This is a genomic window from Massilia haematophila (genome assembly GCF_042647645.1).
Lineage (GTDB): Bacteria > Pseudomonadota > Gammaproteobacteria > Burkholderiales > Burkholderiaceae_D > Telluria > Telluria haematophila.
Genome location: NZ_JBHRVV010000001.1, coordinates 5,182,517 through 5,599,411 on the forward strand (window position 1 = coordinate 5,182,517; position 416,895 = coordinate 5,599,411).

350 protein-coding genes, 3 tRNA genes, 1 other RNA gene and 3 pseudogenes (1 of these 357 running past the window's edge) are annotated in these 416,895 nt (G+C 65.7%); 210 read left to right on the forward strand and 147 right to left on the reverse strand.

Translation table 11 applies throughout. From position 1 onward, the window contains the following. From ACFOPH_RS23060 to ACFOPH_RS23075, 4 genes are all read left to right on the forward strand, one after another. Positions 1 to 509, forward strand: the 3' portion of a protein-coding gene (locus ACFOPH_RS23060) for a DUF475 domain-containing protein (RefSeq protein WP_312548404.1). The gene continues 559 nt to the left of window position 1, outside the view; 509 of the gene's 1,068 nt are visible here — the last part of the coding sequence; the start codon falls outside the window, past its left edge; its stop codon occupies positions 507 to 509. Positions 510 to 783: 274 nt separating this feature from the next. Beyond that, complete coding sequence (locus ACFOPH_RS23065) at positions 784 to 1,359, forward strand: TerD family protein (protein ID WP_312548405.1); 576 nt, start codon at positions 784 to 786, stop codon at positions 1,357 to 1,359. Positions 1,360 to 1,417: 58 nt separating this feature from the next. After that, positions 1,418 to 2,113 carry a TIGR00266 family protein gene (locus ACFOPH_RS23070; RefSeq protein WP_312548406.1) on the forward strand — a complete coding sequence of 232 codons (696 nt, stop codon included), beginning with the start codon at positions 1,418 to 1,420 and terminating at the stop codon, positions 2,111 to 2,113. 15 nt (positions 2,114 to 2,128) lie between these two features. After that, positions 2,129 to 2,710, forward strand: a complete 582-nt coding sequence (locus ACFOPH_RS23075; protein ID WP_312548408.1) for a TerD family protein — start codon at positions 2,129 to 2,131, stop codon at positions 2,708 to 2,710. Positions 2,711 to 2,782: 72 nt separating this feature from the next. On the opposite strand, the gene ACFOPH_RS23080 is transcribed toward ACFOPH_RS23075, so the two are convergent. Further along, the gene (locus ACFOPH_RS23080) at positions 2,783 to 4,534 is read right to left on the reverse strand and encodes an MAG1210 family protein (protein ID WP_379737436.1); all 1,752 of its coding nucleotides are present in this window, start codon (positions 4,532 to 4,534) and stop codon (positions 2,783 to 2,785) included. Further along, positions 4,531 to 5,268, reverse strand: coding sequence for a LemA family protein (locus tag ACFOPH_RS23085; protein ID WP_379737438.1), 738 nt, complete (start codon positions 5,266 to 5,268; stop codon positions 4,531 to 4,533). Before ACFOPH_RS23085 ends, ACFOPH_RS23080 begins: the two co-directional genes overlap by 4 nt. A gap of 333 nt (positions 5,269 to 5,601) precedes the next feature. On the opposite strand from ACFOPH_RS23085, the gene ACFOPH_RS23090 reads away from it, so the two are divergent. From ACFOPH_RS23090 to ACFOPH_RS23110, 5 genes are all read left to right on the forward strand, one after another. Further along, complete coding sequence (locus tag ACFOPH_RS23090; RefSeq protein ID WP_312548412.1) at positions 5,602 to 6,255, forward strand: VTT domain-containing protein; 654 nt, start codon at positions 5,602 to 5,604, stop codon at positions 6,253 to 6,255. A gap of 114 nt (positions 6,256 to 6,369) precedes the next feature. Then, complete coding sequence (locus tag ACFOPH_RS23095; RefSeq protein WP_312548413.1) at positions 6,370 to 8,349, forward strand: peptidase U32 family protein; 1,980 nt, start codon at positions 6,370 to 6,372, stop codon at positions 8,347 to 8,349. Between the two features lie 381 nt (positions 8,350 to 8,730). Then, positions 8,731 to 9,129 carry a GntR family transcriptional regulator gene (locus ACFOPH_RS23100; RefSeq protein ID WP_379737441.1) on the forward strand — a complete coding sequence of 133 codons (399 nt, stop codon included), beginning with the start codon at positions 8,731 to 8,733 and terminating at the stop codon, positions 9,127 to 9,129. Next, a complete protein-coding gene (locus tag ACFOPH_RS23105; protein ID WP_312547840.1) occupies positions 9,126 to 9,995 on the forward strand; it encodes an ABC transporter ATP-binding protein in 870 nt (289 codons plus the stop codon). Before ACFOPH_RS23100 ends, ACFOPH_RS23105 begins: the two co-directional genes overlap by 4 nt. Continuing rightward, positions 9,992 to 11,419, forward strand: a complete 1,428-nt coding sequence (locus tag ACFOPH_RS23110; RefSeq protein WP_379737443.1) for a hypothetical protein — start codon at positions 9,992 to 9,994, stop codon at positions 11,417 to 11,419. Before ACFOPH_RS23105 ends, ACFOPH_RS23110 begins: the two co-directional genes overlap by 4 nt. 111 nt (positions 11,420 to 11,530) lie before the next feature. Here the strand turns inward: ACFOPH_RS23110 and ggt are convergent, their stop codons facing one another. Both ggt and ACFOPH_RS23120 read right to left on the reverse strand, forming a co-directional pair. Next, a complete protein-coding gene (gene ggt / locus ACFOPH_RS23115; RefSeq protein ID WP_312547837.1) occupies positions 11,531 to 13,300 on the reverse strand; it encodes a gamma-glutamyltransferase in 1,770 nt (589 codons plus the stop codon). A 28-nt stretch (positions 13,301 to 13,328) separates the two neighbouring features. After that, positions 13,329 to 13,715: a hypothetical protein gene (locus ACFOPH_RS23120; RefSeq protein WP_379737445.1), complete on the reverse strand. Its 387-nt coding sequence runs from the start codon at positions 13,713 to 13,715 to the stop codon at positions 13,329 to 13,331. 159 nt (positions 13,716 to 13,874) lie between these two features. Between ACFOPH_RS23120 and pstS the strand changes: the two genes are divergently transcribed. Next, positions 13,875 to 14,903, forward strand: a complete 1,029-nt coding sequence (gene pstS, locus ACFOPH_RS23125; protein WP_379737447.1) for a phosphate ABC transporter substrate-binding protein PstS — start codon at positions 13,875 to 13,877, stop codon at positions 14,901 to 14,903. A 579-nt stretch (positions 14,904 to 15,482) separates the two neighbouring features. Here pstS and rpoH read toward each other — a convergent pair. From rpoH to ACFOPH_RS23160, 7 genes are all read right to left on the reverse strand, one after another. Beyond that, entirely contained in the window at positions 15,483 to 16,373 is an 891-nt protein-coding gene (rpoH, locus tag ACFOPH_RS23130; protein ID WP_313703802.1) for an RNA polymerase sigma factor RpoH, read from the reverse strand. 479 nt (positions 16,374 to 16,852) lie between these two features. After that, entirely contained in the window at positions 16,853 to 17,773 is a 921-nt protein-coding gene (gene ftsX, locus ACFOPH_RS23135; RefSeq protein WP_312547831.1) for a permease-like cell division protein FtsX, read from the reverse strand. Next, positions 17,770 to 18,498: a cell division ATP-binding protein FtsE gene (locus tag ACFOPH_RS23140; RefSeq protein WP_312547830.1), complete on the reverse strand. Its 729-nt coding sequence runs from the start codon at positions 18,496 to 18,498 to the stop codon at positions 17,770 to 17,772. Before ACFOPH_RS23140 ends, ftsX begins: the two co-directional genes overlap by 4 nt. 2 nt (positions 18,499 to 18,500) lie before the next feature. Further along, positions 18,501 to 19,604, reverse strand: a complete 1,104-nt coding sequence (gene ftsY, locus ACFOPH_RS23145; protein ID WP_312547828.1) for a signal recognition particle-docking protein FtsY — start codon at positions 19,602 to 19,604, stop codon at positions 18,501 to 18,503. A gap of 193 nt (positions 19,605 to 19,797) precedes the next feature. Then, positions 19,798 to 20,559 carry a DUF4261 domain-containing protein gene (locus ACFOPH_RS23150; protein ID WP_379737450.1) on the reverse strand — a complete coding sequence of 254 codons (762 nt, stop codon included), beginning with the start codon at positions 20,557 to 20,559 and terminating at the stop codon, positions 19,798 to 19,800. Between the two features lie 181 nt (positions 20,560 to 20,740). Then, complete coding sequence (locus ACFOPH_RS23155; protein WP_379737452.1) at positions 20,741 to 21,487, reverse strand: NYN domain-containing protein; 747 nt, start codon at positions 21,485 to 21,487, stop codon at positions 20,741 to 20,743. A 150-nt stretch (positions 21,488 to 21,637) separates the two neighbouring features. After that, positions 21,638 to 23,338 carry a thiamine pyrophosphate-binding protein gene (locus ACFOPH_RS23160; RefSeq protein WP_379737454.1) on the reverse strand — a complete coding sequence of 567 codons (1,701 nt, stop codon included), beginning with the start codon at positions 23,336 to 23,338 and terminating at the stop codon, positions 21,638 to 21,640. Between the two features lie 200 nt (positions 23,339 to 23,538). On the opposite strand from ACFOPH_RS23160, the gene ACFOPH_RS23165 reads away from it, so the two are divergent. The 10 genes from ACFOPH_RS23165 to ACFOPH_RS23210 all read left to right on the forward strand — a co-directional run bounded on the left by ACFOPH_RS23165 (position 23,539) and on the right by ACFOPH_RS23210 (position 33,610). Further along, positions 23,539 to 24,231: a hypothetical protein gene (locus tag ACFOPH_RS23165; RefSeq protein WP_379737456.1), complete on the forward strand. Its 693-nt coding sequence runs from the start codon at positions 23,539 to 23,541 to the stop codon at positions 24,229 to 24,231. 71 nt (positions 24,232 to 24,302) lie between these two features. Continuing rightward, entirely contained in the window at positions 24,303 to 24,911 is a 609-nt protein-coding gene (locus tag ACFOPH_RS23170) for a PH domain-containing protein (RefSeq protein WP_312547820.1), read from the forward strand. 84 nt (positions 24,912 to 24,995) lie between these two features. Continuing rightward, positions 24,996 to 25,347, forward strand: an RNA gene (gene rnpB, locus ACFOPH_RS23175) — RNase P RNA component class A. Positions 25,348 to 25,734: 387 nt separating this feature from the next. Further along, the gene (locus ACFOPH_RS23180; RefSeq protein WP_312547846.1) at positions 25,735 to 27,102 is read left to right on the forward strand and encodes a UDP-glucose dehydrogenase family protein; all 1,368 of its coding nucleotides are present in this window, start codon (positions 25,735 to 25,737) and stop codon (positions 27,100 to 27,102) included. Further along, positions 27,099 to 28,151, forward strand: coding sequence for an NAD-dependent epimerase/dehydratase family protein (locus ACFOPH_RS23185; RefSeq protein WP_379737458.1), 1,053 nt, complete (start codon positions 27,099 to 27,101; stop codon positions 28,149 to 28,151). The genes ACFOPH_RS23180 and ACFOPH_RS23185 overlap by 4 nt, the downstream gene beginning before the upstream one ends. A 2-nt stretch (positions 28,152 to 28,153) precedes the next feature. Further along, on the forward strand, positions 28,154 to 29,626 hold the full coding sequence (locus ACFOPH_RS23190; protein WP_379737460.1) for an ArnT family glycosyltransferase: 1,473 nt from the start codon (positions 28,154 to 28,156) through the stop codon (positions 29,624 to 29,626). After that, on the forward strand, positions 29,627 to 30,556 hold the full coding sequence (locus ACFOPH_RS23195; protein ID WP_379737462.1) for a glycosyltransferase family 2 protein: 930 nt from the start codon (positions 29,627 to 29,629) through the stop codon (positions 30,554 to 30,556). 22 nt (positions 30,557 to 30,578) lie between these two features. Further along, positions 30,579 to 31,430 (forward strand): lysylphosphatidylglycerol synthase transmembrane domain-containing protein, encoded by an 852-nt coding sequence (locus ACFOPH_RS23200; protein WP_379737464.1) that lies wholly within the window; start codon positions 30,579 to 30,581, stop codon positions 31,428 to 31,430. A gap of 132 nt (positions 31,431 to 31,562) precedes the next feature. Beyond that, a complete protein-coding gene (gene glpK / locus ACFOPH_RS23205) occupies positions 31,563 to 33,050 on the forward strand; it encodes a glycerol kinase GlpK (RefSeq protein WP_379737466.1) in 1,488 nt (495 codons plus the stop codon). Positions 33,051 to 33,079: 29 nt separating this feature from the next. Continuing rightward, entirely contained in the window at positions 33,080 to 33,610 is a 531-nt protein-coding gene (locus tag ACFOPH_RS23210; protein ID WP_312547813.1) for a PH domain-containing protein, read from the forward strand. A 43-nt stretch (positions 33,611 to 33,653) separates the two neighbouring features. Here the strand turns inward: ACFOPH_RS23210 and ACFOPH_RS23215 are convergent, their stop codons facing one another. Both ACFOPH_RS23215 and ACFOPH_RS23220 read right to left on the reverse strand, forming a co-directional pair. Then, a complete protein-coding gene (locus tag ACFOPH_RS23215) occupies positions 33,654 to 34,352 on the reverse strand; it encodes a fumarylacetoacetate hydrolase family protein (RefSeq protein WP_379737468.1) in 699 nt (232 codons plus the stop codon). 86 nt (positions 34,353 to 34,438) lie between these two features. Continuing rightward, entirely contained in the window at positions 34,439 to 35,389 is a 951-nt protein-coding gene (locus ACFOPH_RS23220; RefSeq protein WP_312547810.1) for an AAA family ATPase, read from the reverse strand. Positions 35,390 to 35,843: 454 nt separating this feature from the next. Here ACFOPH_RS23220 and mraZ point away from each other — a divergent pair, with 454 nt between their 5' ends. From mraZ to lpxC, 20 genes are all read left to right on the forward strand, one after another. Next, positions 35,844 to 36,272, forward strand: a complete 429-nt coding sequence (gene mraZ, locus ACFOPH_RS23225; RefSeq protein ID WP_379737471.1) for a division/cell wall cluster transcriptional repressor MraZ — start codon at positions 35,844 to 35,846, stop codon at positions 36,270 to 36,272. A 7-nt stretch (positions 36,273 to 36,279) separates the two neighbouring features. Continuing rightward, positions 36,280 to 37,257, forward strand: a complete 978-nt coding sequence (rsmH, locus tag ACFOPH_RS23230) for a 16S rRNA (cytosine(1402)-N(4))-methyltransferase RsmH (protein WP_312547806.1) — start codon at positions 36,280 to 36,282, stop codon at positions 37,255 to 37,257. Next, a complete protein-coding gene (gene ftsL / locus ACFOPH_RS23235; protein WP_312547805.1) occupies positions 37,254 to 37,526 on the forward strand; it encodes a cell division protein FtsL in 273 nt (90 codons plus the stop codon). The genes rsmH and ftsL overlap by 4 nt, the downstream gene beginning before the upstream one ends. Further along, positions 37,523 to 39,298 (forward strand): peptidoglycan D,D-transpeptidase FtsI family protein, encoded by a 1,776-nt coding sequence (locus ACFOPH_RS23240; RefSeq protein ID WP_379737473.1) that lies wholly within the window; start codon positions 37,523 to 37,525, stop codon positions 39,296 to 39,298. Before ftsL ends, ACFOPH_RS23240 begins: the two co-directional genes overlap by 4 nt. Beyond that, positions 39,298 to 40,833 (forward strand): UDP-N-acetylmuramoyl-L-alanyl-D-glutamate--2,6-diaminopimelate ligase, encoded by a 1,536-nt coding sequence (locus tag ACFOPH_RS23245; protein WP_379737990.1) that lies wholly within the window; start codon positions 39,298 to 39,300, stop codon positions 40,831 to 40,833. Before ACFOPH_RS23240 ends, ACFOPH_RS23245 begins: the two co-directional genes overlap by 1 nt. A gap of 2 nt (positions 40,834 to 40,835) precedes the next feature. Next, positions 40,836 to 42,206 (forward strand): UDP-N-acetylmuramoyl-tripeptide--D-alanyl-D-alanine ligase, encoded by a 1,371-nt coding sequence (locus tag ACFOPH_RS23250; protein WP_379737475.1) that lies wholly within the window; start codon positions 40,836 to 40,838, stop codon positions 42,204 to 42,206. 4 nt (positions 42,207 to 42,210) lie between these two features. Beyond that, a complete protein-coding gene (mraY, locus tag ACFOPH_RS23255) occupies positions 42,211 to 43,380 on the forward strand; it encodes a phospho-N-acetylmuramoyl-pentapeptide-transferase (RefSeq protein WP_312547799.1) in 1,170 nt (389 codons plus the stop codon). 13 nt (positions 43,381 to 43,393) lie between these two features. Further along, the gene (murD, locus tag ACFOPH_RS23260; protein ID WP_379737477.1) at positions 43,394 to 44,899 is read left to right on the forward strand and encodes a UDP-N-acetylmuramoyl-L-alanine--D-glutamate ligase; all 1,506 of its coding nucleotides are present in this window, start codon (positions 43,394 to 43,396) and stop codon (positions 44,897 to 44,899) included. Continuing rightward, entirely contained in the window at positions 44,899 to 46,119 is a 1,221-nt protein-coding gene (ftsW, locus tag ACFOPH_RS23265) for a putative lipid II flippase FtsW (protein WP_312547797.1), read from the forward strand. Before murD ends, ftsW begins: the two co-directional genes overlap by 1 nt. A gap of 8 nt (positions 46,120 to 46,127) precedes the next feature. Then, complete coding sequence (gene murG / locus ACFOPH_RS23270; RefSeq protein ID WP_312547796.1) at positions 46,128 to 47,219, forward strand: undecaprenyldiphospho-muramoylpentapeptide beta-N-acetylglucosaminyltransferase; 1,092 nt, start codon at positions 46,128 to 46,130, stop codon at positions 47,217 to 47,219. 4 nt (positions 47,220 to 47,223) lie between these two features. Next, on the forward strand, positions 47,224 to 48,645 hold the full coding sequence (gene murC / locus ACFOPH_RS23275; RefSeq protein ID WP_379737480.1) for a UDP-N-acetylmuramate--L-alanine ligase: 1,422 nt from the start codon (positions 47,224 to 47,226) through the stop codon (positions 48,643 to 48,645). 5 nt (positions 48,646 to 48,650) lie between these two features. Beyond that, on the forward strand, positions 48,651 to 49,598 hold the full coding sequence (locus ACFOPH_RS23280; protein WP_379737992.1) for a D-alanine--D-alanine ligase: 948 nt from the start codon (positions 48,651 to 48,653) through the stop codon (positions 49,596 to 49,598). Positions 49,599 to 49,602: 4 nt separating this feature from the next. Next, positions 49,603 to 50,424 (forward strand): cell division protein FtsQ/DivIB, encoded by an 822-nt coding sequence (locus tag ACFOPH_RS23285; protein ID WP_379737482.1) that lies wholly within the window; start codon positions 49,603 to 49,605, stop codon positions 50,422 to 50,424. 12 nt (positions 50,425 to 50,436) lie between these two features. Beyond that, positions 50,437 to 51,669, forward strand: coding sequence for a cell division protein FtsA (gene ftsA / locus ACFOPH_RS23290; protein WP_312547791.1), 1,233 nt, complete (start codon positions 50,437 to 50,439; stop codon positions 51,667 to 51,669). Positions 51,670 to 51,816: 147 nt separating this feature from the next. Further along, a complete protein-coding gene (ftsZ, locus tag ACFOPH_RS23295) occupies positions 51,817 to 53,016 on the forward strand; it encodes a cell division protein FtsZ (protein ID WP_312547790.1) in 1,200 nt (399 codons plus the stop codon). 359 nt (positions 53,017 to 53,375) lie between these two features. Continuing rightward, the gene (locus ACFOPH_RS23300; protein WP_379737484.1) at positions 53,376 to 54,494 is read left to right on the forward strand and encodes a sensor histidine kinase; all 1,119 of its coding nucleotides are present in this window, start codon (positions 53,376 to 53,378) and stop codon (positions 54,492 to 54,494) included. After that, a complete protein-coding gene (locus tag ACFOPH_RS23305) occupies positions 54,491 to 55,258 on the forward strand; it encodes a LytR/AlgR family response regulator transcription factor (protein WP_379737486.1) in 768 nt (255 codons plus the stop codon). The genes ACFOPH_RS23300 and ACFOPH_RS23305 overlap by 4 nt, the downstream gene beginning before the upstream one ends. Positions 55,259 to 55,321: 63 nt before the next feature. Then, positions 55,322 to 55,822, forward strand: a complete 501-nt coding sequence (locus ACFOPH_RS23310) for a peroxiredoxin (RefSeq protein WP_312547786.1) — start codon at positions 55,322 to 55,324, stop codon at positions 55,820 to 55,822. Positions 55,823 to 55,880: 58 nt separating this feature from the next. Beyond that, entirely contained in the window at positions 55,881 to 56,762 is an 882-nt protein-coding gene (locus ACFOPH_RS23315; RefSeq protein WP_312547785.1) for a DMT family transporter, read from the forward strand. Between the two features lie 93 nt (positions 56,763 to 56,855). After that, positions 56,856 to 57,791: a UDP-3-O-acyl-N-acetylglucosamine deacetylase gene (gene lpxC / locus ACFOPH_RS23320; protein ID WP_312547784.1), complete on the forward strand. Its 936-nt coding sequence runs from the start codon at positions 56,856 to 56,858 to the stop codon at positions 57,789 to 57,791. Between the two features lie 201 nt (positions 57,792 to 57,992). Here the strand turns inward: lpxC and ACFOPH_RS23325 are convergent, their stop codons facing one another. Further along, positions 57,993 to 58,463 carry a DciA family protein gene (locus ACFOPH_RS23325; protein ID WP_312547783.1) on the reverse strand — a complete coding sequence of 157 codons (471 nt, stop codon included), beginning with the start codon at positions 58,461 to 58,463 and terminating at the stop codon, positions 57,993 to 57,995. Between the two features lie 289 nt (positions 58,464 to 58,752). On the opposite strand from ACFOPH_RS23325, the gene secA reads away from it, so the two are divergent. After that, positions 58,753 to 61,536, forward strand: coding sequence for a preprotein translocase subunit SecA (secA, locus tag ACFOPH_RS23330; protein WP_312547782.1), 2,784 nt, complete (start codon positions 58,753 to 58,755; stop codon positions 61,534 to 61,536). Positions 61,537 to 61,934: 398 nt separating this feature from the next. Here secA and ACFOPH_RS23335 read toward each other — a convergent pair whose 3' ends face one another. Both ACFOPH_RS23335 and ACFOPH_RS23340 read right to left on the reverse strand, forming a co-directional pair. After that, positions 61,935 to 62,981, reverse strand: coding sequence for a peptidoglycan recognition protein family protein (locus ACFOPH_RS23335; RefSeq protein WP_312547780.1), 1,047 nt, complete (start codon positions 62,979 to 62,981; stop codon positions 61,935 to 61,937). 34 nt (positions 62,982 to 63,015) lie between these two features. Beyond that, positions 63,016 to 63,750, reverse strand: coding sequence for a transglycosylase SLT domain-containing protein (locus ACFOPH_RS23340; RefSeq protein ID WP_312547778.1), 735 nt, complete (start codon positions 63,748 to 63,750; stop codon positions 63,016 to 63,018). Between the two features lie 266 nt (positions 63,751 to 64,016). Between ACFOPH_RS23340 and argJ the strand changes: the two genes are divergently transcribed. The 4 genes from argJ to ACFOPH_RS23360 all read left to right on the forward strand — a co-directional run bounded on the left by argJ (position 64,017) and on the right by ACFOPH_RS23360 (position 68,086). Further along, positions 64,017 to 65,255, forward strand: a complete 1,239-nt coding sequence (argJ, locus tag ACFOPH_RS23345; RefSeq protein WP_312547776.1) for a bifunctional glutamate N-acetyltransferase/amino-acid acetyltransferase ArgJ — start codon at positions 64,017 to 64,019, stop codon at positions 65,253 to 65,255. A 4-nt stretch (positions 65,256 to 65,259) separates the two neighbouring features. Then, positions 65,260 to 66,156 (forward strand): ATP-binding protein, encoded by an 897-nt coding sequence (locus ACFOPH_RS23350; protein ID WP_312547774.1) that lies wholly within the window; start codon positions 65,260 to 65,262, stop codon positions 66,154 to 66,156. A gap of 182 nt (positions 66,157 to 66,338) precedes the next feature. Continuing rightward, on the forward strand, positions 66,339 to 66,788 hold the full coding sequence (locus ACFOPH_RS23355) for an NUDIX domain-containing protein (protein WP_312547772.1): 450 nt from the start codon (positions 66,339 to 66,341) through the stop codon (positions 66,786 to 66,788). Beyond that, positions 66,785 to 68,086, forward strand: a complete 1,302-nt coding sequence (locus ACFOPH_RS23360; protein WP_379737490.1) for a D-amino acid dehydrogenase — start codon at positions 66,785 to 66,787, stop codon at positions 68,084 to 68,086. The genes ACFOPH_RS23355 and ACFOPH_RS23360 overlap by 4 nt, the downstream gene beginning before the upstream one ends. Positions 68,087 to 68,343: 257 nt before the next feature. Here ACFOPH_RS23360 and yacG read toward each other — a convergent pair whose 3' ends face one another. The 4 genes from yacG to ACFOPH_RS23380 form a co-directional block, all read right to left on the reverse strand. After that, the gene (gene yacG / locus ACFOPH_RS23365) at positions 68,344 to 68,529 is read right to left on the reverse strand and encodes a DNA gyrase inhibitor YacG (RefSeq protein ID WP_312547769.1); all 186 of its coding nucleotides are present in this window, start codon (positions 68,527 to 68,529) and stop codon (positions 68,344 to 68,346) included. Between the two features lie 11 nt (positions 68,530 to 68,540). After that, complete coding sequence (gene zapD / locus ACFOPH_RS23370) at positions 68,541 to 69,296, reverse strand: cell division protein ZapD (RefSeq protein WP_312547767.1); 756 nt, start codon at positions 69,294 to 69,296, stop codon at positions 68,541 to 68,543. A gap of 64 nt (positions 69,297 to 69,360) precedes the next feature. After that, positions 69,361 to 70,005 (reverse strand): dephospho-CoA kinase, encoded by a 645-nt coding sequence (gene coaE, locus ACFOPH_RS23375; protein WP_312547766.1) that lies wholly within the window; start codon positions 70,003 to 70,005, stop codon positions 69,361 to 69,363. Between the two features lie 14 nt (positions 70,006 to 70,019). Then, a complete protein-coding gene (locus tag ACFOPH_RS23380) occupies positions 70,020 to 70,886 on the reverse strand; it encodes a prepilin peptidase (RefSeq protein WP_312547764.1) in 867 nt (288 codons plus the stop codon). Between the two features lie 282 nt (positions 70,887 to 71,168). Between ACFOPH_RS23380 and ACFOPH_RS23385 the strand changes: the two genes are divergently transcribed. Next, positions 71,169 to 74,117: an SIR2 family protein gene (locus tag ACFOPH_RS23385; RefSeq protein WP_379737493.1), complete on the forward strand. Its 2,949-nt coding sequence runs from the start codon at positions 71,169 to 71,171 to the stop codon at positions 74,115 to 74,117. Here ACFOPH_RS23385 and ACFOPH_RS23390 read toward each other — a convergent pair. After that, positions 74,114 to 74,425: a hypothetical protein gene (locus ACFOPH_RS23390; protein WP_379737495.1), complete on the reverse strand. Its 312-nt coding sequence runs from the start codon at positions 74,423 to 74,425 to the stop codon at positions 74,114 to 74,116. The genes ACFOPH_RS23385 and ACFOPH_RS23390 overlap by 4 nt on opposite strands. Before the next feature lie 153 nt (positions 74,426 to 74,578). On the opposite strand from ACFOPH_RS23390, the gene ACFOPH_RS23395 reads away from it, so the two are divergent. The 3 genes from ACFOPH_RS23395 (at position 74,579) to ACFOPH_RS23405 (ending at position 77,409) form a co-directional block, all read left to right on the forward strand. Further along, entirely contained in the window at positions 74,579 to 75,319 is a 741-nt protein-coding gene (locus tag ACFOPH_RS23395; protein ID WP_379737497.1) for a hypothetical protein, read from the forward strand. 59 nt (positions 75,320 to 75,378) lie between these two features. Beyond that, on the forward strand, positions 75,379 to 76,083 hold the full coding sequence (locus ACFOPH_RS23400) for an NlpC/P60 family protein (RefSeq protein ID WP_312547760.1): 705 nt from the start codon (positions 75,379 to 75,381) through the stop codon (positions 76,081 to 76,083). 141 nt (positions 76,084 to 76,224) lie between these two features. Then, complete coding sequence (locus ACFOPH_RS23405) at positions 76,225 to 77,409, forward strand: pyridoxal phosphate-dependent aminotransferase (RefSeq protein ID WP_379737499.1); 1,185 nt, start codon at positions 76,225 to 76,227, stop codon at positions 77,407 to 77,409. 104 nt (positions 77,410 to 77,513) lie between these two features. Here ACFOPH_RS23405 and ACFOPH_RS23410 read toward each other — a convergent pair whose 3' ends face one another. Further along, complete coding sequence (locus ACFOPH_RS23410; protein WP_379737501.1) at positions 77,514 to 77,819, reverse strand: hypothetical protein; 306 nt, start codon at positions 77,817 to 77,819, stop codon at positions 77,514 to 77,516. Between the two features lie 353 nt (positions 77,820 to 78,172). On the opposite strand from ACFOPH_RS23410, the gene ACFOPH_RS23415 reads away from it, so the two are divergent. Genes ACFOPH_RS23415 through ACFOPH_RS23425 form a run of 3 tightly spaced genes read left to right on the forward strand, consistent with a single transcriptional unit; the run spans position 78,173 to position 79,571 of the window. Further along, a complete protein-coding gene (locus tag ACFOPH_RS23415) occupies positions 78,173 to 78,664 on the forward strand; it encodes an Hcp family type VI secretion system effector (protein ID WP_379737503.1) in 492 nt (163 codons plus the stop codon). Beyond that, the gene (locus ACFOPH_RS23420) at positions 78,664 to 79,083 is read left to right on the forward strand and encodes a Rap1a/Tai family immunity protein (protein ID WP_379737505.1); all 420 of its coding nucleotides are present in this window, start codon (positions 78,664 to 78,666) and stop codon (positions 79,081 to 79,083) included. Before ACFOPH_RS23415 ends, ACFOPH_RS23420 begins: the two co-directional genes overlap by 1 nt. Further along, positions 79,044 to 79,571 (forward strand): T6SS effector amidase Tae4 family protein, encoded by a 528-nt coding sequence (locus tag ACFOPH_RS23425; protein ID WP_379737507.1) that lies wholly within the window; start codon positions 79,044 to 79,046, stop codon positions 79,569 to 79,571. Before ACFOPH_RS23420 ends, ACFOPH_RS23425 begins: the two co-directional genes overlap by 40 nt. 159 nt (positions 79,572 to 79,730) lie before the next feature. Here the strand turns inward: ACFOPH_RS23425 and ACFOPH_RS23430 are convergent, their stop codons facing one another. From ACFOPH_RS23430 to ACFOPH_RS23460, 7 genes are all read right to left on the reverse strand, one after another. Continuing rightward, complete coding sequence (locus ACFOPH_RS23430; protein ID WP_379737509.1) at positions 79,731 to 80,966, reverse strand: type II secretion system F family protein; 1,236 nt, start codon at positions 80,964 to 80,966, stop codon at positions 79,731 to 79,733. Between the two features lie 11 nt (positions 80,967 to 80,977). Beyond that, positions 80,978 to 82,702, reverse strand: a complete 1,725-nt coding sequence (pilB, locus tag ACFOPH_RS23435; RefSeq protein WP_379737511.1) for a type IV-A pilus assembly ATPase PilB — start codon at positions 82,700 to 82,702, stop codon at positions 80,978 to 80,980. A gap of 539 nt (positions 82,703 to 83,241) precedes the next feature. After that, a complete protein-coding gene (locus tag ACFOPH_RS23440) occupies positions 83,242 to 84,285 on the reverse strand; it encodes an IS110 family transposase (RefSeq protein ID WP_379732773.1) in 1,044 nt (347 codons plus the stop codon). 349 nt (positions 84,286 to 84,634) lie between these two features. After that, positions 84,635 to 86,203: a methyl-accepting chemotaxis protein gene (locus tag ACFOPH_RS23445; RefSeq protein ID WP_379737513.1), complete on the reverse strand. Its 1,569-nt coding sequence runs from the start codon at positions 86,201 to 86,203 to the stop codon at positions 84,635 to 84,637. 81 nt (positions 86,204 to 86,284) lie between these two features. Further along, entirely contained in the window at positions 86,285 to 86,692 is a 408-nt protein-coding gene (locus ACFOPH_RS23450) for a hypothetical protein (RefSeq protein ID WP_379737515.1), read from the reverse strand. Between the two features lie 10 nt (positions 86,693 to 86,702). Beyond that, positions 86,703 to 87,929 carry a hypothetical protein gene (locus tag ACFOPH_RS23455; protein WP_312549067.1) on the reverse strand — a complete coding sequence of 409 codons (1,227 nt, stop codon included), beginning with the start codon at positions 87,927 to 87,929 and terminating at the stop codon, positions 86,703 to 86,705. A 222-nt stretch (positions 87,930 to 88,151) separates the two neighbouring features. After that, positions 88,152 to 88,751 (reverse strand): ATP-dependent Clp protease proteolytic subunit, encoded by a 600-nt coding sequence (locus ACFOPH_RS23460; protein WP_379737517.1) that lies wholly within the window; start codon positions 88,749 to 88,751, stop codon positions 88,152 to 88,154. A 367-nt stretch (positions 88,752 to 89,118) separates the two neighbouring features. Here ACFOPH_RS23460 and ACFOPH_RS23465 point away from each other — a divergent pair, with 367 nt between their 5' ends. From ACFOPH_RS23465 to ACFOPH_RS23520, 12 genes are all read left to right on the forward strand, one after another. Continuing rightward, positions 89,119 to 90,507, forward strand: coding sequence for an NCS2 family permease (locus ACFOPH_RS23465; RefSeq protein WP_379737519.1), 1,389 nt, complete (start codon positions 89,119 to 89,121; stop codon positions 90,505 to 90,507). A gap of 160 nt (positions 90,508 to 90,667) precedes the next feature. Then, on the forward strand, positions 90,668 to 92,134 hold the full coding sequence (xdhA, locus tag ACFOPH_RS23470) for a xanthine dehydrogenase small subunit (RefSeq protein ID WP_379737521.1): 1,467 nt from the start codon (positions 90,668 to 90,670) through the stop codon (positions 92,132 to 92,134). 10 nt (positions 92,135 to 92,144) lie between these two features. Further along, on the forward strand, positions 92,145 to 94,484 hold the full coding sequence (xdhB, locus tag ACFOPH_RS23475) for a xanthine dehydrogenase molybdopterin binding subunit (RefSeq protein ID WP_379737523.1): 2,340 nt from the start codon (positions 92,145 to 92,147) through the stop codon (positions 94,482 to 94,484). Next, positions 94,484 to 95,515 carry a xanthine dehydrogenase accessory protein XdhC gene (gene xdhC / locus ACFOPH_RS23480; protein ID WP_379737525.1) on the forward strand — a complete coding sequence of 344 codons (1,032 nt, stop codon included), beginning with the start codon at positions 94,484 to 94,486 and terminating at the stop codon, positions 95,513 to 95,515. The genes xdhB and xdhC overlap by 1 nt, the downstream gene beginning before the upstream one ends. Beyond that, entirely contained in the window at positions 95,515 to 96,822 is a 1,308-nt protein-coding gene (guaD, locus tag ACFOPH_RS23485; protein WP_379737527.1) for a guanine deaminase, read from the forward strand. Before xdhC ends, guaD begins: the two co-directional genes overlap by 1 nt. Before the next feature lie 312 nt (positions 96,823 to 97,134). After that, positions 97,135 to 98,646, forward strand: a complete 1,512-nt coding sequence (locus tag ACFOPH_RS23490) for an adenosine deaminase (RefSeq protein WP_379737529.1) — start codon at positions 97,135 to 97,137, stop codon at positions 98,644 to 98,646. Between the two features lie 527 nt (positions 98,647 to 99,173). After that, positions 99,174 to 102,572, forward strand: coding sequence for a TonB-dependent receptor (locus ACFOPH_RS23495; RefSeq protein ID WP_379737531.1), 3,399 nt, complete (start codon positions 99,174 to 99,176; stop codon positions 102,570 to 102,572). Positions 102,573 to 102,746: 174 nt separating this feature from the next. Then, entirely contained in the window at positions 102,747 to 104,441 is a 1,695-nt protein-coding gene (locus ACFOPH_RS23500; RefSeq protein ID WP_312549082.1) for a bifunctional metallophosphatase/5'-nucleotidase, read from the forward strand. A gap of 22 nt (positions 104,442 to 104,463) precedes the next feature. After that, positions 104,464 to 104,643 (forward strand): hypothetical protein, encoded by a 180-nt coding sequence (locus ACFOPH_RS23505; protein WP_312549084.1) that lies wholly within the window; start codon positions 104,464 to 104,466, stop codon positions 104,641 to 104,643. Between the two features lie 43 nt (positions 104,644 to 104,686). Next, positions 104,687 to 105,739, forward strand: coding sequence for a S1/P1 nuclease (locus ACFOPH_RS23510; RefSeq protein WP_312549085.1), 1,053 nt, complete (start codon positions 104,687 to 104,689; stop codon positions 105,737 to 105,739). 280 nt (positions 105,740 to 106,019) lie between these two features. Then, complete coding sequence (locus ACFOPH_RS23515) at positions 106,020 to 106,865, forward strand: MipA/OmpV family protein (protein WP_312549087.1); 846 nt, start codon at positions 106,020 to 106,022, stop codon at positions 106,863 to 106,865. Between the two features lie 218 nt (positions 106,866 to 107,083). Continuing rightward, the gene (locus ACFOPH_RS23520; protein ID WP_379737534.1) at positions 107,084 to 108,466 is read left to right on the forward strand and encodes a hypothetical protein; all 1,383 of its coding nucleotides are present in this window, start codon (positions 107,084 to 107,086) and stop codon (positions 108,464 to 108,466) included. 81 nt (positions 108,467 to 108,547) lie between these two features. Here ACFOPH_RS23520 and ACFOPH_RS23525 read toward each other — a convergent pair whose 3' ends face one another. The 7 genes from ACFOPH_RS23525 to ACFOPH_RS23555 form a co-directional block, all read right to left on the reverse strand. Next, positions 108,548 to 109,747, reverse strand: a complete 1,200-nt coding sequence (locus ACFOPH_RS23525; RefSeq protein ID WP_312549089.1) for a hypothetical protein — start codon at positions 109,745 to 109,747, stop codon at positions 108,548 to 108,550. Between the two features lie 382 nt (positions 109,748 to 110,129). Beyond that, positions 110,130 to 111,095, reverse strand: coding sequence for an ABC transporter permease (locus ACFOPH_RS23530; protein WP_312549090.1), 966 nt, complete (start codon positions 111,093 to 111,095; stop codon positions 110,130 to 110,132). Between the two features lie 2 nt (positions 111,096 to 111,097). After that, positions 111,098 to 112,186 carry an ABC transporter permease gene (locus ACFOPH_RS23535; protein ID WP_312549091.1) on the reverse strand — a complete coding sequence of 363 codons (1,089 nt, stop codon included), beginning with the start codon at positions 112,184 to 112,186 and terminating at the stop codon, positions 111,098 to 111,100. Further along, positions 112,183 to 113,712 carry an ABC transporter ATP-binding protein gene (locus ACFOPH_RS23540; protein WP_312549092.1) on the reverse strand — a complete coding sequence of 510 codons (1,530 nt, stop codon included), beginning with the start codon at positions 113,710 to 113,712 and terminating at the stop codon, positions 112,183 to 112,185. The genes ACFOPH_RS23535 and ACFOPH_RS23540 overlap by 4 nt, the downstream gene beginning before the upstream one ends. Before the next feature lie 119 nt (positions 113,713 to 113,831). After that, positions 113,832 to 114,827, reverse strand: a complete 996-nt coding sequence (locus ACFOPH_RS23545; RefSeq protein ID WP_312549093.1) for a BMP family lipoprotein — start codon at positions 114,825 to 114,827, stop codon at positions 113,832 to 113,834. A gap of 422 nt (positions 114,828 to 115,249) precedes the next feature. Then, the gene (locus ACFOPH_RS23550) at positions 115,250 to 116,119 is read right to left on the reverse strand and encodes an alpha/beta hydrolase (protein WP_312549094.1); all 870 of its coding nucleotides are present in this window, start codon (positions 116,117 to 116,119) and stop codon (positions 115,250 to 115,252) included. 154 nt (positions 116,120 to 116,273) lie between these two features. Beyond that, a complete protein-coding gene (locus tag ACFOPH_RS23555; protein WP_379737538.1) occupies positions 116,274 to 117,470 on the reverse strand; it encodes an NHL domain-containing protein in 1,197 nt (398 codons plus the stop codon). Between the two features lie 147 nt (positions 117,471 to 117,617). Here ACFOPH_RS23555 and ACFOPH_RS23560 point away from each other — a divergent pair, with 147 nt between their 5' ends. The 4 genes from ACFOPH_RS23560 to pcp all read left to right on the forward strand — a co-directional run bounded on the left by ACFOPH_RS23560 (position 117,618) and on the right by pcp (position 120,486). Next, positions 117,618 to 117,920, forward strand: coding sequence for a YciI-like protein (locus ACFOPH_RS23560; RefSeq protein WP_312553197.1), 303 nt, complete (start codon positions 117,618 to 117,620; stop codon positions 117,918 to 117,920). Between the two features lie 273 nt (positions 117,921 to 118,193). Further along, complete coding sequence (locus ACFOPH_RS23565; protein ID WP_312553200.1) at positions 118,194 to 118,886, forward strand: DUF969 domain-containing protein; 693 nt, start codon at positions 118,194 to 118,196, stop codon at positions 118,884 to 118,886. Continuing rightward, on the forward strand, positions 118,883 to 119,839 hold the full coding sequence (locus ACFOPH_RS23570; RefSeq protein WP_379737540.1) for a DUF979 domain-containing protein: 957 nt from the start codon (positions 118,883 to 118,885) through the stop codon (positions 119,837 to 119,839). The genes ACFOPH_RS23565 and ACFOPH_RS23570 overlap by 4 nt, the downstream gene beginning before the upstream one ends. 2 nt (positions 119,840 to 119,841) lie before the next feature. Then, entirely contained in the window at positions 119,842 to 120,486 is a 645-nt protein-coding gene (gene pcp, locus ACFOPH_RS23575) for a pyroglutamyl-peptidase I (protein ID WP_312553203.1), read from the forward strand. A gap of 96 nt (positions 120,487 to 120,582) precedes the next feature. On the opposite strand, the gene ACFOPH_RS23580 is transcribed toward pcp, so the two are convergent. Genes ACFOPH_RS23580 through ACFOPH_RS23590 form a run of 3 tightly spaced genes read right to left on the reverse strand, consistent with a single transcriptional unit; the run spans position 120,583 to position 123,532 of the window. Next, positions 120,583 to 121,482 carry a LysR family transcriptional regulator gene (locus ACFOPH_RS23580; protein ID WP_312553204.1) on the reverse strand — a complete coding sequence of 300 codons (900 nt, stop codon included), beginning with the start codon at positions 121,480 to 121,482 and terminating at the stop codon, positions 120,583 to 120,585. A gap of 13 nt (positions 121,483 to 121,495) precedes the next feature. Beyond that, positions 121,496 to 122,410, reverse strand: a complete 915-nt coding sequence (locus ACFOPH_RS23585) for a pseudouridine-5'-phosphate glycosidase (RefSeq protein WP_312553206.1) — start codon at positions 122,408 to 122,410, stop codon at positions 121,496 to 121,498. A 12-nt stretch (positions 122,411 to 122,422) separates the two neighbouring features. Continuing rightward, complete coding sequence (locus tag ACFOPH_RS23590) at positions 122,423 to 123,532, reverse strand: carbohydrate kinase (RefSeq protein WP_379737543.1); 1,110 nt, start codon at positions 123,530 to 123,532, stop codon at positions 122,423 to 122,425. Positions 123,533 to 123,840: 308 nt separating this feature from the next. Between ACFOPH_RS23590 and xapA the strand changes: the two genes are divergently transcribed. The 10 genes from xapA (at position 123,841) to ACFOPH_RS23640 (ending at position 138,879) form a co-directional block, all read left to right on the forward strand. After that, positions 123,841 to 124,686 (forward strand): xanthosine phosphorylase, encoded by an 846-nt coding sequence (xapA, locus tag ACFOPH_RS23595; RefSeq protein WP_379737545.1) that lies wholly within the window; start codon positions 123,841 to 123,843, stop codon positions 124,684 to 124,686. Between the two features lie 21 nt (positions 124,687 to 124,707). After that, positions 124,708 to 125,901 (forward strand): phosphopentomutase, encoded by a 1,194-nt coding sequence (locus ACFOPH_RS23600; protein ID WP_379737547.1) that lies wholly within the window; start codon positions 124,708 to 124,710, stop codon positions 125,899 to 125,901. Beyond that, positions 125,898 to 126,854 carry a deoxyribose-phosphate aldolase gene (gene deoC, locus ACFOPH_RS23605; protein ID WP_312549449.1) on the forward strand — a complete coding sequence of 319 codons (957 nt, stop codon included), beginning with the start codon at positions 125,898 to 125,900 and terminating at the stop codon, positions 126,852 to 126,854. The genes ACFOPH_RS23600 and deoC overlap by 4 nt, the downstream gene beginning before the upstream one ends. Positions 126,855 to 126,872: 18 nt before the next feature. Beyond that, positions 126,873 to 129,251: an aldehyde dehydrogenase family protein gene (locus ACFOPH_RS23610; RefSeq protein ID WP_379737549.1), complete on the forward strand. Its 2,379-nt coding sequence runs from the start codon at positions 126,873 to 126,875 to the stop codon at positions 129,249 to 129,251. 273 nt (positions 129,252 to 129,524) lie between these two features. After that, positions 129,525 to 130,850, forward strand: a complete 1,326-nt coding sequence (gene deoA / locus ACFOPH_RS23615; protein WP_379737551.1) for a thymidine phosphorylase — start codon at positions 129,525 to 129,527, stop codon at positions 130,848 to 130,850. 9 nt (positions 130,851 to 130,859) lie between these two features. Next, positions 130,860 to 131,264, forward strand: a complete 405-nt coding sequence (locus ACFOPH_RS23620; RefSeq protein ID WP_312549447.1) for a cytidine deaminase — start codon at positions 130,860 to 130,862, stop codon at positions 131,262 to 131,264. A 422-nt stretch (positions 131,265 to 131,686) separates the two neighbouring features. Continuing rightward, positions 131,687 to 134,488 (forward strand): type VI secretion system Vgr family protein, encoded by a 2,802-nt coding sequence (locus tag ACFOPH_RS23625; protein ID WP_379737553.1) that lies wholly within the window; start codon positions 131,687 to 131,689, stop codon positions 134,486 to 134,488. Between the two features lie 12 nt (positions 134,489 to 134,500). Next, positions 134,501 to 135,376 (forward strand): DUF4123 domain-containing protein, encoded by an 876-nt coding sequence (locus ACFOPH_RS23630; protein ID WP_379737555.1) that lies wholly within the window; start codon positions 134,501 to 134,503, stop codon positions 135,374 to 135,376. A 1-nt stretch (position 135,377) separates the two neighbouring features. Next, positions 135,378 to 137,855: a T6SS effector BTH_I2691 family protein gene (locus tag ACFOPH_RS23635; protein WP_379737557.1), complete on the forward strand. Its 2,478-nt coding sequence runs from the start codon at positions 135,378 to 135,380 to the stop codon at positions 137,853 to 137,855. Positions 137,856 to 138,054: 199 nt separating this feature from the next. Beyond that, complete coding sequence (locus tag ACFOPH_RS23640) at positions 138,055 to 138,879, forward strand: DUF6708 domain-containing protein (protein ID WP_379737559.1); 825 nt, start codon at positions 138,055 to 138,057, stop codon at positions 138,877 to 138,879. 31 nt (positions 138,880 to 138,910) lie between these two features. On the opposite strand, the gene ACFOPH_RS23645 is transcribed toward ACFOPH_RS23640, so the two are convergent. From ACFOPH_RS23645 to ACFOPH_RS23660, 4 genes are all read right to left on the reverse strand, one after another. After that, positions 138,911 to 139,690 (reverse strand): LytR/AlgR family response regulator transcription factor, encoded by a 780-nt coding sequence (locus ACFOPH_RS23645; RefSeq protein WP_312549439.1) that lies wholly within the window; start codon positions 139,688 to 139,690, stop codon positions 138,911 to 138,913. After that, positions 139,690 to 140,580 carry a sensor histidine kinase gene (locus ACFOPH_RS23650; RefSeq protein ID WP_379737561.1) on the reverse strand — a complete coding sequence of 297 codons (891 nt, stop codon included), beginning with the start codon at positions 140,578 to 140,580 and terminating at the stop codon, positions 139,690 to 139,692. The genes ACFOPH_RS23645 and ACFOPH_RS23650 overlap by 1 nt, the downstream gene beginning before the upstream one ends. Positions 140,581 to 140,582: 2 nt before the next feature. Next, entirely contained in the window at positions 140,583 to 140,834 is a 252-nt protein-coding gene (locus ACFOPH_RS23655) for a hypothetical protein (RefSeq protein WP_312549437.1), read from the reverse strand. Between the two features lie 96 nt (positions 140,835 to 140,930). Further along, entirely contained in the window at positions 140,931 to 141,533 is a 603-nt protein-coding gene (locus tag ACFOPH_RS23660; RefSeq protein ID WP_379737564.1) for a GNAT family N-acetyltransferase, read from the reverse strand. Positions 141,534 to 141,857: 324 nt separating this feature from the next. On the opposite strand from ACFOPH_RS23660, the gene ACFOPH_RS23665 reads away from it, so the two are divergent. The 11 genes from ACFOPH_RS23665 (at position 141,858) to ACFOPH_RS23715 (ending at position 154,941) form a co-directional block, all read left to right on the forward strand. After that, on the forward strand, positions 141,858 to 143,174 hold the full coding sequence (locus ACFOPH_RS23665; protein WP_379737566.1) for an aspartate aminotransferase family protein: 1,317 nt from the start codon (positions 141,858 to 141,860) through the stop codon (positions 143,172 to 143,174). Positions 143,175 to 143,191: 17 nt separating this feature from the next. After that, positions 143,192 to 144,694 (forward strand): CoA-acylating methylmalonate-semialdehyde dehydrogenase, encoded by a 1,503-nt coding sequence (locus ACFOPH_RS23670; RefSeq protein WP_379737568.1) that lies wholly within the window; start codon positions 143,192 to 143,194, stop codon positions 144,692 to 144,694. A gap of 306 nt (positions 144,695 to 145,000) precedes the next feature. After that, the gene (locus ACFOPH_RS23675) at positions 145,001 to 146,371 is read left to right on the forward strand and encodes an NAD(P)-dependent oxidoreductase (RefSeq protein WP_379737570.1); all 1,371 of its coding nucleotides are present in this window, start codon (positions 145,001 to 145,003) and stop codon (positions 146,369 to 146,371) included. Further along, the gene (gene preA, locus ACFOPH_RS23680) at positions 146,359 to 147,729 is read left to right on the forward strand and encodes an NAD-dependent dihydropyrimidine dehydrogenase subunit PreA (RefSeq protein WP_379737572.1); all 1,371 of its coding nucleotides are present in this window, start codon (positions 146,359 to 146,361) and stop codon (positions 147,727 to 147,729) included. The genes ACFOPH_RS23675 and preA overlap by 13 nt, the downstream gene beginning before the upstream one ends. A 91-nt stretch (positions 147,730 to 147,820) precedes the next feature. Further along, complete coding sequence (locus ACFOPH_RS23685) at positions 147,821 to 149,326, forward strand: NCS1 family nucleobase:cation symporter-1 (RefSeq protein ID WP_379737574.1); 1,506 nt, start codon at positions 147,821 to 147,823, stop codon at positions 149,324 to 149,326. 12 nt (positions 149,327 to 149,338) lie between these two features. Then, complete coding sequence (gene hydA, locus ACFOPH_RS23690) at positions 149,339 to 150,718, forward strand: dihydropyrimidinase (RefSeq protein ID WP_379737576.1); 1,380 nt, start codon at positions 149,339 to 149,341, stop codon at positions 150,716 to 150,718. A gap of 123 nt (positions 150,719 to 150,841) precedes the next feature. Next, entirely contained in the window at positions 150,842 to 152,083 is a 1,242-nt protein-coding gene (locus ACFOPH_RS23695) for a Zn-dependent hydrolase (RefSeq protein WP_379737578.1), read from the forward strand. Between the two features lie 57 nt (positions 152,084 to 152,140). After that, on the forward strand, positions 152,141 to 152,470 hold the full coding sequence (locus ACFOPH_RS23700; RefSeq protein ID WP_312549421.1) for a hypothetical protein: 330 nt from the start codon (positions 152,141 to 152,143) through the stop codon (positions 152,468 to 152,470). A 194-nt stretch (positions 152,471 to 152,664) separates the two neighbouring features. Next, positions 152,665 to 153,267 carry a DUF1326 domain-containing protein gene (locus ACFOPH_RS23705; protein ID WP_312549419.1) on the forward strand — a complete coding sequence of 201 codons (603 nt, stop codon included), beginning with the start codon at positions 152,665 to 152,667 and terminating at the stop codon, positions 153,265 to 153,267. Beyond that, positions 153,264 to 154,076, forward strand: coding sequence for a DUF2182 domain-containing protein (locus tag ACFOPH_RS23710; protein WP_379737580.1), 813 nt, complete (start codon positions 153,264 to 153,266; stop codon positions 154,074 to 154,076). Before ACFOPH_RS23705 ends, ACFOPH_RS23710 begins: the two co-directional genes overlap by 4 nt. Beyond that, positions 154,069 to 154,941 carry a DMT family transporter gene (locus ACFOPH_RS23715; protein ID WP_379737582.1) on the forward strand — a complete coding sequence of 291 codons (873 nt, stop codon included), beginning with the start codon at positions 154,069 to 154,071 and terminating at the stop codon, positions 154,939 to 154,941. Before ACFOPH_RS23710 ends, ACFOPH_RS23715 begins: the two co-directional genes overlap by 8 nt. 5 nt (positions 154,942 to 154,946) lie before the next feature. Here ACFOPH_RS23715 and ACFOPH_RS23720 read toward each other — a convergent pair whose 3' ends face one another. Both ACFOPH_RS23720 and ACFOPH_RS23725 read right to left on the reverse strand, forming a co-directional pair. Beyond that, complete coding sequence (locus ACFOPH_RS23720) at positions 154,947 to 155,432, reverse strand: GNAT family N-acetyltransferase (RefSeq protein WP_379737584.1); 486 nt, start codon at positions 155,430 to 155,432, stop codon at positions 154,947 to 154,949. 35 nt (positions 155,433 to 155,467) lie between these two features. Beyond that, entirely contained in the window at positions 155,468 to 156,406 is a 939-nt protein-coding gene (locus tag ACFOPH_RS23725; protein WP_312550413.1) for a LysR substrate-binding domain-containing protein, read from the reverse strand. Between the two features lie 129 nt (positions 156,407 to 156,535). On the opposite strand from ACFOPH_RS23725, the gene ACFOPH_RS23730 reads away from it, so the two are divergent. From ACFOPH_RS23730 to ACFOPH_RS23740, 3 genes are all read left to right on the forward strand, one after another. Beyond that, the gene (locus ACFOPH_RS23730; RefSeq protein ID WP_312550412.1) at positions 156,536 to 157,774 is read left to right on the forward strand and encodes a urate hydroxylase PuuD; all 1,239 of its coding nucleotides are present in this window, start codon (positions 156,536 to 156,538) and stop codon (positions 157,772 to 157,774) included. Between the two features lie 81 nt (positions 157,775 to 157,855). Then, entirely contained in the window at positions 157,856 to 158,053 is a 198-nt protein-coding gene (locus ACFOPH_RS23735; protein WP_312550411.1) for a hypothetical protein, read from the forward strand. Between the two features lie 124 nt (positions 158,054 to 158,177). Next, positions 158,178 to 158,912, forward strand: coding sequence for a DNA-binding protein (locus ACFOPH_RS23740; RefSeq protein ID WP_312550410.1), 735 nt, complete (start codon positions 158,178 to 158,180; stop codon positions 158,910 to 158,912). Between the two features lie 104 nt (positions 158,913 to 159,016). On the opposite strand, the gene ACFOPH_RS23745 is transcribed toward ACFOPH_RS23740, so the two are convergent. The 4 genes from ACFOPH_RS23745 to ACFOPH_RS23760 form a co-directional block, all read right to left on the reverse strand. Continuing rightward, positions 159,017 to 159,208 carry a YqaE/Pmp3 family membrane protein gene (locus tag ACFOPH_RS23745; RefSeq protein ID WP_312550409.1) on the reverse strand — a complete coding sequence of 64 codons (192 nt, stop codon included), beginning with the start codon at positions 159,206 to 159,208 and terminating at the stop codon, positions 159,017 to 159,019. Positions 159,209 to 159,308: 100 nt separating this feature from the next. Beyond that, positions 159,309 to 161,027, reverse strand: coding sequence for a vWA domain-containing protein (locus ACFOPH_RS23750; protein ID WP_379737587.1), 1,719 nt, complete (start codon positions 161,025 to 161,027; stop codon positions 159,309 to 159,311). Between the two features lie 108 nt (positions 161,028 to 161,135). Further along, complete coding sequence (locus tag ACFOPH_RS23755; RefSeq protein ID WP_379737589.1) at positions 161,136 to 163,487, reverse strand: hypothetical protein; 2,352 nt, start codon at positions 163,485 to 163,487, stop codon at positions 161,136 to 161,138. A gap of 51 nt (positions 163,488 to 163,538) precedes the next feature. Further along, positions 163,539 to 165,899 carry a S9 family peptidase gene (locus ACFOPH_RS23760; protein WP_379737591.1) on the reverse strand — a complete coding sequence of 787 codons (2,361 nt, stop codon included), beginning with the start codon at positions 165,897 to 165,899 and terminating at the stop codon, positions 163,539 to 163,541. A gap of 545 nt (positions 165,900 to 166,444) precedes the next feature. On the opposite strand from ACFOPH_RS23760, the gene ACFOPH_RS23765 reads away from it, so the two are divergent. The 7 genes from ACFOPH_RS23765 to ACFOPH_RS23795 all read left to right on the forward strand — a co-directional run bounded on the left by ACFOPH_RS23765 (position 166,445) and on the right by ACFOPH_RS23795 (position 176,848). Then, entirely contained in the window at positions 166,445 to 167,080 is a 636-nt protein-coding gene (locus ACFOPH_RS23765) for an ANTAR domain-containing response regulator (RefSeq protein ID WP_379737592.1), read from the forward strand. Between the two features lie 30 nt (positions 167,081 to 167,110). Then, on the forward strand, positions 167,111 to 168,265 hold the full coding sequence (locus ACFOPH_RS23770) for a CmpA/NrtA family ABC transporter substrate-binding protein (protein ID WP_312550404.1): 1,155 nt from the start codon (positions 167,111 to 167,113) through the stop codon (positions 168,263 to 168,265). 454 nt (positions 168,266 to 168,719) lie between these two features. Continuing rightward, entirely contained in the window at positions 168,720 to 170,021 is a 1,302-nt protein-coding gene (locus ACFOPH_RS23775) for an MFS transporter (RefSeq protein WP_312550403.1), read from the forward strand. A gap of 11 nt (positions 170,022 to 170,032) precedes the next feature. After that, entirely contained in the window at positions 170,033 to 172,558 is a 2,526-nt protein-coding gene (nirB, locus tag ACFOPH_RS23780; RefSeq protein ID WP_312550414.1) for a nitrite reductase large subunit NirB, read from the forward strand. An 11-nt stretch (positions 172,559 to 172,569) separates the two neighbouring features. Next, positions 172,570 to 172,911 (forward strand): nitrite reductase small subunit NirD, encoded by a 342-nt coding sequence (nirD, locus tag ACFOPH_RS23785; protein ID WP_312550402.1) that lies wholly within the window; start codon positions 172,570 to 172,572, stop codon positions 172,909 to 172,911. Continuing rightward, positions 172,908 to 174,152, forward strand: coding sequence for an NAD(P)/FAD-dependent oxidoreductase (locus ACFOPH_RS23790; protein WP_379737595.1), 1,245 nt, complete (start codon positions 172,908 to 172,910; stop codon positions 174,150 to 174,152). Before nirD ends, ACFOPH_RS23790 begins: the two co-directional genes overlap by 4 nt. Before the next feature lie 17 nt (positions 174,153 to 174,169). After that, positions 174,170 to 176,848: a molybdopterin-dependent oxidoreductase gene (locus ACFOPH_RS23795; protein ID WP_379737597.1), complete on the forward strand. Its 2,679-nt coding sequence runs from the start codon at positions 174,170 to 174,172 to the stop codon at positions 176,846 to 176,848. Positions 176,849 to 177,015: 167 nt separating this feature from the next. Here ACFOPH_RS23795 and ACFOPH_RS23800 read toward each other — a convergent pair whose 3' ends face one another. Together ACFOPH_RS23800 and ACFOPH_RS23805 are read right to left on the reverse strand one after the other, a co-directional pair. Then, positions 177,016 to 177,264: a hypothetical protein gene (locus ACFOPH_RS23800; protein WP_312554316.1), complete on the reverse strand. Its 249-nt coding sequence runs from the start codon at positions 177,262 to 177,264 to the stop codon at positions 177,016 to 177,018. Positions 177,265 to 177,443: 179 nt separating this feature from the next. Continuing rightward, positions 177,444 to 178,001 (reverse strand): GbsR/MarR family transcriptional regulator, encoded by a 558-nt coding sequence (locus ACFOPH_RS23805; RefSeq protein ID WP_312554314.1) that lies wholly within the window; start codon positions 177,999 to 178,001, stop codon positions 177,444 to 177,446. A gap of 242 nt (positions 178,002 to 178,243) precedes the next feature. On the opposite strand from ACFOPH_RS23805, the gene ACFOPH_RS23810 reads away from it, so the two are divergent. From ACFOPH_RS23810 to ACFOPH_RS23855, 10 genes are all read left to right on the forward strand, one after another. Then, the gene (locus tag ACFOPH_RS23810; protein ID WP_312554311.1) at positions 178,244 to 178,624 is read left to right on the forward strand and encodes a hypothetical protein; all 381 of its coding nucleotides are present in this window, start codon (positions 178,244 to 178,246) and stop codon (positions 178,622 to 178,624) included. Between the two features lie 66 nt (positions 178,625 to 178,690). Next, positions 178,691 to 180,394 carry a thiol reductant ABC exporter subunit CydD gene (cydD, locus tag ACFOPH_RS23815; protein WP_379737600.1) on the forward strand — a complete coding sequence of 568 codons (1,704 nt, stop codon included), beginning with the start codon at positions 178,691 to 178,693 and terminating at the stop codon, positions 180,392 to 180,394. Then, the gene (locus ACFOPH_RS23820; RefSeq protein WP_379737602.1) at positions 180,391 to 182,082 is read left to right on the forward strand and encodes an amino acid ABC transporter ATP-binding/permease protein; all 1,692 of its coding nucleotides are present in this window, start codon (positions 180,391 to 180,393) and stop codon (positions 182,080 to 182,082) included. Before cydD ends, ACFOPH_RS23820 begins: the two co-directional genes overlap by 4 nt. A gap of 40 nt (positions 182,083 to 182,122) precedes the next feature. Beyond that, positions 182,123 to 183,721 (forward strand): cytochrome ubiquinol oxidase subunit I, encoded by a 1,599-nt coding sequence (locus tag ACFOPH_RS23825; protein WP_312554113.1) that lies wholly within the window; start codon positions 182,123 to 182,125, stop codon positions 183,719 to 183,721. Positions 183,722 to 183,740: 19 nt separating this feature from the next. After that, complete coding sequence (gene cydB / locus ACFOPH_RS23830; protein WP_312554116.1) at positions 183,741 to 184,895, forward strand: cytochrome d ubiquinol oxidase subunit II; 1,155 nt, start codon at positions 183,741 to 183,743, stop codon at positions 184,893 to 184,895. A gap of 25 nt (positions 184,896 to 184,920) precedes the next feature. Further along, positions 184,921 to 185,025 carry a cytochrome bd-I oxidase subunit CydX gene (gene cydX / locus ACFOPH_RS23835; RefSeq protein WP_312554118.1) on the forward strand — a complete coding sequence of 35 codons (105 nt, stop codon included), beginning with the start codon at positions 184,921 to 184,923 and terminating at the stop codon, positions 185,023 to 185,025. A gap of 159 nt (positions 185,026 to 185,184) precedes the next feature. Further along, positions 185,185 to 186,411: a choice-of-anchor Q domain-containing protein gene (locus tag ACFOPH_RS23840; protein ID WP_379737605.1), complete on the forward strand. Its 1,227-nt coding sequence runs from the start codon at positions 185,185 to 185,187 to the stop codon at positions 186,409 to 186,411. A gap of 444 nt (positions 186,412 to 186,855) precedes the next feature. Further along, positions 186,856 to 187,179 carry a helix-turn-helix transcriptional regulator gene (locus ACFOPH_RS23845; RefSeq protein ID WP_312551025.1) on the forward strand — a complete coding sequence of 108 codons (324 nt, stop codon included), beginning with the start codon at positions 186,856 to 186,858 and terminating at the stop codon, positions 187,177 to 187,179. 40 nt (positions 187,180 to 187,219) lie between these two features. Next, on the forward strand, positions 187,220 to 188,077 hold the full coding sequence (locus tag ACFOPH_RS23850; RefSeq protein ID WP_312551026.1) for a helicase RepA family protein: 858 nt from the start codon (positions 187,220 to 187,222) through the stop codon (positions 188,075 to 188,077). A 95-nt stretch (positions 188,078 to 188,172) separates the two neighbouring features. Then, entirely contained in the window at positions 188,173 to 189,051 is an 879-nt protein-coding gene (locus ACFOPH_RS23855; protein ID WP_312551027.1) for a replication initiation protein, read from the forward strand. Between the two features lie 185 nt (positions 189,052 to 189,236). On the opposite strand, the gene ACFOPH_RS23860 is transcribed toward ACFOPH_RS23855, so the two are convergent. Beyond that, on the reverse strand, positions 189,237 to 190,037 hold the full coding sequence (locus ACFOPH_RS23860) for a hypothetical protein (RefSeq protein ID WP_312551029.1): 801 nt from the start codon (positions 190,035 to 190,037) through the stop codon (positions 189,237 to 189,239). A gap of 683 nt (positions 190,038 to 190,720) precedes the next feature. Here ACFOPH_RS23860 and ACFOPH_RS23865 point away from each other — a divergent pair. The 4 genes from ACFOPH_RS23865 to ACFOPH_RS23880 all read left to right on the forward strand — a co-directional run bounded on the left by ACFOPH_RS23865 (position 190,721) and on the right by ACFOPH_RS23880 (position 198,034). Beyond that, entirely contained in the window at positions 190,721 to 192,571 is a 1,851-nt protein-coding gene (locus ACFOPH_RS23865; RefSeq protein WP_312551031.1) for a type I restriction-modification system subunit M, read from the forward strand. A gap of 113 nt (positions 192,572 to 192,684) precedes the next feature. Beyond that, on the forward strand, positions 192,685 to 193,935 hold the full coding sequence (locus ACFOPH_RS23870; protein ID WP_312551052.1) for a restriction endonuclease subunit S: 1,251 nt from the start codon (positions 192,685 to 192,687) through the stop codon (positions 193,933 to 193,935). Continuing rightward, positions 193,932 to 194,870 (forward strand): DUF5655 domain-containing protein, encoded by a 939-nt coding sequence (locus ACFOPH_RS23875; protein ID WP_312551033.1) that lies wholly within the window; start codon positions 193,932 to 193,934, stop codon positions 194,868 to 194,870. Before ACFOPH_RS23870 ends, ACFOPH_RS23875 begins: the two co-directional genes overlap by 4 nt. A gap of 44 nt (positions 194,871 to 194,914) precedes the next feature. Further along, on the forward strand, positions 194,915 to 198,034 hold the full coding sequence (locus tag ACFOPH_RS23880; protein ID WP_312551035.1) for a type I restriction endonuclease subunit R: 3,120 nt from the start codon (positions 194,915 to 194,917) through the stop codon (positions 198,032 to 198,034). A gap of 51 nt (positions 198,035 to 198,085) precedes the next feature. Here the strand turns inward: ACFOPH_RS23880 and ACFOPH_RS23885 are convergent, their stop codons facing one another. The 4 genes from ACFOPH_RS23885 to ispB all read right to left on the reverse strand — a co-directional run bounded on the left by ACFOPH_RS23885 (position 198,086) and on the right by ispB (position 201,008). Continuing rightward, entirely contained in the window at positions 198,086 to 199,261 is a 1,176-nt protein-coding gene (locus ACFOPH_RS23885) for a site-specific integrase (RefSeq protein ID WP_312551037.1), read from the reverse strand. Next, on the reverse strand, positions 199,258 to 199,737 hold the full coding sequence (locus ACFOPH_RS23890; RefSeq protein ID WP_312551039.1) for a hypothetical protein: 480 nt from the start codon (positions 199,735 to 199,737) through the stop codon (positions 199,258 to 199,260). Before ACFOPH_RS23890 ends, ACFOPH_RS23885 begins: the two co-directional genes overlap by 4 nt. A 151-nt stretch (positions 199,738 to 199,888) precedes the next feature. Further along, positions 199,889 to 199,965: transfer RNA gene (locus ACFOPH_RS23895), tRNA-Pro, on the reverse strand. Between the two features lie 53 nt (positions 199,966 to 200,018). Beyond that, complete coding sequence (gene ispB / locus ACFOPH_RS23900; RefSeq protein ID WP_312551040.1) at positions 200,019 to 201,008, reverse strand: octaprenyl diphosphate synthase; 990 nt, start codon at positions 201,006 to 201,008, stop codon at positions 200,019 to 200,021. 265 nt (positions 201,009 to 201,273) lie between these two features. Between ispB and rplU the strand changes: the two genes are divergently transcribed. The 6 genes from rplU to ACFOPH_RS23930 all read left to right on the forward strand — a co-directional run bounded on the left by rplU (position 201,274) and on the right by ACFOPH_RS23930 (position 206,573). Beyond that, a complete protein-coding gene (rplU, locus tag ACFOPH_RS23905) occupies positions 201,274 to 201,585 on the forward strand; it encodes a 50S ribosomal protein L21 (protein WP_082493710.1) in 312 nt (103 codons plus the stop codon). Positions 201,586 to 201,625: 40 nt separating this feature from the next. Further along, a complete protein-coding gene (gene rpmA, locus ACFOPH_RS23910; protein WP_312551045.1) occupies positions 201,626 to 201,898 on the forward strand; it encodes a 50S ribosomal protein L27 in 273 nt (90 codons plus the stop codon). Between the two features lie 196 nt (positions 201,899 to 202,094). Further along, positions 202,095 to 203,210: a GTPase ObgE gene (gene obgE / locus ACFOPH_RS23915; protein ID WP_312551046.1), complete on the forward strand. Its 1,116-nt coding sequence runs from the start codon at positions 202,095 to 202,097 to the stop codon at positions 203,208 to 203,210. Then, the gene (locus ACFOPH_RS23920) at positions 203,200 to 203,634 is read left to right on the forward strand and encodes a hypothetical protein (RefSeq protein WP_312551047.1); all 435 of its coding nucleotides are present in this window, start codon (positions 203,200 to 203,202) and stop codon (positions 203,632 to 203,634) included. Before obgE ends, ACFOPH_RS23920 begins: the two co-directional genes overlap by 11 nt. Next, the gene (gene proB / locus ACFOPH_RS23925) at positions 203,631 to 204,761 is read left to right on the forward strand and encodes a glutamate 5-kinase (protein ID WP_379737611.1); all 1,131 of its coding nucleotides are present in this window, start codon (positions 203,631 to 203,633) and stop codon (positions 204,759 to 204,761) included. The genes ACFOPH_RS23920 and proB overlap by 4 nt, the downstream gene beginning before the upstream one ends. A 201-nt stretch (positions 204,762 to 204,962) precedes the next feature. Continuing rightward, positions 204,963 to 206,573, forward strand: coding sequence for a methyl-accepting chemotaxis protein (locus ACFOPH_RS23930; RefSeq protein ID WP_379737613.1), 1,611 nt, complete (start codon positions 204,963 to 204,965; stop codon positions 206,571 to 206,573). A gap of 21 nt (positions 206,574 to 206,594) precedes the next feature. Here ACFOPH_RS23930 and nth read toward each other — a convergent pair whose 3' ends face one another. Then, entirely contained in the window at positions 206,595 to 207,284 is a 690-nt protein-coding gene (gene nth, locus ACFOPH_RS23935; RefSeq protein ID WP_379737615.1) for an endonuclease III, read from the reverse strand. Then, on the reverse strand, positions 207,281 to 207,991 hold the full coding sequence (gene rsxB / locus ACFOPH_RS23940; protein WP_379737617.1) for an electron transport complex subunit RsxB: 711 nt from the start codon (positions 207,989 to 207,991) through the stop codon (positions 207,281 to 207,283). The genes nth and rsxB overlap by 4 nt, the downstream gene beginning before the upstream one ends. A gap of 145 nt (positions 207,992 to 208,136) precedes the next feature. Between rsxB and ACFOPH_RS23945 the strand changes: the two genes are divergently transcribed. Together ACFOPH_RS23945 and ACFOPH_RS23950 are read left to right on the forward strand one after the other, a co-directional pair. Beyond that, positions 208,137 to 208,571 (forward strand): RcnB family protein, encoded by a 435-nt coding sequence (locus ACFOPH_RS23945; RefSeq protein ID WP_379737619.1) that lies wholly within the window; start codon positions 208,137 to 208,139, stop codon positions 208,569 to 208,571. 15 nt (positions 208,572 to 208,586) lie between these two features. Further along, positions 208,587 to 208,793: a hypothetical protein gene (locus ACFOPH_RS23950; protein ID WP_312550106.1), complete on the forward strand. Its 207-nt coding sequence runs from the start codon at positions 208,587 to 208,589 to the stop codon at positions 208,791 to 208,793. Between the two features lie 74 nt (positions 208,794 to 208,867). On the opposite strand, the gene ACFOPH_RS23955 is transcribed toward ACFOPH_RS23950, so the two are convergent. The 5 genes from ACFOPH_RS23955 to ACFOPH_RS23975 form a co-directional block, all read right to left on the reverse strand. Beyond that, complete coding sequence (locus tag ACFOPH_RS23955) at positions 208,868 to 210,103, reverse strand: polyhydroxyalkanoate depolymerase (RefSeq protein WP_379737621.1); 1,236 nt, start codon at positions 210,101 to 210,103, stop codon at positions 208,868 to 208,870. Between the two features lie 233 nt (positions 210,104 to 210,336). Then, the gene (locus ACFOPH_RS23960) at positions 210,337 to 211,434 is read right to left on the reverse strand and encodes an NAD(P)/FAD-dependent oxidoreductase (RefSeq protein WP_379737623.1); all 1,098 of its coding nucleotides are present in this window, start codon (positions 211,432 to 211,434) and stop codon (positions 210,337 to 210,339) included. Positions 211,435 to 211,564: 130 nt separating this feature from the next. Next, a complete protein-coding gene (fdxA, locus tag ACFOPH_RS23965; protein WP_312550109.1) occupies positions 211,565 to 211,888 on the reverse strand; it encodes a ferredoxin FdxA in 324 nt (107 codons plus the stop codon). A gap of 392 nt (positions 211,889 to 212,280) precedes the next feature. Continuing rightward, positions 212,281 to 212,562 carry a protealysin inhibitor emfourin gene (locus tag ACFOPH_RS23970; RefSeq protein WP_312550110.1) on the reverse strand — a complete coding sequence of 94 codons (282 nt, stop codon included), beginning with the start codon at positions 212,560 to 212,562 and terminating at the stop codon, positions 212,281 to 212,283. Beyond that, positions 212,559 to 214,121 carry a hypothetical protein gene (locus ACFOPH_RS23975; RefSeq protein WP_312550111.1) on the reverse strand — a complete coding sequence of 521 codons (1,563 nt, stop codon included), beginning with the start codon at positions 214,119 to 214,121 and terminating at the stop codon, positions 212,559 to 212,561. The genes ACFOPH_RS23970 and ACFOPH_RS23975 overlap by 4 nt, the downstream gene beginning before the upstream one ends. Positions 214,122 to 214,274: 153 nt before the next feature. Here ACFOPH_RS23975 and ACFOPH_RS23980 point away from each other — a divergent pair, with 153 nt between their 5' ends. Further along, a complete protein-coding gene (locus tag ACFOPH_RS23980) occupies positions 214,275 to 214,556 on the forward strand; it encodes a polyhydroxyalkanoic acid system family protein (RefSeq protein WP_379737626.1) in 282 nt (93 codons plus the stop codon). Positions 214,557 to 214,599: 43 nt separating this feature from the next. Here the strand turns inward: ACFOPH_RS23980 and ACFOPH_RS23985 are convergent, their stop codons facing one another. Both ACFOPH_RS23985 and ACFOPH_RS23990 read right to left on the reverse strand, forming a co-directional pair. Continuing rightward, positions 214,600 to 214,854, reverse strand: coding sequence for an acyl-CoA-binding protein (locus ACFOPH_RS23985; protein WP_312550113.1), 255 nt, complete (start codon positions 214,852 to 214,854; stop codon positions 214,600 to 214,602). 369 nt (positions 214,855 to 215,223) lie between these two features. Further along, positions 215,224 to 215,580 carry an FKBP-type peptidyl-prolyl cis-trans isomerase gene (locus ACFOPH_RS23990; protein ID WP_312550114.1) on the reverse strand — a complete coding sequence of 119 codons (357 nt, stop codon included), beginning with the start codon at positions 215,578 to 215,580 and terminating at the stop codon, positions 215,224 to 215,226. A 194-nt stretch (positions 215,581 to 215,774) separates the two neighbouring features. Here ACFOPH_RS23990 and ACFOPH_RS23995 point away from each other — a divergent pair, with 194 nt between their 5' ends. Then, on the forward strand, positions 215,775 to 216,596 hold the full coding sequence (locus tag ACFOPH_RS23995) for an EI24 domain-containing protein (protein WP_312550115.1): 822 nt from the start codon (positions 215,775 to 215,777) through the stop codon (positions 216,594 to 216,596). Positions 216,597 to 216,612: 16 nt separating this feature from the next. Further along, positions 216,613 to 217,398 (forward strand): competence/damage-inducible protein A, encoded by a 786-nt coding sequence (locus ACFOPH_RS24000; RefSeq protein ID WP_379737628.1) that lies wholly within the window; start codon positions 216,613 to 216,615, stop codon positions 217,396 to 217,398. Positions 217,399 to 217,490: 92 nt separating this feature from the next. On the opposite strand, the gene ACFOPH_RS24005 is transcribed toward ACFOPH_RS24000, so the two are convergent. Then, complete coding sequence (locus ACFOPH_RS24005) at positions 217,491 to 217,808, reverse strand: hypothetical protein (protein ID WP_312550117.1); 318 nt, start codon at positions 217,806 to 217,808, stop codon at positions 217,491 to 217,493. Between the two features lie 127 nt (positions 217,809 to 217,935). Next, positions 217,936 to 220,185, reverse strand: a complete 2,250-nt coding sequence (locus tag ACFOPH_RS24010) for a TonB-dependent receptor plug domain-containing protein (protein WP_379737630.1) — start codon at positions 220,183 to 220,185, stop codon at positions 217,936 to 217,938. A 330-nt stretch (positions 220,186 to 220,515) separates the two neighbouring features. On the opposite strand from ACFOPH_RS24010, the gene ACFOPH_RS24015 reads away from it, so the two are divergent. The 4 genes from ACFOPH_RS24015 (at position 220,516) to ACFOPH_RS24030 (ending at position 227,632) form a co-directional block, all read left to right on the forward strand. After that, positions 220,516 to 220,839: a hypothetical protein gene (locus ACFOPH_RS24015; RefSeq protein ID WP_312550119.1), complete on the forward strand. Its 324-nt coding sequence runs from the start codon at positions 220,516 to 220,518 to the stop codon at positions 220,837 to 220,839. Positions 220,840 to 220,932: 93 nt separating this feature from the next. Then, positions 220,933 to 224,187 carry a transglycosylase domain-containing protein gene (locus tag ACFOPH_RS24020; protein WP_379737632.1) on the forward strand — a complete coding sequence of 1,085 codons (3,255 nt, stop codon included), beginning with the start codon at positions 220,933 to 220,935 and terminating at the stop codon, positions 224,185 to 224,187. Next, the gene (locus tag ACFOPH_RS24025; RefSeq protein WP_312550125.1) at positions 224,184 to 225,602 is read left to right on the forward strand and encodes a TAXI family TRAP transporter solute-binding subunit; all 1,419 of its coding nucleotides are present in this window, start codon (positions 224,184 to 224,186) and stop codon (positions 225,600 to 225,602) included. Before ACFOPH_RS24020 ends, ACFOPH_RS24025 begins: the two co-directional genes overlap by 4 nt. A 71-nt stretch (positions 225,603 to 225,673) precedes the next feature. Further along, a complete protein-coding gene (locus ACFOPH_RS24030) occupies positions 225,674 to 227,632 on the forward strand; it encodes a CocE/NonD family hydrolase (RefSeq protein ID WP_379737634.1) in 1,959 nt (652 codons plus the stop codon). A 211-nt stretch (positions 227,633 to 227,843) separates the two neighbouring features. On the opposite strand, the gene ACFOPH_RS24035 is transcribed toward ACFOPH_RS24030, so the two are convergent. Further along, entirely contained in the window at positions 227,844 to 228,302 is a 459-nt protein-coding gene (locus tag ACFOPH_RS24035) for a rhodanese-like domain-containing protein (RefSeq protein ID WP_312550122.1), read from the reverse strand. 325 nt (positions 228,303 to 228,627) lie between these two features. Here ACFOPH_RS24035 and glnA point away from each other — a divergent pair, with 325 nt between their 5' ends. From glnA to corA, 5 genes are all read left to right on the forward strand, one after another. Continuing rightward, positions 228,628 to 230,043, forward strand: a complete 1,416-nt coding sequence (glnA, locus tag ACFOPH_RS24040) for a type I glutamate--ammonia ligase (protein ID WP_312550123.1) — start codon at positions 228,628 to 228,630, stop codon at positions 230,041 to 230,043. A 170-nt stretch (positions 230,044 to 230,213) separates the two neighbouring features. Then, complete coding sequence (locus tag ACFOPH_RS24045; protein ID WP_379737636.1) at positions 230,214 to 230,729, forward strand: DUF4124 domain-containing protein; 516 nt, start codon at positions 230,214 to 230,216, stop codon at positions 230,727 to 230,729. Beyond that, positions 230,726 to 231,814 carry a nitrogen regulation protein NR(II) gene (gene glnL / locus ACFOPH_RS24050; RefSeq protein ID WP_379737638.1) on the forward strand — a complete coding sequence of 363 codons (1,089 nt, stop codon included), beginning with the start codon at positions 230,726 to 230,728 and terminating at the stop codon, positions 231,812 to 231,814. Before ACFOPH_RS24045 ends, glnL begins: the two co-directional genes overlap by 4 nt. A gap of 74 nt (positions 231,815 to 231,888) precedes the next feature. After that, positions 231,889 to 233,352, forward strand: coding sequence for a nitrogen regulation protein NR(I) (gene ntrC, locus ACFOPH_RS24055; RefSeq protein ID WP_379737640.1), 1,464 nt, complete (start codon positions 231,889 to 231,891; stop codon positions 233,350 to 233,352). Between the two features lie 263 nt (positions 233,353 to 233,615). Beyond that, positions 233,616 to 234,584, forward strand: a complete 969-nt coding sequence (gene corA, locus ACFOPH_RS24060; protein WP_379737642.1) for a magnesium/cobalt transporter CorA — start codon at positions 233,616 to 233,618, stop codon at positions 234,582 to 234,584. Between the two features lie 3 nt (positions 234,585 to 234,587). Here corA and ACFOPH_RS24065 read toward each other — a convergent pair whose 3' ends face one another. Both ACFOPH_RS24065 and ACFOPH_RS24070 read right to left on the reverse strand, forming a co-directional pair. Beyond that, a complete protein-coding gene (locus tag ACFOPH_RS24065) occupies positions 234,588 to 235,463 on the reverse strand; it encodes an EamA family transporter (RefSeq protein ID WP_312549154.1) in 876 nt (291 codons plus the stop codon). A 4-nt stretch (positions 235,464 to 235,467) separates the two neighbouring features. After that, positions 235,468 to 237,105, reverse strand: coding sequence for an NAD(P)/FAD-dependent oxidoreductase (locus tag ACFOPH_RS24070; protein ID WP_379737644.1), 1,638 nt, complete (start codon positions 237,103 to 237,105; stop codon positions 235,468 to 235,470). A gap of 184 nt (positions 237,106 to 237,289) precedes the next feature. Between ACFOPH_RS24070 and ACFOPH_RS24075 the strand changes: the two genes are divergently transcribed. Further along, the gene (locus tag ACFOPH_RS24075; protein WP_312549150.1) at positions 237,290 to 237,532 is read left to right on the forward strand and encodes a hypothetical protein; all 243 of its coding nucleotides are present in this window, start codon (positions 237,290 to 237,292) and stop codon (positions 237,530 to 237,532) included. Between the two features lie 258 nt (positions 237,533 to 237,790). Next, positions 237,791 to 240,649, forward strand: a complete 2,859-nt coding sequence (locus ACFOPH_RS24080) for a TonB-dependent receptor (protein ID WP_312549148.1) — start codon at positions 237,791 to 237,793, stop codon at positions 240,647 to 240,649. 95 nt (positions 240,650 to 240,744) lie between these two features. Here ACFOPH_RS24080 and ACFOPH_RS24085 read toward each other — a convergent pair whose 3' ends face one another. Continuing rightward, positions 240,745 to 241,488: a 16S rRNA (uracil(1498)-N(3))-methyltransferase gene (locus tag ACFOPH_RS24085; RefSeq protein ID WP_312549147.1), complete on the reverse strand. Its 744-nt coding sequence runs from the start codon at positions 241,486 to 241,488 to the stop codon at positions 240,745 to 240,747. A 132-nt stretch (positions 241,489 to 241,620) separates the two neighbouring features. On the opposite strand from ACFOPH_RS24085, the gene tkt reads away from it, so the two are divergent. Continuing rightward, entirely contained in the window at positions 241,621 to 243,618 is a 1,998-nt protein-coding gene (gene tkt / locus ACFOPH_RS24090) for a transketolase (RefSeq protein WP_379737647.1), read from the forward strand. Between the two features lie 90 nt (positions 243,619 to 243,708). After that, entirely contained in the window at positions 243,709 to 244,719 is a 1,011-nt protein-coding gene (gene gap / locus ACFOPH_RS24095; protein WP_379737649.1) for a type I glyceraldehyde-3-phosphate dehydrogenase, read from the forward strand. Positions 244,720 to 244,790: 71 nt separating this feature from the next. On the opposite strand, the gene ACFOPH_RS24100 is transcribed toward gap, so the two are convergent. From ACFOPH_RS24100 to glnE, 6 genes and pseudogenes are all read right to left on the reverse strand, one after another. Further along, positions 244,791 to 247,472 carry a TonB-dependent receptor gene (locus ACFOPH_RS24100; protein ID WP_379737651.1) on the reverse strand — a complete coding sequence of 894 codons (2,682 nt, stop codon included), beginning with the start codon at positions 247,470 to 247,472 and terminating at the stop codon, positions 244,791 to 244,793. Between the two features lie 307 nt (positions 247,473 to 247,779). Then, positions 247,780 to 248,541, reverse strand: coding sequence for a type I methionyl aminopeptidase (gene map, locus ACFOPH_RS24105; protein ID WP_312549143.1), 762 nt, complete (start codon positions 248,539 to 248,541; stop codon positions 247,780 to 247,782). A 150-nt stretch (positions 248,542 to 248,691) separates the two neighbouring features. Then, the gene (locus ACFOPH_RS24110; RefSeq protein ID WP_312549141.1) at positions 248,692 to 251,544 is read right to left on the reverse strand and encodes a TonB-dependent receptor domain-containing protein; all 2,853 of its coding nucleotides are present in this window, start codon (positions 251,542 to 251,544) and stop codon (positions 248,692 to 248,694) included. 665 nt (positions 251,545 to 252,209) lie between these two features. Continuing rightward, positions 252,210 to 252,806, reverse strand: a pseudogene (locus tag ACFOPH_RS24115) (IS1595 family transposase); the annotation flags it as partial. Between the two features lie 130 nt (positions 252,807 to 252,936). Beyond that, the gene (locus tag ACFOPH_RS24120; RefSeq protein ID WP_379737653.1) at positions 252,937 to 255,843 is read right to left on the reverse strand and encodes a TonB-dependent receptor domain-containing protein; all 2,907 of its coding nucleotides are present in this window, start codon (positions 255,841 to 255,843) and stop codon (positions 252,937 to 252,939) included. A gap of 342 nt (positions 255,844 to 256,185) precedes the next feature. Further along, positions 256,186 to 258,903, reverse strand: coding sequence for a bifunctional [glutamate--ammonia ligase]-adenylyl-L-tyrosine phosphorylase/[glutamate--ammonia-ligase] adenylyltransferase (glnE, locus tag ACFOPH_RS24125; protein WP_379737655.1), 2,718 nt, complete (start codon positions 258,901 to 258,903; stop codon positions 256,186 to 256,188). 165 nt (positions 258,904 to 259,068) lie between these two features. On the opposite strand from glnE, the gene ACFOPH_RS24130 reads away from it, so the two are divergent. The 4 genes from ACFOPH_RS24130 to ACFOPH_RS24145 all read left to right on the forward strand — a co-directional run bounded on the left by ACFOPH_RS24130 (position 259,069) and on the right by ACFOPH_RS24145 (position 267,021). After that, complete coding sequence (locus ACFOPH_RS24130) at positions 259,069 to 263,226, forward strand: YhdP family protein (RefSeq protein ID WP_379737657.1); 4,158 nt, start codon at positions 259,069 to 259,071, stop codon at positions 263,224 to 263,226. 1 nt (position 263,227) lies between these two features. After that, positions 263,228 to 264,025 carry a carbon-nitrogen hydrolase family protein gene (locus ACFOPH_RS24135; protein WP_312549135.1) on the forward strand — a complete coding sequence of 266 codons (798 nt, stop codon included), beginning with the start codon at positions 263,228 to 263,230 and terminating at the stop codon, positions 264,023 to 264,025. Between the two features lie 131 nt (positions 264,026 to 264,156). Next, complete coding sequence (gene tldD / locus ACFOPH_RS24140) at positions 264,157 to 265,617, forward strand: metalloprotease TldD (RefSeq protein WP_379737659.1); 1,461 nt, start codon at positions 264,157 to 264,159, stop codon at positions 265,615 to 265,617. Between the two features lie 360 nt (positions 265,618 to 265,977). Next, on the forward strand, positions 265,978 to 267,021 hold the full coding sequence (locus tag ACFOPH_RS24145) for an IS110 family transposase (RefSeq protein ID WP_379732773.1): 1,044 nt from the start codon (positions 265,978 to 265,980) through the stop codon (positions 267,019 to 267,021). Between the two features lie 289 nt (positions 267,022 to 267,310). On the opposite strand, the gene ACFOPH_RS24150 is transcribed toward ACFOPH_RS24145, so the two are convergent. Further along, positions 267,311 to 270,061 carry a TonB-dependent receptor gene (locus tag ACFOPH_RS24150; protein WP_379737661.1) on the reverse strand — a complete coding sequence of 917 codons (2,751 nt, stop codon included), beginning with the start codon at positions 270,059 to 270,061 and terminating at the stop codon, positions 267,311 to 267,313. Between the two features lie 311 nt (positions 270,062 to 270,372). Next, on the reverse strand, positions 270,373 to 273,240 hold the full coding sequence (locus ACFOPH_RS24155) for a TonB-dependent receptor (RefSeq protein ID WP_379737663.1): 2,868 nt from the start codon (positions 273,238 to 273,240) through the stop codon (positions 270,373 to 270,375). Positions 273,241 to 273,733: 493 nt separating this feature from the next. On the opposite strand from ACFOPH_RS24155, the gene aroG reads away from it, so the two are divergent. From aroG to ACFOPH_RS24230, 15 genes are all read left to right on the forward strand, one after another. Continuing rightward, a complete protein-coding gene (gene aroG, locus ACFOPH_RS24160) occupies positions 273,734 to 274,795 on the forward strand; it encodes a 3-deoxy-7-phosphoheptulonate synthase AroG (protein ID WP_379737665.1) in 1,062 nt (353 codons plus the stop codon). Positions 274,796 to 275,119: 324 nt separating this feature from the next. Then, positions 275,120 to 276,058 carry an ABC transporter permease gene (locus ACFOPH_RS24165; protein ID WP_312551712.1) on the forward strand — a complete coding sequence of 313 codons (939 nt, stop codon included), beginning with the start codon at positions 275,120 to 275,122 and terminating at the stop codon, positions 276,056 to 276,058. A gap of 24 nt (positions 276,059 to 276,082) precedes the next feature. After that, on the forward strand, positions 276,083 to 277,096 hold the full coding sequence (locus ACFOPH_RS24170) for an ABC transporter permease (RefSeq protein WP_312551710.1): 1,014 nt from the start codon (positions 276,083 to 276,085) through the stop codon (positions 277,094 to 277,096). A gap of 17 nt (positions 277,097 to 277,113) precedes the next feature. After that, positions 277,114 to 278,814 carry an ABC transporter ATP-binding protein gene (locus ACFOPH_RS24175; RefSeq protein WP_379737667.1) on the forward strand — a complete coding sequence of 567 codons (1,701 nt, stop codon included), beginning with the start codon at positions 277,114 to 277,116 and terminating at the stop codon, positions 278,812 to 278,814. Positions 278,815 to 278,862: 48 nt separating this feature from the next. After that, positions 278,863 to 279,801 (forward strand): rhodanese-like domain-containing protein, encoded by a 939-nt coding sequence (locus ACFOPH_RS24180; RefSeq protein ID WP_312551706.1) that lies wholly within the window; start codon positions 278,863 to 278,865, stop codon positions 279,799 to 279,801. A 343-nt stretch (positions 279,802 to 280,144) separates the two neighbouring features. Next, on the forward strand, positions 280,145 to 281,158 hold the full coding sequence (locus ACFOPH_RS24185; protein WP_379737669.1) for a glucokinase: 1,014 nt from the start codon (positions 280,145 to 280,147) through the stop codon (positions 281,156 to 281,158). A gap of 645 nt (positions 281,159 to 281,803) precedes the next feature. Further along, positions 281,804 to 282,538 (forward strand): SMC-Scp complex subunit ScpB, encoded by a 735-nt coding sequence (scpB, locus tag ACFOPH_RS24190; protein WP_312554362.1) that lies wholly within the window; start codon positions 281,804 to 281,806, stop codon positions 282,536 to 282,538. Next, positions 282,525 to 284,468 carry a 23S rRNA pseudouridine(2605) synthase RluB gene (rluB, locus tag ACFOPH_RS24195; RefSeq protein WP_379737995.1) on the forward strand — a complete coding sequence of 648 codons (1,944 nt, stop codon included), beginning with the start codon at positions 282,525 to 282,527 and terminating at the stop codon, positions 284,466 to 284,468. The genes scpB and rluB overlap by 14 nt, the downstream gene beginning before the upstream one ends. 425 nt (positions 284,469 to 284,893) lie before the next feature. Beyond that, the gene (gene rimP / locus ACFOPH_RS24200) at positions 284,894 to 285,382 is read left to right on the forward strand and encodes a ribosome maturation factor RimP (protein WP_312551905.1); all 489 of its coding nucleotides are present in this window, start codon (positions 284,894 to 284,896) and stop codon (positions 285,380 to 285,382) included. Continuing rightward, positions 285,379 to 286,944: a transcription termination factor NusA gene (gene nusA / locus ACFOPH_RS24205; protein ID WP_312551907.1), complete on the forward strand. Its 1,566-nt coding sequence runs from the start codon at positions 285,379 to 285,381 to the stop codon at positions 286,942 to 286,944. Before rimP ends, nusA begins: the two co-directional genes overlap by 4 nt. Positions 286,945 to 287,007: 63 nt before the next feature. Further along, positions 287,008 to 289,818, forward strand: a complete 2,811-nt coding sequence (gene infB / locus ACFOPH_RS24210) for a translation initiation factor IF-2 (RefSeq protein ID WP_312551909.1) — start codon at positions 287,008 to 287,010, stop codon at positions 289,816 to 289,818. Positions 289,819 to 289,952: 134 nt separating this feature from the next. Next, a complete protein-coding gene (rbfA, locus tag ACFOPH_RS24215; protein ID WP_312551910.1) occupies positions 289,953 to 290,369 on the forward strand; it encodes a 30S ribosome-binding factor RbfA in 417 nt (138 codons plus the stop codon). Then, entirely contained in the window at positions 290,366 to 291,283 is a 918-nt protein-coding gene (gene truB, locus ACFOPH_RS24220) for a tRNA pseudouridine(55) synthase TruB (RefSeq protein ID WP_379737672.1), read from the forward strand. Before rbfA ends, truB begins: the two co-directional genes overlap by 4 nt. Before the next feature lie 307 nt (positions 291,284 to 291,590). Continuing rightward, complete coding sequence (gene typA, locus ACFOPH_RS24225) at positions 291,591 to 293,429, forward strand: translational GTPase TypA (protein WP_312551914.1); 1,839 nt, start codon at positions 291,591 to 291,593, stop codon at positions 293,427 to 293,429. A 167-nt stretch (positions 293,430 to 293,596) separates the two neighbouring features. Next, positions 293,597 to 295,351, forward strand: coding sequence for an ABC transporter ATP-binding protein (locus ACFOPH_RS24230; protein WP_379737674.1), 1,755 nt, complete (start codon positions 293,597 to 293,599; stop codon positions 295,349 to 295,351). 43 nt (positions 295,352 to 295,394) lie between these two features. Here ACFOPH_RS24230 and ACFOPH_RS24235 read toward each other — a convergent pair whose 3' ends face one another. The 12 genes from ACFOPH_RS24235 to flgB form a co-directional block, all read right to left on the reverse strand. Further along, the gene (locus ACFOPH_RS24235; RefSeq protein WP_379737676.1) at positions 295,395 to 296,465 is read right to left on the reverse strand and encodes a hypothetical protein; all 1,071 of its coding nucleotides are present in this window, start codon (positions 296,463 to 296,465) and stop codon (positions 295,395 to 295,397) included. A gap of 3 nt (positions 296,466 to 296,468) precedes the next feature. Next, positions 296,469 to 297,380, reverse strand: coding sequence for a flagellar hook-associated protein FlgL (gene flgL, locus ACFOPH_RS24240; protein ID WP_379737678.1), 912 nt, complete (start codon positions 297,378 to 297,380; stop codon positions 296,469 to 296,471). Between the two features lie 10 nt (positions 297,381 to 297,390). Then, on the reverse strand, positions 297,391 to 298,761 hold the full coding sequence (gene flgK, locus ACFOPH_RS24245) for a flagellar hook-associated protein FlgK (protein WP_379737680.1): 1,371 nt from the start codon (positions 298,759 to 298,761) through the stop codon (positions 297,391 to 297,393). A 47-nt stretch (positions 298,762 to 298,808) separates the two neighbouring features. Then, positions 298,809 to 299,159: a rod-binding protein gene (locus ACFOPH_RS24250; protein WP_379737682.1), complete on the reverse strand. Its 351-nt coding sequence runs from the start codon at positions 299,157 to 299,159 to the stop codon at positions 298,809 to 298,811. Then, positions 299,159 to 300,265: a flagellar basal body P-ring protein FlgI gene (locus ACFOPH_RS24255; RefSeq protein WP_312553706.1), complete on the reverse strand. Its 1,107-nt coding sequence runs from the start codon at positions 300,263 to 300,265 to the stop codon at positions 299,159 to 299,161. The genes ACFOPH_RS24250 and ACFOPH_RS24255 overlap by 1 nt, the downstream gene beginning before the upstream one ends. Positions 300,266 to 300,396: 131 nt before the next feature. After that, the gene (flgH, locus tag ACFOPH_RS24260) at positions 300,397 to 301,053 is read right to left on the reverse strand and encodes a flagellar basal body L-ring protein FlgH (protein WP_379737684.1); all 657 of its coding nucleotides are present in this window, start codon (positions 301,051 to 301,053) and stop codon (positions 300,397 to 300,399) included. Then, on the reverse strand, positions 301,053 to 301,838 hold the full coding sequence (gene flgG / locus ACFOPH_RS24265) for a flagellar basal-body rod protein FlgG (RefSeq protein WP_312553052.1): 786 nt from the start codon (positions 301,836 to 301,838) through the stop codon (positions 301,053 to 301,055). The genes flgH and flgG overlap by 1 nt, the downstream gene beginning before the upstream one ends. Before the next feature lie 39 nt (positions 301,839 to 301,877). Continuing rightward, positions 301,878 to 302,603: a flagellar basal body rod protein FlgF gene (locus tag ACFOPH_RS24270; protein ID WP_312553055.1), complete on the reverse strand. Its 726-nt coding sequence runs from the start codon at positions 302,601 to 302,603 to the stop codon at positions 301,878 to 301,880. Positions 302,604 to 302,616: 13 nt separating this feature from the next. Continuing rightward, complete coding sequence (locus ACFOPH_RS24275; protein ID WP_379737686.1) at positions 302,617 to 303,816, reverse strand: flagellar hook protein FlgE; 1,200 nt, start codon at positions 303,814 to 303,816, stop codon at positions 302,617 to 302,619. Positions 303,817 to 303,831: 15 nt separating this feature from the next. Continuing rightward, a complete protein-coding gene (locus tag ACFOPH_RS24280; RefSeq protein WP_379737688.1) occupies positions 303,832 to 304,512 on the reverse strand; it encodes a flagellar hook capping FlgD N-terminal domain-containing protein in 681 nt (226 codons plus the stop codon). 2 nt (positions 304,513 to 304,514) lie between these two features. Further along, positions 304,515 to 304,919 (reverse strand): flagellar basal body rod protein FlgC, encoded by a 405-nt coding sequence (gene flgC, locus ACFOPH_RS24285; RefSeq protein WP_312553061.1) that lies wholly within the window; start codon positions 304,917 to 304,919, stop codon positions 304,515 to 304,517. Positions 304,920 to 304,921: 2 nt separating this feature from the next. Beyond that, on the reverse strand, positions 304,922 to 305,296 hold the full coding sequence (gene flgB / locus ACFOPH_RS24290; protein WP_313704136.1) for a flagellar basal body rod protein FlgB: 375 nt from the start codon (positions 305,294 to 305,296) through the stop codon (positions 304,922 to 304,924). Positions 305,297 to 305,371: 75 nt separating this feature from the next. Between flgB and flgA the strand changes: the two genes are divergently transcribed. After that, the gene (gene flgA / locus ACFOPH_RS24295) at positions 305,372 to 306,109 is read left to right on the forward strand and encodes a flagellar basal body P-ring formation chaperone FlgA (RefSeq protein WP_379737690.1); all 738 of its coding nucleotides are present in this window, start codon (positions 305,372 to 305,374) and stop codon (positions 306,107 to 306,109) included. Here flgA and flgJ read toward each other — a convergent pair. Genes flgJ through ACFOPH_RS24380 form a run of 17 tightly spaced genes read right to left on the reverse strand, consistent with a single transcriptional unit; the run spans position 306,099 to position 319,435 of the window. Beyond that, positions 306,099 to 306,815, reverse strand: a complete 717-nt coding sequence (gene flgJ, locus ACFOPH_RS24300; protein WP_312553066.1) for a flagellar assembly peptidoglycan hydrolase FlgJ — start codon at positions 306,813 to 306,815, stop codon at positions 306,099 to 306,101. The two genes, flgA and flgJ, sit on opposite strands and share 11 nt — an antisense overlap. Continuing rightward, positions 306,802 to 307,230 carry a flagellar export chaperone FlgN gene (gene flgN / locus ACFOPH_RS24305; protein ID WP_379737692.1) on the reverse strand — a complete coding sequence of 143 codons (429 nt, stop codon included), beginning with the start codon at positions 307,228 to 307,230 and terminating at the stop codon, positions 306,802 to 306,804. Before flgN ends, flgJ begins: the two co-directional genes overlap by 14 nt. Continuing rightward, positions 307,230 to 307,499 (reverse strand): flagellar biosynthesis anti-sigma factor FlgM, encoded by a 270-nt coding sequence (gene flgM, locus ACFOPH_RS24310; protein ID WP_379737694.1) that lies wholly within the window; start codon positions 307,497 to 307,499, stop codon positions 307,230 to 307,232. Before flgM ends, flgN begins: the two co-directional genes overlap by 1 nt. A gap of 35 nt (positions 307,500 to 307,534) precedes the next feature. Continuing rightward, positions 307,535 to 308,491, reverse strand: a complete 957-nt coding sequence (locus ACFOPH_RS24315; RefSeq protein WP_379737696.1) for a flagellar motor protein MotB — start codon at positions 308,489 to 308,491, stop codon at positions 307,535 to 307,537. Positions 308,492 to 308,494: 3 nt separating this feature from the next. Beyond that, entirely contained in the window at positions 308,495 to 309,406 is a 912-nt protein-coding gene (gene motA / locus ACFOPH_RS24320; RefSeq protein ID WP_312554009.1) for a flagellar motor stator protein MotA, read from the reverse strand. Between the two features lie 46 nt (positions 309,407 to 309,452). Beyond that, a complete protein-coding gene (locus ACFOPH_RS24325) occupies positions 309,453 to 310,193 on the reverse strand; it encodes a FliA/WhiG family RNA polymerase sigma factor (RefSeq protein WP_379737698.1) in 741 nt (246 codons plus the stop codon). A 15-nt stretch (positions 310,194 to 310,208) separates the two neighbouring features. Then, complete coding sequence (locus tag ACFOPH_RS24330; protein WP_379737700.1) at positions 310,209 to 310,670, reverse strand: flagellar basal body-associated FliL family protein; 462 nt, start codon at positions 310,668 to 310,670, stop codon at positions 310,209 to 310,211. A gap of 48 nt (positions 310,671 to 310,718) precedes the next feature. Next, entirely contained in the window at positions 310,719 to 311,828 is a 1,110-nt protein-coding gene (locus ACFOPH_RS24335) for a flagellar hook-length control protein FliK (protein WP_379737702.1), read from the reverse strand. 3 nt (positions 311,829 to 311,831) lie between these two features. Beyond that, positions 311,832 to 312,137 carry a hypothetical protein gene (locus ACFOPH_RS24340; RefSeq protein ID WP_379737704.1) on the reverse strand — a complete coding sequence of 102 codons (306 nt, stop codon included), beginning with the start codon at positions 312,135 to 312,137 and terminating at the stop codon, positions 311,832 to 311,834. Next, positions 312,130 to 312,519: a flagellar export chaperone FliS gene (gene fliS / locus ACFOPH_RS24345; RefSeq protein WP_379737706.1), complete on the reverse strand. Its 390-nt coding sequence runs from the start codon at positions 312,517 to 312,519 to the stop codon at positions 312,130 to 312,132. Before fliS ends, ACFOPH_RS24340 begins: the two co-directional genes overlap by 8 nt. Before the next feature lie 9 nt (positions 312,520 to 312,528). Beyond that, positions 312,529 to 313,893 carry a flagellar filament capping protein FliD gene (gene fliD, locus ACFOPH_RS24350; protein ID WP_379737708.1) on the reverse strand — a complete coding sequence of 455 codons (1,365 nt, stop codon included), beginning with the start codon at positions 313,891 to 313,893 and terminating at the stop codon, positions 312,529 to 312,531. A 20-nt stretch (positions 313,894 to 313,913) separates the two neighbouring features. Beyond that, a complete protein-coding gene (locus ACFOPH_RS24355; protein WP_379737711.1) occupies positions 313,914 to 314,348 on the reverse strand; it encodes a flagellar FliJ family protein in 435 nt (144 codons plus the stop codon). Next, a complete protein-coding gene (gene fliI, locus ACFOPH_RS24360; protein WP_379737713.1) occupies positions 314,345 to 315,661 on the reverse strand; it encodes a flagellar protein export ATPase FliI in 1,317 nt (438 codons plus the stop codon). The genes ACFOPH_RS24355 and fliI overlap by 4 nt, the downstream gene beginning before the upstream one ends. Next, positions 315,658 to 316,353, reverse strand: coding sequence for a flagellar assembly protein FliH (gene fliH / locus ACFOPH_RS24365; RefSeq protein ID WP_379737715.1), 696 nt, complete (start codon positions 316,351 to 316,353; stop codon positions 315,658 to 315,660). Before fliH ends, fliI begins: the two co-directional genes overlap by 4 nt. Continuing rightward, on the reverse strand, positions 316,350 to 317,369 hold the full coding sequence (locus ACFOPH_RS24370) for a flagellar motor switch protein FliG (RefSeq protein ID WP_312553954.1): 1,020 nt from the start codon (positions 317,367 to 317,369) through the stop codon (positions 316,350 to 316,352). Before ACFOPH_RS24370 ends, fliH begins: the two co-directional genes overlap by 4 nt. Next, positions 317,350 to 319,086, reverse strand: coding sequence for a flagellar basal-body MS-ring/collar protein FliF (gene fliF, locus ACFOPH_RS24375; protein WP_379737717.1), 1,737 nt, complete (start codon positions 319,084 to 319,086; stop codon positions 317,350 to 317,352). The genes ACFOPH_RS24370 and fliF overlap by 20 nt, the downstream gene beginning before the upstream one ends. Positions 319,087 to 319,102: 16 nt before the next feature. After that, positions 319,103 to 319,435, reverse strand: coding sequence for a flagellar hook-basal body complex protein FliE (locus ACFOPH_RS24380; protein ID WP_379737719.1), 333 nt, complete (start codon positions 319,433 to 319,435; stop codon positions 319,103 to 319,105). A gap of 346 nt (positions 319,436 to 319,781) precedes the next feature. Between ACFOPH_RS24380 and ACFOPH_RS24385 the strand changes: the two genes are divergently transcribed. The 7 genes from ACFOPH_RS24385 to flhA are packed head-to-tail and all read left to right on the forward strand — an operon-like array spanning position 319,782 to position 326,037. Further along, on the forward strand, positions 319,782 to 320,642 hold the full coding sequence (locus ACFOPH_RS24385; RefSeq protein WP_379737721.1) for a FliM/FliN family flagellar motor switch protein: 861 nt from the start codon (positions 319,782 to 319,784) through the stop codon (positions 320,640 to 320,642). Then, entirely contained in the window at positions 320,642 to 320,986 is a 345-nt protein-coding gene (locus tag ACFOPH_RS24390) for a FliM/FliN family flagellar motor switch protein (RefSeq protein ID WP_379737723.1), read from the forward strand. Before ACFOPH_RS24385 ends, ACFOPH_RS24390 begins: the two co-directional genes overlap by 1 nt. Beyond that, the gene (gene fliP / locus ACFOPH_RS24395; protein WP_379737725.1) at positions 320,983 to 321,747 is read left to right on the forward strand and encodes a flagellar type III secretion system pore protein FliP; all 765 of its coding nucleotides are present in this window, start codon (positions 320,983 to 320,985) and stop codon (positions 321,745 to 321,747) included. Before ACFOPH_RS24390 ends, fliP begins: the two co-directional genes overlap by 4 nt. 15 nt (positions 321,748 to 321,762) lie before the next feature. Continuing rightward, the gene (fliQ, locus tag ACFOPH_RS24400; RefSeq protein WP_379737727.1) at positions 321,763 to 322,032 is read left to right on the forward strand and encodes a flagellar biosynthesis protein FliQ; all 270 of its coding nucleotides are present in this window, start codon (positions 321,763 to 321,765) and stop codon (positions 322,030 to 322,032) included. A 3-nt stretch (positions 322,033 to 322,035) separates the two neighbouring features. Beyond that, positions 322,036 to 322,815 carry a flagellar biosynthetic protein FliR gene (fliR, locus tag ACFOPH_RS24405; RefSeq protein ID WP_379737729.1) on the forward strand — a complete coding sequence of 260 codons (780 nt, stop codon included), beginning with the start codon at positions 322,036 to 322,038 and terminating at the stop codon, positions 322,813 to 322,815. Then, positions 322,805 to 323,947, forward strand: a complete 1,143-nt coding sequence (gene flhB, locus ACFOPH_RS24410; protein WP_379737731.1) for a flagellar type III secretion system protein FlhB — start codon at positions 322,805 to 322,807, stop codon at positions 323,945 to 323,947. Before fliR ends, flhB begins: the two co-directional genes overlap by 11 nt. Beyond that, complete coding sequence (flhA, locus tag ACFOPH_RS24415) at positions 323,944 to 326,037, forward strand: flagellar biosynthesis protein FlhA (RefSeq protein WP_379737733.1); 2,094 nt, start codon at positions 323,944 to 323,946, stop codon at positions 326,035 to 326,037. Before flhB ends, flhA begins: the two co-directional genes overlap by 4 nt. A 433-nt stretch (positions 326,038 to 326,470) precedes the next feature. Here flhA and ACFOPH_RS24420 read toward each other — a convergent pair whose 3' ends face one another. From ACFOPH_RS24420 to ACFOPH_RS24430, 3 genes and pseudogenes are all read right to left on the reverse strand, one after another. Further along, positions 326,471 to 327,355, reverse strand: coding sequence for a hypothetical protein (locus tag ACFOPH_RS24420; RefSeq protein ID WP_379737735.1), 885 nt, complete (start codon positions 327,353 to 327,355; stop codon positions 326,471 to 326,473). A gap of 84 nt (positions 327,356 to 327,439) precedes the next feature. Beyond that, positions 327,440 to 328,120: a flagellin gene (locus tag ACFOPH_RS24425; RefSeq protein WP_379737998.1), complete on the reverse strand. Its 681-nt coding sequence runs from the start codon at positions 328,118 to 328,120 to the stop codon at positions 327,440 to 327,442. 78 nt (positions 328,121 to 328,198) lie between these two features. Beyond that, positions 328,199 to 328,609, reverse strand: a pseudogene (locus tag ACFOPH_RS24430) (flagellin N-terminal helical domain-containing protein); the annotation flags it as partial. A 482-nt stretch (positions 328,610 to 329,091) separates the two neighbouring features. On the opposite strand from ACFOPH_RS24430, the gene dusA reads away from it, so the two are divergent. The 6 genes from dusA to ACFOPH_RS24460 all read left to right on the forward strand — a co-directional run bounded on the left by dusA (position 329,092) and on the right by ACFOPH_RS24460 (position 336,297). After that, a complete protein-coding gene (dusA, locus tag ACFOPH_RS24435) occupies positions 329,092 to 330,078 on the forward strand; it encodes a tRNA dihydrouridine(20/20a) synthase DusA (protein WP_379737737.1) in 987 nt (328 codons plus the stop codon). Between the two features lie 390 nt (positions 330,079 to 330,468). Beyond that, a complete protein-coding gene (locus ACFOPH_RS24440; RefSeq protein ID WP_379737739.1) occupies positions 330,469 to 332,232 on the forward strand; it encodes a methyl-accepting chemotaxis protein in 1,764 nt (587 codons plus the stop codon). Between the two features lie 77 nt (positions 332,233 to 332,309). Further along, positions 332,310 to 332,654 (forward strand): energy transducer TonB, encoded by a 345-nt coding sequence (locus ACFOPH_RS24445; RefSeq protein ID WP_312548938.1) that lies wholly within the window; start codon positions 332,310 to 332,312, stop codon positions 332,652 to 332,654. Positions 332,655 to 332,879: 225 nt separating this feature from the next. Then, positions 332,880 to 333,296, forward strand: a complete 417-nt coding sequence (locus tag ACFOPH_RS24450; protein WP_312548939.1) for a hypothetical protein — start codon at positions 332,880 to 332,882, stop codon at positions 333,294 to 333,296. 277 nt (positions 333,297 to 333,573) lie between these two features. Then, a complete protein-coding gene (locus tag ACFOPH_RS24455) occupies positions 333,574 to 333,873 on the forward strand; it encodes a hypothetical protein (RefSeq protein WP_379737741.1) in 300 nt (99 codons plus the stop codon). A 3-nt stretch (positions 333,874 to 333,876) separates the two neighbouring features. Continuing rightward, complete coding sequence (locus ACFOPH_RS24460) at positions 333,877 to 336,297, forward strand: bifunctional diguanylate cyclase/phosphodiesterase (protein WP_379737743.1); 2,421 nt, start codon at positions 333,877 to 333,879, stop codon at positions 336,295 to 336,297. Between the two features lie 95 nt (positions 336,298 to 336,392). Here ACFOPH_RS24460 and ACFOPH_RS24465 read toward each other — a convergent pair. From ACFOPH_RS24465 to ACFOPH_RS24480, 4 genes are all read right to left on the reverse strand, one after another. Then, a tRNA-His gene (locus ACFOPH_RS24465) sits at positions 336,393 to 336,468 on the reverse strand. Between the two features lie 75 nt (positions 336,469 to 336,543). Beyond that, positions 336,544 to 337,410, reverse strand: coding sequence for a glutamate racemase (gene murI / locus ACFOPH_RS24470; RefSeq protein ID WP_379737745.1), 867 nt, complete (start codon positions 337,408 to 337,410; stop codon positions 336,544 to 336,546). An 81-nt stretch (positions 337,411 to 337,491) separates the two neighbouring features. Then, positions 337,492 to 339,027, reverse strand: coding sequence for a fumarate hydratase (locus tag ACFOPH_RS24475; RefSeq protein WP_379737747.1), 1,536 nt, complete (start codon positions 339,025 to 339,027; stop codon positions 337,492 to 337,494). Positions 339,028 to 339,061: 34 nt separating this feature from the next. Next, a complete protein-coding gene (locus tag ACFOPH_RS24480; RefSeq protein ID WP_312548945.1) occupies positions 339,062 to 339,667 on the reverse strand; it encodes a TIGR00645 family protein in 606 nt (201 codons plus the stop codon). A 202-nt stretch (positions 339,668 to 339,869) separates the two neighbouring features. On the opposite strand from ACFOPH_RS24480, the gene acs reads away from it, so the two are divergent. Then, positions 339,870 to 341,867 (forward strand): acetate--CoA ligase, encoded by a 1,998-nt coding sequence (gene acs / locus ACFOPH_RS24485; RefSeq protein ID WP_312548946.1) that lies wholly within the window; start codon positions 339,870 to 339,872, stop codon positions 341,865 to 341,867. A gap of 127 nt (positions 341,868 to 341,994) precedes the next feature. Here acs and ACFOPH_RS24490 read toward each other — a convergent pair whose 3' ends face one another. Further along, positions 341,995 to 342,285, reverse strand: a complete 291-nt coding sequence (locus tag ACFOPH_RS24490; RefSeq protein ID WP_379737749.1) for a KTSC domain-containing protein — start codon at positions 342,283 to 342,285, stop codon at positions 341,995 to 341,997. Between the two features lie 153 nt (positions 342,286 to 342,438). Between ACFOPH_RS24490 and ACFOPH_RS24495 the strand changes: the two genes are divergently transcribed. After that, positions 342,439 to 342,529 (forward strand) — tRNA-Ser (locus ACFOPH_RS24495). Between the two features lie 101 nt (positions 342,530 to 342,630). Here ACFOPH_RS24495 and ACFOPH_RS24500 read toward each other — a convergent pair. The 6 genes from ACFOPH_RS24500 to ACFOPH_RS24525 form a co-directional block, all read right to left on the reverse strand. Beyond that, positions 342,631 to 343,101 carry a T6SS effector amidase Tae4 family protein gene (locus tag ACFOPH_RS24500; protein WP_312548948.1) on the reverse strand — a complete coding sequence of 157 codons (471 nt, stop codon included), beginning with the start codon at positions 343,099 to 343,101 and terminating at the stop codon, positions 342,631 to 342,633. Then, positions 343,098 to 343,469, reverse strand: a complete 372-nt coding sequence (locus ACFOPH_RS24505) for a Rap1a/Tai family immunity protein (RefSeq protein WP_379737751.1) — start codon at positions 343,467 to 343,469, stop codon at positions 343,098 to 343,100. The genes ACFOPH_RS24500 and ACFOPH_RS24505 overlap by 4 nt, the downstream gene beginning before the upstream one ends. Next, positions 343,469 to 343,960, reverse strand: a complete 492-nt coding sequence (locus ACFOPH_RS24510) for an Hcp family type VI secretion system effector (protein WP_312548950.1) — start codon at positions 343,958 to 343,960, stop codon at positions 343,469 to 343,471. Before ACFOPH_RS24510 ends, ACFOPH_RS24505 begins: the two co-directional genes overlap by 1 nt. A gap of 131 nt (positions 343,961 to 344,091) precedes the next feature. Next, positions 344,092 to 345,609 (reverse strand): PepSY domain-containing protein, encoded by a 1,518-nt coding sequence (locus ACFOPH_RS24515; protein WP_379737753.1) that lies wholly within the window; start codon positions 345,607 to 345,609, stop codon positions 344,092 to 344,094. 12 nt (positions 345,610 to 345,621) lie between these two features. Then, positions 345,622 to 347,781 (reverse strand): TonB-dependent receptor, encoded by a 2,160-nt coding sequence (locus tag ACFOPH_RS24520; protein WP_379737755.1) that lies wholly within the window; start codon positions 347,779 to 347,781, stop codon positions 345,622 to 345,624. A gap of 204 nt (positions 347,782 to 347,985) precedes the next feature. After that, the gene (locus tag ACFOPH_RS24525) at positions 347,986 to 348,366 is read right to left on the reverse strand and encodes a DUF2946 domain-containing protein (protein WP_379737757.1); all 381 of its coding nucleotides are present in this window, start codon (positions 348,364 to 348,366) and stop codon (positions 347,986 to 347,988) included. Between the two features lie 290 nt (positions 348,367 to 348,656). Between ACFOPH_RS24525 and pepA the strand changes: the two genes are divergently transcribed. Then, on the forward strand, positions 348,657 to 349,523 hold the full coding sequence (gene pepA, locus ACFOPH_RS24530) for a flocculation-associated PEP-CTERM protein PepA (protein WP_379737759.1): 867 nt from the start codon (positions 348,657 to 348,659) through the stop codon (positions 349,521 to 349,523). 131 nt (positions 349,524 to 349,654) lie between these two features. Further along, positions 349,655 to 349,975 (forward strand): hypothetical protein, encoded by a 321-nt coding sequence (locus tag ACFOPH_RS24535; protein WP_379737761.1) that lies wholly within the window; start codon positions 349,655 to 349,657, stop codon positions 349,973 to 349,975. Positions 349,976 to 349,990: 15 nt separating this feature from the next. Here the strand turns inward: ACFOPH_RS24535 and ACFOPH_RS24540 are convergent, their stop codons facing one another. Then, positions 349,991 to 350,677 carry a hypothetical protein gene (locus ACFOPH_RS24540; RefSeq protein ID WP_312548957.1) on the reverse strand — a complete coding sequence of 229 codons (687 nt, stop codon included), beginning with the start codon at positions 350,675 to 350,677 and terminating at the stop codon, positions 349,991 to 349,993. A 129-nt stretch (positions 350,678 to 350,806) separates the two neighbouring features. Between ACFOPH_RS24540 and ACFOPH_RS24545 the strand changes: the two genes are divergently transcribed. From ACFOPH_RS24545 to ACFOPH_RS24580, 8 genes are all read left to right on the forward strand, one after another. Further along, complete coding sequence (locus tag ACFOPH_RS24545; protein ID WP_379737763.1) at positions 350,807 to 351,199, forward strand: YfeK family protein; 393 nt, start codon at positions 350,807 to 350,809, stop codon at positions 351,197 to 351,199. A 169-nt stretch (positions 351,200 to 351,368) separates the two neighbouring features. Further along, entirely contained in the window at positions 351,369 to 352,871 is a 1,503-nt protein-coding gene (locus ACFOPH_RS24550; RefSeq protein ID WP_312548959.1) for a PhoX family protein, read from the forward strand. Positions 352,872 to 352,896: 25 nt separating this feature from the next. Next, the gene (locus tag ACFOPH_RS24555) at positions 352,897 to 353,472 is read left to right on the forward strand and encodes a PEP-CTERM sorting domain-containing protein (RefSeq protein WP_379737765.1); all 576 of its coding nucleotides are present in this window, start codon (positions 352,897 to 352,899) and stop codon (positions 353,470 to 353,472) included. Positions 353,473 to 353,611: 139 nt separating this feature from the next. Continuing rightward, positions 353,612 to 355,669: a hybrid sensor histidine kinase/response regulator gene (locus ACFOPH_RS24560; RefSeq protein WP_379737767.1), complete on the forward strand. Its 2,058-nt coding sequence runs from the start codon at positions 353,612 to 353,614 to the stop codon at positions 355,667 to 355,669. Between the two features lie 205 nt (positions 355,670 to 355,874). Further along, positions 355,875 to 356,240, forward strand: a complete 366-nt coding sequence (locus ACFOPH_RS24565) for a KGG domain-containing protein (RefSeq protein WP_312548963.1) — start codon at positions 355,875 to 355,877, stop codon at positions 356,238 to 356,240. A 257-nt stretch (positions 356,241 to 356,497) separates the two neighbouring features. Next, the gene (locus tag ACFOPH_RS24570; protein WP_312548964.1) at positions 356,498 to 357,487 is read left to right on the forward strand and encodes a DMT family transporter; all 990 of its coding nucleotides are present in this window, start codon (positions 356,498 to 356,500) and stop codon (positions 357,485 to 357,487) included. A 130-nt stretch (positions 357,488 to 357,617) separates the two neighbouring features. After that, the gene (locus tag ACFOPH_RS24575) at positions 357,618 to 358,985 is read left to right on the forward strand and encodes an HD-GYP domain-containing protein (RefSeq protein ID WP_379737769.1); all 1,368 of its coding nucleotides are present in this window, start codon (positions 357,618 to 357,620) and stop codon (positions 358,983 to 358,985) included. A 166-nt stretch (positions 358,986 to 359,151) separates the two neighbouring features. Further along, complete coding sequence (locus tag ACFOPH_RS24580; RefSeq protein ID WP_312548967.1) at positions 359,152 to 360,777, forward strand: M28 family peptidase; 1,626 nt, start codon at positions 359,152 to 359,154, stop codon at positions 360,775 to 360,777. Here the strand turns inward: ACFOPH_RS24580 and ACFOPH_RS24585 are convergent. Then, the gene (locus tag ACFOPH_RS24585; RefSeq protein WP_379737771.1) at positions 360,767 to 362,650 is read right to left on the reverse strand and encodes a PAS domain S-box protein; all 1,884 of its coding nucleotides are present in this window, start codon (positions 362,648 to 362,650) and stop codon (positions 360,767 to 360,769) included. The genes ACFOPH_RS24580 and ACFOPH_RS24585 overlap by 11 nt on opposite strands. 312 nt (positions 362,651 to 362,962) lie before the next feature. Here ACFOPH_RS24585 and ACFOPH_RS24590 point away from each other — a divergent pair, with 312 nt between their 5' ends. From ACFOPH_RS24590 to ACFOPH_RS24605, 4 genes are all read left to right on the forward strand, one after another. Next, positions 362,963 to 363,442, forward strand: coding sequence for a chemotaxis protein CheW (locus ACFOPH_RS24590; protein ID WP_312548970.1), 480 nt, complete (start codon positions 362,963 to 362,965; stop codon positions 363,440 to 363,442). Positions 363,443 to 363,467: 25 nt separating this feature from the next. Then, the gene (locus ACFOPH_RS24595) at positions 363,468 to 365,183 is read left to right on the forward strand and encodes a methyl-accepting chemotaxis protein (RefSeq protein ID WP_379737773.1); all 1,716 of its coding nucleotides are present in this window, start codon (positions 363,468 to 363,470) and stop codon (positions 365,181 to 365,183) included. A 246-nt stretch (positions 365,184 to 365,429) separates the two neighbouring features. Further along, positions 365,430 to 366,479, forward strand: a complete 1,050-nt coding sequence (locus ACFOPH_RS24600) for an aldose epimerase family protein (RefSeq protein WP_379737775.1) — start codon at positions 365,430 to 365,432, stop codon at positions 366,477 to 366,479. A gap of 168 nt (positions 366,480 to 366,647) precedes the next feature. Beyond that, entirely contained in the window at positions 366,648 to 369,374 is a 2,727-nt protein-coding gene (locus ACFOPH_RS24605) for a GAF domain-containing protein (RefSeq protein ID WP_379737778.1), read from the forward strand. Between the two features lie 41 nt (positions 369,375 to 369,415). Here ACFOPH_RS24605 and ACFOPH_RS24610 read toward each other — a convergent pair whose 3' ends face one another. Then, complete coding sequence (locus tag ACFOPH_RS24610; protein WP_379737780.1) at positions 369,416 to 370,201, reverse strand: hypothetical protein; 786 nt, start codon at positions 370,199 to 370,201, stop codon at positions 369,416 to 369,418. 178 nt (positions 370,202 to 370,379) lie between these two features. Between ACFOPH_RS24610 and ACFOPH_RS24615 the strand changes: the two genes are divergently transcribed. After that, positions 370,380 to 371,240: a hypothetical protein gene (locus tag ACFOPH_RS24615; protein ID WP_379737782.1), complete on the forward strand. Its 861-nt coding sequence runs from the start codon at positions 370,380 to 370,382 to the stop codon at positions 371,238 to 371,240. Positions 371,241 to 371,473: 233 nt separating this feature from the next. Here ACFOPH_RS24615 and ACFOPH_RS24620 read toward each other — a convergent pair whose 3' ends face one another. Continuing rightward, entirely contained in the window at positions 371,474 to 372,478 is a 1,005-nt protein-coding gene (locus tag ACFOPH_RS24620; protein ID WP_312552247.1) for an asparaginase, read from the reverse strand. A gap of 130 nt (positions 372,479 to 372,608) precedes the next feature. Then, positions 372,609 to 373,472, reverse strand: a complete 864-nt coding sequence (locus ACFOPH_RS24625; RefSeq protein ID WP_379737785.1) for a pirin family protein — start codon at positions 373,470 to 373,472, stop codon at positions 372,609 to 372,611. Positions 373,473 to 373,585: 113 nt separating this feature from the next. Between ACFOPH_RS24625 and ACFOPH_RS24630 the strand changes: the two genes are divergently transcribed. Continuing rightward, positions 373,586 to 375,109 (forward strand): dipeptidase, encoded by a 1,524-nt coding sequence (locus ACFOPH_RS24630; protein WP_379737788.1) that lies wholly within the window; start codon positions 373,586 to 373,588, stop codon positions 375,107 to 375,109. Between the two features lie 289 nt (positions 375,110 to 375,398). On the opposite strand, the gene ACFOPH_RS24635 is transcribed toward ACFOPH_RS24630, so the two are convergent. Next, on the reverse strand, positions 375,399 to 376,442 hold the full coding sequence (locus tag ACFOPH_RS24635; protein WP_379732773.1) for an IS110 family transposase: 1,044 nt from the start codon (positions 376,440 to 376,442) through the stop codon (positions 375,399 to 375,401). Between the two features lie 623 nt (positions 376,443 to 377,065). On the opposite strand from ACFOPH_RS24635, the gene galT reads away from it, so the two are divergent. From galT to ACFOPH_RS24665, 6 genes are all read left to right on the forward strand, one after another. Continuing rightward, a complete protein-coding gene (gene galT, locus ACFOPH_RS24640) occupies positions 377,066 to 378,163 on the forward strand; it encodes a galactose-1-phosphate uridylyltransferase (RefSeq protein WP_379737791.1) in 1,098 nt (365 codons plus the stop codon). Then, the gene (locus ACFOPH_RS24645; protein WP_379737794.1) at positions 378,160 to 379,251 is read left to right on the forward strand and encodes a M24 family metallopeptidase; all 1,092 of its coding nucleotides are present in this window, start codon (positions 378,160 to 378,162) and stop codon (positions 379,249 to 379,251) included. Before galT ends, ACFOPH_RS24645 begins: the two co-directional genes overlap by 4 nt. Beyond that, positions 379,251 to 380,351 (forward strand): galactokinase, encoded by a 1,101-nt coding sequence (gene galK / locus ACFOPH_RS24650; RefSeq protein WP_379737797.1) that lies wholly within the window; start codon positions 379,251 to 379,253, stop codon positions 380,349 to 380,351. Before ACFOPH_RS24645 ends, galK begins: the two co-directional genes overlap by 1 nt. Beyond that, positions 380,338 to 382,143 (forward strand): glycoside hydrolase family 2 protein, encoded by a 1,806-nt coding sequence (locus tag ACFOPH_RS24655; protein ID WP_379737800.1) that lies wholly within the window; start codon positions 380,338 to 380,340, stop codon positions 382,141 to 382,143. The genes galK and ACFOPH_RS24655 overlap by 14 nt, the downstream gene beginning before the upstream one ends. Positions 382,144 to 382,232: 89 nt before the next feature. Then, positions 382,233 to 383,390, forward strand: a complete 1,158-nt coding sequence (locus tag ACFOPH_RS24660) for a glycosyltransferase (protein ID WP_379737802.1) — start codon at positions 382,233 to 382,235, stop codon at positions 383,388 to 383,390. A 34-nt stretch (positions 383,391 to 383,424) separates the two neighbouring features. Further along, positions 383,425 to 384,480, forward strand: coding sequence for a TraB/GumN family protein (locus tag ACFOPH_RS24665; RefSeq protein WP_379737804.1), 1,056 nt, complete (start codon positions 383,425 to 383,427; stop codon positions 384,478 to 384,480). Between the two features lie 204 nt (positions 384,481 to 384,684). Here the strand turns inward: ACFOPH_RS24665 and ACFOPH_RS24670 are convergent, their stop codons facing one another. From ACFOPH_RS24670 to ACFOPH_RS24700, 7 genes are all read right to left on the reverse strand, one after another. Next, entirely contained in the window at positions 384,685 to 385,482 is a 798-nt protein-coding gene (locus tag ACFOPH_RS24670; RefSeq protein ID WP_379737806.1) for a hypothetical protein, read from the reverse strand. A 162-nt stretch (positions 385,483 to 385,644) separates the two neighbouring features. Beyond that, the gene (locus ACFOPH_RS24675; RefSeq protein WP_312554218.1) at positions 385,645 to 386,043 is read right to left on the reverse strand and encodes a VanZ family protein; all 399 of its coding nucleotides are present in this window, start codon (positions 386,041 to 386,043) and stop codon (positions 385,645 to 385,647) included. A gap of 90 nt (positions 386,044 to 386,133) precedes the next feature. Beyond that, on the reverse strand, positions 386,134 to 386,445 hold the full coding sequence (locus ACFOPH_RS24680) for a hypothetical protein (RefSeq protein WP_312554220.1): 312 nt from the start codon (positions 386,443 to 386,445) through the stop codon (positions 386,134 to 386,136). 606 nt (positions 386,446 to 387,051) lie between these two features. Then, positions 387,052 to 387,816 (reverse strand): SDR family NAD(P)-dependent oxidoreductase, encoded by a 765-nt coding sequence (locus tag ACFOPH_RS24685; RefSeq protein ID WP_379737809.1) that lies wholly within the window; start codon positions 387,814 to 387,816, stop codon positions 387,052 to 387,054. A 49-nt stretch (positions 387,817 to 387,865) separates the two neighbouring features. Further along, a complete protein-coding gene (locus tag ACFOPH_RS24690; protein ID WP_379737811.1) occupies positions 387,866 to 388,393 on the reverse strand; it encodes a TPM domain-containing protein in 528 nt (175 codons plus the stop codon). Beyond that, on the reverse strand, positions 388,393 to 389,223 hold the full coding sequence (locus ACFOPH_RS24695) for a TPM domain-containing protein (protein WP_379737813.1): 831 nt from the start codon (positions 389,221 to 389,223) through the stop codon (positions 388,393 to 388,395). Before ACFOPH_RS24695 ends, ACFOPH_RS24690 begins: the two co-directional genes overlap by 1 nt. A 12-nt stretch (positions 389,224 to 389,235) precedes the next feature. Continuing rightward, positions 389,236 to 389,847 carry a LemA family protein gene (locus tag ACFOPH_RS24700; protein WP_379738000.1) on the reverse strand — a complete coding sequence of 204 codons (612 nt, stop codon included), beginning with the start codon at positions 389,845 to 389,847 and terminating at the stop codon, positions 389,236 to 389,238. A 148-nt stretch (positions 389,848 to 389,995) separates the two neighbouring features. Between ACFOPH_RS24700 and pyrF the strand changes: the two genes are divergently transcribed. Continuing rightward, on the forward strand, positions 389,996 to 390,817 hold the full coding sequence (gene pyrF / locus ACFOPH_RS24705; protein WP_379737816.1) for an orotidine-5'-phosphate decarboxylase: 822 nt from the start codon (positions 389,996 to 389,998) through the stop codon (positions 390,815 to 390,817). Positions 390,818 to 391,056: 239 nt separating this feature from the next. Here pyrF and sbcB read toward each other — a convergent pair whose 3' ends face one another. Together sbcB and ACFOPH_RS24715 are read right to left on the reverse strand one after the other, a co-directional pair. Continuing rightward, positions 391,057 to 392,511, reverse strand: a complete 1,455-nt coding sequence (gene sbcB / locus ACFOPH_RS24710; protein ID WP_379732716.1) for an exodeoxyribonuclease I — start codon at positions 392,509 to 392,511, stop codon at positions 391,057 to 391,059. A gap of 66 nt (positions 392,512 to 392,577) precedes the next feature. After that, on the reverse strand, positions 392,578 to 393,543 hold the full coding sequence (locus ACFOPH_RS24715) for a GGDEF domain-containing protein (RefSeq protein WP_312552232.1): 966 nt from the start codon (positions 393,541 to 393,543) through the stop codon (positions 392,578 to 392,580). A 106-nt stretch (positions 393,544 to 393,649) separates the two neighbouring features. Here ACFOPH_RS24715 and ACFOPH_RS24720 point away from each other — a divergent pair, with 106 nt between their 5' ends. Beyond that, positions 393,650 to 394,459 (forward strand): helical backbone metal receptor, encoded by an 810-nt coding sequence (locus ACFOPH_RS24720; protein WP_379732718.1) that lies wholly within the window; start codon positions 393,650 to 393,652, stop codon positions 394,457 to 394,459. Positions 394,460 to 394,510: 51 nt separating this feature from the next. On the opposite strand, the gene ACFOPH_RS24725 is transcribed toward ACFOPH_RS24720, so the two are convergent. From ACFOPH_RS24725 to ACFOPH_RS24735, 3 genes are all read right to left on the reverse strand, one after another. After that, positions 394,511 to 394,888 (reverse strand): HPF/RaiA family ribosome-associated protein, encoded by a 378-nt coding sequence (locus ACFOPH_RS24725; RefSeq protein ID WP_379732720.1) that lies wholly within the window; start codon positions 394,886 to 394,888, stop codon positions 394,511 to 394,513. Between the two features lie 107 nt (positions 394,889 to 394,995). Next, positions 394,996 to 396,246, reverse strand: coding sequence for an MFS transporter (locus ACFOPH_RS24730; protein ID WP_379732722.1), 1,251 nt, complete (start codon positions 396,244 to 396,246; stop codon positions 394,996 to 394,998). Positions 396,247 to 396,404: 158 nt separating this feature from the next. Further along, positions 396,405 to 397,433 carry a CDP-6-deoxy-delta-3,4-glucoseen reductase gene (locus ACFOPH_RS24735; RefSeq protein WP_312552239.1) on the reverse strand — a complete coding sequence of 343 codons (1,029 nt, stop codon included), beginning with the start codon at positions 397,431 to 397,433 and terminating at the stop codon, positions 396,405 to 396,407. A gap of 161 nt (positions 397,434 to 397,594) precedes the next feature. Here ACFOPH_RS24735 and ACFOPH_RS24740 point away from each other — a divergent pair, with 161 nt between their 5' ends. The 3 genes from ACFOPH_RS24740 (at position 397,595) to ACFOPH_RS24750 (ending at position 399,354) form a co-directional block, all read left to right on the forward strand. Next, positions 397,595 to 398,485, forward strand: a complete 891-nt coding sequence (locus tag ACFOPH_RS24740) for an NAD(P)H-binding protein (RefSeq protein WP_379732724.1) — start codon at positions 397,595 to 397,597, stop codon at positions 398,483 to 398,485. 19 nt (positions 398,486 to 398,504) lie between these two features. Next, complete coding sequence (locus ACFOPH_RS24745; RefSeq protein WP_312554391.1) at positions 398,505 to 398,708, forward strand: hypothetical protein; 204 nt, start codon at positions 398,505 to 398,507, stop codon at positions 398,706 to 398,708. A 382-nt stretch (positions 398,709 to 399,090) separates the two neighbouring features. Further along, positions 399,091 to 399,354 (forward strand): hypothetical protein, encoded by a 264-nt coding sequence (locus ACFOPH_RS24750; protein ID WP_312554394.1) that lies wholly within the window; start codon positions 399,091 to 399,093, stop codon positions 399,352 to 399,354. Positions 399,355 to 399,514: 160 nt separating this feature from the next. Here ACFOPH_RS24750 and ACFOPH_RS24755 read toward each other — a convergent pair whose 3' ends face one another. From ACFOPH_RS24755 to ACFOPH_RS24765, 3 genes are all read right to left on the reverse strand, one after another. Continuing rightward, on the reverse strand, positions 399,515 to 400,372 hold the full coding sequence (locus tag ACFOPH_RS24755) for a glycine-rich domain-containing protein-like (RefSeq protein ID WP_379732727.1): 858 nt from the start codon (positions 400,370 to 400,372) through the stop codon (positions 399,515 to 399,517). A 232-nt stretch (positions 400,373 to 400,604) separates the two neighbouring features. Next, positions 400,605 to 402,455, reverse strand: coding sequence for a CHASE domain-containing protein (locus ACFOPH_RS24760; protein ID WP_312550253.1), 1,851 nt, complete (start codon positions 402,453 to 402,455; stop codon positions 400,605 to 400,607). A gap of 172 nt (positions 402,456 to 402,627) precedes the next feature. Then, positions 402,628 to 404,385 carry a glutamine--tRNA ligase/YqeY domain fusion protein gene (locus tag ACFOPH_RS24765; RefSeq protein ID WP_312550252.1) on the reverse strand — a complete coding sequence of 586 codons (1,758 nt, stop codon included), beginning with the start codon at positions 404,383 to 404,385 and terminating at the stop codon, positions 402,628 to 402,630. A gap of 240 nt (positions 404,386 to 404,625) precedes the next feature. Between ACFOPH_RS24765 and ACFOPH_RS24770 the strand changes: the two genes are divergently transcribed. The 11 genes from ACFOPH_RS24770 (at position 404,626) to ACFOPH_RS24820 (ending at position 414,383) form a co-directional block, all read left to right on the forward strand. Continuing rightward, complete coding sequence (locus tag ACFOPH_RS24770) at positions 404,626 to 404,916, forward strand: DnaJ domain-containing protein (protein WP_312550251.1); 291 nt, start codon at positions 404,626 to 404,628, stop codon at positions 404,914 to 404,916. A gap of 65 nt (positions 404,917 to 404,981) precedes the next feature. Beyond that, positions 404,982 to 405,497, forward strand: coding sequence for a hypothetical protein (locus ACFOPH_RS24775; protein WP_312550250.1), 516 nt, complete (start codon positions 404,982 to 404,984; stop codon positions 405,495 to 405,497). After that, positions 405,494 to 406,270, forward strand: coding sequence for a hypothetical protein (locus ACFOPH_RS24780; protein WP_312550249.1), 777 nt, complete (start codon positions 405,494 to 405,496; stop codon positions 406,268 to 406,270). Before ACFOPH_RS24775 ends, ACFOPH_RS24780 begins: the two co-directional genes overlap by 4 nt. A 17-nt stretch (positions 406,271 to 406,287) precedes the next feature. Then, positions 406,288 to 407,166, forward strand: coding sequence for a hypothetical protein (locus tag ACFOPH_RS24785; protein ID WP_312550248.1), 879 nt, complete (start codon positions 406,288 to 406,290; stop codon positions 407,164 to 407,166). 169 nt (positions 407,167 to 407,335) lie between these two features. Then, positions 407,336 to 408,550, forward strand: a complete 1,215-nt coding sequence (locus tag ACFOPH_RS24790) for an MFS transporter (RefSeq protein WP_379732731.1) — start codon at positions 407,336 to 407,338, stop codon at positions 408,548 to 408,550. A 136-nt stretch (positions 408,551 to 408,686) separates the two neighbouring features. Then, entirely contained in the window at positions 408,687 to 411,332 is a 2,646-nt protein-coding gene (locus tag ACFOPH_RS24795) for a type VI secretion system Vgr family protein (protein WP_379732733.1), read from the forward strand. 133 nt (positions 411,333 to 411,465) lie between these two features. Then, positions 411,466 to 411,771: a hypothetical protein gene (locus ACFOPH_RS24800; RefSeq protein ID WP_379737818.1), complete on the forward strand. Its 306-nt coding sequence runs from the start codon at positions 411,466 to 411,468 to the stop codon at positions 411,769 to 411,771. Further along, positions 411,768 to 412,208 carry a hypothetical protein gene (locus tag ACFOPH_RS24805; RefSeq protein ID WP_379737820.1) on the forward strand — a complete coding sequence of 147 codons (441 nt, stop codon included), beginning with the start codon at positions 411,768 to 411,770 and terminating at the stop codon, positions 412,206 to 412,208. Before ACFOPH_RS24800 ends, ACFOPH_RS24805 begins: the two co-directional genes overlap by 4 nt. Before the next feature lie 303 nt (positions 412,209 to 412,511). Then, positions 412,512 to 412,946 (forward strand): hypothetical protein, encoded by a 435-nt coding sequence (locus ACFOPH_RS24810; RefSeq protein WP_379737822.1) that lies wholly within the window; start codon positions 412,512 to 412,514, stop codon positions 412,944 to 412,946. A 362-nt stretch (positions 412,947 to 413,308) separates the two neighbouring features. Then, positions 413,309 to 413,671, forward strand: a complete 363-nt coding sequence (locus ACFOPH_RS24815) for a hypothetical protein (RefSeq protein ID WP_379737824.1) — start codon at positions 413,309 to 413,311, stop codon at positions 413,669 to 413,671. 478 nt (positions 413,672 to 414,149) lie between these two features. Continuing rightward, a complete protein-coding gene (locus ACFOPH_RS24820) occupies positions 414,150 to 414,383 on the forward strand; it encodes a hypothetical protein (protein WP_379737826.1) in 234 nt (77 codons plus the stop codon). Between the two features lie 170 nt (positions 414,384 to 414,553). Here ACFOPH_RS24820 and ACFOPH_RS24825 read toward each other — a convergent pair whose 3' ends face one another. The 4 genes and pseudogenes from ACFOPH_RS24825 to ACFOPH_RS24840 form a co-directional block, all read right to left on the reverse strand. Continuing rightward, entirely contained in the window at positions 414,554 to 414,694 is a 141-nt protein-coding gene (locus ACFOPH_RS24825; protein WP_379737828.1) for a hypothetical protein, read from the reverse strand. Then, positions 414,691 to 415,593, reverse strand: a pseudogene (locus ACFOPH_RS24830) (CaiB/BaiF CoA transferase family protein); the annotation flags it as partial. The pseudogene ACFOPH_RS24830 and the gene ACFOPH_RS24825, both read right to left, overlap by 4 nt. Further along, complete coding sequence (locus ACFOPH_RS24835; protein ID WP_379737830.1) at positions 415,548 to 415,793, reverse strand: CoA transferase; 246 nt, start codon at positions 415,791 to 415,793, stop codon at positions 415,548 to 415,550. The gene ACFOPH_RS24835 and the pseudogene ACFOPH_RS24830, both read right to left, overlap by 46 nt. A 9-nt stretch (positions 415,794 to 415,802) precedes the next feature. Next, entirely contained in the window at positions 415,803 to 416,054 is a 252-nt protein-coding gene (locus ACFOPH_RS24840; protein WP_379737832.1) for a hypothetical protein, read from the reverse strand. Positions 416,055 to 416,895 lie beyond the last annotated feature (841 nt).

Here is a 416,895-nt window from a genome sequence, read left to right on the forward strand (position 1 = left end):
AGAGGATGATTGTCCTGGTCGCCGGTATCTGGGGCATCCTGGTCTACGTCGGCGTGGACATGATCAGCGGCCTGCTCGAGAAGAGCGAGTCGGACGAGAACAGCAACGTGGGCGACATGGTCAAGCGCGGCGGTATCGGCGGCTTCCTGTATCTCGAAGTGCTGGATGCCTCGTTCAGCTTCGACGGCGTGATCGGCGCCTTCGCGATCACCTCGGACGTCGTGATCATCATGCTGGGCCTGGCGATCGGTGCGATGTTCGTGCGTTCGATGACGGTGTACCTGGTCCGCAAGGGCACGCTGGACGAGTTCGTCTACCTGGAGCACGGCGCGCACTACGCGATCGGTATCCTGGCCGTGATCATGCTGGCAAGTATGCATGTCCACGTGCCTGAGCTGATCACCGGCCTGACGGGTGTGGCCTTCATCGCGGCTTCGCTGTGGTCGTCGATCCGGTACAAGAAGAAGCATGCCGCGCTGGAAGCGGCTGGAGAGAAGCAAGTGGCGTAATGGCAGTACGGGCGGTGGCGATGGTTGCCACCGCCCGGGTAGGGAAACGGCGTACGGCGTGGGTTCAAGAACCCACCCTACGAAAACCGGCACCTGTAGGGTGGGTTCTTGAACCCACGCTGTCGGACCCGTAGCACAGAGTTACAGAATCACGCGAGAGCGCCATGAAAGGCGCCCCGCACAACGAACCGCCCGGCGAGCGGCAGAACACCAGCTCGCTGCGCGTACAACCCCGGTGTTCACAAGAAGTCCTCAATCTTAGGAGAAACACATCATGGCAATCAGTCTGCAAAAAGGCGGCAACGTCAACCTGTCGAAAGAAGCCCCTGGCCTGACCAACCTGAAGGTCGGCCTCGGCTGGGATACCCGCGCCACCGACGGCGCAGCCTTCGACCTCGACGGCGCCGTCTTCATGCTGAACAGCAGCGGCAAGGTCCGTTCGGACGCCGACTTCATCTTCTACAACAACCTGAAGTCGGCCGACGGCTCGGTCGTCCACTCGGGCGACAACAAGACCGGCGAAGGCGCGGGCGACGACGAAACCGTCGCGATCGACCTGACGAAAGTCCCGGCCGACGTCGACAAGATCGTGCTGGCCGTGACCATCCACGACGCCGAGACCCGCCGCCAGAACTTCGGCATGGTCGGCAAGGCCTTCATCCGCTGCGTCAACGCCAACGGCGACGCGGAAATCGCCCGCTACGACCTGTCGGAAGACGGCTCGACCGAAGCGGCAATGATCTTCGGCGAGGTGTATCGTAATGGCGCCGACTGGAAATTCCGCGCCATTGGCCAGGGCTTCCAGGGCGGCCTGGGTCCGCTCGCCAAGAACTACGGCGTCAACGTCTAAACAATCAGGTTCGCGGTCCCCATGACCGGGGGCCGTTTTTAATAGGAAGCCAAAAGAAATGCCAACTTTTACCGTGACCGGAGATGTCGATCCCTTCCTGCACGTGTCGATGAGGAGAGGCGAGACCATCTATTGCGAATCCGACGCGATGGTGATGATGGAATCGACGCTCGACCTGAAAGGCAAGATGAAGGGCGGGCTCGGCAGCGCATTGATGCGCACCTTCGCCAACGGCGAATCGTTCTTCCAGCAGCACATCGAAGCGACGCGCGGCGACGGCGACTGCCTGCTGTCGCCGACCCTGCCGGGGGCGATGCAGATCGTCGACTGCGGCCCGAACCAGTACATCATCAGCGACGGCGCCTTCGTTGCCGCCAGCTCGGGCGTGGACCTGAAGGTGCGCACCCAGAGCCTGGGCAACGCGCTGTTCGCCAACAGCGGCGGCTTCTTCGTCACCGAGACGACGGGGCAGGGCCAGGTGGTGGTGTCGGGATTCGGTTCGATGTCGATGCTGGAAGTGGAGCCGGGCAAGGACGCGATCATCGACAACTCGCACGTGGTGTGCTGGGACAGCACGCTGCAGTACGAGATCTCGATCACGACCGGCACCAGCGGCGGCTTCCTCGGTAACCTGATCAACAGCCAAACCAGCGGCGAGGGCATGGTCCTGCGCTTTTCGGGCAAGGGCAAGGTCTACGTGTGTTCGCGTAACCGCGCCGCCTTCAAGGCCTGGATGCAAACGCCCGCGCGCTAAAACCAGGAGAGAACAATGTCAGTCAATCTGCAAAAAGGCCAGAAGATTTCGCTCAGCAAGGAAGGCGGCGGTGCACTCACCCGCGTCACCATGGGCCTGGGCTGGGACGCCATCAAGTCGAAGGGCTTCTTCGGCTTCGGCGGCAAGACCGAAAGCGTCGACCTCGACGCCTCGGTCGTGATGTTCGACGAATCGAACCGTCCGGTGGACGTGGTCTGGTTCCGCCAGCTGAAAAGCAAGGACGGCAGCATCGTCCACACCGGCGACAACCGCACCGGCGCCGGCGACGGCGACGACGAGCAGATCAACGTCGACCTGAGCAACGTGCCGGCCAACGTGAAGTCGCTGGTGTTCACGGTGAACAGCTTCACCGGCCAGAACTTCTCGCAGGTGCAGAACGCCTACTGCCGCCTGCTCGACGCTTCCGGCAACAAGGAAGTGGCGCGCTACGACCTGTCGGTGCAGGGCGCCCACACCGCCCAGGTGATGGCCAAGCTGTACCGTCACAACGGCGAGTGGAAGATGCACGCCATCGGCGAAAACGCCAGCGGCCGTACCTTCGACGACCTGATGCCGGCGATCACGCCGCACCTGTGATCGGTTTGCATAAGCGTCGATAAAAAAACCGGGGATGCGTCCCCGGTTTTTCTTTTTCCGCTTTCTCGCGCGTCAGCCAGGCAGAACCGCCGAGAAAATCGACCGGCGCAGGACCGCCTTGCCGGCGTCGATGCCATGCCGCGAAAACGCCGGCGGCAAGGCGACGCCATTGCCGTCCGCCGCGCCCTCGTGCGCAACGCTGCCTGGCGCAGCCGCTTCCCTGACCAGCATGTCGGCGCTGTTCGCGACATCGAAATACTCGTCCCAATGCACCGGCACCCGGTGCGAGCGGCCATCGCCGCCGCGCATCGACACGTAGTGGACGCGCTTGACGCTGCGAAAGCCGCTGGCCGTCACGCGCACTTTCTGCGCGCCGTCGGCCTCCTCGTGCATGGTGGTCTTCAGGATGCTGCGGGTGACGCAGTCGGGATGCTTGAACACCGCCTCGCCATGGTAATTGGCGATCGCTTCATGCTCCCAGAAACAGGGTTTGTGCGAATAGGTGTCCCTGTAGATGTCCGCATGCGGCCGATGCTGCTGGTACAGGGGGATGGCGAGCAGGGGCGCGATCCCGAAGTAGAACGACTTGAAGAAATCGTTGTGGTAGCCGTTGAAGAACGTGCGTGCGTGGGCCAGTTCGTAGGCATGGAATTTCCAGGGCGCGCCGCTGATATCGGTCTGGCGCATGTGGCCCGCTTCCACCACGTTGATCATCCGGGTTTTCTCGAACACGAAGGTGTCGCCGAAACCGATCGTACTGTCCTTCAGCAGCTTCAGCATTTCCTGCTGCGCCAGGGGCGTGAACAACAGCCGGAACTGCACTTCATGGTTGCGGTCCGTGGCAGCGAACAAGGCGTCGAATTCGCGGTTCGACATCACCGTAAACGTATTGCCCTCGCCAACATCCCGGGATTTCGCTTCCAGCTTCTTGATGGCGCGGTTCTTCCGCCATTTGTCGAACAGGCCGTCTTCCAGGCGCGAGAGTGTCGACGGGTTGCGGCTGAATACGAGGTCGGGCGCCGCCTCGTTGCCGTAGACAATGAAGGTCCGGTTTTCGTACTCGGGGAAGGGACGCTCGATCGATGCGTTCAAGGTCTCGTGGCGGGTCCTGGTTTCCCATTTGCCTTGCGCATTGAGGTGGCGTTCCGTCCAGCTGATCTGGAGCGAGCCATGGTAGGTCTTGCTGCCCATCCAGTGCGACAGGGTTCGGGTAAGAATGAACGGGTTGCCGTTCAATACGCCGCTGTGCGAGAACACGATGGAGTGGTCGTCGCCGAGCTGGCCGGACCAGCCGAAGCCCTTGCGCAGCTCGTCCATGCGGCCGTTGCTGAAATAGGCGTCGAAGGCGATGCGCGGCACCGTTTTCTGCACCAGCTTCGCCACGATGTCCCAGTCGTACAGGCGGTTCAGCGGCGCCATCTGGCCCCAGGCCACGGCGCGCTTCGCGTCGCAGGCTTCCTGCAGACGTTTCAGCTGGGCGTCGGAATCGTTGATGACGCGGTTCAGCCAGAGCATCGCAGGCACCAGCGCCAGCGCCGGCAGCGCGAGCCATGGCCAGGTGTAATAGGCGAGGATATACAGCGCCGCCAGCAGCGCGCAGGCGATGGCGAAGCCGCGCAGGATGCGCCAGCCCTTGTTCGAGCTGCCTTCGCCGGCGGCCCGCTGTTCGAGCTCGCGCAGTTCCCGCACCGTCTGGATATTGGCGTTCTCGTCGACGCCGGAGCGGCGCACGAGGTCCTCGAAAAAGTCCGAGGTATGCTCGACGTGGGCAGCCCTGAAATGGGACGCGTACTGCTCCAGCGGCTCGTGGACGTCGTCGATCAAAAGAAGACGCTCCGGGCGGCAGCCTTGGTCTCGGCGGAGGCGGTAAAGGGAATGCGCGTGGTGTAGCCCGCGCGCGCCGCAACGATCTGCCTGGTCGGCCAGGCAAAGATGTCCTGGTTCCACATGCCGACGGTATCGTTATACAGCGTGCGCGCCGCGGTCACTTCCTTTTGCAGATAACTGTTCTGGCGCATGGCGTCGGCGATGACGGCCTGCGCTTTCAGCTCCGGATAGGCTTCGCAGGCCAGGTTGATGCGCGAGAAAATACCGTCGATTTTCTGGGACGCCTGGTTGCGTTCGGCATCGGCGTGATGGCCGCTCCGATACGCCGCGACCGACTTCATCACATCCTTGTCGAGATCGATCGCTTTCGCGACCAGGCCCACCACGTTGTTCAGGACGACGACGCGCTGCTCCAGGTAATTGTCGATCTGCGAGGCATCGGCCTGGATTTTCTGCTGCAGCTTGCGCAGGTTCGCCAGGGCGAACACCTTCATGAACTGGAAGACCACGCCGGGCAGGGCGCCCAGCACCAGCAGTCCCAGGCTGTAGTTTCGCGGCAACGCATCGGTCAGCAGGGCCACGGCGCCGATAAGCGGAATGACCGTCCACAGGGCAATTTCGAAGAGCAGCGAACCGGTGCCGATCTGGACGGGAATCTGCTTGTTGATGACGTTGACATCGCGGCCGGCCTGGTCCACCGGGCCAGTGACTTCGTCCAATTCGTTTGCCATAGCTAAAAGATCCTTTGTTTTGAAAATATGCGTTGTTTTTGTGAGAGCGCCTGGAAAGCAAGCTCAAGATTATAAATTGCTTTTAATCACTTTTTGTTGTCATCGTATCTTGCACAACATGACGCGACCAAGTGCGGCAACCGGCCTGTTCGGGCCGTTTTTCTCTTTGCATCAACGGTTTGGGAATCGTGCGCTTGTTGTAAAAATGAAAGACCCGGTAGACTGTCGCGGAGCTGGACAATCCTTGCCGATGGGACGGCGAGGCAGCTCTTTTCCTGCCCGGTCCATGCACGTGCGATTGCATGGCCACAACACAATGCAACGACAAACACTATGCTCACTACCCTGCTCGAATGGTTCCTCCACCTCGACCGCCATCTTGCCGTCCTGGCGGCCGACTACCACATCCTGGTCTACGTGCTGCTGTTCGCCGTGATCTTCGTCGAAACGGGGGTGGTCGTCATGCCCTTCCTGCCTGGCGACTCGCTGCTGTTCGTCACCGGCGCCCTGGCGGCGAAAGGCCTGCTGTCGCTGCCGGTGCTGATCCCGCTGTTGATCGTCGCGGCGGTGCTCGGCGATATCGTCAACTTCGCGATCGGCACCATGTTCCGCGATCGCATCAAGAATGGCTACCGGCTGCGCTTCATCAAGGCCGAGCACATCGCCCATACCGAGCGCTTCTTCGAACGCCATGGCCCCAAGACCATCGTGCTGGCGCGCTACGTTCCCATCGTGCGCACCCTGGCGCCCTTCGTCGCCGCACTGGGCAGCATGCGCTATTCCACCTTCCTGTCCTATAACGTCATGGGCGGCACCTTGTGGGTGGTCTCCCTGACGGTGGCCGGCTTCGCCTTCGGCAACATCAAGTGGGTGAACGAGAACCTGACCGCGGTCATCCTCGGCATCATCGTGCTGTCGCTGGTGCCGGGCATCGTGGCCTGGCTCCAGGAGCGTGCGCGCAGCAGGCGCAGCAACCCGGGCGCCTGATCCGGGCGCGGCAGTGTCCGCGGGCGGGCCGGGGCCAGCCACATGGCCCCGGCAACCATGACACGCCGCACCCGCAAAGCTATAATCGGCGCCTTCGTCCCAGAGGAATGCGCCATGTCTCTACTCGATCACCAGCTCGAACTGCTGTCGCCTGCGAAAACCGCCGAGATCGGCCGCGAGGCCATCCTGCATGGCGCCGACGCCGTGTATATCGGCGGCCCCGCCTTCGGCGCCCGTCACAACGCCAGCAATTCGCTGGAAGAGATCGCCAGCCTGGTGCAGTTCGCCCACCGCTACCGCGCGCGCATCTTCGTGACGATGAACACGATCATGCACGACGCCGAGCTCGAGCTGGCGCGCAAGCAGGTCTGGCAGCTGTACGAGGCGGGCGTCGATGCGCTCATCATCCAGGACATGGGACTGCTGGAAATCGACCTGCCGCCGATCCAGCTGCACGCCAGCACCCAGTGCGACATCCGCACCGTGGAGAAGGCGAAGTTCCTGGGCGACGTCGGCTTCTCCCAGCTGGTGCTGGCGCGCGAGCTGACGGTCGAACAGATCCGCAAGATCCGCGCCGAGGTCGACACGCCGCTCGAATACTTCATCCATGGCGCGCTGTGCGTCGCGTTTTCCGGGCAGTGCTACATCTCGCACGCGGACACGGGCCGCAGCGCCAACCGCGGCGACTGTTCCCAGGCCTGCCGCCTGCCCTATACGCTGACCGACGCCAAGGGCGGGGTCGTCGCCTACGACAAGCACCTGCTGTCGATGAAGGACAACGACCAGAGCCGCAACCTGGAAGCGCTGATCGACGCCGGCATCCGCTCGTTCAAGATCGAAGGGCGCTACAAGGACATGGGCTACGTGAAGAACATCACGGCCCACTACCGCCTGCTGCTCGACGAGATCCTGGAGCGCCGCGCGGCGGGTCGTTCCGGATTCGTGCGCGCCGCCAGCGGCCACACGCAGATCTTCTTCACGCCGGACGTCGACAAGAATTTCAACCGCGGCCACACCGACTATTTCGCCCAGGGCCGTCAGGACGACATCGGCGCCTTCGATTCGCCCAAGTACCTGGGCGTAGAGGTCGGCGCCGTCACCAAGGTCGGCACTGACCACTTCGAGATGATGACCGACGTCGCCCTGGCCAACGGCGACGGCCTGAACTACATGAACAAGCGCACCAGCGTCGGCGTCCAGGTCAACACGGTGCAAAAGCTCGGCGAAAGCGAGGACGGCCAGCGCTGGCGCGTGTTCCCGAACGAGCCGGTCAGCGCCTTGCCCGGCCTGAAACCCGGCACGCAGGTGCACCGCAACCGCGACCACCAGTGGGAAGCGGCGCTCACGAAGCGCTCGGCCGAGCGCAAGGTGGCGCTGCACCTGACCCTGGGGGAGCTGGACGACGGCCTTTCCTTGACCCTGCGCGACGAGGACGGGATCGAGACCGTGACGCACGCGCAGCTGGCGCTGCAGCCGGCGCACAACCTTGATCAGGCCGATGCGGCGCTGCGCACCAGCCTGACCAAGCTGGGCAACACGATGTTCGAAGCCGACGGCATCGTGCTAGCGCTGTCGCAACCGTGGTTCGTGCCAGCCGCCGCCATCAATGCGCTGCGGCGCGACGCCGTGGCGGCGCACGAGGCGGCGAGACTGGCCGCGTGGGAGCGCCCCGAGCGCAAGGCGCCGGCGGAACCGCCCGCCGTGTATCCGGCGACCCAGCTGTCCTACCTCGCCAACGTCTACAACGAAAAGGCGCGCGCGTTCTACCACAAGCACGGCGTGGGCCTGATCGACGCGGCCTACGAGGCGCACGAGGAAGCGGGCGAGGTGTCGCTGATGATCACCAAGCACTGCCTGCGCTTCTCGTTCAACCTGTGCCCGAAACAGGCCAAGGGCGTGCAGGGCGTGCAGGGCCAGGTGAAGGCCGAGCCGATGACGCTCACGTCGGGCGAGGACACCTACACGCTGCGCTTCGATTGCAAGCCCTGCGAGATGCACGTCGTCGGTGCCATGAAGCCCGGCATCCTGCGCTCGCCGCCGCCGTCCGCCGTGCCGTATAGCACGGTGACCTTCCATCGCAAGCGGCCCGCGTAAGGACCGCTGCGCGGCGTGCCGCGTAGGGTGGGCGCCCCGTGCCCACGCGTTAGCAAGTATCCGACAGTCCTGTAGGGTGGGCACTCCGTGCCCACGCGTTACGTGCGCGTCCGTTCTGCGTTGGCTGCGATGTATCGCCCGCTAACGTTGACCTTGGCCGGGCTCTCGATTCATTGGACACTTTGCGGGCGATACCTCGCTGCCGCTGACTGTCGGTCACGTGCGTAATGCGTGGGCACAGCGTGCCCACCCTACGGCCATCCGCGCATTCCCTTGCATCGGAGCCTTGTGTCCCGATTTTTTCGCCTTCCAGTCAATATTTCCTGTTGACATGTTCGATATCGTCGTCTACTGTATTAATCAACTAATACAGCAGACACCATGACCACCCATTCCGCCCACCTGTTTTCGATTTCCACCGGGTCGCCCGAACCGATCTACCGCCAGCTCGTCGAGCAGGTCAAGCGCCTGGTCGCGGCCGGCCAGATGGCGCCTGGCGACGGCATGCCGTCCGTGCGCGAGCTGGCGCAAGCGCTGGCGCTGAACCCGATGACCGTCTCCAAGGCCTACAGCCTGCTCGAGATGGAAGGGGTGCTGGCGCGCCGCCGCGGGCTGGGCATGGAAGTGGCCGCACGCGCCGGCGGCGGAAAGAGCGCGCTTGAGCGCGCCGAACTGCTGCGCCCGACCCTGGAACGCGCTGCCGTCGAAGCGCGCCAGCTCGAACTCGATCCCGACACCGTTGTTTCCCTCTTCATCCACATCCTGAAGGAACAAGCATGACCACCCCGATCATCCAGAGCAGTTCGATCAGCAAGCATTTCGGCAGCGCCATGGTATTGGACCAGCTCGACTGGCAAGTGATGCCGGGGCAGGTGATCGGCCTGCTCGGCCGCAACGGCGCCGGCAAGTCGACCCTGCTCGAATGCCTGCTCGGCCTGCGCGAGACCGACAGTGGGTCGGTCCGTATCTACGGCGAGGACGTGGCGCGCCTGTCGGACGCCACCCGCGCCCGCATCGGCTACGTGCCGCAGAAATCCGACCTGTTCGAATGGATGACGCCGCGCCAGATGCTGGGCTACTTCCAGGCCCTGTACCCACGCTGGAACGCGGCCAAGGTCGACGCGCTGCTGGAGCGCTGGGGCTTCGACGCTCTGATGCAGGAGAAGCCGATCAGCAAGCTCTCCGGCGGCGAGCAGCAGCGCCTGTCGATCATCCGCGCGCTGGCCCACGATCCGGAACTGCTGGTGCTGGACGAGCCGGTCTCGAGCCTGGACCCGGTCGGCCGGCGCGACTTCCTGCGCGAGCTGATCGACGGCGTGATCGAGCGCGGCACCACGGTGGTGTTCTCGACCCACATCCTGTCGGACCTGGAGCGCGTCGCGCTCGATCTCGCCTTCCTGCGCGACGGCAAGATCGCGCTGCAGGGCCGGCTCGACGAGTTGCTCGAAGGCGCGCGCCGCGTCGTCGGCCCGGCGGCGCTGCTCGACGGTAAACCGCTGGCGGGCGAACTGCGGCGCCAGCGCGCGGCCGACGGTACGGTCAGCGTGGTCACCCACGGCGCCGCCGCCGATACCCTGCGCGCCCAGCCCGGCGTGCGCGTCGAGCCGCTCAGCCTGGAAGACCTGTTCATCGAGGTGACGCAATGAGCGCGGCGCTGAAGGACTATTGGCTGCTGTGGCGGATGGCGCTCAGCACGCGCCATCCGCGTGCCAGCATGATCGTGCTGGGACTGACCACCCTCGGCACCGTCCTGGTCGGGGCGCTGGCCCAGATGAAAGAAGGAGACCTGGTCCTCACGGCGGGCCTCGCGCTGCGGGTGGCGCTCGGCGGTGTGCTGGGTGGGTGGATGCTGTATTTCGTTCCCGGCGCGGTGAAACTGAACTCGCCCTTTGCCGCGCGCCTAGTGCCGCGCCTGCGGCGCCGCCTGATCGCGTTGACGATGCTGGTGTGGGCGACCGCGGTCGGCGCGGCCACGCTGATGTCGCTTGACACGCGCCTGTCGCCTGCGCTCGTGTTCCTGGGCACCGGCACCTGGCTCGCGGCATACGGTTTAGGGCAGAGCGGTCACCGTGCCGGGGCCTGGGTCCAGTTCGGGACCTGGATGCTCATTGTTTTCCATGACCGCCTGCCTCCCGGACTGGTCGAGCAGGTCAAGAGCGGCTCCGGCTTTGCCGTCGCCATCCTCCTGATGCTGGCATTCGGTGCGTTCGCCCTGCAGGCGATGTACATGGACGGCGGCGAGCGCCACTATGCGGCGCGCGAGGCGCAGAAGTTGCAGATCGAACGTCTTTCGACCGATGGACAGTTCAGGGAACGCAAGCAGCACAAGCTTGGCGCCTCGATCTACGCCAGGGCGCTGCGCCGCGATTGCGAGGCGCGCGACGTCGGCAAGCTGCTCGGGCACCTGCTCGGTTCGGCGAATCACTGGCTCAATCGGGCGATCTCGCTCGCTGTCGTCGTGGGGCTGGTGGCGATTGCGGTAGGTGGATTTCGCCTGTTCGGCAGTGCCGAGACGAACGACATGATCACGGCGATCGGCTGGTTGTTCGCCTTGCCTTTGTTGCTGATGCCGCTGTTCGGCAGCGAGCTCCGGGCTGTGCGCCTGAAAGACACCGCCGCCGAACAGGCCCTGTTCCGGCTGGTCCCGCCGATGCCGGCCGGCGCCCCGGACTTCAACCGCAAGCTGTCCGGCACGCTGATGCGTATCGCACTGGCCGAGTGGGGCATCCTGGCGGGAGCCGTGCTGGGCCTGGGCATGATCACCGGCGCCTCGGCAGCCAACCTGTTCATGCAGATATGCATCTGCTGCCTGAGCTTGCCGCTCGTGGCCGCCAATTTGCGCGACCACGCTCGCCGCAGCGGCCTACTGGGCTGGCGCCTGCTGTGCGGCTTCGCGCTGTCGCTTGGAATCAGCTTCGGCCTCGCCGCGGCGGCGCAGCGCGCCATCGGCCTGCCGGTGACGGCCGGGGCGGCGCTGGTCAGCATTGCCATTGCCATCGCCCTGGTTGTCCGGGGCTTCAGGCGCGCCGACACCGCGCCCTATGCCTTTCCGGCCGGGCGCCTGGCCTGAGCCGGTAGGGTGGGTTCTCGAACCCACCGCTCCTGGACGCCGCCATGTGGCGGCGTTCGCCTCTGCGCACCTGCCATGAAGGTGGGTTCGAGAACCCACCCTACCTGTTTATCAATGCCCGCGGCGCTGCACCAGCGCGGTGCCGACGCCGTGGCGCTTGCCTTCGCTGACCGCGGTCACCGTGCCGTCCGGATTGAACACGATGGCGTTCGCCGCGCCGATTTCCTCGGCCCGCTCCTCCCACTTGTGGCCGAAGGCTTCGAGCGCCCGGGCCTGGGCGCTGCCGGCAAAGCCCGGCTCGATCGAGGTCGCGGCGCCGTTGCGCTCGGACAGGCGCGGCGCGTCGATCGCCTCGTTCATCGGCATGCCGAAATCGATGTGGTTGACGATGGTCTGCAGCACGGTGGTGATGATGGTCGAACCGCCCGGGCTGCCGATGGTGAAGGCCGGCTTGCCGTCCTTGAGCACGATGGTCGGCGTCATGCTGCTGCGCGGGCGCTTGCCCGCTTCCGGCACGTTCGGGCGCGGGCCGGAAAAATCGAAGTCGGTCATCTCGTTGTTCAGCAGGAAGCCGTAGCCCGGCACCACGATCCCGCTGCCGCCCCAGGACTCGATGGTGAAGGTGTAGGAGACCACGTTGCCGTCCTTGTCCGAGACCGTCAGGTGGGTGGTGTGGGCGCCTTCCTTCTGCAGCGCGCGCTGCGGCGGCGCTTGCGGGCGCAGCGGAACGCTGGGGTCGTCCTGGAACAGGTAGGGATCACCCGCCGCGGCCTGGATGCCGGCGCGTCGCGGATCGATCAGCGCGCGGCGCCGGGCGGCGAATTCCTTCGACAGCAGGCCCGCCACCGGGGCGTCGACGTATTCCGGATCGGCGAGGTAGGCGTTGCGGTCGGCAAAGGCGAGCCGGCTCGCTTCCAGGTAGAGGTGCTCGGCGTTCGCGCGCGGCATGGACTTCAGGTCATAGCCTTCCAGGATGTTCAGCGCCTCGGCCACCGCCACGCCGCCGCTGCTCGGCAGGGGCATGCCGTAGATCTCGTAGCCGCGGTAGCTGCTGACGATCGGCTGGCGGATGCGCGCCTCGTAGTTGGCCAGGTCGGCCAGGGTCATACGGCCCGCCCGTACGCTGGCGCCCGCATTGGCCTCTTTTGCGACGGGCGGCTGGTTGACGGCGTCGACGATGGCGCGCGCCATCGGGCCTTCGTAGAAGGCCTTGTAGCCGCGTGCGGCGATCTCGCGGTAGGCCTTGGCCATGTCCGGATTGCGCAGCTGGGTGCCGGGCGTGACCGCCTTCCCGCCCCGAAGGTAGAGCGCGCTGGTGGTCGAGAACTGCTGAAATTTTCTTTCATTTTGCTGCGTTAAATGAAAGAAAGTTTCATTGACCGTGAAGCCCTTGCTGGCCACGTCGATCGCTGGCGCCAGCACCTGCTTGAAGTTCATCGTGCCGTAGCGTTCCAGCGCCTCGTGCCAGCCGCGCACCGTACCCGGCACGCCGACCGCGGCGCCGCTCGCGACCGCCTTCTCGAAGTCGATCTCCTTGCCGTTGTCGAGGAAGACCGTCGGCGTGAAGGCGGCGGGCGCCATTTCGCGGTGGTCGATCGTGATCACGCGCTTGTCCTTGGCCAGGTAGATCACCATGAAGCCGCCGCCGCCGATGCCGGCGCTGAAGGGATCGGTCACGCCCAGGGTCGCCGCGGCCGCCACGGCGGCGTCGACGGCGTTGCCGCCCTTGTTCAGGATGGCGAGCGCCGAGTGCGAGGCCTGTTCGCTGATGGTGGCGACGGCGCCGCCGCTGCCGGTGGCCACCGGCGTTTTCGCGCTCGCAAGCGGCGCGTGCAGGATGATGGAAAAGGTGAGTGTGAGGGCGAGGGCGGATCTGCTCATGAATAGCGTGTAGGCGAGTGAAAACGCATCACGGCAGCACCTGCACCGTGACGCGGTGGTTGGCAACCGCATCCGGCGCGGCCGGGGCGGGAAGGGAAGCTTCGTCGAGCGCGATGCGCTTGCCGCCAAGGAGGCTGGAGGCATGGGCGGCCTCGCCCGGCACGAGGATGAGGGATTCGGGCGCGGCGTTCGCGCGGGTGAGGCTGAAGCGGCAGCTCAGGCGGCCTGCCCAGACGCAGTGCACGCCCGGCGGACAGCGGCTGTCCTCGACTTCCTCGAAGCGCAGCAGGACGCCGGGGGCGGCCTCGACGCTCGTTCCCGGCTCGAGCGCAAAGCTGGGCACCTGCGGCCCTGGCGGGGCGGCGCAGGCGGCCAGCATGATGCAGGCGAAGGGCAGGGCGAGCAGGTGGCGCATCGGGCATCCGTTGGTTCGACCGCCCGACTATAGCAAAAACGCCAATGCCGTGACGTTTCGACTTGCCAAAAGCGCAGTCATACGGCGGTCACATTCGCTGGCTAGACTTCGCTCGTCACTTAACCAACCCCGAGTTACGACAATATGAAAATCAAGCACATGTTCAAAACGATGATCGCCGGCGCCGCTGCCGCGATGGTGATGACCTCGGCTTTCGCTGCCGACGTGACCGGCGCGGGCGCGACCTTCCCGTACCCGATCTACGCCAAGTGGGCTGAATCGTACAAGGCCGCCACCGGCGTCGGCATGAACTACCAGTCGGTCGGCTCGGGCGCGGGCATCAAGCAGATCAAGGCGAAAACCGTCGACTTCGGCGCCTCGGACATGCCTTTGAAGTCCGCCGACCTGGAAGAAGCCGGCCTGATGCAGTTCCCGGCCATCATGGGCGGCGTGGTCGCCGTGGTCAACGTCGAGGGCGTGACCCCGGGCCAGCTGAAGCTGACCGGTCCGGTCCTGGCCGACATCTACCTGGGCAAGATCACCAAGTGGAACGCCGCCGAGATCGCCGCCCTGAACCCGGGCGTGAACCTGCCGGCCGCCGACATCACCGTCGTGCACCGCGCCGACAGCTCGGGCACGTCCTTCCTGTTCACCGACTACCTGTCGAAAGTGAACCCGGACTTCCAGCAGAAGATCGGCGCCGGCACTTCGGTGAAGTGGGCCGTGGGCGTGGGCGGCAAGGGCAACGAAGGCGTCGCCGCCAACGTGCAGCGCATCAAGGGCTCGATTGGCTACGTCGAATGGGCCTACGCCAAGAAGAACAAGCTCTCGCACACCCAGCTGAAGAACAAGGACGGCCAGTACCTGCAGCCGGACGACGAAGCCTTCAAGGCCGCCGCCGCCAGCGCCGAATGGACCAAGACCCCGGGCTTCGCCGTGATCCTGACCGACACCGCCGGCAAGAACAGCTGGCCGATCACCGGCGTGTCCTACATCCTGATGCACAAGACCCAGGAAGACGCGACCAAGGGCAAGGAAGTCGTGAAGTTCTTCGACTACGCCTACAAGAACGGCGCCGCCGCTGCCGCCGAACTGGACTACGTGCCGATGCCGGCCTCGGTCGTCAAGCTGGTGCAGGGCGCATGGAAAGCCCAGCTGAAGGACGCTTCGGGCAACGCGATCTACTGATCCGGACGATCACAGGACGGGGTCTCGACACCCCGGATCGGACTGGCTGCTGGTGACTTGCGGCCAGGTTTTAACGGCGGTTCCAGGGATGGGGCCGCCGTTTTTTTGTGAATTGCGCCGATCCTTGCCTTTTGAATGACACTGGAACGGTCATGGTTTTGTAGGGTGGACACAGGTGCCTTTCGCGGCCCGGTCCACCCTACAAGGGTGGTAGGGTGGGTTCTTGAACCCACGCGGTCTGACCGGGTCGCCATGCGGCGCCACGTGAATGCGCCGCAAACGCTGATTCGTCGCTGTACCGCCTTTGTAGGGTGGGCTCTCGAGCCCACGCCGTCTCACCGGTTGATATGCGGTGCCATATGAACTAGCCGCAAACGTTGATCAAACTCCGTACAGCGTGGGTTCGAGAACCCACCCTACGAAAACCACGGCGAGTTCAAGAGGCGCTGGTAATCAACCGGTGAAACCGCGTGGACACAGGTGTCCACCCTACGAAAACGCACCTCTCGCCGTGGGCGTCATCATCAATAAAAAACGGCGGCCCTTGCGGAGCCGCCGTTTTGCGTGGCTTTAAGCAGCTTATACGTACGCCGCCAGCGCGCCCTTCATCTTCTTCAGCGCCGCCGATTCGATCTGGCGGATACGCTCGGCCGACACGCCGAATTCCTCGGCCAGGGTGTGCAGCGTGGCGCCCGAGCCGTCGTCGTTGGCCAGCCAGCGCGCTTCGACGATGCGGCGCGAACGCGGGTCGAGCTTGCCCAGGGCCGTTTCCAGGCCTTCGGACTGCAGGCGCGTGACCTGCTCGGCTTCCAGCACCTTGGTCGGCTCCTGCTGGTCCGAGGACAGGTAGGCGATCGGCGAGAACTTGTCGTCCTCGTCGTCGGTCGGCGCTTCCAGGGCGATGTCGCGGCCCGAGAGGCGGGTTTCCATTTCGATTACTTCCTCGCGCTTGACGCCGAGCAGCTTCGCCAGGTCGTCGACCTGGCCCGGCGACATCGCGTCCAGGCCCTGCTTGTTGCTGCGCAGGTTGAAGAACAGCTTGCGCTGGGCCTTGGTCGTCGCGACCTTCACCAGGCGCCAGTTCTTCAGGATGTACTCGTGCATCTCGGCCTTGATCCAGTGCATCGCGTACGACACCAGGCGCACGCCCTGGTTCGGGTCGAAACGCTTCACGGCCTTCATCAGGCCGATGTTGCCTTCCTGGATCAGGTCGGCGTGCGGCAGGCCGTAGCCCAGGTAGCCGCGCGCGATCGAGACCACCAGGCGCAGGTGCGAGAGCACCAGCTTCTGGGCGGCGTCGAGATCATTCTTTTCCCGCAGCCGCGTCGCCAGCGAGACTTCTTCCTCGTGGGACAGCATCGGCAGCCGGTTCACCGCGGAGATATACGCGTCGATGTTACCGAGATTGCCGGTGAAGCCAAGTCCCAGAGCACGGCTGCCGGTTGGTACCAATGCGGATTGTGCGGACATTATCTTTTCCTCGTAGAGTGTTTTGTGCTGCATCTCATGCAGGGGACGATTCCCGCTGCTGATTTTTTCGGCTTGAATCCGGATGCAAGCGAACCCATTTACATTCACTTGAGTTATATATTAGCACTCTCGAAGGGTGAGTGCTAGCGAACCCCCAGAATGCGGGGCCCGTTTAAGTCTGGCCAAAGTATTGCTTAGAAGCATTAATTGCGCCCGCTCTACTGTAGAGTGAAACGGGGCATTTCTATTGAGCTATCTCAAGTGTGTGCCTCTTGTGGATCGCGTTAGGCCACAGACTAAGGGCTGTCGAAACCCTGTTTCTGTTAGTTGGCGCACGAAGCACCGAGTTCCGCGCCTTACGAGGCAAATTCCTACTTCGGTAAGAGAAGTAGGCGCACAAGACGAGCGGCCTCTAGGGCTGGAAAATGACGCGGGCGGACCCATGGGTCCGCCCGGAAAGGCTGGATCAGGCCGCGAACTCAGTGCAGGCGCGCCAGGTGGCGCTGCACCGACAGCATGGCGCCGATCAGGCCGAGGCCGGCGCTGATCGCCAGCAGGGCCGCCAGTTCCAGCGGACCGAGGAAGGCCAGCTGGAATTCCGACGCATACAGGCGCGCGAACTCGGCGATCGCCCCGTTCAGCGGCCGCAGGGCCAGCGCCACGCCGGCCAGGGCCAGCGCGCCGGCGCACAGGCCGAACAGGGCGCCGGTGTAGTAGAAGGGACGGTGGATGAAGTTGTCGGTCGCGCCGAGCAGCTTCGACACCGCGATTTCCTCGCGCTGGGTCAGCACCTGCAGGCGGATCGTGTTGAACACCACCGCGATCACCACCACGCCCAGCGTCACCGCCAGCAGCAGGAGACTCAAGCGCAGGATGCCCATCAGGGCGGCCAGGCGTTTCACCCAGGCCGAATCGACCTGCACCGTGTCCACGTGCGGCAGCTGGTGCAGCTGCTCGACCACGGCGTCGATGCGCGCGGCGTCGGCCGTGTTCGAGGAGCCGGCCAGCTTCATCACGTAGCTGTCGGGCAGGGGATTGTCGCCCAGGGTGTCGAGCGCGTCGGCCAGGCCGCTGCGCGCCTTCAGCTCTTCCAGCGCCCGCTCGCGCGGAATGAAGGTGATCGTCGCCTTGCTGTCGGCCAGGATCTGGCGCAGCTGCGGCGCGATCGCCTGCGCCTGCTCGCGCGTCGCCTCGGGCTTGACGAACAGGCTGACCTCGGGATCAACCGAGAGCTGCTCCGACATCGGGCGCACGTTCTCGAGCAGGGTGATGCCGGCGAACGGCAGGGTCAGGGCGACCGCGATCACCAGCACGTTGAACAGGAAGCTGCCCGGCGCCTTGCGCACGGTGGACAGCGCGGCGCCGAGCGCGAAGCGGTGCTGGCGGAACCAGGGGCTCATGCGGCACCTCCTTCGGTGTCCGCAAGTCCAGTGTCGCCTGCCGCGCCTGCCGTGCCTGCCACGCCGGCAAGGGCATCGCCGACCAGTTGGCCGTTCTCGAGGCGGATCACGCGCGCGGCCCGGTCGAGAATCTGCTCGTCGTGGGTCGAGATCACGCAGGTCACGCCGACGGCATTGAAGGCGCGCAAGGCGTCGATCACCTTGTCGGCCGCCACCCGGTCGAGGTTCGCGGTCGGTTCGTCGGCCAGGATGATCTGCGGCCGGTTGACGATCGCGCGCGCGATCGCCACGCGCTGCTGCTCGCCGCCGGACAATTCCAGCGGATGGGCCTTGGCGCGTTCCAGCAGGCCCACCTTGTCGAGGGCGGCGCGGGCGCGCTGTTCGGCCTGCGCGCGCGGAGCGCCGGTGACGAGGAGGGGCAGCATGGTGTTGGCCAGGATGTTGCGGTCGTTCAGCAGGCGCTGGTGCTGGAAGATCAGCCCGAGGTTACGCCGCAGGAAGGGAATGCCGGCCTTCTTGATCTTGCCGATGTCCTGGCCGAAGACGACCACGCGCCCGCTGCTGGGACGCTCGACTGCCGCCACCATTTTCATGAGCGTCGACTTGCCGGCGCCGGAAGGACCGGCCAGGTAGACCAGCTCGCCTTTGTCGATGTTCAGGGTGACGTCGCGCAGGGCGGTCGCATCGACCGAGTATTTCTTGGAGACGTTGTGGAATTCGATCATCTTTAACCCAGCAGCGCTTCCACGAATTCTTCTGCATCGAAGGGCTGCAGGTCGTCCAGCTTTTCGCCGACGCCGATGAAGTACACCGGCACCGGACGCGTGCGCGCGATCGCGGCCAGCACGCCGCCCTTGGCGGTGCCGTCCAGCTTGGTGATGATCAGGCCGGTCAGCTGCAGGGCGTCGTCGAAGGCCTTGACCTGGGCCAGGGCGTTCTGCCCGGTGTTGCCGTCGATGACCAGCAGGGTCTCGTGCGGGGCGCCATCCATGCCCTTGCCGATCACGCGCTTGATCTTCTTGAGTTCTTCCATCAGGTGCAGCTGGGTCGGCAGGCGGCCGGCGGTGTCGACCATGACGACGTCGACGCCGCGCGCCTTGCCCGACTGGACCGCATCGAAAGCCACGGCGGCCGGGTCGCCCGAGGCCTGCGAGATCACGGTGACGTTGTTGCGCTGGCCCCAGACCATCAGCTGCTCGCGCGCGGCGGCGCGGAAGGTGTCGCCCGCGGCCAGCAGCACCGACTGGTCGAAGCGCTGCATGTGCTTGGCGAGCTTGCCGATGGTCGTGGTCTTGCCGGCGCCGTTCACGCCCGAGATCATCATCACCAGCGGTTCGTGGCGGCCCAGCTCCAGCGGCTTTTGCAGCGGCGCGAGCATCTCGACCATCAGCTCCTTGAGCGCACCCTTGACGGCGGCGGCATCGAGCAGCTTGTCTTCCTTGACCTTGCGGCGCAGGTTATTGAGCAGGTGTTCGGTGGCGTCCATGCCGGCGTCCGACATCAGGAGCGCGGACTCGAGTTCCTCGTACAGGTCCTCGTCGATACGCGCGCCGACGAACAGCAGCGACAGGTTGCTCGAGGTCTTGGCCAGGCCCGCCTTCAGGCGCGCCATCCAGGATTTTTTCTGCTCTGCGGCGCTGGTCGGGCGTTCGGCCGTTTCCTCGATGACGAGTTCGGGTTCGGCGCTCGCCAGGGCCGGAGGCTGGGCAAAGGCGGGAACTGCCGCGGGGGCAGGCGCGGGCGCGGGCTGGACCGGGGCCGCCTGCTCGACAGGCTCGACCGGCGCCGGCGTTTCGGGGGCGGCTTTTTTTCTCTTGAAGAAACTAAACATGGGTTGCGTGGTGGCGGCTGCTGCATGCACATGCCGGACTGCGATACCGGCACGACGAATAGGGTCGCGGGTATTTTACCAGAGCACAGTGCTGACGAATCGGCAACGAACGGACGGGGCGCGCCGGCTGTCGACAGGCACGCGAACGGCAGTCCGGCCGCGGCCTGGCGGATTTCCGGGGGGAGCTAGCGCATCATTGCCGGTTGCGCGTCCACCAGTTGCCCTTCTTCTCGGGCGCCGGCGGGTACAGGCGCCAGGCGCCGTAGGGATTATTGAACAGCGAAGCCTCGCCGTAATCGATCGCCGCGACGCGTTCGAGCCGGTACACCGGCTTGCCTTCGCTGACCGAAAACGTGTGGCCGTCGGCCAGGTCCGGCGCGTGCTCGAGCAGGTAGCGCGTGAAAAAGCGCAGCATGTCGGCCGCCTGGTTCTTGTCCCTGGCGCTGGTGATCGCCTCCGGCAGGCCGAAGTTGTGCATCCCGCAGGAATAGACGTCGGCGCCGGCCACATACACCACCAGCGCGCGGTGCGCGGTGAGCTGGTCGAGCTGTTCGCACATGTCGATCCAGTAGGCCGGCGCATGGGCGATGCCGGTACTGTCGACCTTCACGCCCAGCCCGCCGCTATCGATCAGGGCGGCGCCGGCGCGCATCATCGCATCGGCCGCCGCGCGCGAACCGCCCGGGCCCGCCAGGTAGGCGACCGAGGCATGGGTGTCGATGTCGGCCATCGCCTCGGTCCGTGCCCAATGGGGGCCGGCCTTCACGAAGTCCTCCACCAGGTCCGGGTCGGCCGGCTGCAGGGCGAGCTCGCAGGCAAAGCCGGTCTCGCTCTCGCTTAGCACGCCGCCCGCCAGGGAATAGCCGATGGCGCTGGCGGCGATCTCGTCGGCCAGCACACTGGTGTTTTCCCATGGGCCGGGAATGCACAGGACCAGTTCCGGAGTGGTGCTCACTGCTTCGTCTCCTCGTTATCGGGTGATGGCGCCGGATGCGTTCGCCGGGCGCCATGACGTGGCCTGCCGCTCCCGTTCCCGGATACGGCTGAGCTGTCTGGCGAAAAGCATAGCCGGTTCCGCGCAAACGTGTTTTCGCAATCGCGCGCGGGTAGCACGGGCGGCCGGGCCGGCTTCCCGGTCAGGCGGCGGCTGCGCGCTCGGGCGCCCCCTTCGGCGCATCGGCCTTCGGTTTCGGCTGCACCCAGTATCCGCCGTTGTCGGGCCGCGTCACGAGATCGGGATAATTCTGGACCATGTCCAGCAGGCCGGAATAGCCGCATTGCTGCGGCGAGAAGCCCGGATCGGTGCGCCGCATGTACTGGCCCAGGGCGCCCAGGCCGACCCGGCCTTCCGCCGACTCGGCCGCCAGCAGCGACACCGCGGCCAGCAGGGTGCGCGGCCGCCGCTTGACGACCTTGGGCGGCTCGCTCTTCGCCTGCTCGGGCTGCACCGGTACGTATTCGAAAAACTGGTCCGAGGCATTGCGCAGCGCGTCCGGCGTCTTGCCTTCGCCGATGATGCAGACCGCAGCGCCGCGCCCGCGCAGCTTGCGGCACAGGTAGGCGAAGTCCGAGTCGCTGGTGACGATGCAAAAGGTGTCGACCCGGCCGTCGAACATCAGCTCGAGGGCGTCGAGCGCCAGCGCGATGTCGGCCGTATTCTTGCCGGCCACGTAGTGGTATTGCAGGCAGGGTGTGAATGCCAACCGCACCAGCGCGTCCTGCCACTTGTTCGCCAGCGTCGTGTGGTTGCCGTAACCCTGGCGCACCACGACGCGCCCGAACTGGGCGCACATCCGCAAGGCGTAGTCGAGGATGTCGGGGCTGGTGTTGTCGCAGTCGACCAGGACCGCGACGCGGCCTGTCGTTTTCGGATGTTCGGGCATCGCTTGCCTTTGCTGGTGTCGACAGAGGAGGCCGCGGACGCGCCAGGCCGGCCCTGTCTTACGTTGTGCATAGGCAACATGCTAGCAGGCCCGCCCAGCCCAAAAATGCGCGCTTTGTCACGGCGCCGGATGCAGGGCCGCTGATACGACTCAGCCGGCCTTGGCCGCCTCGGCCGCCTTGCGCATGCTGTCGAGCGTCGCGTTCGGCGTGATCAGGTTGCCGTCGTAGCGCAGCTCGATCAGCGCCGGCAGCCCCTTGCCGTTGGCGTGCTCGAGGGCGCGCGCCAGGGCCGGGGCGAACTCAAGCGTGCGCTCGACGATCTCGCCGTGGCCGCCGTAGGCGCGCGCCAGCGCCGCGAAGTCGGGATTGTGCAGCGTGGTGCCGGAGACGCGGCCCGGATAGGTCTTCTCCTGGTGCATGCGGATGGTGCCGAACATGCTGTTGTTGAAAACGATGATGATGACCCCGGCGCCGTACTGCACCGCGGTGGCCAGCTCCTGGCCCGTCATCATGAATTCGCCGTCGCCGGCGAAGGTGACCACGGTGCGCCCCGGTTCGACGATCTTCGCCGCCACGCCCGAAGGCACGCCATAGCCCATCGCGCCATTCGTCGGCGCCAGCTGGGTGCGCATGGCCCCGTAGCGCCAGAAGCGGTGCGCCCAGGAGGCGTAGTTGCCGGCGCCGTTGGTGACGATGGTGTCGGCCGGGAGCGCCGCCTGCAGGTCCTGCACCACCTGCCACAGGTCGAGCGGGGCCTGGCCGTCCTTGAACACCGGCGGCTGCGCCTGCCACGCGGCCAGTTCGGCGCGCGCCTCTTCCACCGTGTGGCGCCAGGCGCCGGCGTCGACCGGTTCCATCGCGGCCAGCATGGCGCAGGCCTGCGGCGCGCCGCTGGCGATCATCAGCTCGGCCTGGTACACGCTGCCCAGCTCTTCCGGATCGGGATGGATGTGCACCAGGCGCTGCTTCGGCAGCGGCGAATCGAGCAGGGAATAGCCGGAAGTCGTCATCTCGCCCAGGCGCGGGCCGATCGCGATCACGAGATCGGCCTCCTTGACGCGCGCGGCCAGCTTCGGATTGATGCCGATGCCGACGTCGCCAATGTAGTTCGGGTGCGCGTTGTCGATCAGGTCCTGGAAGCGGAAGGTGCAGCCCACCGGCAACGCGTTCGCTACGGCGAACTTCGCCAGGTCGGCGCAGGCCTGCGCATTCCAGGTGCCGCCGCCCAGCAGCACCAGTGGACGCTGCGCTTCGGCCAGCATGGCGCGCAGCGCGGCGATCTGGCTCGCCGCCGGCGCCGCCTGCACCGGGGTGTGGCAACGGGTGTCGGCCACTTCCGCCTTCGACACCAGCATGTCTTCCGGCAGGGCCAGCACCACCGGGCCCGGTCGTCCACTCGTGGCAATCTGGAAGGCGCGTGCGATGTATTCGGGGATGCGGTCGGCGCGGTCGATCTGGGCCACCCATTTCGCCATCTGGCCGAACATGCGGCGGTAGTCGATTTCCTGGAAGGCTTCGCGGTCGACGAAGTCGTTGCCGACCTGGCCGATGAACAGGATCATCGGCGTCGAATCCTGGTAGGCCGTGTGCACGCCGATCGAGGCATTGGTCGCGCCCGGACCGCGGGTCACGAAACAGATGCCGGGCTTGCCGGTCAGCTTGCCGTAGGCTTCGGCCATGAATGCCGCGCCTCCTTCCTGGCGGTTGATCACGAAGCGGATCTGCGAGTCGTGCAGGGCGTCGAGCACGTCGAGGTAGCTTTCGCCGGGCACGCCGAAGGCGGTGTCGACGCCGTGGACGTGGAGCGCGTCGACCAGGATCTGGCCGCCGGTGCGGGAAGGGTGCGTCATGTCTCTGTCATCCTTGTTGGTTTGGCCGGCCGTGCCAGGCATCGAAATATTCTAAGCCAGCCGTTGCGCGCAGGCTTTTCAAATGGCGACACCAAATTTCAGAAATGCCGGGCCGATAATCTTATCAATATGCAAAATGCTTGGACGGCGCGACGGCCTGGGGCTAAACTTGTTAAAAATAAAATATCACTAGGGAAATCATGCAGAGACGTCACATGTTATTGACCGGCCTCGCGCTGCTGGGCAGCGGCGTCGCGTTCGCCGTCAAGCCGCGCGGCGACATCGTCCCCGTCTACGTCGTGCCGCTCGACGATTTCCCCGAGGATTACTCGGCAAACGTGGCCCGGGCGCTGGCGAGCCAGCTCGGCATCCGCGTGCGGGCAGGCTTGCGCCTGCCGCCGCTGCACATTCCGGTGCTGCCCGAGACCGACCAATACGCCAGCGAAGCGCTGCTCGAGCGCGCCGTGCGTGCCAGCGCGCGCCTGCCGGGCCTGGGGCCGGAGACCTATCGCCTGTTCCTCACCACGCGCGACATCAATTCGCAAACGGGCCAATTCCGCTTCCAGTTCTCGACGCACAGCCCGAACCTGAACTGCTCGGTGCTGTCGATGGCGCGCCTGGTCGAGCTCGAGGACGGCAAACCGCGCCTGACGGTGCGCACCGGCGAGCGCACGATCAAGCTGGCCAAGCGCGCGGTGGGCGAACTGCACCTGGGCTGGCGCCGTTCGGCCGATCCCGAGGACCTGATGTATGCGCCGCTGATGAGCGTCGAGGACCTGGACCGGATCGGCAACGAGCACCGGGAACAGGCCGAGCCGGCGGTGCCCGCGGCGCCTCTCCCGCCCGTGCCGCGCGACCGGCCGCGCGAGGGCGGGGCGACGATTTCGGTCTGATCAGGTCCAAGGGAAACGCCATTCCGGCTTTTTCTACTTTTTCAATGTAGCGGTTTTATACGAGGATCATCATGTTCAAGAGACTGGCGGCGGAAGCACTGGGCATCAGCGATATCGGCGTCATCGTCGGCCCGGCGGATTACAACAAGGTCGATGCCGACGATTACCTGTTCAGCGAAGACGGCGAACAGATCTTCTTTCTCATCAAGAGCAAGAAGGACGAGTACTGCTTCACCAACCTGGCGCTGATCCATGTGGACGGCGATTCGGCCGTGTCGTCGAAGCGCGCGATCAAGCGCTACGACTATGCCGCGCACCAGATTTCGAACGTCAGCATCGAGACCGCCGGCACGCTGGACATGGACATCGAATTGAAATTCAACCTGGACGACACGGTGTTCTCGATCGACGTCAAGAAGACCTTCATCGAGCAGCTCAAGGACATCTACAAGGCCCTGATCTCGATCGGCAAGCAGCAGCGCCGCGATGCCGCCTGCCGCGAGAATGCGCTGCGCGCGCTCGATGCCACCGCGTCCGTGCACAAGCTGAACATCGCGCCGGGCGAGGGCGGCCTGGTCAAGCAGTACGGCGAATTGCTGGCGGCCTTGAACAGCGCCATGTTCGATACGCACACCAAGCGCGATTTCAGCGACGTGTTTGTCAAGTACATCCATAACTGAGGGCCGGTCGCGTGCGGTGCGCGATGTACCGCATCCGCCACGCCGACTAGGAGGGCCATCCGCCATCAGGTACAATGATGCCGTGAAGCAGGCCAGACAGTCGCTGGCTGGCGCCGCAAGGCGCCGGCGGGAGGAAGGTCCGGACTCCACAGAGCGGGGTGACGGTTAACGGCCGTCCGCCGAAAGCCTTCCGGCGCAAGCCGGGGGTATAAGGCGAGGAATAGGGCCACAGAGACGAGCGTATTCAGTTACGGTGAAACGCGGTAACCTCCACCTGGAGCAATTCCAAATAGGCACGCGTTGATGTTGCTCGCGGAGCGTGCGGGTAGGAAGCTTGAGCGCCGGAGTAATTCGGCGCCTAGAGGAATGGCTGTCATAGGGGCGTCCCGCAAGGGAGACCACTACACAGAATCCGGCCTATCGGCCTGCTTTGCACTTTATTCTTTTCTCCTGCGCGCCAGCAAGCGCAGGACGACATCTCGCGGCATTCTCCTGCCGCATCAGGAACTTCCGCCTCCACCAACGATCTGAGCACTGAGCCGTAAAGACGGCAGAGGTTGCACTGCCGGGCGCGGGGTCGCCATGGCGGCCAGGTCGGCGCGGCCAGTTCGGCACGGGCAGCCATCGCGGGCTCGTCCAGCCGCCGGTGCTGCTTGACCTGGATCACGTGGCAGCTGTGGTCCCTGGTCCGCATTCGTCTCGCATCAACACCAGCCTTACATCATCGACAGTATCGCGGCAAGGGCACAACCGGCGTGGAGCAGGCCATCCTTCTCCCCGGTTGTTCATGTTTTGTTGTCCATTGGTCTGGTTCGCACACCATATGAAGATAACAGTGATTGGTACAGGTTATGTCGGGCTGGTCTCGGGCGCCTGCTTTGCGGACGTGGGCAACACCGTGCTCTGTCTCGACGTCGACGAACGAAAGATCGACATGCTCAATGCCGGCCGGCTGCCGATCTTCGAGCCTGGCCTCGATGCCCTGGTGGCGCGCAACAAGGCGGCCGGCAGGATGACGTTCACCGCCGACTACGACGAAGCGGTGGCCCACGCCGACGTCATCTTCCTGTGCGTGGGCACGCCGCCGGACGAAGAGGGCAGGGCCGATCTCACCCACGTGCTGTCCGCGGCGCGCAGCATCGGCCAGCGCATGCAGCGGCCGGCCATCCTGGTCAACAAATCGACCGCGCCCGTCGGTACCGCCGACCAGGTGAACAGGGTCGTCGCCGGCGAACTCGGCGCACGCGGCGTGTCCATCGATTTTTCGGTCGTCAGCAATCCCGAGTTCCTGAAGGAAGGCGCGGCGATCGAGGATTTCATGCGCCCGGACCGGATCGTCGTCGGCAGCGACAATCCGCGGGCAACCAGGATCATGCGCCATCTTTACGCGCCGTTCAGCCGCAACCATGAAAAGCTGGTCGAAATGGATGTGCGCAGCGCCGAGCTGACGAAATACGGCGCCAACGCCATGCTGGCCACGCGCATCAGCTTCATGAACGAACTGGCCAACCTGGCGGAAAGCCTGGGCGCCGATATCGAGCAGGTAAGGCGCGGCATCGGCTCCGATCCGCGCATCGGCCCGGACTTTCTCTATGCCGGCGTGGGCTACGGCGGCTCCTGCTTTCCCAAGGATGTCCGGGCACTGTTGAAAACCTCGGCCGACCATGGCCAGCAACTGCGCATCCTGGATGCCATCGAAGCGGTGAATGCATCGCAAAAGGATATCCTGTTCAAGAAGATCGCCGCGTTCTTCGACGGCATCGATCGGCTGGCAGGTAAAACCGTCGCGCTATGGGGCTTGGCGTTCAAACCGAACACCGACGACGTGCGCGGCGCGCCCAGTCTGGCGCTGATACGGAAACTGTTTGCGGCGAATTGCCGCGTCCAGGCCTACGATCCGGTCGCCGCCAGTGCGGCGCAAGGCGTGCTGCTCAGGGAGCATGGCGAAGCCCGTTGCCGGGAACTGCTCGGGATGGTGAATTCGGCGGCGGCGGCCGTCGAAGGCGCCGACGTGCTGGCCATTGCGACGGAGTGGAAGGAGTTTCGCTCGCCGGACTTCGGCTTCCTGGCCGCCACGCTGCGGCACCGGGCGATTTTTGACGGCAGAAATCTCTACGATCCGGAATTCGTCGACTCGTTCGGACTGGCCTACCACGGTATCGGCAGGCCTGTGCCGGTGGGGCAGCAATGATCCCGGCCAATGCCCCTGTCCTGGTCACCGGCGCAGCCGGTTTTATCGGGAGTTTCCTGGCAGCGCGCCTGGCGCGCATGGGCATGCGGGTGGCGGCATGCGACAACTTCAGCGCGTATTACCCGCTTGACTTGAAACATGGGCGCATTAAGGCCTTGCTGGCGCCGCACGACATACGCTGCGAAGCCGTGGAGCTGGCCGATGCGCGCCAGGTCGAGCGCCTGTTCGAACGCGTCCGGCCCGCGTATGTCGTGCACCTGGCCGCGCAGGCCGGCGTGCGCTATTCGATCGACAACCCTGCCGCCTACGTGCAATCGAACCTGGTGGCCTTTGCCAACATCCTGGAGGCCTGCCGCCAGTGCCGGCCACGCCACCTGGTCTATGCGAGCAGCAGCAGCGTCTACGGAGCGAGCTTGACGCCGCCCTTCCGCGAAAGCGACAGGACCGATGCGCCGCTGTCGTTCTATGCGGCGACCAAGAAGGCGAACGAGGCGATGGCGCATTCCTATAGCCACCTGTACGGACTGCCGGCGAGCGGCCTGCGCTTCTTCACTGTCTACGGACCCTGGGGCCGTCCGGACATGGCGTATTTCAGCTTCGCGCAGAAAATGCTCAAGGGCGAGACGATTCCGGTCTTCGCGCAAGGCGAACTGGAAAGAGACTTTACCTATATCGACGACATCGTCGAAGGGATCGTCCGCGTGCTGGCAAAACCGCCCGGGGAATTGGCCGCTCATCCGGGCGCTCACCCGGGCGCTCACCTGGTCGCTCACCCGGACACCGGCGCCGCGCCGCACACGGTATTCAACATCGGTAATCACCAGCCGGTCCGGGTGCTGGATTTCATTGCGGCCCTGGAGCAGGCGGTCGGGGTCAAGGCCAGGATCCGCTTCCTGCCGATGCAGCCGGGCGACGTGCCGATGACCTGTGCCGATACCGGCAAGCTGCGCGACTGGGTCGGCTTCGCCCCGGCGACCCCGCTCCAGGAGGGGCTGCGCCAGTTCCGCGCCTGGCTGGTCGCCTGGATGGCCCAGGGCCAGGCAGGCTAGCCATGCTACTGGCCATGCAAGACGCGCCTGTCGAGGCGGCGTGCGAACAGCGCGCAGGCAGGCGTTTTCTCCTGGTGCTTGCAGCTTATTTCCTGCTGCAGGTTCTGCTGCGCGTGACCTCGCCCGCCGTGCTCGACCTGGACGAATCGGAAGCGGTCCTGAGCTTCCAGCACCTGCAGCCGGGCTACGGCAACCAGCCGCCGCTGTACTTCTGGCTGCAATGGCTCACGTTTTCCGTCTTCGGCATCAATCTCCTTGCCCTCTCGTTCCAGAAGAACCTGCTGCTGTTCTGCACCTACCTGGCGATGTTCCACACGGCCAGGTCGCTCATCGGCATGAACGCGGCCATCATTGCCGCCGCCTCGCTCATCCTGTTCCCGCAACTGGGCTGGGAATCGCAGCGCGACCTGACGCATTCGGTGCTGGCGACCTGCATGGCGGCGCTCGCGCTCTGGTGCTATGCCGGCCTGCTCCGGCAGCGCAACAGATGGCGCCATGCGCTCCTCGGCCTGCTGATCGGGCTTGGCCTGCAGTCGAAGTACAACTTCGCGCTATTTGCGTTGGGGCTGCTTGCGGCCAGCCTGATGGTGCGTGAGCACCGGCGGGCGGTATGGACCCGCGACGCCTGGCTGACGCTGGCCGTGGCGGCGCTGTCCCTGGCGCCGCACGGTCTGTGGTTGTTTCACCACCTGGATGCCGCAACGGGCGCCACGCTGGAGAAAATGCAGGGCCGTGGCGGGGACTACGCCAGCAGCGTGGCGCGTGGTTTCGGCAACCTGGTCGGCGCGACGCTGCTGTTTGCCACGCCGCCCTGGATCGTGTACGGCTGGATCTGGTGGCGGCACCGTGGCCAGGCGAGGGCGCATCTCGATAGTCCTGCGGCCCGGTTCATTCTCTGGTTCTACCTCGCGGCGTTTGCCTGCATCGCCGCGCTGGTGCTCAGCGGCGAGCTGGCCAGGATCAAGAGCCGCTGGATGCAGCCGGTCCTGTTCCTGTTGCCGCTGGCCTTCCTCCTCATCTTCCCCGCGCTCGCGCGCCGCACCGTGCGTCGCACCATCCTGTGGGCGGCGGGCTTGTGCGCCATCCTCATCCTGGCGGGCATGCTGGGACGCGCCTATCTCGACAAGGACACGCGGGCACCGTTCGGCGCATTGTCGGCCCAACTGATGCTGCGCTTTCCCCAGGCGACCACCGTGGTCGCAAACGACCTGACGGTGGCCGGGAACCTGTACCTGCATCATCCGGCATGGACAGTGGTGCTGCTGCCCAAGGTGTTGCAAAGCCGGCCTGCGCTGCGTGGCGAGCTGCTGTTGATCGCCCCAGTCGGCCAGCCGGACAATGGCTTCGACCGCTTTCTCGACGCCTATCCCGCCGGCGTGATCCGTCAGCGCGGACGGCTCGAAATCGGCACACCGCAGGATCGACAGGGCGCCATCGCGGTGGAATATGCGCTTGTCTCGCTAAAGGATGCGTAAATGCTTTTGTCGGTCGTTATTCCGGTCATGAACGAGGCGGGCAATATCCAGCCCCTGATTGCGCGTATCGCGGAGGCGCTGGCCGGCGTCGAGCATGAGATCATCTTCGTGGACGACGGCTCGCTCGATGCCACCGTGGCGGAAATCGAACGCTTTGCCACGCCGCATACCCGCGTCCTGGTATTGAGCCGTAACTACGGCCAGACCACGGCCATGGCGGCCGGCATCGATGCCGCGAATGGCGAGCTGATCGTCATGCTCGATGGCGACCTGCAAAACGATCCCTACGACATCCCGCGCATGATGGAACGCATGCGCGAAGGCGACTGGGACGTCGTCGCCGGCATCCGCGCCAGGCGCAAGGACGGCTTCCTGCTGCGCAAGCTGCCGAGCAAGCTGGCCAATTGGCTGATCCGGCGCGCGACCGGCGTCCATATCAGCGATTACGGCTGCACCCTGAAGCTGTTCAAGCGCGACGTCGCCAAGAACCTGGGACTGTACGGCGAACTGCACCGCTATGTGCCGGTACTGGCCACGATGTATGGCGCCAGGATGACGGAGATGGAGGTGCGGCACCATGCGCGCCATGCCGGCGTGTCCAAGTACGGCATCAATCGCACCCTGAAAGTGGTCAGCGACCTGATGCTCATGATGTTCATCCGCAACTATGGCCAGCGTCCCATGCACCTGTTCGGCACCGCCGGGATCGTCGCGTTTTTCACGGGCTGTGTCCTGAATGCCTATGTGCTGTTCGAGAAGCTCATGGGGGAACAAAGCGCCGGACGGCCGCTGCTGTTCCTTGGCCTGTTGCTGACGGTGGCGGGCATCCAGCTGATCACCACCGGCTTCGTGGCGGACCTGATCATGCGGACGTATTACGAATCGCAGAACAAGAAGCCCTATCAGATCAAGAAAATCTCCGGTGTCTAGGCATGTCGGCAAGAAGCTGAAAATGGTGTTGCAGGTGCTGGTATCGGCCTGCCTGGTCGTTGTCGTCTTTCGCCATCTCGACTTCGGCCAGGTGAAAAACCTGGCCTATCATCCGCAACGGGCGCCGCTGCTGGTCGCCGCCTTCGTCGCCTTCAATCTGTCGAAAATCGTCAGCGCGCTGCGCCTGAATATCTACCAGCGCCATGCGGGCGTGCATCTGGGCGAGCGGGAAAACCTGCGTTTGTATTACGCAGGCATGTTCCTGAACCTGTTCCTGCCGGGCGGGATCGGTGGCGATGCCTACAAGATCCTGGTGCTGCACCGCAGCCATGCCTTGCCGCTGCGCGCCTTGATCGCGACCACCCTGGCGGACCGTGTCAGCGGCATCCTGGTCCTGTTGGCGATCCTGTGCCTGTTGACGCCCTTGCTGGCGCTGCCCTGGAAAACGCCGGCCGTCATCGCGTCGTCGCTGGCATCGCTGGCCGCGGTGATCGCGGTGTTCGTCGGCGGGCATCGGTGGCTGGTCAAGCTTGACCGGCGGGGGCTGGCCGCCGTGTTCGGGCTCGGCATCGGGGTGCAATGCCTGCAGTTGACCTGCATGGGGATGCTGCTTGCCTACCTGGGCGCGCCCGGGGCGCATTACCTGGCCTATGGTTTCCTGTTCCTGGTGTCGTCGATCGCGGCCGTACTGCCGCTCAGTGTCGGCGGCCTTGGCATACGGGAGGCGAGCTTTCTGTTCGGCGTCGGCCTGTTTCACCTGGAGCCTACCTACGGCGTCATGGCATCCAGTGGTTTCTTCCTGATAACGGCACTCTCATCCCTGATCGGTTCCCTGTTCCTGGGCCATTTTTCGCTGCGCTCGCCGGCGTGCTAGTGCGCGTGCTGCCGCAGGAACAGGGGTACGGGGCAGCCCCTGGGAGTGTCGCCAGGCGCCCTTTGGGAGGATATCGGGCGCTCTTGGGCTACAATCCGGAACGAAGCATGCTGGCTTCTTCCGGAGACATCGATGCCCCAATACATCCTCGCCCTCGACCAGGGAACGACCAGTTCGCGCGCGATCCTGTTTGACCGCCAGGGCCAGGTGGCGGCCTGCGCCCAGCAGGAGTTTCCCCAGCATTTCCCCCAGCCCGGCTGGGTCGAGCACGATGCCCTCGATATCTGGACCAGCCAGCTCGCCTGCGCGCGCCAGGTGGTGAAACAGGCCGGCATCAAGGCCGGGCAGGTCGCCGCCATCGGCATCGCCAACCAGCGCGAAAGCACCATCGTGTGGGACCGCGCGACCGGCGAACCGATCGCCCGCGCGATCGTCTGGCAGGACCGCCGCACCGCCGGCGCCTGCGACCGCCTGCGCGCCGAGGGCAAGGCGCACCTGGTCGGGCGCAGCACCGGGCTCGAACTCGACGCCTATTTTTCCGCGACCAAGCTGGCCTGGCTGCTCGAAAACGTGCCCGGCGCCCGCGCGCGCGCCGAGCGCGTCGAGCTGTGCTTCGGCACCGTCGACAGCTGGCTCGTCTATAAGCTCTGCGGGCGCCACGTCACCGACGTCAGCAACGCCTCGCGCACCATGCTCTACAACATCCACACGTTGCGCTGGGATCCGGCCCTGCTCGACCTGTTCGGCATTCCCGCGGCGATGCTGCCCGAGGTGGTGAAGAGTTCCGGCGAAGTAGGGCAGGCGCACGAAGAATGGTTCGGCCGCGCGATTCCGGTGACCGGCATCGCCGGCGACCAGCAGGCCGCGACTTTTGGACAGGCCTGCTACGACAAAGGCATGGTCAAGAATACCTATGGCACCGGCTGCTTCATGCTGATGCATGCCGGCTACGTGCCGCCGGTTTCGCGCAACCGCCTGCTGGCGACCATCGGCTGGAAGGTCGACGGCCGGGTCGACTACATGATCGAGGGCAGCGTCTTCATGGGCGGCGCCACCGTGCAGTGGCTGCGCGACGGACTCGGCATCATCAGGCAGTCGAAGGAGGTCGAGCCGCTGGCGATGTCGGTGACCGACAGCGGCGGCGTGATGCTGGTGCCGGCCTTTGTCGGCCTGGGTGCGCCGCACTGGGACCCGTATGCGCGCGGCACCATCGTTGGCATGACGCGCGGGACCACCGCCGCCCACATCGCGCGCGCGGCGCTGGAAGCGATCGCCTACCAGAGTGCGGAACTGCTCGAGGCCATGCAGAAGGACGCCGCCTGTCCGGTGACCGAGGTGCGCGCCGACGGCGGCGCGGCCCGCAACGACCTCCTGATGCAGTTCCAGGCCGACCTGCTCGGCGTGCCGGTGGTGCGGCCGAAGGTGACGGAAACGACGGCGCTGGGCGCCGCCTACCTGGCCGGCCTGGCGACCGGTTTCTGGACCTCGCGCGAGGAGATCGCCGCGCTCTGGCGCGCCGAGCGCCGATTCGAACCCGGCATGCCCCTCGAGCGCCGCGCCGCCCTGATGGCGCGCTGGACGCGCGCGGTCGCGCATGCGAAGGGATGGGCCGAACATTGAACCGGACAACTTAAGGATGGAGCGAGACGATGCAGTTTGAAATTGCGCCAGTAGGCAGCGGCGTGTTCTGGACCATGGCGGCGATTACCTTCCTGGCCTGCGCCGCGCCGCTGCTGGTGATCCGGCGCGACGGCCTGGCGGTGAGCATGAAGAACGTGCTGCTGGCGGCGGTCCTGATCGTGCCATTCACGGCCACGCTGGCCTATTCGGTGCACGACAACGCGCTGGAGCTTGCCGACGGCAAGATCCTGCTGCGCGCCGCCCACTTCTACGAACACGACCGGCCGCTGTCCGACTTCAACCTGGACGGCGCGCGCATCGGCAGCTACGGTTCCATCCACGAAGCGCGCCTGGGCGTGCGCAGGAACGGCATCCACATGCCCGGCTATGCCGCCGGGCGCTTCAACGCGCCGAACGAGAAACAGGTATTTGCCCTGCTGACCGACCGCAACCAGGTGGTCTACCTGCCGGCGCGGATCGGTCCCTCGCTGCTGGTAAGCGTGGCGCAGCCGGAGCAGTTCCTGGCGGCGTTGCGGGCACGCCGCCCGGCACCGGGCTGAGAGGTCATGCGAGGCTTACTTCTCGAGGCTTACTTCTCGACGCTTACTTCTCAACAATCTCGAGATCGAACTCGTCGACCCCTGCGACCTCGCCGTGCACGCGGTCGCCCGGTTTCAGGGCGCCCACGCCGGCCGGCGTCCCCGTGAAGATCAGGTCTCCCGGCGCCAGCGTCACCAGGCGCGACAAATGGCTGATGATGTCCGCGACCGGCCAGATCATCTCGTCCAGCGCGCCCTCCTGGCGCACCTCGCCGTTCACCGTCATGCGGATGCAGGCGTCTTCCGACGGGTGGCCGAAGCTGCTCACCGGGCGCAGCGGCGAGCACGGCGCCGAGGCGTCGAAGCCCTTGGCCATGTCCCATGGGCGGCCGTGTTCCTTGGCCGCCGCTTGCAGGTCGCGCCGCGTCAGGTCCAGGCCGACGCCGTAGCCCCAGACCTTCGCCAGCGCCTCGTCGGCCGGGATGTCGGCGCCGCCCGAACGCAGCGCCACCACCAGCTCGATCTCGTGGTGCAGGTCCTCGGTCGCGGGCGGGTAGGCTAGCGCGCCTTCGGCCGCGACCACGGCGTCGGCCGGCTTCATGAAGAAGAAGGGCGGCTCGCGGTTCGGGTCGCTCCCCATTTCGCGCGCATGCGCGGCGTAGTTGCGGCCGACGCAGAACACGCGGCGGATCGGGAAACGGGCGCTGCTGCCGAAGATGGCGAGCGAGGGAAGGGCGGGCGGCGTGATGGCGTAGTCGGTCATGGAGTTTCGCGTGGGACGTTGGAGCAATGATTCTACAGGCGCCCGGCGAATCCCTGCGCGCGGGGACTGGCTGCTCGCCGTCGTTGTTAAAACCCGATCCGCCCCTTGCCCGGCGTCGTCTTGATCCGCACGTCCTCGAGCGTGACGTGGCTGCGCCCGCCGGCCACCGCATAGCCCAGGCTGTCGAGCAGGGTCTTGCGCAGGTCGCGCGGCGAGACCGGCGCCAGCCTGTCGAGCACCGCGTCGGCCAGGCGCTCGTCGAAGCCGTTCAGGTTCAGTTCCCGCAGCAGCGTCGCATACATGCGCTGGGCGATGCCGGCCGCCTGCTCGGGCGTCGGCGCCGGCACCTCGTACACGGCCATCCGGTTCAGCAGCGGCGCGGGGATGCCCTTGGTGGAGTTGGCGGTCAGGACCCAGCAGATCTGGCTGGCGTCGATCTCGACGTCGATGAATTCGTCGCGGAAGGCGCGCGCGGTTTCCGGTTCCAGCAGTTGATACAGGGCGGCCAGCGGATCGGACTGCGAGGAGCCGGTCGCCTTTTCGACTTCGTCGAGCACCACCACCGGGTTGGCGAACTGGCCGCGCACCAGGCGTTCGGCGACCTTGCCGCACTTGGCGCCGCGCCAGCTGGCCGAGCTGCCGGTGATGACGAAGCCGGCCGACAGGGCGTTCATGCTGATCAGCTCGAACTCGGTGCCCATGGCCTTGGCCAGGCGCCGTGCGAAGTGGGTCTTGCCCACGCCCGGGCCGCCCAGCAGCAGGATCGGCATCACGTTGAAGCCGCGGTTGCCGGCGTGGGCCAGGCGCAGGTAGCGCGCCAGGTCGTCCAGGACTTCGTCGAAGTTGGGACAGTCCTCGCGCAGGGCATCGAGGGTGTCGATGGAAGAAGGGGTGGTGACGAAGCGCTCGGGCCCGGTCTCGAGCATGCGTTCGTAGAACGCGTCGAGTTCCGGCGAGCGCCCGCGGCTGCGCTCGAGGGCGTCCTGGACGTCGAGCAGGTCGTAGACGGCGCGGGTGCGGGCAAGGGTGATGCTCACGGCGGTTCTCCTTCATGCCGCCCGACGGCGCCAGCGTCGGCGCCCCTACTTGCCGGGCGATGAGCAATCCTAACCCGGGGCGCATGAATCCGCAATTTCCGGCTCGACTGTTGTGCGCGCCCGGCGGTGTTGCAGGGCGACGTCCAGTTCAGCCTATTTTTGCGTTGTGTCAAATCGTAAAGACAGCTTGTCTAGATGAGGTAGCACTTGCAATGTTTTAGCTAAGTGCTTCATTTTGCGGGAGATTTTGTCTTGACACTGCTTGAGGGAAGCGCGCTAAGTCCTTGGTTTCATTGGCAAAATCGGAAAGTTTCCTCACGGAATTCGCTTGACCAGCAACAACGCTTCCTCTAAAGTGGGAAACGGTGTGAAAAAGTGCAGTTTTGTGGGAGATGTCAGGGTCTCCCGGCGCGCAAAACAACTAGACTAATAACTCTCCAAACTAGGTACCTACGTGTTTCAAGGCGCGTCTGCGATCAATCTCGATGCGAAAGGCCGGATGTCTATCCCGGCAAAGCACCGTGACGCCCTTGCACTTCAGTGCGAAGGGCGCCTGACCTTGACCCGCCACCCGCACGGCTGCCTGCTGCTGTTCCCCCGTCCTGTCTGGGAAACCCACCGCGACCAGATCGCCGCCTGGCCGATGTCCGCTCGCGCATGGCAGCGCATTTTCCTCGGTAACGCCTGCGATGTCGAGGTCGACAGCGCCGGCCGCATCCTAATTTCCCCCGAACTGCGCTCCGCCGTCGGGCTGGAAAAGGAAGTGATGATGCTCGGCATGGGCACCCACTTCGAAATCTGGGACGCCGCCAAACTGGCCCAGGACGAGGCCGAGGCGGTTGCCGGCGGCATGCCGGATGTCCTTTCCAACTTCTCTTTCTGAGGCACCGATGACCACACCCGATACGGTGCCACATCTGCAGCATCGCACGGTGCTGCTTGACGAAGCGGTAGACGCGCTTAACCTCGACGAAGGCGAGCGCAAGAATGGCCTCTATATAGACGGCACCTTCGGCCGCGGCGGCCACAGCCGCCTGATCCTGTCGCGCCTGAACGCGGCAGGGCGCCTGGTCGCGTTCGACAAGGACCTCCAGGCGATCGCCACCGCAGAACAGATCTCCGACCCGCGCTTCTCGATCGTGCACGACAGCTTCGCCACCATGGGTTCCGCCATGGCCGCGCGCGGCGTCGCCCAGGTCGACGGCATCCTGCTCGACCTGGGCATCTCTTCGCCCCAGGTCGACGATGCCGCGCGCGGCTTCAGCTTCCGTCACGACGGCCCGCTCGACATGCGCATGGACACCACCCGTGGCATCTCGGCCGCCGAGTGGATCGCGACGGCCACCGAACAACATTTGGAAAAGGTAATACGCGATTATGGGGAAGAACGGTTTGCTTTTCAGATTGCAAAGGCGATTGTTGCTCGCCGGGCAATCGAACCAATTTCAGGCACACGCCAGCTTGCCGCAATCGTGGCAGACGCGGTCAAGACTCGGGAAAAGGGTAAAGACCCGGCAACCCGCAGCTTTCAGGCTATCCGGATTTACATCAATCAAGAGCTTGAGGACCTCGAGGCCGGATTGAACGCCGCCTATGCCTTGCTGGCGCCGGGGGCGCGCATGTCGATCATCAGCTTCCATTCGCTGGAAGACCGCATCGTCAAGCAGTTCCTGGCCAGCAAAGCCAAGGTCGCCCAGCCGGACCGCCGGCTGCCGATCCGCGCCGTCGACCTGCCGCAGCCGCAGATGAAGCTGATCGCCAAGATCAAGCCCAGCGGCGAGGAAGTCGAGGCCAATCCGCGCGCCCGCTCGGCGGTGCTGCGCGTGGCCGAGCGCCTGCCCGATGTCGCGAAGGGCAGCGCCCGATGAGCAACAAGCTCAATGTCGCGCTGGCCGCCGGCCTGATCGCCTGCGGCCTGACGCTGGTGAACGCGCGCTACCAGGCGCGCCACCTGTTCATCGAACTCGAACGCCTGCAGCAGCAGTCGCGCCAGCTCGACATCGACTGGGCCCAGCTGCAGCTGGACCAGTCCACCCTCGGCAAGAACGAACGCATCGAACAGATCGCGCGCACCGAATTGAACATGACCCCGCTGACGCCGGCCCGCACCCAGTACCTGACGGAGGGCGCGCAATGAAGCGCGACAAGTCCTTCACCACCGGCCGCGTGGCGGCCGCGAAAGGCATGGCTTTCTCGAAAAGCCCGGTGCTGGCCGTGCGCCTGCCCGACTGGCGCTCGCGCATGGTGCTGTTCATGCTGTTCGCCGGTTTCATGACCCTGGCCGGGGCCGCCGTCTACCGCCAGGTGATCGACGACGAGTTCCTGCAAAAGCAGGGCAAGAACCGCTACGAGCGCACGCTCGAAATGCCGGCCACGCGCGGCAAGATCATGGACCGCAACGGCCAGGTGCTGGCATCCTCGCTGCCGGTGAAGGCGGTGTGGGCCCTGCCCGAGGACGTGCTGGCCTCGCCGCCGGAAAAGATCGCCGAGCTGGCGCGCCTGCTGGAGATGCCGGAATCGGAGCTGCGCAAGAAGCTCGACTCCGACCGCACCTTCGTCTACCTGAAGCGCCAGGTCGAGATGGACGTCATCGCCAAGATCGAGAAGCTCAAGATCAACGGCATCGACACGCGCAAGGAATACAAGCGCTTCTACCCGCAGGGCGAAGTCATGACCCACCTGGTCGGCTTCACCAACGTCGAGGACGCGGGCCAGGAAGGCATGGAGCTGGCGCAGCAGAAGTCGCTGGTCGGCACGCCGGGCAGCCGCCGCGTGATCAAGGACCGCCTGGGCCGCGTGGTCGAGGACCTCGGCATCCTGCGCGAGCCGCACGACGGCAAGGACCTGGTCCTGTCGGTCGACAGCAAGCTGCAGTACATCGCCTTCAACAGCATCAAGAACGCGGTCGAGAAATTCAACGCCAGCGCCGGCGCCGCCGTGGTGCTGGACGTGCACACCGGCGAAGTGCTGGCGCTGGCCAACTACCCGACCTACAACCCGAACGATCGCCGCAAGCTGACCGGCGAGCAGCTGCGCAACCGCGTCATTACCGACACCTACGAGCCGGGCTCGATCATCAAGCCCTTCACCGTGGCGCTCGGCCTGGACAAGAAGCTGATCACGCCGAACACCGTGTTCGACACCGGGTCCGGCCGCATCACCATCGGCGGGCGCACCATGCGCGACTCGCACCCGAAGCCGATGCTGACCACCAGCGGCATCATCCAGAAGTCGTCGAACGTCGGCGTGGTCAAGATCTCGCAGATGATCCCGCCGCAGGACATGTGGGAGCTGTACACCAAGCTCGGCTACGGCCAGGCGCCGCGCTTCGGCTTCCCCGGCCCGGCCGCCGGCCGCGTGCGCCCATGGAAGTCATGGCGCCCGGTCGAGTACGCGAACATGGCCTTCGGCCACGGCCTGTCGGTCTCGCTGCTGCAGATGGCGCGCTCCTACATGGTCTTCGCCCGCAACGGCGACATCATCCCGCTGTCGTTCGTGAAGGTGAACGAGGAGCCGGCCGGCCAGCAGATCATCTCGCCGCAGACCGCGGCCCAGGTGCGCACCATGCTCGAATCCGTGGTCAGCCCGCAGGGCACGGCCTCGCGCGCCCAGGTTGCCGGCTACCGCGTCGGCGGCAAGACCGGCACCGCGCAGAAGGTGGTCGACGGCCGCTATTCGCAGAGCCGCTACGTCGGCTCGTTCGTCGGCATCGCGCCGATGTCGCGGCCGCGCTTCGTGATCGCGGTGATGGTCGACGACCCGCGCGGCGCCGTCCACACCGGCGGCGGCGTGGCGGCGCCGACCTTCGCCGACCTGGCCGCCAGCGCGCTACGCGCCGACAACGTGCCGCCCGACTCGTCGGTCACCGACATCATCATTCCCGCCGAACCACTCGAGGAGAGTTTGTGATGGCACCCCGTCACCACGATATCTGCCATTGGGTTGTTGCCGCCGCACCAGGCGGCAAACTCGTTTCCGACTCGCGCCAGGTCACGCCGGGCGACGTCTTCTTCGCCTACCCGGGCGACACCCTTGATGGCCGCCGCTTCATCCGGGCCGCCGTCGATGCCGGCGCCGCCGCCGTGGTCTACGATCCGCGCGACTTCGCCTGGGACGACAGCCTGGACGTGCCGCACCTGGCCGTGCCCGACCTGAAGCCCCAGGCCGGCACCATCGCCCACGCCTGCCTCGGCCAGCCCGACGCCGACATGTTCACCGTCGGCGTCACCGGCACCAACGGCAAGACCTCGATCTCGGTCTGGCTCGGCCAGGCGCTCGCGAAACTCGGCGAGACCAGCGCCGTGATCGGCACCCTGGGCGTCGGCATGTACAAGGGCGGCGCGGCGCCGGAGTTCATCGAGACCGGCTACACCACGCCCGACGCGGTGCTGCTCGCCTCGCGCCTGTCCGCCGTGCGCGCGGCCGGCGCGCGCGCGCTCGCGATCGAGGTGTCCTCGATCGGCCTGGAACTGGGCCGCACCGCCGGCATGCACTTCGACGTCGCCGTCTTCACCAACCTGACGCGCGACCACCTCGACTTCCACGGCGACATGGAAAGCTACGAGGCGGCCAAGCGCAAGCTGTTCGCCTGGCCCGAGCTGCGGCACGCGGTGGTGAACCTGGACGACGCCGCCGGCCAGCGCCTGGTCGCGCACCTGCGCGCGAGCCAGCCGCAACTGGCCGTGACCGGCTACACCCTGAGAAGCGAAGCCGAGCAGCCGGCCATCGGCGGCGTCACCATCCTGCGCGCCTCGCACAAGCGCAGCCGCCCGGTGGGCACCGAGTTCACCCTGCAGGCGCTTGACGCCAGCATGGTCGTGAAGACCCAGCTGGTCGGCCACTTCAATATCAGCAATGCGCTGGCCGTGCTGGGCACGCTGCTGGCGAAGGGCGTGCCGCTCAAGAGCGCAGTGGAGGCGGTGGAGGCCCTGGCGCCGGCGCCGGGCCGCATGCAGCAGATCGGCGGCCAGGACGCGCCGATGGTCGTGATCGACTACGCCCATACCCCGGACGCGCTGGAAAAGACCCTGGGCGCGCTGCGCCAGGTGGCGACCGAGCGCGGCGGCGCCGTGTGGTGCGTGTTCGGCTGCGGCGGCGACCGCGATCCGGGCAAGCGTCCGCAGATGGGCGCGATCGCGCAGATGGCCGACCAGGTCATCGTCACCAGCGACAATCCGCGCAGCGAGGAGCCGGGCGAGATCATCGCCCAGATCCTGGCCGGCATGGACCAGGACCACCCGAGCGCGAAGCACCAGGCGATCGAGGACCGCGCCGCCGCCATCCTGTGGGCGGTCAAGCACGCGGGCAAGCAGGACGTGATCCTGCTGGCCGGTAAAGGCCACGAACCCTACCAGGAGATCAAGGGCAAGAAGATGCCGTTCTCCGACGCAGACCACGCCGCGCTGGCCCTGACCGCGCGGCTCACCATGATGAGGACACACTAAGCATGCGCGGTTCGCTCGCACAACTGATCGCTTCGATGCCCGGTTCCCAGCTGACCGCTGATGCCGCCTTCGACAGCGTCTCGACCGACAGCCGTACGGCACAGGCCGGCGCGCTGTTCGTCGCATTGCGCGGCGACACCTTCGACGCCCACGACTTCCTCGACCAGGTCGCCGCGCGCGGCGTGGCCGCCGTCGTGGCCGAGCGCCTGCCGCAGGGTTGGACCCTGCCGGCCATCGTGGTGCCGAATTCCCTGGCGGCCCTGGGCCAGATCGCGAACAGCTGGCGCCGCCGGTACGGCATTCCCCTGATCGGCGTCACCGGCAGCAACGGCAAGACCACGGTCAAGGAAATGATCGCGGCCATCCTCGCCGCCGCCTTCGGCAACGACGGCCGCCTGGCGACCCAGGGCAACCTGAACAACGAGATCGGCGTGCCGCTCACGCTCATGCGCCTGGACGCCGCACACCGCGCCGCCGTGGTGGAGCTGGGCATGAACCATCCGGGCGAGATCGGCCGCCTGGCCGCCATCGCCCAGCCGACGGTCGGCCTGGTCAACAACGCCCAGCGCGAGCACCAGGAGTTCATGCACACCGTGGAAGCGGTGGCGCAGGAGAACGGCTCGGTCTTCGCGGCATTGCCGGCCGACGGCGTCGCCGTGTATCCGGGCGACGACGTCTACACGCCGCTGTGGCGCGGCCTGGCTGGGCATTGCCGCAGCCTGACGTTCGGCCTGAGCGACGCGTGCGACGTGCGCGCCAGCTACACCGGCACCGGCTTCGGTAACAATTTGAAAGTCTCCTCCCCAGCCGGCGCGTTCGAGGTGAAACTGGCCGCCGCCGGCGAGCACAACGTGCGCAACGCGCTCGCCGCGATCGCCTGCGCGCTCGCCGCCGGCCTCGAACCGGCGACCATCGTGCGCGGCCTGGAAGCCTTCACCCCGGTCGGCGGACGCCTGCAGGGCAAGCAGGCCGCCAATGGCGCGCTGGTGATCGACGACACCTACAACGCCAACCCGGATTCGATGCGTGCCGCGATCGACGTGCTGGCAAGCTACCCGTCGCCGCGCATCCTGGTGGTCGGCGACATGGGCGAGGTCGGGGCGCAAGGAAAAGAATTCCACGAAGAGATTGGCGCCTACGCGCAGGCACGCGGCATCGAGTCCGTGCTGGCGACGGGCGAGCTGTCGCGCCACCTGGTGGCGAGCGGCGCAAGGCATTTCGAGCAGTTTGACGAATTATTGGCAGCACTGGACGAGCAACTGGGCGGCAATTCTGACGCAACTGTGTTGGTGAAGGGCTCGCGCTTCATGAAGATGGAGCGCGCGGTCAATCACCTGATTGGTTCCACAAACACTGGCAAGGACGCCCACTAACACTATGCTTCTCTGGCTTGCACAATACCTGCAGGACTATATCGGTCCGATGCGCATCTTTAACTTCATCACCTTCCGTGCGGTGTCCGCCGCGATCACCGCGATCGCGCTCGGCCTGTTTACCGGCCCGGCCGTGATCCGCAAGCTCACCGAAATGAAGGTGGGCCAGGCGGTGCGCACCCAGGGTCCGCAGACCCACCTGAAAAAGCACGGCACCCCGACCATGGGCGGCATCCTGATCCTGATCTCGATCGCCATCTCGACCTTGCTGTGGTGCGACCTGTCGAACCGCCTGATCTGGCCGGTGCTGGTGGTCACGCTCGGCTTCGGCGCCGTCGGCTGGGTCGACGACTACCGCAAGGTGGTCTACCAGGACCCGGAAGGCATGCGCTCGGGCGAAAAATACTTCTGGATGTCGCTGATCGGCATCGCCGCCTCGCTGTACCTGGCGTTCTCGGTGTCGGCGCCGACCCCGTGGGAAGTGGCGCAGCTGTTCTGGGAATGGGTGCAGTCGGGCTTCTCGATGACCCTGCCGCCGAAGGCCGACCTGATCGTCCCCTTCTTCAAGACCATCAGCTACCCGCTGGGCGTGTGGGGCTTCATCGCGCTGACCTATTGCGTGATCGTCGGCACCTCGAACGCCGTCAACTTTACCGACGGCCTGGACGGCCTGGCGATCATGCCGACCGTGATGGTCGGCGGCGCCCTGGGCCTGATCGCCTACCTGACCGGCAACGTCACCTATGCGAAGTACCTGTTCATCCCGCACATCGAAGGCGCCGGCGAACTGCTGATCTTCTGCGGCGCGATGGCCGGCGCGGGCCTGGCCTTCCTCTGGTATAACGCGCATCCCGCGCAGATGTTCATGGGCGACGTCGGCGCGCTGGCGCTGGGCGGCGCGCTCGGCACGATCGCCGTCATCGTGCGCCAGGAAATCGTGCTGTTCATCATGGGCGGCGTGTTCGTGGCCGAGACCCTGTCGGTGATCATCCAGGTGAGCTGGTTCAAGTACACCAAGAAGCGCTACGGCGCCGGCCGCCGCGTCTTCCTGATGGCGCCGCTGCACCACCATTTCGAACAGAAGGGCTGGAAGGAGACCAAGGTCGTGGTCCGCTTCTGGATCGTGACGATGATCCTGGTCCTCGTCGGCCTGTCCACCCTCAAACTGCGCTAGGCGACAAGACGCGATGAACTACGAAGGCAAACTCGCACTGGTACTGGGGCTCGGCGAATCCGGGCTCGCGATGGCGCAATGGCTGGCCCGTTGCGGCGCGCGCGTGCGCGTGGCCGATACGCGCGCCGCGGACAAACTCGCGGCGCGCCTGCCCGCGCTGCGCGAGGCGGTCCCGAGCGCCGAGTTCGTCGCCGGTGATTTCGCGGCAAGCCTGCTCGGCGGCGTCGACTTCGTCGCCGTCAGCCCGGGCCTGGCGCCGAACCGCGAACTGGCCGCGATCGGTCCGGCCGCGCAGGCCGCGAACATTCCCGTGTGGGGCGAGATCGAGCTGTTCGCGCAGGCGCTGGCTGCGCTGAAGGCGGAGCAGGGCTATAGCCCGAAAGTCATCGCGATCACCGGCACCAACGGCAAGACCACCGTCACCAGCCTGACCGGCCTGCTGTGCCGCCGCGCCGGTTTCGATACCCGCGTCGCCGGCAACATCAGCCCGGCCGCGCTCGACGTGCTGCGCGAGGCCTTGGCCGAAGACAAGCTGCCCCAGGCCTGGGTGCTGGAACTGTCCAGCTTCCAGCTGCACACCACCTCCAGCCTGAACGCCGACGCGGCCACGGTATTGAATATCTCCCAGGACCACCTCGACTGGCACGGTGACATGGCGGCCTATGCGCTTGATAAGGCGCGCATCTTCGGCGCCGACACCGTCCGCGTGCTGAACCGCGACGACGCGACCGTGATGCGCATGGGCGCCGCGGGCGCGCAGCAAGTTACGTTCGGCACCGGCGAACCCGACGAGCCGAACGCGATGGGCCTGGTCAACGAGCGCGGCGTGCTGTGGCTGGCAACCGCCGTCGCGGGCGAAGCAAGCGAGAAGAAGCTCAAGAAAGGCGAAGTCCCTGAGCCGGTCGAGATCACGGTCAATCGCCTGATGCCGGCCGACGCGCTGAAGATCCGCGGCCTGCACAATGCGGCGAACGCGCTGGCCGCGCTGGCCCTGTGCCGCGCCGCCGGCCTGCCGCTGGCGCCGCTGCTGCACGGCCTGCGCGAGTACGCGGGCGAGCCGCACCGCGTGGAACTGGTCGCCAGCATAGACGGCGTCGATTTCTATGACGACAGCAAGGGCACCAATGTCGGCGCCACGGTCGCCGCATTGGCCGGCCTGGGCAAGGCCTTCGGCAACCCGGAACAGCAGATCCTCCTGATCGCCGGCGGCGACGGCAAGGGCCAGGACTTCGCACCCTTGGCCGAGCCGGTGTCGCGCTACGTGCGCGCCGTGCTGTTGATCGGCAAGGATGCGCCGGCCGTGCGGGCGGCGCTCGAACCCTCGGGCGTGCCGTGCTTCGACCTGGACGACCTGCCGCAGGCCGTGCGCCGCGCCGCCGGCCTGGCCCGTGCCGGCGACTGCGTGCTGCTGTCCCCGGCCTGCGCCAGCCTCGACATGTTTACCAATTACGCGCACCGCGCCCAGGTCTTCGTCGACGCCGTGCGCGACATTGCCCTGGACAAGGGAATGGAAATCTGATGGCCTTCCAGATCCCCTTCAAGTTCTCCGGCACGGCCAGTCCAAGCGAGGCGATCGCCGAGCGCACACGCCCGTCGAAGATGATGGACTACGACCAGCCGCTGGTCTGGGTCGTGCTGATCCTGATGCTGTTCGGGATGGTGATGGTGTATTCGGCGTCGATCGCGCTGCCGGACTCGCCCAAGTTCTCCTACCTGCAGGGCCGCCACGAGTACTTCCTGTACCGCCAGGCCGGCTTCATCGCGGTCTCGATCGCGGCGGCCTGGTTCGCCTTCCGCATCCCGGTCGCGGTGTGGCAGCGCTTCGCGCCGCTGATGTTCGTCGGCACCCTGTTCCTGCTGATGCTGGTGCTGGTGCCCGGCATCGGCGTGTCGGTCAACGGCGCGCGCCGCTGGCTGTCGCTGAAGGTGTTCAACCTGCAGCCTTCCGAGATGATGAAGATCGTGGTGGTCCTGTACGCGGCCGACTTCACCGTGCGCAAGCAGCAGTTCATGCACAAGCTGACCAAGGGCTTCATGCCGATGGCCTTCGCGGTCGGCGTGGTCGGCATGCTGCTGCTGCTCGAGCCCGACCTCGGCGCCTTTGGCGTGATCGTCTGCATCGCCATGGGCATCCTGTTCCTGGGCGGCTTCAACATGATCTGGTTCGGCGGCATCGGCGCCATCCTGGTGCTGGTGTTCTCCTCGATCATCGCGCTCTCGCCGTTCCGCCGCGCGCGCATGTTCGCCTACCTCGACCCATGGGAAGAGGGCAATGCGCTCGACAAGGCCTACCAGCTGACCCACTCGCTGATCGCCTTCGGCCGCGGCGAGCTGGCCGGCGTCGGCCTGGGCAACAGCGTCGAGAAGCTGCACTACCTGCCCGAGGCGCACACCGACTTCATCATGGCCGTGATCGGCGAAGAGCTGGGCCTGGCCGGGGTGCTGGTCACGCTGGGACTGTTCTACTGGCTGGTCAAGCGCGCCTTCGACATCGGCCGCCAGGCGATCGCCCTCGATCAGTTCTTCGCCGGCCTGGCCGCGAAGGGCATCGGCATCTGGCTCGGCGTGCAGACCTTCATCAACATGGGCGTGAACCTGGGCCTGCTGCCGACCAAGGGCCTGACCCTGCCGCTGATGAGCTATGGCGGTTCCGGCGTCCTGATCAACTGCGTGGGGCTGGCGATCCTGCTGCGCATCGACTACGAGAACCGCGTGCTGATGCGGGGAGGGCGCCTGTGAGTAAGCTTATGAAGCGGCCTGCGAAGAAATTGATGATCATGGCGGCCGGCACCGGCGGCCACATTTTCCCCGGCGTGGCCATTGCCCAGACCATGCGCGAGCGCGGCTGGGACGTGAGCTGGCTGGGCACCGCCCACGGCATGGAAGGCGAGATCGTGCCGAAGCACGGCATCCCGATGGACGCCATCGACTTCGCCGGCCTGCGCGGCAAGGGCCTCGGCCACACGGTCAAGGGCGCCTTCAAGATGGCGGCCAGCTTCGCCACCTGCCTGCGCGTGCTGGGACGGCGCAAGCCCGACGTGGTGCTGGGCATGGGCGGCTACGTCACGGTGCCGGGCGGGATGATGGCGCGCACGCGCGGCATTCCGCTGGCGCTGGTGAACGCCGACGCCGCGCTGCTGCTGTCGAACAAGACCCTGACGCCGCTGGCCAGCCGCGTGCTGTTCGGCTTCCCGGCCGACTTCGGCAAGGCCGCCGGCAAGGCCGTCGTCACCGGCAATCCGGTGCGCCAGGCGATCCTCGACCTGCCCGGCCCCGCCGAGCGCTTCGCCGGTCGCACCGGTCCCTTGCGCGTGCTGGTGGTCGGCGGCAGCCTCGGCGCCAAGGTGCTGAACGACAGCGTACCGGCCGCGCTGGCGCAGATCCCGCTGGAACAGCGCCCGATCGTGACCCACCAGTCGGGCAAGAAGAACATCGAGGCGCTGCGCGCCGCCTATGCCCAGGCGGGCGTGGCGGCGAACGTGGTCGACTTCATCGAGGACATGGCCGCCGCCTACGCCCAGGCCGACCTGGTGATCTGCCGCGCCGGTGCGATCACGGTGTCGGAACTGACCGCCGCCGGCGTGGCCAGCGTGCTGGTGCCGTTCGTCGCGTCGACCACCAGCCACCAGCGCGACAACGCGGTCTGGATGGCGCAGCAGAAGGCTGCGATCCACCTGCCGCAGGGCGAACTCTCGGCCGCGCGCGTGGCGCAGCTGCTGCAAACGACGACACGCGCCGATTGCCTGGCGATGGCGCAGGCGGCGCAGGCGGTCGGACAGCGCGAGGCCAACGAGGCCATCGCGGCCGTGCTCGAACAACTGGCGAACAACAAGAACTAGACAGATGAAACACAAGATCAAGCACATCCATTTCGTGGGCATCGGCGGCAGCGGCATGAGCGGCATCGCCGAGGTGCTGCTCAACCTCGGCTACAAGGTGTCGGGCTCGGACCTGTCGAGCAACGCGGCGGCCCAACGTTTGCAGGAACTGGGCGCGCGCGTCTATCTCGGCCATGCGGCCGACAACATCGTCGGCGCCGACGCCGTCGTCACCTCGACCGCGGTGATTGAGACCAATCCGGAAGTGATGGCGGCGCGCAGCGCCCAGATCCCGGTGGTGCCGCGCGCGATCATGCTCGGCGAACTGATGCGCCTGAAGCGCGGCATCGCGATTGCCGGCACCCACGGCAAGACCACCACCACGAGCCTGGTAGCGTCAGTCTTGGCCCAGGGCGGCCTGGACCCTACTTTCGTCATCGGCGGGCGCCTGAACAGCGCCGGCGCCAACGCCAAGCTCGGCACCGGCGACTATATCGTGGCCGAGGCCGACGAGTCGGACGCGTCCTTCCTCAACCTGTCGCCGATGATCGAGGTGATCACCAACATCGACGCCGACCACATGGAGACCTACGAGCACGACTTCGAGAAGCTGAAGGCCGCGTTCGTGAACTTCACCCACCGCCTGCCGTTCTACGGCCGCGTGATGCTGTGCATCGACGACCGCCACGTGCGCGCCATCCTGCCGCAGGTGACGAAACCGGTGACGACCTATGGCTTCTCGGAAGACGCGCAAGTGCGCGCCCTGGATGCCTACGCCGACGGCGTGCACATGCACTTCACGGTGCGCCAGGAGGGCTATCCGGACACGAAATTCGTGCTGAACCAGCCCGGCATGCACAACGTCCTCAACGCCTGCTCGGCGATCGCGATCGCGCGCGAGATCGGCATCGAGGACAGCGCCACCGCCCAGGGCCTGCTGGAATTTCGCGGCGTCGGCCGCCGCTTCACGCGCTACGGCGACGTGGCATTGGAAGGCGGCGGCAGCTTCACCCTGGTCGACGACTTCGGCCACCACCCGGTCGAGACCGAGGTGACCCTGGCCGCCGCGCGCGCCGCCTACCCGGGCCGGCGCCTGGTGCTGGCCTTCCAGCCGCACCGCTACAGCCGCACGCGCGATTTGTTCGAGGACTTCGTGAAAGTGCTGGCGGCGCCCGACGTGCTGCTGCTGGCCGAGGTCTACCCGGCCGGCGAGGCGCCGATCGTCGCGGCCGATGGGCGTTCCCTTGCCCGCTCGCTGCGCGCCGGCGGCAAGATCGAACCGATTTTCGTGGAAACGATCGCCGAGATGCCCGACGCGATCCGCCAGGTGGCGAAGGACGGCGACGTCGTGCTGACCATGGGCGCGGGCTCGATCAGCGGCATTCCGCAGCAGTTAGTTTCGCAACAGACGCAACAACCGACTTCACAATCAAAGGTCACATCGTGAGCGACATTATTACCAACTTCGGCAAGGTCGGCGTCCTGTACGGCGGCCGCTCGGCCGAGCGCGAGGTCTCCATCATGTCCGGCACCGGCGTGCTGCAGGCCCTGAAGAGCCGCGGCATCGATGCCCACGGCTTCGATCCGGCCGAACGCTCGCTGGCCGACCTGGCGGCCGAAAACTTCGACTGCGTCTTCATCGCGCTGCACGGCCGCTACGGCGAAGACGGCAGCCTGCAGGGCGCGCTCGAGCAGCTCGGCATTCCCTACACCGGCAGCGGCGTGATGGCGTCGTCGGTGGGCATGGACAAGATCACCACCAAGATCATCTGGCTGTCGAAAAACATCCCGACCCCGAAGTACGCGACCGTCGCGCCGGGCGACGACCTGGACAAGATCGTGGCCGAACTCGGCCTGCCGCTGATCGTCAAGCCGCCGCTGGAAGGCTCGACCATCGGCATCACCAAGGTCGAGCGGGCCGAGGAATTCGAGGCCGCCGTGGCGCTGGCCGCCGGCTTCGACGAGGTGATCCTGGCCGAGGAGTTCGTGACCGGCCGCGAGTTCACGGTCGCCGTGCTCGGCACCGGCAAGGACGCGCGTGCGCTGCCGATCGTCGAGATCGTGGCCCCGCAGGGCAACTACGATTACCAGAACAAGTACTTCACCGACGACGTCAAGTACCTGTGCCCGGCGCCGCTCGACGCCGCGCTGACCGAGGAAATCCAGAAGCACGCGGTGGACGCCTACCGCGCGCTCGGCTGCGAAGGCTGGGCCCGGATCGACGTGCTGGTGCGCGAGAGCGACATGCGTCCGTTCCTGCTCGAAGTGAACACCTCGCCGGGCATGACCGGCCACTCGCTGGTGCCGATGGCGGCGCGCGCGGTCGGCATCAGCTACGAGGACCTGTGCATCGAGATCCTGCGCTCGGCGCGCTGCAAGATGGTGAAGGCACAAGGCTGACGACATGTGGCATGACGTACGCGCCCTGAACGCCACCGCCAGCACGTTGCTGGCGGCGACGCTGCTCGCGTCCATCGCGAGCGGCGTGTGGTGGCTGAGCCAGCGGCCGATGTTCCTGTTGCGCGCGGTGACGGTCGAGAGCCTGTATGGCATGGACCTGCGCCACGTGAACGAGCTCACCGTGCGCAACAGCGTTTTGGGCAAGATCCGCGGGAACTTCTTCACCACGGACCTCGAGCAGGTGCGCGCGACCTTCGAAGCCGTGCCTTGGGTGCGGCGCGCCACCGTGCGCCGCGAATGGCCGAACCAGCTGATCGTCGAGGTCGAGGAACACGAGGCGCTCGGCACCTGGGGCGAAGGGCGCCTGCTGTCGGTGAAGGGCGATGTCTTCACCGCCAACCTGGCCGAGGCCGACGACGACCACGCCCTGCCGGCCTTCTCGGGCCCGGCCGGCAGCGAGAAGGAAGTGCTGGCGCGCTTTGCCGAACTGCGCGCCTGGTTCGCGCCGGTGAAGCTGGTGCCGCAGGAACTGTCGCTGTCCTCGCGCTACGCGTGGACCGTGAAGCTGGACAACGGCATGAGCGTGGAGCTCGGCCGCGAGAAGGACAAGAACACCGTCAAGGCGCGGGTGCAGCGCCTGGTCGGGGTCTACCCGCAGCTGGTGGCCAGGCTGCAGGAAGGCCGCATCGACACCATCGACATGCGCTACTCGAATGGTTTGGCACTGTCGTCGGCGGCACTGACCGTGCCGGCGGACACCACCAAGCCGGTGAAGCCGTCGAAAAAGAATAAAACGACTACTAACAAAACAACCAAGCAAATCTAAAGCAGGCGAGCAATGACAAAAGACGCGAAAAACCTGATCGTCGGCCTCGACATCGGCACCTCGAAGGTGGTGGCCGTCGTGGCCGAGGTGATGTCCGACGGACGCCACGAGGTCATCGGCCTCGGTCAGCACGAGTCGAAGGGATTGAAGAAGGGCGTCGTGGTCAACATCGAGGCCACCGTCGAATCGATCCAGCGCGCGCTCGAGGAAGCCGAGCTGATGGCCGACTGCAAGATCCGCAATGTCTACGCCGGCATCGCGGGCAGCCATATCCGTTCGTTCAATTCGAGCGGCATGGTGGCGATCAAGGACAAGGAAGTCACCGCCACCGACGTCGCGCGCGTGATCGAGACCGCCAAGGCGGTCAACATCCCGACCGACCAGCAGCTGCTGCACACGGTGCCGCAGGAGTTCATCGTCGACAACCAGGAAGACGTGCGCGAACCGATCGGCATGAGCGGCATCCGCCTGGAAGTGCGCGTGCACATCGTCACCGGCGCCGTGTCGGCAGTGCAGAACATCGTCAAGTGCGTGCGCCGCTGCGGCCTGGAAGTGTCGGACCTGATCCTGCAGCCGATGGCCTCGGCCGACGCGGTGCTGACCAACGACGAGAAGGAACTCGGCGTGGTCCTGATCGACATCGGCGGCGGCACCACCGACATCGCGGTCTTTTCCGACGGCGCGATCCGCCACACCGCCGTGATCCCGATCGCCGGCGACCAGATCACCAGCGACATCGCGATGGCGCTGCGCACGCCGACCGGCGAAGCCGAGGAAATCAAGCTGCGCTACGGCGTGGCCAAGCAGGTGCTGGCCGATCCGGGCGAAACGCTCGAGGTGCCGGGCCTGGGCGACCGCGGCCCGCGCGCCCTGAGCCGCCAGGCGCTGGCCGCCGTGATCGAGCCGCGCGTGGAAGAACTGTTCGCGATGGTGCACCAGGTGGTGCGCGAGTCCGGCTACGAAGGCGTGCTGTCGTCGGGCATCGTCCTGACCGGCGGCACCTCGCTGATGCCGGGCATGATCGAGATGGCCGAAGACATGTTCCTCAAGCCGACGCGCCTGGGCACGCCGGACTACCGCGGCCAGCTCGCGGACGTGGTGCGCAGCCCGCGCTACGCGACCGTGCTGGGACTCTTATTGGAAGCGAAAAAGCAGTACCTGCGCGGCCACATCGTGACTCGCCAGGATGGTTCGGTGAAGGCAGTCTGGCAGCGCATGAAGGAATGGTTCTTAGGGAATTTCTAAATGGATTTCCACGCAGCAAACAAGCGTCATTGATTCGGTACAAATACATAAATTTTTACAATACATAGCCGTCACCAAGGCTGAGTCCTGATACCCTAATGGGGTTTGGCGATTGGTCACGGCAATTTGAAAATTAGGAGTCACATCATGGAGTTCGATATGGTCGATAACGCGGCACTGGGCACGGTGATCAAGGTCGTCGGCGTGGGTGGTGCGGGCGGCAACGCGGTGCAGCACATGATCAACAAGGGCGTCTCGGGCGTCGAGTTCATCGCCGCCAACACCGATGCCCAGGCACTGGCGGCATCGAGCGCGAACAACATCATCCAGATCGGCGAATCGGGCCTGGGCGCCGGCATGCGTCCGGAGATCGGCCGCCAGCTGGCCGAGCAGACCCGCTCGCGCATCGAGGACTCGCTGCGCGGCGCGCACATGGTCTTCATCGCCGCCGGCATGGGTGGCGGCACCGGCACCGGCGCCGCGCCGATCGTGGCCGAAGTCGCCAAGACCATGGGCGCCCTGACCGTCGCCGTGGTCTCCAAGCCGTTCTCCTACGAAGGCCAGAAGTGCATGGACATCGCCGAAGCCGGCCTGGAAGAACTGTCCAAGCACGTCGACTCCCTGATCATCATCCTGAACGAGAAGCTGGAAGAGATCTACGAAGACGAATCCATGCTCGACTGGATGAAGCACGCCGACGACGTCCTGAACAACGCCGTCGCCGGTATCGCCGAGATCATCAACGTGCCGGGCCACATCAACGTCGACTTCAACGACGTGAAGACCATCATGAGCGAGCAGGGCAAGGCGATGATGGGCACCGCGACCGCTTCGGGCGTGGACCGTGCGCGCATCGCGGCCGAGCAGGCCGTCGCTTCGCCGCTGCTGGACGGCATCGACCTGTCGGGCGCCAAGGGCGTGCTGGTCAACGTCACCGCCTCGCGCGGCCTGAAGGGCAAGGAGATCAAGGAAGTCATGGCCGCCGTGCGCGCCTTTGCCGCTCCGGACGCATCGATCGCACAGGGCATCGCCTACGACGACGCGATGGGCGACGAGATCCGCGTGACCGTGGTCGCGACCGGCCTGGGCAAGAACAAGAACAAGATGCAGCTGGTCCAGCCGCAGCAGGTCCTCAAGACCGGCACCTACAACGCGCCGATGATGGGCACGGCCGGCCTGACCGGCGGCATGACCATGGGCACCGCCAGCGTCGGCGGTCCTGGCGACGGCATGAAGCAGCCGGCCGTGTGGCGCCGCGAGCAGGCCTCGGAGCAGGTCCAGGCCATGCAGCGCAACGGTGTCGAGACCTACGACATCCCGGCCTTCCTGCGCAAGCAAGCCGACTAAGCGTTTATACGGTTAAACGTAGAGACGTAAAGAGAAAACCGGGATCGGAGCTGACGCTCCGGTCCCGGTTTTTTTACGTCTCGCAGAAACGTGGGGTGGGCGCCCTGTGCCCACCGGATCGCCGGCGCTTCGATATCGTGCCGGATGATCTCGCTGCAAACCATCATCGGTGGGCACGGGGCGCCCACCCTACGATGCTCACACGCTGACGATCACAACCCCGGCGCCGGCACCTCGGGCATCCGGTTGCGCAAACTGACATCCAGCGTCTTTTAGCTTGCCGTGTGTCGGCCCATCTGTCGATCCGTCGCAGTCCCTGCGGCAGGGGCGGTTTGGTGTTGTAGACTAGAAAGATGATCATGCCATCCACGCTCGCGCAGTCCTGGCGCTCGTTCTGGACCTTGCGCAAGCGCCGGGGCGGCGAGCTCTGGACGCACCTTGTCATCGCCGCGGCGCTGGCGCTGCTGGCCTGGGCCGCCCTCTGCCTGCTGGGCCTGGCCGGGGTGATCACCGTCAAGGTGCCCGATGCCGCCTTCCTGCACCGGCTGCTGCTCGGCATGCTGCTGCTGTTCCTGGCAATCGCCTGGAGCATGCTGGCCGTGGTGCGCCTGGCCGAAGCGCTGCTGCCTGATACGATGCTGGCCAGGCTGTCGCCGGTGCGCGACTGGCGCGCGGCGGCGCTGGTCAGCCTGCTCCTGCTGGCCGGCCTCATGCTCGGGAACCTGGTCGGCAGCGGGCTGCTGGCGCTGGTCTACCCGGACAGCGAGTTCTTCGCCTCCTCGGCGCTGCGGCGCCAGCTGCGCGTGCTGCAATTCCTGCCTTTCCTGGGCATCGTCGCCGGACTCTTCTGGCGTGGACGCCTGCAGCGCCAGGCGATGCAGGCCCAGGCGGCCGAGGCGCAACTGCGCCTGCTGCAGGCGCAGATCGAGCCGCACTTCCTGTTCAACACGCTGGCCAACATCGAGAGCCTGCTGGATGCCGATCCGCCGCGCGCCCGCGCCATGCTGGAAGCCTTTTCGGACCACCTGCGCGCCGGCATGGGCCAGCTGCGGGTGGAAGAAACCACGCTCGGCGCCGAACTCGAGATGGCGGCCAACTACCTGCGCCTGCTGCAGATCCGCATGGGCGCGCGTCTGCGCTTCGCGGTCGACGCCGGGCTTGAAGCGCGCGCCGCGCTGCTGCCGCCCCTGCTGCTGCAGCCGCTGGTGGAGAATGCCATTCGCCACGGCCTGGAGCCGAAGGTCGCGGGCGGCGAGGTGCGCATCGAGGCGCTGGTCGAAGAGGGGCGCCTGCGCATCCGCGTCGTCGACGATGGCCTGGGACAGGACGCGCCGTCCGCCGGCCGTGGCGCCGGCATGGCGCTGGCGAACATCCGCGCGCGCCTGCGGCACCGCTACGGCGAGCGCGCCAGCCTGAACCTGCGGCACGCCGACGGCACCAGCGCCACCCTCGAACTTCCCTACCGGACCGCATCATGACCCGCGCCCTGATCGCCGACGACGAACCCCACCTCGCCCAGCACCTGCAGCAGCAACTGGCGCGCCTCTGGCCCGAACTCGAGATCGTGGCCGTGGCAAGCAACGGCATCGAGGCCGCCGCCCGCATCGCCGACCTCGAGCCCGAGCTCGCCTTTCTCGACATCCGCATGCCCGGCATGAGCGGGCTGGAAGTCGCGCAGGGCATCGAGGGCCGCACGCGCGCGGTCTTCGTCACCGCCTACGACGAGTACGCGGTGCAGGCCTTCGAGCACGCGGCCCTCGACTACCTGCTGAAACCCCTGCGCACCGAGCGCCTGCAGCGCACCATCGAACGCGTGCGCTCGGCACTGGAGAAGCCGCCGCAGGAAGACGCCGCGCTGGCCCAGGCCCTGCGCCGCCTGATGGGGCAGCCCGCCGGCGAGCGCCTGCCGCAGTTGCCCTGGCTGCGCTACCTGCGCGCGGGGAAGGGCGGCATGGTCCACAACATCGCCGTGAGCGAGGTGCTGTTCTTCCAGGCCGACGACAAGTACACGGTCGTGCGTACCGCGGGCGACGAATACATGATCCGCACCCCGATCGCCGAACTGGCGGCGCGCCTCGATCCCGACGAGTTCTGGCAGGTCCACCGCGGCACCATCGTCAACCTGGCGCACCTGGCCGGCACCCGGCGCGACGAGGCCAGCCGCCTGTTCCTGCGCATGCGCGGACACGCCGTCGAGCTGCCGGTGAGCCGTGCCTATGTGCCGCTGTTCGGGGCGATGTGATGCAGGCTCGGCCCGGATCGGGCATACTGGCGGGATTTCCAAAATAACACCTGAGGAGTACGCATGACCATCCAGATTGGCGAACAGCTGCCGGAAGGCACCCTGGCCGAATTCATCGACACCGAAACCGAAGGCTGCACGCTCGGTCCAAACACCTTCTCGGTGGCGGATCTGGTCCGGGGCAAGAAGATCGCGATCTTCGGCCTGCCGGGCGCTTTCACCCCGACCTGCTCGGCCAAGCACGTGCCGGGCTTCGTCGAGAATGCCGAGGCCTTCAAGGCCAAGGGCGTCGACGAAATCTGGTGCATCTCGGTGAACGACGCCTTCGTCATGGGCGCCTGGGGCCGCGAGCAGAAGGCCACCGGCATCGTGCGCATGATGGCCGACGGGAACGCCGCCTTCACCAAGGCGCTGGGCCTGGATGCCGATTTCTCGAAGCACGGCATGGGCACGCGCTCGCAGCGCTACTCGATGCTGGTCGAGGACGGCGTGGTCAGGCAGCTGAACGTGGAGCAGGGCGGCTTCGAAGTGTCGAAGGCCGAAGCGCTGCTGGCCCAGATCTGATTTACATTTCCGCATTACCCGACGGCGCCGCGGCGCCGTTTTTTGTTTCGATTATCGTATGAGTAAAGTCTCCGGCAACCTGCGCAGCATCTACGCGATGCTGATCGCCGTCTTCATGTTCTCGCTGATGGACACGGCGATGAAGCTGCTCGCCGCCCACTATCCGGCGATGCAGGTGGCGGCCTTGCGCTCGCTGTCCTCGCTGCCGCTGGTGTGCGCCTACGTCGCCTGGCGCGGCGGCTTCAAGACGATGCTGCGCGCGCGCTGGTCGCTGCACGTCCTGCGCGGCGCGCTCGGGATCGGCATGCTGGCGCTGTTCGCCTATGGCCTCAAGCGACTCAGCCTGGCCGAAGCCTATTCGGTCTTCTTCATCGCGCCGGCCCTGATCACGGCGATGTCGGTGTTCTTCCTGAAGGAGCGCGTCAACCTGGCGCGCTGGATCGCCATCGTGATCGGACTGGCCGGCGTGCTGGTGGTGCTGCGTCCGGAAGGCGGCGGCTTTCTGACCCTGGGCGGCCTGGCGGTGCTCGGCTCGGCCGTGTGCTACGCGATCTCGGCGATCGCCGCGCGCATCCTGGCGCGCACCGACAGCACCCAGCAGATGATGTTCTGGCTGATGCTGCTGATGGCGCTCGGCGCCACGGCGCTGGCGGCGCCCGATTGGGTCGGCGTCGATCCCGGCCACCTGCTGCTGCTGTGCGGCCTGGCCGTGAGCGGCTTCTTCGGCCAGCTGGCGATCACCGAGGCCTTCAGCCACGGCGAAGCCTCCGTCGTCGCGCCTTTCGAGTATTCGGCCCTGGCCTGGGGCGTGGCGATCGACTGGCTGATGTGGAGTACGCTGCCGGACAGTTACACCATGATCGGCGCGGCCATCATCATCGGCAGCGGGTTGTACCTGATTCGCCACGAGAAGAGCCATTCGGAGTCTGAACATCCCTAGGCTTGTCGCGCGCGCGCATCGCTTGTTGACAGGGTTTCTATGCTGCAAGAAGCGGCCCCGGCAAGGTTCGAAAAGCACAGATATAATCGGTCCATGCTCAAACAACGAACCATCAAACAACTGGTGCGCACGACCGGTGTCGGTCTGCATTCGGGCCGCAAGGTCGAACTGACGCTGCGCCCGGCGCCCGTGGACACCGGCATCGTGTTCCGCCGCGTGGACCTCGACCCCATGGTCGAATTCCCGTCGAGCGCGGAAGTCGTCGGCGACACCCGCATGGCCTCGGTGCTGGTCAAGGATTCGGCGCGCGTCTCGACCGTCGAACACCTGATGTCGGCCTGCGCCGGCCTCGGCATCGACAATCTCTACATCGAAGTCACCGCCGAGGAAATCCCGATCATGGACGGCTCGGCCTCGTCCTTCGTCTTCCTGCTGCAGCAGTCCGGCGTCGAGGACCAGCCGGCGCCGAAGAAATTCATCCGCGTGCTGAAGGAAGTCGAAGTGCGCCAGGGGACCGGCAACAGCGAGAAGTGGGCAAAACTCAAACCCCACGACGGCTTCAAGCTCGACTTCTTCATCGAATTCAACCACCCGGCGGTGGACGGCACGATGCAGAACGCCTCGGTCGACTTCGCCCAGGTCTCCTACGTGCACGACGTGGCGCGCGCGCGCACCTTCGGCTTCATGCAGGACGTGGAAAGCCTGCGCGGCATGGGCCTGGCGCGCGGCGGCTCGCTCGAGAACGCGATCGTGATGGACGAATACCGCATCCTGAACGCGGACGGCCTGCGCTACGACGACGAGTTCGTGCGCCACAAGATCCTCGACGCGATCGGCGACCTGTACCTGGTCGGACACCCGCTGCTGGCGGCGTACGAAGCGCACAAGTCGGGCCACGCGCTCAACAACGACCTGCTGCGCGCCCTGCTGGCGCGGCCGGACGCCTACGAGATCGTGACCTTCGACGCGGTCGACAGCGCACCGCCGTCGTACGTGCGGCAGATGCGCGAGGAGTGGGCACTTACCTGAGTAGTTTCGTAGGGTGGGCTCTCGAGCCCACGCGGTCGTACCGGTGCGTACCCGAAAGTGAATCGATTAGTGGGGCGATGGTAGAAGGTGTTGCGAAGTGCGCATGAGCGCGACGCGTGAATCCGCGTGGGCTCAAGAGCCCACCCTACGCCCTTCGATACATTGATCGGCAGTCGTGCGACAGCGATCCGGCCGTCTGTCTTACCCCCGCCGCCGCTTCTCCGCCAGCCGCTTGACCGCCGCCACCAGCGCCGCGTTCTGCGGCGTATCCGGCAGGCTATCTCCCAGCTCCTCGAAGGCGTGCACCGCCGTTTCCGGCAGTTCCAGCGTGCGCATTTCCACCTGTTCCGGCATGGCCCGCGTTACCTGCACCTTCAGGCGCAGCGAAACGACCTGCCAGCCGCGCCCCTGCAGGCTGGACTGCAGCTTCGGCAACTGCTGCTTCAGGCGCGCCGCGACGGCCGAGCTGGGCACGGCCAGCACCAGCACGCCTTCCTGGAACGACAGCACGTCGCAATTGCCGGCCATGGCCGGCAGCACCATGCCGACGTCGCGCTGCAGGTCGGCCATGCGCATGGCGGCCGGCAGCAGCCGCGCCATGCGCTCGTTCGAACGCAGGAAGTCGGTCGCTTCGAAAGAAGTCGGACGGTTGCGGGTGCCGTAGATATGCATGAGGACGCTAGGTGGATGGGGTGTCGATCAACGCGCAACATACCATAGACTGCCCACGGCGTGCGCATCGAGCGTACAGCGGGGCGCACGGCTGGCGGCGAATGGGTGCAAGTCGATGCAATTTGATAACATTCTTTCTGGAACCAACCTTGTTATCCGGCCCATAAGCCCCAAGTGTGGCCGCATCGCATGATAAAATCAGTCGCTTTTTGCCTTGGGCGGTCTTCGGTGCGTATCGTTTTGATATCATCCCTGGCTCTTTTTGCGGCGTCTTTATAAGAAACTTAGCATGTCATTCCTGACCCAGATTTTCGGCAGCCGAAACCAGCGGCTGCTCAAGCAATATCAAAAAACCGTGCGTCAGATCAACGCGCTCGAGCCGCAGATGGAAAAGCTGTCCGACGCCGAGCTCCAGGCAAAGACCCCGGAATTCAAGTCGCGCCTGGCCAACGGCGAAACCCTCGACGACATCCTGCCGGAAGCGTTTGCCGTCTGCCGCGAAGCCGCCAAGCGCGTGCTGAAGATGCGCCACTTCGACGTGCAGCTGATCGGTGGCATGGTCATCCACCAGGGCAAGATTGCCGAGATGGGCACCGGCGAGGGCAAGACCCTGATGGCAACCCTGCCGGTCTATCTGAACGGCCTGTCGGGCAAGGGCGTGCATGTCATTACCGTCAACGATTACCTGGCCCAGCGCGACGCCGACTCCATGGGCCGCCTGTATGGCTGGCTGGGCCTGACCACGGGTGTGAACCTGTCGCAGATGCCGCACGACACCAAGCAGCAAGCCTACGGCTCGGACATCACCTACGGCACCAACAACGAATTCGGTTTCGACTACCTGCGCGACAACATGGTCTACGATGCGCGCGAACGCGTGCAGCGCGGCCTGAACTTCGCCGTGGTCGACGAGGTCGACTCGATCCTGATCGACGAAGCCCGGACACCGTTAATTATTTCTGGCCAGGCCGAGAACCATACCGACCTGTACTACCGCATGAACGAGGTGCCGCCGCAGCTGACGCTGCAGATCGGCGAGGAAACCCCGGACGGCAAGGGCAAGATCGAAGTCCCGGGCGACTACACCAAGGACGAGAAAGCGCACACCGTGCTGCTGACCGAGGCCGGCCACGAGAAGGCCGAGGCCATCCTGACCAAGATGGGCCTGCTGCCGGAAGGCGCCTCGCTGTACGACGCCGCCAACATCACCCTGATCCACCACCTGTACGCGGCGCTGCGCGCCCACGTCCTGTACCACAAGGACCAGCACTACGTGGTGCAGAACGGCGAAGTCACCATCGTCGACGAATTCACCGGCCGCCTGATGACGGGCCGCCGCTGGTCCGACGGCCTGCACCAGGCCGTCGAAGCCAAGGAAGGCGTGCGCATCCAGAACGAGAACCAGACCCTGGCCTCGATCACCTTCCAGAACTACTTCCGCATGTACACCAAGCTGTCCGGCATGACCGGTACCGCCGACACGGAAGCCTACGAATTCCAGGAAATCTACGGCCTCGAGACCGTGGTGATCCCGCCGAACCGTCCGTCGCAGCGCAAGGACCGCCAGGACCAGGTCTACAAGTCGGCGCAGGAAAAGTACAACGCGATGGTGAACGACATCCGCGACTGCTACGAGCGCGGCCAGCCGGTGCTGGTGGGTACGACCTCGATCGAGAACTCGGAACTGCTGTCCAGCATCCTGAATCAGGCGAAGTTGCCGCACAACGTCCTGAACGCCAAGCAGCACGCCCGGGAAGCGGAAATCATCGCCCAGGCCGGCCGTCCGAAGATGATCACCATCGCCACCAACATGGCCGGCCGCGGTACCGACATCGTCCTCGGCGGCAACGTCGAGAAGCAGATCCAGATCATCGAAGCCGACGCCAGCCTGTCGGAAGCGGAAAAGGCCGACCAGTCGAACAAGCTGCGCGACGAGTGGCAGTCGCTGCACGACCACGTGGTAAACGCCGGCGGCCTGCACATCATCGGCACCGAGCGCCACGAGTCGCGCCGCGTCGACAACCAGCTGCGCGGCCGTTCGGGCCGCCAGGGCGACCCGGGCTCCTCGCGCTTCTACCTGTGCCTGGACGATCCGCTGCTGCGCATCTTCGCCGGCGACCGCGTGCGCGCCATCATGGAACGCCTCAAAATGCCGGAAGGCGAGCCGATCGAGGCGGGCATCGTGACCCGTTCCATCGAGACCGCCCAGCGCAAGGTCGAGGCCCGCAACTTCGACATCCGCAAGCAGCTGCTCGAATACGACGACGTCGCCAACGACCAGCGCAAGGTGATCTACAGCCAGCGTAACGAACTGCTGGAAGCGGCCGACATCTCGGAACTGATCGCTTCCCTGCGCACCGGCGTGTTCACGGATGTCGTGCGCGGCTACGTGCCGGCCGAGTCGGTCGAAGAACAGTGGGACATCAAGTCGCTGGAGTCGGTGCTGGGTGCCGAATGGTCCCTGAACGTGCCGCTGCAGCAGATGCTGGTGGACGAGCCGAACCTGAACGACGACGACATCCTGGAGAAGGTGCTGGGGGCGGCCGACGAGTCCTACAACGGCAAGGTCGCGATCGTGGGCAAGGAATCCTTCGGCGGCTTCGAGCGCAACGTCATGCTGCAAAGCGTCGACACCCACTGGCGCGAGCACCTGGCGGCGCTGGACCACCTGCGCCAGGGCATCCACCTGCGCGGCTACGCCCAGAAGAACCCGAAGCAGGAATACAAGCGCGAAGCCTTCGAGCTGTTCGGCAGCATGCTGGACCAGATCAAGAACGAAGTGATCCGCACCGTCATGACCGTGCGCATCCAGACCCGCGAGGAAGTCGAGGCGGCGGAAGCGGCCATGGCGGCCCAGGCGGCGCACCTGGAAAACATCAACTTCCAGCATGCCGACTTCAACCCGTCGGCCGCGCCGGAAGAACTGCTGGCGCCGAGCCCGACCGGCACCGCCGCGGCCCCGGTCGCCGCCGAGGACCACAGCACCTACATGGGCGTGAAGGTTGGCCGCAACGACCCTTGCCCTTGCGGCAGCGGCAAGAAGTTCAAGCAGTGCCACGGCAAGCTGGCGTAAAGCCTGCCGCGTAGAACAGGAAAGGCGTCCCGCGGGACGCCTTTTTTTATTTCGCGTGTCGGCTGGTCGTTTCATCGATCGGGATGCGCCGACCCGTTCAACCACCGTATGAGACGTAGACGTCGCGACCGATCTGCGTGCGCTTGAACGCGTGGGCGGCGTCGAGGCCGCGGACAGGCATGAGCTCGTAGGGTGGGCACCCTGTGCCCACCCGAAAGCATGCGCCGCGTTGATGCTCTTGACGCGGCAACGTCTCCTCAGCCTGCGGTGCGCGACGAAGCGTTACGTTAGCGCATCATTTTGCGTGGGCACGGGGTGCCCACCCTACATCCTTCGGGGAACTCCGGATGAGAAACAGCCCGCCGGGCAGGAGCCGGGCAGGCTTCTTCATCGCGTGCTCACCACGCCATCTTGTTCCAGGTATTGTCCCCGACGACGCCATCCACCCCCAGTCCCTTGGCGCTCTGGAAGCTGCGCACCGCGCTGGTGGTGCCCGCACCAAAGATGCCGTCCACCGTCAGCCCGTAGCCGCTCTCGTTGAGCTGGCTCTGCACCGCGCGCACCTTGGCGCCGCTGTCGCCCTGCTGGGTGACGATGGTCAGGGCCGGCCAGGTGGCGTTGCCGACGATGCCGTCCGCGCCCAGGCCATGCGAGGACTGGAAGTTCTTCACGGCGTTCTGGGTGGCGGTGTCGAAGCTGCCGTTCACGGTGAGCGAATAGCCCCATTGCTGCAGCAGGTACTGGATGGTACGCACGCGCTCGCCGCTGTTGCCGTACTGGACCACCGGCCAGGACAGGGCGCCGCCGCCGCTGTCGCCGCCGCCCGAGCCGCCCGCGACCAGGCTCTTGTAGCGCGGCCAGTCCCAGCCCGAGCCGGGGTCGGTGTGGGACTGGCTGGCGTAGTTGACGTGGCCCTTGACGTTGTAGAGCGCGTCGGACGGCACCGCGTTCCAGCCGCTGCTGCCGTCGTAGACCTTCTGCGCCAGGCCGCGCGAGGCGAGGATGTCGCGGGTGAGGGCGGCGGAGGCGTTGTACATCGCCGTCGTGTACCAGGTGGATGGGGCGTTGACGTAGCCTTCGTGCTCGATGCCGACCGTGTAGCCGTTCGAGTTGCCGACGTGCCAGGCCTTGTCGGCCTCGCGCACCATCTGCGTCACCTGGCCGTCCGAGGAACGGATCACGTAGTGGGCCGAGACACCGGCGCTGCAGTTCTGGAACCACGAGATCGAGCCGGCGTACGAGCCTTGCGTGGTGTGGACGGTGACGTGGGTGACCGAGGCCGTGCGCGAGGAATAATTGCAGCTGGCGGCCGGGTTCCAGATCGCCGGCGGATAGTCGGTCGAGGCGGCGGCGGGCAGGGCCTGCAGCCCCAGCGCTGCCAGGATCAAGGTCGGGAGCAGTGCGGCGCGCAGGCGCGGACGCGGGAACTTCGTGTTGTTCTTCATGAATGGGTCTCCGAATCGGATGGGCATGCGCCGCTTATTGTTGTTTCGCGGGAGGTTCGACGAAGTCCGGCGTCGAGATCTTCGGATCGGGCACCCCGGTCTCGACCATGATCCGGCGCGCCGAAAGCTTCTTCAGCTTCTCCTTGCCGTAGGCCTTTTCCATTTCGACGTGGCGCTGGCTGACCTTGAAGTCGGCGCTTTCGCGGCCCTGGCGGATCGCGGTCAGGATCTCGTAGCTATAGATCTGGGCGATCTCGCGCTGCGGGATGCCGCTGTAGCGGGCCACGGCTTCTTCCCAGTCCTCGATCGGGAAGTTGCGCGTCTTTTTCGCGCCGTACTGGGCGAGCAGGGCGGCGGCGGCGCGGATGTTGCTGCGCACGTCGGTGATCGCGACCTCGGGAGCGACGCGGATCAGGGCCGCGCCCTGCGTCAGCGAGGTGCCGAAATAGGTGTCGTTGCGCAGGCCCATGATGCCGTAGGTCGGCGGCATGCCGTGGTGCGGATCCGGCTCGATCTCGATTTCCGGCTCGCCGTTCTTCTTGAGCATGCCCTTCGGTACGTGCGAGCGCCAGCGCGTCTCGGCATAGGCGATCGATTCGAGCAGTTCGACCGGCACGTTGAACTCTTTCGAGGCTTCCTGGAAGTATTGCTTGTAGCGCTTGGCGGCGGCGTTCAGTTCGCGCGCCTGGCCATCGGCGAAAGCGGCGGGCGCGGCCGCGAGTCCGGCGCACAGCGCGGCCACGAGGCGGGCCTGGGTGGTGAATCGCATTTTCCTGTCTCCTGTTATGCGTTATGAATACCGTGGAGTCACGGTTCGAGCATCCGGTGACGGCCGACCTCATCCGTAGCGGACGAGTCGAGTATATGTATGTTTCTCTTGTGCACTTTTGGCTGATGCGCTTTTGGGACTGTCATGCTCGATAGTTGACAAACCAGCCGTGCGGGCGCAGGCAATACCGGTAAAGCGGTCATCGCGCCGGTGTGCGCGCGTGCGCAGTACAATATTGGATTCGTAATCTTTCCATAGAGACCAACATGGCCGTGAATTCCCCCCTGCCCGTCGCCGCCGACCTGAAGCCGGTTGCCGGTATCGAGATCGGTTTTGCCGAAGCCGGCATCAAGAAGCCCAACCGCAAGGACCTGCTGGTCATGAAGCTGGCCGAAGGCGCCACCGTTGCCGGCGTGTTCACCAAGAACCGCTTCTGCGCCGCCCCGGTGCAGGTGAGCAAGGCCAACCTGGCGGCCGTGACCGCAGGCGGCGCACCGATCCGCGCCCTGGTCGTCAACACCGGCAACGCCAACGCCGGCACCGGCGAGCCGGGCCTGGCCAATGCCCAGGCCACCTGCGCCGAAGTGGCGAAGCTGCTCGGCTGCGAAGCCCAGCAGGTGTTGCCGTTCTCGACCGGCGTGATCCTCGAGCCGCTGCCGATCCAGAAGATCGTCGCCGGCCTGCCGGCGGCCGTGGCGAACCTGACGGCGGACAACTGGTTCAACGCCGCCGAAGCGATCATGACCACCGACACCCAGCCAAAGGCCGCCTCGCGTACGGTCACCATCGGCGGCCACACGGTCACCATGACCGGCATCAGCAAGGGCGCCGGCATGATCAAGCCGAACATGGCGACCATGCTCGGCTACCTCGCTTTTGACGCGAAAGTGGCACAGCCGGTGCTCGACGAGCTGGTGAAGTACGCGGCCGACCGTTCCTTCAACTCGATCACCATCGACGGCGACACCTCGACCAACGACTCCTTCATCCTGGTCGCCACCGGCGCCGGCAGCCTGGTCGTCAACGACGCTTCGGGCGCCGAGTACGAAGCGCTGAAGGAAGCGGTCACCGACATCTCGCGTAACCTGGCGCAGCAGATCATCCGCGACGGCGAAGGCGCGACCAAGTTCATCACCATCACGGTGGAACAGGGCCGCGACCTGGAGGAGTGCCGCAAGATCGCCTACGCGATCGCCCACTCGCCGCTGGTGAAGACCGCCTTCTTCGCCTCGGACCCGAACCTGGGCCGCATCCTGGCGGCGGTCGGTTACGCCGGCGTGGACGACCTCGACGTCACCAAACTCGACCTCTACCTGGACGACGTCTGGGTCGCCAAGGCGGGCGGACGCAATCCGGACTACCAGGAAGCGGACGGCCAGCGCGTGATGAAGCAGGCCGAGATCACCGTGCGTGTCACGCTGGCGCGCGGCGACGCCACGGCCACCGTGTGGACCTGCGACCTGTCGCACGACTACGTCAGCATCAACGCCGACTACCGTTCCTGAGCCGATGACGCCGCTGGAACAGTTTCTGCAGCGGGCGGAAGCCCTGATGGCGCGGCTCGAGGCGGTGCTGCCGCCGGCGGTGCCGCGCGAGCCGGACTGGAAGCGCAGCTTTGCCTTCCGCTGGCGCAAGCGGGCCGGCGGGGGCGTGGGTGGAGGCAATGCGTGGCTGCAGCCGGTGGCGCACGCATCGACCATCCGCTTCGAGGACCTGCAGCACGTCGACGCCCAGAAGCGTCAACTGGAGCAGAACACGCGCCAGTTCGTGGAGCGCCGCCCGGCCAACAACGTGCTGCTCACCGGCGCGCGCGGCACCGGCAAGTCGTCCCTGATCAAGGCTTGCCTGAACGGCTTTGCCGACCAGGGCCTGCGCCTGATCGAGGTCGACAAGGCGGACCTGGCCGACCTGCCCGACATCGTCGACCTGGTGGCGGGCCGGCCCGAGCGCTTCGTGATCTTTTGCGACGATTTGTCGTTCGAGGAAGGCGAGGCGGGCTACAAGGCGCTGAAAGTGGCGCTCGACGGCAGCGTGGCCACGCAGTCGGACAACGTGCTGATCTACGCCACCTCGAACCGGCGCCACCTGATGCCTGAGAAGATGTCGGACAACGCCGGCTACAGCCACAGCGAGGATGGCGACCTGCATCCGGGCGAAACGGTGGAAGAGAAGATCTCGCTGTCCGAGCGTTTCGGGCTCTGGCTGTCGTTCTACCCCTTCCGCCAGGACGACTACCTCGGGATCGTCGCGCACTGGCTGGCCAGCTTCGGCTGCACGCCGGAGCAGATCGAGGCGGCGCGCCCGCAGGCGCTGCAATGGGCGTTGGGACGCGGCTCGCGTTCGGGGCGGGTGGCGTGGCAGTTCGCGAAGGATTACGCGGGCAAGCTGCCGGGCGAGCAGCCGTAACCCGTCGGGTGGGCGCCGCGTGCCCACCCGACGCCCCAAATAGACAGTTCAATAACTCCTTTGCCATCCCATGAGCAAAGCTTATCCCCGCGCACGTTTTTCTATCGGCTCTACGCAACAGCCATGACTCCCTACGCCCCAGCCTGGCGTACAATATCGGGTTTTCCGGACGGGACAATCGAATGCAGGAAGCCAAGGCCAAGCCGATCGACGTGGCGGTCGGGATCGTGATGCGCCCGAACGGCGACGTGCTGCTGGGCCAGCGTCCGGCAGGCAAGCCGTATGCCGGATATTGGGAATTTCCCGGCGGTAAAGTCGAGCCGGGCGAAGCCATCTTCGCCGCCCTGCAGCGCGAATTCGTCGAGGAGCTGGGCGTCGAGATCCTGGCGGCCGACCAGTGGTGCTGCGTCGAACACGTCTACGAGCACGCCCATGTGCGGCTCCATTTTTTCATCAGCCGCGACTGGCGCGGCGAACCGCAAAGCCTGGAAGGCCAGGCCTTTGCGTGGCAAGGGGCAGTCGGCGTTACCCCGCTGCTGCCCGCAACCATCCCCTTGCTGGCATGGCTCGATCAGCTGCGCTACGCAGGGGTAGAAAAAACAGTCAACCTATCTGTTGAAGGACTCCTGTGAAAATCATCGTCTTGGGTAGTGGTGTCATCGGCACCACCACGGCGTATTACCTGGCCCAGGCAGGGCACGACGTCACCGTCATCGACCGCCAGCCGGGCGCCGGCATGGAAACGAGTTACGGCAACGCGGGCGAAATCTCGCCCGGCTATGCCTCCCCGTGGGCCGGCCCCGGCGTGCCCGCGAAGGCTGTGAAATGGCTGATGATGCAGCACAGCCCGCTCGTGGTGCGTCCGCAGCTCGACATGGCGCAGTGGCGCTGGATGCTCTCGATGCTGGCCAACTGCAATCACAAGAGCTACCAGATCAACAAGGGCCGCATGGTGCGCTTGGCCGAGTACAGCCGCGACGTGCTGGTCCAGCTGCGCAAGGACACCGGCATCGCCTACGACGAGCGCAGCCAGGGTACCCTGCAGCTGTTCCGCACCCAGAAGCAACTCGATGGCGCCGCCACCGACATCGCCGTCCTCGAGCAGTACGGCGTGCCGTACAAGGTGCTGGATCCGGCCGGCTGCGAGATCTACGAACCGGCGCTGGCCAAGGTACGCGGCAAGTTCGTCGGCGGCCTGCTGCTGCCGAACGACGAGACCGGCGACTGCTTCAAGTTCACCCAGAAGCTGGCCGAGATGGCGAAAGCGCTGGGCGTGAAATTCCGCCACGGCGTCGAGATCAAGCGCCTCTCCACCGAAGGCGACCGTGTCACCGGCGTGGTCACCTCGCAGGGCGAGCTGAAGGCCGACAGCTTCGTGATGGCGCTGGGCAGCTACTCGCCCTTTATCCTGAAGCAGATCGGCATCAAGATCCCGGTCTATCCGGTCAAGGGCTATTCGATCACCGTGCCGATCACCGACGCCGCCGGCGCGCCGGAATCGACCGTGATGGACGAAACCTTCAAGGTGGCGATCACGCGCCTGGGCGAGCGCATCCGCGTCGGCGGCACCGCCGAGCTGGCCGGCTTCGACCTGCGCCTGCACCAGGCGCGCCGCGACACCCTGGAGCATTCGGTGACCGACCTGTTCCCGCAGGGCGGCGACGTCTCGAAGGCGGAATTCTGGTGCGGCCTGCGCCCGATGACCCCGGACGGCACCCCGGTGGTCGGCCCGACTCCGTTCCGCAACCTGTTCCTGAACACCGGCCACGGCACCCTGGGCTGGACCATGGCCTGCGGTTCGGGCCGCGTGCTGGCCGACATCGTTTCCGGCCGCCAGCCGGAAATCGGCCTGGAAGGCCTGTTCATGGACCGCTACGGCAGCGTCAACAAGCCGGTGCAGGTGCCGGGCGGGATCGTCGTCACGGCTTGATCGACAACGGGCCGCCGATACGGCCCGACCGTATGACGTAGGGTGGGCACTCCGTGCCCACGCGTTACGGGCGCATCCTTGCACCGTTGGCCACGACAATGCGCCCGCAGCACCAAGCGAAGCCGGGCAGCATGAATGTATGGGTTTTTGCGTAAGTTGCGAGCGACAGGCTTCCGCTGACGACTGCAGACACGTGCGTAACGCGTGGGCACGGCGTGCCCACCCTACGTGTTACCTGAACGGGCGGCTCAGCGGGCTCAGTGCTGGTCGTCGAGCGGGTTATCCTGCGCCTCGTTGGGAGCGGAACCCGGGATGGAATACTTCTCTTCGGCCCAGGCGCCCAGGTCGATCTGCTTGCAACGTTCCGAGCAGAACGGGCGATACTTGTTCGCTGGCGTCCATTCGACTTTCTTGCCGCAGGTGGGGCAGGCTACAACGGTCATGGTCTTACGATTCAAAAATTACAGAGCGTCAGCTCGAACGGCACGTCTTCTTCCAGCGATTTCGGCTTGAGGTCGCCGTCCTGGGTGGTGAAGCGTACCCACAGCATGTATTTGTTGGCCGAAATTTCCGGGATCGCGCCCAGCGATTCGTCCAGTCCCAGGCGCAGCATGTGGTAGATCTTACCTTGCAACATCTGCTGGTAGTTGCCGCCGACGGCGATCATCTTGGTCGGGCGGCCCGAGTCGCGCAGCAGGCGCAGCACCAGGGCGAGGGCGTCGAACAGGGGCGCGAGCGGACCGAACCAGGCCATGATGTCGGCATGGCGTTGTTCCGCCGGGCGTTTCTGCCAGGCGTAGTATGACGGCAAATCGAATTCGCAGGCGCCACCTGGAATGATCGTGCGCCCGCGGATGCTCATCAGCCATTCGTTGTCGCGCACGTTCTGGCCGGTCCTGCCTTGGGCGCTGCCCAGGGCGCTGCTGACCTGGTCGAGCTCGGCGAGAATGGCATCCAGGGCTTCCGGGGCGACGTTGGGGTTGCTGCGGTAGGTTAGCAGGCTCTGCTTCTGGCGCTCGAGTTCCTGCAGCAGGTCGGACTTCAGGTCGGCGCGGCCGGCCACTTCCAGCATGTCGAAGATCGTCGCGAGGGCGACGTGGTGCTGCATCGGGTGTTCCTGGTGCACAAAGAACTTGAACTTCTCGTACAGGTCTTCCAGCCGCAACAACGTGCGAATCCGCTCGTTGAAAGGATATTCGTAGACGATCAAAGTGACATTCCTCTGAATGTGGGCTGGCAGGCAACTCCGTGATTCTGAACCATGCGAAGCAAAATTACAAACCCGGAATTGTAGAAGCCGCCATGCGGCGCGCTTCGTCGAGATAAAAAGCGTGCAGGCGCTCGACCTGGGGCCGCAGGGCGTCCAGGCCGTCGTCGTTGACGACCACGTCGTCGGCCGCCGCCAGGCGCTGCGCGCGCGTGACCTGGGCCGCCATGATGGCGCGCACTTGCTCTTCGCTCAGGCCGTTCCGGGCCATGACCCGCGCCACCTGCATCTCTTCCGGACAGTCGATGGCCAGCACCCGCGCGACGCGGCGGGCCCAGGTACCGGACTCGATCAGCAGCGGCACCACGAAGATCACATACGGGCCGCTGGCGATCGCCGCGGCCGCCGCCGTCGCTTCGCGGATGCGCGGATGCAGGATGCTTTCCAGCCGGGCGCGCGCGCCGGGATCGGCGAAGACCAGCTGGCGCATCCTGGCGCGGTCGAGCGCGCCCTCGGGCGTGGCGAAGTCCGCGCCGAACTCGGCCAGCAGGGCGGGCATGGCAGCGCCCTGGGGCGCGGTGAGCGCGTGGGCGATCTGGTCGGTGTCGACGATCGTTGCGCCGAGCGCGCCGAACATGTCGGCCACGGTCGTCTTGCCGCAGCCGATGCCGCCGGTCAGGCCGACCGAGAAGGAGGGGGGCGCGGTGTCCATCGCAGTTTCCATGACTATCCGGCGATATACGACTGGAAGGCGGCCGTGATCCGTTCGCCCCAGAGCAGGGCGATCAGGCCGGCCGCCGCCAGGTAGGGACCGAAGGGAATCGGGTTGTCGCGCCCGCGCTTGGCGAACACGATCAGGCCGATACCCACTAAGGCGCCGACCACCGAGGACAGCAGGATGATGGTCGGCAGCATCGCCCAGCCGAGCCAGGCGCCCAGGGCGGCGAGCAGCTTGAAGTCGCCGTAGCCCATGCCTTCCTTGCCGGTGACGAGCTTGAACAGCCAGTACACGGCCCACAGTACCAGGTAGCCGACCGCCGCGCCGATCACGGCATCCTGCAGCGGCACGAAGGTGCCGTTGATGTTGATGAGCAGGCCGGCCCACAGCAGCGGGTAGGTCAGGTCGTCCGGCAGCAGCTTGGTGTCGTAGTCGATGCAGGTCATCGCGATCAACAGGTAGGCGAACAGCAGGGTGCCCAGGCCGGCCCAGCCGGAGCCGAAGGTCCAGACCAGCAGGCCGGAGATCAGACCGGTGACCAGCTCGACCGTCGGGTAGCGCGCGGAAATCGGCGCCTTGCAGCTGCGGCACTTGCCCCCCAAAGCCAGCCAGCTGACGACCGGAATGTTCTCGAGCGCCGTGATCTGGTGGCCGCAATGCGGACAGCTCGAGCGCGGCACCATCAGGTTGTAGCGGTCGGTGTGCGGCAACTCCTTGCCGCTCTCGTGCGCCACGTAGTTGTCCGACTCGCGCTGCATCATCTTCGGAATGCGGTGGATGACGACGTTCAGGAAGCTGCCGATCAACAGGCCGAACAGGGCGGCGACGAGGGTGGGGCCGAGCGAGGCGGGGGCAGCGAAGAGAAGAGTTTCCAAAAGCGGGCTTCCGATAGGTAAGAGAATGGTTCTCCAGAACAACCTATTCTAGGGGTTTTCCGGGTTTCTTGAAATGCGTCGTTCTGCCGTGAAGATCACAGGAAAATCTGCGCGAGATCAAACCTTGAATTGACGTGGCGATTTGACAACTGGATGAGTGTTGGTTGCAAAAATTTTTAATCAATGTGCATAGGGCGCGCGTAGTATTGACAGGCTCGCAGGTTGTCGTTTTGACGAAGTCCGTTCGATTGCGGTAGGTGTTTCAAGCTCCCGGGAGGCAGCATGGCGACTCAAGACGAAATCGACCCTGTCCTGGTGGAGCGTTTCGCGCACGGCAACGGCACCGTTTTCGTCGGCGCCGGCATCTCGCTCGGCGCCCGCTTGCCGTCCTGGAGCAAGCTGATGGCGCCTTTGCGGGCCGACCTCGGATCCGCCGTCAACCCCAACACCAGCTATCTCGATGTCGCCGAGCTCTACGAGGTCAAGCACAGCCGGTCGGTACTGGTGCAATACCTGAAGGAACGCCTTGGCGACGTCCGCTTCCAGTTGACCCGGACCCATGAACTCATCGTCGGCCTGCCGGTCCAGCGCATCTACACGACCAATTTCGACAACCTCCTCGAACAGGCCTCGCAGAAGCGGCAGATCAACCGCAACGTCATCTTCAACGCCTCCCAGGTCGGTTTTTCCGACACCTCGACACTCTCGATCGTGAAGCTGCACGGCGACCTCAGCGATCCTGAATCGATCGTCATCAGCGCGCGCGACTTCTACAGCTATTTCGGCAGGAACCCGGCGGTGGCCGACCTGTTGAAAGTGGAGCTGCAGACCCATACCGTCCTGTTCCTGGGCTACAGTTTCAGCGATCCGAACCTGGGAATGATTCTCGGCAACGCGGCGAACCAGTCCGGGTCGGTGCGTCCGCTGCTGTACAGCCTGCAGCTCAAACCCAGCGAACTGAGCGTGCGCGCCATGAATGCGCGCGGCGTGAAAGTGATCGCGCTCGATGTCGACTCGGGCACGTCGGATGCCGATTCCGCCGTCGAGGACTGGCTGCGGCGCTTCCGCCAGAGCCTGATCTCGTTCGAGCGCAGGAAGCACAGTTTCCCGGCTGGCGCGGCAAGCGAGCGCGAGCGTTCGCTGCCGGCCTATCGCAAGCATGCGGTGCGCCGCCATGCCATGCTCGAGCGGATCAAGACCGGGCTGTCGTCGGATTTCCGGGTCGTCATGGTGAAGGGCGCGGCGGGCATCGGCAAGACCCAGCTGGTGGCGGAGGCCGTGGCCGACTGCGTCCATCCGCCGGGCACCTACATGCTCGACGACGCATTCGAACAGATCATCTGGATCCGCAGCACGGCCGACGCGGGGCCGGTCGGACACAGCCTGGAGCGGATTTTCGACACCATCGCGGCGGGCGCGGACACGTCCCTCTACAACCTGCCCGACCGCGAACAGCGCAACAAGAAGAACCAGTCGCGCATCAATGCGCTGCTGCAGGAGCGCAGGCTCCTGATCGTGATCGAGGACTTCGAGGATCCGGCCGGCTTTCCCGGTTGTCCCTGCCAGGTCGCCGGCAAGGCCGCCGCAGCGGCCACGCAGCGCCGGCCGGCCGAGCATTTCAGGGAAATCCGGTCCTGGCTGGAAAACGCCGGCCCGTATGCGAATCCGAAGAGCCGCATTGTCGTCATCTCGCGCAGCGCCATCGTTGCCGGCTTCGTGGTCGAGGTATGCCGGCTGGACGAGGACGAGGCCCAGGAACTGCTGCGCGAACAGGCGCGCAGCCTGCTCCTGAAGCGTCATTGTCCGGAGTTTGGCGAACAGTCGGCCAGGGAGCTGCTCAGGATCGCCGGCGGCAATCCGCAGGCGGTGAAGTGGGCGCTCTGCCTGTGCAACCGCGAGGGCGGGCACAAGCAGCTCGACCGCCTCGCCAGCCTGGCGGGCGAGGAAAGCGACGTCGTCTTCGACGCCCTCGTGGGCGAGATCATGCGCGCGCTCGACGCGGCGGGCCGCGAGGTGGTCATCGCCATGATGGTGTTCCCGAGCGAGGAATGGATCGCGGCGGAGCTGCTCCAGGCGGCCCTGAGCCGGCAGGTGCAGGGAACCGGCGGGCGGAATGCGACGAGAAAGACCATGCTGGGATGCGTCAGGTTCGGCATGCTGGAGTACGACGCCTGCAAGGACGCCTACCTGATGCACCGGACCACCAGGGAAGTGCTGCAGCGCGGCGGCGTGACCGCCTTCGAACTGGACCAGGTGAAAACGCGCCTCGCGGCCTACCTGCTGCGCTTCCTGAAGAACGTGATCCGCAACCCCGACGTTCCCGAGGTTTACTGGAACGCGCTGGTCAGGGATGAAATGAGCAAGGTCGACCCCTGGTGGCCGACGATCGACGCCCTGGTGCGCTGGAGCGGCGAGTGCCGGCGTGCGGCGCGCTTCGCGCTGCTCCTCGTGCATTACATGGACAGCCGCTTCCTGAACAGCCAGCGCCTGGCCTGCATCGAGAGCGCGCTGCAGGCGAAAGCGCCGCTGAAAAGGCGCACGCGCGCGCTGCTGCACATCGACGCGCTGGCATGGACCTTCATCGAGGAAAACCGTCAGGCGGAAGCCAGGGCCCAGCTCGAGGCGGGCGAGAAGCTGCTCGAGGACGGCGGCGACGAGGACCTGCACGCGCTGGCGGAAGCCTGGCGCGCACGCCTCGACATCGTCGACAAGCGAATCGGCGAGGCGCACCGCCACATCGCCGAAGCCATGGAGTATGCAAGGAAGCCCTTCTGCGAGAAACGGCCCTGGATCCTGGCGCGCGTGGAGATGATGGCCGGGGATGTCGCACTCATGGGCGGCAATGCGGAATCGGCGCGCGACCACTACCTCGCATCGGCCGGGCATGCCGACTTGTACGGCGGCGAAGGCGACGGCTACCAGACCAATCCGCGCATCGGACTTGCCCTGATGGAGATCCTCGACAAGGAGAAGCAGCCCGACAGGGAATCCATGAAAAACGCCAGGCGCATCTTCGAGAAACTGGTCGAGAACAGCGATGTCGCCACCGGCCGCCTGTATGGCCAGTATGGCCTGGCCCTGATCGCGGCGCGCGAGAACGCCTCGCGCGAGGCCATCCGCCAGCTCGAGCAGATCATGCGCGAGATCCGCCGCCGCAGCAGCGGCAACGTGCTGCTCGGCCTGGCGGAGAAAAGCTACCAGCAGATTCTCGACGCCAGCCATGGTGGCTAAGTACTCACCCAAAAATAAATGTGTTTTTGGCGGCCATAACCGGCGCGTTGCTGCGTTGGCTCGCGCTTGCAGTGCTCGCACTGCGGCGCACTCGCCGCCTTGCACCGCATCCGGTTCTGTTTGCCAAAATTCACATTTATTTCCGGTCGAGTACTTAGCGCTCCTTGCACCAGCTCCTCGTAGCAGTCCACGCACACGGAGGCGATCATGTTCGATTCCGCAATCCTCGACACCGCCATCGGCGTCATCTTCGTGCTGATCCTGTTCAGCACCGTCTGCGCCGCCGTGCGCGAATCGATCGAAAGCATCCTCAAGACGCGCGCCTCCTACCTCGAGTACGGCATCCGCGAGCTCTGGCCGACAAGGGCGCCGGCGGCCTGGTCGAGAAGCTCTACACCCACCCGCTGGTTTCCGGACTGTTCGCCGGCGACTACCAGCCGCCCACATCGCGCACGCGTTCGGTGTCCGACTGGAAGCGCCGCAACCTGCCTTCGTATATCCCGGCCAGGAACTTCGCGACGGCACTGATCGACCTGGCCGCACGGGGGCAGGTCGGCACGCCCCCGCCGGCCGGGCCGCCCGGCAAGGTCGACCTGGACGCGATCAGGAAGACCGTATCGGCACTCCAGAACGACAGGGTGGAGCGCGTGTTGCTCAATGCGATCGACCTGGCCGAGGGCGACATCAACCAGGCCGTGGCGAACCTCGCCGCCTGGTTCGACAGCGGCATGGATCGCGTGTCCGTCTGGTACAAGCGGCTGAGCTCGCGGATCATCTTCGTCCTGGCCCTGGTGCTGGCACTGATCCTGAACATCGACCTGCTCAGGATCAGCCGCGAGCTGTACGGCAATGACGAGCAGCGCGCGATGCTGGTCGCGTACGCGCAGAGCAGCGTGGCCGACCCGGAATTCGTCAAGAAGCGCAGTGAGGCGTTCGCGCAGTTGCAGGACAAGGAATTTCCGGTCGGCTGGGACCAGGCCCAGCTCGACCGGCTGGCGCGGGTGACCGGACAGACCGGCGCCTACGCGCCAGGCACGTTCGTGGACATGCTGGTATGGCTCGTGGGCTTCCTGTTCACGGCCTTTGCCGCCACCCTGGGCGCCCCCTTCTGGTTCGACGTCCTGAACAAGGTGATGGTCATCCGCGCGACGGTCAAGCCGCACGAAAAGAGCAAGGAAGAGCGTTCCCAGGACAACCACTGACAGCACAGGGCCGGCCGGGGAATGAAGACGGGGGAATGGATCGATCGAGGGAGACGGAAATGGGACATCCTGATGTGGCGAAAATCCAGCAGGCGCTGGTCAATGCCGGGTTCTTCCCGGGTGTCGTGGACGGCGTCTGGGGCAGGCGCACCATCGACGCGGTGCGCGAGTTCCAGGAGAGCGAAGGGCTGCTGGTGGACGGCATCGTCGGCCCACGGACGATGTCCCGGCTGTTCCGCGGCGACCTGCCGCGCCTGAGCGCGCCGCTGTTGCCGTGGATGGCGCAGGCCCAGGGCCTGCTCGGCACGAAGGAGGGCAGGGGCGGGCTCAACAATCCCCTGATCCTGGACTGGGCCGATGACCTCGACCTGCACTACCCGGGCGATAACATCGCCTGGTGCGGCCTGTTCGTGGCGCACTGCATGGGCGCTGCCATGCCCGAGGAGATCCTGCCGAACAATCCGCTCGGCGCCCGCGAATGGATGAAGTTCGGCGATCCCACGTCGCCGCGCTACGGCGCCGTCATGGTGTTCTGGCGCGAGAAGCGGGAAGGCTGGAAGGGCCACGTGGGCTTCTACACCGGCGAGTCGAGCGATGCCTACCGTATCCTCGGCGGCAACCAGAGCGACAGCGTCTCCCAGGCCTGGATCGCCAAGGAGCGCCTGCTGAAAGCCCGCTGGCCGCGCACCGCGGTCTCGCTCGGCGGCGGGGCGGCGATCGTCGAGCTCGAACGGACCGGGGAGCTGTCGACCGCTGAGGCTTAAGCATTCCGCTGCAGGCCACCCTGTCGGCGGTGGAGCGTCCGGTGGAGGCGTCCGGCGGCGCGCGGCAAGCGCCGTCGCCGCACGCGCATGCGCGCCGCCCTATAGAATGTGCGGGGCACAGTACATCACCGGACACCCGACATGAAAATATCCCAACGCGCCCAGGCCATCGACCCCTTCTTCGCCATGGAGTTCGGCAAGCATGCCGCCGCCCTGGAAGCGCAGGGCCACCACGTGATCAAGCTCAGCCTGGGCGAGCCCGACTTCGGCCCGCCGCCCGCCGTGCTGGAAGCGGCGCGCACGGCGGTCGATGGGGCCTTGCCCTACACCGGCGCGCTCGGCACCGCGGCCCTGCGCGCGGCGATCGCTGGCTTCTACCAGCGCGAGCATGGGGTCGCGATCGCGCCGAACCGGATCGTCGTCACCGCCGGCGCATCGGCGGCGCTGCTGCTGGTCACCGCCGCCCTGGTCGATGCCGGCGACGAAGTGATCGTGGGCGACCCTTCCTACCCCTGCAACCGCCAGTTCCTCAGCAGCTTCGGCGCCCAGGTGAAACTGGTCGCGACCGATGCCGACTCCCGTTTCCAGCTCAGCAGCGACAGCGTGCGCGCCAACTGGACGGCCGCTACCCGCGGCCTGATGATCGCCACGCCCTCGAACCCGACCGGCACCTCGGTGCCGCCCGCCGAGCTGCGCGCGATCTGCGACTGGGCGCGCGAGCACGGCGCCTGGCGCATCGTCGACGAGATCTACCTGAACCTGGGCGACCGCGACCGCGATGGCCGGCCGCCGCAGACGGTGCTGGCGGTCGACGACGACGCCATCGTCATCAACAGCTTCTCGAAGTATTTCGGCATGACCGGCTGGCGCCTCGGCTGGGCCGTCGTGCCGGAAGCGCTGGTGCCGACCATGGAACGCCTGGCCCAGAACTACTACATCTGCGCCTCGACCCTGTCGCAGCAGGCGGCGCTGGCCTGCTTCACGCCGGAATCGCTGGCCGTGTGCGAAGAGCGGCGCGTCGAGTTCGCCCGGCGCGGGGCGCTGGTGCTCGATGGCCTCGCCGGCATCGGCCTGCCGGTCCCGGTGCCGCCGGACGGCGCCTTCTACGTCTACTTCGACGTCAGCGGCACCGGCCTGAGTTCCTGGCAGTTCTGCGAGCGCGTGCTGGAGGAGACCCATGTGGCGCTCACGCCCGGCAAGGACTTCGGTCATTGCGGCGCGGACCAGTACGTGCGCCTGTCGTATGCCGCCAGCGCCGAGAGCCTGCAGGAGGCGATCCGGCGCCTGGGCGGCTTCATGGCGCGCCTCAAGGGCGAGGCGCGCTAGGAAACGCTTCGCCCTCGACAGCCGGGAGCGCCAGGCGAACGACCTCTGGCGCGCAGGCGCCGAACCGCGATCAAGGCAGGCGGCGATGGGCCGGCAGATCGTCGTCAATGTATCGGGATGTCGTCATGGTCTTCTCGTCGTTCCGGAATCGCCGACGCCTGTTTCATTCGCATCCGCGCCTGATGATCGCGCTTGTCACCGGCCTTCCTTGCGGGGTCGCGTTGCCCGAGCAATGGGGAATCTCCGCGTAGGCCCTGACAGGCTGGAACACGGCAGTCTCGATCTATCTTGCCCTGATGGGCTGGCAAATACTGCGCGGGGACGTGCACAGGATCAGACGCGTTGCCGAACAGGAAGATGCGAATGCCATTCTTACGCTCGCCGTCGTTCATCTTCGATGCGTCGATCATTGGCATGTCGATCAATATTGCCGCTGGTGTCCTTGGCGGAAGCTGATGCTGACAGACCGTCTAAGGGCTAGCGTCAATCGAGGAGATCCTTGACGCCCGGCTCACGATGATCAGGGACTCCATCAGGGACGACGGGGCGCTGACGGCTTCGCCGGCTTTCTTCTGGAAGGAGCCGGCGACCTTGTCAAACGTCGAAGCGCGGGCTCCAAATCCTCGCCGATGGCGACCATCCGGGTCACCACAGATATCAATGCGTCCGTCCTCTTTTGACCTTGCGCCTTTCGTAAATTGATCGATGCCAACTCGACGGCACTGCAGCGCAGTCACACTCCTTGTCTTTATACGGAGGAAAGATGGCTGCCGACTATTATCTGCAACTAGACGGAATCAGGGGTGAGTCTGCTGATTCGAAACACATTGGTTGGATCGAGTGTGCTTCGGTTACCTGGTCGATTCACCAGCCGAAAAGTGCGACAGCGTCAACAGCCGGTGGCCACACTGCCGAGCGTGCCGAGCTGAGTGAAATCACCATCAGCAAGCTGGTCGACCTGGCATCGCCTCTTCTGGCGCAGACCTGCGCATGCGGCAAGACCATCCCAAAAGCCAAGCTCGAAATGATGCGGGCTGACGGCGCTGGAGAGCCGATCAAATACTTTGAAGTGGAACTCGATAATGTGCTGATCGAGCACATTGCGCCATCGTTTGCCGCCGGTGACCTGCCAGTCGAGAGTATTGGTCTCAAATTTTCGAAGGTCAGGTGGAAGTACACCCAGCAGAAGATCGCTGGAGGCGCCAACAGTAACACGGCAGGCGGCTGGGATCTCGCGACGAATCGGATCGCGTGATGCGTACCGTCCTGCTACTCGCTTTAGGGCTCGCCGCATCCGCGGTTGATGCCGGTGCCCTGGCTCCTCGCATGACCGGTGAACGCTTGCTCAAGCAGCTGGAGCCGGTTGAACCGGATGCAATCGCAGAGCCGACCGGTAAATTCAGCAAGGATGAACTCGCAAGCTTGCACACGATGCGGAACGTCGAGTTTGTGCAGGGCTATCTGGCCGCTGTATATGACCAAACGGAGGGGCTAGCGTGGTGTTACGACCCGAAGTCCAAGACGCCGAAGCCGGATACCTTGTGGGACGAGTCTCGCTGGGCGCTGCATCGACTGTCACCGGCACAGCTGAAGCGCAATGCCGCGGAGTTGCTTACTGAAATCTGGCGCGAAAAATGGCCCTGCTCCTCTGGCGGGGCAAGGGGGCGACAATGAAGGTTTCATTCGCCGTACTTCGAATGCACTTTCCCGATACCGATAGCGTCTCATTGGAGGAGCTCTGGCAGTGGCTCGGCTATCCCGAACACATCGGTAATATCAATTTCTCGAACACGTGCGCGGTCCGGATGAGTATGGCACTCCTCGGCGCCGGCTTTCCAAGCCCGGGGGCTTACCCCATCAAGGCCGGGAAATTCAAAGGAAAGATGATCGAGACCAGGCAAAGGAAGCTGAGCGCTTGGCTTGTTCGACACCTTGGTCAGCCAGAAAAATATAAAAGCGGTATCGAGGCACAGAAGGCGATTGGAACGAAGCGCGGGATCATCTCCTTTTTTCAGCTGCATGGTCCTACAGATAACCAGGGACACATCGCCATTGTCGGGGCGGATAAGTGGCAGACTTTTCGTTGCGGTCCAGAACGTGAAGATAGCCCAACTGGTTGTTTCTGGAACTCTGTCGAGGTGTGGTTCTGGCCACTCAAGTAAGTACGCGAGATACAGAACGATGTAGAAGCAAAGTGCTGGTTTTCCGCTAGCGATGATGCTGTGTACTGCGCAGTAGTTTCGCAAGGGTAAAACTGCTGCGCATGTAAGACGTCACTGGAAATTTCATTATGAAGTTTCTGACACCGGTGATTTCCGTGCTTACACCACTGACCCCAGCTTGAAGATCGGCAGATACATCGCCACCACCAAGCCCCCGATCAGCACGCCCAGGATCACCATGATCAGCGGCTCCATCAGCGACGACAGCGCATTGACGGCCTCGTCGACTTCCTCCTCGAAGAAGTCGGCGACCTTGCCCAGCATCGAATCGAGCGCGCCGGATTCCTCGCCGATGGCGACCATCTGGGTCACCAGGCTGGGGAAGACGTTCACGTTCTGCATCGCCACCGTCAGGCTGGTGCCGGTGCTGACTTCGAGCTGGATGCGGCGGGTGGCGTCCAGGTAGACGTTGTTGCCGGAGGCGCCGCCGACCGAGTCGAGGGCTTCGACCAGCGGCACGCCGGCCGCGAACATGGTCGACAGGGTGCGCGTCCAGCGGGCGATGGTGGCCTTGCGGATCACGTCGCCGAAGATCGGCAGGCGCAGCAGGATGCGGTCCATCGCCTGCTGCATTTTCAGCGAGCGGCGCCAGGCCTGGAAGAAGAAGTAGAGCGACGCGAAGATCGAGCCGAAGATCGCCCACCACCACTGCACGAAGAACTCCGAGATGCTCATCACGACCAGGGTCGGCGTCGGCAGGTCGGCGCCGAAGCTGGCGAACACCGACTTGAAGGCCGGGACCACCCAGATCATGATGATGGCGGTGACGATGAAGGCGATCGCCAGGATCGCGATCGGGTAGGTCAGGGCCGACTTGATCTTCGACTTCAGCGCCAGCGTCTTTTCCTTGTAGACGGCGAGGCGATGCAGCAGGTCTTCCAGGATGCCGGCCTGTTCGCCGGCGCCGACCAGGTTGCAGAACAGCGGGTCGAAGTAGCGCGGGTACTTGCGGAAGGCGTTGTTCAGGCTGGTGCCGGTCTCGATGTCCGAGCGCAGGTCCAGGATCAGCTTCGACATCGACGGATTCGCATGGCCCTTGCCGACGATGTCGAACGACTGCAGCAGCGGCACGCCGGCCTTCATCATGGTCGCCAGCTGGCGCGTGAACATGGTCAGGTCCTTGTCGGTGATCTTGCGCCCGGAGCGGTAGATCTTCTTCTTGACCTTGGTGACCATGATGCCCTGGCGGCGCAGCGTCACGTTGACGATCGCCTCGCCGCCGGCGCGCAGCTCGCCGCGCACCGTCTTGCCGGTCTTGTCCTTGCCTTCCCAGGCGTAGACCGATTCCTTGACCTGCGCGCCGCGGCCGCGGGTGGTGGGGAGGGAGGTAGCCATATGAATCCTGTTTATTCGTTGGTGCAGCCGAACACTTCTTCGAGGCTGGTCAGCCCCTGTTTCACTTTCAGCAGGCCCGAGCGGCGCAGCGAGTTCACGCCTTCCTTTTCGGCCTGGGCGGCGATCTGCATCGCGTTGCCGTGCGCGAGGATCAACGCCTCGATCGCCGGGGTGATCGGCATGATCTGGTAGATGCCCACGCGCCCCTTGTAGCCGGAGCCGAGGCAGCGTTCGCAGCCGACCGGGCCGTAGGGCTTCCAGTCGCCTTCCAGGTCGCTCTCGCGGTAGCCGGCGCCGAGCAGGGCTTCGCGGCCCATCTCGAGCGGTTGCTTGCAGCCGCACAGGCGGCGCGCCAGGCGCTGGGCCGTGATCAGGATCACCGAGGAAGCGATGTTGAAGGGCGCGACGCCCATGTTCATCAGGCGCGTGAGCGTGGAGGGCGCGTCGTTGGTGTGCAGGGTCGAGAACACCATGTGCCCGGTCTGCGCGGCCTTGATCGCGATGTCGGCGGTTTCCAGGTCGCGGATCTCGCCGACCATGATGATGTCCGGGTCCTGGCGCAGGAAGGATTTCAGGGCCACCGGGAAGGTCAGGCCGGCCTTCTCGTTGACGTTCACCTGGTTCACGCCGGGCAGGTTGATCTCGGCCGGGTCTTCCGCGGTCGAGATGTTGATGCCGGGTTTATTCAGGACGTTCAGGCAGCTGTACAGCGACACCGTCTTGCCCGAGCCGGTCGGCCCGGTCACCAGCACCATGCCGTAGGGGCGCGAGATGGCGTCCAGCAGCAGCGTGCGCTGGTCCGGGTCGTAGCCGAGCGAGTCGATGCCCATCTGCGCCTGGGTCGCGTCCAGGATACGCATGACGGTCTTTTCGCCGAACAGCGTGGGCAGGGTGCTGACGCGAAAGTCGATGGTGCGCGTGGGCGACAAAATCAGGCGCATCCGGCCGTCCTGGGGCACGCGCTTTTCCGAGATGTCGAGCTTGGCCAGGACCTTGATGCGCGAGACCAGCTTGTCGCGGATCGACAGCGGCGGCATCGCATGGTCGCGCAGCACGCCGTCCACGCGCATGCGGATGCGGTAGTGCTTCTCGTAGGGCTCGAAGTGGATGTCCGAGGCGCCCAGGTTCACCGCGTCGAGCAGGATCTTGTTCAGGAAGCGCACGATGGGCGCGTCCTCGACCTCGTTGGCCGCTTCCGGCGTGGGCGCCGGCGCTTTCTCTTCGGCGAATTCGATCTCGCCTTCTTCGCCGGCCAGCTCGGCCAAACTCTGCTCGGCGCCCTTGGCCAGGTTCGCCAGCAGGTTGAGCAAGGCGTCGTGGGCCACGATCACCGGCTCCACTGCCGCCTCGCTCTGGAACTTGATCTGGTCCAGGGCCTGGGAATTGGTCGGGTCGGAGATCGCCACCGACAAGCGGTTGCCGCGCTTGGCCAGGGCCACCACGCGCTGGGCCGCCATCAGCCTGGCGTCGATGGCGCCGGGCGGCAGCGCGTCCAGGCTGAAGCTGGACAGGTCGAGCAGGGGATAGCCGAAGGTCTCGGCGCAGAACACGGCCAGCGCGGCGGCGTCGATGGTGCCGCCGACCACCAGCGCGTCGATGAAATGGGTGCGCTCGGCCGCCGCCTTCTTCTGCAGCGCGTCGGCCTGGGCGCTGCTCAGGCGTCCGGCCTGGACCAGCGCGCGCGCCAGACCCGACATCGGTGTGCCTGGAGTCGCGTTCGGGAGGACTGCTGCCATATGCGCCGTGCTGTCGAAGGAAGGGGTAACAAGGCCGCGCGGGGGGCCTGGTCCACGCGGGAGAACTCTTCGGATCATGCCTACGGGCATCAAATTTGTAAAGCGTTTCCACAGAGCATCGATGCGCCCGCGCGACGTAGACGACGTGGCACGGGAGGTTTGTTAACCCGGTGCCAAGGATGTGGACAATTTGACCAGGCTTAGCCGTTGTTATATCCCGGATTGGCATTGACGCGGCGCATGGAACGGCCTGCGGCCTGGACCGTATCTATGGACTCCACCCGATTTGCAAGAAGAAGATTGAATTTTTGCCGTTAGGAAGAGTTTGCTTGTATCTATTCGGCCTGTATGTTGAGCGTTTCCAGTGCTCTGGCCCTGATGTGATACGCGCGTCAGGATCCTCATAGGGTGACGGCCTTGATGGCCACTACAGTTTACGGATTCACCCGACGCCGGTTCGACCTGTTGGCATCATTCGTTCTTCTCGTCGCAAACTTGGCGATTGCTCCTTGTTGTTGCTGAGTTACTCGACAGTCTTTTCAGGCCGGCCTGGGCGTGTCTTTCGACCAGGCCGGAACATAAGGACGTCCGTGCGCGATCAGCGCCCAGATCACCCTGGCCATCTTGTTGGCCAGCGCAGTCGCGGCAACGTTGAAACTGCGCCGTTCTGCCAGCCTTGTTGCCCATTGCAGCAGCTTGTCGGGCTTGCCGCTTGCTGTTCTCAGCGCACTGCGCGCTCCGTGTATGAGCAGGGTGCGCAGGTAGCTGTCGCCCCTGCAGGTAATGCCATACAAGCGCTGCTTGCCTCCACTGCTATGCTCGCGTGGCACGAGGCCTAAATTCGCTGCAAAGTCTCGCGCGCTCTTGTAGTGGTGCGGATCGGCGATCGTTGCCTGCACTGCCGTTGCCGTCAACGGCCCTACACCCGGCACTTCCATCAGTTTCTTCGCCAGTTCCGACCTGGCTGCCTGATTCAAACGTCGGTCGTACGCCTGAATCCTCTCGTCCTTGTCGTCCAGCTGGGCCTTGAGCTCCCGGAATGTCTCCAGGGCCATACCAGACAAACCATTGTCCGGATCGTTCAGCCATGCTTTCAGTCCGTCGCGCAATCTTTCCACGCGCTTGGGAAATACCCGGCCATATTCGCCGGCAAATGCCCGGATCCTGTTGATCATCGCCACCCGTTCTGTCATCAGGGCGCTGCGAGCGCGGTGCAGCATCTGTAAATCTTGCTGTGCAGCCGTATTGATCGGCACATACTTGGTCGAACCGCGCGAGCGTGCCTCGGCAATTGCAGCAGCGTCGTTCATGTCGTTTTTGTTACCAGTGACATATGCCCTGACGTGTTGGGCCGCAATCAGTTTGGCGTCGTGCCCCATTTCCACGAGCTTGCGTGCCCAGTAATGCGAACCTGCGCAGGCTTCGATACCAATCATCGCCGGGGCCATCTGCGCGAACTGCGCAAGCACCTGGTCTCGAGAAAGCTTACGCTTGAACACCCGCTTGCCGTGTCCATCGAGCCCGACCGCGAAGAACACGTCCTTCGCAATATCCAAACCAACCACTTTTGCGCTAGCATTCATGGTGACTCCCCCTCTTGTTTTAGCTTGCCAGTCCAATCTGGCACGCTTGGCACAATGATGCCGATATCAGGAGGGTGGAGTCCATCACATTAGGGTGGGCAGCTCCACCCGGGCGTATGAGTCCAGGCAGCCTGTGCGCTGCCCACGCGGTGATAGTTAGCAGCAAGATCACCCGGCGCGAACACGGAGCCGGTAACGATCACCGCGTGGGCAGCGCACACGGCGCGTCTGGGCACCTGTCCGGGTGGAGCTACCCACCCTACGTCAACGCTAGCGACTTCGGCGGCGTCACCAGGAAAACAGGCGCCTGCAGGCGCCTGTCATCACTCTCTCTATATAGTACGAGCGCTCAGCGCAGCGCCAGTGGTGCCGGACGTGCGGCCAGCGCCGGGCCGGCGCCGGCATCGGCCAGCTTGAACACCGACAGCGCGCCGGTCAGCTGGCCGGTCTGCTCGGTCAGCGATTCGGCCGCGGCCGAGGCTTCCTCGACCAGGGCCGAGTTCTGCTGGGTCATCTCGTCCATGCTGCCGATCGCGCGTCCGATGTCCTCGATGCCTTCGCTCTGGCGCTGGCCGGCCATGGCGATTTCGACCATGATGTCCTGCACCTTCCTGACCGAGTCCACGATCTGGCCCATGGTCACGCCGGCCTGGTCGACCAGCGCGCTGCCGGCGTTGACCTTCGAGACCGAGTCGCCGATCAGTTCCTTGATCTCCTTGGCCGCCGCCGCGCTGCGCTGGGCCAGGCTGCGCACTTCGCCGGCGACGACGGCGAAGCCGCGCCCCTGTTCGCCGGCGCGCGCCGCCTCGACCGCCGCGTTCAGCGCCAGGATGTTAGTCTGGAAGGCGATGCCGTCGATGACGGAGATGATCTCGACGATCTTGTTGGCCGAGGCATTGATGTCGCCCATGGTCGCGACCACGCCGCCGACCACCTGGCCGCCGCGGGTCGCGATGCCGGTCGCGTTCACCACCAGCGCGTTGGCTTCGTTGGCGTTGGCGGCGTTCTGGCGCACCGCGCCGGTCAGTTCATCCATGGCGCGCGCGGTGCGCTCCAGGCTGGCGGCCTGCGATTCGGTGCGGCCGGCGAGGTCCGCGTTGCCGCTGGCGATTTCGGCGCTGGCGACCGCGATGGTCTCGGCCGAGGCCTTGATCTCGGCCACCATCGTCGCCAGGCGCGCGCGCATTTCCTTCAGCGCGACCAGCAGGCTGGCCGTGTCCCTGGCATCGGTGCGGATGTCCATCGCCAGGTCGCCGGCCGCGACGGCGCGCGCGATCTCGCGCGCGTATTCCGGCTCGCCGCCGAGCTGCTGCCAGATGGCGCGCACCACGAACCAGGACACGATGGCCAAAGCGGCCACCACCGCCAGGGCGGTGACGATCATGGTCCACAGCACGCGGCGCACGTTGGCCTCGCTGCTGTTGACGCCGGCGGAGAACTGTTCCTTGGCCTGGGCCTGGGTTTTTTCCAGGTCGGCGTTCAGGGTCGCCAGGGTGCTCTGCATCTTGCCGACCACGGCCTGGGGGTCGCCTTCTTCCATCTCGAGCATGATGCGCGCGGCCGACAGCGCCGGCGCATAGTAATCGTCGAATTCCTTCAGCAGGCGCGCGCCGTTCTCGCGCTGGCCGTCGATGCTGCCCAGCTGCGCCAGGTGCGCGCGCACCTTGTTGGCCTGCTCGCCGACCTGGGCGATGCGGTCCTTGTCGCCTTCGCTGACGGCGTCGCGCAGGCCGGCGGTCACCTCGGCGATCTCGAGCGTCAGCGTCTTGGACGCGTCCAGCACCGGGTAATCCACGCTCTCGGTGGCGTTGATCGACTTCAGCGCATCGGTCGCGATCATCGCGCTCACGCCCACGCCCAGGCCGAAAATCAGGGTCGAAATGACCGGAAGTGCCCAAATCCTGCGCTTGATGCTCATGTTCTTGTCTCTCACTCTCGACAAAACGCCCCGCTGGCGGGAAGCCGGCGGGGCGGGTTCGGAAAACAGCGTTTCGGTTGTTTACTGCGCGGTGTAGATCACTTTGACGCTGCCGTCGACGGCGCTCTTTTCGATGTAGCCGATCGCCTTCGGGTTGGCCGCGACCGCCGCCTTGACGGCGGCGCTGTTGGCGACTTCCTTCGGCATCGAGGCCTTGCCGGTGAAGACCAGCTTGGACCACAGGGCCTTGGCCTGGGACGCGTCCTTGTCGGTCACCTTCTTGTAGAACTCGGCGCGCACCGGCGCGTCTTCCGGCTGGTCGATCGGGGTCATCGCGGTCGACTTGCCGAGGAAGAACTGGGCGACCTGCTCCTTCGTCATCGAGGCTTCGGCGGCCTTCGGATTGACCACCACGGCCACCTCGGCCAGGGATGGAACGGCGGCAACAACGAGGGCGGCGGCGATCGCGGCGTTGATCAGTTGTTTCATGGGACGCTCCTTAGAACACGAAGTCGACGGCCACGGCGCCGACGGTCACGTCGCGGTGGAAGCCCGGCTGCGGGTTGAGCAGCAGGCCGCTGCCGACTTTCGGCTGGACGCGGTCGATTTGCGCCTTCAGGGCGATCGAGCGGTACAGGTCCCAGCGCACGCCGACCGAGGTCGTGCTCTGCTCGCCCTGGCCGACGCCGGTGTAGGGCAGGCGGGCGGCGCCCGCGCGCAGCGGCGCCAGTGCGGCCACGTTCGCCGGCACGGTATTGGTCGGATGGCCGTCGATTGCCAGCTTGGCGTGCATCACGTACGGCAGCACCTTGCCGAAGCGGTAGCCGCCCATGGCGTACCACGAGGTGGTGTCGTTGACGTAGCTGTCGGTCTTGCGCTTCGCGTACTCGCCCTGCAGGACGATGTTGTTCCAGTCCATGCCCAGGCCGACCGAGGTGAACGAGGCGTCCTTGTCGCGCGCTTCGAGTTCGTTGGCGAAGGTGGCCAGTTGCGGCAGGTTGTAGGTGGCGCCGGTGCCGCGCAGGGTGGTCAGGAGGCCAGCCAGGCTGGTCCAGTCGGTCACGGTGACCTTGGCGTCGGTGCGGCCGAAGCGCAGGGTGAACGGACCGTGTTCGGCCACCACGTTCAGGCCCAGCAGTTGCTCGCCCTCGGCGCGCAGGCCGTAGGCCAGCTTGCCCTTGGCGCGGCCGTAGGTCACCTGGGTGGTGACGGTGGTGTCGCCGAAGCCGTGCTGCCAGGTCAGGTCGACGCCGTCGACGCTTTCGAACGGCACCTGCGAGTACATCTCGTTCGGGGCGCGCAGGAAGGTGCTGGCGTAGCCGACGTTGCGGTAGTCGGAAATCATGAACACCGGCAGGCCGGTGCGGCCGATGCGCAGGCTGACTTCATCGTTCAGGCGGGCCTTGGCGAAGGCCCAGGTCAGGTCGGCGCCGAAGTCGTCCTCGGCGTCCTTGCGCACCACGCCCTGGCCGGTCAGCGAGAGCCAGCCGTTGACGGCGACGTCGGCCTGCAGGCCGAGGTTCGAGTCGACGCCGGTGCGCGGGTCTTTCCTGGCGCCGGCGGCCTGGTTCGGACGGCCGAACTCGGCGCGGTCGGTGTTGGTCCAGGTCAGGGCGCCGGTGCCGAAGCCACGGACCTTGACGGTGGGGCCATCCGCTTCTTGCGCGAAGGCGGACGAGATCGCCAGCGGCATGGCCAGCACGGCGGCGAGAATCTGCTTATTCATAAGACAATCTGTAACAAGTACTGCGTTTATAAGATTTACTTCTAATTATTTCTTTTCCGCATGCACGTAGCATGAATAGAACGAAAGAATTTTATCCATGGAGCAAAAGTAAAGACAAGGAAAAGGAGTGCTGATAGGAAAAACTGAACGACAAGCGAACGCATTCGTTGTTTTGCCGAAACAGCAGGGGGAAAAATTGAATAAGCTAATTCGTTTTTCGAATTAGAGGACTGTAACTGTTGCTAACTTCGCACAAGTGTGCTCAGTTCCACCAATGCGTCGTGGCGCCCATGGCGGGCAGGCGGGCCTGGACGGCTTCGTCGATGAGGCCCGCGCGCACGGCCTGCTCGGCCGTATAGATGCGCGCGTTGCCGAAGAGGTGGGGGGGCGGATATCGACCGCTTCCGGCGCGCCGCGGGTGGCTTCGTCGAAGATGGCGGCATAGCGCTCGGCATCGAAGTCGAGGCAGTCGCGCCATTCGGAGACCCGGGCGTGGTCGGCCGCCACCAGGCTGCCGAAGCCCCAGTGCAGCGGGTGGACCAGGAAGCGCGCGCCGGGGCAGGCATAGCGTTTTTGGCCGGCGAGGAAGATCACGACGCCGACCGATTCCACGCTGCCGATGTTGAAGGTGGTGAGCGGTATCGGCAGGGACTTCAGGAAGAAGTAGAGCGCAAAACCGGCGGTCATGTTGCCGCCTTCGGTGGACATATGCAGTTCGATTTCGCTCGCGCCGCTTTGCAGCGCCTGCAGGCACAGGTTGCGCACCGCGCAGGCGGAGCTGTGGTTGATCGGCCCGATGAAGTGAACGATGTGCAGAGTCATTGGCGCTCCCGTCGTGAGTGCTCAGGATAGCAATTTTGCGTTACGCGTAGCGCCCGGCTCGGATACGCGGCGGTTCCCGTTTGCCCTCGGGATGTACCGATACGGGCGACCCTGAACAAGATGCTTCCAGCGTGAGCAGGACCGGGTCGATCCGCACCTTCTCTACCCGGGACGAGCAGGAGTATTGCGGCTTGCAAAAAAGGTTTTTCGATAAAAGCAATACGTTTTCATTAATAGTTCATATCCAGAAAGCACAAATACAAGCATTCGCTGCTGATACTAAGCTGACGTCGGACTTCATTACGACGAGACATCCCGACGAAGCCTGAATGGCGCAATCGTCGGTCAATAACATAGGAGAAGTGCCATGTCACAGCTTCAGTTCGAGCAAGCAGAGAGCGCCAGTACGCTGCTTCCCCCGGCGCAGGTAGACGGCAGAATCGATCGGTATTTTCAAATTGCGAAACACGGCAGCACGCCAGCACGTGAAGTGGTGGCAGGCGTCACGACCTTCATGGCCATGGTGTATTCGGTCTTCGTGGTGCCCGCCATGCTGGGAAAGGCGGGCTTCGACGTCAGGGCCGTGTTCATTGCCGTCTGCTTGACGGCAGCGTTCGGCTCTTTGCTGATGGGATTCTGGGCGCGTCTGCCGATTGCCGTCGGTTGCGCCATCTCGCTGACGGCTTTTGTGGCTTTCGATCTCGTGCTGGGAAAAGGCTTGTCGCCTGACGTCGCCCTGGGCGCGGTATTCCTGATGGGGGTGGTGTTCACGGCGATTTCCCTGACCGGGGTGCGCACCTGGATCCTGCAGAATCTGCCGGCCGGCGTGGCGCATGGTACCGGCGTCGGCATTGGCTTGTTCCTGCTCCTGATCGCTTCCAACGACGTCGGCCTGGTGGTCAAGAACGCCGGCGCCGGCTTGCCGGTGGCCTTGGGCCAGATCACCTCGTTTCCAGTCGTAATGAGCCTTCTGGGCCTGGCTGCCATCTTCGGCATCGAGCAGCGCAGGATTCCGGGTGGGATCCTGTTGGTGATCATCGCGATTTCTGCTGTTGGCCTGGCCTTCGATCCGAACGTGCATTTCAAGGGCGTGTTTTCCTGGCCTCAGTTGAGCGCACCAGGACAAAGTTCCCTGATCGGCGCCGTGAACATCATGGACGCACTTCACATGGCCGTATTGCCCAGCGTGCTGGCCTTGGTCATGACCGCCGTGTTCGACGCCACCGGCACCATTCGGGCAGTCGCCGGACAGGCTGGCCGGGTTGACGCCAAAGGCTGCATTCATAATGGCGGCAAGGCACTGACCGCCGATTCGGTGAGTTCGATTTTTTCGAGCCTGATGGGAGGCGCGCCCGCGGCGGCTTACATCGAATCCGGTGTCGGCACCGCTGCCGGCGGCAGGACCGGCTTGACCGCGGTTGTCGTCGGGCTGCTGTTCCTGGGGCTGATCTTCGTTTCGCCACTGGCCAGCCTGGTCCCATCGTATGCCACGGCCCCGGCCCTGATGTACGTCGGCTTGCTGATGCTGGGGAATGTGGCGCACATGAACATGGACGACAAGATCGATGCCTTGGCAGGCCTGGTGTGCGCCGTGTTCATACTGCTGTGCTGCAACATCGCAACCGGCATCATGCTTGGCTTCTGCACCCTGGTGATTGGCCGCCTGGTCTCGGGGGAATGGCGCAAGCTGAATGTGGGCACGGTCAGCATTGCCGTCGCGTTGGCGGTCTTCTATGCCGGCGGCTGGGCAATCTGATGCCACGACTGCGCGCCGATGCCGGTCACCGGCGCTCCGCCGGCGCGGCGGCGCGGCTGAGTAATATGCTGTATCCCAGATATTCAATATAAGCGCTGCGCTATATACTATGTTTGGCTGACTGCGCTAAGCTCCAGCCTAGGTTATAACAGAGGCAAACATGTCCGAACCGATCCGCTTTTATTTTCAGAACGCCCTTCGTGAAGTGAACGGGGTCGCGACCACGCAAACGATTCTCCAGCACCTGCGCGAGGACCTGCACTGCACCGGCACCAAGGAAGGCTGCGCCGAGGGCGACTGCGGCGCCTGCACCGTGGTCGTGGGTTCGCTCGAGAATGGCGAACTCGCACTGAAAGCGGTCAATTCCTGTATCCAGTTCACGCCCACGCTCGACGGCAAGGCCCTGTTCACGGTCGAGGACCTGCAACTGCCCGACGGCCGCCTGCACCCGGTGCAGCAGGCCCTGGTCGAGTGCCACGGCTCGCAGTGCGGCTTCTGCACGCCGGGCTTCGCGATGTCGTTGTGGGGCATGTACCTGAAGCAGGAGGGACAGACTCCTTCGCGTTGCCAGATCGACGATGCGCTCTCGGGCAACCTGTGTCGCTGCACCGGCTACCGTCCGATCATCGACGCCGCCGTGCGCATGACCGAACTGCCGCACGCCGAATTCGACCGCGCGGCCGTCGCCGACGCCTTGCGCGGCCTGCAGCGCGCGGCCGGCGCGACCTACGAACATGAAGGCCGCAGCTTCCACGCCCCGCGCACGCTCGACGAGCTGGTCGCCCTGCGCGCAAGCCATCCGCAAGCCCTGATCCTGGCCGGCTCGACCGACGTCGGCCTGTGGGTGACCAAGCAGATGCGCGAGCTGAACGACATCATCTACCTCGGCCACGTCGCCGAACTGAAGACGGTGGCGCAGGCAGGCGACATGCTCGAGATCGGCGCCGGCGTCACCCTGCAGGACGCCTATGCCGCGCTGTGCGCGCACTACCCGGACGAATTGAAGGAACTGTGGCAGCGCTTCGCCTCGCTGCCGATCCGTAACGCCGGCACCCTGGGCGGGAATGTCGCCAACGGCTCGCCGATCGGCGACTCGATGCCCTGGCTGATCGCGCTCGGCGCGCGCCTGGTGCTGCGCGGCGGCGGCGGCGAACGCGAACTGGCGCTCGAGGACTTCTATCTCGGCTACCAGCAGAAGGACTTGCGCGCCGACGAGGTCGTGCGCGCGCTGCGCGTGCCGCTGCCGCGCGCCGGGCTGCGCTTCCGTACCTATAAACTGGCCAAGCGCTTCGACCAGGATATCTCGGCGGTCTGCGCGGCATTTGTGCTCACGCTCGACGGCGGCGCGGTGAAAGAAGCGCGCATCGCCTTCGGCGGCATGGCCGCCACCCCGAAACGTGCCGCCGCGGCGGAAAGCGTGTTGACCGGCCGCGCCTGGGACGAAGCCGCGCTGGTCGAGGCAATGGCTGCGCTGGCGCAGGATTACCAGCCGCTGTCGGACATGCGCGCCTCCAGCGCCTACCGCCTCAAGACCGCGCAGAACCTGCTGCGCCGCTTCTGGCTCGAAACCCGTCTCGAGAACCCGTTGCCGCAGGATGCGGTCAATGCATTCGCAGCCCTGGCCTAAGGAGAACAGCATGAACGACGCAGGCGCACCAGCATTGAAGGCGGCGGCGTGGAGCGCGGTCGGGCGCTCGCGGCCGCACGAGTCGGCCACGCTGCACGTGCTCGGCCAGGCCACCTATACCGACGATATCCTCGAGGCGGCGGGCACCCTGCACGCGGCGCTCGGGCTGTCCAGCAAGCCTCACGCGAACATCGTCTCGATCGACCTGGCGCTCGTGCGCGCCGCGCGCGGCGTCATCGCCGTGCTGACGGCCGCCGACATCCCCGGCACCAACGATTGTGGCCCCATCATCCACGACGACCCCATCCTGGCCAAGGACAAGGTGGAATACGTCGGCCAGCCGATCTTCATCGTCGTAGCAAGCAGCCACGACAACGCACGCCGCGCCGCGCGCCTGGCGAAAGTCGAGTACGAGGAGCTGCCCGCCATCCTGACGCCGCAGGAAGCCCACGCCGCCCAGTCCTATGTGGTGCCGCCGATGCGCCTGGCGCGGGGCGACGCCGAAACGGCGTTCGCGAACGCGCCGCGCAAGGTGAAGGGCCAGCTGTACGTCGGCGGCCAGGAACAGTTCTACCTCGAGGGCCAGATCGCCTACGCGATTCCCGGCGAAGACCGCGGCATGCTGGTGCAATGCTCGACCCAGCACCCGAGCGAGATGCAGCACGTGGTCGCGCACGCCCTGGGCCTGCATTCGCACCACGTGACCGTCGAGTGCCGCCGCATGGGCGGCGGCTTCGGCGGCAAGGAGTCGCAATCGGCGCTGTGGGCCAGCGCCGCCGCCATCGCCGCCGCGAAACTGAAGCGCCCGGTGAAGCTGCGCGCCGACCGCGACGACGACATGATGGTCACCGGCAAGCGCCACTGCTTCTACTACGAATACGAAGTCGGCTACGACGACGACGGGCGCATCCTGGCGGCGAAAGTCGACATGGTCTCGCGCGCCGGCTACTCGGCCGATTTGTCGGGCCCCGTCGCCACGCGCGCCGTCTGCCACTACGACAACGCCTATTACCTGTCGGATGTCGACATCCGCGCCGCCTGCGGCAAGACCAATACCCAGTCGAATACCGCCTTCCGCGGCTTCGGCGGGCCGCAGGGCGCGATCGCGATGGAATACGCGATCGACGAGATCGCGCGCACCCTCGGCATCGACGCCCTCGACGTGCGCCGGCTGAACTTCTACGGCAAGGAAGAGCGCAACGTCACGCCTTACGGCCAGGCCGTGGTCGACAACGTCATCCACGAACTGGTGGCCGAACTCGAGACCTCGAGCGAATACCGGGTGCGGCGCGCGCAAGTCGCCGAATTCAACCGCACCAGCCCCGTGCTGAAGAAGGGCCTGGCGCTTACCCCAGTGAAATTCGGCATCGCCTTCAACGTCACCCACCTGAACCAGGCCGGCGCCCTGGTGCACGTCTACGTCGACGGTTCCATCATGGTCAACCATGGCGGCACCGAGATGGGGCAGGGCATCAACACCAAGGTGATGCAGGTCGTGGCGCACGAACTGGGCGTGGACGTGGAGCGCGTGCGCGCCACCGCCACCAATACCAGCAAGGTCGCGAATACCTCGGCCACCGCCGCCTCCACCGGCGCCGACCTGAACGGCAAGGCGGCGCAGGACGCCGCGCGCCAGATCAAGGAAAGGCTCGCTGCCTTTGCGGCCACGACCTATGGCGGCGCGGCTGATGAGGTGCGCTTCGCGGCCGACACCGTGTTCGTGAACGGCATGGAAGTGCCGTTCGAGCACCTGGTGCAGAAGGCCTACCTCGCGCGGGTGCAGCTCTGGTCCGACGGCTTCTACGCCACCCCCGGCCTGTCCTGGGACGCAAAGACCATGAGCGGCCGGCCCTTCTCCTACTTCGCCTATGGCGCGGCGGTGTCGGAAGTGGTGGTCGATACCCTTACCGGCGAATGGAAGCTGCTGCGCGCCGACGCCCTGTACGACGCCGGCAACTCGCTCAACCCGGCGATCGACATCGGCCAGGTCGAGGGCGCCTTCATCCAGGGCATGGGCTGGCTCACCACCGAGGAACTGTGGTGGAACGCCGGCGGCAAGCTGATGACGCACGCGCCTTCGACCTACAAGATCCCGGGCGTGTCGGACTGTCCGCGCGATTTCCGCGTGCGCCTGTTCCAGAACCGGAACGTCGAGGACAGCATCCACCGCTCGAAAGCGGTGGGCGAGCCGCCGCTGCTGCTGCCGTTCTCGGTGTTCTTCGCGATCCGCGACGCGGTCTCGAGCGTGGGCGGGCACAAGGTCAATCCACCGCTGAACGCGCCGGCGACGAGCGAGGCGATCCTGGATGCCATCGCCTGCGTCGAGTCGGCGGTCCAGGCGAACCGGTAATGGAAGACTGGCTCAGCGCCGCGCTGCGGGCACCAAGCGTGCTGGTCACGGTCGCCATCGTCGAAGGCTCGGTGCCGCGCGAACCGGGCGCGAAGATGCTCGTTACCCGCGAGGGCTTCGCCGGGACCATCGGCGGCGGGCATCTCGAGCACCGCGCCATCGAACTGGCGCGCACGATGCTGGAGGAGGGCGGGGGGCAGGAGAGAACCGCGCGGCTGGAACGCTTCGCGCTGGGGCCGAGCCTGGGGCAGTGCTGCGGCGGGATTGCGCACCTGGCGTTCGAGTGCGTCGATCGCGAGCAGGTGGCTTTGCTCGATGTGCGCCGCAACGAGGATACCTGGCGCGTCGTCGCCCTCGACGATCCATCGGCCGGCTGGGCCTTGCTTGACGGTGCCGGCCGCCTACTCGCCGGCGCCGCCGTCCCACCTTGCGACCGTACCCGCGGCACCCACGTCTTCACCGACGCATCCGGCCGCTGGCTGGTCGACGCCGTCCTCGCTCCGCGCGCCCACTTGATGCTGTTCGGCGCCGGCCACGTCGGCGCCGCCATCGTGCGCGCGCTGGCCGAGCTGCCCTGCCGCGTTACCTGGGTCGACGAGCGCGAGGACATGTTCCCGCCCGCCGCCGCATTGCCGGCGAACGTCACGGTCGAGGCCACCGACACGCCCGAGGCGCTGGTGGCGCAGGCCGCACCCGGCACCACGTTTCTCGTGCTGACGCACAGCCATGCACTTGACCTGCGCCTGGCATTCGCGATACTGTCCCGCCCCGGCCCGGGCGCGAACCGGAACGACTGGTTCGGCCTGATCGGGTCCGATACCAAGCGCCGCCAGTTCGAGCACCGCCTGCGCGAACGCGGCATCGATGCCGCCCGCATCGACGCCATGGTGTGCCCGATCGGCCTGCCCGGCATTGCCGGCAAGGCGCCGGCCGTGATCGCGATCGCCGTCGCGGCCCAATTGCTGACCGTCTGGGAATCCGCTTGCGCGGACCAGCCCGGCCTTCTTGACGCTTCTTCGGAATCCAACTGATGTCCACCGCACCAACGACCGTGCAAGCCTACCGTGCGAGCTTGCTGCATTTTCACGCCGACCCGGCCTTCACCGAACAGGCCTATGCCTGGCACCAGGACGGCCTGCTCGTCGTCAAGGGCGGCCGCATCGAGGCCGCCGGCGACTACGCCCAGCTGGCGGGCACGCTGCCGCCCGGCGTCGAGCCGGTCGACTACCGCGGCAAGATCATTACGCCCGGCTTCATCGACACCCACCTGCATTATCCGCAGACGGACATGATCGCCTCCCCAAGCCCGGGCCTGTTGCCCTGGCTGGAAACCTATACCTTCCCGACCGAGCGGCGCTTCGAGGACCCGCAGCACGCGCGCTCGGTGGCCGAGTTCTTCCTGGATGAGCTGACCCGCTGCGGCACCACCACGGCCGTGGTCTACTGCACCGTGCATCCACAGTCGGTCGACGCCTTCTTCGAAGCCAGCGAAGCGCGCAACTTGCGCATGGTGGCCGGCAAGGTGCTGATGGACCGCAACTGCCCGGACTTCCTGCGCGACGCCGAAGGCCAGGTCGGCGACAGCGAGGCCCTGATCAACAAGTGGCACAAGCGCGGCCGCGCGCTGTACGCGATCACCCCGCGTTTCGCGCCCACGTCCAGCGAAGCCCAGCTGCGCCTGACCGGCGAACTGGCCCGGGCTTATCCGGACACCTTCATCCAGACCCACGTCTCGGAAAACAAGGACGAGTGCGACTGGGTGCGCCAGCTCTACCCGGACTCGCGCAGTTACCTGGGCGTGTACGAGGACTTCGGCCTGATGCGCCGGCGCGCCCTGTTCGGCCACTGCATCTGGCTCGACGACGAGGACTTCGCGCGCATGGCGGCAACCGGCTCGGCGGCGGCGATCTGCCCGACCTCCAACCTGTTCCTCGGCAGCGGCCTGTTCGACTTCGAAAAGGCCGACGGCGCGAAGGCACTGCTCTCGCTCGGGACCGACGTCGGGGCGGGGACCTCGTTCTCGATGCTGCAGACCATGAACGAAGCCTATAAAGTGGCGCGCCTGAAGGGCAGCTACCTGCCGGCGCTGCGCATGTTTTATCTCGCCACGCTGGGCGCGGCGCGCGCGATGGACCTGGAGGGCACGATCGGCAGCTTCGCCGTCGGCGCCGAGGCCGACTTCGTGGTGCTCGACCCGCAGGCGACGCCGCTGCTGGCGCGCCGCAGTGCCCACTGCGATTCGCTCGAGGAGCAGTTGTTTGCGCTGGCGCTGCTGGGGGATGACCGGGCGATCCGGGCGACGTATGCGATGGGGGCGAAGGTGCACGAGCGCGGGTGATGCGTTTGTGGGGCTGTTGCCTGATGCGTTGGCGGCCCTTTGCATCCGCGTGGGCTCGGGAGCCCACCCTACGGGAGACGTTCCGGGCTCGGCGCTTCGCTCCTCGTAGGTAAAGAACTGTTTTATCGAGGCGCCCGGCGCCGAACCCCCTGCGCCGACCGTAGGGTGGGCTCTCGAGCCCACGCGGATTCAACACACCACTAGCGCCACAGGCAACAGCCCCACCGTCTGAAGCCCATCCATTGCCAAGCCAGATTGAAGCGGTTAGAGTTTCGCGGTCCGTTTTCAATCCACCCATACGAAAGAACATCGATGCAGAAGAAACTGAGCTGCCTGCTCGTGGCGCTGGCCTTTGCCGCGCCCGTCGCCGCCAAGGAGCCGGGCACGGCGACCCGCCACGCCAACGAGGCGGCCACCGCCCGTCATTACGCCGCGCTGGTCGCGGGCGCCGAGCCGAAGCTGGCCGAGCTGACCATGTTCTTCACCCAGATGCCCAAGGGCGGCGACCTGCACCACCATTATTCGGGGTCGATCTACGCCGAGCAGTACGTCGACTTCCTCGACAAGCAGGGCGTGTGCGTCAACAAGCAGACCTACCGCATCGAGACCAACAAGGAAGTCGTCGCCGCCGAGCGCGCCAAGCCGGCCAAGGAGCGCAACTGCCTGTCGAGCGCCGAGGTCTATGCCGACGACCACACCTGGCGCGAGCTGGTGCAGCGCTGGTCGAACAAGGACTTCGACAACCACGGCGCAATCCAGCCGCCGCCTGACCGCCTGTTCTTCCAGACCTTCGGCTACTTCGGCCCGGTCTCGAACGCCAACTTCGCCGAAGGCCTGCAGGAGCTCAAAAAACGCGCGATCGCCGAGAACGTCAGCTACATCGAGACCATGTTCAAGATGGCGCCGGCCGTCAGCAACCCCGAGTTCGACGCGCGCGCCTGGCAGCTGGTGAACGACGATGCGGGCCTGAAGGTCGCGCTGAACAACTGGATGGAAACGCTGGCGCGCGACCCGGCCTTCAACAAGACCCTGGGCGATTTCGTCGCCAAGATCGACGAAGCCGCCGCCGGCATCGACGACGAGCGCTTCACCATGCGCTACCAGACCTATGTCCTGCGCCTCTTGAACCCGTCGCAGGTGTTTTCCTCGATGGTGGGCGCGTTCAAGGCGGCGGCCGCCGGCGGCAAGATCGTCGGCGTGAACATCGTCGGCCAGGAAAGCACCGCCGTCTCGATGCGCGACTACACGCTGCACATGAAGATGTTCGGCTTCCTGAAATCGATCTACCCGGACGTCAAGGTGGCGATGCACGCGGGCGAACTGGCACTGGGCGACGTGCCGCCGGAAGGCCTGAAGTTCCACATCGACCAGGCGCTGGTGGTGGCGAATGCCGACCGCATCGGCCATGGCATCGACCTGGCCCACGAGACCAACGCCGTCGGCATCATGCGCAAGATGCGCCAGGACGACGTGCCGGTCGAGATCAACCTGACCTCGAACGCCTTCATCAACGGCCTGAAGGGCGAGCACCACCCGATCACGCTGTACCGCAAGTATGGCGTGCCCTACGTGATCTCGACCGACGACGCCGGCGTCACCCGCCATACGCTCAGCAACGAATACGTGCTGTTCGCCAGCCGCTATAAGCCGGACTACGCGGAGATGAAGAAGACCTCGTACAACAGCATCCGCTACGCCTTCCTGCCGCCGGCGGAGAAGACGCGCCTGACGCGCCAGCTCGACGAACGCTTCGCGAAGTTCGAGGCCGAGGTGGCCGGACTGGCGAAGGATGTCGCGAAGAAACAACGAGCGAAAACGAAATAAGCTCAGTCGATCACGGCAGCCGAAGGCTGCCGTTTTTATCAGTGCACCGCCCGGTGCACTGTTTCGGGGTAAACAAAAGTTAGTGCAAAGCTAATGTTTGTGGCCTGGTTGCCACAGATTCCCAACGCCGCCCCTGCGATTCCTGAAAAAGTTTATCTAAATATTTCAGTAAAGAATGCCTTCCGTATAATCGCGCCTTGTGATTTTGCTCGGGGAAACCCCCGCGCGGCACGCCGAATGCACGTTTTTTTGGCGATTTAGTGCTTCCGCCTATAAATGGCGAACAAAAAACGTATTTGTCTGTTGGAAGTCACTCATGCATATTTGCTTGCGTTGCTAAATATGCTTGAAGTTTTTTCAAGGGCGATTGGTAACAGGGATGAAACATTTCATCTCTACAATCGCCCGGTCCCACGGAAGGCCGGCTGTGCCGCTGCGGTTCGCAGCAACCAGGGTTGCAGTACTTGTAAAGAGGGACGTCTTCGGGCGTCCAAATAACTATTAAGTCTATTTTGGGGTTTTTAACAATGATCACTCACAAACAGATCCGGCTGACCAAGCTGGCGCTGGCTTTGTCGATTGCGTTGTCGGCTGCGCCGACCTTCGCACAGAACACCACCTCCGCCATTGGCGGCCGCGTCGCTGGCGCGGACGGCAAGCCGGTGGCTGGTGCACAAGTGTCGATCCTTCATACCGAGTCGAACTCTGTCAGCAACGTCGCGACCGACGCTGAAGGCCGATACATCGCGCGCGGTCTGCGTGTGGGTGGTCCGTACACCATTATCATCACCAAGGACGGCGTCTCGGAAAAACGCGACAACGTCTTCATCCAGCTGGCCGAAACCGCGTCGATCGACGCGACCCTGGGCACCGGCATGCAGACCGTGACCGTTTCCGGTACGGCCAACCGCTCGGAGCGCTTCAACCGCACCACCATGGGCGCGGTCACCAGCATCGGCGCCACCGAACTGGCAACCCAGGCATCGATCCAGCGCAACCTGCAGGATTATGCCCGTGCCGATCCGCGCGTCTCGCAGAACGACAAGGAACGCGGCGAAATGTCCGTCGCCGGCCAGAACTCGCGCTACAACTCGATCACCGTCGATGGCGTCGCCATCAACGACACCTTCGGCCTGGAGTCGAACGGCAGCCCCACCGCGCGCCAGGCAATCTCGATCGAAGCGATCCAGTCGGTGCAGGTCAACGTCGCCAACTACGACGTGACCCAGAAAGGCTACACCGGCGCCAACATCAACGCCGTCACCAAGTCGGGCACCAACACCTGGAAGGGCGGCGCCTACTACGTGTGGCGTAACGACCGTTTCGTCGGCGAACGCTACAACAACGTCACCGATACCTACAGCGACGCGCCGAAGTTCAAGGAAACCACCAAGGGCCTGTGGGCCAGTGGCGCCCTGATCGAAGACAAGCTCTTCATCTACGCCCTGACCGAGAAATCGGAAAGCAGCCGCGCCAGCCCGGACTTCGGCATCATCGGCAGCAGCGCCGGCACCACCGTGCCGATCACCGCGTCGGCCGTCGAGCAGGCGCAGCAGATCGCCAAGGACAAATGGGGCATGGACATCGGCGGCCTGAACGTGCCGGCCGGCTCGAAGATGACCTCGGAAGAGAAGCTGCTGAAAGTCGACTGGAACATCAGCGATAACCACCGCGCCAACTTCCGCTACGGCAAGACGACCCAGTCGGAACCGGTCTTCCCGTCGTACGCCCGGGACAGCGTGAGCCTGGACTCGATGTTCTACAGCAACGAGAAGAGCATCGAAACCGGCGTCGCCCAGGTCTTCTCGGACTGGACCCCGACCCTGTCGACCGAATTCCGCGTCTCGTCGCGCGACTACGATTCGGTGCCGAAGAACAGCACCCGCCTGCCGTCGATCCGCCTGCAGTTCAGCGGCGCGCTGCCTGCCGGCACCCCGGCCGGTACCCAGAACGGTTCGCGTGACCTGAACTTCGGTACCGAATACGCACGCCAGCTGAACGTCCTCGGCACCAAGACCATGGACTACTACGGCGCGGCCAACTGGGTCGTGGGCGACCACGAGATCAAGGGTGGCTTCGACTACAGCACCAACGAGATCTACAACGCCTACCTGCAGAACGTCTTCGGTAGCTACACCTTCGCCTGCGACGACACCCTGAACGCCGGCATCTGCAAGAACGGCAGCGCAGCGGCGATCGAAGCGGCGGTGCTGAACAACTTCCGTAACGGTAACCCGACTTCGTACTCCGTGCAGATTCCTGCACCGGGCAAGTCGCTGAGCGACGGCATCTCGTCGTTCACGATGAAGAACACCGGCCTGTTCCTGCAAGACACCTGGACCGCGACCAAGAACCTGACCCTGACCTACGGCGTTCGCGTGGACGAAACCGGCGTCGGCAGCAAGCCGCTGGCCAACACCGCCGTGGCAGCACCTGTCATCGCCGGTAACTACGCCACCGGCCGCGGCCAGACCGGCGGCTTCGGCTACGACAACACCGTCACCCCTGACGGCAAGAAGCTGTGGCAGCCGCGCGTGGGCTTCAACTACAAGTTCGACAGCGCACGTTCGATGCAGATCCGCGGTGGCGCCGGCCTGTTCCAGGGCGCCGCGGCATCGGTGTGGATGTCGAACCCGTTCTCGAACCCGGGCGTCGCCACCAACACGGTCACCTGCGCTTCGAATGCGACCCGTTGCCCAGCCACCGGCTTCTTCAACCCGGATCCGGACAACCAGCCGACCAACATTCCAGGCAGCACGCCGCTGGCCAACGTCGACATCCTCGACCCGGGCCTGCGCCAGCCGTCGATCTGGAAAGCCAACCTGGCGTTCGACACCGAACTGCCATGGTACGGCATGGTCTTTGGTGCTGAGCTCTTGTACACCAACAACAAGGACAGCATCTATTACGAGCACCTGAACCTGGGCGCCTCGACCGGCACCGCGGGTACCGACGGCCGCCAGCTGTACTGGAACCCGGCAGCCATGACGACCACCTGCTACGCTGCGAATGCGGCCGGTACGTCGCTGAACACCACCAGCGGCTGCACCCAAGCCAAATACCTGCGTAACCGTTCCTACGGTAACGTGTTGGTGGCGAAGAATACCGGCGAAGGCGACGGCAAGCTGATCACCATGTCGCTGTCGCGTCCGCTGACCAAGGGCTTCGGCTGGTCGGTGGCCTACACCCACACGAAAGCGACGGAAGTCTCGCCGCTGTCGTCGTCGGTCGCCAATTCGAACTTCAATGCACGTTCGGTGTTCAACCCGAACGAAGAAGTCGCATCGAACGCGAACACCATGGCAAAGCACCGCCTGAACGCCCTGGCCAACTTCCAGAAGAAGTTCTTCGGTTCGTACAACACCCGTCTCGGCGTGTTCTACGAAGCACGTTCGGGCAAGCCATACAGCTGGACCTACAAGAACGACCTGAACGGCGACGGTGTCTCGGGCAACGACCTGATGTACATCCCGAAAGCCTTCGGTTCGGGTGAAGTGGTCTTCCTGGGCGATACCGAAACCAACCACAGCAACGAGCAGCGTTTCTGGGACATCGTCAACGGCAACAAGGCCCTGCGTGACGCAGCCGGCGGTGTCGTAGGCCGTAACAAGAGCTTCTCGGACTGGACCAACGTGGTCGACATGCGCATCAGCCAGGAAATCCCGGGCATCTTCAAGCGCAACAAGGCCGTGTTCACCCTGGACTTCTTCAACGTCGGCAACCTGCTGAACAAGAAGTGGGGCCACACCCAGGAGCCATCGTTCGCGCCGGGCGGCGGCACCACCCGCGGCTTCGTGGACTATGCTGGTATGCAAGACGGCAAGTACGTCTACTTCGTCCGCAACAAGGCAGACGACCTGACCGTCAAGCAGTCGAAGAACGAATCGCAGTGGGCGATCCAGGCAACCGTCAAGTACGAATTCTAAGTTCCTGAATTTGTCCTGATGCTTGAAACGGCCGGTGGCAACACCGGCCGTTTTTTCGTTTACATGAATGGGTAAGCAGTAGGCAAGGGCGCTTGTAAGGATGGCCTCATGCTGGCCTACGTGCAATAATTCGGCTCGCCCGCGAGGGCCCGTCTTCATCAACAAAGGTATGCCATGATCGTTTCCCCGCGCGCCCGCGCCGTTCTTTCCACCCTGGCGCTGGCCCTGGCCGCGGCTGGCTGCGCTACCGCGCCGCCGGCGCCGGTCACGCTCAACCTGGTCGCGATCAACGACTTCCACGGCAACCTCGAGCCGAGCAAGTACACCTATACCGACGCCGCCACCGGCAAGAGCGAAACCCTGCGCGCCGGCGGCATCGAAGCCTTGAGCGGCGCGCTGGCCGCCTGGCGCCGGGAAGACAAGGACCTGCTGTTCATCGGCGCCGGCGACCTGATCGGCGCCAGCCCGGCGCTGTCCTCGATGTGGGCCGACGAGCCGAGCATCGAGGCGATGAACCTGATGGGCCTGCAGATGAGCTCGGTGGGCAACCACGAATTCGACCAGGGCCGCAAGGAACTGCTGCGCCAGCAGAACGGCGGCTGCGATTCGCCGCGTCCCAAGAAAGCCTGCAAGCTGGCGCCGGACTTCAAGGGCGCGCGCTTCACCTATCTCGCCGCCAACGTCCTCGACAAGGCCACCGGCAAACCCTTCATGCCGGCCTACCGCATCGAGACCGTGAAGGGCATCAAGGTCGGCGTGGTCGGCGTGGTGCTGCAGGATACCGCTTCGGTCGCGGTCAGCTCGGCCATCGCCGGGCTCGACTTCATCGGCGAGGCCGAGGCCATCAACCGCACCCTGCCGCAGATGCGCGCCGACGGCGCCCAGGTGATCGTCGCCCTGGTGCACGAGGGCGGCCGCACCGACGAGTCTCCCCAGCAGCCGGCCTGCAAAGGGCTGACCGGCGCCGTGGTCGACATCGTGAAGCAGCTCGATCCGGCGATCCGCCTGGTCATTACCGGCCACTCGCACCAGGGCTACCTGTGCCAGGTCGATGGCCGCGTCGTCACCCAGGCCGATGCCGCCGGCCACCTGCTGTCGCGCATCGCCCTGACGGTCGATCCGGCCAGCGGCGCACTGGCCAACATCGACGTGAAAAACGTCGTCATGGACCCGGCCAAGTTCCCGGCCGACCCGAAAGTGGCGGCTTACCTCGCCGGCGTCAAGGAGCGCAGCCGCGCGGCGCTGGCACGGCCGCTGGGCAAGCTCGGCGTCGCCACTGTCGCAAGGAAAAGCAGCGAGTCCGGCGAATCGCCGCTCGGCAACCTGATCGCCGATGCGATCGTGGCTGCGACCCGCGACCAGGGCGTGCAGATCGGCTTCATGAACACCGGCGGCATCCGCAAGGACCTGGACACGGGGGAGGGCATGGTGGCCACCTTCGGCCATGCCCAGGCCGTGCTCCCCTTCGGTAACACGCTGGTCGTGATGGACCTGACCGGCGCCCAGCTGCGCCGCCTGCTGGAACAGCAGTGGGACCGCCCGGCCGCATCCGGCTCGACCATCCTGCAAATCTCGCAAGCGCTGTCCTACCAGTGGGACGAAAAGCGCCCGGTCGGCAGCCGCCTGGTGCCAGGCAGCCTGAAGTTCAACGGCGTGCCGGTCGACGACGGCAAGACCTACCGCGTGGTCGCGAACAACTTCCTGGCCGAAGGCGGCGACAATATTCCGGAATTCGCCAAGGGCACCAACCGTGTCGATACCCAGCTGGTCGACCTGGACGCGCTGAGCGACTTCATTGCGAAGCATCCGGGCGCCGGCGCGCCGCAGGCCGGCATGGTCTCCTCGACCCGCATCGAGAAGGTGCGCTAAGCCGCCATTACAGGAGCCGCACATGGACAAGAATTCGATCGTCATCCTCGCCGCCTGCGCATTGGCCGTGATCGGCATCACCGTGGTCAAGCGCCTGATGCTGAAGTCGTCCCGGCCTGCCGGGCAGCGCTTCCTGCTGCTGGGAGCGCTGGCAGCCGGCATCATGGCCGTCATGTCGCTGCTGCTGTCGCAGCTCCAGTAAGGCAGCCGGCACCGAAACAAGAAGCAACAACCAAGGAACCATCATGAAAAAACTAGCTTGTGTACTCGCGCTGACGAGCGCCTTCGTTTCGGTCGACGCGGCCGCCTGGGGCGGCGACGGCCACCGCGCGGTGGGCGCCATCGCCGATCGCCTGCTGAAAGGCAGCAACGCCGAGAAGCAGATCGCCGCGCTGCTGCAACCGGGCGAATCGCTGCAGTCGATCGCCAGCTGGCCGGACTGCGTGAAGGGAACCTGGTGTGGCCCGCAGACGCCGGAAATGGTCGACTACACCACCGCCAACCCGAAGCACGACGAGTACCACTACACCAACGTGCCGTTCCAGCTCGAGCACTACCATGAGCACGGCGTCGGCACCAGCGAGCACGACATCGTGCAGACCCTGAAGCAGGCCATCGCCGTCCTGCAGGGCAACACCGACCCGGCCATGAACCCGCACAAGTTCACCAAGCGCCAGGCCCTGATCCTCCTGACCCACATGGTCGGCGACATCCACCAGCCGCTGCACGTCGGCGCGGCTTTCGTCAGCAAGGACGGCAAGTTCGTGGTGCCGAAGACCAAGGTCGAGGTCGACGAGACCGCGATCTTCGCTTCGCGCGGCGGCAACAACCTGCTGCTCGACGAGGAAAAGCTGGCCCAGCTGAGCGCCAACCTGATCCCGCCGGGCGATCCGAAGCCGATCAAGGAAGGCGTGCCGAAGGCGTTGACGAAACCCTTCCACTCCTACTGGGACAGCACCACGGTCGACTACGCCTTCCGCCGCATCCGCACCAAGACCCCGGACCAGTTCGCCGAGACCGTGATCGCCTCGAACCCGAACATCAAGCCGAACACCGGCGAACCGGTAACCTGGCCCTACCAGTGGGCCGACGACAGCCTGGTCGGCGCCAAGGTCGCGCACGAGGGCGTCACGCCGGGCAAGCTGGTGCCGCAGGTGAGCAAGAAGGGCGAGACCTACTACACCTTCACGCTGGAAGTGCCGCAGAACTACCCGGTGCCGAGCTCGCAGCTGGCCAAGGAACAGCTGATCAAGGGCGGCTACAAGCTGGCCGAGGTGCTGAAGGCGATCTACGGCTAAGCGCAGGCCGATGAACGGGAAGAGGCCGCAGCCGTGCTGCGGCCTTTTTTCATGAAACGTAGGGTGGACGGCTACACCCGGCAGGCGGCAGCCACGCGGCCGATGCGCCGCCCACGCGTTCAACGCACGGATGCGCCACCGCGGCATTGCACGGCGCCGGTTGAACGCGTGGGCGGCGCCTTTTCCTCGGCCCTCCACACGCTTGGGTGCAGCCGCCCACCCTACGGGTGCCGCTGCTAAAATTGCAAGATCGCGCGCCGCGCTTTCTCCCACTTTTCCCATGAAAAAAATCTTGCCCGTCATTGCCGGCCTCGCCTGCCTGCTGAGCGCTCCGGCGCGCGCCGAGTCGCCGGTCGAGCCGGTCGAACCGCGCGGCCGTCCCTTGTGGGAACTGGGCATCGGCGCCGGCCTCGTCAGCACGCCGGCCTATCCCGGCGCCGAGGACCGCGAGACGCGGCTGCTCGCGATTCCCACGATTTTCTACCGCGGCAAGATCCTGCGCGCCGACCAGTCCGGCATCGGCGCGCGCCTGTTCCGCAGCGATGCGGCCGAATTCGACGTCGGCCTGGCCGCCTCGCTGCCGGCCCGTTCCGACGACGTGGCAGCGCGCGCCGGCATGCCCGACCTCGGCGCCCTGGGCGAGTTCGGCCCGCGCCTGAAGCTGCGCCTGGCCCGGCTCGACGCCTGGCGCGTGTTGCGCGCCGAGTTGCCGCTGCGCGCCGTGTTCGAGGTGCGCAGCGGCGTGCGCCACCAGGGCTATACCTTCGAGCCGCGCCTGGTCTACGAACAGCGCACGCCGGACGGCAAATGGCTGTTCGACGCCCAGCTGGCGGCGGTCGTCGGCGACGGCAAGATCAACCGCTATTTCTACGAGGTGGCGCCGCGATACGCGACCAGCGAGCGCCCGGCCTATGCCGCCCGTTCCGGGCTGATCCTGGTGCGCGCCGGCCTGTTCGCGGCGCGCCAGGTGAATCCCGACCTGCGCGTCTTCGGCTTCGTGCGCGCCGAAAACTATGGCGTCGGCGCGAACGACGACAGCCCGCTGCTGCGGCGTAACAACGGCGTGTCCGCCGGCGTCGGGGTGTCGTGGATGCTGTGGCGCTCGAAGACCCTGGCGCGCGACTGAGAGCGCCTGCCAAACCCTCCAGGGCTGCGTTGCATCGTCTCGCCGTACGCTCGTACTGTCTTCGCCGATGCGCCTTGCCCTGAAGGCTTTGTCAGGCGCTCTGGCAGCGCCGCGCCCCAGCGGCATGAGCACTTAAACAGAAACAATTGTCCCGTCACAAGTCGTAGCCGCGCGTGCGCGGAAGAATGAGCTGTTCGCACTCCCACAAAGGAAACGAGATGCTCATTCGACATGCATGCCTGTGCCTTGCCGGCACCTTGCTCACGCTGTCCGCGCTGGCCGGCGCGGTCAATCCTTATGCCGACCACAACGGCAAGCTGCCGGCTCCGGGCGAATACAACGGTCCGCTGTTCCGGCTCAGCTACAACTACCCGTCCGGACTGTCGGCGCCCCATATGGGCTGGCGCACGGCGATCGGCAGCGGGCCGATCACGACCGCGAATGCCGCCGCCTACGTCCAGGCGCTGAAGGACGTCGTCGCGCGCGACATGCACACGCTGCTGGTCGACTACGAGGAATGGAACGCGGCGCGCCGCGGCTGGTACAACGACCCCTGGCTGGGCGCACAGCGCGAGGCGATCCACGGCATGCTGGTCGGGATCGAGAAGGTCGACAACAGCCTGTTCCCGAAAAGCGGCCTGACGAAACCGTTTACGACCTACGTCATCACCTATTACAACCGCACGGCGGCCCAGACCATCGGCAGGATCTGGGGCCGCGACCCGAAGGCGCCGGTGCTGGCGGGCGGCGCTACCCAGTACGCCGAGGGCGCGATCACCGTCAAGCTGGCCTTCACCACGGCCGATGGCGCGACCTGGCCCGCGATGGAGGGCGCGCTGGCCTGGCCGATGATGATGACGGCGAACGCCACCACCGGCCACTTCGACCGCCCGACACTGGAGAAGGGCTACCTGATGCAGGTCGATATCGTGGTCAAGGACAGCCAGTCGGCGCCGCAGACCGGCTGGGTATTCGCGACCCTGGTCTACGACCGCGACACGCGCCGCGGCAGCCAGGGCATCTGGGACCAGATGGTGCCGCTCGGCGCGCAATGGGGTAACGATCCGCAGGTGAACAGCGCGGCCACGCCCGGCGCGCCCTTGCAGGAGACCTGGGTCAATCCGAACGCGCCCCTGTACGCGCTTGAAACCCTGGGATGGGGTGGGCGCCTGTCGGGGCCGAACGACCACGCCCTGAACGACATCTCGGTGGCGGGCGAGGGCGGGCGGGTTTTGACGCGCAATGCCGCCAATTCGTCCTGCCTGAGCTGCCACGGCGCCTCGCAGTGGAACGCGGCTAACCCGAAGCAGGGGATGGCCTCGTTCATGATGCCGCTGGTGCCGCCCGCGCCGGGGGCGGCACCGAATGCCGGCGCGCCCTACATGAATTCGCCGGCGCCGGGGTCGAGCGAATGGCTGCGCTGGTTCCAGAACCGCCCTGGCGACGTGCCGATGGATGCCGGCAGCATCGCCGGCGACTACGACCTGGCGCTCACTTTCCGCGTGCTGCCGGCCTGGCACGAGGCGATGACGGGCAAGGCGCATGCGCTGCGCAAGCTCGATGCGGCGGGGAATGCGGCGAAGGGAACGGCCGGGCCTTAGGCAGGCACGAAAAAAGCCCCGGGCGATGCCGGGGCGCTTGTTTCGTGGCCTGCCGAAGGCGCACTGTATTTCTACACTTGATTACTGCACTTCGTATGCGCCGATGTCGATCGCGCCGCCCAGGGTCGAACGCGATGCGTAGGACGCGGTGTGCTTGTAGCTTGCGGTGGCTTTCAGCGACAGGCCGCCGTCCGAGCTGCCCGGGTTCGAGCCGGCATTGACGATCTGGGTGCCGGAGGCCGGACGCAGGTCGTAGGCTGCCTTGTTGACGAAGTCGCCCGAGACCGAACGGTAGTTGGTCTGCTGCACCGCCGAAGCCTGGCCGGTGACCGTGCCGCCGCCGCTGAAGATGTTGTTGATCAGCTTGGCCGGGGTCGCCGCATTGCGGATCGTGACGAAGGTGCCGCGCGAGCTTTCGTCGTTCACGAAGGTATTGTTGATCACGTACAGGTCGGTCTTGCGGTCGCCCACGCCTTCTTCGCCGTAGGACACCATGGCCGGGTTGTTGTTCGAGGCCGGCTGCATGATCACGTTGCCGATGATGTAGGTGGTGCCGCCGTTCGGCACGTTGATCTCGTAGCTCGGCTTGCCGGCCGCGGTGCTGCCGGTCTCGCCCGAGCGCAGGCTCGAGAAGCGGTTGTAGGCGATCATGTTGTACAGGGCGCGCGACTTCAGGTTGTGGCCGACGTTGGCGTCGTGCGAGAAGTTGTAGCGGAAGTAGAGCTTGGCGACCTTGCCGATGTAGAGGTTGTGGCTGTAGCCGTCGCCGTAGCCGTTGCGGCCGAACTCGGTGTATTCGATGGTCACGGTGCTGGCGGTATTGGCGCCACTGAGGATGCCGTTCTCGTTATCGTGCAGGAAGCTATTGCGCAGCGTGAAGTCGGTGCCTTCGAGGCGCAGGGCGGCGCCGTTCTTGTCGGCCACCTTGGCGCCGAACATCTCGACGTTGTCGATGGTGATGTCGTTACCGCGCACGACCCAGATTCCCTTGCCGCCGTAGCTTTTGCCGGCAGCGTTGATCTGCGGGCGGCCGTTGACGCCGCGGATGGTCAGCTTGCTGGCGCTGATGGCGCAGACGTCGCCGCTATAGGTGGCGGCCTGGATTTCGATGAGGTCGCCGGTCTTGGCAGCGGCGAACGCCTTGCACGGCGTTGCATAGGTCTTGCCTGCACCGACGCTGAGGGTGGCGGCCGCGGCGGGGGCTACAAAGGCAGCGCCCAGGACCATTGCGGAAGCGGCGAAAGCGATACGGCGGGTGGCGCTGAAACGGGTCGGTTGCATGGTATTCCTCGTGAAGGGCGCTGCGAGCAGGGCGTCGGTGAGATTCAGAAAACGCAGAATACGGCGAGGAATTAATTCCGTGTGGATACATTTTGTGTCGAGAAGACCATACTGCAGAGCTCCAGAAGACACATTCTCATAGGAAAAATCGTGCTTTGAAGCATGAAAATTCGCGACGAAAAAATTTTCAGCAACGTCGCGCCAACGCCACATCCTGCGTTGACTTTTTGCGACAGTAAGTCATATATGATGTAGGGTCGGCAAGACTTTTTTTCCACACAGAAAATTTTGGAAAATAAAAAAAGCCGGAAAACCGCCTTGGCAGCGGCTTTCCGGCCTGTTTGGCAACGCCGCAGCGTTTACCGGCGGGGTGTAGCCCCGCTTAGCGCGACTTCACGAACGGCTTGCCGATCGCCTTCGGCGCCACCGACTTGGCCATCAGGCCGGCCAGCACGACCACGGTGACGACGTACGGGATCATCTGGATCAGCGAACCCGGGATGCGGCCCACCACCGGCAGGTCGACGCCTTCGATCTGGATCTGCACCGCCGAGAAGAAGCCGAACATCAGGCAACCGAGCACGGTCTGCAGCGGACGCCAGTTGCCGAACACCAGCGCGGTCAGCGCCAGGTAGCCGGCGCCGGCCGACATGTCGCGCAGGAAGAAGCCGCTCTGGACGATCGACAGGTAGGCGCCCGAGAACGAGCACAGCACGCCGGCAACCAGCATCGCCAGGTAGCGGGTGCGCTCGACCGAGACGCCGGCGGCGTCGGCCGCGTGCGGGTTCTCGCCGCAGGCGCGCAGGCGCAAACCGAAGCGGCTGTGGTAGACCACCCAGTGCACCACCGGCAGCAGCAGGAAGGCGAGGTAGACCAGCGGCGAGTGGCCGCCGATCAGGCTGTTCCAGATCCAGCCCAGCACCGGGATGCCGGCCACCGCTTCGGCGCCCGGCAGGGTCACGCTGGACAGGCGCGCCGCGCCGAGGTCCGGCGTGCGGCCGCCCTGCTGGAAGATGTACTGGGCGACCACGAAGGTCAGGCCGCTCATGGCGATGTTGATCGCGATGCCGGCCACCAGCTGGTTGCCCTTCTGGGTGATCGACACGAACGCCTGCACCATCGCCAGCGCCACCGAGACGGCGATGCCGGCGGCGATGCCCAGCCACGGGTTCTGGGTCGTGTAGCCGACCGCGGCGGACACGAAGGCCGAGGCGAGGATCTTGCCCTCGAGGCCGATGTCGACGACGCCGCTGCGTTCGGCGAACAGGCCGGCCAGCGCGGCGAACATCAGCACCGGCGCGTTGCGGATCGTCGAGACGACGATATTGGCGATATCAAAGCCTTCCATGATTAACCCTTGTTGCGTGTTGCGTTGATCAGTTTCAGGAGCGCCGGACCGTACAGGTTTTCCATCGCGCCGCAGAACAGGATGATCAGGCCCTGGATGAAGACGAAGGTCTCGACCGGGATGTTCGGTTTTTCCAGCGACAGGTCGAAACCGCCCTGGATCAGCGCGCCGAACAGCACCGAGGACAGGAAGATGCCGACCGGGTGCTGGCGCCCCATCAGGGCGATGGCGATGCCGACGAAACCGGCGCCGGCCGGGAAGTTCAGGCTCAGGTAATGGGTCGAGCCCATGATCGAATTGACCGAGGCCAGGCCCGCCAGGGCGCCCGAGATCAGCATCGCGACGATGATCATGCGGCTGATGCGCACGCCGGCATAATGGGCCGCGTGCTGGTTCAGGCCGGTGGCGCGCAGCTGGTAGCCCCAGGTCGAGCGCGAGACCATGACGCCGTAGATCACCAGGGCGACGATCGCGATCGGGAAGCCGATGTTCAGCGGGGTATCGCCGAAGAAGGGGAACCAGGTGTTCAGGGTCGGCAGCATGGCCGAGTCGGCGAACACGCGGCTGGCGGGATTCTGCTCGCCCTCGGGAATCATGTACTTCACGATGATGAAGTTCATCAGGCTGGCGGCGATGAAGTTGAACATGATGGTCGTGACCACCACGTGGCTGCCGCGCTTGGCCTGCAGGTAGCCGGGCAGGAAGGCCCACAGCGCGCCGAACACGGCGGCCCCGATCATCGCGAGCGGGATCAGGAGCCAGGGCGAGAGGGTGGCGTCGAACGCCAGCACGGCCAGGGTCAGGCCCAGGCCGCCGAGGTACATCTGGCCTTCGGCGCCGATGTTGAACAGGCCGGCCTTCATCGCGATCGATACCGCCAGGCCGGTGAAAATGAAGGTGCTGGCGTAGAACAGCGTGTAGGCCAGGCCTTCCGGATTGACGATGGCCGAGTCGATCAGGATCTTCATCGATTCGACCGGGCTTTCGCCCAGCAGGTGGATCACCAGCGCCGCGACCAGCAGGGCCGACAGCAGGTTCAGGACCGGCAGGACGACGCCCGTGGCCCAACGTGGAAGTTCGCTTGTTTTCATGATTTGTGCATCCCGCCCATCAGCAGGCCGATGCGGGTGGTATCGAATTCGTCAATGTTCAGTTCGCCGGTGATGCGTCCGCCCGAGACCACCACGATGCGGTCGGCCAGGGCGCGCACTTCCTCGAGTTCGGTCGAGACCAGCAGGATCGCCACGCCTTCGTCGCGCAGGCGCAGCAGCTGGGTGTGGATCGATTCGATGGTGCCGATGTCGACGCCGCGGGTCGGCTGGCCGACCAGCATCAGTTTCGGTTGCGCCGAGACTTCGCGCGCGATCACGACCTTCTGCTGGTTGCCGCCCGAGAGCAGGCCGATGCGCAGGTCCGGATTGTTCGGGCGCACGTCGAAGGCTTGCAGCAGGTGGGCGCAGCGCTTGGCGATGGCGTCGAAGTCGAACAGGCCCCAGCGGTTCCGGACCCGGTCTTCATAGCCGAAGACGGTGTTCTGCACCACCGAGAAATCCTTGATCACGCCGTCGCGCAGGCGGTCTTCCGGCACATGGCCGATGCCGAGCTTGCGGAAGGTGGCGGGCAGGCCGTCGGCGTTGGCGCGGCCACCGTAGGGCAGGGCCTTGCCGTCGAGTTCGACCGTGCCGGAGGTCGGCAGGCGCATGCCGGCCAGGATTTCCATCAGTTCGCTCTGGCCATTGCCCGACACGCCGGCGATGGCGACGATCTCGCCCGCACGGACCGTGAGGTCGATGTCGGCCAGCAGTTGCACCTTGTTGGCGTCCTGCAGCTGCAGGTTCGATACCTTCAGCACCGGCGCGCCCGGATTGAAGGGCTTGCGCGGCAAATTGCCCTCGATCGGACGGCCGACCATCATGTTGGCCAGCTGCTCCTTCGAGGTGTCGCGGGTGGCCACGGCGCCCGACACGCGGCCGGCGCGCATCACCGTCACCTGGTCGGTGATGTCCATGATCTCCTGCAGCTTGTGGGTGATCAGGATGATGGTCTTGCCCTGTTCCTTGAACAGCCGCAGGATGTCGAACAGGGAAGCGATTTCCTGGGCGGTCAGCACTGCGGTGGGTTCATCCAGGATCAGGATGTTGGCGCTGCGGTAGATCTGTTTCAGGATCTCGACGCGCTGCTGGGCGCCGACCGAGAGGTCGTGGATGGTCGCCAGCGGATCGACCTCGAGGCGGTAGGTGGCGCAGATCTCGCGCAGCCTGGCCTCGACCTGGGCACGGTTCTTGTTCAGCTTGAAGCCGCCTTCGTTACCCAGCATCACGTTGTCGAGCACGGTCATGTTCTCGACCAGCATGAAGTGCTGGTGGACCATGCCGATCCCGAGGTCGATGGCTTCCTGGCTGGTGCGGATGTTGCGCTCCTGGCCGTCGATCAGGAGCTGGCCACTGTCGGCGTGGTAGTAGCCGTACAGGATGCTCATCAAGGTGGATTTGCCGGCGCCGTTCTCCCCGATGACGCCATGGATCGAGCCCTTGGCGATCGTGAAGCTGACGTCAGCGTTCGCTTGCACCGGCCCGAAGGCCTTGCTTATGTTGCGAAATTCTACGGCTGGCTGCATAGCGATCAGTAGTAAAAATGTGAATGCTTGAGAAGGGCAATGTATCGATTACATGAATACATTTAAAAGCGCGCCGGGCCGGAAAACCGGCGCGGCGCGCTCTTGAAGAAAATAAAAAATCAGACCGGGCAGCTGCTGCCGGCGCGGTAGTCGATGACCTTGATCTTGCCGTTGATGATGTCGGCCTTCACGCCATTGACGCGCTTTTCGATTTCCGGGGTGACGACCTTGCGGTTGTCCTTGTCCAGCACCCAGTCGACGCCGCCTTCCTTCAGGCCCTTGTAGGTGACGCCGCCCTTCCAGGTGCCGTTCTTGACCTGCATGAACGAGTCGTAGATCGCGACGTCGACGCGCTTGACCATCGAGGTCAGCATGTTGCCCGGGTGGAGGTAGTTCTGGTTCGAGTCGACGCCGATGGCCAGCTTGCCTTTTTCCTTGGCCATCTGCAGCGCGCCCATGCCCGAGCCGCCGGCGACGGCGAACACGACGTCGGCGCCGCGGTCGAATTGCTGGCGCGCCAGCTCGCCGCCCTTGGCCGGGTCGTTCCAGGCCGCGGCGGTGGTGCCCACCATGTTCGACATGATCTCGATCTTCGGCTGCTGGGCCTTGGCGCCCTGGTTGTAGCCGCAGGAGAAGGCGCGGATCAGCGGGATGTCCATGCCGCCGACGAAGCCGATCTTCTTCGACTTCGAGGCCATGGCGGCGGCGACGCCGACCAGGTAGGAGCCTTCCTGCTCCTTGAACATGATCGAGTTGACGTTCGCACCCGGCGCGATCGAGTCGATCAGGACGAATTTGACTTTCGGGAATTCCTTGGCGACCTTGGCCACGGCCTGGGTCTGGGAGAAGCCGACCGCGGCGATCATGTCGAGCTTCTTGCGCGCGAGGCCGCGCATCACCTGCTCGGCCTGGGTATCGCTGTTGGCCTGGACTTCGATGTAGGGAATATTCGTCTCTTTCTTGAAGCGCTCGGCGCCTTCGAAAGCGGATTGGTTGAACGACTTGTCGAACTTGCCGCCGGCATCGTAGACGATGCCCAGTTTCGGATTGGCTGCGCTTGCCGTGCCGGCGATGCACAGTGCTGCAATCGTCACGCTGAGTTGCTTGAATTTCATGAAAATGGCTCCTGGAATATCGATATTGTACCCGGCGCAACGGCTGCGTTGGGAGGGGCGGCCCACAGGCTCGGCATCGGTGTTATCAATAAACACGCGCATTGCCTGTGCAGGGCACAGTGCAATGTGCGTTTCGCACCCGCTTCGATGCCGTGCGGATTGTGTCAGCCCGCGAGCTTTCATGGGGTGTCGATTTGTAACGCGACCTTTCCTGCCGTCTTTTGCATGCGCGGATGTCGCGGTATCGCAACAGTCAGGGAGGGACAGGCCGGCCATGCGCTGCGTGGCGCCGGGTAGCGGAGACCGTCGCAGCTCAACCTGTCAAATATGCATCAGCCCATGGATGCATGACAAATACGATTTTACTTGGCAATTTATTCGAGGGAAATATAAATGCCGACAACATTCGGCATTTTTTTCCATCAAGCCACAGTTTCGATGATCTGCGGGGCCGCCAAGGGCTGGCTGAAGCGCTCGCCCAGGAAACCGGCGATGCGCGCCTGGGTCGCTTCGAGGTAGGGGATGTTCAGGTGGTCGGAGCCCGGCACGACGTCGTCGGCGATCAGGTTGGCCAGCTTCTCGCACAGCTGGTCGGTATGCGAGTGGGGCACGATGTCGTCGCTCTCGGCGCGCAGGACATAGGTCGGCACCTTCAGCGACGGCGCATGCTTGATCGACTCGAAGCGGTGGCGCAGCATGTACTCGATCGGCATCGCGCGGAACTTGCGCTTGGCAATCGCCAGGATCGAATCGTAGGGCGTGATCAGGACCACCGAGTGCGCGGCGCGTTCCTTGGCCACCTGCACCGCGACGCCCGAGCCCAGGCTGCGGCCGACCACGGCGATGCGCCGTGCATCGACCTGACCCAGCGCGGCGAGCCAGTCGAACAGGGTGCAGCCGTCGTCGATCATGTGGATTTCGGCCGGGTCGCCGTGCGAATTGCCGTAGCCGCGGTAGTTCATCGCCAGCACGGTCATGTTCGGGAACAGGTTGCCGGCGTCGCGCACGACCCAGGACACTTCTTCGGAACGGCCGCCGAAGTACAGCACGGCCGGACGGGGACCGGGCACGCGCGGCGTCATCAGCCAGCCGCACAGGCGGGTACCGTCGCGCGCGCGCAGGACGATCGGGCGGGTGCGGTGGCCGGCGCTACGCGGGCTGGTCACTTCGGGAACGATGGTCGGGTTGAACACCAGCCGGCGCTGGTTCGCCGCCACCGCGGCGGTCAGCCCCAGCCACAACACGCTGGCGAAACCCGCCATCCCTGCCGCCATTTTTTTCGAAGTGTTCATGGAGGCAGTTTATCTCGGCCGTGCGCAGACTTCTGTGCGCCATGTCGCAATGCATTGCAGCATATGGCCGAGTTGGCGGCGCAGTATGTTCTGCGCAACAGCGGTGGCCGGATGAGGAGGGAGGTACTCGCCCTGCCCGCGCAGCACCAGGTGGCTAACGCGGCACCAGGCGCAGGACCATGTTTTGCGAAGTCGCCGCCAGGCTGCCTGCGGCCAGCACCGTGATACCGCGTGGCATGTTCAGGCTGCCAGGCAAGGGCCCCAGCACGACGTTCTGCGTGCCGGCCACGCCGACGACGGTGTGGACTTCGCCCGAGCTGCCGACGCGGCGGATGGTGCCGTTGCCGGTATCGGCCACGAACAGGTTGCCGGCGCCGTCGATCGCCAGCGCCGCCTGGCGGCAGAAGCGGGCGTTCGTGCCGCGGCCGTCGGCGCTGCCGCATTGCCCGGCCGCGCCGGCGATGGTGCGCACGTCGCCGGCGGGCGAGATGGCGCGGATGGTCGAGTTGGCGGTGTCGGCCACGTACAGGGTGCCGTCGTGGTCGACCCGGATGTCCTGCGGTTCGCAGAAGCGCGCCTGGGCGCCGCGGCCGTCCGCGCTGCCGCAGGCGCCGGCCACGCCGGCGATGGTGGTGACGTTGTTGGCGCGGTCGATGCGGCGGATCGTGTGGTTCATGGTGTCGGCGACATACAGGTTGCCGTTGCGGTCGAGCGTGATGCCCTGCGGCTTGCAGAAGCGCGCGTTGCCGGCGTTGCCGTCGACGCTGCCGCATTCGCCGGCGCGGCCGGCGAGGGTGGTGACGGCGCCGCCGGCGCTCACTTCCCGGATCGTCGAGTTGCCGGTGTCGGTCACGTACAGGTTGTTGTCGATGTCGACTTCGAGCCGGGTCGGCTCGTTGAAGCGGGCGGCGCTCCCGGCGCCATCTGCGCTGCCGGGCGTTCCGGCGCTGCCGGCCAGGGTCACGGCCACGCCCTGCTGCGACACCTTGCGGATGGTGGCGCCGCCCCGTTCCGCCACGTACAAATTACCGTCGGGCCCGAGCACGATGCCTTCGGGCGCGTCGAAACGGGCGGCGGAGCCGGCGCCGTCGAGCGAGCCGGCGCAGGTCGGACACAGGCCGCCGGCGATCAGGAAGATGCCGGGATCGGCAGGCGGCGCGCCATTGCCCGGGGGATGCGGCTTGTCGGGGTGGTCGTGGTAGTAGTCGTCGTCGTAGTCGACGTAGCCGAAGCCGAATGCGACGCCGCCGCTGCAGCCGGCCAGCGCGACGGACAGCACGACGGACACCACGAGCGCGCCGAGGCGCAGCGCCGGATGGCGCAGCAGGCGCGAAAGAAAAGTAAGGGCCATGGCAGCTCCCGAGTCGTTCTTGACCGGATCGAGGTTAATTGCTGGGATCACGACGGGCATGAGCACGATCAAGCGTGCGCGGTGACACGCGTTCGCCCCGCTCCTGGGGTACTATCCCATATCCCTCGCCGTCCCACAGGAGTCCACGTGCATTACCTGCTCATCTACGATCTCGCTCCCGACTACCTCGAACGCCGCGCCGAGTTCCGTAACGAACACCTGCGCCTGGCCTGGGAAGCGCAGGAGCGCGGCGAGATGGTGCTGGCCGGCGCCCTCGACACACCCACCGACCGCGCGATGCTGCTGTTCCAGTGCGACAGCGCGCAGGTGCCGCAGCTGTTCGCGGCAAGAGACCCCTACGTCACCCACGGCCTGGTGCGCGCCTTCCACGTGCGCCGCTGGCATACCGTCATCGGTGAGCTGGCGGCCGATCCGATGCGGCCTGAGTAAGCAGGGCGCCCGGCGGTGTCGCTAAGGAAGCACTGATTTATTCATGGCGGCGGTCTCGACCACGAGAAAATGCGTCCTGCTGCGTTGTAAATCCTCGCGATACCCCGGTATCGCTCCGGTTTACGCCTTGCCGGCCACATTTTTCGTGTCCGATTCCTGCGCGCCAGAATAAATCAGTGCTTCCCTAACGCAAACTGCCTTCGGTTACACTTTCCGGCTAATAAATAACAAGGGCGCCCAGGTGTTGCCGGGCGCGCCGAGCCGGAGACCGTATTGCAAACCGCTGTCAACCTGTGGCCGCTGCTGGGCGTGGCCGTCATCGCCGCCGGCTTCCTGCTGCGCGCCAATCCCGTCCTGGTCGTGGTCGCCGCCTGCGGCGTCACCGGCCTGGCCGCCGCCATGCCCTTCATGCATGTGCTCGAGTCGCTCGGCACCGCCTTCGTCAAGACCCGCAACCTGCCCCTCGTCCTGCTGCTGCCGCTGGCCGCGGTCGGCCTGCTCGAACGCTTCGGCCTGAAGGAGCATGCGATGGCCAGCATCGCGAAGATCCGGTCGGCCACCGCCGGGCGGCTCCTGATCGTCTACCTGTTCCTGCGCGAGACCTCGGCCGCCGCCGGTCTCACCAGCCTGGGTGGCCAGCCCTCGATGGTGCGCCCGCTAATCGCGCCCCTGGCCGAAGGCGCGGCCGAAGCGCGCAACGGCACGCTCTCCGACAAGCTGCGCTACCGCATCCGCGCGATGGCGGCGGCCACCGACAACGTCGGCCTGTTCTTCGGCGAGGACATCTTCGTCGCCTTCGGCGCCATCGTGCTGATGCAGACCATCCTGCGCGCCGAGGGCATCGAGGTCGATCCGTTGCGCATGGCGCTGTGGGGCATCCCGACCGCGGTCTGCGCCTTCGTCATCCATAGCTGGAACCTGCGCCGCCTGGACGCCGCGATCTTGCGCGAAGGGGAGGGCAAGTGATCTTCTCGCTCGACTTCCTGTACGTGCTGGTCGGCTTGCTGCTGGGCGTGGTCGCGCTGCTGACCCTGCTTGACCGCGATCATCCGCGCCGCTTTACCAGTGCGCTGTTCTGGGGCCTGTACGCCTTCGTGTACCTGGCCGGCGACCACATTCCCGCCGCCCTGGCCGGCGCGGTCATGCTGGCGATGGCGCTGCTGGCCGGCTGCGGCCTGGTGCGCCAGGGACGCCACGGCACGCTGCCCGAGTCCGAGCGCCGCGCCAGCGCCGCGCGCCTGGGCAACAAACTGTTCCTGCCGGCGCTGGTGATCCCGGTCGTCACGGTGCTCGGCGCCACGCTGCTGAAGGACGCGCGCATCGGCGATTATCTTCTGTTCGACCAGGCCCACCTGACCCTGGCCAGCCTCGGCTGCGGCGCGCTGCTGGCCGTGGGCGCGGCCTGCTGGCTGACGCGCGCCAGCCCGGTGCAGGGCGTGCGCGAGGCGCGCCGCCTGGTCGACGCCATGAGCTGGGCGGTGACGCTGCCGCACATGCTGGCCGTGCTGGGCCTGCTGTTTGCGGAAGCGGGCGTCGGCAAGGCCGTGGCGCATGTGAGCACCAGCTGGTTCGACGTCGACTCGCGCCTGGCCGCCGTCGCCCTGTACTGCATCGCCATGGCGCTGTTCACCGTCATCATGGGCAACGGCTTCGCGGCCTTCCCGGTGATCGCCGGCGGCATCGGCGTGCCGGTGCTGGTGAAAGTCTATGGGGCGGATCCGGCGATCATGGCTGCCATCGGCATGTTCAGCGCGTATTGCGGCACATTAATGACGCCGATGGCTGCCAACTTTAATATCGTGCCGGCGGCCCTGCTCGAGCTGCCCGACAAGAACGCGGTGATCAAGGCGCAGATTCCGACCGCGCTGCCGCTGCTGGCGGCGAACATCGTCCTCCTCTACTTCCTGATGAATCGATAGCGATGAAAAAGACTGTCCTGCTGACCGGCTTCGAGCCATTCAACGGTGCGAGCGTCAACCCGGCCTGGGAGGCGGTGCGCGCCCTCAAGGGCTGGCGCGGCGACGACTTCCTGGTCGAGGTGCTGCAACTGCCCTGCGTGTTCGGCTTCGCCAACCGGGTGCTGGCCGGCGCCATCGACGAGATCAAGCCGGACGTGGTGATCGCGGTGGGCCAGGCCGGCGGCCGCGCCGACCTCACCGTCGAGCGCGTGGCGATCAACCTCGACGACGCGCCGATCCTCGACAACGACCGCCAGCAACCGGTCGACGCGACCATCGTCCCGGACGGCCCGGCGGCCTACTTCGCGACCCTGCCGATCAAGGCCATCGTCGGCGCGATGCGCGAACGCGGGCTGCGCGCCTCGGTGTCGCAGACTGCCGGCACGTTTGTCTGCAACCACGTGTTCTACGGCCTGATGCACCGCATCGACGGCAGTGCCGTGCGCGGCGGCTTCATCCACGTGCCCTACCTGCCGGAGCAGGCCGCGGCCTTTGACGATGCGCCGTCGATGGCGCTCGAGGAGATCATCGAGGGACTGCGGGTGGCGGTCGAGGTGGCGGTGAAGGGAGGGGGCGACGCGCACCTGGCCGGCGGGGCGACACATTGAGCGCCGGGAGCGCGTGAGCACGCAGGTTTCGGATAGGCGCGCGCACCAAAGAACGCCTGGGCACACCTGCCTACGCCGGCCGCGCCCACCCTGCGATCATCCGTCGGGATTCAGGATCTTGAGGAAGGCGCGCACCACCGGCGCGTCGTCCTGGCTGGTGGTGGCGATGTACAGGTTGGCCGAGGGCGGGTTGGTGCGGATCGGGAGGAAGGCGACGCCCGGCCAACCGATGCGGCTGGTGGTCTGCGGCATCAAGGCCACGCCGAGCCGGGCGCCGACCATCGCCAGCAGGGTCTGGGGCTCGGCCGCTTCCTGGAAGATCGCCGGCTGGAAGCCCGCGTTCACGCAGCACTGGATCAGGTAGCGCGGTTCGGCCGACTGGTTCAGGTGCAGGGTCAGCATCGGCTCGTTGGCAATGTCGGTCAGTTCGATCGCGTCCTGGCGCGCCAGCGGGTGGTCCTTGTGCACGGCCACGCAGAAGTTCTCGCGGAAGCACAGGTCCTGGCGCAGGTTCGATTGCTTCAGTTCCTCCTCGTCCATGCGCGGCTCGCGCCAGAAGCCGACGTCGATCTGCTTCGAACGCAGGGCTTCCAGCTGCTGGTCCGGTCCCAGCTCGTGCAGGGTCCAGGTCACGCGCGGGAACTCGGTCTGGAAGCGCTCCAGCAGGCTCGGGATCGGCCCCCACATCGCCGAGCCGACGATGCCCACGCGCAGGCGGCCGACTTCGCCGCGGTCGATCTGGCGGATGGTGTCGATCGTCATGCGCATCCGGCCCAGCAGTTCGGTCGCTTCCTGCATCAGCGCCTTGCCGGCCATGGTCAGCTCGAAGCTGCGCGTGGTGCGCGCGAACAGGCGCACCCCGAGCTCGGATTCCAGCTTCATGATCTGCTGGGACAGCGGCGGCTGCGAGATATGCAGGCGCTCGGCGGCGCGGCTGAAGCTTTTTTCCTCGGCCACGGCGAGGAAGTACTTCAGTTGTTTCAGGTCGATCGACATGGGGCTTGGCGGATCAGGCGTTGCCGTTCAGGGCGACGGCCAGGCGCGCGCCGACCAGGGCGTTGTGCTTGACCAGCGCGATGTTGGTGACCAGGCTGCGCCCTTCGGTCAGCTCCTTGATGCGCGCCAGGAGGAAAGGCGTGACCGCCTTGCCTGTGACGCCCTGGGCAGCGGCTTCCTTCAATGCCTGTTCGGTGATGCGGTCGATTTCTTCCTTCGGCATCGCCGATTCCGCCGGGACCGGGTTGCTGACCACCACGCCGCCGTCCAGGCCGAGCTGCCACTTGGTGCGGATGAAGGCCGCCTGGTCTTCCGGCGCGTCGAGCTGGAAGTCGGCCTTGAAGCCCGATTCGCGCGTGAAAAAGGCCGGGAAGCCCGGCTGGCCGACGCTCACCACCGGCACGCCCTGGGTTTCCAGGTATTCCAGGGTCAGGCCGATGTCGAGGATGGACTTGACGCCGGCGCAGACCACGGCGACGTTGGTGCCAGCCAGCTCCTGCAGGTCGGCCGAGATGTCGAAGCTGGTCTCGGCGCCGCGGTGCACGCCGCCGATGCCGCCGGTGACGAAGACTTCGATGCCGGCCAGTTCGGCGCAGATCATGGTCGCGGCGACGGTGGTCGCGCCCAGCAGGTTCTGCGACAGCACGTAGGCCAGGTCGCGGCGGCTGACCTTGATCGCGTCCTGGGCGGTGCCGAGGCGTTCCAGCTGTTCGTCGTTCAGGCCGACGCAGATCTTGCCGTCGATGATGGCGATGGTGGCCGGCACCGCGCCGGCGTCGCGGATGATCTGCTCGACTTCGCGCGCTGTCTGCACGTTCTGCGGGTAGGGCATGCCGTGCGAGATGATGGTCGACTCGAGGGCGACGACAGGCAGGCCGGCGTTGCGCGCGGCCATGACTTCGGGAGAGAACAGCAGGAAGGATTGCATGGTTTTACTACCTTATTGGTGAATGAGGGCGCCGAAGGTGTCCGGCGCCAGCTGCGGGCAGACCGTCTGGCGGCACTCGATCGTCATGGCCGACAGGTGCAGGCCGCGGCGGCAGGCCAGTGCCAGGTCGGCGCCGCCGCTGTGCAGCGACAGCACGACCGCGGCGGCAAAGGCGTCGCCGGCGCCGGTGACGTCGACCACCTCGGCCGGCGGCGCGTCGAGGCGCTCGGCGCCGCCGCCCGGCACGGTGAACAGCACGCCGCGCGCGCCCAGCGTGACGACCACGTCCTCGGCGCCTTGCGCCTGCAGTTCGCGGCAGGCGGCCGCCAGTTCGGCGTCGCCGCTCACGCTGCGGCCGAGCCGCGCCGCCAGTTCGCCTTCGTTCAGGATCAGCAGGCGGATGCCGGCCAGCGAGTCGGGCAGGCGGTTCATCTTCGGTTCCGACACCGCCACCACGATCAGCGCCACGCTGTCGCGGGCGGCGTCGCGCTGCAGGGCGGCGATGGATTCCAGGGGCAGGTTCAGGTCGGCCACGATCAGCGAGGCATTGGCGCGCTGCTGCTGGCGGGTGTCCAGGAAGGCGGGGGTAATGCGGTCGTATAAAGCCATGTCGGCCAGGGCGACCACCATCTGGCCTTCGGCGTCGAGCACCGCGGTATAGGTGCCGCTGCCGGCGTCGTCGAGCCGCAGGCAGCCGCGCACGTCGATGCCGAGGCTCTCGGCATGGGCGAGCAGGGCGCGTCCGGACGAATCGCTGCCGACCGCCGTGACCAGGGACACCGCCGCGCCCATGCGCGCCAGGTTCTCGGCGATGTTGCGCGCCACGCCGCCGAACGACTCGGCGCCGCTGGCCGGGTTCGAGGTGCCCATCGCCAGCGCGCCCTCGGCGCGCAGCTTGCGGTCGAGGTTGGCCGCGCCCACGCACAGGATCGGCCGGTTGTCCGGCAGCACGTAGGCGCGCCCGAGCAGGCGGCGTTCGCGCACCAGGGTGGCGATGTAGCCGGCCACGGCCGAGCGCGACAGGCCGAGTTCGGCGGCAAGATCCTGCTGCGCAATGAAGGGATTGGCGCGGATCAGTTCGTACAACTGTTCTTTCTTCGAGAGTTCAGTCACGGTCGGCATTTCTAAACAAATGTTGGAGAATACTAGACAAATGTTTGGGTGCAGTCAATGCCGCATCAAACCATTTGTCGTGTTGCGCAAATTGTATCTCCAAGCCAACACTCATCAGCGACCCCTGTCGGGATTTATTTTCGGCTCATATAAATGCTGAAGAAAAATGGTATTTGCCATACATATCCGGGATAATGCATAGTTAGAACAGTTTTGGCTTGATCGCGCCCTCGCCGCAGCGGCGCCGGGCCGCTTCCCCGCATCCCAGGTCCGTACGACAGCCTCTCCCCGCTACCAGTTTCATACGAAGGAATACCATGTCCAGCAATACCCCATTCGAAGCCGCCGACGTCATCCGCGCCCGCAAGCCGGGCTTCGAACCGCGCGTCGCGATGATCCTCGGCTCCGGCCTCGGCGTGCTGGCCGAGCAGATGTTTGATGCCGTCTCGATCAGCTATGCCGACCTGCCGGGCTTCCCGATCAGCACCGTGCATGGCCACGCGGGCGAACTGGTGCTGGGTACCCTGGCCGGCGTGCCGGTGGTGTGCATGAAGGGCCGCGGCCACTTCTACGAAGGCTATGGCGCGCAGGTGATGACCTCGGCCGTGCGCACCTTCAAGCTGCTCGGCTGCGAGATGCTGCTGGTGACGAATGCCGCGGGTTCCCTGCGCGCCGAAGTGGACGCCGGCAGCGTCGTGGTCCTGACCGACCACATCAACCTGCTGCCGGGCAGCCCGATGGCCGGCCCGAACGACGACCGCTTCGGCCCGCGCTTCTTCAGCATGGCCAATGCCTACGACGCCGACCTGCGCGCGCTGGTGAAGGAAACCGCCGCCGCCAAGTCCATCACGCTGCATGAGGGCGTCTACCTGGCAGCGCCTGGCCCGAACTTCGAGACCGCCGCCGAAATCCGCGCCTTCAAGACCCTGGGCGCCGACGTGGTCGGCATGTCGGTGGTGCCGGAAGTGATCTCGGCCCGCCACTGCGGCCTGAAGGTGGTCGGCGTCTCGGCCATCACCAACCTGGCCGAAGGCCTGACCCCGTTCCCGCTGTCGCACGAGCAGACCCTGAAGTACGCGGCCGTCGCCGCCAAGGACCTGGTCACCCTGATCCACTCCTTCGTCGAGCGCCTGGCCTCGGTGCCGCGTTCGGCCGCCAACTAATTCACGAACACGAGCGATCCTATGTCACGCGCATTCATCCTCCTGCTTGACTCCTTCGGCCTGGGCGCGCTGCCCGACGCCGACAAATACGGCGACACGGGCGCCAACACCTTCGGCCACATCGCCGCCTGGGCCGCGCAAGAGGGCACGCCGATGGCGCTGCCGAACCTCGAGCGCCTGGGCCTGGCCGCTGCCGCGCACAAGGCCAGCGGCGAGTGGGCCGCCGGCTTCGGCCAGCGCGACGGCTTCACCGGCGCCTGGGGCGCCGCGCGCGAGCAGTCGACCGGCAAGGACACGCAGAGCGGCCACTGGGAGATCGCCGGCGTGCCGGTGCTGTTCGACTGGGGCTACTTCCCGAAGACCGTGCCGTCCTTCCCGCAAGAACTCACGGATAAACTGCAAGAGCTGACCGGCGTGCCGGGCTGGCTCGGCAACTGCCACGCTTCCGGCACCACCATCATCAACGAGCTGGGCGACGAGCACGTCGCCAGCGGCAAGCCGATCCTCTACACCTCGGCTGACTCTGTACTGCAAATCGCCGCGCACGAAGAGCACTTCGGCCTGGAGCGCCTGTACGCGGTCTGCGAAGCGGCCTACGAGCTGGTCAAGCCCTACAACATCGGCCGCGTGATCGCGCGTCCGTTCACCGGTTCGAACGGCGACTACAAGCGCACCGCGAACCGCCACGACTACGCCGTGCCGCCCACTGCGCCGACCCTGCTCGACCACGTGAAGGACGCGGGAGGCGACGTCATCGCCCTGGGTAAGATCAGCGACATCTTCGCCGGCCAGGGCGTGACCCGCCTGGTCAAGGGCCCGGACAACATGGCGCTGTTCGACCGCCTGCTCGAAGTGGCCGACGACGCACCGGAAAAGTCGCTCACCTTCGTGAACTTCGTCGACTTCGACATGCACTTCGGCCACCGCCGCGACGTCGCCGGTTATTCGAACGCGCTGCACGAGCTGGATGCGCGCCTGCCCGAGTTCATGGCGAAGCTGAAGGATGGCGACCTGGTCGTGATCACCGCCGACCACGGCTGCGACCCGACCGCGCCGGGCTCGGACCACACCCGCGAACACATCCCGATGATCTTCTTCGGCCCGAATGTCGCGCCGCAGGAACTCCCGACGGCATCGACCTTCTCCGATATCGGCGCCACCCTGGCGAAACACCTCGGCGTCAAACCCCTCTCGAACGGAACCGCACTGCTATGACCCAGAACCTGGACTTCAAACGTAACACCGCCGTCGGCCTCGACCTCGGCTGGGTCAACAGCCTGAAGGTGAACCGCAACGCGGCCGACCGCCGCGCCGCCAGCCTGGCGAACCGCCGCACGGTGAAGAAGGAATACCAGGCCGCCTGGCTGGTCCGCGCCATCGAGTGCATGGACCTGACCACGCTGTCCGGCGACGACACCCCGGGCCGCGTCGAGCGCCTGTGCCGCAAGGCGATGCGCCCGTTGCGCGCCGACCTGATGCAGGCACTGGGCCTGGAAACGCTGCAGACCGGCGCGGTCTGCGTGTACCACGAGATGATCCAGCCGGCCGCGAAGATCATCCAGGGCCGCCTGCCGATCGCCGCCGTGTCGACCGCCTTCCCGGCCGGCCTGTCGAGCATGGAAACCAAGCTGCGCGAGATCGAACTGTCGGTCGCCGCCGGCGCCACCGAGATCGACATCGTCATCACCCGCCAGCACGTCCTGACCGGCAACTGGCAAGCCCTGTACGACGAAATGCTGGCCTACCGCCAGGCCTGCGGCGAGGCGCATGTGAAGGCGATTCTCGCCACCGGCGACCTGGTCACCCTGGACAACGTGGCGAAGGCCTCGTGGGTCTGCATGATGGCCGGCGCCGACTTCATCAAGACCTCGACCGGCAAGGAAGGCGTGAACGCCACCATTCCCGTGTCGCTGGTGATGGTGCGCGCGATCCGCGAATACTACGAGCAGACCGGCTTCATGGTCGGCTACAAGCCGGCCGGCGGTGTCTCCACCGCGAAGTCGGCCCTGCAATACCTGACCGTGATGAAGGAAGAGCTGGGCAACGAGTGGCTGCAGCCGCACCTGTTCCGCATCGGCGCGTCGAGCCTGCTGACCGACATCGAGCGCCAGCTCGAACACTACGTCACCGGCGCCTACTCGGCAGCCCACCGCCACGCGCAACCTTAAACACCGAACGGATTCGTCATGCCAACAATTAAAGAGATTCTGCAAACTATGGATTACGGCCCCGCTCCTGAAACCACCAAAGAAGCGCACGCGTGGCTGGACGGGCATGGACGCCGTTTCGGCCTCTTCATCGACAACGACTGGACCGAGGCTGCCGACACTTTTGCATCGAACAACCCGGCCGACGGCTCGGAACTGGCGCAGGTCACGCAAGCCACCGCTGACGACGTCGAGCGCGCCGTCGCGGCCGCACGCCGCGCCCAGCCGGGCTGGGTCGCCCTCGGCGGCCATGGCCGCGCGAAGGTGATGTACGCGCTGGCGCGCCTGCTGCAAAAGCACGCCCGCCTGTTCGCGGTGCTGGAAACCCTGGACAACGGCAAGACCATCCGCGAAACCCGCGATGCCGATTTGCCGCTGGCCGCCCGCCACTTCTACCACCACGCCGGCTGGGCCGCGCTGCAGGCCGAGGAATTCGCCGACTACCGCGCCGTCGGCGTGGTCGGCCAGATCGTGCCGTGGAACTTCCCGCTCTTGATGCTGGCGTGGAAAATCGCTCCGGCCCTGGCCGCCGGTAACACCGTCGTCTTCAAGCCGGCCGAGTACACCTCGCTCACCGCGCTGCTGTTCGCCGAGATCTGCCAGCAGGCCGGCATGCCGGCCGGCGTGGTCAACATCGTCACCGGCGACGGCCGCGTCGGCGAAGCCATCGTCAACCACCCGGGCATCGACAAGCTGGCCTTCACCGGCTCGACCGAAGTCGGCCGCATCATCCGCAAGGCTACCGCGGGCAGCGGCAAGAAGCTGTCGCTGGAACTGGGCGGCAAGTCGCCCTTCATCGTGTTCGACGACGCCGACCTCGACGCCGCCGTCGAAGGCCTGGTCGACTCGATCTGGTTCAACCAGGGGCAGGTGTGCTGCGCGGGCTCGCGCCTGCTGGTGCAGGAGTCGGTCTACGACCGCTTCATCGCGAAAGTGAAAGCGCGCATGCAGAACCTGCGCGTCGGCTCGCCGCTGGATAAATCGAACGACATCGGCGCCCTGGTCGACCCGGTGCAGCAGCAGCGCATCCACGGCCTGGTCGAAGCCGCCCGTGCCGAGGGTTGCGAGATCTGGCAGCCGGCCTGCGAAGCGCCACAAGCCGGCTCCTGGTACCTGCCGACCCTGATCACCGGCGCCTCGACCTCGGCCTCGGTCGCCCAGACCGAGATCTTCGGACCGGTGCTGGTGGCGATGAGCTTCCGCACCCCGGGCGAGGCGGTCCAGCTGGCGAATAACACCGTGTATGGCCTGGCCGCCTGCGTGTGGTCGGAATCGATCTCGCTGGCGCTGGACGTGGCGCCGCAGATCAAGGCCGGCGTGGTCTGGATCAACACCGCCAACCAGTTCGACGCGGCCTGCGGCTTCGGCGGCTACCGCGAATCGGGCTTCGGCCGCGAGGGCGGCAAGGAGGGCATGTACGAATACCTGACCCACCTGTCGGAAGACGCACGCCCGGCGGCGCCGGTCATCGCCGAAAAAGGCAAAGTGAAAGCCGCAGAGGGCGACAGCCCGTTCGCCGTCGACCGCACCGCCAAGCTCTACATCGGCGGCAAGCAGGCCCGCCCGGACGGCGCCTACAGCCGCGCCATCGCCGGCGCCAACGGCGCCTTCCTGGCCGACGTCGGCGAGGGCAGCCGCAAGGACATCCGCAACGCCGTCGAAGCGGCGCACAAGGCGTCCGGCTGGACCAAGGCCACCGCGCACAACCGCGCCCAGGTGCTGTACTACATCGCCGAGAACCTGGCGATCCGCGCCGACGAATTCGCCCAGCGCATCGCCGCGCAGACCGGTGCGAAGGACGCAGCCCGCGAAGTGCAGGCCTCGATCGAGCGCCTGTTCTACTGGGCGGCCTGGGCCGACAAGTACGACGGCCTGGCGCACCAGCCGCCGATGCACGGCATTACCGTCGCGCTGAACGAGCCGGTCGGCGTGATCGGCGTGATCTGCCCGAACGAGAACCCGCTGCTGGGCTTCATCTCGCTGGTCGCTCCGGCGCTGGCGCTGGGCAACCGCGTGGTCGCCGTGCCGTCGGAAGCCTACCCGCTGTCGGCCACCGACCTGTACCAGGTGCTGGATACCTCGGACCTGCCGGGCGGCGCGCTGAACATCGTCACCGGTTCGGCCGACGAGCTGGCGCGCACCCTGGCGACCCACGGCGACGTGGACGCGGTGTGGCGCCACGACGGTTCGGCGGAAGGCTGCGCCGAGGTCGAGCGTCTGTCCGCGGAAACGCTGAAGCGCACCTGGGTCGGCGGCGGCAAGGGCCGCGACTGGTTCGATGCCAAGCAGGCCTGCGGCCGCGCCGTGCTGCAGCACGCCAGCCAGGTAAAAAACGTCTGGATTCCGTACGGCGTTTAACCAAATAGTAAGAGTACCGTCACGTTGACGCGTGACGGGTAGGGTGGGCGCCCCGTGCCCACGCGGTGATAGTTGACATCTGCGATGTCGTGGTCGGGCCGGCATGGATAATGGCTTCGATTGCGCGATCGACTGGCATAGGCTACGTATCACCGCGTGGGCACATTTTGCATTTAAGGCCCCGCCTCAAATGCCCCACCCTACGTCGTTTCCGGCGTTATCGATACGATTGCGCTCGTTTGTTTATTTGAATTTATGAGAGGCGAACATCCCATGTTCCTCCCCCAAGAAATCGTCCGCAAGAAGCGCGACGGCGGCATCCTGACCGCGGAAGAAATCCAGTTTTTTGTCCGCGGCATCCCTGACGGCAGCGTCACCGAAGGCCAGATCGCGGCGCTCGCGATGGCCGTCTACTTCAACGACATGACCATGGACGAACGCGTCGCCTTTACCCTGGCGATGCGCGATTCCGGCCAGGTCCTGGAATGGAAATCGCTGGACCTGCCGGGCCCGGTGGTCGACAAGCACTCGACCGGCGGCGTCGGCGACGTGGTCTCGCTCATGCTCGGCCCGATGGTCGCGGCCTGCGGCGGCTTCGTGCCGATGATCTCGGGCCGCGGCCTGGGCCACACCGGCGGCACGCTCGACAAGTTCGACTCGATCCCCGGCTACAGCACCGTGCCGGAACCCGAGCTGTTCCGCAAGGTCGTCAAGGACGTGGGCGTGGCCATCATCGGCCAGACCGCCCAGCTGGCGCCGGCCGACAAGCGCTTCTACAGCATCCGCGACACCACGGCGACCGTCGAATCGGTGGCGATGATCACCGGCTCGATCCTGTCGAAGAAGCTGTCGGCGGGCCTGGACGCCCTCGTCATGGACGTGAAAGTGGGCAGCGGCGCCTTCATGCCGACCCCGGAAAAATCGCTGGAACTGGCCGAGAGCATCGTCAGCGTCGGCAACGGCGCCGGCACCCGCACCTCGGCCATCCTGACCGGCATGAACGAGTCGCTGTGCCACGCCGCCGGTAACGCGGTCGAAGTGCGCGTCGCGATCGACTACCTGACCGGCAAGTCGCGCCCGGCGCGCCTGCACGAAGTGACGATGGCGCTGTGCGCCGAGATGCTGGTGATTTCAAGCCTGGCCCAGAGCACCGACGAAGCGCGCGCCAAGCTGCAGGCCGCGCTCGACTCGGGCGAAGCCGCCGAGCGCTTCGCGCGCATGGTCACCGCCCTGGGCGGCCCGGCCGACCTGATGGACAAGCCCGACGCCCACCTGGAAACCGCGCCGGTCATCGTGCCGGTGCCGGCCCTGGAAGCCGGCTACGCCAGCTCGGTCGACACCCGCGGCCTGGGCCTGGCCGTGGTCGCACTGGGCGGCGGCCGCGTGCGTCCGCAGGACACGATCGACTTCGCCGTCGGCCTCACCAACCTGGTGGAACTGGGCGACAAGATCGAGGTCGGCCAGCCGCTGGCCACCGTCCACGCGCGTACCCAGGCAGCGGCCGAGCAAGCCGTGCGCCAGGTGCAGGCGGCCTACCGCATCGGTCTTGAGCAGCCGGCGGCCGAGCCGATGATCCACCGCGTCATCCGTCCGAACTAAGGACCACCCATGAAGTACGCGAAACTGATCGACGAAGCCCGCGCCGCACGCGAACTGGCTTATACGCCGTACTCGAAGTTCCAGGTCGGCGCCGCCCTGGAGTGCAAGGATGGCCGCATCTTCCGCGGCTGTAACATCGAGAATGCGTCCTACGGCCTGTGCAACTGCGCCGAACGCACCGCCTTCTTCTCGGCGATCGCCCACGGCTACAAGCCGGGCGACTTCGCCGCGCTGGCGGTGATCGGCCAGACCGACGGCCCGATCGCCCCTTGCGGCGCCTGCCGCCAGGTCATCCTCGAACTGGGCGGCAACGCGTTGCCGGTCGTGCTGACCAACCTGAAGGGCGACATCCACGAGACCACGGCGGCCGACCAGCTGCCGAACGCCTTTGGCGGTTGGGACCTGAATAAGTAAACGTCCGACCGGCCCGCTGCACAGGCCATCGATGCGAGAGCGCTGCCCGCGAAAGCGGAGCAGCGCTTTTTTTGCGGCCGCGCGAGTTGCCAACGGCCGGGCATGGGGTCTCGTAGGGTGGGTTCTTGAACCCACGCGGTTCGGCGGTTGAGTAATCGCGGCGGCTGGAGACAGGCTGCATGCGCCGACGATCTCCGGATGACCTGGCGGTGTGCATGGGTACGACCGCGTGGGTTCGAGAACCCACCCTACAAAACCTACTTCGTGCATTCGGATTTCTCTGAAGCAGTATGTTGCAGCAGCAATTGACCTGATCCTCCGCAAAAACGGGGTGCCGATCTCGCAGTGTAATCGCTGGGTTCGCCTTGCCCTTGCGCACGGCGACGCCGCTTCATGCGTCCCGCATTCACTGGAGATCGACAATGCCGCAGCACGTCCTCGCTGGTCTTCCCGCGTCGCTCAGCCGCTACACCCAGGACACGCGCCTGTTGAGGCTGACGACGCCGCTGGGCGAACACCTGCTGGCCGAATGCGTGCGCGGCGAGGAAGCGGTCAGCCAGGGCTACGTCTTCCGGATCGACGCCTTGTGCGAGGACGCGCACCTCGCGCTGAAAACCCTGGTCGGCCAGCCGGCCCTGCTGCAACTGCTGACCGCCACCCGCCGCGACGCGCCGCGTCCCTTCCATGGCCACGTCACCGCCGCCCGGATGAGCGGCGCCAACGGCGGCTTCGCCCGCTATCACCTGACCCTCCAGCCCTGGAGCGCCTTCCTCGGATACGGCCGGGACAGCCGGATATTCCAGAACATGACGGTCTTCGACATCCTCGACGCCGTGTTCGCCGGCTACCAGGGCCGGGGCAGGCTGGCGCCCGCGTGGCGCTACGAGATCGCCGACCGCGGCAGGTATCCGAAACGCAGCCTGTGCACCCAGTACCAGGAAAGCGACCTGGCCTTCGCCGAGCGCCTGATGCACGAGGAAGGCCTGTTCTACTTCTTCGAGCATGCCGGCGATCCGGACAGTCCCGCGCTCGGCAGCCACACCATGGTGATCGCCGACCACAACGCCGCCTTCAAGCCGAACGCCCAGCCGGCGGTGCAGTTCACCCGGCCGGGCGCCGTCATGCGCGCCGACAGCATCGACCGCTGGCGCACCGAATCGCGCCTGCGCACCAATGCGGTCGAGATGGGTAGCTGGGATTACCGCACGCTGCGCCAGCGCCAGGTGGCGGCCGCCGGCGTCGGCGAGCAAGCGGCCAGCCTGGTCAGCCGCGATGCGCCCGGCGTGTATGCCTGGCCGGACCGCGAGCAGGGCGAGCGCATCGCTACCCGCCAGATCGAGGCGCTGGAAGCGCTGCGCCAGGTGCACGTCGCTGCCGGCACCGTTCGCAGCTTCGCACCCGGCACGACGTTCTCGCTGCAGGGCCACGCCCGCTTCGACGGGGCGCGCACCGATGCCGAGCGCAGCTTCACGATCGTGCGCGTGGTTCACCTCATGCACAACAACCTGACGGCCGAGGTGCTGGGCAGCGTGCATCGCGCCTTGGGAAAGGGCGCGGTCGCGGCCGCCATCGACGCCGAGCCCGGCCTGCATGCCTCCGGCGACGGCGCCGGCGAACGCCCGCTCTACCGCAACCGGATCGACGCCTTGCCGGCCAGCCTTCCTTACCGCAGCAGCGGACTGGATGCGCACGGCCAGCTGCTGTATCCGCGCCCGACCGTGCACGGACAGCAAACGGCGATCGTGGTTGGGCCGGCTGGCGCAGTCGTCCACACCGACCGCGATCACCGCATCAAGGTCCAGTTCCACTGGCAGCGCGGTTCAAACAGCCATAGCCGCATGGATCATCCGCATCCAACAGGGCACACCGGCGCGCCCGGCAACGACCTGGCCGGCACCTGGGTGCGCGTGGCGACGCCGGTGGCCGGCGCGAACTGGGGCAGCAACATGGTGCCGCGCGTCGGCCAGGAAGTGCTGGTCGATTTCCTCGATGGCGACATCGACCGGCCGGTGGTGGTCGCTTGCCTGTACAACGGCCGCGGACAGCCGGACGCGCAACACAACCAGGCCGCGTACGGCGCCGGTGCCGCCACGGGCAACGCGCCGTCGTGGTTCCCGGGCGAAGGAGCTGGGCACGTGCATCCGGCGGTGCTGTCGGGTTTCAAGAGCCAGGCCATGCGCGACAGCCGGGGCGGCGCCGGCGCCTACAGCCAGCTGGTGTTCGACGACAGCGCCGGCCAGCCGCGCGTGGTCCTGCAGCGCCACGGCAAGGCGCACGACGGCTCGGCGGAACTGAACCTGGGACATCTGCGCCACCAGAGCGACAACGCGCGCCTGGCTCCCGCCGGCTTCGGCGCCGAGTTGAAGACGGCGCACAGCGCGGCCGTGCGGGCGGGGCGGGGCATGCTGCTGTCGTCCGACGCCCGCCGCGGCGCCAGCGGCAGCCAGCTCGACTCGCGCGAGGCGCAGGGGCGGATCGAGGAGAGCAATCAGCTGCAGGTCGGGCTGGCGGCGCAGGCGCAGAAGCACAACGCGAAGCTCAAGGACGAGCCGGAGCCGGCCGAGCTCGCGGCCCTAAAGGAGATGGGGCACAGCCTGGAAGTCGTTTCCTCAATGGCCGCCGGCGCGGACGGGCAAGGGAAGGTGGACGCCTACCTCGAGCCGCATTTGCAGTTGTCGAGCCCGGCCGGGATCGTTGCCGGGACGCCGGGCAGTGCAGTGCTGGCGGCCGGGACGACCGGCAGCGTGAGCGCCGGCCAGGCTATCGGTGTGGTGGCACAGGGGAATGCGCTCACGACGGTTGCGCGAGGTATCAGCCTGTTCAGCTATGGGAAGGCCGGAAACAAGGCCAAGCCGAACCAGGAGGTAGGGCTCAGGTTGCACGCGGCGAGCGGCAAGTGGAGCAGCCAGAGCCAGTCCGGCTTGACCTCATTTGTCGCCGACAAGACCGTGACGGTGGCGAGCGTCGCCAAGACGGTGTCGATCAGCGCGCCGAAGAAGCACGTGCTGCTGACGGCGCAGGGGGCGTATATCAAGCTCGAAGGGGGAAATATCGAGGTTCATGCGCCGGGCAAGGTGGATTTCAAGGCGACCAGGAAGGAGTTGGCCGGGCCGCAGAGCGCGAACGGTGAGGCGAGCCTGCCGAAGGCAGGTGAGCTCAAATTGTGCGAACTACGAGCGGCTGGTGCTGCCGCGGCAGGAGACAGCACCGTGCCTTTGTCCTGATCAAGGATCGCCATGACCGAAGTTCTCGATTACCAGACGTTTCAGGAGCATGCATTTGCCGTTGTCGATGCAAGAATGGTCGAGCAGCTACCTTCCGGGTTGGTGACCGAGGCGCTCGTACCCCAACGGCTGGCTGGGAGTGCCCATCTGATGCCCACGCTGATCGACCTGCAGCGTACATCGCGCGCGCGTTCAGACGCGCTGTTCAAGTGCATGTCTGAATTCCCAACGGATGCAGGGCCACTACCGCCTGTGGCCTTGCTGCTCAGAACAAGCGCCAGCGCAGCGGCCATCGCACGCCATTGGAATTCGATGCAACTGGTCGAGCCTCGACCGGGAGCAAGGCTGTGGCTGCGCCTGCATGATCCACGGGTCCTGCACCAAATGTTACGTGTGCTCAGCCCAGCGCAGCGCAGGAGGCTTTTCGGGCCGTCGCAGGCATTTACCTATTGGGTCGGTGGGACGTGGGTGTCGGCCATGCGGGAGATGGATGACTCGCCCACTCAGATTGCAGGGAACGATCCATCGCCGCCTACTGCAGCGTGGGCTATGGCGTGGAATTGGAAGCGCATCGAGCGTATCGGCCTGGTCAATAGGGCGCTGCATGGTGCCGGGGTGGTCGGGGCATCGGCCTTGACGAGCCAGGGAGCGTTAGCCGAGCAACTCATGGAACGCGCCCTCAAGCATGGGCTCATCGACCAGGCAGATCTGGTCGAGTTTGCGACGCGCGGTCTGCTCACCAATTTCGGGTTTGACGATCACCCGGTTGTCAGCCGTGCCATACCGTCGTCAGATGGAGATTCCCGTCTGTCCGACCGCTTCGCATTAATCCCGGAACACGTATGGACCGAACTTCGCCCAACCAAGCCGATGCAGGGAGAACTCTGAGATGACGACGTCGACCAGATGCGATTTCTGCGACAAGCGTGGCTTGCCGCTGTTACTCGTGCGTGATGCGGTCGCACCCGCAGGAGCAGGTGCGCCGCTGGCGCCAAGCTTGCCGATAGAACTTGCGCCAACGGCGGCGCACTATACCAAGCGTCTGCTGCGCAGCGGCTATGTCAACGTCTATGACGAAGCTCGACGGCGGTGGGAAGCGTATTTCGTTACGGCGGATGGTTACTTCTTCAAGCTGCTGCAGACGTCCGGTGTTGCCCCCGTCGTTCCCGCGAAACCCTTCAATTGTGCTGATGAAGGCCATCGGGCAGTTGCAAGCTGTATCACCATTTCAGATCCAAAAAACGCGTCCAAAGTATGGATAGGGTTTAGCGATGTGCTGTGGACTGATGCGGTACGCAAAGCGAATGATGACCCGACATATCGCAAGCGACACATGGTAGAGATTGACGTACAGAGCGCGATCAAAGGGAAGCAAGCGCCACACAGGCCGATGGCGCAAGTGACAGCCGTAGTTGCCGAGTATGCAATGGCGCCAAAAGATGCAAAATTCGCGTTTTCGGCAAGCCCTTTCAATTTTGACACACGCTACGGACGAGCCGAGAGTCTCGTCCGAGAGTGTAATGCGCTTGCCCGTGAAAAAGGGCTAATTGTAACGCTGCCAGATCCGGCAGGTATTACACAGGAACTTGCACTACTGATGGAATGCAAAATCAAGTCATTCATATCCAAAAATCCTGTAGACCAACGCAATCTGGCCGCCAGCGCGGCGATCGATCGTATTGAAGAAGCGTATCGAAAAAGTTTTGAAGATACTGAAATTGCTACAACGGAGCAGTTGGCAGACGAGCAAATAACCGAAAACCCGTTCGGGCACTTGTTTTCGGCATCGACTCGCGAAAAAACGGAGCGCCTACGAGAAGTCACATCTAACCAATTGGATCGCGCTTCGAATGACGGGTGGAAGAAATATGCTAGCAAATTTGATAACAAAAGCCGTCAGGCTTGGCTAAAGCCATTTAGTCAAAGGTTTGAGACTTTTAACAAGGATTACATTGCCCCTTTGGCATTGAGTCATGCGACCTGGATGAAAGCTCAAGCGCTTGCTGCCTATTTCGAGTGCAATTACGACGTCCATAGTGTGGACTCTGGTACCGTATATACTATGGTCGTAACTCAATGTGTCACGGCCACACAAGATAAGCAAGCTTGCTCGAGGTTATATGAAGAATGGCTAGGGGGTGATGTCGCGGATAAGGAAAACATCTTATTGCGGGCGATGATTGGAAATCAAAAAATTAATGAAGAGGCCGTGAAGGCTGCAATAACGGTGAGTGCCGATCTTCGTCAGATACCATGGGATAATATCTTCGCTGCATATAACACTGCCGGTGCAAGGCTTGCGGCAGGTGCCCAAGATGCTGCTGCACGGCTTATTGTTCAGATTGGCGGCCCATTGGCCAGGATTTTTAACAAGGTGCTGGACGGTAGTGCGGGCTTTCGAGCTGCAATCATGGCTACTGGATTAGTGTCGGGCCATCCCGTGATCTTTATTGAGGTGACTGGTAGCCGAAAGGAATTCCGCAAACTTGCAATCCGAGAATTGCTGCGCGCCAGTGGGCAAACAGTCAGTAATAAAGTATTAGGGAAAGCTGTGGCAGCTGAGCTTAAACGACAGCAGATTCGTGGTGTTCGTCTTGGAGGAAATACCCGCATGCGTTTTGCTTTGAATTTGGATCAATTGACACTTCGGAGCATCCCGAGCGGGCTTAGTCAGCAGCAAATTGCGAATCATTTAGTTTCCTCTTTTAGAACTGTCGAGGCGCTTGAAAACATAAACCTCAATCGGTGGCGATCCGTTATAAATCAAGAGATGGGCTCGGGAATTGTTGCCGCCATCTTGCAAGCAATTACTTTAACGAAACTGTTAGTGGATAAGGAAAAGAGTCTTGCGAACGAAAAAGGAGATGCATCCGGTCGGGTCGAGGCTGGTATGTGTGCAATCGCTGGATCTACATCTGAAGTGCTTGGGAATTTTCTAAAGAACAGAGCTCTGCTCGGAATGCGGTTCGGGCAGGGATTAGTCGCGAGCATGGGAAGATATACGGCAATCATAGGACGGGTGACGGGACTGGGAGGGAGTCTGTACATGGCCTTTCTTGATGCGGAAAAGTATACTGAGGCACGAAATGAAAATCAGCCAGGCTTGGCGTGGCTATACGGTGCCTCAGCGATTTCTGGACTGGCCCTTGCATCTGTATTGTTTTATCCTGCCATTTTGGGCGCGGCGGCAATTCCAGTAATAGGTCTTTTGATCTTATTGTGTGTCGGTATTGGGCTTCTTATCGAAAATCTTAAAGATAACCCAATACAGGATTGGTTGGAGCGTTGTCCTTGGGGGATGCTCAGTTCTCAACGTTATCCAGATATGGCAACTGAGCAGGCCCAATTGTTGCTGGCTCTGAAATAAGGCGCAAAAGATGGAATTCTCTGGATTGATTACGCGCTATCCGGTCGGGTACGCGCTTCCGCAAACCGCTTTCGGGTTTCAGCTCCGACAAAAGCAGAGATTGTCTTTGGAACCACGTTATCAACTGAGTGTCATTAGGATGAATTCGACGTATTTGGAGTCGGTGGATAAGTGGTTCGCTTGGAAAGGAATGGTCACGATGTTCGCCCTCGTCGTCTTAGTCATGGTTAATGCAACGTTGGGATGGGGGGCTTTTAAATGGATTCTCGAGGCCGCTGGTGTTCTGCCATCACCATTTAGTTCTGAGTTCCTTTACGCAAATGGGATTGGTATGGCTGGGGTTGTCGGTTGCCTGAGCTGGGGAGCTATCTGGCTCCTGCGTAAAGAATCGTTTGCTTATACTCATTATCCGATCCGGTTCAACCGAAAAACGCGTACTATTCACGTGTTTCGCATCGATGGAACGGTACTCTCTACTTCTTGGGATAAGGTGTTTTTTACGTTAGTAAAAATGCCGCCTTGGGACGAATGGGAGGTGCGCGGGCATGTCCTTGAGGCGGACGGTGTTGCCGTTAAAGAAACTTTTGCCTTGAGTTGCGTTGATTCACTTGATGCAAGAGATGCCATACCTGGAGCTACCGAGTCTTCTTCCAGAGATTTCGTCCGGGCGCATTGGGAATTCATTCGGCGCTATATGGAGGAGGGGCCGGATGTGGTATCTGAGCAGGTAAAATTCTGTATGCCTGTCAATGATCGACACGAGAAAATTCGTGTAAGTATCGAGCGGGTCTTTGCTAACATTGCGGGAGCTCCATTGGTTTTTTATTGGATGCTTTTCCCATTCTGCATAGCGATAAGTTTTTTCAGGCTGATTGCAATGCGTACCAGCAAAATTCCGCAGTGGCCCGATGATGTTGAGATGGACTGCCAGATCGAAATTGGCGATCCTTACGCGTTCGAAGGTAACTCAGCAGGCGAACGAGTAAATCTGTTTCCAGACGCTGCCAAACACACCAGCGCTTGAAATCAGTCTGATAAGACGCCCCACTGTTGAATCACATCTGCTGAAACAAATGCGAGTGATTCCTGCTCACCTCCAGCTCATGCGGATAATTCCGCACCCTGAGCATCTGCCGCCCGCGCATATCGCGCGACACCTCGGCAATCGCATCCACCCTTACCAGAGTCGAGCGGTGAATCCGCCAGAACTCGTCCGGATCCAGCTCGTCGGCCAGCTCCTTGAGGGTCTTGCGGATCAGCAGCTCGGCGGTGGCGGTCTGCACCCGCGTGTATTTTTCGTCGGACTGGAAGAACAGGATCTCGCGCGTGCTGATCATGCGCAGGCTGCCGCCGACCTGGGCCTGGATCCAGCGCAGGTAGCTGCGCTTCGGCGCGGCGCCTTGCTGCTGGAGCAGGCTGCTTAGCTGCGCCAAGTGCGAACCGATGTCTTGCGGCGCCTGCGGCAGGCGCTTGCGCAGGCGTTCGCAGGTGGTCGCCAGGCGCTCGGCGGTGACGGGTTTCAGCAGGTAGTCGATGGCGCCGTGTTCGAAGGCGTCCACCGCGTACTGGTCGTAGGCAGTGACGAAGACGATGTGGCAGCGGTTGTAGAGCTGGCGCGCCGCTTCGATGCCGCCCATGCCGGGCATGCGGATGTCGAGGAAGGCGATCTGGGGCCTGAAGCACGTGGCCAGCTCCACGGCTTCGACGCCGTTGGCGGCTTCGGCGACGATCTGCAGTCCCGGCCAGGCCTCCTGCAACCGCGCGCGCAACTGTTCGCGCATCGGCGCTTCGTCGTCGGCGATGAGCGCTGTCGGGGCGGTAGGTGCAGGGGCCATCAGGCATCCTCCATCATCTTGTACGGTATGCGCACCGAGGCGCAGGCGCCGCCGCCGGGCGGTGCTTCGATCACCAGCTCGGCCTGGGCGCCGTACAGCAGTTGCAGGCGCTCGCGGATATTCGCGAGCCCCACACCTTCATCGGCGTGCAGGTCGATGCCGACGCCGTCGTCGCAGACGTCGACGATCAGCGTCGCGCCGTCGACCCGGGCGCGGACCAGGATGGTGCCGCCTTCGATCTTCGGTTCCAGGCCGTGCTTGATGGCGTTCTCGATCAGGGTCTGCAGCATCATCGGCGGGAAGGGCGCGCTGCCGAGGAAGTCGGGCACCTCGAAGCGCACGGTCAGGCGTTCCTTCATGCGCGCCTGCATGATGGCGAGGTAGGCTTTCGACAGGTCGAGCTGCTTGCCGAGGGTGGCGCCGCCCGAGGAGCGCATCTGCGGCAGCGCCGAGCGCAGGTAGGCGATCAGGTGGGCGTGCACCTTGGCCGCCTCGGGCGGATCCGTTTCGATCAGGCGGCCGATCAGGGCCAGGGTATTGAACAGGAAGTGCGGCTCGACCTGCGCCTGCAGCGCGGCCATCTGCGCTTCGGTCAGGCGCCGCTCGAGGGTGGCGACGTCGGCCTTCAGGGTGGCGTCGCGCGCCACCAGTTCCGCGCGGCGCTTGCCGCCGGCCAGGACCTTGACGCCGAAGGAGATGAAGACGTACCAGAACGCGGGCTCGGGCGTGTTCACGATGACGAAGAACACGATCGCCAGGAACCAGGTGAGATACAGCTGGCGCCACTCGACGACGGCAAGCCAGTCGAAGAACGCCCACCAGAGCTTGCTCGCTTCGGCGAAAGCTTCGCGCATGAGGTCGACGACCCGGTTGATCTGGCTTGCCTGCACTGTTACTCCTCGATCGGCGTCTTCTTGTCGCTGTTGATGGCCAGTACCGCGTATTTCACGGCCAGGAAAATCGCGAACAGGGTCAAGGCCAGCGGAATGACGGTGATCGCGCAGGCCACCAGCACGGCGGCCAGCAGCAGGGCCGGCCAGGGCAGGGCCGAGAAGGTGCGCAGGCCGCCGCGGACGGTGCGCAGGCAAGCCTCGGCGGCGTCTTCGAGTTCGGCGGCAAAGCTGCGGAAGGTGGTGGTTTTCATGCGACTGCTCCTGTCAAAAGAAGTTCGGATAGGCGCACTGTATGCCCACGGCCGCGCTCGCGCGAGTCCGTCGCGACGAAGCGTGGAATTCATGGCTCAAGCGGTAGCGTGGGCGGACGAACGGGATCCCGCGCGCTCGTCCCAGTAGCGTCGAAGCAGGCCATAGAAGGCGGTATCGGCCTTCTCGCCGTGCACGATCCAGCGCTCGGGCATGTAGCCTTCGCGGCGAAAGCCGAGCTTTTCGAGCAGGCGCGCCGAAGCCTCGTTGCGCGGGTCGATGTCGGCTTCGATCCGGTTCATGTCGAGTTCGTGAAAAGCGTGGCCGAGCAGCGCTTCGAGCGCCTCGGCCGCGTAGCTGCGCCCCCAGTGGTCGCGTGCCAGGGCGTAACCGAGCTCGCAGCGCCGGTTCTGCTTGAAGAAGCCGCGCAGGTTGCAGACGCCGATCAGCCGGTCCGTATCGCGCAGGGCGATGGCGTAGCGATACAGGCCGCCGTCCCGGTAAGCCTGCCGGGCTTCCGCGATCATCGTCTCGGCCTGGGCGATGTCGGTCCACGCGCCCGTCGACCAGTAGCGCACGACCTCGGGGTCGCCAAAGATGCCCAGCAGGTCCGCGGCATCGGCGTCGGAGAAGGGCCGCAGGGCCAGGCGGGCGGTGCGCAGCATAGGGGGCAGTAAGTCAGGAGGCAACGAGTCACTCATCACGTTCTCATCTTCTTGTTGGGTTTGCGTTGGATCAAACGTCTTGGCATTTTGGCACTAGCGAGCAGTCAGGTGCTTTAGCATGTACAGTTTCTGCTGCTGACTTCGGCTATATGCAATTCGATATGACGAAGCTGCCGCGTGCGTCTATATTAATGGATCGTCCGCTTGTTTTTGCAAATTTGCAACGCACCATCCTGTGCAAGCTGACGGGTCTGGCGCCACGCGGCTTTACTTTCGGAGCGCGGACGCGCACATTGCTATGATTGCCTCGTCGTTTTGCCATCCGGCCCTTTATGGGCTGCAAACAAAGGGAGAGCCTGCATGAACGAGTCCAGACCCAAGTCGATGTCCGCATTCTGGATGCCCTTCACGAACAACCGCGACTTCAAGGTCGATCCGCGCCTGCTGGTCTCGGCCGAAGGCATGTACTACAAGGATGTCGACGGCAACCAGATCCTCGACGGCACCGCCGGCCTGTGGTGCGTCCCCTGCGGCCATGCCCAGCCGCGCATCGTGGGCGCGGTGCGCGAGATGATCGGCCAGCTCGACTTTGCGCCCACCTTCCAGATGGGGCACCCGGCCGCTTTTGATCTGGCCGAGCAGCTGATGGACTACACCGGCCACAAGTTCGGCCACGTCTTCTACACCAACTCCGGTTCCGAGGCGGTCGACACCGCCCTGAAGATCGCGCTGGCCTACCACAAGGCGCGCGGCGAGGGCGGGCGCACCCGGCTGATCGGGCGCGAGCGCGGCTACCACGGCGTCGGTTTCGGCGGCCTGTCGGTGGGCGGCATCGGCCCGAACCGCAAGAGCTTCGGCCCGCTGCTGCCCGGCGTGGACCACCTGCCGCACACGCACAACCTGCTGAAGAACGCCTTCTCGCGCGGCGAGCCGGACTTCGGCGCCGAGCTGGCGGACGAACTCGAACGCCTGGTCACGCTGCACGACGCCTCGACCATCGCCGCCGTCATCATCGAGCCGGTCTCCGGCTCCACCGGCGTGCTGGTGCCGCCGAAAGGCTACCTGAAAAAGCTGCGCCAGATCTGCGACAAGCACGGCATCCTGCTGATCTTCGACGAAGTCATCACCGGCTTCGGCCGCCTGACCACGCCTTTCGCGGCCGATTACTTCGACGTCGAACCGGACATGATCACGGCCGCCAAGGGCCTGACCAACGGCGTGATCCCGATGGGCGCGGTCTTCACCAGGCGCCACATCCACGACGCCTTCATGGAGGCGCCGGCCGGCATCGAGCTGTTCCACGGCTACACCTATTCCGGCCACCCGGTGGCCTGCGCCGCCGCACTGGCGACGCTCGAGGTGTTCAAGGAGCAGCGCATCCTCGATCGCGCCAAGGAGATCCAGCCCTACTGGGAAGACGCGGTCCACGCCCTGAGGGGACTGCCGCACGTGATCGACCTGCGCACCATCGGCCTCGTCGCCGGCATCGAGCTCGAACCGATTCCCGGCAAGCCCGGCGCGCGCGCCTACCAGGCCTTGAAGCGCGCCTTTGCCGACGGCATCCTGATCCGCACCACCGGCGACATCATCGCGCTGTCGCCGCCCCTGATTCTCGAGAAGCAGCATATCGACGAATTGTTCGGCAAGCTGGCCAACGTACTGAAAAACCTGGACTAGAAAAGAAGAGTAGACACATGAATCAACACGAGATCATCGGCCACTTCATCGGCGGCCATGTGGTCGACACGGCGGGCGACCGCTACGCCGACGTCTTCAACCCGGCACTGGGCGAACCCTGCGCCCGCGTCACGCTGGCCAGCGTCGACGAAGTCAATGCCGCCGTGTTCGCGGCCAATGCCGCGTTCCCGGCCTGGGCGGCGACGCCGCCGCTGGCCCGGGCCCGCATCCTGTTCAAGTACCTGCAGCTGTGCCAGCAGCACACCGACGACTTCGCGCGCCTCATCACGCGCGAGCACGGCAAGACCTTCAGCGACGCGCAGGGGGAAGTCGCGCGCGGCATCGAGGTGGTCGAGTTCGCGTGCGGCATCCCGCAGATGCTCAAGGGCGAATTCACCGACCAGATCGCACGCGGCATCGACGCCTGGTCGATGCGCCAGCCGCTGGGCGTGGTGGCCGGCATCACGCCGTTCAACTTCCCGGTGATGGTGCCGATGTGGATGTTCCCGGTGGCGCTCGCCTGCGGCAACACCTTCGTGCTGAAACCGTCCGAGCGCGATCCGTCGCCTTCGCTGCTGCACGCACGCCTGCTGAAGGAAGCCGGGCTGCCGGACGGCGTGTTCAACGTGGTACAAGGCGACAAAGTCGCGGTAGACGCGCTGCTCGACCATCGCGACGTGCAGGCGATTTCTTTCGTTGGCTCGACCCCGATCGCCGAGTACATCTACGCCCGCGGCAGCGCTGCCGGAAAGCGCGTGCAGGCGCTGGGCGGCGCCAAGAACCACATGGTCGTCATGCCCGACGCCGACATAGACATGGCGGTCGACGCCCTGATCGGCGCCGCCTACGGTTCGGCGGGCGAGCGCTGCATGGCGATCTCGGTGGCGGTGGCCATCGGCGATGCCGGCGACACGCTGGTGGCCGCGCTGGCCGAGCGTACCGCGAAACTGAAGATCGGCGACGGCATGAGCGCGGGCATGGAAATGGGCCCGGTCGTCACCCAGGCGGCGCGCCAGCGCATCGAGCGCCTGATCGGCGAAGGCGTGGAGCAGGGCGCGACGCTGGTGGTCGATGGCCGCGGCTACCAGGTCGACGGCCGCGAGAACGGCTTCTTTGTCGGCGGCACCCTGTTCGACCACGTCAAGCCCGAGATGAGCATCTACCAGGAAGAGATCTTCGGCCCGGTGCTGTGCGTGGTGCGCCTGCCGGATGTGGGCAGCGCGGTCGAGCTGATCAACGCCAACGAGTACGGCAACGGCGTGGCCGTGTTCACGCGCGACGGCGGCGTGGCGCGCGAATTCGTGCGCCAGATCCAGGTCGGCATGGTCGGCGTGAACGTGCCGCTGCCGGTGCCGATGGCCTTCAACAGTTTCGGCGGCTGGAAGCGCAGCATGTTCGGCGACCACCATGCCTACGGGCCGGAGGGCGTGCGTTTCTACACGCGGCACAAGGCGGTGATGCAGCGCTGGCCGAATACGGCGAGCGCCGGGGTGGAGTTCGCGTTCCCGCAGATGAAGTAAGCCAGGTTTCGTAGGGTGGGTACTTGTACCCACGCGGTACGGCGCGTGATCGGTCGATCAATGTGGTCTTGCCTGTGCTCGATGTGCTGGTTATCGGGCCGGAAATCACGATGCGGTATTCGTGAGCACGACCGCGTGGGTTCGAGAACCCACCCTACGCCCTGATCCTCGGGGGAAACCGCGTTGCGGTATGCATGAGCACGACCGCGTGGACACAGGTGTCCACCCTACGATGAGCAACACAGCCGCCACCCGCAGCAGAAGTTCGAGCACCAGCATTTCAATCTACAACAAGAAGGGATGCACATGATCGAGACTCTCCAGCACCTGCCGCCGGCAGCCGATTCCCACGGCGCGCTCGCGGCCCAGTTCACCGACCTGGCGCCCGCGCTCACCGCGCGCCAGGCCGCCATCGAGGCGGCCCGCTGCCTGTACTGCTACGACGCGCCCTGCACGCGCGCCTGCCCGACCGGCATCGACGTGGCCAGCTTCATCCGCAACATCCATGACCAGAACGTCACCGGCGCCGCGGTTGGCATCCTGAAGCAGAACATCTTCGGCGGCAGCTGCGCGCGCGTCTGCCCGACCGAGATCCTGTGCGAGGACGCCTGCGTGCGCAACAACGCCGCCGAGCGCGAGCCGGTCAAGATCGGCCTGCTGCAGCGCCACGCCATCGACAACGCCGGCTTCACAAGTCACCCCTTCATGCGCGCGCCGTCCACCGGCAAGACCGTCGCCGTGGTCGGCGCCGGGCCGGCCGGCCTGTCCTGCGCCCACCGCCTCGCCATGCTGGGCCACGACGTGGTCGTGTTCGAGGCACGTCCGAAAGCGGGCGGCCTGAACGAATACGGCATCGCCAGGTACAAGCTGCCCGGCGACTTCGCCCAGCAGGAAGTGGACTTCCTGCTCTCGGTCGGCGGCATCGACATCCAGTACGGGCAGGCGCTCGGCGACGAGCTGCAATTGCGCGACCTGCACACCCGCTTCGACGCCGTCTTCCTCGGCCTGGGACTGGGCGCCAGCCGCCGCCTGGGCCTGGTCGGCGAGGACGCGCCCGGCCTGATGGCGGCCACCGACTACATCGCCGCGCTGCGCCAGGCGGGCGACCTGTCGCGCTTGCCGGTGCCGCGGCGGGCGATCGTCGTCGGCGCCGGCAATACGGCGATCGACATGGCGGTACAGCTCAAGCGCCTCGGCGCGGACGAGGTGACCCTGGTCTACCGCCGCGGCTACGAGGCCATGAGCGCGACCGGCCACGAGATCGAGATCGCAAAACTCAACGGCGTGCGCATCCGCACCTGGGCTTCGCCGCTGGAAGTGCTGCTGGACGACTCCGGGCGCGTGGCCGGCATGCGCTTCGAGGAGACGCGCATGGACGACGGCCGCCTGGCGCGCACCGGCGCCTTCATCGACATCGCCGCCGACGCCGTGTTCAAGGCCATCGGCCAGGCCATCGCGCCGCCGCCCCAGCTCGACGAGCTCGCGCAGGGCCTGTGGCAAGACGGCGAACGCATCCGCGTCGACGCCGGCCTGCGCACCGCGGTGCCCGGCATCTACGCCGGCGGCGACTGCGTGGCCCTGGGCCAGGACCTGACGGTGCAGGCGGTCCAGCACGGCAAGCTGGCCGCGCTGGCGATCCACAACGACATCCAAGCGGGGACAGCATGGCCGACCTGAGCATCGAATTCTGCGGGATCAAGGCACCGAATCCCTTCTGGCTGGCCTCGGCGCCGCCGACCGACAAGGCCTACAACGTGGTGCGCGCCTTCGAGGCGGGTTGGGGCGGAGTGGTCTGGAAGACGCTGGGCGAAGATCCGCCGGCGGTGAACGTCTCCTCGCGCTACTCGGCCCACTACGGCAAGAACCGCGAGGTCATCGGCTTCAACAACATCGAGCTGATCACCGACCGCAGCCTGGAGACAAATTTGCGCGAGATCGCCGCCGTCAAAAAGGCCTGGCCGGACCGCGCGATGATCGTCTCGCTGATGCTGCCCTGCGAAGAGGCGCCCTGGGCCGCGATCCTGCCGCTGGTGGAGGCCACCGGCGCCGACGGCATCGAGCTGAACTTCGGTTGCCCGCACGGCATGCCCGAGCGCGGCATGGGGGCGGCGGTGGGGCAGGTGCCCGAGTACGTCGAGATGGTCACGCGCTGGTGCAAGCAGCACACGCGCCTGCCGGTCATCGTCAAGCTGACGCCGAACATCACCGACGTGCGCGCGCCGGCCCGCGCCGCGCTGGCCGGCGGGGCGGACGCGGTCTCGCTGATCAACACGGTCAACTCGATCACCCACCTGGACCTGGACCGCATGGTGGCGTATCCGATCGTCGGCGGCGCCAGCACCCACGGCGGCTACTGCGGCTCGGCGGTCAAGCCGATCGCGCTGAACATGGTGGCCGAGATCGCGCGCGATCCCGTCACCGCGGGGCTGCCGATCTCGGGCATCGGCGGCATCGGCAACTGGCGTGACGCGGCCGAGTTCATCGCGCTCGGCGCCGGCTGCGTGCAGGTGTGCACGGCCGCGATGCTGCACGGCTTTCGCATCGTCGACGAGATGAAGGACGGCCTGTCGCGCTGGATGGACAGCAAGGGCTACGCCAACGTCGATGCGTTTTCGCGCAAGGCGGTGCCGAACACCACGGACTGGAAGTACCTGGACATGAACTACCAGATGATCGCGCACATCGACCAGGACAAGTGCATCGGCTGCGGCAAGTGCTTCGTCGCCTGCGAGGACACCTCGCACCAGGCCATCGCGCGCCAGGTTCTCGAGAATGGCGGTCGCCGCTACGAAGTGATCGAGGCGGAATGCGTCGGCTGCAACCTGTGCGAGATCACCTGTCCGGTCGAGGGCTGCATCGCGATGGTGCCGCAGCAGACCGGCAAGCCGACCATGAACTGGACGCAGGACCCGCGCAACCCGCGCGCCGAGACGCGGCCGCTGCCGGAAACCGCGGCGGCCGCGGTGGGCACGGAGGCAGGGGCACCGGCCGAAGCGCCGATCCTGGCGCCGCTGGCGGCCGCGCTGCCGGCGTGAACGCCTTGCGGGCGCGGGTGTTGCCCCTCGCGCCCGTACGTACGTTTGCGCTACACTGGGTTGCAACAGCAACCTATTGGAGAAACCCACTGTGACCGCACCACAAGACGCCAGCCAAGACCTCTGGAACCACGACCTCGCCCCGACAGGCGTCGCACAGCGCACCTGGCGCTGGTATCACTTCGCCGCGCTCTGGGTCGGGATGGTGATCAGCATTCCCGCCTACATGCTCGCATCGAGCCTGATCGAAAGCGGCATGTCGGCCTGGCAGGCGGTGGTGACGGTGTTCCTGGCGAACGTGATCGTGCTGGTGCCGATGCTGCTGATCGGCCACGCCGGCACCAAGTACGGCATTCCCTACGCGGTGCTGGCGCGCTCCTCCTTCGGCACGCGCGGCGCCCGGCTTCCGGCCTTCCTGCGCGCGGTCGTCGCCTGCGGCTGGTACGGCATCCAGACCTGGTTCGGCGGCAGCATGATCTACACGCTGCTCGGCGTGCTGCTGGGCGCCCCGATCGGCGGCGACGCGCTGCCGGGCCTGGGCATCAACGGCGGCCAGCTGGCCTGCTTCCTGGGCTTCTGGGCGATCCAGATGTACTTCATCGTGCACGGCATGGAGTCGATCAGGAAGCTCGAGACCTATACCGCGCCCTTGAAGATCGCGATCTGCTTCCTGCTGCTGTGGTGGGTGTACGACAAGGTCGGCGGCTTCGGCCCGCTGCTGGCCCAGCCTTCCGCCTTCGTCGAAGGTGGTCCGAAGGCCGGCCTGTTCTGGTCCGTATTCTGGCCGTCGCTGACCGCCATGATCGGCTACTGGGCCACGCTGGCGCTGAACATCCCCGACTTCACCCGCTTCGCCAAGACCCAGCGCGACCAGGTGGTCGGCCAGACCCTCGGCCTGCCGCTGCCCATGGGCCTGCTCGCGGCGCTGGCCGTGACCGTCACCTCGGCCACCATCGTCCTCTACGGCAAAGCCCTGTGGGACCCGGTCGACGTGGCCAGCCGCATGACCGGCGTGGCCGTGCTGGTGGCCCTGCTGATCCTCCTGATCGACACCGCCAGCGTCAACCTGGCCGCCAACCTGGTCGGCCCGGCCTATGACTTCTCGGCGCTGTCGCCGAAGCGCATCTCCTACCGCGCCGGCGGCTACATTACCGCCGGCATCGCGCTGGCCATGATGCCCTGGAAAATTCTCGAATCGACCCAGAACTACATCTTCATCTGGCTGACCGGCTACTCGGCGCTGCTCGGGCCGATCGCCGGCATCATGATCGTCGACTACTACTTCATCCGCAAGACCACGCTCGACGTCGACCAGCTCTACCGCGAAGGCGGCGCCTACTCGTACAAGGGCGGCTGGAACGTCGCCGCCGTCGTGGCCTTCGCGGCCGGCGTGCTGCCGAACATCCCGGGCTTCCTGAACGCGGCGCTGCCCGCTTCCTTCCCGGAGGTGAGCGAGACCTTCAAGACCATCTATACCTATGCCTGGTTCGTCGGCGTGGTGATCGCGGCGATCGTGTACGGCCTGATGATGAAGGGCCGCACCGCGCCGGTGACCGTGAACGGCAGGGCCAACAGGGCGAACAACTATCCAACCTGACAAGGAGTGTCCATGACGACGATTATCCGTGGCGGCACCATCGTGAACGCCGATCGCGCCTTCCGCGGCGACGTGCTCTGTTACGGCGACAAGATCGTGGCCGTCGGCGAGAGCATCGACGCCCCGGCCAATGCCACGGTGATCGACGCAGGCGGCCAGTACGTGATGCCGGGCGGGATCGACACCCACACCCACATGCAGCTGCCCTTCATGGGCACGGTGACGGCCGACGACTTCTTCACCGGCACCGCGGCGGGGCTGGCGGGCGGCACCACGACCATCATGGACTTCGTCATTCCCGACCCGAAGCAGTCGCTGCTGGAGGCCTACCGCACCTGGCGCGGCTGGGCGCGCAAGGCCGCCGCCGACTACACCTTCCACGTGGCCGTGACCTGGTGGGACGACTCGGTGCACGCCGAGATGGGCGCCCTGGTGCGCGAGCACGGCGTGAACAGCTTCAAGCACTTCATGGCGTATAAAAACGCGATCATGGCCGACGACGAGACGCTGGTGAAGAGCTTCCGCCGCGCGCTGGAGCTGGGCGCGATCCCGACCGTGCATGCCGAGAACGGCGAACTGGTGTTCCAGCTGCAGCAGGAATTGCTGGCCAAGGGTATCCGCGGCGCGAAAGCCCATCCGCTCTCGCGTCCGCCCGAGGTAGAGGCGGAAGCGGCGAACCGCGCGATCGCCATCGCGAACGTGCTCGGCACGCCGATCTACATCGTGCACGTGTCCTGCGCCGAGTCGCTGGAGGCCATCGTGCGCGCCCGCGCCAAGGGCCAGCGCGTCTACGGCGAGGCGCTGGCCGGCCACCTGGTGATCGACGACAGCGTCTACCAGAGCGAGGACGAGGACTTCGCACGCGGCCACGTCATGAGCCCGCCGTTTCGCGGCCGCCACCACCAGGACGCGCTCTGGCAGGGCCTGCGGGGCGGGAACCTGCACACCACCGCGACCGACCACTGCACCTTCTGTGCCGAGCAGAAGGCGGCCGGCAAGGACGACTTCACGCGCATCCCGAACGGCTGCGGCGGCGTCGAGGAACGCATGGCGGTCGTCTGGGGCGCCGGCGTCAACAGCGGCCGCCTGACGCCCTCGGAATTCGTGCGCGTGACCTCCACCAATGCCGCCCAGATCTTCAACATGTACCCGCGCAAGGGCGTGATCGCCGTGGGGGCCGACGCCGACATCGTGGTCTGGGACCCGAACGGCACCCGCACGATCTCCAGCAAGACCCAGTTCGCCAAGGGCGGCTTCAACGTGTTCGAGGGCCGCACCGTGCGCGGCATCCCGACCCACACGGTCGCCGCCGGCAAGCTGGTCTTCGAGCGCGGCGACCTGCGCGCCGAGGAGGGCGCCGGCCGCCACGTCGACCGCCCCGCGTTCGCCTGACCGGCCGCACCGCATTCGCTTGACCCGTAGGGTGGACGGCTATGCCGTCCACGCGTTCAACAATCGCATGCAAACCGTACTGCGATCTGTTCCTTGATCGCTGCGACACCAATGGAGAACACCATGCCCGACACCCTGCGCATCAACGGCCAACGCCTGTGGCACTCCCTGATGGAGCTGGCGAAAATCGGCGCCACCGACAAGGGCGGCGTCAAGCGCCTCGCCCTGACCGACCTCGACCGCCAGGGCCGCGACCTCGTGGTCCAGTGGGGACGCGAGGCCGGCATGACGGTCACGGTCGACCGGATCGGCAACGTCTTCATGCGCCGCGAAGGCCGCAACGCCAGTCTCGCCCCGATCGTCACCGGCAGCCACGTCGACACCCAGCCCACCGGCGGCAAGTTCGACGGCAACTACGGCGTGCTGGCCGGCCTGGAAGTGGTGCGCACCCTGAACGACAACGGCATCGTGACCGAAGCGCCGATCGAGGTCGCCTTCTGGACCAACGAGGAAGGCTCGCGCTTCGTGCCGGTCATGATGGGTTCCGGCGTGTTCTGCGGCGCCTTCAGCCTGGAGACCGCTTACGCGGCGAAGGACGTCGACGGCAAGACCGTGCGCGAGGAACTGGAACGGATCGGCTACCTGGGCGAGGAAGAGCCGGGCCGGCACCCGATCGGCGCCTACTTCGAGACCCACATCGAGCAGGGGCCGGTGCTGGAGGATGCCGACAAGGTGATCGGCGTGGTGCCGGCCGTGATGGGCCTGTCGTGGTACGACTGCCTTGTTACCGGCATGGAAGCGCATGCCGGCCCGACCCCGATGGGCCTGCGCCGCGACGCGCTGCAAGTGGCGACCACCATCATGCAGGAAACCGTGGCGATCGCGAACCGCTACCCGCCCTACGGCCGCGGAACGGTCGGCATGGTGCAGGTGTTCCCGAACAGCCGCAACGTGATTCCCGGCCAGGTCAAGTTCAGCATCGACCTGCGCAACGTGAACGATGAACTGCTGAACACCATGCACGAGGAGATGCTCGCCTTTGTTGCGAAGACCCGTGACGAGACCGGCCTGACCGTCGAGATCGAGCGCGTCTCCTACTATCCGCCTTGCCCCTTCCATCCGGACTGCGTGAACGCCGTGCGCGCCGCCACCGCCAAGCTGGGCTACTCGACCATGGACGTAGTCTCGGGCGCCGGACACGACGCCATCTACGCGGCGCGTGTCGCCCCGTCCGGCATGATCTTCGTGCCCTGCAAGGACGGCATCAGCCACAACGAGATCGAGGACGCCAGGCCCGACCACCTGGAGGCGGGCTGCAACGTGCTGCTGCATGCGATGCTGGAGCGGGCCGGGGTGGTGGAGTAACAGGGGAGGGAACAGCAGTCCGGGCTGCCTGCCGGCGAACCCGGCTAGAATGCCGGGATGCCGAGCAAACTTCCCACTTTCCCCGGTCCCCTGACCGCGCGCGGCGCCGTGCTGGCGGTGCTGCTGTCGAACGAAGACCAGACCGGAGCCGAACCGCTGCAGGGCCGCGTGACCCTGGCCGCCATCGTGCGTACCCTGAAGCGCAAATATCATTGGCCGATCGAGACCCACAGTTTTCCGGCCAACGCCGCCGACGGCCGCGCCACCTGGGCCACGGTCTACAGCCTGCCTCAGGGGGTGATCGATGCGGCGCTGGAGCGCGGCGGGCGCGACTGGCTGCGTTCGCGGAAAGTGGCGCGGCGCGGCCTGGCGCGGCTCGACGAATGAACGGGGCAGGGACCGGCTTCCATGTCCCGCCGCTCTTTGATCTAGCTCATACCTGTCGCGGCTTGCCGCGCTTGTCTGGGCCCGGCATGGCGTCCTAATTTGTAAGGATGCAGGTCAATGAAGGCCGGATAGCGCGCAGCCGCCGGGCTGGTCCGCGCATGATGCGCCGGCCGCCACAACGAGGGGAGGTCGTCATGAGCTATCGTCTGGAAGGTCGTCTGCTGGAGGTCTGCAACTGCAAGGTCCTGTGCCCGTGCTGGATCGGCGAGGACCCCGACCACGGCACCTGCCAGGCGATCGTCGCCTGGCACATCGACAAGGGCGCCATCGACGGCGTCGACGTCAGCGGCCATACCCTGGCCTCGGTATCCTACCTGCCTGGTAACGTCTTGCAGGGCAATTGGCGCGTGGCATTCTTCATCGACGACGATGCCAGCGACCTGCAGATGGATGCCTTGCTGAAGGTGTACAGCGGCAAGGCGGGCGGCGCGATCGCCGACCTGGCCAGGCTGATCGGCGAAGTGGTGTCCATCGAGCGCGCGCCGATCCGCTTCACCGTCAACGAGGGCAAGGGCGAGCTCGCCATCGGCGAAGACTATTACGCCGAACTCGAACCCTACCGCGGACCGAGCGGCGCCACCACCACCCTGACCGAAACCATTTTCACGACCGTGCCGGGCGCGCCTGCCTTCGTGGGAAAAGCGCCGGTCTACCGCTCGCGCAACGAAAAGCTGGGCATCGACCTGAACCTGCGCGACCATAACGCGCTGCAGAGCACCTTCGTGTTCGAGGCATGAGCGCGCCGGCCGCGCGCGCTTCCCGCCTGGCGCGCCACTACCGCGTGTTCGTGCCGCTGCTGCTCGGCACCAGCGCGCTCGCCTGGGTGCTTCTGTGGGCCTGGGCGCGTACGCCTTACGGCCGCTATCTCGAGCACGGCGACTGGACCGCCTCCGGCCCGGCCGCCGCCCTGTGCCGCGCGGTGCCCGGCGGCGAAGTCGTGGTGCCGCTGCTGCTGTCTGCCGCCGCCTGGATCCTGATGACGGCGGCCATGATGCTGCCCACCACGCTGCCGCTGTTCGACGCCTTCAACCACCTGAGCGAGGGCGGGCCCGACCACAATCGGCTGATGACCCTGCTCGGCCTGGGCTACATGGTCGCGTGGGGCGGCTTCGGCGTGCTGGCGCACGGCCTGCACGAGGGCCTGCTGGCGTTGGTCGCGGGTGTGCCTCGACTGGCCTGGAACGGCTGGATCATCGGCGCGGCCGTGATCGCGGCCGCCGGGCTGTTCCAGTTCAGCCGCCTGAAGTATGCCTGCCTGGACCGTTGCCGCTCGCCGCTCGGCTTCGTGATCGCGCACTGGCGCGGCCGCGCGCACCGGCGCCAGGCCTTCCTGCTCGGCCTGCACCACGGGGCTTATTGCGTCGGCTGCTGCTGGGCGCTGATGCTGTTGATGTTCGCCGTCGGCGCGGGCAGCCTGGGCTGGATGCTGGTGCTGGCTTGCGTGATGGCGCTCGAGAAGAACACGCCCTGGGGCCGGCACCTCGCGAAACCAATTGGCGTGGTCCTGCTGGCCTGGACTGCGCTGCTGGTGACCAGCCATGCGTGACCTCGACACAAGCAGGCCGCGCCTGGCGACGCTGGCGCTGACCGCGGCGGCGATGCTCGCCTTTGCCGCCAATTCGCTGCTGTGCCGGCTGGCGCTGCAGACGGGCGGCATCGATCCCGCCAGCTTCGGCGCGGTCCGCATCGCTTCCGGCGCGCTCGCGCTGCTGCTGATCGTGCGCTGGCGCGCGGGCAGCGCACGGGCGGCGGTGGCGCGCGGCGACTGGATCTCGGCGGCGATGCTGTTCGCCTATGTCGCCTTCTTCTCCTTCGCGTATGTGGGCCTGGCGGCCGGCACTGGCGCGCTGATCCTGTTCGGCGCGGTGCAGTTGACCATGTTCGGATCGGCACTGCGCGCGGGCGAACGCTTCGTGCCGCAGGCCTGGGGCGGCCTGGGCATGGCGGCGGCGGGACTGGTCTACCTGGTGCTGCCGGGCGTGAGCGCGCCGCCCGTCCTCGGCGCCGCGCTGATGGCGCTGGCCGGCGTGGCCTGGGGCGTGTATTCGCTGCGCGGCCGCGGTGCGCCCGATCCGCTCGGCGCGACCGCCGGCAACTTCCTGCGCGCGGCGCCCATTGCGCTGCTGCTCTGGCTGCCCTTCACCGGGGTGGCCCACGCCAGCCCGGCCGGCGTTGCTTTGGCGGTCGTGTCGGGCGCGGTCACGTCCGGCGTCGGCTACGCGCTGTGGTACGCGGCGTTGCGTGCGCTGAGCGCGATGCGGGCGGCGACGGTGCAGTTGTCGGTGCCCCTGATCACGGCCATCGGCGCCGTGCTGTTCCTGGCCGAGCCGGTGACGCTGCGGCTGTTCCTGGCCTCGGTGGCGATCCTGGGTGGTATCGCGCTCGTGCTGGCGGTGCGCAGAAAAAAATAGTAGCGTTAGCCGAGCTGCTTCTCCATGTAGACCGACGCGATGGCAACGCCCGAGCGATGCGGATACGACTCTTCGCGTATCGCCTGGAAGCCGGCATGCCGGTAGAAGGGAACGGCGTTGAGCGAGGCCGACAGGAACAGGCGCTCGTGGCCGGCGGCCAGCGCCATCCGCTCCAGCGCCGCGAGCAGCAGCGCGCCGATCCCGCGTCCGTGCTCGGCCGGTTCGACGAAGACCGCGTCGACTTCACCGCTGGCGGCATCCAGCACCGCGTAGCCGAGTAGCCGTCCGGCTTCCATCGCCACGACGCCGCCGCCCGCGGCGAGCAGGCGCGGCAGGGGCTCGGGCGCCGGCGCGGCCAGCCAGGAGGCCAGCACCGACGCGGGGTAGTGCGCCGCGCAGCCCTGCGCGACCGCGCGCGTGCGCAGCTCCCAGAGGGAGGGAAGTTCCTCGGGGCGCGCTGCCCGCAGGGCGACTGTGTGCGTTCCTGTCATCGTCGACTCTCCATGGTCGCGTACCGATGGCGAGGTTAGCCCTGCACCAGCGCGCGCGCCGCCTGGCTCACCTGGTCGCGCAGCCACTTGTGTTCCGGCGACTGGTGCACGCGCTGGTGCCACAGCTGGTAGAAGCGCATCGGCGGAAACTTGATCGGCATGGTGAAGGTCTTCAGCGGCAGCGTCTTTTCATAAAAGCGCATGAACTGGCGGCCGGTGGTGAGCACCAGGTCGGTCTGGGTCAGCATGTAGGGAATCAGGCCGAAGTAGGGCGACTCGATCGCGATTCTCCGGTGCAGGCCCTGGCGCGCCAGGAAGGAGTCGATCACGCCGTGGTAGCCGGGCAGCGTCTGCGTCGGCGCCACGTGGGGCAGGGACAGGTAGTCCTCGATCGTCATCGCATCGTTTGCCGTGCGTTTTGCGTAGGGGCTGTCGGCGCGCATGGTGCAGACAATCGGGTCCTCGAACAGCTTGGAGATGTGCAGGTGGGCCGGCGGCTCGTCCCAGTTGGCGATCACCAGGTCCATCTCCCCGTCGGACAGCATGCGCAGGTAGTCGGTGCCCGGTCCCAGGCTGTGGATCGCCACCCGGCTGTTGGGCGCGTCGCGCCGGATCGCGGCCACCACGTTGGGCAGGAATTGGGTGTCGAGGTAGTCGGGCGCGGCGATGTGGAAGGTGCGCGCCGCCGCTTCCGGCACGAAGGGCGACTTCTTGACGAACAGGCTCTCGGTCTCGTCGAGGATGCGCTTGGCGGGCTTCAGCAGGCTTTCGCCGTGCTGGGTCGGCACCATGCCGCGCGCGCCGCGCACCAGCAGCGGGTCGCCGGTCAGCTCGCGGAGTTTGCGCAGCGAAGCCGAGATCGAGGGCTGCGGCTGGTTCAGTTTCAGCGCCACGCGCGACACGTTCTTCTCCACCAGCAGCAGGTAGAGGATGCGGATCAGGTGCAGGTCGAGATGCTGGGGCAGGCTGGCCATGGCGAAGTGCGGCTGCGGTTTGTCTATATTGGTTCGGTTATTTCGAATATACGCTATATTTCATGTTGCAGAAATGAAATCGGCTGAAATTCGATTCACTATCGCCACCAGGAAGATGAGGGACTGTGCATGGACGTGTTCGGATACCTGGCTCCTTACGGCCTCGAATGGCTGAATTTGCTCGTGCGCTGGCTGCACGTCATCACCGGCATCGCCTGGATCGGCGCCTCCTTCTATTTCGTCTGGCTCGACAACACCATCAAGCCGCCGCCACCGGGCTCGGAGCTGGCGAAGAAGGGCGTCGCCGGCGAACTCTGGGCCGTGCACGGCGGCGGCTTCTACAACCCGCAAAAATACCTGGTCGCTCCCGCCGAGCTGCCGAAGGAACTGCACTGGTTCATGTGGGAAGCCTATTCGACCTGGCTGTCCGGCTTCGCGCTGCTGTTCATCGTGTATTACCTGAACGCGCAGGCGATGATGGTCGACCGCAGCGTGGCCGATTTGTCGAGCTGGCAGGCGGTCGGCATCGGCCTCGGCAGCCTGGTGGTCGGCTGGCTGGTGTACGACCTGCTGTGCAAGTCCCCGCTGGGCAAGCGCGACCTCGTCTTCGGCCTCCTCATCTTCGCCTTCCTGGTCGGCAGCGCCTGGGTGCTGACCCACCTGCTCAGCGGCCGCGCGGCCTACCTGCACATCGGCGCGATGATCGGCACCATCATGGTTGCGAACGTCGCTCACGTGATCATTCCCGGCCAGCGCAGGATGGTGAACGCCATGATGGCGGGCCAGCAGCCCGACCCGAGCGACGGCATCAAGGCCAAGCAGCGCTCGGTGCACAACAATTACTTCACGCTGCCGGTGCTGTTCCTCATGATCAGCAACCATTACGCGATGACTTACCGCCACCCGCATGCCTGGGCGGTGCTGGGCGTGATCATGGCGGCCGGCGTATTGATCCGCCACTTCTTCAACCTGCGCCACAAGGGCCGCATCGAATGGAAGTACCCGGCGGCGGGCGTGGCGCTGCTGGCCGTGCTGGCGGTGCTGATCGCGCCGCAGGCGCCGCAGGCACCGGCAGGGCCACAGCCCGGCGTCGACGCCATGGCCCAGTTCGCGCAGGTGCGGCAGATCGTCGACCGGCGCTGCGTCAGCTGCCACGCGGCCAGGCCGACCCAGCCCGGCTTCGCCACCGCGCCGGCCGGCGTCAGTCTCGATTCGCCCGAGCTGATCCGGCAGAACGCCGCCCGCATCTACCAGCAAACCGTGCAGCTGAAGGCGATGCCGCTGGCGAACCTCACCAACATGACCGACGCCGAGCGGGCGCAGGTCAAGGCATGGTTCGAGGCGGGCGCACCGTCAGGAAAAGACTGAGGATGACTTCCGGATAACGGAAGCGTCCCGGCCGGCCGATGCATGCTAGGCTTGCAGGCACGAACCAAGGCGGAGAACAAGATGGCATTCGACTTATCGACCTACAACCTGGCTGAATTGAAGGGACTCCAGTTCGACGTCGCGCAGGAGCTCAAACAGCGCGAGCGGCAGGAGCTCGGGCAGGCGCGCGAGCGGATCCTGGCGATCGCCCGCGAAACCGGCGTCGCGGTCGACGAATTGATCGAGGAAGAAGGGAAGGGCAAGAAGCGCAAGGGATGATCCAGGGGCGCTCCAGGCTTCGCAGGCATGTGATCGGCGCGCCCTTTGCCCGCCATATCGTATGATAGGGTTCATCAACAATGCATACCCTGTTTCTATGAATGCGGATACGACACGCCGGAGCGTGACATTCGACGAGGTTGCGGCCGCCGCCGACAGCCTGGCCAACGACGGCAAGCCCGTCACCCTGGAGGCCGTGCGCGACGCGCTCGGCGATGCTTCCCCTAACCTGATCGGGCGCCACCTGGGCGCCTGGCGCGCCGCGCGCGCCGATGCGGCCGCTGTGGCCAACCCGCCAACAGCGGCGATGCCGGAGTCGCTGGTCGCCGATCTGGCCCGCTGGGCCCAGCAGTTCGCGGAAGAAGCCGGCGCCGGCACCCGCGACGCGCTGGCGCAGGCGCGGCGCGACATGGAAGACGTGCTGGCCGCGGGCGAACAGCTCGAAGCCGAACGCGACACCCTGGTCGACGAAGTCGCCAGCGCGACCGCCGCGCGCGACCAGGCGACGGCCGCCGCCGCCGAGCGCAGCGAGGAAATCGAACGCCTGAACGCCGAGCTGCGCAACGCACGCCAGGTCGCGATGGACGCCCTGGTCGGGAAAGCCAAGGACCAGCTGGCGATCGAAGGCAAGGACGCCCAGCTGGCCGACCTGCGCGCCCAGATCGAGCGCAATGTCGCCGCCTCGGCGGCCGAGTCCGATGCCCGCCTGCGCGCCGAGATGGAGCTGGTTGGGGCGACCACCGTGCGCGACAGCCTCGCGGCCGAAGTGAAGGACCTGCAGGCGCAACTGGCCGCGGTCCAGGCCGAACGCAGCGCCCTGCGCGCCGAAGTCGAGACGCTGCGCGCGCGCGCCAAGTAAGCCTGGCGTTGCGGAGCCGGGCAGCCGGCTCCGCGCGCGTTGTACTGATTGACCTACTGCTTGGCCTACTGCTTGGCCGCGGCGCCGTCCGGCGTAAAAACGCGTCAGCGTTCCCTGTAGGCGCGCTCGATCTTCTTGTCCGTGTTGTACTGGCTGAGCGCATAGACCGCCCAGATGGCGGCGGGCAGCCAGCCGATCAGCGTCACCTGCAGGATCAGGCAGATGATGCCGGCAATGGGACGGCCGATGGTGAAGAAAGTGAGCCAGGGGAGGATGAGGGCAATGAGCAGGCGCATACGGTATCCAGGATAGTTGGTGCATGGGCCGGGGCGGCCCGACGTGTCCCTTCATCATATAACAGGCACTGTCGGGCTCATCGCACCGTTGCCGGCCCGGCTACGGCTGCCCGACCGGATTCGTCCTGCCCAGCGCTTCGGCCATCCGCACCAGGCGCACGAACTCGGCGCGGTAAGCTTCCGCATCCTGGCCGCGCGCCTCGTTCGCCAGCGCCGCGATGTCGGCATAGCCGTAGTCCGCCAGCGCCGTCTCCCCGCGCAGGCGCTGGCCGAAGGCCGCCACCGCCACCGCAAAACGCGCATCTACCGACGCCGCGGCGAACGCCTTGCGGACACTGGCCGCACGCACCGCATGCGTGCTCTCGCGGCTGACGCCCTGGCCCGGCAGCTTGTAGCGCACCTTCACGAAACAGAGTTCGTCGCCGCCGGCGGCAGGCGCGGCCTGCTTGTTCTCGCCATAGCGCAGCGGATCGACCAGTTTGCCCGCCTCGGAAGCCGGCGTGATCTCGTAGATGGCGGTGACGGTGTGGCCGGCGCCCATGTCGCCCGCATCCACCTTGTCGTCCTTGAACTCCTGGCGCGCCAGCATGCGGGTTTCGTAGCCGATCAAGCGGTAGGCGGCCACTTGGCGCGGGTTGAATTCGACCTGCATCTTGACGTCGTTCGCGATCGGGAACATGGTCGACCCCAGTTCTTCCTGCATGGCCTTGCGCGCTTCCAGCAGCGAGTCGATGTAGGCGGCGTTGCCGTTGCCGGACTGGGTCAGGCGCTGGATCAGGGCATCGTTCAGGTTGCCCGCGCCGACGCCGAACACCGACAAGTACACGCCGCTCTTGCGCTTGTCGGCGATGAAGCGCTCCAGCTGTTTCGGGTCGGTGATGCCGATGTTGAAGTCGCCGTCGGTGGCCAGGATCACGCGGTTGACCGCGTTCGGGTCGCGGTGGCGCTCGGCCAGCGCATAGGCGCGCTGCAGGCCGTCGCCGCCGGCGGTGCCGCCCGCCGCCCGCAGGCCGTCGACCGCATCGACGATTTTCCGCTTGTCGCGGCCCAGCGTCGGCTCGAGCGCGACCGCGGTGCCGTTCGCATAGGTGACGATGGCCACGCGGTCGGTGTCGCGCAGGTTCTCGGCGAACAGGCGCAGGCCCTGCTGCAGCAGCGGCAGGCGGTCCGGCCCGCCCATCGAGCCGGACACGTCGATCAGCAGCACCAGGTTCAGCGGCGGGCGCTCGGTCTGGGCCAGGTCGAAGCCGCGCACGGCGACGTGCAGCAGCTGGTTGCCGGCCTTCCAGGGGCTGGGCATGACTTCGGTCGCGATGGCGAAGGGCTCGGTGCGCGTCCCGGGTGCGGCGTAGCGGTAGGGGAAGTAGTTCACCATCTCCTCGACGCGCACGGCGCCCGGCGGCGGCAGGCGCCCGCCCGTCAGCAGGCGCCGGACGAAGGCGTAGGAAGCGGTGTCGACGTCGGCACTGAAGGTGGACACCGGATACTCGGCCACCAGTTGGGTGGCATTCGCTTCCTTGTCCGGGAATTTGTCGGCCTGCGGCGGGGTGAGCACGATGAAGCCCGGCCCGGGCGCACGCTTTTGCATGGCCGGCGCCGCGATGGTGGACCCGGTGACGGTCACGCGCTGCGGTGCGTAAGCAGAAAACGGAGCGGGCGGCGGTGGCGGCGCGGGTGCGAGTGCGGGTGCAGGTGCGGGTGCAGGTAGGGCTGCGGAAGCGCTGCCTGCCGCTTGCTGGCCCGGCGCCTGCACGCCGCAGCCGGCCACGAGTGCCGCGCCCAGCGCCAGGAGCGCGGACCCACCCAGGGAACATCTCATGTTGGACCTCCTTCGGATTATTGTTCCGATAAGGTGCAACAGCGATGACCGACTTGCAATGGTACTTACAAGCTGTAATCCTTTATGCGGACGGCATCGACCTGGCTCTTAGCGCGCATCAACACCATCGAGCGAGCGCGGCACGATCGCGAACTGCGGCGCCGGGCCGTAGTCCGGCTTGACGCTGCGCGACATGAAGCGCTCCCACGCCTTCTTGCCGGCCGCGCCGCCGACGTCGGCCGCGTAGGCCAGTGCCGGCTGCAGGTTCGAGGGGAAGCCTATGGCGGTGTTCGCGTAGCCGCCCATGTCGCCCGGCTTGCGCTTGGTGGCGGCGGCTTGCTCGGCCCCGCCGCAGGGCAGGGTCGCCAGCTCCGGCCCGACGGTGCGCTTCCAGGCCTGCGCCATGCTGTCGTAGATGGGCGCGGCGGGCGAGTCGCGCACCGTGATCGTGTAGTTGGCGGCGTCGACCCAGCAGGCGCCTTCGCTGGTCATGCGCACGATCGGAAACTTCGCCTTCCATTTCAGCAGCGGCTGCGCATCCTTGAAGCCGAGTTCGGCGAGGTGGCCGACGGCTTGGGTGAAGAAGTCGTCCTGCCAGGGCGCGACCGCGGTCTTGCCCTTGTAGACCACAGCGGGACTGTTGTCGATCACGCCCAGTCCGTTGGCGGACGGGTTGTTGCTGTAGGTCGCGTTGTACCAGGCCAGGTTGCTCTTCAGGATGGCGTTGAAGTCGTTCTTCAGCGGGTGCCTGTCGGGCGTGATGTAGGCCGCTTCGCCCAGGGTACGCAGGCTCCAGGCCTGGCCGCGCACCTGGTGCGTCGCCAGCAGGCCCTCGATGTTCTTGCGGTAGCCCGGGTTGGTGGAGAACACGTTCCACATCGCCCAGAACTGCAGCTCTTCGAGATAGTAGTAATCTCCGGTGACGAGGTAGGGCAGGTAGGCGAAGCCCGGCTGGTGCGCGCTGTCGGCCTTGTACGGCGTCTTGCAGACGTCGCGCGGGCAGCGCGGGAAGGCTTCCTGCTTGCCGGTCTTCGGGTTGCGCGTGTCGCCCGGGCTGCCGAGCAGGGTCATGTAGGGATAGTCGACCAGGCTGATTGGCAGGCCGGTGCGCTTGTCGCGGTAGTGCGCGGACCAGCTGCCGGCGCGGTCGGCGGTGCCGAGCGTGACCTCCTTGGCGCGCGCGTCCATGCTCAGCAAATACATCGCGGCCCATCCCGGCAGCAAGCCGATGTCGTTGCGCCCGCCGGTATTCGGCATGGCCGGCGAGGCCACGCCGACGCCCATCGGCTCGCTGCGCGGTCCTTCCCATTTCGCGGCCAGCCTGGCCAGGGCGCCGTCCGGCACCAGCAGCGTGCGGTCGTAGTTCGGCAGCGCGCGCGAGTCGATCAGGTAGTCGCTGTCGTGGCGCAGGTGGACGGCGGGCGCCGCGCCGGTCCAGGCCAGGGTGCGCCAGCGCGCGTGGTGCAGGTGGGTCAGTTCCTTCTTGCGGTAGACGCTCTCGCCGCCGACCTCGATCTCGACGTCGTAGGTGAAGTTGCGCGGCGACGGTTCGTAGGCCCAGTTGTTCTCGACCACGATGTCGACCCGCGCACGCTTCGCGCCGGGGTAGGCGCGGATGGCGAAGCGCGCCGCCAGGTGCGGGTGCTCCTCCCCCCTGGCGTTGCGCAGCGGCGCGGCGACCTGCACTTCGGTGGCCACCGGGCCTTCCAGCCAAAACTGGGGTTTCTGTTCCTTCAGCAGGCGGTCGCTGGAGGCGATATAGCGTTCGCCGTCGAGCGTGACCGTGACTGTCGCGCCAGTGTCGAAGTCCGGCTTGCCCGTATCCTCGGCGCCTTTGGCGCTGGCCTTGACCAGGGCGATGCCGGCCTGTTTGCCCTTCGCCAGTTTCGGCAGCAGGGCCGAGATCACGGCGTGGCGCACCGAGCCGTCGGCGTGGGTCGCCTTCACGTCCACCTGCAGCGGCAGGACGCTGCCGTCGGCCAGCTTGCCGGATAGGGGCGCGCCGCGCGGCAGGTCGCCCGGCGCGAACACCTGGCCGAAGGTCAGGGGCACCCGAGTTTGTTCGCCGCCCGTGTTCTCGACCACCACGCCGGTGATGCCGCCGGCAGGGATGTCGGCCTTGCGCGGTACGCCCGGCGCCCGGGCCGGCGCGGCGTTCGGCTTCGCGCCTGCGGCATTGGCTCCTGCATTGGCCGGTGCCCTGGCCGGTGCCCTGGCCGGTGCATGGTCCGGTGCATTGCCTGGTGCAGCATCCGCCGCCGCGCCATGGCGCGCCTTTACGACCTGGCTGTCGTCCACCTTGCCGGTGCTCGGCAGGCCGACGAAGTCGGAGGGATGGTTCTTGTCCTGTGCATGCAGGGCACCGGAGACGAGAGCGAGGCAGATGGCAAGACGGAGAGGCGAAGAGGACAGGACAGGCATGATGGTCTGGATGTGAAATTCCTGGAGCGACGGCTGCATGACCGAACAGTAAAACAAAAAGCGCCCCGAAGGGCGCTCGCTTACCGATGCTTACTGTTTCAGGGTGCGTTCGAACAGCTTGTAGATGCGGCGGTACTGGTCGAACCAGCTTTCCGGCTGGGTGTAGGCGTGGCGCTCCAGCGGGTAGCTCGCCAGTTCCCAGTTATCCTTGCGCAGTTCGATCAGGCGCTGGGCCATGCGCACCGAGTCCTGGTAGAACACGTTGTCGTCGACCATGCCGTGCCCGATCAGCAGGTTGCCGCGCAGGTTCTCGGCGTACTCGATCGGCGAGGAGATCTTGTAGGCTTGCGGGTCGAGGTCCGGCGTATTCAGGATGTTGGCGGTGTACTCGTGGTTGTAGCTGGTCCAATCGGTCACCGGGCGCAGCGCGGCGCCGGACTTGAACATCTCGGGCGCGCGCATCAGGGCCATGAAGGTCATGAAGCCGCCGTAGCTGCCGCCATAGATGCCGACGTTCTGCGGGTCGCCCTGCAGGTTCTGCACCAGCCAGTTCACGCCGTCCTTGTAGTCGGTCAGTTCCGGATGGCCCATCTGACGGTAGATCGCGGTGCGCCAGTTGCGGCCATAGCCCTTCGAGGCGCGGTAGTCCATGTCGAGCACGATGTAGCCGCGTTCGACCAGCAGGTTGTGGAACATCTGCTCGCGGAAGTAGGTCGGGAAGCGCTTGGTGGTGTTCTGCAGGTAGCCGGCGCCGTGCACGAACATCACGATCGGGTATTTCTTACCGGCTTCCATCTTCGCGGGGCGGTAGAGCTTGGACCAGACCGGATCGCCGCCGTCGCTCGACGGCACGGCCACGTACTCGGGCTGGATCCACTCGCGCTGCTTGTAGTCGGCGGTGCGGGTGTCGGTCAGCTTGGCGGCGGCGCCGCCGTTCACCGATACGGTGGCCAGCTGGGTCGGCACGTAGCTCGAGGAATAGTGCACCAGCAGCTTGCGGTTGTCCGGCGACAGGACGAAGCGCTCCACGCCTTCCAGGCCGGTGACTTCGCTGGTGGCGCCATCCTTCGCGTTCACCGCGCAGACCTCGTAGGTGCCGGGGTTCTTGCGGTTGCAGAGCATGTAGGCGGTGGTGCCTTCGTAGTTCCATTGCACGTCGCCGGCTTCCCACTTGCCTTTGGTGAGGGCGCGTGCCTGGCCGTTCGCGTCCATCGTGTACAGGTGCGAATAGCCGCTTTCCTCGGACAGGTACCACAGCGTGCGGTTGTCCGGCAGCCAGCCGAAATCGGTGTTGTCGTAGTTGACCCAGGCCTCGTCCGTCAGGCGGTGCATGGGCTTCAGCTTCGCGGCGCCCAAGTCGATGGTGGCGATCCAGCGGTCCTTGTTGTCGACCGCGCGCAGCATCACGGCGGCCTGCTTGCCGTCGGCGGTCCAGCGCACGGCGTCGGCGCGGTCGGCGATGCGCAGCGGACGGTTGCCCTTCAGCGGATCGAGCTTGGCGGCGGCGCGCAGCTGGGCCAGCGGGTCGGTGCCGACGCCGGGCAGGTTGTCGAAGGGGATGTCCTGGATCTTGCCGCTGGCCAGGTCGATCAGCTTGAGCGCATGCGGCGCCGGGTTGTTCCGACCGACGCGGGTGCGCTGGTCGTCGGCTTCCTCGTAGCCGGATTCGGTCACGTAGCGCGGCATCTTGCCGACGCGGCCTTTGTCGCCGCCTTTCGCCGCCGTGACGACCACCAGCCAGCGGCCATCCGGGGACAGGGCGCTGCCTTCGATGGTCACCTTGTCGCCCAGGTAGACCGGGCCTGGTGCGCGGGTCGGATCGGCGCGGCGCTCTTCCTCGGCGCGGGCGCGGCCGGCGTCGCGGTCGTCCTTGGCGCGCTTCAGGGTGGCGATCAGGCGCAGCTGCATTTCGCGCAGCGCGTCCGGGTCCGTCGCTGCCGGGTCCTTCGCGGCGCGCGGCAGCGCCACCGGGCCCTGCACGCGGCTGGCGCGGTCCCAGCTGAACCAGTCGTGGCCGACGCGGAACTGCACCGCGCGCTCGTCGCTCGAGAATTGCGGGTCCTCGGCCTTGACGCCCTTGATGATCTGGACCAGCGCGCCGTTCTTCAGGTCGCGCTCGAACAGGTCGCCGTTGCGCACCAGGATGGCGCGGGTGTGGGTGCGGCTGTAGACCACGTTCGGGCTGTCGAGCTTTGCCAGTTCGGTGTCGAGCACGCGGCGCGGCTGGCCGCCCTGGACCGCCTCGAAGGTGTCGCGCAGCTGCGAGCCGGTGCGCTTCTGCTTGAAGAAGACCTGCTTGCCGTCCCAGCTCCACCATGCCTGTTCGGCGGGGTTGCCGATCCAGTCGGGGTGGGCCATGGCCTGGTCGAGGGTGACGGGCGTCGGCGCGGCAGCGGCGGCAGCCGGCAGGGCGGCGAACGCGGCAAAGATCGTAAGTGCAGGAAGTCGCATCGTGAATGAGTGGTGGGTGGACGAAATAGCTTTCTGGCTAGAAAAATGCGCATGCATTCTAGCTCAGCCACCATGCGACGGGGAGGTTTGCGGAAGATTAATCCGCAAGAAAAAACGTAATTGGCGTAAGTACTTACGCCATGTTCGCACTGAAGCGGGAAGGGGATGCGGCTGTTGCGCCGCAATGTTCAGCCGGCGCGGCGTGCGGTTTTCGGCTGGCGCGGCAGGAACAGGGTGATGCGGGCGACGACGGCGACGAGGGCGATGCCGACTGGCAGGTATTCGAAAGCTTCCATACTCATTTCCTCTTCAATGTTGGTGATGTTGCGTTGCAGTATAGGATGGAAGCGTCCATAAATAAACTTTCTGTTTGTGATGCCGGCGATAGATTTCGTGAATGGTTTTGTTGCTGTGGCCACAACAGATATGTAACTCAGGAATATCCCGACTGCGGCTTCGTCGTATGTACGGGGCGTGGGCTGACCGTGGTCCCTTTACGATGCCTAGCGCATCTCCCATGGCCCGCTTCTTGCATCGCAACAGGAATGACATCTACCGACAAGCCACACCGGCTGCGCATCGTCGTGGTCACGGGCGACCCGGCTGCCGGCAACGACGGGACCTGCGCGGTGAGGGACCAGCGCAACACCGCCCTGCGCATCGGCCTGCTCGAATCGGGCTACGACATCGTCGCCTCGCTACCGCCGGACATCTTCCTGCCCGAGCGCATCGCCCAGCTGCAGCCCGACCTGATCATCGTCGACAGCGAATCGGACGCGCGCGACGTGCTCGAGCACATCGTGATCGCGACCCGCGAGGCGAGGCGCCCCATCGTCCTGTTCACCGAGGACGACAGCGCCCCGGCCATGGAGGCGGCGGTGGCGGCCGGCGTCTCGGCCTATATCGTGGCGGGGCTGCAGGCCGAGCGCGTGCGCCCCGTGCTCGACGTGGCGCTGGCGCGCTTCCGGCGCGAGCAGAAGCTGCTCGGCGAGCTGGCCGACACGCGCCAGAAGCTGGCCGAGCGCAAGGTGGTCGAGCGCGCGAAAGGCGTGCTGATGGCGCGCCACCGGCTCGGCGAAGACGAAGCCTACGGACGCCTGCGCAGCATGGCGATGAACAAGAACATGAGACTGGCCGAGATCGCGCAGCGCATCCTGGACGTCGAGGACTTGCTGGGCTGAGCCGGCAAGGAACGGAAAAAGAGGACACATATGACAGGCTTGGCTGGACAGGGCGCATACGCGGGCGGATCGGACCGTCCCGAAAAGAGCACGCTGCGGATCGGTTTCATGCCGCTGGCCGACTGCGCGCCGCTGGTGATGGCGTCGATACTGGGTTTCGACGAGAAGTACGGGGTCAAGCTGGTGCTCGAGCGCCAGCACTCGTGGTCGGCGCTGCGCGACCGCCTGCGCAGCGGGGAACTCGATGCCGCCCAGGCCCTGTACGGGCTGCTGTACGGCATGCAGATGGGGGTGGGCTCCGCGCCCTGCGACATGACGGTCCTGATGAACCTGAACCAGAACGGCCAGTCCATCGTGCTGTCGCGCGCGCTGGCCGGGCGCGGAGCGAAGGATGGCGCGGGCCTGGCCGCGCTGATGCGGCGCGAGCCGCGGACCTACCTCTTCGCCCACACCTTCCCGACCGGGAACCACGCGATGTGGCTGTGCTACTGGCTGGCCGCGGCCGGCATCGATCCGCTGCGCGGTGCGCGCCTGGTGACGGTGCCGCCGGCCCAGATGGCGCCCAACCTGGAAGCCGGCCACATGGACGGCTTCTGCGCCGGCGAGCCGTGGAGCCTGCACGCCCGGCAGGACGGCGCCGGCCTGCTTGCCGCTCCCAGCAGCCAGGTCTGGCCCGACCATCCCGGCAAGGCGCTGGGCGCGCGCGCCGACTTCGTGGCAAGCCATCCGCACGCCTGTCGCGCGCTGGTGGCGGCCTTGCTCGACGCCGCGCGCTGGCTCGACGCCTCGCCCGTCAACCGCGAAGCGGCGGCCGAGGTGCTGGCCGGCGCGGCCTACGTGAACGCGGACGTGAAAACCTTGCGTGCCTGCCTGCTGCCGCGCCGCGGCGACTGGCCCGCGCTGCGCTTCTTCGGCGGCGGCGAAGCGAGTTTCCCCTGGCTGTCAGACGGCATGTGGTTCCTGACCCAGCAGCGGCGTTGGGGGCTGCTGCGCGAGGATCCCGACTACCTGGCCGTGGCCGGCGCCGTCAACCAGGTCGGCCTGTACCGCGAGGCGGCGCTGCTGGCCGGCGTCGACGTTCCCGACGGCGTCCTGCGTAGTGCCGCGCTGATCGATGGGCGGGTTTGGGATGGCAGCGATCCAATTGGCTATGCACGTTCTTTCCCGATTCACGACTTCCGTTAGCGCGCATGATCGTAGGGTGGGCACCCCGTGCCCACGCGCTGCGTGCGCATCCTTTCTGCACTGGCTGGTACTGATCGCCCGCTAACGCCAATCCCGGCCGGTTTGCGTCCATCGCATGCTTTGCGGGCGATATATCGCGGCCATTGACTAGCGGCCACGTGCGTAACGCGTGGGCACGGGGTGCTCACCCTACTGGGGACGCTCGCGGTGCGTCCCGGCGCATCATTTTCGCGCATGGTGCACTGCAACAGGGCGCCGCGACCAAGCGCGGTTGGATGCCCGCCCCGTGCCGCCGCTGGCACGCGTCTTGCAATTACCCGAAACAGGATCAACGGCGATCCCTTCCATTCAACGCCAGCCCAACGATGGGCCGGCACCCGGACAACGGCGTCCGCCTCCCGCGCTTCGTGCGCCGGGACGCGGACGCCTTTTTGTTTTCAAAACGAGGGACGACATGGCCAGCAAAGCAAGCAGCATCCAACTCTTTTCCTTCAACACGCCGCAGATGCGGGCCTTCCACCTGACCTGGGTGGCCTTCTTCGTCTGCTTCTTCGCCTGGTTCGCCTGCGCGCCGCTGATGCCGGTCATCAAAGGCGAATTCGGGCTCTCGGTGGAGCAGGTCGCCAACATCAACATCGCGGCGGTCGCCATCACGATCCTGGTGCGCCTGGTGGTCGGCCCCCTGTGCGACCGCTACGGTCCGCGCAAGACCTATACCGGGCTGCTGGCGCTCGGCGCGATTCCGGTGCTGGGCGTGGCCCTGGCCCAGAGCTACGAAAGCTTCCTGTTGTTCCGGCTCGGCATCGGCGCGGTCGGCGCCAGCTTCGTCATCACCCAGTACCACACCTCGGTGATGTTCGCGCCCAAGGTGGTCGGCACCGCCAACGCCACGGCCGCCGGCTGGGGCAATGCGGGCGGCGGCGCGGCGCAGGCGCTGATGCCCCTGCTGCTGGGCGCCCTGGTCATGGCCGGCGTCAGCGAAACCCTGGGCTGGCGCGTGGCGCTGGTGGTGCCGGGCCTGGCGATGCTGGTGATGGCCTGGGTCTACTGGCGCTATACCCAGGACTGCCCGGCCGGCAACTACAGCGACCTGCGCGCGGCCGGCGTCGCGGTCGAGGGAGGCGGCAAAGGCGGCTGGGCGAGCTTTCGCGCTGCCTGCCGCAACCACCGCGCCTGGCTGCTGTTCGTCACCTACGGCGCCTGCTTCGGCATCGAGATCTTCATCCACAACATCGCCGCCATCTATTACGTCGAGCATTTCGGCCTGTCGCTGGGCGCGGCCGGACTGGCGGCCGGCAGCTTCGGCCTGCTGGCGCTGTTCGCCCGCGCCCTGGGCGGCTGGTTGTCGGACCGCTGCGCCGCGCGCGGCAGCCTGAACAGCCGCGTCACGGTGCTGTTCGTGCTGATGATCGGCGAGGGCCTGGGTTTGCTGTGGTTCGCCAATGCCGACGGCGTCGCGTACGCACTGGTCGCCATGCTGTGCTTTGGCCTGTTCACCCACATGGCCTGCGGCGCCACCTACGCCCTGGTGCCGTTCGTTGCGCCGCAGGCGCTGGGCGGCGTGGCCGGCATCGTCGGCGCCGGCGGCAACGTCGGCGCGGTGCTGGCGGGCTTCCTGATGAAGGGCACCGGCGACCTGCGCCAGACCCTGATGATCCTCGGCGCGCTGGTGGTGGCCTCAAGCCTGTGCGCGATCGGCGCACGCTTTGGAAATGCGGGCAGTACGGCGGCAGCGGCTGCCCTGAACCGCGCATGAAGGAGAACATGATGAAGATGATCGTCATCGGCCACGGCATGGTGGGCCACAAATTCGTCGAGACCCTGGCCGCGGCAGCGCCGCAGCTGCACATCACCATCCTCGGGGAGGAGCCGCGCCCGGCCTACGACCGCGTGCACCTGTCCGAATTCTTTGCCGGTAAAACCGCCGACGACCTGTCGCTGGTTGCACCCGGTTTCTTCGACCGGCCGAACCTCGAACTGAAGCTGAACGCGCAAGTGACCGGCATCGACCGGGCAGCGCGTACGGTGGCGCTTGCGGGCGGCGAGGTGCTCGGCTACGACAAGCTGGTGCTGGCGACCGGGTCCAGCCCCTTCGTGCCGCCGGTGCCGGGCCGCGAGCGCCGCGACTGCTTCGTCTACCGCACCATCGAGGACCTGGAAGCGCTGCAGGCCTGCGGTGCCCGCGCCCGCAGCGGCGTGGTGGTCGGCGGCGGCCTGCTGGGGCTGGAGTGCGCCAAGGCGCTGCGCGACCTCGGGCTCGACACCCACGTGGTCGAGTTCGCGCCGCGCCTGATGGCGGCCCAGGTCGACGAGCCGGGCGCGCGCGTGCTGCGCGGCCGGATCGAGGAACTCGGCGTGCAGGTCCATACCGGGAAAAGCACGCTCGCCATCGTCGATGGGGTTGATGCCACCCACCGCATGGAGTTCGCCGACGGCAGCGCGCTGGAGACCGACCTGATCGTGTTCTCGGCCGGCATCCGCCCGCGCGACAAGCTGGCGCGCGATGCCGGCCTGGCGCTGGGACCGCGCGGCGGCATCGCCATCGACGACAACTGCATGAGCTCCGATCCCGACATCTATGCCATCGGCGAATGCGCGGCCTGGAACGGGCAGCTGTTCGGCCTGGTTGCGCCGGGCTACGACATGGCGCGCACTTGCGCGCGCCACCTGCTGGGCGCACCAGGCGGCTTTGGCGGCGCCGACATGAGCACCAAGCTGAAACTGATGGGCGTGGACGTGGCCAGCATCGGCGACGCCCACGGCGCCACCGCGGGCAGCCGCAGCTACCAGTTCCTGGACGAGCGCAAGCAGGCGTACAAGAAGATCGTCGTTTCAAGCTGCGGCAAGCGCCTGCTGGGCGCGGTGCTGGTCGGCGACGCCGCCCAGTACGGCACGCTGCTGCAGATGGCGGTCAACGGCATCGAGCTGCCCGCCGCGCCCGAATTCCTGATCCTGCCGCAGGCGGAAGGAATGCCGCAGCGCGGCCTCGGCGTCGATGCGCTGCCGGCCGGCGCGCAGGTCTGCTCCTGCAACGACGTCTCGAAGGGCGCCCTGTGCGAGGCCGTGGCGAACGGCGCTGCCAGCATCGGCGCGCTGAAGAAGTGCACCGGCGCCGGCACCGCCTGCGGCGGCTGCGTGCCGCTGGTAACCCAGGTGCTCAACGCCGAGCTGGCGAAGCAGGGCGTGGCGGTGAACCGCTCCCTCTGCGAGCACTTCGCCTACACGCGCCAGGAACTGCACCACCTGGTGCGCGTCGAACGCATCCGCAGCTTCGGAGCGTTATTGGAACGCCACGGCTGCGGCCTGGGCTGCGACGTCTGCAAGCCGGTGGTTGCCAACATCCTGGCCTCGACCTGGAACGACTTCGTGCTGAAACCCGAGCACGCCAGCCTGCAGGACTCGAACGACTACTTCCTCGGGAATATCCAGAAGGACGGCACCTATTCGGTGGTGCCGCGCATGCCGGGCGGCGAGGTGACCGCCGACGGCCTGATCGCGGTCGGCCAGGTGGCGAAGAAGTACGGGCTGTACACCAAGATCACGGGCGGCCAGCGGGTCGACCTGTTCGGCGCGCGCGTCGAACAGTTGCCGCTGATCTGGGAAGAGCTGATCGCGGCCGGCTTCGAGTCCGGCCATGCCTACGGCAAGTCGCTGCGCACCGTGAAGTCCTGCGTCGGCTCGACCTGGTGCCGTTATGGCGTGGGCGACAGCGCCGGTTTCGCCATCGCGCTGGAACACCGCTACAAGGGCCTGCGCACGCCGCACAAGGTGAAGTTCGGCGTGTCCGGCTGCACCCGCGAATGCGCCGAGGCGCAAGGCAAGGACGTCGGCCTGATCGCCACCGAGAAGGGCTGGAACCTCTACGTCTGCGGCAACGGCGGCATGAAGCCGCGCCACGCCGAGCTGCTGGCGGGCGGCCTGGACGAGGCGGCGGTGGTCAAGCTGGTCGACCGCTTCCTGATGTTCTACGTGCGCACCGCCGACCGCCTGCAGCGCACCAGCACCTGGCGCGAGAACCTGGAGGGCGGCCTGGACTACCTGAAGCAGGTGGTGGTCGAGGACAGCCTGGGGATCGGCGCCGAGCTGGAGGCGGACATGCAGCGCGTGGTCGACAGCTATGCCTGCGAGTGGAAGAGCGCGGTCGAGGACCCGGCGGTGCGCAGGCGCTTCCGCCATTTCGTCAACAGCGACGCCGTCGACGCGAACGTCGTGTTCATGCCCGAGCGCGGCCAGATCCGCCCGGCCACCATCGAAGAACGCCGCCGCACGATTCCGATCGTGCAGTCGGCCTGAAGGAGAGGACCATGCATCGCGATATCGCACTGCAGAACTGGAGCGCGGTCTGCGCGCTGGACGACATCCTGCCCGATACCGGCGTGTGCGCCTTGCTGGGCGGGCGCCAGGTGGCCGTGTTCCGCGTCGGCGCCGAGCGCCTGTTTGCGATCGATAATGTCGATCCGAACGCCGGCGCGGCCGTGCTGGCGCGCGGCCTGGTCGGCAGCCTGGGCGAGCGCGTGGTCGTCGCCTCGCCCATCTACAAGCACCACTTCGACCTGCACACCGGCGAATGCCTGGAAGCGCCGGCGCATTCGGTGGCGAGCTATCCGGTGCGCCTGCAGGATGGCAGGGTCTGGGTGGCACGATGACGGACGTCTCGACGAAACCGCGCCTGGTCGTGGTCGGCAACGGCATGGCCGGCATGCGCACGGTCGAGGAACTCCTGAAACTGGCGCCGGACCTGTACCGGATCACCGTGTTCGGCGCCGAGCCGTACGGGAACTACAACCGGGTGCTGCTCTCGCCGCTGCTGGCCGGCGACAAGGGCGTGGACGAGATCATGATCCACACCCGCGCCTGGTACGAGCAGCACGGCATCGAGCTGCACGCGGGCGACCCGGTGGTGGCGATCGACCGCGGCAGGCGCATCGTGACGGCGCGCTCCGGCCGCCAGGCGGCCTACGACCGCCTGCTGCTGGCCACCGGCTCGACGCCCTTCATCCTGCCGGTGCCGGGCAGCGACCTGGACGGCGTGGTCGGCTTTCGCGACCTGCACGACGTCGACACCATGCTGGCGGCGGCGCACCGCGGCGGCGGCGCGGTGGTGATCGGCGGCGGCCTGCTGGGGCTGGAGGCGGCGCATGCGCTCAGGCGGCGCGGAATGGATGTCACCGTCGTGCACCTGGCCGCCAGCCTGATGAACCAGCAGCTCGATCCCGAAGCCGGGCGCCTGCTGAAGGAATCCTTCGAGCGCGCCGGCCTGCGCATCCTGCTCGGCGCGGCCACGCGTGAGATCGTGGATGAGGGCAGCGCGGGCGAGGGCAGGGTGGGCGCGGTGCGCCTCGAGGACGGCCGCGAACTGCCGGCCGACCTGGTCGTGATAGCGGCCGGCGTGCGCCCGAACGTGGCGCTGGCGCGCGCAGCGGGGCTGCATGTCGAGCGCGCCATCGTGGTCGACGACACCCTGCAGACCTACGACCCGCGCATCTACGCCGTCGGCGAATGCGTGCAGCACCGGCGCGCCACCTTCGGACTGGTCGCGCCGGTGTGGGAACAGGCGCGCGTGTGTGCGGCCCACCTGGCGGGCAGCGGACACCGGCGTTATGTGCAGGCCGCCACCGCCACCCGACTCAAGGTATCCGGAACCGACCTGTACTCGGCCGGCGACATCGCCGGCGGAACGGACAGCGAGGAACTGGTGCTGCGCGACGCCAGCCGCGGCGTGTACAAGCGGCTGGTGCTCGACGGCCAGCGCGTGACCGGGGCGGTACTCTACGGCGACATTGGCGACGGCCCCTGGTACTTCGACCTGATCCAGCGCGGCGCCGACATCTCGGCGATCCGCGACCACCTGCTGTTCGGCCGCGCGCTCTGCGAACAGGCCGCCTGAAAGGAATCACCATGGACATGGCACTGCCCACAGCCACCGTGCGCACCACCTGCCCCTACTGCGGCGTCGGCTGCGGCGTCAGCGCGACCATCCGCCCCGGCTCGATTCCCATCATCGCCGGCGACAAGCAGCACGCCGCCAACCACGGCCGCCTGTGCGTCAAGGGCGCGGCACTCGGCGAGACCTTGGGACTGGACGGCCGCCTGCTGCATCCGCAGGTACGCGAGAACGGACAGCTGCGCCGGGCCAGCTGGGACGAGGCGCTCGACCGCGTCGCCGGTGGCCTGGCGGCCATTGTCGCCGAGCACGGACCGGAGGCGGTGGCGCTCTACGTCTCGGGCCAGTTGCTGACCGAGGACTACTACGTCGCCAACAAGCTGATGAAGGGCTATATCGGCAGCGCCAACATCGACACCAATTCGCGCCTGTGCATGGCGTCGAGCGTGGCGGGGCACAAGAGGGCGTTCGGCGAGGACATCGTGCCCGGCTGCTACGAGGACTTCGAGCTGGCCGACATGGTGGTGCTGGTCGGCTCGAACGCCGCCTGGTGCCACCCGACGCTGTTCCAGCGCATCCTGCGCGCCAAGGAGGCGCGCCCGGCGCTGCAGGTCGTCGTGATCGATCCGCGCCGCACGGCCACCTGCGAGCTGGCCGACCTGCACCTGCCGGTGAAGTCCGGCACCGACGTCTGGCTGTTCAACGGGCTGCTGTGCTACCTGGCGCGCCACGGCGCCGCGGATGCGGATTTCGTCGCCGCCCATACCGCGGGCCTGGAGGCGGCGCTGGCTGCCGCCGACGTCGACTGCGCCGATCCGGCCAGCGTGGCGCGCGCCTGCCGCGTCGACGTTCAGGCGCTGCTGGCCTTCTACGAAGGCTTCGCCGCCACGCGCAAGGTCGTCACCGCCTATTCCCAGGGCGTGAACCAGTCCTCGAGCGGCACCGACAAGGTCAACAGCATCATTAACTGCCACCTGCTCACCGGCCGCATCGGCCGGGCCGGCATGGGACCGTTCTCGCTGACCGGCCAGCCGAACGCCATGGGCGGCCGCGAAGTCGGCGCGCTGGCCAACATGCTGGCCGCCCACCTGGAGCTGGGCAATGCCGAACACCGGGCCGCGCTGCGCGACTTCTGGGACGCGCCGCGCATGGCCGCCAAGCCCGGGCTGAAGGCGGTCGACCTGTTCCGCGCGGTGGAGGAGGGCAAGGTCAAGGCGGTCTGGATCATGGCGACCAACCCCCTGGTCAGCCTGCCCGACGCCGAGCAGGTGCGGCGCGCGCTGGACAGGTGCGAGCTGGTGATCGCCAGCGATATCGTCGGCGCGACCGACACCAACCTGCACGCCGACGTGCTGCTGCCGGCCCTGGGCTGGGGCGAGAAGGACGGCACGGTCACGAACTCGGAGCGCTGCATCTCGCGCCAGCGCGCCTTCCTGCCCGCGCCGGGCGAAGCGCGCGCGGACTGGCGCATCGTCTGCGAGGTGGCGCGGCGCATGGGTTTCACGGGCTTCGACTATGCATCGGCGCACGAGATTTTCGAGGAGCACGCGCGCCTCTCTAGCTGGCGCAACGAAGGCGGGACGGCACGGCTGTTCGACGTATCGAGCCTGGCCAGTCTCGGCGCGCAGGGTTATGACGATCTCGAGCCGCTGCAGTGGCCGGTGACGGACGCGGCGCCGGCCGGCACGCGGCGCCTGTTCGGCGACGGCCGCTTTGCCTGGCCGGACGGGCGCGCGCGTTTCGTCGCAACCCCGCCGCGCGCACCCATGCATGCGCCCGATGGCGCGTATCCGCTGGCGCTGAACACGGGGCGCGTGCGCGACCAGTGGCATACCATGACGCGCACCGGCAAGTCGCCGCGCCTGGCCGGCCACGTGCCCGAACCCTTCGTCGACCTGCATCCGCACGATGCGCTGCTGTGCGGGGTGCGCGAAGGCGAGCTGGCGCGGGTGACCAGCGCCTGGGGCGAGATGGTCGGACGCGTCGTGCACAGCGGCGGCATCGCGCGCGGCGACGCCTTCGTGCCGATCCACTGGAGCGGGCAGACCGCTTCCGACGCGCGCGTCGGCGCGCTGGTCAATCCGGTGGTCGATCCGGTCTCGGGCGAGCCGGAGTTCAAGCATACGCCGGTGCGGGTGTCGCCCTTCGTCGTCGAATGGCATGCCTTCGTCCTGAGCCGCACGGACTTGACGCTGGATGCGGCCGCCTACTGGACGCGGGTGCAGGGCGAGGGTTTCGTTCGGTACGAGCTGGGCGGAAGGGGCAGGGTGGACGGACAGTGGGCGCGGGCGCTGCTGGGTGCGCGGGAAGAGGACGACTGGACCGAATACCAGGACCGGGGCGCCGGCGCCTACCGCGCGGCGTGGCTGGCCGATGGCCGCCTGCAGGCCTGCGTGCTGGTGGGACGGCGCGGCGCGCTGCCGCCGCGCGACTGGCTGGGCGGCCTGTTCGCTGCGGAGGCCGTGACGCCGGCGCAGCGTGCGATCCTGCTGGCGGGGCGTGCGCCGAGGCAGGGTGTCGATCCCGGGCCGACCGTGTGCGCCTGCTTTGGCGTGGGGCGCAATACGATTTGTGCGGCGATCCGGGAGCGGGGGCTGCAGACGGCTGCCGAGGTGAGCGGCTGTCTGAAGGCGGGGAGCAATTGCGGGTCGTGCTTGCCGGAGATCGGCAGCTTGCTGGCGGCGGTGGCGGGGGAATAGCGATGTGCAGAGGGTGTTTCTGCAGTGAGCTTTGGTGGTCCGTAAAGGACGACAGCGTGGGGACAAGTCCCCACCCTACAAGAGCGGGTTTCCGTAGGGTGGGGACTTGTCCCCACGCGGTCTGGTACCGATGCAAGGCTGCGACCGGGCCGCAAGCCGTAAACTGCTTAGCCGCGGTTGGCCAGGTGACGCAGTTCGGCCGCCAGGTTCGGCGAGAACGATTCCGATTGCGCTGCCAGCGACAGCAGTTCGTTACGGGCAACCCTGGCTTGCTGGGCGGCGTCCTTGCGTGCGCCGAAGAGCCAGCCGCCGTGGGCGACGTAGAGCTGTTCGCAGAACTGGCGGATGGTGGCGAACAGGCCGGATTGGTGGCGCAGTCCCTTGTCCTGCGCCTGGGTGATCGTTGCTGCACTCATGTTAGCTCCGTAAATACTGTGTGATGTTGCAGTGCAGTATAAATACCTTGGAGCTATAAATAAACTTTCGGTTTGTGATACCGGCGATTCATTCTGCGAATGATTCAGGGCTGTCATCACGCTTCACCGATGCGTGTTATCACGGCCAAAAAGATCCCGTTCGGCCGTGTAGAACGAACCTACTCCTCTTCCTTCGGATTGGCCCCGCCGAACAAACGATCCTTCGCCGCCAGCAAACGCTGGACCTTGGTACCCATCTTCATTAGTTGCGCCAGCGACTCCGGCGACAGGCGCTGCAGGTCGTCGAACCAGTTGTTGGCCAGGTCGACCAGCTCGTGCATGTCGCGCATGCGTTGTTGCGCGAACACATCTTCCGGTGTCTTCGCATTCGCCATCAGGGATTCGCGCAGCACCGACAGGGTCGGGGCCACTTCGCGCCGGCGCCGCTCGGCCGCCACCACGCGGAAGATTTCCCACACGTCGCCCAGCGAAGTGAAGTATTCGCGGCGGTCGCCGGGCACACGGTGCAGGCGCACCAGGCCCCAGGACTGCAGTTCCTTCAGCCCGATGCTGACGTTCGACCGCGAGATGCCCAGCTTCTCGCCGATGTCGTCGGCGTTCAGCTGCTGCTCGGTGACGAAGAGCAGGGCATAGATCTGACCCACCGTGCGGTTGATGCCCCAGCGGCTGCCCATTTCGCCGAAATGGCTGACAAAGGTGTGAACGAGCGGAGTCACGGTAGAGAACTTTTCGAAAGTTTGGAAAATTCGATTATCTCACGGTGCACACGTGGCCAATCGAAGCCCTTACTGTCTGTCCGGGTAATACCTGAGCAGCTTACTGGCCTTCTCGTGACAGTCCAGCACTTGTACTGCATAATTTCACTGTTTTCTGAAAATTCAGAATTTTTTGCAGGCTGTGAAAGCATCCTGCGCGGGCAGAGGCGACTCCGTCCGGTTTCACTGCAGAGCTGAGAAGAATGGATTCGCACCGCGCCCGTCATGCTGTTTTCTGGATCGCCACCTTCGCGATCCTGTGGGGCCTGCTGCTGCCATCGCTGGCCCCGGCCGCGCACTCCGCGCCCGGCCGCACCTGGATCGATGCCTGTCCATCGGCCGGCGTCACCCAGCTCAGGCTCGACATGCCGCGGGCCGGCGAGGCGCGCAAGCGCGAAGCCGCCGGCGGCCGCCCGGACTGCGTCCCGCAGGCCGATATCCTCGCCATCGCGGCCGCAGCCGTGCACCGAATGTGGATCGACGCCGATCCGCGCCCGGGCCCGCTTCCACCCATCCTGATCCCGCCCCCGGCCAAGGCTGTCTGGCCGTCCCACGCCAGCCGCGCACCGCCCCGCCCGGCGTAAGTCGCGCAGCAATGCGGGCCGATGTCTTACCCGGCCCGCCACCCCCGAACTGATTGGAGAAGGACCATGCTCTCGAGTAGACGCCATGGCGCGGACGCGCACGTCCGTACGCCGCAGCACGCCGGTACCCGCATCGGCACCCAAAGCGGCGCGCTGGTGCAAAGCGCCGCCGCCCTGTTGTGGATCGGCCAGGCCGCGCTGCTGGCGCTGGCGGTGCAGCGCCTCGCCGACGGCGCCGGCCTGGATGCCGTCACCGTTCCCGCCCTCGGCTTCCTGCTGCTGGGCCTGGTGCGCGCCGGCGCCGAGGCCTGGGGCGCGCGCCGGGTGTTCGCCGCGGCGCGCGCCTGGTTGAGCGGCCTGCGCGCGGATGCCGCCCAGGCGCTGGCGCGCCGTTCGCCGCTGGACCGCACGCGCCCGGCATCGGGCCAGGCCGCCAGCATCCTGGCCGAGCAGGCCGAAGCCGTGCTGCCCTGGCTGGTGCGTTACCAGGGCGCGCGCTGGCGCGTGATGCTGGTGCCGCCGGCAATCGCCCTTGTCGTCGGTACTTTCTCCTGGGCCGCCGCGCTGATCCTGGTGCTGGCCGCGCCCCTGATCCCCTTGTTCATGGCCGTCATCGGCTGGCGCGCCAAGGCGGCCAGCGAGGCCCAGCTGCAGCTGGTCGGCGGCATGAACGGCTTCCTGCTCGACCGCCTGCGCGGCCTGTCGACCCTGCGCGCGCTGGGGGCGGTCGACGCCACCGCGCGCCGCCTGCACGACACCGCCCAGGCCCTGCGCGCCGGCACCATGCGCGTGCTGCGCATCGCCTTCCTTTCCTCGACCGCGCTGGAGCTGTTCTCGGCGCTGGCGGTCGCGCTGGTCGCGGTCTATGTCGGCTTCCACCTGCTCGGCCAGATCGACGGCGGCAGCTGGGGTGTTCGCCTCAGTCTCGGCGAAGGCATGTTCATCCTGCTGCTGGCGCCGGCCTTCTTCGAGCCGCTGCGCGACCTGGCCGCGGCCTGGCACGACAAGGCCGCCGGCGAGGCCGCGCTGGAAGCGCTCGAACGCCTGCAGGGTGCAGCGCCGGCCCTGCCGGGTGCGCTCGATGCGAGCGTGGCGCCGCTGGACGCCGGCACGCCCGGCGTCGAGATCGCGGGCCTGTCGTTCGCCCATCCCGGCGCGGCGCCGCTGTTCGAGGATTTCGCGCTGCGCGTGGCGCCGGGCGAGCACCTGGCCCTGGTGGGGGCCAGCGGCAGCGGCAAGACGACCTTGCTGGCGCTGGTCGCCGGCCTGGCGCAGGCCCAGGCCGGCAGCATCCGCGTCGGCGGCATCGACCTGGACGACGCCGGCGCCGCGGCGCTGCGCAGCCGCATGGCCTGGATCGGCCAGAAGCCGCACGTGTTCGCGGGTACCGTGCGCCGCAACGTCGCCCTGGCGCGCCCGGGCGTGACCCCGCTCGCCGTCACCGCCGCGATCCGGCGCGCCGGGCTGGCCGGCGTCGAGCATGCCGCACCCGGCGAAAGCCTGGGCGAGGGCGGCCTCGGCTTGTCTGGCGGCGAACTGGTGCGCCTGGCGCTGGCGCGCGCCGCGGTCGCCCCGCACGCCAACCTGCTGCTGGCCGACGAGCCGACGGCCCACCTGGACCGCGAGACCGCGGCCGGCGTCATCGACGCCCTGCTCGAACTGGCGCGCGGCCGCACGCTGATCGTCGCCACCCACGACCCGCTGCTCGCGGCGCGCATCGGCCGCGTCGTGCATGTCAACCAGGGCGCGCTGCACAAGGAGGCCGCATGAAACACCGTAACGACATCGCCACCGTGCTGCGCCTGTTCCTGCGCAGCGACGGACGCCGCCTGCTGCTGGGCGCGGCGCTGGCCACGCTCACCGTCCTGGCCGGCATCGGGCTGCTCGGCACCTCGGGCTGGTTCATTACCGCCACCGGTCTGGCCGGCCTGTCGGCGACGGCGGCGCTGGCCTTCAACGTCTTCGTGCCGAGCGCCGGCATCCGCCTGCTGGCCCTGGGCCGCACCTTCGGCCGCTACGCCGAGCGCCTGGTCACCCACGACGCCACGCTGGGCGTGCTGGCCAGCCTGCGCACCCGGCTGTTTCGCGGCTGGGCCGAACCGCAGGCCGCGCGTGCGCTGCTGCGCCGCCCGAGCCGCCTGCTGTTCCGCCTGACGAGCGACATCGACGCACTGGAGTCGGTCTACCTGCGCCTGCTGGTGCCGCTGGCGGCGACCTGCGGCGCGGCGCTGCTGGCCGGCCTGCTGCTGGGCGCCCTCGACTGGCGCCTGGGCCTTGGCGTGTTCGCCTGGCTGCTGGCCTGCGGCTGGGGCGTCGCGGCCTGGACCGCGCGCCGTGCCCGTCCGCTCGCGCTGCGCCGGGTGCAGACCCTGGAGCGCCTGCGCGCCCAGGCGATCGACCTGGTCGGCGGCCAGACCGACCTGGCCCTGGCCGGCCGCCTGCCGGCCCAGTGCGCCACCCTCGAGCAACTGGATGCCCGCCTGGCGCGCGGCGACGACGCCCTGCACCGCCTGGAAACGGGGGCGGCCGCGACCCACGCCATGGCCGGTCACCTGACGGTGGCGCTGGTGCTGCTGGCCGCGGGTCTGCTGGCCCAGCAGGGCAGGCTGGATGCGCCGGCCGCGGCGCTGGCCCTCTTGACCGCGCTGGCGGCGCTGGAGCCGTTCGCGGCGCTGCGCCGCGGCGCCATCGAGTCGGCCCGCAGCTGGCTGGCGGCGCGCCGGCTGGCGCCGCGCCTGCGCGAGGACGCCGCGGCCGTGCCTGCGCCGCAGCCTGTCCTGGACGGCGAAGCGCTGCGCATCGGCGGCGCCAATGTCGTCCACGCCGGCCGCCACCAAGCCGCGCTGCGCGACATCGACCTGCGCATCGCGGCCGGCGAGCGGGTCGCCGTGATCGGCGCCAGCGGCGCCGGCAAGTCGACCCTGCTGGCGCTGGCCGCCGGCGAACTGGCGCCGGCGACGGGCCAAGTCAGCGCGCTTCCCTGCACCTGGCTGACCCAGCGCACCGAACTGTTCCAGGACAGCCTGCGCGACAACCTGCGCCTGGCGAATCCGCTGGCGAACGACGAGCGCCTGTGGGACGTCCTGCGGGCCGCCGGCCTGGCCGACGACGTGCGCGCGCTGGCGCAAGGCCTGGACGCCGCGCTGGGCGAGGGCGGCCTGGGCCTGTCGGGCGGGCAGTCGCGGCGCCTGGCGCTGGCCCGGCTGCTGCTGCGCGATACCGATGTCTGGCTGCTCGACGAGCCCACCGAAGGCCTGGACGGCGCCACCGCCGCCGACGTGCTGGCGCGCCTGGCGCGCCATGCCCAGGGACGCACGGTCCTGGTCGCCACCCACCTGCGCCGCGAAGCCGAGCTGGCCGAGCGCCTGCTGGTGATGGCGCAGGGGCGCATCGTGGCCGACCTGCGGCGCGGCACCCCCGATTACTACAAGGCGCTGTCGACACTGCGCCAACACTGAACCCCACCGTAATCTCAACAAAAAAAGAAAGGATCTCACCATGGATCTCGATGTCGTCGGGCTCTCCCGGCTACAGTTCGCCCTCACGGCGCTGTACCACTTTTTATTCGTTCCCCTGACCCTGGGGCTGTCGATGCTGGTCGCCATCATGGAGACGGTCTACGTGATGACCGACCGTCCGATCTGGCGCCAGATGACCAAGTTCTGGGGCGTCCTGTTCGGCATTAACTTCGCGATCGGCGTCTCGACCGGCCTGGTGATGGAATTCCAGTTCGGGATGAACTGGAGCTACTACAGCCACTACGTCGGCGACGTCTTCGGCGCTCCGCTGGCCCTCGAGGGCCTGATGGCCTTCTTCCTGGAAGCTACTTTTGTGGGCCTGTTCTTCTTCGGCTGGGACAAGCTGTCCAAGCGCGCCCACCTGGTCGTGACCTGGCTGACCGCCATCGGCACCAACTTCTCGGCGCTGTGGATCCTGATCGCCAACGGCTGGATGCAGAACCCGGTCGGCGCCGCCCTCAATCCGCAGACCATGCGCATGGAAGTGACCGACTTCTTCGCCGTGCTGACCAATCCGGTGGCCCAGGCCAAGTTCGTGCACACGGTGTCGGCCGGCTATGTGATCGCCGCCTTCTTCGTGCTCGGCATCTCGGCCTGGTTCCTGCTCAAAGGGCGCCACGCCGACCTGGCCAAGCGTTCGATGACGGTGGCGGCTTCCTTCGGCCTGGCCGCCTCGCTGTCGGTGGTGGTGCTGGGCGACGAGAGCGGCTACCTGTCGACCGAACACCAGAAGATGAAGCTGGCCGCGATCGAAGCCATGTGGCATACCGAGCCGGCGCCGGCCGCCTTTACCGCCTTCGGCTTCCCCGACCAGGCCGCGCGCGAGACCCACTACGCGATCCACATCCCCTGGGTCATGGGCCTGATCGGCACCCGCTCGCTGGATACCGAGATCCCCGGCATCCACGAGCTGGTGAACCTGGCCGAGCTGCGTGTGCGCCAGGGCATCGTGGCCTATGACGCCCTCGAACAGATCCGTGCCCTGGGCGGCAAGGGCGCGGTCCCGGCCGAACTGCAGGCGACGTTCGAGGCGAACGGCCAGCAGTTGGGTTACGCGCTGCTGCTGAAGCGCTACGTCGACGATCCGCGCCAGGCGACCGACGCGCAGATCGCGCAGGCCGCCGGCGACACCGTGCCGCAGGTCGCGCCGCTGTTCTGGTCCTTCCGCGTGATGGTCGGCCTGGGCATCTACTTCATCGCCTTTACCGCCGTGTTCTTCGTGCTGTCGGCGCGCCGCCAGCTGGACGCCTACCCGTGGCTGTTGAAGCTCGCCGTGTGGTCGCTGCCGCTGCCCTGGATCGCCGCCGAAGCCGGCTGGATCGTGGCCGAACTGGGCCGCCAGCCCTGGGCCATCGAAGGCGTGCTGCCCACCGCCGTGGCAGTGTCGAACCTCGGCATCTCGACCGTGCTCGGCACGCTGCTCGGCTTCGTCGTGCTGTACACCATCCTGATCGTGGTCGAGATGAAGCTGATGCTCAAAGCCATCCGCAAGGGCCCCGAACCCGACGACCATGCCGGCCACGGCGCAGCCAAGCCGCTCGCCGCCCCGCACAACGCCAACCTCACGCCTTCATATTGATACTGCGGAGTAAACAACCATGATTCTTCATACGCTGCTCGACTACGACGTATTGCGCGTCATCTGGTGGGTGCTGCTGGGCGTGCTGCTGGTCGCCTTTGCCGTTACCGACGGCTTCGACCTCGGCACCGGCACCTTGCTGCCCTTCGTCGCCAAGACCGACCTCGAACGCCGGGTCGTCATCAATTCCGTCGGCCCGGTCTGGGAAGGCAACCAGGTCTGGCTGGTGCTGGGCGGCGGCGCCATCTTCGCCGCCTGGCCGCAGCTGTACGCGGTCTCGTTCTCGGGCTTCTACCTGGCGATGTTCGCCGTGCTGCTGGCGCTGATCCTGCGCCCGGTCGGCTTCAAGTACCGCAGCAAGCGCGACGACCCGCGCTGGCGCGCGACCTGGGACTGGGCCCTGTTCGTGGGCGGCTTCGTGCCCGCGCTGATCTTCGGCGTCGCCATGGGCAACGTGCTGCAGGGCGTGCCGTTCCGCCTCGAGCCGGACATGCAGATCTTCTACGACGGCGGCTTCTTTGGCCTGCTCAACCCGTTCGCGCTGCTGTGCGGCCTGGTGTCGGTGGCGATGCTGGTGATGCATGGCGCCAGCTGGCTGGCGCTGAAGACCGAAGGCGCGGTGGCCCGGCGCGCCCGCAACTGGGGCATGCGTGCGGCGGTGGCCGTGGTGCTGCTGTACGCGCTGGCCGGCTGGGCCCTGTGGGCTTTCGTGGACGGCTACCGCATCACCAGCGAGATCGTCACCACGGGCGCCTCGAATCCGCTGTTCAAGACCGTGGCTGGGGAGGGCGGCGCCTGGTTCGCCAACTATGCGGCCCATCCGTGGACCCTGGCCGCCCCGGTCCTGGGCTTTCTTGGTGCCTTGCTGGCCCTACTGGGCCTGGCGCGCCGCTGGGAAGGCTTGACCATGCTGTTCAGCAGCCTGTCGATCGCCGGCATCATCCTCAGCGTGGGCGCCTCGATGTTCCCCTTCATCCTGCCGTCCTCGATCCAGGCCGCGGCCAGCCTGACGGTATGGGATTCGTCCTCGAGCCACCTGACGCTGTTCATCATGCTGGTCGGCACCTGCATCTTCCTGCCGCTCATCATCGGCTACACCAGCTGGGTCTACAAGGTCCTGTGGGGCAAGGTGGACGCGGCCGGCATCCGCGACGGCAAGGGCCACGCTTACTAATTACTGAAATTTAAGGAGTCTGATCATGTGGTATTTCGCCTGGATCCTCGGCCTGCCGCTGGCGGCCGCCTTCGCGGTGCTGAACGCGATGTGGTTCGAGCTGAGGGATGACGACAAGCGCGAGGCTTGATCGTCTGGGGCACCGCCGCATCGTAAGCGGCGGTGCTCTATAGAAATTGTATGTACGCATTGATAATGCGCGGAAATTTTTCCTCAAAACTGTTGAACTAAGGAAGTTTCCACCCCTCAAAGCTTACTCTTTCACGCTATTTAGCAAGGGTAAGTTTTGATGACATTCGCTTCTGTTGCAACCGCTCGTATCCACCACGTCCTGGCCGCCAGCATCATGCTCGCCTTTGCCGGCGCTGCCTCGGCCCAGACCGCCAAGACGCTCGTCGAGCCAGCCTTCGATTCCCCGGCCGCCAGCAGCGCGCCGACCGTCGCCGCCGCCGCCGTGCTGCCTACCGCCACCACCGTCACCGGCCACCTGTACGTGTCCCCGACCGGCTCCGACTCGAACCCGGGCACGCAAGCCAAGCCCGTGAAAACCATCGCCCGCGCCGACGCGCTGGCGAAAGCCGGCTACGTGATCCACGTGGCGCCGGGCACCTATAACGTCGCCGCGCCGTCGACCGGCAGCGCCGGCATCCGTACCGTCAAGAGCGGCACCGCCACCGCCCGCATCAAGTTCGTGTCCGACGTGAAGTGGGGTGCGAAGATCGTCTTCTCGGGCACCGGCATGGGCTGGAACTCGAAAGGCGCCTATGTCGACATCGAAGGTTTCGACATCACCGGCAGCGGCCGCATCGGCATCCTGGCCGAGGGCGGCAAGGAACGCATCGTCAACAATTTCGTCCACGACCTGAAGGTCAGCGGCGGCTGCAACGGCGGCGGCGGCGCGGCCATCGACGCCTGGGGTCCGGGCGGCGGCGCGGTGATCGATTCGAACGTCGTGCGCAACATCGGCGCGCAATGGGTCGCGGCGCAAAGCTGCAACACCGTGCAGGGCATCTACCTGACCAACCAGAACAACATCGTCTCGAACAACATCATCTCGGGCGTGGCTTCGGTGGGCATCAACAGCTGGCACGGCGCGACGTCGAACATCTACGTCAACAACACCATCTTCGGCAACAAGATGGGTATCGTGATCGGCCACGGCGACAGCGGCGCGACCTCGGCCGGCACCAGCAACAACTATGTGGCCAACAACATCGTCTACCGCAACGCCTACGGCATCACGGAGATGGGCACGGTCGGCAAGAACAACCGCTACGCCAACAACCTGGTGTTCAATACCGGCCGCGCCTGGCTGGTGAAGGGCACCGTCAGCGCCACCGTCGCGGCTGAACCGCAGTTCGTGAACTACCAGGCCAACGGCACCGGCGACTATCGCCTGAAGAGCACCTCGCCGGCCGTCAACAAGGGCAGCGCGACCTCGGCCCCGGCGCTCGACTTCGCCGGTGTCGCCCGTCCGCGCGGCGGCGCCCACGACATCGGCGCTTATGAGTTCTAAGCCGTTAGGGTTAAAGAAAAAAGCCCCGCAGGCTTTACGGCTTGCGGGGCTTTTTTATATTCGAGGAAGTGCAGGGGAGACGTGCAGGAAGCACAAACAAAAACAGCAGCCATCGGCTGCTGTCTTCGTTGAATTCTGTGGTCGGGGTGAGAGGATTCGAACCTCCGGCCTCTACGTCCCGAACGGGCTTTTCGTGCTTGAAACGATGTTCGCGGGTTAGTTCAGTTCATTATAAAACAATGACTTGCGCTTGTCTTCGCTCTGTTGCGCGAAGCTGCGTGCAGTGGCAATCCAGCCCTGTTTGCCACTGATTTGCCACTGGCTTTCCGCGTCAAACTAGCCTGCAACATTGCGTTACAAAAATATTTCGGTTACCTGCGCGAAAAGCGCCTGATTTCCGCTTCTGTTTGCCTATACGAAGGACCTGAACTACGGAGGTCCTTCATGACACTTCACCACATACCCTTTACGCCACTGTCGAAACAGGCCGTCGCTGACCTGCTGGACATTTCCATCCGTTCGGTCGAGAACTGGATTAACGAAGGAATTCTGCCTGCGCCCGCCAAGCTTGGGAACCGCGTCTTCTGGCATCCGGACGCCTTCTACGGCTGGCTGTCCAAGCGACTGCTCGAACCTGCTGCCGAGGCGCAAAGCCCAGATGCGCCCGCTGTTGCAGTCAAGACGTGTAGTAAGCAGTCGTATTCCGTTGCGGGTAGCCTGCGCGCTAGTACCGAACGCAAGCTGGCACGGCTGGAGGGCGGCGAATGAGCACTATGCTTCAAGCCAAGTATAGGGCAGGGGAAGCGCCATGCTGCTGAAGCCCCTGGACCTGGCGTGGGCACTGACCGCCCCCTTGCCACCACTCGACTTCGTGTTGCCTGGCCTGCTGCCTGGAACGTTCGGCTTGCTCGTGGCGCCGGGGGCAACTGGCAAATCGCAGCTCGCCCTCGACATCGCCACTTCCCTGGCTCTTGGCCGTCCAGTCGCTGGTGGACTGTTCCCATCCTCCTTGCCGGGCAAGGTGGTCTTCCTGGCGGGCGAGGAATCCGACCGCCTGCTTGCCGAGCGTATTCGCTGCCTGCTCTCGCTGGACGAGCAGGGCTTTGCAGCCCTCTATGACAACCTCGTGTTGCTGCCGATGGCTGGCGAGTCCTGCACATTGGTTGCTGATGACCGCCCGACTCTTCTCTATGAAGAACTGCGCGCGCTGGGCGACGGGGCGCGGCTCATCATCGTCGACCCGCTCCGTCGTATGCATGGCGGTGACGAGAACAACAGCTCCGAGATGACGGCCTTCGTCGTCGCCATGGAAAGCCTCGCGAAGGCCACGGGCGCAGCGGTGATGGGCATTCACCATGCCAACCGGGCATCCGCTGCTGATGCCGGTTCGCAGCATGCCGCGCGCGGCTCAAGCGCCCTGGTCGATGGCGCCCGCTGGCAGCTGAACCTGTCACGCATGGACGAGAAGATGGCCAACCATCACGCGATTTCTGACGTCGAACGTGCGCACTACATCGCGCTTGATTTTGCCAAGACCAACTACCTGCCTCCCCGACCCCGCTGCTGGCTCAAGCGCGGACCGGGCGGTCGATTCCAACTCGCGCAACTGCCGTCCCCGCGTTCAAACACGCGGACAGTCGGCGGCGCGCGCCTATTAACCACCTGATAGAAAAGCCCCGGCATGCGCATGAGGACAACCATTGGGGATTTCGCAGTACAAGGACATTTTTGAAGTAACGCACCGCCGGGGCGCAAGCCCCGATGGATACCTCCACTATTTTTCAAGCCCGGCTTCCACGCCGGCCATACTGTGCCAATGACCTCACTTGCGGACTTGTCGTTCGCCCAATCGCCACTGCGTTGCAGTTCAGACATCTCCAGCCCAACGCACCGCTCGAAGTGGCGTGGCTGATTTTTGACCTCGACTATCGAGGTGCCGCATACGCGTGGGAAAAGGCCAATCTGCCACCGCCAACGCTGACCGTCATCAATCCGGCGAATGCCCATGCCCATCTGTTTTACGGCCTTGTGACGCCTGTTGCCATGAGCGATGCAGCGCGCGACGCTCCGATTCGCTATGCCGCAGCAGTGCAGCAAGCGTTCCTTGCGAAGCTGGGTGCAGACCCTGGCTACGCAGGTCTCATCGCGAAAAATCCGTTCCACGAGGCCTGGCGCACGCTGTGGGTCCAACGGCTTTATGAGCTGGGGGAACTGGCCGAATACGTGGAGTTGCTCAAGCGCCGCGCGCCGCGTGAAATGCTCGGGCTGGGCCGCAATTGCATGTTGTTCGATGAGCTGCGCGCCTGGTCGTACCAGTGGGTAAGGGAATACAAGCGCAATGCCGCCAGGCCCGAGCATTGGCAGCGCGCCGTTCTTGGGCAGGCGGAAAAGCTCAACGTCTTCACGCCGCCACTGCTATTTTCGGAAGTAAAGGCCGTGTCGAGAAGTGTGGCGAGGTGGACCTGGCGGCAGTTCAGTGATGAAAAATTCTCTGCCATCCAGTCCGTGCGCGGCAAGCGTGGCGGCCGGCCGGCGACTCGCACCGCCGAGGGTGAACCTTGGGCCGCACAAGGCATCAGTCGGGCGACATACTATCGGCGCATGAAGAGCGGCCTGCTAGTCCCCGACACCATCGCGTGAGACAAAAGCCATATCAGATAACAGCGCCTGGCCTCTAGCCAGGGGTGTGGCGCGCGTCGAATATAGTCCTTAAACGAAAAACCCCGCCGGGGTCGGTGACGCGTCCGGCGGGGCGCCCGGCGAGATTTGTGCCGGGACGAGAATCAAGCTGTCGGAGCGGTACCGACCCAAGCCGCTCCCATACCTCAAGATGAAAATACTATGTCCTCAAAAGAGTATAGCGACGGCTTGAACATGATGACGCTGTCAATTACATTTTTTTTCCAACCCGCAGCTGCAAGGTCGCGGCAGAGCCTTGCATGGAATGCTGGCGTGCAGACGAATACGACCTTTGCCCAGTGTAGGCCCTTGTCTAGTAGCGTAGGACCTGAGGGGCGCAGTGCGTCGATGCCCACCTGCGCCAGCCACCGCAGCAGTTGCGCATAGTCCTTCGCATTTTTCCGGCTCTTCTCCACCTCCACGAGCCAGACTTGTCCGCCATCGTGCAGCAATACGTCTGGCTTCTTGCCGGCGATACCGGCGGCACCACCAAGCCAGCGGTTTTGCGCAATCTCGCGCTCTGTAGAAACCCGCAGACCAGCGATGATGGCGCCGATGGCGATTTCGTTCGCAATGCACCGGTGCCGGAACTGCGCGCTGCTGAAGCTACGCACCAGGTCCTTGCCGGACTTTGCCGGCACGCCCAGGCGCTGCAAGCGTCGGGCTCCGGCCTCGGCAAGCGCATAAATCACGCTGCCATTCGGCGCCTGACCGCGAAGCACCTGGCGCGCCTTGAATAGCCGGCACATAGTCCGCTGCGCCATCCTCAGCCCGGAAGCCGACGCTGCCGGTGGCCGGAAATCCGGTTCGCTGAGAGGGCGCGCTTGCCACCGTTTCCACACCAGTGCGGCCAGGTCGCGCGTGCGCAGCCAGCCGAAGCGGTGCAGGGCGCGCAACACGCGCACTTCGTTGTCGTGGGCGATTGCCCGTCCGTCCTTCACTTTCATAGGGTTATCTCTCCGTGATGTCGATAACCCGTATAGCGCCCGAACGCTGTTCGATTGCCTGTTCGCCGGGGAGCGAACAGGGGAGGCGAAGCCGCTCGCGCGGCAGGAGCACCACCGCCTTTACGCCAGACTGGACGTCTGGCCGGCGGTTCGGGCTTCTGAACGAAGCCCGTGCTCCCAACGGCGGGCGCCCCACGCTGCGCGCGGGCATCGTACTCACTCTGCCCCGCTGGACGCGTTGCCGACTCCGGCTGGCGCCTGCGGTCTGCGCTTTGCTTGACTCGACTACGATGCCCGCGCGCTGCCCGGGGCGCCGGGGCCATGCCCCCCACAAATCTGCCAGCCCGTTGGCGGGCTTCTGAACGCTGGGGCGTTCAGCGATTCGCGGCCCCCCCAAGCAGCCTATCGACCCGGCTGGGGCCGGGTACGATATGCTGGGCAGCGGGCTGGACGCCCTTGCCCCCCACCACGCGGGGCGTGGTGGGGCACCCCTGCGTCACCGGCTTGAGGCCGGTGACTGCGCGACTTCGTCTTGCCCGCGATGTACGGCTGAGGGTGTTGCTTGAGCGTGTGGATGTGTGGCGCGGACAGGTCTCCGGACTTCCTCGACTTGGGTGCTGCTGTGCGGGAATGGTAAAGTGATTGCTTGCTGAAATACAGAAATTTACGGGTTTTACTTACCAATGAATCATCAAGCTTTGTCGTCTTTTATCTGGTCGGTTGCTGACCTTTTGCGCGGCGACTATAAACAGTCAGAGTACGGCCGCGTCATTCTCCCATTCACCGTGCTGCGCCGGTTGGACTGCGTGCTTGAAGCCACTAAGCCAGCCGTGCTGGCCGAGTTCGAAGCCAAAACCAAAGCAGGGCTGAATCCTGACCCATTCCTGCGGCGCGCATCGGGCAATCAAAGCTTCTACAACACTTCGCCACTGGACTTGGTTAAGCTGCTGGGCGACCAAGACCATATCCGCCAGAACCTATATGCCTACGTCCAGGCCTTCTCCCCAGCAGCGCGTGACATTTTCGAACGCTTCGACTTCTACACGCAAGTCGAGCGCCTGGCCAAGGCCAACCTGCTGTACCTCGTCACCGAGAAGTTCGCCAACATCGACCTTCACCCTGAAGTAGTGGACAACGCGAAGATGGGGCTCGTGTTCGAGGAACTGATTCGAAAATTCGCCGAAATCTCGAACGAAACCGCCGGTGAGCACTTCACCCCGCGCGAAGTCATTCGCTTAATGGTGAATCTGCTGTTCATCGAGGATGACGATGTGCTGACGCCGGGCAGCGCCGTGGTACGCACCATCTACGACCCCACTGCAGGCACCGGCGGCATGCTATCGATTGCCGGTGAATATCTGCTGGAGCACAACCCGCAAGCGCGCCTGACCATGTTTGGCCAGGAGCTCAACGACGAGTCTTACGCCATTTGCAAAGGCGACATGCTCATCAAGGGCCAGCCGGTGGAGAACATTGTCGCCGGCAATACGTTGTCCGACGATGGCCACGGCGGGCGTAAGTTCGACTACATGCTGTCCAATCCGCCTTTCGGCGTGGAATGGAAGAAGGTCGAAAAGGCAGTGCGGCAGGAGCATGAGCAGAAGGGGTTCGATGGCCGCTTTGGCCCCGGCCTGCCGCGCGTCTCCGACGGTTCTATGCTGTTCCTAATGCACCTACTCTCGAAGATGGCGCCAGTCGTCAACGGTGAGGGCGGCAGCCGCTTCGGAATCGTTCTTAACGGTTCGCCCTTGTTTACGGGCGGTGCCGGCAGCGGCGAGAGCGAAATCCGCCGCTATGTGCTGGAGAATGACTTGGTGGAGGCCATCGTCGGCCTGCCGACCGATATGTTCTACAACACTGGCATCGCTACCTATGTCTGGATTCTGTCGAATAAGAAGCCGGCTGACCGCAAAGGCTTTGTGCAGCTCATCGACGCCAGCGGCTTCTGGCAAAAGATGCGCAAGAGTCTGGGCAGCAAGCGCAAGGAGATGAGCGATGAACATATCGCCACGGTCACGCGCTTGTTCGGCGACTTTATCGAGGCCGAGCTCGTTACCGTGTTCGATGCCGCCGGTGCCGCGTTGGGTCGGCCGCAGCTCGTCACCGGCACCGACAACCTTCCTGCGGCTCCCGATGGAGGCAAGCTCAAGCGCGTGCCCATCTCGCGCATCTTCAGGAACGAGGAGTTCGGCTATACCACTATCACCGTCGAACGGCCATTGCGCGACGATGCTGGCAACCCGGTGCTAGGTGTGAAGGGCAAGCAGAAGGGCAAGCTTCAGCCGGACAGCGCGTTGCGCGATACGGAGAACGTGCCGCTGACCGAGGACATCCAGGCTCACTTCGAGCGCGAGGTGCTGCCTCATGCGCCTGATGCCTGGATTGATGCAGAGAAGAGCAAGGTGGGATACGAAATTCCGTTTAATCGGCACTTCTATGTGTTCGAGCCACCGCGTAGCTTGCATGCCATCGACGAAGAACTGAAGGCGGTGTCGGCCAACATCATGAAAATGCTTGAGGAGTTGGCGGAGTGAGTCGGTCGAAATATCCAGAGTACAAAAGCAGCGGTGTGGATTGGCTTGGCCCCGTTCCATCTCATTGGAAGATTGGCCCACTTAAGCGTCGCTATGAAGTCTGCTTGGGCAAGATGTTACAGAACGATTCGTCTGGAGCTGAGGACTCATTGAAGCCGTATCTGCGCGCTGCGAATATTCGATGGGACGGCGTAGACATCTCTGACGTCAAATTCATGTGGTTTTCTCCACGGGATGTTGAAAACTTGCGCCTGCAGGCGGGTGATTTGCTTGTTAGCGAGGGTGGCGATGTTGGGCGTTCTGCTGTGTGGAGCAACGAGATGCACGAGTGCTATATACAGAATTCAGTGAACCGAATTCGCGCAAAGGCACTCGACTCAACAAAATATTTGTTTTACTGGATGGCGACTATCAAATCCAAAGGATACATAGATGTTTTATGTAACAAGTCAACGATTGCTCACTTCACTGCTGAGAAGGTTGCGGAGGTTCCAACTCCTTTTCCTCCCGTAGTTGAACAAATTGCCATCGCTAACTTCCTTGACCGAGAAACCGCCAAAATCGACGCGCTGATTGCCGAGCAGGAAAAGCTCATCGCGCTGCTGGCCGAGAAGCGCCAAGCCGCCATCTCTCACGCCGTCACCCGCGGCCTTAACCCGAACTCATCAATGAAGGAATCCGGTGTGGCCTGGCTAGGGGAGGTGCCAGCGCATTGGAGTATTACACGTCTGAAGTATGCTACTGATGCCATCGTTGATTGCCCACATGAAACTCCGGTGTACGATGAGGCCGGTTCCTACCGCGTGATTCGCACTGCCGACGTCAGTGAGGGGAGACTGCATTTGGACCAGATGTACTCTATCGCTCAGCCGGAATTCTTGCTGCGTATACGACGCATGTCGTTAGAGCAAAACGACATCGTGTACGGTCGCGAGGGTGAAAGATGGGGGTTCGCCGCTCAAGTTCCGGCAAGCGAAAGGTTCTGTTTAGGTCAAAGAATGATGCAGTTTCGTGCAGCTGCCGGGATAAACCCTCGCTTCCTAATGTGGCAGCTGAACGCCGAAAGCACATATCGGCAGGGACAGGTGGACACAGTCGGCGCAACTTCGCCGCACGTCAATGTAAGCACTATCAGGAACTATGCGCTGACTCATCCTCCTGTCGGAGAACAAGAAGAAATTAGCAAGTTTCTTGATGCGGAAACGTCAAGGCTAGACAAACTCGATGCCGAGTCGGCACGAACAATCACACTTCTAAAAGAACGTCGCTCGGCTCTCATCGCTGCTGCCGTTACCGGTCAAATCGACCTGCGCAGCGCCACGTCACCGCCCACAGTCAAAACCCCGGAGGCCATCGCCGCATGAGCGACATCCAACTCTTCCGTCTGCATGGAACCAGTGCCGTCACTGAACTCGCCAGCCAAGCTGCGCCGCTTGAAAAGACCCTGCAAGCCCTTATCGAGGGCCAGATGGAAGCTTTCCTCGGCGTACGCTTCCTCGCCAGCGAATACGCTACCGGCAAGACGCACCGGGGCCGCATCGACTCGCTGGGCCTGGACGAAAACGGCTGTCCGGTCATCGTCGAGTACAAACGCCACAGCACCGAAAACGTCATCAACCAGGGCTTGTTCTACCTGGACTGGCTGCTGGACCACCAGGCTGAGTTCCGGTGGCTCGTAATGGAAAAGTTCGGTAAGGAGACCGCACAGCAAATTGAATGGGCGGGTACGCGACTACTGTGTATCGCATCGGACTTCACTCGTTATGACCAGTACGCGGTACAGCAGATTCCACGTAACATCGAACTCATCCGTTACAAACTGTTCGGGGACGACCTCCTGCTGTTGGAACTGGTCAACGCGCAGAGCGTGCCAGATGCTACTGCCGTGAAACCGGCGCCGACTTCTTCATCTTCCACCGAGCACGAAACGTCTAAGCCAGCCGGAAAAGACAGGTCGCTGACTGAAAATTTGGCGCTGGCCACACCGGAGATTCGCGCGCTCTACGAGCAGACCACCTCGCTGCTGCTGTCGCTGGGTGATGATGTGCAGCAGAAGGGCCTCAAGCTGTATACAGCCTTTCGTCGGCTGAAGAACTTCGCTTGCGTCATCGCCTACCCAAACCGTTTGCTTATCACACTCAAGCTCGACCCGGGTACAGTCGCATTCGAAGAAGGCTTCAGCCGCGATGTCAGCCAGGTGGGCCATTGGGGGACGGGCGACGTTGAACTGTGCCTTCTCGGTCCTCTCGACCTGCAACGGGCCCAACAACTGCTGGAGCGCAGCTACGCCGAAAACTGAGCGCGGCGCTAACTTGCGCACGAAAGAATAAATCAGGGAACAACATGAGCCAGAACCTGCATCAGGAACATCACTTCGAAACCGAAATCTGCAGCCACTTGGCCGCAAACGGTTGGCTGTATGCGGAAGGAGATGCCGCCCGGTTCGACCGCGCCAGCGGCTTGTTCCTGCCTGACCTGCAGACCTGGATTGAATCGACACAGCCCGAGAGCTGGCAGCGCCTCTCCAAGACTCACGGCGCCGCACTGGCCCAGGTGCTGGCAGACCGCATCCGCAAGAACATGAACGAGCGAGGAACCCTGGATGTACTGCGTCGGGGCGTGGAAATGCTGGGACTGCCTGCTCCGCTGGAGCTAGCGCAGTTCAAGCCGGCGCTGGCCATCAACCCGGCCATCCAGGCAAAGTACGCTACCAACCGCTTGCGCGTGGTGCGGCAGGTCTGTCACTCTCCCAACAATCCTAAGGCCGAACTAGACTTGGTATTGTTCTTGAACGGTATCGCGGTCGCCACGGCTGAGCTGAAGAGCAATTTCACCCAGAGTGTGCATGACGCGGTTGACCAATACCGCGAAAATCGCCATCCGCAGCCCAAGGGCGGTGTGCTGGAGCCACTGCTGGGCTTCCCGGGCGGCGCGCTGGTGCACTTCGCGGTGAGCCAGTCCGAGGTCATGATGGCGACCCGCCTGGCGGGTACGGCGACCACGTTCCTGCCTTTCAACCGGGGCAATGCCGGTGGCGCCGGTAACGCGCCGAATCCAGACGGCTACGCCGCTGCCTACCTGTGGGAAGAAGTCTGGGCAGTCGATAGTTGGCTGGACATCCTGCACCGCTATCTCATCTGCAAGCGCAACGACAAGAAGCAACCACAGGCCGTCATCTTCCCGCGCTACCACCAGCTCGACGCCACGCGTAAGCTGGTAGCCGACGTGCTCGACAACGGCCCCGGCGAGCGTTACCTGATTCAGCATTCGGCCGGCTCGGGCAAGACCAATTCGATTGCCTGGACGGCGCACTTCCTGGCCGACCTGCACGACGCGCAGCACAACAAGCTGTTCGACAGCGTGCTAGTGGTCAGTGACCGCACGGTTCTTGACGCCCAGCTTCAGGAGGCCATCTTCGATTTCGAGCGCACTACTGGCGTGGTGGCCACCATCACCAACGAGCACGGCAGCAAGAGCGCCCAGCTGGGGCAGGCGCTTAAGGGGGGCAAGAAAATCATCGTCTGCACCATCCAGACTTTCCCGTTCGCCTTGCAGGCCGTGCAGGAACTGGCCGCCACTGAGGGCAAGCGCTTCGCGGTCATCGCCGACGAAGCCCACAGCTCGCAGACCGGCGAAGCGGCAGCAAAGCTCAAGCAACTGCTGTCGGCGCAGGAGTGGGCCGACTTGCAGGATGGTGGCGAAGTGGACGCGGAAGCGTTGCTCGCGGCGCAGATGGAGGCGCGCGTCGGGGTGAAGGGGCTGACCTATGTGGCCTTTACCGCGACGCCAAAGGCCAAGACGCTAGAGCTGTTCGGCCGGATGGGAGCGGACGGCTTGCCGCAACCCTTCCACGTCTATTCGATGCGCCAGGCCATTGAGGAAGGCTTCATCCTCGACGTGCTGAAGAACTACACCAGCTACAAGCTCGCCTTCAAGCTAGCGCATGATGGACAAGAATGGGATGACAAGGCCGTTGAACGTAGCACGGCGATGAAAGGCTTAATGCAGTGGGTGCGGCTGCACCCCTACAACATCGCCAGCAAGGTGCAAATCGTGGTGGAGCACTACCGCGAAAACGTGCAGCCGCTATTGGAAGGGAAGGCCAAGGCGATGGTGGTGGTCGGCAGCCGCAAGGAAGCCGTGCGCTGGCAGAAGGCTATCCGCGCCTATGCCGCCAAGCAGAACTATCCGCTGGGCGTGCTGGTTGCCTTTTCCGGTGAGGTAGAGGATGCCGAAAGCTTCCCCGAAGCGGTGACTGAGACCAGCGATGCCTTGAATCCGGGCCTGCGAGGCCGGGACATCCGCGAGGTGTTCAAGGGGCCGGATTTCCATATTCTGCTAGTAGCAAACAAGTTCCAGACCGGCTTCGACCAGCCACTCCTATGCGGCATGTACGTGGACAAGATGCTCGGCGGTATCCAGGCAGTGCAGACGCTATCGCGCCTGAACCGCTCCTGTTCCGGTAAGGACGCCACCTACGTGCTTGACTTCGTGAACGAGCCGGCGGAAATCCTCAAGGCCTTCAAGACTTATTACGAGACCGCCGAAATGGAAGCGGTCACCGACCCGCACCTGGTCTATGACCTGCGTGCCAAGCTGGATTCGACCGGATTCTACGATGACTACGAGGTGGACCGCGTCGCCAAGGTGGACCTGGACCCGAACGGCACGCAGAAGCAGCTCGACGCCGCTATCGCGCCCGTTGCCGACCGCTTGCTCAAGCGTTACAAGGCTGCCCAGCATGACATGACGCTGGCGGAAGAGAAGCATGACGAGAAGGGCGTGCGTGCTGCCAAGGACCAAATGGAAGCACTGCTGCTGTTCAAGAACGATATGGGGGCCTACACGCGCCTGTATGCCTTCCTGAGCCAGATTTTCGACTATGGCAATACCGACATTGAGAAGCGCTTCTTGTTCTACAAGCGCCTGGTCCCGTTGCTCGACTTCGGTCGCGAACGGGATACAGTGGACCTCAGTAAGGTCGTGCTGACCCACCATACCTTGAAGAGCCATGGCAAGCAGGCTATGGGGCTGAATGCCGACGGCAGCTACAAGCTGCCGCCTATGGACGCGGTCGGCAGCGGAAGCGTGCAGGAAAAACAGCAGGCCTATCTGAACGAAATTATCGAGAAGGTGAACGGCTTGTTCGAGGGAGGCCTCAGCGACGGCGACCAGCTCATATATGTGAACGGCGTTCTTAAAGGGAAACTGCTGGAAAATGAGACGTTGGTCCGCCAAGCCGCTAGCAATAGCAAGAATCAGTTCGACAATTCTCCGGACTTGAGGACGGCGCTAGTGGATGCAATCATCGATGCAGGCGATGCTCACCAACTGATGACCGCGCAGGCATTGAGCTCAGAACGCGTCCTGAATGGCCTTTTGGACATTATCCTGGGCCCGGGCCAGCTTTACGAAGCGCTGCGTGCCAAATCGGGCCTCGGCGGCCCAGCGGCGCGCCCATGAGAGTGGCGCTTGCTGGAGATGCCCGCAGCCTCGGGCATCTGAGCCATGGACCTACGCTGTTCGCCGCTTGAAGTCGATGTGAACGACGTTATCGCACGAGTTCAACCGGGAAGTGCTGGCCAGTGCGACTGGATTTTTGCCGGCTCCATGTGAGGCGTCATGTTCCTTTCGGTCCGCATCGTCCGGCCCAGCCGCGTCCGTGCTAACGAGCTCCGCTAGTGTTACGGTGGCACCTTTTTTGAGCCGGCGCATTCCGTGGTGAATGGCCGTCTGCCCATCGTCCGCAAACGCCGCATCAAGACGCTTTGCAAGGCTCTGCGTACACAGGTGTGCGTAACGCAGCAGCATGCGCACATCGCGATGGCCACTGAAATGCTGGAGGTCTACCAGGGAGAAGCCGCCAGGCGTGTTGCTCCCTGCCTCGGCGACGCGAGAAATGGCTTCGTGGCGCAGGTCGTGCACCCGTAGTTCGGCGTCCCCAGTCAAGCCCGCGTTAGAGCAAATCCGCGTCCATGCCTTGCGCAGGCCGTCCACGCTGAGCGGGAAAACGACGTCGCTGTCGCGCGGCAACCGGCGCAGCATCTCGACCACGTCGCGGCGCAGGGGCAGCTTCCTGGCGCGGCCATTCTTCGTCTCCGGCAGGTAGGCGGTCTGCGCGTCTAGGTTGACGTTCGACCAGGTCAGGGTCAGCGTTTCGCTCCGGCGCGCACCGGTCATCAACTGAAAGTGGATGAAGGTCTCGAACAGGGGCAGATGGCGGCAGGTAGCTTCAGCTTCAGGCAGGTAACGCTGGCGAGCATCCTTCACAATCTGCTTGCGGCGGTAAGTGGTCGCGGCGCTATCCGCTTCCTGTCGTTCGTGCTGCATCAGCTCTTCGAGGCGGCGGTCGATGGACTGTTCGCGGTCCTCGTCGCGCGCGGCGCCCAGCAACCGCGTTTCTTCATCAAGCGACAGCCGGCGGTCGCGTTCATTGTAATAGCGCGGGCGGCGCACGCCATCCATCGGGTTTTTGAGGACGTGAATGCGCCAGGTGTCGATGGCAAGGTGGCATACCGCCGAAAACAGGTCGACTTCCCGGTCCACGGTGGCCGGTTCGACGACCTGGCAGCGCTCGTCGATGTAGTCTGTGAAATCGTCGGGAACGACTGCGGCGAACGGCTTGCGGATGAATTTACCCATTTCAGATGGCTGGCCGACGCGCGTTCCGGTAGGTTTACGCATCTTCATGCTGGCGACTTTCGGATGCGGGTTGGGATGCGCCGCCACGATGGCGGCCAGGTCCTCCCTGGGCAGGCCGGCATCTTCCAGCAGTGCGTTGATTTTGTAGCCTTCGACTTCAAAGCTCTTGTGGCGCGGTGCTTCCTCGCGTAGGTAGCGAACCAGCAGGTCGGCCAGGCTCGCCTTCTGTCCACTACCGTAGTCGATGAACAGCCGCGCCGCAGCTCACTCTCGAGGCGGTGCTTGATGTCGATGGCTTCCGCCTCGCTGTGAGCGACAATGCACTGGTTCTTGGCGCCGACGCTGCGCGTGCGGACAACGTAGTGGTCGTTCAGGCTGGTCAGACGGGGTTTCAGTCCTTCGTCGCGCAGCTTCTGGACATATACTTGAATGGCCTTGTCAGCGCTGTAGGCGAATTGCTTGGTGAGGTCGTCACGGTTCTTGACGGTGACTTGGATGCGGGAACGGTTTTCGATGGATGCCATGATGGCGATGCTCCGTAGTTGTGGAACACCGTATAGCTCGAAAAGTTATCCATACCAGCGCAAAAAGAGTGAATTGCCACTGATTTGCCACTGGACCATCCAGAATGCAAAACAGCGAGTTCATAACTCGCTGTTTTTTCTGAGGAATTCGTGGTCGGGGTGAGAGGATTCGAACCTCCGGCCTCTACGTCCCGAACGTAGCGCTCTACCGGGCTAAGCTACACCCCGACGGGTTTGAGATCTCGGTGCCGAAATCTCGGGAAGGCATTACTATAGTTGTCTTAATGGTTCCTGTCAACAGCAAAGCTGCACAATTGCAGCAGGCTTTGCTTGTAGACGCTCTCCGGCAGGTCGGCGATGGCGTCGGCGGCGCGGCGCGCGGCGCTTTCGGCTTCGCGGCGGGTATAGTCCAGCGCGCCGCTCGAAGTCACGGCCGACAGCACCGCGTCGAAATGCTGCTCGTCGCCCTGTTCGATGCAGGTGCGCACCAGTTCGCGCTGCGCCGGCGTGCCATGTTCCATCAGGTAGATCAGCGGCAGGGTGGGCTTGCCTTCGCGCAGGTCGTCGCCGACGTTCTTGCCGATCTCGGTGGCGTCGCCGGCGTAGTCCAGCACGTCGTCGATCAGCTGGAACGCCGTGCCCAGCGAGCGGCCGTATTCGCCGGCGGCTTCGATCTGGGTCTCGCTGGCGCCGGCGATCAGGGCGCCCAGTTCGGCGGCGGCCTCGAACAGCTTGGCGGTCTTGGAACGGATCACGGTGAGGTAGCTCTCGTGGGTCACGTCCGGGTCGTGCATGTTCAGCAGTTGCAGCACTTCGCCTTCGGCGATGACGGTGGTGGCGCGCGACAGGATCTGCATCACGCGCATGTTGTCCAGGCTGGTCATCATCTCGAACGAGCGCGAGTACAGGTAGTCGCCGACCAGCACCGAGGCGGCATTGCCGAACAGGGCGTTGGCGGTCTGGCGGCCGCGGCGCATCGAGGATTCGTCGACCACGTCGTCGTGCAGCAGGGTCGCGGTGTGGATGAATTCGACCACCGCCGCCAGTTCGTGGTGCGCGGTACCCCGGTAGCCGTACGCATTCGCCAGCAGCAGCACCAGCACCGGGCGGATACGCTTGCCGCCGGCGCCGATGATGTATTCGGAGATCTGGTTGACCAGGCTGACGTCGGATTGCAGGCGCTGGCGGATCACCGTGTTCACCGCCGCCATGTCGTCGGCGATCGTCTGGGTAAGTTTGTTCTGTTGGGCGTGTTGGGTAGCGGCGGACAAGGCGAACCTGCGATAAGTGTGCGTTGAGTGCGGCGATTATACGACAAGCATGCATAAGCCGTGCCATTTGCCCAACTGTACTGGAATGCCATGGTTTTCCGGGCAGGAAAGGGGCCCGTTGCCGGGGTGCCACACTCATCAGGCATGCATCCCGGCTTTTGACGCGTTGCGGCGAATTATGTATAATCCTCTGTTCCCCGGCATCAGACCAGCCCAGCGCCAGTCGCCGGCGGGAATTCTTTAAACATTTGATGAGGTTTCAATCATGTACGCGGTCATAAAAACCGGTGGCAAGCAATACAAAGTTGTCGCTGGCGAAAAACTCAAAGTAGAACAGATACCGGCAGACATTGGTTCCGAACTCACGATCGATCAGGTCCTCGCCGTTGGCGCGGGCGAAAGCATCAAGTTTGGTGCTCCGCTGGTCGAAGGTGCTACGGTTCTGGTGAAGGTCGTTTCCCACGGTCGCCACGACAAGGTTCGCATTTTCAAGATGCGCCGTCGTAAGCACTACCAGAAGCGTCAAGGCCACCGCCAGAACTTCACCGAAATCCAAGTGGTTTCGATCAACGGCTAATTGCCCGGTCTAATTTTCAAAGTCATCAAGGAGTACATCCATGGCACACAAAAAAGGCGGCGGCACTACCCGTAACGGCCGTGATTCAGAAAGCAAGCGCCTCGGCGTGAAAGTGTACGGCGGCCAGGCGATCAACGCCGGCGGCATCATCGTGCGTCAGCGCGGCACCCAGGTTCGTCCGGGCGTCAACGTCGGCCTCGGCAAGGACCACACCCTGTTCGCCCTGGTGAACGGCACGGTCAAGTTCGTCAAGCAAGGCGTCGGTTCGAAGCAGTACGTCACCGTCGTCGCGAACGAAGCAGTCGCAGCTTAATCAAGCATGCAAGCGCCGCCCCGAGCGGCGCGTCTTGTAAGGCGCAAGCCTTCCATCAAGAGGCTCTGCCTGCGGTAGGGCCTTTTTAGCGCCTAACAAAGCACTCATGGCGGCGTCTCGCCGCAGCGTACTGTCTTCGACAATGCGCCTTGTCCTGAGCGTTTTGTTAGGCGCTATCGTTTTTTTGGCGGTCATCATGAAGTTTATCGACGAAGCAAGAATTGAAGTCATCGCCGGCGACGGCGGCAACGGGTGCGCCTCGTTCCGCCGCGAAAAGTTCCGTCCCTTCGGCGGTCCGGACGGCGGCGACGGCGGCAAGGGCGGCTCGATCTGGGCGGTTGCCGATCGCAACATCAACACCCTGGTCGACTTTCGTTATTCGAAAGTGCACACCGCGCGCAACGGCGAAGCCGGCCGCGGCTCGGACTGCTACGGCAAGGGCGCGGAGGACGTGGTCCTGCGCATGCCGGTCGGTACGCTGATCGTCGATAACGTCAACGGCGAGATCATCGCCGACCTGACCGAACACGGCCAGACCGAACTGCTCGCCAAGGGCGGCGAGGGCGGCTGGGGCAACATCCACTTCAAGACCTCGACCAACCGCGCGCCGCGCCAGAAGACCGACGGCAAGGCGGGCGAACGCCGCGAGCTGCGCCTGGAGCTGAAGGTGCTGGCCGACGTGGGCCTGCTGGGCATGCCGAACGCCGGCAAGTCGACGTTCATCACGGCCGTCTCGAACGCCAAGCCGAAGATCGCCGACTACCCGTTCACGACCCTGCATCCGAACCTCGGCGTGGTGCGCGTCTCGCACGCGAAGAGCTTCGTCATCGCCGACATCCCGGGCCTGATCGAGGGCGCGGCCGAAGGCGCGGGCCTCGGTCACCAGTTCCTGCGCCACCTGTCGCGCACCGGCCTGCTGCTGCACATCGTCGACCTGGCGCCGTTCGAGGCGACGGTCGATCCGGTGAAGGAAGCCAAGGCCCTGATCAAGGAACTCGAGAAGTACGACGAGGAACTGCTGAACAAGCCGCGCTGGCTCGTGCTGAACAAGCTCGACATGCTGCCGGAAGAAGAGCGCAAGAAGAAGGTCAAGGACTTCCTCAAGAAGCTGGCCTGGAAAGGTCCGGTCTTCGAGATCTCGGCCTTGAACCGCGAAGGCTGCCAGGAACTGATCAACGCAATCTACCTGCACCTGGAAGAGAAGCGCGCGCTCGACGTGCGCGTGGACGAGACGACCCAGATGACCGAGGAAGCGCGCGGCATCAACTCGATCGATCCGGACGATCCCCGCTTCAAGATTCTTGAAGACTGAGGCGCCGATCATCAAGAAAGGGTTTCGCTTCACGCGCGCCTGGGCGCGCACCCAGCTGCTGCAGCTGGTAGCCACCGCCAGTTCGCTGGCGGCGCTCGTGGCGCTCCTCGACCCCGACCGGGTCGCGGCCGCCATGGGCCTGTTTCTCGTTGGCGTGAACGGCTACAGCCAGTTCTACGCCATCTACGTCGGAGTGCGCCTCGCCACCGCGGGGCTGGCTCTGCTGGCGGCAAGGCGGGGCGACCAGCCCATCCTCGGCGACCTCGTTGCATTGTTCCTGCTGGCCCAGCCGGCCGGGCGCCTGGTCGCGGCATTCGCGATCGGCCTGCCGCATGGGTCCTTGTTCATCGTGAGTGGGATCGAATTGCTGGCGGGCCTGGCCCTGCTGGCCTTGCGTCCCCGGGAAAAGAGGCTTTCGCCATGAGCGCAGCACATCAATCCGTCATCCGGCAAGCCGGCCGCATCATCGTCAAGGTCGGCTCCTCCCTCGTCACCAACGAAGGCCGCGGCCTCGACCACGGCGCGATCGCGCGCTGGGCCGGGCAGATCGCCGCCCTGCGCGGGCTCGGCAAGGACGTGGTCCTGGTCAGCTCCGGCGCGATCGCCGAAGGCATGCTGCGCCTGGGCATGGCCGCCCGGCCGCACGACATCCACGAACTGCAGGCCTGCGCCGCCGTCGGCCAGATGGGCCTGGCCCAGATCTATGAAACCAGCTTCGCCGCCCACGGCGTGAAAACCGCCCAGGTGCTGCTGACCCACGCCGACCTGGCCGACCGCGAACGTTACCTGAACGCGCGCGCCACCCTCACGACCCTGCTGCGCCTGGGCGTGGTCCCGATCATCAACGAGAACGACACCGTCGTCACCGACGAGATCAAGTTCGGCGACAACGACACCCTCGGCGCCCTGGTCGCCAACCTGATCGAAGCGGATGCCCTGGTGATCCTGACCGACCAGCGCGGCCTGTACTCCGCCGACCCGCGCAAGGACCCGGCCGCGACCCTGATCGCGCGCGCTCCGGCCGGCGACGCGGCGCTGGAAGCGATGGCCGGCGGCGCCGGCAGCAGCATCGGCCGCGGCGGCATGCTGACCAAGGTGCTGGCCGCACGGCGCGCCGCGCGTTCGGGCGCCCACACCGTGATCGCCTGGGGCCGCGAGCCGGACGTGCTGACGCGCCTGGCAGCAGGCGAAGCGATCGGTACCCAGCTCGAAGCGGCAACCACGCGCCTCACCGCGCGCCGCCAGTGGATGGTCGACCACCTGCACACCTCGGGCGAGGTGGTGCTCGACGCCGGCGCCGTGCAGAAGCTCACGCAGGAGGGCAAGTCGCTGCTGCCGATCGGCGTCGTCGCGGTGCGCGGCGAATTCGGGCGCGGCCAGGTGATCACCTGCGTGGGCGAGGACGGCGTGCCGGTGGCGCGCGGCCTGACCAGCTACACCGCCAGCGAAGTGCGCCGCATCATGCGCCACTCCTCCAGCGAGATCGAGGCCATCCTCGGCTACATCGAGGGGCCGGAGCTGGTCCACCGCGACAACCTCGTCCTTCTCTGACGAAAGCGCGAGTCCGCGCGGCCGCAGCTCGTGCAAGCCCCGAAAAATTCCCATAGTTGTTCAATAACTGTGTTGCGGCGGGCGTACAGCGCGCCGTGACACAGTGATAAACGCCTCATTTTCATTGCCGTACGGCTACACCGTCACTTAGACTCGTCAGCGTCCGTCATATTGACGCACGCCCCGAATCGAAAGACATTCATGAAACTGAGCCGCAAACTCCCCCTCTGCTTTGCCGCCGTCGCGCTGGTGGTCGCCTGCGCCGGCTTCTTCGGCTTGTCCGAGCTGAACCGTTCGCTCGGTACCTATGGCGGCGCCGTCACCAGTTATGGCCACGCCGAGGACGTCGAGACCCTGCTGTCGACCTTCAAGACCCAGATCCAGGAATGGAAAAACGTCCTCCTGCGCGGCAAGGACGAGAGCGAGCGCGCCAAGTACTGGCAGGCTTTCCAGGACAGCGAGCGCGCAGTCGCGGAACAGCTCGGCAAGCTGAGCGCCGCGCTGGCGCCGGGCAAGGACCGCGCGCTGCTCGAGCAGTTCGGCCGCGCCCACGCGCAGATGGGGCAGGATTTCCGCAAGGGCTACGCGCAGTTCGTCGCTGCCGGATCCGACCCGGCCGCGGGCGATGCCGCGGTCAAGGGCAAGGACCGCGCGCCGTCCGAACTGCTGGTGCAGGCGCGCGAGCAGATCGTCGCCGCCACCGAACGGCGGGTCGAAGAGGCCGAGGCCGGCAGCCGCCGCGCCACTGTCCTGAGCCTGTTGGCGATGGTGCTGGGCGCGGGCGCGGCGATCGTCGCCGGGGTGCTGGTGTCGCGCTCGATCGTGCGCCCCCTGAGCCGCGCCGTCGACGTGGCCCGGACCGTGGCCGCCGGCGACCTGCGCGCGCGCATCGAGGTCACCTCGAACGACGAGACCGGCCAGCTGCTGCAGTCGCTGAAGGAGATGAACACCAACCTGAAGCAGATCGTCGGCAAGGTGCGCAGCGGCGCCGAGACGATCGCCGTGGCCTCGAGCGAAATCGCGACCGGTAACATGGACCTGTCCTCGCGCACCGAGCAGCAGGCCGGCGCGCTCGAGGAAACCGCGTCCTCGATGGAGGAGCTGACTTCGACCGTGAGACAGAATGCCGACAACGCGCGCCAGGCCAGCCAGCTCGCCATCAGCGCCTGCGACGTCGCGGCGAAGGGCGGCGAGGTGGTCGAGCGCGCGGTGTCGACCATGGCCTCGATCAGCGAATCCTCGAAGCGGATCGTCGACATCATCGGCGTCATCGACGGCATCGCCTTCCAGACCAATATCCTGGCCCTGAACGCGGCCGTCGAGGCGGCGCGCGCGGGCGAGCAGGGACGCGGCTTCGCCGTCGTGGCATCGGAAGTGCGCACCCTGGCGCAGCGTTCGGCCACCGCCGCCAAGGAGATCAAGCTGCTCATCGGCGACTCGGTCGACCGCGTCGATGCCGGCAGCGCCCTGGTCAACGAAGCGGGCAGCAGCATGGCCGAGATTGTCGCCAGCGTGAAACGTGTGATGGACATCATGGCCGAGATCAGCGCGGCCAGTTCGGAGCAGGGCGCGGGCATCGAGCAGATCAATATTGCTGTCGCCGAGATGGACACCACCACCCAGCAGAATGCGGCGCTGGTCGAGGAAGCGGCGGCCGCCGCACAGGCGTTGCGCGAGCAGACCGTGGCGCTGAACGAGGTCGTCGGCGTGTTCAAGCTCGATGGCGACGGGGCCGCCGCGAACGATCCGCGCGCCGCGGCGATGCTGGACGGGACTGCCCGCCGCGCGCTGCCTGGCGCCGCGCGCGCTTGAGGCGAGCGCCCCGTCCTCGGCTCAGGCGGTCGGCTGCGAGCCCGTCACTGCCGCTTCCGGCGCGATCACCCCGTCCGGCGTCGGCGTCTTGTCGCGGTACTCGCACAGGTCGTTGATGATGCAGTTCCAGCACTTCGGGCGCCTTGCCACGCAGGTGTAGCGCCCGTGCAGGATCAGCCAGTGGTGGGCGTCCTGCAGGAAGTCCTTCGGGACGAACTTCAACAGCTTCCTTTCCACTTCGTCGACGTTCTTGCCCGGCGCGATCTTGGTCCGGTTCGAGACGCGGAAGATGTGGGTGTCGACCGCCATGGTCGGCTCGCCGAAGGCCGTGTTCAGCACCACGTTGGCGGTCTTGCGGCCCACGCCCGGCAGGGCTTCCAGGGCTTCGCGCGCGCGCGGCACTTCGCCGCCGTACTGCTCGACCAGGATCTGGCAGGTCGCCATCACGTTCTTCGCCTTGGTGTTGTACAGGCCGATGGTCGAGATATAGGTCTTCAGTTCGTCCAGGCCGAGGTCGAGGATGGCCTGCGGCGTGTTCGCCACCGGGTACAGGCGGCGCGTGGCCTTGTTCACGCCGACGTCGGTCGACTGGGCCGACAGCAGCACCGCGATCAGCAGTTCGAAGGGCGTCGTGTATTCCAGTTCGGTGGTCGGCTTCGGGTTGGCGTCGCGGAAGCGGGTGAAGATCTCGAGGCGTTTGGCTGGATTCATTTGTTCTCGTCGGGCGGGGTGCCGGCCGCGCGTTGGCGTGCCCTTTCCATCGCGGCGGCGATGATGGCGCGCTTGCGCTCCTTTTCGGCCAGCTCTTCCGGCGTATTCGTGGCTTCGGCCGTGACCGCGCGCATCTTCTCGAGCGCCTTGGCGGCCAGGCGCGCATCGTTCTCCTCGCGTTCGCGGATCAAGCGCTCGCTGCGGAAGTCGTGGCGCGCGCGCGCGGCATCGGCCGCTTCCTGCGACCAGGCGTCCCAGCCGGTGGCGTCCCCGGTCACCGGGATCATGCTGATGCAGTCGACCGGGCAGGGCGCCACGCACAGGTCGCAGCCGGTGCACAGGCTCGGCAGGATAGTGTGCATCTGCTTGGCCGCGCCCATGATGGCGTCGACCGGGCAGGTCTGGATGCACAGGGTGCAGCCGATGCACAGGTTCTCGTCGATAAAGGCGACCGGACGCGGGCGTTCGACGCCATTGGCCGGGTTGATCGGGATGACGGGGCGGCCGGTGACCGAGGCCAGCCGGCGCACACCTTCCATGCCGCCGGGTGGGCAGCGGTTGATGTCGGCCTCACCGCTGGCGATCGCCTCCGCGTAGGGACGACAGGCCGGATAGCCGCACTTGGTGCACTGGGTCTGCGGCAGCAGGTCTTCGATCTGGTCGGCAAGAGTCTTGGTCACGGCGGAGCGGCGGGCTAAAGCCGTCATTATCTATTAAATGCGCGGGCGGCGCGATGGTGCTTGTTGTTTCGGCCAGTAAGTGGCGCAGCGAACAGATTTTTAACGATGCGACTGGTCTACTGGCGGCATCGGCGCCGCGTTCGCGCGCGGCCATCTTTCAGGGAGGAACAACATGAACAAACGCCTCATCGCCAAAGGTATGATCGCGGTCTTGCTGGCCGCCAACGCCCCGGCCTTCGCCCAGCACGGCCACGACCGCGCGCAGGAACGCCGCGACGACCGCCGCGAGTACCGGGACGAGCGTCGCGAGGATCGCCGCGAATACCGCGACGAGCGCCGGGAGGAGCGCCGCGACATGCGCGACGACCGCCGGGACGACCGCCGCGACTACCGCGACGCCCGCCGCGGCGCCGGCCCGCGCCACGACCTCTATCGCGGCCAGCGCCTGCCCGCGACCTACCACCACAAGCAGTACGTGGTCGACAATTGGCGCGCCCATCGCCTGAGCGCGCCGCCGCGCGGCTATCACTGGGTGCAGGTGGGTAACGACTACGTGCTGGCGGCGATTGCCACGGGCATCATTGCCAGCGTCCTGCTCGGAAATTAAAGGAAGGGGAACACCATGAACGAATGGATCATCGCGCCGCTGCTGGCGGTCGACCCGACGGGCGCGCCGCTGCGCCAGCCGGAACGGGACGGCACCACGCCGGATACCGCCAGGCCCGAGGACGCCGCCGAGCGCCGCGGCGGCGAGCGCCGCGATACGCACAAGGATGACAGCGACGCCGACTTCGGCCGTGGCGAGGACCGGCGCGGCGACGTGGCTTGAAGCGCCTGCCGCATCTCCAATGAAAAATGCCGCAGTTTCCTGCGGCATTTTTATTAAAAAATCAGCGAATCGGATCAGCGGAATTCGCGGATGAATTCGCCGATCTTCGGACAGATGGTTTCGCGCCAGCGGCGGCCCGAGAAGATGCCGTAGTGGCCGGCCTTCTCGGCGACGTAGTCGCGGTGCATGTTCTCGGGGATGCCGCTGCACAGCTCGTGGGCGGCCTGGGTCTGGCCGGCGCCGGAAATATCGTCGAGCTCGCCTTCAATGGTGAACAGGGCCACCGTCTTGATGTCCTGCGGACGCACCAGCTTGCCGCCGACTTCCCAGGTGCCTTTCGGCAGGCGGTGTTCCTGGAACACGGTCTTGATCGTCTCGAGGTAGTACTCGGCCGGCATGTCGAGCACGGCATTGTATTCGTCGTAGAACTTGCGGTGGCTCTCGGCCGATTCCTCGTCGCCGCGCACCAGGTGCTGGTAGAACTCGCGATGGCTCTGGGCATGGCGGCCCGGGTTCATGGCGATGAAGCCGGCGTGCTGCAGGAAGCCCGGATAGACCTTGCGCCCGAAGCCCGGATAGTTGCCCGGCACCGAGTAGATCACGGTGTTCTCGAACCACGAGAACGGCTTCTCGGTGGCCAGGTCGTTGACCGCGGTGGGCGACTTGCGCGGGTCGATCGGGCCGCCCATCATCGTCATCGTCTTCGGCAGCTTCGGATCGTTATCGGACGCCATCAGCGCGATTGCGGCCAGCACCGGCACGGTCGGCTGGCACACGGAAATGACGTGCACGTCGGGGCCGAGGGTGCGGATGAAGTCCTGCACGTAATAGATGTAGTCGTCGAGGTGGAACGGGCCTTCGGACAGCGGCACCATGCGCGCGTCGACCCAGTCGGTGATGAAGACGTCGTGGTCCGGCAGCAGGGCGCGCACGGTGTCGCGCAGCAGCGTGGCGTGGTGGCCCGAAAGCGGGGCGACCAGCAGCACGGTCGGCTGGTCGAGCGCCGCGAATGCCGCGTCGGGCAGGTCCTTCTTGAAGTGGAGCAGCTGGCAGAACGGCTTGTCGACGGCGACGCGTTCGACGATGTTGACGGTCTCGCCCTTAATGGCGGTGGTGGGGATGTCGAACGCCGGCTTTTCGTAATCCTTGCCCAATCGGTACATCAGCTCGTACCCGGCGGCGATACGCTGGGAAAACGGCGTGTGGGCGAATGGGGAAACGGGGTTCGAGAACAGCTTCGATGACGCATCCGCCCATTGCATGAGCGGGGTCAGGAAGGAGCGTTGCATCTCGTGCAGTTGGTAGAGCATATAAATCCTTCGGTGGTGAAGCGCGTCGCGCTCGTGCGCGATTTTTAATCAAATCATTATAGGCCTAAATGATTTACGGTTGGAAATTTCCGTTCCGTCGGGCCAGTATTTGCATCGCGCTTGGAAGGGTTATAGCACCGTTTTTGATAGGGCGTCCGTGATGCGCCACACATAAAAACAAATGCCCCGGCTAGCCGGGGCACTGTCGTTTTTTTCTAACTGAACGGTCGTTCTTAATCGAAGACCGGGGTCTCGACGCCGAGGATCTTGTGCAGTTTCGGCGAGGTCGTCGTGTACTGCATGTGGATCTTCTTGTCCGGGAAGATGTATGGCGCGGCGCCGAAGGCGGCCAGCGCGGCTTCGTGGAAGCCCGACAGGATCAGCTTCTTCTTGCCCGGGTAGGTGTTGATGTCGCCCACGGCGAAGATGCCCGGCACGTTGGTCTCGAATTTCTCGGTGTCCATCACCTTGAGCTGCTTGCGCTCGATGTCCAGGCCCCACTCGGCGATCGGGCCCAGCTTTGGCGACAGGCCGAAGAAGACCATCAGCATGTCCAGCGGCACGCGGCGGGTGACGCCGTCGGCGCCGGTGACCTTCACTTCCGACAGCTTGCCTTCCTTCTCGTCGAAGCCGGTGACCTGGCCGGTGATCAGCTGCATCTCGTACTCTTCGCACAGCTGCTTCATCTTGGCGACCGAGGCCGGGGCGGCGCGGAAGTCCTCGCGGCGGTGCACCAGCACGACCGACTCGGCCTTGCCGACGAAGTTCAGGGCCCAGTCCAGGGCGGAGTCGCCGCCGCCGCAGATGACCAGGTTCTTGCCCTCGAACAGCGCCGGATCCTTGACGCGGTAGAACAGCTGGCTGTTCTCGAACTTCTCGATGCCGTCGACCTTGATCGTGCGCGCCTGGAACGAACCGACGCCGGCAGCGATGAAGATGGTCTTGGTGATGAACTGGGTGCCGGTCGAGGTCTCGACGTTGAAGCGGCCGTCTTCGCGGCGCTGCACGGTGGTCACTTCCTGGCCCAGGTGGAAGGTCGGCTCGAACGGCTCGATCTGCTTGAGCAGGTTGTCGGTCAGTTCCTGGCCGGTGCAGACGGGCACGGCAGGGATGTCGTAGATCGGCTTGTCCGGATACAGCTCCACGCACTGGCCGCCGACGGCCGGCAGCGAGTCGATGACGTGGGCCTTGATCTCGAGCAGGCCGAGTTCGAAGACCTGGAACAGGCCGACCGGGCCCGCGCCGATGATGACCGCGTCGGCGTCGATGGCGCCGGCGAACGAACTGTTAGGGGCGATGCTGCCCGCATCGTGGGTGGCACTGATACTCATGCACTCAATCCTGTTGATTTTTTAAAAGAGGGGGGCGATGACGCGATGGCCGCTAGTGTGCCATGGATGCCGTGCGCCTGCTGGCGGCGGTCGAAAACCGCGCGCAGCAGGCCACGTGACGTATGCGAGCTTAGCGGGCCAGCTGGTCCAGCTTGCTCTTGACGTCTTTCCACTCTTCGGCGTCGGGAAGGGCCGGCTTGGTCTTGGTGATCGACGGCCAGAAGCGCGCCAGGTCGGCGTTGAGCTTGATGAATTGCTGCTGGTCGCCCGGCACGTCTTCTTCCGCATAGATCGCATTGACCGGGCATTCGGCCACGCACACGGCGCAATCGATGCACTCGTCGGGGTCAATCGCGAGGAAATTCGGGCCTTCCCGGAAACAATCGACCGGGCATACATCGACGCAGTCGGTATACCGGCAGCGGATGCACGATTCGGTGACAACGTGGGTCATAACAGTCCTATCTATGGTGGGGTGCCGCGGCGTCAGCGCAAGGGAGGGCCGCCAACATGGCAAAGCACCGTATTTTAGGGGATTTCCAGTTTTCCTACAAATCAGGCTTAGACACAATATACATAAGCAAATGTGTTGGGCGAGGTACGATTTGGCGTGGGAACGATGGATGCTGGCCTCGCGTAGGGTGGGCACTCCGTGCCCACGCGGAACGCGGCGTGGCGTTGGCGCTTCGAGCATGGCCGTGCCGGCTTGTCGAGACGTCTCGATTGAATAGTTGGAAGCGTCAACATGTTCACGCTTTGCAGTGCTTGATGGCCACGATGCTACTCATGCGTACGCGTGGGCACGGGGTGCCCACCCGACGGCCGGCGGCAACGGTGGCTCCAGGTTCAACTGGTGCTTCGCAAATGCTCCAGCAGCGCCGGCCAGGCCGTCGCCCCCAGGCTGCCGTCGTCCAGCAGCGTCACCGTCTTGCGCTGGGCGCCGTCTTCCACCGTGATTTCCCAGCGCGGAATGTCCGCGCCGACGCCGCAGGGCGGCGCGGCGCCGAAGAAATCGAGCTGGCGCACCAGCGCCTCGAGCGCGCCGCCGTCGGCGCGGCAGGCGGTGTCGAGCTCGACGCAGCGCTCGCCGCCGGCGAAGCCGCCGCCCTGTTTCGCCGTGATCTTCATGCCGGGGTCGGCATGCCGCCGCCGGAATCGATAACCGGTTCCTCGCCGGCCGGGCCGTTGCGCCCGCGCTCGGCGCACCAGCGCGCCAGCGCCTGGGCTTCGGCGTCGAGCACGCGCTCGATGTCGTAGTACTCGGCCAGGTTCATGGTGCCGCAGCAGGCGCGCCGGTCCTGCTGGGCGCCGGGCGCGTCGCAGACCCCCGCCGCCAGGCGCACGTGGACCTTGCATTGCGGCGCCAGGGTTTTCCCCGGCAACTCCGAATCAACAGGAGGCACGTCGTTCGGCCCTCCCGGAGCGGGAGCGCCTGCCTCCGGGACCGGCGCATCGTTGGCCACCTCCGGCCCGCCGACCACTTCGCGCAGCGTGAACTGGTGGCGGATCGATTGCGTGTAGCTGTCCGGTTTGCCGTCCTCGAGCACCAGCCGCAGCATTTCGTTGACCACGTCGGCATAGGTGGCGGCGATGTCGGGCGCGGCGATCAGGGCGCGCAGCACCAGGCCGCGCAGGTATGCGGCGACCCGGTGCAGGACGGCGGCATCGTCCTCCAGCGCCGGGTTGCGTTCGAACGCGAACAGGTCGGCCAGGATGTCGTAGACGGCGCCGGTAAACACCTGGGAAATGGCATGCACCTGGGTGCCGGCCTGGGACAGGGTCAGGTCGTTGTCGGCGTTGCGCAGGCCGGTGGTGCTGCCGAGCGCCAGGCCGAACTGCTCGGCGATGTCGGCGAGGAAGGTCTTGTCGTGCAGGCGCGCCTTGGTCTGGGCCACCACGGCTTCGCACTGGTCGAGCTGGGACAGCGCCAGGAAGATCGCGGTCAGGTCGCCGAAGGATTCGTGCAGGCCGCCGGTCTGGGGTGGATTATCAGCCTCGAGCCACCTCGGCTTGAGGCCATCCAGCACGGCGTGCCCGGTCTCGTGGGCGACGATATCGAAGGAGCGGCAGGTGAACACGCGCTCGCTCTGGCCGCTCGGGACGAAATCGCCGAACTTCAGGCAGTTCTGGCTGCGGCTGTAGAAGGCGTTCATGACGTTCGGCAGGCCGTAGGGGAAGATCTGCAGCGGCGCGGTGTCGATGCTGCTGTTCCACTGCCAGGGCAGCGGCATCTCGGCCCCGCTCGAGGACAGCGCGCGCTGGTACATGGTGAGCGTCTGGCGCACCACGGCGAAGGTGTGGACGGCGTCGAACTGCGGCGTGTCGGGCATGGTGACGAAGTCGCCGAAGGCATTCGGCTCGACCGGGCTGATGGCCGGATCGCTCGATGCGATGCGGGCGTCGCGCGGGCCGGCCAGGACGATGCCGGGCAGGAAGGCCTTGCGCGTGCCCATGTCGCTCACCGAGGGATCCTGTTTCCACATCAGCACCCGCGCGCCGAAGGCGTAGGGCAGGGGCACCTCGGGGGCTTGCGGTTCGTCGGCGCCGCGCGGCGCGCCCGGCTGGTCGAGCAGCTGGGACGCCTTGCGGTGCTGGCGATAGGCGGCGCTCGGCGTGGGAACAAAGGCGACCGGCGGCTGGTCGCGTTCGGTACTGACTGGGTCATCCGGCAACAGTGCTCGTTCCATGGTGCATCCTCGTGTGATTGCGGTAGCTCAGCAGATACTCGTCCCCTGCGCGGAAACGGTTTTGACGAGAATCAATTGCAAAGCGCACTGGCACGCCGGCGGCGCAACTGGCATCATGGCGGGCTCTTGCGTTTTGAAGAAGGAAAGAAACAGATGGCCGACATTCACATCGTCCAGGAACACAGCCTCAGCCCGGAGCGGGCGCGCGCGGCGGCGCAGCAGGTGGCGGACAAGGTTGCCGCCGAATTCGGCATGCAGTGCCGCTGGGACGGCGACGTGTTGCGCTTCGAGCGCAGCGGAGTGGAAGGAGTCCTGACCCTGGAAGAGCAGCGCGCGGCGCTGCGGATCAAGCTGGGTTTCATGATGAGCGCCTTCGGCCCGGCCATCGAGGCCAAGGTGAGCGACAAGATGCGCCGGGTGTTCGCGGCCGCGTGATCGAACGCAGCCTCGATGCCGGCCGCGTGGCCGGCAGGGGCGCTTAACCCTTCAGTTCCTCGATCAGGTCGATGTACTGCTGCATCGCGTCTTCCTGCGAGGTGCCTTTCAGCTGGTCCCACGCGTCGTACTTGGCGCGGCCGACCATGTCGGTGAAGCCCGGACGCTCGCCGGTCACGTCGCCGCTCGAGCCCTGCTTGAACAGCGCGTAGATCTTCAGCAGGGTCATGTTGTCCGGACGCTCCGGCAGGTTCTTCGAATCGGCCTGGGCCTGGGTGAACTGGTCTTGCAAGCTCATAAAAACTCCTGTTGGCTGGATTGCTGGATGGTGCATTGACTGAACGGCAATGCGCGCGGTCATCTTAGCCTAAGGGGTAGCGAAATACGTGCTTCTGGCGGGAATTTTAGAGGGGATGCTCGGGGACAGTTTTTGTAGGGTGGACACCTGTGTCCACGCTGTGCGGCGGTCGAATTGTCGAGCAAGAATGCGTAGGGTGGGTTCTTGAACCCACGCGGTCGACGATGTGAAATGCCGCTCAATCAGCCGGCGGGAAGGTGGGTTCAAGAACCCACCCTACGGCTGTCCCTACGGTATGCGAAGGTACGACAGCGTGGACACAGGTGTCCACCCTACAACCCCACCCGCAAGCGGAGGGGGCAGGGATATTTACACAGCCAGCAGCTCGACGTCGAAGATCAGCGTCGCGTTCGGCGGAATCACGCCGCCGGCGCCGCGGGCGCCGTAGCCCAGGCTGGCCGGGATGATCAGGCGGCGCGCGCCGCCGACCTTCATGCCCTGCACGCCTTCGTCCCAGCCGCGGATCACGTGGCCGGCGCCCAGCGGGAACTGGAACGGGTCGTTGCGGTCCTTGCTCGAATCGAACTTGGCGCCGGTGCTGCCGTCGTCGTTGCGCAGCCAGCCGGTGTAGTGGACGGTGACGTAGGTGCCGGCTTTCGCCTCGGCGCCTTCGCCGACGACGGTGTCTTCGTACTGCAGGCCGGAAGCGGTGGTGGTAATGGACATGATTTTCCTTCAAGGTTCAGGTTGAGGGGCGATTGTAGTGCATGGACTCCCGGAGCGCCATCGAGGGTCCGCTTGCCCGTCGCGGCCCTTGCCCGCGATCTTGTCTACAATAAGCCTTCCATATCGGGGAGCCGCATGACCACGCCTTCATACCTTTTCCTGCTCATCCAACGAGGCTGCCGCCGGGGTTGCCGATGAGCGGCGTCGCCACCGCCTGGGGCCGCGCCCTGCGCGCGCAGTTCTCCAGCCGCATGCTGCTGCTGTCGCTGGTGCCGCTGCTGCTGTCGCTGCTGACCTGGGGCGCGCTGCTGTGGTTCGGGCTGCAGCCCTTCCTCGACTGGCTGCATGCCGTCTTCGCCGACTACGGCTGGTTCCAGGCCAGCGGCAGCATGCTGTCGACGCTGGGCCTGGGCGTGCTGCAGGTAATGGTGGTGCCGCTGATGGCCATCATCCTGCTGCTGCCGCTGATGATCGCAAGCTCCCTGCTGTTCATGGGTATCTTCGCGATGCCGGCAATCGAGGCCTACGTCGGCCGGCGCCAGTTCCCCCAGCTCGAACGCAAGGAGGGCGGCAGCTTCGCCGGCAGCGTCTGGATGAACCTGACGAGCGTGATCGTGTTCGCCGGCCTGTGGCTGATGACGGTGCCGCTGTACGCGGTGCCGCCGGTGGCGGTGCTGGTGCAGGCAGCGTTGTGGGGCTGGGTGACGTCGCGCGTGATGAGCTACGACGCGCTCGCGGCCCATGCCACCGCCGCCGAGCGCCAGGCCTTGATGAAGGCGCGGCGCTGGCAATTGCTAACGATCGGCATGATCTCGGGCCTGCTGGGCGCCATGCCCGGCATCGCCTGGATGGGCGGCGCCGTGCTGTCGGTGGTGCTGTTCCCGTTTCTCGCCATCCTGTCGGCCTGGCTGTACGTGATGATCTTCCTGTTCACCGGCCTGTGGTTCCAGTACTACTGCCTGCAGGCGCTGCAGGACCTGCGCGCCGCCAACGCAAGCGCCCCGGTGGCATCTTGAAAGCGAGGAGAGTTCCATGGCATTCGGCCTGATCGTCGTCGGCGACGAAATCCTGTCCGGCAAGCGCCAGGACAAGCATTTTTCGAAAGTGGTCGCGCTGCTGGCCGAGCGCGGCCTGCAATTGACCTGGGCCGAATTCGTCGGCGACGAGCGCGAACGCATCGCGGCGACCCTGCGCCGCACCTTCGCCGGCGACGACATCGTGTTCTCCTGCGGCGGCATCGGCGCCACGCCCGACGACCATACACGCCAGGCCGCAGGCGCTGCGCTGGACCTGCCGCTCGAAGTGCATCCGGAAGGGCGGCCGCTGCTCGAAGCGCGCATCCTGCAGGCCGGACGCGAGGCGGGCCAGGAAGTGGACTTGTCGGCACCGGAGAACCTGCAGCGCCTGAAGATGGTCGAATTCCCGGCCGGCGCCACGCTCATCCCGAACCCCTACAACGGCATCCCCGGCTTCACCATCGCCCGTCACCACTTCGTGCCGGGCTTCCCGGTCATGGCCTGGCCGATGATCGCCTGGGTCCTCGACACCTATTACGCCGACCTGTTTCACCAGCAGGCGCACGCGGAACAGTCCATGCTGGTGTATGGCCAGGCCGAGGCCGTGCTCGTTCCGCTGATGGAGGCGATCGAGGCGCGCTACACCGGTGTGCGCGTGTTCAGCCTGCCGAGCGTGGGCGAGGACGGCAGCCGCCGCCACATCGAGCTCGGCGTCAAGGGCGTGCCTAACGAGGTGGCGCCGGCCTTTGCTGCCATGCGGGCGGAACTCGACCGTGCAGAGGCCGAATACCGATGCTTGTAGGCTCCAGGCTCTTGATGTATCGGACCAAACTATGACGTTAAGTCATCGCACGATTTTTACCGTCAAGCGCGAATTGGCAAGGCCGGCATCCGTCAACGGTCCATCTGGCACATTTTCGAGCAGTTCTTTTCAAGCGCATCTTTCAAGCTTTCCGTTTCCGCCGCTTCTGCATCGCGCAGCGTTTTGAGCTTCGCGCTGTCCTGCTCGACTCGTTGCTGTTTTTGAAGATCCTGGATTTTCTTCATCTTCTCGGCATAGCGGCCACGCAAAGCGTCGGGCTCTTCAAACGCAAGCGTCGTACATTTTTTGTAACAAGCTGCTGGCGAGAACAGTGGCTCACCAAGCGCGCTGGCACTACTCCCCAGGGCACCAGCACAAATCAACACACCGACGATGATCTTTACAAGCATTTTTTCATCCATTTCAAGTAATTACTGCCGCTAAGCCAGACGAGTCAGTCGAGCATGGAACTCTTCATTGAAGCCCGTCATCGTTTTCTTTTCAGTTACCAGCACCGATACGATTTTTCCTTCATTTTCAGAAGCTACACTCTGCACGTACGCCAATTTTTCTGTAGGCAGCGGCACTTGTACGCTTTGTGAAGCGGCCGTCGGCGAGGGAAAATTGATCAATACGGTTTCGTTTCTCCGCAGCCAGATTATCCAGGCTTGCCACCAGCCGATAAGCAGCCGTCGGCTTCCAATGCAGACTGGTATTGAGCGATACTTGCCGTCCTTCGTAAATCCGGTGGGAGACGCTGTCGCGAACCCAATCTCCCGGTAGCACGCTCAGGTCGACATCGGCCTTGAGCGGTTTTTCGTCAGCGTAGTAAGTGATCCCGAGTTTCGCCCGCCATGGCGACTGGCCTGCGAGGTGATTATCTGGACCGGCCAGCCCCGACAGACGGGATTGGGCCATGCCGACAGTCCCTGTCAAATCGAGTCTTGGCGCGCTTTTCCAAAAATCGCGCGTCGCCAGCCGCACAGAGAGGTCGATACCGGCAACATCGGCCTTGCCCAGATTGACGGGCCGTCTGACATATCGTGGATCAGCTGCCCAGGCCACGCTGCCGACACCGATCTCCTGCCCGATTTTTCCTGTAATCGCGCGATAGTAGATTTCCGCGGAAAGTTCGCTGTTCGCTCCGAGTGCATGTGAGTAGGATGCATTGACGCCCAGGGCGCTTTCCGGTGTCAGTTCATAATTACCCGTGGTGTCCGGCGTATCGGGACCGTTGGGAACACAGGCTCCCCCGGCCAGGCAAGGCGCAAGCGAGCTGATTCCCGGACGCGATAAAAATTGCGACATGGATGGCATTTGGAAGGTGCGCGCTATCGACAGCCTGAGCCGGCGACGTGTCTCGCCTGGAAGCTTGCGCACGACATGCAGGGACGGTGCCCAGAGATGAAATGTTTTCCGTCCTTGCAGTGGTCCCTCGCGAAATGCAAGCTGCTGCGTTTCCATCGACAGGCCGAGATTCAATGCAATTCGCCTGTTGAGCTGCCACTCGTCCTCCACGAATAAACGCAATGTCTGCCGGGAAAACGAGTTGGAGCGCCCGAACAGAGCAACGATCTGGTCAGCTTGCCCGTCGATCAGCCCCTCGTAAGAAAGGATGCCGCGCGATCTCGCATAGCGAAGCCCCGATTCCAGCTGATGTTCGTCCGACGGAGCGGGCTTGTACGTCACATCGGTAATGTGGTTCGTCTCGCTGCGCTCCTGGTTCTCTGTCGACCTGTAGGTATCGGATTGCCCGCCCTGGTCGACTTGCGCGCTTTGCCTGGACGCGATCGTATTCCGGTTCAGCGTATGCTTGACTTCGATTTGGCTCTCGTCCGGCATGCGCCAGTTTAATTGCACAGGAATCGCTTGATTGGACATTCGGTTTCGGCTCACGTCGTGTACCGTCCGCTCGCTGTCGAATCCTGGACCAAGCCGATGGTCTCTGGATTCGCTCCTGACGATGACCTGGCCGATCTCCGGCATGGTTTTCAATTCCACTGCGTGACCGATTCGATAGACCACTTCGCTGGAACCGATCAGGTAATCAGTGGATGTGTCACCGTCATACTCGCCGTACCTGGTCGTCTGCCATGCGTCTTTCTCCGATACCTCTGCATAGCGGCCGACGTTCGGGGTCACGCCATTGCGGGCGACCACGGATAAATTGAAGCTGAGTGGCGCCTCCGCTGCCGTCCCATTGTTGAGCCATGTGAGGTTGCCGTTACCGTGGCCCGCCGCATGGGAGGCCGAAGCGGTGATTTGGCTGAAACGTTGAGGTGCCGCCGTGCGACGAATGATGTTAATTGTCCCGCCAATTCCGAAGGGGCCAGTCGACGCCGTCGCGGACGTCATGACTTCTATTCGCTCAACCTGGCTTGGGTCCATGTCGAAGGGGTCATTCACACCCGGTGGGAGACCATCGACCAGCACCTGCGTGTACCCCTGCATTCCCATCAAGCTGACGCGGCCGTCCTTACTTAGCGTTATGGCTGGCTCACGCCGCAAGATGTCGGCGACGTTCTGCTTGCCGCTCTCGGCAATTATTTTTCGCCCAATAATGAGCTTGCCAGCAACAAAATCATTCTCGCTTTGCTTCACCTGGCTCCCTGCAACGATGACTTGGGGTATGGGTTTGTCACTGGTCGCCTGGTCCTGCGCATGGCACGGTGTCATTATTGCGGCTGCGCCGCCAAAGCATAATGCCAGGGGCATGCAAACTATCTTCATTAAATTCTTGAAAACATCACCGTAGATAGTTATCTGCGGTTGAATTGGAGTACGCAAATCCCGGTGTGCAGCTCGAGGTATAAGCTCACCTGCATGGTAATTATTCAGCTACTGCATTAATTCAGCTACTGCATTATCTTTTTCGTCGTCACAAAATAGCATCAGGACAATATTCGATAAAAGCAAAATGGTCAATTTCAATCAATATGCTTATTGAATAAATGGCCTGCCTTATCGTGGCGAGAGATTCGATGTGATATGGCGCGAGCCGGACATCGATCGGACGTGGCATTCGTTGCCACACAGGCGCGTTTTTGTCGCGTCAACCAGGCGCGTCCAACATGCAAACGCTGAAGTCACCCAGTTCGCCGCGCCCGAGCGACCGGCTTGCTTGCGCTGACGATGGCGCCAAGCCTGAGCAGGCCTGCCTTGGAGACAACGTCCTGCTGCGTTGCACATCCTCGCCATGTCGCATGGCAGGGCCGTGGTTTGCGCCTTGTCGGACGCTTTTCCGTCACCGATCTCATCGGCTCCCACAGCCCATGGCTTCCTTCATGCCGTCTTGTTAACTCTGCCGTTGTTTTTTTGCGAAAAAGATCAGGGCAGGTCAAATTTGTTGAACAGGGCTACGTGGAAGACCTGTTGATGTGGTGGAATGATGGCTGCGGCGTGCTGGAATTTCGGGTGAGATTCGCGCGCCGGATGAACTAACGACGACCACGATCACTCGAACAAATCGGCATCAAGATGGCGAGCAGGTTGGCAGTGATTGCGGGCACAATGATTCAAACCGGTTGAGCCATCATGGAAAGTACCCGCCGTTTCAGACGGCCACGTAACGTATTTCGCGCCGTGCGCATCCTGCGCGGGCGCAGCGATGGCGGCAACGCCGCGCCGGTCCTCACTGCGGCGGGGGCCGAGCCGGATGTGCCGCTGTACGAAAGCTATCCGCACCTGTCGCTCGTTACCGACACCGGCAAGGAAGAGCTTCCCGACGATACCAACGAACCCGAGAGCGAAGGCGAGCCGCCGAAAGGCAGTGGCCGCGCCAGGCGCATCCTGTTCGGCCTGGCGCTGGTGATGGTCGCCGCCGGTTCCGCCTATGCCGTCTACGAGACGCGCACGTCCACGCTGCAGGCGAAGATCTTCGCCGGCATGATGAAGGACGTCAGCTACCGCATGGAGCAGGGACCGAGCGACGCGATCCGCTTCCCGGCCGACAGCCCCTACGACGCCCGCCTGGGCTATTCGCACCTGCCTGCCTTCCTCGGCAAGCTGCACACGCGCGACTACGTGGTCGACGCGCAGGCGCGCATGTCGCCGAAGATGCTGGAACTGGCCGACTACGGCCTGTTCGCGAGCTACCGCGAGAAGAACCGCGCCGGCCTCGAGATCCTCGATTGCCGCAGCCAGCCGCTGTTCGGTTCGCGCTTCCCCGAGCGCCAGTACGAGCGCTTCGACGAGGCGCCGCAATTGCTGGTGCAAAGCCTGCTGTTCATCGAGAACCGCGAGCTGCTCGATCCGGCCTACCCGAAGCGCAATCCCGCCATCGAATGGGACCGCTTCTCGAAGGCGGTGTTCGACAAGACCCTGCATTCGGTCGGCATCGGCGGCGGCTCGCGCGTGGCCGGCGGCTCGACGCTCGCCACCCAGATCGAAAAATACCGCCATTCGCCGGAAGGGCGCACCGCCTCGCTGCAGGACAAGATGATCCAGATGGCCTCGGCCACGCTGCGCGCCTACCACGACGGCGAAGACACCACCGGCGCGCGGCGCCAGATCGTGCTCGACTACCTGAACACGGTGCCGCTGTCGGCGAAGGTCGGCTACGGCGAAGTCAACGGCATCGGCGATGGCATGTGGGTCTGGTACGGCCGCGACTTCGCCAAGGTCAGCGCCGCCCTGAAGGGCGACATGGCCGATCCGGACGCGGTGCTGGCCTACAAGGAAGCGCTGTCGCTGATGATCGCCCAGCGCCGTCCGGCCTACTACCTCGGCGCCGGCAAGGAAGACCTGGAAACGCTCACCAACAGCCACCTGCGCGTGCTGGCGCAGGCCGGCGTGATCACGCCCCAGCTGCGCGACGCCGCGCTGGCGCTGAAGCTCAAGCCCGCGCTGGGTTCTGGCGTCGCGCCGCCGGAACCGAACGCTTTCGTCTCGCGCAAGGCCTCGAACGCGGTGCGCAACCACCTCGGCTACCTGCTGGGCGAGCCGCGCCTGTACAACCTCGACCGCCTCGATTTGTCGGTGGTCTCGACCCTGGACGCGCAAGCGCAGCAGGCCGTCACCGCGGCGCTGCGCCAGCTCACCAGCGCCGAGTCGGCGCAGGCGGCCGGCCTGACCGGCAAGGGCCTGCTCGGCAACGGCGACCCGGCCCAGGTGGTCTACAGCTTCACGCTGATGGAGCGCGGCGAGAACGTCAACTACCTGCGCGTGCAGACCGATAACTACGACCAGCCGCTCGACATCAACGAGCACGCCAAGCTCGACCTCGGCTCCACGGCCAAGCTGCGCACGCTGGTGACCTACCTCGACATCGTCGACCAGCTGTACCGCCGCTACGAAGGGATGGACCCGAAGGCGCTGCGCGAGACGCGCATCGACCCGAAGGATCGTATGAGCCAGTGGGCGGTCGACTACTTCCTGGCGCTGCCGGCGAACGGCGACCGGGGCCTGGCGCCGATGCTGGCCGCGGCGATGGACCGCAAGTACTCGGCGAATCCGGGCGAAGGCTTCTTCACCGGCGGCGGGCTGCATTACTTCGGCAACTTCAGCAAGCTCGACAACAGCAAGATCATGAGCGTGCAGGAAGCGCTGCAGCAGTCGACCAACCTGGTGTTCGTGCGCATGATGCGCGACATCGTGCGCTACTACATGTTCCAGCTGCCGGGCTCCTCGGCGCAGCTGCTGGCCGACGCCAGCGATCCGCGCCGTGCCCAGTACCTGGCGCGCTTCGCCGACAACGAAGGCAAGGTCTTCCTCGCCAAGTTCTGGAACAAGTACAAGGGCAAGACCCCGGACGAGGCCGAAGCCCTGCTGTTCACCGGCGTGCGTCCGCTCGCGTCGAAACTGGCCGCCGCGCACCGCACCATCGCCCCGAACGCGACGCTGCAGCAGTTCGGCGCCTTCATCAACGATACGCTGCCGAGCAACGAGGTCGACCAGGAACGCATCGAGAAGATGTACGAGCAGTACGCGCCGCAGAACATGTCGCTGGCCGACCGCGGCTACGTGGCCTCGGTGCACCCGCTCGAGCTGTGGCTGGTCGGCTACCTGCGCAACCATCCGAAGGCCGGCTGGAGCGAGGTGGTGGGCGCCAGCACCAAGGAGCGCCAGGAAGTGTATGCCTGGCTGTTCAAGACCAGCCGCAAGAACGCCCAGGACAAGCGTATCGCCGGCCTGATCGAAGTCGAGGCCTTCCTCAAGATCCACGCCCAGTGGAAGAAGATGGGCTACCCCTTCGATTCGCTGGTGCCGTCCTACGCGACCACGCTCGGCGCCTCGGCCGACCGTCCGGCCGCGCTGGCCGAACTGATGGGCATCATCATCAACGGCGGCGTGAGGAAACCCGTGGAGCGCATCGATTCGCTGCACTTCGCCAAGGACACGCCCTACGAGACGCGGGTGGTGCGCGCGCCGAAGGTCGAGCACGAAGTGGTGCTGGCGCCGGAAGTGGCGCGCGCGGTCGCCGACGCGATCCGCGGCGTGGTCTCGAACGGCACCGCCAAGCGCGTCAAGACCGCCTTCGCCACCCATGACGGCAGCGTGATCGCCCTGGGCGGCAAGACCGGCACCGGCGACCAGCGCTTCGACGTGTATGCGCGCGGCGGCCGCCTGATCGAATCGCGCTACGTGAACCGCTCGGCGACGTTCGTCTTCAACATCGGCGAACGCTTCTTCGGTTCCATGACTGCCTACGTGCACGGCCCGCAGTCCGAGCACTACGACTTCACCAGCGCGCTGCCGGTGCAGTTGCTCGTGACGCTGGCGCCGAGCCTGATGCCGATGATCGATCCGCAGCCGGGCAGCGTCGCCGCGCAGCGGCAGTGCGTGCGTTGAAGGGTGGCGTAAAAGCCGGTGAACGCGCGCGCCGGGCCAGCCGGCGCGCGGTTTCCACCATCCGCGGCTTTTCCCTGATCTCCCTGCGCGACCTGCTGGTCGCATCCGGCCCGACCATCGTGCTGGTGGCGCTGGCCTGCTTCATCGCGTATCTGGTGGTCGACCCGGCGCCGCCGCGCCAGGTGCGCCTGGCCACCGGCCAGGAAAACAGCGCCTACGAAACCTTCGGTCAGCAGTATGCCAAGGAGCTGAAACGCGACGACATCGCGGTCAGCGTCCAGCGCTCGCTCGGCTCGAAAGAAAACCTGGAGCGCCTGCAGCGCGGCGAAGCCGACATCGCTTTCGTGCAGAGCGGCTCGACCAGCGAGGAGGGGGCGGAGCAGGGCGAACTGGTATCGCTCGGCAGCCTGTTCACCGAGCCGGTCTGGCTGTTCCTGCGCGCGGACGTCAAGGCGAAGAGCCTGACAGGGCTGCGCGGCCTGCGCATCAACCTCGGCCCGGAAGGCACGGGCGTGCCGAACCTGTTCCGCCAGGTGCTGGCCGTGAACGGCATCGAGCCGGCGGAGCTGACGCTCGGCGCGCTCGAGAATACCCCGGCGACCGTGGAACTGCTGGCCGGGCGCATCGACGGCCTGGTGTTCAGTTCGGCGCCGGAAGCGCCGCTGATCCAGATGCTGCTGCAGACGCCCGGCATCCGCCTGTTCAACTTCGACCAGGCCGAGGCCTATACGCGGCGCCTGCCTTTCCTGACCCACGTGGTGCTGCCGCGCGGGATCGTCGACCTCGGGCGCGACATTCCGGCCCAGGACTACCACCTGATTGCACCCACGGCCACCCTGGTGGCGCGGGAAGACCTGCATCCGGCCCTGGTCGACCTGTTCGTCAAGGCGGCCGGCAAGATCCACGGCGGGGCAGGGTGGTTCCAGCAGCAGGGGCAATTCCCGTCGCCGAAGTACACCGAGATCCCCGTGGCGCCCGAGGCGGCGAAGTACTACCGCGACGGCCCGCCGCTGCTGCAGCGCTACATGAGCTTCTGGCTGGCCAACCTGTTCGACCGCCTGTGGGTCGTGGTGGTGGCGCTGGCCGCGCTGGTGATTCCGCTGTCGAAGATCGTGCCGCCGCTGTACGTGTGGCGGGTGCGCTCGCGCGTCTACCGCTGGTACGGCGAATTGCGCGCGGTCGAGCAGGCGGTCGAGAACGTGCCCGAAGACCAAAGGCGTTTCGTGCGCGAGGACCTGGTGCGCCGCCTGGACGACATCGAGACGCGCGTGAACCACATCTCGATCCCGCTGGCCTATGCGGACGAACTGTACCGGCTGCGCAGCCACATCGCGTTCGTGCGCGAGCGGGTACGCATCACGCTCGACGGCGATGACGACGGCAAGGTCGCCGCAGCGCAGCACTTGGCGGAGTAACTTGCCAGAGTAACAGCGCGGCGGCGAAACGGATTACACTGGCGGGCTTCGACTTGTCCGCAAAGGCCGCCATGACCCGCAGTCCGCTTTCCGTCCTTTCCCTCAGCCTGATGCTGGCCTTCGGGCTGGCCGCACCTTTATCCCACGCAGCCGGCGATGCGGACGCGCCTGCCGCCAAGCGCAGCCTGCAGGGCAGCTACACGAAGTACGAGTACCTCATCCCGATGCGCGACGGGATCAAGCTGTTCACCGTGGTCTACGTGCCGAAGGACAGCTCGCGCAGCTATCCCTTCCTGATGCAGCGCACGCCCTACAGCGCCGGCGTCTACGCCCAGGACGCGATGCGCTACGGCGTCGACTGGTATCCGGAAGCGATCGGCCCTTCGCGCGAATTCATGGACAGCGGCTATATCTTCGTGAAGCAGGATGTGCGCGGGCGCTACATGTCGGAAGGGAAGTGGCAGGAGATGACGCCGCATCGCGGTGCAAACGACACTTCGAAGCGTGCGGCGGGCGAAGGCGTCGAGAGCGAGGACATGCACGATACCGTCGCCTGGCTGCTGAAGAACGTCCCGAACAACAACGGCAAAGTCGGTATCTACGGCATCAGCTACCCCGGCTTCTACACGGCGGCCAGCATCATCGATTCGCACCCGGCGATCAAGGCCGCGTCGCCGCAGGCGCCGGTCACCGACCTGTACATGGGCGACGATTCGTACCACGGCGGCGCCTTCATGCTGGCCGCGAACTTCGACTTCTACGCCTCCTTTACCGAAGCGGCCAACCCGGCGCCGCCCTCGAAGAGCGACGCCGAATTCGACTACGGCACGACCGACGGTTACGATTTCTTCCTGAAGCACCTGACGCTGTCGCACATCGCCGCCACCATGAGCCCGGCGCAGCGCGGTTATTTCATGCCGAACATCGAGCACGACACCTATGACCAGTTCTGGCAGTCGCGCGCGATCGCGCCGCACCTGAAGAACGTCAAGGCGGCGGTGCTGACGGTGGGCGGCTGGTTCGATGCCGAAGACCTGGAAGGCCCTTTCATCACCTACCGCGCCATCGAAAAGCAGAATCCCGGCATCGAGAACCGCCTGGTGATCGGGCCCTGGGTGCATGGCGGCTGGGCTCGCGGCGACGGTGCGCGCCTGGGCCACGTGAACTTCGACAGCAAGACGGCCGACTACTACCGCAGGCAGATCGAATTCCCCTTTTTCGAACAGCACCTGAAGGGGGTGAAGCCGGCGCGCACGCTGCCGGAAGTAACGGCCTTCGAGACCGGCTCCAACGTCTGGCGCCAGTACACCGCCTGGCCGCCGGTGCAGGCCAAGGCACGCACGCTCTATTTCGGCGCGAACGGCAAGCTGGACTGGAAAGCGCCCGTGGCCGCGGGGACGGGCTATGATGAATACGTCGCCGACCCGCGCAAGCCCGTGCCCTTCATCGGCTACCCGGCCACCGGCGTGCCGCGCGAGTACATGGTCTCGGACCAGCGTTTCGCCGCGAAACGGCCCGACGTACTGGTCTACCAGAGCGAGGTGCTGGAAGAAGACGTGACGATCGCCGGTCCGGTGTTGCCGAAGCTGTTCGTCTCGACCACCGGCACCGACGCCGACTGGGTGGTGAAGCTGATCGACGTGTATCCGAACGCCTACCCGCAGCCGGAGGTGCAGGTGAAAGGCAGCGACGTGGTCGCGCCGCCGCTGGCGCTGGGCGGCTACCAGCAGCTGGTGCGCGGCAACCCGCTGCGCGCGAAATTCCGCCACTCCTTCGAGAAGCCCGAGCCGCTCGTGCCGAACAAGGTGGAGGCGATCAGTTATGAACTGGGCCAGGTGAACCACACCTTCCGCCGCGGCCACCGCATCATGGTGCAGGTGCAGAGCTCCTGGTTCCCGCTGGTCGACCTGAATCCGCAGACTTTCGTGCGCATCCCGACCGCGAAGCCGGAAGACTTCGTGAAGGCGACCCAGCGCGTCTACCGCGCGCCGGACGCGGCCTCGGGTGTGCAGGTGATGGTGATGCCGTAAGGAGCACGGTGACGCGGTGACCGGTAGGGTGGGGTCATCGAGGCCCCGGCCTCGATGACGAACGTGCCCACGCGTGAAGCCGGCGTCGTGTTGGCGTCTACAACGCGCTGCGTCTGTTCATGCGTCACGCGTGGGCACAGGGGCGCCCACCCTACGATATAAACGGCGCGGACTCCTTCGTCAGCGTCCTATCGAGCGTGTGCGATTCGCATCACGCCCCGATCCAAGGCAGCCCCGCCTTGCACCAGCCGCCGACCGTCTTGCGGTGCCCCTCCTGGTCGCGGTCGCCCTCGAAGCCTTCGAGGATGTCGAAGGCATTCGCGTAGCCCAGCTCGGTCGCGACGCGGGCGCCGTGGCGCGAGCGCACGCCCGAGCGGCACAGGAACAGCAGCACCTCGTCCTTGTTCGCGACCTGTTCCAGTTGCGGGCCGAACTGGGGATTCGGCTGGCCGCCGGGGTAGGTGACCCATTGCACCGCGACGTGCTGGCTTTCCGGCACGGCGACGCGGCCGACCCAGTCGCGCTCGGCATTGGTGCGCACGTCGACGATCTTCACGTTCGGATTGCTTTGAACCAGTGCAAAAGCCTCCTGCGGGGTAACGGCGCCGGCATAGGGCTGGCCTGCCGCGCGGCTGCGGGCGGCGTCGAGAATGGTGTCGGTCGTGCTCATATGAGTTCCTTGTCGAAATAGCTTCGCACCAGTATCACGCAAACTTGCCGAATCGGTGCGAAGCGCATCAAAATGGTGCGCATCGTGGTGCGTGCACCATGTTGGTGCATTGCTTGCGTTGGGCTGCACCATTGTGCAAAGCCGTATCGCCAAGGATTTTATGGTTAAACTCACGGGTTTCCAAAGAACGATTGCGCATTTGTTCATGACGGACTGCTGGCATGGTTCCTGCATATGTTTCGCTTGAGTATGTCGCACGTTGGCTGGACCGGTCGCCGAGACCCCGCCGCCTGACGGCACCACCCTTTTCATTTAGGAGAAACGCATGGCAAAGACCGCCGCAGATGTGATGCAGATGGTGAAGGACAACGAAGTCAAATTCGTTGATTTCCGCTTCGCGGATACGCGTGGCAAGGAGCAGCACGTCACCGTCCCTGTGTCGCACTTCGACCTGGACAAGTTCGAGTCGGGCCACGCTTTCGACGGCTCGTCGATCGCCGGCTGGAAGGGCATCGAGGCATCGGACATGCTCCTGATGCCGGACCCGGCCACGGCCAACATCGACCCGTTCATGGAAGAGACCACCCTGTTCATGCAGTGCGACGTGATCGAACCGTCGGACGGCAAGGGCTATGACCGCGACCCGCGCTCGATCGCCAAGCGCGCCGAAGCCTACCTGAAGTCCTCGGGCGTGGGCGATACCGCCTTCTTCGGTCCGGAACCGGAATTCTTCATCTTCGACTCGATCCGCTGGAAGAGCGACATGTCGGGCTGCTTCGTGAAGATCGAATCGGAAGAAGCCGCCTGGTCGACCGACAAGGAAATCGAAGGCGGCAACAGCGGCCACCGTCCGACCGTCAAGGGCGGCTACTTCCCGGTCCCGCCGGTCGACAGCTTCCAGGACATGCGCTCGGAAATGTGCCTCATCCTCGAATCGCTGGGCATCCCGGTCGAAGTGCACCACCATGAAGTGGCCGGCGCCGGCCAGAACGAAATCGGCACCCGCTTCTCGACCCTGGTCGAGCGCGCCGACTGGACCCAGAACATGAAATACGTGATCTGGAACGTCGCCCACAGCTACGGCAAGACCGCGACCTTCATGCCGAAGCCGATGAACGGCGACAACGGCTCGGGCATGCACGTGCACCAGTCGATCTGGAAGGACGGCAAGAACCTGTTCGCCGGCGACGGCTATGCCGGCCTGTCGGAAACGGCCCTGTACTACATCGGCGGCATCATCAAGCACGCCAAGGCCCTGAACGCGATCACCAACCCGGGCACCAACTCGTACAAGCGCCTGGTGCCTGGCTACGAAGCCCCGGTCAAGCTGGCCTACTCGGCCCGCAACCGTTCGGCCTCGATCCGCATCCCGCACGTGGCGAACCCGAAAGGCCGCCGCATCGAGGTGCGCTTCCCGGACCCGCTGGCCAACGTCTACCTGTGCTTCGCCGCGCTGCTGATGGCCGGCCTGGACGGCATCCAGAACAAGATCCACCCGGGCGAAGCCGCGACCAAGGACCTGTACCACCTGCCGCCGGAAGAAGACAAGCTGATCCCGACGGTCTGCGCTTCGCTGGAAGAAGCCCTGGACGCCCTGGACAAGGACCGCGAGTTCCTGACCCGTGGCGGCGTGTTCAGCGACGCCATGATCGACGCCTACCTCGACCTCAAGATGCAGGAAGTGCAGCGCATGCGCATGACGCCGCACCCGATCGAATTCGACATGTACTACTCGTCGTAATCGAGACGGCAAGAGCGTTGCGCTACAGCATCAAAAGCTGTAAGGCAATGTAACTTGCAGGCAAAAACGCGGGGCAAGCCGAAGGCTTTCCCCGCGTTTCTCTTTTTAATACGGTATAGTCGGCTCGACTTCCACTCGCACGCATGCGCGTGCAGCTTCCAACGATGCGAATGACAAGCAGTGTGACCCGGCGCGGTGTCCAGCTGGCGCTGGCGGCCGGATTGATGTTCAGCGGCGCCGCCGGCGCGCAGACGGCCGTCTACAAATGCGTCGACGCCCAGGGCCGCGTCGAATTCACCGACACGAACAAACGCGGCTGCAAGGCGCTCGACCTGCCGGGGTATATCCCCGCGCCGCCGCAACGCAGCGCGCCGGCCCCCGCCATGCGCCAGGGCAGCCCGGCGCCGGCCGCGGCCCCGAGCCCGGCCAATTTCCCGCGCGTCGACACCAGCCAGCAGCGCGTGCGCGACGACGACCGCCGCGAGATCCTCAACGAGGAGCTGCGCGCCGAGGAGCAGAAGCTGGCCGAGCAGAAGCGCGAATTCAACAACGGCGAGCCGCCGCGCAACGGCAACGAGCGCAATTACGCCAAGTACCAGGAGCGCGTCGGCCAGATGCGCGAGGACATCAACCGCACCGAGCGCAACGTCGAAGCGCTGCGGCGCGAGATCGCCAACATCCGATGAACGACCCGGACAGCGCTTTCCAGCCGCAGCCGGCCCGTTTCGCGGGCCTGGAACTGCTTGCCTCCAGCGTGCTGCTGGTCGATGCCGCCGACCGCGTACGCTACGCCAACCCGGCGGCCGAGAACATGCTCGACGCCTCGTTCAAGTGGCTCTCGCGCCAGGGGCTGACCGCGCTGTTCACCAACGGCGACGAGCTGGCCGCGCTGTGCGACCAGACCCGCACCCACCAGTACAGCGATTTGCGCCAGGACCTGGCGCTGGTGCGCCCGGGACGCGAGATCCTGCACGTGCACTCGATCGCCAGCAGCCTGGGCGAGGGCGAGGTGCTGATCGAGCTGCGCGAGAACGTGCAGCAACTCAAGCTCGACCGCGAGGAACGCTTCCTCGACCAGAGCCAGGCCAACAAGGAACTGATCCGCAACCTGGCGCACGAGATCAAGAATCCGCTGGGCGGCATCCGTGGCGCGGCCCAACTGCTGGAGCTGGAGCTGCCGCCAAGGCATCTGAGCGAACTGAAGGAGTACACGCAGGTCGTCATCAAGGAGGCCGACCGCCTGCAGACCCTGGTCGACCGCCTGCTGGCCCCGCACAGGAAGCCCCACATCGTCGGCGACGTCAACATCCACGAAGTCTGCGAGCGCGTGCGTTCGCTGGTGCTGGCCGAGTTCCCGAACGGCTTGACCATCCGGCGCGACTACGACGCCTCGATTCCCGAGTTCCGCGGCGACAAGGAGCAGCTGATCCAGGCCGTGCTGAACATCGTCCACAACGCCGCGCAGGCCCTCGCCGGACGGATCGCCGACGGCGACGCCGAGATCGTTTTGCGCACCCGGGTGGCGCGCCAGGTGACCCTGGCCAAGGTCCGCTACGGGCTGGCATTAGATTTGCATATCATCGACAATGGACCGGGCATCGCGCCCGATATCCGCGACCGTATCTTCTACCCGCTGGTGTCGGGAAGGGAGGGCGGCAGCGGCCTGGGATTGACGCTGGCGCAGACGTTCGTGCAGCAGCACCAGGGCATGATCGAGTGCGAAAGCCGGCCAGGACTGACGGATTTCAGGATCCTGCTGCCGCTGCCTTAGTTCCGTGAATGAGGTGGCTGGGGCAGGGCGCCGCGGTCGCTTATGAATCCACATTGCGGAAAGCCACGAACTACATGAAACCAATCTGGATTGTCGACGACGACGCATCGATCCGCTGGGTGCTGGAAAAAGCCCTGGCGCGCGAGAACCTCGAGACGCGCAGCTTCGCCAACGCGCGCGACGCCATGGCCGCCTTCGAGAACGAGACGCCGCAGGTGCTGGTGTCGGACATCCGCATGCCGGGCGAATCCGGCATCGACCTGCTGCAGGCGGTCAAGGCCAAGCATCCCGGCCTGCCGGTCATCATCATCACCGCCTTTTCCGACCTCGACTCGGCGGTCGCCTCGTTCCAGGGCGGCGCCTTCGACTACCTGGCCAAGCCCTTCGACATCGACAAGGCCGTCGCCCTGATCCGGCGCGCGCTCGAGGAAAGCCTGCGCGAAGCAAGCGTCGAAGCGGCGCCCGCCGAAACGCCCGAGATCCTCGGCCTGGCGCCGGCGATGCAGGAAGTGTTCCGGGCGATCGGCCGCCTGTCGCAGTCGAACGTGACGGTCCTGATCACCGGCGAGTCCGGCACCGGCAAGGAGCTGGTGGCGCGCGCCCTGCACAAGCACAGCCCCCGTTCGAACGAGCCCTTCATCGCCCTGAACACGGCGGCGATCCCGAAGGACCTGCTCGAATCCGAACTGTTCGGCCACGAGCGCGGCGCCTTTACCGGCGCCCAGGCAATGCGGCGCGGCCGCTTCGAGCAGGCCGAGAACGGTACCCTGTTTTTAGATGAGATCGGCGACATGCCTTTCGATCTGCAAACCCGTCTTCTGCGCGTGCTGTCGGACGGCCACTTCTACCGCGTCGGCGGCCACCAGCCGGTGAAGGCGAACGTGCGCGTGATCGCTGCCACCCACCAGAACCTGGAACAGCGCGTGCGCGACGGCCTGTTCCGCGAAGACCTGTTCCACCGCCTGAACGTGATCCGCCTGCGCCTGCCCAGCCTGCGCGAGCGGCGCGAGGACATTCCGCTGCTGGCGCGCCACTTCCTGGTGCAGAGCGCACACCAATTGGGCGTCGAACCGAAACGCATGAGCGAGAGCGCGATGCGTTTCCTCAGCGGCCTGGAGTTGCCGGGCAACGTGCGCCAGCTGGAAAACCTGTGCAACTGGATCACCGTGATGGCGCCCGGCCAGACGGTCGAGATCAAGGACCTGCCGCGCGACCTGACCCAGGGACAGCCGGCCGCGACTTCGCTCGCTCCGGTCGCCCCTGCGGAACCGGGCGCCTTGCCTGCCGCGCTGTCGGCGCCGCCGTCGCCCGACGGCTGGATCGGCCTGCTGGAACTGCAGGCCGCCAGCATGCTCAGCGCCGGCCAGTTCGAAGTGATGGACACGCTCGGCAAGCAGTTCGAATCGGCCCTGATCAAGACCGCGCTGAAGCACACGCACGGGCGCAAGAACGACGCCGCGATGCGGCTGGGGATCGGACGCAACACGATCACGCGCAAGATCGTCGAACTCGGCATCGACGGCACGCGCGAAGAGTAGGCACGCCGGTGCTTGCGGCCCGGACTCGTTGCTTCGGCCCGCTGCGCGGACCGTAGGGTGGGCACCCCGTGCCCACGCGGAAGGATGCGCCGTGCTGGCTTCGTTCTACGGTTGAGGCACGCTATGCCAGGCTGTGTTTGAATGCATGCCCTGCGGCTTTAATCGTGCCAACATGACGCATCGTTCCGCGTGGGCACTCGTGCCCACCCTACGGAACAACGATGGTGTAAGCTCACGCATCGCTGTCCCAACCATTCCGTTCCATGCTGATCAACTGCGTCGCCTACCAGGAAGGCAAGAAACTGTCCGATATCCCGGTCGAGGATATCAGCGAGTACCTGAAACAACCCAACTGCTTCGTCTGGGTCGCCCTGCGCGATCCTAGCCCCGAGGAACTCGCCGTCATGCAGGAGGAGTTCGGCCTGCACGAGCTGGCCGTGGAAGACGCCTCGCGCGGCCACCAGCGTCCCAAGCTCGAGGAATACGGCGACTCGCTGTTCGCCGTCGTGCGCACCGTCTACCTCGACAAGGAGGAGCTGTGTTCGGGCGAGGTGGCGATCTTCGTCGGTCCCAACTACGTGTTGTCGGTGCGGCGCGACTCGGCCCAGGGTTTCCTCGGCGTGCGCGCCCGCGCCGAGCGCGAGCCGCACCTGCTGAGAAAAGGCTCGGGCTTCGTGCTGTACGCGCTGATCGATGCCGTCGTCGACCGCTATTTTCCCATCATCGACAAGCTGGAATCGGACCTGGAATCGATCGAGGACCGCATCTTCGGCGGCCACGGCGCCCAGCGCGATAACATCGAGCGCCTGTATGACCTGAAACGCAACACCCTGGTGCTGCGCCACGCCGTGATTCCCCTGATGGATGCAATGGGGCGCCTGCACGGCGGCCGGGTGCCGGCGCTGGCCTTCGAAACCCAGGATTATTTCCGCGACATCCACGACCACCTGCTGCGCATCGCCGGGCGCCTGGACACCATCCGCGACACCATCGCCACCGCGATCCAGGTCACGCTGTCGATGGTCGCGATCGACGAGAACGAGATCAACAAGCAGCTCGCCGCCTACGCCGCCATCTTCGCGGTGTTCACTGCCTTTGCCGGGATCTGGGGCATGAACTTCGAGTTCATGCCCGAGCTGAAGTGGAAGTACGGCTATCCGATGGCGATCACGGCCATGGTTGCGGTCAGCTATTACATGTATCGCCGGTTTAAAAAGGCGGGGTGGTTGTAGAACCTATCTGCGCCCCGCAGTAGCCGCGCTGCCGCCGGTGGCCAGCACGATCAGCCCGATCGCCAGCCATTGCACGGTGGTCAGCACCTCGCCCAGCACGAAGAAGCCGGCCAGGGCGCCCACTGCCGGGCCGGCGCTGACCAGGATGCCGAACACCCGGCGCGGCAGGCGCGACAGGGCCATCATCTCGAGCGAATAGGGCAGGATGCTCGACAGCACCGCCACCACCAGGCCGCCGAGCAGGACCGGTGCCGAGAACAGCGCGGGCCCGGCCTGTGCCAGCCCGACCGGCACCGTGCACAGCGCCGCCACCAGCATGCCCCAGGACACGACGTGGCCGCCCTTGAGGGTGGAGACGCGCTTGCCGAACACGATGTACATGGCCCAGCAGAAGGCCGCCGCCAGCGCCGCGGCGACGCCGACCGGATCGAGCGCGACCGCGTTCTTCGTCGTGGGCGCCAGCAGCCACAGGCCGCCGGCCGCGCAGGCGACCCAGGCGAAGTCGCGCAGGTGGCGCGAGGACAGCACCACCACCGCTAATGGACCGATGACTTCGATCGCGATCGCCACGCCAATCGGAATGCGGGCAAACGCCGCATAGATCAGCAGGTTCATCATCCCGAGCATGAAGCCGTAGATCGCGACGTTGATGGCATCGCGCCGCGCCAGCGGCGCGCGCCACGGGCGCCAGAAGGCCAGCAGCAGGATCGCGGCCAGGCCGACGCGCACGGCGGTGATGCCGGCGCTGCCGACCAGCGGGAACAGGCCCTTGGCATAGGCCGCGCCGACGTTCACCGAGACCAGCGAGCCGACCACGCCCAGCAAGGGCGCGAGTGTGCCCGTGGGCGTTTCGGAAGCTGCGGAGGCGGCGCCCTTCAAGGGATCAATCCTGCAGCGCGGGCACCGGGACGCCCATCGCCAGCGCGACCGCTTCGGCGACGCGGATGCCGTCCACGGCCGCCGACATGATGCCGCCGGCGTAGCCCGCGCCTTCGCCGGCCGGGAACAGGCCACGCGTATTCAGGCTTTGCAGGTCGTCGTCGCGGCGCTTGATGCGGATCGGCGAGGAGGTGCGGGTCTCGACGCCGGTCAGCACCGCGTCGTGCTTGTAGTAGCCCTTGATCTGTTTATCAAACGCGACAAACGCTTCGCGCAGCGCCGTGATCGCGTATTCCGGCAGCGAGGGCGCCAGGTCGGTCAGGTGCACCGCCGGCTTGAAGGACGGGATCACCGAACCGAATTCCTTCGACGGAATGCCCTTCACGAAGTCGCCCATCAGCTGGCCCGGCGCATCGTAGGTGCCGCCGCCGAGGACAAAGGCGCGCGACTCGAGTTCGCGCTGGAAGGCGATGCCGGCCAGCGGGTGGCCCGGATAGTCTTCCGGCGTGATGCCGACCACGATGGCGCTGTTGGCGTTGCGCTCGGCGCGCGAGTACTGGCTCATGCCGTTGGTGACCACGCGGCCTTCTTCCGAGGAGGCGGCAACCACGGTGCCGCCCGGGCACATGCAGAAACTGTAGACCGAGCGCCCGTTCGAGGCGTGGTGCACGATTTTATAATCGGCCGCGCCGAGGATCTTGTTGCCCGCGTTCGGGCCGAAGCGGCAGACGTCGATCAGCGACTGCGGGTGCTCGACGCGAAAGCCGATCGAGAACGGTTTCGCTTCGATGTAGACGCCGCGGTCGTAGAGCATCTGGAAGGTGTCGCGCGCGCTGTGGCCGATCGCCATCACCAGGTGATTGGTCGCGATTTCCTCGCCCGAGGCGAGAACCACGCCACGGACCTGGCGCACGCCGCCCGTCTCGCTGATCAAGACGTCCTCGAGCCTGGTCTGGAAGCGGATTTCGCCGCCCAGCGACAGGATCTCGGCGCGCATCTGCTCGACCATCTTGACCAGGCGGAAGGTGCCGATGTGCGGCTTGCTGACGTACATGATCTCTTCCGGCGCGCCCGATTTGACGAACTCGGTCAGGACCTTGCGGCCGTAGTGCTTCGGGTCCTTGATCTGGCTGTACAGCTTGCCGTCCGAGAAGGTGCCGGCGCCGCCTTCGCCGAACTGCACGTTCGACTCGGTGTTGAGCTTGCGCTTGCGCCAGAAGCCGAAGGTGTCGACGGTCCGTTCGCGCACGATCTTGCCGCGCTCGAGCACCAGCGGGTTCAGGCCCATCTGGGCCAGGATCAGGGCCACGAACAGGCCGCAGGGGCCGGTGCCGACCACGATCGGACGCGGCGTGCCGGCCGGCGGACGCGGCGCGTCCACGAATTTGTAGCCGGTGTCGGGCGAGGGAACGATGTACTGGTCGTTCTTCAGGCGCGCCAGCACCGCCGCCTCGTTCTGCACTTCGACGTCGATTGCGTAGATGAGCACGATCGCCGCCTTCTTGCGCGCGTCGTAGCTGCGCTTGAAGACGGTGAAGTCGACCAGGTCGGCAACGTCGATGCCCAGGCGGGCGACGATGGCGTCGCGCAGGGCGTGGTCGGGGTGATCGAGGGGGAGCTTGAGTTCGTTAATTCGGAGCATAGGTTTCGCGTAGGGCGCCAGCGGGGGCGGTCAAATCAATCGGCTATTTTACTTCAGGCCGGCCCCGCCGATCAGGCGGAGGCAGGGCGCCACGACGCGCAGGCAACAGGGGGGCGGCGCCAGTGTGGTTTTCCGTGAAATTTTTTTTTGTTCTTTTCTACCGCTTGCGTCGCCGTGCACCGGCATGGACCTGGTCGAATGGCGGCGCGGGATGGCAGGAAGCACGGCGTTCACGCTTGATACATACGTAAAGCATGCATATTCGCAGCGGAAAGGAGAGGCGCGGCAAAAGCCGCTCTTTTATGGTGCATTGCACTATCTAACAGACTATTTCCAAGGTGTTGTTTCTACACAATTTGCCCTGTCGCGTTATGTTGACACCCGGACTTTTCGTATGGTTTTATGTATTTATTCAGATAACGCTTGATTCCTATCAATCGTGAATGAAGAGCGTACGTCCTAACCCGGCGCGCATATAAAAACAGTAGCCTCGAAAAGCAGTCGATCGCAGTCGCATTAATCTTTAAACGTAATACAAGGCATCCTGAATGACGTCCACACCCGGTTTCGTGCGGGACTGGGACGCGTTTCAAAAAGCGCTGTTCGGGAGAGACAAACACATGACGCACCTCCGTGCCCATGTCCATAAAAAACATCTGAGAAAAGCTTAGAAGGAGAAGTATTCATGACGTTTAAGTTGAAGTCGTTGCCGTATGCAATTTCGTTCCTGGTCGCTTCCGGCGCCATGGGCTCCGCCATGGCGCAACAGGCGCCGGCCGAAGGCCAGGCGGTGCAGCGCGTGGTCGTGACCGGTTCGCTGATCAGCCGTGCCGACACCGAAACGCCGACCCCGGTCCAGGTGCTGACCGCCGCGGACATCCAGAAAAGCGGCAAGACCTCGGTCGCTGAACTGCTGACCGACCTGGCAGCCAATGGCGCCGGTACCCTGGGCACCGGTTTTTCCGGCGCTTTCGCCAACGGCGCAACCGGTATCTCGCTGCGCGGCCTGACCGTCGGCGCGACCCTGGTCCTGATCGACGGCCATCGCATGTCCCCGTACCCGCTGTCGGACGACGCGCAGCGCTCCTTCGTCGACGTCTCCTCGATTCCTTTCGATGCCATCGAAACGATCGAAGTCCTGAAGAGCGGCGCATCGTCGCTCTACGGCTCGGACGCGATCGCCGGCGTGATCAACATTAAACTGAAGAAGAACTTCAAAGGCACCCGCCTGAGCGCCGAGATCGGCGATACCCAGCACGGCGGCGGCAAGACCAAGCGCGGCTCGATCAGCACCGGCATCGGCGACCTCGACCAGGACGGCTACAACGCCTTCATCACCGCCGAATGGCGCGACCAGGACGCGATCAAGGTTTACCAGCGTGAACAGTTCGGCTGGGCCAATCGCGACTGGCGTTCGAAAGGCGGCAACGACCTGACCCTGGGCGTGCCGACCAGCCTGAACGGCGGCCTGACCGCTGCCAGCAGCCCCTTCCTGTACAACCCGTCGGGCGCGGGCGGCGCCACCAATCCGGCCAACTTCCGGTTCCTGGATTCGAAGTGCAACTTCGAGCTCTACCGCGCCGGCGGCTGCGCGGTACGCGATACCGACTCGAACATCCAGCCTGCCACCCAGAACATCAACGTCCTGGTGGGCATGACCAAGAAGCTGAGCGAAGAATGGGAAATCGCATTCAAGGGCTCGCTGTTCAAGCGCGACAGCATCAACAACCGTGGCGTGCCGCCGGTCTATTCGCCGACCAGCTTCGCCGGCAGCACCACGCTCGTCGATGGCGTGCTGACCGGCGGTGTGAACCGCATCGCAAGCACGCGCTTTGCGCCGGGCGCGGCAGTGGGCGCCGGCCTGACCAACACCTTTGCCAACCCGGCTTCCCTGTACGGTTATATTCCTGGTGTCGGCGCGACCAACACCACGGATAACACCTCGACCAGCACCCGCTTCGCGGTCGACCTGAAGGGCAGCGCCTACGGCTGGGACATGAACGCCGCCGCCGGCGCCACCCGCGTCAAGGTCGATGCCGACTACAGCGGCTACATGAACCGCGCGGCGCTCTACAACGCCATCAACAGCGGACGCTGGAATGTCCTCGGCGGTAACGATCCGGCGCTGGTCCAGGAAGTCTCGCCGCGCTTCAGCAATACCCTGGAAACCAAGCTGAACTACTTCGACCTGTTCGGTTCGCGCGAGCTGATGCAGCTGGGCGCAGGCCCACTGGCCGTGGCCGCCGGCGTCCACTGGCACAAGATGGAGCAGAACTCGCCGCCGTCGAGCCTGACCCTGAACGGCGCCGTGGCCAGCACCTCGGCCTTCGCGATCGGCGAAGAAACCAACAGCGCGGCCTTCGCCGAGCTGCGCGCGACCCCGGTCAAGAACGTCGAGGTCAGCGTCTCGGGCCGTTACGACCATTACGATACCTACGGTAACTCGTTCACGCCTGCGGCCAACTTCAAGTGGACCCCGACCCAGCAGATCGGCGTGCGCGGCACCTTCGCACGCGGCTTCCGCGCACCGAACCCGTCCGAGGTGGGCAATGCCGGTTCCTTCTTCACCTTTAACCTGATCAACGACCCGATCCTGTGCCCGGACGGACAGACCAGCACCGCCGGCAACGTGATCGCCGCCTGCGGCCAGCAGCCGCCGTACGTCCAGACCACGGAAAACCAGGACCTGTCGCCGGAAAAATCGAAGTCGTACACCCTGGGCCTGATTCTGGAGCCGATGCGCGGCCTGAACATGACCCTGGACTACTACAACATCAAGATCAGCAACCTGATCGTGACCCGTGCCGGCAACGATCCGAGCTACGTGCCTGACTGGGTGCGCGGTGCGGCGGTGCCGACCACGGTCTCGACCGGCGGCACCGGCACCACGCTGGCCACCCCGATCGTCGGCCCGATCCTGTACGGCGCATCGCCGTACATCAACGCGGGTAGCACCAAGACCCACGGTATCGAAGCGGACGTGCGTTACCGCTGGCGCCTGGCGAACGACATGGGCACCATCTCGGCCAACGTGAGCGCAGCCCACACCTTCGGCTATGAAACCGAAGTGGCGGGCACCAGCTACCAGCTGGCCGGCACCCAGGGCCCATCGTCGGTCGGCGGCGCCACCGGCAACCCGAAAGACCGTGCCCAGTTCACCCTCGGCTACAGCCGCGGCCCGCTGGACGTGACGGCGACGGTGAACTACACCGGCGGCTTCTCGACCATCGACCCGTCGCACGACGCCGTGAACTGCGCCCGCACCGGCTTCGACGTGGGCGGCCGCGCTTACTACCAGGGCAAGACCCAGCCTGACTGGCTGTGCGAGGTGCCGTCGTTCACCACGACCAACCTGAACCTCCAGTACAAGCTGAGCGAGAACCTGACCCTGCGCGCCGCGATCCTGAACCTGTTCGACAAGCAGCCGCCGTATGACGTGGCCACCTACGGCAACGCCGGTGCCCAGACCTCGTACAACGCGTCGCTGCACCAGGCAGGCGCCATCGGCCGCTTCTACAGCCTGGGCATGGCCTACACGTTCTAAGCGCAGCAGCATGGACAGCGGCAGCGATGCCGCTGCCTGAAACACTAAAGCCCCGCTGCAGAATTCCTGCAACGGGGCTTTTTTACATAGACGGCTTACATCCCGCCCCAGATCCCGGCCAGCATCGCCATCGCCGCCAGCGCGGCGGTCTCGGTGCGCAGCACCCGCGGGCCGATCGACAGGGACAGGGCGCCCGCGGCCAGCGCCGCGTCCTCTTCCTCGCGCGTGAAACCGCCTTCCGGGCCGACCAGCAGGGTCAGCGCCTGCGCCGGCTGGGCCTGCGCCCAGCCGGCCAGCGACTGCGTGGCGCGCGGGCTGAGAAGAACCAGGGGCTGCGCCGCCCGGACCGCCGTTCCCGGCTCCGCCGCCAGCCAGCGGTGGAAGTCGGCCACCGGCGCCAGCTGCGCCAGGCGGTTGCGTCCGCACTGCTCGGACGCCGCGACGATCACGCCCTGCCAGTGGGCGTGGCGTTTCTCGGCGCGCTCGCCCGACAGGCGCACCACGCTGCGCTGAGCCGCCAGCGGTTGTACCGCCGCAACGCCCAGCTCGACCGCCTTCTCGACGATCCAGTCCATCTTCGACCCTTCCGGCAGGCCCTGGGCCAGCGTCACCGCATAGGGCAGCTCGGCCTCGACCGCTTCGTGCGCGCCGACCAGTGCGCTCGCCCGTTTCTTCCCGATGTCGGCCAGGGTCGCGGCGTACTGGCCGCCGCTGCCGTCGAACAGCGTCAGCGCGGCGCCCGGCTGCAGCCGTACCACGTGCAGGTGATGGGCGACGGACTCGGGCAGGTCGACGGTGGCGCCGGGGCGTAGCGGCTGCGGACAGTAGAAGCGGGGCATGCGTTTCCTATATAGAGACAGTAGAGACAGGCAAAAACCTGCATTTTAATTCGGCAGGGTGGGGCTCTGGTAAAATAACGGGCTACGGCCCGCTGCAGGCCTCCGCTTTCCAATCCAGACCCCCTGCATCCGATGAAATCTACGCAAACCACCACCTTGATGGCCAACGCGATCCGCGCGCTGGCGATGGACGCTGTTCAAAAAGCCAACTCCGGCCACCCGGGCATGCCAATGGGCATGGCCGAGATCGGCGTTGCGCTGTGGGACAAGCACTACCGCCACAACCCGGCCAATCCGGGCTGGTTCAACCGCGACCGCTTCCTGCTGTCGAACGGCCACGGCTCGATGCTGCACTATGCGATGCTGCACCTGGCCGGATACGACCTGACGATGGACGACCTGCGCGACTTCCGCCAGCTCCATTCGAAGACCGCGGGCCACCCGGAAGTCGGCATCACGCCGGGCGTGGAAACCACCACCGGTCCGCTGGGCCAGGGCATCGCCAACTCGGTCGGCATGGCGCTGGCCGAATGGCTGCTGGGCTATGAATTCAATCGTCCAGGCTACGACGTGGTCGACCACTACACCTACGCCTTCCTGGGCGACGGCTGCCTGATGGAAGGCATCTCGCACGAGGTGGCGTCGCTGGCCGGCACCCTGCGCCTGAACAAGCTGATCTGGCTGTACGACGACAACGGCATCTCGATCGACGGCCGCGTCGAAGGCTGGTTCACCGACGACACCCGCAAGCGCTTCGAAGCCTACGGCTGGAACGTGATCGGCCAGATCGACGGCCACAGCGTGGGCGCCGTGTCCGACGCCATCGAGCAGGCGAAGCAGTCGGACCGTCCGACCCTGATCATGTGCAAGACCATCATCGGCAAGGGCGCCCCGAACCTGGAAGGCGGCGACAAGGTCCACGGCGCCCCGCTGGGCGACAAGGAAATCGCGGCCGTGCGCCAGCACCTGCTGTGGGACCCGATCCCGTTCGACATCCCGGCCGACATCTACACGGCCTGGGACGCGAAGGAGCGCGGCGCGCAGTTCGAGGCCGAATGGAACGCCAAGTTCGCCGAATACCGCGCCGCCCATCCGGAGCTGGCCGCCGAATTCGAGCGCCGCATGAAGGGCGAGCTGCCGGGCAACTTCAACGAGGTGCTGGACGCGGCGATCGCCACCTGCATCGACAAGAAGGAAACCATCGCCACCCGCAAGGCCTCGCAGAACGCGATCCAGGCGCTGGCCCCGATCCTGCCGGAATTCCTGGGCGGCTCGGCCGACCTGACCGGCTCGAACCTGACCAACTGGAAGGAATCGGTCGCGGTGCGCTCGGGCATCCCGGGCAACCACATCAACTACGGCGTGCGCGAATTCGGCATGGCCGCGATCCAGAACGGCGTCGCCCTGCACGGCGGCTTCATCCCGTTCGGCGCGACCTTCCTCACCTTCTCGGACTACAGCCGCAACGCGCTGCGCATGGCCGCGCTGATGAAGATCCGCTCGCTGTTCGTGTTCACCCACGACTCGATCGGCCTGGGCGAAGATGGCCCGACCCACCAGTCGATCGAGCACGTCTCCTCGCTGCGCCTGATCCCGAACCTGGACAACTGGCGTCCGTGCGACACCGTCGAATCGCAAGTGGCCTGGGGCGCGGCAGTGCAGCGCAAGGACGGCCCGTCGACCCTGATCTTCTCGCGCCAGAACCTGCCGTTCATGGAGCGTGACGCAGCCGCCGTCGCAAACGTCGCCAAGGGCGGCTACGTGCTGCGCGACGCCGCCGATGCGAAAGTGATCCTGATCGCGACCGGTTCGGAAGTCGAGCTGGCAGTGAAAGCTGCCGATGCGCTGGCGGCCGAGGGCGTCGCCGCGCGCGTGGTCTCGATGCCGTCGACCGACGTGTTCGAGCGCCAGGACGCTGCTTACAAGGCAAGTGTGCTCACCCGTGGCGTTCCGCGTGTCGCCATCGAAGCCGGCGTGACCGACTTCTGGTACAAGTACGTGGGCCTGGAAGGCGCGGTGGTCGGTATCGACACCTTCGGCGAATCGGCGCCGGCGCCGGTGCTGTTCAAGCACTTCGGCTTCACCGTCGAGAACGTCGTGGCGAAGGCCAAAGCGGTCATCGCGGCGTAATGGTTTCAGCAGGGGCTGCCGTCGAGGCGGCCCTTTTCATGTTCAGCATGTGCGTTGTGAAAAAAGTTTTTTTCTAATCAGGAGCAAAGCATGACGATCAAAGTTGCAATCAACGGTTATGGCCGCATCGGCCGCAACATCCTGCGCGCGTTCTACGAAGGCGGCAAGAAACAAGACATCCAGATCGTGGCGATCAACGACCTCGGCAACGCCGAGTCGAACGCCCACCTGACCCGTTACGACACCGCCCACGGCAAGTTCCCGGGCACCGTCACGGTCGAGGGCGACAACATGGTCGTCAACGGCGACAAGATCCGCGTGTTCGCGCAGCGTAACCCGGCCGAGATCCCATGGGGCGAGCTGGGCGTGGACGTCGTCCTCGAGTGCACCGGCTTCTTCACCGCCAAGGAAAAGGCTTCGGCCCACCTGAAGGGCGGCGCCAAGAAAGTCATCATCTCGGCCCCGGGCGGCAAGGACGTCGACGCGACCATCGTCTACGGCGTCAACCAGGACGTGCTGAAGTCGACCGACACCGTGATTTCGAACGCATCGTGCACCACCAACTGCCTGGCCCCGCTGGTCAAGCCGCTGCACGACGCCATCGGCCTGGAAACCGGCCTGATGACCACCGTCCACGCCTACACCAACGACCAGGTGCTGACCGACGTGATGCACGAAGATCTGCGCCGCGCCCGTTCGGCCACCCAGTCGATGATCCCGACCAAGACCGGCGCCGCCGCCGCGGTCGGCCTGGTGCTGCCTGAGCTGAACGGCAAGCTGGACGGCTTCGCGATCCGCGTGCCGACCATCAACGTCTCGATCGTCGACCTGTCCTTCATCGCCAAGCGCGACACCACCGTCGACGAAGTCAACCAGATCATGAAGTCGGCTTCGGAAGGCGCCCTGAAAGGCATCCTGACCTACAACACCGATCCGCTGGTCTCGGTCGACTTCAACCACAACCCGGCATCGTCGAACTTCGACGCCACCCTGACCAAGGTCTCGGGCCGCCTGGTGAAGGTCTCGTCCTGGTACGACAACGAGTGGGGCTTCTCGAACCGCATGCTCGACACCACCGTCGCGCTGATGAACGCGAAGTAATCGTTCTTTCGGAAGAATAAAAAAACCCGTGCGGCGCGAGCCGCACGGGTTTTTTGTTGCCTGTACCTTGATTAGAACGTGTAGGTGCCACGCACGTAGAAGGTACGGCCGATCGCATCGGTGTAGCGCGGATCGTAGCCAGCCTGGAAGGTCTGGTCCTGGTAGCTCAGCGGCGGTTCGCGGTCGAACAGGTTACGCACGCCGAAGGTCACCCCGAAGCCTTTCGGCTGGGTCCAGGACAGGTAGCTGTCGACGGTGGTGTAGGACGCCACGCGGAATTCCGGATCCTGGTCGACATAGCCGGTCTTGTGGCGGGCCGTCAGGCCGGCGCCGAACTCGCCGCGGCTCCAGTTCACGCTTGCCGAGTGCTGCCAACGGAACACCGGACCCACGCCCGAGAAGATGCCGACGTTCTGGTTCCACTCGCCGCCTTCTTCGTTCTGGTACTCGTACCTGTGCACCCAGGTGCTGTTCAGGCCGAGGTTGAAGTTGCCCCAGTCGCCAGCGCGCAGGCGGTAGGCGGCGGTCAGGTCGACGCCGTCGGTCTTCAGGCCGCCCAGGTTCTGGGTGCGCAGGTCGACGTAGCCGCAGGTGGCCGGGTTCGGGCACTGCGAGCCGTCGGTCGACAGGTTGCCGGCGCCGTTGCGGTGGTACAGGCTGGCATACTTCGCCGGATCGGCGAACACGTCGTTCTCGCTGAGCGAACCGATCTGCTTCTCGAGCTCGATGCGGTACAGGTCGGCGCCCAGGGTCAGGTTGTTGATCGGCTCGAACACCACGCCGAAGGTGAGGTTTTTCGATTCTTCCGGATCGAGACTCTGGTTGCCGCCGAACAGCGCCTGGAACTGCTGGGCGCAATTGGTGGCCGGGCTCTTGCCCGGAATCGCAGTGCCGCCCGGGCAGTTGATCGGATCATCCTGCTGCGAAGTGTTGGTGTAGGTCTGGGCGGCGTTGATCTCGTACAGCGAAGGGGCGCGGAAACCGGTCGAATAGGAGCCGCGCACCAGCAGCGTGCTCGATGGCTGGTAGCGGAAGCCGAACTTCGGATTCGTGGTGCTGCCGAAATCGCTGTACTTGTCGTAGCGGACCGCTGCGGTCACGTCCAGGTTGGCGAGCACCGGCACGTTCAGCTCGGCGAACGCGGCGTACACGGTGCGCGAGCCGGCGTTGAACAGGTTGGGGTCGATGCCGGTGCTGGCCACGACTTTTTCCGCGTACTCGCTGTTGGCGCGGTTGCTGAAGTTTTCGCGGCTGGCCTGGCCGCCGAACGCCAGTGCGACGTTCTTGCCGGCGCCGACCCAGTCGCCCAGTTCGCGGCTGGCGCTGAAGTCGAAGGTCTTGGTCGTGCCCTTGGCGGTCTGGATCGTGCCGTCGAGGGCGGCGCTTTCGATCAGTGCCATGCCCTCGGCACTCTGCTCGCCGAAGGGGTTGATGATGCCGTTCAGGACACCGGCCGAGATGATGCCGCCGTCGCTGTAGCCCTTCAGCTTCGAGGTCACCTTGTTCTCGTTGTAGCTCAGGGCGGCCGTGTAGTCCCAGCCCGCCATCGCGCCCGACAGCGATGCGACGAAGCGCTGCTGGCGGTTGATGTCGTCGCCCGCGCGCACGCCGTTCGGCAGGTCACGCCACTTGACGTTCAGGTAGCCCGGCTGGACGCCCGGCGGCAAGCCGGTTTCGGCGACGAAGGTCGGGTCGATCGGGATGGTCGGCGCAATGGCGCCCGGGTTACCCGGGAAGTAGGGGTTCAGCGTGCCGTTCGGGCGCACGCGGTTCATGTACAGGCCGCCGTAGGGTACCGGCGCGATCTGGCTTTCGACGCGGCTGCGGCTGACCAGGTATTCCAGGCCCAGTTCATGGTTCTGCGGCAGCTTCAGCGTGCCCTTGAACAGGCCGGTGGCGCGTTCGCTCTTCGGGATGTAATCGACGAAGCTCGAGGTCGTCATGTAGCACGACAGGCCGTCGCCGGCCGGAATCAGGTTCGGCGCGCTGGTGCAGTCCGGGCCGGCCGGGTTGCCGACGTCGCCTTCCTGGAAATAGTTGGCCGGAGCAGTGGTCGGCGACAGGCCGCCCGGATAGCGCGTGTTGAACGGGCGCTGCAGGCCGCCGACGCTGTCCTGCTTCTGGAAGCCGCCGACGGCGAAGAAGTTGAAGCCGTCCGATGCGAGGTCACCGTAGCCGAAGCCGAGGTTGGCGTTCTTTGAGACGCCGCCCGGGTGTTCCGGCTTGTCGTAGCCGATGGTGGCGGTGCCGCCGGTGAAGTCCTTGCGGGTGATGAAGTTGATGACGCCGCCGACCGCGTCCGAGCCGTACAGCGACGAGGCACCGTCGCGCAGCACTTCGACGCGCTCGAGCGCGGCGAACGGGATCATGTTCAGGTCCGGCGCGGAACTGTCGAAAGCATTGTTGGCCAGGCGCCGGCCGTTGAGCAGCACCAGGGTCTTGTTGGCGCCGATGCCGCGCATGTCGGCGAAGGAAGCGCCGCCGGTGCTCAGGCCGACCACCTGGCTGGTTCCCTGCGAGGCCTGGACCGGGGCCAGGTTGGAGAGCACCTGTTCGACGGTGGTGAGACCCTGTTTCTTCAGTTCTTCCACCCGCACCACCGTGACCGGCACCGCGGTCTCGGCATCGATGCGCTTGATGGCCGAACCGGTCACGACGACGCGCTGCATCGCTTGTCCGGTGGTGTCCTGGGCCGCGGCTGGATTGACCAGCAGGGTGGCGCCAAGGGCGCCGGCGGCACAGATCAGACGCACAGACTGCGATAACACTCTTTCTTTGATCATCAACAAACTCCCCGTATCAGAAATGAGATACCCGCACCTTGGGCGCGAGGCTGTCAGTAATGAAACACGGGAAATGTAAATACGTCAATTTGCTTTGGATACATACGCAATATTGCGCTCGAAAATATCCAAAAAACAACATTGCCTTGCTGAGGGCTGGCATACAATGAAATGCTGCCCATCTTGCGGACGCGTGGCGCCGCGGTGCCGGCATACGATGCCGGGCGTGGAGGGCGCGGGCGGCGCATGCACCGCCGCGCAGGCGCAGGACGGGGCCTTATTTCGGCCAGGGCGTCAGGATCTCGAAACCGTTGGCGGTCACGGCGATCATGTGTTCCCACTGGGCCGACAGCGAGCCGTCGGCCGTGACCACGGTCCAGCCGTCGTCGAGCTGGTTGGTTTCCTCGGCGCCGATGTTGATCATCGGCTCGACCGTGAAGGTCATGCCTTCCTTCAGCAGCAGGCCGGTGTTCGGACGGCCGTAGTGCAGCACCTGCGGGTCCTCGTGGTAGACGCGGCCGATGCCGTGGCCGCAGTAGTCGCGCACCACCGAGTAGCCGGCGCTTTCGGCCAGCTTCTGGATCGCGTGGCCGACGTCGCCCAGGCGCGAACCCGGACGGACGGTGCGGATGCCCGCCATCATGCACTCGAAAGTGGTGTCGACCAGGCGTTTCGCCTCGGGGCTCGGGGTGCCGGCGTAGTACATGCGGCTGGTGTCGCCGTGCCAGCCGTCCTTGATCACGGTGACGTCGATGTTGATGATGTCGCCGTCCTTCAGGATCTCGTTTTCGCTCGGGATGCCGTGGCAGACCACGCCGTTGACCGAGGTGCACAGGGTTTTCGGGAAGCCGTGGTAGCCGACGTTGGCCGGCGTGGCCTTCTGCACCTTGCGGATGTATTCGTTGCAGCGCCGGTCGAGTTCCTCGGTGGAGACGCCGGGAACGACGTACTCGCCGATCATTTCCAGCACTTCGGCCGCGAGGCGGCCGGCGACGCGCATCTTCGCGATGTCCTTGTCGTTCTTGAGTTTGATTGCCATGTTTTGCTTGTTGGATAGCCGCGGCCGCGCCGCGCAATCCGTCATGATACCGCAGTGCATAAAAAATGCCCGCCAGGCGAACCTGGCGGGCATTTGCCCGACGCTTTAACGCGTCAGCTCTTCAGGCAAGGTCCTTGCGGACCCGCGCCATTAGAACGACTGGTTGTAGCGGACGTAGAAGAAGCGGTCGATCGGGAAGTCGGCATCGACGTACGACGACGAAGCAGCGCCCGACACGGTCATGCGTGGCTTCTTGTCGAACACGTTGTTGATACCAACCAGGACCTGGCCATTCCAGGCGGTCTTGTAGCCGACGCTTACGTCGTTATACGTGACGCTGCCCAGTTTGTTGTAGTTCTTGCCCCAGCTTGCTTCGCCGCCGATGTTCGAGCACTCGACTGCATTGGTCTTGAAGCAACGATCCTTCACGCCGCTGTAGTAGCGGGCGGTCCAGGTCGCGTTCCAGTTGCCCAGGTTCCAGTCCAGCGACAGGTTCGACTTCACACGGTTGTAGAAGTACTGGCCGGCGTAGTCGGTCCACTCTTCGCCAGCAGCTTCCTGGTCGCGCAGCTTGTCGACGTAGCTGGTTTCCGAACGCACGCCGAACTGGCCGTAGGCGGTACGCTTCAGGCGGTAGGACAGCGACAGGTCGAGACCTTCGGTTTCCAGGATACCCTTGTTGGCGTTGCCGCGGTTCAGGGCGATGATCTGGCCGGTGGCCGGGTCACGCTTGAGCGCATCGCAGTAGCCCTGGATGCCCTGCACGTAGCAGTACTCGGCAACATCGGTCGCGCCAATGGCGGTGATGATGTTGCTGACCTTGATGTTGAACCAGTCGAGCGATGCCGAGAAGCCTGGCAGGAACGACGGGTTGTACACGAAGCCGATGGTCTTGGTCTTGGCCGTTTCCGGGGTCAGCTCGGCATTGCCGGCGCTGGCCATGAACGGATACGGGCTCTGGCCGCCACCGCCGCTGGTGATCGGCACGCCGGTCTGGTCGAGCTGGCGGAAGTTGGCGCCTGCGCCGGCTGCCGCGCAGCGTGCCGCGACGGCTGGGTCGCTACGCTGGCCGTACAGGGCATCGCAAGGATCCAGGTAGTCGTCGAAGGACTGCTGGCCGCCACCGAAGGTGTCGCCCAGTGCCGGAGCACGGAAGCCTTCAGCCCAGGTACCGCGGACCAGCAGGTCTTTGGTCGGTTTCCACATGAAGCTGGCTTTGCTGTTGGTGGTATCGCCGACGTTGCTGTAGTCCGAGTAGCGGGTTGCCAGGTTGATGCTCAGCAGTTCCGCAAACGGCAGGTCCTTCAGGATCGGTACGTTCGCTTCGAGGTAAGCTTCCTTGACGGTGTAGCGGCCGAAGGTCGGGTTGCCGGCCAGGTCGCTCGAGTAGCCCGATTGCTCGAACTGACCCGGGCGGTCGTAGCCGCGCACTTCGCGGTGCTCCAGGCCGCCGGCGATGCCGACGTTGCCTGCTGGCAGAGCGAAGACTTCACCGCCGATGTCGGCGGTTGCGCTGTTGACCGTGCTGCCATAGGTTGCCTGGCCGGTCGACATGACGTAGCGCAGTGCTTCCGGGGTCGAAGCCGACGGACCGCCTGCGATGTTGAACGGCACGCACTCGGCCAGGGCGATCGGGTTTGCAGCCGTGCCGCACTGGACGACGCCCGACGCGTTCATGAACGATGGGCCCAGGGCCTTCTTCAGGTTCAGCAGGTTGACGTTGCCGGTGCCCAGGGTCGAGCCCTTGACCGAGCTGTGGTTGTAGCCAACGCTCCAGTTCCACGGCATCGCGCGCATTTCGAAGTCGCCCGACAGGCTGGCGTCGACGTGGAAGGTATCGTTGCGGTTCTCGGTCACGCGCGGCACTTCGACGGTGCGGCGCTGGAACGACATGTCCTGTGCGGCGGCGGAGCCGACGACCGAGCTGCCGAGCGGGTTGTAGTAGCTGTCCTTGTCGATGTAGACCGGGTACGACGACTGGGTGCCGGTTTGCAGCGGATAGCCGGCGACCTGGGCGCTCGACTTACGCTGCGAGAACATCGCGGTGGTCTGGAACTGCATGCCGTACGGCAGTTCGACGGTGCCCTTGGTGAACAGGGTGTCGAGCTTGGTCGGCATCTGGAACATCATCTGCGAGGCGCTGTTGAACTTGTCGTTCACCAGGGAGCCGTCCCAGTCGTGGTAGTTGGCCAGGTCGCGCGAATCGGCGCCAACGCCGTCGCCCAGCGGGCCGCCGGTGTGGTTCAGCACCTTGTCGATGCTGCCGTCGGCGTTCCAGATATTGGCCCATGGGCCGCCGCCCAGGCCTTCGGTCGGGTACTTGTCGGTGCGCGGGTAAGCGGTGATCGGGCGGTCCTTGGCCCAGACCACGCCTTGCTCGGTGTGCGACAGGCCGAACATCAGCGAGACCTTGTCGCTGTTGGCGCCGGCGGTGATGGAGAAGTCCTTGCTCTTGCCGTCACCTTCCTGGTTGCGGCCGATGTAGACGCTGGCCTGGCCGCCTTCGAGGCGTTTTTTCAGAATGATGTTGACAACGCCGGCGATCGCGTCGGAGCCGTAGATCGACGAAGCGCCGTCTTTCAGCACTTCGATGCGGTCGATCATGGCCGACGGAACGGTCGACATGTCGGTGAAGCCGTCGACGGTCTGGGACCAGCGCTTGCCATCGACCAGCACCAGCAGGCGTTGCGAGCCCAGGTTGCGCAGGTTGATGTACTGACCACCGTTTTCACGGTTCGAGGTCAGCGAGCCGCCCTTGCTGAAGTCCGGCGAACCGGCCGACGACAGTTGATTCAGGATGTCGCCGACGGTAACCAGGCCGGTCTTCTGAATCTGTTCCTGGGTCATCACCTGGACCGGCTGGGCCGTTTCCAGGTCGACTTGGCGAATACGCGAACCGGTGACTTCGACGCGCTGCAGCGGCTGGGACGCTTCTTGGGCGTACGCAGCGTGCATGCCGAGGGTCATGCCGCCCAGGCAGATCGCGTGGATCGACCGGGACAAGATTTTTTCCATCATTTTGCAAAACTCCTTGGGGGTAAACACGCGGTGTCGCTCATAGGCAGCACCGCGACGGATGTGTCGCTCCAGCGACCAACTGAAAGATCAGACGACAAAACTTGCCTTTGAAAATCTTCCAACCTGTCAATGGAATCATCCGAAAGATATTCTTGTCAACAACTAGAAATTTAAATTTGATAATGTTGTAAAGAAGCGTATTTACGTTGGCAATTTTTCGAAATATATGCTTGACGTACGATGATTTTGCGATTTTGCCTAAGCAATGAAGGCTGAGTTATGCCGAATTTTACCGAACAAAATTTTTTGTGCAGTGCAAAAAACTCCTCCGAAAATGCGCTGATGGACTAAAGTTGTCGTTACAGTAATCAGGCTTGCTTCGGCTTGGATCGTGGCAATAAATGCACCAAAATGAAGCGCGGCAAGCTCCCCGGAAAACCCGAAGTTACAGAGCGAGGGCAGACCTTGGCGTGTGCCGAAATGGGGCAGCCGGATGTCGAAGCGCGTCGCGGCCAGTTCGTTTTCAGGGTACGAGGGTGGCACTGATCGGCATCGTGCCGATGTGCGGTGCGGTGCAAAAAAAGGCGCTGTCACCGTTCGCTGTGGATGAGCCCGATCGCAAGGCGAAACAACTGATCGGCAGAAGTAATCTATCCGCCATCGAGCATCCGGCGCCATCCCAGGTAGTTCGGCAGGTAGCGCGATGCGACCCCATGGAAAGGCGCCAGCCATGCCCGCAAGCGCTGGTGATAGGCGTTCACGTTCTGTACGTGGATGGCGCCCTTCGGGCCTGGCCAGATCCGTTCGCTGGCGCTGGCATTGACAGCCTGGTGCGCAATGCCATTGGCGCGGGCGAAAACACGATAGGCCGCGTTCGCGTCCGTCACAAGCAGAACGTCCCTGTCCAGGAAAGGCAGCAGGTGATGCTCGAGCTGAACCTTGCTGACGGGGCCGCGGCCGGTGACGGCATCGACGGTCTGCTTGATGCGGTCACGCGCCACGAGGATGCAGTCGAGTTCGCGTGAGATGCCGCGCCTGCTGGCCGCGCCACCCCGCTTGCGCGCCGGCCGATCGAGCTTGCGCGAACCTTTTTGGGATTCCAGGATGAACATTTCGTCGGCCTCGGCGATACCGTTCAGGGATTCCGGCCGGTCCGCCTTCACCCGCTCCAGAAAACAATGACGCCAGCGAAAAGCGGTGTTCCGGTGCACCTCGACGCCATCGGCCGCCGTCCGCACCGGGCGCGATGCCCGTATCGATGGCGATGCGGATTGGACCGTGAATGAACTCGACAGTTCACTGCTCATCCATAGCGAACGGTGACAGCGCCAAAAAAAAATGCCCGCCGAAGCGGGCATTCGTGTCAGGCAAATTGGATCAGAATGCCTGGTTGTAACGCACGTAGAAGAAGCGGTCGATCGGCAGATCGGCGTCCACCGTCGTGGCCGACGAAGCGCCGTCCAGCGTGAAGCGTGGTGCCTTGTTGAACGCGTTGTTCACGCCGACGCGGAACTGACCCTTCCACGCGGTGTTGTAGCCGACGCTGAAGTCGTGGTAGGTGAGCGAGCCGAGGCGGTTGGCGCCCGGTGCGCTGAAGCCAGGACGAACGACGTCAGGCAGGTTGCACTCCCAGCCGCGCGGACGGCTCAGGCAGGCGTCCTGGACCGCGCTCATGTAACGCATGCCCCAGGTTGCGCTCCAGTTGCCCAGCGACCAGTCGGTGGTCAGGTTCGACTTCCAGCGGTGCAGGTCGTACTCGCCCGAGTAGTCGATCCAGTTCGCAGTGGCCGACGACTTGGTCGAGTACTCGTCCAGGTAGGTCGTTTCGCTGCGGATGTTGAACTGGCCGAAAGACATACGCGGCAGGCGGTAGCGCAGGTCGACGTCGACGCCTTCGGTCTTGATCTGGCCGAGGTTGGCGTTGCCGCGCGACAGGGCGATGACCTGGCCGGTCACGCGGTCACGCACGATGCTCGAGCAGAACTCTTCGAGGCCTTGCTCGTAGCACTGGCGTGCGACGTAGCTCGACGTGACGGCCGTGATGCGGTTGTCGATCTTGATGCTGTACCAGTCGACGGCTGCCGAGAAGCCAGGCAGGAAGCCCGGGTTGTACACCAGGCCCAGGGTGCGGGTGACCGCGGTTTCCGGCTGCAGGAAGGCGTTGCCGGCGCTGGCGTTGAACGGATACGCGGTCTGGGCGCCGGCGCTCGAGGTGATCACGGCGCCGCTCTGGATGCGCTGGCGGTAGCCGGCCGGGGTGCCGACCACGCCGCCGAAGCCGTTGGCGCAACGGGCCAGGGTGGCAGGGCTGCCGGCGGCAGCGCCGTAGACGGTGTCGCACGGGTCCAGCCAGCCGGTGTCGAAGCTCTGCTGGCCGCCGCCGAAGGTATCGCCAACGGTCGGTGCGCGGAAGCCTTCAGCCCAGGTGCCGCGGGCCAGGATGTCCTTGGTCGGGCGATAGGTGAAGCTGAACTTGCTGTTGTTGGTCGAACCGAAGTTGCTGTAGTCCGAATAACGGGTCGCCACGTTGAAATTCAGCGATTCGACGAACGGCAGGTTCTTCAGGACCGGGATGTTCAGCTCGGCGTACGCTTCCTTGACCGTGTAGCGGCCATAGGTGGCGTTGCCGGCCAGGTCGGTCGAGTAGCCCGACTGCTCGAACTGGCCCGGCTGGTCGACGCCCTTTACGGTACGGTGTTCCACGCCAGCCGCGAAGCCGAGCGCGCCGGCCGGCAGGGCGAACAGTTCGCCGCCGACGTCGACGGTGCCGCTGTCGATCTTGCTGCTATAGGTAGCCTGGCCGGTCGAGAGGATGTATTTCAGCGCTTCCGGGGTCGAGGCCGATGGGCCGCCCAGGATGTTGAACGGCACGCACTCGGCCAGCGCGATCGGGTTGGCGGCAGTGCCGCACTGGACCACGCCCGAAGCGTTCATGAACGATGGGCCGAGGGCCTTTTTCAGGTTCAGCAGGTTGGTGTTGCCCGTGCCCAGGGTCGAACCGTCGACCTTGCTGTGGTTCCAGCCCACGCTCCAGTTCCACGGCAGCTCGCGCAGCTTGAAGTCGCCTTCGAGGGTGGCGTCGATGTGCAGGGTGCGGTTGGTGTTGGTGGTGGTGCGCGGCACTTCGATGGTGCGGCGGTAGAAGAACAGGTCCTGGCCCGAGCCTGGAGCGGCGCCGACGCCCTGGTTGCCGTACGGGTTGTAGTAGCTGTCCTTGTCGATATAGACCGGGTACTTGCTCTGGGCGCCAGACTGCAGCGGATAGCCGGCGGTGGTCGACACGCCCTTGCGCTGCGAGTACATGGCGGTGGTGACCAGGCGGGTATCGAACGGGGTGGCCACTTCGCCCTTGGTGAACAGGGTGTCGAGCTTGCTCGGCATCGAGAACACCATCTGGCGGGTCGTGTTGAACAGGTCGGCCGCTACCGGGGTCAGGTTGCTGACGGTGTGGTAGTTGTTACGGTCGCGCGCATCGGCGCCGGTGCCGGTGCCGAGCTGGTCGCCGGTGTGGTTCAGGATCATGTCGAAGCCGGTGGCGCCGCCGCTGGCGCCCACCTGGCGAATCCGGCCCCACGGACCGCCGCCGAGATTCTCGAGCGGATAGTTCGGGCCGCGCGAATACGAGGTGATCTCGCGGTCCTTTGCCCAGACCGCGCCTGCCTCGGTGTGCGACAGGCCGAACATCAGCGAAGCCTTCTCGTTGCCGGCGCCGTAGCTCAGCGAGAAGTCCTTGTTCTTGCCGTCGCCTTCCTGGTTCTGGCCGGTGTACAGGCTCAGCTGGCCGCCTTCCAGCGATTTTTTCAGGATGAAGTTGATAACGCCCGCGATCGCGTCCGAACCATAGATCGCCGACGCGCCGTCCTTCAGTACCTCGATGCGCTCGATCATCGACGACGGGATGGTCGACATGTCGGTGAAGCCGGCCACGGACTGGGTCCAGCGCTTGCCGTTCACCAGCACCAGCAGGCGCTGGCCGCCCAGGTTGCGCAGGTTGGCATACTGGCCGCCGTTCTCGCGGTTCGAGGTCAGGGCGCCGCCCTTGCTGAAGGCAGGCGAACCGGCCGACGACATATTGTTGATGATGTCGCCGACGGTCACGAGACCGGTCCTCTGGATCTGCTCCTGGGTCATCACCTGGACAGGCTGGGCCGTGGCCAGGTCAACCGTGCGAATGCGCGAGCCAGTCACTTCGACTCGTTGCAGGGTTTCCTGGGTTTGCGCCACGGATCCCATCGAATATGTCGCAAAGGCGACTGCCAGCGCGATCTTGGTACGTTGTTGCATGTGCTCTCCGGAATTATTGGCCACCTGTTGGATGGCCTTTGTGTTAATAGTGCAACGTTGCGTTGAATAAACGCGTATGTATGAAAGCATTGAACATTGATTAATGTCAATACTCTTGCCGCATACCTTGTGCCCCAAAAACAACAACGGAAAAGCGCGGGGAGGAAGTGACTTTTGGGTCAAATAAATACGCACCAACTCGGCTGCATTTTGTGCCCATTTCGGTTTAATTTGCATCAAAACGGGATCAAGCTGCACCGAAATAGGCCAAAATAAAAAAACGGCGCCGAGCGCCGTTTAAGCTGAATTTAAGTCGCGCGGCACGGCGCCGACCGCGCGCCGTCAGCCGTCCAGGCAGCTTTGCCAGAGACGGATCACAGGGTCCAGGTGGTCCCTGACGAGCGTGGTGTCGACCTGGGCCGGTCGCCCTTGCAGGCGCAGCTGGTGTTGCAGCCGGCGCATCAGGCGGTAGGTGGCGCCGGCTTCGGATGCCAGCGCCGCATCGATTAGTCCCAGTTCCCCGGCGATGCGCAGCAGCGCGATGTTGCCGAGATTCGCCGTGAGCTGCGGATACGTCGCCGCATGGCGCAGCACCAGGTACTGGACGATGAATTCGATGTCGATCATGCCGCCCGCATCCTGCTTCAGGTCGAACAGCATCGTGCGGTTCGGGTAGGCCTCGTGCATGCGCCGGCGCATCTTGCGCACTTCTTCCTTCAGTTCCGCTTCGCGACCGCTGCGGTCCTGGCGCAGCACGGTGTCGCGGATCGCCTCGAAGCGTGCGCCGATGGCGGCGTCGCCGGCGCAGAAGCGCGCGCGCGTCAGGGCCTGGTGCTCCCAGACCCAGGCCGACTGCCGCTGGTAGCGCTCGAAAGCGGCGAGCGAGCTGACCAGCATGCCGCTGGCGCCGTCCGGGCGCAGCGCGGTGTCGATGTCGAACAGGATGCCGGCCGGCGTGTGCGCCGTCATCCAGGTGATGAAGCGCTGGGCCAGCTTGGCGTAGTTCGAGGGCGCGATGTCGTCCTCGTCGTCGAACAGGAAAATGACGTCGAGGTCGGACACGTAGCCCAGCTCCTTGCCGCCCAGCTTGCCGTAGGCGATCACGGCGAAGCGCGGTTCCTCGACGTGGCGCGTGGCCACCGTCTTCCAGGCCCAGCGCACCGTCGCCGCCACCATCACGTCGGCCAGCGCCGACAGGTGGTCGGCCAGGCGCTCGACCGACAGTTCGCCGGCCAGGTCCAGTGCCAGCAGGCGGAACTGCTGGGCGTGGTGGGTCTCGCGCAGGATGTCGAGCTGGCGCTCGGTATCGCCCTCGGCTTCGCCCAGCTTCGCGTCCAGGCTGCTTGCCAGTTGCGCGGGCTCGTCGATGCCGCCGCGGTCGTCGAGCAGCTCGTCGAGCAGGATCGGGTGCTGGGTCAGGAAGGTGGCGGCCCAGCCGCTGGCATGCATCATGCGGATCACGCGCTCGAGCGTGTGCGGGTACTCGGTCAGCAGCGACAGGTAGGCCGAGCGGCGCGCCACCGCTTCCAGGAAGTCGAGCAGGCGGCCCAGCGTGGCGCCGTGGCTGCCGACCCCGGCTTCCTTCACGGTCGCGGCCACTTGCGGCAGGGCCAGGTTGACCAGGGCCAGCAGGCGCGCCCGGCTCGCATCGGGCAGGCTCTGCAGGCGTGGCGCCTGCCAGGTCGCCACCAGGCGGCGCGCACCGTCCAGCGGGGCGTCGTAGCCGAGCGAGGCCAGGTGGGCTTCGATGGTGGCCAGGTTCTCGGGGTCGGCCGCGATCGCTTCCAGTCCGGCGCGCTCGTCGTCGGGCGGGGCGCTCCTGTCGGCGAACATGTCGTCGAATTCGGCGGCGACAAAGGCGCGCTGCTCCTCCAGCCGGGCGAGCAGGGTGGCTACGTCCGGCAGGCCCATCATGTGCGCGACGAGCAGGCGTTCGGCCTCGTTCGCGGGCACGGTATGAGTCTGGGCGTCGTCCAGGTATTGCAGGCGGTGCTCCAGGTTGCGCAGGAAGGTATAGGCGTCCAGCAGGCGCTCCACGGTTGCCGGGGCCATCAGTTCGCGCTCGGCGAGCAGGCGCAGGGTCTGGCGCGTGGAGCGTTCGCGCAGGGCCGGGTCGCGCCCGCCGCGGATCAGCTGGAACACCTGGGCCAGGAACTCGATCTCGCGGATCCCGCCGCGCCCCAGCTTGACGTTGTTGCTGCGGTCCGGATGCAGGCGTTCCTGGCGGTTGACCTCGGCGCGGATCTGGGCGTGCATGTTGCGGATCGCATCGATCACGCCGAAGTCGAGGTAGCGCCGGAACACGAAGGGACGCACGATGGCGTCCAGGGCGGCGATGTCTTCATCAAAGCCGGTGACGGCGCGCGCCTTGACCCAGGCATAGCGTTCCCATTCGCGGCCCTGGACGATCAGGTATTCCTCGACCATGTTGAGACTGGCCGCCAGCGGTCCGGACTTGCCGTTCGGGCGCAGCGCCATGTCGACCCGGAAGGTAAAGCCGTCCTCGATGACTTCGGACAGCGCGCCGATCAGGCGCCGCCCGAGGCGCACGAAGAACTCGTGGTTCGACAGGCCGCGCTGCTGCGGTCCTGCCGCGGTTTCGCCGTCTTCGGGATAGACAAAGATCAGGTCGATGTCGGACGAGACGTTCAGCTCGCCGCCACCCTGCTTGCCCATAGCCAGCACCATCATTTCCTGGGGGCGGCCGGACTCGGCGCCGACCGGCATGCCGTGGGCGGCGACCAGCTCGGCCATCAGGTCCGCCAGGTGGGTGCGGATCGCGAAATCGGCCAGGCCGGTCATGGCGGTGACGACTTCGTCGAGATCGGCCAGGCCCTCCAGGTCGCGCCGGATCAGGCCGGCCAGCAGCAGGTTGCGCAGGCGCCGCATGGCGCGCGGCAAGGGGATGCCGGCGGCCAGCTCGGTCTCCAATAACGCGCCGAAATCCGGCCGGGCCAGCGATAATCGGGTCAACCCGGCGACGCGCTCGAGGCGTCCCGGGACAGCGTCGACCCAGCGTTGATACCAGCGCGAAGCGTTGGCGGCGGAAACAGGTGTCATCGGGTCGTCCTGCACAAGAGTAAAAGCGTTCCGGGAGGCGTGCTTGCGGTAGAATTGCCCGCCGTGCTGCCTGGGTCAGCATGATGGTAAGGTAGACGCCGCGATCGTAGCAAGCGCTCTCTTATTAAAGAAACAATTTACGGCGAGCCTTTTATTAGCACTTTGATGCACAACCCGGAGCCTTCCGCGCCCGAGGCGCACGTTCCGCTGGCCGAACGCTGGCGGCGCTTGCGTGCAGCCTATCGCTATGTGAACCTGGCTTCCCATCATGTGCTCGGGTTCACGATCAAGCTGGTCCTGCTGGTCTATTTTGCGCTGGGGCTGCTGTTCCTGGCGCTGCGCTACGCGATCCTTCCTAATATAGATATGTACAAGGGCGACATCGAGCGCCTGGCCAGCCGCGCGCTCGGCAACGAGGTCGCCATCGCCCGTATCTACGCTTCCTGGAGCGGCCTGCATCCTTCGCTGTTCCTGGGCGACGTCACCCTGAAGGACGCGCAGGGACGCCAGGTGCTGGCGCTGCCCTCGGTGTCGGCGACCTTTTCCTGGTGGAGCGTGTTCGCGGCCGAGCCGCGTTTCGAGACCCTGGAGCTGATCCGCCCGCAGCTGGACGTGCGGCGCGGGCCGGACGGCGTGTTCCAGGTGGCCGGCGTGCGCATCGACCCGAAGCAGGAGGAGGGCGGCCCCGGCGGCGACTGGGTATTCCGCCAGCGCCAGATCGTGATTCGCGAAGGACGCATCGACTGGACCGACGCCCTGCGCGGCGCGGCGCCGCTGGCGCTGCAGGACGTCTCGCTGGTGCTGCAGAACCGCTGGACCACGCACCGCCTCGCGCTCAAGGCGACCCCGCCGGCCAGCCTGGCCCTGCCGCTGGACGTGCGCGCACGCTTCACCCATCCGCGCTTCGGCGGGCGCGCTTCCGACATCTCGCTGTGGCGCGGCGAGCTCTACGCCGACCTGCGCGAAGCCGACCTGGCGGCGTGGAAGCAATACCTCGACTATCCCTTCGAACTGAACCAGGGCAAGGGCTCGCTGCGCGCCTGGATCACGCTCGACCACGCGCGCCTGGCCGGCTTCACCGCCGACCTGGCGCTGGCCGGGGTCCACGCGCGCATGCAGCCCGGCCTGCCGCCGCTGGCGCTGGCGCGGGTCTCGGGACGCTTTTCGGCGCGCGAGGAACTCGCTCCCGGCGTCGAGGACGGCAAGCCGACCTTCGGCGCCAACGGCCATACGGTGGGTGTCAGCGACTTCAAGGTGGTCACCAGCGACGGCCGCGCGCTGCCGCCGGCCACCGTCAGCGAGACCTTCACCCCGGCGCGCGGCGGCAAGCCGCAGCGGGTCGCGGTCGAGGCGCGCCAGGTCGACCTGGCGGCGCTGGCCGAGCTGGCCGCGCAACTGCCGCTCTCGCCGCTGCAGCGCCAGCTGCTGGCCGACTTCGCGCCGCGCGGGCAACTGCTCGATTTTTCCGCTTCCTGGGACGGCAAGGTGCCGCAACTGGCCGGCTACCGCATCAAGGGCCGGGTCGCCGGCCTGAGCCTGCAGCCGCAGGCTGCACGTCCCGCCATCGCCGCCGCCCCGGGCGTGGCCGCGCAAGCAGCGCGGCCGGCCCTGCCGGGCGTGGACAACCTGTCGGGCAGCATCGACGCCAGCCAGGACGGCGGCAGCGTCAGCGTCGACTCGGAAAAGCTGGCGCTGCGCATGCCGGCCTGGTTCGCCGAGGACGCGATGCCGCTCGACCGCCTGGCGCTGCAGGCGCGCTGGCGTTACCAGCCGCGGGAACAATTGCTGGTCGAGGTAGACCGGCTCGGGTTCGCGCAGGGCAGCCTGCAGGGCGAGCTCTCCGGCAGCCACCTGCTGCCCCTGGGGCAGGGCCACGGGCCGGGCGTGGCCGATATCCGCGGCACCCTGGACGGCTTCCGGATCGCCGAGGTCGGGCGCTTCCTGCCGAACGTGACCCCGGAACACCTGCGCGACTGGCTGGCTGCGGCGCTGCAGGGCGGCACCCTGGACGACGTGCAGCTGCGCCTGCGCGGCGACCTGGCCGCGTTCCCGTTCCGGGCCGACAACGCGGCCCAGCGCGCGCGCGGCGAGTTCCGCGTCGCCGGCCGCCTGAACAACGCCGTGCTCGAATACGCGCCCGGCCACCGCACGCCTGAGAACAAGCCGCAGTGGCCGCTGGCCGAGGCCATCAACGGCAGCATCGTGTTCGACCGCGCGCGCATGGAGATCCACGGCGAGACCCTGCGCAGCATGGGCCTGGCCCTGTCGAACGTGCGCGCCGTCATCCCGAACCTCGGCTCGCACGATGCCCAGCTCGACATCGACGGCAGCGCCGCCGGGCCGCTGCAGGAATTCCTGCGGTATGTGTCCGCGAGCCCCGTGCCCGGCTGGATCGGCCACTTCACCGACGAGACGCGCGGCAGCGGCAACGCGCGGCTCGGCCTGAAACTGCGCATGCCGCTGGCGGACCTGACCCAGACCAAGGTCCAGGGCGCGCTGCAATTGCAGAACAACGACGTGTCGCTGTTCCCCGACCTGCCGCCGCTGCAGGCGGCGCTCGGCAAGGTCGAGTTCACCGAGCACGGCGTCAACCTGAACGGCGTCGGCGCCAGCTTCCTCGGCGGGCCGCTGGCGCTGTCGGGCGGCACCCAGCGTGACGGCTCGATCGCGATCCGCCTGGCCGGCACGCTCTCGGCCGAGGGCATGCGCCGCAGCGCGCCGGCGCCGGCGATGGCGCGCCTGGCCACGCGCATGTCCGGCAGCACCCGCTACGGCGGCGTCGTGGCGGTGCGCGACCATGCGCTGACCGTCACGCTCGACTCGAGCCTGGCCGGCCTCGGCCTGGAATTGCCGGCGCCGCTGAACAAGGCCCAGGACGCTGCGCTGCCGCTGCGCTTCGTGCTGACCGGCGCGCCGACGGTGGATGGCGTCGGCCGCGACGAACTGCGCCTCAGCCTGGGCAATGCGGTCGCCGCGCGCTACGTGCGCAGCCGCCAGCCGCAGGGACACTGGGTGGTCGAGCGCGGCGGCATCGGCGTGAACCTGCCGGCGCCCGAGCCGGACGACGGCATGATGATCAACGTCGACATGAAGTCGCTGAACGTCGACGCCTGGCTGGCGGTGGCGCGCACCATCGCCGGCGATGACGATCGTGATGAAAAAGGCGCTGCGGGCGCTGCCGGACCGGATTTTTCGCAGTACGTGGTGCCCACCACGATCGCCGCGCGCGCCGCCGAACTGTTCGTCGCCGACCGGCGCATGGTCGACGTCGTGGTCGGCGCCACCCACCGCGGCAGCAGCTGGCAGGCCAACCTGCAGTCGCGCCAGGCATCCGGCCACGTCGGCTGGAGCGAGCAGCCGGGGCAGGGCGTGGGCAAGGTCACGGCGCGCCTGGCCTCGCTCGTCATCCCGGAATCGTCGGCGGCCGAGGTCAAGGACCTGCTGGAATCGAACCGCGGCGCGGCCAGCATTCCGGCGCTCGACATCGTGGCCGAGCGTTTCGAATTGTTCAACAAACAGTTCGGCCGCCTCGACCTGCAGGCGAGCAATGTGCAGGCCCTGGCCGGCAAGGAATGGCGCATCGACCGCCTGAGCCTGTCCAATCCCGACGGCCAGCTGCGCGCCACCGGGCGCTGGCTGACCAAGGACGGCAAGAGCAACACCAGCATGAACTTCAACCTCGACATCCTCGATGCCGGCCGCCTGCTCGACCGCCTGGGCTTCCCCGAGACCCTGCGCCGCGGCAAGGGCAAGCTGTCGGGCGACCTGTCCTGGAGCGGCCTGCCGTACGCGCTCGACATTCCTTCGCTGTCGGGCCAGATCGAACTGAACGTCGGCGGCGGCCAGTTCCTGAAGCAGGACCCGGGCGCGGCCAAGCTGCTCGGCGTGCTGAGCCTGCAGGCCCTGCCGCGCCTCCTGAAGCTCGACTTCCACGATGTGTTCTCCGAGGGCCTGGCCTTCGATGGCATCACGGCCAATGCGATGATCGCGCGCGGCGTGGTCAAGACCGACAACCTCAAGATGCACGGGGTGGCGGCCACGGTGCTGATGGACGGCACGGCCGACATCGCCAACGAATCGACCAACCTGCACGTGGTGGTGATCCCGGAATTCAATCTCGGCACCGGGCCGCTGGTGTACGGCCTGGCGGTCAATCCGGTGATCGGCATCGGCTCCTATCTCGCGCAGCTGTTCCTGCGCGCGCCGGTGATGAAGGCGCTGACCTACCAGATGCAGATCACGGGACCCTGGAAGTCCCCGACCATCACCAAGCTCGACAATCCGCCGGACACGCCGCCGGCAGCCAAAGCGAAAAAGGAGTGACATGACCAGCGTCGCCGCAGTCCAGATGGTGTCCACGCCCGACGTGGCGCACAACATTGCCACCGCCCGCCGCCTGGTGGGCGAAGCCGCCGCCGCCGGCGCCACCCTCGTGACCCTGCCCGAGTACTGGCCGATCATGGGCATGAGCGACGTCGACAAGGTCGCGCACGCCGAGCAGCCCGGCAGCGGCATTATCCAGGACGCCATGGCCGCGCTGGCGCGCGAACACGGCATCTGGCTGATCGGCGGCACCCTGCCGCTGGTGTCCGCGGACGCCGGCAAGGTCCTGAACACCACGCTGGTGTACGACCCGCAAGGCAGGAACGTCAGCCGCTACGACAAGATCCACCTGTTCGGTTTCACCAAGGGCAGCGAGTCCTACGACGAGGCGCGCACCATCGTGCCGGGCCAGGCGGTGGGCAGCTTCGAAGCGCCGTTCGGGCGCGTCGGCCTGTCGGTCTGCTACGACCTGCGTTTCCCCGAGCTGTACCGGGCGATGGGCGAGTGCGCGCTGATCGTGGTGCCGGCCGCCTTTACCCACACCACCGGCAGCGCGCACTGGGAAGTGCTGCTGCGCGCCCGCGCCATCGAGAACCAGTGCTACGTGCTGGCCTCGGCCCAGGGCGGCACCCACCAGAACGGACGCCGCACCTTCGGCCACAGCATGCTGGTCGACCCCTGGGGCGAGGTGAAAGCGGTGCTGCGCGAAGGCGAGGGCGTGGTCACGGGCGAACTCGACCCGGCTTTCCTGGCCGGGGTGCGCGAGAGCTTGCCGGCATTGCGCCACCGCAAGCTCTAAAAGGCTTTCCCGGCAGCACGACCGCTGCCGGTGTCGCTTTCCGCCGTGGGGTTTGCACCGTGGCTGACGCGCCGATGCGATCCGGGCGGATATGGCACAATGCCCCAATCCATACGAGAAACAGACGCAAAATGACTCCATTCGAACCGAACCTTTCCTCCCTGGCCGTCGCGCGCGACGTGCTGCTGACGCCTTTCGGCCTGGACGAAGGCAAGCTGCTGCGCACGCTGGGAACGATGTTCACGCACAAGGTCGACTACGCCGACCTGTATTTCCAGTTCACCAAGAGCGAAGGCTGGAGCCTGGAAGAGGGCATCGTCAAGACCGGCAGCTTCTCGATCGACCAGGGCGTGGGCGTACGCGCCATTTCCGGCGAGAAGACGGCCTTCGCTTATTCCGACGAGATTTCCGAGAGCGCGCTGCTGGATGCGGCGGCCGCCACGCGCACCATCGCCCGCGCCGGCGCCGGCCGCGTGAAGGTGGCGACCAGCGCCCAGCCGACCGGCGGCCGCTCGCTCTACCTGCCGAACGACCCGCTGGCCTCGCTCGACGCCACCGCCAAGGTGCGCCTGCTCGAGCGCGTCGAGAAGATGGCGCGCGCGAAGGACCCGCGCGTGGTGCAGGTGATGGCGGGCCTGGCCGGCGAATACGACGTGGTGCTGGTGGTCCGCAGCGACGGCGTGCTGGCGGCCGACATCCGTCCGCTGGTGCGCGTGTCGGTGACCGTCATCGCCGAGCAGAACGGCCGGCGCGAGATCGGTTCCTCGGGCGGCGGCGGCCGCTTCGACTACGGCTACTTCGACGACGCCATCCTCGAGCGCTACGCCGACGACGCGGTCAAGGCGGCGCTGGTCAACCTGGAGGCGCGTCCGGCGCCGGCGGGCCCGATGACCATCGTGCTCGGCCCGGGCTGGCCCGGCGTCCTGCTGCACGAGGCGGTCGGCCATGGCCTGGAGGGCGACTTCAACCGCAAGGGCTCGTCGGCCTATGCCGGCCGGATCGGCGAACGCGTCGCCGCCAAGGGCGTGACCGTGGTCGACGACGGCACCCTGAAGGACCGCCGCGGCTCGCTCAACATGGACGACGAGGGCAACCCGACCCAGTGCACCACGCTGATCGAGGACGGCATCCTGAAAGGCTACATCCAGGACACCATGAACGCGCGCCTGATGAAGATGCCCGTCACCGGCAACGCGCGCCGCGAGTCCTTCGCCCACCTGCCGATGCCGCGCATGACCAATACCTACATGCTGGCCGGCGACAAGGACCCGGCCGAGATCCTGGCTTCGGTCAAGAACGGCCTGTACGCGGCCAACTTCGGCGGCGGCCAGGTCGACATCACCAACGGCAAGTTCGTGTTCTCGGCCAGCGAAGCCTACATGATCGAGGACGGCAAGATCACCTACCCGGTGAAGGGCGCGACCTTGATCGGCAACGGGCCGGACGTGATGAACCGCATCTCGATGATCGGCAACGACATGAGCCTGGACTCGGGCGTGGGCGTATGCGGCAAGGAAGGCCAGAGCGTGCCGGTGGGCGTCGGCCAGCCGACGCTGCGCATCGACGGCGTGACGGTGGGCGGAACGGCCTGATCGTCCGCTTCGCTTCGTTCGTGAAAATGCCCGGTTCGCGCCGGGCATTTTTTATTGTTGAACGCACGGTAGAACAGTAGGGTGGGCACGCCGTGCCCACGCGAACGTTCGAATGCCGACGGTGCTCGTCCTGACGCGCAAGACGCAGTCGCGCGGCGGATCCGACAGCGTGTTGTTGGCGTCGCAGCCATGGTGAAGTCTCGGAGCGACGACGCCAGGCTGCAGACTGCGGACGAGCACGTAACGCGTGGGCACGGAGTGCCCACCCTAATGTGATGGACTCCACCCTCCTGATATCGGCATCATTGTGCCAAGCGTGCCAGATTGGACTGGCAAGCTAAAACAAGAGGGGGAGTCACCATGAATGCTAGCGCAAAAGTGGTTGGTTTGGATATTGCGAAGGACGTGTTCTTCGCGGTCGGGCTCGATGGACACGGCAAGCGGGTGTTCAAGCGTAAGCTTTCTCGAGACCAGGTGCTTGCGCAGTTCGCGCAGATGGCCCCGGCGATGATTGGTATCGAAGCCTGCGCAGGTTCGCATTACTGGGCACGCAAGCTCGTGGAAATGGGGCACGACGCCAAACTGATTGCGGCCCAACACGTCAGGGCATATGTCACTGGTAACAAAAACGACATGAACGACGCTGCTGCAATTGCCGAGGCACGCTCGCGCGGTTCGACCAAGTATGTGCCGATCAATACGGCTGCACAGCAAGATTTACAGATGCTGCACCGCGCTCGCAGCGCCCTGATGACAGAACGGGTGGCGATGATCAACAGGATCCGGGCATTTGCCGGCGAATATGGCCGGGTATTTCCCAAGCGCGTGGAAAGATTGCGCGACGGACTGAAAGCATGGCTGAACGATCCGGACAATGGTTTGTCTGGTATGGCCCTGGAGACATTCCGGGAGCTCAAGGCCCAGCTGGACGACAAGGACGAGAGGATTCAGGCGTACGACCGACGTTTGAATCAGGCAGCCAGGTCGGAACTGGCGAAGAAACTGATGGAAGTGCCGGGTGTAGGGCCGTTGACGGCAACGGCAGTGCAGGCAACGATCGCCGATCCGCACCACTACAAGAGCGCGCGAGACTTTGCAGCGAATTTAGGCCTCGTGCCACGCGAGCATAGCAGTGGAGGCAAGCAGCGCTTGTATGGCATTACCTGCAGGGGCGACAGCTACCTGCGCACCCTGCTCATACACGGAGCGCGCAGTGCGCTGAGAACAGCAAGCGGCAAGCCCGACAAGCTGCTGCAATGGGCAACAAGGCTGGCAGAACGGCGCAGTTTCAACGTTGCCGCGACTGCGCTGGCCAACAAGATGGCCAGGGTGATCTGGGCGCTGATCGCGCACGGACGTCCTTATGTTCCGGCCTGGTCGAAAGACACGCCCAGGCCGGCCTGAAAAGACTGTCGAGTAACTCAGCAACAACAAGGAGCAATCGCCAAGTTTGCGACGAGAAGAACGAATGATGCCAACAGGTCGAACCGGCGTCGGGTGAATCCGTAAACTGTAGTGGCCATCAAGGCCGTCACCCTATGAGGATCCTGACGCGCGTATCACATCAGGGCCAGAGCACTGGAAACGCTCAACATACAGGCCGAATAGATACAAGCAAACTCTTCCTAACGGCAAAAATTCAATCTTCTTCTTGCAAATCGGGTGGAGTCCATAGATACGGTTTTACGCACCGTCAGAACCTGTACGTCAGCCGCATGTACGGCGTGATCCCCAGCGGATCGGTATAGCGCGGATCGTAGCCCAGCTGGAAGTTGGTGACCTGGTTGGTGAACGGCGGCTCCTCGTCGAACAGGTTCTTGATCCCGGCCGTCAGCTCGAAGTGCTTGTCCCCGGTATAGGTGGCCGAGATCGACCAGGTCGAGTAATGGCTGACGTTGTTGAAGAATTCCGGCGCCACCGACGTGTTCTGGTCCTCGTAGTGCGAGGAGTAGCGGTTCGACAGGTTGAAGGTGTAGTCGCCGCGTACCAGGGTCATCAGGAGGTTGTGGCGCCAGCGGAATACCGGCGTGGCGTCGGCGTAACGTCCGGCATTCTCGGTGTAGGGGCCGCCGCGCTCGTTCTGGTAATCGTATTTGTTGACGTAGGTGCCGTCAAGGCTGATGCTGAAGTTGCCGATCGGGCTGCGCGGCAGCCGGTAGAGCAGCGCCAGGTCGACGCCGCGCGTCTTCACCTGGCCCAGGTTGCTGGTGATGTCGAGCACGTAGTTCAGGCGCGTGCCGCTCGGGTCGTAGACGAACAGGTTCTGGTATTTCGGGAAGTTGCCGAAGATGGTCTGCTCGGCCAGCGCGTTGATCTGGTCCTTCAGGCGGATGTCCCAGTAGTCGGCCGACACCGTCAGCCGGGGGAGGGGCTCGAACACGACGCCGACGCTCCAGGTGCGCGAGCGTTCCGGGCTGAGGTCCGGATTGCCGCCCTGGCGGATGTTCTGCTGCTGGCCGCAGACGACGTTCGGATTCGCGCCCGGCACCGGCGTCCCGCCCGGGCACAGCAGCGGATCGTCGTGGGTGTCGGAGGTGTTGGTGGTCGACTGCGGTCCGTACAGGTCGTACAGGGTCGGCGCGCGGAAGCCCCGGTTGTAGGAGGCGCGCAGCAGCAGCTCGCGCGTCGGCTCGTAGCGCAGCGAGACCTTCGGGGTGAAGCTGTCGCCGACGTCGGTGTAATGGTCGTAGCGGCTGGCGATGTTCAATTCGAGGTTCTTGATCACCGGGACGTTCAGCTCGGCGAACAGGGCGGAAATGCTGCGCTGGCCCTTGGCATCCTGGGCGTCGGCATAGCCCGAGCTGGAGGCCTGGCCGGCCAGGGCACGGTCGACGAAGTACTTGGCGCGGTCGCGCCGGAATTCGGCGCCGATCGCGAAGCCGAGCGGGCCGCCGGGCAGGGTCGTCAGCTCGCGGCTGGCGCGTGCGTCGACGGCGGTGCTGTTGATGCGGGCGTGGACGTATTCGCCCAGCAGCAGCGAGTTGTTCAGGAAATCGGCGCCGGCCGGGCTCTGCGGCCCGAAGGGATTCAGGATGCCGGCACCTATGCCGTCGATGATGCGCTGGTCGATCAGGTAGCCGCCGCGGAAGACGCTGCGCGCGCGGCCCTGGGCATGCGAGATCGCCGCGTTGTAGTCCCAGCCGGCGATGGTGCCCTCGAGGCTGGCCAGCAGGCGCACGGTGGAGCTGCTGTCGTAGTTTTCGCGCGGGCCGCTTTCGGCCGGCCGCCAGCTGATGTCGAGGTTTTCGCCGCTGAGGCCGGGGAAGGCGGGCACGGTGCCGTTGCCGGGGTAATACGGGCTGGCGGCGGTCATGATGATGCCGATGTTCGACATCGGCGGCGGCGCCACGCGCGATTCGTTGGTGCTGCGGCCCCAGACGACTTCCAGGCTGCCCAGGTGGTCGGGCGTGAACTGGCGGTTGATCTTGCCCATCGCGCTGTACTGGCGCGTCTTCGGGATGTTGTCGACATACTGGGTGTAGTCGAATTCGCAGACCGGGTCGTCGACCGCGGGCGCCGTGTCGGGCGGGCGGCAGCCGGTCGCGTAATAGGGGTTGCCGGCGATTCCCAGGTCGGAGAAAAAGTTGGCAGGGAAGGTGGTGCGGCTCACTTCGTTCATGCCGCGCTCGGGCCGCACGCCGGTGCGCGAGAACTCGCGGTCGATGGCGCGCAGGGCGCTTTGCTGGTGGTAGTCGAGCACGCCGAACATGCTGATCCCGTCGCGCGCAAGGTCGCCCCAGCCGCCCAGGAGGTTGATGCGCTGCTCGCTGCCGCTTCCCTTGCGCCAGGGCTCGTAGTCTTCGACGGTCAGTTCGGTGCCCTGGACCGAGCGCTTGGTGATGAAGTTGATCACGCCGCCGATGGCGTCGCTGCCGTAGACGGCGGAGGCGCCGTCGCGCAGCACCTCGACCCGTTCGAGCGCGGCCACCGGAATGATGTTCAGGTCGACCGTGTCGGCAAAATAGGGGTGGTTCGCCAGGCGCCGGCCATTGAGCAGCACCAGGGTCTTGTCGCCGCCCAGGCCACGCAGGTCGGCCACCGCGCGCCCGCCGGTGCCCGAGCCGACCGCCGAGGAACCGACCGTCGAGGTCTGGTTCATCGGGATGGTGTTGAGCACTTCCTGTACCGTGGTCAGGCCCTGCTTGGCGAAGTCGGCGGCGCGGATCGTGGTGATCGGCAGCGCGCTTTCGGTGGCGATGCGCCGGATCGAGGAACCGGTCACTTCGACGCGCTGGATCGGCGGCGCGGGCGATTGTCCGGCGGGCTGCGTTTCCTGTGCGGAGGATTCGAGGGGACGCTGGGCCTCCTGCGCATTGGCGGGCAAGCTGGCCAGCAGGCTGAAAACAGCGCTAGAAGCAGCGCTAAAAACCGCGCTAAAAACCGCGCTCAGGCCGGCGGCGCCGAACAGTTGGCGCAGCGAGCGGGACAAGATGGTTTCGTGCATGGTTCGGCTCTCGGATGGGTTATTTGTTCCCCGCTACGCCGCTTGCTTCTATCCGATAAACATTTGTTTATTAGAATTAACAAATGTGCGGCGAGGTGCTGGGATCGAGTCTTGCATCGGGCTGCCGCATGCGAGTGATTTCAATCAAACGAGCTGTGGCACGTGGTCCGCACGCCACAGCTCGGTGTCGCGCGCGGTTTTGCGGCGACGACGAACCCGGCAGCCCGCGCGGACGCGGCTGCCGGGTCGGGCAGGCAGGGAGGACGCGGCCAGCCGTATTCGCCTGCGTTCCGGCCGCGTCACCTTCACGCTCAGAACGTGTAGCGCGCACCCAGCGACAGGGTGCGTCCCACCGCGCCGGCGTAGTCGAGCGGGTTGTAGGCCTGGGCGCCATAGGTCAGCGGGTCGAGCGGCGCGATCTTGTCGAACAGGTTCTCGACGGTGCCGAACACTTCCCAGGCCGGCTGCGGCTTCCAGCGCACCACCAGGTCGAAGGTGGTGAACGAGGCCAGCTCGCAGTTGCGCGGCGCCGGGCGGCCGTCGGCGTACACGCTGGCACAGCCGTCCGGATCGCCCTTGAACAGGACGTTGTCGATCGGCCCGCGGTAGTTGGCGTTGAGCGACACGCGCCAGTCGCCGCGGTCCCAGGCCGCGCGCAGGTTGGCGCGGTAGTCCGGGGTGCCGACGCAGTTGGTGACGTCGCAGTTGCCGTGGGTGCCGGCGAAGTCGCGCTCGCTGCCGTCCTGCTCCCGGCGGACCCATTCGTCGATGTAGGTCAGCTTGCCGTCGAACAGCAAATTGCCCCAGCCGCCGGGCAGGCGCAGGGTATAGCGGGCGTCGAGGTCGATGCCGCGCACGTCGGTCTGGGCCGAGTTGACGTAGCTGGCCAGCACCGCGGTGATCGCGCCCGGGTCGCCGGCAACGCCCGGCTCGGCGGTCGACGGGTCGCGTGCGACGCTTCCGTTGGCGATCGCGACGTCGGTCAACTCCTGGTTGATCTCGTTCTTGCGCTTGATCTTCCAGAAGTCGATCGAGACGCTGGCGCGCGGCAGCGGATCCCAGATCAGGCCGATGTTGTAGCTTTTCGAACGCTCGGGTTGGAGATCGGGATTGGGCGAGGTGATCACGGCGATGTTCCCCGCGCTGCAGGCGGCCTGCACGCCCAGGCCACAGCGCAGCGGGTCCGCGGCGGTCGAGAAGGCGGCCAGCCCGCCGACGCCGTTCTCGGCCGCGCTCGGGGCCCGGAAGCCGCGCGCGAAGGTGCCGCGCAGGGCGAACTGCTTCGACGGCGTCCACTTCAGCCCGGCTTTTGGCGCCCAGTTGTCGCCGACGTCGGTGTAGTCGTCGTAGCGCAAGGCGGCGGTCAGCTCGAGCTCGGGCAGCACCGGGGCCAGCGCCTCGGCATAGATCCCGAACACGTTGCGCGCGCCGCTGTAGGCCGAGTAGCCCAGGCCGATGACGTTGCCGCGCTCGGTGCCGGTGGTCGGCTCCAGCTCGGTTTCCTCGCGCCGCCATTCGAGCCCGGTCGCGAACCCGATCGGACCGCCGGCCAGTGCGCCGAATTCGCGCGTGGCCTTGAAGTCGCCCTGGATGATCTTGGTCCTGGCGTGGCTGTTGATCTTGGGCGAGAGCGCCGCGTAGACGGCCGGGTCGTTCAGGCCGGCGCTCTCGGCGATGCGCCAGAACGACCCTGGAGGCAGGGCCGCGTAGGCCGGGCTGGTGGCCAGCGCCGAAGCGACGTTGACGGCATCGTCGGGGTCGAGCAGGGCAAAGGCGACGTCGCGCTGCAGGAAGCCGCTGCGGTCGTTCTTCACGGTGCTGCGCGAGAACAGCAGCGAGGTGTCGTAGTCCCAGTCGAAGACCGTGCCCTTGGCGCCGGCCAGCAGGCGCGTGAAGAAGCCGTCGATGTCCGATTCGCGCGGGCCGACGTCGCCGGCCAGGTAGCGCAGGCGCGCCGCGGTGCCGAAATACGGGTTGTCCGGGTGGCCGGCGCCGAGCTGCACGGCGGCATTGCTGACCGGCCCGCCCGGATAGCCGACGTTGGCGTTCACGGTCGAGGGCGTGCTCGAGGACTTGGTCTTGCTGCTGTACAGGTTGAGTTCGCCGTAGGCTTCGATCTCCGGGGTGAAGCGGTAGGTGCCGCGCCCGAAGATGCTGTAGTTCTCCTGTTGCGGCTGGATCTGGTTGTACGCCAGGGGCGCGTCGATCAGGCAGCCGCCGCCCGGGTCGCCCTGCGGGTGGTTGGTGAAGTTCGAGCACGCCGCACCGGGGAACAACCGGGTGAAGCCGGTGGTGGCGGCGTCGAGGTTGCCGCGGTTGTGGTAGTTGTTGGTGAGCGGATTGCGCACGTTGCCGTTGATTGCGCTGCCCGATGCGTTGGCGCCGGGGATGGCGCCGGTACCGCCCAGGTTTTCCTGGGCCGAATAGCCCCAGGGGCGCAGGTCGATGCGGCCGATGTGCTCGCGGCTGGCGCGCTCGCGCAGCGGCAGGTCGTTCAGGCGCTTGAACTCGAAGTTCAGCAGCATGTTGTAGCCGTCCTTCTCGGGGTCGCCGACGCCGTGGGTGACGGCGAAGTTCTGTTCCTCGCCGTCCCATTTCTCGGTGATGCCGAGCAGGCCGCGCACGGTGGTGCCGGTGAAGCTGCGGCGCAGGATGATGTTGACCACGCCGGCGATCGCGTCCGAACCGTAGATGGCCGAGGCGCCGTCCTTCAGGATCTCGATGCGGTCGACGGCGTCGGTGGGAATCACGTTCAGGTCGGTGAACACCTTCTGGCCGTCGTCGGCCAGCCCGTAGGGCGCCATGCGCCGGCCGTTGAGCAGCACCAGGGTCGAGGCTGTGCCCAGGCCGCGCAGCGAGATGCCGGCGGCGCCGGCGGCGAAGCCGTTGCCGAAGTTGGTCGGCACCGAGCCCTGGTTGTCCACCGCCAGGGTCTGCAGCAGCTCGGAAACGGTGCTCTTGCCGGAGCGCTCGATGTCGGCCCGGTTCACGGTGATCACCGACGAGGCCGTTTCGGCTTCGGCGCGGCGGATGTTACTGCCGGTGACTTCGACGCGGGCGATCGGCCGCTGCGCCGCTTCCTGCGCCTGGGCGGCGGGCAGCGCGAGCAGGACCAGGCCGACCGCGCCGCCGCCGGCGAACAGGCGGCGCACCGATCGGGATATCAGGGTTTCTGTCATGACGGGACTCCAATGGTCGTGTGGGAATCCCGGTCCGTCGAGTCCGCTTGTCTCGCTTCAGGAAATCGATGAACGGCGTTCGATCCGCCATAAAGACAAACCCAAAGACAACCCAGAGACAAACCCAGCCGGACCAGGGCTTGTCTTAACTTTTGCATCGTTGACAATGACCTGTCTGATATCTCTCAAACGTCATCCTTACGCTGGCGCCGCTGTCAGCTTGTCGCAACCGCTTGCCAAGCAACCCGTGTTTACGCTGCGGACAAAAGGCTTGCCAATGTTCACGAGTTGGCGTTATAGTCGTTTGGACCATTTTTCGGATCCCGTCCATGCGCAACGTCGCTTTCTTTACCCGCTGGTTTTATTTTGGCCATTCCAGCCTACAGGCGGTGGAGTAGCGGCGGGTCACGCACAGCAGACCGGACCGAACGAACCAGAAACCGCCAGCGATGGCGGTTTTTTTTTATTTCCAGACCAGACAACGGAGTACAGCATGCCTCGCACCGACGACCTACGCATCCGCGAAATGAAGGAACTCACGCCGCCCTCGCACCTGATCCGCGAGTTTCCGGTGACGCCGGCGGCGGAACAGACCGCAGCCGGGGCACGCGTGGCGCTGCACCGCATCCTGCACGGCCAGGACGACCGCCTGCTGGTGGTGATCGGGCCGTGCTCGATCCACGACCCGAAGGCCGCGCTCGAGTACGCGCGCCGCCTGGTCGAACAGCGCCGGCGTTTCATCGGCGACCTCGAGATCGTGATGCGCGTCTATTTCGAGAAGCCGCGCACCACCGTGGGCTGGAAGGGCATGATCAACGACCCTTACATGGACAACAGCTTCCGCATCAACGACGGCCTGCGCATGGCGCGCGAGCTGCTGCGCGACGTCAACGAGATGGGCCTGCCCGCCGGCACCGAGTTCCTCGACGTGATCAGTCCGCAGTACATCGCCGACCTGATCAGCTGGGGCGCGATCGGCGCGCGGACCACCGAATCGCAGGTGCACCGCGAGCTCGCTTCCGGCCTGTCCTGCCCGGTCGGCTTCAAGAACGGCACCGACGGCAACATCAAGATCGCGGTGGAGGCGATCCGCGCGGCATCGACGCCGCACCACTTCCTGTCGGTGACCAAGGGCGGGCACTCGGCGATCGTCTCGACCTCGGGCAACGAGGATTGCCACATCATCCTGCGCGGCGGCAAGACGCCGAACTACGACGTCGCCAGCGTCGAGGAAGCCTGCCGCCAGATCGGCGCGCTGGGCCTGGCCGCGCGCCTGATGATCGACGCCTCGCACGCGAACAGCTCGAAGAAGCCGGAGAACCAGGTGCCGGTGTGCGCCGACATCGCGGCGCAGATCGCGGGCGGCGACGAGCGCATCGTCGGCGTGATGATCGAATCGCACCTGGTGGGCGGGCGCCAGGACCTGGTGCCGGGCAAGGAGCTGACCTACGGGCAGTCGGTGACCGACGGCTGCATCGACTGGGACACCAGCGTGCAGGTGCTCGAGGGGCTGGCCGCGGCGGTGCGCCAGCGCCGGCTGCGCGAGGATTCGTAATCGCTGATCGAGGCGGTGGCGGGCTATTGTAGGGTGGGCACTTGTGCCCACGCGGTCTCATCGCCTGATCGCATGCGGCTTCAATGATAACGGGACCAGGCCTACCGGGAGGCTGTTCGATACATTACCGCCCAACCGCGTGGGCTCGAGAGCCCACCCTACGAAAAGCTGTTCGACACGCTAACGTTTAACCGCGTGGACACAGGTGTCCACCCTACGAAACCCATCCCGCGGTTATCGCCGGCCCAAATAAGTTCATGGCCGGCCCACGCCGATTTGCGCTATCGTTAGCGTTTTTCATACGGCTGGGCACAGGAAGTCTCGATGGCAGCTTACATACTCCGGCGGCTGTGGCAGATGCTGCCGACGATGGCGGGCGTGATCGTGCTCGTGTTCGTGCTGTTCAACTGGGTCGGCGGCGATCCGGCCTACCTCCTCGCGGGCAAGATGGCCGACGAGGCGGCGATCGCCAACATCCGCGCCCAGCTCGGGATCGACCAGCCGGTCTGGGTCCAGCTCGGCATCTTCCTGAAGCAGATCCTTACCTTCGACTTCGGCAACGCCTGGAGCACGGGCGAGCCGGTCAGCCACATCATCGCCAGCCGCCTCGGGCCTTCGCTCACCGTACTGGTGCCATTGACCGTGCTCGAAACCTTCTTCGGCATCGCGCTGGCGCTGGCCATCGCGTTCGTGCGCGGCTCGCTGACGGACCGCGCCGTGATGGTGGCCTGCACGGTCGGCATGTCGATCTCGATCCTGGTCTACATCTCGGTGTTCCAGTACTTCTTCGCCTACAAGCTGGGCCTGTTCCCGGTGCAGGGCTGGGGCGCAAGCCTGGGCGAGAACCTGCTGCATTACGCGCTGCTGCCGATCATCATCGGGCTGGCGGTGTCGATCGCGCCGACCCTGCGCCTGTACCGCAGTTTCGTGCTCGACGAGGCGAACCAGGACTACGTGCGCACCGCGCGCGCGAAAGGATTGACGGAACGCCGCATCGTCTGGGTCCACGTGCTGAGGAATGCCGCGATCCCGATCATCACCCACGTGATGGCGAACCTGCCGGCCCTCCTGATCGGCGCCTTCCTGCTCGAGCGCTTCTTCGGCATCCCCGGCATCGGGCGCGAAGTGATCCTGGCCGTGGAGCGCAGCGATTTCCCGGTCATCAAGGCCATCACCGTGTACGTCGCCGCCGCGACCATGGTGTTCAACCTGCTGGCCGACCTGCTGTACCAGGCGGTCGATCCGCGCGTGCAATTAAAGTAAATAGCGTGAAGTGAAGAGCGTGAAATGACGACGATGCCGAACGATGCGGTCTCTCCCGGCCTGTGGGCGCTCGCCTGGCGCCGCCTGCGCGCCGACCGGGTCGCGATGGCGGCCCTGGCCGTGGTCGGCCTGTTCCTGCTGATGCTGGTGCTGTCTTCCACCGGCCTGCTGGCCGCCGACTGGGAAGAGGAGGTGGCCGTCAACTACGCGCCGCCGACCTTCGTCGGCGCGGACCCCGCCAGCGCGGCGCTGGCGAAGCCGCAGCGCCCGGCGCCGCCGAACGCCTTCGATCCGCTGGCCGAGGAACTCGAAGCGCTCAAGCGCGACGTGGCGCGCAGCCATCCGCCGGTCGAGAAGGCGCTGACGCTCCCCTTCGGGGCCGACAAGTGGGGCCACGATATCCTGAAGAAGACCATCAAGGGCGGCGAGACCTCGATCGTGGTCGGCCTGGTCGCGGCCTTCGTCGCGGTGGCGCTCGGCACCCTGTTCGGCGCGCTGTCCGGCTTCTACGGCGGTTTCATCGACGACCTGTTCAACTGGTTCTACAGCGTGTTCACCTCGATTCCCTCGATCCTGATGATCCTGGCCGTGGCTGCCGTGCTGCAGCAGAAGGGCGTGACGACCATCGTGCTGATCCTGGGCCTGACCGGCTGGACCGGGCCGTATCGCCTGATCCGCGCCGAGTACATCAAGCACAAGGCGCGCGAATACGTGATGGCGGCCGACGCCATCGGCGCCTCGAACTGGCGCAAGATGTTCTCGCACATCTTCCCCAACGTCTCGCACGTGGCGCTGGTGCAGGTCTCGATCCTGGTGGTTGGCTTCATCAAGGCCGAGGTCATTCTCTCCTTCCTCGGCTTCGGGGTGCCGGTCGGCACCGTGTCCTGGGGCAGCATGCTGAACGAGGCGCAGAACGAACTCATCCTCGGCAAATGGTGGCAGCTGGCTGCCGCGGCCGGGGCGATGGCGCTGCTGGTGACGGCATTCTCGCTGTTCACCGACGCGCTGCGCGATGCGCTCGACCCGAAGTTGAAATGAGTTGAAATGAGGCGGCCATGACGAACGACGACAACCTGCTGCTGCAGGTGCGCGACCTGCGCATTTCCTTCCGGGTCGACAAGAAGAACACGGTCGAGGCGATCAAGGGGATTTCCTTCGACGTGCCGCGCGACGCCACCGTGGCCCTGGTGGGCGAATCGGGCAGCGGCAAGTCGGTCAGCTCGCTCGCCGTGATGGGGCTGCTGCCGCCGGACACCACCATCGTGCACGAGGGCGCCAGCGTGCGCTTCGACGGCCGCGAGTTGTTTGCGCTGCCGCTGGCCGAGCGCCGCCGCCTGTGCGGCAAGGACATCGCGATGATCTTCCAGGAGCCGATGTCCTCGCTTAACCCGGTGTTCACGGTCGGCTTCCAGATCGGCGAAGTCCTGCGCCTGCACATGGGCATGAACAAAAAGCAGGCGCGCGCCCGCACGCTCGAACTGCTGGCCGAAGTCGGCATTCCCGATCCGGCGGCGAAGATCGATGCCTACCCGAGCCAGATGTCGGGCGGCCAGCAGCAGCGCGTGATGATCGCGATGGCGATCGCCTGCGAACCGAAGCTCCTGATCGCCGACGAACCGACCACGGCGCTCGACGTGACGATCCAAAAAGCAATCATCGAACTGATCGCGCGGCTGCAGAAAAAGCACCGGATGGCGGTGCTGTTCATCACCCACGACCTGGGCCTGGTCGGGGAGATCGCAGACCGCGTGATCGTGATGCGCCACGGCGTGGTGCGCGAGGAGGGCACGGCGGCCCAGGTGTTCGGCGCGCCGCGCGACCTGTACACGCGCGCGCTGCTGCACTGCCGCCCGAAGCTCGACGAGCGCCCGGTGCGCCTGCCGGTGATCGACGACTTCATGCGCGGGGAGGGCGCGCCTGCGATCGCGCTGCCGCAGCGCACGCGGGGTTATGCGCCGGATGACGAAAACGTGCTGGTCGTGAAGAACCTGCGCAAGAGCTTCTGGCTGCGCGAGGGATTGTTCGGCAAGCGCGAGTTCCGCGCAGTGAAGGATGTCTCGTTCACTCTCCCGCGCGGCAAGACCCTGGGCGTGGTCGGGGAATCGGGCTCGGGCAAGACCACGGTCGGCCTGACCCTGCTGCGGCTGCACCGCGCCAGCGGCGGCAGCGCCCTGTTCGAGGGCCGGGACCTGGTCGCGATGTCGGACCGCGAGTACCAGGCCTACAAGCGCCGCATCCAGATCATTTTCCAGAACCCCTACGCTTCCCTGAACCCGCGTTTCACGGTCGGCCAGATCCTGCTGGAACCGATGCGCATCCACGGCATCGGCGCCACCGACCACGAGCGCACCAGGATGGTGCAGGCGTTGCTGGGACGCGTCGGGCTGCCGGAGGCTGCCTATCACCGCTATCCGCACGAATTTTCCGGCGGCCAGCGCCAGCGCATCGCGATCGCGCGCTGCCTGACGATGAAGCCGGAAATTTTGGTGTGCGACGAATCGGTCTCGGCGCTCGACGTCTCGGTCCAGGCCCAGGTCCTGAACCTGCTGCAGGACCTGCAGGACGAGTACCGGATGAGCTACATCTTCATCTCGCACGACCTGGCGGTGGTGCGCTACATCGCCGACCAGGTGATGGTGATGCACCAAGGCAGCGTGGTCGAGATGGGCGACTCGGATGCACTCTACCGGAATCCCCAGCACGACTATACGAAGACGCTGTTAGCGGCGATCCCGCGGGGCTTGACTGTTGCGTAAACCCGGCACCTGCCAGCCGGGAAGGGCGATTTCCGCTACCATGTCGGGATGTCCCAGCTCTCGCTCCTGATCCAGAATTACGGCGTCCTGCTCGTCTTCGGCACGGTGCTGCTGGAGCAGTTCGGGCTGCCGATTCCCGCCTTCCCGGTGCTGGTGGTGGCGGGTGCGATGGCGATGGACGGCGGCGCCAGCTGGCAACTCTGCCTGCTGGCCGTGCTGCTGGCCTGCCTGGTCTGCGATTATTTCTGGTTCCGCGCCGGCCGCTACTACGGCAAGCGCGTGCTGCGCCTCCTGTGCCGCATCTCGCTGTCGCCGGACTCCTGCGTCAACCAGACCGAGGACCGCTTCCGCCGCTATGGGCCGAAGTCGCTGCTGGTGTCGAAGTTCATCCCCGGTTTCAACGCCATCGCCGCGCCGATGTCCGGCGCGCTCGGCACCAACACCTCCCAGTTCCTCGGCTTTGCCTCCACCGGCGCGCTGCTCTGGGGCGGCACCGGCATCGCCGTCGGCATGATCTTCCACGACAGCGTCGACCGCGTGCTGGCGACGCTGGAGACCATGGGCAGCACCGCCTTGAGCGTGCTGGGCGCGCTGCTGGCGCTGTTCGTCGCCTATAAATACATCGAGAGGCGCCGCCACCGCGCCAGCCTGGCGCTGCCGCGCATCGGCGTGCCTGAACTGAAGGCGCTGATCGAGGGCGGCCACGATCCCCTGATCGTCGATGCGAGGAGCGTTACCGCGCACGCGCTGGAGAGGGCGATACCCGGCGCCCTGCTGTACAAGGACTGCGAGCCGGGCCAGCTGATGGCCGGTCTCGACCGCGACCGCCACATCGTCGTCTACTGCAGCTGCCCGGACGACGTCACGGCCACCCAGGTGGCCAGGGAATTCCTCGCCAACGGCTTCCACCGCGCCCGGCCCCTGAAGGGCGGGCTCGACGCGTGGCATGCCCATCACCTGCCGCCGGGCGAACCGCAAACCGCGTAGGGTGGGCGGCTTTACCTGGCGGTCCAGTGCACACGCTGCGCTTGGCGCCGCCCACGCGTTTAAACAGTGCCGGCGTTGAGGCGGCATTTTTTTCTGTTTCTCCTGCTTTCTAAATAAGCCGCGCGGCTGTTCGACCGTCCGTCGAACGCGCGGGCGGCGTTCAGGTCGCGGAATCCCCGGCAGCCCAGTACGGCCGCACCACCCGACGCGTAGTTGTACTACTGCATCCGGAATGGGTAGTCTCATGCGTACTTAGCTAGCTTTGTACCTAAACTACAAAATTTACTTGTAATGGCGCAAAGAAATCCAGTAAGCTTGGACATCACCTGTACTCTGCCTCGCAATGACTGCTTCCCTGCCTGATACCGCCGGTTCCATCGCTGGCCGCTTCGATACCGTCCGCCTGCTGGCCGACGTCGGCGGCACCAATGCCCGCTTTGCGCTCGAGACCGCACCGGGCCGCTTCGAGGCGGTGCAGGTGCTGGGCTGCGCCGACCACGCCACGCTGGGCGACGCCATCCGCACCTATCTGGCGCTGCCGTCGGTGGCGGCATTCGGCCAGGTTAGGCACGCCGCGATCGCGATCGCCAATCCGGTCGACGGCGACCAGGTGCGCATGACCAACCACCACTGGCAGTTCTCGATCGAGGCGCTGCGCCAGGAGGCGGGCTTCGACATCCTGCTGGTGGTGAACGATTTCTATGCACTGGCGCGCTCGCTGCCGCACCTGGGGGGCGGCGACAAGGTGCAGGTCGGTGGCGGCGCGCCACGCGCGGGGGCGCCGCTGGGCCTGCTGGGCGCGGGCACCGGCCTGGGCGTGTCGGGCCTGATCCCGTGCGGCGACAGCTGGGATGCACTGCGCAGCGAAGGCGGCCACGTCAGTTTCGCCCCGGTCAACGAGCTGGAGCTCGCGATCCTGCAATACGCCTGGCGCGAATTCGAGCACGTCTCGTTCGAGCGCTTCCTGTCCGGCGCCGGCGTCGAACTCATCTACCGCGCGCTGGCCCACCACCACGGCCAGCCGGTCGAAGCGCTGGGGGCGCCCGAGATCTCGCGCCGCGCCCTGGCCGGCGAATGCGCGCTCTCGAGCCAGGTGCTGGACGTGTTCTGCGGCATGCTCGGCACGGTCGCCGGCAACCTGGCCGTCACCCTGGGCGCCCAGGGCGGCGTCTACATCGGCGGCGGCATCGTGCCGCGCCTGGGCGAACGCTTCGCCGCATCGAGCTTCCGCAGCCGCTTCGAACGCAAGGGCAGGTTCTCCGCCTACCTGGCCCAGGTGCCCACCTATGTGATCACCGCGGAATATCCGGCGTTTCTTGGCGTGTCGGCGATTCTGGCGGAAAAACTGTCGGCCTGACGCTACGCGCTACGCGCATCCTTGCGCAAGTGACCGTTCCTGTGTTTTATCGGTTACAATGACCCGCAGTTGGAAGAAACGATGATGACAGCACGCCCCGAGCGTGCGTCCGCGGCGCCCCGGTCCTGAGCTGCGCACGACGCGCCCACGTTTCGCTAAACACCAACCGGCCGGGTCCGGGTCCATGTCCATACCCCGTCACCGTATTGCGCCCGCCGCGTCCAAGCGCGGGCCACGAATTCCAGTTTCGACGAGTAGTAAGCTGCGAACCGCCCTGCGTTCGCGCCGCCGCCGGTATTGATACGCCGTGGCATGCGCGCCGCGGTGTGCGAACCGCGGTATGTGCGGACCGATTGTCGCGGCCGCATCCGCCCAGGCGCACTGCGCCGGGCATCGATCGCAAACCTGTCCGCCGGACGGCTTGCTGGCATCCGCTGAGCGGATTTGTTTGATAGTTTCTTAAGTGCTTGGCCAGAAATAAATGTGAATTTTGGCAAACAGAACCGGATGCGGTGCAAGGCGGCAAGTGCGCCGCAGTGCGAGCACTGCAAGCGCGAGCCAACGCGGCAGCGCGCCGGTTATGGCAGCCAAAAACACATTTATTTATGGGTAAGTACTTGGTATTCGAGCCTGACGACATCGAGAATGAAGACTGATGAGGCCAAGAAGGTCCTCGAGACCGCCTTGCTGTGTGCGCGCGAGCCGATGTCGCTTCATGGCATGAAAAAGCTGTTTGCCGACGTCGACGCGAACGGCAGGCAAGTCGGCATCGGCGTCGGTTCCGACACGATCAAGCTGCTGCTCGAGGAGCTGCGCCACGACTGGCGCGACCGCGGCATCGAGATCGTCAGCCTGGCCTCGGGCTGGCGCTTCCAGAGCCGGCCCGAGATGAAGCCGTACCTCGACCGCATCTCGCCGGAAAAGCCGCCGAAATATTCGCGCGCGACGCTGGAAACGCTGGCCATCATTGCCTACCGCCAGCCGGTCACGCGCGGCGACATCGAGGAAATCCGCGGCGTCGCGGTGAACTCGCAGACCATCAAGATGCTCGAAGACCGGGGCTGGATCGATGTGGTGGGCCACCGCGAGGTGGTCGGCCGCCCGGCCCTGCTGGGCACGACGAAACAATTCCTGGACGACCTGGGCCTGGCGTCGCTGGGCCAGCTGCCGCCGCTGGAGAGCATCGCCGATGCTTCCGACGGCCGCAGTCTCGAAGCGCTGGAAGCGGCGCTGAACGCGAATTTCGACAAGGCGGAGCCCGATGCGGCCGCCGACGAACAAGTTACTTCACCCGTTGAAGTCCCGATTCATGACCTTCAACCGGCCGTCGGCGCGGTACCAGGTCAGCACAACAACGAAACGAATGATGAATCCAACTGACACCACCGAGACCAATGCCGCGCAAGGCGGCATGGACGACGCGGCCAAACCGAAGCGCCGCACCAAAGCAGCCGCCCCTGCCGTTCCTGCCACGGGCGACGCCCAGCCGGCCGAGAAGCCGAAGCGCCGCAGCAAGGCTGCCGCTGTTGCCGCCGCTCCTGCCGAAGGCGAGGCGGCCGTAGCCGCCGAGGCCGCACCGAAGGCGCCTGCCGCCCGCAAGCCGCGCGCCACCAAGGCCAAGCCGGCCGCCACCGAAGCGGCCGCCGAGGCTGCACCGGCAGCCGCTCCCGTCGCGGCTCCCGCAGCGCCTGCTGTCGAAGCCGCGCCTGCGCAGGATGAGGCGCCGCGCCAGGAGCAGGGCCAGCGTAAACCGCGCGGTCCGCGCCAGATGCGCGAGCAGCGCGGCCAGCGCGAAGCGCGCCAGGCCGCCGTCGCCGTCGCCGCGCCCGAGTCAGCGGCAGCGGCAGTGGACGGAGCCGGCGAGCAGCCCGCGCCTGAAGCCCGCCGCGAACAGCGCCAGGGCAAGGGTCGCCAGAAGAACCAGAAAGGGCAGAAGAACGCCCAGCCGAATGCGCAGGCAGGCGGCCAGCAGGGCAAGGGTGCCCAGCAGGTTAAAAACGAGCAGCGCGGCAAAGGCGGCAAGCAGAAGCCCGGCCGCGGCAACGACGCCGACGCCGTGTTCTCCTTCGTGACCTCCGATGCCTTCGACGCCAACGACGGCGGCCAGGGCCAGCAGAAAGCGAAACCGGTGCGCCGCGACCTGACGGCCGACGACGACGCGCCGAAGCTGCACAAGGTGCTGGCCGAAGCCGGCCTCGGCTCGCGCCGCGACATGGAAGAGCTGATCATCGCCGGCCGCGTGTCGGTGAACGGCGAGCCGGCCCACATCGGCCAGCGCATCCTGCCGACCGATGCCGTGCGCATCAACGGCAAGCTGATCCAGCGTAAGGTGCACAACAACAAGCCGCCGCGCGTGCTGGTGTACCACAAGCCGGCCGGCGAGATCGTCAGCCACGACGATCCGGAAGGCCGTCCGTCGGTGTTCGACCGCCTGCCGACCATGAAGACCGGCAAGTGGCTGGCCGTGGGCCGCCTCGACTTCAACACCGAAGGCCTGCTGCTGTTCACCACGTCCGGCGACCTGGCGAACCGCCTGATGCACCCGCGTTACAACATCGACCGCGAATACGCCGTGCGGACGCTGGGCGAGCTGGAAGAGGGCATGCGCCAGAAGCTGCTGGCCGGCGTCGAGCTCGACGACGGCAAGGCCGCCTTTACCAAGATCATCGACGGCGGCGGCGAAGGCATCAACAAGTGGTACCGCGTGGTGATCGGCGAAGGCCGCAACCGCGAGGTGCGCCGCATGTTCGAGGCTGTCGGCCTGACCGTCTCGCGCCTGATCCGTACCCGCTACGGCGCGATGACCCTGCCTTCCGGCCTGAAGCGCGGCCGCTGGGAAGAGCTGGAAGAAAACGACGTACGCAACTTCATGGCCGCCTTCGGCATCGAGAAGAAGGGCGGCGCAGCCGCGGCCGGCAGCGGCAAGGGGCAAGGCAAGAACCAGGGCCAGCCCGACCCGCGCCGCGCCGACGGCAACCGCATCGACCGTGCCGACGCCAACCGCAATGTCGACCCGTTCGGCCCGCCGGTGGTGCGTGCCGGCGTGCCGCGCGCCGGCGGCGCCGCGGCCGGCGGCCTGCCGGGCCCGGTGCGCGGCAAGGGTGGCCGCAATGGCAATGCGGGCAATGCGGGCAACGCCGGCGGTTTCGGCGGCTCGGGACGTCCGGGCAGCGGCGGCAGCAGCCGTCCGCGCCAGCCTGACCCGCTGCAGACCACCTTCGGCTTTGCCGGTACCGGCGGAGGTCGCCGTGGCGGCCAGGGTCCGCGCGGTTCCGAGCACGGCCTGCCGCGCCGCGGGCGCCGCGGGTAAGCGCTAACGTCCGGGGTTGTTTTTTCGTAGGGTGGGCCGGGCCGCGCAGGCTCTCGAGCCCACGCGGTACGGCGGTTGCGGCGCGATTGCTTTTGCGGCGCATGCCCCAATATGCATGCTCATCGGCGCGTGGCGGTAACGTCGCATCCGATTAACCGGTCAGACCGCGTGGGCACAAGTGCCTACCCTGCAACGTCATACCCGCGCACGTTTGCCGTGCGCATCCGTTGTTTCGCTCTCAATATAATGGTATGGCGATTGCAGCGTGCCCCGGAACACGTTATAATTTGCAGCCTAATCAAAGTTCTTCCCGAGTGTGTTTATTTGGTGCAAGTGCTTTCATCTGGTTGGGTTGTGAATACAAAAAGATGGGCAGATGCCCATTTTTTTTTTGGTAAAACGTTTTAAAGCCCTGGAGAAGTGTCGTGCAGCAGTTTGATTTGATCGCCAAGACAGTCAGTGGCCTGGGCTACGAGCTCGTTGATGTCGAACGAGGCGAGCGCGGGGTCCTGCGCGTGTTTATCGATTTCCCGGCTGCCGTCGCTGACGAGAAGGGGCCGATCACGGTCGAGGATTGCGCAACGGTGAGCCACCAGTTGTCGCACGTGTTGACCGTGGAAAACGTCGATTACGAGCGTTTGGAAATTTCGTCGCCCGGGCTGGACCGCCCGGTGCGCACCCTGGCCGATTTTGCGCGCTTCGCCGGCCACGAATGCACGGTAAAGCTGCGCGTCGCCATGCCTGGCAGCGCGAACCGGAAGACCTATACGGGCATCCTGGTCGCGCCGGAAGGCGACAAGATCGGTCTGGAATTTGAAAATAAAGATGGGCCGGCGTTGTTGGAATTTACGCTGGCCGAATTGGACAAGGCACGCCTGGTGCCGCAGGTGGATTTTAGGAGTCGCAAAGCATGAGTCGCGAAATTTTGTTACTGGTTGATGCGCTCGCGCGCGAAAAAAACGTCGATAAGGAAGTGGTCTTCGGGGCGCTCGAGTTCGCCCTGGCCCAGGCCACCAAAAAACGCTATGAAGGCGAGGTCGACATTCGCGTGAGCATCGATCGCGACAACGGCGAGTTCGAAACCTTCCGCCGCTGGCACGTCGTGCCGGACGAGGCGGGCCTGCAGCTGCCGGACCAGGAAATCCTGCACTTCGAAGCCAAGGAACAGATCCCGGACATCGAAGTCGACGAATACATCGAAGAACCGGTGGAGTCGGTCGACTTCGGCCGCCGCTTCGCCCAGGACACCAAGCAGGTCGTGCTGCAGCGCGTGCGCGATGCCGAGCGCGAGCAGATCCTGCAGGACTTCCTCGAGCGCGGCGATTCGCTGGTGACCGGCACCATCAAGCGCATGGAACGCGGCGACGCCATCGTCGAGTCGGGCAAGATCGAAGCGCGCCTGCCGCGCGACCAGATGATCCCGAAGGAAAACCTGCGTATCGGCGACCGCGTCCGCGCCTACATCCTGCGCGTCGACCGCAACATGCGCGGCCCGCAGGTGATCCTGTCGCGCACCGCACCGGAATTCATCATGAAGCTGTTCGAACTGGAAGTTCCGGAAATCGAACAGGGCCTGCTGGAAATCAAATCGGCTGCCCGTGATGCCGGCGTGCGCGCCAAGATTGCCGTCTACACGGCCGACAAGCGCATCGACCCGATCGGTACCTGCGTCGGCATGCGCGGTTCGCGCGTGCAGGCCGTGACCGGCGAGCTCGGCGGCGAGCGCGTGGACATCGTGCTGTGGTCGGACGATCCGGCCCAGTTCGTGATCGGCGCCCTGGCGCCGGCGAACGTGTCGTCGATCATGGTCGACGAAGAGAAGCACGCGATGGACGTCGTGGTCGACGAAGAAAACCTGGCGATCGCGATCGGCCGTTCGGGCCAGAACGTGCGCCTGGCGTCGGAACTGACTGGCTGGAAGATCAACATCATGACGGCCGAGGAATCGGCCAACAAGGTGGCCCAGGAAACGGCGGCGATCCGCTCGCTGTTCATGGAAAAGCTCGATGTTGACCAGGAAGTGGCCGACATCCTCGTGGAAGAAGGCTTCTCGAGCCTTGAAGAAATCGCGTATGTACCAATTTCGGAGATGCTCGAGATCGAATCCTTCGACGAGGAAACCGTCAACGAACTGCGTACCCGCGCCCGTGACGCGCTGGTGACCGAAGCCATTGCCTCCGAAGAAGGTCTGGAAGGCATGGAAGAGGCGCTGGTGAACCTCGAGGGCATGGACCGCACGACCGCGGGCAAGCTTGGCCTGGCAGGCATCAAGACGGTGGAAGCATTCGCGGGTCTCGCTTACGACGAATTCGGCGCCATCCTGGCGCTGCCGTCGGACCGTGCCCGTGAACTGATCAAGAATGAATTTAATGATGTGACCGACGATGAGATGAAGCTGGTCGACGCGAAATACGACGACCGCGCGAAGGCATTGCAGGCGAAAGCCTGGAGCCAGGTCGAAACGGCCAAGGCATAATTGCTGCTGCCGGAACGACAAAAAATCTTTATCATCTCCGCGACACATAGAAAAGAGGACTGAATGGCGAGTAACAACGTAGCCCAATTTGCCACCGAACTGAAGATGCCTGCAGATTTGCTGCTGACGCAGCTGCGTTCTGCCGGCGTCGAGAAAAGTTCGACGTCAGATCCCTTGTCAAAGGATGATAAGGACAAGCTGCTGAACCACCTGCGCCGTACCCACGGCGCGGGCGAATCGACCGAGAAGAAAAAGATCACGGTCACCCGCAAGGAAACCAGCGAGATCAAGCAGGCCGACGCGTCGGGCAAGTCGCGCACGATCCAGGTCGAAGTGCGCAAGAAGCGCACCTTCGTCCAGCGCGACGACCCGGCGCCAGCCGCTGCGGCCGCGCCGGCCGCTCCGGTGATCGACGAAGCCGAGATCGCACGCCGCGAAGAAGAAGCGCGCCGTCATGCCGAGCTCGTTGCTCGTCAGGAAGCGGACCTGCGTGAAAAGCAGGAACGCCTGGCCAAGCTGGAGTCCGAACGTGCCGAACAGGCCCGTGCCGAGGAAGAGCAGGCCAAGCGCGACGCCGCCGAGCAAGCCAAGCGCGAAGCCGCTGCCGCTGCCGCCGCCAGTTCGGCTGCCAGCGAGCAAGCCAAGCAGGCCGCCGCCGAGGAAGCCAAGCGCAAGGCGGACGAAGCCGCCAAGGCCGCCGCCGAACGCGCTGCCGCCACCGAGCGTGCACGCAAGGCCGTGGCCGACGAAGTGGCCCAGATCAAGCTGATGATGGCCCAGCCGCGCCGCGTCATCAAGGCGCCCGAGCCGGCACCGGCGCCGGTCGCCGCGAAACCGGCCGCGCCGGCAGGCACGCTGCACAAGCCGGCCGACAAGAAGCCGGCCGAAGCCAAGCCGGGCGACAAGAAGCCGGGCGACAAGAAGTCGATCAAGTCGGCGAATGTCTCTTCGACCTGGTCGGACGACAAGAAACGCGGCGCCCCTGGCGGCGCCAAGACCCGCGGCGGCGCAGGCGCGCCGAGCGGCCGCGACGGCTGGCGTAGTGGTGGCCGTGGTGGCCGCCGCAATTCGCACGGCGACGACCGCGAATCGAACTTCCAGGCGCCGACCGAGGCGATCGTGCGCGAAGTGCACGTGCCTGAAACCATCACCGTGGCCGAACTGGCGCACAAGATGTCGGTGAAGGCGTCGGAAGTCATCAAGCAGCTGATGAAGCTGGGCCAGATGTGCACCATCAACCAGGTGCTGGACCAGGAAACCGCGATGATCGTGGTGGAAGAGATGGGCCATAAAGCCTTCGCTGCCGCCGTCGACGATCCGGAAGCGCTGCTGGCCGACCAGGGCGAACACACCGAGTTCGAAGCGAAGCCGCGTGCGCCGGTCGTGACCGTCATGGGCCACGTCGACCACGGCAAGACCTCGCTGCTGGACTACATCCGTCGTGCGAAGGTCGCTGCTGGCGAAGCCGGCGGCATTACCCAGCACATCGGCGCTTACCACGTGGACACCCCGCGCGGCATGGTGACCTTCCTGGATACCCCGGGCCACGAGGCGTTCACCGCCATGCGTGCCCGCGGCGCCAAGGCAACCGACATCGTCATCCTGGTGGTGGCGGCCGACGACGGCGTGATGCCGCAGACCAAGGAAGCGATCGCCCACGCGAAAGCCGCCGGCGTGCCGCTGGTGGTGGCGATCAACAAGATCGACAAGCAGGGTGCCAACGCCGACCGCGTGACCCAGGAACTGGTCGCCGAAGGCGTCGTGCCGGAAGAATACGGCGGCGATTCGCCGTTCGTCCCGGTGTCGGCCAAGCTCGGTACCGGTATCGACGACCTGCTGGAGCAAGTGCTGCTGCAGGCCGAAGTGCTGGAATTGAAGGCGCCGGTCGAGTCGCCTGCCCGTGGCCTGGTGGTCGAAGCCCGCCTGGACAAGGGCCGTGGCCCGGTCGCCACCATCCTGGTGCAGTCGGGTACGCTGCGCCGCGGCGACGTCGTGCTGGCAGGTTCCTCGTTCGGCCGCGTCCGTGCGATGCTCGACGAGAACGGCAAGCCGGTCACCGAAGCCGGTCCGTCGATCCCGGTCGAGATCCAGGGCCTGACCGAAGTGCCGAGCGCCGGTGAAGAAGCGATGGTGATGGCCGACGAGCGCAAGGCGCGCGAAATCGCCCTGTTCCGTCAAGGGAAGTTCCGCGACGTCAAACTGGCGAAGCAGCAGGCCGCCAAGCTGGAGAACATGTTCGACCAGATGGCCGAAGGCGAAGTCAAGAACCTGCCGCTCATCGTCAAGACCGATGTCCAGGGTTCCCAGGAAGCGCTGGTGGGCTCGCTGCAGAAGCTGTCGACCTCGGAAGTGCGCGTCCAGATCGTCCACGCGGCGGTCGGCGGCATCAGCGAGTCGGACGTCAACCTGGCGGTGGCCTCGAAAGCGGTCATCATCGGCTTCAACGCCCGTGCCGATGCGTCGGCGCGCAAGGTGGCCGAAGCGAACGGCGTCGACATCCGTTACTACAGCATCATTTACGATGCGATCGACGAGATCAAGACGGCACTGTCGGGCATGCTGGCGCCGGAGAAGCGCGAGACCGTCACCGGCCAGGTCGAGATCCGCCAGGTCATCCTGGTGTCGAAGGTCGGCGCGATCGCGGGCTGCCTGGTCACCGATGGCGTGGTCAAGCGTACCTCCTCGGTCCGCCTGCTGCGCAACAACATCGTGGTCTGGACCGGCGAGATCGACTCGCTCAAGCGCTTCAAGGACGACGCGAAGGAAGTCCGCGCCGGTCTCGAGTGCGGCCTGTCGCTGAAGAACTACAACGACATCCAGGTCGGCGACGTTCTGGAAGTGTTCGAAGTGACCGAAGTGGCGCGTACGCTGTAATCCAGACGCGCGACCGAACAGCGCCATCCGCCGGGCTCACGCCCAGCCGATGGCGTTTTTTTTATCGCGCGCACCGCGTACGCCCGATGCGGCGCAATCGATGTACCATCGTCAAAAAATATAAAGCAATCATCATGGCAAAACACAGCAAAACCATCCCCCAGCGCGGCTTGCGCGTTGCCGACCAGATCCAGAAAGACTTGTCGGAACTGATCGCCTTTGAACTGAAAGACCCGCGCGTGGGCATGATCACGCTCACCGAAGTGCAGCTCACGCCGGACTACGCGCACGCGAAGATTTACTTCACCTTGCTGAAAGACAGCAAGGAAGAAGTCAAGCAGACGCTCGAAGGCCTGAACAAGGCGTCGGGCTACCTGCGCAACATGCTCGGCAAGCGCCTGCACATCCACACGCTGCCGGCGCTGCACTTCCTGCACGACACCTCGACCTCGCGCGGCCTGCAGATGTCGGCCCTGATCGACCAGGCCAACGCCGTGCGCGCCGCCGACTTCGGCGAAGACGAGGCGGATTCCGCGTCGGGTAAAGAGTGAACGCTCGCCCGCAAAAACAGCCGCGCGACCCCGTCGACGGCGTGCTCCTGCTCGACAAGCCGGTCGGCCTGTCGTCGAACGACGCGCTGATCCAGGCGAAGCGCGTGATGAACGCGAAAAAGGCCGGCCATACCGGCACCCTCGACCCCTTCGCCACCGGCCTCTTGCCGCTGTGCTTCGGCGAGGCGACCAAGTTTTCCCAGGACCTGCTGGAAGCCGACAAGACCTACGAGGCGACCGTCCACCTCGGCATCATGACGACCACCGGCGACACCGAGGGCGAGACCCTCGAGACGCGCGACGTGGACGTGACGCTGGAGCAGATCGAGGCGGCGCTGGCGCGCTTCCGTGGTCCGATTTTGCAAGTGCCGCCGATGTATTCGGCCCTGAAGCGCGACGGCAAGGCGTTATATGAATACGCGCGCGAAGGCATCACGCTCGAGCGCGAAGCGCGCCCGGTGACCATCCACGGCCTGGAGCTGGTCGAGTACGCCGCGCCGATGCTGAAGATCCGCGTCACCTGCAGCAAGGGCACCTATGTGCGCGTGCTGGGCGAGGACATCGGCGCGGCGCTCGGCTGCGGCGCCCACCTGAACGCGCTGCGCCGCATCCAGGTCGGTGCGCTCACCACCGAGCGCATGATCACGCTCGAGGAACTGCAGGCGCACACCGATCCGCGTTCGCTGCTGGCCCCGGTCGATGCGCTGCTGTCGAGCTTTCCATCGGTCGAATTGACGGACGAGCTGGCGAAGCGCTTCCTGAACGGGCAACGCCTGGCGCTGGGCAAGGAGTCGGTCATGGTGCCGCAGGAGCTGGGCAGGGTGCGGGTCTACCACCAGGGCAAGCTGCTCGGCACGGCGAACCTGCAGGAGTATTCCATCCTGGCACCGGAACGGTTGATCGCGGTGCCTTGATAACGTCGTGATTGCCGAGACGTAGGGTGGGCGCCCCGTGCCCACGCGTAAACGATGAGCAGACGCAGCGCTTTATAAACGCCAACACGACGCAGACTTCACGCGTGGGCACGGGGTGCCCACCCTACGTGCCGTATGCAGCACCTTATATCGAGAAATGCCGAAAAACCGTTGAAAAGCCGGCAAGCCGTTGAAAATGCGGGCCTTTTCCGCAGAAACGTACTATTCGCGTGCTATACTAGTCGGTTTCCGAAATTGGCAGCATCGTACACATCCGTACACCACGCAACTCCACCCCTGATCTCACATGTCAAATACCAAACGCGCAATTCGTAATATTGCAATTATCGCCCACGTTGACCACGGCAAAACGACCCTGGTCGACCAGCTGCTGCGCCAGTCGGGCACCTTCCGTGACAACCAGGCGGTGGACACCCGCGTGATGGACTCCGGCGATATCGAAAAGGAACGTGGCATCACGATCCTGTCGAAGAACTGCGCCGTCGAGTACGAAGGCACCCACATCAACATCGTCGACACCCCGGGCCACGCCGACTTCGGCGGCGAGGTCGAGCGCGTGCTGTCGATGGTCGACTCGGTGCTGCTGCTGGTCGATGCGCAGGAAGGCCCGATGCCGCAGACCCGCTTCGTGACCCGCAAGGCGCTGGCCCTGGGCCTGAAGCCGATCGTCGTCGTCAACAAGGTCGACCGTCCGGGCGCACGTCCGGACTGGGCGATCAACCAGACCTTCGAACTGTTCGACAAGCTGGGCGCCAACGACGAGCAGCTCGACTTCCCGATCGTCTACGCTTCGGGCCTGAACGGCTACGCCGGCCTGACCGAAGACGTGCGCGGCGGCGACATGAAGCCGCTGTTCGACGCCATCCTGCAATACGTGCCGGTGCGTGACGACAATCCGGACGGCCCGCTGCAGATGCAGATCACCTCGCTGGACTACTCGTCCTACGTCGGCAAGATCGGCATCGGCCGCATCAACCGTGGCCGCATCAAGCCGGGCATGGACGTGCTGGTCGTGAACGGCCAGGACGACAAGAGCCCGATCAAGGGCCGCATCAACCAGGTGCTGAACTTCAAGGGCCTGGAGCGCGTGCAGGTCGACGAAGCCGTCGCCGGCGACATCGTCCTGATCAACGGTATCGAAGAAGTCGGCATCGGCGTGACCGTGACCGCCGTGGATACCCCGGAAGCGCTGCCGATGCTGACCGTCGACGAGCCGACCCTGACCATGAACTTCATGGTCAACAACTCGCCGCTGGCCGGCCGCGAAGGCAAGTTCGTCACCAGCCGCCAGCTGCGCGACCGCCTCGAGCGCGAACTGAAGTCGAACGTCGCGCTGCGCGTGCTGCCGACCGACGACGACACCGTGTTCGAAGTCTCGGGCCGCGGCGAACTGCACCTGACCATCCTGCTGGAAAACATGCGCCGCGAAGGCTTCGAGCTGGCGGTATCGCGTCCGCGCGTGGTGTTCAAGGAAATCGACGGCGTCAAGTGCGAGCCGTACGAGAGCCTGACCGTCGACGTGGAAGAAGCGAACCAGGGCGGCGTGATGGAAGAACTGGGCCGCCGCCGTGGCGACCTGCAGAACATGGAATCGGACGGCAAGGGCCGCGTGCGCCTCGAGTACCTGATCCCGGCCCGTGGCCTGATCGGTTTCCAGAGCGAGTTCATGACCCTGACCCGCGGCACCGGCCTGATGAGCCACGTGTTCCACGAGTACGCACCGGTCGACACCGGCAAGGGCGAACTGGCCGGCCGCCGCAACGGCGTGCTGATCTCGCAGGATGACGGCGCCGCCGTTGCCTACGCACTGTGGAAGCTGCAGGACCGCGGCCGCATGTTCGTCGAGCACAACACCCCGGTGTACGAAGGCATGATCATCGGTATCCACTCGCGCGACAACGACCTGGTCGTCAACCCGATCAAGGGCAAGCAGCTGACCAACGTCCGTGCCTCGGGTACCGACGAAGCCGTGCGCCTGGTCCCGCCGATCCAGATGTCGCTCGAGTACGCCGTCGAGTTCATCGAGGACGACGAACTGGTCGAGATCACGCCGAAATCGATCCGCCTGCGCAAGCGCTACCTGAAGGAGCACGAGCGCAAGAAGGCCAGCCGTGAAGGCGCGTAATCGCGTCCTGGACTGCAGCCCTGTACTGACTAAAAAACCCGCCGCTTGAGCGGGTTTTTTTTGCCGGCGGCGCGTGTGCCGCCAACATGACGCAGACTTTACGCGTGGGCACGGAGTGCCCACCCTACGGGACGCGCCGCTGCGCCTGAGCTTGCTAACATGCCCTCATGCGCATTCTCTGGACTTACCTGAAACCGCACTGGCGCCTGGGCCTGCTGGCCCTGCTGCTGGCGGGTACCGCCCAGGTGCTGGCCCTGGTCGATCCGATCATCTTCGGCCGCATCATCGACCACGTCACGCAGCGCCATCCGGGCGACCCCGACCCGATGCCGCAGGTGATGCGCCTGCTCGGCCTGGCCGTGCTGGTCGCGGTGCTGTCGCGTCTGGCGAAGGCCCTGCAGGACTACGTGACCCGGCTGGTGGTGCAAAAGCTCGGGGTGGCGATCTTCAACGATGGACTGCGGCACCTGTTGCGATTGAAATTCCAGGAGTTCGAGGACCTGCGCAGCGGCGAGATGCTGGCCCTGCTGCAGAAGGTGCGCGCCGACAGCGAGCGCTTCATCAATACCTCGATCAATACCGTCTTCGCCTCCCTGGTCGGGGTCAGCTTCCTGGCCTGGTATGCGGTGACCAAGCACTGGCTGCTGGTGCCGGTGTTCCTGGTCGGGGTGCTGGTGCTGGGCGGGCTGACGGGCTTGCTGAGCCGCGAGATCAAGACCCAGCAGCGCTCGATCGTGCGCGAGACCAACCGCAATTCGGGCTTCATCACCGAGTCGCTGCGCAACATTGAACTGATCAAGAGCCTGGGCCTGACCTTCCCGGAGATCAGGCGCCTGCGCAGCCAGACCGACGCGATCTTCGCGCTCGAGATGGAGAAGGTGAAGCGGATCCGCCTGCTGTCCTTTTTGCAGGGCTCCACATTGAGCCTGCTGAAGCTGGCGATCCTGTTCGCGCTGTTGTGGCTGATCTTCCGCGACGCGCTGTCGACCGGCGAACTGATCGCGATGCAGTTCATCTCGGTGGCGATCTTCGCGCCGCTGCAGGAGCTGGGCAACATCATCCTGGCGCACCGCGAAGCCGAGGCCTCGCTGCTCAACTTCCGGAACCTGATCGACAAGCCGGTCGAGCGCCGTCCGCCCGACCCGGTCGAGATCGGCCCACTGCGGGACCTGCGCTTCGCCGAGGTGCGCTTTCGCCACAAGGGCGCACCGCACGACGCCCTGGGCGGCGTCTCGTTCGAGGCGAAGCTGGGGCAGACGATCGCCTTTGTCGGGCCCTCGGGCTCGGGCAAGTCGACCCTGGTCAAGCTGCTGGTCGGCCTCTACACGCCGGCCAGCGGGGAAGTGTTCTACAACGGCGTGGCGACGACCGACCTGCGCTACAACCGGGTGCGGCGTCAGATCGGTTTCGTGACCCAGGAAACCTACCTGTTCGCCGGCACCATCCGCGACAACATCCGCTTCGTGAAGCCGGACGCCAGCGACGAGGAGATCGTGGCGGCCATGCGCCAGGCATCCTGCGCCTACCTGCTGGAGCGCTCGAAGGAGGGGCTGGACACCGTGATCGGCGAGCGCGGCATGAAGCTGTCGGGCGGCGAGAAGCAGCGCCTGTCGATCGCGCGCGCCCTGGTGCGCCAGCCGGCGCTGCTGATCTTCGACGAAGCGACGTCGGCCCTCGACTCGCTGACCGAGGAGCAGATCACGAACACGGTGCGCGAGATCTCGGCGCGCGCCACGCAGATCACGATCCTGATCGCGCACCGGCTGTCGACCGTGATGCACGCCGATACCATCTACGTGCTGGAGAAGGGGAAGGTGGTCGAGAGCGGCGCGCACGCGGCGCTGCTGGAAGCGCGCGGCCTGTATTACGCGATGTGGCGTCAGCAGATCGGCGAGCGGCCGGTGCCGCCCGCCGCCGACTGACCGGGGGCAGGCGACGGCGGCTTGGGTCTTTTTTGAAGAAAGGTCAGCGCAGGCCGAGCAGCGCCAGCACGCGTTCGCGGCTTACGCCGACCAGCGCCGAGGTGATCGCCAGCAGCGACTCGTAGTCGTGGTTGGCGGCGGTGGCGGCGAAATCCTGGGCGGTGATCGCGAGGTCCTCGCGCGACATCTCCGGTTGCACCGCGCGCTGGGTGGCGGCGCTCAGCGCGGCGCTGGCGGCGGCCTGCGAGCGGCGCACGCGCTCGAGCGCCTGCACCACTTCGCGCAGGCTCTGGCGCAGGGCGTCGGCGTTGCCGCCGTCGTTGCCGCCGACGCGATCGATACCCTCGAGCTTCGACTGCGGCGCCACGGCTTCGGTGCTGGCGCGGCCGCGGCCCGAGATCGCGATGCTGTCGCGCACCGCCGGCCAGTTCGCTTCCTCGGTCGAGAATTCCAGGCGGCCGTGCTCGTCGAGCCTGGCGCGCACCTGCACCGGCGCCAGGGTGCGGTCGAGGCGGGCGGCGATCTGCTCCGACGTCATGCCCGGTTCGATGGCCGCCGCCAGCTGCGGGCCGCCGGCGCCGCCGACCGAGAACGCCAGGTTGACGGGAGCGGAGGCCTGCAGGGTCTCGACATCCAGGCCAGCGATGCGAAAGCGCTGGCGCGCCGGTGCGCCATCGGAGAAGCGCAGCTCGGCGTCGACCGCGCCGCCGGCCTGGCTGCTGCGCGCGGCAATGGTCGCGCTCAGCTGGCGCGCCTTGGCTTCGAGGTCGCGCGCGCCGCTCTTCAGGTTGGCCAGCTTCGCCGACAGGGCCGCCTTCACCGATTCGAGCTGGCCTGCAACCCGGTCCAGGTAGTCGAGCGCCTGCTGGGCGCTGGCGACGTCGCCCTGCAGGCGGGTGTCCCAGTTGGCCAGGCCGCGGCGCGACGGCGCCGGGGCGGGACGCGCCTGCGCGGACAGTTGGGCGGCGAGCGCCTGCTCGCGTGCGGATGCGACGCGTCCGGGCGCGCCGGCGCCGTCCGCGGCGCCGGTCGACGGCGCCGTGACGGCGTTGGTGGAAATCGAGACGCCGGCCACGGCCGGCTTGGCAAGCTTGGGACGAAGGGTGGTTTCCATCGATTACAGCGCGGAGAACAGGGACAGCGTTCCGATGCGGCTATAGGCCTTGTAGGTGGCCTGCAGGGCCGTCGAGTAACCGTTCAGCTCGGTGGCGGCGACGCCCATGTCGAGCTGGCCGATGTCGGTGATCGCCATCTGGTTCGACAGGCTGACGTTGCCGTGGTTGGCGTCCAGGGTGTCGAGGATGTTCTGCTTGCCGCCGAGGACGGCGATCTTGCCGGACACCAGGTCGAGCGCCTGGTCGAAGCCGTCCAGGTTCGCCGTCAGCACGGCGCGGGTAGCCGGGTCGTTGACGTCGAGGTTGGCGCCGTTCAGGGTGGCGATGGTGGCGTCGATGCGGTTCAGCAGGTCTTCCATGCCCTTCAGGTTGTCGTTGGCGACCTGGGTCAGGCCATTGCCGACCACCACGCGCTGCTCGTTGGTGTTGCCGGCGAAGCTGTAGCGCGCGCCCGGCGCGGCGTTGGCGTCGAACGCCATGGCCGGGGTCGAGGTCATGGTGCCGGAGAACACGTAGCGGCCTTCCTGGTCGACCGTGTTCGCGCTGAAGAACAGGCTGTCGCGCAGCGCTTCGAGCGGGTTGATCATCGCTTTCAGGTCTTCCGGCGTGTTGCTGCCGTCCAGGGCCCAGACGATCTGGTCGCGGCCGGCCGTGATGTCGTTGACCATGTTGCCGAGATAGCCTTCGTTCTTCGACAGGCGGATCTTGATCGAGGCGATGTTGTCGCGGTACTGGGTGATGGACGCTTCCTCGCGCTTCAGGCGCGACAGGCGCACGCTGTCGACCGGGTCGTCCGAAGGGACCAGGATGCGCTTGCCGGTGGCCATCTGCTGGGTGAGGGTGCTGATGCGCTCCTGGTTCAGCTGGAGCGAGCTGTTCATGTTCGACTGGTACTGGGCGGTGGCGATACGCATTGCTGACTCCTTAGCCCATCATCGCCAGCGTGGCGTCGAACAGGGCATTCGCGACCGTCATGACTCTCATGTTGGCCTGGTACATGTTCTGGTATTCGACGAGGTTGATCGCTTCCTCGTCCTGGTTGACGCCGCTGGTCGACTGCCAGTCTTCCTGGGCGTGCTTGCGCATCGTCTCGGCCGTCTTCAGGTCGGCCTGGTTGCCCTGGCTGATCACGCCGAGCTTGCCGACCAGCTGGGTGTCGGCGTCGCTGAGCAGCACGGTGCCGAGGCCGGTGACGGTGATCGGCTGGCTGTTGATGACGACCAGCTTTTGCAGGTTGCCGGTATCGCCCTGGGTGCCGTCGCTCGAGAAGGCGAGGTCGGTCGGCTCGAAGCCGTCGGCCACCTGCAGCATGCTGGTGGCGCCGGGGGTGAACACGAACAGCGGGCGGCCCTGGCTGCCGTCCATCGCGTAGCCGCTGGTGAGCTGGGCATTGACCTTCTCGGCGAGCTGGCGCGCGATGTCGGCCGTACCCTGCTGCATCGGACGCAAGGTGTTCTGTTCGAAGGTCGTCAGGCCGCCGAGCTGGCCGCCGAGCCTGGCCGCGTCCAGCGCGAAGGTGGTGTTGGCGAAATCGAGCGTGAAGCGCTGGTCGCCGGCGCCGCCGACGGCTTTCAGCTTGCCGGCGACGCCGCCGATCACCAGCGCCTGGCCGGTGCGCAGGGAGATGTCGCGCACGCCGCCCGGCTGGTCCGACACTTCCAGCGCCATCTGGCTGGACAGGGCGTCGATCGCCAGGTCGCGTTCGTCGATCAGGCTCGAGGCCGGGGCGCCGACCGCGTTGGCTTCGGAGATGCGGGTGTTCAGTGTGGCGATCTTGCTGATGTTGGCATTGGCCGAGTCGACGATCGCGCTGCGCTGCTGGCTGACCGACTGCAGCTGGGCGTTGTAGACGTTGTTCAGGCTGTTGAAGCGCTGGGCCAGCAGGTTCGAGGCGGTCAGCACTTGCTGGCGCAGCGGGGTCGAGGTGGCGTTGTCGCCGGCGACCGCGTTGAGCGAAGCGAAGAAGCCGTCGACCGCGGTCGACAGGCTGGCGGTGTCGTCGCCCATCACGCGCTCGAGCTGGGTCAGGTAGGGCTGGGTCTGCGAAAACGCGCCGGTTTCCGAGGCCGCGCGCCACATCTGCTGGCTCTTGTAGCCATCCGAGAAGCGCAGCAGGGCGCCGACCTGGACCCCGTTGCCGACCGAGCGGCCGCTGGCGTCCGGACCGACGGCCGACAGCAGCGCCGCCTGGCGGGTGTAGCCCTTGGTCTGGAGGTTGGCGATGTTCTGGCTGGTCGCCGACAGCGCCAGTTGCGATGCGAGCGCGCCCGACAGCGCGTTGGTCATGATGGTCATGGCGGTCTTCTTCTTGGAAACGGTTCTAACAGTAGAAAGGCGACCAGTTACTTGGGAACATTAAATGTTGCCGGTAATAATTGTCGAAGAATGGCGTCGGCGACGCCGAAGGCGCGCTGGCCGGCCATCTGTTTCGCCAGGATGCCGTCGGCCATGTCCTGCATGTCCTGGTTGACGCGGTCCTTGAAGACGCTGTCCTCGTCCGCCATCTCGCGCGTGGTGGCGCGCATTTCCTTAAGCATGTGCGAGATGAAGAAGCTCTCGAACTCGACCGCGGCCTTGGTTGCCTTGGCAACGTAGGCCGGATCCGGGGCCGCGCCATCGGCCGCGGGCGCCACCGTGTCGCCGTTCAGCGTGGCCTGCGCGTGCAGGGGATTCAGATTGTTATTTGTTTGCATCAGATCACCACCAGTTCGCCTTCGATTGCGCCGGCCTGGTCCAGCGCCTGCAGGATCGCCATGATGTCGTCGGGGGACGCGCCCAGGCTGTTGACGACGTCGATAATGGTTTGCAGCTTCGCGCCGGCCGGCCACTTGAACATCTGGCCCGAGCCCTGGTCGACCGACAGCTGCGACTGCGGCGTCACCGCGGTCTGGCCGCGCGACAGGGGACCCGGCTGGCTGACGCGCGAGCTTTCCGAAATCACCACCTTGAGCGAACCGTGGGTGACGGCGGCCGCTTTCACGCGCAGGCCGTCGGCGATCACCACGGTGCCGGTGCGCGAGTTGAACACCACCTTCGGCACCTCGACGCCGGCTTCGACCTGCAGGGCATTGAGCTTGGCGACGAAGGCGACGCGCTCGGTCGGATCGGCCGGCGCCAGCACCTCGACGCTGGTGCCGTCGGCGGTGGTGGCGACCTGGCCGAAGCGGCGGTTGATCGCTTCCACGACGTTGGTCGCGGTCTCGAAATGCGGCTGGCGCAGGCGCAGCAGCACTTGCGGGCGGGTCGAGAAGTCGGTCGCGATCTCGCGCTCGATCATGGCGCCGTTCGGGATGCGGCCGGTGGTCGGGGTATTCACCGTCACCGAGGAGCCGCTCTTGCCCGAGGCGTTCAGGCCGCCGACCACCAGGTTGCCCTGGGCCAGCGCATAGATTTCGTTGTCGGCCGCGCGCAGTTGCGTCAGCAGCAGGGTGCCGCCGCGCAGGCTCTTGGCGTCGCCGAGGGACGAGACGGTGACGTCGATCGCCTGGCCGCGGCGGTAGCCCGGCGGGAAGACGGCCGAGACCATCACGGCGGCGACGTTCTTGTTCTTCGCGTCCTGGCCTTCCGGCAGCTTGACGCCGAACTGCTTGAGCATGTTGAGCACCGACTGGCTGGCGAACTTCACCTGGGTCGAGTCGCCCGAGCCGTTCAGGCCGACGACGAGGCCGTAGCCGACCAGCGGGTTTTCGCGCACGCCCTCGACGCTGACCAGGTTGCGCAGCGCCTGGGCGGCGCCCGCCGGCGCGACCGCGCCAAGGACGAGCGCGGCGGCGAAAATGATACGGAAAACGGTGGTCATGCTGCGAAACTGAATCATGTTGTATTCCCTGGAGCGCCTGACGCCAGGTCAGGGCAAAAGGCGCATCGTCGAAGACAGGACACCCTCGGGCGGCGCGACGATGCGGCGCCGCCCCGGGTTGGTTTGACTGCTTAGAACGGCATCAGCGGGCCGGTGAAGAAGCGGGTCAGCCAGCCGGCCGAATTCGCGTCCGCCAGCACGCCCCTGGCCGAGTAGGCGATGCGGGCGTTGGCCACGCGCAGCGACGACACCTGGTTGTCGCTGTCGATGTCGGCGGCGCGCAGGTAACCCTTCAGGCGCAGGAATTCCTCGCCCTGGTTCAGGGTCATGTTCTTTTCGCCGGCCACGCGCAAGAGGCCGTTCGGCAGCACTTCCTGCACGATCACGGTCAGCGCGCCGGACAGGGCGTTCTGCTGGGTGCTGGTCGAGTCGCCGGCGAAGCTGCGGTCGGCGCTGATGTCGACGCCGGTCTTGCCGAAGGACTTGCCCAACAGGCCGAGCGGGGCGACGCCCACCGACGAGCCCTTGTTGAAGCTGGTGCCGGCGCGCTTGCTGGCCTGGGTGGTCTCCTGCAGGATCACGGTGACGACGTCGCCGACGCGATACGCGCGGGCGTCCGAGGTCAGCGAGATCGACTCGGCGCTGAACACGCCGCCCGAGACGCCACGCTGGGCGGTCGGCGCGACCGGCAGCGGCTCGTCGTCCGCCGCCGGGACGAGCGGCGCGCGCGAGGCGCAGCCGGCCAGGAGCAGGGCCGCGGCGAGCGCGGCGATGCTGGAGCGTTTCATTATCGCGCTGCCTGTGCCAGGTATTGCAGCATGTTGTCGGCGGCGGACAGCACCTTGGTGTTCATCTCGTAGGTGCGCTGGGCGGCGATCATGTCGACCATCTCTTCGACCACCTGCACGTTCGAACCTTCGAGCGCGCCCTGTTTCAGCTTGCCGAGGGCGCCTTCGCCCGGCTGGCCTTCGTTCGGCGCGCCGCTGGCGGCGGTTTCCTGGAACAGGTTTTCGCCCAGGGCCAGCAGGCCCGCCGGGTTCACGAACGAGGTCAGGGTCAGGGCGCCGATCTCGGTCGGCGCGGCCTGGCCGGGGATGGTGGCCGAGACGGTGCCGTTTTCGGCGATGGTGATCGCGGTGGCGTTGTTCGGCACGGTGATCTGGGGCACCAGCGGCAGGCCCTGGGCATTGACCAGGGTGCCGTTGGCGTCGATCTGCAGCTGGCCGGCGCGGGTGAAGGCCGGTTCGCCGTTCGGGCGGCGCACCTGCAGGAAGCCGGCGCCGGAAATGGCGACGTCGAGCTGCTGGCTGGTGGTCTGCAGCGAGCCGTTGGTGAATACCTTCTGCGTGCCGACCAGGCGCGTGCCGTTGCCAAGCTGGACGCCGTTCGAGACGGTGTTGTCGGCGCTCTGCGCACCCGGCTGGGCGTCGACCTGGTAGAACAGGTCCTCGAACACGACGCGGTCGCGCTTGAAGCCGACAGTGTTCACGTTCGCCAGGTTGTTGGCGATGGCCTGCAGTTTTGCGTCTTGCGCCTGCACGCCGGTCTTGCTGATCCACATTGCTGGATTCATGAAATTCTCCTTGAGTGTCGGCTACCGTTGGAGCGCCGCTCAGGCGCCCAGTAAGCGGTTCCCCGCCTCGTTCATCTTGTCGCCGGCCTGGAACAGCTTCATCTGCAGCTCGAAGCTGCGGTTCAGGGCCATGGTCGCGACCATCTCTTCGATGGCCGACACGTTGCTGCCTTCCAGGGCGCGCGAACGGACCGTGATGTTCGGGTCGGCGGCCAGCTGGTCGCCGTTGCGCGAGACGATCAGGCCGGCCTCGTTCTTGGTCAGTTCCGGGCCTTCGGCCGTCACCAGGCGCAGCTTGTCGATCACCTGCATGGTGGTCGCGCCTTCGGCCATCACGGAAATCGTACCGTCGGTGCCGATCTCCACCGCCGAGTGCGGCGGCAGCACGATGGCGCCGCCTTCGCCCAGCAGCGGTCGGCCGTTCACCGACAGCGCGCCGTTGGCGTCGATGTCGATCGCGCCGGCGCGGGTGTAGGCCTCGTTGCCGCCGAATTCGACCGCGAAGTAGCCGTTGCCGTTGATCGCCACGTCGAGCGCACGGCCGGTCTCGCGCACCGTGCCCGGCTTGGTCGAGATCGCGTCGGCCTGGGTGCGCGCCATGTGCACGTCGTCGTAGCCATAGCCGCCGAGCTGCTGGCTGGTCACCAGTTCCAGGTTGGCGCGAAAGCCCGGCGTGTCCATGTTGGCCAGGTTGTTCGCATGCACCTGCTGGGCGCGCAGCGTGTGCTCGGCGCCGGAGACGGCGGTGTAGATCAGTTTGTCCATGCCGGTTCAGCCCTTAGTTCAGGGCCTGCATCAGGCTCTGCATCATCTGGTTCTCGGTCGTCAGGACTTTCGAGTTCGCCTGGTAGTTGCGCTGCGAGGTCATCAGGCCCACCAGTTCCGAGGTGATGTCGACGTTCGAGCCTTCCAGCGAGCCGGTGTTCAGCTTGCCCGCCAGGCCGCTGCCCGGGGTGCCGTACAGCGCCAGGCCGGAGGTGGCGTTGGCTTCCCAGCTGGTGTCGCTGATCTGGGTCAGGGCGCCTTCGTTGGCGAAGGTGGCCAGGGCGATGGTGCCGACGACCTGCTTCTGGTCGTTGCTGTAGCGCGCCACCACCGAGCCGTCGGCGGCCAGCTCGACGCCGACGTAGGTGCCCGAGGCGTAGCCGTTGGTGCTGTTGGTGGTGGTGGTCGCTTCGCCGGCGAACTGGGTGGTGCCGCTGTAGTCGATCGTGAACTCGATCGGGGCCGCGCCGTTGGTCGGCGTCAGGGTCAGCGCGCCGCTCTTGATCACCGGCGGCAGCTGGCCGGTTTCCGAGAAGGACAGGGTGGTCGCGGTCGCGGTGTCCGGGGCGGCGCCGTCGAAGCCGTAGTACACGCTCACGGTGTTGGCCGGGGTCGCGTTCTTCACGAAGTACTGCGACACGGTGTGCTGGGTGCCGAGCGAATCGAACAGGACCGACTGCTTGACCATGTTGTAGCTGTTGGCGTCGGCGCTGTTGAAGGTGGAGGTGACCGGCACGGTCCAGTCGGCCGACAGGTTGCCCACGAAGTTGACGCCGGTCGAGGCCGAGGCGGCGATCTGGCCGGTCGGGATCTTGACGTCGCCCATCACGCCCAGGTTGCCGCCGACGGTCGGGCCGTAGCCCTGGACCTTGCGGCCGGCGGCATCGACAAGGAAACCGGTGTTATCGGCGGAGAAGATGCCGACGCGGCTGTAAGCAACGCCGCCCTGCGCGTCGCGGCTGACGAAAAAGCCGCGGCCCGAGATGGCGGCGTCGAGCGAGCGGCCGGTCGATTCGACCGAGCCGTTCTGGCCGATGTTCTGGGTCAGCGAGCCGACGGTGACGCCGTTGGCCTGTTCGCCCGCGTACAGCGAGGCGAAGTTGGCGCGGCTGCTCTTGAAGCCGTAGGTGCTGGAGTTGGCGATGTTGTTCGACACGGCTTCCAGCTGCTCATTGATGGCCTGGATACCGGAAAGGGCGATGTTGAAGCTCATGGCTGAATCCTTGAATTAGTTGGAGGCGACCTGGGTGGCGGTCTTGCCGTTGAAACTGGTGATGGCGGACGGGTCGACTTCGCCGACGCCGGCCACCTGCAATACGACCGCACCGGTGCCCGACAGGCGCACGCTGTCGACGCGGCCGGTGACTTCGACCGGCACGCGGCTGCCGTCGGCAGCCTGGGCCGAGATCGCATAATTACCCGGCGCCAGGCCGAGCGCCGCCGGGTCGATGGTAAAGGCTTGCGAACCGGCCGCATGGAAGGGCAGGGAGATCGTGTGCGCCTGGCCGTCGGCGCCGGTCAGCACGACATTGGTCGCGCTGCTGGCGGCCGGCAGGGCGACGCTGCCTTCGATGGTGCTGCCGTCCACGCGCACGCGCTCGGTCGCGACCGACACCGACGAGCCGACCTGGCCGCCCATCGCCAGCACCTGCAGGCTTTGCAGCACGCTGGCGCTGGCGCTGGTGGTCTTCGACAGGCTCTGCAGGGCCTCGGTCTGCGACAGCTGCGAGAGCTGGTTCACGAACTGGCTGGGGTCCGACGGCGACAGCGGATCCTGGTTGCGGATCTGCGCCACCAGCAGCTTGGTGAACATGTCCTTGTTGGCGCTGACGTCGGCGCTGGCCAAGACCGCATCAACGCCGGCGCCGGTCGCCGCGTTGTTCGGGGAAGCGAGGGAATTGGTCAGCATGATCAGCCCTCGCCCAGTTTCAGGAGCGAGGCCTGCATCGACTTGATGCGGCCCAGCACCTCGACATTGGTCTCGAAGGCGCGCGAGGCCGACATCATGTCGGCCATCTCGGCGACCGAATTGACGTTGCTGTAGACGACCATGCCGTCGGCGTCGGCCAGCGGATTGCCCGGCTCATAGACTTTGCGCACCGGGTCGGCGCTTTCGACCACGTCGAGCACCTGCACGCGGGCGCCGTTGTCGTTCTCCATGATGGCGGCGAACACGGGCTTCCTCGCGCGGTAGGCGTCGGCTTCGGACGCGGCCGCGGTGTCGGCGTTGGCCAGGTTGGAGGCGATCGTGTTCAGGCGTACCGACTGGGCCGCCATCGCCGACCCGGCGATATTCGAGATGTCCTTGAAACTCATGCTTATTGTCCGTTGATGGCTTTGGCCAGGCCGCGCAGCTTCATGTTGATGAAGGTGAGGCTGGTCTGGAAGTCGGAGGCGTTCTGCGAGAACGCGGCCTGCTCGACGCCGATTTCGACGGTGTTGCCGTCGGCGCTGGGGTGGAAGGGCACGCGGTAGAGCGCGTCGCCGTCCGAGAACGACGGCAGGCCCATGCCCGCTTCGCCCGCTTCCGCCTCGATCCGCTCCTGCAGCACTGCGCCGAAGTCGAGGTCGCGTGCGGTGAAGCCCGGCGTGCTTTCGTTGGCGATGTTCGCGGCCAGCACCTTGGTGCGCTCGGCGCGCACGTGCAGCGCATCGGCATGCACGCCCAGTGCTTCCTTAAAGTTGATCGTCATTCGCTTGTCCTCCTTCGTGAACTGCAGTGTGTTTCGTTAGAATGCTTGAATCTTTGATTGCCAAGGTCTGTCGCAATGATTCTTCGTACCGCCCGCCGCGCGGTTCTGCCGCGCCTCCTGCTGCCGCTCTTGCTGTCGCCCTTGCTGGCCCCTGTGCCGGGCTTTGCCGCTCCCACCATCGCCGGCCAGGTCGAGGAGACCGCCCGCGCCGAGCTGGAGAAGCAGGCCGAGGCCATCGGTCTCGTCGACGCCCGTTTCGCGCTCACCGTGGTGCCGCCGCGCGCGGCGCCGCCCTGTTCGGGCCCGGTCGAGGTCGACGTGCTCGACACCCGCCAGCCCACCCGCATGCGCTTCGCGGTGCGCTGTCCGGGCGCCGGCGCCAGCCGTCAGGAATACATCGTGCGGGCCCGCATTTCCGCCTCGGTCGTCGTGACCGCCACCCCGGTCGCTGCCAATGAAGTGCTCACAGACTCCAATGTTACCGTAGGACAACGGGACATTACCAGCATTACGGACCCTGTAGTCAGCCCAATTGATGCGGTAGGCCAAACGAGTCGCAGATCGTTGCGCGCGGGCGACGTTTTACGTAACAGTTCGCTAAGCGCTCCCATCCTGATCAAACGCGGCGACGCCGTCGTCATGATCGCGCGCCAGGACGGTATCGAGGTCAGCACGGCCGGCGAAGCGCTCGACACCGGCGCCAAGGGCGCGCTGGTGCGGGTGCGCAACGCCTCCAGCGGCCAGGTCGTGCGCATGCGCGTGAGCGCGCCCGGCATGGTCGAACCCGCCGACAGGCCGCCCATCAGCCGTTGATGCCCTGCAGCTTGCCGGCCAGGCGCGCCAGCTTGGCGGCGTAGGCCGGGTCGGTCGCGTAGCCGCCGCGGGCCAGGCCCTGGGCGAAGGCGTGGGCGTCGCTGCCGGCGCCGATCGCGCCTTTGTAGCGCGGGTTATCGAGCAGCATCTGCGCGTAGTCGCGGAAGGCGCTGGCCGCGTCCGGATAGGCACGGAAGCGCGCGTTGGTCTTGACCGCCGCGCCGCCGACGTATTCGGTGGTGGCCGTCTCGGCCACGGCGCCGTTCCAGCTGCCGCTGGCCTTGATGCCGAACAGGTTGTGGCTGCTGGCGCCGTTCGCGTTCGGGATCGGGCGCTGGCCCCAGCCCGATTCGAGCGCCGCGTGGGCCGCCACCAGTTCCGGCGCCACGCCGAGCCTGGCGCCCGCTTCGCGCGCCCAGGGCGCGATGCTGTCCAGGAAGGCCTGCTGATGCTCACTGGCCGATCCGTTTTCCACCTCTTCCGGCGCCAGCACTTCGGCCGCGCTGCGCTGGTGCCACATCGCGCCTTCCGGCGTCAGGTCGGCGGCAGGCGTGCCACCGTTCTGGATAAAGGCCGCCACTTCGCCCTGCACCTCGGCGAAGGCGCGCCCGAAGCCGCTGCCGCCGCCAATGGCGGCGGTCGGGCGGGTCGAGGCGGTCGGCAGCGTGGCCGACAGCGGCGTGGTCGAGAACTCAGCGTGGCGCATAGGTCTGCTCCTCGCCGTGCAGCACGCGCTGCATGGTGGTGAACTGGTCGGCCAGCAGGTTGCCGTTGCGCGTGGTCGCGGCCTTGCAGACGACCACCAGGCGCTCCAGCTCGGACCAGGAGGCCGCCAGGCGCGCGCGGCCCGGCTCGGGCTGGGCCGCGATGAACCCGGCCATCGTGCCGTCGAGGCCGTGCAGGGCGCGCACCAGCGCCACGCGCTGGCGGCGGCGCGCATCCATCGCGTCCAGTGCCGGCGTCAGCTCTTCGGCCAGCGCGGCCAGTTCGGAACCCTGGTGCCGCAGCGCGGCCTGGAACTGGCGCTCGAGCAGGGCCAGGATGGCTTTCGCCGCTTCCAGGTCGAGCTGCACGCCGTCCGCCAGCGCGGCGACGGCCTGCTGGCGCGTCATGCGGGTCATCAGCGGCCTCCGTGGAAGCGCTGGATCATGCCGGCCAGGCGCGCCGGATCGAACGGCAGTTCGCCCTTGGCCAGCGCGTCGCGCAGTTCGGCCACGCGGGCGGCGTCGAAGTCCGGCATGGCGCGCATGGCCTGGGTGGCCGGCTGCAGCACTTCCGATTCCAGGGCGGCCGGGGCGGCGGCGCCGGCCGGGGCGGGAGCGGCGGCAGGGGCGGACGCGCCGCCGACTGACGGCGTCACGACCGCTGCGCCGGTTCCAGTGATTTTCATGCGGGTACCTCGGGTTTTCGATTGAATCGTCATGGTTACTTCGCCAGTTGGCCGCTCACTGCCTGCACGTCCCTGGCCGCAGCGGCGTTCCCGTTCGCGCCGGCGGCGCTGACGGAGACGCCGTCGACCAGTTCGCGGGTGGCGCCCGGGGCGCCGAACATGGCCGCGACCGTGCGCGATTGCGCGCGCGTCAGGATCATGAGTTCGATACGCCGGTTGACGTCGGCGTCGGTGTTCTTTGCGTCGAGCGGCGCGCGGTCGGCCATGCCGACCACCTGCAGCACGCTGTCGGGGCGCATGCCGCCGCTAAGCAGCTGGGAGCGCGCGGCCATTGCGCGGTTCGACGACAGCGCCCAGTTCGACATGCCGGTCTTCTCGGCGAAGGTGTACTGCACCGAGTCGGTGTGGCCGACGATCAGCATCTGGTTTTCCATCTGCGCGAACAGCGGGCCCATTTTCTGCAGCAGGCGCGCGAAGCGGCCGGTCGGCAGTGCGCTGCCGCGCATGAACATGCCCTGCTTGTCGGTATCGTGCAGCATCACGCGCAGGCCGAAGGGCGTCACCGTCGCTTCCAGGTTCGACGCCAGGCCCGCTTCCTCGCTCATCTTTTCCAGCTTCTTCGACAGTGCGGCCAGGTCGGCCGGGGAGTCGTAGGACACGCGCGTGGCGCTGTCGGCGCCGGCGGCATTCGCCGGACCGATGCCGTCGTGCATGGTCGGGAAGCGCTCGATCAGGCTGCCGCTGGGACCATTCGAGATTTCGGGACGGCGTCCCGGGCCTTCCAGCTGGCCGGCGGCGGCGTCCTTCATCATGTTCTGCACGGCTTCCTTCTCGCGCGCGGCCATCAGCCACAGCACCAGGAACAGCGACAGCAGCGCCAGGCAGAAGTCGGCGAAGGCGACTTTCCAGGCGCCGCCGTGCTCGTCGTGGTCGTGCTTGCCGCCGCCACGCTTGACGATGGTCTCGCCGTGCTTGTCGTTCAGCTTCGACACCGCTTACCCCGTCATCCGGTCGCCCGAGCGGCGGCGCTTGTTCTGCGACTCGTCCTCGCCGCCCATGGCGTTGATCCACTGCTCGAGCTGGGCGAAGCTGGGCTTGGCGTTCAGCTGGATCAGGCGGCGGCCGGCGTCGATCGCCAGCAGCGCCGGCTTGCCGGCCACGTGGGTGCACAGCACCACCTTCACGGTTTCCATGGTCGACGCTTCCGAATTGACCAGCTGCTTCATCATGTTCGACAGCGGATCGAGCAGGCCGTAGCAGAAGAAGATGCCGATGAAGGTGCCGACCATCGCCGCGCCGACCTTCTCGGCGATCAGGCCCGAGTCGGCACCGCCGGAGACCGAATACATCGCCATCACGATGCCCAGGACGGCCGCCAGGATGCCGAAGCCCGGCATGCCTTCGGCGATCTTGTGCAGCGACTTCGAGGGCTGGGTCAGCTCCTCGTGGATGGCGTCCAGTTCCTGTTCCAGCACGCCTTCGAGCTCGTGGGCGTTGATTTTCCCCATCGCCATCAGTCGGAAGTTGTCGACGATGAACGCCAGCAGCTTCGGCTCTTCCAGGATGCGCGGGTAGCGCTGGAAGATCGCGCTTTCGCGCGGCGCCTCGACGTGGGCGTCGAGCGCCTTCAGGCCGCCGGCGGCCAGTTGCAGCAGTTCGTACATCAGCAGCAGCAGCTGGCGCTGGAATTCCGAATCGTGCTTCTTGCGCGAGGCGATCTTCTTGAGCTGGTGCGCCATTTCGCCGAGCACGTGCTTTTCGTTGCCGATCACGAGCGCACCGAAAGCGGCGCCGACGATGATCAGGATCTCGACCGGGTGCCAGATGGCGGTGACCGTCCCGCCCATCAGTGCGAAGCCGCCGAAGACGCAGCCGAGCACAATGAGGATACCGATTAGTTGCTGCATGACGGGCCTTTCAGGATGATTTGCATGGTGTTCTCTTGTTGTTGTATCAGCGCGCCCCGAGGGCGGCCTTCATCTTGGCCAGCGCGCTCTTGTTGAGCTGGCAGACGCGGGCGTCGGACAGGTCGAGCACGGCGGCGATTTCCTTGTAGCTGAGCTCGAACTCGTAGATCATCTGGATCACGCGCTGTTCGCGCTCGCTCAAGGCGGCCAGGGCCTGCTCCAGGCTGCGGCGCACCAGCAGCGATTCTTCCGGGCCAGGCGCGCTGTGCGCCTGCTCGGTCGCTTCCTGCAGCACTTCGTCGAACGACAGCATTTCTTCGGCGCCGTCGTCCAGCAGATGCTGGAAATAGGCTTCCTGGGTGATGCCCAGCGCCTCGGCCGCTTCTTGCGGCGTCGGCTCGCGCCCGAGCTGGCGGGTGAGGGCGCGCAGGCCGTCGCGCAGGCGGTGCGCGTCCTGGCGCACGGCGCGCGGGCGCCAGTCCTGGCGGCGCAGCTCGTCGAGGATGGCGCCGCGGATGCGCAGCGAGGCGAAGCTGCCGAAACCATTGTCGGGCGTACCGTAACGGCGCAGCGCTTCGAGCAGGCCCATCAGGCCGATCTGCTCCATGTCCTCGCGCGACATCGAGCCCGAGACCTGCGAATTGAGCTGGCGCACGATGCGCTTGACCAGCGGCGCGTACGCCACCAGGTGGCGCTGTTCCTCGCGCGCGCTCATGCCCGAGGCAACGGCGGCTTCGTGGTATTCGCTGGCGCAGGAAGTGTCGGCGTAGTCGGCTAGGTAGGCCACGTTATCCCCGAAGGTTCATTCGACGATCAGCTTGCCGATCATGACTTCGTCGAACGGCTTCTCCCGTTCTTCGCTCGCATAATTGGCATCGAAGGTTTTGTTGAGCTGCTCGGCGTACTGCTCGACCGTCATGCCCGAGGCCTCGGCCAGCGTGTGCGCCGACAGGGCGCGCACCGCGACCGCGCGCAGCAGCGGCAGGTGGTCCTTGGTCAGCTTCTCGCGTTTCTCGTCGGTGGCCAGCACCAGGTCGGTCGACAGGTAATGCGCCTGGGCCTCGTTCGGCGCGCGGCGCAGCATCACGATCACCTTGTCGAGGGTGACGTACTTGACCGGCTTGTCCGACTTTTCCTTTTTCTTCGGCGTTTCGGCGGCATGCGCTGCTTCGCCGGCCTGCGCGGCCTGCGGCTTCATCCACCACATGGCGCCGCCGGCCGCGGCGGCGCTGAGCACCGCGACGGCGACAACGCCAATGATCATTTTCAGCTTGCTGTTCATCGTTCCTGGATTGATTCTTCAGTGGGTAGGTCAGGCGCGGGCGTTCAGCGAGAACGCGGAAGCGCCGTCGTTGGCCTCGGCAAGGGCATTGCCGGGCGCCTGTTCCTGTTGCTGGCCGTCCTGCTGGCGGCCGCGGTTGCCGCCGTCGCCGGCGAACTGCGGCGCCGCATTCGCGCTGCGCGCCGCCTGGGTGATGTTGACCGCGACATCGGTGAACTGGCGCTGGGCCAGGTCGTTGCGCAGGTTCTCGCTGACGCTCTGCAGCTGGCGCAGCACTTCGCCATGGGTCGCCGAGATGTGCACCTCGAGCGAACCGGCGCTGTGGCGGATCGCGATCTCGACGCGGCCCAGCATCGGCGGCTCGAGGCGGATCACCGCCTGCTCGGCGTTCTTGCCGAGCTGGAGCTGCAGGCGCTCGCCGAGCGCCTCGTGCAGGGTCTGGCGCCAGGCGGTCGGCGGGCCCGAGAGCGTCACCGTGTCGGCGCCGCGCTGCGCCGCGCCGTTTGCCGGCGCGGCCACGCCGAAGGCCTGGGCCAGGCCGCGATCGCCGGTGGGCGCCTGGTCCTGGCCGGCCTCGACGCCGCCGAAGGCGTCGGCTGCCAGGGCAGGGGCCGTGTTCTTCTGCTGGCCGGTCGCAGGCGTCGTCGTTGCCGGCATGGCCGCGTCGGACAGCGCCGGGAGCGCGGCGCCGGCATTGGCAGTGCGCAGGTCGACGCGTGCGGCGGCGTCCGGCGCCGGCGAAATACCGGTATCGGCGGCGGGCGCCGGATCTTTAGGGGCGCGCACGCCCGGCAGCGCGGCAACGACCGCGGCCAGGGTGGCTTGCGCCGCCGGCATCAGCGGCATCGCCATGGCGCCCAGCAGGGCATTGTCGGCCGGTTGCTGCTCGTCCGCGGACTCGTCGGCCGCTGGCGCCTCGAGGCCGTCGGCCGCGGGTGGCGGAAGCGGCTGGTCCAGGCCCAGCCACTCGGCAAAAGCGAGGGCCGGCTGCGCCGGCGCCTGTGCGGCCTCGCCCGGCTGCGCGGCGGCGGCCGCGTCCTTCACGGTGGCGGCATTGCCCGCGGCTGCGCCCGGCTCGGCCGGCTTCGCGCCCTTGCCGGCGGCCGGCAGGTTCAGGTTGGTCAAATTCAGGTTCATCATGTATCAGGCCGATTCGGTCTCGCTGGTCAGCGCGTACGCGATCCAGCCATCTTTGTTGTCGCGCATCTCGGCAAGCCGCTGGCCCAGTTGCTCCAGGGCCTGCGCGCAGGCCGCGGCGGCGTGGTCGTGGGCGGTGCGCAGGCGCGCCAGCGCCGCCAGTTCGGCGGCGCTCCAGGGGCCGCGCGCGGCCAGCGCCGACAGCTGCGGCGCCAGCGTTTTCGCCAGCGCGCCGAGCCGCTCCCAGTCGCGGGTTGCACGGGCGTCGTCGAAGGCCGCGGCGAGCATGCCGATTGCCGCCATCCTAGCCATTGCGTGCCTGCACGCCTTGCCAGCCCTGGCGGATCGTGGTCAGGATCTCCACCACTTCGTCGACCATCGCCGGATCCATCTTGATGCCGGCGTTCTGCAGGCGCGCGGCGCAGAAGTCGTACAGGCGCGCCAGGTTGGCCACCACTTCGCCGCCCTGTTCGAAGTCGAGCGAGCTCGACAGGCCGTTGATGATCTCGCAGCATTTGTCGATGCTGTTGGCTTTCAGTTCGTAGCGCTTGCCGACGATGTGGCCGCGTGCGCGCGCCAGTTCGTCCAGCAGGCCGTCGGTGAGCAAGAGGACCAGCTCCACCGGGGAAGCGCGCGAAGTCTGCGCGTCCAGGTTGGCAGCGTGATAGCTGCCGTAGGCTTCTTGATAGGACATGGGTGTACTTTAATCTTTGCTGCTGCTGAACAAAGCGTCGAACAGCGAGGTGTTATAGGACATATTGCTCTGAACGGTTTGCAGCTGCGTGAACTGCGCGAGGTAGCGCGCGTAGGCGCTGTCGTACTGTTTGTCGAGCGCGGTCTGGCGCCCGGCCAGGTCGCCCTGCAGCTTGCTGAGTTGATCCTTGCGGGCCTGGATCTGGCCGTTGGCGCTGTTGTTCCACAGCTTCAGGTAGGAGTCGAGCTGGGCGGCGATGCCGCTGGCGCTGCCGGTCGCCGTGCTGCCGATCAGGGTGTCGAGCCCGGTCGGGTTGGCCGCCAGCGCCTTGGTCAGGCGGGCATTGTCCAGGCCCAGGGTGCCGTCGCGGTTACCGATCAGGCCGAAGCTCGCCAGCGAGCTGCCGCCGGCGCCGCGCAGCGCGCTCACCAGGCGGTCGCGCAGTGCGCGCACGCCGCTGTCGCCGGCAAAGGCGCCGGCCGCCGAGCCGTTCGACGGGTCGGCTGGGCTGACCAGGGCGTCGATCGTCGATTTCAGCTTGTTGTAGGCATCCACGAAAGCCTGGGCGTTGGCAGTGGTCTTCGAGGCGTCGGAGGCGACCGTCAGCGTGAGCGGCGCGCTGCCGGCGGCTTGCGCCTTGGTCAGCGTCATGGTCACGCCGTCGATCACGTTGAAGGTGTTGCTGGCCTGGGTGATGGCGGTGCCGGTTTCCGAACCGACGCGCAGCACGGCGTCGAGCGCCTTGCTCAGCGGGTTCGGCGCGGCGCCCAGTTTCGCGGCCAGGCCGGCATCGATGCCGCTGGTCGCGCCGCTCGGGGCGACCGTGATCGCGTTGGCGGCGCCGGTGGCCTTCGCGCTCAGCACCAGTTCCGACACGCCGGTGCCGGTGGTGACGACCGAGGCCGAGATGCTGGTGTTGTTGGTGTCGCCATTGATCGCGGCGGCCAGGTCGCGCACCGTCCAGGTGGTCTTGCCGCTCAGGTCCAGCGTGAACGAATTGCTGCCGCTGCCCAGCGTGAGCGAGCCGCCGCCGGCGAAGTCGGTCAGGCCGCTGTAGGAAATCTTGTGGGCGCTGGCGATCCGTTCGACGAAGAAGGTATAGCCACCGGCCGCCGCGGTCGAATTCGCCGTGGCGCTGGCAAAGGCGGTGTCGCTGAACACGGCGCTATTGGCCGCGATGGTCTTGTTGACGCCGGTCAGGCTCGCCAGGCTGGCCTGGAATGCGCTCAGCGCCGAGCCGAGCGTGTTCAGGCCCTTCTCGGTGGCCGTGGCGGCATTGGTCTGGTTCGTCAGCATCGTCTGACGGCCGTACGTGAACTGTTCCGCCAGCGCCTGGGCCGTGGTGACTGGATCGTAATTGGTGTTGATCGCCATGGGTTCTCCTTATTCGGGCTTCACGCCCGTCCTGCCAGCCACGATTGGGTGGCGATGTCGTCTTCGCGCTTTCGTGCGGCGCGTTCCTGTTCGCGTGCGTGCGCGTCCTGTTGCTGCTCGAGCACCTTGCCGAGCAGTTCGCGGCGCGTCCACGCCGCGGTCAGGTTGCGCTGTGCGACCGCCATGTTGGCTTCGTGCAGCTGCAGGTCGGTGCGGTGGCTGTCGGCCAGCGCGAACACGGCCTGCTTGTACTGGCCGCAGTTCAGGGCCAGCGCCGGCGCCAGCCGGCCCGAGGCACCGCTGCCTTCGGCCAGCGCATGCAGCCGCTCCAGGTTGGCCTGGTAGCGCGCGCGCGTGGCTTCCTGGCGCGCCAGTTCCGTCTGCAGGCGGTCGACATCGAGGCTGCGCAGCTGCACCAGCGTATCGAGGCTGCGGATCGCATCGTTCTTTTTCATGCCATCATCCCCTGCAGTTGCGTGACGCAGGTGTCGAGCGGCGCGCCTTCGCGCGTGCCCTGGCACAGGAAGGCTTCGATGTGCGGCTGCAGCCGGACCGCGCGGTCGGTCTCCGGATCGGCGCCGGGCGTGTAGGCGCCCAGCGGAATCAGGTCGCGCACGCGCGCATGGCGCGCCAGCGCCGCCTTCAGCTTGCGCGCCGCGTTCGCGTGGTCCGGGCTCACGACCTGGGCCATGCAGCGGCTGATCGATTGCGCCACGTCGATGGCCGGGTAGTGGCCGCGTTCGGCCAGTTCGCGCGTGAGCACGATGTGGCCGTCCAGGATCGCGCGCGCGGTGTCGACCACCGGATCCTGCTGGTCGTCGCCTTCGGCCAGCACGGTGTAGATCGCGCTCATGCTGCCTTGCGGGTTCTCGCCGTTGCCGGCCGATTCGACCAGCTGCGGCAGGTTCGAGAACACCGACGGCGGATAGCCGCGCGTGGCCGGCGGCTCGCCCAGCGACAGCGCCACTTCGCGTAGCGCCATCGCGTAGCGGGTCAGCGAATCGCACAGCAGCAGCACGTTCTGGCCGCGGTCGCGGAAGTGCGCGGCGATCGAGTGGCACAGTTCGGTGGCCATCACGCGCATCATCGGCGACTCGTCGGCCGGCGCGACCACCAATACGGCGCGCTTCAGGCCCTCGGGGCCGAGCGACTTCTCGACGAATTCGCGCACCTCGCGGTTACGTTCGCCGATCAGGCCGACCACGACGACGTCGGCCACGGTCTGGCGCGTGATCAGGCCCAGCAGCACCGACTTGCCGACGCCGGAGCCGGCCATCAGGCCGACGCGCTGGCCCTTGCCGAGCGTGAGCATGGAATTGATGGCGCGTACGCCGACGTCGAGCGGCTCGTCGACCGGCGTCTTGCGCAGCGGGTTCACCTTCGGCGGCGTGGTCTCGAGCGGCTGGTCGCCACCGAGGCGGCCGAGGCCGTCGATTTCCTCGCCCAGGCCGTTGACCATGCGTCCCAGCCAGGACGGGCCGATCATCAGCTTGCTGGTGTTCTTCTCGGGCAACACGCGCGCGCCGGTGGCCAGGCCCTGCGGCTTCTTGAACGGCATCAGGTAGGAGACCTTGTCGCGGAAACCCACGACCTGGGCGTCGAGCCAGCCGCCGTCGACCAGTTCGATACGGGCGCGCTGGCCGGTGTGCAGCTTGCAGCCGACGCTTTCCAGCAGCAGGCCTTGCGCGCCGACCAGGCGGCCGGTGGGCGTGGCCACCGGCACCGCGCCGATGTCGAGCGAGCGCAGGGTGTCGACGAGCGCCGTCATGCCTCTTCTCCTTCGACTTCGAGCGCTTCGCGCACCTGGTCCATGCAGGCGGCCAGGCGGCCCTGGCAGCCGGCGTCGACTTCGTGGTCGCCCGACTTGACGCGGCATTCGCCCGGTTCGAGCGACGGATCGGCCAGCAGGTTCCACTTCTTGGCGCGCTTCGGATCGAGTTCGCTCACGCGGCGCAGTTCCTCCGGATTCATCAGCACTTCGACCGTGTCGCGCGAAGGCGGCATCGCGGCCAGGGCCTCATCGACCAGGGCCAGCAGCTGGGTCGGCTGCAGCGCCAGTTCGGCGCGGATCACCTGGCGCGCGATCTTGCCGACCAGGTCCACGACTTCCTTGCGCTGGGCGGCGCGGTAGTCGGACTTCAGTTTTTTCAGGGACTTGAGGGCGGCGTCGATCGGCTTGGCGAGTTGCTCGAAGCCGGCCAGCGCCTGCTCCAGGCCCTCGGCGCGGCCTTCCTCGAAGCCGCGCTTGCGGCCTTCGGCCTGGCCGGCCTCGAAGCCTTCGAGGCGCGCCTGCTCGAAGCCGGCGTCGTAGCCGTCCTGCTGGCCCTGGCGATAACCCGCCGCCAGCGCGCCGTCCCAGTCCTCCTGGTTCGGCGCATCGTGGCCGGCTTCGGCCGCGGCGCGCGCGGCCGCGCGCACCTGGGCCAGCGGCGGGAAATGGAATGGCCGGAACTGCTTCATTCGGCAGTGGCCTCGGCGAACAGCTGCACGTCGATCTCGCCGGCGTCGGCGAGGGCCTTGACGGCGGCCATGATGTCCTTGCGGGTCTGCTCGATGCGCGACATCGGCACCGGGCCCGAACGGCGCATCAGGTCCTCGAAGGACTGCGCCTGGCGCTTCGGCATGGCCGACAGGATGGCGTCGCGCAGGGCCGGTTCGGCGCCCTTGAGCGCGATCGCCCACTGCTCGAGCGGCACTTCGTCGAGCAGGCGGGTGATGACCTGTTCGGTCTGGCGCGACAGGATGAAGAAGTCGTACATCGACATCTCGATCTGCGACACCACTTCCGGGTCGTGCGCGCGCAGCAGTTCGACCATGCCGGCGCGGTTGTTCGGCAGGCGGTTCAGGATTTCGGCGACCTGGCGCACCCCTTCGACGCTGGCGCTCTGGGTGTCGAGCGCGGACAGGCAGCGCGTCACCAGCTCTTCCAGTTCGCGCAGCAGGTCGCGGTCGATCTCGTCCAGGCGCGCCAGGTTCAGCAGCACCAGGTCGCGGCCTTCTTCCGGCAGCGACTCGATGATCTGGCCGGCCAGGGCAGGGGGCAGGAAGGCCAGGAACACAGCCTGCATCTGCACGTGCTCGTGCGCGACGAATTCGGCCAGCCACTTCGGCGAGGCGTACTGCAGGCGCGCCATCATCGGACGGATGGCGTCGCCGTAGATCGTGTTCAGGACGCTGTTGGCGATGTCGCTGCCGAGCGCCAGGTCGAGCGAGCGCTTCAGGTAGCTGCGCGAGGCGCCGTGCAGGCCGCTTTGCTGGCGGTAGTCGTCGAAGAAATTCTGGACAGCGTATTTCACCGAGTCGACCTTGATACCGCTCATGCGCGACATGACCTGGGTCAGCTCGATCAGTTCTTCGCGCTCGAGGCAGCGCAGCACCGCGGCGGCGGGTTCCTCGCCGATCGACAGCAGCACGATGGCGGCCTGCTCGACCGGGCTCAGGACGGCTTCGCCGTCGTTATTGTTCAGTTCGGCCATGTTTCTTCTGCACCCATTGTTTGACCACTTCGGCGACGCGCTCCGGCTCCTTGCCGGCCAGTACCTTCAGGTGATCGACCATCACGTCCACGGCCGAGCCGGCCGGGGGCAAATCGTAGTTTTCCAGCAGCGGCACCATCGGCATCGTGCCGACGCCGGCGCCTGCCGCGATCGGTTCGGCCATGCTGGCGCCGGCCAGGGCCGGCACCGCATTCGGTGCGGCCACGGCGGCGGCACCTGCGGCGTTGGTCGCCAGGGCCGGGGCGGCGCCCGGTGCCGGCAGTTGCGGCGCCAGGCGCTGGTTGATCGTGCGCAGCAGCGGACGGGCCAGCAGCAGGTAGCCGAGCAGGGCGCCGACGATCCAGATGCCGTAGCCGGTGGCGTCGACGACGGTGTCGCGCTCCTGCCACCACGGCTCGACCGGGGCCGGCGCCGGGAAGTTTAGGCTCGACACGGCCAGCACGTCGCCGCGCGCGGTGTCGATGCCCAGGCCGCCGCGCAGGATCTTCTCGATGTTGGCCAGTTCCGGCTGGTTGAAGCCGGTCTTGGCGTTGGCCGCACTGGCGTTGTTCAGCACCACCGCCACCGACAGCTTGCGCAGGCGCCCGCGCGAGCGCTTGATCTGGGTGATCGCGCGGTCGTAGGCGTACTGGCGGGTGGTCGCGTTCTTGCGCGAGTTGTTGTTGTCGCCTTTGTCGGCCTCGGCCTGGGCGTTCGCGTTGGCGTCAGCTGGCGCGTTCGGGTCGGCCGGCACCGGCGGACGGTTCGACAGGGTGCCCGGCACGCCGAGCGCGAGGCGGTTCTTCTCCATCTCTTCGCGCATCGCTTCGCTGGTGACCTTCGGCGCTTCGCCGTACTTCTCCTGGGTTTCCTCGATCTTGTCGTTGTCGATGTCGGCGGTGACGCTGACCTTGAAGTTGTTCGCACCCAGCACCGGGCCGAGCAGCTCGGCGACGTTGGCGCGCACTTCCTGCGCCACGCGCTGGGCCGCGGCATCGCCCTGGGTGCCGCCGTCGAAGCCTTCGCTCAGGTCGACGCGCGAGGACAGGTAGTTGCCGGCCTGGTCGACCAGCGACACGCGCGCCGGGGACAGGCTGGCGACGCTGCCCGAGACCATGTTGACGATCGCGGCGATCTGCTCGTTGCCCAGGGTGCGGCCCGGCTTGACCGCGACCACGACCGAGGCCGAGGACTGGTCGGCCGCGCCGGCGACGAACGAGCTGTTCTTCGCGATCGCCAGGTGCACGCGCGCCGAGGCGATGGCGTCGAGCGTCAGGATGCTCTGCGCCAGTTCGCCTTCCAGGCCGCGGCGGAAGCGCACGTCCTGCACGAACTGCGACACGCCCAGCGGATCGTTCTTGTCCATCAGTTCCAGGCCGGCCGGCAGCTGGGCGGTCACGCCCTTGGCCGCGAGCAGCATGCGCGCCTTGCCCAGCTGGCTGGAAGGCACCATGACCTGGCCGCTGTCCGGGTGGATGCGGTAGGGGATCGCCTCGGCGTCGAGCACGCTCATCATGTCGCTGACGGCGACTTTTTCGCGCGCGCCGAACACGGGCTTGTAGCTGGCCTGGTCTTGCCACATGAACATCATCACGGCCGCCGTGATGACGATGGCGAGGACCAGCAGCGGGGTCAGGTTGTTGCGCAGCAGGGCGGGGAAGGCGGGCAAGCCTTTCAGGCCGCCTTCGCCGAAGGCATTCTTGAGCTTCGAGATCATCGTGGTGGGCTGTTAATCAGACAGGCAGCTTGATCAGTTCGTCGACCGCGCCCATCACTTTGTTACGGACCTGCATCAACATCGAGAAGGACAGGCTGGCTTGCTGGCTGGCTAGCATGGCGCCGACCAGGTCGTCGCTTTTACCGCTATCGACGTCGGCCATCCTGGCGGCGGCCGCCTGGTCCTGGTCGTCGACGCTGCGAAATGCGTCTTTCATGGTCTGGGCAAAGGAAAAGCCGGAAGCATGGCTTTCCGCTGTGTGTACCGATGGCGCAATGGCAAGGCGTTGTGCTTCGTTTGTCAGTGCGGCAAGGTCAGCTTTGATCAGACCGGCAAGTTCAGTTCCCATTTGTTAAATCCTATGAGTTCGATGTTGCGTGTCGGTGACACAGCTAGTGGTGTTTATGCGACAGAAGGGCGGGGATTAACTGTCGTTTTAACGCCAATTGTTAAATATTGCGCATTCCAAACTTGCACAAAAATGTGTGCCAAAGGCGTTGCTGATTTCACCTTTTCCCTCGTAAACCGGGTGGTTTTGCTGGGAAACGGCGTAAATCAAGATACGATCTTACCGTAGGGCAACGGGGAATTCAAAGAGGAATATCAAATGATCTGAAACAATTTCGGGGGTATAATTGTTGCCCTAGGGAATGAAATAAAAACACGTCCCGATAGCCATAATCAATTCGACATTCATGCCGATTAACAATTCTCCCGAACAGACGCGTCCGCACCAGGTGCTCGATCCCTGCCTGCTCGGGCGCCCCGTGCATTTGCTGCCGACCTTTGCCGCCGCATTTGCCGACGACCTGGCGCTTCTGCTGGCCGCGCCCGCCTCGCGCCGTTACTGGGGCGGCTTCGCGGTCGCCCAGGTGGAATTCGCACGCGCACCGGAAGGCGCCGCGCTGCGCTGGCTGGGCGTGGCCGGTCCCTGCGGCCAGGCCGCGGTCGCCTTCGAGCGCACCTTGCTGGTGGGGCTGCTCGAAGCCCGCTACGGCGGCAAGGGCGCCGCGGCGCCGCTGCGCGACCCGTCCGGCGAGCGCGTCAGCGCGACCGAGGAGCGCCTGGGCCAGACCTTGAGCGCGCAACTGGCCGAGCTGCTCGCGCGCTGCGTGCGCGGCGCCGCTACCCGCGCGGGGATCGAATTGCCGGCGCCGGCGGGCAAGGCTGCCGCCGCCGGCGCACCGGGCCGCAACGCCTGGGCGATCGCGGTCACGCTGCGCGAACCGCATGCCGGCGGCAGCGCGCGCTGCTGGATCGCGCCGGACCAGCAGATGATAGGCCTGATCCTGCAGGCGCTGCAGCCGGAGCGTCCGGTCCTGCGCGCCGCGCGCCCGGCCGAACCGCTGGCGGCCAACCTCAAAGTGAAACTCGAAGGCCGCCTGGTCAGCCACGAGATCACGCTCGAAAAGCTGTTCGCCCTGCAGGTGGGCGACGTGATTCCGGTGACCGTCGGCCGCGCCGACGTCCTGCTCGACGAAGCGCGCCTGTTCACGGCCGCCGTCGCCGAGCACAAGAGCAAGCTCTGTTTAACCTCTTTTGAAGACGCCGAATAATGAACATGAACCTCAATGAGCAGCTGGCTGTCGACGTTCTCCTCGACGAGGAAGCGCAAGTGACCGCCGGCCCCGCGCCGCGCAACCCGCGCCTGCCGCAGATGATGCGCCGCATCCCGGTCACCCTGACCCTGGAAGTGGGCTCGGCCCGCGTGTCGCTGCAGGACCTGATGGACCTGGGCCCGGCCAGCGTGCTGCCGCTCGATACGATCGCCGGCGAACCGCTGGTCATCAAGGTCAACGGCGCCCCGATCGGCCGCGCCGAAGTGGTGGTGGCCGGCGAGCAGTACGGGCTGAAAGTGATCGACCTCGACGGTCTGAACCTGGACCTGATCGCACAATGATGTTCACGACGAGCGGCGCCGCATTGCGCCGTACCGCGCTTGTAGTTGCAGGCGCTACGCTGATGATGAGTGCCGCTCCCGCGGGAGCCGCCGACGTGCTGGCCGGGGTCATCCCCGGCGCGAATTCCGGATTGAGCGTGAAATCGCAAATCCTGGTCCTCATGACCCTGCTCGGGCTGCTGCCCGTGCTGGTCATGATGATGACGAGCTTCACGCGCTTCGTGATCGTGCTGTCGCTGCTGCGCCAGGCCCTCGGCCTGCAACAGGGCCTGCCGAGCCGCGTCATCACCGGCATCGCCCTGATCCTCACGCTGCTGGTAATGCGCCCGATCGGGGTGCAGGTCTGGAACGAAGCCTTCGTCCCCTACGACAAGGACCAGATCGGCCTGGAACAGGCCCTGAAGACCGCCGAGAAACCGCTGTCGCGCTTCATGCTGGCCCAGACCAGCAAGAACGCGCTGGCCCAGGTCGCGCACCTGGCCGGCGAGCCGGCCAACATGAAGCCCGAAGACCGCGCCTTCACCGTGAAGCTGGCCGCCTTCGTGCTGTCCGAACTGAAGACCGCGTTCCAGATCGGCGCCATGCTGTTCATCCCCTTCCTCATCATCGACCTGGTGGTCTCGTCGGTGCTGATGGCGATGGGCATGATGATGCTGTCGCCGCTGGTGATCTCGCTGCCGTTCAAGCTGCTGCTGTTCGTGCTGGTCGACGGCTGGACCCTGACCGTCAACACCCTCGTGGGCAGTATCCACGGCTACTAGCAACCGGAGTAATCGATGAATCCTGATGTCGCCGTCGACCTGGTGGCCGAAGCGCTGCGCGTGGTCATGCTGCTTGTGATGGTGCTGGTCGTGCCGGGCCTGGTCATGGGCCTGGTGGTCGCGCTGTTCCAGGCCGCGACCCAGATCAACGAACAGACCTTGAGCTTCCTGCCGCGCCTCTTGGTGACGCTGGCGGCGCTGATCCTGGCCGGTCACTGGATGACCGGCTACCTGATGGACTATTGCGTGTCGGTGTTCCAGCGCGCGGCCACGCTCGGCGCCTAGCGAATGGAGCTGGTCAGCTTCCTGCTGCCCCTGATCGGCGCGCTGTGGTGGCCGTTCTGCCGCATCATGGCGATGTTCTCGACCGCGCCGGTGATCGGCGAGGGCCTGGTGCCGATCCCGGTGCGCGCGCTGCTGGCGCTGGTGCTGTCGTTCCTGATGCTGCCGATAACAAAAGACATGCCGATGCCCGACCCGTTCTCGCTGCACGGCGTGGTGGCGATGCTGGAGCAGGCCATTGTCGGCGGCGTGCTCGGCTTCGCGCTGCAGTTCGCCACCTCGGCCATCGCCATGCTCGGCTACCTGGTCTCGAGCCAGATCGGCTTCGCCATGGCGCAGATGAACGACCCGGTCAACGGCCAGCAGTCCGACGTGATCTCGAGCCTGCTGGCGCTGGTGGCGATTTTCGTGTTCTTCGCCATCGACGGCCACCTGGTGCTGACCAGCGTGCTGGGGCAGAGCTTCCGCGCATGGCCGGTGGGGCAGGGGCTGGGTCCGCTCATGCTGCAGACGGTCGCGCTGAACCTGGGCTGGGTGTTCGCCGCGGCGGTGCTGCTGGCGCTGCCGATCGTGTTCTCCACCATGGTGGTGCAGATCGGCTTCGGCTTCCTGAACCGCGTGGCGCCCTCGCTGAACCTGTTCTCGCTGGGCTTCTCGCTGGTGACGATTTTCGGGCTGATGATGCTGGTGCAGCTGGTGCGCTTCATCCCCGAGCACTACATCCAGCTCACCAACCAGGTGCTCGAGATGATCGGGCAGCAGATGAGGGCGGCCCATGGCGGATAACGGCACCGGCGGCGACAAGACCGAAAAGCCCTCAGCGCAAAAGCTGAAGAAGGCGCGCGAGCAGGGCCAGGTCGTCCGCTCGCGCGACCTGGCGACCGCGATCGGCATCCTGGTCAGCCTGAAAGTGTTCTCGCTGATGCTGCCCGCGTACCTGGAATCGTTCCGCGCCCTGTTCCGGCTGGTCTACGTGCCGCTGGGGGAGGCGGGAGCGATCGAGAACGCGATGTCGGTGGTGTTCATGGCGGCGCTGATGTTGCTGATCAAGATGGTGCTGCCGCTGGCGGCGGTGCCGGCGGCGATCGTGATCGGCGGTCTGGTGCCCGGCGGCTGGATCCTGTCGGGCAAGAACATGACGCCGCAGTTCGGGCGCCTGAGCCCCATGAAGAACCTGGGGAATTTGTTCACCCAGAAGCACGCGGTCGGGTTCGCGACTTCGCTGGCCAAGGCGGTCGTGCTGGGCTTCGTGCTGGTGCACGTCACGCGCTCCGGCATCAGCGCCTACGTCGACCTGCAACACCTGCCGCTGGGCGACGCCATGGTGCGCGGCGTCTCGATGATGTTCGATGCGCTGATGGCGATGGTGGCCGTGTTCATCGTCTTCGCGCTGATCGACGTGCCGGTGCAGTCCTTCCTGTTCACACGCAACCAGCGCATGAGCAAGCAGGAGGTCAAGGAAGAACACAAGACCAGCGAGGGCAAGCCCGAGGTGAAGCAGCGCATCCGCCAGTTGCAGCACCAGCTGGCGCGGCGCAGCGTGAACAAGACCGTGCCGACGGCGGACGTGGTGATCGTCAACCCCGAGCACTATGCGGTGGCGCTGAAGTACGACACCAACCGCGCCGAGGCGCCCTTCGTGGTGGCCAAGGGCGTGGACGAGATGGCGCTCTACATCAAGCGCGTGGCGCGCGAGCACAAGGTCGAAACGCTCGAGCTGCCGCCGCTGGCGCGCGCCATCTACAACACCAGCCAGGTGCAGCAGCAGATTCCCGCCCAGCTCTACCAGGCGGTGTCGCAGGTGCTGAACTATGTGCTGCAACTGAATGCTTTCCGTGCAGGCCGGCGCCAGGCGCCCCCACGGTTTCCGACTGATGTGGCGGTGCCACACCATTTGAGCGAGGTAACTCCTTCATGAATTCGCTGAACGCCTTCGTCGCCGAGCTGCGGCGCCAGAAATACGCCGCCCCGGCCTTCCTCCTGATGCTGCTCGGGATGATCATGCTGCCGCTGCCGCCGGTGCTGCTGGACGTCCTGTTCACGTTCAACATCGTGCTGGCGCTGATCGTGATCCTGGTCTCGGTGTCGGCCAAGCGGCCGCTCGACTTCTCGGTGTTCCCGACGGTGATCCTCGGCACCACCCTGATGCGCCTGGCGCTGAACGTGGCCTCGACCCGCGTCGTGCTGCTGCACGGCCACGAGGGCACGCACGCCGCCGGCTCGGTGATCGAATCCTTCGGCAACGTCGTCATCGGCGGTAACTTCGTGGTCGGCCTGGTGGTGTTCGTGATCCTCATGATCATCAACTTCGTGGTCGTGACCAAGGGCTCCGAGCGTATCTCGGAAGTGTCGGCGCGTTTCACCCTGGACGCGCTGCCGGGCAAGCAGATGGCGATCGACGCCGACCTGAACGCCGGCCTGATCAACCAGGAAAAGGCGACCCAGCGCCGCAAGGACGTGGCCGCTGAAGCCGACTTCTACGGCGCCATGGACGGCGCCTCGAAATTCGTGCGCGGCGACGCCATCGCCTCGATCTTGATCCTGATCATCAACCTGATCGGCGGCGTGGCGATCGGCGCCCTGATGTACGACCTGCCGATCGGCGAGTCCTTCCGCGTCTACGCGCTGCTGACCATCGGCGACGGCCTGGTCGCGCAGATCCCGGCGCTGCTGCTGTCGGCCGCCGCGGCGATCCTGGTGACCCGCATCGGAGAATCGGGCGACCTGGACAAGCAGGTCAGCGGCCAGCTGCTGGCCCAGCCGACGACCCTGTTCGCCGCTGCCGGCGTGATGGTCATACTGGCCCTGATTCCGGGCATGCCCTTCCTGGTCTTCGCCGTCTTCGCAGTGGCGCTCGGGTATGCGGGCTGGCGCCTGCATACCCGCGTGCAGCCGGCCGATACCGCCGGCGTCGCCGCCATCGAAGCAGCGCTGCGCGACGAGCGCGCGCCCGACCTGGACTGGCAGCAGCTGCCCGTGGTGCAGCCGATCTCGGTGGCGGTCGGCTACAAGCTGGTCGGCCTGGTCGACAAGGCCCAGGGCGAGCAGCTCACCAAGCGCGTCAAGGGCATCCGCCAGAGCCTGTCCGAGTCGATGGGCGTGGTGCTGCCCGCCATCGGCGTGCGCGACGACCTGGCCCTGCGTCCGTCCCAGTATGCGGTCAGCCTGTCGGGCGTGGTGGTGGCCGAGGGCGAGGTCCATCCGGACCACCTGATGGCGATCCCGTCGCCCAACGTCTACGGCGAGATCGACGGCATTCCGGGCCTGGAACCGGCCTTCGGCATGGCCGTGACCTGGATCGAGCCGCAGCAGAAAGGCGAGGCGCTGGGCCTGGGTTACCAGGTGGTCGAAGTGCCGAGCGTGATCGCGACCCACGTGTCGAAGGTGATCCGCGACCACCTGCACGAGCTGTTCCGCCACGAGGACGTGCCGGCGCTGATGGAACGCCTGACGGCGCTGTCGCCGAAGCTGGCCGACGCGCTGGCCAAGGCGCTGAACCACACCCAGCTGCTGCGCGTGTTCCGCGTGCTGCTGGCCGAGGGCGTCTCGCTGAAGGACATCGTCGTGATCGGCACCACGCTGCTGGATGCCTCCGAAACCACCAAGGACCCGATCCTGCTGGCGGCCGAGGTGCGCTGCGCGCTGCGGCGCCAGATCGTGTCGGGCCTGTTCGGCAAGAAGAAGGACATGCCGGCCTTTAACCTGTCGGCCGAGCTGGAAAACATGCTGCTCGGTTCCCTGAACCAGGCGCGCCAGAACGGCGGCGGCAAGGTCGCGCTGGACAACTACCCGATCGACCCGCAACTGCTGTCGCAGCTGCAGATCAACATGCCGGTCGCGCGCGAGCAGATGAAGCAGCAGCACACGCCGCCGCTCCTGCTGGTGCTGCCGCAGGTGCGCCCGCTGCTGGCGCGCTACGCCAAGCTGTTCGCGCCGGGCCTGAACGTGCTGTCGTATAACGAGATTCCCGAGAACCGGGAAGTGTCGATCGTGGGGACGGTGGGGTAAAGGTGTGCCGAAGTAGGCCCGCGGCACTCGTGATCGACTATTCGGAAGTGGTACCGCGTGGGCTCGAGAGCCAGTCTTTTAAAGGTGCGGTCTGGCTCTGCGGCTTAGAGCTCCTCTATGGCAACGAAATTGCGTCGTTTCGGAAGATTTTTGCCAGAAGTGAGCGAAGCACCATTTCTCCTAGAAATTCCATGCCTTGCTGGAACGTTTCTCCAAAATTTTGGCTGAATTCTGTTTTGCAGAAGAGCGTCGTCGAGCCCCCAGAAATTGTGCTGTAGAGCGCACCTTTAGAGGGCTGGCTCGAGAGCCCGCCCTACAAAGGCGGGTTTCGTAGGGTGGGCTCTCGAGCCCACGCGGTACGGCGCGTAAACTGTCGCTGCTTCACGACTATCAGGCGGTAGTCACCACACGAGAACAGCGCTGAAATATTCTTTCACCTAACGTCAAAAAGTGAAATTTTATTTTGTTCGCGTCCCGGCAGCACCAGCGCCAGCTCCGCCACCGCCCTGAACACCGGCAAGGTCAGCACCTCGCCGACATCCTCCGCCGCCAGCGCCGCATGCGCTGTGCCCGCCGGCGCCAGGTGCTCCTGGAAACGCCAGCGCAGCACGCGCAGCCCGGCGCGCCGCACCGCTTCCTCCAGCATCGGCTGCAAGGCCTGCAGGCGCTCCAGCGCGTCGGCGTTGGCCGCGGCCAGCTCGAGCGCCACGCCGCCCGGCACCGGCTCGACCTGCACGGCGATCACGCTGCCGTCAAGCAGCGCCAGTTCCAGCCGCAGCGCGGCGCGCGGCCGGCGGCGCCGGCCCGGCGGCTGGTCGGCGCCCTTGCGCACCACCTCCAGGTGCTGGGCTTGGGCGCTGCCCGCATGCACGGTAAAGCGCCAGGCGTCGGCCGGCTGCACCGGCGCGTCGGCGCCGCGCCCGGCCGCACGGCCGTCCTGGCCACCCAACAGCAGCGCCGGCGCCAGGGCGCCGCCCTGAACGCGCAGCTGGCGCTCGATCAGGGCCGCGGCGTAGCCGCCGACCATCGTGCGCCAGCTCGCGGCCAGTGTGCGGGCGTCGGCCTGCTGGAACACCAGCTGGCGCGACATGAACACCTGGTCCGGGCGCATCGCCGCGCCGTCGGCCTGGGCCTCGGCGAGGCCCGGTGGGGGCCGGGAAGCGGTCAGGGACTGTGATGCGGGCAGTGGCAGCGGCGTTCCGGCATTGGCGGCGGCGTAAGCGGCGGCGGCGGCGGCCTCGACTGGTAACACGGCGCCAACGTGCAGCGCCGTCGTCGGCGGCGGGACGAAAGGGGCAAAGAGTGAAACAGGACTCATGACACGTTCCATAATAAAAAGGCCAGCCGAGGTTGGCTGGCCTTGAGGAGGCGTCTGGCTTGAATCAGCCGACGGTCGCCCTGATTACTGCAGGAGCGACATAACCATCGACGACATTTGGTTGGTTTGCTTCAGCATCGCGGTACCGGCTTGCATCAACATCTGTTTGGTGGTCATGTTCGACGATTCGGTCGCGAAATCCACGTCCATGATGCGGCCAGCGGCGGCTTGAGTGTTGGTGCTGACGTTCGACAGGTTGGTCGCAACATGGTCCAGTCGGTTGGTGGCGGCACCGAGCGAGGAACGCACTGCGCCCAGCGAATCGATCGCGGCTTGCAGCTTGTCGACGGTCGTGTTGGCGCTGCCGGCGGCAGTCAGCTCCGAGGTGAGAGCGGTGCTGGCTGCACCGAACGAGTTGTAGCGGGTGCTGACGGCGCCGAGTGCGAGGTGCATCGCATCCAAGTCGGTAGTCAGGTTCAGCTTCATGGTTTCGCTGCTCGATGCGCCGATCTGGAAGCTCAGTTCCGAACCGAACTTGCCGGTGGCACCGGTCGTTTTCGACGCGTTAGTGGCGGTGAAGAAGGCGTCGGCGGCGGTCGACGCTGCCTGGGCCGCCTTCAACTCTTCGTCAGCGATCTTGTGAGCTTTCTGGGCAGCGATCAGGGTCGCGGCCGTCGGTGCGTCTTGTGTGATTGCATAAGCTGCCTCGGCTTCGCTCAGGTCGAACTGCGTACCGAAAGTGGTGCCGTCGCCCACGACGGCCATCTTGGCAGCCAGCGTCGCTGCAGCAACGCCTTGTGCACTCTGGGCGTTGGTCACGTCGGCATCGCTAGCCTTGCTGTTGAGCAGCTTTGCGCCCCCGAACGAGGTGTTGCCGATGATGTTGGTCAGTTCGCTTGCCAATGCATCATATTCCGACTGCATAGCGGTCTTGTCGCTGTCGTTCGACGACGCATCGGCTGCCTGCGTTGCCAGGTCTTTCATGCGTACCAGGATGTTCGAGGCTTCAGCCAGCGCGCCTTCGGCGGTCTGCATCATCGAGGTAGCGTTCTGGGTGTTGCGCATGGCGACGGCCATACCGCTGGTCTGCGCCTTCAAACGGGTGGCGATCTGCAGGCCGGCTGCGTCGTCCGACGCTGAATTGATGCGATAGCCGGTCGACAGGCGGGTCATCGACGTGGAGAGGCTGGTTTGGGTACGGCCGATAGAACTCTGGGCGGAGAGAGTGGCGTTGTTGGTATGAAGGCTAAGCATGTCTTACTCCGAAAGTTGGGTTAAAGGAGCAGTTCATCTGCTCTCATGAGTACAAGACGACTGTCCTTCGGGTCTCATTAAGTGCCACATGGAAATATTTTTTGAATTTTTTTGATAGTAGTCTTGAGCTCCCGTTCTGGGAGTGCTTGGTTGGATTAAAGTGCAGCTCTCGTCTTGACGGCTGCTGAGCCCGCGTGAGCCCGCAGACAGTTAGAGGACGCTACAAGCGTTGGGCTACAAATGCATTAGAGCGCGCGTCCAGAGCATGCGATGTTTTCCTATCTCTGACCGGTTCGATGTTCATCGTGGTTGGCACTGCAGGCGATTGCGCTTGGGACTTCGCCTAAGTATATAGCCAGACCGGAGCATTGCGACCAGTCTTACCTTGAGATAGAGCGCCAGCTTCGATAGAATGCGACCTTTTCCCATCTTTTTCAGGCGCCTATGCCGCTCTGCCGCGCATTCTGGCGCGCTTTCGCCGTATGATCTACCTTCCCCGAACCCTCAGCGTCGCCCCCATGATGGACTGGACCGACCGCCACTGCCGCGTGTTCCACCGCCAGATCACCCGTCACACCTGGCTGTACACCGAGATGGTCACCACCGGCGCGCTGGTCTACGGCGACGTCGAGCGCCACCTGCGCTACGACGAGGTCGAGCATCCGATCGCCCTGCAGCTGGGCGGCAGCGAGCCGGCCGACCTGGCGAAAAGCGCGAAGCTGGGGCAGGACTGGGGCTACGACGAGATCAACCTGAACTGCGGCTGCCCGTCCGAGCGCGTGCAGAAGGGCGCGTTCGGCGCCTGCCTGATGAACGAGCCGCAGCTGGTCGCCGACTGCGTGAAGGCGATGCGCGACGCGGTGACGATCGACGTGACGGTCAAGCACCGCATCGGCATCGACCACAACGAAAGCTATGACTTCGTGCGCGATTTCGTCGGAACGATCGCCGAGGCCGGCTGCAGCACTTTCATCGTCCACGCCCGCAACGCCATCCTGAAGGGCCTGTCGCCGAAGGAAAACCGCGAGATTCCGCCGCTGCGCTACGACGTCGCCTACCAGCTCAAGCGCGATTTTCCGGAACTGGAAATCATCATCAACGGCGGCGTGAAGACCGACGACGAGATCGCGGCCCACCTGGCGCACGTCGACGGCGTCATGCTCGGGCGCGAGGCCTATCACAATCCCTACCTGATGGCGAACTGGGACGCGCGCTTCTACGGCAGTGATGCGGCCCCGAAGACCCGCGCCGAGGTGCTGGCCGCGATGGTGCCCTACATCGCCGACCAGCTGGCGCGCTACGGCGGCCATGGCCTGAAGCTGAACAGCATCACGCGCCACATGCTGGGCCTGACCGCCGGCCTGCCGGGGGCGCGCGCCTTCCGCCAGATGCTGTCCGATCCGAAAAAGCTCGCCGGCGGCGATCCGCGCCTGCTGCTCGAAGCGGCCGCGCATATTCGCGACCTCTGATCCTTTCCTTCCCGATCCGCGGTGGTGCGCCATGCACCACCGCCGTGCATCTACGCCCTAAAGAGGGATGCGCCAGGCCTTGTGACTATTATTCCTGTAGGAAATTTACTACACGGTCATCGGAATTTGTGTAGACAGGTCCGACCGGGCTTGCCCTCAAGCAAGACCCCATCCATAATTTCGTTTGCAACACTGAAGATTTGCTGAAGAAACGTTCCCGTCCCGTGAGGCGTTTCCTTCCAGATGCAGATTTTTTCTGACTCGACAGTCGGCTTTGCTTTATCCTTTCGGAAAACACAATTTCCGCAAGGTAAACTGTTGTCGAACAGGACTTCACGCGGGCATAACAATTCCAAAGCAAATCTGATCAACAGGAGAGGGAAGGGCGAGATGAATTTATCGAACATGAAGGTCGGGATGCGCCTGGGGCTGGGTTTTGCCCTGGTGCTGGTGTTGCTGGTGGCTGTCACCGTGGTCGGCGTGGTGCGGATGTCCCAGATCCAGGACCGCCTCGACCACGTGGTGAGCGTGAACAACGTGTCGAGCCGCATGGTCATCGAGATGCGCAACAACGTGCAGGACCGCCTCGCCTCGCTGCGCGTGCTGACTCTGATGGCCGACCCGGCCGACATGGAGCCCGAGCTCAAGAAGTTCAAGGACCAGAGCGCCAGGTACACCGAAGCGCAGAACAAGCTGAGCCAGATCTTCGCGGCCGACGGCAGCGACGCCGAAAAGGCCCTGCTGGCCGAGGTCAAGCAGCACGAAGCCGCCGCCCTGCCGGCCATCGCCAAGGCCTCGGAACTCTACCTGGCCAACAATGCCATGGATGCCACCCGCGTGATGGTGCGCGAAGTGCGTCCGGTCCAGAAGAAGTGGACCGAAGCCCTGGACAAGCTGGTCGCCCTGGAAGACAAGCAGAGCGCCCAGAGCCAGCAGGACGCCGCCGACGCCTTCGTCAACGCCCGTAACTTCATGGTCATCATGCTGGTCGTCGCCGTCGTCATGGGCGTGGTCGCCGCCTGGATCATCACCCGCGGCCTGCTCAAGCAACTGGGCGGCGAGCCCGACTACACCACGAAGATCGCCGGCAGCATCGCCCACGGCGACCTGGCGATCGCGATCGACACCAGCACCGCCGAACGCGGCAGCCTGCTGGCCGAAATGAACGAAATGCGCAACAGCCTGGTCAAGATCGTCGGCCAGGTGCGCCGCGGCACCGAGACCATCGGCACCGCCTCGCGCGAAATCGCCGCCGGCAACATCGACCTGTCCTCGCGCACCGAACTGCAGGCCAGCTCGCTCGAGAAGACCGCCTCGGCCATGGAAACCCTGACCACCACCGTCAAGCAGAACGCGGACCATGCCCGCGAAGCGAACCAGCTGGCCGCGACCGCCTCGGACGTGGCGCGCAAGGGCGGCGACGTGGTGTCGCAGGTCGTGGGCACGATGGGCGAGATCAACAGCTCGGCCAGCAAGATCGCCGACATCATCGGCGTCATCGACGGCATTGCCTTCCAGACCAACATCCTGGCGCTGAACGCCGCGGTGGAAGCGGCCCGTGCCGGCGAACAGGGCCGCGGCTTCGCGGTCGTGGCATCCGAAGTGCGCAACCTGGCCCAGCGCTCGGCCGCCGCCGCCAAGGAAATCAAGACGCTGATCGGCGACTCGGTCGAGAAGGTCGAGCGCGGCAGCAAGCTGGTCGGCCAGGCCGGCGTCACGATGGACGAGGTGGTGGCGAGCGTCAAGCGCGTGACCGACATCATGGGCGAGATCGCCAACGCCAGCGCCGAGCAGAGCGCCGGCATCGAGCAGGTCAACATGTCGATCATCGAGATGGACAGCATGACCCAGCAGAACGCCGCACTGGTCGAGGAAGCCGCCGCCGCCGCCCAAAGCCTGCAGGACCAGGCCGGCGAACTGGCGCGCGTGGTCAGCATCTTCAAGCTGGTCGACGGCGAGGAAAGCGTTGCCGCACCGGCGCCGGCCGCGGTTCCGGCCGCGCCGGCCGCCAGCGTGCCGGCGGTGCCAATGGTGCGTAAGCCTGCCGCCCGCCAGGCGCGTCCGGTGCTGAAGAAGCCGGCTGCGGAGGCCGCGCCGGCCAAGCCGAAGAAAGCGCCAGTTGCCGCCGGCAGCGACGAATGGGAAGAATTTTAATTCACGGCGAATTAGCCGGTCACTCTGAAAGACCGCAGCAGTCAGCGGCACATAAACGTTACTCTGGGATGAGAACCATGAAAAAGCCTTACCTGAGCACCATCGTCACCCTCGTGTTTGCCACTTTCGCCGGCTCGGCATTCGCCGCTGAAGTCCCGGCTTCGTTCGACCCGTCGAAGTGCAAGGTCGAATACCCGAAAGCGTCGCTGATGAACGAAGAGCAGGGCATCACCTCGATGTCCTTCGTCGTCGGCGCCGACGGCAGCGTCGTCGATTCGAAACTGGAAAAATCGAGCGGCTTCAAAGGTCTCGACAAGGCAGCCCTGAAAGGCCTGTCGGCATGCAAGTTCAAGCCGGGCACCAAGGACGGCTCGCCGGCCCAGACCACGACCCGTGTCGACTACGCCTGGAAGCTGGACTAATCTGTCCGGTTTCACCGACGATTGCGAACAGCCGGCCTTGCGCCGGCTGTTTCGTTTCTGTCGCCCGGTAAACGCCAGGCTTTGTTACAAAAGCCCGTCCGGCGCTTACGAATCGCTTACTTTTGCCTAGAAAAATGTTTCGAGTGTAAGAACTTGCATCAACACTACTGTGCCAAAGATCGTTTGGCTATAGTGGTCTCACACCGAACCAAAAGGAGCACTACCATGAAACGAATCCTCTTCACCGCAGCAGCAGTCCTGATCAGCACCGCCGGCTTCAGCCCGGTCCAGGCACAGCCCCGCACCGAAGTCATCATCGTGAAGAAGGCGCCGCCCGCGCCGCGCCACGAGGTGGTCCCGGCAGCGCGCCGCGGCTTCGAATGGGTGCCGGGTTATTGGAACTGGACGGGTCATCGCTACACCTGGGTCAAGGGTCACTACGAAAAAGTGCGTCCGGGCTATGTCTACCAGCGTGCCGAATGGCGCCGCGACCGTAACGGCTGGTACCTGGAGCAGGGCGGCTGGCGCCACGGCGACCGCACCGACCGCACCGATCGTTTCAATGGCCCGCGCCGCGACCGCGATGGCGACGGGGTGCCGAACCGTGTCGATGCCCGCCCGAACAATCCGCATCGCTCCTGATGATGCACCATCCCGCACCCTGGAGCGGGCGGACGATCCACGAAAGACCCGGCCCCGCCGGGTCTTTTGCTTTCTGGCGGAGGCGCCGCCTGTAGAAAAAACCGACCAGGTATTACAGGGTGATGTTGATGGCTGGGCGGGAAGGAGCGCGCAGCGTGGCGCCAAACGAACACTTGGATAAGTACAACTATGATTTCCGCATAGTAAGTCGTTATGATCGGGGAGCCTCATCAGTTCCCGATCATTCTTCATGCCCAGAAAGCTTGCCTCATCATTCGTGCGGCGACCCCGCCCGGTCGCCCAGCTGCTCAGCGCCCTGGTGCTGGTCTGCCTGCTTCCGGGCCTGGTCGGGGTAGGGATCTTCCTGTTTGCCGAATACCGCGAGGAAAAGCAGCGCTACACCGAAGACACGGTCCAGATCGCGCGTTCGATTGGCCAGTCGGCCGACAAGCAGCTCCTGCATGCCCAGTCCGTGGCGCAATACCTGGCGGACGCCGGCGACCTGGCGTCCAGCGACATGGACGCCTTTGTGCAGCACGCGGCACGCGCGATGGCGGTGGCGTCGCCCACGGGCTAGATCGTGGTCTATCGCCGCGACGGGAGCCGCCTCATCAGCTATCCCGGCGCGGCCTCGGCCAGGGTGGCGCCGCGCGACGACGCGCGGGCGGTGCAACGGGTGTTCGCGCGCGAGGCGGCATGGATCTCGAACGTTGCCGTCGACCAGCGCGGTACGCCGGTCATCGGCGTCCACGTGCCGGTCAGGCGCGATGGCAAGGTCATCCATGCGCTGGCGATGTTCGTTCCGGCGTCCCAGCTGACGGCGCTGCTGCAGGAGCGCGGACTGCCCGACGGTTGGCTCGCGACCGTGCTCGACGGCGAAGGCGTCGTCGCCGCGCGCAACCGTGGCGCCGGGAAGTTCGTCGGGCACCTCGCGCTCGAGCGCTTGCGCGCCGTCGTCGCGCGCCAGCCCGAGGGTAGCCTCGAAACCACCAGCCTGGACGGTGTGCCGAACTTTACCGTGTTCGCACGTTCGCCGCTGACGGGCTATACGGCCATTGTCGGCGTACCGCGTTCGCAGCTGACCGGTCCGCTGTGGATCCGGATGGCTTACCTGAGCGCGACGATGGCGGTGCTGTTCGGCCTGGGACTGCTGCTGGCGCGTTACGTCAGCCGGCGCATTTCCCGTTCCATCCACGCGCTGATCGAGCCCGCCGCGGCGCTGGGCCGGGGCGCGCCGCCTTCGATTACGGCCGTGCATGTTTCCGAGGCGGTCGAGGTCGCCACGGCGATCGAGCGTGCCGCGGCCCTGTTGCAGGAGCGGGACGCGGCGCTGCGCGCGCAACGCGACGAGCTGCAGCAGTTCAAGTTCTTCACGGAGCACGCCAACGAAATGCTGCTGCTCCTCGACGAAGACGGCAACATCCGCTATGCGAACCGCATGGCCTCCGAACGCCTCGGCTACAGCAACGCCGAACTGCTGTCGATGACCCTGTTCCAGATCGACCTGCCGACCACGACGGAGCGATTGCAGGCGGTGTTCGCCGAGTGCCGCGACGCGCAGAAGCCGCCTTTCGAACGCGTCTACCGCTGCCGGGACGGCGCCGATATCCCGGTCGAGATCACCGCCACCGTGCTCGAACACAAGGGCGAATGGCTGATGCACGTGGTGCCGCGCGACATCCGCGAGCGGCGCCAGGCCGAACAGGCAGTCCGCTGGGCGGCCTCGCACGACGGCCTGACCGAGCTGGCGAACCGGGCCCAGGCGACCAGGTTCCTCGAGACGGGGCTGGCACGGGCGCGCAGCGTGGGCGGGAGCGGCGCCCTGCTGTTCATCGACCTCGACCGCTTCAAGCCGGTCAACGACATCTATGGCCACGACGCGGGCGACCGCGTCCTGCAGGAAGTCGCGCGCCGGCTGCGCGGCTGCGTGCGCCACGACGACCTGCTGGCGCGCGTCGGCGGCGACGAGTTCCTGATGGTCCTGCCATGCCCGGACGATGCCGCCGCCCAGGCCGCGCGCCGGGCCGAGGACATCATCCGTGCGGTGTCGCAGCCGATCCGGCTCGGGAATATCGAGGTGGTGCTGTCGGCCTCGGTCGGCATCAGCCGTTTCCCGCAGGACGGCGAGACCGCGAGCGCCCTGATCCATGCCGCCGACATGGCCATGCTCGAGGTGAAGCAGGGCGGCCGCGCCGGCTACGCCTGGTATTCGGCCGAGATGGGCGCCCAGGCCCAGTTCACGCTGAACGTGGAGCGCCGCCTGCAGGCCGCGCTCGAGCACGGCGGCCTGCTGCTGCACTACCAGCCCATCGTCCGCCTGGCATCGGGCAGGGTCGACGGCGTCGAGGCGCTGGTGCGCCTGGACGATGGCGCCAGCCCGGCGGTGGGTCCCGCCACCTTCGTCCCGATCGCCGAAAGCTGCGGCCTGATCGCCCCGATGGGCGAGTGGGTGGCGGCGCAGGCTTGCCGCCAGCAGGGGCAATGGCAGGCGGCCGGCCTGCCGCTGAGCGTCTCGGTCAACGTCTCGGCCCTGCAGTTCCGGCGCTCGGACTTCGTCGGGCGCGTCCGCGACGTGATCGAGGCCACCGGCATCGATCCGCACTGCCTGGTCATCGAGCTGACCGAAACGGCCGTCATGGAAAACCTGGCCGAAGCAATCGGCATCCTCCGCGCAGTGCGGGCGCTGGGCGTGTGCGTCGCCCTCGACGACTTCGGCACCGGCTACTCGAGCCTGAGCATGGTCTCGACCCTGCCGCTCGATAAACTGAAGATCGACCAATCCTTCGTGCGCCGCATCGACACCGACCACGCCAGCCGCGCGGTCATCGACGCCGTCATCGCCCTGGCCAACAGCCTGGGCCTGGAATTGGTGGCCGAAGGCATCGAGACCGAGGCGGCCCTGCATTACCTGCGCGAACGCGGCTGCCAGCTGGGGCAGGGGTATTATTTCAGCCGGCCGTTGCCGGTGGCGCAGCTGGAAACGTGGCAGGCGGGGCGCTGAAGATCGGGAGCGGGGCGGGGACGCCCCAAGGGGGTAAACAAAAAAAGGGTTACAAGCGCGAAGCGTGTAACCCTTTTTTCTTACTACTGAATTCTTGGGGTGGCTGATGGGACTCGAACCCACGACAACAGGAATCACAATCCTGGACTCTACCAACTGAGCTACAGCCACCACTGTCTTACGTTTTGTCTTCAGTGCTGCGAAGACAGAACAAGATTATACAAACTTCGAAGCAAACTGGCAAATCTAATTGTTCGGTCCGATCAACATCGTCCCAAGCGGCTCGGACACGACCTCGTGGACCGGCGGATCGAGGCCGAGCAGGCTGGCAAACGCCGCCGACAGGGCGGTGGCGCTGGCGCTGGTGTAGCCGTCGAGACGGGCGATGCCGCCGTCCGCGCTTCGTGCCAGACTGGCGTTGGCCAGCAGGCGCGCGAGCTGGCGCGCCACGGCCTCGCCGGTATCGACCAGCGTGATGCTGCGATCCGTAGCGCGGGCGATGATCTTCTCGATCGAGGCTTGCACCAGCGGGTAATGGGTGCAGCCCAGCACCAGGGTGTCGGCGCCGCCGTCGAGCAGCGGCAGGACGTAGCGCGACAGCAGGGCATCGGTCGCATCGGAATCCAGCTCGCCGAATTCGATCTGGTCCGCCAGGCCGTGGCAGGGTTGCAGCAGGAAGCGCGCCCCGGTGGCGGCGCTGATCTGGTCGCGCAGTTGCAGGAACTTGGCGCCGCACAGGGTGCGCTCGGTGGCGAGCACGCCGACGATGCCGCTGCGCGTGGCTGCCGCCGCCGGCTTCAGGCCGGGCTCGACGCCGACGATGGGCATGCCGGGGAAGCGTTCGCGCAGGCGCGCAATCGCCGCCACGGTGGCGGTATTGCAGGCGATGACGATGGCTTTCGCGTTCTGTTCGACCAGGAAGCTGCCGATGGCGAGTACGCGCTCGACCACGACGGATTCCGGCTTGTCGCCGTAGGGGGCGAAGCCGGAGTCGGCGAAATACATCAGGTGTTCGTGCGGCAGCTGCGCGCGGATGTGGCGCAGGACCGAGAGACCGCCTACCCCGGAATCGAAGATGCCAATCGGGGCGTCGCGAAGCGGGGGAGGGGGCATGGGTGTGAGGTGACGCGAACGTGCGTTGAACGTGTGGGGTGATTCAGGCCGGGGGCCTGAATCACGACCCGCCCACCCTACTTAAGCGACGGTGACCGGAATGTTCTTCAGCGATTCGATCTTCGCCGCCCATTCCTTCGGACCGGTCTGGTGCACCGAGGTGCCGGTCGAATCGACGGCCACGGTGACCGGCATGTCCTGCACTTCGAACTCGTAGATCGCTTCCATGCCCAGGTCTTCGAAGCCCAGCACCTTGGCCGACTTGATCGCTTTCGACACCAGGTAGGCCGAGCCGCCGACCGCCATCAGGTAGGCCGACTTGTGCTTCTGGATCGATTCGATCGCGACCGGGCCGCGCTCGGCCTTGCCGATCATCGCGATCAGGCCGGTCTGCTCGAGCATCATGTCGGTGAACTTGTCCATGCGGGTCGCGGTGGTCGGGCCGGCCGGGCCGACGACTTCCTCGCGCACCGGATCGACCGGGCCGACGTAATAAATCACGCGATTCGTGAAGTCCACCGGCAGCTTCTCGCCTTTTGCCAGCATGTCCTGGATGCGCTTGTGGGCGGCATCGCGGCCGGTCAGCATCTTGCCGTTCAGCAGCAGGGTCTGGCCCGGCTGCCAGGAGGCGACTTCTTCCTTGGTCAGCGTGTTCAGGTCGACGCGCTTCGACTTCTCGGTGTCCGGGGTCCAGTGCACGTCAGGCCAGGTCGACAGCGCCGGCGGTTCGATGTAGGCCGGGCCCGAGCCGTCCAGCACGAAGTGGGCGTGGCGGGTGGCGGCGCAGTTCGGGATCATCGCCACCGGCTTCGATGCCGCGTGGGTCGGGTACATGTTGATCTTCACGTCCAGCACGGTGGTCAGGCCGCCCAGGCCCTGGGCGCCGATGCCCAGCGCGTTGATCTTGTCGCACAGTTCGATACGCAGTTCTTCCAGCTTGTTCTGCGGGCCGCGCTGCTTCAGCTCGTACATGTCGATGTCTTCCATCAGCGACTCTTTTGCCATCAGCATTGCCTTCTCGGCCGAGCCGCCGATGCCGATGCCCAGCATGCCCGGCGGGCACCAGCCGGCGCCCATCAGCGGCACGGTCTTCAGCACCCAGTCGACCAGCGAGTCCGACGGGTTCAGCATCACGAACTTGGTCTTGTTTTCCGAGCCGCCGCCTTTGGCAGCCACTTTCACGTCGACGGTGTCGCCCGGCACCAGTTCCATGTGCACGACGGCCGGGGTGTTGTCCTTGGTGTTCTTGCGCTCGAAGTGCGGGTCGGCCACGATCGAGGCGCGCAGCTTGTTGTCCGGGAAGTTGTACGCGCGGCGCACGCCTTCGTTGACGGCGTCGGTGATCGAGCCGCTGCCGAAGCCTTCGAAGCGCACGTTCATGCCGACTTTCAGGAACACGTTGACGATGCCGGTATCCTGGCAGATCGGACGCTTGCCTTCGGCGCACATGCGCGAGTTGGTCAGGATCTGCGCGATCGCATCTTTCGCTGCCGGGCTCTGCTCGGCCTCGTAGGCGCGCGCCAGGTGCTGGATGTAGTCAGCCGGGTGGTAATAGCTGATGTACTGGAGCGCAGCGGCGACCGATTCGATCAGGTCTTCCTGTTTGATGACTGTCATGACTATTCTCGTGTGATGTTAGTGACTGGTGACGTTAGTGCTGTTTGGGCTGGTGATGCGTTGCGGTGGTGATGCGATCGGTCCAGGAAATGGCAAGGGCCGAGAGCAGGAAAGCAATGTGGATGACCGTCTGGGCAATCAGGACTTTTTCGCTGTAGCTGCCCGCATTGATGAAGGTTTTCAGCAGGTGGATCGACGAAATGCCGATGATGGCCATCGCCAGCTTGGTCTTCAGCACCGAGGCGTTCACGTGCGACAACCATTCCGGTTGGTCCGGATGGCCTTCCAGGTGCATGCGCGAGACGAAGGTCTCGTAGCCGCCGACGATCACCATGATCAGCAGGTTCGAGATCATGACCACGTCGATCAGGCCGAGTACGACCAGCATGATGGTGGTTTCCGTCAGCTTCTTCGGACCGTTGGTCATGCCGACGGCCTCGAGGATGTGCTGCAGCGAATCGGCATTGCCGAAGGCGGCGCCGATCAGGTCTTTCAGTTCGACCCAGAAGTGGAACACATAGACGCACTGTGCCAGGATCAGGCCCAGGTACAGCGGCAGCTGCAGCCAGCGGCTGGCAAAGATCAGGCTGTTGAGAGGGGTTAGCTTGCGGTGTTCGAGTGTGGGCGGGTTTTGCGACATCGGGTGCGGCTCCAGGGTTCCGGCAAAATACAGCCCATCATTTTACACCTCTCCCGCCGCGTTGCAGCATGCCGCCTCGCTTTGCGCCAGGGTTGGTAAAATCGCACTCGTATACGGAGGCGCGCGCACTGAGCACATGTAAGGGCCGGGTAAGGCTGCGCGCCTAAGGTATCCGGCAAAACTACTACGAATGGAGACTAGCATGGCCGAGAACGAGACCAATCAGGAAAACCATGGCTTGCAGGAACACCGCGTGTTTCCGCCGCCGGCCGGGTTCGCAGCCAATGCCGCCATTTCCGGCATGGATGCCTATAACAAGCTGTGCGCCGAGGCCGAAGCCGACTACGAAGGCTTCTGGGCGCGCCTGGCGCGCGAGAACCTCGACTGGCACAAGCCATTCACCAGCACCCTGGACGAATCGAACGCGCCCTTCTATAAATGGTTCGGCGACGGCCAGTTGAACGCCTCGTACAACTGCCTCGACCGTAACCTGCAGAACGGCAACGCCGACAAGACCGCGATCATCTTCGAGGCCGACGACGGCACGGTTACCCGCGCTACCTACCGCCAGCTGCACGAGCGCGTCTGCAAATTCGCCAACGGCCTGAAATCCCGCGGCATCAAGAAGGGCGACCGCGTCATCATCTACATGTCGATGTCGATCGAAGGCGTGACCGCGATGCAGGCCTGCGCCCGCATCGGCGCCACCCACTCGGTGGTGTTCGGCGGCTTCTCGGCGAAGTCGCTGCAGGAACGCATCATCGACGCCGGCGCCGTCGCCATCATCACGGCCGACGAGCAACAGCGCGGCGGCAAGGCGCTGCCCCTGAAAGCCATCGTCGACGAGGCGCTGGGCCTGGGCGGCTGCGACTCCGTGAAGGATGTCATCGTCTACAAGCGCACCGGCGGCAACATCGCCTGGACCGAAGGTCGGGACATGTGGCTGTCCGAGCTGGTCGACGGCCAGGGGGCCGAGTGCGAGCCGGAATGGGTCGATGCCGAGCACCCGCTGTTCATCCTCTACACCTCGGGTTCGACCGGCACGCCGAAAGGCGTCCAGCATTCGACCGGCGGCTACCTGCTGTGGGCCGCGCTGACGATGAAGTGGACCTTCGACATCAAGCCCGACGACGTGTTCTGGTGCACCGCCGACATCGGCTGGGTCACCGGCCACACCTACATCGCCTATGGCCCGCTGGCCGTGGGCGGCACCCAGATCGTGTTCGAAGGCGTGCCTACCTACCCGAACGCCGGCCGCTTCTGGGAAACCATCGCCAAGCACAAGGTCACGATCTTCTATACCGCCCCGACCGCGATCCGTTCGCTGATCAAGGCCTCCGACGTGGACGAGAAGGTGCACCCGAAGAACTACGATTTGTCCTCGCTGCGCCTGCTGGGCTCGGTGGGCGAGCCGATCAATCCGGAAGCCTGGATGTGGTACTACAAGAACGTCGGCCAGGAACGCTGCCCGATCGTCGACACCTTCTGGCAGACCGAGACCGGCGGCCACATGATCACCCCGCTGCCGGGCGCGACCCCGATGGTGCCGGGCTCGTGCACGCTGCCGCTGCCGGGCATCATGGCCGCGATCGTCGACGAAGCCGGCGCCGACGTGGCGAACGGGCAGGGCGGCATCCTGGTGGTGAAGCGTCCATGGCCGTCGATGATCCGCACCATCTGGAACAACCCGGAGCGCTTCAAGACCAGCTACTTCCCTGAAGAACTGGGCGGCAAGTACTACCTGGCCGGCGACGGCGCCATCCGCAACAAGGATACCGCCTACTTCACCATCACCGGCCGCATCGACGACGTGCTGAACGTCTCGGGCCACCGCATGGGCACGATGGAGATCGAGTCGGCCCTGGTCGCCAACCCGCACGTGGCCGAGGCAGCCGTCGTCGGCAAGCCAGACGACACCACCGGCGAAGCGATCTGCGCCTTCGTGGTGCTCAAGGGCATGCGCCCCACCGGCGAGGAAGCCAAGAAACTGGCCACGGAGCTGCGCAACTGGGTCGGCAAGGAAATCGGCCCGATCGCCAAGCCGAAGGAAATCCGCTTCGGCGACAACCTGCCGAAGACCCGCTCCGGCAAGATCATGCGTCGCCTGCTGCGCGTGCTGGCCAAGGGCGAGACCATTACCCAGGACGTGTCGACGCTGGAAAATCCGGCGATCCTGGAGCAGTTGAAGGAAAAGGCCTGATGGCCGGGCGCCCGGCTGGTTCGGCGGGCGCCTGAATGGATAATGTGTCGGCGCCGCCCCGTTTCGATGGGGCGACGTTGTTTTGTGTGCGGCTTGTTCGTTGCTTGTTTGCCGCCTGTTTGTTGCGCTACGCGCCGTCCGGCTCGCCGCTGAAGGCTTTCATCAGGGCTTCACGGTCGATGGTCTTCTTTCCTGCATCGACGCCGGCGCGGCCGCGGCGGCCGGCAAACTCATCTTCGATGTTGTCGCGGTAATAGCTCCACGGCGAACCTGAAGTCGACAGCTTGCGCCAGACTTCGGCGCCCACGTTGCTGTAGTCGATCGCCGTGCCGTCGTCGAACTCGACGCGCAGCATGCGCTCGGGCGCGTCGTAGCCGATGGCGCGCAGCTTGCCGGCGTTGATTCTCTTCATGTCCATCGTGGGCTCCTGTGGGTGGTCCGTGTCGCCACAGATGATCGCATGATATGGAAAACGAGGGTCGTGGGGCACTGATTGTCAGGATGCTCTTGTACAGCCGAGAAACCTTGTTATAATGGGCGGCTTCGCGACATAGCGCGCGGAAACCCATCAGGAGAGATGGATGAGTGGTTTAAGTCGCACGCCTGGAAAGCGTGTATAGGTTCATAGCCTATCGGGGGTTCGAATCCCCCTCTCTCCGCCAGGAATTCCTGAATTGGCCTTGTTCAGTTTCGGTTAAAGAGAAAGAGCTGCTTCACATTGGTGAAGCAGCTCTTTTCTTTTGCGGCCTGGCCAGCAAGCTCGCTACCTCAACGGCCAGAACCATATTTCCGCCGCACTGAAGTAACAGCTACGCGCACACTGGTAAAACCCTCCGGCAGCTGGCCAGAGCAGGTCGATATGTCCACCGCCTCCCAGTTCGGCGCCATGGATCCGGAAAAACGAAACCACCCCGCTCCGAGGGCCGATGTTTGCCTGCGCACTGCGCGCATCCATGAATACTTCAGGGTTGCCCCAGATCCGTTTCAGGATGCCCGATAGTCGGGCTTGGCCCGGCTCGATCCGTTTACCCTTCAGTGTTCCGTCATTCGCCACCATGCGAGCGCCTGGTAGCGTCACGCCGGCGCCCAGGAGGGCCATGCTCATGCGAATCGCGCAGGTATCGAGGAAAGCCGGGTTGTCGGCCAGGTCCGTCCAGCCGATCAGCGGGTACAGCTCCTCGCGCTTTCCGACCTTCGGATAGTGCTGGTGAACCACCTGAAACGATGGCTTCATGGTTTGGCTCCGGTGACTGGCGGGCAAGGGTAGGCGCGGCCCAGCAGGGTCAGGAGGAGCGCCGAGGCATTCTTCTTCCGTTCGGCTGCCGGGAGTTTGGCTATCTGGCCGGCCAGCTCGTAGGCCAGGTCGGGCGTCTTGAGCTGGTTCACATCGCACCAGATGCGCCCCTCCGCCGTATCCCTGGCGCCGTCGAGATAGCTGTATGCTTTCTCTCGCTGCAAGTATTCGTAGTTATCCGTCGGTACGGGCTTGCTTAGCATCTGAACGAAGCCATCACCAGTAAGCGTGGGGGCTGATGGGGCAGCCTCGGCAAGAGTCAGCGCCGCCAGCCCGAGAGGCAAGCCCAGTAGGTTTCGCGCGCGCATTACGCCACCCTGTTAGTCGACAGGTCCCATCCCCCTGCCGTATTGCCGGCAGTACCGCCACTTACTCTTTGCCGGGTGTAACGCCACTTCACCTTGGAAAACTTGAGCGAAACCGCCTCGCTCATCGTGCTCCCCGGTGTGACGGAGGGCGCGATGTAGCTGATCAGGACGTTCTCGAGCTCGATTTCGTAATACTTGACCCGGGCGCCATCGCCATCCGCCCGCATGAACTCGAACTTCGCTTTCGGAATCGTCTTGCCCATTGCGCAGTGTTGCGACAGGATGGGCGAGGCCAGGTCGGCCAGCTTGTGAAAGCTGATGTCTGACAATTCGACGCGTTCGGCGGTGTGTCCGCCGGCGGTCGATGCAGTGGCCGACTTCGGTTGGCGTAGATTCCAGTCGACTGACAGGCATTCGATCCAATCCTTGTGGGTGTCGTCGGCCGATTCGCCCTTGATTCCGTCTATTTGCAGGTACACGTCGATTGCCATATTGCCTCCTCTATGTGAAGGGGCAATTGTGCGAGTGCTGGATTGACGTCAGCTTGTCAATCGTCAACAGACGGCCTGCCGTCGATCAGGCGCGCGCGGCGCTTCGATGAAAGAGGCACACGATCACTCTGCTATATTCGTTTCGGCATTTTTCCTGTCGACTTGCGCACCCTGCGGGTCCCGAGTACGACCGCTGTTGAACTCAGCAATACCCCGCCGAGGCCGAGCACCAGCAGCGCTGCTTCGCGTACCCAGCGTGCACCTAGCATCCCCGGCAAATCCCAGCTGTGCAGGAAATTGAACAGCCACCTGCCGACTCGCTGGGAATTGTCCAGGCTCGACATCACCTGTCCCGTGTACCCATCCAAATGCACCCAGGTGGCGCCGGGATCGCTGAACGCGACCCTGAGCACCGGCAGCCGGCGCTCGTCCGCGCCATACATCGACTGCACCTGGCGCTGGAAATAATAGGCATCGTAGTCGCGCAACAACGCATATCCAGACATCGGCGCCGGCACCAAACGCCGCGCCGCTTCGACCAGTACCTGTTCGGGCCATTGCTCGCGCACGGCATAAGCATCGCCATCGGCCACGACCAGCCGCGTCTGACCGCGGCCGTCGCGCGCCAGGATATAAGCCTGTCCCGCCAGCACCCGCCATTCCAGCTCGCTCGCCCGGAATCCCTGCGCCGACAGCATCGCCAGCACCTGCGGCACCCCGACCGGCAAACGTACAGCCGAAGGACTGCCACCCTCGAACGCCGCCACATCCGGCCGCGCGCCCTTGGCATCGAACACCCCCAGCGGATTCATCGACATCAAGCCGCTGAAGATCCAGGTCAGCAGCACCGTGCCGAACACCAGCCCGAGGATGTGATGCCAGCGCAGGTAAGCTTCCCGGAACGGCGACTTCGACCCGCTCTTGTACGCACCCGAGAAGCGCCAGCGCCAGAGGCCGTTCAGCGCTCCCGTGAAAGCCGCGACCACGCCAACGCCGGATAACACGATCACCGTCCAGCTCCACACGGGATCGGTCGGCCGATTGCGGAACATGTAGAGCCAATGCAGCCAGGCGCCGGCGAAGTTCCACAGGCGCTCGGCACGCGGCGCGTCGAGCACGACCTGGCCGGTCGCCGAGGAGACGTACAGCCGCGTCGACGCCGCGTCCCGCATGTCGACCACGTGCAGCGGCCGGTGCGGATTGAGCGAGCGCGAATGCGTCCAGCGGTCTTCATCGACGACGCCGGCATACTCGCCGCCGGCGCCATGCATGAAGGAACGCGCCGCCGCCAGCGCCTGCGCCGGGCCGATGGCAAGGCGGGCGCCGGTCGCGGCGTCGACTGCAAAGCGACCGCCATGGCCTTCAGTGAGCACATAGTGCGGCCGCCCGCCGATCGAGGTCAGCGCTATGCCCTTGACCTCGCCCGGCGCCTGGCTCTGCGCCAGCGCCGCCTCCATGGAGATGCAGCAGATGGAAGAGGGCAAGGAAGGCAAACCGCCCAGCCTCTCCCACGGCGTCAGCTTCGGATAGCCGACAAACAGCATCACCATGCCGCTGACGAACCACAGCGCCATCAGCACGCACATCGAGACGCCCGTCCAGCGGTGGACGAGGAAGACCATGCGCTTGGTACGCGATGTGATCGACATGCTCATCCCCCATCAGAAGCGGTGATCCAGCACCAGCTCGACGCGGCGGTCCGGGCCGAGCAGCCACTGCGTCGGCGTGTAGTAGGCCGTGGCGAAGTAGCGCTTGTCGAAGACGTTGAAGCCGCGCAGCGTGAGGCTCGTCTGTGGCGACGCCTTCCAGCGCAGCGAGGCATCGACCGTGGTGTACGAGGGCATGCGCAAGGTGTTGGCGTTGTCGGCAAAGCGCGCGCCGACGTGGCGCAGGCCGGCGCCGACGCTCCAGTCGGGCTGGAAGTTCCAGCGCAGCCAGAGATTGGCGGTGCGCTGGGGCACGTCCGGCGGGCGATTGCCGGCGCGCGAAACGGGCGTGCCGGCGACCAGCTCGGCAAAATCGTCGAAGCGCGCACGCAGGATCGACGCGTTGGCGTCCAGCGTCCAGTCGCGCGCCAAGGTCATGCTGAGCGTGCCCTCGATGCCGGTGGATGAACGCTTGCCGACCTGGATGCTCTGCGCCGGATTGGCCGGGTCGCGCGTCAGCAGCTTGTCCTTGGTGATGTCGTACGCGGCCAGCGTCCATTCGCCCTGGCGGTTCCAGAACGCGCGCTTCAGGCCGACTTCGAGCTGGCGCCCGCTGGCGTTCTCGGAACGGCTGTTTGCCGGCGACAGGAAGAGCAGCGAACCGACCGGGTCGGCCGCCTTTGCAAACTGGCCGTAGACGGTGAAGTCCGGCGCCAGCGCGTAGACGGTCCCGAGGCGCCAGCCGACGTCGGCAAAGGTCTTGTCGAAAGCGAGGATGCCCGCGACGAGATTCTGGCGCTCGAGGTCCGCGTGGTCGTAGCGCAGCCCGCCCAGCAGCGACCATGTGCCGGTGAGCGCCAGCCGGTCCTCGAGGAACAGCGAATACTGCCGCGCCTCGGTGCGGTAGCGGGGAATGGTCGGCACCGGACTGGTGAAGAAACCCGGTTCCGGATCGAAGGGATCGACCGCGCCCGAGGAGCCGACATAGGTGTTGTTCGTGTGCGTGAACGAGGCCTTGTTGATGTCGAAGCCGGCGGAGATCCGGTTGTCCATGCCGAACAGCCTGCCCTCGAAGGTCGCGCTGGTCGTGTTCCCGGTCTGGGTCTGGTCGTGCAAAATTTCGGTGTTGTCCGAGCGGTCGACCAGGCCGTTTGCTGGGTTGTAGACGTAGGCCTCGGCGTTGCGCCAGTGGCGCCGGCTGTCGATGTGGTACAGGCGGCTGCGCACCGTCGTGTGCTGGTTCGGGCGCCAGTTCGCCATCAGGTCGAGCCAGGTGTCCTGGTAGTCGATGCGGCTGTCGGCGACGTTGTAGTTCTTGCCGCCGAGGGCTTCCAGCTGGCGCCCCTCGACCAGCGGCGTACCGAAATAGCGCATCGGCTTTTGCCGGCCGTGGGCCAGGTTCAGGCGCAGGTCCAGCTCGGGCGAGACGTCGAAGCGCAGCGCGCCGGAGACCGCGCGGTTGCTGCTGTCGCCCATCTCGACCCAGCCGTCGGAACGCTCGTCGCTGGCGTCGAAGCGGTAGGACCAGCGTTCGTCCAGGGCGCCGCCGCTGCCGAAGGCCAGCCGGCGCGTGCCTTCGCTGCCGAGCGCCGCCTGCACCTCGTTGTGCACGGCGCCGCGGGTCGGCTGCTTCGGGATCACGTTGACCACGCCGCCGATCGCGCCTTCGCCGTAGATCACCGCGGCCGGCCCGCGCAGCACTTCGATGCGCTCGACCGCCCAGGTGCTGAAGGGGAAGGTGATGCCGGCGCCGCCATACTGGCGCATGCCATCGTACAGGCGCATCACGGACACCGTGTCGGTGAAGCCGCGCGCGGCGAGCGAGGAGCCGCCGTTGCCGGGGTGGGACATGCTGCTGATGCCGGGTGCGCGCGTGATCGCCTCGACCAGGCCGGTGTCGCCCCTTTCCTCGAGCTGCTTGCGGGTGATGACGTCGACACTGGCCGGCGTTTCCAGGCGCGACAGGCCCAGGTTGGATCCGGTGGCGGTGTCGTCGCGCAGCTTGCCGCGCAGTGTGTCGTTTATCGGCGCCCCGCTGACAAGGACGGTCGGGATCGGCGCCTCGTCGGCGAAGACCGGCGTCGCGATGAGGCCGGCCGCCAGCAGGCAGGCCAATTGAATGGATGTGCGGGCAGGGCGCGACGGCGCCGCTGCAACAGGAGCATGCGATTTCATGATGGTTTTCTGGTCGTGTGACAGCCCGGGGGCTGTGCAATGCGGCTCGCTATATGTGGCGAAATGCGCAGCGAGTCCGGCGACACAGCAGCTTCAACGCATACGATGAACCTTGACGGGCTGTGCCGTCGCAGGGGGCGGATGCGTCACGCCTACGCTGTCATGCAAACAACAACGCGGCAGCTACTGCAAGATGACAAAGCGTCAGCCCGATGCAGGCGGGCCGCGCGGCTGCGCGAAGGACCACGCGAACAGCGGGCGCGGCGCACGATGGAAAAGAGGAGGGTAGAGGTCATGTCCGCCAAGCGCGGCGAGGGCAAACGCCGCCGGCGGCAACAGGGCAAAGGAGCCGGCATGCGGCGCGCAGTAGGCGCAGTGCATGAGCCCCTTGAGGAAGCGGTCGGAAGCGGGGGCGTCCGGCGCTGCCCCCATCGGCACCATTTCGATGCCCATCGCGGTACAGATTTCGACCTGGCGAGCGGCGGGCGGCGCCAGGCTCAGCGACTGCGAGACGACCGGGGCGAGCGCGTTGAACAGGATGGCCAGGCCGGCGATCCAGGCATACGCGACCCACTTTTTCGTCATCCTGCCCATATCGGCATTATAGGTCCGGCTTCGGCTGCGTCCGCTTTGCGCGACTGGACATTTTGTCCATGTCCGGTGCAGAGGATGCGCCTGCTCCGGCTGACCCGCCAGACATTACTGTTGAGTTTCGGAATGCTGCAATGCGTCGGAAAATCTTACATGTATTTACGCGAACGCATTCAGTTTAGCGCAAGTGTTTGATTCTATTGATGCTCGGGGTTCTGGCATATCCCTTGCTCTCCTGGAGGACAGGTTGTTGGTCAACAACCATACTCAACGGAAAACCGATAATGAAACTCTTCAAGAAACTCATCTGCGCTACGGCTGTCGCACTGTCCACGGCTGGCGCTGCGCATGCGGGTCCGGTCCTGAATAACTGGGTGTTCAACCCCACCGGCGGCGGCTTCGCCGGCGGCCAGGTCATCAACGAATACCTGGACGTCAACGGCAACGCCTTCATCCAGCTGACGTCGACCGGCAACGGTAACTTCTCCTTCAAGGAAACGGCTGTCTTCAACATCACCCAGGCCGACAGCAACGGCAAGCTGTTCCCGCAGACCTATGCCGGCGGGAACATCACCGCGACCTTCGAGGCGGTCGGCACCGGCACCTTCGGCGGCGCCTTCAGCTTTACCGGCGGCACCATCAAGATGTACCAGAACCCGACCAATGGCCAGTACGGCAGCACCGCCGGCCACTTCGGCGCCGACCTCGGCAACCAGATCGCCACCTTCAACGTGCTGGTGGGCGGCGGCGGCCTCGTCGACGCCAACGGCAGCCCGGTGAACAACGGCCAGGTCAGTGTGTTCGCCAGCGCCGAGCCGGGCATGCTCGACAGCGGATATTTCTTCCGCAGCAATGGCGTCGACCTGTCGAAAGAATCGGTCCTCTCGTTTGCCTTCACGAACGCGAACACGGTCGGCCGCCCCTCCAGCCGCCTGGTGAGCGAAGTGGCCTGCCAGTTCGCCGGCTTCAACGGCGCCGGCTGCAACGGCACCAGCTACCGCAACCGTCCAGGCCAGTACTTCTTCATCGGCGGCAACGGCCAGTTCAAGTTGGCCGAAAACGGTGAAGTGCCGGAACCGGGTTCGCTGGCGCTGTTCGGCATCGCCATGCTGGGCGCCGGCATCGCCGTGCGCCGCCGTACCAAAGCCTGATCGGTCCCCCGACCATGAAGAAAGCGGGCACTGCCCGCTTTTTTTACGTCCCTGTCACGGCATATTGAACGCGGCCCGTAATGCTGGCAAACTGGTCATCCCGACCACCATCACCTATCCGGAGGACGACGATGAGCGCATTGACTAGCGGCAGTGGCGGTAGCGCACCTGGCCTCGGCAAGAAAAGCGTGCTGCGCGTCCTGCTCGGAACCGGCGCGATCCTGCTCGTGCCCTTGCTGGCCATGCAGTTCACCAGGGAAGTCGACTGGACCGCGCTCGATTTCGTCGTGGCCTCGGTTCTGCTGCTCGGCGCCGGCTTCGCCATGGAACTGGCAATTGGCAAGCTCCCCAACATGCGGCAGCGCCTGCCCTGGCTGGCGGCGATCATGCTGGCCTTCGTCTACCTTTGGGCCGAGCTGGCTGTCGGCATCTTTTTCAATCTCGGCAGCTGACGCGGCGGCCGCCGCTTATTTCGTCCAGTGCACCGGCAGCTGCAGTACCTCATTGTCGTTCCAGGCCTGGACGGTGGCCGACACGCTCGTACCGTTACTGCTGGCCTGTATCCATACGGCATTGATGTAGTACTGGTAGCGGTCTCCGAATTTATCGGCGGCCATTTGCCTTGCCTGCTGCGCCTCTTCGCCGTTGAGTATCCGATACTGGAACCAGGTTGCGCCGAGCGCCACCACCAGCCCAAGCGTCAGCGGCACGCGCATGTCGCGCATCCCGCGTCCCGCCGCCCGGTGTTCGTCCAGCAGTTCCGGCCGGCTGAGTTGATGCGCCACGAAGATCGTCAAGGCGGCGATCCCCAGCAGCGCGGCGTAGTGGGCCGTAACGGCGCCGGGCATCAGTCGCCACTGCGCGAGCTGGAGTCCGCACGGCACGAGGGCGAACTGCGAGACAAATACGAGTACGCAGGGAAGGATGCCGAGGAAGGCCAGCCAGCGTAGCGCCGAGACCACTCGAAATCCGCCGTAGAAGAGCAGGGCGCCCATGATCAGGCCGGACACCTGCAGCCTGAACTGCCCCTGCGGCGCGGTGCTTATGCCGTAGATGAGTTCGGCAATGCCGACGAGGCCGACGATGATGGCGGTGCGGCGCTGGATCATCAGCGCCGGGGATAGTTCAAACGTATCGGGCTTTGCTGTGTTCATGCGTATCCTTGGAACGTTGATGATAATGCCGGAAGATTAACAGTTCTTGCATGTCGGAAAAAACATGGATTCTCGCGTTTGCAGCGTGAGAAGGCAAGGACCTGTTCACGCCATCGAAAGGAAGTCAACATGTGGATCGTCCGACTCCTTGCGGCCGCGATGTGCACCGTGGGCCTGGTCGACGCCATGCCGGCCCTGGCGCAGGACGCCGCGCGCACCCAGGCCGAAGTGCGACAACTGCTCGACTTCGTCGGCGCGTCCAGCTGCCAGTTCGAGCGCAACGGCAAGTGGCATGACGCCGGGCCGGCGCGCAGCCACCTGGAACGCAAGTACGACTACCTGCGGGAGCGCAAGCTGGTGCCGAACGCCGAAGCCTTCATCGCGCGCGCCGCCACCGAAAGCAGCCTCAGCGGCAAGCCCTACCGGGCGCGTTGCGGCGATGCCCAGCCGATTCCGAGCGCGCAGTGGTTGAGTACTGAGCTCAAGCGCGTGCGCGTCGCACAAAAGCAGTCGACTTCCTGAGATTGTCGTTTTGCTGTCATCGGCACGACATTTTTGTTTGTTTTAATGCATCGGTCTGCGCGACACAAGCGCAGGCCGGGCCCGCGTGACGCCGCCATCCAGGCCGTCGCCAGCCCTCCAGTCCGTCGCCGGACCAGTCCGGCCGATCCCACTTTGGAGAATGCTCAGCATGACAAACAAGGACCTCTCGCCGTCGCGGCGCAACCTGCTCAAAGGCATGGCCAGTGCGTCGGCACTGCCCTTCGTCGGCGCCTTTGCCGCAATGCAGACGCAACAGGCGCTGGCCGCCAACGGCGCCACGACCCTCATCCCCAGTCCGTACGGCCCGATTGCCCCGGCCAGGGACATGACGACCGGCCTTCCGCTGCTGCAACTGCCGCCGGGCTTTACCTATAAAAGCTTCGGCTGGCGCGGCGACCTGATGACCGACGGCAAAGCCTGTCCGGGCGGCCATGACGGCATGGGCGTGGTCGTCGCGCGCAAGGTCGGCCGCAGCAGCGAGCTGGTGCTGGTGCGTAACCACGAGATCGGCTCTACGGCCCCGGCCAACTTCCTGAACGCGCCCGGCGTCTACGACAGCGGCAGCAGCAGCGCCGGGTCCAACAACCGCTTCGGCGGCGGCACCACCAACCTGGTCTTCCGCGACGGACACTGGGTCAGCATGACCCCGAGCCTGGGCGGGACCCAGACCAACTGTGCAGGAGGCATCACGCCCTGGGGCACCTGGCTCAGCTGCGAAGAAGTCGGTTCGGACGCCATCAGCCCGGCCGGCAAGAAGCACGGCTATGTGTTCGAGGTGCATGCCGATCCGAAGCTGACCACCGGCCTGCCGATCGTCGGCATGGGCCGCTTCGCGCACGAGGCCGCGGCCGTCGATCCAGTGACCGGCATGGTCTACCAGACCGAGGACTCCTCGGGCAAGTCCGGCTTCTACCGTTATGTGCCGGACGTGCGCAGCGGTGCGCCGGGCTCGCTGGCCATGGGCGGCGTGCTGCAGATGGCGAAAGTGAAGGGCAGCCCGAACGTGAACCTGGCCACCGCGACGGTCGACGCGACCTACGAACTGGAATGGGTGACGATCGCCGACCCGGACCGCAACCGCGGCGACGCCGAGGGTCCGACCGGCATCCGGATCACGAATGCCGCCGGCCCCTTCGTGCAGGGCTGGGTGCAGGGCGCGCTGCGCATGAACCGCGGCGAAGGCATCTGGTATGCGCAAGGCAAGATGTACGTGATGGACACCTCGGGCGGTGCCGTCTCGCGCGGCGCGATCTGGGAGCTCGACCTCGCTAGCCAAGTCCTGAAGTGCATCTACTCGAGCCCGAGCCCGCTGGTCGGCAACATGGGCGACAACCTGACGGTCAGCCCGCGCAACGCGCTGCTGGTCTGCGAGGACGCCTCGACCGCCGCCACCGATTCCTTCGGCTTCGGCCAGCGCCTGATGGGCATCACCGACGCCGGCGACGCCTACATCTTCGCCAAGAACAACGTGATGCTCAGCGCTGCCCAGCTGCAGGGCGCGAACAAGCTGGTCGCGCTCGCGGGTGACCACCGCGGCAACGAGTTCGCCGGCGCCTGCTTCGACCCGACCGGCCGCTACCTGTTCGTCAACATCCAGACGCCGGGCATCACCTTCGCGATCACCGGTCCCTGGGCCAGGGGCCCGCTGTAAATCCAACATAGACAAGGGGAGCACCATGACCATCACCAAATCCATCCTCGCCTTTGCCGCCGCGATGACGCTGGTCGCATCGAGCCACGCCGCCGTCCTGCTCACGTCGGAACTATCGGCCGGCAACACGGTTACCGACTACAGCAGCGCCGGCAGCGTCTCCTTCGACCTCGACCTGGAAAAGCTGGGCACCAGCCGTTTCAGCTTCGCGATCGAGGAACAAGACCTGCTCGGCCCGCTGAGCCTGAACGCCATCGTGCGCAACCTGAGCGGCACGGCGCTGAACCAGTTCGTCTTCAAGTTGAGCGGCATCGGCTTCGCCTCGTATGGCAGCGTGATGCCGACCTTCGGCACGCTCGGCCAGGTCACGCAAGCGCCGGACTACGCGCACATCGGCTTCGCCAAGCCTGAATGGGCGGAATTCCACTTCGGCAACCCCTTGCTCGTCGACGGGGCCGGCGACTGGTTCCTCGACACGCGCGGCCTGAACGTGGGCGACCGCTTCGCTATCGTGGCCACGGTGCCGGAACCGTCCTCGCTGGCGCTGGTGTTGCCGCTGCTGGGCATGGCGGGACTGATGGCACGTCGTCGTCGGGGATAGCGCAGGTGAAACAATCATGCCGCCCTACCCGGCGTGATTGTTTCCAGTAAGCATCTATGGACTACCGTTAATTACCGCACTGGCGCTTTCGAATTGCTGGGCTAGCCTAAACCGCTAGCCTGACATTCGAAAGTGCCCCATGCTCGACACCCCTCTCTACCAGTCGATCTTCGCCAGTTTCCCGATTGGCGCCTATATCCTGTCCCCGAGCGAGGATCCGGTCATCCTTGACGTCAACGAGGCCTTTCTGTGCAATGTCGCCCACACCCGGGAGCAACTGGTCGGGCAGCGCCTGTTCGTCGCCTTGCCCGCGCCGCCGGACGATCCGGACGACCCCGCCAGCAATGGCGTGATGGCGCTGCGCAATTCGCTGGCGCGGGTGATCGCGACCGGCCAGCCGCAATCGATGCCGACCCAGCGTTACCCGATCCGCTCGCGTGGCCGGGACGGGAACGAGGTCTTCGTCGAGCGCTTCTGGAATGCCACGAATACGCCCATTTTTGATGCCGCCGGCAAGCTGCTGTGCATCTACCACGTGACGATCGAGGTCACGGCGCAGAAGAAGGCGGAAGAGGCCCTGCGCCTGAGCCGGCGCGAAGCGCTCGAGGCGGCGCGCCAGGCCGAGGCGGGACGGGCGCGGCTGGACGCGGTGCTGCAGGCGGCGCCGGTGGGCATCGTGCTGGCCGATGCGAGCGGCCGGGTGCTGGAGTCGAACGCTGCCCATGACGCGCTGTGGTGCCGACACGGCCTGCCGGCCGACAAGCCGCTCGATTTTGCCGAATGGAAGGGTTGGTGGGCCGACGGTTCTGCACGCCATGGCCAGCCGGTCCTTGATGACGAGTGGCCCCTGGCCCTGGCGCTGCATGGCCAGACCAGCGCACCCCACCTGATCGAGATCGAGACTTTCGACACTGCCCACCAGCGCCGCATCGTGGTTTGTTCGGCCGCGCCGGTGCGCGCGCCCGGCGGCGCCATCGACGCCGCGGTCGTGGTCGTGCTCGACATGACCGAGCGCCTGCGCGCCGAGGCCGCGCTGCGCGAGGCCGACCGGCGCAAGGACGAGTTCCTGGCGATGCTCGCGCACGAGCTGCGCAACCCGCTGGCGCCGATCATGGCGGCGGCCGAGCTGCTGGCCCAGGGCGGCGCCGCGCCCGAGACCGTGCGCCAGGCCAGCGGGATCATCGCGCGCCAGGCGCGCCACCTGACCGGGCTGGTGGACGACCTGCTCGATGTCTCGCGCGTGACGCGCGGCCTGGTGGTGGTCGACAAGGGCCGCATCGAACTGGGCGCGGTGCTGGCCGAGGCGGTCGAGCAGGTGCAGCCGCTGGTCGCCTCGCGCCGCCACCGGCTCGAGGTCGATCTCGCCGCGGAGCCGCTGGTCGTCTCGGGCGACGCCAAGCGCCTGGTGCAGGTGGTGGCGAACCTGCTCAATAACGCTGCCAAGTACACGCCGCCGGGCGGCCATATCCGCCTGCAGGCCGGCGCGGAGAAGGGCGAAGCCTGCATCCAGGTGAGCGACGACGGTATCGGCATGAGCCGCGAACTGATCGGGCGCGCCTTCGAGCTGTTCGCCCAGGCCGAGCGCGATGCCGACCGCGCCCAGGGCGGGCTCGGCATCGGCCTGGCGGTGGTGCAGCGCCTGGTCGACCTGCACGGCGGCCGGGTCGAGGCGTACAGCGCGGGCCCGGGGCAGGGCAGCCGTTTCGTGCTGCGGCTGCCGCTGGTGCAGGACGGCGCCAGCGCCGTGCAGCCGGTGGCTGGTCCCATCGCAGCGCCGGCGCGGCCGCTGTGCGTCACGGTCGTCGACGACAACCTCGATGCGGCGCAAATGCTGTCGATGATGGTGGGGCACTTCGGCCACGCCGTGCACGTCGCCCACACCGCGGCGGCGGCGCTGGAGATTGCGCGCTGCACGCCCAGCGACGCCTACCTGCTCGACATCGGCTTGCCCGGCATGGATGGCTACGCCCTGGTGCGCATGCTGCGCGGCGAAGCACGCACGGCCGGGGCGGTGCTGGTCGCGGTGACCGGTTACAGCGGCGAGGAAGCACGCCGCAGGGCCCTCGAAGCGGGCTTCGACCATCACTTCGTGAAGCCGGTGAAAGGGGGCGAACTGCGCCTGCTGCTGCGCGACCTGGCACGGGCGCGCGGCTGCCTGTTGCAGGAAAGAAGTGCCTTGGCGCCAGCTCGACAATAAACGAAGAAGCTGCAAGATGTTAGAAGTTTAAGCTTTAATGTGGGAAATCTTGCCGTCCAAGTTGCCAGTTTTAGCCGACAGGTCTATCGGAGTGGTCTTACAGGGGTACGAGCCTGAAGCGGTGTCATCGGGACGTTTTGCTGACTACCATGTCCCTGTCTCAGCCAATTTCGAGCTGGGGTTTTAACTCACCAAGGAGGCAATCATGGCATCGAACAACCAAGGTGGTAATAACGGTAACCAGGGCAACAAGCAGAGCGGCGATACCAGCAACCGCGGCTTCGCATCGATGGATCCGCAGCGTCAGCGCGAGATCGCCAGCGAAGGCGGCCGTGCAGCGCACGCATCGGGCAACGCCCACGAGTTCACCTCGGAAGAAGCGCGCCGTGCAGGCTCGATGAGCCACAAGAACGACGGCAACAACCAGAGCGGCGGGGGTGGCAGCCAGCAGAGCGGCGGTGGCCAGGGTGGCAACCAGGCCGGCAACCAGGGTGGCAATACCCGCGGCGGCTCGCCGGAGCAGCACGCCAAGGCCGGCTCGCAGAGCCACAAGAACGACGACAAGCGCTAAGCTTGTAGTCCAGCTCCCACTTGCCGTCGCCGCGATGCGGGGCGGCAAGCCAAGGTTCCGTGAGTGGTACGGAGCGCCGGATGCTTTGCGTCCGGCGCTTCGTGTCATCCCGGCCATTGTTCATTCGAACCAACGCCATCCCGTCCCCCAACGCACGCCGCCTTCACCCACCCGCACGTTCAACGGCGCCGTCTGGCACAATCCCCCTTTTGCCTGTCTGCATGAAAGCGGCGGGCACGACCGATGGGAGTGGCGAGTTGTTGACTGGCGTATTGTGCGGCGTGCTGGCGGGCGCCCTGTGGGGAATGGTGTTCATCGTGCCCGAGCTGCTGCCGGGCTTTTCGCCGGTCGAGCTGGCGGTGGGGCGCTACGTCGCCTATGGCGCAATCTCGCTCGGGCTGATGCTGCCCGGCCTGGCCGCGCTGCTGCGCCGGCTGACGCCGCAGGATGGGTGGGCACTGCTGCGCCAGTCGCTGTCCGGCAACCTGGTCTATTACATCTTCGTCGCGCTCGGCGTGCAGCTGGCCGGCGTCGGGCCAACCTCGCTGATCGTCGGCCTGGTGCCGGTCTCGGTCACGCTGTTCGGCCGCCGCGACCGCGGCGCCGTGCCGCTCGCACGCCTGCTGGCGCCGCTGGCAGTGGTGGCGGCGGCGATCGTCTGCATCAACGTCGATGTGCTGGGCCATGTCCAGGCCGGCGGCGGTGCGCTCTCGACGACACTGCTGGGCGTGGCCTGCGCCGCCGGCGCGCTGGCGTGCTGGACCTGGTACGCCATCGACAACGCGCGCTACCTGAAGCGCAACCCGCAGTTCAGCAGCGCCCAATGGTCGTCGCTGTACGGCCTGGCCAGTGGCCTGGTAGCGCTGCCGATCGGCCTGGTCGCCGTGATCATGCACCATTCTGGTGCGTCCGACGGCCCCGCGCGCGACTGGACCATGTTCTGGATCTGCAACCTGCTGCTGGCGCTGGGCGCCTCGGTGATCGGCAACCAGCTGTGGAACGTCGCCAGCCGGCGCCTGCCCGTGACCCTGACCGGCCAGCTGATCCTGTTCGAGACCGTTGCGGCCATGCTCTACGGTTTCGCCTGGCGCGGCCAGGCGCCGCGCCTGCTGGAAATCGTCGCCATCGTGCTGCTGGTCGCCGGCGTGACCTGGTCGGTGCGCCTGCACACCGAGCGGCCGCGCGGCAAGCTGCCTGCGCACGAAGAAGAAACGGCCGCGCTGGCGCCGCAGAAGCCGGCTTTGTGACGCGAAAGCGCACGAAAGCGAACGTATCGTCCGGATAAGCTTGCCGATTCGCAGTCCTGGCGGACGCAGGGGACATGTCCAGTACAATGATTTATTTCCTTATGGCAACTAGCTTGCTACAAATAATTCAATGGACAGATTTCCCGACGCGGTCCTTGTGCCCGTCAGCACGCTCAAGCTGTCCGAACTGATTGGCTCGCTCAGTTACGCGCTCGACCTCACCGAAGGCCAGCCCGAAGGGCATTGCGTGCGTTCCTGCTGGATCGGCATGCAGGTTGGCCGCGAAGCCGGGCTCGCGCCGCAGCAGCTGTGGGAGCTGTATTACACCTTGCTGCTGAAGGACATCGGCTGCAGCAGCAATGCCGCCCGCATCTGCGAACTCTACCTGACCGACGACCTGCGCTTCAAGCACGACTTCAAGCTGGTGCGCCACAGCACGCCGCAGCTGATCGCCTTCGTTCTCAAGCACACCGGCCTGAAGGTCGGCCTGGCCGAGCGCTTTCGCGCCGTGCTGGCGATGCTGCGCGGCGGGGAGGACACGGCCCAGGAACTGATCGTCACGCGCTGCTCGCGCGGCGCCGCGATCGCGCGCCTGTTGCGTTTTCCGGAAAGCGTCGCGGCCGGCATCTACAGCCTGGACGAGCACTACAACGGCAAGGGACGCCCGAGCCGCCTGGAAGGGGAGGCGATCCCGGTGTATGCGCGCATCGCCATGCTGGCCCAGCTGGTCGACGTCTTCCACAGCGCCGGCGGCGCCGAGGCGGCGCTGGCCGAGCTGCGCCACCGCACCGGCTCCTGGCTCGATCCGCGGCTGGTGCGCGCCTTCGAGCGCGTGGCCGCCGGCGACGGCTTCTGGACCCGGCTGGCCGCGCCCGACCTGGACGCCACCGTATTCGCGATGGAGCCGGCGGGGCACACCATGCCGATCGACGACGACTACCTGGACGACATCGCCACCGCCTTCGGCCAGGTGGTCGATTCGAAAAGTCCCTATACGAGCGGCCACAGCGCACGCGTGGCCCGGTACACCGACGCGGTCGCCGAGTCGCTCGGCCTGCCGTCCGAACGGCGCCGCTGGCTCAAGCGGGCGGCGCTGCTGCACGATGTCGGCAAGCTCGGGGTCAGCAACAGCATCCTCGACAAGCCCGGCACGCTCGACCGCGAGGAATGGGCGCAGGTACGCCGCCACGCCGAATTCACCGAGACCATCCTGACCCGGATCGACGCCTTCGCCGAACTGGGACGCATCGCCGGCGCCCACCACGAGCGGCTCGACGGCAGCGGCTATCCGCGCGGCCTGGCTGCGCACGAGATCGCGCTGGAGACGCGCATCATCACCACCGCCGACATCTTCGATGCCATTACCGCCGAGCGTCCCTACCGCGCGGCGATCCCGCCGGGGCAGGCGCTGGCGATGATGGAAAAGACCGTCGGCACCGCGCTCGATCCACGCTGCTTCGCGGCCCTGCGCGACGCGGTCGTGCGCGTGGATGGGTGATCGCCCGGCGCTGATCGGCCGGTGAGCCGGCGTGGGTTCGAGAACCCACCCTACAAGCAGCGCATCGGTAGGGTGGGTTCTTGAACCCACGCGGTGCGGGCTGGACCGCGGCAGGCCTGCACCTGCTGTACCATGTTGCGATTCACGTCACTTCATGGACCACCCGATGCGTCTTCGCACTCCAGCCCTCGCCGCGGCCTGCGCCGCCTTCAGCCTGTCCTTGTCCGCCTTCGCCCAGGAAGCGCCGACCTTGAAAGAGCCGGCGCTGCGCGCCCACCTGTCCTTCCTGGCCGACGACCTGCTGGAAGGCCGCGGCACCGGCCAGCGCGGCGGCGAACTGACGGTGCGCTACCTGGAAACCCAGGCCGCCGCGATCGGCCTGCAGCCGCTGCCGAACGGCGGCTACCGCCAGCCGGTGCCGATCCAGGGCACGCGGCTGGTGAGCGGCAGCGTCGTGTTCGACGCCGGCGGCAAGCGCATCGCCCCCAAGCCGGGCGAAGGCATCGTGTTCGGCACCGCCAGCGGCAAGAACGAGGTTGCCTTCGACGCGCCGCTGGTCTTCGTCGGCTACGGCGTCTCGGCGCCCGAGGAACAGTGGGACGACTACAAGGGCCAGGACGTGAAAGGCAAGATCCTGGTCATGATGGTCGACGATCCGCAGCCGACGGCCGAGGAGCCGAACCGCTTCGCCGGCAAGGCCTACACCTGGTACGGCCGCTGGGTCTATAAATTCGAGGAAGCGGCGCGCCGCGGCGCGGCCGGGGCGCTCCTGATCCATACCACGCCGTCGGCGTCGTATGCCTGGAGCGTGCCGGCCAACAGCTTCTCGCACGAGCGCTTCCGACTGGCCGGTCCAGGCAACCCGATCGAAGGCTGGCTGCAGGAAGACACGGCGCGCGCGCTGTTCGCCGCCGCCGGCGTCGACCTCGATACCCTGCGCGCCCAGGCCGAGCGGCGCGATTTCAAGCCGGTCGAGCTGAAGACCGCGGCGCGCGTGCAGATGACATCGACCGTGCGCCAGGTCGAGCAGTTCAACGTGGTCGGGATCGTTCCCGGCCTTGATCCGAAACTGAAGGAGCAGGCAGTGGTGTATTCGGCCCACTGGGACCACTTCGGCATCGACGAAAAGCTCGGCAGCGGCCGCGACCACGTCTTCAACGGCGCGATCGACAACGCCACCGGCACCGCCGCGCTGCTGGCGATGGCCGCCGAAGCGGTGCGCAAGCCGGCGCGCCGCACCCAGGTGTTCCTGTGGCCGGCGGCCGAGGAGCAGGGCCTGCTGGGCAGCGCCGCCTATGTCGCCAATCCGGTCGTGCCGCTGGCGAAGACGGCCGCCGACCTGAATCTCGACAGCCTGAATTTCGTCGGCCGCACCAGGGACATCGGCGTGCCCGGCGCCGAGCGCAGCAGCCTGTACGACACCGCCGCCGGCGTGGCGAAGAAGATGGGCCTGAAGCTGGCCCCGAGCATTCCCGACATGTCCGGCGCCTACTTCCGCGCCGACCACTTCAGTTTCGCCAAGGCGGGCGTGCCGGCCTTTAACGTCGGTTCGGCCGTGTTCTCGGGCGACGGCCACTTCGAGTTCGAGCACGGCCAGGCCCAGGCCAGCGCGAAGATGGTCGGCTACAAGAAGGACTACCACCAGGTAACGGACGAGTACCGGCCGGAGTGGGATTTGTCGGGCATGCTGCAGCAGGCCCAGTTCACCCTGAACCTGGGCTATGCGGTGGCAAATGCGCCGGCCATGCCGACCTGGAAGAAGGGCGATCCCTTCGGCAGCGTCAAGCGCTAAGGCCAGTCGGGAAGGCGGGCTGCGGGAAGATCCGGCCCTTGCCGGCGCGCTTGGCCTGGTACATGCGCTCGTCGGCCTCGCGGATCAGCTTTTCCGGGCTGGCCTGGCCGCCCGGTACGAACAGGGCCAGGCCGATGCTGGCGCCGACCTGGGCCGCGGCAGCGCCGATCGGCACCGGCCGGCCGATGGCCTCGATGATCTTGGCCGCCGCCACGTGGGCGCAGCCGCCGTCGGCCAGGCCCTCGAGCAGCACGGTGAACTCGTCGCCGGCCAGGCGGAACACGCTGTCGGTCTTGCGCACCACGCCGCGCAGGCGCGCCGCGATCTCGGCCAGCAGGCGGTCGCCGGCCTCGTGCCCGAGCCTGTCGTTGACGGCCTTGAAGCCGTCCAGGCCGATGAACAGCAGGCCCAGGCTCCGGCCGCTGCGGGTGGCGCGGGCTTGCGCGATCGGCAGGACCTCGAACAGGGCGCGCCGGTTCGATAGTCCGGTCAGCGCGTCGTGCCGCGATTCGTATTCGCGTTGCGCTTCAGCCTGCTTGCGTTCCGAAATATCGTGCAGGAAGGCGCTGAACATCCGCTGCCCGCGAATTTCCAGCGCGTTCATGCGCACCTCGACCGTCAGGCGCGAACCGTCGCGCCGCACGGCCGGCAGTTCGAGCCGCTTGCCCAGCACGGTCGACTCCCCGTGCGTGAGGTAGCGCAGCATGCCCTCGCGGTGGGCGCGCGCCAGCTCGGGCGGGATGATCAGCCCTTCGAGCGGCCGGCCGACCGCTTCCAGGGCGGCGTAGCCGAAGGTCTGTTCGGCGGCGCGGTTCCAGACGGTGACGATGCCGGTCTCGTCCAGGCCGATGTAGGCATCGTTGGCGCTCTCGAGCACACTGCGCAGTTCCAGCTCGCGTTCGCGCAGTTCGCGCGTGCGGCTGGCCACGCGCGCCTCGAGCTCGGCGTGCAGGGCGCCCAGCGCCGCCTGCGCCTCCTTCTGGGCCTGGATGTCCTTCACCATCACCACGAAATATGCGACCTCGCCGGCCGCATCGCGCTTGCAGCTCACGTTCAGGTTGGCCCAGACCACGCTGCCGTCCTTGCGCACGTAGCGCTTGTCGAGCTGGTATCGTTCGCGGGCGCCGGTGCGCAGGCACGCGGCCAGTTCCAGGTCGGAGTCGAGGTCGTCGGGATGGGTGATGTCCTGGAAGGTCAGTTGCCGCAGTTCGTCCTCGGTGTAGCCGACGATCTCGCACATGGCGCGGTTGACGTTGATCCAGCCGCCGTCCGGCGCGACCAGCGCCATGCCGATGCTGGCAAGGTCGAAGATCGAGCGAAAGGCCGCCTCGCTGGCGCCGCGCACCGCTTCCGCATGGCGCAGGTGGCGCCCGGCCAGCGCCAGGTGCTCGCGGTACTGCACTTCCTTCTGCACCATTTCGGCCAGGTCGATCATGACGCACAATTCGTCGGCCGTCAGCACGCGTGCATGGTCGTCGAGCGCGCACAGGGTACCGATCGGGAGCCCGGCGCTCGAGCGGATCGGCACGCCGGCGTAGAAGCGGATGTGGGGCGCCCCCGTCACCAGCGGATTGTCGGCGAAGCGCGCGTCGCTGCGCGCGTCGGACACGACCAGCGGCTGGTCCTGCAGGATGGCATGGGCGCAGAAGGCCTGCGTGCGCGGCATCGCGCGCTCTTGCATGCCGACGCACGACTTGAAGCATTGGCGCTCGGCGTCGACCAGGGAGAACAGGGCGATCGGCACCTTCAGCAGGCGCGCCACCAGGCGGGTGATGCGGTCGAGGACCTCCTCGGCATCGGTGTCGAGCAGGCCGAGCGCGTCCAGCAATTTCTGGCGTTCGGCTTCGGCGGGGTGGGGACTGGCTGCGGGCATGGATTCGGTGCGGGGCCGGCCGCGGCCGGACGCCGTGTGGCTTGTGGTTGCCCTGCACTGTAGCAGATCGTATGCACGCCCCTGCGCGCACCTTGTTGCATGCAAATATCACAAGAACTTGGCCCGATGACATGGCGAACTGAGCCAGGGCTGTCGTATTTATGCAATGCACCCCGTTCAGTTCACACTTTTTTTCGCTCCCTTAACAATTCTTCATCGAGTTCCCGTCGAGCTCGCCGTAATCTCCTTTCCGTGTGGCAATTTACTGCCGCTGAGGCGCCGCGCGCCCGCAACACATCATTTGGAGAAAACGTGACTGAATCAAGCAAGCTCGACGAGCTGGAAGTGCTGTCCTTCCGGCTCGGGCAGGAAGAATACGGGATCAGCATCCTGAAGGTGCAGGAGATCCGCGGCTACGACGCGGTGACGCGCATCGCCAGTGCGCCGGCCTTCCTGAAGGGCGTGATCAACCTGCGCGGCCAGATCGTGCCGATCGTCGACATGCGCATCAAGTTCAACCTGGGCAAGGCGGAGTACGACAGTTTCACCGTCGTCATCATCCTGAACATCGGCAGCCACGTGATCGGCATGGTGGTCGACAGCGTGTCGGACGTGATCACGCTCGCGCCCGAACAGGTGCGTCCGGCCCCGGCGCTGGGCGGCGGCATCGATGCCGAGCACCTGCTGGGCCTGGGGACGGTCGGCGAACGCATGCTGATCCTGCTCGATATCGAGCGCCTGCTGGCTTCGCCCGAGATGGGCCTGATCAATTCCATGGCCGAAGCGGCCTGACGTCTCTATTTAATCTTTAATTTTCATGAATCTTTCGAACCTGAACATCGCAAAGCGCCTGGCCATCGGCTTCGGCATCGTCGGCGTCCTGCTGCTGGGCAGCCAGATATTCGCCATCAACATGGTGTCGCGGGTCAGCGCCGGCACGGCCGAGTTGGCCGAACGCAGTATTCCGAACACGAACGCCACCAGTGCGGTGCTGGCGGAAATCAACGATGTCGCTGTCGCACTACGCAACATGATGCTGGATGCCGACCCGGCAGATCGCCAGAAGCAGCTCGATGAGATCGAAAGCTCGCGCCGCACCAGCCAGGAAAAACTGGCGGAGCTGAACAAGCGGCTGACGAAGCCGGATACGCGGGCGATCCTCGAGCGCATGCTGGCGGCAAACGAGAAATATGTGCAGGGCCAGCAGGAGCTGATCAAGCGCATCGAGGCCGGCGACGAGCAGGGTGCGCGCGACTTCCTGAAGACGGTCCTGCGTCCGGCGCTCGCCGAGCTGAAGGGGGCCGTCAACGACCAGATCGCGCTGCAGCAGAAGATGGCCACCACGCGCGCCGAAGAGGCCCACGCCACCGAGCAGTCGACGCGCCTGATGATGATCGTGCTGTCCCTGGTCTCGCTGGCGATCGCCGCCCTGGTCGCCTGGTGGAATACCCGCTCGATCACCCGTCCGTTGGCGCGCGCGCTGGATGTGGCGAACACCGTCGCCGCCGGCGACCTGACCAGCCGCATCGAGGTCACCGGCCGCGACGAGACCGGCATGCTGCTGCAGGCCCTGAAGTCCATGAACGAAAACCTGGTGCGCACCGTCACCACGGTCCGCAGCGGCACCGACACCATCGGCACCGCGGCCGCCGAAGTCGCGGCCGGCAGCCTGGACCTGTCCTCGCGCACCGAGCAGCAGGCCTCCTCGCTGGAAGAGACCGCGTCCTCGATGGAGGAACTGACCTCGACCGTCAAGCAGAATGCCGACAATGCGCGCCAGGCGAATACCCTGGCCGAGGCGGCGTCGAACGTGGCCGAGCGCGGCGGGCGCGTGATCGGCGACGTGGTCGGCACGATGGACCAGATCAATACCTCGGCCGGCAAGATCGCCGACATCATCGGCGTCATCGACGGCATCGCCTTCCAGACCAATATCCTGGCGCTGAACGCGGCCGTGGAAGCGGCGCGCGCCGGCGAGCAGGGCCGCGGCTTTGCCGTGGTCGCGACCGAAGTGCGCAACCTGGCCCAGCGCTCGGCCGCGGCCGCCAAGGAAATCAAGGGCCTGATCGGCGACTCGACCCAGGCCGTGGCAGCGGGCAGCAAGCTGGTGAGCGAGGCCGGCGCGACCATGACCGAGATCGTCGAGAGCGTGCGCCGCGTGACCGACATCATGAGCGAGATCACCGCCGCCAGCGGCGAGCAGACCGCCGGCATCGAGCAGATCAACGAAGCCGTGGCCCAGATGGACCAGGTGACCCAGCAGAACGCTGCCCTGGTCGAGCAGGCCGCCGCCGCGTCGGCCGCGATGCAGGAGCAGGCCGGCAAGCTGGCCGAGGCGGTGAGCGTATTCCGCGTCGACGCGCACGCCGTGGCGCAGCCTGCCGCCGCCCAGCCGGTCGCTCCCGTGGTGCGCACCGCGCCGGCCCGCCCGGCCCTGGCCAAGCCCGCCGCCCGCCCGGCACCGGCGCGCAAGCCGGCATCGAAGCCGGCCGCCGCCAAGGCCAGCGCCGACGCGGAATGGGAAGAGTTCTGATCCCGTTTAGCCTGATCGACTGAAGAAGGGCCTGCGTCATGCAGGCCCTTTTTTTGTTGGCTCTGGAGTAGGGCGTAGGGTGGGTTCTCGAACCCACGCGCTACCCGGCCGGCATCACCGCGGCCTGGCATTCACCGCCTTGAACCGCCGCCCACGGCCCCGCTGCATTCTCTCAGGCAAAGCTGCGCAAACCCCACCCACCTCCGTGCTAGCATCGAACCACCTTGACCAGGAGGACCGACACCCGTGCAAGCCCCCATCCAGCAAGCCCCCTTCGGCACACTCCCCAACGGCGAGCAGGTCAGCATCTTCACGCTCGCAAACGCCAACCGCATGACCGTCAGGATCCTGGACTTCGGCGGCATCATCACCGAGATCCACGTCCCCGACCGCGCCGGCGCGATGCAGGACGTGGCGCTCGGCTTCGACACCCTTGATCCCTACCGCGCCGACAGCCCCTATTTCGGCGCCCTGATCGGCCGCTACGGCAACCGCATCGCGGGCGGACGCTTCACGCTCGACGGCCAGCAGTACTGGCTTCCGGTCAACAACGGCAAGAACCACCTGCACGGTGGTATCCAGGGCTTCGACCGCGTGCTGTGGCAGGCCCGGATCGAGGGCGAGGAGCTGGTGCTGGCCTACCGCAGCGTCGACGGCGAACAGGGCTACCCCGGCACGCTCGATGCCACGGTGCGCTATCGGCTGACCGACGACAACGAGATCGTCGTGCGCTTCCACGCCGTGACCGACCGCGCCACCCCGGTCAACCTGACCCAGCACAGTTATTTCAACCTGGCCGGCGGCGGTTCCATCCTCGATCACCAATTGACGATCGACGCCGACGCCTTTGTCGCGATCGACGCCGACCTGATTCCCTACGGACAGCTGGCGCCGGTGGCCGGCACGCCTTTCGACTTCCGCAGCCCGCGCGCGATCGGCGAGCGCATCGGGGAGGACGACGAACAGTTGCGCCACGGCGGCGGCTACGACCATTGCTACGCCCTGAACAAGCCGGACGCGAAGGCGCTGACGCGCGCCGCCCGCGTGGTCGAACCGGTGTCGGGCCGCGTGCTGGAACTGTTCACCCAGGAGCCCGGCGTGCAGTTCTACAGCGGGAACTTCCTCGACGGTTCCCTCCAGGGTAAAGGGCAGGTCTACGGCTACCGCGGCGGTTTCTGCCTCGAACCCCAGCACTTTCCTGATTCGCCGAACCAGCCGGCCTTCCCGAACACCATCCTGCGCCCGGGCGAGGTCTACGAGACCGAGTCGCGCTTCCGGTTCTCGGTGGAGAACTAAGGAAGCTAAGCGCCCCAGCGTCCATCGAGGCTGTCCGCCTGTTCCTTCTACCCGTCGTGCATGCCGTGATCACGGCTGACCGTCAAATGTTAAAACTCCGCTGCGGCGGATATAATCATTTGACTAGAAGATAAGCCGCGCGTCAGCGCGGTGACGACGGGGACCTGAATGAATTCTGCGATCGATTCCGCATTTGCCAGTGCCGCCAGTGCCGGGCCGGACGGCACTCTTCCGTGCTCGGACGCGCCGCTCGGCCCGCGCGAGACCTGGCCCGCGCCGCTGCGCGCGATCATGGACCTGATGCTGGGATCGCGCTTTCCGATGTTCGTGGCCTGGGGGCCGGCGCTGCGCGTGGTGTACAACGACGCCTGCGCCGCGCTGCTCGGCGAACGCCATCCGCACGCCTATGGCCGGCCGCTGGCCGAGGTCTGTACCGACGAATGGGCTGCCGTCCTGCCGGTGGCGTCCGGCGCGCTCGCCGGCAAGAGCTTCCTGCTCGAGAACGTGCAGTTCAGCGATGGGAAACAAGGCGGGAAGGGCGGCGGCCGGCCCCTGTACGTGACGCTGTCGTTCTCGCCGGTGCACGACGGCGAGCGCAGCGCCGGCGTGTATTGCGTGCTGACCGATACCACCGCCAGCGTGGTGGCCGCGCAGCAGCACGGCTTCCACCTGAAACTGAGCGCCGTGCTGCGCGAACTGGCCGATCCGGTCGAGATCATGGAGGCGGCCAGCAGCCTGATGGGCAGGCATTTCGCCGTCGGGCGGGTCGGCTACGGCGAGATCGATGCCGCCGGCGAGGTCGTCAGCGTCGAGCGCGACTGGACCGACGGCAGCATCGCCAGCCTGGCCGGCGAGACCCGCCCGCTCGACAGCTTCGGTCCGGCCATCGTCGAACAGCTGCGCGAGGGGAAGGTGCTGCGCCTGGACGACATCGCGGCCGATCCGCGCGCGGCGCCCTATGCCGCCGGTTATGCCAGCATCGGCGCGCGTGCGATGATCGTCGTCCCGATCATCGAGGGCGGCCGGCTGGCGGCGATCTTCTACCTGCACGAGCCGCATCCGCGTCACTGGAGCGAGCGCGAAACCGTGCTGGCCGAGGACGTGGCGCGCCATACGCGCGAGGCGCTGCGCCGCGCGCGCGTGGAGGAGACGCTGCGCGACGAGACGCGCATCCTCGAGGTGCTGAACCGCACCGGCCAGGCGCTGGCCTCGACGCTCGACCTGAACACCCTGCTGCAGGCGATCACCGACGCCGGCACCCAGCTGAGCGGCGCGCGCTTCGGCGCCTTCTTCTACAACGGCGTCGGCGAGCACGGCGAAGTCATGCAGCTCTACACGCTGTCGGGCGCCGCGCGCGAGGACTTCGCGCAGCTGGGCGCGCCGCGTCCGACCGGGCTGTTCAACCCGACCTTCCACGGCCAGGCGGCGCTGCGCAGCGCCGACATCACCCAGGACCCGCGCTATGGCCCGGCCGGCCCGCACCACGGCATGCCGGCCGGGCACCTGACGGTGCGCAGCTACCTGGCGGTGCCGGTGGTCTCGCGTTCCGGCTTGGTGCTGGGCGGCCTGATCTTCGGCCATCCCGAAGCCGACGTATTCACCGAGCGCACCGAGCGCATCGTCGCCGGCGTCGCCGCCCAGGCGGCGGTGGCGATGGACAATGCGCGCCTGTACGAGGTGGCGCAGAAATCGGCGCTGGAGCGCGACGCGCTGCTGCAGAGCGAACGCATGGCGCGCGTCGAGGCCGAGCGCATGAGCCGCATGAAGGACGAGTTCCTGGCGATGCTGGCGCACGAGCTGCGCAACCCGCTGGCGCCGATCAGCAGTTCGGCCAGCCTGCTGAGCATCCAGTTCGCCGAGGAGCCGCGCATCCGCCAGACCAGCGCCATCATCTCGCGCCAGGTGCGCCACATGAGCCGCCTGATCGACGACCTGCTGGACGTCTCGCGCGTGACGCGCGGGCTGGTCACGCTGCAGCTGGGCGAGGTCGATTTCCGCGACGTCGTGCGCAGCGCGCTCGACCAGACCCGCCCGCTGATCGAGGAGAAGCGCCACCGCATCGAGGTCGCGCTGCCGCCGGATCCGGTGCGCGTGTGCGGCGACCAGACGCGCCTGATCCAGTCGGTGGCCAACATCCTGAACAACGCGGCCAAGTACACGCCCCAGGGCGGGGCGATTGCCGCCGAGCTGGAGAGCGACGGCCAGCGCCTGCGCCTGCGCGTGCGCGACAACGGCTCGGGCATGCCGCTGGAGCTGCTGCCGAGCGTGTTCGAACTGTTCACCCAGGGCGCGCGCACGCTGGCGCGCTCGCAGGGCGGGCTGGGTCTCGGCCTGGCGCTGGTCAAGAAGCTGATCGAGCTGCACGGCGGCAGCGTGGCGGCGCATAGTCCCGGCGTCGGCAAGGGCAGCGTGTTCATGATCGAGCTGCCTTGCCTGGCGGCGGGCGAAGCCTCGGCGCCGGCCGCAGCGGGCGGCGCCGGTGTGCATGATCCCCGCGTGGACGCCCCGGACCGGAAGCGCCGGCTGCGCCTGATCGTGGTCGACGACAACGAGGACGCGGCCGACAGCCTGGCGACCCTACTCAAGGCCCAGGGCCATGCCGTGATGGTGGAATACACCGCGATGGCGGCGCTGCGCCGCGCGACCGGCGAGCGGCCGGACGCGATGCTGGTCGATATCGGCCTGCCGGACATGGACGGCTACCAGCTCGCCGGCCTGCTGCGCGGGCAGCGCGAAACGCGCCACACGGTCCTGGTCGCGGCCACCGGCTACGGCCAGGCGCGCGACCGCGCACGGGCGCTGGAAGCCGGATTCGCCCACCACCTGGTCAAGCCGATCGACATGGCGGCGCTGCTCAAGATCCTGCAGACGGTGGTGCCGGCGCAGGAACCTTAGGCGCAGTTCGCGCGTTCACACCACGTTCGACACCACGTGCCTCAGGTCGGCATCAGCGCAGCCATCTGCGCCAGCAGCCTGTCGCGCGCCAGGTCGAGCTGGCCGGCATTGGTCTTGGCCGACAGCGTCTCCCGTGCTTTGCGCCCGAGGAAATAGGCGACCCGCTCGGCGTTCGCGCCGGATGGATGCGGCAGGCCGTGCAGGATGCGTTCGCGCCGGATGATGCCTTCATCGGCCAGCCAGTCCAGCCCCTCGGCCACGCTGGCGCCCATCGGGATGTAAAGGGCGTCCGGCAACCGGGCCGCTTCCTGCGCAAACCACTGCAGCACCTGCGCGCGCAGGAAGGGGACCTTCGCCATGCCGGGCGAGCCGCTGTAGTTCCTGGCGTCGACGAACACCGGGTGGCGCAGGATGGCGCCGATGTGGACCAGGTCGGCATCCGCGCCGAACAGGCTGGCGCAGCTGGCGATGCCGAGCCAGCGCTGCATGCCGATCGCGTCCAGCAGGGCCACGAAGTTGGGCCGGATCGCGCCGCTGAAGGCGCCGGCCAGGCGCGCGGCGCGCAGCAGCGCTTCCGTCGAGGCACCGGCGGCCAGCTGGCGCTGGGCCTCGGCCATCGCATTCTTCCATTGCACAAAGCCCGGCGCGATGCCGACCACGACCAGCCGCGCATGCGGATTCACGTGCTCGAAGGGGATGTAGTGGACGCTGTAGCGGCCTTCGCGCGCCAGCAGGAATGCAGCGGGAATCTGTGCGGGCGTCGCGATGCGCGCGAGATCGAGGGCGCGGATGGCGTCGACGTAGCGCGGGAACAGCAGGTCGGTCATGGAGGTCCTGGTCGGCAGGCGATGCTGCCGATTGTACTGTCCGCTGCCCGCTCGGCGAAGCGCGCGTGCGCCGTCCCGCTGGCCTTCCGTGGTGGTAAGCTGGCGTCAGGAATTCACCTCACAGGTGAGGGAAATTCCGACATCCGACCTTGCGGATATTTTTCACGGGGAGGCCGCCATGCCTACTGTTGCACTCGTCACCGTCCACGGAATGGGCGAAACGCCCCGCGACTACGCAGCGGGCGTGTTCGGGCAGATGCGCGCGCGCCTCGGTCCCGCACTGCGCGAGCGGCTGGCCTGTTATTCGGTGTACTACCAGGACATCCTGCAGAAGAACGAGCAGACCATCTGGAACCGCGTCGACCGCCAGAGCAAGGTCCATTACGACGACCTGCGCAAGTTCATGCTGTTCGGCTTCGCCGACGCCGCCGGGCTGGAGAACCGCAAGGAGATCCCGGGCTCGGTCTACGAGCTGGCCCAGGGCGAGATCGCACGCAACCTGCTCGGCGCCTGCACCGCCAACCCGGCCATGCCGGTGGTGTTCCTGGCGCACTCGCTGGGCTGCCAGGTCTTGTCGAGCTACCTGTACGACGCCCAGAAGGCGCTGGCCGGCGGCCTGGTCCAGGCCGGGGTCTGGCGCGACATCGACGGCTGGGCGCGCGCGGCCGTCGGGCGCGTGCTGAGCGAGCGCGAGAAGCAATATCTCGCGGGCGGCATCTGCACCGGCCTGCTCACGACCGGCTGCAACATCCCGATCTTCGTCGCCGCGCACAAGGAAATGCACATCAAGCCGATCGCGCCGCCGACGCCGATGTTCCAGTGGTTGAACCTGTACGATCCGGACGACGTGCTTGGCTGGCCGCTGCAGCCGCTGTCCGAAGGCTACCGCCTGCTGGTGCAGGACCGCGCGATCAATGCCGGGCAGGGCGCGGTGGCCTGGGTGCTCAAGAGCTGGAATCCGCTGTCGCACAACGCCTACTGGCAGGACGACGCGGTGCTGGCGCCGCTGGCGGGAATGATCAGGCGGATGGTCGAATGAACGCGGCGTCTCCCGTAGGGTGGGCACGCCGTGCCCACGCGGAACGGTGCGCGGTAACAGCCAAGTGCGCAGACCTACAGCGTGAATGTCGAAACGCCTCCGAATGATCATCTGAGGCGTCAACATGGATTGACTGATGCGGTGCGACTGGCGCCAACATTGACGCGCGTTCCGCGTGGGCACGTCATTGATGCCCCCGGCATCAATGACCCCACCCTACGAAAGCGGGCCGCTTAGGCCCGCTGCAGCGTGAACAGCGGCCGCATGTCGCCCGCCAGCGTGCCGCGGGCGTTGCGGATTTCCGGCCGGCGGAAGCGTTCGAGTACCGTGCGCTTGGCGTCGTCGAGCAGGCCGAGCTGGTCGAGCACGTTGTAGGTCACCGTGTGCATGCCGCGGCTGTTGCCGTCGGCGATCTTGATCGCGATGCCGATCCCGGCCGAGCGGATGCCGAAGGCTTGCACCGCGTCGGCGCCCACCTTCGCCACCCAGTCGCCGCCGCCGGCCGTCATCCAGACCAGGTCGGTGCGCTCGGTGCCGGACACCATGTCGGGGCGGTGGGTCATGGCGTCGAACAGGGGACCCAGGGCCTGGCCCAGGCGCGCGTCGCTTGGCCCCTGCGCCAGGCGCGCATAAAGATGCGCCAGCTTCGCCAGCGGCAGCGCGTAGTTGGGCGCCGAGCAGCCGTCGATCCCCATCGGCATGCGCGACTCCGGCAGGTCGACGGCGTCGGCGAGGGCGGCGCGGATCGCGCGCTGCAGCGGGTGGTCCGGGTCGACATAGTTGGCGGTCGGGGCGCCGTGCAGGCGGCACCAGCCGAGAAAGCCGCTGTGCTTGCCGGAACAGTTGTGGTGGGCGGCGGTCCACTGGCGGTCGATCGGCGCCGGCAGGTTCACGAAATCGTAGTACAGCGGCACGGCGCAGCCGCATTCGAGGTGCTCGACGCGCATGCCGATCTTGTCCAGGATGGAATGGACGCCGGCCAGGTGCTTCTCCTCGCCCGAATGGCTGGCGCACAGCAGCGCCAACTCTTCCTCGGCCAGGCCGAACTTCTCCGGCCCGCTTGATAGCAGGAAGGGCAGGGCCTGGAAGGGCTTCAGGGCGGAACGGGTAAAGGTCTGGTACTGCGGGTCGCCGGCCCAGGCCAGCAGGCGGCCGTCCTTGTCGACGACGGCGACCGAGCCGGCGTGCACGTTTTCCACGGTGTAGCCGGTGGCGGGATAGCCACGCGTGGTGGCCACTAGTGGAGCAACTGCGGGAGTCACTGAGGGAACAGCTTGCATGCTCGGGTCTCGCGAAAGTGGTTGACCCGCCTACTCTAATCCAGCCGGCGCCAACGCAGCGCCACGGCTGCGTCGCCACGCCTTGCACTTACATTGGTGGCCCAAAGCGGCCGGCCTGGTAGTCGCGGATCGCCTGTTCGATCTCGGCGCGGGTATTCATCACGAACGGGCCGTGCGACACCACCGGCGCGCCGATCGGCTCGGCATGGCCGAACAAGACGAAGGCGTCTTCCGGCGCGAACAGCTCGACTTCGTCGCCTTCGCTGCTGAGTTCGACCAGGTGGCAGGCGCCGACCCGGTCCTCGGCCACGCCGGCCTGCAGGGCGCCGCGCACGATGTAGAGGAAGACGTTGCGGTTCGCCAGGTTGCGCACGCGCAGGCGCCCGCCGGCCTGGAAGGCGACGGTGCTCATGAAGACGCCGGTCAGGGACTGGATTGGACCGGCCTGGCCCTCCCATTCGCCAGCGACCAGGTGCATGGTCACCCGGCCGCCGTCCAGCGCGAGGGCGGGAATGTCGTCCTTCTGCAGGCCGGTATAGGCCGGCTGGGTCATCTTCAGGTGCGGCGGCAGGTTGACCCACAACTGCAGGATTTCCAGCGGGCCGCCATGTTCCAGGAATTCGCGCGGCGAGATCTCCGCGTGGACCAGGCCGCTGCCGGCCGTCATCCATTGCACGCCGCCGGCATGGATCACGCTTTTGTAGCCGGCGCTGTCCTTGTGCATCAGCATGCCCTCGAGGATGAAGGTGACGGTCTCGAAGCCGCGGTGCGGATGCGGCCCGAAGGGCAGGCCGCGGTTGTGCGGCGGGTAGGTCTGCGGGCCGTGGTGGTTCAGGAACAGGAAGGGATCGACCTGGTCGAGATGGGGGCTGGGTACCGGACGCTGGGTGACCAGGTCGCCGATATCGTCGCGCAGGGCCGGGTGGACCCGGCGTACGTTCTTGTCGCTCATGGCTGCTCTCGGGTTGTTCTTCGATGCCTGTCACGATACCGGATTGGCGGCCGGCCTGCCGCGAGGTGCTGTGCTAGACTCCTTGCGCCTTTGCAATGGAGACACGGCAAAATATGAAAAGAACGATGATCGCCAGCCTGCTGCTGGCCTGCATGGCGCACGCCTTCGCCGACGCGCCGAACCCTGCCCAGACGGTTCCAGGCGACGCCGCCGTCAAGGCCGCCAAGTACGCGGTGACGACCTACCGCACCGCAGTGGTCGATACCCTCGCCAAGCTGGTCAGCTACAACACCGTGGCCGACCCCAACCTTCCCTCGGACCGCGACCCCCAGCACATCGCCTTCAAGAACGCCCTGAAGACCGAGGCGGAGCGTCTCGGTTTCGATGTCGCCGACCATGGCTGGGTGGTCGTGATCGGCATGGGGAAAAGCGAGGAGCGCGTCGGCATCGTGACCCACGGCGACGTGCAGCCGGTCGACCCGACGAAATGGAAGAAGTCGCCCTTCGAGCTGGACCAGACCAGCGAGCCCGGTAAACTGCTGGCGCGCGGCGCCGAGGACGACAAGGGCCCGATCGCGACGGCGCTGTACGCGATGAAGGCGCTGAAGGACCAGCAGCTGCCGCTGTCCAAGCGGATCGAGCTCTACGTGTACATGGGCGAAGAGTCGAACTGGGAGCCGCTGGTCGAGTTCCTGAAGACCCACGAACCGCCGCAGATGAACATCACCCTCGACGCCGAGTATCCGGCGGTGGTGGCCGAGAAGGCGTCCGGCACGATCGCGGTGACCCTGCCGAAGGCCGGCGCGGCCGTGCCAAGCGCGGGCGAGCCGCACATCGCCGCCTTTGCCGGCGGTTTCTTCAACAGCCAGATTCCCGAGGACGCCAGCGCCGTCGTCGCCAACGCCACGCCCGCGCTCGAAGCCCAGGTCAAGGCGCGCGGCGCGAAGCAGGACGGGATGCGCTACGAATTCGAATGGAAGGGCAGCGACCTGCACGTGCGCGCGCGCGGCGTGTCGGCGCACTCGTCCAAGCCGGAAGACGGCGTCAATGCGGTCGCCATGCTGGCCGACGCGCTGGCAGTGCGGCCCTGGCCGAACACCACGGCCGGCGCCGTGGTCAACTACCTGAACGAGATGGTGGGGACCGGCCTGTACGGCGAGAAGTTCGGCGCGATCGCCTACCGCGACAGCTTCATGGGCCCGATGACGGTGGCGCCGACCGTGATCCGCCAGCGCGCGGACGGCATCGAGGTCTCGCTCAACCTGCGCAGGCCGCAAGGCAAGAGCATCGAGCAGCTGACCAACGAGGTGAACGCCGCGCTGGCCCAGTGGCAGGGCCGCAACCTGCCGCTGTCGAACATCGTCGTGCGCACCGGCGAACCCTGGGTACGCAAGGACGCTCCCCAGCTGCCGGTCCTGATGAACGTGTTTTCGTATTTCACCGGCATCAAGGACCCGAAGCCGATCGCGATCGGCGGCGGCACCAACTCGCGCCTGTTCCCGAACGCGGTCAGCTTCGGGCCGGCCATGCCGGGCAAGGTGTACACGGGCCACTCGGAGCATGAGTTCATCACGCTCAAGCAGCTGCATTTGAATTTGCAGATGTACACGGCGGTGCTGGCGGAGCTGGCGAAGTAAGCGGTTTCGCATCTGTATCTATGGACTCCACCCGATTTGCAAGAAGAAGATTGAATTTTTGCCGTTAGGAAGAGTTTGCTTGTATCTATTCGGCCTGTATGTTGAGCGTTTCCAGTGCTCTGGCCCTGATGTGATACGCGCGTCAGGATCCTCATAGGGTGACGGCCTTGATGGCCACTACAGTTTACGGATTCACCCGACGCCGGTTCGACCTGTTGGCATCATTCGTTCTTCTCGTCGCAAACTTGGCGATTGCTCCTTGTTGTTGCTGAGTTACTCGACAGTCTTTTCAGGCCGGCCTGGGCGTGTCTTTCGACCAGGCCGGAACATAAGGACGTCCGTGCGCGATCAGCGCCCAGATCACCCTGGCCATCTTGTTGGCCAGCGCAGTCGCGGCAACGTTGAAACTGCGCCGTTCTGCCAGCCTTGTTGCCCATTGCAGCAGCTTGTCGGGCTTGCCGCTTGCTGTTCTCAGCGCACTGCGCGCTCCGTGTATGAGCAGGGTGCGCAGGTAGCTGTCGCCCCTGCAGGTAATGCCATACAAGCGCTGCTTGCCTCCACTGCTATGCTCGCGTGGCACGAGGCCTAAATTCGCTGCAAAGTCTCGCGCGCTCTTGTAGTGGTGCGGATCGGCGATCGTTGCCTGCACTGCCGTTGCCGTCAACGGCCCTACACCCGGCACTTCCATCAGTTTCTTCGCCAGTTCCGACCTGGCTGCCTGATTCAAACGTCGGTCGTACGCCTGAATCCTCTCGTCCTTGTCGTCCAGCTGGGCCTTGAGCTCCCGGAATGTCTCCAGGGCCATACCAGACAAACCATTGTCCGGATCGTTCAGCCATGCTTTCAGTCCGTCGCGCAATCTTTCCACGCGCTTGGGAAATACCCGGCCATATTCGCCGGCAAATGCCCGGATCCTGTTGATCATCGCCACCCGTTCTGTCATCAGGGCGCTGCGAGCGCGGTGCAGCATCTGTAAATCTTGCTGTGCAGCCGTATTGATCGGCACATACTTGGTCGAACCGCGCGAGCGTGCCTCGGCAATTGCAGCAGCGTCGTTCATGTCGTTTTTGTTACCAGTGACATATGCCCTGACGTGTTGGGCCGCAATCAGTTTGGCGTCGTGCCCCATTTCCACGAGCTTGCGTGCCCAGTAATGCGAACCTGCGCAGGCTTCGATACCAATCATCGCCGGGGCCATCTGCGCGAACTGCGCAAGCACCTGGTCTCGAGAAAGCTTACGCTTGAACACCCGCTTGCCGTGTCCATCGAGCCCGACCGCGAAGAACACGTCCTTCGCAATATCCAAACCAACCACTTTTGCGCTAGCATTCATGGTGACTCCCCCTCTTGTTTTAGCTTGCCAGTCCAATCTGGCACGCTTGGCACAATGATGCCGATATCAGGAGGGTGGAGTCCATCACATTAGGGTGGGTACTTGTACCCACGCGGTCTCATCGCGTGAATGTACGCGACGCTTCACTGATCAACGTAATACGTTCATGCGCTGCGCACTTTGGTTTGTGTCGCATCTGATCGCATCGTGATACCGCGTGGGTACAAGTACCCACCCTACGAATCTGGATGAACGCCGCATGCTCTCCGTCGATGACCCCGCGTGGACACAGGTGTCCACCCTACGAAAACCACTGCTGAGCTTGTAAGAGTTCGCCCTAGCGAACACCGTAAATACATCCATTCATTCTGTAGGCTTATGCCTACATCTTCTCGGCAATTTCCTCGCCATCCCATCGGTTCCCCCCGCTCTCCATAGGAGACGCCGCCACATGCAGCTTGTTGCCTACAGACCGCTTCCGATGAGTCATTAACCATCGGAAAATAGGCCTGTTCTTCGCGGAAAATGTGGTGAAAACGCCATGTTAGGATCCTCTCCTAGCCGCGTTCGCGAAGCGTGTTTTGCCCGCGATCGTTTCTGTACTGCCCGACATTCAAGATGCCATGCATAGCAAAGAACTGATCAAGCCGGACGGACGACATCTCACCCTCTACAGCAACCAGCCGATACCGGACGGGCTCATCGCGCCCAGTCCCTTCCCCGACCCGATGAACGCGAACCCGCACCTGCGCTGGCATCCGCTGCGCGGCGAGTGGGTCACCTATGCCGGGTTCCGCCAGAACCGCACCTTCCAGCCGCCACCGCAGTACAACCCGCTGGCGGTCACGACCGACCCGGCGAATCCGACCGAGCTGCCGCAGGGCGACTACGAGGTCGCGGTGTTCGACAACCGCTTCCCCTCGCTGGCGCTGGAGTCGCACGACCCGCCGGCCCTGGGCACGGTGCCGACCGCGCCGGCCAACGGCCACTGCGAAGTGGTGGTGTTCACCCAGGACCCGAATGTGGCCCTGGTGCACCTGCCGCTGTCGCGCATCGAGCTGCTGTTCAAGGTCTGGGCCGACCGCACCACGCGCATCGGCGGCACCCATCACATCCAGTACGTGCTGCCTTTCGAGAACCGCGGCAGCGAGGTCGGCGTGACGCTGCACCATCCGCACGGCCAGATCTACGCCTATCCCTTCGTGCCCCAGGTGCCCGAGCGCATGCTGGCCCAGGAGCGCGAGTATTACCTGCAGCACGGGACCAGCCTGCTGTGCGACATGGCGCGCGGCGAATCGGCTGACGGCCGCCGCGTGCTGTACGAGGACGAGCATGCGATCGCCTTCGTGCCGGCCTGCGCCCGCTATCCCTACGAGGTCTGGGTCATGCCGACCGCGCCGTGCAAGGATTTTGCCGCGCTCAGCGACGAGCAGCGCCCGGCGCTGGCGCGCGCCCTGAAGACCGTGCTGCTCAAGTACGAGAAGATGTGGGACCGGCCTTTCCCTTACCTGATGGCCTGGTACCAGGCGCCGACCGACGGCGCCGGGCATCCCGAAACCCAGCTGCATGCCCAGTTCTATCCGCCTTACCGCTCGCGCGAACGCCTCAAGTACCTGGCCGGCACCGAGCTGGGCGCGGGCATGTTCGCCATGGACGTGCTGCCCGAGAACACGGCGGCCGAGCTGCAGGCGGTGCAGGTGTCGCTGGAGGAGGACGCATGAGCGCACCGGAACTGCGCGCCGTCGAAGTGAAGGCCAAGCTGGCGCTGCTGCGCGACTGCCTGGCGAAATCCGGCGCGGCCGCGATCCGGCTGCGCGGGATCGACTGGTTCGCCTGGGTCACCGGCGGCGGCTCGAGCGCCGTGCTGCAGACGGCCGAGGTCGGCGTGGCCGAGGTACTGGTGACCCAGGAGGAAGCCTGCATCCTGACCGACGAGATCGAGGCCGAGCGCCTGCGCGAAGAGGAAGTGCCGGCCGGGTTCAGCTTCCACGCCTCGCCCTGGGCGCAAACCGAGCTGCGCGAGCGCTACGTGCTCGGGCTGGCCGGCGAGCGGGTGGTGCTGTCGGACCGTCCGCACAATGGCGAGCAGCCGCTGCCGAACGCGCTGCGCCTGCGCCGCCTGGTGCTGGGCGACGCCGAGCAGGCGCGCTACCGCGAACTGGGGCGCGAGGCGGCCGAGGCGATGAGCGAGGTGCTGCGTGCGGCCCGCCCCGAGTGGACCGAATACCAGCTGGCCGGCGCCGGCGCCCAGGCCCTGTGGCGGCGCGGTATCCAGCCGGCCCTGGTGCTGGCCGCGGGCGAGCGCCGCCTGCCGCTGTACCGCCATCCGACGCCTTCGTTCGATCCGATCGGTTCGCGCGCGATGCTGGTGTTCTGCGCGCGCCGCCACGGCCTGTACGCGAATCTCACCCGTTTCGTCAGCTTCGGCCCGGCGCCGCAGGAGCAAGGCGCGTTGATGGAGGTCGAGGCGACCGGCCTCGCCGCCGTCGCACCCGGCAAGTCGCTCTCGGCCGTGTACCACGCCTTCGATGCCGCCTACAAGCACGCCGACCGCGCCGAGGCCCTGAACCAGCACCACCAGGGCGGCATCACCGGCTACCTGGCGCGCGAGATGGTGGCCACGGCCAGCACGGCGACCGGGCTGGAGACCGGCATGGCCTTCGCATTCAACCCCAGTTTCGCCGGCCTGAAGATCGAAGATACCTTCCTCCTCGGCCCGCAGGGACTGGAGAACCTGACCTGTGACCCGCAATGGCCTGCCGTGAACGTGCACGGCCGCCAGCGGCCACTCTGGCTGGAGATGACCTGATGCTGACGACCGACTCCTTCTTCGGCGGGGCGCCCGAGGCGAACGCCTCGGCGCCCGGACGCGTGAACCTGCTGGGCGAGCACACCGACTACAACGACGGCTTCATGCTGCCGGTGGCCACGCCGCAGCGCACCACGGTGGCGCTGGCGCGCAGCGGCGACGGCCATTTCCATTTCTACTCCAGCACCCTCGACGCGCACGTCACCTTCGCGCCCGACAGCAGTGCCCCGCAGGGCTTCGGCAGCTACATCGAAGGCTGTATCCGCCTGGTCGAGGCCGAGGGCGTGCAGGTGCCGCCGCTGCGCGTCTGGGTGTCCACCGACGTGCCGGTCGGCTCGGGCCTGTCCTCGAGCGCCGCGCTCGAGGTGGCGACGCTGCGCGCGCTGCGCCAGCTGCTCGCCTTCGAGCTCGACGACGTCAAGCTGGCGCGCATCGCCCAGCGCGCCGAGATCGAATACGCGCGCGTCAACTGCGGCATCATGGACCAGATGGCGTCGAGCCTGGCCGACGAGGGGCACATGCTGTTCATCGACGCGCGCTCGCTCGAACACCGGCTCGCGCCGCTGCCGGCGGACGCCGAGATCATCGTGGTCGACTCGGGCGTCGCGCGCAAGCTCGCCGGCAGCAAGTACAACGAGCGCCGCGCCGAATGCGAGGAAGCCTCGCGCAAGCTCGGCGTGCAGGCGCTGCGCGACGTCACCGACCCACAACGCGTCGAGGGCCTGCCCGAACCGCTGCGCCGCCGCGCGCGCCACGTGGTCACCGAAGACCTGCGCGTGCTCGAGGCGCTCGAGGGCGTATCGGCCGAGCGCTTCGGCCAGTTGATGAACGCTTCCCACACCAGCCTGCGCGACGACTACGAAGTCTCGATTCCGGAACTCGACGAACTGTGCGAGCTGCTGCGTGCCCAGGACGGCGTGTACGGCGCGCGCCTGACCGGCGCCGGCTTCGGCGGTGCCTGCGTGGCGCTGTGCCGCGCCGGTTCCGCCGCACGGGCGGCCGAGGCCGCGCTGGCGCAATACAACAAGAAGGACGGCCGCCAGGGCCGCATCCTGATCCCGGTTCCGGCTGAAAGAAAGGAAAACAATGAGTCAGTTTGAATATCCACGTCCCCAACTGGTGCGCGACAACTGGATGAGCCTGAACGGCAAGTGGCGCTTCTGTTTCGACGACGAGATGCGTTTCAAGCTGCCGGGCGACGTCACCGCATGGACCCATGAGATCGAGGTCCCGTTCGCACCCGAGACCGCGATGTCCGGCATCGGCGACACGGGCTTTCACCGCGTCTGCTGGTACGAGCGCGAATTCACCGTGACCCCGACCGAGGGCCGCACCATCCTGCACTTCGGCGCGGTCGACTATAGCGCGCGCGTCTGGGTCAACGGCCAGCGCGTGGCCGAGCACGAGGGCGGGCACACCCCGTTTTCCTGCGACATCACCGCGGCACTGAATGCCGACGGCAAGCAGGTGGTCACGGTCTACGTCGAGGACGATCCGGCCGACCTGGCCAAGCCGCGCGGCAAGCAGGACTGGCTGCTCGAGCCGCACTCGATCTGGTATCCGCGCACCACCGGCATCTGGCAGACGGTCTGGGTCGAGCAGCTCGACAAGACCTTCATCAGCAAGCTGAAGTGGACCCCGATCTTCGAGACCTTCGAGATCGGCTGCGAGGTCTTCGCCGGCGGCGAGATCCGCGACGACATGTTCGTCGAGGTCAGGATCTGGCACGGCGAACACCTGCTGGCCGACGACCACTACAAGCTGCTCGGCGGCGAGGCGAACCGCAAGATCGCGCTGTCCGACCCCGGCATCGACGATTCGCGCAACGAGCTGCTGTGGAGCCCGGAGCGTCCGACCCTGCTCGACGCCGAGGTGACGCTGCGCTGCGGCGACCGCGTGGTCGACCGCATCCGTTCCTATACGGCGCTGCGCGCCTTCGCGATCAACCGCGACCGCCTGATGTTGAATGGCAGGCCCTACCAGCTGCGCCTGGTGCTCGACCAGGGCTACTGGCCCGAGTCCTTCCTGACCGCGCCTTCCGACGAGCACCTCAAGCGCGACGTCGAGCTGGCCAAGCTGATGGGCTTCAACGGCGTGCGCAAGCACCAGAAGATCGAGGATCCGCGCTACCTGTACTGGGCCGACAAGCTGGGCCTGCTGGTGTGGGAAGAGATGCCGTCGGCCTACCGCTTCAGCCCGCGCGCGATCACGCGCATGGTGCGCGAATGGACCGAGGCCATCGAGCGCGACTACAGCCACCCCTGCATCATCGTCTGGGTCGCCTTCAACGAGTCTTGGGGCGTGCCGAACCTGACGCTGACGCAGGCGCATCGCAACGCGGTCGAGGCGCTCTACCACCTGACGCGCACGCTGGATGCGACGCGGCCGGTGATCGGCAACGACGGCTGGGAGGCGTCCGCCACCGACATCCTCGGCATCCACGACTACGACTGCGATCCGGAAAAGGTGAGGGCGCGCTACGAAGTCACGGACCCGGTGCGCACCCTGTTCGACCAGCGCCGTCCCGGCGGACGCATCCTGACCCTCGACGGCTTCCCGCACCGCGGCCAGCCGATCGTGCTGACCGAGTTCGGCGGCATCGCCTTCGACACCCGCGGCGAGCCGGAAGAGGGCACCTGGGGCTATTCGCGCTCGACCACGGCCGAGGGCTTCCACACGCTGTATCGCTCGCTGCTGAAGGTGGTCAACGAGACCTTCATGTTTGCCGGCTTCTGCTACACCCAGTTCGCCGATACCTTCCAGGAAGCGAACGGCCTGCTCAACGCCGACCGCACGCCGAAGCTGCCATTCGAGGTGATCTCGGCAGCCACGCGCAACGCGGCGCTGCAGATGAACAATGAAGAGGAGAAAAAGGGACCTGATCCAGCCTGAGGCGCGCCTTCGTGCGCGCGGGCGGTCGGGCGCAATACAGGAGGATCCCATCAACCGACCGCCCGCCCGAGAGGGCGAAAGGAGAGATCATGCATACGATCGTCGTCTTCAGCCACCTGCGCTGGGATTTCGTGTTTCAGCGCCCGCAGCACCTGCTCACGCGGCTTGCGCGCCATTACCGCATCGTGATCGTCGAGGAACCGATGCACGACCCGCAAGGGCCGGCCCGGCTCGAACGCGGCAGTCCGCTGCCGAACATCACCGTGTGCCGCCCGCGCACCCCGCTCGACGTGCCTGGCTTCCATGACGATCAGATCGCCCTGGTCGCGCCGCTGCTGGCCGACCTGCTGCCGGCTTCCGTACGCCCGATCGTCTGGTTCTATACGCCGATGGCGCTGCCGCTGCTCAAGGAGCTCGATCCGCGCCTGGTGGTCTACGACTGCATGGACGAGCTGGCTTCGTTCAAGAAGGCGCCGCGCCAGCTGCTGCAGCGCGAGTCGGCGCTGCTCAACCTGGCCGACCTGGTGTTCGCCGGCGGCCCCAGCCTGTACGAGGCCAAGCGCCACCGCCATCCGAGCGTGCACTGCTTCCCGAGCAGCGTCGATGTCGAGCACTTCCGCCAGGCGCAAGGCGCCATGGCCAGTCATCCGGCGCAGGAGGCCATCCCCCATCCGCGGCTCGGCTTCTACGGGGTCATCGACGAGCGCGTCGACCTCGAGCTGGTGGGCGCGCTGGCCGACGCCCATCCCGACTGGCAGCTGGTGCTGGTCGGACCGGTGGTGAAGATCAACGAGGACGACCTGCCGCGCCGGCCGAACATCCATTACCTCGGCCAGCGCGACTACGCCGACCTGCCGGCCTTCCTCGCAGGCTGGGACGTGTGCCTGATGCCGTTCGCGATCAACGAGGCGACCCGCTTCATCAGCCCGACCAAGGTGCTCGAGTACATGGCGGCCGAGCTGCCCATCGTCAGCACCCCGATCGCGGACGTGGTGGGACCCTACGGCGGGATGGTGGCGATCGCCGACGGCGCCGATGCATTCGGGGCGGCCTGCGCCGCCGCGCTCGCGCTCGCACCGTCCGACCGCGAGGCCAAGGCGGCGGCAATGCGCGAGCAGGTGGCGCGCACCTCGTGGGAGCGCACGGCCCAGGCGATGGCGGCCCTGCTCGACGCCGCCTATGCCCAGGCCGCGCAGGCCGACGAGGAAGCCGCCAGCGCGCAGGTGCGCCAGGCCGGCGCCGCCTGAGGACCTTGCGGACGGGCTTGCCGGGGGATGCATCATGGAGGCGTGGCGAGCATGGTGGCGGCGCCCGGCGGCCCTGCCGGCGCGCTTGCTCGCTGCGCTGCTGGCCATGGCGCCGCTCCAGGCGCCACAGGCCGGCACGCTTGCAGCGATGCCCGAGTCGCCGCTTGAGTCGCCGCTCGAATCACCTCTCGCGTCGAGCGAGCATGCCGCCCCCGCGCATGCCGACACTGCGCAGCATGCCGACGGGCCGGCGCCGGTGCGGGCCCGCCACCAGGGCGGCTTCTATCGGATCAGCGGCCATGGCCGGGTGGCCTATCTGTTCGGCACCGTCCACGTCGGTCAATCGTCGTTCTATCCGCTGGCGCCGGAAGCGCAGCGCGTGCTGGCCGGCGCCGATCACCTGGTGGTCGAGCTCGACACGGGCGCGAACGAGTCCTTTACGCAGGCGGTCGCCAGGCATGGCCGCTATCCCGACGGCGGCAACATCCGCAAGCGCCTGGCGCCGGACACCCTGGCGCGCTTGAGCGACGCCCTGCACGCGGAAGGCGTCAGCGTGGCCAGCATGGCCCACCTGAAACCCTGGCTGATCGCCAACCTGCTGCTGAGCATGCGGCTCGAGCGCGAAGGCTTTCGCCGCAGCGAAGGCGTCGAGGAAAAGCTGCTGACGCAGGCGCGCCGGCGCGGCATCAAGGTCGTCCAGCTCGAGAGCGCCGATACCCAGCTGGCATTGTTCGACAGCATGAACGACATCGAATCCGAGCGTTACCTGCGCGAGACGCTCGACGGACTGGCCGATGGCAGCGTGCTGCGCAAGGCGGGGCGGATCATCGAAGCCTGGCGCACGGGCGAGCCCGCCGCGCTCGACGCGCTGCTCGCGGAGGCAACGGCAGGCGGCACGACGATTGCCGACTTCACACGGCGCAAGCTCCTGGGCCGGCGCAACGCGGACATGGCCACCCACATCGACGACTTGATGACCCACAGCGGTGGCGTGATCTTCGTGGGCGTCGGCTTGTTGCACCTGCTGGGCGACAACGGGCTGCCGGCCTTGCTCGCGCAACGCGGTTACCTGGTCGAAAGGGTGTATTGAGCGGACCGCGGAGGGCTGCGTGCCGCCGCGTTGAGTGTGCGGACCCTTGCCCACCTGCGGGTCGGCTCCCCCCGTGCTTTCCACGTGCCCGCATCGCCGTCCGCGAGGCCCTTCCTGCGTCACACGGAAACGCTTACCCGACGCGCATGGCTTGGACCTGGCCCGAACCTTGGCCCGGGCTGTGGCCTGCGCCATGCCCCCTCACTACTGGATGGCGCCGCCGCTGATGGTCACGCGGTCGCCGCTGCGAAAGGCGGGAGTGGTCTCCTGGGTGACGATCTCGGTGCTGCCGTCGTCCATGCGCAGGGTAACGCGGTAGACGCGGTCCGAGCTCATCGAGCCGCTGGCGCTGCCGCCGACCGCCGCGGCGCCCACGGCGCCGGCGCCGCTGATGCCGCTGGCCGGCCGCGGCACGGTTTCGATCGAGACCACGGTGGCGTTCGGGCTCGCGCTCGCCGCGGTGGCGCTGCCGGCGCTGGTGCTGCCCTGGGCGCTGCCGGTGGCGGAATCGCTGGTGGCGCCAGCTGCGCCGGCTTCGCCCATGCTGCCCGTGGCGCCGGTGCCCGAGCTGCCGGAGGTGCTGGACTGGTCGTAGCCGCTGCTCGAGGTGCCGGAACTGCCTGAGGTGCCGCTGGTGCCGCTGGTGCCGGAGCTGCCCGAGGAGCCGGACTGGTCGTAGCCGCTGCCCGAGGTGCCAGAGGTTCCGGACGTACCCGAGGAACCCGACGTGCCTGAAGAGCCCGAGGAACCCGAGGAACCCGAGGACCCCGAGGACCCCGAGGACCCCGAGGAGCCGCCGCCCCGGCCTCCCGAGCCGCTCGTGCCGGTGCCTTCGCCGGTGCCCGACATGCCGCCGGTGCCGCTGCTGCCCGTCGCTCCGCTGGTCGAGCTGCCGCTGGCGCCTTCGCCACCGCCGCCCATGCCCATGCTGGAACAGCCGGCCAGGCCAAGCGCTATGGCCAGGAAGCCCGCCAGGACCACGCTCTGTTGTTTTTGCTTCATGATCGACTCCTTCGTTGGATTTTGTCAGTGGGTATGCGTGACGATGTCGTCTGCCACTCGGGTAAGAGGCGCAAACGGGCACGACGTTCCAGCTGACCCGAGTTGGCACTGAGCCAAATCAAGCCATACGAGAAGGGGCGAAACTCAAGTGTTTCCGGCGGCTCAGCCGCGTTCCAGCTCGGCCCTGGGCAGGACCATCCACAGGATCGCGCAGGCGACGACGGCGGCGCTGCAGTCGACCAGCCAGTCGTGCACGTCGGCACCGCGGTAGGGGAAGAAGCTCTGGACCAGCTCGTCGATGGCGCCCATTACGGCGATCGCGGCCACGCTCGAGCGGCTGCGTGCGGCGGCGCTGCCGCGTCCGGCCGTGAACCACAGCAGGGCCAGGGTCGCATAGGCGGCCGAGTGCAGGACCAGTCCCGACGCATACTGGCCGACATCGGCGCGGGCGCCGGGAATCGAGCCGGCGACCACGATGGCGGCGAACATCGCGATCGCACAGCCATAGCGCAACTTGCGCAGGCGCGGGTCGAGAAGGAGGAAGTACAGGACGGGAGGCATGGTCGACAAGCTGGCAAAATGTCAACCATACCATGCCCGCGACCGCGCATCCGCACGATCGCCGCTGGACGGTAACGAGGGGAGCGAAGCTCAGATGCTCAGCGCGGGCTCGCCGTTGGCGTACTGGGCGTCGAAGCAGCTTTCGCACTCGGCGCAGAACAGGTGGGCCAAGCGTACCGAGGTCTGGCGCAACACGAGTTTCAGGTTGCAGCGTTGGCACTTGGGACAGATTTCGCGCACGCTGCCGAAGGTCAGGAGGGTCAGGGGAACCTGCTCGCCGTCCAGGTGGTCGATCACGACCAACGGGTTCAGCTCGCGGAGAATCAGGTTGTCGGCGCCGTCATGGCAACGGCGGCTGGAGGAAGGCTGAGGGGTATGCTTGTCAGGATGTTGAAAACTCATCGGTCCGGCTCCCTTCTGTCTGGTTGGCATGGCAGCGTGCGTTGCCGATACGCGCGAAGCGCACCGACGACACGTGCGAACTTCATCATAGTCAAATGCCCACGGTGTGCAAGGTCTCGGTCGGGACTTCGCCTCGGAAGCCCACAAAAAAATGCCCGCCAGGAGAGAAGTGGCGGGCAAACCCAAGATCGGGCCAAGAGACGATGTTCGGTGGGTGTGCGACGCGCGGGGCGCCCCACACCGGTCTGCAATCACGCATATCGGTTGCGTGTACTGCAGATGAATTCAGTATAGGCAGGGTTTGTGACGCAGGCATGACACAGCGCAAGCAACGACGCGATGAACTGAACGGTCCGCTAGAGGAATGGTCGAGCACGTATGCTGGGTTGTCCGTGCTACGGGAACCAGTTGTTTGAGGAAGACGAACGATATGGGCAAAAAAAAAGCCCGCTGTTTGCGCGGGCTTAAAACTATTTTCTTGGAGGAGAATAGTGGAGACAGGTGCATTATGCTGCGTTGCGATATATATGTCTAATTGCAAATACAGATACCTGACATGCGCAGTGTGAATATTGTTGGGTTGCACTGCTTGTTTCCATAAAAGGATCAGTCGCGTACCGGCACCGTATAGTTCAGCGGCATGCGTCCGCCGTCGGCGCACAGGGTCTGGCCGGTGATGTAGGACGCATCGTCGCTGGCCAGGAAAGCGGCGATCGCGGCCACTTCCTCGGGCTCGCCGCAACGGCCCAGCGGGGTGCGCGAGAGGATGGTGTGACGCGCTTCCGGACTGCCCAGCACGGCCTGCTTGGCCAGCTCGGTGAGGATGGTGCCGGGGCCGATCGCGTTCACGCGGATGCCGTGCTGCGCCAAACTGATCGCGGCCACGCGGGTGAGCTGGTTGACGCCGCCCTTCGATACCACGTAGGGCACCTGGTTCGGGATCACCAGTTCCGCGTTCACGCTCGACATGTTGATAATGCAGCCGCTGTTGCGCTTGACCATGTCGCGCGCCGCCGCCTGGCTGCACAGGAACATCGATTTCAGGTTAATGCGCAGCACGCGGTCGAAGTCTTCTTCAAGCAGGTCGAGGAAGTCGGCGGCATGGGTCACGCCGGCATTGTTGACCAGGATGTCGATGTGGCCGAAGGCCTCGATGGTGGCGGCGAACAGGGCGTCGACATCGGACTTCTGGCTGACGTCGGCACAAAAGAAGCGGGCGGCGTCGCCCAGGGCCGCGGCCGCAGCCGCGCCTTCCGGACGCACGTCGGCCAGCATCACGCGCGCGCCTTCGCGCACCAGGCGCTGGGCACAGGCCAGGCCGATGCCCTGGCTGGCGCCGGTCACGAGGGCGGTCTTGTTGGCAAGTTTCATGGCTGGTCTTTCACGGATTCAGAAAGCCATGATTGTACTGCCCGTCCCCTCAGATCATGATCGGATTGTCGGGCAGTTCGTTGGAGCGCTCGCCGTTGGCCGGGAAGTGTTCGCGCAGCAGCGAATTGACCTGCTCGATCGCGGTCAGCGAGGCCTGGTGGAAATCGCCGCGCCGGAAGCCCTCGGTCATGGTGCGGCACACGCCTTGCCAGGTGGCGGCGTCGATCCTGCGGTCGATGCCGCGGTCGGCCACGATGTCGACCTTGTGGTCGGCCAGGTTCACGTAGATCAGCACGCCGCAATTGTCCTCGGTGTCCCAGACGCCATAGTCGGCGAACAGGGCGAGGGCGCGCTGGCGGTTGGTCACGCCGTCCCAGATCTCGTCGGTGGGCAGGGCTTTCTCGACGATGAAGCGCACTTCGCCGCGGTGGGTGCGTTCGCCGGCGGTGATGGCCTCGGCCACGGCGGTGAGGGTTTCATCCGGGAAGGCGCGCTGCGCGGCGGCCTTGGTGCTTCGCCAGTGGCGCAGCACGCGTCCCAGGCGTTCGCCGAACGATCCTTGCGTTGCTTTCGTCATTACCAGTCTCCCGAGGCGCCGCCGCCGTCGAAGGTGCCGCCGCCGCCGGAGAAGCCGCCCCCGCCGAATCCGCCGCCGCCCGAAAAGCCGCCGAAGCCGCCACCGCCGCCCCGGCCCATGTTGCCGATGATATTGCCGAGGATGAAACCGGTGGCGCCGCTGCCCCAGCCGCCGCGCGACAGGCGCGTGCGGCGCGGGCGGAACATCGAGCGCACCAGCATGAAGCCGAATACCAACATCAGGATACCGAACATACCGACCCCGCCTCCATCGTCGTTGTTCCCCGCCGGCGCTACCTGCTGGGCCGGCGCGGGAAATCGCTCCCGGTTCAGCAGCGTGGCAATGGCGCCCACGCCTGCGACCAGGCCCTCGTAGTAATGGTTTTGCCGAAAATGCGGCGCGATCGTGTCCTGCAGGATGCGCTTGCTCTGGGCGTCGGTCAGCACGCCCTGCACGCCGCGTCCGGCCTCGATGCGCAGGCGCCGCAGCGAGCTCGGATTGTCGCGCGCGACCAGCAGCAGCACGCCGTCGTCCACGCCCTTGCGGCCCAGCTTCCAGGCGTCCGCCACGCGAATGCCGAACTGCTCGATCGCTTCCGGCTCGGTCGACTTCACCAGCAATACGGCGATCTGGCTGCCGGTTTTCGCCTCGTAATCGGCAAGTACCGCCTCCAGGCGCTGGTGCTGGCTGGCGTCGAGCATGCCGGCTTCGTCGGTCACATGGCCGGCCAGGGGCGGCACTTCCTTCAGCTGCGCCTGGGCCGGTCCGGCCAGCATGCAGGCCAGCGTAGTGGCCAGCACATACAACCACAGCGTGCGCAGGATCGTCATCGCGTGCCGGCCTTATTTGCCGAAGTCGACCGTCGGCGCGGTCGAGATCGCTTTTTCGTTCTCGACCGTGAACGAAGGCTTGGCTTCGTAGCCGAACATCATGGCCGTCAGGTTGGTCGGGAACTTGCGCACGGTGACGTTGTAGTCCTGGACCGAGGCGATGTAGCGCTGACGCGCCACCGTGATGCGGTTCTCGGTGCCTTCCAGCTGCGACTGCAGGTCGCGGAAGCTGGTATCGGCCTTCAGGTCGGGGTATTTCTCGGACACGGCCATCAGGCGCGACAGCGCGCCCGACAGTTCGCCCTGCACCTGCTGGAATTTCTGGAAGGCTTCCGGATTGTTCAGCACTTCCGGCGTGATCTGGAAGCTGGTCGCGGCGGCGCGCGCGCGCGTGACCGCTTCCAGGGTCTCGCGTTCGTGCGAGGCATAGCCCTTGACCGTGTTCACCAGGTTCGGGATCAGGTCGGCGCGGCGCTGGTACTGGTTGACGACTTCGCCCCAGGCCGCCTTGGTGGCCTCGTCCTTGGTCTGGAATTCGTTGTAGCCGCAGCCCGAGAGCAGCGAACCGGCCAGCAGGGCGCCGGCCAGGATGCGGGCCCAGCGCGAGAAGAGGGAAGACGTCATCATGTTCTTGTCCATACGAGTTGTCGAATGAATAAAATATACCCCAAGACCATATTTGCCAGTCGCACGGCCGTGCCCGGCGGAGGCTGCGGTGCGGCCGACGGGTACAATATTGGGTTTGCAATGACACTGTTACAAGGGGCCCGACGTGAATTTCATCAATAAGCTAACCGCAGCCTGGACCCGCAACGATTCGCTGCTGTGCGTGGGGCTGGACCCCGACCTGGCGCGCTTTCCCGCGCACCTGAAGGATACGCCGGACGGCATTGTCCGCTTCTGCAAGGCGATCATCGACGCTACCGCCGATTTGGCATGCGCCTTCAAGCCCCAGATCGCCTACTTCGCCGCGCTCGGCGCGGAAGACCAGCTCGAAGAGATCTGCCGCTACCTGCGCGAGACCTATCCGCACATCCCGCTGATCCTCGACGCCAAGCGCGGCGACATCGGCGCCACCGCCCGCCAGTACGCGCGCGAGGCGTTCGACCGCTACGGCGCGGACGCGGTGACGGTCAATCCCTACATGGGCTTCGATTCGGTCGAGCCCTACATGGAGTGGGCCGACCGCGGCGTGATCGTGCTGTGCCGCACCTCGAACGCGGGCGGCTCGGACCTGCAGTTCCTCGACGTCGGCGGCCAGCCGCTGTACCAGCACGTGGCGCGCCTGGTGGCGGAGAAGTGGAACCGCAACGGCCAATGCGCGCTGGTGGTGGGCGCGACCTTCCCGGAAGAGCTGGCCCAGGTGCGCGCGCTGGTCGGCGACATGCCATTGCTGGTGCCGGGCATCGGCGCCCAGGGCGGGGACGTGGCCGCGACCGTGCGTTCGGGCCGGACCGCGAACGGGGCCGGGATGATGATCAATTCGTCGCGCGCGATCCTGTACGCGGCGCCGCAGGAGGGCGAGGATTTCGCGGCGGCGGCGCGGCGCGTGGCGCAGGAAACGCGGGACGAGATCAATCGGTATCGGGGGTGATTGGTTTCCCGTCTCGAAGCATGTGGCGCTGTTGCGTGGGCCGTTAGCGGTCTTTTGAATCCGCGTGGGCTCGAGAGCCCACCCTACGGGAGACGCTATTGGCGAGCTCTACCAGGGTTTCGTATGAACTCGCCTGGAACGCCTCCCGTAGGGTGGGCACCTGTGCCCACGCGGATCATGCGAACCACTAGCCGAACAGGCAACAGCCTCACGCCGCCCGCACACCGCACGCACTGAGCTCAATACCGCTCCGGCGCAATCATCTCCACGTAGTCATACAGCGCCCCCAGGATTTCCTGCGCGCGCTCGTCCGCCGTCTCCGACAGCGCATCGATCTCGCCGAACAGCTGGTCCACCGTGCGCGCGTTGCCGGCGCCATCGTAGAGCCGCGCCGCGCGGTGTTCTTCCCAGCGCTGCATGTCCGCCTCGCTCAGGGTGTGCGGGAAGTTGCGGGCGCGGTAGCGGAACAGGAGGTCGGCCAGGCGCTCGTCCTCGAAGGAGGGGCGCATGCCCGCCAGGCGCTCGGGCGATTCGCCGCGCAGCGACTCCAGCTTGCGCCGGTCGCCATTGCTGACGAAGCCGCCGTACAGGTCCTCGTCGACGTCGACCTCGGTGTCGCTGCTCGCCGCCGGCTTCTGGAACACCTGGGCCCAGGTCGCGGCCATGCTCGGACCGCCCTGGGCCAGCTGGGCGTGGCTGCGCTGCTGCGCGAGATCCATGCCCCAGCGCTCGGCCATCGTCACGCTCAGGGTCTTCAGGTTGCCGACCAGCATCGGCGACTTGTTCAGGTGCACGCTTTTGATCGGCAGCCGCGTGACGCCTTCGGGCAGCTCGCTGCTGCGCGTGAACATGCGCAGGCGGATCGTCTCGACGTCGAGCCCGAACAGTTCGGACGGATCGTGGCGGCAATCCCAGACCAGGATCTCGTTCTTGTTGGTCGGATGCTGGGCCAGCGGCCACACCAGGGCCAGGCAGCCCTGTTCGGCCGGGAACATGCCCGACACGTGCAGGAAAGGCTGGCGCAGCGAGGGGTCGAGGTGCAGGCCCATCTCTTCGGCGACACGGTCCTTGCGCCGCAGTTCCAGGCAGAAATCGAACAGCTTGGGTTGCTTGCTGCGGATCAGGCGCGCCAGGGCGATGGTGGCGCGCACGTCCGACAGTGCGTCGTGCGCCGATTCGTGCGCCAGGCCGTTGGCGGCGCTCAGGTCTTCGAGGCGGAAGCTCGGCCGGCCGTCCGGATGGCGCGGCCACGCGATGCCGTCGGGACGCAGCGCATAGGCCATGCGCACCACGTCCAGCAGGTCCCAGCGCCCGCAATTGTTCTGCCACTCGCGCGCATACGGATCGATCAGGTTGCGCCAGAACAGGAAGCGCGTCACTTCGTCGTCGAAGCGGATCGTGTTGTAGCCGACGCCGATGGTGCCGGGTTCGCTGAAGGAGGCTTCGACCTGGCGCGCGAATTCGTGCTCGGGCACGCCCCGTTCCAGGCATTGCTGCGGCGTGATGCCGGTAATCAGGCAGGACTGCGGATCGGGCAGGTAATCGTGCGCCGGCTGGCAATAGAGCATGACCGGCTCGCCGATCTCGTTCAGTTCGGCATCGGTGCGGATCGCCGCGAACTGCGCCGGGCGGTCGCGGCGCGGCTGGGCGCCGAAGGTTTCGTAGTCGTGCCAGAGGAAGGTGTGGGTGCTCATCGAAGTCCGTGTGTCAGGGTCCGCACGGATTGTCGGGGCGCCGCCCCGATCCGTCAACCGCCCGGCTCACAGGCTCACGCAATTGCGTCCGGCTTCCTTGGCGCGGTAGAGGGCGGCGTCCGCGGCTTCGATCAGGGCGGTCTCGTCGCCGTTCGGGTCGAGCATGGCGACGCCGAAGCAGGCCGTCAGGTGCGGCATCGGCACGCGCATGTCGGGGAACAGCACGACCTCGCGCATCTGCTGGCACAGGCGGTCGGCCACCATCCGCGCCAGCTCGCCGCTGGTGTCGGGCAGCACCGCCAGCAGTTCCTCGCCGCCATAGCGCACCGCAAAGTCCGACGGGCGCAGGCCATCGCGGATGACGTTCGCCGCCGCACACAGGGCGGCATCGCCGACCAGGTGGCCGTGGGTGTCGTTGAACTTCTTGAAGTTGTCGAGGTCGATCATGAGCAGGGCCAGCGGGCTGCCCTGGGTGCGCGCCCGCGCCACCAGCTTCGGCAGCATGTCGGCCAGCCAGGTGCGGTTGTACAGGCCGGTGAGGGTGTCGTTCAGCGACAATTGGCGGTAGAACTCACCGAGCTTCTGGCGCCGGCGCAGCAGGGCATTGGCGGCGCGGATGCGGAAGGACAGCAGGCGCAGCAGGTTGCGCGCCACCGCGTTCGAGTGGTCGATCAGTTCCCAGGCCAGGTCCGATTCGATCACCAGCAAGTGGCTGTCCTCGACCGCGCGCACGGCATCGAGGTTGACGGCGTCGTCCAGCACCGATTGCTCGCCCACGCTTTCGCCGGCCAGGATGCGGTTGACGCTGCCGTCCGACGCGCCGGCATGGCCGTCGGTCTCGACTTCCAGCATGCCCGAGAGCACGATGTACAGGCGCGCACGGACCGTGTCCTCGATCGGTTCGCCCGCGCTCACCCGCACCACCTCGCAATCGGCGAGCGCGCTCGCCGCGGCGGCCACGTCGGCGCCACGAAACAATTGCAGGTCCTCGACCTGGTAGCCCGACTGTGCAAAGTTACCGATGTGTTCCAAGACGAACTCCTCCGCGTGGTGGCTAAGACATACACATTGCATGATAAACCATGATTGTGGCTAGTCTGACTGGTGTTTCGGAAACATCGGTGTTCCAATAGCGGCCATGCATCCATCCCACACCCATCTCGTCGACGCGCTCGGCGTTGCCCATGTTCCCGCGCCCGGTGCGCGCATCGTTTCGCTCGTCCCTTCGATCACCGAACTGCTGTGCGATCTGGGCCTGGCCGGGCAAGTCGTCGGCCGCACCGGTTTCTGCATCCACCCTGCGCAGATCGTGCAGGCCATCCCGAAGGTGGGCGGCACCAAGGACGTGAACGTCGAGAAGATCCGCAAGCTGGCGCCGACCCACCTGGTGGTGAATATCGACGAAAACGAAAAGCCGACCGTCGAGGAACTGGCCCGATTCGTGCCGAACATCGTCGTCACCCATCCGCTGGCGCCGCGCGACAACCTGGCGCTGGCACGCCTGATGGGCGGCATCTTCGGCGCCACCGCGCAGGCCGAGGCCTGGTGCGCGGCCTTCGAGGCGGAACATGCGGCGCTGCAGGCGCAGGGGCGTGGCCCGGAACGCACGGTGTTGTACTGCATCTGGCAGGATCCGTGGATGAGCGTTTCGCGCGACACCTATATTGCGCGCATGCTCGGCGAGCTGGGGTGGAAGGTGCCGGACCTGGGCGAGGCGCGTTATCCGCGTTTCTCCTGGTCCGACGCGCTCGTGTCCGGGCTGGACGCGGTGCTGCTGTCGACCGAACCCTACCGCTTCACGCAGGCGCACGCGGATGCGCTCGAGAAGCAGGTCGGCATCCCGGTGTTCCTGGTCGATGGGGAGATGATGTCCTGGTATGGCAGCCGGGCACTGGCCGGATTGCGCTACCTGCGCGAGGTGAGGGGTATGGTCGAGGGCAAGGGTTAAAGCGGCGCCCGCCCGGAAGCCGGGCGGGCGGACCTCATCTGTCGCGGGCGATCAGGAATCGGTCAGGTGCTTGTCGGCCAGCGCGTCGACCGCCGGGGCGGCATGGCCGTGGCGATCCTTGTCCTGCAGGCGGCCGAGGGTGCTGTCGAGGGCGCGCGCCAGCTTGGCGCTGGCGTTCTTGATCGACTGGCGCAGGTCGTCGGCGTGCTCGCGCACGACGACCGGCTGGTAGCCGCGCACGCGTGCTTCCAGCGTGCAGCCATTGCCGCCGTCGGCATGCTTTTCGCGGTTTTCATTGGTCAGGTGAACTTCGACGCCGGTCAGGTAGTCCTCGAAGCGGCCGATGGCGGCGCGCAGGACGGTCTCGACGTGTTCGTCCAGGCCCTGGTGGTTCTCGATGGTGCGGTCGGTGTTGACGTTGATTTGCATAAGTGGCTCCGTATTCATCTGTTCTGGAGCCGATCTTACTCTTTTTGCCATTTTCGGCGCGCCCGGCTGGCGTCGCTCAGGTCTTGCGCGCGCTTTTCTCACGCTTCTTACGCCTCCCGCGCTTCCTTCTCGTGATGAGGGAAGCGGTCCATCTTCGACAGCACCGGGAACAGCACGGCCCAGAGGCCAGTGACCGCGAGCGTCGCCGCGCCGCCGAGCAGGATCGCGCGCACCAGGCCGAACCAGCCGGCGGTGATGCCCGACTCGAATTCGCCCAGTTCATTGGACGCGCCGATGAAGACCGCGTTCACGGCGCTGACGCGGCCGCGGATCTCGTCCGGCGTCTCGTACTGCACCAGCAGGTGGCGCACGTAGACGCTGACCATGTCGCCGGCGCCGAGGACGAACAGGGCGCCCAGCGCCACCGGGAAGTGGCTGGTCGATCCGAGCGTCAGGACCGCCAGGCCGAACAGCGCGACGCCGCCGAACATCCAGGCGCCGACGCGGCGCCGGATCGGGAAGAAGGCCAGGGCAATGGAACAGAGCGCAGCGCCGGCGCCGGGCGCGGTGCGCAGCCAGCCGAGCGCCGTCGGGCCGGCGTGCAGCACGTCGTGGGCATAGGCGGGCAGCAGGGCGGTGGCGCCGCCGAACAGCACCGCGAACAGGTCGAGCGAGATCGCGCCCAGCACGATCGGGCGCGAGCGGACGAAGCGCAGGCCCTCGAGCAGGGTATGCCAGCTGGCCGGCTGCGTGCTCTTCGCCTGGGGCGCGCTCTTCGCCGAGGCCATCAGGGTCACCGACACCGCCAGCAGCAGCGCCGACACGGTGTACACGAAAGTCGGGCCGAACACGTACAGCAGGCCGCCCAGCACCGGACCGGCGATCACGGCCACGTGGAAGGTCGAGGAGGAGAGGGCGACGGCCTGGCCGAAATCCTGGTCCGGCACCAGGTTGCGCAGCACCGCCTGCGAGGCCGGCATCATGAAGGCGCGCGCACTGCCGAACAGCACCAGCACCGCGAACACCGGCCACACCACGCTGCTGCCGCTCCAGGTAAAGGCCAGCAGCAGGCCGCTGACCAGCAGCTGCACCAGCATGCACAGCACGATGATGCGGCGCCGGTCATGGCGGTCGGCCACGTGGCCGGCCCACAGGATCAGCACCAGGAAGGGCGCGAACTGGGCCAGGCCGATCAGGCCGAGGTCGAACAGGCTGCCGGTGATCTGGTAGACCTGCCAGCCGACGGCGACGCTTTGCATCTGGACGGCCAGCGTGCCGAGGAAACGGGCGGACAGGTAAAACGAGAGGTTGCGGTTGCGCAGGACGCCGAGGCCGCCGCTTGGGGACAACAGGGACATGGGAGGGAGCACATTACTGGCAAGAAGTTGCCAATTGTGCCTGAATCAGGACGGTGGTGCCGATGATGCGTCGGGTGGGCGGGGGCCAACATGACGCGGACGTCACGCGTGGGCACGTCATTGATGCCCCCGGCATCAATGACCCCACCCTACGCGGCTTATCCCTGCGCCAGGTCGGCCTCGGTCGTGAACGAATCGGCAAAGAACTCGTCCGCCGGCAGGCCGCACTGCGCCACGTACTCGCTGCGCGCGGCATCGACCATCACCGGCGCGCCGCAGGCATACACCTGGTAACCGGACAGGTCCGGGATGTCCTGCATGACGGCGGCGTGCACGTAGCCGGTGCGTCCAGTCCAGTTGTCCTCAGGCAGCGCGTCCGAAATGACCGGGATGTACTGGAAATCGGGCAGGGTCGTGGTCCAGGCCTGGCACAGCTCGTCCATGTACAGGTCCTGGGGACGGCGGCCGCCCCAGTACAGGCGTACCGGACGAGTTGATTTCAGGTGCATCAGGTGCTCGACCAGGGCCTTGACCGGCGCGAAGCCGGTGCCCGAGGCCAGCAGCACGATCGGCTTGTCGGATTCTTCACGCAGGAAGAAGGTGCCGAGCGGGCCTTCGAAGCGCAGGATGTCGCGCTCCTTCATGGCGCCGAACACGTGGTCGGTGAACAGGCCGCCCGGCAGGTGGCGGATGTGCAGCTCGAGCGGACGCTCCAGCGAAGGCGCGCTGGCGATGCTGTAGGCGCGGCGCTTGCCGTCCTTCAGCAGGAATTCGACGTACTGGCCGGCGCGGTAGGCCAGGGCCTCGTTGGCCGGCAATTGCAGGGTGACGATCGCCACGTCCGGCGCGGCGCGGGTGATGCTCTGGACCCGGGTCGGCATCTTGCGCACCGGGTAGTCGCTGCTGCCGCCGACCTCGCGCGCCTCGATCACCACGTCGCCTTCCGGCACCGCGCAGCAGAACAGCGAGAAGCCCTGCAGCTTTTCCTGCTCGCTCAGGGCGCGCTGCTGGTGCGGCTTGTGGGAGACGAGGCCGTCGACGACCTTGCCCTTGCACGAGCCGCAGGCGCCATTCTTGCAGCCGTAGGGCAGGCCGACGCCGGCGCGGATCGCGGCCGCGAGCACGGTTTCGTCGGACTCGCACGCGAATTGGTGGCCGCTGGGCTGGACAGTGATCTGGAACGTCATGTTTGGATTCTTGGAGATAAATAAACGCGAAAGATGGCTAGTCAGCGGAATGTGTATTCCGCTGCAATGGAAGTGGGCTATTTTACACGGCGCGTGCAGGAGGGGCGCCCGAGGCCGCGGCCGCTCCGCGCATGCCGTCAGTTCGGCGCGGCTCGCATACAATGCCTGCCGTGAATACCAAATCCTTGAAACGGCCACGCCTGCTGCTGGTCGGCTGCGGCGACGTCGGCATGCGCCTGCTGCCGCTGCTCTCCGGGCGCTTTCGCGTCTTCGCCGTGACGCGCGACCCCGAACGCTGCGCAGCGCTGCGCGCGCTGGGCGCGGTGCCGGTCGTTGCCGACCTCGACCAGCCGGCCACGCTGGCGCGCCTGCGCGGCCTGGCCCGCCAGGTCGTCCACCTGGCGCCGCCCCAGCCCAGCGGCGCTCACGACCGGCGCACGCGCAACCTGGCCGCGGTGTTGTCGGCGGGCACGCGCCTGGTCTACGTCAGCACGACCGGCGTGTACGGCGACTGCGGCGGCGCCCTGGTGCACGAGACCCGCAGCGTGGCGCCGAAGAACGACCGCGCCCGGCGCCGGGTGGATGCCGAGCGCACCTTGCGCGCCTGGGCGCGCCGCACCGGCGGGCAGCTCTCCATCCTGCGCGTGCCGGGCATCTACGCGCTCGACCGCCTGCCGCTGCAGCGCCTGCGCGAGGGCACGCCTGCATTGCGGCCTGAGGACGACGTCTACACCAACCACATCCAGGCCGACGACCTGGCGCGCATTGTCGCGCTGGCGCTGTTTCGCGGCCTGCCGAACCGGGTCTACCACGCGGTCGACGACACGCGCATGCGGATGGGCGATTATTTCGACGCGGTGGCCGACGCCTTCGACTTGCCGCGCCCGCCGCGCCTGGCGCGCGACGCCCTGCGCGAACAGGTGTCGCCGGTGCTGCTGTCCTTCATGTCGGAGTCGCGCCGCCTGGACAACGGGCGCCTGGGCGAACTGGGTGTGCGCCTGCGCTACCCGGACGTCGCCGCTGCGCTGGCGCAGTGGCGGCTGGTAAAATAGCGACATGAAGGAAACCGATATGACCTACGAAGAATACCTGGATGAAGTGACGACCCTGATCGTCGAAAAATACGATCTCGACGACGAGGCCGCGATCAAGATCGTCGTCGATGCCCAGGAGCGGGGCTATTTCATTGCCCACGACGACCAGAAATCGATGCGCACCCTCGAGCGCGCCCACGACGACGCGCGCGCCCTGTTCAAGGCCAGCCGCAAGAAGTAAGCCCGCCACGGGCGCCGTCCGGCGTCCGCCCCATCGCCTCCATTTCATCTTTTCCGCCCGTCCGCGCGCCGGGCCGGCGCCGCCATGGCGTCCGTCTTTCCATCGACCCGGTTCGTGTTGCAGCCGTGCCGTGCCTACGCATCAGCGGCCAGGCTGGGCCTGCGCACGCCATGTCTGTCGGAAAACTTCCACATTTTCCCTTCTGTCTGTAGGGGAAATCCTACAGTTGCTTGAATAAAATCTAACTTTCCCATTATCATTACAAGCTTGAAAAATCACCGTACAAACGGTGCTGTTTTGCTCTGCAGAAGCAATTTCTTACGTTCAAAATGTAGATGTAAGAAATTACGCACGGAGTGTGATAATTAGAAAGAATTCGGAAATGCCTATCAGAAGACTGCCGGAAGGCTCAGCCTACGACCCAAATCGCGTCCTCGACGCCATCATCGCCAAACTGCAACTGAAGAACGACGCCGCCCTGTCGCGCGCGCTGGAAGTCGCACCGCCGGTGATCAGCAAGATCCGCCACAACACCCTGCCGATCGGCGCCACCATCCTGCTGCGCATGCACGAAATCAGCGATTTCAGCATTCGCGAACTGCGTGCGCTGATGGTCGCACCGGGTGCGGAGATGTCGGCTGCCTGAAAAAAGAGCCGGCTCGGGGCCGGCTCGATGAAGGGCAGGTCGTGCGCCATGCCCGATGCTTCATGTCCATGCATGTCTGTCGCCGTTGCGCCGTCCTGGCAGACGGCGCCGGCGGCTATCCCTGCCTAGCCCCGCCTCGGCAGGGCCCGCGCGACCTGGCTCAGGCAGCCAGGGGCGCCCGGCCGCACCAGGCGGTCTGCACCTCGGCAGCGGTATTGGCCGGAGCACGGCCGCACCAGGCGCTCTGGACTTCGGCGGCGGTATGCGCAGGCGCCCGGCCACACCAGGCGGTCTGGGCCTCGACGGCGGTATTGGCCGGTGCCCGGCCGCACCAGGCGGTCTGTACTTCGGCGGTGGTATTGGCCGGAGCACGGCCGCACCATGCCGTCTTCTTCGCGCCGGCTGCGGCCGGTGCGCGACCGCACCACGCGGTTTCCTGCGCCGCTTCCGGCGCGCGTCCACACCATGCGGTCCGGACCGCTGCCGCGATGGCGGTGACGGGCGAGCGTCCGCACCAGGCGGGCTGGCCCGCGCCTTCGGCAGCGGTGACCGGAGCGCGGCCGCACCACGCGGCCTGGGCGGCGGCGCTCGCCACGTCCTGGGGCGCGCGGCCGCACCAGGCGGCGTCGGCCTGCTTCAGGTAGGGCTCGCCGAAGGTCGACTCGTACAGTTCGCGCATGCGTTGGCCGGCCTGTTCCTGCACCGCGATGTCGTCCTCGCCGCGCAGGCCGATGTAGGGATAGTGATGCAGGAAGTAGCCGAAGGCCTGTTCGCAGTCGCTGGCGTACTTCATGGTGTCGAGGATGTGGTAGTGCCAGAAAGTGTCGACGTCCACCAGCGGCGCCGTTTCTTCGTTCGGGAAGGCTTTCATCAGGTACAGGAAGCGGCGGTATTCGGTTTCCGTCGCGTTCGCCCGTTCGAGCGACCAGCCTTCTCCGGACTCCTTGTGCATCAGCTTGACTTTAATCGGGTTCAAATCCAGGGCGGCGATCGCTTCGAAATCGTTATTCGCGTTCATGTTTCATCCTTTTGTTTTGGATACTGCGTCGTTATTGTGATTTGGTGTTCCCTAGGATGACGAAGTCGTGCTGACTGATGGTTTGGCCCTCCTTCTCGTCGAGTACAGTCTGTAGTGAAAAATGCCCGGTTTGACGCACCACATTGATGACCATTCTCTACCCCAAACTTGCGGAAATTGTTGATTATTCGCAAGTTGAGTGATGTCAAGCAATTGCGTGTCGCAAAATTCGCTACAGGCTTTCGAAGACCTGGGCGGGCCTGGGGGACGTGGGCGCTGGCTGGGACACGGAGATCAGGTTGTCGGCAGTCGGGATCGATACGTGGACTGTCGTGCCGGCGTTCGGCCGGCTGGTGATCAGGCATTTGCCGCCGAGGATGCGCACGCGCTCCTCGATACCGACCAGGCCGAAGGAGCCAGGCTTCTGGCTGCCGCTCCTGGCCAGTCCGATACCGTTGTCGCTGACCGTCATCGAGATCGACTCCGCGTCGAGCGCGAGCTCGACCCGCACGGCAGTGGCGCGCGCGTGGCGCGAAACGTTCGTCAACGACTCCTGCAGGATGCGGAACAGGGTGGTAGCGCAGCGGTCGCTCACATGTAATTCGCGGCCGTCGGACACCAGTTCGCAGGCGATCCCGGTACGGCGCTGGAACTCGGCGATCTGCCAGTCGACCGCGGCGGTCAAGCCCAGGTCCAGTACGTGAGGGCGCAAATCGTTGATGATCTGGCGCACGCTCTTGATGGTGGCGTCGATCTGCTCGAGCGTCCAGCGTGCCCGCGCATGCAGGCGCGGGTGACGGCGGCTGGTGCGCGAGGCCAGCAAGTCGGCCTCGATGCGCAGGGCCAGCAGGTTCTGGCCGAGGTCGTCATGGATCTCGCGCGCGATGCGCTTGCGCTCGTTTTCCTTGATGGTTTCGGCATGCGCCGCCAGGCGCCGCAGGTTGTCGTTGGTCTTCTGCAGCTTCGCTTCGCTGGCGCGCAATTCCTCCGTCATTTCCTCGGCCAGTCCGATGGCGCGGCGGCGCGAAGAACTCAGGGTCTGGAATAGCGCATACAGCAGGGCGGTACCGGTCGCTCCCGCCAGCATCGCCACCCAGGGCAGGTAGCTGTCGATTTCCGAATACATGCTGTGCTTGGCGACGCGGAAATCGATATCCCAGCCGCGTCCGCTCACACCCACCGGCAGCAGGGCGCGGAACATGTCCGGCTCGTGTTCGCGCGCCTGGGGCTGGTTGTCGAAGAACACGGTGCGCTGGTAGACGCCGGGCGGCCCGCCGAGCTCTTCGACCGGACTCAAGCCGGAAATGACCAGCCGGGTCGAATGCTTCGGCATGTTGTCCAGCACGCCTTGCGCCAGGCGCGAGACGCTAAAGCCGATGCCGACCGAGCCGATGTAGGCCGCGCGGCGCTGGCCGACGTCGTTCAGCGGCATGGCCGGACGGTAGACCGGCATGCGCATGCCCAGTCCGCTGGTGTGGGGCTTGATCGCCACCCGCGTGCCCGAGGTCGAGGCGTCGCCGGTGTCGCGCGAGTGCGCCAGCGCCAGGGCGACCGCGGGCCGCGCCTGCAGGTCGATGCCGACCCGGTCGGCGCGCGCCGTGCTCGGCTCGATGTAGGTCAGTACCGTGTATTCGGGACGGCGGCCAGCGGGCCGGATGCGGAAATCCATGCCTTTCGCGCCGAGCTCGCGCCGCAGCTGCGCTTCGACGGCGGGACGCTCGGCGTCGCTGAAGGTGCGCGCAAAATTGATCGTCTCGACGCCGGGGAAATGGTTTTCCAGGTCGAGGCCGGCGACGTAATGGCGGAATTCCTCGCTGGTGACCTCGTCGCCCGCGAGAAACAGGCTGGCGGTGCCGCGCAGCAGGTCCGCATAGCTCTTGATGCGGCTGTCCAGGATCGACTGGACACCGCGCGCCATGTGCAGGAAGCGTTCGTGGGCGTCATTCTCGATCGCGCTGCTGGTACTGATGTGCAGGCCGGTTCCGACGCCGAGCGACAGCAGGGCACCCAGCCAGGAGCCGAGCTTGATCGATGCGATTTTCTGCGCAAACTCGACCACGATCCCCATCTTTTCTGCTCCCAATCGTTATTCATTACTTCATTTTTGATTTCGATCAGAATCGCGCAGACGGACACGCCTGTTACCTATCAGTTCTGACAGGTTGCGTGCGGTTCGGTGGCCACATGAAAAATCCCGCCGCGGCGGGGCCGGGGCGGGATTGTGCTGTGGTTCTTGTTCCGGAGCGGAACCGGCTTTACTTGCCGCCCCAGCTGTCCTTCAGCGTGGTGACGCGGTTGAAGACCGGCTTGCCCGGTTGCGAATCGACGCGGTCGGCCACGAAATAGCCGTGGCGCTCGAACTGGAAGCGCTGGTCGGCCACGGCCGCGGCCATGCCCGGCTCGAGGTAGGCGGTGACGGTTTCCAGCGCGTTCGGGTTCAGCGCGGCCTTGAAGTCCTTGCCGCCGGCATCCGGCTGCGGGTCGAGGAACAGGCGGTCGTAGAGGCGCACTTCCGCTTCCAGGGCGGCGGCGGCGCTGACCCAGGTGATGTTGCCCTTGACCTTGTAGTTGTCCGCGCCCGGCGTGCCCGACTTCGAATCCTCGAAGTATTTCACGCGCACGGCGGTCACGTTACCGTTCTCGTCCTTGTCGTAGCCGGTGCACTCGACCACGAAGCCGTACTTCAGGCGCACGCGGGCGCCCGGCTGCTCGCCGACTGGCGGGGTGAAGCGGTGGTAGCCCTTGGTCGGGGTTTCCATGAAGTCTTCCTGCTCGATCCACAGCTCGCGCGTGAACGGGAAGCTGCGCTGCCCCATTTCCGGGTGGTGCGGGTGGACGGGCGAGGTGCACGCGACCGATTCGCCTTCCGGGAAGTTTTCGACGATCAGTTTCAAAGGACGCAGCACGGCGATCGCGCGTGGCGCCTTCGGGTCGAGGTCGTCGCGCAGCGCGCCTTCGAGCGTGCTCATGTCGATCCAGCCGTCGGCCTTCGAGACGCCGATGCGCTCGCAGAACAGCTGGATCGATTCCGGCGTGTAGCCGCGGCGGCGCAGGCCGACGATGGTCGGCATGCGCGGGTCGTCCCAGCCGGTGACGATGCCGTCGTCCACCAGCGAACGCAGCTTGCGCTTGGAGGTGACGACATAGGTCAGGTTCAGGCGCGCGAATTCGTACTGGCGCGGCACCGGGCGCTGGAAGAAGCCGCCTTCGGCCAGGGTCTCGACCAGCCAGTCGTAGAACGGGCGGTGGTCCTGGAATTCCAGGGTGCACAGCGAGTGGGTGATGTTCTCGATCGCGTCCGAGATCGGGTGCGTGTAGTCGTACATCGGGTAGATGCACCAGTCGTCGCCCGTGCGGTGGTGATGCGCGTGGCGGATGCGGTACAGGGCCGGGTCGCGGTTGGTCATGATCGGCGAGGACATCGCGTCCTCGCTCATCTTCGCGCGCAGGATGTGTTCGCCGTCCTTGTACTTGCCGGCCTTCATGTCGCGGAACAGTTGCAGCGATTCCTCGACCGGGCGGTTGCGGTAGGGCGAATTGGTGCCCGGCGTACCGAAGTTGCCGCGGTTCCTGGACATGTCCTCGGCGCTCTGGCTGTCGACATAGGCATAGCCCTTCTGGATCAGGTACTCGGCCATCTCGTACAGCTTGTCGAAGTAGTCGGAGGCGTAGTGCAGGAATTCCTCGCCGCCTTGCTCCCAGGTGAAGCCCAGCCACTTGACGCTGTCCATGATGGTGTCGACGTATTCCTGGTCTTCCTTCTCCGGATTGGTGTCGTCGAAGCGCAGGTGGCAGCGGCCGTTGTAGTCGCGCGCCAGGCCGAAGTTCAGGCAGATCGATTTCGCGTGGCCGACGTGCAGGTAGCCGTTCGGCTCCGGTGGGAAGCGCGTGATGACTTGCGGCATGCCGTCGCGCTTGTGGGTGCCTGCCGCCAGGTCGTTCTCGACGATGGCGCGCACAAAGTTCGACGAAGGCGCGTTCGCCGCCGCCGCGTTGTTCTTATCAATGCTCATGAAAGAAGGTGTCTGGATAGCTAAAGTTCCGGGCATTTTACCGTAGACAAGGGCGCCGCGGTCCGCCTATGTGGTGGAGCGCACGGTTCGCGCCGGCGCCCAGGCAGATACTTGAGGCCAATGTCGCCGCTTGCAAGGCTGCGTGCTGTCTGGCGCGCCCATGGCCACGCTGTCAAGTTGGCGTTTTCTATAGGATAATCTCGTTTTGCCGTTTTTCGGCTATAGCCGGAGAGTTCCAAATTGGAAAATTTATACGCGATCCTCGGCGTCGCGCCGAACGCCAGCGACGACGAGATCAAGAAGGTCTACCGCTCGCTGGCCATGCGCTACCACCCCGACCGCAACCAGGCGCCGGGCGCGGAGGCGCGCTTCAAGGCCGTCACCAAGGCTTACGAGATCCTGTCGGACCCCGCCAAGCGCGAGGAATACAACCAGAGCGTGAACCACCGCATCGTGCTCGACCCCGAGGCCGAGGCCTTCGAGCTGTGGCGCTCGCTGTTCGCGCTGAACGGCGTGACGCTGCAGGCGTAAGCACGGCCGCCGGGGCAGGACGCCCTGAACGAACGCCACTGAACCCCGCATACAGGACAAACAAGATGAAAAGAGTACATCCCGAATTCGCCTACCAGTCGCGCGAACTGGAAGGCCAGATCGACGGCACCCTGGGCGACCCGCCCAACCGCAAGAACTACGACATGATGGTCGACGCGCTGGTGTCGGAATACGCCGGCGGTTCCGGCATCGACGACGTCAACCTGATGGCCTTCGCGCTCGTTGACAAGATTCGCTTCAAGGACCCGAAAGGCCTGCTGCGCGAAGCGGCGGACTATGAGGGCGACGACCCGGCGCGCGTGTTCGCGATGGCCGAGTGCGAGGGCGAGGACGGCGCCGCCATGTACGCCGCCATGACCGAGAACCATCCGGAACTGGCGCGCCAGGCGATCATCACCGCCTTCCTCTACAAGCACCAGGGCCGCTGGGCCGACGACGACCAGTCGCTCGACCAGTTGGCCGAGGGCGACGACGGCGACGACGACGACAACGACGGCATGGACGACAGCGCCGCGACGGACGACTTCACCCAGATCTTCGACCAGGGAGAACGTGAATGAACGACAAAGCCAATCTGCCGGCGCTGACCAAGCAGGTCAGCGAACTGGTGCTGGCCGGCTCGCTGCAGCACGCTGAAGAGGCGTTCTCGCAGGCGGCCGACGAACACGGCGACTACGCCGTGGCCGAGGTGCTGTCGACCCTGCCGCCGCAGGTGACCGCGCTGCACCTGGCCGGCTTCGACGGCGCCAAGACCTCGCTCGCGACGCTGCTGGTGCCGCCCAAGGCCTGGGCCGAAAGCCTGGCCTACATGGCCGCCACCTGGCCGGACGACATGATCGAGGACGACCCCGAGCGCATCGCCGAGGGCCTGTTCAACCACGTGCACGGCGTCGTCTACGCCAGCGACGACGAGGACCGCCGCCACGAGTTGCTGCTTGAGGCCTCCGCCACCGACCACGGCGCCACCGTGTTCGCGATCCTGTGGTCGCTCGCGCCGAAGGAAATCATGGAAGTGGCCGGCGAAATCAACCTGAAGGGCCGCTACGTGACCGGCCAGACTTCGTCCGACAGCGACATCGTGCCGCTGGCGGTCGACCTGGCCAAGGCCAGCGAGGACGGCTGGGAACGCTCGCTGATCGAACTGTTCCCGGAATTCCGCCACAGCGCCGAGATGGCCGACGCCGAGTTCCCGGACGATCCGGACGAGGACCCGGAATTCCAGCAGCGCAGCACGCGCGAGCTGCTGTACCGCCTGCGCAAGCAGGTGCCGTCGACCCGTACCATGCCGCGTCGCAGCACGCGCAAGAGCATGGGCACGGACATCTTCTCGTGAGCGGGGATCGCCAAGCAATGCTGCCTGCAATCGTCATCGAAAAGCCGCCCCGGCTGGTGCGCGCGATCAAGCTGCTCGCTGCCGAGGACCCCGAGGAAGCGGCGATCCTGGCCGACGAGCTCTCGGGGATCACCGCCATGGTGGCCGGGAAGTTCACCAACGACCGCACCGCCGAAGGCATCGGACGCGCGCTGCTGCTGACCGTCGGCGGCGTCTCGCTGGGCCTGGAAAGCATCATGTCGGAAGAGGGCGAGGAAAAGGACGAGGTCGCGCTCGACATCCTGATCGAGGACGGCGCCGAGTACGTGTTCCAGTCGGGCTTCCGCCTGGTGCGCGAACTGGCCGCGCTGCCCGAGGACAGCCTGGTCGGCGAGTACGACCTGGACCCGGTGTATGCGCAGCGCCGCCTGAAGGAGCTGTTCGTCGACCTGTGCACCGCCGACCCGGGCGAAAGCTGGTCCGGCTACGAGCGCTACCTCGGCCAGCTGCGCCAGCGCCAGCAGGTGCAGGCCATCGTCCATGCCGCCCAGTGGCTGCGCCGCAACCACTACGAGGGCCCGGTCAGCGACCCGGACCTGAACGCCGAGGGCGTGATCGCGCTGGCGATCATCTTCGCGGTCGAAGGCGGCGGACGCATCGTCGCGCGCACCGGCCAGAAGGAGTTCGAACGCTTCGTGAAGTCGGTACGCAAGAACAATCCCGACTTCGAGGCCGGCTGGGCCCAGCTGCTGGAAAAGGTCCCGGCGCCGCACCGCGCGATCATCGCCGAGCGCATTGGCACCTACCGCGAGAGCTGCACCGTGTTGAAGAGCCTCGGCACGAAAGCGCCGATGAAGCAGCTGGTGGCCGAGCTGGAAAACTACGCCGGCTCGGAGCTGGACGCGGAATACCCGTAAACCTGACGCCTGCCCGCGGCGTGGCCCTAGGGTGGGCGGCTCCGCCCTGGACCCGGCACATCGCGAACGCATGCGCCGCCCACGCGTTCGACGATTGCATACATCGACGCGGCGGTGCATCGGCATCCGATCTTGCGTATGATGAGCGATCCAGCATCAGGATTCGCCCATGTCTTCACCCGCCATCGCCGCCGGCAGCACTGACTTCAAACGCGTCAACCGCGCCATGGCCTTCGGTGGGTTCTCCACTTTCGCACTGCTCTACAGCGTCCAGCCCCTGATGCCGCTGCTGGCGCGCGACTTCGCCCTCACGCCTGCGCAAAGCAGCCTGGCGCTGTCGATCTCCACCGGCCCGCTGGCCCTGGCCCTGCTGGTCTCGAGCATCCTGTCCGACCGCTTCGGACGCAAGCCCCTGATGGCCGCCTCGATGTTCAGCGGCGGCCTGCTCACCCTGCTGGCCGCCTTCACCCATGACTACGTCCAGCTGCTGGCGCTGCGCGCCCTGATGGGCTTCATGCTGGGCGGGATGCCCGCCGTGGCGATGGCCTACCTCAGCGAGGAAATCGAAGGCAGCTCGCTCGGCCTGGCGATGGGCATGTACATCAGCGGCAGCGCCTTCGGCGGCATGTTCGGGCGCGTGCTGGCCTCGGTCATCAGCGACTTCTATTCCTGGCGCGCCGCGCTGGGCGTCCTGGGCGCGGCCGGCCTGTATGCGGCCTGGGAATTCCGGCGCAGCCTGCCGGCCTCGCGCCGCTTCCGGCCGGGGCAGGGCGGCCTGGCGGGATTGATCGACGGCGCCCGCCGCCACCTGCGCGACCCCGGCCTGCCTTTCCTGTTCATGCTGGCCTTCCTGCTGATGGGCTCGTTCGTCAGCCTGTACAACTACATCGGCTACCGGCTGCTGGGACCGGAATTCCACCTGCGCCAGAGCGCGGTCGGCGCGCTCTCGGTGCTCTACCTGCTCGGCATCTTCAGCTCGGTCTGGGCGGGCCGCCTGGCCGACCGGCTGGGGCGGCGCAATGTCTTGTGGCTGGTGATGTCGGTGATGCTGGCCGGGCTGCTGCTCACGCTGGCAGGCAACCTGCTCGCCATCGTCGCCGGCGTCGGCCTGTACACCTTCGGCTTCTTCGCCTCGCATTCGGTCGCCAGCAGCTGGGTCGGCCGGCGCGCCCGTCCTCCGCAGGCGCTGGCGTCCGCCCTCTACCTGTTCTTCTACTACCTCGGCTCGAGCGTGGTCGGCTGGTTCTCGGGCTACATGTGGGAGCATTTCGGCTGGCTCGGCGTGGTCGGCCTGCTGGGCGCGGTCCTGGTCCTGGCAATGCTGATCGCCTTGCGCCTGCGCGGCCTGGCGCCGCTCGAACCCGGTACTTCCGCCACGCCGTAAGCCAGACCAGGGATTTCATCAGGGCATGATCTGGATCATGCCTAGCGGCATCATCGTACTGTTTGCCTCCGGTAAGATCGTCGATTGGACAGTCCAGTCACGATTGCGAAGGAGTCTTGCCGATGGTGTCGCTCCCATGAATTTCCCTTCCGAACCTGGCGCGCTCGGCCTGTTCGGCACTGGCCTCAGCCAGCATGCGCACCTGATCACCCTCAGTACCGCCCAGGACAGCGCGCTGCCCGAAACGCTTGCCGCCGAAAGCTTCACCGGACACGAGGCGGTCAACGACCTGTTCCGCTTCGAGGTCGACGCGCTCGGCACCTCGACCGACCTCGACCTGTCCCTGTTCCTCGGCGAAGAGCTGACGATCCGCCTGCTGCAACCGGACGGCAGCCGCCGCGCCTGGCACGGCATGTGCACCCAGGCGGCCTGGCTGGGCGCGGACGGCGGCCTGGCGCGCTACCGCCTGCGGCTGGAACCCGCGCTGGCGCTGCTCGGCCTGCGCCGCGACAGCTACCTCTTCCAGGACAAGAACGTGCGCGACATGGTCGTGGAACTGCTGGCCGACTACCCGCAGGTGCGCTTCGATTTCGACATTACCCAGGAGCTTGCGCCGCGCCCGGTGTGCACGCAGTACCGCGAGAGCGATCTGGTTTTTCTGCGGCGCCTGCTGGCGTCCGAAGGGCTGAGTTGGCGTTTCGAGCATGACCAGAAGCAGGACCAGGGGCAGGGCGATGGCGACGGCCACGCGCGGCATCGCCTGCTGGTTTTCGACAGCCGCGCCCGCGCGCCGGCGACGCCAGGCGGCGACAGCATCCGCTTCCACGGCGTGCGCGCGACCGAGCAGGACGACGCGATCGACGCCTTCGGCGCTTGTCGCAGGGTACGCGCGAACGTGGTCGCCATCGGCAGCTGGGACCCGGCCCAACTGGTCGCGCCGGCTGCCGAGCACCAATCGATCCTCGACGCCGGCGCGCTGCCGGAACTGGCGCTCTACGACGGCAGCGGCGAACGCCATGCCCCCAGCCGCGCCGCGGCCGACGCGCACGCGGAACTGATGCTCGAGGCGCTCGAGCTGGAGAACAAGCTGTTCGAGGGCGCGGGCGCGGTGCGGCGCCTGGCGGCGGGACACGCATTCGCGCTGACCCGGCATGCGCGCTATCCGGAAGGCGACAACATGTTCACCGTCCTGTCGGTGCGCCACGAAGCCCGCAACAACTTCCGGACCGGGATCGACGGCCCGGCCCCAGGCGCCGTCGAGAACGGCCCTTACCGCAACAGCTTCGCCTGCGTGCGCGCGGCGGTACCGATCGTCCCCGGCGCGACCGCGCTACGCGACAGGCCGACCGCGCCCGGCCCGCAATGCGCGCTCGTGGTCGGGCTGGCGGAGGCGGTCGCGACGACGACGCGCGATCATCAAGTAAAAGTCCAGTTCGCATGGCAGCGCGGCCAGGGCGCCAATCGCGGCGGCCTGGCGCACGACACCGACGAAAAAGGCTGCGCGCCCGGCAACGCCGCCTCAGGCACCTGGGTGCGCGTGGCCGAAGCCCTGGCCGGACCGAACTGGGGCACGGTGTTCACGCCCAGGATCGGCACCGAAGTGCTGGTCGATTTCATCGAAGGCGACATCGACCGCCCGGTGATCGTCGCCCAGCTCTACAACGGCGTCGACCAGCCGCCTTTCGCCGCCGGCGTCGGCTCGAACGCCAACCACGCGGGCGTGCTGTCGGGAATCCACTGCCACGGTTTCGACGGCGGCGGCTACAACCAGTGGCAGCTCGACGACGCGACCGGCCAGGTCCGTACGCGCCTTGCCACCAGTTGCGCGGCGACCCAGCTGAACCTCGGCTACCTGATCCACCAATCCCCCGGCTCGGCGCAGCGCGGCGCCTGGCGCGGCAGCGGCTTCGAGCTGCGCACCGATGCCTGGGCCGTGATCCGCGGCGGCGAGGGCGTGCTGCTCTCGACCAGCGCCCGTGCGCGCGAGGGCTCCGGCGTCACCTCGACCCAGATGGATGCGGCGGAAGCGGTCTCGCTGTTCAAGAGCGCGCAGTCGCTGGCGACGACGCTCGGAGACGCGGCGGCGCAGCAGCAGGCCCTGTTCAGCAAGGACGCGGCCAAGGCGCAGGCGGATTTCATCGAGCAGATCGACCCGGAGGCGAAAGGCAAGTACGAGGGCGCAGTCGGTGGACACAGCGCACTGAAAGCCAAATCGGGATCGCGCGAACTCGATGGCGGCCAGCCGGTCGAGAAATTCGGTTCTTCGATCGTGCTGATGGACGCAGCCGCCAGCATCAACTGGGCCACGCCGGCATCGACCGTGGTGTACGCGGGGCAGCAGCTGCACTGGACCACGCAGTCGGACCTGCACCTGGCTGCGGCACATACGGTGTCGTCGGTAGCCGGGAATGCTTTCAACTTGTTTACGCATTCGGGCGGCATCCAGGCGATTGCCGGGAACGGGCCGGTGTCATTGCAGGCGCATACCGATCAGCTGGAGATTTTGGGGGACAAGGAGATCACCGTGATCTCGGTGAATGACTGCATCGAGATCAAGGCCAAGCATAAGATCGTGCTGCAGGCGGGGCAGTCGGCGATCACGCTGGAGGGGGGGGGCGATATTACGTTTGCTTGTCCGGGGAAGTTTACCGTTAAAGGTGGGAAGCATTTGTTTGATGGTGGCGCTTCGCACGCCGCGACATCGCCAAAACTACCCGATTCGCGTCTCAAGCTGTTTGACGAAGCTTTTGTTATCAATGACCCAGATGGACGGCCTGTCTGAGGAATGCCTTATCGAATAAAACGTGCTGACGGTACTTTCGAAGAGGGGATTACTGACGAGTTAGGGCAAACCCATTTAGTTAGTGGGGTGGAAATGGAAGAGTTGGAGATATATGCCACATGGGGTGAGCGCAATGTCTGAACAAACAAAGAGGTTAGGAAGTTCGAAAACGTCTCCCGTAGACAACAAAGTGCGCCAAGTTGTGATTTTGCCAGGAAAGCCTTCAAAAGACTTTATTTTGGACGCCAAGTGTCTGATCGTCGTCGTTGGCGGGCGTGTCAGCATGTCTGCCGCAGATTTGCCGGGTGATGCGGTTGGGGAATATACATGGGCTACTGAAAGCAACAAAATCAGGCTTATCAATAAGCAAGGAAACATTTTGGTCATTGAGGCGCTAAATATACCTAGTGATCGTCGGGGCAGGAAGAAATTGTCGTGACTCGCACTGCCCCCGACGGCACCATACACAAAAAGACGGTCGCCCTTACTGTCGCGAGAGTACTATTTGGTCCAGATCCACAACAAAGTTACGGATATGATGACTTTGATCGTCCAGCAATTCAAATTGATCATCATGTTTCTGTACGAAGTGCTAGCGAGACGTTTATTAAAGTAAAAATCGAAGGAGGCGCACTCGGTAACGACTTTAACTTCATATGTGATGATCCGACTACCTGTGCAACGGACGCCGGGCCACCAAATGCCGAGTTTGCATTGCGAATCAAAGCACACTCATGGCAAAGTAAGTCAACAATATTGAAGGTAATCGCTAAATGCCCCGCTGCCACTGTATTTGCGCAAATTAATCTCCATGTCTATGCCGAGAACGTGCTTCAGTACTCGTGGCAAAAGTGGCTGACTCTCAATCTACATTAACAGCTTTAAGGTACCCAAGCGCTGACTATGCCGCCCATCAAAAAAAAGCAAACGAAAAGTTGAAGGAAGCAGTGGTGAAATGTGAATTAATGAACTTCAGCGAGAAGGGGGGGGCGTCACTGATGTCGCTTTTGATCAAGATGGCAGCGGTGCATTGAGTTTCGATATCAATGCCGGAGGTGGTGCGGCCTTCAATTTGATCAACCAAGCTGTAAAGACAAAAAGCCCTGAGCACCGAGTAGTCATTGTCCGGAATATGCGCTCATTCTATTATCTTAGTCGTGCAGAGCGAAAAAAGGCGATGTGACTATCTTTGTTCGCGGGAATAATGTTTTTAAATCAGAAATGCCACTCGGCAATGGATTCAATAAAGAAATTGTAGATGTCGTTCGCAGCAGTGGAAACATTGCTCACTTGGCTGCGCCGCTGAAATTCGATCATGCAGTTGGCGAACCTTTGGAGTTTCCGGCAGCGGGATGGTCGACTGATCCAATCATTATTGCCGAAGGCGCTGCGCCAGATCTTATTATAAAGTGGACAGTTTTGCATGAGGTCGGACACAGTGGTTTGGAATTGCAGGACGTCATCGACCCAACCGATTTGATGCATTTCGATCAAAGTATTACTAATGCGCGCTTGCGCTATTGTCCGCGAGATAGTCAATATAGCCCCGGTGAAAAGGAGAATCAATGGGAAACCGTCCCCCGTCCATTGCCTGGTCGCCCTCCAGTAAAGTAAGGAATAGTGGGTTTGTGTGCTTGTTAGTGGTTGTCTTGGGTTATCCGCCCTGCGCGGGCGCGTACGTGAGGGAGGACGAGATGTATAAAAGAGCTCAACAGTACATTTCTGAGTTTAAGGATGGTAAGGAGTTCGACAGAAGCAGCGCCATTGAAGGCATCGTTAGAAATCAAATATCGACAGGGCGAATCTATACGTATTGATCAAGGAACTCGCTGCCGTACGTCTCACGTGCGCGAGAATATTGTCAAACTATTGGAAAAAATCGGCTTGGAGCTTGACTCTCCACAGCCAGACAAGTTTCGGATTATTCGCGATCACGCGATTATCAAAGCCCTATTGGGTCGAGGGATTTGCTAAGGATGATGCCGCTTCCGATGCTGCGGGCAACAGTCCTGCGTGAACGATGCCAGCCTTCCGACTTGGCTGCTTTTGGTAATATTTATTTGAGATCGCTACAGGCAGGCAAAGGTGATTATCTCTATCTTGTTGCCAAAGCGAAAGTCGCGGCGGCTCGCCCCTACATTGAAGCGTTGGCAGAACTGGACAAATGGCGCGGACAGGAAGAAGCACTCAAGGTAATTAATATTGTCCGGCAGCGTTGGGTGATACCGATCTCGAAGATCAGTTCATGCAGGCCACATTTGAGGCAGAACGAAACGCCCCGCCAGCGCCGGCCAATCGGTTCTATGATGTCGGTTCAGCCAAGGATGGCAAACAGGTAGCAGCCGCTTTGGCCACATTAGGGCTCATCGGAACACGTCGATCCTTGATCACCGCGTGCGGTTATTTGCGCTCGCAAATGAAAACATACGTGCCCAACCAACGAGAGCGCTCGATTCGCTATCACGCGTTGGATGCACTGCGATACAAACTACCCTGATGAGCGTGTGTTGTATCGTCCTAGCACATTGGATGAGTGGGCAGCAGCGGAGACATTCTGTACACAAACCCTTGGCGCCAAGTTTGATGGGCCGACCCCCGATCTCCCACCCGATCACGTGTTTCCTGCAGGAGTATCGCGGCCATTGAAACGGTAAGGGCAGTACCCTGCAGTTGGGAGCGCGCAGGTGGTATAGCGCCTCCGCGAATGCCTAGCAGGAAGTGGCCCTGCAGTTACTCCCCAGCTACTGTGTTCGCATATCGCATGGATTCTCGGTCAGCGCTAAAATCACAACCGCTCTCTTTCCAAAGGAGGTCATCATGCTGCAAGCAAACGAAATCCAGCAACGCTACAGCCACCTGCAGCAGACCCTCGGCGAAGCCGAGCAGGCCTGCATGGCGTCGCAGGATACACCGCCGGAAATGCGCGACTGTATTCAGCGTATTTCGCGCGAGCTGAAACAGGCGCAGGATGTGATGCAGTCGAACGACGAGCGCGGATCGTCCAGTGCGTCGACAGCCTGGAAGACATGGGCGACGAGGCCAAGCGCATGAGCCGTTCGATGCCGCAGATGCCGGCGCACCTCGAGGCGATGGTCACCCGCGTGCACGCCGAGCTGTCCGACTTCAAGCACAAGCTGCACTAAGCCCTGCACCAGGCCCTGTACTAAGCCCGTTTTAACCGGGCCGGGCCCGCGCGGCAGGGGCGGGCCGAGGCAGGGCGCCTACACCACGCCCTTGCCGCGCAGCGCCGCGATCTCGTCGCCGTTCTTGCCCAGCACATCGCGCAGCACCAGTCGTCGGTGTGCTCGCCCAGCAGCGGCGGCGCTTTCGCGCTCGTCGCCGGCGTGGCCGACATCTTTCATCGGGCTGCGCACCACGTCACCTTGCCGGCGCCTTGCGGGCTGGTGCGGCAGCTCCACCGCCATCTCCCTCGCACGCACCTGCTCGTTGGCGAAGACTTCGCCGACGTCGTTGATCGGCCCGCAGGGCACGCCACTTCTTCCAGCATCGCGATCCATTCGTCGCCCGGCGCGTCGCCACCATCTCGGCCAGCAGCGGTACCAGCACGTCGCGGTTCTGCACGCGCAGCGGGTTGGTGGCGAAGCGCGGGTCGCGCGCCAGTTCGGCGGCCGCCGGCCTCGACGAACTTCTGGTACTGGCCGTCGTTCCCGGAGGCGACGATGATGTGGCCGTCGCTGCAGGCGAAGGTCTGGTAGGGCACGATGTTGGCGTGGGCGTTGCCCCAGCGCTTGGGCGGCTTGCCGCTGTTCAGGTAGTTGCTGCCGACGTTGGCCAGCATCGCGACCTGGGTGTCGAGCAGGGCCATGTCGATGTACTGGCCCTCGCCGGTACGGTCGCGGTGGGTCAGTGCGGCCAGCACCGCGATGGTCGCGTACATGCCGGTCATCAGGTCGGTCAGGGCGACACCCGCCTTTTGCGGGCCGCCGCCGGCAGTTCGTCGCGTTCGCCCGTCACCGACATCAGGCCGCCCATGCCCTGGATCAGGAAGTCGTAGCCGCTCGGCGCATGCGCATACGGCCCGTCCTCAAGCCGTGATCGAGCAATAGACCAGGTCCGGCTTGACCGCCTTCAGCGATGCGTAGTCCAGGCCGTAGCGCTTCAGGTGCCCGACCTTGAAGTTTTCCAGCACCACGTCCGAATGGCGCGCCAGTTCGCGCACCAGCGCCTGGCCTTCCGTGCTGGCGATATCGACCGTCACCGAGCGCTTGCCGCGGTTGGCGGACAGGTAGTAGGCGGCCTCGCTGGTGTCGTTCCCTGCGGCATCCTTGGCGTACGGCGGGCCCCAGGCGCGGGTGTCGTCGCCGCTGCCGGACGCTCGATCTTGATCACGTCGGCGCCGAGGTCGGCCAGGTTCTGCGAGCACCAGGGGCCGGCCAGCACGCGCGAGAGGTCGAGCACGCGGATATGGCCGAGTGCCTTCGGGGTTCCGGAATCAGTCATGGTGTTTATTTACCAAGTTCGTCGAGCGCCGATTATAGCCGGGCGCGGCGGGTCACCTGTCCGCCTTGCCCAGCAGCTGGGCCACGAACAGTCGCGTTCGCGGTCGACGATGCCGTCGACGACGCGCTCGTCCAGGCCCATCGCTTCGAGCACGAAGGCCGACAATTGCAGGCTGGCCTCGAGCGTCTCGGGCACGACCACGGTGGCGCCGGCCTGCTTCAGGATGCGCGCGTGCTTTTCGTCGCGCGAGCGTACGAACAAGGGAACGTGCGGGAAATCGCGCCGGATGCCCTGCACCGCCTGCAGGCGGAGGCCGGGTGGTCCATCGTCAGCACGATGGCCGGCGCCTCCTCGGCGTGCACGCGCCGCAGCAGCTCGCAGCGCGCGGCATTGCCGAAAGTAGACCGGGACCCTTGCGCGTGCAGCTTCGACACCAGCTTGGCGTCTTTTCGAAGGCGATGTAGTCGATGCGCTGGCGGCAGCAGCACCGGGCCAGCTGCTGTCCCACGCGTCCGAAGCCGGCGATGATGATGCGCCCGCGGGCGGAACCGAGCGCCTCTTCGTCGGCGCTGGCCCCTGCGCCTGTTCGCTGCGCTGCGCGCGTTCGCCGATGGCGCGGCCCAGGCGCGCCAGCAGCGGCACGAACATCGACAGGCCGACCGCCAGCATGGCGCGCGCGCGGCCAGGCCGGGCCGAGCAGTTTGGCCGAGACGGCGCGAAGCCGATCACGATGAAGGCGAACTCGCCGCCTGGCCCAGCAGCAGGCCGCCCTCGATGGCCTTGGGCCAGGGCAGGCGGTCGATCGGAAGATCACGGCGATCACCAGCGCCTTGATCGCCACCAGGCGAGCACCGCGCCGGCATCCACATCGGCGCTCACGACCTGCGCGTGTCATCTGCATCCCCAGACATCAAAAGAAACAGGCCCATGAGCAGGTCCTTGAAGGCTCGATCATCACTCGACCTCGTGCTTGAATTCGCGTCTCGGCCAGCAGCAGCCGGCGATCAGGACGCCGAGCGCCATCGACTCGGCGCGGCCGACAGGGCGGCGAATGCCGAAGGTGCTCAGCAGATCAGGCCATAAAGACGTCGGGCTGGCGGTG

Bases quoted from the DNA above. Each gene is read 5' to 3' on its own strand.
- ACFOPH_RS23065 (WP_312548405.1), top strand. From the start codon at position 784: ATGGCAATCAGTCTGCAAAAAGGCGGCAACGTCAACCTGTCGAAAGAA.
- ACFOPH_RS23070 (WP_312548406.1), top strand. From the start codon at position 1,418: ATGCCAACTTTTACCGTGACCGGAGATGTCGATCCCTTCCTGCACGTG.
- ACFOPH_RS23075 (WP_312548408.1), top strand. From the start codon at position 2,129: ATGTCAGTCAATCTGCAAAAAGGCCAGAAGATTTCGCTCAGCAAGGAA.
- ACFOPH_RS23085 (WP_379737438.1), bottom strand. From the start codon at position 5,268: ATGGCAAACGAATTGGACGAAGTCACTGGCCCGGTGGACCAGGCCGGC.
- ACFOPH_RS23090 (WP_312548412.1), top strand. From the start codon at position 5,602: ATGCTCACTACCCTGCTCGAATGGTTCCTCCACCTCGACCGCCATCTT.
- ACFOPH_RS23095 (WP_312548413.1), top strand. From the start codon at position 6,370: ATGTCTCTACTCGATCACCAGCTCGAACTGCTGTCGCCTGCGAAAACC.
- ACFOPH_RS23100 (WP_379737441.1), top strand. From the start codon at position 8,731: ATGACCACCCATTCCGCCCACCTGTTTTCGATTTCCACCGGGTCGCCC.
- ACFOPH_RS23105 (WP_312547840.1), top strand. From the start codon at position 9,126: ATGACCACCCCGATCATCCAGAGCAGTTCGATCAGCAAGCATTTCGGC.
- ACFOPH_RS23110 (WP_379737443.1), top strand. From the start codon at position 9,992: ATGAGCGCGGCGCTGAAGGACTATTGGCTGCTGTGGCGGATGGCGCTC.
- ggt (WP_312547837.1), bottom strand. From the start codon at position 13,300: ATGAGCAGATCCGCCCTCGCCCTCACACTCACCTTTTCCATCATCCTG.
- ACFOPH_RS23120 (WP_379737445.1), bottom strand. From the start codon at position 13,715: ATGCGCCACCTGCTCGCCCTGCCCTTCGCCTGCATCATGCTGGCCGCC.
- pstS (WP_379737447.1), top strand. From the start codon at position 13,875: ATGTTCAAAACGATGATCGCCGGCGCCGCTGCCGCGATGGTGATGACC.
- rpoH (WP_313703802.1), bottom strand. From the start codon at position 16,373: ATGTCCGCACAATCCGCATTGGTACCAACCGGCAGCCGTGCTCTGGGA.
- ftsX (WP_312547831.1), bottom strand. From the start codon at position 17,773: ATGAGCCCCTGGTTCCGCCAGCACCGCTTCGCGCTCGGCGCCGCGCTG.
- ACFOPH_RS23140 (WP_312547830.1), bottom strand. From the start codon at position 18,498: ATGATCGAATTCCACAACGTCTCCAAGAAATACTCGGTCGATGCGACC.
- ftsY (WP_312547828.1), bottom strand. From the start codon at position 19,604: ATGTTTAGTTTCTTCAAGAGAAAAAAAGCCGCCCCCGAAACGCCGGCG.
- ACFOPH_RS23155 (WP_379737452.1), bottom strand. From the start codon at position 21,487: ATGCCCGAACATCCGAAAACGACAGGCCGCGTCGCGGTCCTGGTCGAC.
- ACFOPH_RS23160 (WP_379737454.1), bottom strand. From the start codon at position 23,338: ATGACGCACCCTTCCCGCACCGGCGGCCAGATCCTGGTCGACGCGCTC.
- ACFOPH_RS23165 (WP_379737456.1), top strand. From the start codon at position 23,539: ATGCAGAGACGTCACATGTTATTGACCGGCCTCGCGCTGCTGGGCAGC.
- ACFOPH_RS23170 (WP_312547820.1), top strand. From the start codon at position 24,303: ATGTTCAAGAGACTGGCGGCGGAAGCACTGGGCATCAGCGATATCGGC.
- ACFOPH_RS23180 (WP_312547846.1), top strand. From the start codon at position 25,735: ATGAAGATAACAGTGATTGGTACAGGTTATGTCGGGCTGGTCTCGGGC.
- ACFOPH_RS23185 (WP_379737458.1), top strand. From the start codon at position 27,099: ATGATCCCGGCCAATGCCCCTGTCCTGGTCACCGGCGCAGCCGGTTTT.
- ACFOPH_RS23190 (WP_379737460.1), top strand. From the start codon at position 28,154: ATGCTACTGGCCATGCAAGACGCGCCTGTCGAGGCGGCGTGCGAACAG.
- ACFOPH_RS23195 (WP_379737462.1), top strand. From the start codon at position 29,627: ATGCTTTTGTCGGTCGTTATTCCGGTCATGAACGAGGCGGGCAATATC.
- ACFOPH_RS23200 (WP_379737464.1), top strand. From the start codon at position 30,579: ATGGTGTTGCAGGTGCTGGTATCGGCCTGCCTGGTCGTTGTCGTCTTT.
- glpK (WP_379737466.1), top strand. From the start codon at position 31,563: ATGCCCCAATACATCCTCGCCCTCGACCAGGGAACGACCAGTTCGCGC.
- ACFOPH_RS23210 (WP_312547813.1), top strand. From the start codon at position 33,080: ATGCAGTTTGAAATTGCGCCAGTAGGCAGCGGCGTGTTCTGGACCATG.
- ACFOPH_RS23215 (WP_379737468.1), bottom strand. From the start codon at position 34,352: ATGACCGACTACGCCATCACGCCGCCCGCCCTTCCCTCGCTCGCCATC.
- rsmH (WP_312547806.1), top strand. From the start codon at position 36,280: ATGACCACACCCGATACGGTGCCACATCTGCAGCATCGCACGGTGCTG.
- ftsL (WP_312547805.1), top strand. From the start codon at position 37,254: ATGAGCAACAAGCTCAATGTCGCGCTGGCCGCCGGCCTGATCGCCTGC.
- ACFOPH_RS23240 (WP_379737473.1), top strand. From the start codon at position 37,523: ATGAAGCGCGACAAGTCCTTCACCACCGGCCGCGTGGCGGCCGCGAAA.
- ACFOPH_RS23245 (WP_379737990.1), top strand. From the start codon at position 39,298: ATGGCACCCCGTCACCACGATATCTGCCATTGGGTTGTTGCCGCCGCA.
- ACFOPH_RS23250 (WP_379737475.1), top strand. From the start codon at position 40,836: ATGCGCGGTTCGCTCGCACAACTGATCGCTTCGATGCCCGGTTCCCAG.
- mraY (WP_312547799.1), top strand. From the start codon at position 42,211: ATGCTTCTCTGGCTTGCACAATACCTGCAGGACTATATCGGTCCGATG.
- murD (WP_379737477.1), top strand. From the start codon at position 43,394: ATGAACTACGAAGGCAAACTCGCACTGGTACTGGGGCTCGGCGAATCC.
- ftsW (WP_312547797.1), top strand. From the start codon at position 44,899: ATGGCCTTCCAGATCCCCTTCAAGTTCTCCGGCACGGCCAGTCCAAGC.
- murG (WP_312547796.1), top strand. From the start codon at position 46,128: ATGAAGCGGCCTGCGAAGAAATTGATGATCATGGCGGCCGGCACCGGC.
- murC (WP_379737480.1), top strand. From the start codon at position 47,224: ATGAAACACAAGATCAAGCACATCCATTTCGTGGGCATCGGCGGCAGC.
- ACFOPH_RS23285 (WP_379737482.1), top strand. From the start codon at position 49,603: ATGTGGCATGACGTACGCGCCCTGAACGCCACCGCCAGCACGTTGCTG.
- ftsA (WP_312547791.1), top strand. From the start codon at position 50,437: ATGACAAAAGACGCGAAAAACCTGATCGTCGGCCTCGACATCGGCACC.
- ftsZ (WP_312547790.1), top strand. From the start codon at position 51,817: ATGGAGTTCGATATGGTCGATAACGCGGCACTGGGCACGGTGATCAAG.
- ACFOPH_RS23300 (WP_379737484.1), top strand. From the start codon at position 53,376: ATGCCATCCACGCTCGCGCAGTCCTGGCGCTCGTTCTGGACCTTGCGC.
- ACFOPH_RS23305 (WP_379737486.1), top strand. From the start codon at position 54,491: ATGACCCGCGCCCTGATCGCCGACGACGAACCCCACCTCGCCCAGCAC.
- ACFOPH_RS23310 (WP_312547786.1), top strand. From the start codon at position 55,322: ATGACCATCCAGATTGGCGAACAGCTGCCGGAAGGCACCCTGGCCGAA.
- ACFOPH_RS23315 (WP_312547785.1), top strand. From the start codon at position 55,881: ATGAGTAAAGTCTCCGGCAACCTGCGCAGCATCTACGCGATGCTGATC.
- lpxC (WP_312547784.1), top strand. From the start codon at position 56,856: ATGCTCAAACAACGAACCATCAAACAACTGGTGCGCACGACCGGTGTC.
- ACFOPH_RS23325 (WP_312547783.1), bottom strand. From the start codon at position 58,463: ATGCATATCTACGGCACCCGCAACCGTCCGACTTCTTTCGAAGCGACC.
- secA (WP_312547782.1), top strand. From the start codon at position 58,753: ATGTCATTCCTGACCCAGATTTTCGGCAGCCGAAACCAGCGGCTGCTC.
- ACFOPH_RS23335 (WP_312547780.1), bottom strand. From the start codon at position 62,981: ATGAAGAACAACACGAAGTTCCCGCGTCCGCGCCTGCGCGCCGCACTG.
- ACFOPH_RS23340 (WP_312547778.1), bottom strand. From the start codon at position 63,750: ATGCGATTCACCACCCAGGCCCGCCTCGTGGCCGCGCTGTGCGCCGGA.
- argJ (WP_312547776.1), top strand. From the start codon at position 64,017: ATGGCCGTGAATTCCCCCCTGCCCGTCGCCGCCGACCTGAAGCCGGTT.
- ACFOPH_RS23350 (WP_312547774.1), top strand. From the start codon at position 65,260: ATGACGCCGCTGGAACAGTTTCTGCAGCGGGCGGAAGCCCTGATGGCG.
- ACFOPH_RS23355 (WP_312547772.1), top strand. From the start codon at position 66,339: ATGCAGGAAGCCAAGGCCAAGCCGATCGACGTGGCGGTCGGGATCGTG.
- yacG (WP_312547769.1), bottom strand. From the start codon at position 68,529: ATGACCGTTGTAGCCTGCCCCACCTGCGGCAAGAAAGTCGAATGGACG.
- coaE (WP_312547766.1), bottom strand. From the start codon at position 70,005: ATGGACACCGCGCCCCCCTCCTTCTCGGTCGGCCTGACCGGCGGCATC.
- ACFOPH_RS23385 (WP_379737493.1), top strand. From the start codon at position 71,169: ATGGCGACTCAAGACGAAATCGACCCTGTCCTGGTGGAGCGTTTCGCG.
- ACFOPH_RS23390 (WP_379737495.1), bottom strand. From the start codon at position 74,425: ATGCTTTCGATCGATTCGCGCACGGCGGCGCAGACGGTGCTGAACAGG.
- ACFOPH_RS23400 (WP_312547760.1), top strand. From the start codon at position 75,379: ATGGGACATCCTGATGTGGCGAAAATCCAGCAGGCGCTGGTCAATGCC.
- ACFOPH_RS23405 (WP_379737499.1), top strand. From the start codon at position 76,225: ATGAAAATATCCCAACGCGCCCAGGCCATCGACCCCTTCTTCGCCATG.
- ACFOPH_RS23410 (WP_379737501.1), bottom strand. From the start codon at position 77,819: ATGATCGACGCATCGAAGATGAACGACGGCGAGCGTAAGAATGGCATT.
- ACFOPH_RS23415 (WP_379737503.1), top strand. From the start codon at position 78,173: ATGGCTGCCGACTATTATCTGCAACTAGACGGAATCAGGGGTGAGTCT.
- ACFOPH_RS23420 (WP_379737505.1), top strand. From the start codon at position 78,664: ATGCGTACCGTCCTGCTACTCGCTTTAGGGCTCGCCGCATCCGCGGTT.
- ACFOPH_RS23425 (WP_379737507.1), top strand. From the start codon at position 79,044: ATGGCCCTGCTCCTCTGGCGGGGCAAGGGGGCGACAATGAAGGTTTCA.
- ACFOPH_RS23430 (WP_379737509.1), bottom strand. From the start codon at position 80,966: ATGGCTACCTCCCTCCCCACCACCCGCGGCCGCGGCGCGCAGGTCAAG.
- pilB (WP_379737511.1), bottom strand. From the start codon at position 82,702: ATGGCAGCAGTCCTCCCGAACGCGACTCCAGGCACACCGATGTCGGGT.
- ACFOPH_RS23440 (WP_379732773.1), bottom strand. From the start codon at position 84,285: ATGAATGCTAGCGCAAAAGTGGTTGGTTTGGATATTGCGAAGGACGTG.
- ACFOPH_RS23445 (WP_379737513.1), bottom strand. From the start codon at position 86,203: ATGAGCATCAAGCGCAGGATTTGGGCACTTCCGGTCATTTCGACCCTG.
- ACFOPH_RS23450 (WP_379737515.1), bottom strand. From the start codon at position 86,692: ATGAAACAACTGATCAACGCCGCGATCGCCGCCGCCCTCGTTGTTGCC.
- ACFOPH_RS23455 (WP_312549067.1), bottom strand. From the start codon at position 87,929: ATGAATAAGCAGATTCTCGCCGCCGTGCTGGCCATGCCGCTGGCGATC.
- ACFOPH_RS23460 (WP_379737517.1), bottom strand. From the start codon at position 88,751: ATGACTCTGCACATCGTTCACTTCATCGGGCCGATCAACCACAGCTCC.
- ACFOPH_RS23465 (WP_379737519.1), top strand. From the start codon at position 89,119: ATGTCACAGCTTCAGTTCGAGCAAGCAGAGAGCGCCAGTACGCTGCTT.
- xdhA (WP_379737521.1), top strand. From the start codon at position 90,668: ATGTCCGAACCGATCCGCTTTTATTTTCAGAACGCCCTTCGTGAAGTG.
- xdhB (WP_379737523.1), top strand. From the start codon at position 92,145: ATGAACGACGCAGGCGCACCAGCATTGAAGGCGGCGGCGTGGAGCGCG.
- xdhC (WP_379737525.1), top strand. From the start codon at position 94,484: ATGGAAGACTGGCTCAGCGCCGCGCTGCGGGCACCAAGCGTGCTGGTC.
- guaD (WP_379737527.1), top strand. From the start codon at position 95,515: ATGTCCACCGCACCAACGACCGTGCAAGCCTACCGTGCGAGCTTGCTG.
- ACFOPH_RS23490 (WP_379737529.1), top strand. From the start codon at position 97,135: ATGCAGAAGAAACTGAGCTGCCTGCTCGTGGCGCTGGCCTTTGCCGCG.
- ACFOPH_RS23495 (WP_379737531.1), top strand. From the start codon at position 99,174: ATGATCACTCACAAACAGATCCGGCTGACCAAGCTGGCGCTGGCTTTG.
- ACFOPH_RS23500 (WP_312549082.1), top strand. From the start codon at position 102,747: ATGATCGTTTCCCCGCGCGCCCGCGCCGTTCTTTCCACCCTGGCGCTG.
- ACFOPH_RS23505 (WP_312549084.1), top strand. From the start codon at position 104,464: ATGGACAAGAATTCGATCGTCATCCTCGCCGCCTGCGCATTGGCCGTG.
- ACFOPH_RS23510 (WP_312549085.1), top strand. From the start codon at position 104,687: ATGAAAAAACTAGCTTGTGTACTCGCGCTGACGAGCGCCTTCGTTTCG.
- ACFOPH_RS23515 (WP_312549087.1), top strand. From the start codon at position 106,020: ATGAAAAAAATCTTGCCCGTCATTGCCGGCCTCGCCTGCCTGCTGAGC.
- ACFOPH_RS23520 (WP_379737534.1), top strand. From the start codon at position 107,084: ATGCTCATTCGACATGCATGCCTGTGCCTTGCCGGCACCTTGCTCACG.
- ACFOPH_RS23525 (WP_312549089.1), bottom strand. From the start codon at position 109,747: ATGCAACCGACCCGTTTCAGCGCCACCCGCCGTATCGCTTTCGCCGCT.
- ACFOPH_RS23530 (WP_312549090.1), bottom strand. From the start codon at position 111,095: ATGGAAGGCTTTGATATCGCCAATATCGTCGTCTCGACGATCCGCAAC.
- ACFOPH_RS23535 (WP_312549091.1), bottom strand. From the start codon at position 112,186: ATGAAAACAAGCGAACTTCCACGTTGGGCCACGGGCGTCGTCCTGCCG.
- ACFOPH_RS23540 (WP_312549092.1), bottom strand. From the start codon at position 113,712: ATGCAGCCAGCCGTAGAATTTCGCAACATAAGCAAGGCCTTCGGGCCG.
- ACFOPH_RS23545 (WP_312549093.1), bottom strand. From the start codon at position 114,827: ATGAAATTCAAGCAACTCAGCGTGACGATTGCAGCACTGTGCATCGCC.
- ACFOPH_RS23550 (WP_312549094.1), bottom strand. From the start codon at position 116,119: ATGAACACTTCGAAAAAAATGGCGGCAGGGATGGCGGGTTTCGCCAGC.
- ACFOPH_RS23555 (WP_379737538.1), bottom strand. From the start codon at position 117,470: ATGGCCCTTACTTTTCTTTCGCGCCTGCTGCGCCATCCGGCGCTGCGC.
- pcp (WP_312553203.1), top strand. From the start codon at position 119,842: ATGAAAAAGACTGTCCTGCTGACCGGCTTCGAGCCATTCAACGGTGCG.
- ACFOPH_RS23580 (WP_312553204.1), bottom strand. From the start codon at position 121,482: ATGTCGATCGACCTGAAACAACTGAAGTACTTCCTCGCCGTGGCCGAG.
- ACFOPH_RS23585 (WP_312553206.1), bottom strand. From the start codon at position 122,410: ATGCAATCCTTCCTGCTGTTCTCTCCCGAAGTCATGGCCGCGCGCAAC.
- ACFOPH_RS23590 (WP_379737543.1), bottom strand. From the start codon at position 123,532: ATGCCGACCGTGACTGAACTCTCGAAGAAAGAACAGTTGTACGAACTG.
- xapA (WP_379737545.1), top strand. From the start codon at position 123,841: ATGTCCAGCAATACCCCATTCGAAGCCGCCGACGTCATCCGCGCCCGC.
- ACFOPH_RS23600 (WP_379737547.1), top strand. From the start codon at position 124,708: ATGTCACGCGCATTCATCCTCCTGCTTGACTCCTTCGGCCTGGGCGCG.
- deoC (WP_312549449.1), top strand. From the start codon at position 125,898: ATGACCCAGAACCTGGACTTCAAACGTAACACCGCCGTCGGCCTCGAC.
- ACFOPH_RS23610 (WP_379737549.1), top strand. From the start codon at position 126,873: ATGCCAACAATTAAAGAGATTCTGCAAACTATGGATTACGGCCCCGCT.
- deoA (WP_379737551.1), top strand. From the start codon at position 129,525: ATGTTCCTCCCCCAAGAAATCGTCCGCAAGAAGCGCGACGGCGGCATC.
- ACFOPH_RS23620 (WP_312549447.1), top strand. From the start codon at position 130,860: ATGAAGTACGCGAAACTGATCGACGAAGCCCGCGCCGCACGCGAACTG.
- ACFOPH_RS23625 (WP_379737553.1), top strand. From the start codon at position 131,687: ATGCCGCAGCACGTCCTCGCTGGTCTTCCCGCGTCGCTCAGCCGCTAC.
- ACFOPH_RS23630 (WP_379737555.1), top strand. From the start codon at position 134,501: ATGACCGAAGTTCTCGATTACCAGACGTTTCAGGAGCATGCATTTGCC.
- ACFOPH_RS23635 (WP_379737557.1), top strand. From the start codon at position 135,378: ATGACGACGTCGACCAGATGCGATTTCTGCGACAAGCGTGGCTTGCCG.
- ACFOPH_RS23640 (WP_379737559.1), top strand. From the start codon at position 138,055: ATGTTCGCCCTCGTCGTCTTAGTCATGGTTAATGCAACGTTGGGATGG.
- ACFOPH_RS23645 (WP_312549439.1), bottom strand. From the start codon at position 139,690: ATGGCCCCTGCACCTACCGCCCCGACAGCGCTCATCGCCGACGACGAA.
- ACFOPH_RS23655 (WP_312549437.1), bottom strand. From the start codon at position 140,834: ATGAAAACCACCACCTTCCGCAGCTTTGCCGCCGAACTCGAAGACGCC.
- ACFOPH_RS23660 (WP_379737564.1), bottom strand. From the start codon at position 141,533: ATGAGTGACTCGTTGCCTCCTGACTTACTGCCCCCTATGCTGCGCACC.
- ACFOPH_RS23665 (WP_379737566.1), top strand. From the start codon at position 141,858: ATGAACGAGTCCAGACCCAAGTCGATGTCCGCATTCTGGATGCCCTTC.
- ACFOPH_RS23670 (WP_379737568.1), top strand. From the start codon at position 143,192: ATGAATCAACACGAGATCATCGGCCACTTCATCGGCGGCCATGTGGTC.
- ACFOPH_RS23675 (WP_379737570.1), top strand. From the start codon at position 145,001: ATGATCGAGACTCTCCAGCACCTGCCGCCGGCAGCCGATTCCCACGGC.
- preA (WP_379737572.1), top strand. From the start codon at position 146,359: ATGGCCGACCTGAGCATCGAATTCTGCGGGATCAAGGCACCGAATCCC.
- hydA (WP_379737576.1), top strand. From the start codon at position 149,339: ATGACGACGATTATCCGTGGCGGCACCATCGTGAACGCCGATCGCGCC.
- ACFOPH_RS23695 (WP_379737578.1), top strand. From the start codon at position 150,842: ATGCCCGACACCCTGCGCATCAACGGCCAACGCCTGTGGCACTCCCTG.
- ACFOPH_RS23700 (WP_312549421.1), top strand. From the start codon at position 152,141: ATGCCGAGCAAACTTCCCACTTTCCCCGGTCCCCTGACCGCGCGCGGC.
- ACFOPH_RS23705 (WP_312549419.1), top strand. From the start codon at position 152,665: ATGAGCTATCGTCTGGAAGGTCGTCTGCTGGAGGTCTGCAACTGCAAG.
- ACFOPH_RS23710 (WP_379737580.1), top strand. From the start codon at position 153,264: ATGAGCGCGCCGGCCGCGCGCGCTTCCCGCCTGGCGCGCCACTACCGC.
- ACFOPH_RS23715 (WP_379737582.1), top strand. From the start codon at position 154,069: ATGCGTGACCTCGACACAAGCAGGCCGCGCCTGGCGACGCTGGCGCTG.
- ACFOPH_RS23720 (WP_379737584.1), bottom strand. From the start codon at position 155,432: ATGACAGGAACGCACACAGTCGCCCTGCGGGCAGCGCGCCCCGAGGAA.
- ACFOPH_RS23725 (WP_312550413.1), bottom strand. From the start codon at position 156,406: ATGGCCAGCCTGCCCCAGCATCTCGACCTGCACCTGATCCGCATCCTC.
- ACFOPH_RS23730 (WP_312550412.1), top strand. From the start codon at position 156,536: ATGGACGTGTTCGGATACCTGGCTCCTTACGGCCTCGAATGGCTGAAT.
- ACFOPH_RS23735 (WP_312550411.1), top strand. From the start codon at position 157,856: ATGGCATTCGACTTATCGACCTACAACCTGGCTGAATTGAAGGGACTC.
- ACFOPH_RS23745 (WP_312550409.1), bottom strand. From the start codon at position 159,208: ATGCGCCTGCTCATTGCCCTCATCCTCCCCTGGCTCACTTTCTTCACC.
- ACFOPH_RS23750 (WP_379737587.1), bottom strand. From the start codon at position 161,027: ATGAGATGTTCCCTGGGTGGGTCCGCGCTCCTGGCGCTGGGCGCGGCA.
- ACFOPH_RS23755 (WP_379737589.1), bottom strand. From the start codon at position 163,487: ATGCAGCCGTCGCTCCAGGAATTTCACATCCAGACCATCATGCCTGTC.
- ACFOPH_RS23760 (WP_379737591.1), bottom strand. From the start codon at position 165,899: ATGCGACTTCCTGCACTTACGATCTTTGCCGCGTTCGCCGCCCTGCCG.
- ACFOPH_RS23765 (WP_379737592.1), top strand. From the start codon at position 166,445: ATGACATCTACCGACAAGCCACACCGGCTGCGCATCGTCGTGGTCACG.
- ACFOPH_RS23770 (WP_312550404.1), top strand. From the start codon at position 167,111: ATGACAGGCTTGGCTGGACAGGGCGCATACGCGGGCGGATCGGACCGT.
- ACFOPH_RS23775 (WP_312550403.1), top strand. From the start codon at position 168,720: ATGGCCAGCAAAGCAAGCAGCATCCAACTCTTTTCCTTCAACACGCCG.
- nirB (WP_312550414.1), top strand. From the start codon at position 170,033: ATGAAGATGATCGTCATCGGCCACGGCATGGTGGGCCACAAATTCGTC.
- nirD (WP_312550402.1), top strand. From the start codon at position 172,570: ATGCATCGCGATATCGCACTGCAGAACTGGAGCGCGGTCTGCGCGCTG.
- ACFOPH_RS23790 (WP_379737595.1), top strand. From the start codon at position 172,908: ATGACGGACGTCTCGACGAAACCGCGCCTGGTCGTGGTCGGCAACGGC.
- ACFOPH_RS23795 (WP_379737597.1), top strand. From the start codon at position 174,170: ATGGCACTGCCCACAGCCACCGTGCGCACCACCTGCCCCTACTGCGGC.
- ACFOPH_RS23800 (WP_312554316.1), bottom strand. From the start codon at position 177,264: ATGAGTGCAGCAACGATCACCCAGGCGCAGGACAAGGGACTGCGCCAC.
- ACFOPH_RS23810 (WP_312554311.1), top strand. From the start codon at position 178,244: ATGGATTCGCACCGCGCCCGTCATGCTGTTTTCTGGATCGCCACCTTC.
- cydD (WP_379737600.1), top strand. From the start codon at position 178,691: ATGCTCTCGAGTAGACGCCATGGCGCGGACGCGCACGTCCGTACGCCG.
- ACFOPH_RS23820 (WP_379737602.1), top strand. From the start codon at position 180,391: ATGAAACACCGTAACGACATCGCCACCGTGCTGCGCCTGTTCCTGCGC.
- ACFOPH_RS23825 (WP_312554113.1), top strand. From the start codon at position 182,123: ATGGATCTCGATGTCGTCGGGCTCTCCCGGCTACAGTTCGCCCTCACG.
- cydB (WP_312554116.1), top strand. From the start codon at position 183,741: ATGATTCTTCATACGCTGCTCGACTACGACGTATTGCGCGTCATCTGG.
- cydX (WP_312554118.1), top strand. From the start codon at position 184,921: ATGTGGTATTTCGCCTGGATCCTCGGCCTGCCGCTGGCGGCCGCCTTC.
- ACFOPH_RS23840 (WP_379737605.1), top strand. From the start codon at position 185,185: ATGACATTCGCTTCTGTTGCAACCGCTCGTATCCACCACGTCCTGGCC.
- ACFOPH_RS23845 (WP_312551025.1), top strand. From the start codon at position 186,856: ATGACACTTCACCACATACCCTTTACGCCACTGTCGAAACAGGCCGTC.
- ACFOPH_RS23850 (WP_312551026.1), top strand. From the start codon at position 187,220: ATGCTGCTGAAGCCCCTGGACCTGGCGTGGGCACTGACCGCCCCCTTG.
- ACFOPH_RS23855 (WP_312551027.1), top strand. From the start codon at position 188,173: ATGGATACCTCCACTATTTTTCAAGCCCGGCTTCCACGCCGGCCATAC.
- ACFOPH_RS23860 (WP_312551029.1), bottom strand. From the start codon at position 190,037: ATGAAAGTGAAGGACGGACGGGCAATCGCCCACGACAACGAAGTGCGC.
- ACFOPH_RS23865 (WP_312551031.1), top strand. From the start codon at position 190,721: ATGAATCATCAAGCTTTGTCGTCTTTTATCTGGTCGGTTGCTGACCTT.
- ACFOPH_RS23870 (WP_312551052.1), top strand. From the start codon at position 192,685: ATGTTACAGAACGATTCGTCTGGAGCTGAGGACTCATTGAAGCCGTAT.
- ACFOPH_RS23875 (WP_312551033.1), top strand. From the start codon at position 193,932: ATGAGCGACATCCAACTCTTCCGTCTGCATGGAACCAGTGCCGTCACT.
- ACFOPH_RS23880 (WP_312551035.1), top strand. From the start codon at position 194,915: ATGAGCCAGAACCTGCATCAGGAACATCACTTCGAAACCGAAATCTGC.
- ACFOPH_RS23885 (WP_312551037.1), bottom strand. From the start codon at position 199,261: ATGAAGATGCGTAAACCTACCGGAACGCGCGTCGGCCAGCCATCTGAA.
- ACFOPH_RS23890 (WP_312551039.1), bottom strand. From the start codon at position 199,737: ATGGCATCCATCGAAAACCGTTCCCGCATCCAAGTCACCGTCAAGAAC.
- rplU (WP_082493710.1), top strand. From the start codon at position 201,274: ATGTACGCGGTCATAAAAACCGGTGGCAAGCAATACAAAGTTGTCGCT.
- rpmA (WP_312551045.1), top strand. From the start codon at position 201,626: ATGGCACACAAAAAAGGCGGCGGCACTACCCGTAACGGCCGTGATTCA.
- obgE (WP_312551046.1), top strand. From the start codon at position 202,095: ATGAAGTTTATCGACGAAGCAAGAATTGAAGTCATCGCCGGCGACGGC.
- proB (WP_379737611.1), top strand. From the start codon at position 203,631: ATGAGCGCAGCACATCAATCCGTCATCCGGCAAGCCGGCCGCATCATC.
- ACFOPH_RS23930 (WP_379737613.1), top strand. From the start codon at position 204,963: ATGAAACTGAGCCGCAAACTCCCCCTCTGCTTTGCCGCCGTCGCGCTG.
- nth (WP_379737615.1), bottom strand. From the start codon at position 207,284: ATGAATCCAGCCAAACGCCTCGAGATCTTCACCCGCTTCCGCGACGCC.
- rsxB (WP_379737617.1), bottom strand. From the start codon at position 207,991: ATGACGGCTTTAGCCCGCCGCTCCGCCGTGACCAAGACTCTTGCCGAC.
- ACFOPH_RS23945 (WP_379737619.1), top strand. From the start codon at position 208,137: ATGAACAAACGCCTCATCGCCAAAGGTATGATCGCGGTCTTGCTGGCC.
- ACFOPH_RS23950 (WP_312550106.1), top strand. From the start codon at position 208,587: ATGAACGAATGGATCATCGCGCCGCTGCTGGCGGTCGACCCGACGGGC.
- ACFOPH_RS23955 (WP_379737621.1), bottom strand. From the start codon at position 210,103: ATGCTCTACCAACTGCACGAGATGCAACGCTCCTTCCTGACCCCGCTC.
- ACFOPH_RS23960 (WP_379737623.1), bottom strand. From the start codon at position 211,434: ATGAGTATCAGTGCCACCCACGATGCGGGCAGCATCGCCCCTAACAGT.
- fdxA (WP_312550109.1), bottom strand. From the start codon at position 211,888: ATGACCCACGTTGTCACCGAATCGTGCATCCGCTGCCGGTATACCGAC.
- ACFOPH_RS23970 (WP_312550110.1), bottom strand. From the start codon at position 212,562: ATGAAGATCACGGCGAAACAGGGCGGCGGCTTCGCCGGCGGCGAGCGC.
- ACFOPH_RS23975 (WP_312550111.1), bottom strand. From the start codon at position 214,121: ATGGAACGAGCACTGTTGCCGGATGACCCAGTCAGTACCGAACGCGAC.
- ACFOPH_RS23980 (WP_379737626.1), top strand. From the start codon at position 214,275: ATGGCCGACATTCACATCGTCCAGGAACACAGCCTCAGCCCGGAGCGG.
- ACFOPH_RS23985 (WP_312550113.1), bottom strand. From the start codon at position 214,854: ATGAGCTTGCAAGACCAGTTCACCCAGGCCCAGGCCGATTCGAAGAAC.
- ACFOPH_RS23990 (WP_312550114.1), bottom strand. From the start codon at position 215,580: ATGTCCATTACCACCACCGCTTCCGGCCTGCAGTACGAAGACACCGTC.
- ACFOPH_RS23995 (WP_312550115.1), top strand. From the start codon at position 215,775: ATGAGCGGCGTCGCCACCGCCTGGGGCCGCGCCCTGCGCGCGCAGTTC.
- ACFOPH_RS24000 (WP_379737628.1), top strand. From the start codon at position 216,613: ATGGCATTCGGCCTGATCGTCGTCGGCGACGAAATCCTGTCCGGCAAG.
- ACFOPH_RS24005 (WP_312550117.1), bottom strand. From the start codon at position 217,808: ATGCTTGTAAAGATCATCGTCGGTGTGTTGATTTGTGCTGGTGCCCTG.
- ACFOPH_RS24020 (WP_379737632.1), top strand. From the start codon at position 220,933: ATGGAAAGTACCCGCCGTTTCAGACGGCCACGTAACGTATTTCGCGCC.
- ACFOPH_RS24030 (WP_379737634.1), top strand. From the start codon at position 225,674: ATGACCCGCAGTCCGCTTTCCGTCCTTTCCCTCAGCCTGATGCTGGCC.
- ACFOPH_RS24035 (WP_312550122.1), bottom strand. From the start codon at position 228,302: ATGAGCACGACCGACACCATTCTCGACGCCGCCCGCAGCCGCGCGGCA.
- glnA (WP_312550123.1), top strand. From the start codon at position 228,628: ATGGCAAAGACCGCCGCAGATGTGATGCAGATGGTGAAGGACAACGAA.
- ACFOPH_RS24045 (WP_379737636.1), top strand. From the start codon at position 230,214: ATGACAAGCAGTGTGACCCGGCGCGGTGTCCAGCTGGCGCTGGCGGCC.
- glnL (WP_379737638.1), top strand. From the start codon at position 230,726: ATGAACGACCCGGACAGCGCTTTCCAGCCGCAGCCGGCCCGTTTCGCG.
- ntrC (WP_379737640.1), top strand. From the start codon at position 231,889: ATGAAACCAATCTGGATTGTCGACGACGACGCATCGATCCGCTGGGTG.
- corA (WP_379737642.1), top strand. From the start codon at position 233,616: ATGCTGATCAACTGCGTCGCCTACCAGGAAGGCAAGAAACTGTCCGAT.
- ACFOPH_RS24070 (WP_379737644.1), bottom strand. From the start codon at position 237,105: ATGCTCCGAATTAACGAACTCAAGCTCCCCCTCGATCACCCCGACCAC.
- ACFOPH_RS24075 (WP_312549150.1), top strand. From the start codon at position 237,290: ATGGACCTGGTCGAATGGCGGCGCGGGATGGCAGGAAGCACGGCGTTC.
- ACFOPH_RS24080 (WP_312549148.1), top strand. From the start codon at position 237,791: ATGACGTTTAAGTTGAAGTCGTTGCCGTATGCAATTTCGTTCCTGGTC.
- ACFOPH_RS24085 (WP_312549147.1), bottom strand. From the start codon at position 241,488: ATGCCCCGCTTCTACTGTCCGCAGCCGCTACGCCCCGGCGCCACCGTC.
- tkt (WP_379737647.1), top strand. From the start codon at position 241,621: ATGAAATCTACGCAAACCACCACCTTGATGGCCAACGCGATCCGCGCG.
- gap (WP_379737649.1), top strand. From the start codon at position 243,709: ATGACGATCAAAGTTGCAATCAACGGTTATGGCCGCATCGGCCGCAAC.
- map (WP_312549143.1), bottom strand. From the start codon at position 248,541: ATGGCAATCAAACTCAAGAACGACAAGGACATCGCGAAGATGCGCGTC.
- ACFOPH_RS24120 (WP_379737653.1), bottom strand. From the start codon at position 255,843: ATGCAACAACGTACCAAGATCGCGCTGGCAGTCGCCTTTGCGACATAT.
- glnE (WP_379737655.1), bottom strand. From the start codon at position 258,903: ATGACACCTGTTTCCGCCGCCAACGCTTCGCGCTGGTATCAACGCTGG.
- ACFOPH_RS24130 (WP_379737657.1), top strand. From the start codon at position 259,069: ATGCACAACCCGGAGCCTTCCGCGCCCGAGGCGCACGTTCCGCTGGCC.
- ACFOPH_RS24135 (WP_312549135.1), top strand. From the start codon at position 263,228: ATGACCAGCGTCGCCGCAGTCCAGATGGTGTCCACGCCCGACGTGGCG.
- tldD (WP_379737659.1), top strand. From the start codon at position 264,157: ATGACTCCATTCGAACCGAACCTTTCCTCCCTGGCCGTCGCGCGCGAC.
- ACFOPH_RS24145 (WP_379732773.1), top strand. From the start codon at position 265,978: ATGAATGCTAGCGCAAAAGTGGTTGGTTTGGATATTGCGAAGGACGTG.
- ACFOPH_RS24150 (WP_379737661.1), bottom strand. From the start codon at position 270,061: ATGCACGAAACCATCTTGTCCCGCTCGCTGCGCCAACTGTTCGGCGCC.
- ACFOPH_RS24155 (WP_379737663.1), bottom strand. From the start codon at position 273,240: ATGACAGAAACCCTGATATCCCGATCGGTGCGCCGCCTGTTCGCCGGC.
- aroG (WP_379737665.1), top strand. From the start codon at position 273,734: ATGCCTCGCACCGACGACCTACGCATCCGCGAAATGAAGGAACTCACG.
- ACFOPH_RS24165 (WP_312551712.1), top strand. From the start codon at position 275,120: ATGGCAGCTTACATACTCCGGCGGCTGTGGCAGATGCTGCCGACGATG.
- ACFOPH_RS24170 (WP_312551710.1), top strand. From the start codon at position 276,083: ATGACGACGATGCCGAACGATGCGGTCTCTCCCGGCCTGTGGGCGCTC.
- ACFOPH_RS24175 (WP_379737667.1), top strand. From the start codon at position 277,114: ATGACGAACGACGACAACCTGCTGCTGCAGGTGCGCGACCTGCGCATT.
- ACFOPH_RS24180 (WP_312551706.1), top strand. From the start codon at position 278,863: ATGTCCCAGCTCTCGCTCCTGATCCAGAATTACGGCGTCCTGCTCGTC.
- ACFOPH_RS24185 (WP_379737669.1), top strand. From the start codon at position 280,145: ATGACTGCTTCCCTGCCTGATACCGCCGGTTCCATCGCTGGCCGCTTC.
- scpB (WP_312554362.1), top strand. From the start codon at position 281,804: ATGAAGACTGATGAGGCCAAGAAGGTCCTCGAGACCGCCTTGCTGTGT.
- rluB (WP_379737995.1), top strand. From the start codon at position 282,525: ATGAATCCAACTGACACCACCGAGACCAATGCCGCGCAAGGCGGCATG.
- nusA (WP_312551907.1), top strand. From the start codon at position 285,379: ATGAGTCGCGAAATTTTGTTACTGGTTGATGCGCTCGCGCGCGAAAAA.
- infB (WP_312551909.1), top strand. From the start codon at position 287,008: ATGGCGAGTAACAACGTAGCCCAATTTGCCACCGAACTGAAGATGCCT.
- rbfA (WP_312551910.1), top strand. From the start codon at position 289,953: ATGGCAAAACACAGCAAAACCATCCCCCAGCGCGGCTTGCGCGTTGCC.
- typA (WP_312551914.1), top strand. From the start codon at position 291,591: ATGTCAAATACCAAACGCGCAATTCGTAATATTGCAATTATCGCCCAC.
- ACFOPH_RS24230 (WP_379737674.1), top strand. From the start codon at position 293,597: ATGCGCATTCTCTGGACTTACCTGAAACCGCACTGGCGCCTGGGCCTG.
- ACFOPH_RS24235 (WP_379737676.1), bottom strand. From the start codon at position 296,465: ATGGAAACCACCCTTCGTCCCAAGCTTGCCAAGCCGGCCGTGGCCGGC.
- flgL (WP_379737678.1), bottom strand. From the start codon at position 297,380: ATGCGTATCGCCACCGCCCAGTACCAGTCGAACATGAACAGCTCGCTC.
- flgK (WP_379737680.1), bottom strand. From the start codon at position 298,761: ATGACCATCATGACCAACGCGCTGTCGGGCGCGCTCGCATCGCAACTG.
- ACFOPH_RS24250 (WP_379737682.1), bottom strand. From the start codon at position 299,159: ATGCAAACAAATAACAATCTGAATCCCCTGCACGCGCAGGCCACGCTG.
- ACFOPH_RS24255 (WP_312553706.1), bottom strand. From the start codon at position 300,265: ATGACCACCGTTTTCCGTATCATTTTCGCCGCCGCGCTCGTCCTTGGC.
- flgH (WP_379737684.1), bottom strand. From the start codon at position 301,053: ATGAAACGCTCCAGCATCGCCGCGCTCGCCGCGGCCCTGCTCCTGGCC.
- flgG (WP_312553052.1), bottom strand. From the start codon at position 301,838: ATGAATCCAGCAATGTGGATCAGCAAGACCGGCGTGCAGGCGCAAGAC.
- ACFOPH_RS24270 (WP_312553055.1), bottom strand. From the start codon at position 302,603: ATGGACAAACTGATCTACACCGCCGTCTCCGGCGCCGAGCACACGCTG.
- ACFOPH_RS24275 (WP_379737686.1), bottom strand. From the start codon at position 303,816: ATGAGCTTCAACATCGCCCTTTCCGGTATCCAGGCCATCAATGAGCAG.
- ACFOPH_RS24280 (WP_379737688.1), bottom strand. From the start codon at position 304,512: ATGCTGACCAATTCCCTCGCTTCCCCGAACAACGCGGCGACCGGCGCC.
- flgC (WP_312553061.1), bottom strand. From the start codon at position 304,919: ATGAGTTTCAAGGACATCTCGAATATCGCCGGGTCGGCGATGGCGGCC.
- flgB (WP_313704136.1), bottom strand. From the start codon at position 305,296: ATGACGATCAACTTTAAGGAAGCACTGGGCGTGCATGCCGATGCGCTG.
- flgA (WP_379737690.1), top strand. From the start codon at position 305,372: ATGATTCTTCGTACCGCCCGCCGCGCGGTTCTGCCGCGCCTCCTGCTG.
- flgJ (WP_312553066.1), bottom strand. From the start codon at position 306,815: ATGCGCCACGCTGAGTTCTCGACCACGCCGCTGTCGGCCACGCTGCCG.
- flgN (WP_379737692.1), bottom strand. From the start codon at position 307,230: ATGACCCGCATGACGCGCCAGCAGGCCGTCGCCGCGCTGGCGGACGGC.
- flgM (WP_379737694.1), bottom strand. From the start codon at position 307,499: ATGAAAATCACTGGAACCGGCGCAGCGGTCGTGACGCCGTCAGTCGGC.
- motA (WP_312554009.1), bottom strand. From the start codon at position 309,406: ATGCAGCAACTAATCGGTATCCTCATTGTGCTCGGCTGCGTCTTCGGC.
- ACFOPH_RS24330 (WP_379737700.1), bottom strand. From the start codon at position 310,670: ATGATCATTGGCGTTGTCGCCGTCGCGGTGCTCAGCGCCGCCGCGGCC.
- ACFOPH_RS24335 (WP_379737702.1), bottom strand. From the start codon at position 311,828: ATGATGAACCTGAATTTGACCAACCTGAACCTGCCGGCCGCCGGCAAG.
- ACFOPH_RS24340 (WP_379737704.1), bottom strand. From the start codon at position 312,137: ATGGCTAGGATGGCGGCAATCGGCATGCTCGCCGCGGCCTTCGACGAC.
- fliS (WP_379737706.1), bottom strand. From the start codon at position 312,519: ATGTCCTATCAAGAAGCCTACGGCAGCTATCACGCTGCCAACCTGGAC.
- fliD (WP_379737708.1), bottom strand. From the start codon at position 313,893: ATGGCGATCAACACCAATTACGATCCAGTCACCACGGCCCAGGCGCTG.
- ACFOPH_RS24355 (WP_379737711.1), bottom strand. From the start codon at position 314,348: ATGAAAAAGAACGATGCGATCCGCAGCCTCGATACGCTGGTGCAGCTG.
- fliI (WP_379737713.1), bottom strand. From the start codon at position 315,661: ATGACGGCGCTCGTCGACACCCTGCGCTCGCTCGACATCGGCGCGGTG.
- fliH (WP_379737715.1), bottom strand. From the start codon at position 316,353: ATGAAGCAGTTCCGGCCATTCCATTTCCCGCCGCTGGCCCAGGTGCGC.
- ACFOPH_RS24370 (WP_312553954.1), bottom strand. From the start codon at position 317,369: ATGGCCGAACTGAACAATAACGACGGCGAAGCCGTCCTGAGCCCGGTC.
- fliF (WP_379737717.1), bottom strand. From the start codon at position 319,086: ATGATCTCGAAGCTCAAGAATGCCTTCGGCGAAGGCGGCCTGAAAGGC.
- ACFOPH_RS24380 (WP_379737719.1), bottom strand. From the start codon at position 319,435: ATGGGAACTGAACTTGCCGGTCTGATCAAAGCTGACCTTGCCGCACTG.
- ACFOPH_RS24385 (WP_379737721.1), top strand. From the start codon at position 319,782: ATGCCGATTAACAATTCTCCCGAACAGACGCGTCCGCACCAGGTGCTC.
- ACFOPH_RS24390 (WP_379737723.1), top strand. From the start codon at position 320,642: ATGAACATGAACCTCAATGAGCAGCTGGCTGTCGACGTTCTCCTCGAC.
- fliP (WP_379737725.1), top strand. From the start codon at position 320,983: ATGATGTTCACGACGAGCGGCGCCGCATTGCGCCGTACCGCGCTTGTA.
- fliQ (WP_379737727.1), top strand. From the start codon at position 321,763: ATGAATCCTGATGTCGCCGTCGACCTGGTGGCCGAAGCGCTGCGCGTG.
- fliR (WP_379737729.1), top strand. From the start codon at position 322,036: ATGGAGCTGGTCAGCTTCCTGCTGCCCCTGATCGGCGCGCTGTGGTGG.
- flhB (WP_379737731.1), top strand. From the start codon at position 322,805: ATGGCGGATAACGGCACCGGCGGCGACAAGACCGAAAAGCCCTCAGCG.
- flhA (WP_379737733.1), top strand. From the start codon at position 323,944: ATGAATTCGCTGAACGCCTTCGTCGCCGAGCTGCGGCGCCAGAAATAC.
- ACFOPH_RS24420 (WP_379737735.1), bottom strand. From the start codon at position 327,355: ATGAGTCCTGTTTCACTCTTTGCCCCTTTCGTCCCGCCGCCGACGACG.
- ACFOPH_RS24425 (WP_379737998.1), bottom strand. From the start codon at position 328,120: ATGGCCGTCGTGGGCGACGGCACCACTTTCGGTACGCAGTTCGACCTG.
- dusA (WP_379737737.1), top strand. From the start codon at position 329,092: ATGATCTACCTTCCCCGAACCCTCAGCGTCGCCCCCATGATGGACTGG.
- ACFOPH_RS24440 (WP_379737739.1), top strand. From the start codon at position 330,469: ATGAATTTATCGAACATGAAGGTCGGGATGCGCCTGGGGCTGGGTTTT.
- ACFOPH_RS24445 (WP_312548938.1), top strand. From the start codon at position 332,310: ATGAAAAAGCCTTACCTGAGCACCATCGTCACCCTCGTGTTTGCCACT.
- ACFOPH_RS24450 (WP_312548939.1), top strand. From the start codon at position 332,880: ATGAAACGAATCCTCTTCACCGCAGCAGCAGTCCTGATCAGCACCGCC.
- murI (WP_379737745.1), bottom strand. From the start codon at position 337,410: ATGCCCCCTCCCCCGCTTCGCGACGCCCCGATTGGCATCTTCGATTCC.
- ACFOPH_RS24475 (WP_379737747.1), bottom strand. From the start codon at position 339,027: ATGACAGTCATCAAACAGGAAGACCTGATCGAATCGGTCGCCGCTGCG.
- ACFOPH_RS24480 (WP_312548945.1), bottom strand. From the start codon at position 339,667: ATGTCGCAAAACCCGCCCACACTCGAACACCGCAAGCTAACCCCTCTC.
- acs (WP_312548946.1), top strand. From the start codon at position 339,870: ATGGCCGAGAACGAGACCAATCAGGAAAACCATGGCTTGCAGGAACAC.
- ACFOPH_RS24490 (WP_379737749.1), bottom strand. From the start codon at position 342,285: ATGGACATGAAGAGAATCAACGCCGGCAAGCTGCGCGCCATCGGCTAC.
- ACFOPH_RS24500 (WP_312548948.1), bottom strand. From the start codon at position 343,101: ATGAAGCCATCGTTTCAGGTGGTTCACCAGCACTATCCGAAGGTCGGA.
- ACFOPH_RS24505 (WP_379737751.1), bottom strand. From the start codon at position 343,469: ATGCGCGCGCGAAACCTACTGGGCTTGCCTCTCGGGCTGGCGGCGCTG.
- ACFOPH_RS24510 (WP_312548950.1), bottom strand. From the start codon at position 343,960: ATGGCAATCGACGTGTACCTGCAAATAGACGGAATCAAGGGCGAATCG.
- ACFOPH_RS24515 (WP_379737753.1), bottom strand. From the start codon at position 345,609: ATGTCGATCACATCGCGTACCAAGCGCATGGTCTTCCTCGTCCACCGC.
- ACFOPH_RS24520 (WP_379737755.1), bottom strand. From the start codon at position 347,781: ATGAAATCGCATGCTCCTGTTGCAGCGGCGCCGTCGCGCCCTGCCCGC.
- ACFOPH_RS24525 (WP_379737757.1), bottom strand. From the start codon at position 348,366: ATGACGAAAAAGTGGGTCGCGTATGCCTGGATCGCCGGCCTGGCCATC.
- pepA (WP_379737759.1), top strand. From the start codon at position 348,657: ATGAAACTCTTCAAGAAACTCATCTGCGCTACGGCTGTCGCACTGTCC.
- ACFOPH_RS24535 (WP_379737761.1), top strand. From the start codon at position 349,655: ATGAGCGCATTGACTAGCGGCAGTGGCGGTAGCGCACCTGGCCTCGGC.
- ACFOPH_RS24540 (WP_312548957.1), bottom strand. From the start codon at position 350,677: ATGAACACAGCAAAGCCCGATACGTTTGAACTATCCCCGGCGCTGATG.
- ACFOPH_RS24545 (WP_379737763.1), top strand. From the start codon at position 350,807: ATGTGGATCGTCCGACTCCTTGCGGCCGCGATGTGCACCGTGGGCCTG.
- ACFOPH_RS24550 (WP_312548959.1), top strand. From the start codon at position 351,369: ATGACAAACAAGGACCTCTCGCCGTCGCGGCGCAACCTGCTCAAAGGC.
- ACFOPH_RS24555 (WP_379737765.1), top strand. From the start codon at position 352,897: ATGACCATCACCAAATCCATCCTCGCCTTTGCCGCCGCGATGACGCTG.
- ACFOPH_RS24560 (WP_379737767.1), top strand. From the start codon at position 353,612: ATGCTCGACACCCCTCTCTACCAGTCGATCTTCGCCAGTTTCCCGATT.
- ACFOPH_RS24565 (WP_312548963.1), top strand. From the start codon at position 355,875: ATGGCATCGAACAACCAAGGTGGTAATAACGGTAACCAGGGCAACAAG.
- ACFOPH_RS24575 (WP_379737769.1), top strand. From the start codon at position 357,618: ATGGACAGATTTCCCGACGCGGTCCTTGTGCCCGTCAGCACGCTCAAG.
- ACFOPH_RS24580 (WP_312548967.1), top strand. From the start codon at position 359,152: ATGCGTCTTCGCACTCCAGCCCTCGCCGCGGCCTGCGCCGCCTTCAGC.
- ACFOPH_RS24585 (WP_379737771.1), bottom strand. From the start codon at position 362,650: ATGCCCGCAGCCAGTCCCCACCCCGCCGAAGCCGAACGCCAGAAATTG.
- ACFOPH_RS24595 (WP_379737773.1), top strand. From the start codon at position 363,468: ATGAATCTTTCGAACCTGAACATCGCAAAGCGCCTGGCCATCGGCTTC.
- ACFOPH_RS24605 (WP_379737778.1), top strand. From the start codon at position 366,648: ATGAATTCTGCGATCGATTCCGCATTTGCCAGTGCCGCCAGTGCCGGG.
- ACFOPH_RS24610 (WP_379737780.1), bottom strand. From the start codon at position 370,201: ATGACCGACCTGCTGTTCCCGCGCTACGTCGACGCCATCCGCGCCCTC.
- ACFOPH_RS24615 (WP_379737782.1), top strand. From the start codon at position 370,380: ATGCCTACTGTTGCACTCGTCACCGTCCACGGAATGGGCGAAACGCCC.
- ACFOPH_RS24625 (WP_379737785.1), bottom strand. From the start codon at position 373,472: ATGAGCGACAAGAACGTACGCCGGGTCCACCCGGCCCTGCGCGACGAT.
- ACFOPH_RS24630 (WP_379737788.1), top strand. From the start codon at position 373,586: ATGAAAAGAACGATGATCGCCAGCCTGCTGCTGGCCTGCATGGCGCAC.
- ACFOPH_RS24635 (WP_379732773.1), bottom strand. From the start codon at position 376,442: ATGAATGCTAGCGCAAAAGTGGTTGGTTTGGATATTGCGAAGGACGTG.
- galT (WP_379737791.1), top strand. From the start codon at position 377,066: ATGCATAGCAAAGAACTGATCAAGCCGGACGGACGACATCTCACCCTC.
- ACFOPH_RS24645 (WP_379737794.1), top strand. From the start codon at position 378,160: ATGAGCGCACCGGAACTGCGCGCCGTCGAAGTGAAGGCCAAGCTGGCG.
- galK (WP_379737797.1), top strand. From the start codon at position 379,251: ATGCTGACGACCGACTCCTTCTTCGGCGGGGCGCCCGAGGCGAACGCC.
- ACFOPH_RS24655 (WP_379737800.1), top strand. From the start codon at position 380,338: ATGAGTCAGTTTGAATATCCACGTCCCCAACTGGTGCGCGACAACTGG.
- ACFOPH_RS24660 (WP_379737802.1), top strand. From the start codon at position 382,233: ATGCATACGATCGTCGTCTTCAGCCACCTGCGCTGGGATTTCGTGTTT.
- ACFOPH_RS24665 (WP_379737804.1), top strand. From the start codon at position 383,425: ATGGAGGCGTGGCGAGCATGGTGGCGGCGCCCGGCGGCCCTGCCGGCG.
- ACFOPH_RS24670 (WP_379737806.1), bottom strand. From the start codon at position 385,482: ATGAAGCAAAAACAACAGAGCGTGGTCCTGGCGGGCTTCCTGGCCATA.
- ACFOPH_RS24675 (WP_312554218.1), bottom strand. From the start codon at position 386,043: ATGCCTCCCGTCCTGTACTTCCTCCTTCTCGACCCGCGCCTGCGCAAG.
- ACFOPH_RS24680 (WP_312554220.1), bottom strand. From the start codon at position 386,445: ATGAGTTTTCAACATCCTGACAAGCATACCCCTCAGCCTTCCTCCAGC.
- ACFOPH_RS24685 (WP_379737809.1), bottom strand. From the start codon at position 387,816: ATGAAACTTGCCAACAAGACCGCCCTCGTGACCGGCGCCAGCCAGGGC.
- ACFOPH_RS24690 (WP_379737811.1), bottom strand. From the start codon at position 388,393: ATGACGAAAGCAACGCAAGGATCGTTCGGCGAACGCCTGGGACGCGTG.
- ACFOPH_RS24695 (WP_379737813.1), bottom strand. From the start codon at position 389,223: ATGACGATCCTGCGCACGCTGTGGTTGTATGTGCTGGCCACTACGCTG.
- ACFOPH_RS24700 (WP_379738000.1), bottom strand. From the start codon at position 389,847: ATGACGTCTTCCCTCTTCTCGCGCTGGGCCCGCATCCTGGCCGGCGCC.
- sbcB (WP_379732716.1), bottom strand. From the start codon at position 392,511: ATGAGCACCCACACCTTCCTCTGGCACGACTACGAAACCTTCGGCGCC.
- ACFOPH_RS24720 (WP_379732718.1), top strand. From the start codon at position 393,650: ATGCATCCATCCCACACCCATCTCGTCGACGCGCTCGGCGTTGCCCAT.
- ACFOPH_RS24725 (WP_379732720.1), bottom strand. From the start codon at position 394,888: ATGCAAATCAACGTCAACACCGACCGCACCATCGAGAACCACCAGGGC.
- ACFOPH_RS24730 (WP_379732722.1), bottom strand. From the start codon at position 396,246: ATGTCCCTGTTGTCCCCAAGCGGCGGCCTCGGCGTCCTGCGCAACCGC.
- ACFOPH_RS24735 (WP_312552239.1), bottom strand. From the start codon at position 397,433: ATGACGTTCCAGATCACTGTCCAGCCCAGCGGCCACCAATTCGCGTGC.
- ACFOPH_RS24740 (WP_379732724.1), top strand. From the start codon at position 397,595: ATGCCTGCCGTGAATACCAAATCCTTGAAACGGCCACGCCTGCTGCTG.
- ACFOPH_RS24745 (WP_312554391.1), top strand. From the start codon at position 398,505: ATGACCTACGAAGAATACCTGGATGAAGTGACGACCCTGATCGTCGAA.
- ACFOPH_RS24750 (WP_312554394.1), top strand. From the start codon at position 399,091: ATGCCTATCAGAAGACTGCCGGAAGGCTCAGCCTACGACCCAAATCGC.
- ACFOPH_RS24755 (WP_379732727.1), bottom strand. From the start codon at position 400,372: ATGAACGCGAATAACGATTTCGAAGCGATCGCCGCCCTGGATTTGAAC.
- ACFOPH_RS24765 (WP_312550252.1), bottom strand. From the start codon at position 404,385: ATGAGCATTGATAAGAACAACGCGGCGGCGGCGAACGCGCCTTCGTCG.
- ACFOPH_RS24775 (WP_312550250.1), top strand. From the start codon at position 404,982: ATGAAAAGAGTACATCCCGAATTCGCCTACCAGTCGCGCGAACTGGAA.
- ACFOPH_RS24780 (WP_312550249.1), top strand. From the start codon at position 405,494: ATGAACGACAAAGCCAATCTGCCGGCGCTGACCAAGCAGGTCAGCGAA.
- ACFOPH_RS24785 (WP_312550248.1), top strand. From the start codon at position 406,288: ATGCTGCCTGCAATCGTCATCGAAAAGCCGCCCCGGCTGGTGCGCGCG.
- ACFOPH_RS24790 (WP_379732731.1), top strand. From the start codon at position 407,336: ATGTCTTCACCCGCCATCGCCGCCGGCAGCACTGACTTCAAACGCGTC.
- ACFOPH_RS24795 (WP_379732733.1), top strand. From the start codon at position 408,687: ATGAATTTCCCTTCCGAACCTGGCGCGCTCGGCCTGTTCGGCACTGGC.
- ACFOPH_RS24800 (WP_379737818.1), top strand. From the start codon at position 411,466: ATGTCTGAACAAACAAAGAGGTTAGGAAGTTCGAAAACGTCTCCCGTA.
- ACFOPH_RS24815 (WP_379737824.1), top strand. From the start codon at position 413,309: ATGATGCCGCTTCCGATGCTGCGGGCAACAGTCCTGCGTGAACGATGC.
- ACFOPH_RS24820 (WP_379737826.1), top strand. From the start codon at position 414,150: ATGCTGCAAGCAAACGAAATCCAGCAACGCTACAGCCACCTGCAGCAG.
- ACFOPH_RS24825 (WP_379737828.1), bottom strand. From the start codon at position 414,694: ATGAAAGATGTCGGCCACGCCGGCGACGAGCGCGAAAGCGCCGCCGCT.
- ACFOPH_RS24835 (WP_379737830.1), bottom strand. From the start codon at position 415,793: ATGACTGATTCCGGAACCCCGAAGGCACTCGGCCATATCCGCGTGCTC.